General features: G+C 66.7%; 418 protein-coding genes, 9 tRNA genes and 6 pseudogenes (2 of these 433 cut by a window edge). 191 read left to right on the top strand and 242 right to left on the bottom strand.

Annotation, left to right across the window (positions count from 1 at the left end):
* Window positions 1-182, top strand: partial view of an efflux transporter outer membrane subunit gene (locus ACWTPI_RS10050; protein ID WP_454731592.1) — the end only. It extends 1,258 nt beyond the left edge of the window; 182 of the gene's 1,440 nt are visible here — the last part of the coding sequence; the start codon falls outside the window, past its left edge; its stop codon occupies window positions 180-182.
* Between the two features lie 15 nt (window positions 183-197).
* Here the strand turns inward: ACWTPI_RS10050 and ACWTPI_RS10045 are convergent, their stop codons facing one another.
* The 7 genes from ACWTPI_RS10045 to paaA all read right to left on the bottom strand — a co-directional run bounded on the left by ACWTPI_RS10045 (window position 198) and on the right by paaA (window position 5,138).
* On the bottom strand, window positions 198-431 hold the full coding sequence (locus tag ACWTPI_RS10045) for a DUF2188 domain-containing protein (RefSeq protein ID WP_020205964.1): 234 nt from the start codon (window positions 429-431) through the stop codon (window positions 198-200).
* A gap of 332 nt (window positions 432-763) precedes the next feature.
* Window positions 764-1,186 (bottom strand): VOC family protein, encoded by a 423-nt coding sequence (locus tag ACWTPI_RS10040; RefSeq protein WP_020205963.1) that lies wholly within the window; start codon window positions 1,184-1,186, stop codon window positions 764-766.
* 100 nt (window positions 1,187-1,286) lie between these two features.
* Complete coding sequence (paaE, locus tag ACWTPI_RS10035) at window positions 1,287-2,375, bottom strand: 1,2-phenylacetyl-CoA epoxidase subunit PaaE (RefSeq protein WP_454731591.1); 1,089 nt, start codon at window positions 2,373-2,375, stop codon at window positions 1,287-1,289.
* 14 nt (window positions 2,376-2,389) lie between these two features.
* Entirely contained in the window at window positions 2,390-2,947 is a 558-nt protein-coding gene (paaD, locus tag ACWTPI_RS10030) for a 1,2-phenylacetyl-CoA epoxidase subunit PaaD (protein WP_454731590.1), read from the bottom strand.
* A 6-nt stretch (window positions 2,948-2,953) separates the two neighbouring features.
* Entirely contained in the window at window positions 2,954-3,769 is an 816-nt protein-coding gene (gene paaC, locus ACWTPI_RS10025; protein WP_454732465.1) for a 1,2-phenylacetyl-CoA epoxidase subunit PaaC, read from the bottom strand.
* 35 nt (window positions 3,770-3,804) lie between these two features.
* The gene (gene paaB / locus ACWTPI_RS10020; RefSeq protein ID WP_020205959.1) at window positions 3,805-4,089 is read right to left on the bottom strand and encodes a 1,2-phenylacetyl-CoA epoxidase subunit PaaB; all 285 of its coding nucleotides are present in this window, start codon (window positions 4,087-4,089) and stop codon (window positions 3,805-3,807) included.
* A 44-nt stretch (window positions 4,090-4,133) separates the two neighbouring features.
* Window positions 4,134-5,138 (bottom strand): 1,2-phenylacetyl-CoA epoxidase subunit PaaA, encoded by a 1,005-nt coding sequence (gene paaA, locus ACWTPI_RS10015; protein ID WP_454731589.1) that lies wholly within the window; start codon window positions 5,136-5,138, stop codon window positions 4,134-4,136.
* 282 nt (window positions 5,139-5,420) lie between these two features.
* Here paaA and ACWTPI_RS10010 point away from each other — a divergent pair, with 282 nt between their 5' ends.
* A complete protein-coding gene (locus ACWTPI_RS10010) occupies window positions 5,421-7,550 on the top strand; it encodes a TonB-dependent receptor family protein (protein WP_454731588.1) in 2,130 nt (709 codons plus the stop codon).
* A 151-nt stretch (window positions 7,551-7,701) separates the two neighbouring features.
* Here the strand turns inward: ACWTPI_RS10010 and ACWTPI_RS10005 are convergent, their stop codons facing one another.
* From ACWTPI_RS10005 to ACWTPI_RS09990, 4 genes are all read right to left on the bottom strand, one after another.
* Window positions 7,702-8,634 carry a 3-hydroxyacyl-CoA dehydrogenase gene (locus ACWTPI_RS10005; protein ID WP_454731587.1) on the bottom strand — a complete coding sequence of 311 codons (933 nt, stop codon included), beginning with the start codon at window positions 8,632-8,634 and terminating at the stop codon, window positions 7,702-7,704.
* Between the two features lie 115 nt (window positions 8,635-8,749).
* Window positions 8,750-9,727: a tripartite tricarboxylate transporter substrate binding protein gene (locus ACWTPI_RS10000; protein ID WP_454731586.1), complete on the bottom strand. Its 978-nt coding sequence runs from the start codon at window positions 9,725-9,727 to the stop codon at window positions 8,750-8,752.
* A 73-nt stretch (window positions 9,728-9,800) separates the two neighbouring features.
* Window positions 9,801-10,694 carry a TauD/TfdA dioxygenase family protein gene (locus tag ACWTPI_RS09995; protein WP_454731585.1) on the bottom strand — a complete coding sequence of 298 codons (894 nt, stop codon included), beginning with the start codon at window positions 10,692-10,694 and terminating at the stop codon, window positions 9,801-9,803.
* A gap of 145 nt (window positions 10,695-10,839) precedes the next feature.
* Window positions 10,840-11,655 carry an IclR family transcriptional regulator gene (locus ACWTPI_RS09990; protein WP_020206924.1) on the bottom strand — a complete coding sequence of 272 codons (816 nt, stop codon included), beginning with the start codon at window positions 11,653-11,655 and terminating at the stop codon, window positions 10,840-10,842.
* A gap of 191 nt (window positions 11,656-11,846) precedes the next feature.
* Here ACWTPI_RS09990 and ACWTPI_RS09985 point away from each other — a divergent pair, with 191 nt between their 5' ends.
* Window positions 11,847-12,431 carry a TetR/AcrR family transcriptional regulator gene (locus tag ACWTPI_RS09985; protein WP_454731584.1) on the top strand — a complete coding sequence of 195 codons (585 nt, stop codon included), beginning with the start codon at window positions 11,847-11,849 and terminating at the stop codon, window positions 12,429-12,431.
* 82 nt (window positions 12,432-12,513) lie between these two features.
* Window positions 12,514-13,254 (top strand): SDR family oxidoreductase, encoded by a 741-nt coding sequence (locus ACWTPI_RS09980; RefSeq protein WP_454731583.1) that lies wholly within the window; start codon window positions 12,514-12,516, stop codon window positions 13,252-13,254.
* A gap of 195 nt (window positions 13,255-13,449) precedes the next feature.
* Here the strand turns inward: ACWTPI_RS09980 and ACWTPI_RS09975 are convergent, their stop codons facing one another.
* From ACWTPI_RS09975 to ACWTPI_RS09965, 3 genes are all read right to left on the bottom strand, one after another.
* On the bottom strand, window positions 13,450-13,875 hold the full coding sequence (locus ACWTPI_RS09975; protein WP_454731582.1) for a DUF5615 family PIN-like protein: 426 nt from the start codon (window positions 13,873-13,875) through the stop codon (window positions 13,450-13,452).
* Window positions 13,865-14,545, bottom strand: a complete 681-nt coding sequence (locus ACWTPI_RS09970; protein WP_454731581.1) for a DUF433 domain-containing protein — start codon at window positions 14,543-14,545, stop codon at window positions 13,865-13,867. Before ACWTPI_RS09970 ends, ACWTPI_RS09975 begins: the two co-directional genes overlap by 11 nt.
* Window positions 14,546-14,632: 87 nt before the next feature.
* Window positions 14,633-15,577 (bottom strand): LysR substrate-binding domain-containing protein, encoded by a 945-nt coding sequence (locus tag ACWTPI_RS09965; RefSeq protein ID WP_454731580.1) that lies wholly within the window; start codon window positions 15,575-15,577, stop codon window positions 14,633-14,635.
* A gap of 175 nt (window positions 15,578-15,752) precedes the next feature.
* On the opposite strand from ACWTPI_RS09965, the gene ACWTPI_RS09960 reads away from it, so the two are divergent.
* The 3 genes from ACWTPI_RS09960 to ACWTPI_RS09950 all read left to right on the top strand — a co-directional run bounded on the left by ACWTPI_RS09960 (window position 15,753) and on the right by ACWTPI_RS09950 (window position 18,489).
* Window positions 15,753-16,775: an aldo/keto reductase gene (locus ACWTPI_RS09960; protein WP_454731579.1), complete on the top strand. Its 1,023-nt coding sequence runs from the start codon at window positions 15,753-15,755 to the stop codon at window positions 16,773-16,775.
* A 16-nt stretch (window positions 16,776-16,791) separates the two neighbouring features.
* A complete protein-coding gene (locus ACWTPI_RS09955; protein WP_020206681.1) occupies window positions 16,792-17,229 on the top strand; it encodes an SRPBCC family protein in 438 nt (145 codons plus the stop codon).
* Window positions 17,230-17,421: 192 nt separating this feature from the next.
* Window positions 17,422-18,489, top strand: a complete 1,068-nt coding sequence (locus tag ACWTPI_RS09950) for an MBL fold metallo-hydrolase (RefSeq protein ID WP_454731578.1) — start codon at window positions 17,422-17,424, stop codon at window positions 18,487-18,489.
* Window positions 18,490-18,508: 19 nt separating this feature from the next.
* Here the strand turns inward: ACWTPI_RS09950 and ACWTPI_RS09945 are convergent, their stop codons facing one another.
* A complete protein-coding gene (locus ACWTPI_RS09945) occupies window positions 18,509-19,219 on the bottom strand; it encodes a LuxR C-terminal-related transcriptional regulator (RefSeq protein WP_454731577.1) in 711 nt (236 codons plus the stop codon).
* 474 nt (window positions 19,220-19,693) lie between these two features.
* Here ACWTPI_RS09945 and ACWTPI_RS09940 point away from each other — a divergent pair, with 474 nt between their 5' ends.
* Window positions 19,694-22,693 (top strand): Tn3 family transposase, encoded by a 3,000-nt coding sequence (locus ACWTPI_RS09940; protein ID WP_454731549.1) that lies wholly within the window; start codon window positions 19,694-19,696, stop codon window positions 22,691-22,693.
* Complete coding sequence (tnpC, locus tag ACWTPI_RS09935) at window positions 22,686-23,030, top strand: Tn3 family transposase post-transcriptional regulator TnpC (RefSeq protein WP_454731550.1); 345 nt, start codon at window positions 22,686-22,688, stop codon at window positions 23,028-23,030. The genes ACWTPI_RS09940 and tnpC (ACWTPI_RS09935) overlap by 8 nt, the downstream gene beginning before the upstream one ends.
* A gap of 104 nt (window positions 23,031-23,134) precedes the next feature.
* Here the strand turns inward: tnpC (ACWTPI_RS09935) and merR (ACWTPI_RS09930) are convergent, their stop codons facing one another.
* Entirely contained in the window at window positions 23,135-23,560 is a 426-nt protein-coding gene (merR, locus tag ACWTPI_RS09930; RefSeq protein ID WP_454731551.1) for an Hg(II)-responsive transcriptional regulator, read from the bottom strand.
* Window positions 23,561-23,632: 72 nt separating this feature from the next.
* Here merR (ACWTPI_RS09930) and merT (ACWTPI_RS09925) point away from each other — a divergent pair, with 72 nt between their 5' ends.
* Genes merT (ACWTPI_RS09925) through merA (ACWTPI_RS09910) form a run of 4 tightly spaced genes read left to right on the top strand, consistent with a single transcriptional unit; the run spans window position 23,633 to window position 26,435 of the window.
* Window positions 23,633-23,983, top strand: coding sequence for a mercuric ion transporter MerT (gene merT / locus ACWTPI_RS09925; RefSeq protein WP_454731552.1), 351 nt, complete (start codon window positions 23,633-23,635; stop codon window positions 23,981-23,983).
* Between the two features lie 13 nt (window positions 23,984-23,996).
* Entirely contained in the window at window positions 23,997-24,272 is a 276-nt protein-coding gene (gene merP / locus ACWTPI_RS09920; protein WP_454731553.1) for a mercury resistance system periplasmic binding protein MerP, read from the top strand.
* Window positions 24,273-24,297: 25 nt separating this feature from the next.
* Window positions 24,298-24,717, top strand: a complete 420-nt coding sequence (gene merC / locus ACWTPI_RS09915) for an organomercurial transporter MerC (protein ID WP_454731554.1) — start codon at window positions 24,298-24,300, stop codon at window positions 24,715-24,717.
* A gap of 32 nt (window positions 24,718-24,749) precedes the next feature.
* A complete protein-coding gene (merA, locus tag ACWTPI_RS09910) occupies window positions 24,750-26,435 on the top strand; it encodes a mercury(II) reductase (protein ID WP_454731555.1) in 1,686 nt (561 codons plus the stop codon).
* Window positions 26,436-26,499: 64 nt separating this feature from the next.
* Here the strand turns inward: merA (ACWTPI_RS09910) and ACWTPI_RS09905 are convergent, their stop codons facing one another.
* The 10 genes and pseudogenes from ACWTPI_RS09905 to ACWTPI_RS09860 form a co-directional block, all read right to left on the bottom strand.
* Window positions 26,500-26,664, bottom strand: coding sequence for a hypothetical protein (locus ACWTPI_RS09905; protein ID WP_454731556.1), 165 nt, complete (start codon window positions 26,662-26,664; stop codon window positions 26,500-26,502).
* Window positions 26,665-27,087: 423 nt separating this feature from the next.
* Entirely contained in the window at window positions 27,088-27,435 is a 348-nt protein-coding gene (locus tag ACWTPI_RS09900; protein ID WP_454731557.1) for a copper-binding protein, read from the bottom strand.
* Between the two features lie 34 nt (window positions 27,436-27,469).
* Window positions 27,470-29,218 (bottom strand): annotated as a pseudogene (locus tag ACWTPI_RS09895) (efflux RND transporter permease subunit); the annotation flags it as partial.
* 6 nt (window positions 29,219-29,224) lie between these two features.
* Window positions 29,225-30,472 carry an ISL3 family transposase gene (locus tag ACWTPI_RS09890; protein ID WP_439672887.1) on the bottom strand — a complete coding sequence of 416 codons (1,248 nt, stop codon included), beginning with the start codon at window positions 30,470-30,472 and terminating at the stop codon, window positions 29,225-29,227.
* Between the two features lie 443 nt (window positions 30,473-30,915).
* A pseudogene (locus ACWTPI_RS09885) lies at window positions 30,916-32,328 on the bottom strand (efflux RND transporter permease subunit); the annotation flags it as partial.
* Window positions 32,325-33,893 carry an efflux RND transporter periplasmic adaptor subunit gene (locus tag ACWTPI_RS09880; RefSeq protein WP_454731559.1) on the bottom strand — a complete coding sequence of 523 codons (1,569 nt, stop codon included), beginning with the start codon at window positions 33,891-33,893 and terminating at the stop codon, window positions 32,325-32,327. The gene ACWTPI_RS09880 and the pseudogene ACWTPI_RS09885, both read right to left, overlap by 4 nt.
* Window positions 33,890-35,197, bottom strand: coding sequence for a TolC family protein (locus ACWTPI_RS09875; RefSeq protein WP_454731560.1), 1,308 nt, complete (start codon window positions 35,195-35,197; stop codon window positions 33,890-33,892). The genes ACWTPI_RS09880 and ACWTPI_RS09875 overlap by 4 nt, the downstream gene beginning before the upstream one ends.
* 72 nt (window positions 35,198-35,269) lie before the next feature.
* Entirely contained in the window at window positions 35,270-35,668 is a 399-nt protein-coding gene (locus ACWTPI_RS09870) for a copper resistance protein (protein WP_454731561.1), read from the bottom strand.
* Window positions 35,669-35,820: 152 nt separating this feature from the next.
* Window positions 35,821-36,039, bottom strand: a complete 219-nt coding sequence (locus ACWTPI_RS09865; RefSeq protein WP_454731562.1) for a hypothetical protein — start codon at window positions 36,037-36,039, stop codon at window positions 35,821-35,823.
* Between the two features lie 141 nt (window positions 36,040-36,180).
* A complete protein-coding gene (locus ACWTPI_RS09860) occupies window positions 36,181-36,645 on the bottom strand; it encodes a hypothetical protein (protein ID WP_454731563.1) in 465 nt (154 codons plus the stop codon).
* Between the two features lie 154 nt (window positions 36,646-36,799).
* Here ACWTPI_RS09860 and ACWTPI_RS09855 point away from each other — a divergent pair, with 154 nt between their 5' ends.
* The 3 genes and pseudogenes from ACWTPI_RS09855 to ACWTPI_RS09845 all read left to right on the top strand — a co-directional run bounded on the left by ACWTPI_RS09855 (window position 36,800) and on the right by ACWTPI_RS09845 (window position 38,623).
* Entirely contained in the window at window positions 36,800-37,732 is a 933-nt protein-coding gene (locus tag ACWTPI_RS09855; RefSeq protein ID WP_454740808.1) for a DNA-binding protein, read from the top strand.
* Window positions 37,729-37,986 (top strand): annotated as a pseudogene (locus tag ACWTPI_RS09850) (site-specific integrase); the annotation flags it as partial. The gene ACWTPI_RS09855 and the pseudogene ACWTPI_RS09850, both read left to right, overlap by 4 nt.
* Before the next feature lie 367 nt (window positions 37,987-38,353).
* Window positions 38,354-38,623, top strand: coding sequence for a DUF2188 domain-containing protein (locus ACWTPI_RS09845; protein ID WP_454731565.1), 270 nt, complete (start codon window positions 38,354-38,356; stop codon window positions 38,621-38,623).
* A 194-nt stretch (window positions 38,624-38,817) separates the two neighbouring features.
* On the opposite strand, the gene ACWTPI_RS09840 is transcribed toward ACWTPI_RS09845, so the two are convergent.
* On the bottom strand, window positions 38,818-40,065 hold the full coding sequence (locus tag ACWTPI_RS09840; RefSeq protein ID WP_439672887.1) for an ISL3 family transposase: 1,248 nt from the start codon (window positions 40,063-40,065) through the stop codon (window positions 38,818-38,820).
* Between ACWTPI_RS09840 and ACWTPI_RS09835 the strand changes: the two genes are divergently transcribed.
* A complete protein-coding gene (locus ACWTPI_RS09835) occupies window positions 40,064-40,324 on the top strand; it encodes a hypothetical protein (RefSeq protein ID WP_454730667.1) in 261 nt (86 codons plus the stop codon). The genes ACWTPI_RS09840 and ACWTPI_RS09835 overlap by 2 nt on opposite strands.
* A gap of 767 nt (window positions 40,325-41,091) precedes the next feature.
* Here the strand turns inward: ACWTPI_RS09835 and ACWTPI_RS09830 are convergent.
* The 3 genes from ACWTPI_RS09830 to ACWTPI_RS09820 all read right to left on the bottom strand — a co-directional run bounded on the left by ACWTPI_RS09830 (window position 41,092) and on the right by ACWTPI_RS09820 (window position 42,610).
* Window positions 41,092-41,751 (bottom strand): carbonic anhydrase, encoded by a 660-nt coding sequence (locus tag ACWTPI_RS09830; protein WP_454731566.1) that lies wholly within the window; start codon window positions 41,749-41,751, stop codon window positions 41,092-41,094.
* A gap of 189 nt (window positions 41,752-41,940) precedes the next feature.
* Complete coding sequence (locus ACWTPI_RS09825; RefSeq protein WP_454731567.1) at window positions 41,941-42,321, bottom strand: response regulator; 381 nt, start codon at window positions 42,319-42,321, stop codon at window positions 41,941-41,943.
* A gap of 67 nt (window positions 42,322-42,388) precedes the next feature.
* On the bottom strand, window positions 42,389-42,610 hold the full coding sequence (locus tag ACWTPI_RS09820) for a hypothetical protein (protein WP_454731568.1): 222 nt from the start codon (window positions 42,608-42,610) through the stop codon (window positions 42,389-42,391).
* A 400-nt stretch (window positions 42,611-43,010) separates the two neighbouring features.
* Here ACWTPI_RS09820 and ACWTPI_RS09815 point away from each other — a divergent pair, with 400 nt between their 5' ends.
* Window positions 43,011-43,322 (top strand): DUF2188 domain-containing protein, encoded by a 312-nt coding sequence (locus tag ACWTPI_RS09815; protein ID WP_454731576.1) that lies wholly within the window; start codon window positions 43,011-43,013, stop codon window positions 43,320-43,322.
* A 237-nt stretch (window positions 43,323-43,559) separates the two neighbouring features.
* Here the strand turns inward: ACWTPI_RS09815 and ACWTPI_RS09810 are convergent.
* The 8 genes and pseudogenes from ACWTPI_RS09810 to ACWTPI_RS09775 form a co-directional block, all read right to left on the bottom strand.
* Window positions 43,560-43,751, bottom strand: a pseudogene (locus ACWTPI_RS09810) (hypothetical protein); the annotation flags it as partial.
* A 161-nt stretch (window positions 43,752-43,912) separates the two neighbouring features.
* Complete coding sequence (locus ACWTPI_RS09805) at window positions 43,913-45,652, bottom strand: IS1634 family transposase (protein WP_454731569.1); 1,740 nt, start codon at window positions 45,650-45,652, stop codon at window positions 43,913-43,915.
* A gap of 277 nt (window positions 45,653-45,929) precedes the next feature.
* Window positions 45,930-47,621, bottom strand: coding sequence for a phage integrase family protein (locus ACWTPI_RS09800; RefSeq protein WP_454731570.1), 1,692 nt, complete (start codon window positions 47,619-47,621; stop codon window positions 45,930-45,932).
* Between the two features lie 535 nt (window positions 47,622-48,156).
* Window positions 48,157-48,267 (bottom strand): YHYH domain-containing protein, encoded by a 111-nt coding sequence (locus ACWTPI_RS09795; protein ID WP_249361699.1) that lies wholly within the window; start codon window positions 48,265-48,267, stop codon window positions 48,157-48,159.
* Between the two features lie 84 nt (window positions 48,268-48,351).
* Window positions 48,352-51,531 carry an efflux RND transporter permease subunit gene (locus ACWTPI_RS09790; RefSeq protein ID WP_454731571.1) on the bottom strand — a complete coding sequence of 1,060 codons (3,180 nt, stop codon included), beginning with the start codon at window positions 51,529-51,531 and terminating at the stop codon, window positions 48,352-48,354.
* A 19-nt stretch (window positions 51,532-51,550) separates the two neighbouring features.
* Window positions 51,551-53,041 (bottom strand): efflux RND transporter periplasmic adaptor subunit, encoded by a 1,491-nt coding sequence (locus tag ACWTPI_RS09785; protein ID WP_454731572.1) that lies wholly within the window; start codon window positions 53,039-53,041, stop codon window positions 51,551-51,553.
* Window positions 53,038-54,372, bottom strand: a complete 1,335-nt coding sequence (locus ACWTPI_RS09780; protein ID WP_454731573.1) for a TolC family protein — start codon at window positions 54,370-54,372, stop codon at window positions 53,038-53,040. Before ACWTPI_RS09780 ends, ACWTPI_RS09785 begins: the two co-directional genes overlap by 4 nt.
* Before the next feature lie 96 nt (window positions 54,373-54,468).
* Window positions 54,469-54,852, bottom strand: coding sequence for a hypothetical protein (locus tag ACWTPI_RS09775; RefSeq protein ID WP_454740534.1), 384 nt, complete (start codon window positions 54,850-54,852; stop codon window positions 54,469-54,471).
* Between the two features lie 113 nt (window positions 54,853-54,965).
* Here ACWTPI_RS09775 and ACWTPI_RS09770 point away from each other — a divergent pair, with 113 nt between their 5' ends.
* Window positions 54,966-56,024, top strand: coding sequence for a DMT family transporter (locus ACWTPI_RS09770; RefSeq protein WP_454734106.1), 1,059 nt, complete (start codon window positions 54,966-54,968; stop codon window positions 56,022-56,024).
* Window positions 56,025-56,257: 233 nt separating this feature from the next.
* On the opposite strand, the pseudogene ACWTPI_RS09765 reads toward ACWTPI_RS09770, so the two are convergent.
* Window positions 56,258-56,392 (bottom strand): annotated as a pseudogene (locus ACWTPI_RS09765) (IS5/IS1182 family transposase); the annotation flags it as partial.
* A gap of 326 nt (window positions 56,393-56,718) precedes the next feature.
* Here ACWTPI_RS09765 and ACWTPI_RS09760 point away from each other — a divergent pair.
* Together ACWTPI_RS09760 and ACWTPI_RS09755 are read left to right on the top strand one after the other, a co-directional pair.
* Window positions 56,719-57,705, top strand: a complete 987-nt coding sequence (locus tag ACWTPI_RS09760; RefSeq protein WP_454734127.1) for a hypothetical protein — start codon at window positions 56,719-56,721, stop codon at window positions 57,703-57,705.
* Between the two features lie 94 nt (window positions 57,706-57,799).
* Window positions 57,800-57,970: pseudogene (locus ACWTPI_RS09755) on the top strand (transposase); the annotation flags it as partial.
* 59 nt (window positions 57,971-58,029) lie between these two features.
* On the opposite strand, the gene ACWTPI_RS09750 reads toward ACWTPI_RS09755, so the two are convergent.
* The 6 genes from ACWTPI_RS09750 to ACWTPI_RS09725 form a co-directional block, all read right to left on the bottom strand.
* Window positions 58,030-58,980 (bottom strand): NAD(P)/FAD-dependent oxidoreductase, encoded by a 951-nt coding sequence (locus ACWTPI_RS09750; protein ID WP_454734128.1) that lies wholly within the window; start codon window positions 58,978-58,980, stop codon window positions 58,030-58,032.
* Between the two features lie 407 nt (window positions 58,981-59,387).
* Complete coding sequence (locus tag ACWTPI_RS09745; protein WP_454734129.1) at window positions 59,388-61,415, bottom strand: DUF4396 domain-containing protein; 2,028 nt, start codon at window positions 61,413-61,415, stop codon at window positions 59,388-59,390.
* A 696-nt stretch (window positions 61,416-62,111) separates the two neighbouring features.
* Entirely contained in the window at window positions 62,112-63,098 is a 987-nt protein-coding gene (locus tag ACWTPI_RS09740; RefSeq protein ID WP_454732083.1) for an IS5 family transposase, read from the bottom strand.
* Window positions 63,099-63,473: 375 nt separating this feature from the next.
* Complete coding sequence (locus ACWTPI_RS09735; protein WP_454734130.1) at window positions 63,474-63,731, bottom strand: hypothetical protein; 258 nt, start codon at window positions 63,729-63,731, stop codon at window positions 63,474-63,476.
* 322 nt (window positions 63,732-64,053) lie between these two features.
* The gene (phaP, locus tag ACWTPI_RS09730) at window positions 64,054-64,620 is read right to left on the bottom strand and encodes a TIGR01841 family phasin (protein ID WP_454734122.1); all 567 of its coding nucleotides are present in this window, start codon (window positions 64,618-64,620) and stop codon (window positions 64,054-64,056) included.
* Between the two features lie 85 nt (window positions 64,621-64,705).
* Window positions 64,706-64,903, bottom strand: coding sequence for a hypothetical protein (locus ACWTPI_RS09725; RefSeq protein WP_454734101.1), 198 nt, complete (start codon window positions 64,901-64,903; stop codon window positions 64,706-64,708).
* A 609-nt stretch (window positions 64,904-65,512) separates the two neighbouring features.
* Here ACWTPI_RS09725 and ACWTPI_RS09720 point away from each other — a divergent pair.
* The 3 genes from ACWTPI_RS09720 to copK all read left to right on the top strand — a co-directional run bounded on the left by ACWTPI_RS09720 (window position 65,513) and on the right by copK (window position 69,370).
* Entirely contained in the window at window positions 65,513-67,438 is a 1,926-nt protein-coding gene (locus tag ACWTPI_RS09720; protein WP_454734131.1) for a copper resistance system multicopper oxidase, read from the top strand.
* Between the two features lie 38 nt (window positions 67,439-67,476).
* A complete protein-coding gene (locus ACWTPI_RS09715; RefSeq protein ID WP_454734100.1) occupies window positions 67,477-68,403 on the top strand; it encodes a copper resistance protein B in 927 nt (308 codons plus the stop codon).
* Between the two features lie 682 nt (window positions 68,404-69,085).
* Window positions 69,086-69,370, top strand: a complete 285-nt coding sequence (gene copK / locus ACWTPI_RS09710; protein WP_454734099.1) for a periplasmic Cu(I)/Cu(II)-binding protein CopK — start codon at window positions 69,086-69,088, stop codon at window positions 69,368-69,370.
* Window positions 69,371-69,497: 127 nt separating this feature from the next.
* Here copK and ACWTPI_RS09705 read toward each other — a convergent pair whose 3' ends face one another.
* Entirely contained in the window at window positions 69,498-69,902 is a 405-nt protein-coding gene (locus tag ACWTPI_RS09705) for a hypothetical protein (protein WP_454734098.1), read from the bottom strand.
* 468 nt (window positions 69,903-70,370) lie between these two features.
* Here ACWTPI_RS09705 and ACWTPI_RS09700 point away from each other — a divergent pair, with 468 nt between their 5' ends.
* Window positions 70,371-71,444 carry a porin gene (locus ACWTPI_RS09700; protein WP_454734097.1) on the top strand — a complete coding sequence of 358 codons (1,074 nt, stop codon included), beginning with the start codon at window positions 70,371-70,373 and terminating at the stop codon, window positions 71,442-71,444.
* Window positions 71,445-71,559: 115 nt separating this feature from the next.
* Here the strand turns inward: ACWTPI_RS09700 and ACWTPI_RS09695 are convergent, their stop codons facing one another.
* On the bottom strand, window positions 71,560-72,954 hold the full coding sequence (locus ACWTPI_RS09695) for a heavy metal sensor histidine kinase (RefSeq protein ID WP_454734096.1): 1,395 nt from the start codon (window positions 72,952-72,954) through the stop codon (window positions 71,560-71,562).
* Complete coding sequence (locus ACWTPI_RS09690) at window positions 72,951-73,637, bottom strand: heavy metal response regulator transcription factor (protein WP_454734095.1); 687 nt, start codon at window positions 73,635-73,637, stop codon at window positions 72,951-72,953. The genes ACWTPI_RS09695 and ACWTPI_RS09690 overlap by 4 nt, the downstream gene beginning before the upstream one ends.
* A 201-nt stretch (window positions 73,638-73,838) precedes the next feature.
* On the opposite strand from ACWTPI_RS09690, the gene ACWTPI_RS09685 reads away from it, so the two are divergent.
* From ACWTPI_RS09685 to ACWTPI_RS09665, 5 genes are all read left to right on the top strand, one after another.
* Window positions 73,839-75,722 carry a copper resistance system multicopper oxidase gene (locus ACWTPI_RS09685; protein ID WP_454734121.1) on the top strand — a complete coding sequence of 628 codons (1,884 nt, stop codon included), beginning with the start codon at window positions 73,839-73,841 and terminating at the stop codon, window positions 75,720-75,722.
* 218 nt (window positions 75,723-75,940) lie between these two features.
* Entirely contained in the window at window positions 75,941-76,858 is a 918-nt protein-coding gene (locus ACWTPI_RS09680) for a copper resistance protein B (protein ID WP_454734120.1), read from the top strand.
* A gap of 39 nt (window positions 76,859-76,897) precedes the next feature.
* A complete protein-coding gene (copC, locus tag ACWTPI_RS09675) occupies window positions 76,898-77,284 on the top strand; it encodes a copper homeostasis periplasmic binding protein CopC (protein WP_454734094.1) in 387 nt (128 codons plus the stop codon).
* Window positions 77,285-77,291: 7 nt separating this feature from the next.
* Window positions 77,292-78,209 carry a copper homeostasis membrane protein CopD gene (copD, locus tag ACWTPI_RS09670; protein WP_454734093.1) on the top strand — a complete coding sequence of 306 codons (918 nt, stop codon included), beginning with the start codon at window positions 77,292-77,294 and terminating at the stop codon, window positions 78,207-78,209.
* A 67-nt stretch (window positions 78,210-78,276) separates the two neighbouring features.
* Entirely contained in the window at window positions 78,277-78,756 is a 480-nt protein-coding gene (locus ACWTPI_RS09665; protein WP_454733273.1) for a cupredoxin domain-containing protein, read from the top strand.
* A 130-nt stretch (window positions 78,757-78,886) separates the two neighbouring features.
* On the opposite strand, the gene ACWTPI_RS09660 is transcribed toward ACWTPI_RS09665, so the two are convergent.
* The 4 genes from ACWTPI_RS09660 to ACWTPI_RS09645 form a co-directional block, all read right to left on the bottom strand.
* A complete protein-coding gene (locus tag ACWTPI_RS09660) occupies window positions 78,887-79,414 on the bottom strand; it encodes a c-type cytochrome (protein WP_454733274.1) in 528 nt (175 codons plus the stop codon).
* A 42-nt stretch (window positions 79,415-79,456) separates the two neighbouring features.
* Entirely contained in the window at window positions 79,457-79,873 is a 417-nt protein-coding gene (locus ACWTPI_RS09655) for a DUF411 domain-containing protein (RefSeq protein ID WP_454733275.1), read from the bottom strand.
* Window positions 79,874-79,939: 66 nt separating this feature from the next.
* On the bottom strand, window positions 79,940-82,387 hold the full coding sequence (locus ACWTPI_RS09650) for a heavy metal translocating P-type ATPase (RefSeq protein WP_454734092.1): 2,448 nt from the start codon (window positions 82,385-82,387) through the stop codon (window positions 79,940-79,942).
* A gap of 28 nt (window positions 82,388-82,415) precedes the next feature.
* Complete coding sequence (locus ACWTPI_RS09645) at window positions 82,416-82,568, bottom strand: DUF2933 domain-containing protein (RefSeq protein WP_454734119.1); 153 nt, start codon at window positions 82,566-82,568, stop codon at window positions 82,416-82,418.
* A gap of 271 nt (window positions 82,569-82,839) precedes the next feature.
* On the opposite strand from ACWTPI_RS09645, the gene ACWTPI_RS09640 reads away from it, so the two are divergent.
* Window positions 82,840-84,105 carry a type II restriction endonuclease gene (locus tag ACWTPI_RS09640; protein WP_454734091.1) on the top strand — a complete coding sequence of 422 codons (1,266 nt, stop codon included), beginning with the start codon at window positions 82,840-82,842 and terminating at the stop codon, window positions 84,103-84,105.
* 260 nt (window positions 84,106-84,365) lie between these two features.
* On the opposite strand, the gene ACWTPI_RS09635 is transcribed toward ACWTPI_RS09640, so the two are convergent.
* The 5 genes from ACWTPI_RS09635 to ACWTPI_RS09615 all read right to left on the bottom strand — a co-directional run bounded on the left by ACWTPI_RS09635 (window position 84,366) and on the right by ACWTPI_RS09615 (window position 87,685).
* Window positions 84,366-84,641 (bottom strand): hypothetical protein, encoded by a 276-nt coding sequence (locus ACWTPI_RS09635; protein ID WP_454733279.1) that lies wholly within the window; start codon window positions 84,639-84,641, stop codon window positions 84,366-84,368.
* A 128-nt stretch (window positions 84,642-84,769) separates the two neighbouring features.
* Window positions 84,770-85,258, bottom strand: a complete 489-nt coding sequence (locus ACWTPI_RS09630) for a CzcE family metal-binding protein (protein ID WP_454733280.1) — start codon at window positions 85,256-85,258, stop codon at window positions 84,770-84,772.
* Window positions 85,259-85,623: 365 nt separating this feature from the next.
* Window positions 85,624-86,391 (bottom strand): class I SAM-dependent methyltransferase, encoded by a 768-nt coding sequence (locus ACWTPI_RS09625; protein WP_454734090.1) that lies wholly within the window; start codon window positions 86,389-86,391, stop codon window positions 85,624-85,626.
* Window positions 86,392-86,679: 288 nt separating this feature from the next.
* Entirely contained in the window at window positions 86,680-87,060 is a 381-nt protein-coding gene (locus ACWTPI_RS09620) for a hypothetical protein (RefSeq protein WP_454733283.1), read from the bottom strand.
* Between the two features lie 319 nt (window positions 87,061-87,379).
* A complete protein-coding gene (locus ACWTPI_RS09615; RefSeq protein ID WP_454733284.1) occupies window positions 87,380-87,685 on the bottom strand; it encodes a hypothetical protein in 306 nt (101 codons plus the stop codon).
* Between the two features lie 777 nt (window positions 87,686-88,462).
* On the opposite strand from ACWTPI_RS09615, the gene ACWTPI_RS09610 reads away from it, so the two are divergent.
* The 9 genes from ACWTPI_RS09610 (at window position 88,463) to ACWTPI_RS09570 (ending at window position 97,094) form a co-directional block, all read left to right on the top strand.
* A complete protein-coding gene (locus ACWTPI_RS09610) occupies window positions 88,463-88,678 on the top strand; it encodes a hypothetical protein (RefSeq protein ID WP_454733285.1) in 216 nt (71 codons plus the stop codon).
* Window positions 88,675-89,139 carry a hypothetical protein gene (locus tag ACWTPI_RS09605; protein ID WP_454731563.1) on the top strand — a complete coding sequence of 155 codons (465 nt, stop codon included), beginning with the start codon at window positions 88,675-88,677 and terminating at the stop codon, window positions 89,137-89,139. Before ACWTPI_RS09610 ends, ACWTPI_RS09605 begins: the two co-directional genes overlap by 4 nt.
* A 141-nt stretch (window positions 89,140-89,280) precedes the next feature.
* Window positions 89,281-89,499 (top strand): hypothetical protein, encoded by a 219-nt coding sequence (locus ACWTPI_RS09600; RefSeq protein WP_454731562.1) that lies wholly within the window; start codon window positions 89,281-89,283, stop codon window positions 89,497-89,499.
* A gap of 152 nt (window positions 89,500-89,651) precedes the next feature.
* On the top strand, window positions 89,652-90,050 hold the full coding sequence (locus ACWTPI_RS09595; protein WP_454731561.1) for a copper resistance protein: 399 nt from the start codon (window positions 89,652-89,654) through the stop codon (window positions 90,048-90,050).
* Between the two features lie 72 nt (window positions 90,051-90,122).
* Window positions 90,123-91,430, top strand: coding sequence for a TolC family protein (locus tag ACWTPI_RS09590; RefSeq protein ID WP_454731560.1), 1,308 nt, complete (start codon window positions 90,123-90,125; stop codon window positions 91,428-91,430).
* Complete coding sequence (locus tag ACWTPI_RS09585) at window positions 91,427-92,995, top strand: efflux RND transporter periplasmic adaptor subunit (RefSeq protein WP_454731559.1); 1,569 nt, start codon at window positions 91,427-91,429, stop codon at window positions 92,993-92,995. Before ACWTPI_RS09590 ends, ACWTPI_RS09585 begins: the two co-directional genes overlap by 4 nt.
* Window positions 92,992-96,162, top strand: coding sequence for an efflux RND transporter permease subunit (locus ACWTPI_RS09580; RefSeq protein ID WP_454733270.1), 3,171 nt, complete (start codon window positions 92,992-92,994; stop codon window positions 96,160-96,162). The genes ACWTPI_RS09585 and ACWTPI_RS09580 overlap by 4 nt, the downstream gene beginning before the upstream one ends.
* A complete protein-coding gene (locus ACWTPI_RS09575) occupies window positions 96,159-96,506 on the top strand; it encodes a copper-binding protein (RefSeq protein WP_454731557.1) in 348 nt (115 codons plus the stop codon). The genes ACWTPI_RS09580 and ACWTPI_RS09575 overlap by 4 nt, the downstream gene beginning before the upstream one ends.
* Window positions 96,507-96,929: 423 nt before the next feature.
* Window positions 96,930-97,094 (top strand): hypothetical protein, encoded by a 165-nt coding sequence (locus ACWTPI_RS09570; RefSeq protein ID WP_454731556.1) that lies wholly within the window; start codon window positions 96,930-96,932, stop codon window positions 97,092-97,094.
* 64 nt (window positions 97,095-97,158) lie between these two features.
* On the opposite strand, the gene merA (ACWTPI_RS09565) is transcribed toward ACWTPI_RS09570, so the two are convergent.
* From merA (ACWTPI_RS09565) to merT (ACWTPI_RS09550), 4 genes are read right to left on the bottom strand one after another with little or no spacing between them, the layout of a single operon-like run.
* A complete protein-coding gene (gene merA, locus ACWTPI_RS09565; RefSeq protein WP_454731555.1) occupies window positions 97,159-98,844 on the bottom strand; it encodes a mercury(II) reductase in 1,686 nt (561 codons plus the stop codon).
* A gap of 32 nt (window positions 98,845-98,876) precedes the next feature.
* Window positions 98,877-99,296 carry an organomercurial transporter MerC gene (gene merC, locus ACWTPI_RS09560; protein ID WP_454731554.1) on the bottom strand — a complete coding sequence of 140 codons (420 nt, stop codon included), beginning with the start codon at window positions 99,294-99,296 and terminating at the stop codon, window positions 98,877-98,879.
* Between the two features lie 25 nt (window positions 99,297-99,321).
* Window positions 99,322-99,597: a mercury resistance system periplasmic binding protein MerP gene (gene merP / locus ACWTPI_RS09555; RefSeq protein ID WP_454731553.1), complete on the bottom strand. Its 276-nt coding sequence runs from the start codon at window positions 99,595-99,597 to the stop codon at window positions 99,322-99,324.
* Window positions 99,598-99,610: 13 nt separating this feature from the next.
* Entirely contained in the window at window positions 99,611-99,961 is a 351-nt protein-coding gene (gene merT, locus ACWTPI_RS09550) for a mercuric ion transporter MerT (RefSeq protein ID WP_454731552.1), read from the bottom strand.
* A gap of 72 nt (window positions 99,962-100,033) precedes the next feature.
* On the opposite strand from merT (ACWTPI_RS09550), the gene merR (ACWTPI_RS09545) reads away from it, so the two are divergent.
* Window positions 100,034-100,459: an Hg(II)-responsive transcriptional regulator gene (merR, locus tag ACWTPI_RS09545; protein WP_454731551.1), complete on the top strand. Its 426-nt coding sequence runs from the start codon at window positions 100,034-100,036 to the stop codon at window positions 100,457-100,459.
* Window positions 100,460-100,563: 104 nt separating this feature from the next.
* Here the strand turns inward: merR (ACWTPI_RS09545) and tnpC (ACWTPI_RS09540) are convergent, their stop codons facing one another.
* Together tnpC (ACWTPI_RS09540) and ACWTPI_RS09535 are read right to left on the bottom strand one after the other, a co-directional pair.
* Entirely contained in the window at window positions 100,564-100,908 is a 345-nt protein-coding gene (gene tnpC / locus ACWTPI_RS09540) for a Tn3 family transposase post-transcriptional regulator TnpC (RefSeq protein ID WP_454731550.1), read from the bottom strand.
* Window positions 100,901-103,900, bottom strand: a complete 3,000-nt coding sequence (locus ACWTPI_RS09535) for a Tn3 family transposase (RefSeq protein WP_454731549.1) — start codon at window positions 103,898-103,900, stop codon at window positions 100,901-100,903. Before ACWTPI_RS09535 ends, tnpC (ACWTPI_RS09540) begins: the two co-directional genes overlap by 8 nt.
* A 183-nt stretch (window positions 103,901-104,083) precedes the next feature.
* Between ACWTPI_RS09535 and ACWTPI_RS09530 the strand changes: the two genes are divergently transcribed.
* The 5 genes from ACWTPI_RS09530 (at window position 104,084) to ACWTPI_RS09510 (ending at window position 107,589) form a co-directional block, all read left to right on the top strand.
* Window positions 104,084-104,368, top strand: a complete 285-nt coding sequence (locus ACWTPI_RS09530) for a DUF1488 family protein (RefSeq protein WP_059412698.1) — start codon at window positions 104,084-104,086, stop codon at window positions 104,366-104,368.
* Window positions 104,369-104,543: 175 nt separating this feature from the next.
* Entirely contained in the window at window positions 104,544-104,720 is a 177-nt protein-coding gene (locus tag ACWTPI_RS09525; RefSeq protein WP_020206677.1) for a hypothetical protein, read from the top strand.
* Window positions 104,721-104,857: 137 nt separating this feature from the next.
* On the top strand, window positions 104,858-106,081 hold the full coding sequence (locus ACWTPI_RS09520) for a putative zinc-binding metallopeptidase (protein ID WP_454731548.1): 1,224 nt from the start codon (window positions 104,858-104,860) through the stop codon (window positions 106,079-106,081).
* Window positions 106,082-106,243: 162 nt separating this feature from the next.
* On the top strand, window positions 106,244-107,056 hold the full coding sequence (locus ACWTPI_RS09515; RefSeq protein WP_020206675.1) for a dioxygenase family protein: 813 nt from the start codon (window positions 106,244-106,246) through the stop codon (window positions 107,054-107,056).
* Between the two features lie 104 nt (window positions 107,057-107,160).
* Entirely contained in the window at window positions 107,161-107,589 is a 429-nt protein-coding gene (locus ACWTPI_RS09510) for a rubredoxin (RefSeq protein WP_020206674.1), read from the top strand.
* A 106-nt stretch (window positions 107,590-107,695) separates the two neighbouring features.
* On the opposite strand, the gene ACWTPI_RS09505 is transcribed toward ACWTPI_RS09510, so the two are convergent.
* Entirely contained in the window at window positions 107,696-107,959 is a 264-nt protein-coding gene (locus ACWTPI_RS09505) for a hypothetical protein (protein ID WP_059412695.1), read from the bottom strand.
* Between the two features lie 536 nt (window positions 107,960-108,495).
* On the opposite strand from ACWTPI_RS09505, the gene fliD reads away from it, so the two are divergent.
* Entirely contained in the window at window positions 108,496-109,929 is a 1,434-nt protein-coding gene (gene fliD, locus ACWTPI_RS09500; RefSeq protein WP_454731547.1) for a flagellar filament capping protein FliD, read from the top strand.
* Between the two features lie 221 nt (window positions 109,930-110,150).
* Complete coding sequence (locus ACWTPI_RS09495; RefSeq protein WP_020206671.1) at window positions 110,151-111,896, top strand: MBL fold metallo-hydrolase; 1,746 nt, start codon at window positions 110,151-110,153, stop codon at window positions 111,894-111,896.
* Window positions 111,897-111,971: 75 nt separating this feature from the next.
* Here ACWTPI_RS09495 and ACWTPI_RS09490 read toward each other — a convergent pair whose 3' ends face one another.
* Together ACWTPI_RS09490 and ACWTPI_RS09485 are read right to left on the bottom strand one after the other, a co-directional pair.
* Complete coding sequence (locus ACWTPI_RS09490) at window positions 111,972-112,538, bottom strand: TetR/AcrR family transcriptional regulator (RefSeq protein WP_454731546.1); 567 nt, start codon at window positions 112,536-112,538, stop codon at window positions 111,972-111,974.
* A 278-nt stretch (window positions 112,539-112,816) separates the two neighbouring features.
* A complete protein-coding gene (locus tag ACWTPI_RS09485; protein WP_059412838.1) occupies window positions 112,817-113,371 on the bottom strand; it encodes a hypothetical protein in 555 nt (184 codons plus the stop codon).
* A gap of 533 nt (window positions 113,372-113,904) precedes the next feature.
* On the opposite strand from ACWTPI_RS09485, the gene ACWTPI_RS09480 reads away from it, so the two are divergent.
* Window positions 113,905-114,231, top strand: a complete 327-nt coding sequence (locus tag ACWTPI_RS09480) for a hypothetical protein (protein ID WP_020206935.1) — start codon at window positions 113,905-113,907, stop codon at window positions 114,229-114,231.
* 247 nt (window positions 114,232-114,478) lie between these two features.
* Here ACWTPI_RS09480 and ACWTPI_RS09475 read toward each other — a convergent pair whose 3' ends face one another.
* A complete protein-coding gene (locus tag ACWTPI_RS09475; RefSeq protein ID WP_454731545.1) occupies window positions 114,479-114,955 on the bottom strand; it encodes a hypothetical protein in 477 nt (158 codons plus the stop codon).
* Window positions 114,956-115,071: 116 nt separating this feature from the next.
* On the opposite strand from ACWTPI_RS09475, the gene ACWTPI_RS09470 reads away from it, so the two are divergent.
* The 5 genes from ACWTPI_RS09470 to ACWTPI_RS09450 all read left to right on the top strand — a co-directional run bounded on the left by ACWTPI_RS09470 (window position 115,072) and on the right by ACWTPI_RS09450 (window position 120,180).
* Window positions 115,072-115,941, top strand: a complete 870-nt coding sequence (locus tag ACWTPI_RS09470; RefSeq protein ID WP_059412693.1) for an AraC family transcriptional regulator — start codon at window positions 115,072-115,074, stop codon at window positions 115,939-115,941.
* Between the two features lie 104 nt (window positions 115,942-116,045).
* Complete coding sequence (locus ACWTPI_RS09465; RefSeq protein ID WP_020206932.1) at window positions 116,046-116,480, top strand: MarR family winged helix-turn-helix transcriptional regulator; 435 nt, start codon at window positions 116,046-116,048, stop codon at window positions 116,478-116,480.
* A gap of 99 nt (window positions 116,481-116,579) precedes the next feature.
* Window positions 116,580-118,001, top strand: a complete 1,422-nt coding sequence (gene pdxR, locus ACWTPI_RS09460) for a MocR-like pyridoxine biosynthesis transcription factor PdxR (protein WP_454731544.1) — start codon at window positions 116,580-116,582, stop codon at window positions 117,999-118,001.
* Window positions 118,002-118,116: 115 nt separating this feature from the next.
* The gene (locus tag ACWTPI_RS09455) at window positions 118,117-118,572 is read left to right on the top strand and encodes a carboxymuconolactone decarboxylase family protein (RefSeq protein WP_454731543.1); all 456 of its coding nucleotides are present in this window, start codon (window positions 118,117-118,119) and stop codon (window positions 118,570-118,572) included.
* Window positions 118,573-118,914: 342 nt separating this feature from the next.
* Window positions 118,915-120,180, top strand: a complete 1,266-nt coding sequence (locus tag ACWTPI_RS09450; RefSeq protein WP_454731542.1) for an NnrS family protein — start codon at window positions 118,915-118,917, stop codon at window positions 120,178-120,180.
* Between the two features lie 13 nt (window positions 120,181-120,193).
* On the opposite strand, the gene ACWTPI_RS09445 is transcribed toward ACWTPI_RS09450, so the two are convergent.
* On the bottom strand, window positions 120,194-120,703 hold the full coding sequence (locus ACWTPI_RS09445; protein WP_454731541.1) for an RrF2 family transcriptional regulator: 510 nt from the start codon (window positions 120,701-120,703) through the stop codon (window positions 120,194-120,196).
* Window positions 120,704-120,967: 264 nt separating this feature from the next.
* On the opposite strand from ACWTPI_RS09445, the gene ACWTPI_RS09440 reads away from it, so the two are divergent.
* Complete coding sequence (locus ACWTPI_RS09440) at window positions 120,968-122,179, top strand: globin domain-containing protein (protein ID WP_454731540.1); 1,212 nt, start codon at window positions 120,968-120,970, stop codon at window positions 122,177-122,179.
* Window positions 122,180-122,423: 244 nt separating this feature from the next.
* Here the strand turns inward: ACWTPI_RS09440 and ACWTPI_RS09435 are convergent, their stop codons facing one another.
* The 14 genes from ACWTPI_RS09435 to ACWTPI_RS09370 all read right to left on the bottom strand — a co-directional run bounded on the left by ACWTPI_RS09435 (window position 122,424) and on the right by ACWTPI_RS09370 (window position 143,059).
* Entirely contained in the window at window positions 122,424-123,728 is a 1,305-nt protein-coding gene (locus ACWTPI_RS09435) for a nucleotide sugar dehydrogenase (RefSeq protein WP_454731539.1), read from the bottom strand.
* A gap of 337 nt (window positions 123,729-124,065) precedes the next feature.
* Complete coding sequence (locus ACWTPI_RS09430) at window positions 124,066-125,541, bottom strand: glycosyltransferase family 2 protein (protein ID WP_454731538.1); 1,476 nt, start codon at window positions 125,539-125,541, stop codon at window positions 124,066-124,068.
* Between the two features lie 63 nt (window positions 125,542-125,604).
* Window positions 125,605-126,459, bottom strand: a complete 855-nt coding sequence (locus tag ACWTPI_RS09425; RefSeq protein ID WP_454731537.1) for a hypothetical protein — start codon at window positions 126,457-126,459, stop codon at window positions 125,605-125,607.
* Window positions 126,460-126,484: 25 nt separating this feature from the next.
* Complete coding sequence (locus ACWTPI_RS09420; RefSeq protein ID WP_454731536.1) at window positions 126,485-128,698, bottom strand: glycosyltransferase family 2 protein; 2,214 nt, start codon at window positions 128,696-128,698, stop codon at window positions 126,485-126,487.
* 31 nt (window positions 128,699-128,729) lie between these two features.
* Window positions 128,730-130,358, bottom strand: a complete 1,629-nt coding sequence (locus ACWTPI_RS09415; protein WP_454731535.1) for a class I SAM-dependent methyltransferase — start codon at window positions 130,356-130,358, stop codon at window positions 128,730-128,732.
* Window positions 130,355-132,424, bottom strand: a complete 2,070-nt coding sequence (locus tag ACWTPI_RS09410; RefSeq protein WP_454731534.1) for a hypothetical protein — start codon at window positions 132,422-132,424, stop codon at window positions 130,355-130,357. Before ACWTPI_RS09410 ends, ACWTPI_RS09415 begins: the two co-directional genes overlap by 4 nt.
* 83 nt (window positions 132,425-132,507) lie before the next feature.
* Window positions 132,508-133,968, bottom strand: coding sequence for a capsule biosynthesis protein (locus tag ACWTPI_RS09405; RefSeq protein WP_454731533.1), 1,461 nt, complete (start codon window positions 133,966-133,968; stop codon window positions 132,508-132,510).
* A gap of 68 nt (window positions 133,969-134,036) precedes the next feature.
* A complete protein-coding gene (locus ACWTPI_RS09400) occupies window positions 134,037-135,959 on the bottom strand; it encodes a capsular polysaccharide biosynthesis protein (RefSeq protein ID WP_454731532.1) in 1,923 nt (640 codons plus the stop codon).
* Window positions 135,960-136,177: 218 nt separating this feature from the next.
* Complete coding sequence (locus tag ACWTPI_RS09395; RefSeq protein ID WP_454731531.1) at window positions 136,178-137,929, bottom strand: SLBB domain-containing protein; 1,752 nt, start codon at window positions 137,927-137,929, stop codon at window positions 136,178-136,180.
* 2 nt (window positions 137,930-137,931) lie between these two features.
* Window positions 137,932-139,035, bottom strand: a complete 1,104-nt coding sequence (locus ACWTPI_RS09390; RefSeq protein WP_454731530.1) for a chain-length determining protein — start codon at window positions 139,033-139,035, stop codon at window positions 137,932-137,934.
* Entirely contained in the window at window positions 139,032-139,694 is a 663-nt protein-coding gene (locus ACWTPI_RS09385; RefSeq protein ID WP_020203681.1) for an ABC transporter ATP-binding protein, read from the bottom strand. The genes ACWTPI_RS09390 and ACWTPI_RS09385 overlap by 4 nt, the downstream gene beginning before the upstream one ends.
* Window positions 139,691-140,482: an ABC transporter permease gene (locus ACWTPI_RS09380; RefSeq protein WP_020203682.1), complete on the bottom strand. Its 792-nt coding sequence runs from the start codon at window positions 140,480-140,482 to the stop codon at window positions 139,691-139,693. The genes ACWTPI_RS09385 and ACWTPI_RS09380 overlap by 4 nt, the downstream gene beginning before the upstream one ends.
* 412 nt (window positions 140,483-140,894) lie before the next feature.
* Window positions 140,895-142,367: a heavy metal sensor histidine kinase gene (locus ACWTPI_RS09375; protein WP_454732464.1), complete on the bottom strand. Its 1,473-nt coding sequence runs from the start codon at window positions 142,365-142,367 to the stop codon at window positions 140,895-140,897.
* Between the two features lie 20 nt (window positions 142,368-142,387).
* Entirely contained in the window at window positions 142,388-143,059 is a 672-nt protein-coding gene (locus ACWTPI_RS09370) for a heavy metal response regulator transcription factor (protein ID WP_020203684.1), read from the bottom strand.
* Between the two features lie 148 nt (window positions 143,060-143,207).
* Here ACWTPI_RS09370 and ACWTPI_RS09365 point away from each other — a divergent pair, with 148 nt between their 5' ends.
* The 4 genes from ACWTPI_RS09365 (at window position 143,208) to ACWTPI_RS09350 (ending at window position 145,885) form a co-directional block, all read left to right on the top strand.
* A complete protein-coding gene (locus ACWTPI_RS09365) occupies window positions 143,208-143,855 on the top strand; it encodes a hypothetical protein (protein WP_454731529.1) in 648 nt (215 codons plus the stop codon).
* 10 nt (window positions 143,856-143,865) lie between these two features.
* The gene (locus tag ACWTPI_RS09360; protein WP_020203686.1) at window positions 143,866-144,510 is read left to right on the top strand and encodes a cytochrome b/b6 domain-containing protein; all 645 of its coding nucleotides are present in this window, start codon (window positions 143,866-143,868) and stop codon (window positions 144,508-144,510) included.
* Window positions 144,507-145,346, top strand: a complete 840-nt coding sequence (locus ACWTPI_RS09355; RefSeq protein ID WP_020203687.1) for a molybdopterin-dependent oxidoreductase — start codon at window positions 144,507-144,509, stop codon at window positions 145,344-145,346. The genes ACWTPI_RS09360 and ACWTPI_RS09355 overlap by 4 nt, the downstream gene beginning before the upstream one ends.
* 260 nt (window positions 145,347-145,606) lie before the next feature.
* The gene (locus tag ACWTPI_RS09350; RefSeq protein WP_020203688.1) at window positions 145,607-145,885 is read left to right on the top strand and encodes a hypothetical protein; all 279 of its coding nucleotides are present in this window, start codon (window positions 145,607-145,609) and stop codon (window positions 145,883-145,885) included.
* 106 nt (window positions 145,886-145,991) lie between these two features.
* Here ACWTPI_RS09350 and purL read toward each other — a convergent pair whose 3' ends face one another.
* From purL to ACWTPI_RS09335, 3 genes are all read right to left on the bottom strand, one after another.
* Complete coding sequence (purL, locus tag ACWTPI_RS09345; protein ID WP_454731528.1) at window positions 145,992-150,050, bottom strand: phosphoribosylformylglycinamidine synthase; 4,059 nt, start codon at window positions 150,048-150,050, stop codon at window positions 145,992-145,994.
* 256 nt (window positions 150,051-150,306) lie between these two features.
* Window positions 150,307-153,960, bottom strand: coding sequence for a hydantoinase B/oxoprolinase family protein (locus ACWTPI_RS09340; RefSeq protein ID WP_454731527.1), 3,654 nt, complete (start codon window positions 153,958-153,960; stop codon window positions 150,307-150,309).
* Window positions 153,961-154,037: 77 nt separating this feature from the next.
* On the bottom strand, window positions 154,038-154,646 hold the full coding sequence (locus ACWTPI_RS09335) for a winged helix DNA-binding protein (protein WP_020203691.1): 609 nt from the start codon (window positions 154,644-154,646) through the stop codon (window positions 154,038-154,040).
* A gap of 320 nt (window positions 154,647-154,966) precedes the next feature.
* On the opposite strand from ACWTPI_RS09335, the gene ACWTPI_RS09330 reads away from it, so the two are divergent.
* The 8 genes from ACWTPI_RS09330 (at window position 154,967) to pgi (ending at window position 165,290) form a co-directional block, all read left to right on the top strand.
* Window positions 154,967-156,310, top strand: a complete 1,344-nt coding sequence (locus ACWTPI_RS09330) for an amidase (RefSeq protein WP_454731526.1) — start codon at window positions 154,967-154,969, stop codon at window positions 156,308-156,310.
* 204 nt (window positions 156,311-156,514) lie between these two features.
* A complete protein-coding gene (locus tag ACWTPI_RS09325; RefSeq protein WP_020203693.1) occupies window positions 156,515-157,477 on the top strand; it encodes a TRAP transporter substrate-binding protein in 963 nt (320 codons plus the stop codon).
* A gap of 142 nt (window positions 157,478-157,619) precedes the next feature.
* Window positions 157,620-158,171, top strand: coding sequence for a TRAP transporter small permease subunit (locus tag ACWTPI_RS09320; RefSeq protein ID WP_020203694.1), 552 nt, complete (start codon window positions 157,620-157,622; stop codon window positions 158,169-158,171).
* A complete protein-coding gene (locus tag ACWTPI_RS09315) occupies window positions 158,171-159,481 on the top strand; it encodes a TRAP transporter large permease (RefSeq protein ID WP_020203695.1) in 1,311 nt (436 codons plus the stop codon). Before ACWTPI_RS09320 ends, ACWTPI_RS09315 begins: the two co-directional genes overlap by 1 nt.
* A gap of 74 nt (window positions 159,482-159,555) precedes the next feature.
* Window positions 159,556-160,866, top strand: coding sequence for a D-amino acid dehydrogenase (locus tag ACWTPI_RS09310; protein WP_059412677.1), 1,311 nt, complete (start codon window positions 159,556-159,558; stop codon window positions 160,864-160,866).
* Window positions 160,867-160,868: 2 nt separating this feature from the next.
* Window positions 160,869-162,479 carry an NAD(P)H-hydrate dehydratase gene (locus ACWTPI_RS09305; RefSeq protein WP_454731525.1) on the top strand — a complete coding sequence of 537 codons (1,611 nt, stop codon included), beginning with the start codon at window positions 160,869-160,871 and terminating at the stop codon, window positions 162,477-162,479.
* Complete coding sequence (locus ACWTPI_RS09300) at window positions 162,476-163,474, top strand: DMT family transporter (RefSeq protein WP_454731524.1); 999 nt, start codon at window positions 162,476-162,478, stop codon at window positions 163,472-163,474. The genes ACWTPI_RS09305 and ACWTPI_RS09300 overlap by 4 nt, the downstream gene beginning before the upstream one ends.
* A gap of 184 nt (window positions 163,475-163,658) precedes the next feature.
* On the top strand, window positions 163,659-165,290 hold the full coding sequence (gene pgi / locus ACWTPI_RS09295) for a glucose-6-phosphate isomerase (protein ID WP_059412676.1): 1,632 nt from the start codon (window positions 163,659-163,661) through the stop codon (window positions 165,288-165,290).
* 56 nt (window positions 165,291-165,346) lie between these two features.
* Here the strand turns inward: pgi and ACWTPI_RS09290 are convergent, their stop codons facing one another.
* Complete coding sequence (locus ACWTPI_RS09290) at window positions 165,347-166,045, bottom strand: ABC transporter ATP-binding protein (protein WP_029043755.1); 699 nt, start codon at window positions 166,043-166,045, stop codon at window positions 165,347-165,349.
* On the opposite strand from ACWTPI_RS09290, the gene ACWTPI_RS09285 reads away from it, so the two are divergent.
* Window positions 166,044-166,706: an arylesterase gene (locus tag ACWTPI_RS09285; RefSeq protein WP_454731523.1), complete on the top strand. Its 663-nt coding sequence runs from the start codon at window positions 166,044-166,046 to the stop codon at window positions 166,704-166,706. The genes ACWTPI_RS09290 and ACWTPI_RS09285 overlap by 2 nt on opposite strands.
* An 86-nt stretch (window positions 166,707-166,792) precedes the next feature.
* On the opposite strand, the gene ACWTPI_RS09280 is transcribed toward ACWTPI_RS09285, so the two are convergent.
* A complete protein-coding gene (locus ACWTPI_RS09280; protein ID WP_454731522.1) occupies window positions 166,793-168,730 on the bottom strand; it encodes a SurA N-terminal domain-containing protein in 1,938 nt (645 codons plus the stop codon).
* Between the two features lie 262 nt (window positions 168,731-168,992).
* On the opposite strand from ACWTPI_RS09280, the gene ACWTPI_RS09275 reads away from it, so the two are divergent.
* Window positions 168,993-170,063 carry an NAD(P)H-dependent flavin oxidoreductase gene (locus ACWTPI_RS09275; protein WP_454732463.1) on the top strand — a complete coding sequence of 357 codons (1,071 nt, stop codon included), beginning with the start codon at window positions 168,993-168,995 and terminating at the stop codon, window positions 170,061-170,063.
* 85 nt (window positions 170,064-170,148) lie between these two features.
* Here the strand turns inward: ACWTPI_RS09275 and ACWTPI_RS09270 are convergent.
* The 7 genes from ACWTPI_RS09270 to mnmC all read right to left on the bottom strand — a co-directional run bounded on the left by ACWTPI_RS09270 (window position 170,149) and on the right by mnmC (window position 179,246).
* Window positions 170,149-170,225 (bottom strand) — tRNA-Asp (locus ACWTPI_RS09270).
* Between the two features lie 92 nt (window positions 170,226-170,317).
* Window positions 170,318-170,393, bottom strand: a tRNA-Val gene (locus ACWTPI_RS09265).
* A 322-nt stretch (window positions 170,394-170,715) separates the two neighbouring features.
* A complete protein-coding gene (gene lon / locus ACWTPI_RS09260) occupies window positions 170,716-173,127 on the bottom strand; it encodes an endopeptidase La (protein WP_454732462.1) in 2,412 nt (803 codons plus the stop codon).
* Window positions 173,128-173,376: 249 nt separating this feature from the next.
* Window positions 173,377-174,651, bottom strand: a complete 1,275-nt coding sequence (gene clpX / locus ACWTPI_RS09255; protein WP_020203704.1) for an ATP-dependent Clp protease ATP-binding subunit ClpX — start codon at window positions 174,649-174,651, stop codon at window positions 173,377-173,379.
* Between the two features lie 211 nt (window positions 174,652-174,862).
* Entirely contained in the window at window positions 174,863-175,513 is a 651-nt protein-coding gene (gene clpP / locus ACWTPI_RS09250) for an ATP-dependent Clp endopeptidase proteolytic subunit ClpP (RefSeq protein ID WP_020203705.1), read from the bottom strand.
* Between the two features lie 96 nt (window positions 175,514-175,609).
* Window positions 175,610-176,968 carry a trigger factor gene (tig, locus tag ACWTPI_RS09245; protein WP_020203706.1) on the bottom strand — a complete coding sequence of 453 codons (1,359 nt, stop codon included), beginning with the start codon at window positions 176,966-176,968 and terminating at the stop codon, window positions 175,610-175,612.
* A 229-nt stretch (window positions 176,969-177,197) separates the two neighbouring features.
* Window positions 177,198-179,246, bottom strand: coding sequence for a bifunctional tRNA (5-methylaminomethyl-2-thiouridine)(34)-methyltransferase MnmD/FAD-dependent 5-carboxymethylaminomethyl-2-thiouridine(34) oxidoreductase MnmC (gene mnmC, locus ACWTPI_RS09240; protein WP_454731521.1), 2,049 nt, complete (start codon window positions 179,244-179,246; stop codon window positions 177,198-177,200).
* A 257-nt stretch (window positions 179,247-179,503) separates the two neighbouring features.
* Between mnmC and ACWTPI_RS09235 the strand changes: the two genes are divergently transcribed.
* The 8 genes from ACWTPI_RS09235 (at window position 179,504) to ACWTPI_RS09200 (ending at window position 185,984) form a co-directional block, all read left to right on the top strand.
* Complete coding sequence (locus tag ACWTPI_RS09235) at window positions 179,504-180,358, top strand: 23S rRNA (adenine(2030)-N(6))-methyltransferase RlmJ (RefSeq protein WP_454731520.1); 855 nt, start codon at window positions 179,504-179,506, stop codon at window positions 180,356-180,358.
* A gap of 346 nt (window positions 180,359-180,704) precedes the next feature.
* The gene (locus ACWTPI_RS09230; RefSeq protein ID WP_454731519.1) at window positions 180,705-181,196 is read left to right on the top strand and encodes a hypothetical protein; all 492 of its coding nucleotides are present in this window, start codon (window positions 180,705-180,707) and stop codon (window positions 181,194-181,196) included.
* A 123-nt stretch (window positions 181,197-181,319) separates the two neighbouring features.
* Window positions 181,320-182,483 carry a DNA polymerase IV gene (dinB, locus tag ACWTPI_RS09225; protein ID WP_020207163.1) on the top strand — a complete coding sequence of 388 codons (1,164 nt, stop codon included), beginning with the start codon at window positions 181,320-181,322 and terminating at the stop codon, window positions 182,481-182,483.
* Window positions 182,484-182,643: 160 nt separating this feature from the next.
* A complete protein-coding gene (locus ACWTPI_RS09220; RefSeq protein ID WP_454731518.1) occupies window positions 182,644-183,828 on the top strand; it encodes a hypothetical protein in 1,185 nt (394 codons plus the stop codon).
* Between the two features lie 167 nt (window positions 183,829-183,995).
* Window positions 183,996-184,175, top strand: a complete 180-nt coding sequence (locus tag ACWTPI_RS09215) for a type II toxin-antitoxin system HicA family toxin (protein ID WP_454731517.1) — start codon at window positions 183,996-183,998, stop codon at window positions 184,173-184,175.
* 68 nt (window positions 184,176-184,243) lie between these two features.
* Complete coding sequence (locus ACWTPI_RS09210; protein ID WP_454731516.1) at window positions 184,244-184,648, top strand: type II toxin-antitoxin system HicB family antitoxin; 405 nt, start codon at window positions 184,244-184,246, stop codon at window positions 184,646-184,648.
* A 255-nt stretch (window positions 184,649-184,903) separates the two neighbouring features.
* The gene (locus ACWTPI_RS09205; protein WP_454731515.1) at window positions 184,904-185,278 is read left to right on the top strand and encodes a hypothetical protein; all 375 of its coding nucleotides are present in this window, start codon (window positions 184,904-184,906) and stop codon (window positions 185,276-185,278) included.
* Between the two features lie 13 nt (window positions 185,279-185,291).
* Window positions 185,292-185,984, top strand: coding sequence for an SOS response-associated peptidase (locus ACWTPI_RS09200; RefSeq protein ID WP_454731514.1), 693 nt, complete (start codon window positions 185,292-185,294; stop codon window positions 185,982-185,984).
* A 56-nt stretch (window positions 185,985-186,040) separates the two neighbouring features.
* Here ACWTPI_RS09200 and ACWTPI_RS09195 read toward each other — a convergent pair whose 3' ends face one another.
* From ACWTPI_RS09195 to ACWTPI_RS08975, 45 genes are all read right to left on the bottom strand, one after another.
* Window positions 186,041-193,912 carry an LPD38 domain-containing protein gene (locus tag ACWTPI_RS09195; RefSeq protein WP_454731513.1) on the bottom strand — a complete coding sequence of 2,624 codons (7,872 nt, stop codon included), beginning with the start codon at window positions 193,910-193,912 and terminating at the stop codon, window positions 186,041-186,043.
* A 12-nt stretch (window positions 193,913-193,924) separates the two neighbouring features.
* Window positions 193,925-194,959, bottom strand: a complete 1,035-nt coding sequence (locus tag ACWTPI_RS09190) for a hypothetical protein (RefSeq protein WP_454731512.1) — start codon at window positions 194,957-194,959, stop codon at window positions 193,925-193,927.
* A 9-nt stretch (window positions 194,960-194,968) separates the two neighbouring features.
* Window positions 194,969-195,580, bottom strand: a complete 612-nt coding sequence (locus ACWTPI_RS09185) for a hypothetical protein (protein WP_454731511.1) — start codon at window positions 195,578-195,580, stop codon at window positions 194,969-194,971.
* 92 nt (window positions 195,581-195,672) lie between these two features.
* Window positions 195,673-196,038: a cupin domain-containing protein gene (locus tag ACWTPI_RS09180; RefSeq protein ID WP_454731510.1), complete on the bottom strand. Its 366-nt coding sequence runs from the start codon at window positions 196,036-196,038 to the stop codon at window positions 195,673-195,675.
* A complete protein-coding gene (locus ACWTPI_RS09175) occupies window positions 196,035-196,595 on the bottom strand; it encodes an aspartyl/asparaginyl beta-hydroxylase domain-containing protein (RefSeq protein ID WP_454731509.1) in 561 nt (186 codons plus the stop codon). Before ACWTPI_RS09175 ends, ACWTPI_RS09180 begins: the two co-directional genes overlap by 4 nt.
* Window positions 196,596-196,638: 43 nt before the next feature.
* Window positions 196,639-196,998 (bottom strand): hypothetical protein, encoded by a 360-nt coding sequence (locus ACWTPI_RS09170; protein ID WP_454731508.1) that lies wholly within the window; start codon window positions 196,996-196,998, stop codon window positions 196,639-196,641.
* A complete protein-coding gene (locus ACWTPI_RS09165; protein WP_454731507.1) occupies window positions 196,995-198,263 on the bottom strand; it encodes a phage tail tip fiber protein in 1,269 nt (422 codons plus the stop codon). The genes ACWTPI_RS09170 and ACWTPI_RS09165 overlap by 4 nt, the downstream gene beginning before the upstream one ends.
* A 2-nt stretch (window positions 198,264-198,265) precedes the next feature.
* Window positions 198,266-200,524: a hypothetical protein gene (locus tag ACWTPI_RS09160; RefSeq protein WP_454731506.1), complete on the bottom strand. Its 2,259-nt coding sequence runs from the start codon at window positions 200,522-200,524 to the stop codon at window positions 198,266-198,268.
* Between the two features lie 10 nt (window positions 200,525-200,534).
* On the bottom strand, window positions 200,535-201,164 hold the full coding sequence (locus ACWTPI_RS09155; protein WP_059412658.1) for a hypothetical protein: 630 nt from the start codon (window positions 201,162-201,164) through the stop codon (window positions 200,535-200,537).
* Window positions 201,161-201,490 carry a hypothetical protein gene (locus ACWTPI_RS09150; protein ID WP_454731505.1) on the bottom strand — a complete coding sequence of 110 codons (330 nt, stop codon included), beginning with the start codon at window positions 201,488-201,490 and terminating at the stop codon, window positions 201,161-201,163. Before ACWTPI_RS09150 ends, ACWTPI_RS09155 begins: the two co-directional genes overlap by 4 nt.
* Window positions 201,491-201,493: 3 nt before the next feature.
* Window positions 201,494-201,901 carry a Rho termination factor N-terminal domain-containing protein gene (locus ACWTPI_RS09145; RefSeq protein ID WP_454731504.1) on the bottom strand — a complete coding sequence of 136 codons (408 nt, stop codon included), beginning with the start codon at window positions 201,899-201,901 and terminating at the stop codon, window positions 201,494-201,496.
* A 79-nt stretch (window positions 201,902-201,980) separates the two neighbouring features.
* A complete protein-coding gene (locus ACWTPI_RS09140) occupies window positions 201,981-202,382 on the bottom strand; it encodes a hypothetical protein (RefSeq protein ID WP_454731503.1) in 402 nt (133 codons plus the stop codon).
* A gap of 53 nt (window positions 202,383-202,435) precedes the next feature.
* On the bottom strand, window positions 202,436-203,704 hold the full coding sequence (locus ACWTPI_RS09135) for a N4-gp56 family major capsid protein (protein WP_454731502.1): 1,269 nt from the start codon (window positions 203,702-203,704) through the stop codon (window positions 202,436-202,438).
* 12 nt (window positions 203,705-203,716) lie between these two features.
* Window positions 203,717-204,778 carry a hypothetical protein gene (locus ACWTPI_RS09130; RefSeq protein WP_454731501.1) on the bottom strand — a complete coding sequence of 354 codons (1,062 nt, stop codon included), beginning with the start codon at window positions 204,776-204,778 and terminating at the stop codon, window positions 203,717-203,719.
* Between the two features lie 139 nt (window positions 204,779-204,917).
* Window positions 204,918-205,142 carry a hypothetical protein gene (locus ACWTPI_RS09125; protein WP_454731500.1) on the bottom strand — a complete coding sequence of 75 codons (225 nt, stop codon included), beginning with the start codon at window positions 205,140-205,142 and terminating at the stop codon, window positions 204,918-204,920.
* A 203-nt stretch (window positions 205,143-205,345) separates the two neighbouring features.
* A complete protein-coding gene (locus tag ACWTPI_RS09120) occupies window positions 205,346-206,110 on the bottom strand; it encodes a hypothetical protein (protein WP_454731499.1) in 765 nt (254 codons plus the stop codon).
* A gap of 3 nt (window positions 206,111-206,113) precedes the next feature.
* A complete protein-coding gene (locus ACWTPI_RS09115; protein WP_454731498.1) occupies window positions 206,114-208,279 on the bottom strand; it encodes an SGNH/GDSL hydrolase family protein in 2,166 nt (721 codons plus the stop codon).
* Window positions 208,280-208,304: 25 nt separating this feature from the next.
* Window positions 208,305-209,603 carry a hypothetical protein gene (locus tag ACWTPI_RS09110; RefSeq protein ID WP_454731497.1) on the bottom strand — a complete coding sequence of 433 codons (1,299 nt, stop codon included), beginning with the start codon at window positions 209,601-209,603 and terminating at the stop codon, window positions 208,305-208,307.
* The gene (locus ACWTPI_RS09105) at window positions 209,600-211,666 is read right to left on the bottom strand and encodes a portal protein (protein WP_454731496.1); all 2,067 of its coding nucleotides are present in this window, start codon (window positions 211,664-211,666) and stop codon (window positions 209,600-209,602) included. Before ACWTPI_RS09105 ends, ACWTPI_RS09110 begins: the two co-directional genes overlap by 4 nt.
* Before the next feature lie 18 nt (window positions 211,667-211,684).
* A complete protein-coding gene (locus ACWTPI_RS09100; RefSeq protein WP_454731495.1) occupies window positions 211,685-212,050 on the bottom strand; it encodes a hypothetical protein in 366 nt (121 codons plus the stop codon).
* Window positions 212,051-212,075: 25 nt separating this feature from the next.
* Window positions 212,076-213,632 (bottom strand): terminase large subunit domain-containing protein, encoded by a 1,557-nt coding sequence (locus ACWTPI_RS09095; RefSeq protein WP_454731494.1) that lies wholly within the window; start codon window positions 213,630-213,632, stop codon window positions 212,076-212,078.
* Window positions 213,629-214,537: a terminase small subunit gene (locus ACWTPI_RS09090; RefSeq protein WP_454731493.1), complete on the bottom strand. Its 909-nt coding sequence runs from the start codon at window positions 214,535-214,537 to the stop codon at window positions 213,629-213,631. The genes ACWTPI_RS09095 and ACWTPI_RS09090 overlap by 4 nt, the downstream gene beginning before the upstream one ends.
* Before the next feature lie 30 nt (window positions 214,538-214,567).
* Window positions 214,568-214,930 carry a hypothetical protein gene (locus ACWTPI_RS09085; protein WP_454731492.1) on the bottom strand — a complete coding sequence of 121 codons (363 nt, stop codon included), beginning with the start codon at window positions 214,928-214,930 and terminating at the stop codon, window positions 214,568-214,570.
* 195 nt (window positions 214,931-215,125) lie between these two features.
* Entirely contained in the window at window positions 215,126-215,452 is a 327-nt protein-coding gene (locus tag ACWTPI_RS09080; RefSeq protein WP_454731491.1) for a hypothetical protein, read from the bottom strand.
* Window positions 215,446-216,111, bottom strand: coding sequence for a transglycosylase SLT domain-containing protein (locus ACWTPI_RS09075; RefSeq protein ID WP_454731490.1), 666 nt, complete (start codon window positions 216,109-216,111; stop codon window positions 215,446-215,448). Before ACWTPI_RS09075 ends, ACWTPI_RS09080 begins: the two co-directional genes overlap by 7 nt.
* On the bottom strand, window positions 216,111-216,809 hold the full coding sequence (locus tag ACWTPI_RS09070; RefSeq protein WP_454731489.1) for a Gp49 family protein: 699 nt from the start codon (window positions 216,807-216,809) through the stop codon (window positions 216,111-216,113). The genes ACWTPI_RS09075 and ACWTPI_RS09070 overlap by 1 nt, the downstream gene beginning before the upstream one ends.
* Complete coding sequence (locus tag ACWTPI_RS09065; protein ID WP_454731488.1) at window positions 216,806-217,342, bottom strand: crAss001_48 related protein; 537 nt, start codon at window positions 217,340-217,342, stop codon at window positions 216,806-216,808. The genes ACWTPI_RS09070 and ACWTPI_RS09065 overlap by 4 nt, the downstream gene beginning before the upstream one ends.
* 2 nt (window positions 217,343-217,344) lie before the next feature.
* The gene (locus ACWTPI_RS09060) at window positions 217,345-217,635 is read right to left on the bottom strand and encodes a hypothetical protein (protein WP_454731487.1); all 291 of its coding nucleotides are present in this window, start codon (window positions 217,633-217,635) and stop codon (window positions 217,345-217,347) included.
* Between the two features lie 486 nt (window positions 217,636-218,121).
* Window positions 218,122-218,454 carry a hypothetical protein gene (locus ACWTPI_RS09055; RefSeq protein WP_454731486.1) on the bottom strand — a complete coding sequence of 111 codons (333 nt, stop codon included), beginning with the start codon at window positions 218,452-218,454 and terminating at the stop codon, window positions 218,122-218,124.
* 26 nt (window positions 218,455-218,480) lie between these two features.
* The gene (locus tag ACWTPI_RS09050; RefSeq protein WP_454731485.1) at window positions 218,481-218,897 is read right to left on the bottom strand and encodes a hypothetical protein; all 417 of its coding nucleotides are present in this window, start codon (window positions 218,895-218,897) and stop codon (window positions 218,481-218,483) included.
* A 169-nt stretch (window positions 218,898-219,066) separates the two neighbouring features.
* Window positions 219,067-219,408, bottom strand: coding sequence for a hypothetical protein (locus tag ACWTPI_RS09045; protein ID WP_454731484.1), 342 nt, complete (start codon window positions 219,406-219,408; stop codon window positions 219,067-219,069).
* 186 nt (window positions 219,409-219,594) lie between these two features.
* A complete protein-coding gene (locus ACWTPI_RS09040) occupies window positions 219,595-220,107 on the bottom strand; it encodes a hypothetical protein (RefSeq protein WP_454731483.1) in 513 nt (170 codons plus the stop codon).
* Window positions 220,107-220,373, bottom strand: coding sequence for a hypothetical protein (locus tag ACWTPI_RS09035; protein WP_454731482.1), 267 nt, complete (start codon window positions 220,371-220,373; stop codon window positions 220,107-220,109). Before ACWTPI_RS09035 ends, ACWTPI_RS09040 begins: the two co-directional genes overlap by 1 nt.
* Before the next feature lie 8 nt (window positions 220,374-220,381).
* A complete protein-coding gene (locus ACWTPI_RS09030) occupies window positions 220,382-220,654 on the bottom strand; it encodes a hypothetical protein (RefSeq protein ID WP_454731481.1) in 273 nt (90 codons plus the stop codon).
* Window positions 220,655-220,831: 177 nt separating this feature from the next.
* Window positions 220,832-221,272 carry a hypothetical protein gene (locus tag ACWTPI_RS09025; RefSeq protein WP_454732461.1) on the bottom strand — a complete coding sequence of 147 codons (441 nt, stop codon included), beginning with the start codon at window positions 221,270-221,272 and terminating at the stop codon, window positions 220,832-220,834.
* 5 nt (window positions 221,273-221,277) lie between these two features.
* Window positions 221,278-221,778, bottom strand: a complete 501-nt coding sequence (locus ACWTPI_RS09020; RefSeq protein WP_454731480.1) for an HNH endonuclease — start codon at window positions 221,776-221,778, stop codon at window positions 221,278-221,280.
* A complete protein-coding gene (locus tag ACWTPI_RS09015) occupies window positions 221,775-222,017 on the bottom strand; it encodes a hypothetical protein (RefSeq protein WP_454731479.1) in 243 nt (80 codons plus the stop codon). The genes ACWTPI_RS09020 and ACWTPI_RS09015 overlap by 4 nt, the downstream gene beginning before the upstream one ends.
* Window positions 222,014-222,673, bottom strand: coding sequence for a DUF6475 domain-containing protein (locus ACWTPI_RS09010; protein ID WP_454731478.1), 660 nt, complete (start codon window positions 222,671-222,673; stop codon window positions 222,014-222,016). The genes ACWTPI_RS09015 and ACWTPI_RS09010 overlap by 4 nt, the downstream gene beginning before the upstream one ends.
* On the bottom strand, window positions 222,670-223,575 hold the full coding sequence (locus ACWTPI_RS09005) for a hypothetical protein (RefSeq protein ID WP_454731477.1): 906 nt from the start codon (window positions 223,573-223,575) through the stop codon (window positions 222,670-222,672). The genes ACWTPI_RS09010 and ACWTPI_RS09005 overlap by 4 nt, the downstream gene beginning before the upstream one ends.
* A gap of 14 nt (window positions 223,576-223,589) precedes the next feature.
* Complete coding sequence (locus tag ACWTPI_RS09000) at window positions 223,590-224,450, bottom strand: ParB/RepB/Spo0J family partition protein (RefSeq protein ID WP_454731476.1); 861 nt, start codon at window positions 224,448-224,450, stop codon at window positions 223,590-223,592.
* Between the two features lie 15 nt (window positions 224,451-224,465).
* Window positions 224,466-224,897, bottom strand: a complete 432-nt coding sequence (locus ACWTPI_RS08995) for a hypothetical protein (protein ID WP_454731475.1) — start codon at window positions 224,895-224,897, stop codon at window positions 224,466-224,468.
* On the bottom strand, window positions 224,891-225,904 hold the full coding sequence (locus ACWTPI_RS08990; RefSeq protein ID WP_454732460.1) for a DNA-methyltransferase: 1,014 nt from the start codon (window positions 225,902-225,904) through the stop codon (window positions 224,891-224,893). The genes ACWTPI_RS08995 and ACWTPI_RS08990 overlap by 7 nt, the downstream gene beginning before the upstream one ends.
* A gap of 97 nt (window positions 225,905-226,001) precedes the next feature.
* The gene (locus ACWTPI_RS08985; protein WP_454731474.1) at window positions 226,002-226,922 is read right to left on the bottom strand and encodes a DNA cytosine methyltransferase; all 921 of its coding nucleotides are present in this window, start codon (window positions 226,920-226,922) and stop codon (window positions 226,002-226,004) included.
* The gene (locus tag ACWTPI_RS08980; protein WP_454731473.1) at window positions 226,919-227,137 is read right to left on the bottom strand and encodes a hypothetical protein; all 219 of its coding nucleotides are present in this window, start codon (window positions 227,135-227,137) and stop codon (window positions 226,919-226,921) included. Before ACWTPI_RS08980 ends, ACWTPI_RS08985 begins: the two co-directional genes overlap by 4 nt.
* 65 nt (window positions 227,138-227,202) lie before the next feature.
* Window positions 227,203-227,469 carry a hypothetical protein gene (locus ACWTPI_RS08975; protein WP_454731472.1) on the bottom strand — a complete coding sequence of 89 codons (267 nt, stop codon included), beginning with the start codon at window positions 227,467-227,469 and terminating at the stop codon, window positions 227,203-227,205.
* 32 nt (window positions 227,470-227,501) lie between these two features.
* Between ACWTPI_RS08975 and ACWTPI_RS08970 the strand changes: the two genes are divergently transcribed.
* Window positions 227,502-227,798: a hypothetical protein gene (locus tag ACWTPI_RS08970; RefSeq protein ID WP_059412627.1), complete on the top strand. Its 297-nt coding sequence runs from the start codon at window positions 227,502-227,504 to the stop codon at window positions 227,796-227,798.
* A gap of 654 nt (window positions 227,799-228,452) precedes the next feature.
* Here ACWTPI_RS08970 and ACWTPI_RS08965 read toward each other — a convergent pair.
* Window positions 228,453-228,671 carry a hypothetical protein gene (locus ACWTPI_RS08965; RefSeq protein ID WP_454731471.1) on the bottom strand — a complete coding sequence of 73 codons (219 nt, stop codon included), beginning with the start codon at window positions 228,669-228,671 and terminating at the stop codon, window positions 228,453-228,455.
* Here ACWTPI_RS08965 and ACWTPI_RS08960 point away from each other — a divergent pair.
* From ACWTPI_RS08960 to ACWTPI_RS08935, 6 genes are all read left to right on the top strand, one after another.
* Window positions 228,670-229,224, top strand: coding sequence for a hypothetical protein (locus ACWTPI_RS08960; RefSeq protein ID WP_454731470.1), 555 nt, complete (start codon window positions 228,670-228,672; stop codon window positions 229,222-229,224). The two genes, ACWTPI_RS08965 and ACWTPI_RS08960, sit on opposite strands and share 2 nt — an antisense overlap.
* Before the next feature lie 380 nt (window positions 229,225-229,604).
* Entirely contained in the window at window positions 229,605-230,093 is a 489-nt protein-coding gene (locus ACWTPI_RS08955; RefSeq protein WP_454731469.1) for a hypothetical protein, read from the top strand.
* Window positions 230,093-230,395: a hypothetical protein gene (locus tag ACWTPI_RS08950; protein WP_454731468.1), complete on the top strand. Its 303-nt coding sequence runs from the start codon at window positions 230,093-230,095 to the stop codon at window positions 230,393-230,395. The genes ACWTPI_RS08955 and ACWTPI_RS08950 overlap by 1 nt, the downstream gene beginning before the upstream one ends.
* An 11-nt stretch (window positions 230,396-230,406) precedes the next feature.
* Window positions 230,407-230,742, top strand: a complete 336-nt coding sequence (locus ACWTPI_RS08945; protein WP_454731467.1) for a hypothetical protein — start codon at window positions 230,407-230,409, stop codon at window positions 230,740-230,742.
* Complete coding sequence (locus ACWTPI_RS08940; RefSeq protein WP_454731466.1) at window positions 230,723-231,316, top strand: hypothetical protein; 594 nt, start codon at window positions 230,723-230,725, stop codon at window positions 231,314-231,316. Before ACWTPI_RS08945 ends, ACWTPI_RS08940 begins: the two co-directional genes overlap by 20 nt.
* A 43-nt stretch (window positions 231,317-231,359) precedes the next feature.
* Window positions 231,360-231,557, top strand: a complete 198-nt coding sequence (locus ACWTPI_RS08935) for a hypothetical protein (protein ID WP_454731465.1) — start codon at window positions 231,360-231,362, stop codon at window positions 231,555-231,557.
* A gap of 54 nt (window positions 231,558-231,611) precedes the next feature.
* On the opposite strand, the gene ACWTPI_RS08930 is transcribed toward ACWTPI_RS08935, so the two are convergent.
* On the bottom strand, window positions 231,612-231,809 hold the full coding sequence (locus tag ACWTPI_RS08930; protein WP_454731464.1) for a hypothetical protein: 198 nt from the start codon (window positions 231,807-231,809) through the stop codon (window positions 231,612-231,614).
* A gap of 184 nt (window positions 231,810-231,993) precedes the next feature.
* Between ACWTPI_RS08930 and ACWTPI_RS08925 the strand changes: the two genes are divergently transcribed.
* The 22 genes from ACWTPI_RS08925 (at window position 231,994) to ACWTPI_RS08820 (ending at window position 245,348) form a co-directional block, all read left to right on the top strand.
* Window positions 231,994-232,305 carry a hypothetical protein gene (locus ACWTPI_RS08925; RefSeq protein ID WP_454731463.1) on the top strand — a complete coding sequence of 104 codons (312 nt, stop codon included), beginning with the start codon at window positions 231,994-231,996 and terminating at the stop codon, window positions 232,303-232,305.
* Window positions 232,306-233,049: 744 nt separating this feature from the next.
* Complete coding sequence (locus ACWTPI_RS08920) at window positions 233,050-234,165, top strand: DUF7666 domain-containing protein (protein WP_454731462.1); 1,116 nt, start codon at window positions 233,050-233,052, stop codon at window positions 234,163-234,165.
* 3 nt (window positions 234,166-234,168) lie between these two features.
* Window positions 234,169-234,585 carry a hypothetical protein gene (locus ACWTPI_RS08915; RefSeq protein ID WP_454731461.1) on the top strand — a complete coding sequence of 139 codons (417 nt, stop codon included), beginning with the start codon at window positions 234,169-234,171 and terminating at the stop codon, window positions 234,583-234,585.
* A 9-nt stretch (window positions 234,586-234,594) separates the two neighbouring features.
* The gene (locus tag ACWTPI_RS08910; RefSeq protein WP_454731460.1) at window positions 234,595-234,870 is read left to right on the top strand and encodes a hypothetical protein; all 276 of its coding nucleotides are present in this window, start codon (window positions 234,595-234,597) and stop codon (window positions 234,868-234,870) included.
* Window positions 234,867-235,064: a hypothetical protein gene (locus ACWTPI_RS08905; protein WP_454731459.1), complete on the top strand. Its 198-nt coding sequence runs from the start codon at window positions 234,867-234,869 to the stop codon at window positions 235,062-235,064. Before ACWTPI_RS08910 ends, ACWTPI_RS08905 begins: the two co-directional genes overlap by 4 nt.
* Entirely contained in the window at window positions 235,061-235,207 is a 147-nt protein-coding gene (locus tag ACWTPI_RS08900; protein ID WP_156174070.1) for a hypothetical protein, read from the top strand. The genes ACWTPI_RS08905 and ACWTPI_RS08900 overlap by 4 nt, the downstream gene beginning before the upstream one ends.
* Before the next feature lie 118 nt (window positions 235,208-235,325).
* The gene (locus ACWTPI_RS08895; RefSeq protein WP_454731458.1) at window positions 235,326-236,576 is read left to right on the top strand and encodes a hypothetical protein; all 1,251 of its coding nucleotides are present in this window, start codon (window positions 235,326-235,328) and stop codon (window positions 236,574-236,576) included.
* Entirely contained in the window at window positions 236,573-237,202 is a 630-nt protein-coding gene (locus ACWTPI_RS08890) for an ERF family protein (protein ID WP_454731457.1), read from the top strand. Before ACWTPI_RS08895 ends, ACWTPI_RS08890 begins: the two co-directional genes overlap by 4 nt.
* A complete protein-coding gene (locus tag ACWTPI_RS08885) occupies window positions 237,199-237,810 on the top strand; it encodes a hypothetical protein (protein ID WP_454731456.1) in 612 nt (203 codons plus the stop codon). Before ACWTPI_RS08890 ends, ACWTPI_RS08885 begins: the two co-directional genes overlap by 4 nt.
* On the top strand, window positions 237,807-238,439 hold the full coding sequence (locus ACWTPI_RS08880; RefSeq protein WP_454731455.1) for a lambda exonuclease family protein: 633 nt from the start codon (window positions 237,807-237,809) through the stop codon (window positions 238,437-238,439). Before ACWTPI_RS08885 ends, ACWTPI_RS08880 begins: the two co-directional genes overlap by 4 nt.
* Before the next feature lie 13 nt (window positions 238,440-238,452).
* Window positions 238,453-239,010, top strand: coding sequence for a hypothetical protein (locus ACWTPI_RS08875; RefSeq protein ID WP_454731454.1), 558 nt, complete (start codon window positions 238,453-238,455; stop codon window positions 239,008-239,010).
* Window positions 239,011-239,045: 35 nt separating this feature from the next.
* Window positions 239,046-239,660, top strand: a complete 615-nt coding sequence (locus tag ACWTPI_RS08870; RefSeq protein WP_454731453.1) for a 3'-5' exonuclease — start codon at window positions 239,046-239,048, stop codon at window positions 239,658-239,660.
* 36 nt (window positions 239,661-239,696) lie between these two features.
* Window positions 239,697-239,978, top strand: coding sequence for a hypothetical protein (locus ACWTPI_RS08865; RefSeq protein ID WP_454731452.1), 282 nt, complete (start codon window positions 239,697-239,699; stop codon window positions 239,976-239,978).
* 1 nt (window position 239,979) lies between these two features.
* Window positions 239,980-240,942 (top strand): hypothetical protein, encoded by a 963-nt coding sequence (locus ACWTPI_RS08860; protein WP_454731451.1) that lies wholly within the window; start codon window positions 239,980-239,982, stop codon window positions 240,940-240,942.
* The gene (locus ACWTPI_RS08855) at window positions 240,935-241,408 is read left to right on the top strand and encodes an XF1762 family protein (protein WP_454731450.1); all 474 of its coding nucleotides are present in this window, start codon (window positions 240,935-240,937) and stop codon (window positions 241,406-241,408) included. The genes ACWTPI_RS08860 and ACWTPI_RS08855 overlap by 8 nt, the downstream gene beginning before the upstream one ends.
* Window positions 241,398-242,012 (top strand): hypothetical protein, encoded by a 615-nt coding sequence (locus ACWTPI_RS08850; RefSeq protein WP_454731449.1) that lies wholly within the window; start codon window positions 241,398-241,400, stop codon window positions 242,010-242,012. The genes ACWTPI_RS08855 and ACWTPI_RS08850 overlap by 11 nt, the downstream gene beginning before the upstream one ends.
* 29 nt (window positions 242,013-242,041) lie before the next feature.
* Window positions 242,042-242,266: a hypothetical protein gene (locus tag ACWTPI_RS08845; RefSeq protein ID WP_454731448.1), complete on the top strand. Its 225-nt coding sequence runs from the start codon at window positions 242,042-242,044 to the stop codon at window positions 242,264-242,266.
* A gap of 8 nt (window positions 242,267-242,274) precedes the next feature.
* Window positions 242,275-242,487 carry a hypothetical protein gene (locus ACWTPI_RS08840; RefSeq protein ID WP_454731447.1) on the top strand — a complete coding sequence of 71 codons (213 nt, stop codon included), beginning with the start codon at window positions 242,275-242,277 and terminating at the stop codon, window positions 242,485-242,487.
* Entirely contained in the window at window positions 242,480-242,875 is a 396-nt protein-coding gene (locus ACWTPI_RS08835; RefSeq protein ID WP_454731446.1) for a Lar family restriction alleviation protein, read from the top strand. The genes ACWTPI_RS08840 and ACWTPI_RS08835 overlap by 8 nt, the downstream gene beginning before the upstream one ends.
* Complete coding sequence (locus ACWTPI_RS08830; protein ID WP_454731445.1) at window positions 242,872-243,396, top strand: hypothetical protein; 525 nt, start codon at window positions 242,872-242,874, stop codon at window positions 243,394-243,396. Before ACWTPI_RS08835 ends, ACWTPI_RS08830 begins: the two co-directional genes overlap by 4 nt.
* Window positions 243,390-243,821 carry an ASCH domain-containing protein gene (locus ACWTPI_RS08825; protein WP_454731444.1) on the top strand — a complete coding sequence of 144 codons (432 nt, stop codon included), beginning with the start codon at window positions 243,390-243,392 and terminating at the stop codon, window positions 243,819-243,821. The genes ACWTPI_RS08830 and ACWTPI_RS08825 overlap by 7 nt, the downstream gene beginning before the upstream one ends.
* Before the next feature lie 300 nt (window positions 243,822-244,121).
* Window positions 244,122-245,348, top strand: coding sequence for an Arm DNA-binding domain-containing protein (locus ACWTPI_RS08820; RefSeq protein WP_454731443.1), 1,227 nt, complete (start codon window positions 244,122-244,124; stop codon window positions 245,346-245,348).
* A 48-nt stretch (window positions 245,349-245,396) separates the two neighbouring features.
* On the opposite strand, the gene ACWTPI_RS08815 is transcribed toward ACWTPI_RS08820, so the two are convergent.
* From ACWTPI_RS08815 to ACWTPI_RS08795, 5 genes are all read right to left on the bottom strand, one after another.
* Window positions 245,397-245,483, bottom strand: a tRNA-Leu gene (locus ACWTPI_RS08815).
* Between the two features lie 264 nt (window positions 245,484-245,747).
* On the bottom strand, window positions 245,748-247,076 hold the full coding sequence (locus tag ACWTPI_RS08810) for an MFS transporter (protein ID WP_454731442.1): 1,329 nt from the start codon (window positions 247,074-247,076) through the stop codon (window positions 245,748-245,750).
* Between the two features lie 109 nt (window positions 247,077-247,185).
* Window positions 247,186-248,520 carry an amidase gene (locus ACWTPI_RS08805; RefSeq protein ID WP_454731441.1) on the bottom strand — a complete coding sequence of 445 codons (1,335 nt, stop codon included), beginning with the start codon at window positions 248,518-248,520 and terminating at the stop codon, window positions 247,186-247,188.
* Entirely contained in the window at window positions 248,517-249,194 is a 678-nt protein-coding gene (locus tag ACWTPI_RS08800) for a DUF2848 domain-containing protein (protein ID WP_020201264.1), read from the bottom strand. The genes ACWTPI_RS08805 and ACWTPI_RS08800 overlap by 4 nt, the downstream gene beginning before the upstream one ends.
* A 45-nt stretch (window positions 249,195-249,239) precedes the next feature.
* Window positions 249,240-249,947, bottom strand: a complete 708-nt coding sequence (locus tag ACWTPI_RS08795) for a GntR family transcriptional regulator (RefSeq protein WP_454731440.1) — start codon at window positions 249,945-249,947, stop codon at window positions 249,240-249,242.
* Window positions 249,948-250,351: 404 nt separating this feature from the next.
* On the opposite strand from ACWTPI_RS08795, the gene ACWTPI_RS08790 reads away from it, so the two are divergent.
* The gene (locus ACWTPI_RS08790) at window positions 250,352-251,191 is read left to right on the top strand and encodes an IclR family transcriptional regulator (protein WP_454731439.1); all 840 of its coding nucleotides are present in this window, start codon (window positions 250,352-250,354) and stop codon (window positions 251,189-251,191) included.
* A 13-nt stretch (window positions 251,192-251,204) separates the two neighbouring features.
* On the opposite strand, the gene ACWTPI_RS08785 is transcribed toward ACWTPI_RS08790, so the two are convergent.
* Window positions 251,205-252,452: a Zn-dependent hydrolase gene (locus ACWTPI_RS08785; RefSeq protein ID WP_454731438.1), complete on the bottom strand. Its 1,248-nt coding sequence runs from the start codon at window positions 252,450-252,452 to the stop codon at window positions 251,205-251,207.
* A 212-nt stretch (window positions 252,453-252,664) separates the two neighbouring features.
* On the opposite strand from ACWTPI_RS08785, the gene ACWTPI_RS08780 reads away from it, so the two are divergent.
* From ACWTPI_RS08780 to ACWTPI_RS08740, 9 genes are all read left to right on the top strand, one after another.
* A complete protein-coding gene (locus ACWTPI_RS08780) occupies window positions 252,665-254,317 on the top strand; it encodes an ABC transporter substrate-binding protein (RefSeq protein WP_454732459.1) in 1,653 nt (550 codons plus the stop codon).
* Window positions 254,318-254,478: 161 nt separating this feature from the next.
* Window positions 254,479-255,429, top strand: coding sequence for an ABC transporter permease (locus tag ACWTPI_RS08775; protein ID WP_020201259.1), 951 nt, complete (start codon window positions 254,479-254,481; stop codon window positions 255,427-255,429).
* 13 nt (window positions 255,430-255,442) lie between these two features.
* The gene (locus ACWTPI_RS08770) at window positions 255,443-256,330 is read left to right on the top strand and encodes an ABC transporter permease (RefSeq protein ID WP_020423667.1); all 888 of its coding nucleotides are present in this window, start codon (window positions 255,443-255,445) and stop codon (window positions 256,328-256,330) included.
* A gap of 4 nt (window positions 256,331-256,334) precedes the next feature.
* On the top strand, window positions 256,335-257,390 hold the full coding sequence (locus ACWTPI_RS08765) for an ABC transporter ATP-binding protein (protein WP_059413063.1): 1,056 nt from the start codon (window positions 256,335-256,337) through the stop codon (window positions 257,388-257,390).
* Between the two features lie 60 nt (window positions 257,391-257,450).
* A complete protein-coding gene (locus ACWTPI_RS08760) occupies window positions 257,451-258,431 on the top strand; it encodes an ABC transporter ATP-binding protein (protein WP_020201256.1) in 981 nt (326 codons plus the stop codon).
* Between the two features lie 28 nt (window positions 258,432-258,459).
* Window positions 258,460-259,650, top strand: coding sequence for an amidase (locus ACWTPI_RS08755; protein WP_454731437.1), 1,191 nt, complete (start codon window positions 258,460-258,462; stop codon window positions 259,648-259,650).
* Between the two features lie 121 nt (window positions 259,651-259,771).
* Entirely contained in the window at window positions 259,772-260,182 is a 411-nt protein-coding gene (locus ACWTPI_RS08750) for a DUF3830 family protein (protein ID WP_020201254.1), read from the top strand.
* A 332-nt stretch (window positions 260,183-260,514) separates the two neighbouring features.
* Window positions 260,515-261,117 carry a peptidoglycan recognition protein family protein gene (locus ACWTPI_RS08745; protein ID WP_454731436.1) on the top strand — a complete coding sequence of 201 codons (603 nt, stop codon included), beginning with the start codon at window positions 260,515-260,517 and terminating at the stop codon, window positions 261,115-261,117.
* Complete coding sequence (locus ACWTPI_RS08740) at window positions 261,111-261,548, top strand: hypothetical protein (RefSeq protein WP_454731435.1); 438 nt, start codon at window positions 261,111-261,113, stop codon at window positions 261,546-261,548. Before ACWTPI_RS08745 ends, ACWTPI_RS08740 begins: the two co-directional genes overlap by 7 nt.
* 80 nt (window positions 261,549-261,628) lie before the next feature.
* Here the strand turns inward: ACWTPI_RS08740 and ACWTPI_RS08735 are convergent, their stop codons facing one another.
* A complete protein-coding gene (locus ACWTPI_RS08735) occupies window positions 261,629-264,739 on the bottom strand; it encodes an efflux RND transporter permease subunit (protein WP_454731434.1) in 3,111 nt (1,036 codons plus the stop codon).
* A gap of 10 nt (window positions 264,740-264,749) precedes the next feature.
* Window positions 264,750-265,958 (bottom strand): efflux RND transporter periplasmic adaptor subunit, encoded by a 1,209-nt coding sequence (locus ACWTPI_RS08730; protein WP_454731433.1) that lies wholly within the window; start codon window positions 265,956-265,958, stop codon window positions 264,750-264,752.
* Between the two features lie 336 nt (window positions 265,959-266,294).
* Here ACWTPI_RS08730 and hpnD point away from each other — a divergent pair, with 336 nt between their 5' ends.
* Together hpnD and ACWTPI_RS08720 are read left to right on the top strand one after the other, a co-directional pair.
* Entirely contained in the window at window positions 266,295-267,131 is an 837-nt protein-coding gene (gene hpnD, locus ACWTPI_RS08725; RefSeq protein WP_020201250.1) for a presqualene diphosphate synthase HpnD, read from the top strand.
* Between the two features lie 165 nt (window positions 267,132-267,296).
* Window positions 267,297-268,580: a Zn-dependent hydrolase gene (locus ACWTPI_RS08720; RefSeq protein ID WP_454731432.1), complete on the top strand. Its 1,284-nt coding sequence runs from the start codon at window positions 267,297-267,299 to the stop codon at window positions 268,578-268,580.
* 113 nt (window positions 268,581-268,693) lie between these two features.
* Here ACWTPI_RS08720 and ACWTPI_RS08715 read toward each other — a convergent pair whose 3' ends face one another.
* Window positions 268,694-269,050, bottom strand: coding sequence for a hypothetical protein (locus tag ACWTPI_RS08715; RefSeq protein WP_454731431.1), 357 nt, complete (start codon window positions 269,048-269,050; stop codon window positions 268,694-268,696).
* Window positions 269,051-269,381: 331 nt separating this feature from the next.
* Between ACWTPI_RS08715 and ompR the strand changes: the two genes are divergently transcribed.
* The 6 genes from ompR (at window position 269,382) to ACWTPI_RS08685 (ending at window position 275,442) form a co-directional block, all read left to right on the top strand.
* Window positions 269,382-270,104, top strand: a complete 723-nt coding sequence (gene ompR / locus ACWTPI_RS08710) for an osmolarity response regulator transcription factor OmpR (protein WP_006576352.1) — start codon at window positions 269,382-269,384, stop codon at window positions 270,102-270,104.
* A gap of 10 nt (window positions 270,105-270,114) precedes the next feature.
* Window positions 270,115-271,464, top strand: coding sequence for an ATP-binding protein (locus tag ACWTPI_RS08705; protein ID WP_020201247.1), 1,350 nt, complete (start codon window positions 270,115-270,117; stop codon window positions 271,462-271,464).
* A gap of 357 nt (window positions 271,465-271,821) precedes the next feature.
* Entirely contained in the window at window positions 271,822-273,123 is a 1,302-nt protein-coding gene (gene tcuC / locus ACWTPI_RS08700) for a tricarballylate/proton symporter TcuC (RefSeq protein ID WP_454731430.1), read from the top strand.
* 330 nt (window positions 273,124-273,453) lie between these two features.
* Window positions 273,454-274,002: a peroxiredoxin gene (locus ACWTPI_RS08695; RefSeq protein ID WP_454731429.1), complete on the top strand. Its 549-nt coding sequence runs from the start codon at window positions 273,454-273,456 to the stop codon at window positions 274,000-274,002.
* Window positions 274,003-274,142: 140 nt separating this feature from the next.
* Window positions 274,143-274,664, top strand: a complete 522-nt coding sequence (locus ACWTPI_RS08690; RefSeq protein ID WP_020201244.1) for a carboxymuconolactone decarboxylase family protein — start codon at window positions 274,143-274,145, stop codon at window positions 274,662-274,664.
* 208 nt (window positions 274,665-274,872) lie between these two features.
* Window positions 274,873-275,442, top strand: coding sequence for a GNAT family N-acetyltransferase (locus ACWTPI_RS08685; protein ID WP_020201243.1), 570 nt, complete (start codon window positions 274,873-274,875; stop codon window positions 275,440-275,442).
* A 35-nt stretch (window positions 275,443-275,477) separates the two neighbouring features.
* On the opposite strand, the gene ispF is transcribed toward ACWTPI_RS08685, so the two are convergent.
* Together ispF and ispD are read right to left on the bottom strand one after the other, a co-directional pair.
* Window positions 275,478-275,987: a 2-C-methyl-D-erythritol 2,4-cyclodiphosphate synthase gene (gene ispF, locus ACWTPI_RS08680; protein WP_020201242.1), complete on the bottom strand. Its 510-nt coding sequence runs from the start codon at window positions 275,985-275,987 to the stop codon at window positions 275,478-275,480.
* A 47-nt stretch (window positions 275,988-276,034) separates the two neighbouring features.
* A complete protein-coding gene (gene ispD, locus ACWTPI_RS08675; RefSeq protein ID WP_020201241.1) occupies window positions 276,035-276,799 on the bottom strand; it encodes a 2-C-methyl-D-erythritol 4-phosphate cytidylyltransferase in 765 nt (254 codons plus the stop codon).
* A 564-nt stretch (window positions 276,800-277,363) separates the two neighbouring features.
* Here ispD and mfd point away from each other — a divergent pair.
* From mfd to ACWTPI_RS08640, 7 genes are all read left to right on the top strand, one after another.
* Window positions 277,364-280,828 (top strand): transcription-repair coupling factor, encoded by a 3,465-nt coding sequence (mfd, locus tag ACWTPI_RS08670; RefSeq protein ID WP_454731428.1) that lies wholly within the window; start codon window positions 277,364-277,366, stop codon window positions 280,826-280,828.
* Window positions 280,829-280,959: 131 nt separating this feature from the next.
* Window positions 280,960-282,165 carry an acetylornithine deacetylase gene (argE, locus tag ACWTPI_RS08665; protein WP_454731427.1) on the top strand — a complete coding sequence of 402 codons (1,206 nt, stop codon included), beginning with the start codon at window positions 280,960-280,962 and terminating at the stop codon, window positions 282,163-282,165.
* 133 nt (window positions 282,166-282,298) lie between these two features.
* A complete protein-coding gene (serB, locus tag ACWTPI_RS08660) occupies window positions 282,299-283,153 on the top strand; it encodes a phosphoserine phosphatase SerB (RefSeq protein WP_020201238.1) in 855 nt (284 codons plus the stop codon).
* A gap of 220 nt (window positions 283,154-283,373) precedes the next feature.
* The gene (locus tag ACWTPI_RS08655) at window positions 283,374-283,673 is read left to right on the top strand and encodes a hypothetical protein (protein ID WP_081651315.1); all 300 of its coding nucleotides are present in this window, start codon (window positions 283,374-283,376) and stop codon (window positions 283,671-283,673) included.
* Window positions 283,670-283,981: a hypothetical protein gene (locus tag ACWTPI_RS08650; protein WP_020201237.1), complete on the top strand. Its 312-nt coding sequence runs from the start codon at window positions 283,670-283,672 to the stop codon at window positions 283,979-283,981. The genes ACWTPI_RS08655 and ACWTPI_RS08650 overlap by 4 nt, the downstream gene beginning before the upstream one ends.
* A gap of 22 nt (window positions 283,982-284,003) precedes the next feature.
* Window positions 284,004-285,647 carry a PepSY-associated TM helix domain-containing protein gene (locus ACWTPI_RS08645; RefSeq protein WP_454731426.1) on the top strand — a complete coding sequence of 548 codons (1,644 nt, stop codon included), beginning with the start codon at window positions 284,004-284,006 and terminating at the stop codon, window positions 285,645-285,647.
* 95 nt (window positions 285,648-285,742) lie between these two features.
* A complete protein-coding gene (locus ACWTPI_RS08640; RefSeq protein WP_454731425.1) occupies window positions 285,743-287,917 on the top strand; it encodes a TonB-dependent siderophore receptor in 2,175 nt (724 codons plus the stop codon).
* Between the two features lie 85 nt (window positions 287,918-288,002).
* On the opposite strand, the gene ACWTPI_RS08635 is transcribed toward ACWTPI_RS08640, so the two are convergent.
* The 7 genes from ACWTPI_RS08635 to ACWTPI_RS08605 all read right to left on the bottom strand — a co-directional run bounded on the left by ACWTPI_RS08635 (window position 288,003) and on the right by ACWTPI_RS08605 (window position 296,555).
* Window positions 288,003-289,241: a cystathionine beta-lyase gene (locus ACWTPI_RS08635; RefSeq protein WP_029043232.1), complete on the bottom strand. Its 1,239-nt coding sequence runs from the start codon at window positions 289,239-289,241 to the stop codon at window positions 288,003-288,005.
* A gap of 105 nt (window positions 289,242-289,346) precedes the next feature.
* Window positions 289,347-289,904, bottom strand: coding sequence for a hypothetical protein (locus ACWTPI_RS08630; protein ID WP_052165784.1), 558 nt, complete (start codon window positions 289,902-289,904; stop codon window positions 289,347-289,349).
* Window positions 289,905-289,980: 76 nt separating this feature from the next.
* Window positions 289,981-291,165: a beta-ketothiolase BktB gene (gene bktB, locus ACWTPI_RS08625; protein WP_059413077.1), complete on the bottom strand. Its 1,185-nt coding sequence runs from the start codon at window positions 291,163-291,165 to the stop codon at window positions 289,981-289,983.
* A 94-nt stretch (window positions 291,166-291,259) separates the two neighbouring features.
* Entirely contained in the window at window positions 291,260-292,639 is a 1,380-nt protein-coding gene (rimO, locus tag ACWTPI_RS08620; protein WP_052165781.1) for a 30S ribosomal protein S12 methylthiotransferase RimO, read from the bottom strand.
* A 748-nt stretch (window positions 292,640-293,387) separates the two neighbouring features.
* Window positions 293,388-293,720 (bottom strand): hypothetical protein, encoded by a 333-nt coding sequence (locus tag ACWTPI_RS08615; protein ID WP_454731424.1) that lies wholly within the window; start codon window positions 293,718-293,720, stop codon window positions 293,388-293,390.
* A 78-nt stretch (window positions 293,721-293,798) separates the two neighbouring features.
* Entirely contained in the window at window positions 293,799-294,794 is a 996-nt protein-coding gene (locus ACWTPI_RS08610; RefSeq protein WP_454731423.1) for a lipid II-degrading bacteriocin, read from the bottom strand.
* Between the two features lie 783 nt (window positions 294,795-295,577).
* The gene (locus tag ACWTPI_RS08605; RefSeq protein WP_454731422.1) at window positions 295,578-296,555 is read right to left on the bottom strand and encodes a tRNA dihydrouridine synthase; all 978 of its coding nucleotides are present in this window, start codon (window positions 296,553-296,555) and stop codon (window positions 295,578-295,580) included.
* 316 nt (window positions 296,556-296,871) lie between these two features.
* On the opposite strand from ACWTPI_RS08605, the gene ACWTPI_RS08600 reads away from it, so the two are divergent.
* On the top strand, window positions 296,872-297,171 hold the full coding sequence (locus ACWTPI_RS08600) for a type II toxin-antitoxin system RelE/ParE family toxin (protein ID WP_454731421.1): 300 nt from the start codon (window positions 296,872-296,874) through the stop codon (window positions 297,169-297,171).
* A gap of 3 nt (window positions 297,172-297,174) precedes the next feature.
* Window positions 297,175-297,465 carry an addiction module antidote protein gene (locus ACWTPI_RS08595; protein ID WP_454731420.1) on the top strand — a complete coding sequence of 97 codons (291 nt, stop codon included), beginning with the start codon at window positions 297,175-297,177 and terminating at the stop codon, window positions 297,463-297,465.
* A gap of 100 nt (window positions 297,466-297,565) precedes the next feature.
* Here the strand turns inward: ACWTPI_RS08595 and phaR are convergent, their stop codons facing one another.
* The 4 genes from phaR to phaC form a co-directional block, all read right to left on the bottom strand.
* Complete coding sequence (gene phaR, locus ACWTPI_RS08590) at window positions 297,566-298,117, bottom strand: polyhydroxyalkanoate synthesis repressor PhaR (RefSeq protein WP_017229831.1); 552 nt, start codon at window positions 298,115-298,117, stop codon at window positions 297,566-297,568.
* A 364-nt stretch (window positions 298,118-298,481) separates the two neighbouring features.
* A complete protein-coding gene (locus ACWTPI_RS08585) occupies window positions 298,482-299,222 on the bottom strand; it encodes a 3-ketoacyl-ACP reductase (protein ID WP_454731419.1) in 741 nt (246 codons plus the stop codon).
* Window positions 299,223-299,364: 142 nt separating this feature from the next.
* Window positions 299,365-300,546, bottom strand: coding sequence for an acetyl-CoA C-acetyltransferase (locus ACWTPI_RS08580; RefSeq protein ID WP_454731418.1), 1,182 nt, complete (start codon window positions 300,544-300,546; stop codon window positions 299,365-299,367).
* Window positions 300,547-300,622: 76 nt separating this feature from the next.
* Window positions 300,623-302,446, bottom strand: coding sequence for a class I poly(R)-hydroxyalkanoic acid synthase (gene phaC / locus ACWTPI_RS08575; RefSeq protein ID WP_029043225.1), 1,824 nt, complete (start codon window positions 302,444-302,446; stop codon window positions 300,623-300,625).
* Window positions 302,447-302,805: 359 nt separating this feature from the next.
* Here phaC and ACWTPI_RS08570 point away from each other — a divergent pair, with 359 nt between their 5' ends.
* Entirely contained in the window at window positions 302,806-303,069 is a 264-nt protein-coding gene (locus ACWTPI_RS08570; protein ID WP_454732458.1) for a hypothetical protein, read from the top strand.
* A gap of 12 nt (window positions 303,070-303,081) precedes the next feature.
* Here the strand turns inward: ACWTPI_RS08570 and pgeF are convergent, their stop codons facing one another.
* Complete coding sequence (gene pgeF, locus ACWTPI_RS08565) at window positions 303,082-303,903, bottom strand: peptidoglycan editing factor PgeF (protein ID WP_454731417.1); 822 nt, start codon at window positions 303,901-303,903, stop codon at window positions 303,082-303,084.
* Window positions 303,893-305,074 (bottom strand): RluA family pseudouridine synthase, encoded by a 1,182-nt coding sequence (locus ACWTPI_RS08560; protein WP_454731416.1) that lies wholly within the window; start codon window positions 305,072-305,074, stop codon window positions 303,893-303,895. Before ACWTPI_RS08560 ends, pgeF begins: the two co-directional genes overlap by 11 nt.
* Window positions 305,075-305,126: 52 nt before the next feature.
* Between ACWTPI_RS08560 and ACWTPI_RS08555 the strand changes: the two genes are divergently transcribed.
* Window positions 305,127-305,957 carry an outer membrane protein assembly factor BamD gene (locus tag ACWTPI_RS08555; RefSeq protein ID WP_029043233.1) on the top strand — a complete coding sequence of 277 codons (831 nt, stop codon included), beginning with the start codon at window positions 305,127-305,129 and terminating at the stop codon, window positions 305,955-305,957.
* A 75-nt stretch (window positions 305,958-306,032) separates the two neighbouring features.
* Here the strand turns inward: ACWTPI_RS08555 and ACWTPI_RS08550 are convergent, their stop codons facing one another.
* The 3 genes from ACWTPI_RS08550 to ACWTPI_RS08540 all read right to left on the bottom strand — a co-directional run bounded on the left by ACWTPI_RS08550 (window position 306,033) and on the right by ACWTPI_RS08540 (window position 309,523).
* Window positions 306,033-308,246: an ATP-dependent DNA helicase gene (locus tag ACWTPI_RS08550; RefSeq protein WP_454731415.1), complete on the bottom strand. Its 2,214-nt coding sequence runs from the start codon at window positions 308,244-308,246 to the stop codon at window positions 306,033-306,035.
* Window positions 308,247-308,373: 127 nt separating this feature from the next.
* Window positions 308,374-308,577: a YdcH family protein gene (locus tag ACWTPI_RS08545; RefSeq protein ID WP_020201219.1), complete on the bottom strand. Its 204-nt coding sequence runs from the start codon at window positions 308,575-308,577 to the stop codon at window positions 308,374-308,376.
* A 148-nt stretch (window positions 308,578-308,725) separates the two neighbouring features.
* Window positions 308,726-309,523: a hypothetical protein gene (locus tag ACWTPI_RS08540; RefSeq protein WP_454731414.1), complete on the bottom strand. Its 798-nt coding sequence runs from the start codon at window positions 309,521-309,523 to the stop codon at window positions 308,726-308,728.
* 141 nt (window positions 309,524-309,664) lie between these two features.
* On the opposite strand from ACWTPI_RS08540, the gene ACWTPI_RS08535 reads away from it, so the two are divergent.
* Window positions 309,665-312,016 carry a Tex family protein gene (locus tag ACWTPI_RS08535; protein ID WP_454731413.1) on the top strand — a complete coding sequence of 784 codons (2,352 nt, stop codon included), beginning with the start codon at window positions 309,665-309,667 and terminating at the stop codon, window positions 312,014-312,016.
* Between the two features lie 125 nt (window positions 312,017-312,141).
* Here the strand turns inward: ACWTPI_RS08535 and ACWTPI_RS08530 are convergent, their stop codons facing one another.
* The 10 genes from ACWTPI_RS08530 to ACWTPI_RS08485 all read right to left on the bottom strand — a co-directional run bounded on the left by ACWTPI_RS08530 (window position 312,142) and on the right by ACWTPI_RS08485 (window position 323,507).
* Window positions 312,142-313,485: a type II toxin-antitoxin system HipA family toxin gene (locus ACWTPI_RS08530; protein WP_454731412.1), complete on the bottom strand. Its 1,344-nt coding sequence runs from the start codon at window positions 313,483-313,485 to the stop codon at window positions 312,142-312,144.
* On the bottom strand, window positions 313,482-313,745 hold the full coding sequence (locus tag ACWTPI_RS08525) for a helix-turn-helix domain-containing protein (RefSeq protein ID WP_020201215.1): 264 nt from the start codon (window positions 313,743-313,745) through the stop codon (window positions 313,482-313,484). Before ACWTPI_RS08525 ends, ACWTPI_RS08530 begins: the two co-directional genes overlap by 4 nt.
* Window positions 313,746-313,889: 144 nt before the next feature.
* The gene (locus ACWTPI_RS08520; RefSeq protein WP_020201214.1) at window positions 313,890-315,788 is read right to left on the bottom strand and encodes a potassium transporter Kup; all 1,899 of its coding nucleotides are present in this window, start codon (window positions 315,786-315,788) and stop codon (window positions 313,890-313,892) included.
* 328 nt (window positions 315,789-316,116) lie between these two features.
* Window positions 316,117-316,827, bottom strand: coding sequence for an ABC transporter ATP-binding protein (locus ACWTPI_RS08515; protein ID WP_020201213.1), 711 nt, complete (start codon window positions 316,825-316,827; stop codon window positions 316,117-316,119).
* Window positions 316,824-317,666, bottom strand: a complete 843-nt coding sequence (locus ACWTPI_RS08510; RefSeq protein WP_454731411.1) for an ABC transporter ATP-binding protein — start codon at window positions 317,664-317,666, stop codon at window positions 316,824-316,826. Before ACWTPI_RS08510 ends, ACWTPI_RS08515 begins: the two co-directional genes overlap by 4 nt.
* Window positions 317,663-318,700, bottom strand: coding sequence for a branched-chain amino acid ABC transporter permease (locus tag ACWTPI_RS08505; RefSeq protein WP_454731410.1), 1,038 nt, complete (start codon window positions 318,698-318,700; stop codon window positions 317,663-317,665). The genes ACWTPI_RS08510 and ACWTPI_RS08505 overlap by 4 nt, the downstream gene beginning before the upstream one ends.
* A gap of 4 nt (window positions 318,701-318,704) precedes the next feature.
* Entirely contained in the window at window positions 318,705-319,571 is an 867-nt protein-coding gene (locus ACWTPI_RS08500; RefSeq protein ID WP_020201210.1) for a branched-chain amino acid ABC transporter permease, read from the bottom strand.
* 162 nt (window positions 319,572-319,733) lie between these two features.
* Window positions 319,734-320,921, bottom strand: coding sequence for an ABC transporter substrate-binding protein (locus ACWTPI_RS08495; protein WP_020201209.1), 1,188 nt, complete (start codon window positions 320,919-320,921; stop codon window positions 319,734-319,736).
* Between the two features lie 92 nt (window positions 320,922-321,013).
* The gene (locus ACWTPI_RS08490; RefSeq protein ID WP_059413089.1) at window positions 321,014-321,829 is read right to left on the bottom strand and encodes an alpha/beta fold hydrolase; all 816 of its coding nucleotides are present in this window, start codon (window positions 321,827-321,829) and stop codon (window positions 321,014-321,016) included.
* Between the two features lie 46 nt (window positions 321,830-321,875).
* A complete protein-coding gene (locus tag ACWTPI_RS08485; protein WP_454731409.1) occupies window positions 321,876-323,507 on the bottom strand; it encodes a benzoate-CoA ligase family protein in 1,632 nt (543 codons plus the stop codon).
* 454 nt (window positions 323,508-323,961) lie between these two features.
* Here ACWTPI_RS08485 and ACWTPI_RS08480 point away from each other — a divergent pair, with 454 nt between their 5' ends.
* The 11 genes from ACWTPI_RS08480 to ACWTPI_RS08430 all read left to right on the top strand — a co-directional run bounded on the left by ACWTPI_RS08480 (window position 323,962) and on the right by ACWTPI_RS08430 (window position 333,228).
* Window positions 323,962-324,351, top strand: a complete 390-nt coding sequence (locus ACWTPI_RS08480) for an MbcA/ParS/Xre antitoxin family protein (protein WP_020201206.1) — start codon at window positions 323,962-323,964, stop codon at window positions 324,349-324,351.
* Entirely contained in the window at window positions 324,311-325,063 is a 753-nt protein-coding gene (locus ACWTPI_RS08475) for an RES family NAD+ phosphorylase (protein WP_454731408.1), read from the top strand. The genes ACWTPI_RS08480 and ACWTPI_RS08475 overlap by 41 nt, the downstream gene beginning before the upstream one ends.
* A gap of 107 nt (window positions 325,064-325,170) precedes the next feature.
* A tRNA-Met gene (locus tag ACWTPI_RS08470) sits at window positions 325,171-325,246 on the top strand.
* Window positions 325,247-325,465: 219 nt separating this feature from the next.
* Window positions 325,466-326,050, top strand: coding sequence for an NUDIX hydrolase (locus ACWTPI_RS08465; protein ID WP_020201204.1), 585 nt, complete (start codon window positions 325,466-325,468; stop codon window positions 326,048-326,050).
* 49 nt (window positions 326,051-326,099) lie between these two features.
* On the top strand, window positions 326,100-326,852 hold the full coding sequence (gene aat, locus ACWTPI_RS08460) for a leucyl/phenylalanyl-tRNA--protein transferase (protein WP_020201203.1): 753 nt from the start codon (window positions 326,100-326,102) through the stop codon (window positions 326,850-326,852).
* Between the two features lie 76 nt (window positions 326,853-326,928).
* Window positions 326,929-327,759, top strand: coding sequence for an arginyltransferase (locus ACWTPI_RS08455; protein WP_059413093.1), 831 nt, complete (start codon window positions 326,929-326,931; stop codon window positions 327,757-327,759).
* Window positions 327,760-327,846: 87 nt separating this feature from the next.
* Entirely contained in the window at window positions 327,847-328,881 is a 1,035-nt protein-coding gene (locus tag ACWTPI_RS08450; protein ID WP_020201201.1) for a quinone-dependent dihydroorotate dehydrogenase, read from the top strand.
* A gap of 137 nt (window positions 328,882-329,018) precedes the next feature.
* Window positions 329,019-330,080: an aldo/keto reductase gene (locus ACWTPI_RS08445; protein ID WP_059413095.1), complete on the top strand. Its 1,062-nt coding sequence runs from the start codon at window positions 329,019-329,021 to the stop codon at window positions 330,078-330,080.
* 338 nt (window positions 330,081-330,418) lie between these two features.
* Window positions 330,419-331,390, top strand: coding sequence for an ABC transporter substrate-binding protein (locus tag ACWTPI_RS08440; RefSeq protein ID WP_020201199.1), 972 nt, complete (start codon window positions 330,419-330,421; stop codon window positions 331,388-331,390).
* Window positions 331,391-331,538: 148 nt separating this feature from the next.
* Window positions 331,539-332,432, top strand: a complete 894-nt coding sequence (locus tag ACWTPI_RS08435) for an ABC transporter permease (RefSeq protein WP_020201198.1) — start codon at window positions 331,539-331,541, stop codon at window positions 332,430-332,432.
* Window position 332,433: 1 nt separating this feature from the next.
* Complete coding sequence (locus ACWTPI_RS08430; protein WP_020201197.1) at window positions 332,434-333,228, top strand: ABC transporter ATP-binding protein; 795 nt, start codon at window positions 332,434-332,436, stop codon at window positions 333,226-333,228.
* 68 nt (window positions 333,229-333,296) lie between these two features.
* On the opposite strand, the gene ACWTPI_RS08425 is transcribed toward ACWTPI_RS08430, so the two are convergent.
* From ACWTPI_RS08425 to ACWTPI_RS08415, 3 genes are read right to left on the bottom strand one after another with little or no spacing between them, the layout of a single operon-like run.
* Window positions 333,297-333,581: a hypothetical protein gene (locus tag ACWTPI_RS08425; RefSeq protein ID WP_454731407.1), complete on the bottom strand. Its 285-nt coding sequence runs from the start codon at window positions 333,579-333,581 to the stop codon at window positions 333,297-333,299.
* Complete coding sequence (locus tag ACWTPI_RS08420) at window positions 333,578-334,990, bottom strand: LutB/LldF family L-lactate oxidation iron-sulfur protein (RefSeq protein WP_029043220.1); 1,413 nt, start codon at window positions 334,988-334,990, stop codon at window positions 333,578-333,580. Before ACWTPI_RS08420 ends, ACWTPI_RS08425 begins: the two co-directional genes overlap by 4 nt.
* A gap of 39 nt (window positions 334,991-335,029) precedes the next feature.
* Complete coding sequence (locus ACWTPI_RS08415; RefSeq protein WP_020201194.1) at window positions 335,030-335,755, bottom strand: (Fe-S)-binding protein; 726 nt, start codon at window positions 335,753-335,755, stop codon at window positions 335,030-335,032.
* Between the two features lie 248 nt (window positions 335,756-336,003).
* On the opposite strand from ACWTPI_RS08415, the gene ACWTPI_RS08410 reads away from it, so the two are divergent.
* The 3 genes from ACWTPI_RS08410 (at window position 336,004) to ACWTPI_RS08400 (ending at window position 339,156) form a co-directional block, all read left to right on the top strand.
* On the top strand, window positions 336,004-336,792 hold the full coding sequence (locus ACWTPI_RS08410) for an IclR family transcriptional regulator (RefSeq protein ID WP_020201193.1): 789 nt from the start codon (window positions 336,004-336,006) through the stop codon (window positions 336,790-336,792).
* Between the two features lie 196 nt (window positions 336,793-336,988).
* Complete coding sequence (locus ACWTPI_RS08405; protein ID WP_020201192.1) at window positions 336,989-337,717, top strand: FadR/GntR family transcriptional regulator; 729 nt, start codon at window positions 336,989-336,991, stop codon at window positions 337,715-337,717.
* A 26-nt stretch (window positions 337,718-337,743) separates the two neighbouring features.
* Window positions 337,744-339,156: an FAD-binding oxidoreductase gene (locus ACWTPI_RS08400; protein ID WP_454731406.1), complete on the top strand. Its 1,413-nt coding sequence runs from the start codon at window positions 337,744-337,746 to the stop codon at window positions 339,154-339,156.
* Between the two features lie 122 nt (window positions 339,157-339,278).
* Here the strand turns inward: ACWTPI_RS08400 and pbpG are convergent, their stop codons facing one another.
* On the bottom strand, window positions 339,279-340,238 hold the full coding sequence (pbpG, locus tag ACWTPI_RS08395) for a D-alanyl-D-alanine endopeptidase (RefSeq protein ID WP_020201190.1): 960 nt from the start codon (window positions 340,236-340,238) through the stop codon (window positions 339,279-339,281).
* Here pbpG and ACWTPI_RS08390 point away from each other — a divergent pair.
* Window positions 340,231-340,494, top strand: a complete 264-nt coding sequence (locus ACWTPI_RS08390; protein WP_231586543.1) for a hypothetical protein — start codon at window positions 340,231-340,233, stop codon at window positions 340,492-340,494. The two genes, pbpG and ACWTPI_RS08390, sit on opposite strands and share 8 nt — an antisense overlap.
* 274 nt (window positions 340,495-340,768) lie before the next feature.
* Here the strand turns inward: ACWTPI_RS08390 and ACWTPI_RS08385 are convergent, their stop codons facing one another.
* From ACWTPI_RS08385 to ACWTPI_RS08375, 3 genes are read right to left on the bottom strand one after another with little or no spacing between them, the layout of a single operon-like run.
* Window positions 340,769-341,470: a nitroreductase gene (locus ACWTPI_RS08385; RefSeq protein WP_020201189.1), complete on the bottom strand. Its 702-nt coding sequence runs from the start codon at window positions 341,468-341,470 to the stop codon at window positions 340,769-340,771.
* Between the two features lie 45 nt (window positions 341,471-341,515).
* On the bottom strand, window positions 341,516-341,974 hold the full coding sequence (locus tag ACWTPI_RS08380) for an acyl-CoA thioesterase (RefSeq protein WP_454731405.1): 459 nt from the start codon (window positions 341,972-341,974) through the stop codon (window positions 341,516-341,518).
* 59 nt (window positions 341,975-342,033) lie between these two features.
* Complete coding sequence (locus tag ACWTPI_RS08375; RefSeq protein WP_454731404.1) at window positions 342,034-342,963, bottom strand: histone deacetylase family protein; 930 nt, start codon at window positions 342,961-342,963, stop codon at window positions 342,034-342,036.
* A gap of 428 nt (window positions 342,964-343,391) precedes the next feature.
* On the opposite strand from ACWTPI_RS08375, the gene phaP1 reads away from it, so the two are divergent.
* On the top strand, window positions 343,392-343,973 hold the full coding sequence (gene phaP1, locus ACWTPI_RS08370) for a TIGR01841 family phasin PhaP1 (RefSeq protein ID WP_020201186.1): 582 nt from the start codon (window positions 343,392-343,394) through the stop codon (window positions 343,971-343,973).
* 318 nt (window positions 343,974-344,291) lie between these two features.
* Here phaP1 and ACWTPI_RS08365 read toward each other — a convergent pair whose 3' ends face one another.
* A complete protein-coding gene (locus tag ACWTPI_RS08365) occupies window positions 344,292-344,645 on the bottom strand; it encodes a carboxymuconolactone decarboxylase family protein (protein WP_020201185.1) in 354 nt (117 codons plus the stop codon).
* A 141-nt stretch (window positions 344,646-344,786) separates the two neighbouring features.
* On the opposite strand from ACWTPI_RS08365, the gene ACWTPI_RS08360 reads away from it, so the two are divergent.
* From ACWTPI_RS08360 to ACWTPI_RS08350, 3 genes are all read left to right on the top strand, one after another.
* On the top strand, window positions 344,787-345,098 hold the full coding sequence (locus tag ACWTPI_RS08360) for an ArsR/SmtB family transcription factor (protein WP_029043217.1): 312 nt from the start codon (window positions 344,787-344,789) through the stop codon (window positions 345,096-345,098).
* A 26-nt stretch (window positions 345,099-345,124) separates the two neighbouring features.
* Complete coding sequence (locus tag ACWTPI_RS08355; RefSeq protein WP_020201183.1) at window positions 345,125-345,652, top strand: rhodanese family protein; 528 nt, start codon at window positions 345,125-345,127, stop codon at window positions 345,650-345,652.
* A gap of 67 nt (window positions 345,653-345,719) precedes the next feature.
* Window positions 345,720-345,917 carry a YgaP family membrane protein gene (locus ACWTPI_RS08350; RefSeq protein ID WP_020201182.1) on the top strand — a complete coding sequence of 66 codons (198 nt, stop codon included), beginning with the start codon at window positions 345,720-345,722 and terminating at the stop codon, window positions 345,915-345,917.
* 218 nt (window positions 345,918-346,135) lie between these two features.
* Here ACWTPI_RS08350 and lpdA read toward each other — a convergent pair whose 3' ends face one another.
* The 4 genes from lpdA to aceE all read right to left on the bottom strand — a co-directional run bounded on the left by lpdA (window position 346,136) and on the right by aceE (window position 353,175).
* A complete protein-coding gene (gene lpdA, locus ACWTPI_RS08345) occupies window positions 346,136-347,914 on the bottom strand; it encodes a dihydrolipoyl dehydrogenase (RefSeq protein WP_454731403.1) in 1,779 nt (592 codons plus the stop codon).
* A gap of 28 nt (window positions 347,915-347,942) precedes the next feature.
* Entirely contained in the window at window positions 347,943-348,560 is a 618-nt protein-coding gene (locus ACWTPI_RS08340) for an Ntn hydrolase family protein (protein ID WP_020201180.1), read from the bottom strand.
* Window positions 348,561-348,665: 105 nt separating this feature from the next.
* Window positions 348,666-350,324: a dihydrolipoyllysine-residue acetyltransferase gene (aceF, locus tag ACWTPI_RS08335; RefSeq protein WP_454731402.1), complete on the bottom strand. Its 1,659-nt coding sequence runs from the start codon at window positions 350,322-350,324 to the stop codon at window positions 348,666-348,668.
* 163 nt (window positions 350,325-350,487) lie between these two features.
* Window positions 350,488-353,175, bottom strand: coding sequence for a pyruvate dehydrogenase (acetyl-transferring), homodimeric type (gene aceE, locus ACWTPI_RS08330; protein WP_020201177.1), 2,688 nt, complete (start codon window positions 353,173-353,175; stop codon window positions 350,488-350,490).
* A gap of 396 nt (window positions 353,176-353,571) precedes the next feature.
* Here aceE and ACWTPI_RS08325 point away from each other — a divergent pair, with 396 nt between their 5' ends.
* Window positions 353,572-356,187: a PAS domain S-box protein gene (locus ACWTPI_RS08325; RefSeq protein ID WP_020201176.1), complete on the top strand. Its 2,616-nt coding sequence runs from the start codon at window positions 353,572-353,574 to the stop codon at window positions 356,185-356,187.
* Window positions 356,188-356,342: 155 nt separating this feature from the next.
* Window positions 356,343-356,975, top strand: coding sequence for a response regulator transcription factor (locus ACWTPI_RS08320; protein ID WP_020201175.1), 633 nt, complete (start codon window positions 356,343-356,345; stop codon window positions 356,973-356,975).
* 70 nt (window positions 356,976-357,045) lie between these two features.
* On the opposite strand, the gene ACWTPI_RS08315 is transcribed toward ACWTPI_RS08320, so the two are convergent.
* Complete coding sequence (locus ACWTPI_RS08315; RefSeq protein WP_454732457.1) at window positions 357,046-357,720, bottom strand: energy-coupling factor ABC transporter permease; 675 nt, start codon at window positions 357,718-357,720, stop codon at window positions 357,046-357,048.
* Window positions 357,721-357,867: 147 nt separating this feature from the next.
* Here ACWTPI_RS08315 and folD point away from each other — a divergent pair, with 147 nt between their 5' ends.
* The 9 genes from folD (at window position 357,868) to ACWTPI_RS08270 (ending at window position 368,559) form a co-directional block, all read left to right on the top strand.
* The gene (folD, locus tag ACWTPI_RS08310; RefSeq protein WP_020201173.1) at window positions 357,868-358,719 is read left to right on the top strand and encodes a bifunctional methylenetetrahydrofolate dehydrogenase/methenyltetrahydrofolate cyclohydrolase FolD; all 852 of its coding nucleotides are present in this window, start codon (window positions 357,868-357,870) and stop codon (window positions 358,717-358,719) included.
* 92 nt (window positions 358,720-358,811) lie between these two features.
* The gene (locus tag ACWTPI_RS08305) at window positions 358,812-360,905 is read left to right on the top strand and encodes a M3 family metallopeptidase (protein WP_454731401.1); all 2,094 of its coding nucleotides are present in this window, start codon (window positions 358,812-358,814) and stop codon (window positions 360,903-360,905) included.
* A 198-nt stretch (window positions 360,906-361,103) separates the two neighbouring features.
* Complete coding sequence (gene hutC, locus ACWTPI_RS08300; protein WP_020201171.1) at window positions 361,104-361,817, top strand: histidine utilization repressor; 714 nt, start codon at window positions 361,104-361,106, stop codon at window positions 361,815-361,817.
* Between the two features lie 135 nt (window positions 361,818-361,952).
* Window positions 361,953-364,685 (top strand): cation-translocating P-type ATPase, encoded by a 2,733-nt coding sequence (locus ACWTPI_RS08295; protein WP_454731400.1) that lies wholly within the window; start codon window positions 361,953-361,955, stop codon window positions 364,683-364,685.
* A gap of 67 nt (window positions 364,686-364,752) precedes the next feature.
* Window positions 364,753-365,109, top strand: coding sequence for a type II toxin-antitoxin system RelE/ParE family toxin (locus ACWTPI_RS08290; RefSeq protein ID WP_454731399.1), 357 nt, complete (start codon window positions 364,753-364,755; stop codon window positions 365,107-365,109).
* Window positions 365,106-365,390 carry a helix-turn-helix domain-containing protein gene (locus ACWTPI_RS08285; protein WP_020201168.1) on the top strand — a complete coding sequence of 95 codons (285 nt, stop codon included), beginning with the start codon at window positions 365,106-365,108 and terminating at the stop codon, window positions 365,388-365,390. The genes ACWTPI_RS08290 and ACWTPI_RS08285 overlap by 4 nt, the downstream gene beginning before the upstream one ends.
* A gap of 40 nt (window positions 365,391-365,430) precedes the next feature.
* The gene (gene xth, locus ACWTPI_RS08280; protein WP_059413114.1) at window positions 365,431-366,222 is read left to right on the top strand and encodes an exodeoxyribonuclease III; all 792 of its coding nucleotides are present in this window, start codon (window positions 365,431-365,433) and stop codon (window positions 366,220-366,222) included.
* A gap of 97 nt (window positions 366,223-366,319) precedes the next feature.
* A complete protein-coding gene (hpaR, locus tag ACWTPI_RS08275; RefSeq protein ID WP_020201166.1) occupies window positions 366,320-366,769 on the top strand; it encodes a homoprotocatechuate degradation operon regulator HpaR in 450 nt (149 codons plus the stop codon).
* Window positions 366,766-368,559, top strand: coding sequence for a SulP family inorganic anion transporter (locus ACWTPI_RS08270; protein WP_454731398.1), 1,794 nt, complete (start codon window positions 366,766-366,768; stop codon window positions 368,557-368,559). Before hpaR ends, ACWTPI_RS08270 begins: the two co-directional genes overlap by 4 nt.
* A gap of 200 nt (window positions 368,560-368,759) precedes the next feature.
* Here the strand turns inward: ACWTPI_RS08270 and ACWTPI_RS08265 are convergent, their stop codons facing one another.
* A complete protein-coding gene (locus ACWTPI_RS08265) occupies window positions 368,760-369,023 on the bottom strand; it encodes a DUF1488 family protein (protein ID WP_006159541.1) in 264 nt (87 codons plus the stop codon).
* Between the two features lie 236 nt (window positions 369,024-369,259).
* Between ACWTPI_RS08265 and ACWTPI_RS08260 the strand changes: the two genes are divergently transcribed.
* Window positions 369,260-369,335: transfer RNA gene (locus ACWTPI_RS08260), tRNA-Lys, on the top strand.
* Between the two features lie 392 nt (window positions 369,336-369,727).
* Here the strand turns inward: ACWTPI_RS08260 and ACWTPI_RS08255 are convergent.
* Window positions 369,728-371,116, bottom strand: a complete 1,389-nt coding sequence (locus tag ACWTPI_RS08255; protein WP_454731397.1) for an 8-oxoguanine deaminase — start codon at window positions 371,114-371,116, stop codon at window positions 369,728-369,730.
* 126 nt (window positions 371,117-371,242) lie between these two features.
* Complete coding sequence (locus ACWTPI_RS08250) at window positions 371,243-372,151, bottom strand: LysR substrate-binding domain-containing protein (RefSeq protein WP_454731396.1); 909 nt, start codon at window positions 372,149-372,151, stop codon at window positions 371,243-371,245.
* Between the two features lie 138 nt (window positions 372,152-372,289).
* Here ACWTPI_RS08250 and ACWTPI_RS08245 point away from each other — a divergent pair.
* The 3 genes from ACWTPI_RS08245 to ACWTPI_RS08235 all read left to right on the top strand — a co-directional run bounded on the left by ACWTPI_RS08245 (window position 372,290) and on the right by ACWTPI_RS08235 (window position 374,375).
* Window positions 372,290-372,365 (top strand) — tRNA-Lys (locus tag ACWTPI_RS08245).
* A 443-nt stretch (window positions 372,366-372,808) separates the two neighbouring features.
* Entirely contained in the window at window positions 372,809-373,783 is a 975-nt protein-coding gene (locus ACWTPI_RS08240; RefSeq protein ID WP_059413118.1) for a Bug family tripartite tricarboxylate transporter substrate binding protein, read from the top strand.
* A gap of 238 nt (window positions 373,784-374,021) precedes the next feature.
* Window positions 374,022-374,375, top strand: a complete 354-nt coding sequence (locus ACWTPI_RS08235) for a hypothetical protein (RefSeq protein ID WP_020206199.1) — start codon at window positions 374,022-374,024, stop codon at window positions 374,373-374,375.
* A 453-nt stretch (window positions 374,376-374,828) separates the two neighbouring features.
* On the opposite strand, the gene ACWTPI_RS08230 is transcribed toward ACWTPI_RS08235, so the two are convergent.
* Window positions 374,829-376,340, bottom strand: coding sequence for an acetyl-CoA hydrolase/transferase family protein (locus ACWTPI_RS08230; RefSeq protein ID WP_020206201.1), 1,512 nt, complete (start codon window positions 376,338-376,340; stop codon window positions 374,829-374,831).
* 345 nt (window positions 376,341-376,685) lie between these two features.
* Here ACWTPI_RS08230 and ACWTPI_RS08225 point away from each other — a divergent pair, with 345 nt between their 5' ends.
* Entirely contained in the window at window positions 376,686-381,599 is a 4,914-nt protein-coding gene (locus ACWTPI_RS08225) for an NAD-glutamate dehydrogenase (RefSeq protein WP_454731395.1), read from the top strand.
* Window positions 381,600-381,767: 168 nt separating this feature from the next.
* Window positions 381,768-382,373, top strand: a complete 606-nt coding sequence (locus ACWTPI_RS08220; RefSeq protein WP_059413120.1) for a DUF2939 domain-containing protein — start codon at window positions 381,768-381,770, stop codon at window positions 382,371-382,373.
* Window positions 382,374-382,392: 19 nt separating this feature from the next.
* Here ACWTPI_RS08220 and ACWTPI_RS08215 read toward each other — a convergent pair whose 3' ends face one another.
* From ACWTPI_RS08215 to ACWTPI_RS08120, 20 genes are all read right to left on the bottom strand, one after another.
* Window positions 382,393-382,647 (bottom strand): hypothetical protein, encoded by a 255-nt coding sequence (locus ACWTPI_RS08215; protein ID WP_020206204.1) that lies wholly within the window; start codon window positions 382,645-382,647, stop codon window positions 382,393-382,395.
* 215 nt (window positions 382,648-382,862) lie between these two features.
* Window positions 382,863-383,231: a hypothetical protein gene (locus tag ACWTPI_RS08210; protein WP_020206205.1), complete on the bottom strand. Its 369-nt coding sequence runs from the start codon at window positions 383,229-383,231 to the stop codon at window positions 382,863-382,865.
* Window positions 383,232-383,305: 74 nt separating this feature from the next.
* Window positions 383,306-383,557, bottom strand: a complete 252-nt coding sequence (locus ACWTPI_RS08205; RefSeq protein ID WP_454731394.1) for a hypothetical protein — start codon at window positions 383,555-383,557, stop codon at window positions 383,306-383,308.
* A gap of 66 nt (window positions 383,558-383,623) precedes the next feature.
* Window positions 383,624-383,866 (bottom strand): hypothetical protein, encoded by a 243-nt coding sequence (locus ACWTPI_RS08200; protein WP_020206207.1) that lies wholly within the window; start codon window positions 383,864-383,866, stop codon window positions 383,624-383,626.
* A gap of 32 nt (window positions 383,867-383,898) precedes the next feature.
* Window positions 383,899-384,180 (bottom strand): hypothetical protein, encoded by a 282-nt coding sequence (locus ACWTPI_RS08195; RefSeq protein ID WP_454731393.1) that lies wholly within the window; start codon window positions 384,178-384,180, stop codon window positions 383,899-383,901.
* 167 nt (window positions 384,181-384,347) lie between these two features.
* On the bottom strand, window positions 384,348-384,548 hold the full coding sequence (locus ACWTPI_RS08190) for a hypothetical protein (protein WP_454731392.1): 201 nt from the start codon (window positions 384,546-384,548) through the stop codon (window positions 384,348-384,350).
* A 5-nt stretch (window positions 384,549-384,553) separates the two neighbouring features.
* A tRNA-Pro gene (locus ACWTPI_RS08185) sits at window positions 384,554-384,630 on the bottom strand.
* A gap of 57 nt (window positions 384,631-384,687) precedes the next feature.
* Window positions 384,688-385,119, bottom strand: coding sequence for a MerR family transcriptional regulator (locus ACWTPI_RS08180; protein WP_029044283.1), 432 nt, complete (start codon window positions 385,117-385,119; stop codon window positions 384,688-384,690).
* A 202-nt stretch (window positions 385,120-385,321) separates the two neighbouring features.
* Entirely contained in the window at window positions 385,322-385,735 is a 414-nt protein-coding gene (locus ACWTPI_RS08175) for an integration host factor subunit alpha (protein WP_454731391.1), read from the bottom strand.
* 85 nt (window positions 385,736-385,820) lie between these two features.
* Window positions 385,821-388,268, bottom strand: a complete 2,448-nt coding sequence (gene pheT, locus ACWTPI_RS08170) for a phenylalanine--tRNA ligase subunit beta (RefSeq protein WP_454731390.1) — start codon at window positions 388,266-388,268, stop codon at window positions 385,821-385,823.
* 69 nt (window positions 388,269-388,337) lie between these two features.
* A complete protein-coding gene (gene pheS / locus ACWTPI_RS08165) occupies window positions 388,338-389,363 on the bottom strand; it encodes a phenylalanine--tRNA ligase subunit alpha (RefSeq protein ID WP_196812941.1) in 1,026 nt (341 codons plus the stop codon).
* A 332-nt stretch (window positions 389,364-389,695) separates the two neighbouring features.
* On the bottom strand, window positions 389,696-390,052 hold the full coding sequence (rplT, locus tag ACWTPI_RS08160) for a 50S ribosomal protein L20 (RefSeq protein WP_029044285.1): 357 nt from the start codon (window positions 390,050-390,052) through the stop codon (window positions 389,696-389,698).
* A 28-nt stretch (window positions 390,053-390,080) separates the two neighbouring features.
* Window positions 390,081-390,278, bottom strand: coding sequence for a 50S ribosomal protein L35 (gene rpmI, locus ACWTPI_RS08155; RefSeq protein ID WP_006575466.1), 198 nt, complete (start codon window positions 390,276-390,278; stop codon window positions 390,081-390,083).
* Between the two features lie 169 nt (window positions 390,279-390,447).
* On the bottom strand, window positions 390,448-390,969 hold the full coding sequence (gene infC, locus ACWTPI_RS08150; protein WP_081651578.1) for a translation initiation factor IF-3: 522 nt from the start codon (window positions 390,967-390,969) through the stop codon (window positions 390,448-390,450).
* Between the two features lie 45 nt (window positions 390,970-391,014).
* Window positions 391,015-392,922, bottom strand: a complete 1,908-nt coding sequence (gene thrS, locus ACWTPI_RS08145) for a threonine--tRNA ligase (protein WP_020206216.1) — start codon at window positions 392,920-392,922, stop codon at window positions 391,015-391,017.
* A gap of 391 nt (window positions 392,923-393,313) precedes the next feature.
* A tRNA-Val gene (locus tag ACWTPI_RS08140) sits at window positions 393,314-393,390 on the bottom strand.
* A 106-nt stretch (window positions 393,391-393,496) separates the two neighbouring features.
* A tRNA-Val gene (locus ACWTPI_RS08135) sits at window positions 393,497-393,573 on the bottom strand.
* A 21-nt stretch (window positions 393,574-393,594) separates the two neighbouring features.
* Window positions 393,595-395,814 (bottom strand): RelA/SpoT family protein, encoded by a 2,220-nt coding sequence (locus tag ACWTPI_RS08130; RefSeq protein ID WP_454731389.1) that lies wholly within the window; start codon window positions 395,812-395,814, stop codon window positions 393,595-393,597.
* Window positions 395,815-395,829: 15 nt separating this feature from the next.
* The gene (locus tag ACWTPI_RS08125; RefSeq protein WP_020202607.1) at window positions 395,830-396,192 is read right to left on the bottom strand and encodes a RidA family protein; all 363 of its coding nucleotides are present in this window, start codon (window positions 396,190-396,192) and stop codon (window positions 395,830-395,832) included.
* Between the two features lie 62 nt (window positions 396,193-396,254).
* The gene (locus tag ACWTPI_RS08120; protein ID WP_059413124.1) at window positions 396,255-397,139 is read right to left on the bottom strand and encodes an alpha/beta fold hydrolase; all 885 of its coding nucleotides are present in this window, start codon (window positions 397,137-397,139) and stop codon (window positions 396,255-396,257) included.
* Window positions 397,140-397,378: 239 nt separating this feature from the next.
* Between ACWTPI_RS08120 and ACWTPI_RS08115 the strand changes: the two genes are divergently transcribed.
* Window positions 397,379-397,846: a DUF411 domain-containing protein gene (locus ACWTPI_RS08115; RefSeq protein WP_454731388.1), complete on the top strand. Its 468-nt coding sequence runs from the start codon at window positions 397,379-397,381 to the stop codon at window positions 397,844-397,846.
* A gap of 155 nt (window positions 397,847-398,001) precedes the next feature.
* Here ACWTPI_RS08115 and ACWTPI_RS08110 read toward each other — a convergent pair whose 3' ends face one another.
* Both ACWTPI_RS08110 and ACWTPI_RS08105 read right to left on the bottom strand, forming a co-directional pair.
* On the bottom strand, window positions 398,002-398,640 hold the full coding sequence (locus ACWTPI_RS08110) for a CoA transferase subunit B (RefSeq protein ID WP_043366320.1): 639 nt from the start codon (window positions 398,638-398,640) through the stop codon (window positions 398,002-398,004).
* Window positions 398,641-398,651: 11 nt separating this feature from the next.
* Window positions 398,652-399,365: a CoA transferase subunit A gene (locus tag ACWTPI_RS08105; RefSeq protein ID WP_454731387.1), complete on the bottom strand. Its 714-nt coding sequence runs from the start codon at window positions 399,363-399,365 to the stop codon at window positions 398,652-398,654.
* 178 nt (window positions 399,366-399,543) lie between these two features.
* On the opposite strand from ACWTPI_RS08105, the gene ACWTPI_RS08100 reads away from it, so the two are divergent.
* Window positions 399,544-400,089 (top strand): PAS and helix-turn-helix domain-containing protein, encoded by a 546-nt coding sequence (locus ACWTPI_RS08100; RefSeq protein WP_020202601.1) that lies wholly within the window; start codon window positions 399,544-399,546, stop codon window positions 400,087-400,089.
* A 22-nt stretch (window positions 400,090-400,111) separates the two neighbouring features.
* Here the strand turns inward: ACWTPI_RS08100 and ACWTPI_RS08095 are convergent, their stop codons facing one another.
* The 7 genes from ACWTPI_RS08095 to ACWTPI_RS08065 form a co-directional block, all read right to left on the bottom strand.
* Window positions 400,112-400,510: an acyl-CoA thioesterase gene (locus tag ACWTPI_RS08095; protein ID WP_029043515.1), complete on the bottom strand. Its 399-nt coding sequence runs from the start codon at window positions 400,508-400,510 to the stop codon at window positions 400,112-400,114.
* A gap of 72 nt (window positions 400,511-400,582) precedes the next feature.
* Window positions 400,583-401,353: a hypothetical protein gene (locus tag ACWTPI_RS08090; RefSeq protein ID WP_454731386.1), complete on the bottom strand. Its 771-nt coding sequence runs from the start codon at window positions 401,351-401,353 to the stop codon at window positions 400,583-400,585.
* 282 nt (window positions 401,354-401,635) lie between these two features.
* Window positions 401,636-402,334 carry a DUF2968 domain-containing protein gene (locus ACWTPI_RS08085; protein ID WP_059413129.1) on the bottom strand — a complete coding sequence of 233 codons (699 nt, stop codon included), beginning with the start codon at window positions 402,332-402,334 and terminating at the stop codon, window positions 401,636-401,638.
* A gap of 273 nt (window positions 402,335-402,607) precedes the next feature.
* Entirely contained in the window at window positions 402,608-403,636 is a 1,029-nt protein-coding gene (locus tag ACWTPI_RS08080) for a DctP family TRAP transporter solute-binding subunit (RefSeq protein ID WP_029043513.1), read from the bottom strand.
* A 121-nt stretch (window positions 403,637-403,757) separates the two neighbouring features.
* Window positions 403,758-405,062, bottom strand: a complete 1,305-nt coding sequence (locus tag ACWTPI_RS08075) for a TRAP transporter large permease (RefSeq protein ID WP_020202597.1) — start codon at window positions 405,060-405,062, stop codon at window positions 403,758-403,760.
* Window positions 405,059-405,682: a TRAP transporter small permease gene (locus ACWTPI_RS08070; RefSeq protein ID WP_454731385.1), complete on the bottom strand. Its 624-nt coding sequence runs from the start codon at window positions 405,680-405,682 to the stop codon at window positions 405,059-405,061. The genes ACWTPI_RS08075 and ACWTPI_RS08070 overlap by 4 nt, the downstream gene beginning before the upstream one ends.
* A 302-nt stretch (window positions 405,683-405,984) precedes the next feature.
* Window positions 405,985-406,770, bottom strand: coding sequence for an SDR family oxidoreductase (locus ACWTPI_RS08065; protein ID WP_029043511.1), 786 nt, complete (start codon window positions 406,768-406,770; stop codon window positions 405,985-405,987).
* Between the two features lie 392 nt (window positions 406,771-407,162).
* Here ACWTPI_RS08065 and ACWTPI_RS08060 point away from each other — a divergent pair, with 392 nt between their 5' ends.
* Entirely contained in the window at window positions 407,163-408,842 is a 1,680-nt protein-coding gene (locus ACWTPI_RS08060) for a 4Fe-4S dicluster domain-containing protein (RefSeq protein WP_454731384.1), read from the top strand.
* 64 nt (window positions 408,843-408,906) lie between these two features.
* On the opposite strand, the gene ACWTPI_RS08055 is transcribed toward ACWTPI_RS08060, so the two are convergent.
* The gene (locus tag ACWTPI_RS08055) at window positions 408,907-409,893 is read right to left on the bottom strand and encodes a Bug family tripartite tricarboxylate transporter substrate binding protein (protein WP_059413131.1); all 987 of its coding nucleotides are present in this window, start codon (window positions 409,891-409,893) and stop codon (window positions 408,907-408,909) included.
* A 61-nt stretch (window positions 409,894-409,954) separates the two neighbouring features.
* Entirely contained in the window at window positions 409,955-410,998 is a 1,044-nt protein-coding gene (locus ACWTPI_RS08050; RefSeq protein ID WP_020202592.1) for a cyclase family protein, read from the bottom strand.
* A gap of 157 nt (window positions 410,999-411,155) precedes the next feature.
* On the opposite strand from ACWTPI_RS08050, the gene ACWTPI_RS08045 reads away from it, so the two are divergent.
* The gene (locus tag ACWTPI_RS08045) at window positions 411,156-412,652 is read left to right on the top strand and encodes a class I adenylate-forming enzyme family protein (RefSeq protein WP_454731383.1); all 1,497 of its coding nucleotides are present in this window, start codon (window positions 411,156-411,158) and stop codon (window positions 412,650-412,652) included.
* A 62-nt stretch (window positions 412,653-412,714) separates the two neighbouring features.
* Complete coding sequence (locus ACWTPI_RS08040) at window positions 412,715-413,464, top strand: IclR family transcriptional regulator (protein ID WP_454731382.1); 750 nt, start codon at window positions 412,715-412,717, stop codon at window positions 413,462-413,464.
* A 77-nt stretch (window positions 413,465-413,541) separates the two neighbouring features.
* On the opposite strand, the gene ACWTPI_RS08035 is transcribed toward ACWTPI_RS08040, so the two are convergent.
* Entirely contained in the window at window positions 413,542-414,804 is a 1,263-nt protein-coding gene (locus ACWTPI_RS08035) for an MFS transporter (protein ID WP_020202589.1), read from the bottom strand.
* A 161-nt stretch (window positions 414,805-414,965) separates the two neighbouring features.
* Between ACWTPI_RS08035 and ACWTPI_RS08030 the strand changes: the two genes are divergently transcribed.
* Window positions 414,966-416,105 (top strand): acyl-CoA dehydrogenase family protein, encoded by a 1,140-nt coding sequence (locus ACWTPI_RS08030; RefSeq protein WP_020202588.1) that lies wholly within the window; start codon window positions 414,966-414,968, stop codon window positions 416,103-416,105.
* Between the two features lie 46 nt (window positions 416,106-416,151).
* Here the strand turns inward: ACWTPI_RS08030 and ACWTPI_RS08025 are convergent, their stop codons facing one another.
* The 3 genes from ACWTPI_RS08025 to ACWTPI_RS08015 all read right to left on the bottom strand — a co-directional run bounded on the left by ACWTPI_RS08025 (window position 416,152) and on the right by ACWTPI_RS08015 (window position 419,405).
* Window positions 416,152-417,243 (bottom strand): lipase secretion chaperone, encoded by a 1,092-nt coding sequence (locus ACWTPI_RS08025; protein ID WP_454731381.1) that lies wholly within the window; start codon window positions 417,241-417,243, stop codon window positions 416,152-416,154.
* A complete protein-coding gene (locus ACWTPI_RS08020) occupies window positions 417,230-418,342 on the bottom strand; it encodes an esterase/lipase family protein (protein WP_454731380.1) in 1,113 nt (370 codons plus the stop codon). The genes ACWTPI_RS08025 and ACWTPI_RS08020 overlap by 14 nt, the downstream gene beginning before the upstream one ends.
* A gap of 142 nt (window positions 418,343-418,484) precedes the next feature.
* Window positions 418,485-419,405, bottom strand: a complete 921-nt coding sequence (locus ACWTPI_RS08015; protein ID WP_454731379.1) for a flagellar brake protein — start codon at window positions 419,403-419,405, stop codon at window positions 418,485-418,487.
* A gap of 306 nt (window positions 419,406-419,711) precedes the next feature.
* Between ACWTPI_RS08015 and ACWTPI_RS08010 the strand changes: the two genes are divergently transcribed.
* Both ACWTPI_RS08010 and ACWTPI_RS08005 read left to right on the top strand, forming a co-directional pair.
* A complete protein-coding gene (locus ACWTPI_RS08010) occupies window positions 419,712-420,416 on the top strand; it encodes a FadR/GntR family transcriptional regulator (protein ID WP_020202584.1) in 705 nt (234 codons plus the stop codon).
* A gap of 86 nt (window positions 420,417-420,502) precedes the next feature.
* Window positions 420,503-421,612, top strand: coding sequence for an NAD(P)/FAD-dependent oxidoreductase (locus ACWTPI_RS08005; protein WP_454731378.1), 1,110 nt, complete (start codon window positions 420,503-420,505; stop codon window positions 421,610-421,612).
* A gap of 12 nt (window positions 421,613-421,624) precedes the next feature.
* Here the strand turns inward: ACWTPI_RS08005 and ACWTPI_RS08000 are convergent, their stop codons facing one another.
* The 4 genes from ACWTPI_RS08000 to ACWTPI_RS07985 all read right to left on the bottom strand — a co-directional run bounded on the left by ACWTPI_RS08000 (window position 421,625) and on the right by ACWTPI_RS07985 (window position 426,644).
* Window positions 421,625-422,857, bottom strand: a complete 1,233-nt coding sequence (locus tag ACWTPI_RS08000) for an MFS transporter (protein ID WP_020202582.1) — start codon at window positions 422,855-422,857, stop codon at window positions 421,625-421,627.
* A gap of 1 nt (window position 422,858) precedes the next feature.
* Window positions 422,859-423,977, bottom strand: coding sequence for a chorismate synthase (aroC, locus tag ACWTPI_RS07995; RefSeq protein WP_454731377.1), 1,119 nt, complete (start codon window positions 423,975-423,977; stop codon window positions 422,859-422,861).
* A gap of 121 nt (window positions 423,978-424,098) precedes the next feature.
* Window positions 424,099-425,997, bottom strand: coding sequence for an MFS transporter (locus tag ACWTPI_RS07990; protein ID WP_020202580.1), 1,899 nt, complete (start codon window positions 425,995-425,997; stop codon window positions 424,099-424,101).
* Between the two features lie 200 nt (window positions 425,998-426,197).
* Window positions 426,198-426,644 (bottom strand): CBS domain-containing protein, encoded by a 447-nt coding sequence (locus tag ACWTPI_RS07985; RefSeq protein WP_020202579.1) that lies wholly within the window; start codon window positions 426,642-426,644, stop codon window positions 426,198-426,200.
* A 271-nt stretch (window positions 426,645-426,915) separates the two neighbouring features.
* Between ACWTPI_RS07985 and ACWTPI_RS07980 the strand changes: the two genes are divergently transcribed.
* From ACWTPI_RS07980 to ACWTPI_RS07970, 3 genes are all read left to right on the top strand, one after another.
* Window positions 426,916-428,226 (top strand): O-acetylhomoserine aminocarboxypropyltransferase, encoded by a 1,311-nt coding sequence (locus tag ACWTPI_RS07980; protein ID WP_020202578.1) that lies wholly within the window; start codon window positions 426,916-426,918, stop codon window positions 428,224-428,226.
* Window positions 428,226-429,050 (top strand): alpha/beta fold hydrolase, encoded by an 825-nt coding sequence (locus ACWTPI_RS07975; RefSeq protein WP_020202577.1) that lies wholly within the window; start codon window positions 428,226-428,228, stop codon window positions 429,048-429,050. Before ACWTPI_RS07980 ends, ACWTPI_RS07975 begins: the two co-directional genes overlap by 1 nt.
* Window positions 429,051-429,358: 308 nt before the next feature.
* The gene (locus ACWTPI_RS07970) at window positions 429,359-429,676 is read left to right on the top strand and encodes an Mpo1-like protein (protein ID WP_454731376.1); all 318 of its coding nucleotides are present in this window, start codon (window positions 429,359-429,361) and stop codon (window positions 429,674-429,676) included.
* A gap of 13 nt (window positions 429,677-429,689) precedes the next feature.
* Here ACWTPI_RS07970 and ACWTPI_RS07965 read toward each other — a convergent pair whose 3' ends face one another.
* On the bottom strand, window positions 429,690-431,054 hold the full coding sequence (locus ACWTPI_RS07965; protein ID WP_020202575.1) for a YihY family inner membrane protein: 1,365 nt from the start codon (window positions 431,052-431,054) through the stop codon (window positions 429,690-429,692).
* A 248-nt stretch (window positions 431,055-431,302) separates the two neighbouring features.
* Between ACWTPI_RS07965 and wrbA the strand changes: the two genes are divergently transcribed.
* The 3 genes from wrbA to ACWTPI_RS07950 are packed head-to-tail and all read left to right on the top strand — an operon-like array spanning window position 431,303 to window position 433,790.
* Window positions 431,303-431,908, top strand: coding sequence for an NAD(P)H:quinone oxidoreductase (wrbA, locus tag ACWTPI_RS07960; protein WP_454731375.1), 606 nt, complete (start codon window positions 431,303-431,305; stop codon window positions 431,906-431,908).
* Complete coding sequence (locus tag ACWTPI_RS07955; RefSeq protein ID WP_059413143.1) at window positions 431,905-432,318, top strand: DUF2069 domain-containing protein; 414 nt, start codon at window positions 431,905-431,907, stop codon at window positions 432,316-432,318. The genes wrbA and ACWTPI_RS07955 overlap by 4 nt, the downstream gene beginning before the upstream one ends.
* A gap of 50 nt (window positions 432,319-432,368) precedes the next feature.
* Window positions 432,369-433,790 (top strand): FAD-binding oxidoreductase, encoded by a 1,422-nt coding sequence (locus ACWTPI_RS07950; RefSeq protein WP_059413144.1) that lies wholly within the window; start codon window positions 432,369-432,371, stop codon window positions 433,788-433,790.
* A 26-nt stretch (window positions 433,791-433,816) separates the two neighbouring features.
* Here the strand turns inward: ACWTPI_RS07950 and ACWTPI_RS07945 are convergent, their stop codons facing one another.
* From ACWTPI_RS07945 to ACWTPI_RS07930, 4 genes are all read right to left on the bottom strand, one after another.
* A complete protein-coding gene (locus ACWTPI_RS07945; RefSeq protein ID WP_454731374.1) occupies window positions 433,817-434,722 on the bottom strand; it encodes a TetR/AcrR family transcriptional regulator in 906 nt (301 codons plus the stop codon).
* Window positions 434,723-434,797: 75 nt separating this feature from the next.
* Entirely contained in the window at window positions 434,798-435,865 is a 1,068-nt protein-coding gene (locus ACWTPI_RS07940) for a phosphotriesterase family protein (RefSeq protein ID WP_454731373.1), read from the bottom strand.
* Between the two features lie 91 nt (window positions 435,866-435,956).
* The gene (locus ACWTPI_RS07935; RefSeq protein WP_454731372.1) at window positions 435,957-437,285 is read right to left on the bottom strand and encodes an MFS transporter; all 1,329 of its coding nucleotides are present in this window, start codon (window positions 437,283-437,285) and stop codon (window positions 435,957-435,959) included.
* Window positions 437,286-437,340: 55 nt separating this feature from the next.
* A complete protein-coding gene (locus ACWTPI_RS07930) occupies window positions 437,341-438,432 on the bottom strand; it encodes a porin (protein WP_231586546.1) in 1,092 nt (363 codons plus the stop codon).
* A gap of 475 nt (window positions 438,433-438,907) precedes the next feature.
* Here ACWTPI_RS07930 and ACWTPI_RS07925 point away from each other — a divergent pair, with 475 nt between their 5' ends.
* The 4 genes from ACWTPI_RS07925 (at window position 438,908) to ACWTPI_RS07910 (ending at window position 443,974) form a co-directional block, all read left to right on the top strand.
* Window positions 438,908-439,879 (top strand): Bug family tripartite tricarboxylate transporter substrate binding protein, encoded by a 972-nt coding sequence (locus ACWTPI_RS07925; protein ID WP_454731371.1) that lies wholly within the window; start codon window positions 438,908-438,910, stop codon window positions 439,877-439,879.
* Between the two features lie 69 nt (window positions 439,880-439,948).
* On the top strand, window positions 439,949-441,475 hold the full coding sequence (locus ACWTPI_RS07920; protein ID WP_059413148.1) for an amidase: 1,527 nt from the start codon (window positions 439,949-439,951) through the stop codon (window positions 441,473-441,475).
* Window positions 441,476-441,565: 90 nt separating this feature from the next.
* Complete coding sequence (locus ACWTPI_RS07915) at window positions 441,566-442,888, top strand: aspartate aminotransferase family protein (protein ID WP_454731370.1); 1,323 nt, start codon at window positions 441,566-441,568, stop codon at window positions 442,886-442,888.
* 150 nt (window positions 442,889-443,038) lie between these two features.
* Window positions 443,039-443,974 (top strand): 3-keto-5-aminohexanoate cleavage protein, encoded by a 936-nt coding sequence (locus ACWTPI_RS07910; RefSeq protein WP_454731369.1) that lies wholly within the window; start codon window positions 443,039-443,041, stop codon window positions 443,972-443,974.
* Window positions 443,975-443,991: 17 nt separating this feature from the next.
* Here the strand turns inward: ACWTPI_RS07910 and ACWTPI_RS07905 are convergent, their stop codons facing one another.
* Window positions 443,992-444,534, bottom strand: coding sequence for a gamma carbonic anhydrase family protein (locus ACWTPI_RS07905; RefSeq protein WP_059413151.1), 543 nt, complete (start codon window positions 444,532-444,534; stop codon window positions 443,992-443,994).
* Between the two features lie 76 nt (window positions 444,535-444,610).
* Window positions 444,611-447,787, bottom strand: coding sequence for a response regulator (locus tag ACWTPI_RS07900; protein WP_454740516.1), 3,177 nt, complete (start codon window positions 447,785-447,787; stop codon window positions 444,611-444,613).
* 679 nt (window positions 447,788-448,466) lie between these two features.
* Between ACWTPI_RS07900 and ACWTPI_RS07895 the strand changes: the two genes are divergently transcribed.
* Entirely contained in the window at window positions 448,467-448,805 is a 339-nt protein-coding gene (locus ACWTPI_RS07895; RefSeq protein WP_454731367.1) for a DUF883 family protein, read from the top strand.
* A gap of 55 nt (window positions 448,806-448,860) precedes the next feature.
* On the opposite strand, the gene ACWTPI_RS07890 is transcribed toward ACWTPI_RS07895, so the two are convergent.
* On the bottom strand, window positions 448,861-449,245 hold the end of the coding sequence (locus ACWTPI_RS07890; protein WP_454731366.1) for an MgtC/SapB family protein. Its footprint extends 884 nt past the window's final position; only the last 385 of its 1,269 coding nucleotides appear in the window; its start codon lies beyond the right edge, outside the window; its stop codon occupies window positions 448,861-448,863.

The raw sequence follows: 449,245 nt of genomic DNA, 5'->3' as shown, positions 1-449,245 counted from the left end.
GCGCCGCCGACCTCACGCGCCAGCGCTACCGCGCCGGCACCGCCACCATGCTCGAATGGCTCGACGCCGAGCGCACCCGCGTGCTGGCGCAGCAGGACCGCATCGCGGGCGACGCCAGCCTGGTCGGGGATTTCGTCTCGCTGCAGAAGTCGCTCGGACTGGGCTGGCGGCCGGCGGGCTAGCGCGGGCCGGCCCGTTCAGTTCAGCGACGACGCGCCGCCGTCGCCGTAGTCCTTCCACCAGTCGAACTGGCCGTCGCGCTGGTGGACGTAGAGCACCACGCGGTTCTCCTGCGCCACCGCGGTGCCGGCCTCGATCGCCGCCTCGCGCGAGACGCACGTGGTGACGCGGCCGACGCCTTCCACGGCGACGGTCCAGTATCCTTCGCTGCTCAAAACCACGTGCACATTCGAATTGGCGGACGTGTTCATGTCGGGCGGCCGCCGGGCCGCGGCGCGGGCATGCCGGGAAGCCCGCGTGGCGGGGCCGCGCCATGCGGGCGGAAGTGGTGTATCCGGGGTCTCAAGCCGTCGAGCTCCAGCGCAGGCGAACCGGCGGCTGCCGGTTCCAGATGACGAGTATAGGTGCTGGCGGCAAGTTCACGATCGTGCGCGCGCCCGGCGCGAGGTGGGTGCGAGACGGGTGCGAGACGGGTGCGAAACGGGTGCGAAACGGGCACGAAACGTGCGGCATGCGCTGCTCCCCGGCCTCGCGGCGCCGCGTGCCGCGCCTGCCTTGTCGCAGAGCCCGGTCAGCCTGTGCTTTAGCCGGCCGCGAGCCGCGGATCGAAGTCGAATTCGATGCGGATGCCGCCGGGCTCGCAGATCATGGCGTGCCGCTTCGGCCCCGCGCCCAGCAGCTCGGGCGCGAACTCGACGGTCACGCCGGGCCACGCCGAGGCGCGCGCGAAGACTTCGTCGAGTTGCGCTTCGGTGGCCACGCGCAGCGCGAGGTGGTGCAGGCCCACGTTCGCCTTGCGGTCGAAGCGCGTGAAGGCCGCGGTGTCGGCGACCTGCCACAGCGTCACCAGCAGCTTGCCGTCCGAGACGAACGCGGCCGGGTAGTCCGGCTTCTCGCCGACCTGCTGCCAGCCCAGGCACCGGATGAAGAAGTCGCGCGTGCGCGCCAGGTCCGGCACGCTCAAGCCGATATGGTCGACGCCGAGGGTCAGGGATGCATCGTTCATGGTTCCGCCTTTCCAGGATGGCCAGCCCCCGGGGCGGGGGCACCCGTGCATCCTGTAGCGTCGGTGCGGCGGCGTCAAGGCGCCGCGGGGATCCGGCTGGCTACCGTTCGTCGTAGCTCACGACGACCCGGCTCGACACCGGGTGGCACTGGCAGGTCAGCACGAAGCCATCGTCGATCTCGCGCTGCTCGAGCGTGTAGTTCTTCTCCATCCTCACCTCGCCTTCGAGCACCCTGGCCCGGCAGGTACAGCACACGCCGCCCTTGCAGGCGTAGGGCAGGGCGAGGCCGGCCTTGAGACCGACGTCGAGCACGCTGATGCCCTCGTAGGGCAGCCGCAGCCGGCGCGTCTTGCCGTCGATGACGAGTTCGAGGTCGGCGGCCGGCATGTCGTCGGGGACTTCCACCTGCGCCACGCCCGCCTGCGGCAGCGGCGTGCCGAAGCGTTCCACGTGCACCTTCCCGGGCGCCACGCCGGCGGCCTCGAGGGCGGCTTCGGCGGCATCCATCATCGGCGCCGGGCCGCAGATGAAGGCTTCGTCGATCTCGGCGGCCGGCACGAGCGTGCGCAGGAACGCCGCGCACTTGTCCTGGTCCAGCACGCCGTTGAACAGGTCGACTTCCTGCAGGTCGTCGGACAATACGTGATACAGCGAGAACCGGCTCATGAAGCGGTTCTTGAGGTCTTCGAGCTCCTCCGCGAACATGATGGCGTCGACGCTGCGGTTGCCGTACACCAGCGTGAAGCGGCTGGTCGGCTCCATCTCCAGCGTGGTCTTGATGATGGCCAGCACGGGCGTGATGCCGGAGCCGCCGGAGAAGGCGAGGTAGGAGCGCGACAGGTCGGCGTTCAGGTGCGTGAAGAAGCGGCCGTCGGGGGTCATCACGTCGATCTCGTGGCCCGGGCGCAGCGTGTCGAAGGCGAAGTTCGAGAAGCGCCCGCCGCGCACGCGCTTGATGCCGATGCGCAGTTCGCCGTCGCGGTCGTAGTCGGTGACGCCGACGCAGATCGAGTACGAGCGGCGCGTTTCCTCGCCGTCGAGGTGCGTCTTGAGCGTGACGAACTGGCCTTGCGTGAAGCGGTAAGCCTCGCGCAGCGCGTCGGGGACCTCGAACGAGACGGTGACGGCATCGGCGGTTTCGGGCCTTACCTCGCGGATACGCAGCGGATGGAATTGCGGAGTCGCCATGATGTCGGTCCAGGTCAGTACGGTTTGAAGTAGTCGAACGGCTCGCGGCAATCGAGGCAGCGGTACAGGGCCTTGCACGCGGTCGAGCCGAACTGGGCCAGGCGCTCGGTGTGGACGGAGCCGCATTGCGGGCAGGCCGGCGTGGCACCGGCGGCACCGGCGCGCGGCACGAAGCGGATGGCGGCCTCGGCGGGCGCGGGCTGGCCGGCGCAGTGGCCCAGCGGCGGCGCGATGCCGTAGCGGCGCAGCTTTTCGCGCGCCTCGGCGGTGATCCAGTCGGTGGTCCAGGCCGGCGCCAGCACGGTGGCGACGCGGTGCGGCACGATGCCCGCCGCGGCGAGCGCCCGCTCGATGTCCTCGGCGATCTGCGACATGGCCGGGCAGCCCGAGTACGTGGGCGTGATGACGACTTCGACCGCGCCGTCGGCGCCGCGCCGCACCGCGCGCAGGATGCCCAGCTCGCGCAGCGAGACCACGGGGATCTCGGGGTCGGGCACCGTTTCCAGCACGGCCCAGGCTTGTTCCAGCGTGGCGTCCGGCCGGGCGGCGACGGCGGTGGTGGCGGCGTTCATGGCGGCCTACCAGGTGGCGCCCGGGTGCTGGCGCGCCAGCGACTGCATCTCGGCCAGCAGGAAGCCCATGTGCTCGGAGTGCTCGCCGTGCTTGCCGGTGGTGACGTGCCGGACCGGGGCCGGCGCCGCGAGCGTGGCCTCGGCCAGCGTCGCCGCCACGTCCTGCTGCCACGCGGCCTGGAGGTCCGCGTTGAGCGGGCCGATGCCGGCCGCGGCCACCGCCGTCTCCACGGCGTCGGCCGAGAAGAACTCCGCGGTGTACGGCATCAGGTAGTCGACCGCGGCCTGCGCGCGCCGGTGCGATTCCGCGGTGCCGTCGCCGAAGCGGACCAGCCATTCGCCGGCGTGCTGCAGGTGATAGCGGGCCTCCTTGAGCGACTTCGCGGCGATCGCCGCCAGTTGCGTATCGGCGGAGGCGCGCAGCGCGGACCACAGGTGGCACATCAGCGCCGCGTAGAGGAAGTTGCGCGTGATGGTCACGGCGTAGTCGCGCGCGGCGCGCGCCGTGCCGGCCAGCGGCCCGGCGTGCGGCAGCTCGGCCAGCGTGTAGTTGGCGAACTCGCGCTCGCCGCGGAAGTAGGCGTAGCTGTCCTCGGTCTTGCGCGCGCCGCCGGCGGCCTCCTCGAGCGCCGCCGCGTGGGAATACAGCAGGCGGGCCTGGCCGATCAGGTCCAGGCTGATGTTGGCCAGCGCGATGTCTTCCTCCAGCGCCGGGCCCTGGCCGCACCATTCGCCGTTGCGCTGGCCGAGGATCAGGGCGTTGTCCGCGAGGCGCAGCACGTAGGACAGATGCGCGGCGGCAGCCGTGGGCATGGTGGTCATGGTGTTCGTCGTGGGCATGGTGGTCGTGGCCCGCCTTACATGTGGTCGACTTCGGCGGGCAGCACGAAGAAGGTCGGGTGGCGGTAGATCTTGTCGCCGGCGGGCTCGAACAGTGATTCCTTGTCGGCCGGGTCGGACGCCGTGATGGCCGCCGACGGCACCACCCAGATGCTCACGCCTTCCTGGCGCCGCGTGTAGACGTCGCGCGCCATGCGCAGCGCGGTGGCGGCGTCGGCCGCGTGCAGGCTGCCGCAGTGCTTGTGGTCCAGGCCCTGCTTGCTGCGGATGAAGACTTCCCAGATCGGCCATTCCTTGCTCATTGCTGTCTCCTGTGCGGTTGCGGGCGGTTGCTGGCGCTGGCGGCTCAGGCGGCTTGCCTGCGCGCGCGCGCCGCCTGCTTTTCGGCGTAGGCCAGCGCGGCCTCGCGCACCCAGGCGCCGTCCTCGTGCGCCTTCACGCGGGTGGCGAGGCGCTCCTTGTTGCATGGCCCGTCGCCGTTGACGACGCGCCAGAATTCTTCCCAGTCGATGGCGCCGTAGTCGTATGCCTTGCGCTGTGCGTTCCATTTCAGGTCGGGGTCGGGCAGCCTCACGCCGAGGACCCTGGCCTGCTCGACGATGGCATCGACGAACTTCTGGCGCAGGTCGTCGTTGGAGATGCGCTTGATGCCCCACTGGAACGACTGCCCGCTGTGGATCGAGTCCTTGTCGCTCGGCCCGAACATCATCAGCACCGGCCACCACCAGCGGTCCACCGCCTGCTGCACCATGTCGCGCTGCGCCTGCGTGCCCTTCATCATCGCCAGCAGGGCGTCGAAGCCCTGGCGCTGGTGGAACGACTCTTCCTTGCAGATGCGGATCATGGCGCGCGCATACGGACCATAGGTGCAGCGGCACAGCGGGATCTGGTTCATGATCGCCGCGCCGTCGACCAGCCAGCCGATCACGCCCACGTCCGCCCAGGTGGGGGTGGGGTAGTTGAAGATGCTCGAATACTTGGCCTTGCCGGCATGCAGCGCGTCCACCAGCTGGTCGCGCGACACGCCCATCGTCTCCGCCGCGCTGTACAGGTAGAGGCCGTGGCCGCCTTCGTCCTGCACCTTGGCCAGCAGGATGGCTTTGCGCTTGAGGCTGGGCGCGCGGCTGATCCAGTTGCCCTCGGGCTGCATGCCGATGATCTCGGAATGCGCGTGCTGCGAGATCTGGCGGACCAGCGTCTTGCGGTAGGCCTCGGGCATCCAGTCCCGCGGCTCGATCTTGCCGTCGGCGCGCATCACCGCGTCGAAGCGGGCCTGCTCGGGAGAAACCTCGGTGTTGTCCGCGGCGGCCGGCTGCTGGCCGCCCGGGAGATCAAGGGACTGGGTGTACATGGGGAAGCTTCCTGGGGGACTGGTGACTGAGTATATTGATAAGCCGACCGTTCGGTCGATGAATTATGAAAATTAAATGAGGGAAAACAATAGTTAGTGGCTCTTGCAGGTGAATCCACCGGCACCCAAAACCAGGGCAAGGCGCACGAAACGACCCGCAAGTGGATTGTTTTTTGTCGCCGAATAAATTTCTATGACTGAATGAAACTAATTATCATTTAGAATGTGCCCCTTCTTTAGCGCCTCTTCAGGCGGGATCAGAGAAAGAAAGGGAGCGTAGTGATGATGGTTGAGAACAGTGTGGCGCAGGCGGCCTCGCGGCGGTTCGCGCGTTGCCTGACGGCGGCGGCGGCGCTTGCGCTGCTGGGGGCGCCCGACGCGCTGCGGGCACAGGAAGCCGGCACGCCGGCGCCGGGCGAAGGCGGCAAGGCCGAGGTGACGCTCGACACGGTGCAGGTCACGGGCAACTGGCTCGGCACCGGCCTGGAGAACAGCGTGCGGACCTTCCCGGGCGCGCGCACGGTGGTGGAGGCCGAGTCCATCCAGGAATCGGGCGCGACGAGCATCAGCGACGTCATGCGGCGCATTCCCGGCGTCCAGGCGACCGACAATTCCGGCACGGCGGGCAGCGCCATCTCGCTGAACATCGGCGTGCGCGGCCTGACCGGCCGCTACACGCCGCGCTCGACGGTGCTGCTCGACGGTATCCCGATGGCGGTGGCGCCCTACGGCCAGCCGCAGCTCTCGTTCGTGCCGGTCAGCCTGGAGAACATCGAGTCGATCGACGTGGTGCGCAGCGGCGGCGCGGTGCGCTACGGCCCGCAGAACGTGGGCGGCGTGATCAACTTCACGACGCGGCCGATCCCGACCACGCCGGGCCTGAGCGGCGATGCCTCGGTGCGCCAGAACATCTACACGCAGGGCGGGGGCCTGAACACGCAATACAGCGCCTTCGTCGGCACGCAGCTCGACAGCGGCCTGGGCCTGGCGCTGCTGTATTCCGGCATGACGGGGCGGGAGTGGCGCGCGGGCAGCGACGACAACGTCAACGACCTCGCGCTGAAGTACCGCTACGCGATCAACGGCACCTCGGAGGTGTACGGCAAGTTCTCGTACTACGACGTGAAGTCGCGCACGCCGGGCGGCCTGACGGTGGCGCAATACAACGCCAACCCGTTCCAGAACACGCGCCCGACCGACTACTGGAGCGGCAACCGCACGGCGTTCGACATCGGCTACATCAACACCTTGTCGGACGCGCAGGAATTCGAGATCCGCGCCTACTACAACGACAGCTATCGCCAGAGCACGCTGATCAGCGGTGCGCAGCTGTCGCACCAGCCGCGCAACTACCAGACCTTCGGCGTGGAGCCGCGCTACACCCAGCGCATCGGTCTGGGCCCGACCACGCATGACGTGACGGTCGGCTATCGCTACATCCGCGAGCGTGGCGACGACAACAGCTTCAACCAGAGCCTGTCCACCGGCATCAGCGGCCCGACCACCACCTTCGACAACGCCACCGACGCGCACGCGGCGTACATCGACGACCGCATCGCGTTCGGCAACTGGCGCCTCACGCCGGGCCTGCGCTTCGAGCACATCGAATCGACCCGCCAGCAGCGCGGCACCACGCAGCAGTTCGACACGGTCAACAACAAGCCGCTGCCGTCGGTGAACCTGTCCTACCTGGTCAACCATGCGTGGACGATCTTCACCGACTACAGCACGTCGTTCGGGCCGGTGCAGAACCTGCAGCTCAACTCGCAGACCGCGAGCAATCCGCTGCAGCCGGAAGTGGCGCGCACCTTCGAGGTCGGCACGCGCTGGCAGGACAGCAAGATCAAGGCCGAGCTGACCGCCTTCAAGATGAAGTTCGACAACCAGATCCTGCAGGTGCCCGGTATCGTGCCGGCCACCTTCCAGAACATCGGCGCGACGCACCACGACGGCGTCGAACTGGCGCTCGACTACACCTTCGACCGCAAGGGCCCGCTGTCCGGCCTGAACGTCTACGCCAACTACACCTATACCAGGGCGATCCAGAAATCGGGCGCGACCTCGGGGCTCGACGTGCCGTTCTACTCGCGCAATACCGACACGCTCGGCGCGCGCTACGCACTGCGCAACTGGACCTTCAACCTGTCCACCACGCACCAGAGTTCGCAGTACTCCGACCTCGCCAACACCGTGGCCGAGTCCGCCGACGGCAGCGTGGGCCGCATCCCGGGCTTCCGCCTGTGGAACATCCAGGCCATGTTCAAGGTGCCGCAGCACAAGAACAGCGAAATCAGCATCGGCCTGAACAACCTGTTCGACAAGCGCTTCTATACGCGCAACGTCGACGGCAACGCCGGCCGCATGGTCGGCGCGCCGCGCATGGTGTACGTGCAGGCGCGCCTGGGGTTCTGAGGGACCTCGCGGCGCAGGGGCGCCTGCGGGAGCAGGGGCTCCGGCCACCGGTGCATGCCGTCCGGCGCGAGTCTGGCGGATGCCTCGCCCGGGTTGACCCATACAGGCCGTGCTCCGTCCGGCGGGCTCGCCTCGGCGCCCCGGCGGTGGGCTATTCGCTGGGCGCGCCGCGCTTGTGCGCGACCAGCTGCATGAGGCGCAGGTCGCGCCAGGCCTGGCGCGCCGCGCGCTGGTCGGCGGGCAGTTCGGCAAGGCGCTCCTGCTCGAGCTTGCCGATCAGCGCATCATCCCATTGCCGCGGCGTGGCCTGCTTTGCGATGTCGAGGTAGAGCGGGCCATAGCGCCCGCAATAGTCGCGCAGGCCGCCCGGCGCGTTGAGGTCGATGGTCTCCATCGGCCCCATGAACGACCAGCGCAGGCCGAGTCCATCCTTGACCGCCTTGTCGATGTCGGCGCCGCTCACATAGCCGTCTTCCACCAGCCGGAACGCTTCGGCGAGCAGGGCGCCTTGAAGGCGGTTGACGATGAAGCCCTGGATCTCGCGCTTCACGATGATCGGCACCTGGCCCGCGCGCGTATAGATCGCGCTTGCGCGCTCGATCACGTCCGGGTCGGTCCACGGCGCCGGCACCAGTTCGACCAGCGGTACCACGGACGGCGGATTGATCGGATGGCCGACGAAGTAGCGCCGCCGGCCGGCCAGGTCCTCGGTGAAGCTCGACGCCGGAATGCCCGAGGTCGAGCTGGCGATCAGCGTGTCGGGCCCCGCGAGCTTGTCGAGCAGCGCGTAGACTTCGCGCTTCGCGGCAACGGTTTCCCGCACGTTTTCCTGCACGAAGTCCGCGCCGCGCATGGCTTCCTCGAGCGACTGCGTGACGCGCACCCGCTCGATCACGGATTCGGGCGCCTCGCCGATCAGGCCAAGTTCGTGCTGCCCGGCCAGCGCGGCCAGGATGGTGCCGCGCGCGGTGGCCACCGCGTCCTTGTCGACGTCGTACAGCGTCACCGTGTGGCCGGCGCGGGCGAACACCGATGCCCAGGCGCAGCCGATCAGGCCGGCGCCAATGATTGCGATTTTTTCCATCGTCGAGTGTTCCTGTTGTTGCGGCTGTTGCTGCAACTGTTGTTGCGATGTTCCCCAGCGGGAACGATTGGCGGGGGAGGTTGCGCGCCGGCCTGCGCCGCGCCGGCGCGGCGGGTCAGTTCATGGTGATGTGCCCGTCCTTGATGACCTTGCCCCATTTGGCGATCTCGGTATCGACGAACCTGGCCAGTTCCTCCGACGAGCCGCCGCCGGCCTGCGCGCCCTGCTCGACGAGCGCGGCCTTGATCTCGGGGCTGCGCAGCACGGCGTCGGCATCCTGCTGGATCTTCTTCACGATCGCCGGCGGCGTGCCGGCGGGCGCGAACAGCGCGCTCCAGGTGTAGGCGCTGAAGCCGGGCAGGCCGCTTTCGGCCACGGTCGGCGTGTCGGGCCAGGACGAGTCGCGCTGCTCGGTGCCGATCGCCAGCAGCTTGAGCTTGCGGTTCTTCACCTGCGGCCCGGACGACAGCGCCGCGTCGAACAATATGTGGCAGGTGCCGGCGATGGTGTCGACGATGGCCGGGCCGCTGCCCTTGTAGGGCACGTGCGTGAGCTGGGGCAGGGCGGCCATCGACTTGAAGAGCTCCCCGGCCAGGTGCGAAGGCGACCCCGGGCCGATGGAGCAATAGTTGGCGGTGCTCTTGTTCGCCTTGGCCCAGGCGATGAACGACTTCACGTCGTTGTAGGGCGCGTTGGCCGGCGCCACCATCAGCAGCGGGATCGTCATGCCGCGCACGATGGGCACGAAATCCCTGACCGGGTCGTAGGGCAGTTTTTCGAACAGGCTGACGTTGATCGTATGCGGGCCGTTGCCGTTCATCAGCAGCGTGTAGCCGTCCGGATCGGCGCGGGCCGCGACCTCGGTGCCGATGATGCCCGATGCCCCGCCGCGGTTGTCGACCACGACGGCCTGGCCCCAGCGCTTGGTCAGGCCCTTGGCGAGCAGCCGCGTGAGGATGTCGGTGGAGCCGCCGGCCGGGTAGGGCACCACGATGCGGACCGGCTTGTCCGGATACGGCCCGGCCGCCTGCGCGGCGCCGGCGCCGAGCACAGCGCCGACCAGGCAACTGGCGAGGGCGAACTTGGATTTCATGTTGTCTCCTTCTTGGCCGCTTCTGTCGAGCGTGCCTGTTGTATCTGCTGTCGGGCTTTGCCGCGAACGGGGGTCAGGCCGCGGCGCGCTGGGCCCACAATTCCGGCAGGACGTCTTCCAGCCCGTCCGCGAGGGAGGCGGAGATGGTGGTGCGCACGATGGAGCGGGGCAGCGTTCCGCCCCAGGGGCGGCCGCGGTGCATCGTGGCGCGGTTGTCCCACATGATCACGTCGCCCGGGCGCCAGGCGTGCACGTACGTATGGCCGGGTTCGGTGGCGCGCCCGACGAGGCTCTCCAGCAGCGCCGCGCCCTCCTGCGGCGCCATGCCTTCGATGGCGCCCGCGTGCGAGGCGAGGTACAGGGCGCAGCGGCCGTTGACCGGATTGCGCCAGGTCAGGCGGCGGCGCACCGGGGGCAGGGCAGCGTGCTCCTCCGGCGTCATCATGCCGGGATCGATCTTGTTGCGCGAGGTGGCGTAGCTGTGGATGGCGACCGCATCGCGCAGCCGGGACTGCTCCGCGGCGTCCAGGCGCTCCCAGGCGGCGCGCGTGGAGGTGAACTCGGTCTCGCCGCCCTGTTCGGGAATGACGCGGGCCGACAGCACCGAAGCCAGCGCCGGCAGGCGCTTGAACGAGCTGTCGGTATGCCATAGCTGGTTGGCGCGCGCCACGATCATCGCCATGTCCCGCAGCGGCACGACCTGCCCGTCGGGGCCGATGTTGTTCATCCGCGAGTAGAACGTGCCATGCCCGACGGAGCCGACCTTGACCAGCTCGAGCGGGCCGAAGCCACGCGAGAAGGTGGCCTGGATGTCGTCGCTGATCGGCTGGTCGCGCCAGACCAGCAGCGAATGCTCTTCGAACGCGGCGCGTACCGCCGCGAAGGCATCGGCATTCGATACCGCGTCGATCAGGTTGATGCCGCTGATCTCCGCCCCAAACTCTTCGTGCAATTGCTCGATGCGCATGACTTGTCTCCTTTTCTTGTGTGTAGCGGGGCGCCATCGCGGCGCCCGGTTACGTGGCAAAAAGTCTAGCACCGCGCCCTGGGCGGACAGGCGGGAAAGGCGCCTCCCGCCTGCATTTACACATATATGAAAGGAGGGGAAGCGGTCAGCAGGGAGCGGTCTCGGAACGAGCGGTGCCGGCGGGGACTTCCACGCCGCCGGCCGGCCGGGGCGCGGCCGTGTCCAGTGCCGCGATGCCCTCGCGCATCGCGTGTATGACACGCTCCTGGATGGTCTCCAGGCGCTCGACCGGGCCGGAGACGGCCAGCGCGAACAGCCGGCCGAAGCGCCGCTCGGGCAGCACCATGCAGATGCCGCCGGCGCCCGGCTCGAGCGTGTGCTTGTTGAACAGGTAGCCATCGCGGCGGCCCTGCTCGACATGCGCCATCAGCTCGGCGAGCTTCACCTTCCGGGCCGGATCGGGCTCGTGGAAGTTGATGCGGCGCACCAGTTCCTCGATCTCCGCATCGGTGCGCGCGCCCAGCATGATCCAGCCGCTGCCGGAGCGGGCCAGGGGCCGGATCGTGCCGATCGGAACCGAGTACCAGATCGGCAGGCGCGAGGGAATCAGGTAGACGTACTGGACGTAGAGGTCGCTCTGCGCGCTGAGCGTGATGCACTCGCCGAACGCCTCCGACAACTGCTGCATCAGCCGCAGCACTTCTTCGTTCTGGCCGAAGATGGCCTGCTGAATCCAGTTGCCCAGCGAGGTGATGCGCATGGTGGGCATGTAGGTGCGCGAGAACCGGTCGTAGTCCAGGTAGCCGAGCGCCACGAGGCTCTTGAGCACCGCGGACGCGCTCGACGGCGGATAGCCGAAGCGCTGGGTGAAGTCCTTCAGCGCCATAGGGCGCTGCACGTTTTCAAACGCCTCGAAGATTTCGAAGACGCGTTTCGATGTCTTGATCGGAGATTCGGGCATGGCTGGGGGCTAGGGCACTAGGCGGGCCGATCGGCCTCTTTGGCGTGTTGCCCATGATACGAGCCTTTGGCGTCGGTACGGAACCGAGGGTTGTACTAGGCCGGCATCGCGGCCCCGGCATGACAAGCGGTCGATGGCCGTCTTTTCATTTGTTATTGACACATCGATCCATAATCACTATCGTTGCCGGCATGGTGAGACCACGGGAATTCGATCGCGACGCCGCGCTGGCCACGGCAACCAGGCTGTTCTGGGCCAAAGGCTTCGCCGCGACGTCGACAGATGATTTGCTCAAGGCGATGGGCATCGGCCGGCAGAGCATGTACAACGCGTTCGGCGACAAGCGGCAGTTGTACCTGGAAGTCCTGCAGACCTATCAGCAGAACGTGCTGGCGGGGCATCTGAAGCGGCTGAACGCAGCCGCGTCGCCGCTGGACGGCATGCGTGAACTACTTCGCGGGCTTATTGCCGACGACGACGGGCAACGGGCACTGGGCTGCCTCGGGGTGTGCGCGGTGGGCGAGTTCGGCACCACGGATGCCGAGGTCCTCGACATGGCGCATCGCGTCGCCGTGACACTCGGGGCGCGCATCGTGGAACGGATCCGGGAAGCGCAGGAGATCGGCGAGATCGATCCCGCTGCCGATCCCGCGCAGGCCGCCGCCTTCATCCAGACGACGATGGCCGGTCTGCAGGTTGCCGCCCGCGCCGGCGCCGGCCGGGAAGCGCTGCACACGCTCGCGGAATTCGCTGTTGGCCGCCTCAAGGCGGTTTGAGAATCTGGCGCGCGCCTCGCCAGCGAGGCAGGCGCTTTTTTTTGGTCTGTTATTGACTGATTGATCCACAAAGGAAGGAAAAATGAACCAGGCAAGTGCACAGGCACGCAAGGCAGCACTCGTATTCGGCGGCTCGCGCGGCATCGGCGCGGCAATCGTCGACCGTCTCGCCACGGATGGCTTCGCTGTCGCATTCACCTATGTGTCGAGCGCCGACAAGGCGAAAACCCTCGTCGATCGCATCGCGGAGCAGGGCGGCCAGGCACTCGCGATACAGGCCGACAGCGCCGACCCGGCCGCGATCCGCAATGCCGTCGCGCAGGCGGTGGAGCGATTCGGCGACATCGACGTGACGGTCGTCAACGCGGGCGTCTTCCGCATGGGCACCATCGACGCGGTCAGCCTCGAGGATCTCGACCTGATGCTGAACGTCAACGTCCGCGGCGTGTATCTGTCGATCCAGGCCACCGTGCCGCATCTGAAGCCCGGCGCGCGCGTGATCACGATCGGCAGCAATGTCGCGCTCCACACCCGCACACCCGGCGCCAGCGTGTATCAGCTAACCAAGACCGCGCTCGCCGGCATGGTCAAGGGCGTCGCGCTCGATCTGGCGCCGCGAGGCATCACCGTCAACAACATCCAGCCCGGCCCCACGGAAACGGACATGACCGCGGGCGCGCTCGACATGCTGGCGGGAATGAACCCGCTGAAACGAGTGGCGCAGCCCGGGGAAATTGCCGGTCTTGTTGCTTATCTTGCGGGGGATGAGGCGGGTTACGTTACCGGGGCAAGCCTGACTATTGATGGGGGTTTCACGCTGTAGCTTTAGCGTGGGGGCGCGGCCGTCGATTTGCTGCCGGCTTGCGTGGGCGGGTTCGGTGTTGGGGGATGGTGGATTTTGGGTGGGTGCGGTTTTCTTGAGTGCCTGGAAGCTGGGGTTGGTCATGGTGGTTCTGGCATCTGTTTTTCGCATAATGATGATTATGTAAAATCATGAAGAGACCAAACCAGGATGGACCTAGATATCCCCATCCGGAATCCGATACACCGCAATCGCGACGTCCCCGCTCTCGTCTTCGATGACCTCCAACGCATGGTTGATGAGATCAGGCATGGTTTCAAGTTCTTGAATCGCATATCTGAACAGCTCGCGCTGGCGATCCGCGGTCATCGGGAACGGAGACACCAGGCAAACCAGGCCCGCATGGATGGGTTCCCTGGCGTGAAGGCCTGTCCGTGGCCCTCCGGCCGGGCCGCGAAAGTCCACCGCATTGTGGGTGACGAGCGTGAAGTCCGCAGCCACCGCATGGCGGATCAACTGATGATCTTTCGCGCCCGAGCAGCCTCGATCCCTCACGCACGTCGATTCCGGATACCCCGATTCGCGAGCGATTTGCGCGAGTCCTGGCCAAAGGCACTCGTCTATGAGGAATTTAAAGGTCACGCCGGTTCTGTCCGCGGCGGACAACTTTGTGCGACACGAGAGCCGCACCAGCATCGATGTCCGCAATGCGGCGCGGGCGTCCCGGCCGGGGATGGGCCTGGACATAGACACGCGCGTCGTCGATCAACCGCTCGTTCAGGAACGGATAGGCTTCCTGCAGTTCCGCAATGGTTGCGCCGGCTTCGGTCGCTGCCACGATATGGGCCACCGGCAATCGCGTACCGGCAAAACATGGCGTACCGCTCAGAATCTCGGGATCTTCGACGACGCTCTTTTCCGCTTCCTGGACCCGGCTGGCCCGGTTCAGTGCCGTTTCAACGCATCGGTCCAGTGTCACCGTCAGGAAGTCGTGATGTATCGACCAGTCGAAGTCAGCATGGAGCACCGTTGTATTCAGGGCCAGAAACGCATCGAAATCGGGGCGGCGTTCCAGGCGCGCGGTCAGGTCCCAGATCACTTGCCGGCGAGCCGAACGAGTGAGTTCATCCTGCGTTTGAAAATAGAAGGAGGCAAAGGCGGCGGTCAGCGGCGCGAAGCGTCGGCCATGATCCCGAAGAAACAAGGCTCGCGGCAGTACATCGGTATCAACCAGCCGGTTGATATCGGTGTCGGTTACGTCGGCCATGAACGCGACATGCGCGGCGGACACGGACTTGCCAGCGGTCAGCATGAGGTGCTCCTTTCGTTTCCCGCAACAAGAAATCATTCCCTGAAGCGGGAATAGTTTATCTCATGTCGACGGGGTTCGTGCCATGCCTCAAACCGCAGCGGTCTGCCGCCCTTCCCTCACGGCCATCACCGCCTCGCTCACCCCGCCACTCCCCAGCAACGTCCTCCGGAAACTCTCCACCAGCGGCCGCAGGTTGATCCTGTGCCACGCGGCCCACAGCGGTGTGCGGTAGCTGAACCACGACAGTTCGCGCAGCACCACGCCGGCGGGCGCCTGGTGGCGCAGGCTTTGCTGGATCATGGTCATGCCGAGTCCGGCGGCGACCAGGCCGAGGGCGGCCAGCGGTTCGGTGGCTTCCATCGTGATGTCGGGCGTGAAGCCGGCGCGCGCGCAGGCGGCGACGAAGGTGTCGTGCCGCAGCGCGCTTTCCTTGTGCATCACGCCGATCCACTTCTGCGCGGCGAGGTCGTCGGGCGTGAGGCGTTCCGTGGCGGCCAGCGGATGGCCCTCGGGCAGCGCCAGCAGCATGGGGTCGTTGAGCACCTGGGCGGCGTCGAGGTCGGGGTCGTCGGCCGGCGGCGGCTCGCAGACCAGGGCGATGTCGAGGCTGCGCTGCCGCAGGCCTTCGAGCTGCGCCTCGGACTGCTGGTTGTACAGCGCGATATGCACCGCCGGGCGTTTGCCGCGCAGGTCGCGCAGGGCATTGGGCAGCACGCCGGAGTGCATCGCGTATTCCAGGTAGCCGATGCACAGGCCGCCTTCGTCGCCCTTGCCGAGCCGGCGCGCGAGCGATTCGAGGCGGTTGGCATGGGTCAGGAAGGCGCGCGTCTCGGCCAGGAACGTGCGTCCGTCGGTGGTCAGGCGGATGCGCTGCTGCGAGCGCTCGAATAGCGTCAGACCGAGTTTTTCCTCGAGCTGGGCGATCTGCCGGCTTAGCGGCGACTGCGAAATGTGCAGCCGCTCGGCGGCCCGGCCGACGTGCTCGTCCTCGGCGACGGCAACGAAATAGTGAAGCTGGCGGATGTCTAGCATGTCGGGCTCTCTTCGGATCCGGTCATCGGTCCCAATCAGACCTATAAGACCTGTCAGACCAATAAGACCTTACGGGACTCAAGTGAGCCATATTCTGTCTTGGACAGACTTAACTTGCAACCCTAGACTTGCCTCACCCAAGTCACTCCTTCACCGGACTTCACTGGAGCAAGTCATGAGCATTAAAGACAAACTGCCTGCCGGCACCCTCCTCGGCTTTGGCACCGCGCCGCTGGGCAACATGTTCCGCGACATTCCCGAGGCCGAGGCCGCCGCCACCGTCGACGCGGCCTGGGACCACGGCATCCGCTATTTCGACACCGCGCCGTTCTACGGTGCCGGCCTGTCGGAGATCCGCCTGGGCCGCGCGCTGGCCCGGCGCAACCGTGACGACTACGTGCTCAGCACCAAGGTCGGCCGCCTGATCCTGGACGAGGTGGAAGACGCCAGCACCCGCGATCTCGGCGAGAAAGGCGGCCTGTTCGCCACCGGCCGGCCCAACAAGATGGTCAACGATTATTCGGCCGACGCCACGCTGCGCTCGATCGAGGACAGCCTCCGGCGCCTGGGCACGGACCGCCTCGACATCGTCTGGGTGCACGACATCGCCCAGGATTTCTACGGCGACGAATGGCTCGCCAGATTCGAGAGCGCGCGCACCGGCGCGTTCCGCGTGCTGACCCGCCTGCGCGAGGAAGGCGTGATCAAGGCCTGGGGCCTGGGCGTGAACCGCGTCGAGCCGATCGAGCTGACGCTGGACCTGGCCGAGGCGCAGCCCGACGGCTTCCTGCTGGCCGGCCGCTACACGCTGCTGGACCATGCGCGCGCGCTGCAGCGCCTGATGCCGGCGGCGGCCGCGCGCCGGGCCGAGATCGTGGTCGGCGGCCCGTACAGTTCGGGCATCCTGGCCGGCGGCGCGCATTTCGAGTATCAGACGGCGCCCGCGGAAATCGTCGCCAGGGTCGAGCGCATCAAGGCGGTCGCGCGGCGCCACGGCGTCGGCATCAAGGCCGCCGCGCTGCAGTTCTCGCTGGCCAACCCCGCCGTCGCGGCGGTGATCCCCGGCGCGAGCCGACCCGAGCGCATCGCCGAGGACATGGCGGCGCTGGCGGAGACCATCCCGGCGGAGTTCTGGCGCGAGATGCGCGAGCAGAAGCTGGTGGCCGCCGACGCGCCGCTGCCCGGCGATCACGCCTGAGCCCCGGGAGCCCGACATGGCAAGCGCTTCCGCAACCATCACGATCCCGGCTTCGCCCGAGCGGGTCTGGCAACTGATCGGCGGCTTCAACGCGCTGCCCGACTGGCTGCCCTACATCCCGAGCAGCGAGCTATCCGAAGGCGGCCGCGTGCGCCGCCTCGCCACCCCCGGCGGCGACGTCATCGTCGAGCGCCTGCTGGCATTCGACGAGGCGAACCGCAGCTACAGTTACGCGATCCTCGAAGCGCCGTTCCCGGTGACGGGCTACCGCTCCACGCTGCAGGTGCGGCCGGCCGGTGACGGGCAAGGCGCGCGCGTCGACTGGTCCGGCGAGTTCACGCCGGCCGGCGTCGGCGACGCCGAGGCCGAGCGCCTGTTCGAGGGCATCTACCGCGACGGCCTGCAGGCGCTGGCCGCCGCGTTCGCCGGCGGCGGGCCAGGCGCGGCGTCCTGACGGCGGGCGGGCGCCCTCTTCCGCCTCTCGATGTCCGGCCATCACCAGTTCTGGTGATGCCGCGCCGGGCCGCCCACGGCAATAATGGAACAGCCGCATCCCCCACGCCGGCCGCCCGCGACGGGCCGCTGGCGGGCGGCGGGTCCCGCCCAGGGCGTACCGAACCGCAAGTGCCTTCTCCCCGATACGACAATGTGCAACGTCATCAACCCGGCCGCCACCGGCGGCTCGCGCTCCTACGGAGAACTGGTGGAGATCGCGTCCGGCGCGCTGCTGATCGTCGGGCGCATGCGCAACCTCGAAGCCGGCGTCTCTTCCGTCGCCAACGCGGTCATGTACAAGTCCGGCACGCGGCTGGTGGTGATCGACGTGGGCGCGACCGCGGGCTTTCGCGCCTATCTGGACGAAGCCGCCCGCCGGCTCCAGCCCTATGACCGGGTCACGCTGATCTCCACGCACGGGCATTGCGACCACACCGGCAACAACGGCTGGATCGACACGCTGGGCGTGCCCGCCGAAGCCTATATGTCCGTGCGCGACCTGGCGATGATGCGCGACCAGATCAACACCTTCGTGCCGATGTTCGACGAGGCCCGGCCGTTCGTGCCGGGCATGCCGGCGGGCCGGGTGCTGGCGGAGAGCGCCATCGGGCAGTTCGGCACGCTCGACGTCGAAACCCGCTCGCTGACGCTGCTGGAATCGCTGCCGTCCGAGGAAATCCGCATCGGCAGCACGTTGTGGAACGGCTGGCGGCTGTTCGGCGGCGAGGTCGTGGCGCTGAAGACCCAGGGCCACACGGTCGGCCACGTGGCCGTGCTGCTGCCGGCCATCGGCCATCTCCATCTTGCCGACGAGACCACCAGCTATTACCAGGCGTTCAGCGGCGGTAGCCCGGAAACCAACCTGCTTACGCTCGAGCGCACCGCGCAGGCGCTCAGGGAAGGCGCGATCCGCTCGCTCACGGACGGGCATTCGTTCGAGTTCTACCCACGCGAGCAGGCCACGGCCTACCTCGAGCGCCTGGTAGGCAGCGCCCTCGCCTTCGATGCCGCGATCACGCGCATCCTGCGCGAGCACCCCGGCGGCATCCGGGTTCCCGACCTGATGGCGAAGCTGCGCGCCGCACCCGAGATGGAAGGCGCGCCGATGTCGGCGGAAGCCAACCCGATCCTGCCGGTCATGCAGTTGCTGAACAAGATGAAGGAGCTCGGCGTCCCGGTGCCGGCGGAAGGGGAAGGACTGCTGCGCTTTCCGCGCTGACGGATTTTTCCACCCCGCGCTAGATCAGCATCCCGGCGATCGACTCGAACTGCCGCAGGTTGCTCGCGCCCATCTTGCGCAGGATGCTGCGGATCTGCGTGCGCACGGTGTCGGGCGAGACGTTGCGGCTGCGCGCCACCTGCGCGGCCGTGGCCCCGCCCGCCAGCGCCGCGGCCACGGCGGCCTCGACCCGGGTCAGCCCGAACAATTCGGTCAGCGCGCTCTGGCGGCGCGCGACGGTATCCGCGAGGTCGCGCAGCATGACCACGGCCATGCCGGCCGCCGCGCCGCCTCCGTCATCCGCGGCGCCCGGCAGGCGCCGCCACGGCACCGGTGTCACCAGCAGTTCGACCGGCGCGGTGGCCTCGCCCCGGACTCCCAGGCGCAGCCGTCCGCCCGCTCCGCCGTGCGCGGCGGTGGCCGCCAGCGCGGCCAGGCGGGCGTCCTCGCGCGCGTCGCGCAGGACCAGCCGCACCGGCTGCCCGCCGGCAGCGGGGCCGCCCGCCGCCATGCGCAGGCTGGCCTGTGGCCGCCGCGCCAGCGCGCCGGCCGCGTCGTTGGCGAACACCACGCGCATGGCGTCGTCCACCACCACCACGGCCAGCGGCATCGATTCGAGCGCGGCGAGCCCCGCCAGCGCGCGCTGGCGGTCGGCGGCGGGCCAGCGGTCTTGCGCCGCGGCCGCGTCGTAGATGCCGCCAATCAGTCCCGGCAATGCCTCGTTGGTCATTTCTGCTCCGGCGCGGGCACGAACGCGATCACAAGCATGATCACGCACGATCACAAGCGCGATGAGGCGGGAACGACAGCCGGCACGCGCATGCCGCGCGTGCGGCGGGCGGCATATCGACAGGGCAAGCTTATACCGGGGCCGGTGCAAGTCAAAGGTATCCGCCGGGCAGCGTGCGATGGCGGCGCGGCCCGGAAACTCCCCTTCCTTGATGCCCGTCAGCCAACCGCGCGATTCGCCTTGCGGCCACCGTGGCCCTGCCTAGACTGGCAGCAGGCCGGCGCGGCAGAGCGCCGCGTCGTTGCCGCCGTCCTTGCCGTTTTCTTGGGATCAAGATGCGGCCAATCGGCGATCATAAGCCCTGGGGTTATATAGATAAGCAAAAACATTTCGGTTAGTTATAACTCTGGTCTGGAACTTTGCCATCGTCCTCGGCTAGACTGGCTGGCCCTTCAGAGATTGCCGAGATCCTGTATGGCCACCGTCGAGCGTACCGCCTACCCGAGTTTCCCGAAGGTTTTCTCCACCAAGGAGTTACAGGCGTGTTACACGCCGGATGCCGAGGAACTGGAGTGGGCCACCCGCTCAACCCGTGGACAAGGTCCGCGACTTGGCTTGCTGGTGCTGCTGAAGGTCTTCCAGCAACTGCATTACTTCCCCAACCTGGACAGCATTCCCGTCGTCGTGATCGACCATGTGCGCGCCAGCGCTGGTCTGGCGCTAGATGCCGCATTTGGCTATGACCGCAAGCTGTCCCCCACGCTGTACCGGCATTACACGGCGGTACGCGAATTTCTCGGCGTCCAGCCCTATATTGGCACGGATGCCAACGAGGTCACGATCCGCGCCGCGCGCGAAGCCGCGGAAACGATGGACCAGCAAGTGGACATCATCAATGCCACCATCGATGCGCTGATCCTGCGCCAGGTCGAGCTGCCAGCGTTCTCCACCCTAGACAACATCGCCGAGCAGATTCACACCCGCACGCAGACCGCGCTGTTTCGACGCGTCGCAAGGCGCTTGTCGGATGAGGAACGGCAGCGGCTGGACCGGCTTCTCACCCGGGAATTCACCAACCGCCTGACCGCCTACAACAACATCAAGCGCCACGCGCGCCGTCCATCACGCAAGCATCTCAGCCTACTCATAGAACACCTGACCTTACTCGACGGTCTTGGCGATTTCTCTCGCGCAATCGCAGGCGTGCCCGCCTCGAAGCTGCGCTCGCTGGCCAGCCAGGCCATGAGCCTGGACGCGGCCAATCTACGGGAGATCCTGCCTGAGAAGCGCTACACGCTGATCGTCGCCTTGCTTAACCATATGCGCGTGCGCACCCGCGACGATCTCGCGGAGATGTTCATCCGTCGCATGGGCACCATCCACAAGCGGGCGCGCGATGAGATGGAGCGCATCCAGTCCCGTCAGCGCGCGCAGATGGAGAAGCTGGTCACCTTGCTCGACGGCGTGGTCGATATCGTCGCCGATGGCCAGGACGACGCGCTGATCGGCCGGCAGGTGCGCCGCTTCCTCGCGCCGTCCGGCGATCTGGAGCCGCTGCGCGAGAGCTGCGCCGAGGTGCGGGCCTTCAGCGGCAACAACTACCTGCCGCTGCTATGGCGGCATTTCCGCGCGCACCGCTCCGTGATGCTGCGCCTGGCGCAGGTGCTTGAATGGGAGTCGACCAGCCAGTCGCGCACGCTGCTGGCGGCACTTGCGGTGGTGCTGGACAACGAATCCCTGCATCGCGAATGGATTGCCGCCGACGTCGATGTGAGCTTCGCCTCGGAACGCTGGCGAAAGCTGGTGCGCCGCCCCCACGACCAGGGCGCCCCCACCAATCGGCGCTACCTGGAACTCTGCGTGCTCTCGCATATGGTCAACGAGCTACGCTCCGGCGACCTGTGCGTGGTGGGGTCGGATGCCTTTGCCGATTACCGTGCGCACCTACTGCCCTGGCGGGAATGCGAACGGCGCCTGCCCGAATACTGCGCCAAGCTGGACATGCCGGCCAACGCGCAGGACTTCGTGGCGCATCTACGCCAGTGGCTGACCGACACGGCGCGTACGCTGGATGCCAGTTTTCCCGACAAGCGCCAGCACGTCACCATCGGCCAGGACGGCGAACCCGTGCTCAAGCGGACGATCGCCAGGGAGATCCCGGCCAGCGCGGTGGCCCTGCAACAGGCGCTGATCCGGCGCATGCCCACGCGCAATCTGCTGGACGTGCTGGCCAACATCGAGCACTGGACCCACTTCACGCGGCACTTCGGCCCGCTCTCCGGCAGCGACCCCAAGATCCGCAATGCCGCCGAGCGCTACCTGCTGACTATCTTCGCCATGGGCTGCAACCTGGGGCCCACCCAGGCCGCCCGCCATATGGGGGATCGGGTCACGCCGCACATGATGTCGTTCGTCAACCGCCGGCATCTGAGCCTGGAGCGTCTCGAAACCGCGCAGCGGGAATTGATCGAACTGTATCTGCGGCTCGACCTGCCCAAGCACTGGGGGGATGGCAAGACCGTCGCGGCTGACGGCACTCAGTACGACTTCTACGACAACAACCTGCTGGCCGGCTACCACTTCCGCTACCGCAAGATGGGCGCGGTGGCCTACCGGCACGTGGCCGACAACTACATCGCGGTGTTCCGGCATTTCATTCCGCCCGGCGTGTGGGAAGCCATCTACGTGATCGAGGGTCTGCTCAAGGCCGGCTTGAGTGTCGAGGCCGATACCGTGCACGCCGACACCCAGGGCCAGTCGGCCGCGGTGTTCGCCTTCACGCATCTGCTGGGCATCAACCTGATGCCGCGCATCCGCAACTGGCAGGATCTGAAGCTTTACCGAGCCGATGCCAACACCAAATACAAGCACATCGACCGGCTGTTCTCGGACATCGTGGACTGGGAGCTGATCGCCTTCCACTGGCAGGACCTGATGCAGGTAGCGCTATCGATTCAGGCCGGAACAATCTCCTCGCCGCTCCTGCTGCGCCGGTTCGGCTCGGAAAGCCGCCGCAACCGCCTGTTTCTGGCGGCGCAGGAACTCGGCAAGGTCGTGCGCACAGCGTTCCTGCTCGAATGGATCGGCAGCCGCGAGTTGCGCCAGGAGATCACCGCGACCACCAACAAGATCGAGTCCTACAATGGCTTTGCCAAATGGTTCTCATTCGGCGGTGACGTGCTGGCCGAAAACGACCCCGACGAACAGCAGAAGCGCCTGCGCTACAACGACCTGATCGCCTCGGCCGTGATTCTTCAGAACACGGCGGACATGATGCAGGCCCTGCGCGCGATGGTGAAGGAAGGGATCAAGGTCGACGTGGCCGACATCGGCTTCCTGAGTCCCTACCTCACCAGCAACATCAAGCGCTTCGGCGACTATAAACTCAATTTGGAGCGGTTGCCGGAAGCCTGGATTCGCGACAGCCTCTTTGCCGGCCCCGCCCATTCCGTCCGCAAACCGCGTCATGCCTGACACCGATACCCCTTACGGCAGGGTCGACGCCGAGGCGTTGCAAGCGCTTCGGGACACGTTCGACACGACCACCATCCTGCGCGTGGTGGACCAACTCGATGCGATCCGCGCGCGTTGCTGTGAGCCAGCCGGGCTGCGCGACGATCTGCTGTGCTTGCACGGCATGGCACATACTCTGATCAACGGCGCCGCATTGTCGTATCCAACCACTGGTCCGACCCTCGTGGACCAAGCCGAGGCCATCATAGAAGAACTGGACGACTGGATCGTGCTGCTCAAGCGCGCCGTGCATGCGCTGCGCCCACTAGAGCCGCTGCGCCCCCGCGACGATGTCTGACTCGGCCAGGTCGCTTGCCCGTCGAGACGGCACATGTGAGGCCGGCTGCGACGAAGCGGCAGAAGCAGAAGCCGGAACGAGCTGGAGCAGCGTAGCCGCATCCACTACGCCCTTTGGCGAACTTTTCCCGCTAGCAGCGATGCGATCAGCGGGCAGGATACGTTGCCCTGGCGGGCATGGCAGGCGCACACCAGCTCAGACAGCACGGCCTCCATGCGTCTCAGGTCGGCAAGCTTTGCGCGCACGTCGTTGAGCTTGCGCTCGGCCAGGCTGCTGGCTTCCGCGCAATGAGTGCCGTCCTCCAGGCGAAGCAGTTCGCCGATTTCTTCCAGACTGAATCCCAGCCGCTGGGCCGATTTCATGAAGCGCACCCGGACCACAGCCGTTTCGCCATAGCGACGAATCCCGCCGGCGGGCTTGTCTGGCTCTGGCAGCAGCCCCTTGCGCTGGTAGAACCGGATGGTCTCCACGTTGACACCAGCCGCCTTGGCGAAGGCGCCGATGGTCAGGTTCTCCAATTCGCTCCACATATCGCTTTGCTCCGTACATTAGTACGGAAGTAAGGTTACGCTATCCCTTTCCTACTTCGAAAGGACAAACGCATGCCGCAACCGCAAGCCGGGCGCCGTGCGCTCTTCGCCGGCGGGCTCGCCGCCATCCTCGCCTCCACCTGCTGCCTGGGGCCGCTGGTCCTGATCGCGCTTGGTTTCAGCGGGGCCTGGATCGGTAACTTAACGGCGCTGGAGCCATACCGGCCGCTGTTCCTCGGCACCGCAGTGCTGGCGCTGTTCGTCGCCTGGCGGCGCATTTTCCGTCCGCCGCAAGTCTGCAACCCGGGGGAGGCCTGCGCCATCCCGCAGGTACACGCCACCTACAAGCTCATGTACTGGCTCGTCGCCCTGCTGGTTCTGGTCGCGCTCGGATTTCCCTACGTCACGCCATGGTTCTACTGATCAGGAGTTCGCCATGAGAAAGCTGTTTGCCGCCCTCGCTCTCGCCGCCGCCGTCGCTCCCGCATGGGCCGCGATGCAAACCGTCACATTGTCCGTGCCGGGCATGACCTGCGAGACCTGCCCGATCACGGTCAAGAAAGCGCTCTCCAAGGTCGACGGCGTAAGTAAGACCAGCGTGAGTTTCGAGAAGCGCGAGGCCGTCGTCACCTTCGATGATGCCAAGACCAGCGTGCAGAAACTGACCAAGGCGACCGAGAACGCGGGCTATCTGTCCAGCGTCAAGCAGTAAGCCACGGGAGCGAGGGAGCGACGCCATGGGACTGATCATGCGCATGGTCAACAAGGCCGGTGCCCTCGGCAGCGTCGTCTCGGCGATGGGTTGTGCGAGTTGTTTTCCCGCTATCGCCAGCTTGGGCGCGGCCATTAGCCTGGGCTTCTTGCGTCAGTACGAGGGACTGTTCATTCGTATCCTGCTGCCGGCGTTCGCTGGCATCGCGCTGCTCGCCAATGGGATCGGATGGCTTAACCATCGGCAGTGGCAACGGACCGCGCTCGGCGTGATCGGCCCGCTCCTTGTGCTGGCCGCGGTGTATTTGATGGTTGGCTGGTGCAGCGAAGCGCTGCTCTATGTCGGCCTGGCCTTCATGGTCGGGGTATCGATCTGGGACTTCGTCTCGCCGGCGAAGCGCTGCGGCGCACCGGACGCCTGTGAACTGCTGGCCAAACGCGGCTGACGCGCGTTGGCCATGATAGAAGGAACTGTGGCATGACCCACCTGAAGATCACTGGCATGACCTGCGACGCGTGCGCCGTCTACGTCAAGGATGCCTTGGAGAAGGTGCCGGGCGTGCGGTCGGCGGTCGTGTCCTACCCGAAGGGGACGGCGCGGATCGCTGCCGAGCCCGACACGTGGCCGGATGCGCTGACCGCGGCCGTGGCCGGACTCGGCTACCGGGCCATGCTCGCCGAGGCCCCGCCGGCGGAAAATCGCGGCAGCCCGCTCGACAAGGCCCTAGGCTGGCTGGGCGGCGGCGACAAGGGCGGGGACCAAGCCAGCGCCCTGCGCATTGCCGTCATTGGTAGCGGCAGCGCCGCGATGGCGGCGGCGCTCAAGGCCGTCGAGCGAGGCGCGCGGGTGACGCTGATCGAGCGCGGCACCATCGGCGGCACCTGCGTCAATGTCGGCTGCGTGCCGTCCAAGATCATGATCCGCGCGGCCCACATCGCTCATCTGCGTCGCGAAAGCCCGTTCGACGGGGGCATCCAGGCCACGCCACCGGCGATCCTGCGCGAGCGCCTGCTCGGCCAGCAGCGGGGGCGTGTCGATGAGCTGCGCCACGCCAAGTATGAGGGCATCCTGGCAGGCACGCCTGCCATCACGGTGCTGCGCGGCGAGGCCCGCTTCCAGAACGGGCACACCCTGAGCGTGCGCGTGGTCGAAGGCGGGGAGCGCGAGGTGGCGTTTGACCGCTGCCTGATCGCCACTGGCGCCAGTCCGGCGGTGCCGCCGATCCCCGGTCTGAAGGACACCCCGTACTGGACCTCGAACGAGGCGCTGGCCAGCGACACCCTGCCGAAGCGGCTGGCCGTGATCGGCTCGTCGGTGGTGGCTGTGGAGTTGGCGCAGGCCTTCGCTCGGCTCGGCAGCCAGGTCACGATCCTGGCGCGCAGCACGCTGTTCTTCCGCGAGGACCCGGCGATCGGTGAGGCCGTCACGGCCGCCTTCCGCGCCGAGGGCATCACAGTGCGGGAACACACGCAGGCCAGCCAGGTGGCCTACGCCGACAGCGAATTCGTGCTCACTACCGGACACGGCGAGATCCGCGCCGACCAGTTGCTGGTCGCCACGGGCCGCGCGCCCAACACGCGTGAGCTGGCACTGGAGGCGGCGGGTGTGAGGGTCACCGCGCAGGGCGCCATCGTCATCGACAATGGCATGCGCACCACGGCGCCGCATATCTACGCCGCCGGCGACTGCACCAACCAGCCGCAGTTCGTCTACGTGGCGGCGTCGGCCGGCACCCGCGCGGCGATCAATATGACCGGAGGCGATGCCGCGTTCGATTTGAGCGCATTGCCGGCGGTCGTGTTCACCGACCCGCAGGTCGCCACCGTGGGCTACAGCGAGGCGGAAGCCCACCACGACGGCATGGAGACCGATAGCCGGCTGCTGACGCTCGACAACGTGCCGCGCGCGCTCGCCAATTTCGACACGCGCGGCTTCATCAAGCTGGTCGCCGAGGCAGGATCGGACCGCTTGATCGGCGTGCAGGCGGTGGCGCCGGAAGCAGGCGAACTGATCCAGACGGCAGCATTGGCGATCCGGGCGCGGATGACCGTGCAGGAGCTGGCAGACCAGTTGTTTCCGTACCTGACAATGGTCGAGGGCCTGAAGCTCGCGGCGCAGACGTTCAGTAAAGACGTGAGCCAGCTATCCTGTTGTGCCGGATGACGAGAAAGGGAAACACTTTGCCGGCATCAGCTGGCATTATGAGAGACAAAGCGTGAACAAATCGTCAATTTGGAAAGTCATCTTGATTGTGTGCGCTGCCATCGGCGTGCTTGCCATCCTTGGTGTGGTAGGCATGCTTTTGATGCATCAGCGCATGATGGGTGGCCTGAGCTGTTGCTAGCCCGGATGCAAGCAAAGTAGCGGCGGCCTGGGCACCGACGTCGCCCATACCATGATGATTCAATGGAAGCCAAGCCCCCACCCGTGCGCGCCGTAGCGGCAAGCAGGTAACCCGTGGACGCCCCCTTTCCGACCGCTATTTACGCCGTCTCGTCGACCTCCTGGTGCGCTTGCGCGAGACCGTGCCATGCTGGTTGGGGGTTCGCCGGCGAGAGCCGTGCTGTCGTCGCAGATACCAAGCAAACAGTCCGAGCATACCAAGGATGATTGCCAGTGAGCTCAGGACGACGACGAGGACATCGTGGGGCAGATCAAAAGGGTTGTGGCGCACGGTCTGATTTCGATTCGGATTTGGCTAGCCAGGATCGTTGCGCAAAGGCGCCAATGCCTACCGGCTTGACGTTGCTAGGCCCTGCCGGCGGGTCAGAACGCGCACGGCCGTTGGCAGCAAGCCGTACGCGCATGGCGCGGATTATTTGCGCTGCATGTCAACGACCGTCGGCGCGCCATCCACCTTGTCGAAGGTCACCGACACGGCATCGCCTTCCTTGAACTTGCTAAGCGAGGCGCGATCCTTGACCGGAAACGCCATGGTCATGCCGGGCATACCCAAGTTCTCAATCGGGCCGTGCTTGAGCGTAACCTTGCCGGTCTGCGCATCGATCTTCTTGATTTCTGCGGACACCGGCCGAGCCGCTTGTTGTGAGGCAGCGGGTGCAGCGGGTGCCTTCATGTCCATGCCGTCCATCGAACCCACGGCGAACACAGCCGGTGCGGCAATGATGGCCAGGGCGGCGGCGAGGGTCTTGAGGTGTTTCATTGCGATTCCTCCTGAGGTGTGAGGTTGGGGAAAGGGAAGTTTGCTTGATCTGACGGCGGCGTAGCAGCAGATACACCGCCGGGACCACAAACATGGACAGCAGCGGCGCCGTCACCATGCCGCCGACCATTGGCGCAGCGATGCGCTGCATCACTTCTGAGCCGGTGCCGTGCGACCACATGATCGGCAGCAGGCCGGCCAGAATCACAGCGACGGTCATCGCCTTTGGGCGCACACGCAGCACGGCGCCTTCCTCGATGGCATCGAGCAGGGCCGCGAGATTGCTTTGCCCATCCTCGAGCCGTGCTTGCCAAGCGTGTTTCAGGTAGAGCAGCATGATGACGCCGAATTCCGCAGCGACCCCGGCGAGTGCGATGAAGCCGACAATCCCCGCGACCGATAGGTTGTACCCCAGCAGATAGAGTAACCAGAAGCCGCCGATCAAGGCCAGCGGCAGGGTGCCCATGATGAGCAGTGCCTCATCCAGACGGCCGAATACCAGATAGAGCAGGACGAAGATGATCAGCAGCGTGAACGGGACCACCACCTTCAGCTTCGCGGTGGCGCGCTCGAGATACTCGAACTGCCCCGACCAACTCAGGGAGTATCCGGCTGGCATCGGGACGGCTTTGGCGACCGCCGCCTGCATGTCCTGCACGGCAGAGCGCAGGTCCCTGCCGCGAATGTCGACGTAGATCCACCCGGAGAGTCGCGCGTTTTCACTGCGCAGCATGGGCGGCCCTTGCACGACCTGGATGCGCGCAACGTCGGCCAGCGTGATTTGCAGCCCCTTGTCGGTCACGATGGGCAGGCTGCGCAGTTGCTCGATGGAGTCCCGATAGTCACGCGGATACCGGACATTGATGGGAAAGCGCGCGAGCCCGTCGACCACTTCGCCGACGTTTTCGCCACCGATGGCCGATGAGACGATCGCCTGAACGTCTTCAATGTTCAGGCCGTACCGACCCGCAGCGCCCCGATCGATATCGACGTCAATGTACCGGCCGCCCGTGAGCCGTTCGGCCAGCGCGGAAGTGACCCCCGGAACCGTCTTGACGGCCTCCTCGATGCGCGTGGCCAGGCGATCGATTTCCTTCAGGTCGGTACCGGCGACCTTGATCCCCACCGGGCTTTTGATGCCGGTGGCGAGCATGTCGATGCGGTTGCGGATCGGCGGCACCCAGATGTTGGACAGCCCTGGCACCCTGACGACCCGATCCAGTTCCTCGACCAGCTTGTCGGTGGTCATGCCGGCACGCCATTGGTCCTTGGGCTTGAACTGGATGGTGGTCTCGAACATCTCGATCGGCGCCGGATCGGTGGCGGTATCGGCGCGGCCCGCCTTGCCGTACACGGTCGCCACCTCCGGCACGGTCTTGATGAGCCGATCGGTCTGCTGCAGGAGCTGGGAGGCCTTGCCTGCGGAGAGGCCTGGCAACGCCGAGGGCATGTAGAGCAGATCGCCCTCATCCAGGGGCGGCATGAATTCGCCGCCAATGCGCATAATGGGCCACGCGGTGGCGATGAGCAGCACGGCGGCGATCGCCAGGGTGGTCTTCGGATATGCAAGGACCTTGCCGAGCAGCGGCTGGTAGCCGCGAATCAGCCAGCGATTGAGCGGATTGGCCTGCTCCGACGGGATCTTGCCGCGGATCATGTAACCCATCAGCACCGGTACCAGGGTGACGGACAATCCCGCTGCGGCCGCCATGGAATAGGTCTTGGTAAAGGCGAGCGGCGAGAAGAGCCGGCCCTCCTGCGCCTCCAGTGTGAACACCGGAATGGATCGTCAGGAAAATGTGTGGGTGCCCGGAGGCTCCGGAAGGTTCCCAAGTGCATGATATAGCGCGATTTCCGTGGCTCTGAAGGTCCGGAAGCCGTACGCTTTTCTCATGGTGACTTTGGCCTTATTGTTCAGACCCTCGACGACGCCGCTGGAGAACTGCTTGCGCGCACGGAAGTAGTTGAGGATCAGTTCACGGTGGACACGCACGGTGCGGGCGAACTTCTTCATCGGCTCGATGCGCGAGCGCATCACTTGGGTACACCACTGGTCGAGGAATTTGCCGGCCCACTCGGGCGAGATGTAATCCCAGAGTTGCTGGAACTCTTCCTTGAGCAGCCAGGCCCGCACGGTCCGCAAGTTGTATTGCAGCAGATCGCGCAGACGCACCCGCTGTTTGTCGGTCAGATTTTCCTGCCGCTTGAGCAGGCACCAGCGGGACTTCTTGAGCACTGGCTCGTATCCGTCGCGGCTCATGCGGCGACTTTCCTCGGCGCGAACCTCATCGATCGCCTTGTTCATCTTGGCAACGATGTGGAAGCGATCCAGGATGTTCAGTGCGTTGGGGCAATGCAGCGCGATCATCTCGAGATAGGGCTTCCACATGTCAGAGCAGACGAACTCGACCTTCTCACATACCTGTTTTCCGATCATGGCGAAGAACTTCGAGAAGCTTTCTTTCGTGCGCTCCTGCCCGACCCAGAGCAGGCGCGTGCAGCCGGCCTCGATCTGGTAGACCAGTGTGAGGTACTTGTGTCCACGACCATACTGAATCTCATCGACGCCAAAGGCGCGGATCGTACCGACTTCGCGATGGGCCAGCCCCCAGTCGACCACCCACTCCACTGCGTTGAAGACTTTCTCCCAACTGGTGCGGAAGCTTTGTGCCGTCTCCCTCCACGACAGCTTGCGTGCCCACTGCGCCAGGAACAGCATGTACGCTCGGGTGAGCGTGTGCTTGCCACTGGCCCACGGCAGGGCTTCGACCTTCACGCCACAGTCACGACAATCGACGCGCCGCATGGTGTAAAGCAGGAACACTGCAAAACCCCAGACTGGAATAAACTCGAACCTGCGCTGCGCAAGCGTGTCGTAACCCCGCGCAGGCTGGCTACAGCATGAGCAGATCGCCTTGGAACCCTTGCGCGGTCGTACCTCGATCTCGATGGACTGGGTTGCTTCGCACAGCCGCGCACCTTCATAGACAAAACCGGGAAAATGGTGGCAGGCGTTGAGCAAGCGAGTCAGCAACATGGTTAGCGCGGCCCCAAGCGGCAAGGGCAAAAAAGTCGCTATTGTCGCCCCGGACCAGGATGCGTTGGCGCGTTACGTGCCGGACCTGCAGAACTGGCCCGCGTCCTGGCGTTTCGATGACCAGGACCTCCCGCCCGGGCAGGCACTCGTCGAAGTGTTCACGCCTTTCCTGCAACACCTGCTCACACTGGGATATGCGCGCAAAACGTTGAATTATCACCGCGATCACCTCTGGATGCTCGGCGGAGCATCTCATTGAGGTCCGCCACGAAGACCCGGACGCGGCCGCCATGGATGCCCGCACGCTCGTTCTCCACCAAATTCACAAGTACGGAGGTCCGTTGATCTCCCGGCACCTCGACGAGCAGGCCCAGAGCGCCTTCGATGCGACCTGCAAGAAGCTCTATCGCTTCCTCTGCTCCTCGTAAATCGCCTCCATCTACCCACAGATTCCCCCGACGAGCCACCGGAATAAACGACAGCGTGATGATCAGCAGCGAGAAGAATAGGGCAGGCCCAACCTCGGCGGCAGATTTGCCGATGACGCGCCAGTGTTCATGGGCGCGGAGTTCGCGCTGCGGATTGTCGGCATGCCAGTGCTCGAGATGCTTGTGCGCGTTCTCGATCATGACCACCGCGGCATCGACCATCGCGCCGATGGCGATGGCAATGCCACCCAGCGACATGATGTTGGCATTCACCCCCTGGTAGCGCATCACCAGGAAGGCGGCCAGCACGCCCAGCGGCAGCGAGACGATGGCCACCAGCGCCGAGCGCAGGTGAAACAGAAACACCAGGCAGACCAGCGCCACGACCGCAAATTCCTCGATCAGCTTGGTGGTGAGATTGGCCACCGCCCGCTTGATCAGTGCCGAGCGGTCGTACGTCGTAACGATCTCGACGCCCTTGGGCAGGCTCTTCTGTAAGGTGGCGAGCTTGGCCTTGACCGCTTCAATGGTCTCCAGGGCATTCTTGCCTGAGCGCAGCACGATGACGCCGCCGGCCACTTCGCCCTGGCCATTCAGTTCGGCAATGCCACGCCGCATCTCGGGGCCGAGTTGCACGGTGGCAACGTCGCCCAGCCATACCGGGATGCCAGCGTCGCTCGTCACCAGCGGAATCTGGCGAAAGTCGTCCAGCGTTTTCAGATAGCCGGTCGCCCGGACCATGTACTCGGCTTCACCCAACTCCAGCACCGAGCCGCCGGTTTCCTGGTTGGCGCCCTTGAGCGCTGCCAGCACCTTGGCTTGCGACAGGTTATAGGCGCGCAGCCGATCCGGCATCAGCACGATCTGGTATTGCTTGACCATGCCGCCGAGCGAGGCCACTTCGGCGACGTTGGGCAGCGATTTGAGCTCGAAGCGCAGGAACCAGTCCTGTAGCGCCCGTAACTGGCTGAGGTCATGCTGGCCGGTCTTGTCGACCAAGGCATACTCATAGATCCAGCCGACGCCGGTCGCATCGGGTCCGAGCGCGGGCTTGGCTGCCGCGGGCAGCCGCGATTGCACCTGGTTCAGGTACTCGAGCACGCGTGAGCGCGCCCAGTACAGGTCGGTGCCGTCTTCGAACAGCACATAGACATAGGAGTCACCGAAGAACGAGTAGCCGCGCACGGTCTTGGCCCCGGGCACCGACAGCATGGTCGTGGTGAGCGGATAGGTGACCTGGTTTTCCACGATCTGCGGCGCCTGCCCAGGGAAGGGCGTGCGGATGATCACTTGCACGTCGGACAGGTCTGGCAAGGCGTCGAGCGGCGTACTCTGTACCGCCCAAAGTCCCCACGCGGTCACCATGACGGTGGCGAGCAGCACCAGGAAGCGATTGCGGATGGAGGCGAGGATGAGTCGGGCAATCATGGCTTCGCTCCCGCAACGGCGGCAGCCGACTCGACCGCGGACAGGGTCGCCACGCCGTCCTTGTCCAGTCGGAAGCGGAACCGGACCTGATCCCCCGGCTTGAATCCCTTGGGCATGCCGGCTGGCGGCGCGCCAAACTCCATCGTCATGGCGCCCCACTGCGCTGACGGAATGGGCCCGTGGGAGATCGTCATGCTCTGCTCGGTGACGGCCTCGATCCGGCCGACGCCTTGATGTTCTGGCCCGGGCGCTGCTGCGGCACCAGGGGCCGACGCGCCGGCTGCCGACGCGGCCGTGGGCGCGGTCATGCGCTGTGCAGTGCCGCGCAGACTCGCCTCCGAGTCGATCAGGAACTGTCCGGAAACGACCACCTTCTGGCCCGCTTTGAGACCCTCAATGATTTCGGTTTGGCCGCCCGCAGCCGCGCCGGTCTTGACCTCCACGGGGCTGAATCCGCCTTGGCCGGATGCCACCATGGCGACCGTGCGCGTGCCGGTACGGATCAGCGCCTCGGTTGGTACCAGCAGGCGATCCGGTCCGGGGGCGGCGTCAAAGCGCACCGAGACAAACATGCCGGGCAACAGCTGGCGTGCCTTGTTCGGCAATTCGATGCGCACCTTGACCGTGCGGGTACCGGCGCTGATATCCGGCAGGATGGCATCGACCTTGCCCGACAGCGTCTCGTCGGGCAAGGCTGCGGCGGTGGCCGACACCGTCTGTCCGGGCCGCAACGGGGCGGCCTGGCTCTCAGGCACCTCGGCGATGACCCATATGGTCGCAAGGCTCGCGATGCGAAAGAGGGTCGTTCCCGGTGAGACCGTCATGCCGTCGCGCGCACCGATTTCGGTGACGATGCCGTCCACCGAACTGGTGATCGTCAGCCGCGGCTGCAGTTTGCCGGTGGACTGTACCAGCCGGATATGGCTCTCGGTCATGCCAGCCTGACGCATGCGCGCAATGGCGGCCTCGCGCAGCTCGCGCTGTAGGCTGCCATCCATCCGGTTGACCGCCAGGTATTCTTCCTGCGCCGCGACCCATTCCGGCGCATAGATTTGCGCCAGCGCTTGACCTTTTCGGACCGGATCGAGGGTGGTCCGGGCATACGCGTGTTCTACGAATCCGCTGGTGCGGGCCTGCAGCACTTCGATGCCGCGTTCATTGATCGCGACATTGCCCGGTACTTGCAAGGCGGCCTCCAGCCGGCCGGTCTTCACCTCGGCCGTGCGGATGCCAAGGTTCTGTGTCATGCGGCTGTCGATGGTGACGGCCGCGCCGCCGCTGGCTTCTTCGTACACCGGCGACAACGGCATGTCCATGTACGGCGACTTGCCCGGCTTGTCAAAGCGCTGTCCTGGCACCATCGGGTCGTGCCAGTAGAGGAGGCGCTTGCCAGTTTTCGGGTCAATGTCGCCCGCCTTGAGGGCGGCACCGCTGGCGCCGCCGCCCGCGGTTGCCGACGCGGGCGACTGCTGGCGCCCTTGTTGTTGACCGAGGTAATAGGCAGCCCCAACGCTTGCCACCACCATCAGGCCTGCCACCGTCCGTGCAATCGTGGTCTTGTTCATGGTTGAGCTCCTTGCAGTGACGTGGGCTGGACTGCGGTGGGTAACGGCATCAGGAAGGTCAGGTCCGCCCAGAGTCGGGCGGTGGCAGCCTCAAGCTTCAGGCGCTCAAGCGAAATATTGAGCGCCTTGCGGCTGGCATCGGCCACAGCGGTCAGGGTGCCGGCGCCCGCTCGATAGGCGGTCAGGGCTGCCTCGGTCTGTGCCTTGGCCAGCGGCACGGTGGTGCTCCGATAGCGCTCGAGCCGCGCCTGGCTGAGCGCCAGCTCCGCCTGCTTGCCGCGCAACTGCCCGAGCAAGCCGCGGCGTACGACCTCGGCTTGCGCGCGCGCAGCGTCGGCCTGCGCAAGCCTTGCGGCCAGTTCCCGATCCTGGCGATGCTTCTGGTCCCAGGGCAGCGGCAGTGAGACGTTGAGCGAAACCATGTTGGAGTAGGCGGGGCCGCGCTGGCTGTACATCAGTTCCACGCTCACATCCGGGATCTTGTTCTCCCGAGCGACCCGGCTTTCCGCCTCGGCGACGCCCACCTGTGCCTCGGCCGCCGCCACGTCCGGCAGTTGCGCCACGCCGTCGGCGTCCAGGGTGTTGAGCCAGGCCGGCGCCTCGAGGCCAGGGCGTTCGGCCAGGGGACGCTCTGCGGCCTCGCCCACCCAGCGGCGCAGCATCGCTCGGGCTGACCCCAGTGCGGCGCGGGCCTCGTCTTCGCGATCCTGCAGTTGCCGGAGTTCCAGTTCGGCGGCCAGGATGTCCGCACGGGAGCCGCGGTTGCCGCGATAGGCAGCCTGCGCCGCCTCCACCATCAGCTTGATGGACTGCGCCTGCTCGGTGAGCACGCTGTAGGCACGTTCGGCGTACCAGCGGTCCAGCCAGGCCGTGGCGGCGCCACGCTGCACCGTCGCCAGCGCCGCCGTACGCTGGGCCTCTGCCGACGAGGCCTCAGCCTCGAAACGCTGAGCGCGGGCCTCGCGCTTGGCCGATCGGGTGAATTCCTGCATCAGGCTGATCGAGCGCATCGTCATCGAGTCTGTGCCGAGGGAAAACCCGTCGCGGCCATCAGCCGGCACGTTATTGACGCCGACCTTCAGGACCGGGTCTGGCAACTGTCGGCCAGCCACCGCCATCTCGATGGCGGACTGGACCGCTGAGCGCGATGTTTCGGCATCCGTCGAGCGGGAAGACGCGAGCGCCACGGCTTCCTGCACGGAGAGTGCGGCCGCGGGCTGCGCCCATCCGGGATGGGCAGCGGCGAACAGCGTAAGGGCGAGCGTCAGCCGGCACCCATACGCAAAGGGAAAACGCAAATGCATAAAGCCTCCGCAAAGCAACGACCACCCTGAAGACTATGGTTCAGGGCACGATAGTAGGCGTTGCTGCGGAGGCTAGTTTCGGAAACAGCAGTGGAGGATGGGCAGGGGGCGAGGGGGCCCGCGTGGCACCGCGTCGGCGTAGGCCGCTCGCTGGCTGACGACTACCGGTACCAACGCCGGCTCAACCAGATTGACGAGCACGGGCTGGAACGCAGGAATCTGCGCGCTGGGGTGGTCGGCCGACTTGGAGCCAAGCTGGCAGTGCTCCAGGCACAAGCCATTATGGGCAGCCGGCGCTTCGGCCTTCTGCGTCATGTCCGGACAGGACTCCGTCATGCCGGCCATGTCCGCCATCCCTTCCATCGAATACCGGCTGCCCGCGCAGGCGTAGGCGGCCGCTGCCAGCTGAACTGTCAGGAATGTACTCAACAGGAAGGCGGCAAGCCAAAGCCGGCGAAAACGGGTACGCACGTGGAAGACTCGGTTTGAGGCGAATGGTAGCAGCGTTTGGGCTCTTCCGGCACATCGTGCGGTTTGCCCCAGATCTAATGCAGACGGGGTAGCCCATCCGGGGGAGCGCTCCGGCGAGCCACGCGAACGCAGGCACCGGAGCGCGGGCTCGGTTACTTGGGTTGACCCATCATTTCGCGACACTTTTGCATCATGGCGGCATGGTCGCGCATCATCGCCGCGTGGTCCTCCGTCTGCTGTTTCTGTTGTTGCGCCTCAGCTCGCTTGGCGGCACGAGCCTTTTCGATCACATACCAATCAGGTCCGGCGACGGCCGATAGCGAGAGCGCCAGGGCGACGGCGCCCACAAGAGCGTGAAGCAGGGATTTCATGATTATTCCTCGTTCCGTATAGGCAGGGACCGCCTAAACCCCAAGAGCGGGCGGCAGGCAACACTGCAAATGGCTAAGTCAGACAGGAGCACGCGTGGCGCGGAGGCGCCAGCTGCGGCAACGCTGTGTGGCGGGATTGCGCTACAGACGGACGCGTTTCGGCGGGCGCTCGAGGCGAGCCGGAACGACGGAGAGATACGCGAATTCCGGATGGGCGACCAAAACGCTGGTCCATGCATCCGTGGTGGACCCGGTTGCTAACGGCGTGCCAGCGAAGACCGCACAAGCGGAGGACGTGCAGGGAATACGAGACGGGCCGCTGGCATGCCGGTCGCCGGCACAGCTGTGACTGACGCAGTCATGCGGGCTGGCGGTCTCGACACTGGCCTGCGCCCCTTGCACAGGCATATGAGCAGGCATGTCAGCCAGGCCGGCGACACAGCAACTGTCCAACGGCCCGGCTTGCGCCCGCAGGGGCAAAGCCAGCGCCAGGGTCAGCAGCATGACGACACGCCAAAACTGTTTCATATGCTTACGCATTGGGCGCTCCGAGCCGACGCGCGGTAGCGCCGTCGCGGATCTGTCTTCAGTATAGGTCTTCATCATGCTCGAGCCACCGGCGGTTCCGGCGTCGCCCGGCCCGCAGAACCGGGCGACGCGAACGACAGGTAGACCTCGTCGAGCAAGCGATTGTCCCCGCCGGCCAATCGCTCCAGGGCGGCTAGCAGGTGCTCGGCCACACCGTACTGCTGCTGGTCGCATGCCCGCCGGAATACCGCGAAAGATCCGCGCCACCGTGCTGGCCATGCTCACCGAGGCCGGCGACGCGGCCCCGCCGACCGTCGCGCGTTTCCGCCGCGCAGTGTCGGTGCGCAAGCTGCGCGCGCGCCTGGGCGGCGGCGACCCGGCCACGCTGTCGCGCACGCTCAACGCGATCGAGGCCGAGGTGGTGCGCGCGGGCCTGGCAGAGGTCGCCATTCCGGACCTCCCGCCCGAGATCGCCGACCAGATGCGCGCGCTGTGGCAGGCCGCGGTCGCGGTGCAGCTCGATGACGTGGTGCACCTCAGGCGCGAGGCGCAGGCGGCCGTCGAGGCCGCGCAGGCCGCGCGCGCCGAGGCCGAACTGCGGGTCGAGCTGCTGCGCCAGGAACTCATCGAGTGCCGCCAGGCGCTCGCCACGCGCGACACCGCGCTGGCCGAGGCGCGCGCCACACTGGATGCGACGACGGCCCGCGCCGACCAGCTGACCAGCCGGGCGGGCCGCTTGGAAACCGAGCTGGCGACCGCGCAGGAACGCGCCATGACGGGCGAGCGCACCCACGCCGAGGCGGTCGCCACCATCCAGGCGCGCTATGAGTCGCTGTCGAGGCAGCTGATGCAGGAGACCGCGCACCAGCGCGACGCGGTGCAGGCCGAGCGCGCCCAACTGGCCTCGCAGCTCAAGTTCGCCGAGCGGCGCCTCGCCGCGCTGGAGCAGGACCGCGCGCGCCTCGACGCGGAGCTGGCCAGCGAGCGGGCCGCGCGCCAGAGCGCCGCCGGCGAGGCGAGCGCGCTCAAGGCCGTCACCGCCAGCCAGCGCGCCCAGCTCGACGAACTGCTGCGCGCGACCCTGGCCGCCGTGCCACCACCGACCAAGGCGCGCGCGCCCAAGGCGAAGGGCAAGCCGACGGCCACGCGGGCCGCCCAGTCATGACCCCGGCCGACTGGATCGACACCGCGGCGGTGTCGCCGCGCGCGCTGCCCGCCAGCCTCGACGCGGCACTGGCCTACGTGGCCGAGGCGCTGGGGCATCCGGTCTATGTGCACTGGACGCTCGCACGCGTCAAGCGCCGCTACGGCTCGCTCGCCGAGGCCAAGGCCGCGCAGCCGGCCGTGCTCAAGCTGCTGCTAGCCCACGATGGAGCGGTCGAGTACTGGGAGCGCGGGCGCCTGCGCACGGTGCCGGCGACCCCGTTTCATCGGACACGGTAGCATTAGGCTCATCACAACAAAAAGAGGAGGAGTCTTGACTCCATTTCAGAATATCGACTTCGTGCTCGCCATGGGCAAGTTGATTTCGCGTTCAATTGGTCCAGCGAGCCTCTGACGACTTTACAGCGATGATCGCGCGCGCGAGCCCGAAGATCCTGGCAAGGAGGTCCTCGTCCCGTGATTGCCCCTGGGCGTGCAGATTGGGGGAGCGAGGCTTACCGCGCTGCAGGTGTTCGAACAGGTCTACACCGCTGCCAGACGGGACGGCCATGCGCCACCAGACCATCATTGTCGAAGTTCGGGCGGATCGATGCATTCTAAGGTACGGTTCGCTGAGGGCAACATGACATCGCCCATTGTTCGAGTTGTGCCGGCCGTCCGCACGCGAGGTGTAGCCGGCTTCATTCAGCGTTGGGATGTGGTCGCCGAAAGAGCGACGACGCACTATCCGACTCAACGAGAAGCCGTCGCCGCTGGTTTGAAAAGGGCTAAGCAGGACGGTGCCATCGTCTTCATCTACGATGCAAGTGGCAAGCTCTGTATCTACGAGAACTTCGGCGATCCCGCGGTGACCGAGACGCTGTTCCATCTCGAAATCCGCGGCGACTTATGAGGCAAACAGCGTCCAGCAAGGCCCTGCCGAGTGCCAGGCGAGAATCTGCTACACACGTCCACTTCGGGTGGCCAATGGAACCTATCCACAACGGAGTTCTACGTGAGGCTCAGCCCGATGTGCCGGACAAATCGCATGACCTCTTTCCAGCGCATGCCATTGCTTTCAGCGGCGCAGCGAAAAAAAGGGGATCGTCAGGAAAATGTGTGGGTGCCCGGAGGCTCCGGAAGGTTCCCAAGTGCATGATATAGCGCGATTTCCGTGGCTCTGAAGGTCCGGAAGCCGTACGCTTTTCTCATGGTGACTTTGGCCTTATTGTTCAGACCCTCGACGACGCCGCTGGAGAACTGCTTGCGCGCACGGAAGTAGTTGAGGATCAGTTCACGGTGGACACGCACGGTGCGGGCGAACTTCTTCATCGGCTCGATGCGCGAGCGCATCACTTGGGTACACCACTGGTCGAGGAATTTGCCGGCCCACTCGGGCGAGATGTAATCCCAGAGTTGCTGGAACTCTTCCTTGAGCAGCCAGGCCCGCACGGTCCGCAAGTTGTATTGCAGCAGATCGCGCAGACGCACCCGCTGTTTGTCGGTCAGATTTTCCTGCCGCTTGAGCAGGCACCAGCGGGACTTCTTGAGCACTGGCTCGTATCCGTCGCGGCTCATGCGGCGACTTTCCTCGGCGCGAACCTCATCGATCGCCTTGTTCATCTTGGCAACGATGTGGAAGCGATCCAGGATGTTCAGTGCGTTGGGGCAATGCAGCGCGATCATCTCGAGATAGGGCTTCCACATGTCAGAGCAGACGAACTCGACCTTCTCACATACCTGTTTTCCGATCATGGCGAAGAACTTCGAGAAGCTTTCTTTCGTGCGCTCCTGCCCGACCCAGAGCAGGCGCGTGCAGCCGGCCTCGATCTGGTAGACCAGTGTGAGGTACTTGTGTCCACGACCATACTGAATCTCATCGACGCCAAAGGCGCGGATCGTACCGACTTCGCGATGGGCCAGCCCCCAGTCGACCACCCACTCCACTGCGTTGAAGACTTTCTCCCAACTGGTGCGGAAGCTTTGTGCCGTCTCCCTCCACGACAGCTTGCGTGCCCACTGCGCCAGGAACAGCATGTACGCTCGGGTGAGCGTGTGCTTGCCACTGGCCCACGGCAGGGCTTCGACCTTCACGCCACAGTCACGACAATCGACGCGCCGCATGGTGTAAAGCAGGAACACTGCAAAACCCCAGACTGGAATAAACTCGAACCTGCGCTGCGCAAGCGTGTCGTAACCCCGCGCAGGCTGGCTACAGCATGAGCAGATCGCCTTGGAACCCTTGCGCGGTCGTACCTCGATCTCGATGGACTGGGTTGCTTCGCACAGCCGCGCACCTTCATAGACAAAACCGGGAAAATGGTGGCAGGCGTTGAGCAAGCGAGTCAGCAACATGGTTAGCGCGGCCCCAAGCGGCAAGGGCAAAAAAGTCGCTATTGTCGCCCCGGACCAGGATGCGTTGGCGCGTTACGTGCCGGACCTGCAGAACTGGCCCGCGTCCTGGCGTTTCGATGACCAGGACCTCCCGCCCGGGCAGGCACTCGTCGAAGTGTTCACGCCTTTCCTGCAACACCTGCTCACACTGGGATATGCGCGCAAAACGTTGAATTATCACCGCGATCACCTCTGGATGCTCGGCGGAGCATCTCATTGAGGTCCGCCACGAAGACCCGGACGCGGCCGCCATGGATGCCCGCACGCTCGTTCTCCACCAAATTCACAAGTACGGAGGTCCGTTGATCTCCCGGCACCTCGACGAGCAGGCCCAGAGCGCCTTCGATGCGACCTGCAAGAAGCTCTATCGCTTCCTCTGCTCCTCGTAAATCGCCTCCATCTACCCACAGATTCCCCCGACGAGCCAAAAAAGGAGGCCGCCTTAAGGCGGCCTCACATCAGAGCGCTGAGCGCTCTTGGCTTACTGGTTCGGCGCGCCGCACTGCTTGCGCCAGACCACCAGTCTGGCTGAAATCTAGCCAATTCCCGCAAGGATTTCAAGTTCGCGAACCCCACTCCGCTTCAGTACGTCAACCTCACCTTCATTCCCACCAGCTTGCGGACGCTCCATCTTGCGTGCTGCGGCCGCACTCGGAGCCCGCGTCGCGTGCGACCCGATTCGCCTAAGTTTCTGCGCTCAGATCCATAGGTAATGGTCACCGTGGTCGTATCGGCGTCGGTCCCGGAAACAGGTGTGGTCTGCAGCGGGTCCACGGCCAGAGCCCATAGATGTTCACCGTAGCACTGCCCGCGCCAAGCAACATCGGGATGTCGACCCGGACAATGCTGGTCGATGTCGCTTGCCCCCTGTGCTGCGGGGCAAGGACGGCGGGCGTTATGATCGATTCGGTGGTAGAACCCAGCGGCGATAAGCAAGTGGCGGGGACCATGTGGATGAAAATCGGCTACGTCATCGAGACGCACGCATCATACCTGGCTGCGGTTGCGTGAAGTCACCGCAACGGTGGTCGGTGACTCAGCCAGCGGCACGAAGCGTCGTGTCGCGCCGTCAAGCGCGTCGATGCTGCCCGTCTCGATGTCGTACACCCAGCCGTGCAGATTCAGCCGTCCCTGTTCGAGCGCGAGTGCCACCGACGGATGTGTGCGCAGGTTCGCCAGTTGCGCGATCACGTTCTCACGCACGAGCCCGTCGAGCTTGGCGCGCGGCGTATCGAACTGATGCGCCGCGTTGATCGCTTTCGCGGCGTCCGAATGGCGCAGCCAGTTCGCGACTGCCGGCAGATGATCAAGGCACGTGCAACGCGAAATCGCGCCCATCGCGCCGCAGTCCGAATGGCCGCAGATTACGATGTCCTGCACGCCCAGCACCGCGACCGCATATTCGACGGTGGCCGACACACCACCGGGTTCTGGACCGTATGATGGCACGATGTTGCCCGCGTTGCGGATCACGAACAGTTCGCCCGGCTCACGCTGCGTGAGGAGTTCGGGCACGACGCGGCTGTCCGAGCAGGTCACGAACAGCGCCTTTGGGTTTTGTGTCGTCGCGAGCTGCTTGAAAAGCTCGACGCGTTGCGGGTAGACTTCGCGCTGAAAGCGCAGGAAGCCGTCGATGATGTCACGCATGGCTTTCTCCAGGTTCAAATGGCAGATGCTGGCACGACCACGACCGTTCGATATGCCGTCGTGCCGGTGCGGCCGCCATTATTGCCGATATCGAGCATTGGCTGAACATTGGGTAGCACGCAGCTTACGGGGCTGTGCCGAGACGGAACAGTACGTACCGACGCTCGGAACTCTCAAAAGCCATCATCATCATCCGGGGAGCAGCGACCCTATCAATTGAAGCAACGTGTCGCGATCGACGGGCTTGCGTAATACCCCTTCGCAAAGGCCCGCCGGTGCGGACCAATCGGAAGCCGTGCAGACAATTAGCGGGACCTCTCTCAGCGATTCGTCAGCCTTGATGGCGCTACACAAGCCAGCACCGTCAAGCCCCGGCATATTCAGGTCCGTCACCACAATTGCCGGTCGCGTGCTGCGTGCCAAATTCAGGGCCTCAGAACCGTCGCTGGCCACAATCACGTGAAAACCTGAGCCTTCCAAAAGACGCGCGCATGCATGCAACTGCAATTGCTCGTCGTCAACCAGTAGGATGGTGGCCTTGGAGCGAGGCGCGAGATTTTGACTGGCCATGGTGGCCCCCCCTGCGTCCCTGTGCAAGACAAGTGTAACGCGATCGCTTCCAGCTGGGCGCGGGCCGCTATCGGCTCCGTTCGGACAACCTGGCATACAAGGCGATTCGGATGCCGCCGTGTGGCGCGAGGTCGCCACCGCGCCAGTCCGGCATGGTGACATCGACTTTGCATATGCCCGCCTCGAACAACCTGTCGGCCAACTCGCACGGATCCGCACACTCAAACTGGCGGCCATCCTCCAACGTTGCCATTAGCCCATCGTCCCGCATTTCCACATAGGCCTTCATGAGTATCTCCTGGTACCGGAATCTCATTCGCATTCGGTTAGCGTGACCTCCGGCTCGTCATGCAACCTTCAGAGCCTTAAACCCCACTTGGCGCAACATCGGCGCAAACCAGGTGGAAGCGCTGCGAGGGAGCCGCAATCGGTGAGACTGCCCTTTCCGAAAAACATAGAAGTTGGTTCTACCCCGCGCTCTCCTGTATTGGAAGCGGAAGCAGCGAGACTGTCCGGACTTGAGCGCGAATTCGTTGGACTGTTCTACTGCTGTTGCACACTATCCCTTGTCGATCCTGATGGGCCCGTCGGTTCCACCCATTGGCCTTAAGTCCTAGACCATAAGACGGATTGCCGCGGACCTTTGTCGCCGGCGAGGATCGGAAAGGTCGCCGTTGCCAAGTAGGTGCATGATGCAAAGCAAGAACGTTCACATAGTGCCCGTCGGGAACGCCTGGGCCGTCGAACTAGATGGGGGCACTGACCGAACAGTCTACCCGAGTCAGATGGCAGCCATAGCAGCTGGATGGGAGCGCGCCAAGCGCGGCCAGGTGGACCTGCTCTTCCATGATCGGGACGGCGAAATCTGGGCTCGTGACACCTTTGACAATGACTTGCCCGACGTCAAGCGACCGGCAATCGCGCGTCGAAAACCGCAACAGCTTACACCTGAGCGTGACGCCTCGGTTCCGCTATGCGGTGCGATGGCAAACAGGCAATAGGGAATTGTTCTCCAGTAGGGAAACAACCCCTAGCGTAATAGAACCTGCTGTCGCGGATGATTATCCTGAACTGAGCCGATTCTGCGACCGCTCGATGCATTGTCTGGCCCCGATCCAGCCCGGCCCGGGGGGCATCCGATCCGGTCCCCGGCCGTCGCTGCAGCCTGAATTGCCGTCACCAGCTCTGGTCGGAACGGGCGCCGAACGTGGTTCAGCGCCCGTATCGCTGGCTTGATGCTATTTGCGCAGATCGAACCGGTCGAGGTTCATCACCTTCGTCCATGCTGCGATGAAGTCGTTGACGAACTTCTCCTTGGCGTCCGCGCTTGCATAGACTTCGCACAGCGCCCGGAGCTGGGAGTTTGACCCGAACACCAGGTCGCACTCCCGCTTGCCGCTCTTGCGATCGACCCCTTCAAACACATCGCGCAAAGCCCGGGGGAGCCGAAGGAGTATCGCGTCGCGGAGAACCTTGCAGTCTGGCGACGCCAGCCTAAACTGGCACCAGTTCCACCCCTAGCCCGAGGTTTGAATCGGTGGCCAATCTAACCCATTGAAACGCCTGGAGATTTTCAAGCGACAGGGGCTGGCTACTGGGAACAGGCGGGGTCGATGCCGAGCAACGCAAAGGCTTTGCGCTGCAACGGCGTGGGACGGGTCGTGATGACGATCTTGGCCTGAGGATTGATCGAGGTGGAGGTGATGTTATAGGTCAGCGTGGCGAGGTCCTGCAGCAGCGTCTGCAGGCTGTGCACGGGCAGGTCGTCGTCGGTGCGGTGGCGCGCGGCTTTGGCGTTGGCCCCCTCCGAGCGCGGCGTCGGCATGACCACATTGGCACGCTGATCACGCAGCGTGGCCAGTTCCTCATCGTCATGGAGCAGTGGCTTGAGCGCTGCGCGCAGATGCCATTCGACGTAGTAGGCGAGCATGCATAGAAACACGTGCGCGCGCACGCGTGACTCGCTGAAGTGATAGATCGGACGTACCTGCAGATCGACCGTCTTCATCGAGCGGAAGGCCCGCTCGACTTGCGCCAGACTCTTGTAGGCCAGGACCGTCTGGGTGTCGGAGAGCCGTTCACTCGGCACGTTGGTCCGCAGGACGTAGAGCCCATCGAGCGCGGCCTCGGCATCGATCTGCTCTTGCTTGCGGGTGAAGGTAAAGCTCGTCTCGGTGATGTTCAGCTCGAAGTGCTTGGCCATCCGATAGCGCTCGATCACGCGCCCCACGCGCAAGCCAATTTTGTCCTGGCCGCGCAGGCGATTACGAGTGCGCTCGGTGGCCTGCGCGATCGCGGCCAGTTCCATTTCGGTGGCCGCCAGCAGCTCGGCGCGCTTTCTGGCGCGCTCCTCGGCCAACGCCGGGTTGCGGCAGACCAGCAGCCGCTCGTCCGGATAGCGCTCGCTGTTCACTGCGATGAGACCGCGCTCGTCGAACAGCGAGGGCTGCCAGGGACCGCGCTCCTCGATCAGCTCGGCAATCTGCGGCGAACGCAGCGCGGTGATCCAGCCCATGCCGGCCGGGCGCAGCACCTGCTCGATGCGCGCGGCGGTAATCATGCCGCGATCGCCCACCCACACCACCTGTGACAGGCCAAAGCGCTCCTTGAGCTTGCTGATCTGCGCCGCCAGCGTGGCCGGATCGGCGGTGTTGCCGGCAAACACCTCGACCGCCACCGGACAGCCATCGGCGGCGCACAGCAAGCCATACACGATCTGCGGCTCATCGCGTTTGCCGTCGCGCGAGTAACCGTAGCGGGCCAGCGCGCAGTGCCGGCCGGTGACCCAGGTTGAGGTGAGGTCATAGAGCACCAGCACGCCGTCGCTCAGATGCTGGCGGGCAAGGCTGCGCTCGATGCGCGGCTGCGCCGCGCCGAGCCAGTCCAGCGCGGCGTAAAGCCGCTCGACCTCGAACGCGCCCAGTCCCAGCACCTGTGACAGCGAATGGGTGGCGCACTCGGGCTGCAACGTGCGCCAGGTGGCCAGCTTGGAGCCTGGCGCCAGCACGCGCCCCACCACCAGGGCCAGCACCAGTGAGCGCACCGGGGCAGGCGCCGCGTCAATCAGCTTGGCCAGGCCGCAGCGTCGGGCGATGCCCAGCACGGCGGCCACATGGCCATGCGGCAGTGACCGCTCGATGTTCATCAGCGCCTGGGGTGACTCCACGGCGATGCCGCCCTTGAGCAGGATGCGCAAGTGTTCGATGAGTTGCGGATCCCAGTGGGACAGATTGGCGACGGTGCGTTTGACGACCTTGCCGCCCTCACGATAGCCCTCACGCAAGAGGATCGCGGGCGGGGAGTTCCGATTGGGGACGGTCTCGATATACATGGGTTAAAGCATAGAAGCCAGACCCTGTAAATCAAGGCAAATATCGCACGAAATAGATTACTTACATGGGAACAAATATAACGATAGAAATGGCGCAAAGGCGCGCCAGCTCTGGCTTGACAGCGTTTCGGGCTCTCAAACCTCGGCCTAGCTGGGGTCATACCAAACAGCCAATCCGCTATCATAAGCATTGCGGATATTGCAAGAAAATAACTACTTCATTTCGATATAAGCGAAGGATTCGCTGACCGCCCCAATTGGCCCACACCCCAAGTCGTTAGGGAGCGGAGAACGCCGCCCCGATTTGGCGTGCCCGTTTCACCTCGTCGCCGTGCAGGTAGATTGAGGTCGTCGAAATCGACGCGTGCCGCAGATTGTCCCGGACCGTCGTCAACTCCGCGCCGCGCGCCAGCGCATGGGTCGCATGCGTGTGCCGCATCCAGTGCGGGCTGGCCTGCCGCAGCTTCCCGGCGGCAACCGGGTGGTCGGCCTGGATCAACTTTGCCGCTTGCACGAAGAACCGTCGCAACACGGCCCACAGTCGCGTGCCCGTGATGCCGCCGGCCGGGTCCTGGCCAAGGCCGCCGATCAACGGGGTATGCGGGTCCCAGCGTGCCCGCGTAACGGGCAGGCCTCGCTCGACCAAATACCGGTCGAGCGTCACGCGCGCCAACGGCGGCAGCGCCACCTTGCCCGCCTTGGCCCCCTTGCCGACCAGGCTGAGCCAGTGGTCGCCATGGGAATCGATGTCGATGCCACCCAGGGTTGCGCTGACGAGTTCGCTGGCGCGCAGGCCGGTCGCATACGCGAAGTCGAGCACGAATCGCAGGCGCTGGGCCGCCGGCGCCTCCCACCCATAGGACCACTCCAGTCCGTTGGCGAGCGTGCGCACCAGCATCCATTCCCCCTCGGTGAATACGTGCGACGTATCCAGCGGCGCGGCACGCGCGCTGCCGCGCACCTTGATGCCGGCGAACGGATTCGCCAGCACATAGCGTTGTTGGATCAGCCACCGGAACATGGCCCCGAGCACCGACAAGGCATAGGCCGTTGAACGCGGTGACAGGCCCTGCGCAAACGGGCGCCACTCGGGCGAGGTGCGTGGTCGAGGGGGCCCCACCCAACGCTTGTGCGGCGTCGGCCGACGCAGGAACGTGCGATAGGCAATCGCGTCCTCGGTGGTCAGCGACGACAGGGGACGCTCGCGCTCGACGATCGCCCACAGGATCAGCCGCTCCGCTTCCTTGCGATAGGCCCGTTGGGTGGCCGGTGACTCGTGCAACGCCAGCCAGGCCTGGACCGCCGCGTAGTCGTTCGATGCGCCGAGGGTGCAGGTTTGCCGCGGGGCGCGGAAGGTTCCCGACGAGCCATCGACTTCGTGGGGCAGGCGCAGGTGCTCCCAGGGCACGATCACCCCACGGTCCGCCACGGCGATCAGCGCGCGGGCGCGCTCGGTGAGTTGCGGGTGCTCGGCGAAGAAGGCCTCGATCCGCCGGGCGCTCGCCGGGCCCAGGCCGGGCACCGCCGTCCACCAGCGACGCCGGCGCGGAATGCGCACCGTCAGGTCCGCCAGCGTCTCGATGCCGTGCGCGCGCAGCGCCTGCACGGCACGAAGCGGCAGCCATAACCCGATGTCGTCGCCGACCTGCGGCTGCGGCGGGGGCAAGCGGCGCAGCAAGTCGACCGCTTGGCTGATTGCCTTAGCCCGTCCGACTCGCTCGGCCGCGCCGTGCTCGAACAAGGCGGCTACGTCCTGGCGCTGCCGACGGCGCGCGAAATCGGACAACTGTCGCCGGATGTGGCCGAGGATGCCGCGCCCGGACTGGCCGCTCGCCTTGCGCTCGCCCAGGTAGCGCACCACCGCGTCGCGGGCCGATAGCCCTTCGTACCAGGCGCGTAGGGCGGCCAGCGAAGCCGCATCGGGGAAGTCAGGAGGCGCCTGATTGGTCTGGGGGGTGGCTGGCAGCATTTTCATGTCTACCAGTTTAGTGTATCGATGAACCTATTGCGATAAGAAGAGTTATCGCAATAGTGCTGCTGGAGTATGCGATGCCCGCCATCTTGGCGGCCGTCCGAAAGAAACCAGCCGGGTGGTGCTTGCCAGACGCGCGGCTACCGGATAGCGGCCGGAAGGTGCTTACCTTGGGGGAAGTCTGGCGTCCACCAATGGAGCAAGGCGATGCCCTCCAGCACTGCTGCGACGATGAGCCCATTGTGCTATCGGGATCGAAACTTTCGGCAGCTTGCCCTTGAGTCTTGTACTTGTTAGTCGTATCTGGGCGATTCTTTCCCAAGTACATTCTCTGCCGCTGCGATCGGCTGCGCCCAGGAGAGTGCCGTCGACGTAGCGATGCGAGGGAAAACACCCTTGCGAGAAAATGGTCGACTTTCCTCGTAGCGCCCAATCCGATCCGTATGACTCCATTCCACTTCCAGCGCGTCAGCCGGCTTGTGAACCAGAGAGGCAAAGGCTTTGAGCACCTCCGCGAAGGTGCTCAACCGTCTCAATGACAGTGGCGAATGCCAGTACTGTGGTCTACGTGGCAACCTTGCCTGTCTGTGCCACCGCTGTGGGCATTCGCAGCGCCAACTGCTGCAAACAGCGCCAATGCCATGATTCCCGTCGCAAGCTTCTTCATCGTTCGTCTCCCGTTGGTAAGCCGGTTCTATGCCGGCTCCCGGACCATAGCACGTGGGGCCTAATCTCCCACACCCCCCAAAGGTGGAGCAATGCCACGGGCAAGACGTTCTGTTTGCGAGCGTTCCTCCGCCTCGTTCCGATACGCCCATCTGTAGAGCAATGGCAGGACAAGCAGGGTCAGGAACGTCGAAGACAGGATGCCGCCAATGACGACAGTGGCGAGCGGGCGCTGCACCTCGGCCCCCGCACCGGTGGCGATCGCCATCGGTACAAAGCCCAACGAAGCCACGAGCGCGGTGCACAACACCGGACGCAGACGAAGCAATGCGCCATCCCTGACCGCTTCGTCAAGCGGCGTCCCCTCGGCTCGGAGCTGGCGGACAAACGAGACCATCACCAGACCGTTGAGCACCGCCACCCCTGACAGCGCGATGAAGCCCACGCCAGCGGAGATGGAGAAGGGAATGTCGCGCAGCCACAGGGCAATGACACCCCCCGTCAATGCAAACGGCACGCCGGTAAATACCAACAGGCCATCCTTGACGCTTGTGAACATGCCGTAAAGCAGCACCAAGATCAGACCAAGCGCGACGGGAACCACAATCTTAAGCCGGTTGGCAGCGGACTCCAGCCGCGCGAACTGACCGTCCCAGCTAGACCAATAGCCTGCAGGCAACTTGGTGCCGCCGGCAACCTTCGCTTGGGCCTCCAGGACGAACGAGCCCAGGTCCCTGCCGCGAACGTTTGCGGTCACGACCACCCGGCGCTTGCCGTTCTCGCGGCTCAACTGGTTGGGACCTTGTGTCACGTCCAGCGTGGCTACCTCCCCAAGCAACACATAGCGCGCCGCTCCGCCCGGCACGGGAAGCGGCAGCAAGCGCAATTTGTCGGGGTCGGAGCGAACATGCTCCTGCAGGCGCACGACAATATCGAAGCGGCGATCGCCTTCGAACAAGGTGCCGCTTTCCTGCCCGCCAATGGCTGTGTTCACCACCCGCTGTGCACTCGCCAGAGAAATACCGTAGCGTGCGAGCTTCTGCCGGTCAAAGTTCACCGACAACACGGGCAAGCCCGTCAGTTGCTCAGCTTTGACGTCTGCGGCGCCCGGCACGGATTCCAGTAGCGCCTCGGCACGCTTGCCCAGGCCTTCCAGGGTCTCCATGTCATCGCCAAAGATCTTGAACGCAACGTCGGCACGTACGCCAGACAGGAGCTCATTGAATCGCATCTGGATAGGCTGGGTGAACTCATAGTTGTTGCCAGGAATCTTGGCAACAGCCTGCTCCATTTCTGCAACCAGGGTCTCTTTGCGCTTGCGCGGGTCCGGCCACTCGGATGACGGCTTCATGATGACAAAGTTATCGGCCACACTTGGCGGCACCGGGTCGGTCGCGATCTCGGCCGTCCCGATCTTGGCAAAAACGCGATCCACCTCCGGAAACGCCTTGATGCGCTTTTCCAGCGCCTCCTGCATTTGTATCGCCTGTGACAGGCTGGTGCCCGGAATCCGCAGGGCATGCAAGGCAATGTCCCCTTCGTTCAGGCTGGGAATAAACTCCGAGCCCATCCTTGCCGCCAGCATTCCACTTCCGGCAAGGATGGCGCCGGCGATCCCGAGGGTGAGAACTGGCTTGCCCAATGCGCGATCGAGCTGCCGGGCATAGAACCGCTTGATCGCGGCGTAGGCCCTGCCTTCGCTCTCCTTGATGCTCCCGGTCAGGCACATGGCGATGGCGGCAGGCACGAAAACCACCGACAGAATGATGGCGCCGACGAGCGCCAGCACCACCGTGAGCGCCATCGGATGGAACATCTTTCCTTCGACGCCGGACAAGGCAAAGATAGGCAGGTAGACCACCATGATGATGAGCTGCCCGTAGAGAATGGGCTTGCGCGCCTCGCGCGAAGACTTGAACACCAGGGCAAAGCGCTCGTCGCGGGTCAATGGGCGCCCCAGTCGGCGCTGCTCGTCCGCGAGGTGCCGGATGCAGTTCTCGACGATAACGATGGCACCGTCGATGATGATGCCGAAATCGAGAGCCCCGAGGCTCATCAGGTTGGCGCTGATGCCGTTGCTCGCCATGCCGGTAATCGTGAACAGCATGGAGAGCGGAATCACCATTGCGGTGATGATCGCGGCGCGCAGGTTGCCGAGCAGTACGAAGAGCACGACGATGACGAGCGCGGCCCCCTCAAGCAGATTCTTGCTGACGGTATTGATCGTGCGGTCCACCAGGGTGGTCCGGTCGTACACGGGTTCCGCGACTATGCCGCTGGGCAGGCTGGCAATGATTTCCTGAAGCCGGGCGGCGGCGGCGGACGAAACAGTGCGGCTGTTCTCGCCGATCAGCATGAAGACCGTTCCCAGCACCACTTCCTGACCGTTTTCCGTCGCCGCACCGTTGCGCAGCTCCTGGCCCAGGTGCACCGTGGCGACATCGCCGATGCGGATCGGCGTGCTGCCGCGGGTTTCGATGACGATGGCCGATAGGTCATCCAGGGACGTCACCTGACCGGGCGAGCGAACCAGGTATTGCTCGCCCTGGCGTTCGATGTATCCGGCGCCGACGTTGGCATTGTTCTCCGCGAGCGCACGCGAGACGTCCGAAAGGGTCAGGCCAAATCCGGCCAGCTTTGTCAGGTCCGGGGTCACGTGGAACTGTTTGACAAAGCCACCAACTGAGTTCACCTCGGTGACACCCTTTACCGTGCGCAACTGCGGCCGGATGATCCAGTCCTGGACCTCGCGCAAATCGGTCGGGGTATAGGCGGAGCCATCCTGCTTGCGAGCGCCGGGGCGAGCCTTCACCGTGTACATGAAGATTTCGCCCAGGCCGGTCGCGATCGGCCCCATCGCCGGAGTAACGCCGGCCGGCAGCCGCTCACGGGCCTCGGTTATCCGCTCGTTGACGAGCTGCCTGGCGAAATAGATGTTAGTGCCGTCCTTGAAGGTCACGGTCACCTGGGACAGCCCGTAGCGCGAAACCGAGCGCGTGGCCTCAAGACTCGGCAGGCCGGCCATCACCGTCTCGATTGGGAAGGTGATGCGCTGCTCGACCTCTAGTGGTGAATATCCCTCCGCGCGCGTGTTGATCTGCACCTGCACATTGGTGATATCAGGCACCGCGTCGATGGGCAGCCTCAGGAGGCTTGCGACGCCGACCAGGACCAGGGCGAGGACGCCCAGCATCACAAGCCAGCGGCGCTGGATGGAGAATTGAAGCAATCTGTCGAACATGGCGGGGACTCCCGTGGCCTCAGTGGTCGTGCGTCGCGCCGGCCTTGCCGAGCTCGGCTTTCACGGTGAAGCTGTTGCCGGCTGCGTACTTCTCGCCGGCTGACAGGCCCTCGATCACCTCCACCATCTTCCCGTCACTACGCCCAAGCTCAAGCGGGCGGGCTTCGAGGTACTGCCCGTACCGACCAAACACGACCTTCCAGTCGCGCACCGTCTGGATCGCGCTCTTGTCCACCGCGACAGCGACTTCCTGCTCGTCGGTGGTCAGTACAGCATTGACCAGAGTGCCCGGACGCCACACACCTTCGCGGTTGGGAAGGACAACGCGCGCCGTGGCCGTGCGCGTCTGTTCGCCGGCGACCGCGCTGACTGCCTCTACCTTCCCCTGCGCCTCGGTCTCTCCGTCGCTCGCCTTGATGACGACAGTCTGGCCCGGGCGCACGGCGGCCATGTCCTTCGGATAAATGGGCAACTCGACCCAGACCGTGGCAGTGTCCGCGACTGACATCAGCACAGTGCCAGCGTCAATGGCTTGGCCCGGCGCTACTGACTTCCCCGTGACCACGCCGTCAATGGGGGCGCGCAGCTCGACGCGGGCCACGTTGACGCCGCCGCCGGCGGTCACGCGCATCGCCTCCAGCTTACGTGCGGCGGCGTTTGCTGTGATCTGGGCTTCGCGATAGGCTTGCCGCGCTGCGAGCACGTCCTGTTCCGGCGAAATGCGCTCGGCAAAGAGCTTTTCTTCCCGCTCGAGTGTTCGCCGATACAGCTCCGCCTTGTCTCGGGCGACGGCGAGCGTGCTACGCAAGTCGCCGACTTCAGGGCTTTCCACAACTGCCAGAGTGTCGCCACGCTTGACGTGCGTCCCTTCCCCAACTGGCGCCGCCACCACGGTTCCATTGAACTGCTGCAGCAGCGGCACGAAGCGGTCGCCATTGGGCTTGATCGCGCCGGGCAGCTCAAGGACGGAACGAATGCGGACTGGCCCCGCGATCAGTACATTGACGCCCGCCTCCTTCAACTGCGCGTCGCCCATCTCGACCCGCGCTTCGGCCTGCGAGTATTGCCAGCGCGACGTCTTGCCATTGTGGTCGGCGGACACGGTCACATCGAACGAGTGAGGCTCGACCACGGTCTTGTCGCCACGCAGGTAGTCCCGTTCGGCATGGAAAGCGATGGGCTCGGCCGGCCGGCCCAGGCGTTGCAGCGAAATCGCCACTTGCGTAGCCTTGGGCGGTAGCGGCTTGCCGTTCTCATACAGATAGAGCCGGAACTGTGGAGGGACGCCTTGCTCGAAGATCGTCACTTCGACCTGGAACGCCCCATCCTCGAGCAGCCGCCCGCCATGTGGGCCGCGTTTGGCTGCTTCCGCGGCTGGCGCCTCGGAGCCGTGCGCGGCTTGAGCGGACTCAGTCGGACTGCCTGCATTGCGAGCTCCGAGTTGAAAACCGGCAAACGAGCCGATGAGGAGCGTCGCCACAGCCAGGGCGACAGCAGATTTGGTGTTCATGGTTGCGCTCCCGGGTTGGCCGCTGGGCTACCGGCAGATTCAAGGATTTCGTTCTTCAGACGCTCGTACCGCGCGGCGGCGGCGATGTACTGAGCTTCGTTGCGGAAGTGGGCACGCTGCGCGTCCAGTGCTTCCAGGTAGGAAAACTTGCCGAACTCATAGCCTTTCATGACCGCACGGGCCGTTTCACGCGAGGCGGGAAGTACCTCCTCGCGCAGGGTCTTGAGTTCATTGGCCGCCAGCGCGATGCCGTCAGACAGCTCGAGGACCCTGAGCAGCAACTGGTCGCGTGTGGCATCGGCTTCCAGACGGGCCCGGTCTACCTGCTGGGTCACCTCGTAGATGTTCCCCTGGTTCCGGTCAAACAGCGGCAAGGGGATGCCGACGGATAGCATCAACGTATTCTGCGCGGTGGGCCGGCCAAACGTGGGGGCCTGGTGGACCCGCTTGACGCCCGCGGCAACCGTAACGTCGCCGACCCGGCGAGCGCGCTCCAGCTCAAGCCGCGCCTCTTGCTCACGGATGGCTTGCTGCCGTGCCTGATATTCCGGGCGCTGCGACAAGGCGTTCAAAACGATCTGGCGATCCGGCAACGCTGCTTCCTCGCCAAACGGCCCGCTGACCGTGGTGAAGTCCTGTGCATCGGTGCGTGCCCAGAAGCTGGCCAGTCGCCTGCGGGCCAGCGTGGTCCGTTGCCTCGCGTCCTGCGCCTCGATGAGTGCGCCCCCAGCGTCCGAGCCAACTTTCTCCCGCTCGATCGGCGACACCTTGCCTGCGTCCACGCGGCGGCCAACTGCACGCCGGAAGGACTCGATGGTCTCCAGCTTCTGGCCCGCCAGGCGCTCCAGCGCCTCGGCCTCCTGCAGCGATACGAAGGCGCCGGCAACCATGAGGCGCAGCTCGCTGCGCCTGGCCGCCAGGGTAGCGCTGGTCCGGTCCCTGCCTGCCTCGGCCACGGCGGCACGAGCCCGTCGCTTTCCACTTACGTCAATGGGCTGAATTAGACGGATCGCCTCAGTGCGGTTGTCGCTGCGCAACTCGTCGCCCTCCAGGGAGAGTTCGGGATTCGCGTAGGCCCCGGCCTGGCGAACCGTGCCATCCCAGGCAAGCCTCTCCTTCCCTGCGGCGAGGAGTGAAGGATTCGCTGCCAGCGCGCGGCTCTGCGCGGCTGGCAACGTCAGTGTGGGTTGTGCGGAAATCGAAGCTGCGGGTGCGGCAGCGCCGATGCCGGCATCAGACGGCTGGGCATGCGAAGCGCACGGCAGGAGCGTCAGGACAAATGCTGCGGCCGTTGCCGCGCGCCGGCCGCGTGGGCACGGAAATGCGACCATGTCGGAACTCGTTAAGCGACAGGAATGGGCAGCCGACGTGGGCAAGCCGCGTCAGCAGATAGGCTGCGGCGGCGCAGAAGGAAGCGCCTGGCGGGGTCAGACCCGGGGCGGCTTGAAGGGAAGACCAGGAGGCTGGTCGGTCAGGGCGTCTGCCGCGGCATGCGATGGCGGTGTTCCAGTGCGCTCCACGCTCACCAGGGGCGCATGTTGATGCAGCGTGGCAGGCAGTTGGGCGAACGCATGCAGCGCGCCATGTGGAATGCCCGAATCGTCGTCGTGATCGGGCACGGCAATTTCAGCGGCGAGTTGCTGGCCGAGGTCGGCCTTGCTCTCCAGCCCGGCAGCGCCGTGCGCGTGCTCCAGCGCATGTTCCATTTCGTGGTTAAGCCATGCCGGCGCCGCAGCCAAGGTCGCGCCGCAGTTCAGAACGAACAGCAGCGTGACCACACGGACGACGAAGCGCGAGACAAGGCGTTGCACGAACGAGGCAGCGGTGCCGCGGGGAGGCCGCTGCACTCGCAATATGGATAACAGGCCCGTATTCTGCGCAAACGCGCGACAATAGGCAACCATTCCCCCATGACATTGCTGACATGTCCGTTCGTTCCGCCGCCCCGGCGCTCGCTGCCGCACTCCTGTTCGGCGCAAGCACGCCGCTGGCCAAGACCCTCATGGGCTCAGTTTCGCCGCTGTTGCTGGCGGGCCTGTTGTACCTGGGTAGCGGCCTGGGCCTGGGCGGATTCCTGCTACTAAGGAAGCTCACACGCAAGGCCGACAGCCAGACCCCGACACAACCGCCAATTCCGCGTCATGAAATTCCGTGGCTTTTGGGAGCGATCTTGGCTGGTGGAGTGGCCGGCCCGGCACTTCTGATGACAGGGCTTGCCGTGACCAGCGCAGCATCCGCCTCGCTCCTATTGAATGTGGAGGGCGTCTTCACGGCGCTCATCGCCTGGACCGTATTCAAGGAGAACGCCGATCGGCAAATTGTGCTTGGCATGATTGCCATCGTTGCCGGGGGCATTCTTCTTTCCTGGCAGCCGGGTGCTGCCAGCTTGTCCCCAGGTGCGCTGCTCATTATTGCCGCCTGCGGATGCTGGGCGGTCGACAACAATCTCACCCGGAAGGTGTCATCGAATGATGCTGTCCTGATCGCCTGCCTGAAGGGCTTGGTCGCGGGCGCATGCAATACGGCATTCGCACTGGTTGCAGGCAGCACGCTCCCTGGAGCGTTACCTTTCGCTTCGGCGATGGTGATCGGCTTTGCCGGCTATGGCGTGAGTCTGGCGCTGTTTGTGATCGCGCTTCGTCATCTTGGTACGGCCAGGACAGGTGCTTATTTCTCAGTGGCCCCCTTGTTCGGTGTGGTCATCTCCTTCCTCTTGTGGCCGGAGATGCCGAATGTCCTGTTCTGGCTCGCCGCAGCGCTAATGGCATTGGGTGTCTGGCTGCATCTCCGCGAACGGCACGAGCACGACCACACCCATGACGCGATGGAACATACGCATTCGCATCGCCACGATGAACACCATCAGCACGAGCATGATTTTCCGTGGGATGGAAAGGAACCCCACGTGCACGCCCACCGACACGCCCCGATTGTTCACAAGCATCCCCACTACCCGGACATTCATCACAGGCATTCGCACTGATATATTGCAGAGACTCTGCCCAACGATGGCCGACTCGGCGCGATGAGATTTGGCGACACAACCATTGGACGTGGCGATTGCACTATACCCGGCCACCCGTTGAGCGAACCAGAAATTGAGTCGTGCCTCAGTAGAGTCCACGACACATACGTGCGTCCTGGTCCCCGGTGCAGCGCTGAAACTTCTCCGATCGCTTTACCGCTTTAGCCTCGATCAATCGACGCAAGCGAGAAGTAGAAGCTAGCAGTCCGATCCACCAGTCGCTGCCATGGCACCACGCTTTCCATCTCATTCAGAAAGCGCTGTCGATGAGTTACGCGCTTCTTTCCCCGGCTTTCCGCTTCCGCAAAACTGATCTGTCGCTTCATCTCCGACTTATCCCTTTGGCACCAGCATGAGAACGCTTACAAGCATTGATGGCCGAGCATTGGTTCGTTACCACACAGACCAACGTTCCCATGTGCGTAATATCTCGGTTAGTGCTGCACTGGCCTAGACCCGTTTGGGCAGGCCAGAAGCGAGATGGTGCTGTCTCTCCCAAGTCGTAGCGAGCGCCATGCAGCGGGCCGCGTTGTGGGGACTGCACACGCTGAATCGCGGGAAGTGTGCGATTGCAGCCGCGCTCGTCTCGCCAAGGGGAAATCATCATCGTGGAGTAAGTCAAACTGATCACAACAGAAGGCGGCGTCGCATCATGCAATTATTCAAAACCGAAATACGCAGCCGGTTAATTGGATTGATAGCCATCGCAGCCACTGGGTGTCAGAGTGATGCACAGATCCCCCTTGCGTCCGTGCCGATTCGTGCGATCCCCTCAGGTACCGCCTGTCAGAAGGCGGACGCCATGTGGTACGGCAAGATTCTTCCTTCTCGCTATGACCAGCTGCCGCCACTGACTAGTCCAGGGATTGTCGGCTTGCTAAAGTTGATGACGGATAGCTTTTCGGTGAAGGCGCTTACATCGCATGGCGATGAGCTGGAGCCCGGACGACATAAACTGATTCACGCTTTCGGCGCAGAAGCGCGAGTGCGTTTGGTCGTGAGCCCAAAGGCAATGCAAGGCTACACAGGCATTTTCCAGAGCGGCGCAGAATGTGCGATCGCGCGTTTTTCTCTTGCAAACAAGCCCGACACCAACACATCGATCCCGGGCCTGGCGCTGAAAATCTTCATTAATGGAGATCGTCCATCGGTCAATTTGCTAATGATGCATTCGATTGATGCACAAGTGGGGCACAACTACTTTGCTCAAGACTTTAGCAATATCCTGCCACCTGCCGTTGCGTTCCCCAAGCGCCTGCTGGAAAGTGGATTTGAACGCGGTGCCGTATTATTTGGTGCCAAAGACACCAACCCCGGCAGACTGACGCTGGAGCATCTCGCCGGTACCCTGCCAAACGGCGAGCGCATCGCCACGCCCAAGGTGCCGTACCAGCTGATCTTCAAACCAACCACCTATGCTCGCGCCTTGATGGCTGATGCGACTGTCACCGATGACTTTCGCGTCAAACTGGCCGGACTCTCAGTCGGGCAGGCGATCTACGATATCTATACGTTGATGGAGGGGGATCCTGCAGGGAACGCCAAGTTTCTGGGCCAGTTGGTTTTGGCGACGCCAATCGTGGCGTCACGCTATGGCGATGAAACGCTCTATTTCCAACACAATATGGCAAGAAATTAACTTGGCATCGCTTGGTCGGCCATTATTTGTAACGGCTCGCGTTTCAAACGGGCCGTGCTCGCACGATACCGTTTTCAGCTCGCGATAGGTCTCCTTTGCCCACAGCGTTCGCAAGCTTGCCTTCGCCGACTTGCCAGTGCCGAATTACACGACGCTGAGTCGCCGCGCCCAGAAGATGGATGTAGTGCTGCCCTCTTTGCGTAGCGGCGAGCCGCTGCATCTGGTTGTCGACAACACAGATGCGAAGCTCTACGGCGAAGGTGATGCGCTGGCGCATCCTCTCCGAGGAGATTAATCCCCGCTAAAGGGACAGAATGCTCTTTGTCAGCCGCACTCGTGATGGTAGCCGACCACCCATCCTTCCGTGTTTAGGCTGTTGTGCATCGATGTGGCAGCGATAGCGGCCTCCCCAAAGGCAACGGCGATCTGATCGAGACTATGCACTACGTCACCCGCCGCATATAGGCCGGCGATTGTGCTGGCCATGTGCTGGTCAACAATCAGAGTCTTGTCGGGCGCGAGAGCCGCGCCCAAGGCGAAGGCGAGATCTGACCTCACATTGCCTCCCAGAGCAGAGTACAGGGTATCGAACTGGTATTCCTTTCCGCTGTGCGTTTGCAGGGCTGCGATCCTCGTTCCTTCCACGCGCAACGCGGGAATTCCCTCTTCAACGACGGCAATTCCGGCTGCTTTGAGTCTTTGATGATCTTCCTCGGATAATGCGACTTTGTTTCCGAGCGTGAACAGGGTCAGCTCCGACGCATACGTGCGAATGAACAGGGCTTCTTTTATAGCTTCGTTGTCCTGCGCAATCACCGCCGCCTTCTTACCGATAACCTCGTAGCCGTCGCAGATAACGCAGTGGCGTACCAAACCGCAGTGAATGGCATCTGTTAGACCGGGGAAAGCGGGCTCGATGTCGATGACGCCAGTGGCAAGCAACACTTTTCTAGCCTGAATCTGCCTTTGTTCCGTCGATGCCAAAAATGTTCCGTCCTGTTGCTTGATGAGTTTGTTTACCGTACCGGTGGAGATGCTGACCCCAAAACGCGAAGCTTGGGCGCGCAGCCGTGCAAGCAGGTCGTGGCCCGAGATACCGTTCGGGTATCCTGGGCAGTTATGGGAAAGGGGAATCAGCGAGGCGCGGCTCTCGCCCGCGTCGATCACTTGTATGCGACGCCGAAACCGCGCCAGGTAGGTAGCCGCGGTAAGCCCCGCAACTCCCGCCCCAATTACTAGGCAGTCGACCCGCTCTAATGCAGAGTCATTCTTCATTTCAGGCTCCGGTACCGTCTTCCGCGCTCTCGTGCGTTCGACCTTTCGTGACAACCAAAGAAAAGTGACAACAGGAGAATGCACCGCCGAACAGAAGACCTTACTGCACCCTGGCGGTTTCTCAAATAGGCCAGCGTCGGGATCCGACCATAGTATAGGCGCACCGGGTATAGCGCTTCCATCACCGGTACGGCGGCGACATTGTGACGGGACGCGATGAAACCTTTTGGAACGGGAGAGCCGCTGCCAGCCTGGCGGGCCATTAACACTAGCTTATGATTTTCAGCCCCCTTGCGCGTCATCTTGTAGCAGCTTGCTTACGAATGGACGTGGAGTGGACGGCAGCGCATGGCCGGAGTATCGCCAGTCCCGCGCGTGGATCGATTACTTCATTCGCGCGCTTCCTCTCAGGTCTTTGGGTCGCCGGCCACCTCGATATGCATCATCAATCCGCCGCCGCCATGCTGCTCGGTATTGTTGTTGGTTGTATGGTGCGAGATATGGCAATGAATCATCCATTTTCCCGCCTTGAGGGCCGTCCAGATTACGTCATAGCGTTGTCCTGGGCCGACATTCAGAGTGTCCGCCTTGAAGCGGTCCGAAGTAGCGAGGGTCTCGCCATCGCGCGCGACCACCACGAACGGGCCGCCGTGGATGTGCATGGGATGGATGAAACCGCTGTTGGAGCCGATGAAGCGGACTTTCAGCGTTTCTCCCACCTTCATCTTGATTGTGTCGGTCGCGGGGTAGGCGCGGCCGTTGATAGTGAAGTAGTTCGGCAAGCCGCCTTCCATCGGCATGGCGGGGTACGTCAGGCCGTCCCGAACCAACCACTCCTGCAACTGGAGCGTGTATTCGTGATCCGCGGTGAGCTCGTCTCCAAGATTCGCCGGATCGATGATCAGGGCGCCATAAAGTCCTAACGCCTGCTGTCGGTCGACGTGATCGTGTGAATGATAGAAATAGGTTCCGGACTGCACGGCGGTAAATTCGTAGCGGTACATGTTACCGTTTGCGATTGGCGCTTGCGTAACGTTAGCGGGGCCATCCATGACATTCGGCAGGATCAATCCGTGCCAGTGCACTGTCGTCGTTTCCGGCAACCGGTTGATCACGTTGATTCGCACTCGATCACCTTGGCGGAAACGCAGCGTCGGGCCCGGCACTTGACCGTTGAAGGCGTAGGCATTGACGAAAACAGTGGGCAGGATCTGCCAGCGGATGACGGAGGTCTCCAGGTTGAAGACTTTGACGCCGCCTTCGAGGTGCGGCGCGAGCACTTGCGCTCCGGCCTGCTCTAAACCGTAACTGGCCGTAGCATCGCGCGGGTCGACCGCAGCCATGTCCAGCATCGCGGCGGCCGGCGTTTCCTGGGTCATGATCATGCCCGGCGGCATGATCGCCCCGCCAACCTCCTCTGCTGTCAGCCGCAGGTTGAAGAAAGCCGCGGGCAGGGTCATGCCGGCGATCAACATGAGCAAGCTGAATACCGTGACTGCAACCAGTTGCGGCCGAGTCACATCGGTGTGCATGCGATGACCACCGCCCGGCTCAGCACTGCGCATCTTGTCTCCGGGAACCTTGGCGGTGGTCTTGGAGTTCTTCTGCACGCTGGTGCCGCCACCCAGAGGCCCCGCGCTTGCGGCAGCCGCCTTCGCTATTCGCACATCGCCATGATCCATGCCCGCCATGCCGCCGGTGGCACCCGACGACGGCTTGTCCTGGCCGACGTGGGAGGACTTGCTTTCATGCGTCTTCACCGGCATGGAGTTCCCGCGCTCGGTCATCAGCCCATGCTTCATCCCGCGCGAAACCATCCACACGTTGACCGGATAGGCGATAACGAAGCCGGCGACGATGCCGAGCGACATCACCATCCAGAACATCGGCTCGCCGGGCCACATCGCGCGCATGTCGCGCCCCATCATCAAGTAGACCATGACGGGCGCCATCCCGGCCATCATGCAGTTCATTGAGATGAGTTCGGGCAGGAAGCTACGGCGCACGTTCTCGGTGTAGCTGCCGCCCATCGTCTTGCGCATGAACAGCGCCTGGAAGATAAGCAGGCCGAGGAGGAAGCCCGCGGTATATTCGACGATTAGATCGATCCACATCGGGAATCCGACCATAGCCGTAATGACTGCCGCCACCAGGATGCCGGTGGCATCACCAGCGACACAATGGACGGTGGAGCCTACTCCTTGTTTCCAGAGGGGCTTGACGAAATCTTCGTGGCCGCCTGGCATGGGTTCCTTGTCCGCCATGACATACAAGAGCATGCCGATCGGGCCCATATAGAGGGTCACCAGCACAAAACCCCATTTCATCACCGCAGGTTCGGGGTTGCCGGTGAACTGGTCCCACGCCACGTAAGCGGCCGACAGCACCGCTATGACCAGCCAGGCATGGACGAAAATATCGATGGGTTGAATCAACACAAGGCCGATCCCAAGTTAACTAAACTAACTGCCGCGGCAGACCGATCGCATAGCTCAGTGATAGCGCCTGCTGCAACCGTTGCTAGGCCCGACATTTCCGCGCTCCGCTACTGAGACCTTGTCAGTTCCCGGGTGGACGGATAGTAAAAACAGTAGCAGATATCGTCTCGCGCGTGTATCCCGAGAAGTCTGTTCGCCCGCGGTGCTTGTCGCCCCGGCTTCCGGACGAGCCAACGATAGCGGTCGGCCGGCATAGGGCGCGGTTGCGCAGGAAGAGGGCCAGGGGCCTGGGCGTCGTCGCTGGCCCCCAACGTGTTGGTGGCGCCGGAGGGGCTGGGTGAAGCGGCCGGCCCGTGCGAGCCAAGCAAAGGTGTCAGGGTGCTGGGTCGCCAGCCACGGATTCAGTGGGGTTGGGGCGAACATGTCCGGCATCGCCAGCCCCTCGGGTGAAGGGACAGCTTGGAAGCGGCGACGGTGGGTGTGGATCAGCCGGGTCAGCACGATCTCCGGGCTGGGCGCCTGCTCAGCCGGCACGGTACGCAGCGCCCGCGCTCCTAGGGAAATGCTGATCAATGAGCTTTGCGCGTGATGTTGCTCAGGCTATTGACTTCGGTTTTCGCAATGCGGGAGAGAAAGACCAATTCAGCACGGTTTTTCCCGGGTTTTGCGCCTCTCCTGGCGCGCTTGGCGCGCTCAGCACGGACTGCTCCCCCGTGAGGCCAACAACGGTTTCCTGGCAAGCACCAGATTCGCCAGACCAAACAGGCTGAGCAACTGCGCCGTGTTCTTGACCAGGCCCTTGTAGCGAACCTTACGATGACCAAAGAGATTCTTGATGACGTGGAACGGATGCTCGACCCGCGCCCGAATCTGGGCCTTGGCCCGCTCGACGGCGATCAGCAAGTCCTTGACGGTGCCGTCATGCATCGTCTTAATCTTGCCGCGCTTGACGGCCACCTGCCACTTCACGGACTTGCCTTGCATCTCGTCGCGCTTCTCCACGCCCGTGTAGCCCGCATCGCCAAACGCATGCTCCTCGTGACCATGCAGCAAGGCATGCGCCTGCGACACATCCGACGCGTTCGCTGCAGTGCCCACCACGCTGTGTACCAGCCCCGAAGCCGCATCCACGCCGACATGCGCCTTCATGCCAAAGTGCCATTCATTACCCTTCTTGGTCTGGTGCATCTCCGGGTCGCGGCTCTTCTCCTTGTTCTTGGTCGAAGGTGGCGCCTCGATGATGGTGGCATCCACAATCGTGCCTTCCTTCATCATCAGCCCACGCTCGCACAGCATGATGCCGATCTCGTCGAACAGCTTTCGCGTCAGCTCATGCTCGACGAGCATGCGGCGAAACTTGAGGAGCGTGGTCGCGTCTGGCACCGCTTCGACTGCCAGGTCGATCCCGGCAAACGCCCGCATCGCCACGCTGTCGTACAGCGCGTCTTCCAGTGCCTCGTCCGACAGCCCGTACCACTGCTGCAGGAAGTAAATGCGCAGCATCCGCTCCAGACCGATCGGCGGCCGTCCGCGTTTGCCTTTGGGGTAGTACGGCTCGACCGCCGCAATCAGGCGCGACCACGGCACCACGCTTTCCATCTCCGTCAGGAAGCGCTGGCGGCGCGTCACCCGCTTCTTACCGTGGCTTTCCGCTTCCGCAAAACTGATCTGTCGCTTCATCTCCGACTCATCTCTTGGGCATGCATATGACAACGCTTACAAGCCACCCAACGATGACTTTCGTTCTGAATAAATCAGTCTTTCCTTATATTCGACAGCAGCATCATGCGACGGCCGCAGCTTGAGCACCGCCGGCCGCGTTGGGGTCGCCCAGCGAGCCGTGGCACCGCTTGAGGCGCATGAGCGTTTGGACAGCGCCTCGTAGCGCGCCTGCGCCGTGGCGACCGCCTCGGCGTGGCCGCGCTCGTCGGCGGCCACGCGCTCCTGTCTCGCACCTCGCTCAGTTCGTGGCGCAGTAGCTCAACACGCAGTTCGGCCTCGGTCATCCAGTTGCTCCCGGCACAACGGCGGGGCGATCGCCGTCATGCCGTCGGATCAGGTCGCTGTTCCGCGCCTCGACAGCTTGGATGATCGCCTCATAAGGGCGATGACTGGTGACGCAGATGGTCGCACGACCACCGACGCGTCCTCGGCCGCTTGGACGATCACGCCCAGATACTGCTCCGCGTGCTGCTCAGCAAACTGCGCGTAGCGCTCCCGGGTATCCTCCAGCATGTCGATGCGGTGGCTGAAGACGCGGTACTCCGAGATGACATGCAGGCCGGTGAGCTCGGCCCTGAATTGCCTTGGCAAGTTGCACCGCTACACCGACCGCGCCTTCCGAGAGTGCCGACCCATCGGTTGGCACCAAGAGATGCTGGAACGCCGTTGCCTCTTCACGCTTGGCCGCCGCTGCATCGGCACCTGGACGACAGGCTATTGCCATGATAGTCGCTCCGCACCACACGCCTCCCGCTGGCCGTAACGCTGCGCACGGATCCGAGACAGTGGGCGGGACGCCGCCATACTTGGCCACCGAAGGCCGATCGTCTCAACCAGCCGCCTCCTCAAAAAAGGAGCGGCTCGCCGCTCGCGGCGGTGGTAGGACGACAGCCGCAGCGGCGTGTCGCCAGCGTTATGCCTTCGCGGACCGCGAGGTGTGCTCGACCGCCTGCTTGCCTGCCTTTGACGCCGTGTTGCTCGCCGCACTGAGGTTCTGTTCGGCGACCTCGACCGCCTGCTTTGCGGTCTGGTACATCGCTTCACAGAACTTATTAGTGGCGGTCATCACCGAGGTCAGTGCCCCCACCGCGTTCTCCGAACTCGCTGGTGTGCTGTTTGCCAGATTGTCGATGAGCTCCTGCATCCGGCGGTTTTGCGCTTCATATTGCGCTTCGGCGACCTTGGCGAATTCGGCCTGAGTGGCCGTTGCGATCTCAATGAGCTGGCGCTGGTACGACAGCGCCTTCTCGCCGATCTGCGGGATCATGCTGGCCTGCAAGGCTAGCAACTCCTGCTGGTTTTCGGCGCCAAGCGCCGTCTGTGTGTTCTCCCGCGTTTCTGCCAGCGTCGACCTTATTGCTTGCAGGTTAAGCTGGACCAGCCTTTCAAAGCCTTCGAGGGCCTTGTTGGTCAGGCCAAGCACGATGGCGAGATTGCCTTGTTGCGCTGCGGCGATTTGCTCAGCGGACCACGGAGTCATCATGGGTCTCCTCAGATTTGACCAGTACACGCTTGCGCGGAATAGAACGACGCGGATCGTGCGGCGGGACGTCGGGATGGGCTAGTTAGCGAATGCGTGCAATGGCGTTGAGGATGGCGCCGCCTCTGGCGGTGATGCAGGGGCGTCGCTGGCCCGAGTCAAGCCTTTCTAGCTGTACCAGTTCGCGTTCGAGGAGGGCTTCCAGGACCGCGCGGTCCAGTTCAGCGTGATCCGGTGCATCCTTGACGAGTAAGAGAGTGGCCACTTCATGAGGACTCAGCATCCTTGACTCCTGGATTTCGGCTTGGGACTGCTGGGAAGTTGCATTCATAGCCGTCGCAGAGGAGCTCGATTCAGGCGGCGAAGACGGCGATGTTCTTGCTGCCCGGCGTCCCTGCGCTGCGCGCCGGGAGAATCCATTCAATACCGCGAACGTCGATTGATCAAGGTGTGACATGAAGATTCTGTGAACGCTTTGGATCAAATTCTCGCCACCTGGCCAGTCAACAGGCGACATCGGACCCTGCGTTGAAGGGGGCAGGCAAAGGGTGTCCGCGGAATGCACGGCAATGTGGTCGACGCTTCTGAACTGCCTAGGCTAGTGACGTCTGATACCCGCGTGCAACGGGGCTCGCAAGGCGGTCGTTGCATGGCAAAGCTCCTTGATTAAGCCGATAGGGATGCGACCGAGACGCGCCCAAGTGGCAGCAATTCGCGAGCCAGAAGATTAAATCGGCTGTATTAGGTTCGTTACCTTACGGGAACATTACGCGACGATGACACGTCGGTGGCCAGCAATACCTTGGTATCGGTAATGGCGGGGAAGAGGCTTTTGCTTCAGCGCAGGGCACACTATGCTAAGTGGACGCTGACAAATGCGCGAGGAGCCAACGTGTTCGAACGCCATAGCCATGCCGCTCGCAGTTCTGTTTCCCTGAGCCGTCGCCGCTTGCTGGGGACCTTGGCCGCGGCCAGCGGCCTGGCGACTGTCGGCGCTTATTCGCGAGGCGTTTGGGCCCTGAAGAGCCAGGATCATCCCGTCGTGCTGACTGGCACATCGTTTGATTTGGCAATCGGCGCGACGCCGATGGCGTTCACCGGCCGTATCCGGCCGACGACCAGTGTGAATGGGTCCATCCCCGCCCCCATCCTGCGCTGGAAGCAAGGCACCGAGGTCACGCTTCGCGTCACGAACCATCTCGATACACAGACCTCAATTCACTGGCACGGCATTCTGTTGCCATTCCAAATGGACGGCGTACCGGGGATTTCCTTCCCTGGCATCGCGCCTGGCGAGACGTTCGTTTATCGCTTTCAGGTCCGTCAGGCCGGCACGTATTGGTATCACGCGCATACCCGATTCCAGGAGCAGACCGGCTTGTACGGTCCGCTGGTCATCGAGCCGATGCAACCGGATCCGATCAAGGTGGACCGCGACTATGTCGTCATGTTCAGCGAATGGACGGATGAAAACCCGGAGATGGTGTTCGCGCATTTGAAGAAAATGAGCGACTTCTATAATTTCCAACAGCCAACGGTGGGGGATTTCGTCAGAGATGTGTCCCAGATGGGGCTGTCACAAGCCTTGGCCAAACGCGCCATGTGGAACCAGATGCGGATGAATCCCACCGATTTGGCTGATATCTCCACTGCCACCTATACCTACCTGGTCAACGGCACTACCCCGGACGCCAACTGGACTGCCATTGCCAAGGCGGGCGAACGCGTGCGGCTACGTTTCATTAACGGATCGGCGACCACGACCTTTGATGTGCGCATCCCAGGGGTGAAACTCACCGTTGTATCCGCCGATGGCCAGGATGTCGAACCGGTACAGGTCGACGAGATTCGCATCGCTGTGGCCGAGACCTACGATGTGGTCGTGCAGATGCCAGCCGACAAGGCCTATACGATCTTCGCCCAATCGATGGACCGTAGCGGCTACGCGAGGGCAACGCTCGCGCCAGAGCCCGGCATGCGCGCAGAAGTCCCGAAGCCGGACCCGAAGACCTGGCTCACCATGGCCGACATGGGCATGGGTGACATGGATATGGGCGATATGAATATGGGACACATGGGCACGGGAAACGTGAACATGCGTGACATGGGCATGGACACCATGTCGAGTGCGCACGGCATGCAGCCAATGACCCCCCAACCCGGAGCGGCGCCACATGACATGTCCGCCATGTCCGGACAGACGCTGGCTGCGCCTGCAGCGATGGCCGGGATGGATCATGACAAGCCGGCCGTGATGCCTGGCATGGAGAAGGCTAGCAATGAGATGGGGCATGCCATGGGCGGCATGGGGGACATGAGTGGCATGGGGCCACAGGTCGACATGCGCTCAATGAATCCCTCTGGCTCGCTGTCCGATCCGGGGCCGAGACTGCGCAACAACGGCAGGCGGGTGCTGACCTACGCCGACCTCAAAACGGTCGGTCCGGTGATTGACAAACGCCCGCCAAGCCGCGAGCTCGAACTACGACTGACCGGGAACATGCGCCGCTTTATCTGGGGGATCGATGGCAAGAAGTTCTCCCAGGCCGAGCCGATCCGGCTCTACTACGGCGAGCGCCTTCGCATCACGCTCGTCAATGACACCATGATGAACCATCCAATGCACCTGCATGGCATGTTCAGCGAGCTGGAGAATGACGAAGGAAAGGCGCTCGTCAGAAAGCACACCATCAATGTGCAGCCGTCCAAGAAAGTCAGCTTTCTGGTAACCGCCGATGCGCCAGGGCAATGGGCGTTTCATTGCCATTTGCTCTATCACATGGAAGCCGGCATGTTCCGCAAAGTCGTAGTCGCCTAATGCAGAGGACCACGCCAACAAATGCCCGGGAGATTCACGTGCTGAACCGCTGTCAATCACTCCTGGCGGGCGTCGCACTGTTGGCCGGTGCCCAGCTCAATAGCGCCCTTGCCCAAACGATGGCTCCGCACATGGCCCCGATGCCAGGCATGGCGCATGGCGAACCGATGACGCCGCCGACGACCACCCAAGATGGTAAAGCCGAGCGTGGCAGCACTGCGACCGATCCTTCCGCTTCCGCCGGTGCGAACATGATCATCCAGGTGAACGAACCCCGGGTGCCGATGTCGGATCCGGACAAGGGTATACCGATGCCCGGCGATACGATGGCCGATGACGATATCTACTACCAAGTCTTGTTCGATCGACTGGAGTACGTCAAGGCGCCGGGCGGGTCTGGTCTATCGTGGGACGTACTGGCCTGGGTCGGCAAGGACCTCAACCGGCTATGGTTCAAGTCGGAGGGATCCCGCCTCTACGGCAAGACGGAGGAAGCCCGAGCTGAAGCGCTGTGGGGGCACGCTTTCGCGACCTTCTGGGACTGGCAACTGGGCGTCCGTCAAGACTTTGGCAATGGGCCGCCGCGGACCTGGGCGGCCTTTGGCGTACAGGGCCTCGCGCCGTACTGGTTCGACGTAGAAGCCACGGCCTACGTCGGGTCCTCCGGGCGCGCTGGGGCCCGAGTGCGAACCACCTACGATATTCGCTTCACTCAACGCCTGCTTTTGACGCCAGAATTCGAGGCGAATGCCTACAGCAAGGCGGATGAGGCGCGGGGCATTGGTAACGGCATCTCGGACCTGAAGATCGGCTTGCGCCTCAGATATGAAATCCGACGACAGTTTGCGCCATACATCGGCGTGGTGTGGGGCAAGAAGCTCGGCAATACCGCGGACCTGGCGCGTGCTGCAGGGGAGCGGACCACCGACAAGCAAATCGTCGCCGGCGTGCGCATCTGGTTCTGACAGATGACACGCAAGGCTGAGTACGGTGCCCCGATCGCGTGAACGTGCGCGTCAGGATAACAGTCAGCTTTCAAAGGGATTACATTTCGTAGCCAGCCTTCCGACGCCGACTGCAAGACATAGAATGCACATTATGATGGGTGTAGAGGGTCCACAAGGTGACGCGGCCGGCTACGCATTGCCACATTCGGAAGCATTGCGTTGTCGCCGGCCAACTCGCTCAGGAATATAGAATGAAAGTCGGCAGGTTGCTTGTCCTGGTCAGCGGCGCGACGCTGGCCGTGGCGCCGGGCCCGGTCCTGGCGATTCGGCTTGCCTGGGCGCCGATGAACGACAGCGGAAATGGCTTGGGAACGTGGTCCTACGAGGATCCTGGCTCCGTCCTCATCAAAGCGGGCCCGCCCGTGGACCAAGGGTCGACGCCGCACCGTACTGAGCAGAGGGACAGTGAGAAGCTGCAGTATGCGCTTGGCGTGAACCCAAGGCACCGGTTGTTCAAGCATCAAGGCAGCGCCTTGGGCACCTCGCAACCAACCAAGTCATCGCGAGACAAGGAGCGGCCGAATCGTGAGTGCGACACGCCACGCCCGGCTGCTCCGCCTGCACACTCTCACCTTTCACGTCGCTAACCCCGGGACACTCAGTTGTACGTTGTCTTTATCGATCCAAAGGAGGCCTTAAGATGAAAAGCAAATTTGCCGTTGCAACGTTTATTGCCGCACTTTCCTTCGCCGCCTTTGCGGTCGACCAGGCCAACGTGGTCAAAACCTACGAGCTCAAGGACGGCTCGAAGGTTCACGTCTTCAAAGACGGAAAGATGGGCATGGAAAACAAGTTCGGCAAGTCCGTGAGCATGCCCGATGGCAAGGTCATGGAAACCAAGGACGGAACCAAGATCCTCATGAAGGGGAATGAAGTATTCCGCCTTGACGATGCGCTGATCAAGGGCCATCGCGAAGGCGGCTAGGAGTACGCCGCCGCCCGCTTGAGCACAGTTGGAGCGCCGCGGCGGGGGGCGCTTCATTTCGGGCGGCGCCCTTCTCGCCTTGGCGCTGCCATCGTTAATCGCGCCCATCTTCCTAAATGTTGCTACCTTACCTGATTGCTGAGTACACCAACACGCTCAACGGCCTTGAGGCCTGCAGCGTCAAGGCATGACGGCCCTGCCCCGGAATCCGCAACGAAACAGGTCGGGTGCCGGGCATCGCCTGCCCGGCGTCATCCTGCGAAATCACAATGGTGACCCCGGCAGGTTCGTTAGCGGCGTTCTGCAGGACGAGCACACAGCCTTCGCCTGCGACAAGCTTTCGGCTCCATGTCGAACTCGACGAAGCCGCGACGTCTATGACCCACTCTGCCGGTCGCGCTTCCGCCACTGACACGTTATTGGGCAAGAAAGCGGAAGGCCCGCGATCGAGATCGATAATCGGCACGTGCGCTGACGCTGTAACGCTCACAACAGCAAACAACGCCGCGAAACCGGCTCGGATGAGGATCAATCTACGTCTCCCTTGATGGGCGATGAGGACGTTGGTGTTCAAGGATCCGAAGACAGGATTCCATATCGGGCGGGCCGCGCCGCTTGATAAGACTCCCTCGGCCAGTCTCGGCGTCGTACCTACGTTGGCACAAGCTGTTGCGTGCGCGCTCGGTATGCATCGCCCCGGCCCCTGCGCTCTGCTTGCGCGGGCGAGCCACAGATTCTAGGCGCCAAGCCTGACAGGAAGATTACCCGGCGATTACAAGGTTGCGCCGCTTCCCGGCACGACGGCGCCGCGTACGGAGGCGCAGCCCCATTTAAACGCGACGACGATGGCAGCACGTGAGGTGCTGCGATTCGACCGAGCGTCAGCGCGCAAGTTTCATCCGGGTCCCCAATGTAACCTCCTCGCATGTCGCGGTAACCTTTCTCTCTCTAGACTTCAATTCCTGTTGAATTCAAAAAAACGTGTCGAATTGGAGACGCTATGAAAAAAACAGGGATGACGGCTGCTGGCATGCTGCTCGGATCGCTGTCGGTTGGCGCTTATGCTCAGTCGAGTGTCACGTTGTACGGCGTGGCCGATGTCGGGATCGAGTATCTATCGAATGCCCCGTCGTCAAGCGGCGGCAAGAACCTCGTGCGCATGTCCGCTGGCAACATGTCGACATCGCGCTGGGGCCTGCGGGGAACTGAAGATCTGGGAGGCGGATTCAGAGCCTTGTTCGAGCTGGAGAGCGGTTTTTCCCTCGACACGGCGCAATCGAGCAGCGCCGGGCGCTTATTCGACCGCGGCGCCCTGGTGGGCCTATCCAACCAATACGGTCAGCTGACGTTGGGCCGGCAGACGACCGTGCTCTATGACACGGCTATCCAGTTTGATCCGATGGGATTTGCCCCGCGATACTCGCTCTACAAGAGCGATGACACCATTGCCGGCCGCGCGGACAACGCTGTCAAGTACAAGGGCAGTTTCGGCGGCCTGACCGCGATGGCGCTCTACAGCTTCGGCCGCACCGGCGGCGGCGAAGTCCCCGGCGAGCCGAAGGTGGATCGGGAAATGAGCGCGGGCCTGGTGTACTCCGTCGGGCCGCTGTCCGTCGGCGCCCTTTACGACGAATACCGGGGGCCGACGGTTGCCCTGCAGGGGCTGAAGGACCGGCGTGCGCTCGTTGGCGTAAGCTACGGGATCGGGCCCGCGAAGCTTTATGCGGGCTACCGCTGGTTCAACGGCAATATCTCGGCATCCGCGACCGGCACACGCTCCAACTTGTACTGGGCGGGCCTACGCTATCAATTGACCTCGGCCTTGTCTCTCACCGGGGCGGCGTACTATACGGATGTGCGAGGTTCCGGAGCCGACCCGCTGATGTTCGTTGCGTCGACTGACTACGCCTTCTCCAAGCGAACCGACGTGTACTTCAATGTCGGCTATGTCCGCAACAAGGGCGGCTCGCAGCTTGGCTTGAACGGCTTCAATGCCAGCAGTGACGCCCCGGTCAATGTCGTCCCGGGCGACAATCAGGCGGGCGTTGTGCTGGGCGTTCGGCACAAGTTCTAAGCGGAAGCAGTTGAAAGGTCCTTTTACCGAAGGGCCAGTAGCCACGGCGTACCGCCGTGGCTATTTTTACATCTCGGTGGTCGCTCCATACTGGCCCCACGGCTGAAGAGACCGGCTAGAGGCGGCCCTCACCTCGATTGCGCGGAAACGTCAGGATGAAGCGCGTTTTGCCGCCCGACGACTCCGCCGAAATCTGACCGCCATGCGCGACCATGATGGCCTGGGTGATGGATAGTCCCAAGCCTACGCTATCGGAATCCGCCCGGGTCCGCGACTTGTCTGCGCGGAAGAAGCGATCGAAAATCGAGGGCAGCAGATCGGGACTGATCTCCTTGCCTTCATTCTCCACCACGATGGTGGCATGACCGGGCTGCTCCCGCGCCTCGACCACGATCTGCTTTCCTTCTGGTGTGTAGCGCAGCGCATTGGAGAGCAGGTTGCTGAGTGCCCGGCGCAGCATCAGGCGGTCGCCGGCGATCCGTGCCTGTCCCTGTAGCCGCAGATTCACGCCTTTGTCCTCAGCCAGCGCATCATAGAAGTCGAACAGCGCCTGCACTTCGTCGGCCACGTTGATGGCTTCCTCGTTGGGCAGCGTGATGCCATGCTCCATCTTTGCCAGGTACAGCATATCGGAGACCATCCGCCCAAGCCGCTGCAGCTCCTCCGCATTGGAGGCGAGAACGTCCCGATACTTTGCCGCGTCGCGCGGCTGCGACAGTACGACATGCGTCTGGGTCATCAGGTTGGTAATCGGGGTGCGCAACTCATGAGCCAGGTCGGAAGAGAATTCCGATAGCCGTCGAAAGTCATCCTGCAACCGCTCCAGCATCGCGTTCAGCGTTGCCGCCAGATCGGCCATCTCGACCGGCACGGCTTCCACCGGCATGCGCGCGTCCAGCTTGTTCGCGGTCACGCCCTTGGCGCGCGAGGCCATCATCCGTAACGGTGCGAGCCCGCGCCGCGCGGCCCACCAGCCGAACAGGCCGCTGGCTGCGACAGCCAGGGTCGTATAGAACGCCAGCGATTGGCGGAAAGCATGCATGAAGTGGGCATGAATTTCGGTATCCATGCCGACGACGATGTTCAAGGGCCCGGTTCTCGCGTCTGCCACTGTCGCCTGCGCACGCATGCCGCGGTATTCCTGCCCGTTTTGCTGCCAGACAAAGGTGTCATCCTGCGCGGACTGCCGCCAGATGGCCTCGAAGGCTGTCCCGAAATCGAAGCCCTTGGTAGCATAGACGCTGTGGCCTTGCGCGGTCTGCACCTGCACGACGAACCCAGAATGATGCTCGACCATTTCCTGGAGCCGGATCGGCAACCGGTCGATCGGGCTCTCCTCAGCGATCCTTTGGATCAGGCGAATGTTGTCACCCAACACGACATAATCTTCGTTGGCGAAGTGGCGATCCATCGCCAGCCAAATCAGCACGCCCAGACCGAGCATTACGACCGCAGACGAGAGCGAGAACAGGATGGTCAAGCGCATCGTCAATGACAGGCGATGCGTCATTCCTGTTCCTCCGGCGCTTCCAGGACGTAGCCCATGCCGCGAACGGTCTGGATCAGCTTTGTCTCGAAATCGTCATCGATCTTCGCCCGTAAGCGGCGAATGGCCACATCGATCACATTGCTGTCGCTGTCAAAGTTCATATCCCAGACCTGGGAGGCGATCAGCGAGCGCGGCAAGACCTCTCCGCGCCTACGGGCGAGCAGCTCGAGCAGCGCAAACTCCTTGCTTGTGAGCGCGATGCGGCGACCGGCGCGCGAAGCCCGACGCCGGCCCAGGTCCAACACCAGGTCACCCACCTGGATGCGGTCCATCGCCAGTTGTACGGTGCCGCGACGCAACAGCGTCCGGACCCTCGCCAAGAGCTCCGAGAAGGCAAACGGCTTCACCAGATAGTCGTCGGCGCCAAGCTCCAGTCCCCTGACCCGGTCGGCCACACTGTCACGGGCAGTTAGAAACAAGACCGGGACCGCGTTCTCCGCGGCCCGGATGGTCTGCAGAATGCGCCAGCCATCGAGATCCGGCAGCATGACGTCGAGGATAATCAGGTCGTATGCCTCGTTGAGCGCCAGGTGTTGTCCGTCAAGTCCGTTGGCGACCAGGTCGACAACGAATCCGGCCTCGGTCAGCCCCTGACGCAAATACTCACCTGTCTTGGATTCGTCCTCCACTACCAGCAGCTTCACGTTCGCGCCTCCCCTTTTTTTGAGATCGTGTGGCCAGCCCTTTTGGACTGGCCCTGTACGAGGTAGTCTACCCAGACGCTTCGCGAGTGACTTCTACCTTACCGGAATGTAATGTTCAGGTAAGTTGACCGTAGCCTCATTTTCGTTACTCTTTCCATGCCGCCTTCCGACGCGGCCATTCAAGCAAAAAAGGACTATTTCATGCGACGTGATCGACCGTCTGGCATTGTGCTGCCCAACCTTCCGCGCCGCCGGTTTGTGCAGGGTCTGGCTGCCGGGGGTGTGATGGCGGGGCTGTCCGGTCTTGGCGGCAGCGCGTGGGCTCAGGTGTCAGACCAACCCAATAATGCCTCATACGGCACAGCACCGGTGTTGCGCGGGACCGAATTCGACCTCGTGATCGGTGAGTCGGTCGTCAACTTCACCGGGGCGCCGAGGGTGGCGACCACTATCAATGGCATGTTGCCGGGGCCCACGCTGCGCTGGCGGCAGGGCGAGACGGTGACAATTCGGGTGACAAACCGGTTGCGTGAGCATACGTCGATTCACTGGCATGGGATCATTCTGCCGTTCCAGATGGACGGCGTGCCTGGCATCAGCTTCGCCGGCATCGCACCAGGCGAGACGTTCACCTACCGCTTCAAGGTCGACCAGACCGGCAGCTATTGGTATCACTCGCACTCGGGCTTCCAGGAAATGACCGGCGTGTATGGCGGCATTGTCATCGATCCGGCCTCCGGCGCAGATGGCGTCCAGGCCGATCGCGACTACACCGTGCTGCTCTCGGATTGGACCGATGAAGATCCGATGCGAGTGCTCTCGAAGTTGAAGGTCCAGAGCGACTACTACAACTATAACCAGCCCACGGTTATCGATTTCTTCCGCGACGTCTCGAACGAGGGGATGAAGAGCGCGCTCGCCAAGCGCAAGATGTGGAATGAGATGCGCATGAATCCGACAGATCTCGCGGACCTGTCCGGCGCCACCCTGACCTATCTGACCAATGGCGTCACCCCAGCCGGCAACTGGACCGGCGTGTTCAAGCCCGGTGAGAAGGTCCGTCTGCGGTTCATCAACGGTGCGGGCAACACGTTCTACGATGTGCGCATTCCCGGTCTGAAACTCAAGGTCATCCAGGTCGACGGGCAGAACATTGAACCGGTGTCGGTTGATGAGTTCCGATTCGGGCCGGGCGAGACCTGTGACGTAGTGATCGAGCCGCGCGACGACGCCTATACCATCTTCTCCCAGTCGATGGACCGCACGGGCTATGCCCGCGGCACGCTGGCGACGCGCGCGGGGCTGACTGCGCCGGTGCCGGCTGTCGACAAGCCGCAATGGCTCACCATGGCAGACATGATGGGCAGCATGGGCGGCATGGATCACGGTGAGATGGCCATGCAAGGCATGAACCACGCCGGAATGCAGGGGATGGACCATAGCTCCATGGGCATGCAAGGCATGGGTCACGGGGCAATGGCGATGGACCACAGCCAGCATGCCATGGGTGGCATGGGTGGCATGAGTGGCATGGAGGCTGACGCATCGCTGAAGGTGCCCAGCACCAAGGCGCGGCACGCGAAGACGGAATACAGCGCCAGCACCGATATGCGGGTGGACATGGCGCGAACCAACCTGGATGACCCCGGCATCGGCCTGCGCAACAACGGGCGTCGCGTGTTGACGCTGGCCGACCAGCATACCATTGGCGGTCCGTTGGACAAGCGCGGTCCGGGGCGCGAGGTGGAATTGCACCTGACCGGAAATATGGAGCGGTATTCGTGGTCATTTGACGGCGTGGAATTCGGGAAATCTACCCCGGTCTATTTCAAGTACGGCGAGCGACTGCGCGTCATCCTGCACAACGACACGATGATGACGCACCCAATGCATATGCACGGCATGTGGAGTGAACTCGAGTCGCCGGATGGCTCCTTCCAGGCTCGCCGACACACGATTGCCGTTCAGCCGGCGCAGCGCATCAGCTTCCTCGTCACTGCCGACGCATTGGGACGGTGGGCCTGGCATTGCCACCTGATGTTGCACATGGACGCGGGGATGTTCCGCGAAGTGGTGGTGGCCTGACCTCTTAACCGAATACGCACATGCATAAACAAACAAGAACAGTACTGGCCGCCTTGCTTGCGTCCGCGGGCATGAGCGCCGCCTGGGCGCAACACACCCACACACAAGATAGTCAGGCAGAATCCTCTTCGACCGGCGTCTCGGAAAAGGCCAAGCCTGCGCCGAAAGCAAAGTCGCAAGGCAAGACAGACGGCGCGCAAGGCATGGAGCGCAGCCAGATGCCGGGCATGGACCATAGCCAAATGCAAGGTATGGACACTATGCAAGGCATGGACCACAGCCAGATGCAGGGTATGGGCCAGGACTCGATGCAGGGCATGGACCACGGCCAGATGCAGGGTATGGGCCAAGGCTCGATGCAAGGCATGGACCATGGCGACATGCAGATGCAAGGCGGAAGCGCTCCTGCGGACGCGCGCGATCCGCACGGTTACTCGGGCGGATATCAACTCGGTGTAGGCAAGTATGCTGTCGGAACGGCCCGGTCGCTGCACATGGCAGACGAGCACCTGTTCGCCTCGGTGCTGGTTGACCGCCTGGAATGGGTCAAAGGTAACGAAAGCAATGCTGCCGCCTACGAGGCTCAAGCGTGGATCGGCAGCACCTATAACAAGCTTGTGATCAAGGCAGAGGGGGAAGCCGAGAAACGCAAGATCCACGAGGCCCGCACCGAGTTGCTGTGGGGCCATGCGATCGCTACTTATTGGGACACGCAACTGGGTATCCGCAATGATGCCGGTTATGGACGGCCGACACGCAACTGGCTGGCATTCGGTGTCCAGGGCCTGGCGCCGTACTGGTTCGAGGTCGACGCAACCGGCTATATCGGAACGGAAGGACGCACTGCGCTGCGCCTGTCTGCCGAGTATGAATTGCTGATTACCCAGCGCCTGATTCTGCAGCCAAGAATCGAGGCCAATCTTTACGGCAAGAACGACCCGGAGGTCGGCGTAGGCAACGGGCTTGCCAATGGTGCGGTCGGCCTGCGTCTGCGCTATGAGTTCAGCCGCCAGTTCGCCCCGTATATCGGCGTCGAACGGTATCAGACCTTTGGCAACACCGCCGACATGGTTCGCGCCTCAGGCGGCCGTAGTGGCGAAACTCGTTTCGTGGCGGGTGTTCGCATGTGGTTCTAACCACGCATTTCAACCCACGTTATATATTTGGAGTTCACCATGCAAGCGCCCCGCTTCACCATTCGTGCCACGTTGGCTGTGGCTGCCATGCTAGCTAGTTCCGTTGCCTTCGCCCATCCGAAGCTGGTGTCGTCCACGCCCGCCGATCAAGCCGAAGTCTCGGCGCCGCAAAAGATCGAACTGAAGTTCTCGGAGAACCTGGCGACCCAGTTCTCTGGCGCAAGCCTCGTCATGACCGGCATGCCCGGCATGGCCAACCATTCGCCGATGAAGGTCGCCGCCAAGGTCTCCGGTAGCGACGATCCCAAGACCATGGTCATTACCCCGGCCCAGACGCTGGCTCCGGGTAGCTACCGCGTGGATTGGCGTGCCGTGTCGTCTGACACGCATCCGATCAACGGCAATATCGCGTTCACCGTCAAGTAAGCGGCCAATGGACTTGGCAACTATTGCGGTGCGCTTTGCACTCTATTTCGACCTGACAACACTGTTCGGACTGCCGCTGTTTGGTCTGTACGCACTACGCCGTGATGAGATGTCGTCGCGGATCGGCGCGCGCTTTGTGGCGATTTGCGCGGCGGTCGCGGCCCTGGGGATCGCCCTGTCGCTGGCGAATATTGCCGTCATGGCCAAAGGCATGACCGGTGCGTCCACATACGCGGAGCTGCAAGGCCACGTCTTCGAAATGATTGTGACGGGCACCGACTTTGGCGCGGCGTGGGCCGTGCGGCTGGTTGCCCTGCTCCTCTGCGTGGCTATCGCATTGTTTGCCCGCCGGCAGCCGACGATGCAGTTCGGCGTGCTTGCGGTCGCGGGCGGCGTTGCGCTATCTACGCTCGCCTGGGGCGGCCACGGCGCAATGGATGACGGCGGCCGGCGCTATGTCCACCTTGCCTCCGATATTGCCCATTTGATGGCAGCGGGTGCCTGGGTGGGCGCCCTCCTGGCGTTCGTCTTGTTGTCCCGCCCATCCGCCACGCCCGGGAAAGTCGCCTTGTTAAGCCGTACGTCCAACGGCTTCGCCCAAGTCGGCACCATCGTCGTCGCGACTTTGACCATCACCGGTGCGGTGAACTACTGGTTGATCGTCGGGCCCGCCCTGCCGGATCTGTCGCTCACGTCTTACGGTGGCCTCCTGGTGTCCAAGCTGGCACTATTCGCCACGATGCTCGCCCTTGCAGCGGCCAATCGCTTTCACCTCAGTCCGCAGCTCGAGCGAGCCGTCCGAACCGGAGATCATGCCGTAGCCGTTCGTACGCTGCGACGCAGCCTGATGTTCGAGACCAGCGCCGCAACGCTCATCCTGGCGCTCGTCGCCTCACTCGGCATCCTGTCGCCGTCGGGCATGTAGCGTCGTCCTCACGAGCCGCGCGGCACTGCTGAGCACTCTTTCCTTCATCAACCGCCAAGGAGACGCCATGAAGACGATCAAGCAACTACTGCTGGCACTGGGCATGACACCGATGCTGGTCTTTGCAGCGGGCAGCATGGACAGTCACGCGAGCCACGGCACCTCCACAAAGTCGGCCGCGGGCCAGCCGGGCAATCCCGCCAAGGCATCGCGTACGGTCAATGTGGCGATGGCTGACACGATGCGCTACACGCCGGATTCGATTGCGGTCAAGCGCGGCGAAACGGTGCGCTTCGTCGTGCGCAATGTCGGCAAGGTCGAGCACGAAATGGTCATCGGCACTGCCGGTGAGTTGAAGGAGCACGCGCAGATGATGCGCAGCATGCCCGCCGAAAAGCATGCCGCCGGCCCGAATCAGGTCACGCTTGCGCCCGGCCAGCAAGGCGTGCTCGTCTGGAAGTTCGACGGGCCTGGGACGGTCGACTTCGCCTGCCTGGTACCGGGACATTTCGAAGCCGGCATGGTCGGAAAGGTCGTCGTCAAGTAAAGCCGAGCGTTTCGCCGCAGTGGGGCGTTCCGTCGTCCGCGATACCGCGCAAGGCGGCGGCTTCCACTGGGCGCGTGCTGTCGCGCGTTGCCGCCCCCTGCAAAAAGCAGAGGTGAATGCCTGCCCGAGACTACCGCCGGCTGGCATACTGATCGGTCGCTTCGCGCTGGGCCGCGGCCATTTTGGCCGGCCCGGTGCTCTTAATGTAGGCCAGCACAGCGATGATGTCGTCATCGGACATTGACTTGCCGAATGCCGGCATGTCGCTCACATAACCCTTGGGCGCGGTAATGCCGGGCACCAGCCCATGCTTGGTGATCGCAAACAGCACTGCGTCGGCATGGTGCCAGGTGTGCCCGGATGCATCGTGCGGTGGCGCTGGCATGCGGCCATTTGGAAGCCGCTCGCGCCAGCTCGGTTGCCCTTCGAGCTTTGTCCCATGGCATGACGCGCATGCCTGCGGGTACAGCTGCTTGCCGCGGGACACGTGCACCGGATCCGAAGCATCGATGCGCAGCTGCCGCGCTTCAGCGGGCCCTTTCTCGGCAACGGGCGCCTCCAGATAGCGCTTTGTCTGCAGTGCAATCGCCGTGGCCACCGCTGCGCCCAGCGCTAGCAAGCCGGCAACGCTCCAGCGCGTCTTATTCGACTCTTCCATTTCGCTTGCCAGGCAGCGCCCAGTGCGCTGCCAGCCCACGCACTAGTCTTTCGAGAACGGCTTGCCGCCAAAATCGACGGTAATCAGGTTTCCGTCCATCCGCCCCATGCCGGGCGAATTGGCGGGCATACCGGGCACAGCGGCACCTTTCAAGGACGGGTTCGCAGCGAGCTTTCGGATCGCAACAGCCGGCACGTGTCCCTCCACAACCTGTCCGCTGCCACCCATCACCGCGGTATGGCAGGAACTGAACTGCGCGGGCACACCAAGCCGCGTCTTCGCCGCCGCGACATCGGACGAATTGATCACCTTGGTCCGGATGCCGGCCTGGTTCACGTGCTTGACCCACTCTTCACAGCAACCACAGTTGGGGCCCTTGTAGACGGTGAGCGTGGGCGACGCCGCATACGCGCTCGCGCCAATCGCAAGGAACGCGACAGTGGTCAGGATATGCTTCATTGATACTCCTCAAAAAACATTGGCTTCGGATGGCACGGCGGGGCCCCCGCTGTACGGGGCCTTGTCTCACATGTCCGCCTGCCGGAGTCGCAGCGCGTTCGTAACCACAGACGCCGAACTGAGGCTCATCGCAAGCGCGGCAATCATAGGCGATAACAGCAACCCGGTGAATGGGTACAGTACCCCTGCCGCCAACGGTACGCCCAGAGCGTTATAGATAAACGCGAAGCCAAGATTCTGCTTCATGTTGCGGATGGTCGCCTCAGATAGCCCCCGCGCACGGGCAATGCCTCGCAGGTCTCCTTTGACCAGCGTCACCTGAGCACTATTCATCGCGACATCGGTGCCGGTACCCATGGCAATGCCCACGTCAGATTTGGCCAGCGCCGGGGCGTCATTGATGCCATCCCCTGCCATCGCGACCACGGCGCCGCCTTTCTGCAGCTGGCTGACGAGGTTGAGCTTGTCCGCCGGCTTCACCTCACCGTGAAACTCTGCAATGTCCAGCTTTGCTGCAACCGCTTTCGCCGTGGCAACACCATCGCCGGTTGCCATGACCACACGGATGCCTTCTGCCTTGAGGCTGGCCAGTGCCTCCGGCGTGGAGCCCTTGATCGGATCCGAGACGGCGAGCAGGCCCGCCAGGCGACCCTCGACCGCAAGATACATCACGCTCGCGCCTTGCGCGCGCAGTGCATCGGCCTGCGAGCGCAGTGCCTCGGTCGGAATGCTTTCCGTCTCCATCAGCGCCGTGTTGCCGATGGCGAGCTTCTTGCCACCCACGGCACCGCGCACGCCAATCCCGGTGCTGGATTCGAAGTCTTCTGGCTTCTCCAGCGTGAGGCCGCGCGCGCGAGCAGCTTCCACCAGCGCCGCCGCGAGCGGGTGCTCGCTGCCCTGGTCCAGGCTCGCCGCCAGCCGAAGGACCTCTTCGTCGGCATAGCCGTTTGTGCCGAGGGCTCGCTCGAAGGCCGGCCGGCCCTCGGTCAGCGTACCCGTCTTGTCGACAATGAGCGTGGTCACCTTTCGGAGGTTCTCGATGGCTGCCGCGTCGCGGAAAAGCACACCATTGGAGGCACCCTTGCCGCTTGCAACCATGATCGACATCGGCGTAGCCAGGCCCAGCGCGCAGGGACAGGCAATGATCAGCACCGCGACGGCATTGATCAGACCGAACACCCAGCTTGGCTGCGGCCCGAACAGACCCCAGGCAAAAAACGTCACGACGGCAATACCGATGACGCCCAGCACAAACACACCAGCGACCTTGTCGGCCATGCGTTGCATCGGGGCCTTCGATCGCTGCGCCTGCGCCACCATCTGCACAATCTGGGACAGCACCGTCTGCGAGCCGACCTTTTCCGAACGAATGACCAGACTGCCGGACGTATTCATCGTTGCGCCGATGACGTGGTCTCCCGCGCGCTTGGTGACCGGCATGGGTTCGCCGGTGATCATCGATTCGTCAACCGAGCTGCTCCCCTCAGTCACGATCCCGTCGACCGGCACCTTCTCGCCCGGCCTGACCCGCAACAGGTCGCCGACATGCACATGCGTGAGCGGCACATCCTCCTCCGCGCCGTCCGGTCCAATACGGCGAGCCGTCTTGGGTGCCAAGCCGAGCAACGATCTGATGGCGGCTGAGGTTTGCGAGCGCGCCTTGAGCTCAAGCAGTTGGCCGAGCAGCGTAAGCGAAATAATGACCGCTGCGGCCTCAAAGTACACGCCGATCCGGCCATTGGCCGAAAATGCCTGCGGGAAGGCGCCTGGCACCGCGGTAGCCACCACGCTGTACAAATACGCTGCGCCGGTCCCGAGTCCGATCAAGGTCCACATGTTGGGACTGCGATGGATAAATGACCGCACACAACGCTGGAAGATCGGCCAACCCGCCCACAGCACCACAGGCGTCGCCAGAGCAAGTTCAACCCAGCTCTGGGTGGATGCCTGCATCCAGCCCCATCGGTGCGCGAACATGGCGAGGATGAACACGACAACGGTCAACGGCAGGGTCCACCAGAAGCGGTGGCGAAAGTCCACCAACTCCGGATTTTCCGCTTCATCGAGGTCTGGCAGTAGCGGCTCCAGCGTCATCCCGCACTTGGGGCAGTTGCCCGGATGATCCTGGCGGATCTCCGGGTGCATCGGACAGGTGTAGATTGTCCCTGGCGCCGCCGGAGCCTCCTCAGGCATCCCCGGCGCGCCCGTGTACCTGGCCGGGTCGGCCTCGAACTTCTTCTGGCACGACGCGCTGCAAAAGTAGTACAGGATGCCAGCGTGTTCGGTATGGAAGCTCGAGTGGGCCGACACCGCCATCCCACAGACCGGATCTTTCAACGCACCGGCGCTTAGGGCGCTCTGGCCCTGCCCCTCATGGCCATGGTGAGGATGGTGGCCGTGGTGCTCGCCATGCGCCCGATGGCCAGTATTCGAGGGCACACCGTGGGCATGGCTGGCACCGTCACCCGGGCGCCCGGCGTCGTGTGGCTGGCGTTGGCTGCTGGTTTCATTCATCGAATGACTCCCTGTTAGTCGTTGTGCGCTATCCATCCACGGCCTCATTGGAACTTCCCGGTGAGGCACTGCGCCCGTGGCCACCATGGAACAGATGCATCAACGGGCACAGCAACACTAGCGCAAACGGCAGCCATGAAGCAACTTGGCCCTGCCGGATGGCTAGCGCAACGGCCCCCATCGCAATTGCCCCCCCCCAGCGCAGAAGCCAGGGAAACCGCAGGAATCGGCCGGCGTTCGTGCCGGCGGCCGGCGATTGCGGATGGCAGATCTTCATGACAGGCTCCTTACGCGTTCATGACGGCAGCTGACAGCGCGTGGCTCGTTCCGGTCAGCCCTGACGACTTCAAGATAGACCTTCCGACCATGGGAAGGTCAAGCCTGCCCGAGCCCAAAGATTGCCCAAGTTCAAAACGTGCCGGGGTGATACACTCCCCGCAAAAAAGAACACCATGATCGACACCACACGCATCCTCATCGAGCGCTGGAAGACCGACCAGAGCGGCACCTATCAAACTTGGTTTCTCTGGCCCGAGCGTCTCAAGAATTTCCGTTCCATCCGGCGCGGCATCGGGGCCGTCGTCGACGAGATCCAGGGAGGGACATTCGGCAATGCGTACCGTGGGTCGTCCCTGGAGACCGTAGTGTCCTCGATCGCTGAACAGCGTCAGATTTTCAAAGGCGCGGATCACGCCTTTCTGTGGAAGCCAAAGCTGCGCATCCCGGACATCTATGAGAACGCCGAGAACCAGCGCGCCTTTGCCCGGCTGTTGCACACCTGCAATTGCTGTGACACCGAGCTGGAAGTCCTTAACGCGATTCGCCAACTCAGCAGCCTCGGCATTAAAGGGCTGGGGCCGGCCGCTGCCAACCTGCTCTATTTTATTCATCCCACGCTGGTCGTGCCGTTCAATACGGCGATCGTCAACGGATATAACGCGCTGACGGGATCGTCGGTCAAGCTTGGCAAATGGGACCACTATCTGGCAATGCGCGAAGGGGTACTGGCACTGAATCAGCGCTATCGGGACCTGCTGTCCAACGATCTTGGCGCCATCGCGGGCCTGCTTTTTGACCTCGGCATGCAACGCTATCCGCTGCCACCGCGGCAAGCGCAGGCAGGCGATGTGGCCGCATGGCAGCAGGAACTGGCCAAGGTGCGCGAGCAGGCCGCCGCGCTTGCCAGGCAGATTCAACTGGGCCAAACCGAAGACGCCACCCATACCGAGGTGCAGGGATGGCTGCGCGATCTCGGCAAGTCGCTCGGCTTCGCAGTCTGGATTGCCACGAACGACAGAAGCCGCTTGTACAACGGGGAACCCCTGAGCAAGGGTTGTCTCGAAACTTTGCCGCCGGCGCTGCTTGTGGCGGGTGGCGATACCGTTCCTCTCATCGACACCGTCTGGCTGAACGCCACGACACTCGAGGTCGAGGCAGCTTTTGAAGTCGAACATACCACCTCGATCTATTCCGGGATCGTGCGCTTACTGGACCTGGCGCTGGGTTCCGACCAGTCCGCCCACAAGCACCTCTTTCTGGTCGCGCCGGATGATCGGGAAGGCGATGTGCGCGCGCAGTTAAGCCGGCCGGCCTTCAGCCGCGTGTCGGCGCTCAATATCCGATACGTCCCCTACTCCAGCCTGCGCGAGCATCGCGAAAGCATCGCGCGCTTTGGCAGCGGCCTGAAGCCGATCGAAGCCATCGCGAGACAGCTCTGAAATTGGCACTTTGAGGGAAGCGCCGGGAGATGCCACACGACGCCGTTACAGATGGCAACGGCGTGTGGGCCGGCGATGGACAAACATCATCGCGCCTAAGGCGCGATGATGAGCCGCTGGGCCTTGGTCAGAGCCAGACCCTGGGCATGCGCGTGAGCACCTAGGCGGGTATCGGGCTAATCCCCCGATACCCGCACCGCGGCAAGGTACCCGCCAGCCGGGCGACCCATCCGTCCCGGCGAGACGGTGCGGTGCCGAGGTCAGGCGCCGTCGCTGAAGGTGTCCCGCGGGCCTACGGCGTGGCTGCCATCCGTGAACGGATCACGGGTGCCCATGGCGTGGCTACCGTCGGTGAACGGATCACGCGTGCCCATGGCGTGGCTGCCATCGGTGAAAGGATCGCGCGTGCCCATCGCGTGCCCCCCAGCGGTAAAGGGATCACGCGGCGAATTCACGCCGGCTTGCGCGATGCCCGCGACGCTGCCAAGGGTTGCCAGGGTCAGTGCCACAAGGGCAGTCTTCTTCAACGTACGCATTATGTTTCTCCTTGCTTCGATAGTGGCTCGGTGAGCCTGCACTTACAGTGTAGAACCGTGTAGCCCACCAGGGCCTGACGACGAAATTACAAATCTGTCATGTCGGCACTCCTGACAGTCTGGGATCTTCAGCCGCCGGTATAGAGCTTGCTGCGCTCGATATAGACGCGTACGCCCCGGGCGTTGGGCAGCGCCGGGAACAGGACGCCAAGATCCACGGATGAGCCGTGAACGAATTCGGCGAATGTCCAGGTGGCTTCCTGCGCGCCACTGCGGAAGGTGACCGTGTCGCCCGAGGCCACATTGACAGACTTCAGGCCTGGGCCGAGCGTCACCGCACGCGAGGTCGTGTTCGCCGGCGCCAGGCTACCGAAGAGCGCCGCCTGCGGCCCCAACGGTGTGGCAGCCCCCGCTTCGGCCATCGCGCTGGGAGCCGCGCCGGGAACTGCGCGCGGCGCAGGCGTGCCGGCTTGTTCAGCGGCTTGCCGCTGCACGTGCTGCGCCCAGTTGTCCCCTGCATTGGTTCTGGTCTGGTCTGCGCTCCACGCTGGCGAACCCAACAGCACGGAAAGGGCCGACAACGCCAGTGCGGTAAAGGCGGTCTTCTTGGTATTCATGATGCTCTCCATTGACGTTTCGAGGCAGAACCTCTTAACTGCCATGGTAGGTAGCCACCGCTCACCGAGACGTTACCCGGCAATTACATCCATGTAAGCTCCCTCGCCTCGGTCCCACGCCTGGCGCAGAAATGGGTACGCCAACGTCAGCTTGGCGACCTAACCGGGCTTCAGAGACGCGAGACTCCCAGCCCGCCGCGCCGCGACGCGTTGCCGTTGCAGCGCTCGGCATACCGGAACAACGCCTCGCAATGCCGCGTCGGCTTCCGGCCGCAGACGTACTGATTTCAACGGCCGATGGCAGCCGGTGCGGTGCAGGTGCTTGTCCTCACGTGACGTACCGGTCAACGAGTGGCTGCCGTTCCTCATGATGTCCAACCCTTCTTCCTGGCCACCACCAGCAGCGAGCCGCCCGCTGCAAAGCGCAGGCCGGCTCGAATCAGGCTGTGCTCAATGGTGCAAACACCGCCTAGCACGCCGTTCAAGGCCGCCCCGATGCGAAAGCCGTCATCCATGGCGTCGCGAGGCGGCTTGGCGCGCTGCCGCAGCCGGGAGATGGCCATGGCAGGCAAAAGCAGCGTCATGAACGAGGTGACGTCGACAATCTCGAACCCGCCTGACTCGACCTTTGTCACCAGGTCCCGGCGCGTATAGCGCCGCTTGTGCTTGGCCACTTCGTCCATGTGGCTCCACAGCGAGGGATGTTGTGGCACCGTCAAGATAATGCCCCCATCTGCCCTGCACGCACGGTACATCTCTGCCAAGACCAGGGCGTCGTCCTCGACGTGTTCGATGACGTCAAACGCCCCCATGACGTCGAACGCGTCGGTGAAGGGAATCGCGCGGGCATCCATCTGCAAGAACTGGGCTTTGCATTTGCGCTGCCCCGTCATCAGTGCGTGCATCGATGCCTCGCCGCCCACCAGGCGTGCACGCGGAAAGCGCGCCTGGATCGCCCGCAGGTTCTCGGCGGTCCCGCACCCGACATCCATGAATGACCGCAGGTCAGGAAAGTAGCGCTGCAGCGCAGCCAGGATCAGTTGGCGACGATAGACAAACCAGAAGTGCTTCGCTTCGAGTCCCTCGTACTCAACAAAGAGCGGTTCGTGAAAACCATCATGGTCGACGATCATGGCTGGCGCCAGGCAAACCACGCCCGCGTGGACACGGGGTTGCCAACCGCAGGCGGTGCAGGCCCACACGTCTATCTTGAGCGGGGCCTTACATTGATTACAGATACGCATCGCTGTCTCCAATATTGTGCGAGCGCGACCGCAGGGCGAAATCAAACGCTGCACCATAATTGCCTGCCTTGCCATCGCGAGCGCGCGAGTGCAGGCAGGGTTCGCCCTCGGTCAACCGAAGGACGACATCTATGAACGGGGTGGAGATGGCCGGCGAACGGAACGGCGTCGGCGGCCTCAGAGATGCCGGGAAGGCGGGCGTAGCAACGTCTCAGGCGTCGTGCTGGAAAATGCCGTGTTCGGAGAGGTAAGCGGTATGCCGGTTGTTGGCAACGCTTGTGCCGACCAAAAGGCAGCGATGGCTAGCGGCGAAGCCGCCGTGCAGGAGGAACAGGCATGACAACCGCGCGCCTTGCCGCGTTCCTTGCTGGCCAGGCAGTGATGCGATGTGGTGTCGCCAAGTGCGTCGGTATTGTCGGCGCTCGCCTCCTCAGCGGCGTCGAGCACGGCGCCGGCGACCCGCCCCTGCTGCAGCTCGGCGCAGGAGAGCGTTGCCGCCGCGCCAACGTTCTGGATTGGCAATGCAAGCACAACTAACCAAAGCGATAGGTGGCGCAAAAGCCTTCTCATCCGGCGACAGCAGGCATCGATTGAATGCGGAGTTTATAGAAGCGGCCTGACGGCAAAATGACAGGGGCATGACAGACGCAGCGCCCATCGCACCACGGCGGCTCTGCCGCGGATCAGCCGGGGCATGGTGGGCCGCCGTTACCGAAGGGCATGACGGCGTCCCGGCGGGCATGCGAGCGAATTTCTGCAGCGGCGGAGTGCCTCGGATGAAAGGGGTCGCACCGTGCTGCCTGATTGGGCACCATCGCGCGCCGGCCTCCCATTGGGCTCGGCACGCCGATCCGCGGGAGAACGGCTGGCGCCGTCCTCAGTGACCGCGCGGACCGTAAGCGTATGGGTTGTGATGGCGCCGCTCATGCTCCCGTCGCCCATGATCCATGCCGTGGCGCGATTCACGATGGGGCTCGCGCACCGCGGCGCCATGGCCATACGAAGCGTGGGAGTCGTGCACCAGCGCCACGGCGGGCACGGCATGCACCTCGGTATGCGCAGCGCGTGGCGGGATGATCCCTCCTCGACCATGCCCATCATGCGGGTAGGCATGCGTCTGCGCATTGGCGTAACTGAATCCGATGAGTAGGACGGTGCCGACCAGGACCGGAAGCTTATTCATGTTTAACGCCTTGCGGGTAGAGGAAGACAGCATACGACTTCGGCATTGAAGGGAGTGTTCGTGCTATACAAATGTGAACGCTTGTAACGCTGCTATCCCGCCGGCAAGCAAAAGCCATCGAGAATTACCCCCGCGTAATGGTCGCGTAATAAGAGCCGGCGCCGTGCCGCAATTCCGCGCAAGGGAAATTCTTGGCGCGATCGCAACGAGAACCTAAATTCACGGTAACGACATCGCCGTTGGCGCACCCGCTTCGCTGGTTTGCCGGTCGTGCTGCCAGACGCCCGGTGCAGCGCGACGGCGTCCCGACGCCATGAGTGACGAAGGAGAATTTCATGCGTGTCTTATTGCTGATTACGATCATGCTGGGTGGGTGCGCGACGGTCGCCGAACGTACCGCGCAAGCCGAGCGTGACATGGAGGCATCGCTACAGATTCAGGGACCCGCTTGCGAAAAGCTCGGCTATCAAAAAGATTCGGATCCGTGGCGTGACTGCGTTTTACGCCTCAGCGCCAGAAGCGGGCCCTGTATGCATCGACGGCTCTGAATCCGATAGCACCGCGTACGGCGGCGCTCCACCGCTGGCTCGACTCCGCCGCCTGGCCCGATCCCCGCAGTAACGGGGTTGCGTACCGCAACTCGGGCTCATTCGCCGCATGCGCCCTCGAGCAAAAGCACTGCTTGACCTTACCCCCATGGGAAGGTCCATAGTGTAATTGAGGACGGCATGGCGGCGACAGCGCCATGGCCACACAGTGCATTAAGCGGGGCAAGCCATGAACACTGCGACGCAATTGCTATTTGATGACGTGTTCGCGGTATTCCGGCGGGCATGCGACCAGCAGCAGTACGGTGTGGCCGAGCACCTGCTAGCCGCCCTGGAGCGATTGGCCGGCGGGGACAATCGCTTGCTCGACGAGGTCTACCTGTCGTTCGCGTCGCCCGGTTCTGCGGGCCGGGCGACGCCGGAACCGCCGGTGGCTCGAGCATGATGAAGACCTATACTGAAGACAGATCCGCGACGGCGCTACCGCGCGTCGGCTCGGAGCGCCCAATGCGTAAGCATATGAAACAGTTTTGGCGTGTCGTCATGCTGCTGACCCTGGCGCTGGCTTTGCCCCTGCGGGCGCAAGCCGGGCCGTTGGACAGTTGCTGTGTCGCCGGCCTGGCTGACATGCCTGCTCATATGCCTGTGCAAGGGGCGCAGGCCAGTGTCGAGACCGCCAGCCCGCATGACTGCGTCAGTCACAGCTGTGCCGGCGACCGGCATGCCAGCGGCCCGTCTCGTATTCCCTGCACGTCCTCCGCTTGTGCGGTCTTCGCTGGCACGCCGTTAGCAACCGGGTCCACCACGGATGCATGGACCAGCGTTTTGGTCGCCCATCCGGAATTCGCGTATCTCTCCGTCGTTCCGGCTCGCCTCGAGCGCCCGCCGAAACGCGTCCGTCTGTAGCGCAATCCCGCCACACAGCGTTGCCGCAGCTGGCGCCTCCGCGCCACGCGTGCTCCTGTCTGACTTAGCCATTTGCAGTGTTGCCTGCCGCCCGCTCTTGGGGTTTAGGCGGTCCCTGCCTATACGGAACGAGGAATAATCATGAAATCCCTGCTTCACGCTCTTGTGGGCGCCGTCGCCCTGGCGCTCTCGCTATCGGCCGTCGCCGGACCTGATTGGTATGTGATCGAAAAGGCTCGTGCCGCCAAGCGAGCTGAGGCGCAACAACAGAAACAGCAGACGGAGGACCACGCGGCGATGATGCGCGACCATGCCGCCATGATGCAAAAGTGTCGCGAAATGATGGGTCAACCCAAGTAACCGAGCCCGCGCTCCGGTGCCTGCGTTCGCGTGGCTCGCCGGAGCGCTCCCCCGGATGGGCTACCCCGTCTGCATTAGATCTGGGGCAAACCGCACGATGTGCCGGAAGAGCCCAAACGCTGCTACCATTCGCCTCAAACCGAGTCTTCCACGTGCGTACCCGTTTTCGCCGGCTTTGGCTTGCCGCCTTCCTGTTGAGTACATTCCTGACAGTTCAGCTGGCAGCGGCCGCCTACGCCTGCGCGGGCAGCCGGTATTCGATGGAAGGGATGGCGGACATGGCCGGCATGACGGAGTCCTGTCCGGACATGACGCAGAAGGCCGAAGCGCCGGCTGCCCATAATGGCTTGTGCCTGGAGCACTGCCAGCTTGGCTCCAAGTCGGCCGACCACCCCAGCGCGCAGATTCCTGCGTTCCAGCCCGTGCTCGTCAATCTGGTTGAGCCGGCGTTGGTACCGGTAGTCGTCAGCCAGCGAGCGGCCTACGCCGACGCGGTGCCACGCGGGCCCCCTCGCCCCCTGCCCATCCTCCACTGCTGTTTCCGAAACTAGCCTCCGCAGCAACGCCTACTATCGTGCCCTGAACCATAGTCTTCAGGGTGGTCGTTGCTTTGCGGAGGCTTTATGCATTTGCGTTTTCCCTTTGCGTATGGGTGCCGGCTGACGCTCGCCCTTACGCTGTTCGCCGCTGCCCATCCCGGATGGGCGCAGCCCGCGGCCGCACTCTCCGTGCAGGAAGCCGTGGCGCTCGCGTCTTCCCGCTCGACGGATGCCGAAACATCGCGCTCAGCGGTCCAGTCCGCCATCGAGATGGCGGTGGCTGGCCGACAGTTGCCAGACCCGGTCCTGAAGGTCGGCGTCAATAACGTGCCGGCTGATGGCCGCGACGGGTTTTCCCTCGGCACAGACTCGATGACGATGCGCTCGATCAGCCTGATGCAGGAATTCACCCGATCGGCCAAGCGCGAGGCCCGCGCTCAGCGTTTCGAGGCTGAGGCCTCGTCGGCAGAGGCCCAGCGTACGGCGGCGCTGGCGACGGTGCAGCGTGGCGCCGCCACGGCCTGGCTGGACCGCTGGTACGCCGAACGTGCCTACAGCGTGCTCACCGAGCAGGCGCAGTCCATCAAGCTGATGGTGGAGGCGGCGCAGGCTGCCTATCGCGGCAACCGCGGCTCCCGTGCGGACATCCTGGCCGCCGAACTGGAACTCCGGCAACTGCAGGATCGCGAAGACGAGGCCCGCGCCGCACTGGGGTCAGCCCGAGCGATGCTGCGCCGCTGGGTGGGCGAGGCCGCAGAGCGTCCCCTGGCCGAACGCCCTGGCCTCGAGGCGCCGGCCTGGCTCAACACCCTGGACGCCGACGGCGTGGCGCAACTGCCGGACGTGGCGGCGGCCGAGGCACAGGTGGGCGTCGCCGAGGCGGAAAGCCGGGTCGCTCGGGAGAACAAGATCCCGGATGTGAGCGTGGAACTGATGTACAGCCAGCGCGGCCCCGCCTACTCCAACATGGTTTCGCTCAACGTCTCACTGCCGCTGCCCTGGGACCAGAAGCATCGCCAGGATCGGGAACTGGCCGCAAGGCTTGCGCAGGCCGACGCTGCGCGCGCGCAAGCCGAGGTCGTACGCCGCGGCTTGCTCGGGCAGTTGCGCGGCAAGCAGGCGGAGCTGGCGCTCAGCCAGGCGCGGCTCGAGCGCTATCGGAGCACCACCGTGCCGCTGGCCAAGGCACAGACCGAGGCAGCCCTGACCGCCTATCGAGCGGGCGCCGGCACCCTGACCGCTGTGGCCGATGCCAGCCGCAAGGCGCTCAATATTTCGCTTGAGCGCCTGAAGCTTGAGGCTGCCACCGCCCGACTCTGGGCGGACCTGACCTTCCTGATGCCGTTACCCACCGCAGTCCAGCCCACGTCACTGCAAGGAGCTCAACCATGAACAAGACCACGATTGCACGGACGGTGGCAGGCCTGATGGTGGTGGCAAGCGTTGGGGCTGCCTATTACCTCGGTCAACAACAAGGGCGCCAGCAGTCGCCCGCGTCGGCAACCGCGGGCGGCGGCGCCAGCGGTGCCGCCCTCAAGGCGGGCGACATTGACCCGAAAACTGGCAAGCGCCTCCTCTACTGGCACGACCCGATGGTGCCAGGACAGCGCTTTGACAAGCCGGGCAAGTCGCCGTACATGGACATGCCGTTGTCGCCGGTGTACGAAGAAGCCAGCGGCGGCGCGGCCGTCACCATCGACAGCCGCATGACACAGAACCTTGGCATCCGCACGGCCGAGGTGAAGACCGGCCGGCTGGAGGCCGCCTTGCAAGTACCGGGCAATGTCGCGATCAATGAACGCGGCATCGAAGTGCTGCAGGCCCGCACCAGCGGATTCGTAGAACACGCGTATGCCCGGACCACCCTCGATCCGGTCCGAAAAGGTCAAGCGCTGGCGCAAATCTATGCGCCGGAATGGGTCGCGGCGCAGGAAGAATACCTGGCGGTCAACCGGATGGATGGCAGCCTACAGCGCGAGCTGCGCGAGGCCGCCATTGCGCGCATGCGTCAGGCTGGCATGACCGAGAGCCATATCCGGCTGGTACAGTCCACCGGCAAACTGCAGCCGCGGCTGACGATCACCAGTTCGGTGGACGGCATCGTCACCGAAATCGGTGCGCGCGACGGCATGACGGTCTCACCGGGAACGACCCTCTTTCGCATCGCGAGCCTTGCGACCATATGGGTCATCGCCGAGGTGCCTGAGAGCCAGGCCGCCCCGTTGCGGCCCGGACAGACGGTGTCGGCCACCGCCGCAGCCTTGCCCGACGAGACGCTGTCGGGCAAGGTCGATGCCATCCTGCCGGATATCAGCGCCGGTACCCGCACGGTCAAGGTGCGCATCGAATTGCCGAACAAGGCACGCCAGCTGTTGCCCGGCATGTTTGTCTCGGTGCGCTTTGACGCCGCCCCCGGACCGGATCGCCTGCTGGTACCAACCGAGGCGCTGATCCGTACCGGCACGCGCACGGTCGCCATGGTGGCATCCGGCCAAGGCGGATTCAGCCCCGTGGAGGTCAAGACCGGCGCGGCTGCGGGCGGCCAAACCGAAATCATTGAGGGTCTCAAAGCGGGCCAGAAGGTGGTCGTTTCCGGACAGTTCCTGATCGACTCGGAGGCGAGTCTGCGCGGCACTGCACAGCGCATGACCGCGCCCACGGCCGCGTCGGCAGCCGGCGCGTCGGCCCCTGGTGCCGCAGCAGCGCCCGGGCCAGAACATCAAGGCGTCGGCCGGATCGAGGCCGTCACCGAGCAGAGCATGACGATCTCCCACGGGCCCATTCCGTCAGCGCAGTGGGGCGCCATGACGATGGAGTTTGGCGCGCCGCCAGCCGGCATGCCCAAGGGATTCAAGCCGGGGGATCAGGTCCGGTTCCGCTTCCGACTGGACAAGGACGGCGTGGCGACCCTGTCCGCGGTCGAGTCGGCTGCCGCCGTTGCGGGAGCGAAGCCATGATTGCCCGACTCATCCTCGCCTCCATCCGCAATCGCTTCCTGGTGCTGCTCGCCACCGTCATGGTGACCGCGTGGGGACTTTGGGCGGTACAGAGTACGCCGCTCGACGCCTTGCCAGACCTGTCCGACGTGCAAGTGATCATCCGCACGCCCTTCCCTGGGCAGGCGCCGCAGATCGTGGAAAACCAGGTCACCTATCCGCTCACCACGACCATGCTGTCGGTGCCCGGGGCCAAGACCGTGCGCGGCTACTCGTTCTTCGGTGACTCCTATGTCTATGTGCTGTTCGAAGACGGCACCGACCTGTACTGGGCGCGCTCACGCGTGCTCGAGTACCTGAACCAGGTGCAATCGCGGCTGCCCGCGGCAGCCAAGCCCGCGCTCGGACCCGATGCGACCGGCGTCGGCTGGATCTATGAGTATGCCTTGGTCGACAAGACCGGCCAGCATGACCTCAGCCAGTTACGGGCGCTACAGGACTGGTTCCTGCGCTTCGAGCTCAAATCGCTGCCCAACGTCGCCGAAGTGGCCTCGCTCGGCGGCATGGTCAAGCAATACCAGATCGTGCTGATGCCGGATCGGCTGCGCGCCTATAACCTGTCGCAAGCCAAGGTGCTGGCAGCGCTCAAGGGCGCCAACCAGGAAACCGGCGGCTCGGTGCTGGAGTTGGGTGAAGCCGAGTACATGGTCCGGGCGACCGGCTATCTGAAAACGCTGGACGACTTTCGCCAGATTCCGCTGGTGACGAGCGACGCTGGCATCCCGGTATGGCTGGGCGACGTTGCCACCGTGCAACTCGGCCCCGAGATGCGGCGTGGCATTGCCGAACTGAATGGCCAGGGCGAAGTGGCCGGCGGCGTCATCGTGCTGCGCTCAGGCAAGAATGCCCTGGAGACCATTGAAGCGGTCAAGGCCAAGCTCGCCACCTTACAGAAGAGCCTGCCCAAGGGCGTCGAGATCGTTACGACGTACGACCGCTCGGCACTGATCAAGCGGGCGGTGGCCAATCTCACCACCAAGCTGATCGAGGAATTTGCGGTCGTGGCGCTGGTCTGCCTGGTGTTTCTGTTTCACCTGCGCTCGGCGCTGGTGGCCATCGTCTCGCTGCCGCTGGGCGTGCTGGCCGCCTTCCTGGTGATGCGCTACCAGGGGGTGAATGCCAACATCATGTCGCTGGGTGGCATTGCCATCGCCATCGGCGCGATGGTCGATGCCGCGGTGGTCATGATCGAGAACGCGCACAAGCATCTCGAGCACTGGCATGCCGACAATCCGCAGCGCGAACTCCGCGCCCATGAACACTGGCGCGTCATCGGCAAATCTGCCGCCGAGGTTGGGCCTGCCCTATTCTTCTCGCTGCTGATCATCACGCTGTCGTTTATTCCGGTGTTCACACTGGAGGCGCAGGAGGGCCGGCTCTTCTCGCCGCTCGCCTTTACCAAGACCTATTCCATGGCGGCCGCAGCGGGATTGTCCGTCACCCTGGTACCGGTGCTGATGGGTTACATGATCCGCGGCAAGATCCCGTCGGAGCAGGCCAATCCGCTCAATCGCTGGCTGATTCGCGGCTACCAGCCGCTGCTCGGCAAGGTCCTTGCATATCCGAAGACCACCCTGGCGATCGCCGCCGTGCTGCTCATCGCCACCGCGTGGCCCATTATGCGCATTGGCGGCGAATTCATGCCGCCCCTGGATGAGGGCGATCTGCTCTACATGCCCTCGGCGTTGCCAGGCCTCTCCGCAGGCAAGGCCTCCCAGCTCCTGCAGCAGACCGATCGGCTCATCAAGACCGTGCCGGAGGTGGCGACCGTGTACGGCAAGGCGGGCCGCGCCGATACCGCCACCGATCCGGCGCCGATCGAGATGTTCGAGACCACCATCCAGTTCAAGCCCAAGGACCAATGGCGTGCCGGCATGACCACCGACAAGCTGGTCGAGGAACTGGATCGGGTCGTCAGGGTGCCAGGGCTGTCCAACATCTGGGTGCCGCCGATCCGCAACCGCATCGACATGCTCGCCACCGGCATCAAAAGCCCGGTGGGGATCAAGGTCGCCGGTACCGACCTGAAGGAAATCGATCGCCTGGCCACGCGCATCGAGGAGGCCGTCAAGACGGTTCCGGGGGTCACTTCCGCGCTGGCCGAACGGCTCACGGGCGGCCGGTACATTGACGTCGATATCGATCGGGGCGCTGCGGGTCGGTACGGCCTGAACATTGAAGACGTTCAGGCGATCGTCTCATCGGCCATCGGTGGCGAAAACGTCGGCGAAGTGGTCGACGGGCTCGCGCGCTTTCCCATCAATGTCCGGTATCCGCGTGACTATCGGGACTCCATCGAGCAACTGCGCAGCCTGCCCATCGTGACCGACAAGGGGCTGCAAATCACGCTGGCCGACGTTGCGCGCATCCAGGTCGTGCAAGGGCCGCCCATGCTGCGCAGTGAAAACGCGCGACTCTCCGGGTGGATCTACGTCGACATTCGCGGCAGGGACCTGCGCTCTGCCGTGCAGGACATGCAGGCGGCGGTCGCCAAAGCCGTCCCGATGCCAGCCGGATACTCCCTGAGTTGGTCGGGGCAGTTCGAGTATCTCGAGCGCGCCACCGCGAAGCTGAAGGTGGTGGTCCCGTTCACGCTGCTGATCATCTTCGTCCTGCTCTATCTGGTATTCGGCCGTCTGGATGAGGCACTGCTCATCATGGGCACCCTGCCGCTGGCCTTGATCGGCGGCTTCTGGTTACTCTATCTGCTGGGGTACAACCTATCGGTCGCGGGGATTGTCGGCTTCATCGCACTCGCCGGGGTCGCTGCGGAATTCGGCGTCATCATGCTGCTCTACCTGAAACACGCTTGGCAAGCACGGCTCGAGGATGGGCAAAGCAATCTCGCGGCCCTGCTCGATGCCATCGAGGAAGGCGCCGTGCTGCGTGTGCGCCCAAAGGCGATGACCGTCGCTGTGATTCTGGCCGGCCTGCTGCCGATCATGTGGTCGCACGGCACCGGCTCAGAAGTGATGCAGCGCATCGCTGCGCCAATGGTCGGCGGCATGGTGACGGCGCCGCTGCTGTCCATGTTTGTGGTCCCGGCGGTGTATCTGCTGCTACGCCGCCGTCAGATCAAGCAAACTTCCCTTTCCCCCAACCTCACACCTCAGGAGGAATCGCAATGAAACACCTCAAGACCCTCGCCGCCGCCCTGGCCATCATTGCCGCACCGGCTGTGTTCGCCGTGGGTTCGATGGACGGCATGGACATGAAGGCACCCGCTGCACCCGCTGCCTCACAACAAGCGGCTCGGCCGGTGTCCGCAGAAATCAAGAAGATCGATGCGCAGACCGGCAAGGTTACGCTCAAGCACGGCCCGATTGAGAACTTGGGTATGCCCGGCATGACCATGGCGTTTCCGGTCAAGGATCGCGCCTCGCTTAGCAAGTTCAAGGAAGGCGATGCCGTGTCGGTGACCTTCGACAAGGTGGATGGCGCGCCGACGGTCGTTGACATGCAGCGCAAATAATCCGCGCCATGCGCGTACGGCTTGCTGCCAACGGCCGTGCGCGTTCTGACCCGCCGGCAGGGCCTAGCAACGTCAAGCCGGTAGGCATTGGCGCCTTTGCGCAACGATCCTGGCTAGCCAAATCCGAATCGAAATCAGACCGTGCGCCACAACCCTTTTGATCTGCCCCACGATGTCCTCGTCGTCGTCCTGAGCTCACTGGCAATCATCCTTGGTATGCTCGGACTGTTTGCTTGGTATCTGCGACGACAGCACGGCTCTCGCCGGCGAACCCCCAACCAGCATGGCACGGTCTCGCGCAAGCGCACCAGGAGGTCGACGAGACGGCGTAAATAGCGGTCGGAAAGGGGGCGTCCACGGGTTACCTGCTTGCCGCTACGGCGCGCACGGGTGGGGGCTTGGCTTCCATTGAATCATCATGGTATGGGCGACGTCGGTGCCCAGGCCGCCGCTACTTTGCTTGCATCCGGGCTAGCAACAGCTCAGGCCACCCATCATGCGCTGATGCATCAAAAGCATGCCTACCACACCAAGGATGGCAAGCACGCCGATGGCAGCGCACACAATCAAGATGACTTTCCAAATTGACGATTTGTTCACGCTTTGTCTCTCATAATGCCAGCTGATGCCGGCAAAGTGTTTCCCTTTCTCGTCATCCGGCACAACAGGATAGCTGGCTCACGTCTTTACTGAACGTCTGCGCCGCGAGCTTCAGGCCCTCGACCATTGTCAGGTACGGAAACAACTGGTCTGCCAGCTCCTGCACGGTCATCCGCGCCCGGATCGCCAATGCTGCCGTCTGGATCAGTTCGCCTGCTTCCGGCGCCACCGCCTGCACGCCGATCAAGCGGTCCGATCCTGCCTCGGCGACCAGCTTGATGAAGCCGCGCGTGTCGAAATTGGCGAGCGCGCGCGGCACGTTGTCGAGCGTCAGCAGCCGGCTATCGGTCTCCATGCCGTCGTGGTGGGCTTCCGCCTCGCTGTAGCCCACGGTGGCGACCTGCGGGTCGGTGAACACGACCGCCGGCAATGCGCTCAAATCGAACGCGGCATCGCCTCCGGTCATATTGATCGCCGCGCGGGTGCCGGCCGACGCCGCCACGTAGACGAACTGCGGCTGGTTGGTGCAGTCGCCGGCGGCGTAGATATGCGGCGCCGTGGTGCGCATGCCATTGTCGATGACGATGGCGCCCTGCGCGGTGACCCTCACACCCGCCGCCTCCAGTGCCAGCTCACGCGTGTTGGGCGCGCGGCCCGTGGCGACCAGCAACTGGTCGGCGCGGATCTCGCCGTGTCCGGTAGTGAGCACGAATTCGCTGTCGGCGTAGGCCACCTGGCTGGCCTGCGTGTGTTCCCGCACTGTGATGCCCTCGGCGCGGAAGGCGGCCGTGACGGCCTCACCGATCGCCGGGTCCTCGCGGAAGAACAGCGTGCTGCGCGCCAGGATCGTGACCTGGCTGCCGAGCCGAGCGAAGGCCTGCGCCAACTCCACAGCCACCACCGACGAGCCGATCACGGCCAGCCGCTTCGGCAGGGTGTCGCTGGCCAGCGCCTCGTTCGAGGTCCAGTACGGGGTGTCCTTCAGACCGGGGATCGGCGGCACCGCCGGACTGGCGCCAGTGGCGATCAGGCAGCGGTCAAACGCCACCTCGCGCTCCCCGCCTTCGACCACGCGCACGCTCAGGGTGTGCCCGTTCTGGAAGCGGGCCTCGCCGCGCAGCACCGTGATGGCAGGCGTGCCTGCCAGGATGCCCTCATACTTGGCGTGGCGCAGCTCATCGACACGCCCCCGCTGCTGGCCGAGCAGGCGCTCGCGCAGGATCGCCGGTGGCGTGGCCTGGATGCCCCCGTCGAACGGGCTTTCGCGACGCAGATGAGCGATGTGGGCCGCGCGGATCATGATCTTGGACGGCACGCAGCCGACATTGACGCAGGTGCCGCCGATGGTGCCGCGCTCGATCAGCGTCACCCGCGCGCCTCGCTCGACGGCCTTGAGCGCCGCCGCCATCGCGGCGCTGCCGCTACCAATGACGGCAATGCGCAGGGCGCTGGCTTGGTCCCCGCCCTTGTCGCCGCCGCCCAGCCAGCCTAGGGCCTTGTCGAGCGGGCTGCCGCGATTTTCCGCCGGCGGGGCCTCGGCGAGCATGGCCCGGTAGCCGAGTCCGGCCACGGCCGCGGTCAGCGCATCCGGCCACGTGTCGGGCTCGGCAGCGATCCGCGCCGTCCCCTTCGGGTAGGACACGACCGCCGACCGCACGCCCGGCACCTTCTCCAAGGCATCCTTGACGTAGACGGCGCACGCGTCGCAGGTCATGCCAGTGATCTTCAGGTGGGTCATGCCACAGTTCCTTCTATCATGGCCAACGCGCGTCAGCCGCGTTTGGCCAGCAGTTCACAGGCGTCCGGTGCGCCGCAGCGCTTCGCCGGCGAGACGAAGTCCCAGATCGATACCCCGACCATGAAGGCCAGGCCGACATAGAGCAGCGCTTCGCTGCACCAGCCAACCATCAAATACACCGCGGCCAGCACAAGGAGCGGGCCGATCACGCCGAGCGCGGTCCGTTGCCACTGCCGATGGTTAAGCCATCCGATCCCATTGGCGAGCAGCGCGATGCCAGCGAACGCCGGCAGCAGGATACGAATGAACAGTCCCTCGTACTGACGCAAGAAGCCCAGGCTAATGGCCGCGCCCAAGCTGGCGATAGCGGGAAAACAACTCGCACAACCCATCGCCGAGACGACGCTGCCGAGGGCACCGGCCTTGTTGACCATGCGCATGATCAGTCCCATGGCGTCGCTCCCTCGCTCCCGTGGCTTACTGCTTGACGCTGGACAGATAGCCCGCGTTCTCGGTCGCCTTGGTCAGTTTCTGCACGCTGGTCTTGGCATCATCGAAGGTGACGACGGCCTCGCGCTTCTCGAAACTCACGCTGGTCTTACTTACGCCGTCGACCTTGGAGAGCGCTTTCTTGACCGTGATCGGGCAGGTCTCGCAGGTCATGCCCGGCACGGACAATGTGACGGTTTGCATCGCGGCCCATGCGGGAGCGACGGCGGCGGCGAGAGCGAGGGCGGCAAACAGCTTTCTCATGGCGAACTCCTGATCAGTAGAACCATGGCGTGACGTAGGGAAATCCGAGCGCGACCAGAACCAGCAGGGCGACGAGCCAGTACATGAGCTTGTAGGTGGCGTGTACCTGCGGGATGGCGCAGGCCTCCCCCGGGTTGCAGACTTGCGGCGGACGGAAAATGCGCCGCCAGGCGACGAACAGCGCCAGCACTGCGGTGCCGAGGAACAGCGGCCGGTATGGCTCCAGCGCCGTTAAGTTACCGATCCAGGCCCCGCTGAAACCAAGCGCGATCAGGACCAGCGGCCCCAGGCAGCAGGTGGAGGCGAGGATGGCGGCGAGCCCGCCGGCGAAGAGCGCACGGCGCCCGGCTTGCGGTTGCGGCATGCGTTTGTCCTTTCGAAGTAGGAAAGGGATAGCGTAACCTTACTTCCGTACTAATGTACGGAGCAAAGCGATATGTGGAGCGAATTGGAGAACCTGACCATCGGCGCCTTCGCCAAGGCGGCTGGTGTCAACGTGGAGACCATCCGGTTCTACCAGCGCAAGGGGCTGCTGCCAGAGCCAGACAAGCCCGCCGGCGGGATTCGTCGCTATGGCGAAACGGCTGTGGTCCGGGTGCGCTTCATGAAATCGGCCCAGCGGCTGGGATTCAGTCTGGAAGAAATCGGCGAACTGCTTCGCCTGGAGGACGGCACTCATTGCGCGGAAGCCAGCAGCCTGGCCGAGCGCAAGCTCAACGACGTGCGCGCAAAGCTTGCCGACCTGAGACGCATGGAGGCCGTGCTGTCTGAGCTGGTGTGCGCCTGCCATGCCCGCCAGGGCAACGTATCCTGCCCGCTGATCGCATCGCTGCTAGCGGGAAAAGTTCGCCAAAGGGCGTAGTGGATGCGGCTACGCTGCTCCAGCTCGTTCCGGCTTCTGCTTCTGCCGCTTCGTCGCAGCCGGCCTCACATGTGCCGTCTCGACGGGCAAGCGACCTGGCCGAGTCAGACATCGTCGCGGGGGCGCAGCGGCTCTAGTGGGCGCAGCGCATGCACGGCGCGCTTGAGCAGCACGATCCAGTCGTCCAGTTCTTCTATGATGGCCTCGGCTTGGTCCACGAGGGTCGGACCAGTGGTTGGATACGACAATGCGGCGCCGTTGATCAGAGTATGTGCCATGCCGTGCAAGCACAGCAGATCGTCGCGCAGCCCGGCTGGCTCACAGCAACGCGCGCGGATCGCATCGAGTTGGTCCACCACGCGCAGGATGGTGGTCGTGTCGAACGTGTCCCGAAGCGCTTGCAACGCCTCGGCGTCGACCCTGCCGTAAGGGGTATCGGTGTCAGGCATGACGCGGTTTGCGGACGGAATGGGCGGGGCCGGCAAAGAGGCTGTCGCGAATCCAGGCTTCCGGCAACCGCTCCAAATTGAGTTTATAGTCGCCGAAGCGCTTGATGTTGCTGGTGAGGTAGGGACTCAGGAAGCCGATGTCGGCCACGTCGACCTTGATCCCTTCCTTCACCATCGCGCGCAGGGCCTGCATCATGTCCGCCGTGTTCTGAAGAATCACGGCCGAGGCGATCAGGTCGTTGTAGCGCAGGCGCTTCTGCTGTTCGTCGGGGTCGTTTTCGGCCAGCACGTCACCGCCGAATGAGAACCATTTGGCAAAGCCATTGTAGGACTCGATCTTGTTGGTGGTCGCGGTGATCTCCTGGCGCAACTCGCGGCTGCCGATCCATTCGAGCAGGAACGCTGTGCGCACGACCTTGCCGAGTTCCTGCGCCGCCAGAAACAGGCGGTTGCGGCGGCTTTCCGAGCCGAACCGGCGCAGCAGGAGCGGCGAGGAGATTGTTCCGGCCTGAATCGATAGCGCTACCTGCATCAGGTCCTGCCAGTGGAAGGCGATCAGCTCCCAGTCCACGATGTCCGAGAACAGCCGGTCGATGTGCTTGTATTTGGTGTTGGCATCGGCTCGGTAAAGCTTCAGATCCTGCCAGTTGCGGATGCGCGGCATCAGGTTGATGCCCAGCAGATGCGTGAAGGCGAACACCGCGGCCGACTGGCCCTGGGTGTCGGCGTGCACGGTATCGGCCTCGACACTCAAGCCGGCCTTGAGCAGACCCTCGATCACGTAGATGGCTTCCCACACGCCGGGCGGAATGAAATGCCGGAACACCGCGATGTAGTTGTCGGCCACGTGCCGGTAGGCCACCGCGCCCATCTTGCGGTAGCGGAAGTGGTAGCCGGCCAGCAGGTTGTTGTCGTAGAAGTCGTACTGAGTGCCGTCAGCCGCGACGGTCTTGCCATCCCCCCAGTGCTTGGGCAGGTCGAGCCGCAGATACAGTTCGATCAATTCCCGCTGCGCGGTTTCGAGACGCTCCAGGCTCAGATGCCGGCGGTTGACGAACGACATCATGTGCGGCGTGACCCGATCCCCCATATGGCGGGCGGCCTGGGTGGGCCCCAGGTTGCAGCCCATGGCGAAGATAGTCAGCAGGTAGCGCTCGGCGGCATTGCGGATCTTGGGGTCGCTGCCGGAGAGCGGGCCGAAGTGCCGCGTGAAGTGGGTCCAGTGCTCGATGTTGGCCAGCACGTCCAGCAGATTGCGCGTGGGCATGCGCCGGATCAGCGCCTGTTGCAGGGCCACCGCGCTGGCCGGGATCTCCCTGGCGATCGTCCGCTTGAGCACGGGTTCGCCGTCCTGGCCGATGGTGACGTGCTGGCGCTTGTCGGGAAAACTGGCATCCAGCGTACGCGCCGTGTCGGTCAGCCACTGGCGTAGATGCGCCACGAAGTCCTGCGCGTTGGCCGGCATGTCCAGCTTGGCGCAGTATTCGGGCAGGCGCCGTTCGCATTCCCGCCAGGGCAGTAGGTGCGCACGGTAATCGGCAAAGGCATCCGACCCCACCACGCACAGGTCGCCGGAGCGTAGCTCGTTGACCATATGCGAGAGCACGCAGAGTTCCAGGTAGCGCCGATTGGTGGGGGCGCCCTGGTCGTGGGGGCGGCGCACCAGCTTTCGCCAGCGTTCCGAGGCGAAGCTCACATCGACGTCGGCGGCAATCCATTCGCGATGCAGGGATTCGTTGTCCAGCACCACCGCAAGTGCCGCCAGCAGCGTGCGCGACTGGCTGGTCGACTCCCATTCAAGCACCTGCGCCAGGCGCAGCATCACGGAGCGGTGCGCGCGGAAATGCCGCCATAGCAGCGGCAGGTAGTTGTTGCCGCTGAAGGCCCGCACCTCGGCGCAGCTCTCGCGCAGCGGCTCCAGATCGCCGGACGGCGCGAGGAAGCGGCGCACCTGCCGGCCGATCAGCGCGTCGTCCTGGCCATCGGCGACGATATCGACCACGCCGTCGAGCAAGGTGACCAGCTTCTCCATCTGCGCGCGCTGACGGGACTGGATGCGCTCCATCTCATCGCGCGCCCGCTTGTGGATGGTGCCCATGCGACGGATGAACATCTCCGCGAGATCGTCGCGGGTGCGCACGCGCATATGGTTAAGCAAGGCGACGATCAGCGTGTAGCGCTTCTCAGGCAGGATCTCCCGTAGATTGGCCGCGTCCAGGCTCATGGCCTGGCTGGCCAGCGAGCGCAGCTTCGAGGCGGGCACGCCTGCGATTGCGCGAGAGAAATCGCCAAGACCGTCGAGTAAGGTCAGGTGTTCTATGAGTAGGCTGAGATGCTTGCGTGATGGACGGCGCGCGTGGCGCTTGATGTTGTTGTAGGCGGTCAGGCGGTTGGTGAATTCCCGGGTGAGAAGCCGGTCCAGCCGCTGCCGTTCCTCATCCGACAAGCGCCTTGCGACGCGTCGAAACAGCGCGGTCTGCGTGCGGGTGTGAATCTGCTCGGCGATGTTGTCTAGGGTGGAGAACGCTGGCAGCTCGACCTGGCGCAGGATCAGCGCATCGATGGTGGCATTGATGATGTCCACTTGCTGGTCCATCGTTTCCGCGGCTTCGCGCGCGGCGCGGATCGTGACCTCGTTGGCATCCGTGCCAATATAGGGCTGGACGCCGAGAAATTCGCGTACCGCCGTGTAATGCCGGTACAGCGTGGGGGACAGCTTGCGGTCATAGCCAAATGCGGCATCTAGCGCCAGACCAGCGCTGGCGCGCACATGGTCGATCACGACGACGGGAATGCTGTCCAGGTTGGGGAAGTAATGCAGTTGCTGGAAGACCTTCAGCAGCACCAGCAAGCCAAGTCGCGGACCTTGTCCACGGGTTGAGCGGGTGGCCCACTCCAGTTCCTCGGCATCCGGCGTGTAACACGCCTGTAACTCCTTGGTGGAGAAAACCTTCGGGAAACTCGGGTAGGCGGTACGCTCGACGGTGGCCATACAGGATCTCGGCAATCTCTGAAGGGCCAGCCAGTCTAGCCGAGGACGATGGCAAAGTTCCAGACCAGAGTTATAACTAACCGAAATGTTTTTGCTTATCTATATAACCCCAGGGCTTATGATCGCCGATTGGCCGCATCTTGGCATGATCCCTTCTTCGCTTTCTTGCTCCGGGGATCACCCATGTCCGTCAAGCAGGTCCGCTTTCCCAAGGCCACCCCTTCCTACTGCTCGGCCGAACTCTGCCTCGCCTGTCCCGCCTGCGTGGACGGCGCGCCGGCCCGCTACGCGATCACCGCCGAGGCGCTCGAAGACCACTTCGGCGCGCGCTCGCACCGCGAGGGCGATCTGATACAGGCCTTCGAAGGCCACCGCGACGACATCGAAAGCGTGGCCCGGCAATTGTTCGAGATGACGGCGGCCCACAACATCGTGCTGCATAGCGGTCATTTTCGTTTTGCGGTGTAGCGCGGACCGGGGCATTCCCCGGTATCTGCATTGGCTGCAAGGGCGGAGCCGGAACCGCGCTGGCAAGGCGGCCATCCGCCGGCACGGAACTTGCCAGCTTTGTGCAGCCCGGTGCCGCATGCACCGTTGCCGGGCGAGCCACGGTAGACCCCTTTCAAGCATGGAGAGACGCGCCATGAACGATCTGCGCAGGCGGACGGAGACAAGCGGGCGGCCCAGCCCGAGCCAACGCGGTTACGCCGAGCAGCCCGGCGAAGGCCGCAAGACCAGCCAGCCGGGCGAGCGCGACCCGCAAAACGGCCAGCCGGCGGACCGGCTCGGCCAGGGCGCGCGCCACTGCCCACAGCAGTAGCGCGCCCGCCGCCGCGCGGCGTGGGCGCCGCCCGCCGCCGTGCGTGCAGTTGTTACCGGCGGTGTAAATCCGCGCTGCAGATGTGAAAATGGCACGGGCGGCGCGGACGGGCGCGCGCGCAAAACCACAGGCGAGCCATGAAGACATTCCACTGCGGAAAATGCGGCAACCTCGTGTTCTTCGAGAACGTCTCGTGCGAGCGCTGCAGCGCCCTGCTCGGCTATGTTCCCGAACTCTCGCAGATCTGCGCCTTCGAGCCCGCCGGCGACGGCGTGTGGCGCTGCCTGAACGACGAGGCCGCCGGCGCGCTCCACCGGCAATGCCACAACTACGCGGTGCAGGACGTCTGCAACTGGATGATCCCGGCGGACGCCGGCGACACGCTGTGCGCGTCCTGCGAGCTGACCCGCACCACGCCGTTCCTGGCCACGCCGAACAACCGCCTCTACTGGTGGCGGCTGGAGACCGCCAAGCGGCGGGCGCTCTACACGCTGGCGGCGCTGGACTTGCCGGTGGTCTCGCGCGAGGTGGACGCCGAGGGCGGCCTGCAGTTCGATTTCCTCGAGGACGTCGGCGAGGAGCGCGTGATGACCGGCCACGACAACGGCCTGATCACCATGAACATCGCCGAGGCCGACGATGCGCACCGGGAAAAGACGCGCTCGGAGATGAGCGAGCCCTACCGCACGCTGCTGGGCCATTTCCGGCATGAGCTCGGCCATTATTATTTCGACCAGCTGGTGGCCGGCACGCGCTGGATCGAACCGTTCCGCGCGTTGTTCGGCGACGAGCGGGCCGACTACGCCGAGGCGCTGGCGGCGCACTACGAACAGGGCGCGGCGCAGGGCTGGGAGCAGGCCTACGTGAGCGCCTACGCGACCATGCATCCGTGGGAAGACTGGGCCGAGACCTGGGCGCACTACCTGCACATCGTCGATACCGTGGACACCGCCGCCGCGTGCGGGCTGGCGCTCAAGCCGAGCACCGCGGGCGAGCCCGTGCTGACCGACCAGACGCCGGTGGAAGTGTCGAGCTTCGACAGCCTGATGCACCGCTGGTATCCGCTGACCTATGTACTCAACAGCCTGAACCGCAGCCTGGGCCTCGCGGACGGCTATCCGTTCGCGCTGTCGCCCAAGGTGGTGGAGAAGCTGCGTTTCGTGCACGAGGTGGTGGCGGCCGGGCCGCAGCCGAAAATCGTGGAGGCGCCGGTTTCGCCGGCGCCGGCGGAAACCGTGGAAGCGCCGGAAGCGCCGGAAGCGACGGAACCGGCTGAAATGGTGGAAACGCCTCAAACGCCCGCGGCGGCGGAAATGCCGGCTGCGCAGCCCGCGGGCGGTGGCTCGGCCGCTCCGTCCTGACCTCCCCGCACCCTCTCCATTTCCCTCGATTGTCCCGACTGGCGAGACTATATGTCGCGCCAATCCGGGTTTATCGCTGCCCCCAGTAGGCAATAAACTCCGCCGTCGACCCCGCCGCCAGATGCGCAAAGCACAGCGGCGCCGGCGTACCGGAGAAACCTCGTGTCAGCCCCCCTCCCCGTTCTGTTCATATCGCACGGCGCGCCCACCTTTGCCGTCGAACCCGGCCTGGCCGGCCCGCAACTCACCGCGCTCGGCCGCGCGCTGCCGCCGCCGGCGGCGGTGCTGGTGGTGTCGCCCCACTGGATGACGCGCGGCGGCGCCGGCGTGGGCACCGCCGAATATCCCGAGACCATCCATGATTTCGGCGGCTTCCCGCCCGCCCTGTACGCGCTGCAATACCCGGCCCCGGGCCATCCCGAACTGGCCCGGCGCGCCGCGGCGCTGCTGGCCGAAGCCGGCTTTGCGGCGCGGACCGACGCGCAGCGCGGCCTGGACCACGGCGCGTGGGTGCCGCTGCTGCACCTGTACCCGGACGCCGGCGTGCCGGCATTCCAGGTGTCGCTGCCGCAGCCGCTGGACCCCGCCGGCGCACTCGCGCTCGGCCGCGCGCTGGCGCCGCTGCGCGCGCAAGGCGTGCTGATCGTGGGTTCGGGCAGCCTGACGCACAACCTCCACGAATTCCGCGGCGATGGCGGCGATGCGCCCTACGTGGCCAGGTTCACCGGCTGGGTGCGCGAAGCCGTGCGCAAGGCCATGCAGGACGGCGACATGACGCCGCTGCTCGACTACCGCCGCCAGGCGCCGGACGCCGCCCGCGCCCATCCGACCGAAGAGCACTTCCTGCCGCTGCTGGTGGCCCTCGGCGCGGCCACGGCCGGCGATCCGGTCCAGGTCATCGACGGCGGCATCGTCTACGGCATGCTGTCGATGGAGTCGTATGTGTTTGGCTCGCTGCGAGCCGGGCGGAACTGAACGACAATATCGCCGCCGGCTTCCGGCCGCATCGCTCCGACACCCCTATCCACGCGCGCGCCGCCCGGCGGCGCCGCGCGGATTCCAGCATTCATTCCACAGGCATGTACAAGAAAGGCACCGCAATCGAACTGCAGTTTTCCCCCGCGCGCCTCAACGACGGCGCCGGCGATCCGTACTGGATCGACCTGACCACGGAGGAAGCGCGGCAACTGCTGGCCGTGCTGCAGGACAAGCTCGCCCACCACGGGCAAGGCACGGACGCGCCCGCGATATTCAGTCTCGACGAGCCCGGCGCGGCAACCGCGCCGCCATCCGCACCGTCCGGCGCCAGCGAAGCGCCGCCGCCCGCCGCGCCCGCTGACGAGTTCCGGCAATGGGTTTGCATCATCTGCGGCTGGGTCTACGACGAGGCGGCCGGCCTGCCCGAGGAAGGCATCCCGCCCGGCACGCGCTGGGAAGACATCCCCGACGACTGGCGCTGCCCGCTGTGCGACGTGGGCAAGGAAGACTTCGCGATGGTCGCGTTCTGACGCGCGGCCTGCCTTGCCGGCGGCGGTCCGCCGGATCGCCGCCCTGTCGCGTCTATGGTGATTGCGGCATTTGTGGTGCTTATGGTGCTTGTGGCGCTTGTAGTGCCTAGAGCGGATCGACCAGGCTGCGCACCACTTCCGCCAGCCGCGCGGCGCGGGCGCGCCCTTTCTGGTCCAGCCCCAGCGCGCTGCCGGCCGCCAGCGCTTCCAGCGCAAAGGCCGCGTCGGTCATGTCGCGCCACGAGGGGTGGTCCGCATGGATGGCGCCCAGCGCGCTGGCGCCCGCGGCCAGCCGCTTGCCGTCCGGCTGCGCCCCGGCCGCGAGGGCTTCCAGCACTTCGGCTGCGTCGAGCAGGCCTTTACGGTTCATTTGTCTTCTCCCTGGATGGTCCGGCTGGAGCGGGCATGCGCTTTTGACTGCATGTTAGAGGACAAAGCAGACATTTGCTGCCCGGTTTTCCCCGGGGGCCGGCCGCCGGCGCCCTTTTTTGAGCGCGAGCAAGCCGGTTTTTCCGCCCTTGTTCCGGCGATTGGCCCGGGCCGCGTGCCTTTACGATCTTGAGCGTGAAGAGTTAAGCACACGGCAGCGGCTTTCCCCCCGGTCAACCGCCACTGTGTCGAGCGCTCTTCCGGCAGGTCGCGGACAGGATCGATGCGCGCCTGCGTCATCCTCGACCCGACCGCATCAAGGGCGAGCGACCGCCAGCGGCCGGCACCGGATCACCTGCCTGGCGCCGGCACCCGTCGCAATACGGCGCCTGCCTTGCGGGGCGTCATCATCTGTTCGCCCGGGAAACACCCCGCGTGCCAGCCATTCCATCTGCGCGCGCCGGGGCCTCCTGAATATCCGGACCGCCAGGGCGGTGCGGCTGATTTTCCCTCCAACGCATTATCAGAGGCTGAAATATGGCAATTTCCTCGATAGGTGTCGGATCGAAACTTGATCTGGGCACTCTGCTAACCAATCTGGAAGAAGCGGAAAAGAAGAAGCTCGATCCGCTCGTCAACCAGCAAACCGTCCACACCAACAAGCTGTCCGCCTACGGGCTGCTGCAGGGCGCGCTGTCCTCGTTCCAGGCCGCCGCCGCCGCGCTCGGCAAGGCAAGCCTGTACAGCAGCACGACCACGTCGTCGAGCAACAAGGACGTGCTGACCGTGTCGGGCGACAAGACCGCCACGGCCGGTAACTACGCGGTCAACGTGTCGCAGCTGGCCACCTCGCAGACGCTGGTGTCCAAGGGCGTGGTCGACAGCAAGGGCATGCCGCTGGGCAGCGCCAAGATCAAGATCGAATTCGGCATCACCGAAGCCGGCGTTTTCACGCCCGGCAGCGCCAAGGCGGCCGAGATCAACATCAACGGCACCAACAACACGCTCGAAGGCATCCGCGACGCGGTCAACGCATCGAACTCGGGCGTCACCGCGAGCATCGTCAATGACGGCGGCAGCACGCCCTACCATATCGTGCTGACCTCCAACACCACCGGCGCCAAGTCCAGCATGCGCGTCTCGGTCGCGAGCAACGGCGTGGGCGACCCCAGCATGATCGCCGACCTGATGACCTACGACCCGGCCGGCACCAAGTCGATGACGGAGAACATCAAGGCGGTCGACGCCAAGCTGACCGTCAACGGGCTGGCCATCACGAGCGCGTCCAACACCGTGCAGGAAGCGGTGCCGGGCCTCACGCTGAACCTGCTCAAGACCGGCGACAGCACCGTCATCGCCTCCACCGACACCGGGTCGATGGCCTCGGCCGTGCAGAGTTTCGTCACCGCCTACAACACCCTGCAAAGCACCGCGGCCAAGCTGGCGAGCTTCGACAAGAACACCAAGAGCGCGGGCATCCTGCTCGGCGACGGCGCGCTGCGCTCGATCCAGAACCAGCTCGCCTCGGTGTTCAACAAGCCGCAGGACGCCGCCGGCGACAACAGCCTGGTCAACCTCACGCAGGTCGGCATCACGTTCAAGTCCGACGGCAGCATGGCGCTGGACACGGTCAAGCTGAACAAGGCCCTGACCGCCAACCGCACCGGCGTGGCGCAGCTGTTCAGCGGCACGGACGGCAAGTCCGGCTACGGCAACCAGCTGTCGGCGCTGGCCAAGTCGTTCAACGACCCCAAGGGCACGCTGACCACGGCCTCCGAGGGCGTGCAGGCCAACATGAAGAACCTGGAGAAGACGTACACGAAGGCCCAGGCCGCCATCGACGCCACCATGGCCCGCTACCGCACGCAGTTCCAGCAGCTCGACCTGATCGTGTCCAAGCTGAACTCGACCAGCACCTACCTCACGCAGCAGTTCGCCGCGATGAACAACAGCAGCAGCAACAGCAAGTAAGGCTGCAAGCAAGGCCGCAGGCAGGGTCTCATCGATCCCGCCAGACCGCGGCAAGTGCCGCTGCCGCCCCCGTCCGGAGGCGGCGGCAGCACTCCCCCGCCGCGCGCTTCGCGCCTCGCTGCCGCCCGCTGGCATAACCGGGCGATGCCGCTACACTATGGGCCTTCCCCGGGGCCTTCACGTCCCCCGCCACCCGCCAGCACAACGAGACACCGCCAGCCATGAGCGAGCCACAAAAGAGCGGCAGCACGCATTCCGCCTCCCAGCCCCAATCGCAGTCCCAGTCCCAGCCCGCGCGCGCGTCTTCCCTGCGCCACGCCGCCAGCATCCTGGTCGTGCGCGACGGCGCCGCCGGCATGGAAGTCCTGATGGTGCGCCGCGCCGAGCGCAACGACGACCGCAGCAGCGGCGCCTTCGTCTTTCCGGGCGGCACGCTGGACCCGCAGGACAAGGCGCTGCACGCATGGTGCGCGGGGCTCGACGACAGCGCGGCGAGCCAGCGCCTGGGCGTGCCCGACGGCGGCCTCGACTACTACCTGGCGGCGGTGCGCGAATGCTTCGAGGAAGCCGGCCTGCTGTTCGCGGCCGGCGCCGACGGCGCGCTCGCCCCGCTCGACGCGCTGCAGGCGCGCGATGCGCGGCAGCATGGCTGGCTGCGCCAGCCCGCGCGCGGCGGCGGCCCGGGCATGGCGCAGATCTGCGAGCGCCTGGGCGTGCGGCTGGCGGTGGACCGCCTGGCCTACCACAGCCACTGGCTCACGCCGCCGGGCCTGCCCAAGCGCTTCGACACGCGCTTCTTCGTGGCCCTCGCGCCGGCCGGGCAGACCGCCGTGCACGACGGCGAAGAGGCGATGGCCCATGTCTGGGTGCGCCCGGCCGACGCGCTCGATGCCGCCAGCGGCTACAAGATGGTGCCGGTGACGCGCCGCACGCTCGCCTCGATCGCCCGCTTCGAGAGCGCGCAGGCCTGTTTCGACCACGCCGCGCAGCTGCGCGGCATCGCGCGCATCATGCCGCGCCTGGCCCAGGGCGGCGGCGGCCTGCGGCCGGTGCTGCCGAGCGAGCCGGCCTATGCCGAGATCGAGCGGATCGACCCGCACGGCGAAGGCCATGCCCGCTACGAGCTCGCCACCGGGCAGGCCGTGCGCCTGTCGGCGCGCGTGTGGCGCGTGACCGCCGGCAACGGCAACGTGATGACCGGGCCGGGCACCAACACGTATTTCGTCGGCGACCCCGACGAAAACCAGTGGGCCGTGATCGATCCCGGCCCCGACGACGACGCCCATCTCGCCGCCGTGCTGGCCGCGGCGCCCGGCCCGGTGCGCTGGATCCTGGCCACCCACACCCATCTCGACCACTCGCCGGCCACGCCCCGGCTCAAGGCCGCCACCGGCGCGCCGGTGCTGGGCCGCCCGGCGCCGGCCACGCCGCGCCAGGACCAGACCTTCCAGCCGGACCGCATCCTCGAGCACGGCGAACGGCTGGCGCTGGGCAACGGCTGCACCCTGCGCGTGGTGCACACGCCGGGGCATGCCTCCAACCACCTGTGTTTCCTGCTCGAAGAAGAAAAGACGCTGTTTACCGGCGACCACGTGATGCAGGGCTCCACGGTCGTCATCAACCCGCCCGACGGCGACATGCACGCCTACCTGGCATCGCTGGCGGCGCTCCAGCACGAAGACCTGGAATGGCTGGCGCCGGGCCACGGCTTCCTGATGGCCAGGCCGGCCGATGCGATCCGCACGCTGATCCGCCACCGCCTGCAGCGCGAGGCCAAGGTGCTCAACGCGCTGCGCGAGCTTGGCGACAGCGTGATCGAAGTGCTGCTGCTGCGCGTGTACGACGACGTGCCAGAACGCATGCTGCCGGTGGCGCAGCGCTCGCTGCTGGCGCATCTGCACAAGCTCGCCGTGGACGGCGCCGTGGTGGACGATGGCGGGGTGTGGCGCATGGTGGCGCGCCCATGAGCAAAGGCCCCCGGTTTCGGGGGCCTTTCACGATGAGAAGAGACTGTCCGCGTGCCGTGCCGGCGCCGGCCTGCCTTATTTGGTGAGCGAAGCCATCAGCAGCTCGGCCGCGGCTTCCAGCCGTTCCGGCGCGCAGAACAGCCGCGCCACCACCAGCCCGTTCTGCAGCGCGCCGTAGATCACCTGCCCCAGCGCCTTCGGCGACACCGGGTAGACCTTGCCGTACTCCTTCTGGGCACGCTCGATCAGCCCCGTGAGCCAGTCTTCGTTCATGCGGTAGAACGCCTTGAGCTCGGCATGCACGGTCTCGGGCAGGCACAGGGTCTCGGTCGAGAGCATGCCGGCCAGGCAGATCTGGTCGCCGCAGGCCGCGGTGCGCAGAAAGCTCAGGTAGGCCTCCGCCTGCACGTGCGGCGGCAGGCTGGCGTCGATATTGCAGATCCGCTCGGTGATGCGCGCGCTGTATTCCTTGACCGCTTCCAGTACCAGATCGTCCTTGGACGGAAAGTAATAGTGGATGCTCGAGGTCTTCACCCCGACCAGCTCGGCAAGGTCACGATAGCTGAAGCCGTTGAAACCGCGGCGGCGGATCAGCACGAGCGTGTGTTCGAGCAGTTGTTCGCGGACGGATTTCGTTTTCATGGCGTGATCTTATCTATCTGCCGGTAGATACTCAAGGCAATTCCACGTGCGGTCGCAAAAAGTCAGGCTGCGCCGCTCACGAGGGCAGCACTTGCGCGACCACCGTGATCAATGAGCCGCTGACCAGGCAAAGCCCTACCCAGCCGGCCAGGATCAGGAAGCTGTCCCGTAGATTCATCATCGACTCCAATTCGGTGTTATCTGCCTGCCGCGTCGCTGGTCAGGCGCGGTGGCCGGCACTTGCCTGCCACCCGGTACTGCATGCCGCGCTGCCGCGCTCAGGCATTGGCGCCTTCGGTGAAGACGTCGAACTTGCCGGTGCGGGCGCCGTCGGTGAAGGCGTCGCGGTTGCCGCTGCGCGCCGGGGTTGCCGACACGCCGCTGCGGTCCAGGCCGGCGACCAGCGCGCCATCGGTGTACGGGTCGAACTTGCCGGTGCGCGCGCCATCGGTGTACGCATCACGGTTGCCGGTGCGGGCGCCGTCGGTGTAGCCATCGCGGTTGCTGATGCGCGCCGGCGTCGCCGACACGCCGCTGCGGTCAAGACCCGCGACCAGCGCGCCGTCCGTGAACGGGTCGGCCTTGCCGGTGCGGGCGCCATCGGTGTACGCATCACGGTTGCCGGTGCGGGCGCCGTCGGTATAGCCATCGCGGTTGCTGATGCGCGCGCCGTCGGTGTAGGCGTCGCGGGCATCGGTGCGGAACACATAGCCGTACTTGTCGCCGGCGAAGCTGCTGTCCTTGGGGCCCGAGGCTTGTGCCTGGCCAGCCACGAAGGCGGCGGCGAGGGTGGCGGCGGTGATGACGGTCTTGGCGATGAGCTTGGCGTTCATGATCTTCTCCATTTCACATTGAGGATCCGCGCTGGGGCGGAATCGAATCGGTAAGGCGCGCTGGAGTCCGGCGTTTTTCTTGCTGTTATCTACTAGTAGATAGATGGCTTGGGCAAAAAAAACGGGGAGTCCCCGGGTACTGCGCTGGATCCTCTTTCCTGCTTCAGCGTTCTGGCTGGGGCGGAGCAGCGGCTTCCATGACCCGAATATTATCTACTGGTAGATAGATAGTCAAGGAATTTTCCTAAGAATTTCCTGCTCGTCCTCCGTTGTGCCGCAAAGCGCACGCATTGGCCCACGGTTATCGCGAAACATGCGGCTTTCGCCACATCGCCTGCCGGCAAATGCGCCAGGAGTCGCGTTGCCGTCATGGACCGCGCTGCCGCAACAAGCACTTACAAGGTTTTCCTACGGACTCCCCGATTTCACTCCTAGGATTTATCTGTGCGAAACGCAGCATACGCCCGGGCGTCCCACGGCCTGCCGCCGGGGGAAATTCCGCAAGCGCCTTGTCACTACTACCGGAGCAAACGATGCGCAAAGTTCTCACCCTGACCTTACTTGTCGCCGCCGCTGCCGTGGCCTCGGGCGCAAGCTATGGCCAGCAAAAGAAGCCCGACCCCTATACCGACGGCGCCAAGTCCGGCGCGCGCGATCCCTATACCGATGGCGCCAAGTCGGGCAAGTTCGATCCCTATACGGACGGCGCCAAGAAGTCGACCCGCACGGACCTGAACGCGACCCAGACCAAGGCCGATCCCTACACCGACGGTGCCAAGTCCGGCACGCGCGACCCCTACACCGACGGCGCCAAGTCGGGTACGCGCGACCCCTATACGGACGGCGCCAAGTCGCAGTAAGCCGTAAGCCTTAAGCGCATGACGGCGGCCGCCCGGCCGCCACGTTCCACGGTTGCATTCTGGCCTGCCGCGCGCGCGGCGCCGCGGGCCAGGCCCGGCCGCCGACGGTTTTCCCTGGCGGCCGGGCTTCCTCTTTTCCGCTTCCGCCCTGCTTCCCCGCTGCTTCTCCGCTGCCGCCCTGCGCCGGCGGCGCGTTGCCGTGTCCGCGCTCTGCCGGCGCGGCGGCAACAGCGTGGCGCCGGCGCGGTCACTGCGCGACGCTGTCCCTCGCCCCTTCGCGCGCCCCTTCGCGCGCCATCTGCGCCGCCTCGGCCCGCAGGACCTGCTCGCCGCGCGCCAGCGCCTCGTCCATGCCGGCGGTCAGCGCCACCGGCACGCCGAACGCCTTGACCGCCAGCGCCGCCAGCGCCGACAGCCCGGCGCGCTTGGCCGCATCCGGCTCGACGTAGACCAGCAGCCGGCAGCGCCGCACCAGCGGCTCCCGGTTGTGCTTCAGCCACAAGGCGCGCAGGCGCCGGTCCTCGTGCCGCTCCGCGTCCGCCTGCGGGCCCATGACGATGACGAACGGATGCGCCTGCCGCACCAGCGTGGTCATCTCCTCGCACCACTGGCCGGCGTAGCCGGGCACCAGCGTCTCGGGCCGGCCGAGCACCAGCGGGAAGGCGGAAACGTCGTGGATGAAGAAATTCGCGGATTCGCGGAAAGCGGAAACCTGGTCTTGCATGTCTGTTCTCCTGCGGCGCGGGATCAATGCATCGGGATGCGCCTGGGAAAGCAGTATCGGGGCGAAGCGCGTAGACTCGATAACGTTACCCGGACTAAAAACAATGCAATCGAGCCATGCCAATCCGCCCGCCTGACCCCGCGGACGACGAAGCCGCGGTGGACGCCGCCACCCGCGACCTGCTGGATACCTTTGCCGACCGCTACGAGCAGCCCGGCGGCCCGGCCCTGATCGCCATGCGGGGCAGCGACCGGGACAGCAACGCATTCCGCCTGGGCACGCGCGAGCTGGGCTGGCACCGGCACCTGCGCGGCCAGTTGTTCTGCATCGACAACGGGCTGGTGCACGTGCGCACGCGCCACGGCTCCTGGCTGCTGCCCGCGCAGCGCGCCGGCTGGATGCCGCCCGGCGAGATGCACCGCATCAGCATCAGCGGCGTGCTGAGCGGCTGGAACGTGTGGGTCGCGCCGTCGGCGGCGCGCGACCTGCCGCCCCTGCCCTGCGTGTTCGGCATCAGCGACGTCATGCGCGCGCTGGTCGGCCGCGCCGCCTCCTGGCCAGCGCCGTTCGCGCTCGACGACGCGCAGCAGCGCATCGTCGCGGTCCTGCTCGACGAGATCGAGCAGGCGCCGCGCGAGCCGCTGCACCTGCCGCTGCCCGTGGACCGGCGCGCGCGCCGCATCAGCGACGCCATCCTGGCGCAGCCCGGCGATCACCGCGGCCTGGCCGAATGGGCCGCGTGGGCGGGCGTGTCGCCGCGCACGCTGTCGCGCCTGTTCCAGGGCGAGACCGGGCTGAGCTTCGCCCACTGGCGCCAGCAGGCGCGCCTGACCCACGCACTCGAGCGGCTGGCGCGCGGCGAGGCGGTGGCGCAGGTGGCCGAAGCGCTGGGCTACGCCACGCCGAGCAATTTCATCGCCATGTTCCGCCGCGCGTTCGGGGACTCGCCCGCGCACTATTTCGCCAGCCGCGGACTGGCGGAATAGCCCTTGCAGCAACCGCTCGCAAAGCCGGCCGTAGATTCTGACCTTGAGGCTATCTGACAAATCAAATAAGATCGGAACATCTGCATGCCAACGCGGGGAACCGGATGAAGCACTACACCAGGGACACCTTCAACCTCACGAAAAGCGTCGGCTTCTACCTCAACAAGGCGCGCAATCTCGTGCTGATGGAAATGGATGCCGCGCTTAAGGAGCTCGACATCACCGCCCAGCAGATGGGCATCCTGCTGTCGTTGTCGCGCGGCACCGCCACCACGCCGTTCGAGCTGAGCAAGCTGCTGGTCATCGATACCGGCCTGATGACGCGCATGCTGGACAAACTGGAGCAAAAGGGCCTGCTGGCCCGCTCGCGCAGCATCGAGGACCGCCGCGTGGTCAACCTCGAACTTACCGACAAGGGCCGCGTCGTGGCCGAGCGGATTCCCGAGATCGCCCCCGAGGTGCTGAACGCGCGCCTGAAGGATTTCAGCAAGGCGGAGTTCGAGGAACTGCTGCGGCTGCTGGACAAGTTCTCGGCCTGAGCGCGGCGGGCGCCGGCGAGCCAATATGCGCGGACATGCGCCGTGCCGGTCCGGCGACGGTTTTCACGACATCGAAGAGACAATCGACGAGGCCAGCCCATGACCCCCACCGCGAAGCACGGCAATTTCGCGCCGCTGGATCCGGCGGCAGCCGCCCCTTTCTACCGGCAGATCTACGAGCGCTTTCGCGGCGCCATCACCAGCGGATTGCTGAAACCGGGCGACCGGATACCCTCGGTGCGCGCGCTGACGCAAGAACTGGGACTGGCGCGGGGCACGATAGAAACGGCTTATTCCCTGCTGGCCGCCGAGGGGTACATCCAGGCTCGCGGCCAGGCGGGGACCATCGTGACGCCGGGCCTCAAGCTTCCGCCCGCCGGCGGCGCCATGCCGCCGCCGGGGACCGACGCGCCCGAACTCAGTTTCCGCCCGGACTCGGTGCTGCCGTTCCAGATGGGCTTGCCCGCGCTGGACATGTTTCCCCGCAAGATCTGGGCACGCCTGGGCGCGCAATGCGTGCGCGCCATGCAGCCGTCGGACATGGCGCACCCGTCCGTATACGGCCTGCCGGGCCTGCGCGCCGAGATCGCCGCGTACCTGCAGGTCTCGCGCGGGATCCACTGCGCCGCGTCGCAGGTGTTCGTGACCTCGGGATACCGGCACACCATACAGTTGATCTGCCAGGCGCTGTGGAAGGCCGGGGACCGCGTCTGGCTCGAAGACCCGGGCTACCCGCCCACGCGGGAACTGCTGGAGCACATGCACATCGCCACCGTGCCGGTGCCGGTGGACCGCGACGGCCTGGTCGTCGCCGCCGGCATCGAGGCGGCGCCGCGAGCACGCGCGGCGGTGGTCACGCCCGGGCACCAGAGCCCGCTGGGCGTGTCCCTGTCCTTGCCGCGGCGCCTGGCGCTGCTGGACTGGGCCACGCGAAACCGCGCATGGATCGTCGAAGACGACTACGACAGCGAATACCGCTACGTCAGCCGTCCCCTGCCCGCGCTGAAAAGCCTCGACCGTGACGAGCGCGTGCTCTACGCGGGCACGTTCAGCAAGGTGCTGTTCCCCGGCATCCGGCTCGCCTATCTCGTCGTGCCGCCGACGCAGGTCGAGCGGTTCGAGCGGATCAGTCAGGTCTTCGCCGGCGGAAGCCCCCAGCTGACGCAGGCGATCGTCACCGCCTTCATCAGGGAAGGCCATTTCGCGCGCCATATCCAGCGGATGCGCAAGCTCTATGCCGAGCGCCGGGACGCCGCCACGGCGGGCCTGGAAAGCGTGCTGGGAAAGCAGGCGCGCATCGATGCGCAACCGGGCGGCATGCACCTGATCCTGCGCCTGCGGGGCCAGCGCTCGGATCGCCGGCTGGCGGCGAGCATGCGGGAGCACGGCCTGTACGGCGAGGCGCTGTCGCGCTGGACGACGGCGGGCGATGGCGTCTCGGCCTTGCTGCTGGGCTTCACGAACATCGACTCCCGGGCCACGGCGGAACATCTCGGCAGGCGCATACTGAAGCTCATCTGACGCGGCGCGCGGGCTGGCGTCATGGCCCATGTCGCAAGGCGAATCATGGACCATCCGGGATAGGCCAAGATGCGCCATGATTAGGGCTCCGGATCAACACACAGAAGGATGCGTCATGAGCCATCGCCTCGACTATGCAAAGGTTTCCCCCGAGGGCTACAAGGCCTTCGGCGGGGTGTACATGTCCCTCCAGAAATGCGGCCTTCCGCAGGAACTGGTCAATCTCGTGTACCTGCGGGTTTCGCAGATCAACGGCTGCGCCTATTGCATCGACATGCATTCCCGCGACCTGCTCACGCAGGGCCTTTCCGTGGACAAGCTCGTGCTGGTGCCCGTGTGGCGCGAGGCCGGAAATCTGTTCAGCGCCCGCGAGCGCGCCGCGCTTGCCTGGGCGGAAACCGTGACGCGCGTGGCCGACACCGGCGTTCCCGATGCCGACTACGAAGCCGCCGCGGCCGAATTCAGCGACAAGGAACTGGTCGACCTGACGTATGCCATCGGCCTGATGAACGCCTTCAACCGCCTGGGCGTGACGTTCCGCGCCACCCCCGCCGCCGCCGGCAAAGCCTGAAGGATCACAAGCGCGCCAAGAACGAGTGCCCTGGGCACGGGAATGCCCGTTCGCCGGCACTCGCGTCTTTCAGGGTGCGGCCGGCTTGCGCTTTCCGCACGCACATTCCGGCGGTCATCTGACCACCGCTGCCGCCCGCGGCAGCTTTGCCGGGCCCCGGAGTGACGGGCTTGCGGCAGGAGCGGATGCGCCAGGCGGCCCCGCCGGCCTTTTCCGCCAGACACGTCCGCATGCCGTCTTTTATGTTGCATTAAAAATGCTTGTTTTATAGAATCGTCGGGAGACTGCCATGCGGCAGGATGCCGGCCGGCCAGAAAAAACGAACGGGAAGGAAGCCGCGCCATGACCACATCGATCGACACCATGCACCCCGACCCGACACCGCGCGCGGCATCCATGCAGCCGCTGCTCCAGACCCCGCCGTCGTCCCGCCCCGCGCCCGCCCGCCACGGCGGGCTGCCCGTGCTGGCGCTGGCATTCCGGCCCTTCTACCTGCTCGCGGCGGCGTTCGCCGTGCTGTCGGTCGGCGCGTGGGCCGCCATCTACCTGGGCTGGTGGCCGGCCGGCGCCGCGCAGCCGCCGATGGGCAGCATGCTCTGGCATGCGCATGAAATGGTGTTCGGCTTTGCCGCCGCGGTGGTGGTCGGCTTCCTCTTCACGGCGGGCAGGAACTGGACCGGGCTGCAGACGCCGCGCGGCGCGGCGCTGGCCGGGCTGGCCGCGCTCTGGCTGGCCGCGCGCGTGCTGATGTGGACCGGGCCGGCGCCGCTCGCGGTGGCGCTGGACCTGGCCTTCCTGCCGCTGTGCGCGGCCAGCTTCCTGCACGTGCTGGTGCGCGCCGGCAGCAAGCGCAACTATGGCCTGGCCGGCGCGCTGTTCCTGCTGTGGGCGCTCAACGTGGCGTTCCACGTGGCGCTGGCGCGCGGCGCCGTGCCGGCGGCGCTGCAAAGCGCGGAGGCGGGCATCGGGCTGGTGGTGGTGTTCATCACCGTGATCGGCGGGCGCGTCATCCCGATGTTCACGGCCAACAGCGTGCCCGGCGTGCGCATCCGCCGCTCGCCGCTGGCCGAGCGCACCGTGGTGCCGCTGACGCTGGCCGCGATGGCGGCGTGCGCGCTGGCGCCGCAAGGCATGATCACCGCCGCGCTCGCGCTGCTGGCGGCGCTGGCGCACGCCGTGCGCCTGGGCGGCTGGGGCTCGCGGCGGGCGCTGCGCCGCCCGCTGATCGGCATCCTGCACCTGGCCTATGTCTGCCTGCCGCTCGGCCTGGCGCTGCTGGCCGCCGCCGCGCTCGGCCACGCGGACCGCTCCTCGGCCCTGCATGCGCTGACCGTCGGCGCGATCGGCTGCGCCATCATCGGCATGATCACGCGCACCGCGCTGGGCCACACCGGGCGCCTGCTCGAAGCGCGCGCGGTGGAGACGGCGGCCTACGCGGCGGTCTTCGCCGCGGCCGTGTTGCGCGTGGCCGGGCCGCTGGTCCTGCCGCAGTACAAGGCGCTCTGGATCGCCGCCGCCGCGGTGGCGTGGATGGCCGCGTTCGCGCTGTACCTGTTCAAGTACGTGCCATTCCTGATGTGTCCGCGCGCCGACGGGCGCGAAGGCTAGCGCCGGGCCGCGCCTACGCCGTCCCGCCGTCGGGCGCCGCGCGCGCCTTGCGTGTCACGCTCCTGACCGGAATGCCGGCCACCGTGCCGCCATCCGGCGCCAGCGCGCGGCTCAATGCCGCCGGGCGCGCCACCAGGTCCTGCAGGCTATAGGCGTCCAGCACGTCGAAGTAAGCCCGCAGCGCGGCCGACAACACGCCGCGCAGGCCGCACACCCGCGTGATGACGCAATGGTTGTCGTCGCCCTGGAAGCACTCCACCAGGCTGAAATCCGACTCCATCGTGCGGATCACCTCCCCCACGTTGATCGCCGCCGCCGGCCGGCCCAGCTCGATCCCGCCCGCGCGCCCGCGCACCGTATGCAGAAAGCCGGCCTGGCCGAGCTTCTGCACGATCTTGATCAGGTGGTTCTTGGGAATGTCGAACGCATCGGCGATGCGCTGGATGGTGACGAGCTCGCCCGGGTGGACCGCGACGTAGATCAGGGTCCGCAGACTGTAGTCGGTGTAGTCGGTCAGTCTCATGCAAAGTGGTCCTCCGCCGTGCGGATCGTGGTGCGGAATGCGGGGCAGCCGGCATGCGCGCGGCGCGCGGGCGGCACGCGCAGTCTAACATGGCCCTTCGATACATCTTTTGCGATGCCGCAAATTTATGTTGCACGTAAAATGCATGTTTAATAGAATGGATTCCGAGGTGACGCGGACAAAGCGCAGATCGCTCGCCGCCGCCCCTGTTGCGGATTCATTCGCCCCATTTGTTGCATTTAGTGTATATCTTTGGAGGTTGCAGTGCTGTCTGAAAAATCGAGACCCCTGATCGATGCGAGCGTACCCGTGCTGCGCCAGCATGGCCTGGCCATCACCACCGCGTTCTATCGCAATATGTTCGCCGACAGGCCCGAACTGACCAACCTGTTCAACATGGGCAACCAGGCCAACGGCGCGCAGCAGCAATCGCTCGCCGCCGCCGTGTTCGCCTATGCCGCCAACTACGGCGACAACAGCGCGCTGGCCCCGGTGGTCAGCCGCATCGTCCACAAGCACGCCTCGGTCGGCATCAAGCCCGGCCACTACACCGTCGTCGCCCGCCACCTGCTCGGCGCCATCGGCGAAGTGCTGGGCGAAGCCGCCACGCCCGAGCTCGTCGCCGCCTGGGACGAAGCCTACTGGCTGCTCGCCGCCGAGCTGATCGCCGCCGAGACGCGCCTCTACGAACGCGCCGGCACCGGTCCCGACCACCGCCAGCCGGTGCGCATCGTCGCGCGCGAGGAACAGAGCGCCGACATCACCTCGTTTACGCTCGAAGCCGTCCCCGGCACCACCCTCGCCGACTTCCTGCCCGGCCAGTACATCTCCGTGGTGGTGGAACTCTCGCACGGCGTGTTCCAGCAGCGCCAGTACAGCCTTTCCGACGCGCCCAACGGCCGCACCTGGCGCATCTCCGTCAAGCGCGAGCGCGGCGACGACGCCGGCCTGCCCGCCGGCGCGGTCTCCAACTGGCTGCACGACAACGCCCGCGCCGGCGACGTCCTGATGGTCAGCCAGCCGTTCGGCGACTTCGCGCCCGCCATCGAGCCCGCCCACCCCATCGTGCTGCTCTCCGCCGGCGTCGGCGTCACGCCCATGATCTCCGCGCTCAACGCCGTCGCGCAGCGCAACCCCGCGCGCAAGGTCGTCTTCGGCCACGCCGCGCGCATGGCCTCGCACGTGGCCCACGTCAAGGACGTCAAGCACGCCGCGCGCCAGCTGCCCGGCCTGCGCACCCACTTCTTCCTCGAGTCCGGCGAGCCGGCCGAATTCCTGGCCCAGTCCGCCCTGCCCGGCCGCATGGACATCGACGTCATCTTCGCCGGCGACGACCTCGCCGACGCCGACTTCTACCTCTGCGGTCCGCTGCCCTTCATGCAGGCGCAGCGCGCCGCGCTGGCGGCGCGCGGGGTGAAGGCGGAGCGCGTGCATCGCGAGGTGTTCGGGCCGGATTTGCTGGATGGGTTGTTGTAGGAACGACAAGCCGGTCCCGGCTCGAGATTTCTCTGGTCAAATCTGACGAGATCGAGAAACTCACCGGAACGAGCCAACAGCGCAGTAGCTCATGCTGTCTCGCAGCGCTGGCCGATCAGTTACATTGCCTCTGATCGGCTGGCTACCACCGGCATCGGAGGCAGCGGGCCATTGGCAGGTATCAATGCCCGCGAGCTGAAGGCCCCGGATGCCTACCCGGTGATGATCGGACAGACAGGTTGCCTCAGGCTTTGACCAGATTTCCTGCCGCTTGCCGGTAACGACCGCGAGTATCGACCACCACCTTCGCGCACTTCCGGATCTGGTCGTAGTCAAAACGATCATGATCCGTGGCGACAAGAACGCAATCGTACCGGCCGATCTCGCTGGCACTCAGATCCACGCTCCTCAGGTCAAAGCTGTGTTCTCGCATTTTTGGGAAAACCGGTACATGAGGATCGCTATAGGCCACCTCGGCTCCGAGTGCGCGCAATTTTTCCATCAGCACGACCGAAGGCGACTCACGCATATCGTCCACGTTTTTCTTGTAGGCGATGCCAAGAACCAGGATCTTGCTGCCGCGGACGGAGCGCTTGACCTGATTGAGCGCGCCGATTACCTTTTCAATCACATAATCCGGCATGGATGAATTGATCTCCCCCGCCAGCTCAATGAAACGAGTGTGCAAACCATACTCACGGGCTTTCCATGTAAGGTAGAACGGATCGATGGGAATGCAATGCCCGCCCAGACCTGGGCCAGGATAATAAGGGACAAAGCCAAATGGCTTGGTCGCGGCGGCGCTGATTACCTCGTGGATATCGATATTCATTCGATCGGCGACGATCTTCATTTCATTGACCAGCCCGATATTCACCGCGCGATGTATGTTTTCCAGCAATTTGGTCAGCTCGGCGGCGCGCGTGGAACTGACGGGAACCACGGTGTCGATCGCTGCTCCGTAGAGAGCCATGCCGACATCCAAGCATGCGGCTGTATGTCCGCCGCATATCTTTGGAATGGTGCGCGTGGAAAAGTCAGTATTTCCCGGATCCTCTCGTTCCGGAGAGAACACCAGAAACACCTCTTGCCCGACAGTCAGCCCGCGCGATTCGATTCGCGGCAGCAGCTCTTCCTCAGTTGTCCCCGGATAGGTCGTGCTTTCGAGAGATAGCACCTGGCCAGGACGAAGATGAGGAATCAACGCATCCACCGTCCCAAGGACAAAGCTCAGATCCGGCTCTCGGTAACGGTTCAATGGCGTCGGCACGCAAATGATCAGGGCGTCTGCTTCCTTCGCTCGGGAAAAATCGGTCGTGACCTCCAGATTTCCGCTGGCAGCAGCCTGGATCTGCGCGGACGGGATGTGTTCGATATAGGTCCTGCCCTGGCGCAAGGCATCGATTTTTGACTGATCGATATCGAAACCGATGACGTGATAGCCGACATCCACATAGCGCAGCAGCAGCGGCAGTCCAACATATCCCAGCCCGACGATCCCAATTACGGCTCGCTTGCTGTCAAGTCGTTCCACAAGAGTATTTTTCATTTTTTCTCAATGAACTCAGGCATCAATAAAAATATAAAATTCCTGGTCAGGAAAAAATATTATATTGCGGTCATAAGCCGAAATTTAGTGGAAAATTCCCAAATCCTTATGGATTCTTCTTGTGGCGGGAAAATTCTGAAATTATTCCATTTTCATGTGACCCATCGAGACTCGGGCATCCAGCGCTCATATCTACACGCGGCAGTTGTGCCTGGCGCTCCGCGCCGCATTGCGCGCGCCACCTCGGTTTCCACCACGGATTGTGCATGAGCCGCCTTATGACACCTTACCCAGAGCTCTTGCCGCGGCTTCTCGTTCGCAACAGATCCCCATCGGATCATTCTTGTGGGAAGCATTCAATACTGGCCATGCACGCGGCGGCATCGCTCGCACGGAGAGCAATCTCCCTGGGCACGGCGAACGGGCGCTCTGCCTCGATCCGTTCGATATCGAATGGCATGCGCGGCTGGTATCGCATGCGCAGTGCGTCGATATGCCAGCGAGACCATGCTTCCCAATAAGCCTGGCGCTGCGACGAAATACCACTGTCCGAATAGCCTGTAGCGTCGGCGGTCATCAGGGAATCCGGCCGATGAGCCGCTAGCGCCAGCGGCTGCACTACCCGCCGTATGGCGGCATCGCCAAATACCAGGCGAAGGCGTGCCAGGAACTCGCTATCCGCGCCGGTCCGCACGCGATCCCAGGCACCCGCCCGCTTCAAGACCTTGTCCTTTCGAAACAAGAGCGACGAGGAATTCATGCGCATCAGCGGATGCACTTGCCGCGCGTAAAAGATCCCGTCGTCCTGCATGCGCACCCAGTACGAAACGGTCGCGATCAAGCGTGAGTCCTCCAGCAAAGGCCTTACCTGACGTTCGATCTTCAAAGGGTGCGACCAGTCGTCCGAGTCGTGGCAGGTAACGAACGTGCCTCGTGCATGGTGCAGACCGATATTCTTTGCCAGATAGGTGCCACCATTGCAGCCGAGACGTAGATATTTGACCCGGTGGTCTCGCGTTGCCCAGGCCCGCACGATGTCTGGCGTCTCATCATCGCTCGCATCGTCAATGATTATCAACTCTATATTTCGATAGCTCTGCCCAAGCACCGCGCCGATCGCCATATCGGCCCACCGCCCCGTTTGGTAGGTCGTCATGAGTACGCTGACAAGCGGGCCATCAATCGTCTTGATCGGTGCCGGGGCTTGCACATTGAGCGGCGATGGCGGCAGACCGGCATCGCAGAGTGACAACTGCGGCAATTGATATGCCTGCAAGAACGCATTCAGGCGGATCAACTGTTGAGCGGGTGCTCCTCGTTCCGTATTGGATCGATAGAGATGGAGTTCGGGGAACCTGCGCTGTTCTCCTTTTGCAAATGCCTCTTTCAATACTGCGCGAGCTTCGGAAAACGCAGCCGTCCGCAGCAATAGGGCCGCTCGCAGGGAAACCGACGCCGAAGGGTTATCGAGCATTTGTATCGCCAATTCAGGCATGAACGGGGCCAACGCACCGGCCAGTGCCTCACGATGCGGTCTGCAGTCCGCCCGCCGCAAGAACTCCCGGGCTTCTACCTCGGCTTCGCCCAGCCGGCCACATGCAGCGAACGCAACGGCCTTGGCAAACAGACCACGCCAATGTCGATCCGTGCGTGTTCGCTCAACAATTGCCGCATACATCTTCAGGCGGTAATACGACCAAAGCTCAAGACTGTTGCTGGCGCAACTGTGCGCATCTGCCTTTGCAAGGACATGCGCGAATCGGTTTCTGCGAAAATTCCACAGACAGATAAATATATCCAGCATGTCCATCATTAATAATCAATAAATAAAAAGAAAGTACAATTAATCAAAAATCTTGCATCATCCGCACAAGAATTACGTAACAGAAACTATAGACATGTAGCCAGGATACTGCCGTGGGTTTTTGCATAGTTCGAAGAATCCGGCACCGAAGTTCGAAACAAGGTAATTGTTCAATCTGGAAACCGACTCGTCATTTCCACCTCTCTTATTGAATGACTCATATAAGGAAGGCCCTGGATCTCCTGCCTCGACCGAAGGGAATGCATCCGACAGCGCATCGTTGATGGCAAAACAGCCGACGCCAAAAACAAGGGTATGCGCCTTCAGCCACAAATCATCTGCTTTAGGGGCATATTTGACCGCGGAAACGACATCCCTGACCTTGGGGTGGAAATGAAAAGGCGAATACAGCACCCCATCCTTTCCGGTCAGGACATTTCGTATCGATGGGTTAACTCGAATAACCTTATCCCACTTCCTGTATTTATCAGGACTATTACCATCGAATACTATCGAGCGTGCTCGATATCCGATAACGCATTTCCTCTCTTTGAAACAACGGTACAGGCCATCGAGCCAGTCTTTTGGATACAGCGTATCGTCATCAGCAGTCACAATCAAAGATCCCAGGAAATCCGCGGGCGGCAACGAGTAGACATGATTGATGATTGGCAATATCTTCCTGTAAGGGCCGGAATTATCAACGTAATGTATCGAAAATCTCCCTCTCTCTTTTCTGACCAAATTTTTCAATTGGTCCGTGATTTCCCCACATCCCTTGTCCAGCAGATAGGGGTAATTTGAAATATATAGTCTTACCTCATAATCTACCAGATCAAATTTCGCAGACAAGATAGATTCGACCACTTTATGAACAGATGCCAGCCTGGAACTAATTGTGGTCAGGCAAACGAATATTTTTTCCATTTTCAATAGCTCAATTATAATTTTTTCAATTTCTCAGCAACTGCGGGATCCAAAGTAAGGCATCATCCCCTCCTCCTTGTTTCCAGACTGTATGAGTCATCATGTATCGCATTGTCTCCAACGCAGTGCGATACATGTATTCCCGTCCCGACGAAATCGTGCCCAACCCACCCCGCGTCAAGACCAATGGCTTATTGATGGCCACGATGGCCTGGTCGCCATAAATTCGCTTCATCCGCGCCCGGAATTCAATATCTCCTCGTGTCCGAGTTGGCAGGAAGCCACCAATCTGGCCAAACACGCCACGTCTCCAGATGAATGAAACGGGACCGTCCCCCTCAATTTCGCCTGGGACGGAACCATCCGGCATCAAGCCGGACTCCTCTGAAATCCTCAGGTGCTGGGCATGTGTTGCCATTATTCCTTCATCGCAAACCAGCGGACCTGTCTGATAGATCAATCTCTCCGGATGAGATATATCATCATCATCCTGCACGGCAATATAGTCCCCCTTAGAAATACCTATTGCCGTATTTCTGGACTCATACTGTCCCTGGTTTATTTCATTCCGCATAAAGACTATCTCGCATCGCCCCGGATCGATTCCATTCATGGCCCTGGCAATCGTGTTCCTGAATGCCGCATCCGGGTTGCCGGGAGAGCAGTCGTCAACTAGGATTACCTGCAGGCGTACCCGTTCCTGCTTCACAATGGAGCGCAACGACAGATACAGCAATTCGAAATCTGGCGAGAATGTGGTCATGATTACGGAAACAAAGGGAAGATCATCCGTGTCCCCAACCACCTCAGCCGATTCCCTTTCCCATTTTTCCAGCACTCCCGCCATATAATCTCTCACCGATCCGTATCTCGACGGTGAAATCAATGTGTGTCTGAACCCGGAATCGATCAGACTCCTGTTTATATTTGATATAAATGGAATGTCATACCCGGAAATGGCGAGGAGCGAATCTCGTCGCCCCTCATCGAGCCCCAGTCTCCGGAAGTTTTCATGAAACCAGAGCAGGAATTTTGTGGCAACACCAAAAACAGCCAGCGCAACCAAACACCTGGCGGCCCAGATATTCGCATCATTTTCGGACGAAACATCAATAGAGATATTTTTCTCGAACAAATCAATAACAATTTCCGACGAATCGCGCCCACACGACATGCCCTTCACCAGGCTGGCTCTCCTCAAATCTCGCGAGAGCAATAGAAGAGATTTCTCAGACAGATGAAGAATTCTCTCGACCGTCGCCGCTCCAAAATCAGACTCGAACCCCCCAATCTCCTTCCGTATTGCCATTGCCTGGGTAATGAGAACAAATGAATCGGCGTCTTCGGATTTCACATTTCTTGCAATAAAATCTATAGCATCGGAATATCGTCTGCGCAATGCGAGCCCCTTCAGAAAACTCTGCCTGAGTCCCCGGCAGAACATCTTAAGTTCAGGGCAACTATTTTTTATTTTAGAGAATAATTTCTCGAAATTAGCAAGAAAAAGATCGGGTAAATCTTCAGAAGATAGCTCGAATGATAAATAAAGGAGATTGTCGATCTCCCTCACCTTTGCCTCATCATCTGCCACGAAATCGATCCTGGAAATTGCCTCCGACAAGTTGAACCCAATATTTTCAAGAACCCCGGTTATGTCTTGCGAATACCCCAATATTGAAACGAGATCATTGATTCTCTTTCGTTGTATCCTTGGGCTTGATGAAAGATAGGTAATGTATTGCGGTAAGAACCTCTCAATTGCACGCAGAAATCGCTGGCTCCTCCCTTCCGCGATGGCATTCTTGAAATCCTCTAGCGAGGGAAGATCATTGAAGTCACTGCTACGACTGTCGGCAGCCGAGAACAATCTCTCGAACTCTGGAAAATTATCCGGAATTTTGCACGGAGGAGGAATCGACAACAAAAACGCTGTTTCATCGATCAGGAAAGTCGAAATATCCTTCTTCTGATTCCTGGCCTGTGCCGCAAAGACCATGATTTCATTCATGCGCGGAGTTGTTCTTTCCTGGTACTCAGGATCGATAAAAGCCTGCCAGAATATCTCGGGATTTTTCGATCTGTGCTCCAGGAAATCGGAAAATAGTTCGCGCAACCGGTCATCTAGCGTTGACGGTTTTGTTGCATCGCACAAGCAATGAATTCTGGCTTCATCATGGCGCAATATGGTATGGTTGACGTCTTCACTATAAACGGACATTTTCGACACCTCGATATTCAAAAACCAATCCCCAATTTCGTGAGGACGTCGTTCATTGCTGCTGCAGTTCGTAGAAATAAAAATCCGAGAACGACGAGTATTTTGAATTCCTCTCTCCGTCGCTAGGGTAGTCATTCCTGATAAAATCGATCAGACGCCAGGACGCAAGATTTTCATCGATCCAGTTGGTGAATCTCCGTCTGCGCAAGTGAACCTCATCTCCTGCGACAGACTCCTGTTCGCATGAATAGATCAACACGAACCGTGTCGAACTCCGAAATAGCATCGACATATATCTCTCGAATAGATCATCTTCTACCAGGTGAAATATCACATCCAATGATAATGTCAGCTCGGCGCAATCCGAACTCTCGATAAAATCGTCGACCACAAGGAATGATTTTCCTGGATCCGTCGAGAATTTGTCTTTGCACACCTGAATTATCGCGGGGCTTATGTCAACACCAATGTAGCGCCCTACCGAGAATTTTCCGAGCTGATTTCCATCGCCACAGCCAAATTCTATGAGTTTGTCTATTTTATTATTATGGATGAACTCATTGATTATTCTGGCTTTGAATTCGGCAAGCCGCCCGTATGATCCATATCCGGAATTTCCTCCTTTGAGATACCTGTCATTCCAGTATTTTGCACTGGAAAATTCCTGCTTTCCGGATGAAATTCCGGGTGGAGAATCAATCCGCATCGGATGGATTTCGTTACCTGCCCTCAATTTTTCTCTCTCTGTTTTTTTCTTGTTGGCTATACTGCTCTGACGATACCTTTCGCCGTCGCATCCGATCATTAATTCCATGCGCGCATTGGCACGCCTTAGCATTTCGCACTCTTTCCTGATTCTTATTGCCTGGATCTCCGCTGCGGATTTTTCATTGGCTATCTTGTCGATATTATTTTCTTTCTCTTCCGCCAATTTCCCCAGGCGTTTCAGATTCTGCATCAATCTTTTCTTTTCAGCCTGAAAATCCAGAAACGTCTCGGTCGATTGCTGCTGCAATGCGCTAAGGAGGAATCGAAAATCCTTGACAAAAATGACATGACCAATAAGCGGGTGCCGCCCGGCTTCGGTGGCGATACAGCGATACCCGCGTGCGCAGAGGAAGCGCGTCAATTCGGATAGGCTCGCTCCGACTTCCGGCGGAACCACGCTATCGAACAGCGTGCGCAGCGTGATCACGTCAAAGCGGTCGAGCTTGTCGGCAGCGCTCTGAAGGATCGGCAGCGCAGGCAAGCAGTCCACCACCAGCCAGTTGGCGGAAAGGGCCGCTCCCTGCTGAAGCCTCTCCAATGTAGTGGTTGGCAGGGCCAGTTGCGCCCGGCTCTTGAGATTCGGCCAGAGGCCATGAAGTCGCGCCGGATCCAGCAAGCCGCTTTCCGCGCTTTGGCTCGCCACATGGAAGGTGGCGGTTCCGGCATTGGCAGCGATAAAGCGCTTTTGCAGGTCCCATCCCTCATGTCCGGCAATGCTGCGCTTCAGGTGCACGAACTGCCCGTCATCAGCTTCTACAAGCGTGACATTGGGCACGTCTTCCTCCAGCAGGAGTTGTACCCACCTTCCTGCGCCGGTCCCTGCTCCAACATAAAGAACGCCGTCTGGAGGATGAAGCACAAGGAAATGCCGCATCCATGAAAAAACCGAGGGCGATAGGGTCCTGGATTTCATGCCCGGCTCGTCCTTTCTTGCCGAAACGCCTTGACTTCACGACGAAGCGCCATCGGCAACTTCAGCCAGCCGAGCGGCGAGCCCAAACCGGCAAGCAACTTTGCGCCGAGCCGATATGAGAGATGCCGCATTGCGCGTTCGGCTTCGTGGACATCACGGTATTCGTGCAAGGGAACCCCGAGCTGAGCATGCTTTGCCGCCTCGGCACGGAATTGCCGCGTCTCACGCAGTAGTGCCCAGGGCATGGTGATCCACCCGCCTATGGAGCGGGACCGCAGAATCATCGTCGTACCCAGACGGTAGGTCAGCCCGTGTTTGATGCGATCAGCCGCTCCACGGTATTCAAGCGCCGGCCTGAAGTTGCGAGTCTTCAGTTGGTCGGCGACCTTGGCCGACCGCATCTCACGATGATGCCGCTCCTGTTCTTCCTGCATCTGATGAAGCTGCTTGAACAGGAGTTGATTCTCCTGCTCGAGCTCCTGCCGTATGTCGATCCGGCCTTGCTCTTCCGCCTGCCGGCTGTGGTCGGCCAACCGGAGTCTGAGTTCCGCCAGTTCCTCTGATCGTTCGATTGCCAGCTTTTCGCTCGACAGCAAGGCATCGACTCTTTCGCGCTGTTGCTTGCACTCGAGATGACTGCGCTCCAGTTCCGTCTGGATTTGATAAAGCTGCTTGAGCAGCAATTCGTTTTCTTGTTCGAGCTGCCGCCGCGATGCAAGCTGCATGTCCATCTCTTTGACTTGACTTGCCCGGTCGTCAGCGAGCCTGGCTCCAGCATCCAACCGCAGCTTGAGTTCCCCGAGCTGCGCCAGGCGTTCAGCCGCAAGCGCTTCGTTGTGCGTCAAGGACGCGATTGTTTCGCGTTGCAGCTTGGCCTCGAGATGGTAGCGCTCCAGTTCCTCGTGGGCCTGCTTGAGCTGTGCGTGCAAGAGCGCATTTTCCAGTCCGGTCTCGCGTTCCGTTGCGAGCCGGCCTTGCGCTTCCTTTAGCTGGGCAGACTGTGCTTCGGCAAACCGGGCTCGAGCGGCCATTGTCGTCCCCAGCTCGCCAAGACGTGCCAGCCGCTCGGTCGCAAGTCGCTTGTAGAGCATCAATGACTCTGCTTTCTCGCGTTGATGCCGGTAGTCGAGGCGAAGACTATCCAGCGCCTCCTGGGTGTGGGCCAGGGAGGACCGTAGACTGTTCAGTTGGACATGGCGTGCAGCCATGACACGCCATGCGCCAAGGGCTGCATTGTCCACAGGCACACGCTCGATGAGCGGAAGATCCGCAACGGACTGCAGTTCCTCGTAGATCTGCTGCGCCTGGGGAAACTGCTGGAGCAAGGCCTCCGACAGGTACTCACTCAGCGCATCCGCTGGCGGGAATGGCGTACCGACATCGTCCGGGCGCGACGTGGCCGAGGCGGCGGTGCCTTCCGGATGCGCCGCGCCGGACCGCTGCTCAGATTGCGCTTCATCCTCCCCCGCATGGGGAATCCCCAAGGGCGTGTTCAATGGCGCGCCGATGCGTGCCCGAACCTGCTGGAGGTAGTGGTTAGCGGACAATCGGACCTGTCCTGTATGCACCAACAGGGAACGATCGGTATTGCGATGGAAAAAATGCAGCAAGGCGGCGTTGTAAGCGCTCCAGTCATGGATGCGTTGCCGCAGGTGCTCGTGTGTCAGCTTGGTGTCGGCATCCTCGATCTGCGCAAGCAAGCTCCGCGGGCTGTCGTATGCAAGGATGAATGTGAGTCTCGGGTCAAGCGACTTCCAGTAATCGAGCAGATGAACGGCTTGTGGATCCGCCCATCCCCAGAGCGTTTGATCCAGGTTGCCGAGCATCAGGTCAAGCGCCATGCCGTGCCAGATCGGACTGGCTTCAATCTGCTGAAGCTGGCCATCCGCCCCGGTCTTGTTCAGGGGAGATACGCCATGAGCCTTCAGAAGAGTGGCGCCGATTTCTACCGGCATCAGCTTCTCCCGCCGAGACGGCAAGGGACGGCTCATGCCACATTCGTTCAGCAGTCGCTCGACATCCTGATACTTCGACGAGTGATGGCCGACAATGAGAATCTTGTTCATGGTCACTTCCTGTGATCGTTCCATACCGGGACGCCGTTCGACAAAGTGCCGGCGCCACGCCGAGTCCCCATCGGAGAAACGCCTCATCCAACGCCGAATATGGCGAGCGTCCAGCGCAGCTTTCCGGAAATATCGAAGGGGGTACCGTCAAGTACATCGAGTATCACAAGACTGGCAATGCACGCGAGACGCATCCCGAGCGTCTTCAACCTGTGAGCGGCGTAGCCGATATCCGCGGAGCCGGCTTTGGCGTAGAACGACGCATTGATCTGGGAGGCGCGTATGACGTAGTTGCGCAGGCGAGTGCTTGCGGCCTTGTCGAGGGGCACGCCGCTGGACCAGAACTCGTCCAGGCTCCCCAGGAAGGTCACGCCCTCTTTCGCATAAAAGCTGCGGCCAAGCACGATGACCGGCACGCTGTGAAAGAGAGCCTGCAATCCGACCGTCGAATTGACTGTCACCAGGCCCTTGCAGCGCTGCAATAGCGACGGCAGATGTGCGTCATGCACGTAGGCCACGCGCGATGCCACGCCGAGGCGTCGGGCGCAAGCGCTGATCATCCGCGTGTAGTCCGTGTGACCACGATCCATCGGATGGTGTTTGATCACCAGCATGGAGCCCGCAGGGGCGTATCGGGAGAACGAGAACATCGTCCACTCGATGAAATCCTCGACGCGCCGCCATGGGCTATGCATGCGGATCTGACTGTCGTTGTGGACCTGCAGCGCAACGAGGAAGAACGGTGGATGATCGTGCGACAGCAGTCTCTTGATCGTTCCCTTTTCCCTATGCAGATACAAAGGCCGGCGATAGCCGGCCCGCAACCAGCACGACAGCTCTCGCAAGCCGAACGGCTTGTGGTGCCGGTATTGAGGGTAGCGGCAGGCGCCGGCCAAGCCAGCGGCGAAGTACAAGAACGAGTACCACGCCATCTTGCGGAAGGTGTGATGGAATGCAAGGTGCCTGGGCGGCTTCGCGATATCCGGTATCTGATCCAGCGACAACGACCCCAGCGGGGAGTCGGCATTGACACCGCCGGCCTCGAGCGTGATGTAGTCGGGGCGGACATAGCCCTCCTCGAACACCCAGAACGCGATCCCCTTCTTTCTGGCAACCCTGGCAGCGATGCGATGAGGACGCCGGCAATCGCCGAACACGACAATGGCCTCAATCCTCTCCCGGGCCAGGAACGCAAGCAGAAAATCCTCCCAGCCGCCCATCTTGTCGCGGAAGCGCAGGATATTGCCGGTGTGGTAGAACAGATCGTCACCACCGTTGAAATTGATCTTCCAGACGCAACTGCCGTACTGCTCGAGTTGATCGCGCAAGCCCGCAAAGAAGGGACCATTCGGCCCTTGCAGCAGCAGGATGCGACGATATCCGGCAAGTTGGCCGATGCTCGCCTGCTCCACCGATGCTCCGCCGGACGCAGTAGAGGAAGCCAACGACGACGTCGATCCCTTCCCGGCTCGTTCTCGTCGGGCGATTCCCGGATCAGCCTGGCGACCGATCGTATTCCGGCGATCTCTCAAGAGTAAGTGCATGATCTTTCCAACTGACCCTGACTGAGTATTCATGGCGCGTGTCAATGAGGGTGTCCAATCTCCGCAAGCTAGAACAGCAATCGAGCCAGTTCCCGTGCCTTGCGAAACTGCCTGCCTATCCAATGACTGCCGATACCAGCCGGTGTCCGGCTGCTATCCGACAGATGCGCGACAACGTCCTCGACCGAGCAAAACCCTTCCGCGCCAGGCAGGCGATAGCGTGGATAGCTGCAAAGCGTCACGAACAGGAGTTCGTCCAGCGACAGGCGGCGCTGGCGATGCGGTAGCGGCACGTGATCGACCGTCAATCCCCAGCCGGCATAGAATGGCGCGCCGTAGCAATGCACTTTCCGGCCTTGCAGCAGCGCTTCAAAGCCGGTCAGCGAGGTCATTGTGTGGATCTCGTCGGCTGCGCGAATGCAGGCGCTTATGTTCGCCCGTGCCACGATCTGGTCCGCCAAGGCGGCAAGTTCCGTGGCGGCGACAGCGCCGTGGCGGTTGCCCGCCACCACATCCGGGTGCGGCTTGTAGACAATCCATGCGTTCGGGTTGGCCGCGCGCACGGCGGCCAGCAGGTCCAGGTTCTTTCTTATCCGCGGGGACCCGAACTGGATGGATGCATCCCCTTCCACTTGTCCGGGTACAAGCAAGACCTTGCGGCTGATGCTGTGCTCCGGCAGCGAGAACGCGCCACCCAGGTTGTATTTGCTGATCCCCAGCCGAGCAATGCGCTCCCGGATCCACGTCACGCGCAGCCGGTCCGCGTCACTGAGCCGGACCGTGGCAAGCATGGTTTCCATGCGGCTTGGCCGGCGCGGATCGTAGTAGATGCCGGGGCCATCGAGTGCCAGGGAAAGCGGAACATTCAGGTCGGAACCCAATCCGGCCGAGCGGACAAAGCCGTCCTCAATGCGAAGCACCGGGACGCCATGCTCGAATGCGGTGGAGCGAAGCAACGGATGCCGGCTCCCCCAGACCACCAGGCTCGCATCGGCAGGCAGCCCGGCGACCTGTTCTTGCGAAAGCCTTTTCACGAACTTCAACCGGTTCGACGGCATGCTCAGGAACGGGCGTACCACGGCGCGTTTCCAGATGCTCATGCCAAGGCAATACAAGGTGCCACGATGTTCGTCATTCAAGATCTTGTTGCGAGCAAGCCAATCGATGGCATCGAACAAGGTGCCGGCTGCGCCGGTCGCGGGGTCGAGATAGTGGGTGTATTTCAGGTAGGCCGCCGCAAATAGTTGCTCCAAGGTACGGCAGCAGGCACGCCGCTGGCGCAATACCCCGCGCTCCGGGTGGCGGTCGTCGGTCAGCCCCCAGCCCGCATACCACGGTTGCCCAAAACACGTGACAGGTTTGCCCAGCATCAGCGCCTCGAAGCCCATCTGCGAGGTGACGACATAGACACGGTCGACCTGCTCGATCAGCGACAGCGGACAGCAGTCTTCCGCGAGCCAGTGGACCCGTGGCAGTTCCCTGCCTATGTCCAGGTAGCCGGATTTGCCGCCGGACAGCACCTCGGGATGGGTCTTGACCCAGATTTCGGCGTCGGGCCATTCACGCAGCGCGGCGTTCAGCATGGCTGCGAACGTTGGTCCGCCGGCCCCGCCCAGCACCACCGACATATCGCCGGAGGTCTGGTCGACTACGAGCACTCGCGCAGCGCCACGCCGTTGCGGCAGCAGGACGACCGGTGCGTGGTTGTATTTGGAGAGCCGATGCCGCAGGATCAGGCCGATGCCACGCCGCGTCTGTGCAAGCAGGTCGTCATCCAGTTCCGCCTGCCCGATCAGGATCTCGAGGCGAGACGGGCTCCCGGCGTCGTAGTAGATGCCAACGTCATCGATCACCATCGAAACCGTACCCTGCTGCTTGCCCGGTGCGATGGACCGCAGGAAGCCGTCCTCCAATGCCAGATAGGGCACTCCGTGTTCATCCGCCAACCGGCGAGCCCGCAGGGCGCTCGGCTTGCGGCCCCAGCCAGCCATCGCGCATACGCTCGCTGGCGAACCCGGGCGCCAGGGAGCAATCGGCCGATACCGGCAGCCAAGCAGCGAAGCGAGGTGAGGAATCCGCAGAATCCCGCGAGAGACGACTCCGACCACGCGGTGCCGTGCACCGGTCCGCAGCCAGGGCGATTGCGGCTCCGCCCTCGCCGCGTCCATGACGGATGGCAATGAATCATCGCGATATGACATAGCTCGCCTCACAACCCCAACACCACCTTGGCCGAAATCGCCAACTGATAAAGAATCTGAAACACATCCTTCGCGAACTGCCGCGTCTTCATGTCCACCCGCGGCAGCACCAGGATTTCGTCGCCCGGGCGCACCTGCGTGCCCCACTTGCTTTCCGAGAAGCTGCCGTCGCGGTGGGCGACGATCACGCGGGCGCTGTCGGCGTTCTGCGAGTAGCCGCCGGCCTGCTGGATGTAGTCGGCCACGCTCATGCCGGCGTCGAAGGCGACGGCGTTGGGGAACAGGACTTCGCCGTTGACGATGACGAGGCCGTCCTTGACCGGCACGCGCAGGATGTCGCCGTTTTCCAGCAGCAGCTGGTCGCGCGTGCTGGCCCTGGCGATCAGGGTCTGGCCGGTGGGATCGATCTTGCGGGCGCGCTCCACCCATTGCAGGACCAGCGCGGCTTCTTCCTTGCGCAGCTGGGCTTCGTCGGCGGTGCCGGAGCGGGCGGTGAGCACGCTGGATTCGAGGCTGCGCAGCGCGGTGCCGAGCAGCACTTTCTGGCGCGCCTTCACGCTGAGGCGGTAGAGCTGGATGCTGTCGGCGTCGGACTGCGGCGTGAACGCGACCTGGCTGAGCAGCTCGCCCATGCGGCTGCCGTAGGGCAGCACGAATTCCTGCGGGCCGGCGTGTTCGCCTTCCACGCGCACGGTGATGGTGCCGGGGCGCTTGTCGGCGGTGAATTCGATCTCGTCGCCGTCTTGCAGGACGATTTCCCGGTCCTGGGAGATGGGGAAGTATTCGACATTGCGGATGGTGCCGGTGTTGCGCACCACGCGTACGTTGGTGGCCGACGGCAGCGGCTTGGCCAGCCGGGCGATCTGGTCGAGCCGCGCCTGTTCGCCCTGGAATTCGAAGCGCCGGGCGTTCTCGGCGAGGCCGCCGACCTTGACGGTGTGCTTGCGCGGCTGGACGAAGATCACGTCGCCGTTGTTGAGCTGGCGCGTGGCGAGCTCACCCTTGAGCAGGAAGTCGTAGAGGTTGACCACGGCGAGGGTCTGGGTGCCGCGCTTGATGGCCACGTCGAGGAAGGAGCCGCGCTCGGGGTCGATGCCGCCGGCCTGGTCGAGGTAGCGCAGCACGCTGTCGCTGGAAGTGCCGTTGTACATGCCGGGGCGGTAGACGGCGCCGGTGACGTACACGCGCACGGGCTGCGCGGCGAGCAGGCTGGCGTAGATGGAGACGCGGCTGGCGAACACGCGGCGCAGCGCGGCGGTGACGGCGGCCTGCAGGTCGGCGTTGGCGATGCCCTGCACGCGGAACGGGCCGACCTCGGGCAGCAGGATGTTGCCGCCGGCGTCCACCGCGAGCACGGTGTCGAGGTTGTAGCCGTTCCACATGCGCAACTGGATGCGGTCGCCCACGGAGATGACGTGGCTGGGATTGAAGACCGATGCGCTCTCGCGGCTGAAGGCGCCGGTGAAGAGCTGCGCGCCGAAGGCGTCGCTGGCGAGGTTGGCGACATAGTCATCATTCTGCGGCGCGCTGTCCGGCACGGGCTGGGCGGGACGTGCCGGCACCGTGGGGATGGCGGCTTCGGCGGCCATGCCAGTGGCGCCCGGCGGCGGCAGGCCGCCCTGCGCGGCGAGGGCGGCGTAGTCGGGCTCGCCGTTGATGGGAGCACCGATGCGGGCACCGGCGCGCGCGCCGGCCTGCGCGTGCGCGCCTTGCGTTGCGGCGCTCATGGCGAACAGGAGGACGAGAAGAAAACGAAGCATGGCTAGTCCCGGTGATCGCGGATGATGGCGCCGAGCAGCTGGAGCACGCCGGCCAGCGCCAGCGCCGCCAGCACGAACACGGCGATGTTGTAGACGCGGCGCGGTTGCAGCGGATATTCGGGCAGCGTGGGGCTTTGCACCACGGCCACGTTCTTGAGCTTGCGCGTGGCTTCCATGCGCGCTTTCTCCAGCGCGCCGAGCGCGGTCTTGTAGAGGTCCTGGCTGAAGCCGGCGGCGGCCTGTAGGCGTTCGTGTTCTTCCACCACCTGGTTGAGCGCGCGGTTCCTGGGCGAGGTCATGCGCGCGCGCTGCGCGCCGATCTGCGCCTGCACGGCGGCGATCTGCGCGTCGATCTGCTGGATCGCGGGCGACTGCGGGGTGTAGACGTCCTTGAGCGCGGCGCGCCTGACGCGCAGGTCGGCCAGTTCCGCCTCGGCGCCGGCCACCACGCCGGAGAGGCTCTCGACGTCGCCGCGCGGCGACACCAGCCCGTTGGCGTTCTGGTAGGCCAGCAGCGCCTGGCGGTCGGCCTTCATGCGTTCGCCCAGCACGCGCACCTGGTTCTCGATGTAGACGACCTGCTCGCCGGCGACGCGGTGCGCCAGTTCGTTGATGAAGCGCTCGCCTTCGCTGGCCAGCAGGCGCGCGATGGCCTGCGCCATCGCCGGCGTGTAGGCCTGCGCGCGGATCACCAGCGTGTGGGAGAAGTCGTCGTATTCCACGCTCACGCGCCCGAGGTAGTACGCATGGAAGCGCTCGAACGAGGCGTCGGCCGGCCACAGGCGCGACAGGGCATCGCGCTGCGCGCTGCTGTAGTGCGCCTTGAGCGCGAGCCGCGCGTCGAGCTTCCTGAGCATGTCGGCGGACAGCAGGTATTCGCGCAGCAGCAGCAGGTCCTGCGGCGCCGCGCTGGCGCCGAGCAGCGAGGCATAGAAGTCGGTGGCGGTGGCGCCCACGGCGTCGCTGCGCTCGACCACCACCTTGGCTTCCGACACGTAGCGGTCGGAGGCGACCACGCCCCAGTAGACGGCGGCCAGCAGGCACGCGCCGATGGCGATGCGCCAGAGCCAGCCGCATTGCTTGAGTTGCCCGAACAGCTTGCTCACCTTGTCATGCTCTTCTTGTATGCCTGGATGGCGTCATCCACGCTGTCGAAACGGTAGGCGCTGCCTTCGTGCAGCCAGACCGCGGATTCGCAATAGCTGCGCAGGGTCGATTCGCTGTGTGACACCATCACCAGGCCGGCGCGCCCGGCGAGATCCTGGAAGGCCTGGCGGGACTTGACGTTGAAGGCGGCGTCGCCGACCGCGGTCAGTTCGTCGACCAGGTACATGTCGAACTCGAAGGCGATCGACAGCGCGAAGGCCAGCCGCGAGCGCATGCCGGACGAGTAGGTCTTGACCGGCGCGTCGAACGCCGCGCCCAGTTCGGCGAAGTCCTCGATGAAGGCGAGCTTGTCGTCCAGCCCCGCCTGCGCGCCGTGGATGCGGCAGACGAACTTGGCGTTCTGCCGCCCGCTCAGCGAGCCCTGGAAGCCGCCGGAGAGCCCGAGCGGCCACGACACGCGGCAGCGCCGTACCACTTCGCCGCGGTTGGGCGTGTCGGTGCCGCCGATCAGGCGCAGCAACGTGGACTTGCCCGCGCCGTTGCGGCCGATCAGCGCGATCCGGCTCGACGCGGGGATTTCGAGCGACACGTCGCGCAGCACCCAGCCGTCCGTCGGCGCGCCGCGATAGCGCTTGTGCAGGCCGGAGATCCTGATCATTGCGCCACCAGCCGCGTGGCGAAGCGCCGCTGCAGGGCCAGCCCGAACAGGACGCTGCCAAGCGACCATGCCAGCAGGTAGGAAAGGCTGGCGTAGGCCTGCCCGCGATAGGCCGGGAAGAAGCCGCCGCGCATGGCCTCGAGCCCGTGCAGGATCGGGTTGAGCAGCAGCCAGTCGCGTGCCGGGCGCGGCACGCTGGCGATCGGGTACATCACCGCGGAGATGAAATACAGCGGCGCGAAGAACAGGCTGACGATGCGGCCCAGCTCGGGCACCAGCGTGCCCAGCGTGGCGAGGCTCAATGCCAGCCCCACGCCCAGCAGCCACAGCAGCGCGGCGGCCAGCAGCACCTGCAGCGGGTCGCGCGGCCACACGTCCACGCCGGCCAGGCCGCAGGCGGCCAGCAGCACGACGAACACCAGCCCGTAGAGCAGGCCTTCGAGCGCGGCGCGCACCAGCACCGCATCGACCGGGCGCACCTGCCGGTACGCGAACAGCGCGGCGTTGGCCTTGATCGCCTCGGCGCCGCGGCCGGCGACGTTGCGCACGAGGAAGAAACCGAGGATGCCGACCAGGATGAACAGGCTGGACGCCATGCCCGGGATCAGCACGTGGCGCACCACGCCGAACAGCAGCATCAGGAAGCCGATGTGGATGGCCGGCTCGAGCAGCAGCCACAGCCAGGCGCCGCGCTCGGTGGCCAGGCGCGCATTGGCCTCGCGCAGGAACAGGGCGCGCCACACCGAGAGGGCGACGGAGAAACGGGAGCGGACGACGTTTGAAGGCATGCTCGGACAAACCATGACCATTGGCCGCCAGGCGGCCGGGGGAGCGTGCTGGAGAGTGGCGCGCGAGCGCACTAGCCTTCGCCGCACGGGGGCCGCGGCGGGAAGCGGCGGGCGCCCGGCAGGCAAGCCCGGCACCCGGCAGACTTCACCGGCTAAGACAAGATGGCCGCGAGGCACGGTGCCATCGGCTGCCCGGCCTCGTTGCCGCTACCTTCCAGAATATCGCTGCGAAAAATGCGTTGCAGCAGCGTGGAAATAGTACGTGACCGAATGCGGCTTGCGCACCAGACACTTCCCAAGCATGCGCGGCATGTTTCTGTCGGCGGGCGCGATCGATCTGATGCGGCGCGCGCGTATCAGCCGTTTCCGCCAAGGTAGCAAGACGTTTCCTGCGCGCCGCGCGCCGGCGTCCTTACGCGGCGGATTCGGGCGACAGTTGCGAAGGAGAATGCGGGGGCAGATGCGAAGGCAGATGCGAAGGAAAGCGCAGCGCGAAACGCACGCGCCCCGGCGCCGGGCAGGTGGCTTCCGCTTGCCCGCCGTGCAGCGCCATGATGGCCTGCACGATGGCCAGGCCGAGCCCGTTGGATTCGGCCACGCGGCTGCGCGCGGCGTCGCCGCGGTAGAAGCGGTCGAACAGGCGGTCCAGTTGTTCGCGCGGGATGGCGTCGCCCTGGTTCTCCACCGACACCACGGTGCTGCCGCCCTCGCGCGCGCCGCACAGCCGTATCACGCTGCCCGGCGCGCCGTAGCGCACGGCGTTGACCACGAGGTTGTTGATGGCGCGGCGGCACAGCAGCGGGTTCGCCCACAGCATGCCGTCGGCCGCCACCTCGAAGCGCATGCCCTTCTCGTCGGCGAGCCCTTCGAAGTATTCGGCGATCTTGTTGAGCTCGGCCGGCAGCGCCACCGCGGCATGCTCGATGGACAGCCGCGCGTGGTCGGCCTGGGCCAGGAACAGGATGTTCTCGGCGATGTTGCCGAGCCGGTTGAGCTCTTCCAGGTTGGATTCGAGCACCTCCTCGTATTCCTCGGGCCGCCGCACCTGGCTGAGCGCCACCTGGGTCTGGCCGATCAGCGCGCCGACCGGCGTGCGGATCTCGTGCGCGAGGTCGGCGGAGAACTGGGAGAGCCGCTCGTAGCCTTCGCCGAGGCGGTCGAGCATGGCGTTGAACGCGCCCACGAGGCCGCGCAGCTCGGCCGGCGCGCCGCGCTCGTCGAGGCGCACGTCGAGGCTGGCCGGGCTGATCTCGGCGGCGCGCGCGGCGATGCTGCCCACCGGCCGCAGCCCGCGCCGGATGGCGAAGAAGGCCAGCGCGGTGGCCGCCAGCATGCCCACCAGCGTGGCCAGCAGCACGCGGTCGCGGTAGGCGCCGAGCATCTGCATCTCGTTGGCCAGCGGATGGGCGGCGATCACCTCGACCATGCTGCCGTCCTCGTTCGAGCGCGCCAGCGCCGCCGCCCAGTAGATCGGCACGCCGTCGCGCAGGCGCGTGCGCAGGATGGCCTCGCGCGTGGGCGCGCTGCCATCGCCGGCCATCAGCGCGGCAAGCTGCGGCGGCACCGCGAGGTCGTCCGGGTTGACGCGGATGAACGGCGCCTCGCCCGGCCGGCGGAAGATCAGCACGTCGCGCTCGGCGCCGAGCATGGTCTCGAACAGCAGCGGGCGGTGCTTGAGCTCGGCCACGGTGTAGACGTCGCTGGCCAGCCGGCTGAAATGCGTCACGCGCCCGATCAGCTGGAGATCGGCGTGCGCCTCCATCGAGGCCTTCACCGACTGGTAGAAATACGCGCCCAGCGTGCCGATCACCACGCAGGCGATCAGCGCGAACGACACCGTGGTGCGCACCGTGAGCGACCACGGCCGCCGGTACCAGGTGACCATGCCGGTGCCAGTGCCGCTGGTCATGCGCCCTCGCCGAAGGTATAGCCGATGCTGCGCACGGTGTGGATCAGCTTCTTGTCGAACGGCTGGTCCACCTTGGCACGCAGGCGCTTGATGGCCACGTCCACCACGTTGGTGTCGCTGTCGAAGTTCATGTCCCACACCTCGGCGGCGATCAGCGTGCGCGACAGTGCCTCGCCCTGGCGCTTGACCAGCAGGTGCAGCAGCAGGAATTCCTTGTTGGTCAGCGTGATCTCCATGCCCTGGCGCGTGACCTTGCGGCGCAGCACGTCGAGCTTGAGGTCGGCGAACTCGAACAGCTCGGCCTCGCGCACCACGCCGCGGCGCAGCAGCGTGCGGATGCGCAGCACCAGTTCGACGAACGAGAACGGCTTGACGAGATAGTCGTCGGCGCCCAGCTCGAGGCCGTGGATGCGGTCGTTGACGTGGTCGCGCGCGGTCAGGAAGATGACCGGCAGGTCGCGCCGCGCGCGCAGCGTGCGCATGATTTCCCAGCCGTCGATGCCGGGCAGCATCACGTCGAGCACGACCAGGTCGTAGGGATGCTCGAGCGCCATGTGCAGGCCGTCCGTGCCGGTGCGCGCGAGGTCGACGGCATAGCCGCTTTCGCGCAGGCCCTTGCGCAGGTAGTCGCCGGTCTTGGGATCGTCTTCGATGACGAGGATGCTCATGATGCACTGCCCGGTTGTGCGGATATGGCTGTCATTCTAGCGAGCGGTACGCGCGAATTAGTGACAAATTTGTCACCAAAAAGTCACCAGCGCGACCCGCCGGCGGCCCTAACCTGCACCTCGGTTTCCACCCTTACAGAGGTGCAGGATGAACATCGTTTCGAGCAAGTTGAGCCGTACCGTGCTGGCCGCCGCCCTGCTGGCCGGCGCCGCCCTCGCAGGCGCCCCGGCGGCGCAGGCGCAGGCCACCGCCGCGCCGGCCGCGGCGCCGATCGGCGTGCGCGGCACCGTGACCGCCCTCGCCGGCGACACGCTCAAGGTGCATACCCGCTCGGGCCAGGATCTCGACGTAGGCCTGGGCAAGGACACCGCGTTGCGCGCCGTGACGCTGGCCAAGGTCGACGAGATCAAGGCCGGCAGCTACATCGGCTCGGCCGCCATCCCGCAGGCCGACGGCTCGCTCAAGGCGCTGGAAGTGCACGTGTTCCCGCCCAGCATGCGCGGCAGCGGCGAAGGCCACCGCGCCTGGGACCTGGGCAAGAACAGCAGCATGACCAACGGCACGGTGGGCAGCGTGGTGGTCAGCAACGGCCGCACCATCACCGTCAAGTACCCCGAAGGCGAAAAGCGCATCGTGATCCCCGCCGACGTGCCCATCGTCAACCTGGAGCCGGGCGACCGCTCGCTGCTGGTGCCCGGCGCCCACGTGGTGCTGTTCGCCAGCAAGGCCGCCGACGGCGCGCTGACCGCGCGCTTTGTCTCGGCCGGCAAGAACGGCGTCGTGCCGCCGATGTAAGGCACGCGCCATGCGCAAGCCGACTCCCGCCGCCGCGCGGCGCGCCATCGTCCACCCGCTGGCGGTGCGCGCCACGCACTGGATCAACGCCTTCGCCATGACCTGCATGGTGATGAGCGGCTGGGCCATCTACAACGCTTCGCCGCTGTTCGGCTTGCGCTTCCCGGCGTGGGCCACGGTCGGCGGCTGGCTGGGCGGCTCGATCGCCTGGCATTTCGCGGCGATGTGGCTGCTGTGCGCGAATGCCCTGCTCTATCTCGGCTACGGTCTGGCCACGCGCCATTTCCGCCGGCATTTCCTGCCGCTGAGCGCGCGCGCCGCGCTGCGCGACGCCGGCCTGGCGCTGCGCCTGCGCCTGCCGCACCGGCCCGGCGCCTACAACGCGGTGCAGCGGCTGATGTACGTGGCGGTGCTGCTGCTCGGCGTGCTGGTGGTGGCGTCCGGGCTGGCGATCTGGAAGCCGGTCCAGCTCTGGTGGCTGGCCGGCCTGTTCGGCGGCTTCGACACCGCGCGCCGCGTGCATTTCTTCGCGATGGCCGGCATCGTCGGTTTCGTCGCCGTGCACCTGGCGCTGGTCGTGGCCGTGCCGTCCACCTTGTTGCCCATGTTCACCGGCCGCGCGCGGCGCGGCCATCACGGAGAAGCCGAAGCATGAGCGAGCCGTCCGGCAAGACGCCAGCCGCGCGTCCCGATTCCATCCGCACCGAAGACGCGCCGCGCGCGGCCGGCGTCATCGCCACGCCGGCGCGGCCGGCCCTCAGCGCGGCGGATTTCCGGCCGCAGCTGGCGCGCCTGCAGCGGCGCATGTTCCTGCGCTCGTCGCTGTCGCTCGGCGCGGTGTCCATGCTGGCCGGCTGCACGCTGCAGGACGGCGACACCGTGGACAAGGTGCTGTGGTCCATGTCGCGCTGGAACGACCGCGTGCAGGCGTGGCTGTTCAGCGGCGCGCGGCTGGCGCCGACCTACGCGCGCAGCCAGATCACGCAGCCGTTCCCGTTCAACGCCTTCTACCAGGAATTCGACGTGCCCGAGGTGGACGGCGGCGACTACCGGCTGGAAGTCTCCGGCCTCGTCGCCGACAAGCGCAGCTGGAGCCTGGCGCAGTTGCGCGCGCTGCCGCAGGCGGGCCAGATCACGCGCCATATCTGCATCGAAGGCTGGAGCGCCGTCGGCGAATGGCGCGGCGTGCCGCTGCGCACGTTCCTGCAGCGCATCGGCGCGGACACCACGGCGCGCTATGTCGGCTTCAAGTGCGCGGACCGCTACTACTCCAGCCTCGACATGGCGACCGCGCTGCACCCGCAGACCATGCTGGCGCTGGACTTCGGCAGCGAGCCGCTGCCGCCCAGGTACGGCTATCCGCTCAAGCTGCGCGTGCCGACCAAGCTCGGCTTCAAGAACCCCAAGCATATCGCCGCGCTGTTCGTCACCAACGAGAATCCCGGCGGCTACTGGGAAGACCAGGGCTACAACTGGTTCAGCGGGATCTAGGCCGGCAGTCCGGAGCCGAGCGGCGGCGGGCGGCGGGTGACGCCGGCGCGGTCCGGCCCCGGAAATGGCTGCAAGCATGCCGCCGGATGCAGCCCCGCGCACGCATTTCCGGCCGGCAACGCCGCGGGGCATTCACAGCGCGGCCGCCCGTGGGTAAGATCGAACCCATTCGCCCGCCGCCGCCCGACCAGGCGCGGCCGGCCTGGCCCATGCCCGCACATCCTCTCCCGCGGCGGGCGCCGCGACGAACGAGGGAGATCATGCCCGCACGCAACCAGTTCCGGCGACTCTGGCACCTGACCTCCGAAGGTTGGGGCTACTGCGCGCTCGGCACCTTCACCTGCGACGGCCTGCCGCCGGAATGGCGCGCGGTGCTGCCCATGCTGCCGCTGCGCGACCGCTACTCGCCGGTCAAGGCCGCGCGCATGGTGCTCGTCACCATGCAGTTGCGCGGCGCCGCGCCGGACGTGGCGCGCCGCTGCGATCCGCAGCGGCCTCTGTATTACGTTTATCAGGCGTGGAGCACGGTGGCGGGGTGATGCGGGCGCGGCCCATGTCGGCATGGCCAGCCGCGCGCGCCGCCACGTCTCCATGAAAAAAACGGGCCCCGAAGGGCCCGTTCCACTGCAACCAGCCTGCGCCGGTTCAGCCTACCCACTTGCGGGCGTTGCGGAACATGCGCATCCACGGGCTGCCGCCGTCGGCGACCTGCTTCCATGCGTCGGGCGCCCAGCTCATGGTGGCGGTGCGGAACACGCGCTCCGGGTGCGGCATCAGCACGGTGAAGCGGCCATCGGTGGTGGTCACGGAGGTGATGCCTTCCGGCGAGCCGTTCGGGTTGAGCGGGTAGGTCTGCGTCGGCGCGCCGTGGTTATCCACGAAGCGCAGCGCCACGCGGGCCTGCTTCTGGTCGCCCTGCTGCGAGAAGTCGGCGAAGCCTTCGCCGTGCGCCACCACGATGGGGATGCGGCTGCCTTCCATGCCGGCGAAGAAGATCGACGGCGAGGACTGCACTTCCACGGTGACGTAGCGCGCTTCGTACTGCTCGGACTGGTTGCGCGTGAACTTGGGCCACGCGCCCGCGCCCGGGATGATCGGGGCGAGGTTGCTCATCATCTGGCAGCCGTTGCACACGCCCAGCGCGAAGGTGTCCTGGCGGTTGAAGAAGGCGGCGAACTGCTCGGCCATGCGCGCGTTGAACAGGATGGTCTTGGCCCAGCCCTCGCCGGCGCCCAGCACATCGCCGTAGCTGAAGCCGCCGCACGCGACGAAGCCGCTGAAGTCGGCCAGGCTGGCGCGCCCGGCAATCAGGTCGCTCATGTGCACGTCGTGCGTGTCGAAGCCCGCGCGGTCCATGCTATAGGCCATCTCGATCTGCGAGTTGACGCCCTGCTCGCGCAGGATCGCCACCTTGGGACGCGCGCCGGTGGCCACGAACGGCGCGGCGATGTCCGCGGCCGGGTCGAAGGTCAGCACCGGCGAGATGCCGGGGTCGGCCGCGTCCAGCAGGCGGTCGTATTCGCTGTCGGCGCAGGCCGGGTTGTCGCGCAGCCGCGCGATGCGCCAGCTCACCTCGCTCCAGATGCGCTGGAGCTCGCCGCGCGCGGCGCCGAAGACCTTCCTGGCGTCGCGGTAGATCTCGATCTGGTCGGTGGCGTTGGGCTTGCCGACCACGTGGCTGCAGGCCGACAGGCCGACTTCGCGCAGCACGCCGAACACGGCGTCGCGCTCGGACAGGCGCACCTGGATCACCGCGCCGAGCTCTTCCGAGAACAGCGCGCGCAGGGTCTGGTCGTTGCGGCGCTCGCCGATCTGCTGGGCCCAGTTCTTGGCGTCGCCGTAGTCCTGCTCCTGCTGCGGGTCCAGCGCCAGCATGTCGACGTTGAGCGACACGCCGCAGTGGCCGGCGAAGGCCATTTCCGCCAGCGCCGCCATGAAGCCGCCGTCGGAGCGGTCGTGGTAGGCCAGCAGCTTGCCTTCGCGGTTCAGGCGCTGGATCACGTTGAAGAAGTGCTTCAGGTCGTCGGCGCTGTCCACGTCCGGCGTGGCGTCGCCGACCTGCTGCGTGACCTGCGCCAGGATGCTGCCGCCGAGGCGGTTCTTGCCGCGGCCCAGGTCGATGGCGATCAGCACGGTGTCGCCGGCGTCGGTGCGCAGCTGCGGGGTCAGCGTGCGGTCGGTGTCGTCCACCGCGGCGAAGGCCGAGATGATCAGCGAGACCGGCGCCACCACTTCCCTGGCGATGCCGTTGTCGTCCCACTTGGTGCGCATGGACAGCGAATCCTTGCCCACCGGGATGCTGATGCCGAGCGCCGGGCACAGTTCCATGCCGACCGCGTGCACGGTGTCGTACAGCCGCGCGTCCTCGCCGTCCACGCCGCAGGCGGCCATCCAGTTGGCGGACAGCTTGACCTTGCCGAGATCCTTGACCGGCGCGGCGGCCAGGTTGGTCAGGGCCTCGCCGATGGCCATGCGGCCCGAGGCCGGCGCGTCGATCACGGCCAGCGGGGTGCGCTCGCCCATCGTCATGGCTTCGCCGGCGCGGCCCTTGTAGTCGAGCGTGGTCACGGCCACGTCGGCCACCGGCACCTGCCACGGGCCGACCATCTGGTCGCGCGCGTTCATGCCGCCCACGGTGCGGTCGCCGATGGTGATGAGGAAGGACTTGCTGGCCACGGTCGGGTGGCGCAGCACGTCGCGCACGGCCTGGTCGAGCGCGAGGCCGGTCACGTCCACCGGCGGCAGCACCTGCTCGACATGGCGCACGTCGCGGTGCATGCGCGGCGGCTTGCCGAGCAGCACGTCCATCGGCATGTCGACGGCGTAGTGCTCCTTGAGCGAGGCGTCGACGTGCGCGTCCACCAGTTGCAGCTGCTGTTCCTCGGTGGCTACGCCGACCACCGCGAACGGCGAGCGCTCGCGCTGGCACATGGCCTGGAACAGCGGGAACGAGTCCGGCGCGATGGCCAGCACGTAGCGTTCCTGCGATTCGTTGCACCAGATCTCGGCCGGGCTCAGGCCCGACTCTTCCAGGTGCACCTGGCGCAGGTCGAAGCGCGCGCCGCGGCCGGCGCCGTCCACCAGTTCGGGGAAGGCGTTGGAGATGCCGCCCGCGCCCACGTCGTGGATCGACAGGATGGGGTTGTCGTCGCCGAGCTGCCAGCACGCGTTGATGACTTCCTGCGCGCGCCGCTCCATTTCCGGGTTGCCGCGCTGGACCGAGTCGAAGTCCAGGTCGGCGGTGTTAGTGCCGGTGGCCATCGAGCTGGCGGCGCCGCCGCCCATGCCAATGCGCATGCCGGGGCCGCCGAGCTGGATCAGCAGCGTGCCGGCCGGCAGCGGGTTCTTGTGGGTGTGGCCGGCGTCGATGTTGCCGATGCCGCCGGCGATCATGATCGGCTTGTGGTAGCCGCGCACGGTGCCGCCCACGTTCTGCTCGTAGACGCGGAAGTAGCCGCCCAGGTTGGCGCGGCCGAATTCGTTGTTGAAGGCGGCGCCGCCGAGCGGGCCGTCGATCATGATCTGCAGCGGCGAGGCGATGCGGTCGGGCTTGCCGGTGATGTTGTCGGCCCGGCCGGCCTTGTCGTCGGGGTTGCGGTGCGCTAGCGGCTGGGCGGCGTCGCGCGCGTTTTCCCAGCTTTGCACGGCGTCCGGCAGCATCAGGTTGGACACCGTGAAGCCGGTCAGGCCGGCCTTGGGCTTGGCGCCGCGGCCGGTCGCGCCTTCGTCGCGGATCTCGCCGCCGGCGCCGGTGGAGGCGCCCGGGAACGGCGAGATGGCGGTCGGGTGGTTGTGCGTCTCCACCTTCATCAGCGTGTGCGTGAGCGCCTCGTGGCGGCCGTATTTCTGCGCGGCGCCGCGCGGGAACCAGCGCTCGGCCACGTCGCCTTCCATCACGGCGGAGTTGTCCGAGTACGCCACGATCGAGCCTTGCGGGTTGAGCTGGTGCGTATTGCGGATCATGGCGAACAGGGACTTGTCCTGCTGCACGCCGTCGATGGTCCAGGTGGCGTTGAAGATCTTGTGGCGGCAGTGCTCGCTGTTGGCCTGCGCGAACATCATCAGCTCGACGTCGGTCGGGTTGCGCCCGAGCCTGGCGTAGGCCTCGACCAGGTAGTCGATCTCGTCTTCCGACAGCGCCAGGCCCATCTCGGCGTTGGCCTGCGCCAGCGCCGCGCGGCCGCCGGCGATGTCGATGAAGCGCAGCGGCTTGGCGGGCAGTTCCTGGAACAGCGCGGCGGCGTCCTCGCGCGCGGCGACCACGGTCTCGGTCATGCGGTCGAACAGGTGCGCGGCCACGGCGGCGCGCGTGCCGGCGTCCAGCGTCTTGCGCCCGCGCAGCAGGCCCTTCTTGCAGATCACGGTGATCTCGATGCCGCGCTCGATGCGGTGCACCTCCCCGAAGCCGCAGTTGTGCGCGATGTCGGTGGCCTTGCTGGCCCACGGCGAGATCGTGCCGAAGCGCGGGATCACCACGAAGCGGTCGCCCTCGGCCTGCGGCTCGAACGGCGCGCCGTAGGTCAGCAGCGCGGCGATGCGCTCGCTGTCGGCCGGCGACAGCGGCGCGTTGGCATCGACGAAATGCAGGAACTGGCCGTGAACCGACTCGATGTCGGCGTCGATCTGCTTGAGGGCGGTGAGCAGGCGTTGCTGGCGAAAGGCGGAAAGGGCCAATGCGCCGGGGAAGCACGAAAAATGCGCCATGATCTGAGCGGTCGGGAGGGCAGGAGGTAGGGGCTGCTACCGGCCGGCGCCGCTGGTTGGGGCGCCGTGCTGGCGGGAAACCGGCATTATACCTTGTCGGCCGCCCTTTCCCGCGTTGCAGCACGGCCCGCCGCGCCCCGGCGCGGGCCGGCATGGACCGGTACTGACCGGTCAAGGGCCAACGAGCGGCGCTATCGCCACTCGCCGCGCGAAGCGCCTGCCGGAGTACCGCCGGGGCCGCCGCCGCCCGCCCCGCTCAGGCCTCGCCGAAGCCCCCGCCGCCCGGCGTTTCGACCACGAACACATCGCCGGCCGCCATCTCGCGGCGGCCCACGTGGCCGAGCGCCTCTTCCCGCCCGTCGGCGCGCACCACGTAGTTGCGCCCGGTGGCGCCGGGCGCCCCGCCGGCCATGCCGAACGGCGCGTGCAGGCGGTTGTTGGAGAGGATCGAGGCGGTCATCGGCTCCAGGAAGCGCACCCGGCGGATGCCGCCGTTGCCGCCATGCCAGCGCCCCGCCCCGCCCGAGCCCGGGCGGATCTCGTAGCTTTCCAGCCGCACCGGGAAGCGCCATTCCAGCACTTCCGGGTCGGTCAGCCGCGAGTTGGTCATGTTGGTCTGCACCACGTCGCAGCCGTCGAAGCCGCTGCCGGCGCCGCTGCCGCCCGAGATGGTCTCGTAGTACTGGTAGCGCTCGTTGCCGAACGTGAAGTTGTTCATGGTGCCCTGGCTGGCCGCCACCACGCCGAGCGCGCCGTACAGCGCATTGGTGATGCACGACGAGGTTTCCACGTTGCCCGACACCACCGAGGCCGGATAGCGCGGGTTGAGCATCGAGCCTTCCGGGACGATCACCTTGATCGGCTTGAGGCAGCCGGCGTTGAGCGGGATGTCCTCGTCGACCAGCGTGCGGAACACGTACAGCACCGCCGCCATGCACACCGCGCGCGGCGCGTTGAAGTTGTTGGGCAGCTGCGCCGAGGTGCCGGTGAAGTCCACCACGGCTTCGCGCCGTTCCCGGTCCACCGTCACCCGCACCCGGATGCGCGCGCCGTTGTCGAGCGGGTAATCGTAGGCGCCGTCCCTGAGCGCGGTGATGACGCGGCGCACCGCTTCCTCGGCGTTGTCCTGCACGTGGCCCATGTAGGCGCGCACCACCGGCAGGCCGAACTGCGCCACCATCCTGCGCAGCTCTTCCACGCCCTTGGCGTTGGCCGCCACCTGGGCGCGCAGGTCGGCCATGTTCTGGTCGACGTTGCGCGCCGGGTAGCGCCCGCCGGCCAGCAGCGCGCGCATGCCGGCGTCGTCGAGCACGCCGGCCTTGACCAGCGGGAAGTTGTCGATCAGCACGCCCTCCTCTTCCACCACGGTGGAGTCCGGCGGCATCGAGCCCGGCGTGATGCCGCCGATGTCGGCATGGTGGCCGCGCGAGCCCACGTAGAACAGGATCTCGCGGCCGGCTTGGTCGAACACCGGCGTGATCACGGTCACGTCCGGCAGGTGCGTGCCGCCGTTGTAGGGGTCGTTGAGCACGTACACGTCGCCGTCGGCCATGCCGCCGGCGTTGCGCGCGATCACGGTCTTGATGCTCTCGCCCATCGAGCCGAGGTGCACCGGCATGTGCGGCGCGTTGGCGATCAGGTTGCCGGCGGCGTCGAAGATGGCGCAGGAGAAGTCGAGCCGCTCCTTGATGTTGACCGAGTAGGCGGTGTTCTGCAGCCGCTGGCCCATCTGCTCGGCGATCGACATGAACAGGTTGTTGAACACCTCCAGCATGACCGGGTCGGCGTCGGTGCCCACGGCGCGGCGCTGCGGGCGCGGCACCGCGCGCGTGAGCACGAGGTGGTCGCGCGCGGTCAGCTCGGCCTGCCAGCCGGGCTCCACCACGGTGGTGGCGTTGCGCTCGGCGATGATGGCCGGGCCGGGCAGCACGTCGCCGGGGCGCAGCGTGTCGCGCGGGAACAGGCCGGTGTCGTGCCAGGCGCCGCCGCTGAACATGCGCACGCGCTCGGCCGGCACCGGGCCGCCGCCGCGCGGCGCCGGCTCGGGCAGCTTTTCCGCGGGCGGCTCGCTGCTACCGATGGCTTCCACCGAAACCGCTTCCACGATCAGCGGCTTGCCCTGCATCAGGAACGCATAGCGCTGGCGGTAGGCGGCGTCGAACGCGGCCTGCATGCCGGCCAGCGTGCCGAACGGCACCACCAGCGCGGAGTCGGTGCCTTCGTAGCGCAGGTGGGCGCGGCGCACCACCTCGATCTGCGCGTCGGCCACTTCCTGCTCCAGCAGTTCGGTGCGCGCTTGCTGCGCCAGCGCGTCGAGCGTGGCCTGCAGCGCCGGCAGCGCGGCGCCGGTGAGGCGCGCCTCCACCGCGCGCTCGCGCATCGCGGTGCGGTCGGCCAGCCCCATGCCGTAGGCCGACAGCACGCCCGCCAGCGGGTGCACGAACACGGTCTGCATGCCGAGCGCGTCCGCCACCAGGCAGGCATGCTGGCCGCCGGCGCCGCCGAAGGTGGTGAGCGTGTAGCCGGTCACGTCGTGGCCGCGCTGCACCGAGATCTGCTTGATCGCGTTGGCCATGTTGCCGACCGCGATCTCGATGAAGCCTTCGGCCACCTGCTCGGGGCTGCGCGCGTCGCCGGTGGCGGCGCTCACGGCCCGCGCCAGCTCGGCGAAGCGCGACACCACGGCGTCGCGGTCCAGCGGCGCGTCCGCGCCCGGGCCGAACACGCTGGGGAAATGGCGCGGCTGGATCTTGCCGAGCATGACGTTGCAGTCGGTCACGGCCAGCGGGCCGCCGCGCCGGTAGCTGGCCGGCCCCGGGTTGGCGCCGGCCGAGTCCGGCCCCACGCGGAAGCGGCTGCCGTCGAAATGCAGGATCGAGCCGCCGCCGGCGGCCACCGTGTGGATGCTCATCATCGGCGCGCGCATGCGCACGCCGGCCACGGCGGTCTCGAACACGCGCTCGAAATCGTTGGGATGGCTGCCGTTGAAATGCGACACGTCGGTGGAGGTGCCGCCCATGTCGAAGCCGATGACGCGGCCGAAGCCGGCGCCCTGCGACGAGCGCACCATGCCGACGATGCCGCCGGCCGGCCCGGACAGGATCGCGTCCTTGCCCTGGAAGCGGTGCGCGTCGGTCAGGCCGCCGCTGCTCTGCATGAACTGCAGCCGCACGCCGGGCATCTGCTGCTCGACCTGCTCCACGTAGCGGCGCAGGATCGGCGAGAGATAGGCGTCCACCACGGTGGTGTCGCCGCGCGAGACCAGCTTCATCAGCGGCGACACCTGGTGCGACACCGAGATCTGCGTGAAGCCGGTCTCGCGCGCGATGCGCGCCGCGGCCTGCTCGTGCGCCGGCGCGCGGTAGCCGTGCAGGAACACGATGGCGATGGCGCGGGTGCCGCCGGCGAACACGCGCTGCATGTCGGCGCGCAGCGCGGCTTCGTCCAGCGGCGCGACGACGCCGCCCCGCGCGTCGAGCCGCTCGCCGACCTCCACCACCTCGCGGTAGAGCAGCTCGGGCAGCACGATGTTCAGGTCGAACAGGCGCGGCCGGTTCTGGTACGCGATGCGCAGCGCGTCGCGGAAGCCGCGCGTGATGAACAGCGCCAGCGGCTCGCCCTTGCGCTCGAGCAGCGCGTTGGTGGCCACCGTGGTGCCCATCTTCACCACCTCCACCAGCGCCGGCGTGACCGGCTCATCGGGCGCCAGGCCCAGCAGGTGGCGGATGCCGGCCACGGCCGCGTCGCGGTATTGCTCCGGGTTCTCGGACAGCAGCTTGTGCGTGACCACCGCGCCGTCGGGCCGCAGCCCGACCACGTCGGTGAAGGTGCCGCCGCGGTCGATCCAGAATTGCCAGCGGCGGCGGTCCGGGGCTGCAACGGAGGATGACTGCGGCGTTGGCGACGGCATGCGGGGGCTTCCTTGTCTGGCGTGATGGGATGTCGGGAACGATGGCATGCGCGCCGGTGCCGCGCGCATGCCGCGGCCTACAGCGAAGTGGCCGAGCGCGCGGCCTGCTCGTACAGGCCGGTGAGCACGCGCAGCAGCCGCGCCAGCTCGCCGATCTCGGCGTTCTCCGCGCTGCCGGCGGTGAAATTGCTGGTCAGGCACTGCTCGCGGATCTCGCGGTAGCGCGCGCAGGCCTGGGTGCCGGCCGGCGTGGTGGTGTAGATGGCTTCCTTGCCGACGCGCTCGCCCTCCACCAGCCCCATGCCTTGCAGCTTCTTCAGCGCGTAGGTGACGAGGTGGGTGTCTTCCACGTTCAGCACGAAGCAGATGTCGGCCAGCCGCTTGGGCCGCGCGCGGTGGTTGACGTGATGGAGCACCAGCACGTCGAGGAAGGTCAGGTCGCGCACGCCGGAGGCGCCCATGCAGCGCACCACCCAGCGGCTGTAGGCGTTGTAGGCGGTGTTCAGGCCGAACTCGAACTCGGACAGCTCGGGGCTGCGCTCGGACACCAGGTGCGAGGACGACACGATGTTGGGCCCGACCGCGCGCGGCAACGTGGTGGCTGCGGCGGCGGACCGCGCGGGCGCGTCCTGCGCGCCGTTGTCGTGCTCGGCCGGGTCCTGGCCGGCGGCTGGCTTACGCGCCATGTCTACACTCCTCTCTCTCATTGTTGGTCCGATGCGCCCGCGTGGCGCGGCCGGCGGCCCGGCTAGGTATATCCCCGGGGGCTTGGCCCGCAGATTTGGCTTGACAGTTTATAAACAAATTATGAGGATAAACACCAAATAAATCCAAGCAAAACATCGGGGACGTAGCAGTGGATTCTGCACGAAGACAGGGCAGGAAAACCGGCGGACGCACTATCGCGGGGCCGGCGCGACGCCCGCCGGCGCTCTGGTTGCGCGGCACCGGCGCACTGGCTAGACTCGACCCGAACCTTGCCGAGCGCGGCTGATCCGCGAACCAGATGCCCACCGATATCCATACATTGCAGACAAAACTTCACGACGGCAGCGCCACGCGCGCCGGCGTGATCGCCGCCGCGGCCGAACTGGCGCGGCAGCCCGCGGCGCAGTCCGTGCTGCTCCACGCCACCTTCGAGGCCGCCGCCGAGACCGCGCGCGCGGCCGACGCCGCCGCCCGCGCCGGCCAGCCGCTGCATCCGCTCGCGGGCCTGCCGGTCTCGGTCAAGGACCTGTTCGACGTGGCCGGCGAGGTCACGCGCGCGGGCTCCCCGGTGCGCGACGATGCGGCGCCGGCCGCCGCGGACGCCACCGTCGTGCGCCGCCTGCGCGAGGCCGGCGCGGCGCTGGTCGGGCGCACCAACATGACCGAGTTCGCGTTCTCCGGCGTCGGCATCAACCCGCATTTCGGCACGCCGGTCAACCCGGCCGACCGCAGCGTGGCGCGCATTCCCGGCGGCTCGTCGTCGGGCGCGGCGGTGTCCGTGGCGCTGGGGCTGGCGGTGGCCGGGCTGGGCAGCGACACCGGCGGCTCGATCCGCATCCCGGCCGCGCTATGCGGCCTGACCGGCTTCAAGCCGACCCAGCGCCGGGTGCCGCTCGACGGCGCGTTTCCGCTGTCCTACACGCTGGACACCGCCTGCGCGATGGCGCGCTCGGTGCACGACTGCGCGCTGGTCGACAGCGTGATCGCCGACCAGGCCGTGGTGCCGGCCAGCAAGGCCGCGGCGGGCATCCGCCTGGCCGTGCCGCGCCAGTACCTGCTGGACGACCTCGACGCCACCGTGGCGCGCGCGTTCGACCGCACCCTCGGCCTGCTGTCCGCGGCCGGCGTGCGCATCGAGCCGGTCGACCTGCCCGAACTGGCCGAGCTGCCCGGCATCAACGCCACCGGCGGCTTCACCGCGCCCGAGGCCTACGCCATCCACCGCCACGTGCTGGCGGCCCGGCGCGGCCAGTACGACCCGCGCGTGGCCATGCGCATCGAGCGCGGCGCCGCCATGAGCGCGCCCGACTACGTGGACCTGGTGCGCGCGCGCGCCGCCTGGATCGCGCGCGTGCTGGCGCGCATCGAAGGCTTCGACGCGGTGGCCTGCCCCACGGTGCCGATGGTGGCGCCGCCGGTCGCGCCGCTGCTGGCGGACGACGACCTCTTCTTCCGCACCAACGCGCTGCTGTTGCGCAACACCTCGGCCTTCAACTTCCTCGACGGCTGCTCGATCTCGCTGCCCTGCCACCAGCCGGGCGAGCTGCCGGTCGGGCTGATGCTCTCGCACGGTGCGCTGCGCGACGCGCAGTTGCTGGGCACGGCAATTGCATTGGAAACCATCGTCAGGCCCGCCGCCTGACACGCTCGCCCCCCGGGCGGGCCTTCGCGCCGCGCGGCCCCTGAGCCAGGCCGCGCGCGCGGGACGGGCACCGCCATGCAGCACCCACGCAGCACACGAAACACACGCAGGACCCAAGCCGCACAGAAAAGCCGTACCAGAACAGACCGAGCCGCAACGACCAACCAGGAGAGATCGATGCAAGGGAAGGCAATACTGAAGTACATGCTGCTGGGCGGGGTGCTGGCCGCCGCGTCGGCGCTGGCCCCCGTGGCGCAGGCACAGACCAGGTGGGACCTGCCGACCGGCTACCCCACCAACAACCTGCACACCGAGAACCTGCAGCAGATGGCCAACGATGTGGAGAAGGCCACCGGCGGCAAGCTCAAGATCCTGATCCATCCCAACGGCTCGCTGCTCAAGGCCAACGAGATCAAGCGCGGCGTGCAGACCGGCCAGGTGCAGATGGGCGAGATCCTGATGTCGCTGCTGGCCAACGAGAACCCGGTGTTCGGCGTGGACGCGGTGCCCTTCCTGGCCACCAGCTACCAGGATTCCTACAAGCTGTGGCAGGCCTCGCGCGCCGTCACCGACAAGGTGCTCGACAAGCAGGGCATGAAGCTGCTCTACGCGGTGGCGTGGCCGCCGCAGGGCATCTACGCCAACAAGCCGATCAACGCCGCGGCCGACATGAAGGGCCTCAAGTGGCGCGCCTACAATCCCGCCACCTCCAAGATCGCCGAGCTGGTCGGCGCGCAGCCGGTCACGATCCAGGCCGCCGACCTCGCCCAGGCGCTGGCCACCGGCACCGTCAATTCCTTCATGTCCTCGGGCGCCACCGGCGTCGACACCAAGGTGTGGGAAAGCGTGAAGTACTTCTACACCGTGGACGCCTGGCTGCCGAAGAACATGCTGGTGGTCAGCAAGAAGGCCTTCGCCGCGCTGGACAAGCCGACCCAGGACGCCCTGCTCAAGACCGTGGCCGAGGCCGAGAAGCGCGGCTGGCAGGTCTCCGAGCAGAAGACGCGCGACTACCTCGCCGTGCTCGGCAAGAACGGCATGACCGTGCAGCCGCCCTCGCCGCAGCTGCGGCAGGACATGCAGAAGGTCGGCCAGGTCATGGTCGACGAATGGGCCAGGAGCGCCGGCGACGACGGCAAGGCCATTCTCGAAGCCTACAAGAAGTAAGCCGGGCAGCCGGCGCCGGTCCGGCGCCATGCACGCGGCGCCACCGCGCATTTCCCGCGCATTTCCCGCGCGCAGCCGCGGCGGCGCCCGCTGCCGCCGCGGCATGCGTCTCCTTTCACCGCATCCTCCCTCCTCTGCCGTCATGGAAGCTCCTGCCGTCAACAAGCGCTGGCTCGACCGGCTGCTTGACCTGTTCGCCGTGCTCGGCGCGCTGTGCATCCTCGGGGTCTGCATCATCATGATCCTGATGTCCTTCTCGCGCGAGACCACCATCATCTTCAAGGGCGGCGACGACATCGTCGCCTGGCTGTGCGCGGCCTCCGCCTTCCTCGTGCTCGGCCAGACCTTCCAGCACGGCGGCATCGTGCGCGTGGAAATGCTGCTCGAAGCGGTGAGCCCGCGCCAGCGCTGGTGGCTCGAGCTGCTGTCGCTCGCCATCTGCGCGGTGTTCGCCGGCTATGCCACCTGGGCGCTGCTGAGCTTCGCCTGGCAGAGCTGGGAGATCGGCGACGTCTCGCAGGGGCAGATCGTGGTGCCGCTGTGGATTCCGCAGAGCTTCGCGGTGCTGGGCTGCGCCGGCTTCGCGCTGGCCGTGCTCGACGAGCTGCTGCGCGTGGCGCGCCGCCAGAAGCCGCGCTACCAGCTCGCGCAGGAGGCCAAGCTGGCCGCCGGCGACTTCGGGGAGACCGTCTGATGAGCACCGTCCTGGTTTCCCTGATCCTGCTGCTGGTGATGATCGTGTTCCTGGTGATCGGGGCGTGGATCCCGGTGGCCATCGCCGTCACCTCGTGGGTGGGGCTGGTGGTCTTCGCCGACCACGACGCGCTGGTCAACCTGGCCAATGCGTGGTGGTCTTCGAGCGCGTCCTACACGCTGGCCTCGCTGCCGCTGTTCGTGTGGATGGGCGAGATCCTGTTCCGCACCAAGCTGTCCGAGCAGATGTTCAACGGCCTGTCGCCGTGGCTGAACTGGCTGCCCGGGCGGCTCATGCACGTCAACATCCTGGGCTGCGGCATCTTCGGCTCGGTGTCGGGCTCGTCGGCCGCCACCTGCGCCACCATCGCCAAGTCGGCGCTGCCCGAACTCACGCGGCGCGGCTACGACGAGCGCGTGACGCTGGGCTCGCTGTCGTGCGCCGGCACGCTCGGCATCCTGATCCCGCCGTCGATCACGATGGTGGTGTACGCGGTGTCGGCGGACGTGTCGATCATCCGCGTGTTCCTGGCCGGTTTCCTGCCGGGCCTGCTGCTGATGCTGCTGTTCTCGGGCTACATCGTGGCGTGGGCGCTGTCCAACCCGGACAAGACGCCGCCGGCCGAGCACTTCGGCTGGCGCGCGCGCCTGGCCTCGATCCGCCAGTTGATGCCGTGCATGATCCTGATCGCCTTCATCACCTGGATCATGATCACCGGCTACTCCACCGCCACCGAGGCCGCCGCCTACGGCGTGGTGGCCTCGCTGGCGCTGGCCTGGGCGGGCGGCTCGCTGACGCGCAAGGCGTTCTGGGAAAGCCTGATGTCGGCCACGCGGCTGACCGCCATGATCATGTTCGTGCTGGGCGCCACCTCGTTCCTGTCGGTGACGATGAGCTTCACCGGCATTCCGCGCGCGCTGGCCGAGTGGGTGGCGTCGATGCACCTGTCGCCGTGGGCGCTGATCGCCGTGCTGACGGTGATCTACATCCTGCTGGGCACCGCGCTGGACGGCATTTCCATGATCGCGCTGACCACCGCCACGGTGCTGCCGATGGTGCAGGCGGCGGGCTTCGATCTGGTATGGTTCGGGATATTCATCGTGCTGCTGGTGGAGATCGCCGAGGTCACGCCGCCGGTCGGCTTCAACCTGTTCGTGCTGCAGAGCATGACAGGCAAGGACAGCAACTACATCGCGCGGGTCTCGCTGCCGTTCTTCATGATGATGGTGATCGCCATCGGCATCATCACGGTATGGCCGACGCTGGTCACGTGGCTGCCCGACGTGGTGATGCAGAAGGAACTGAAGTAGGACCGCGCTGCCGGCCGCCGCATGCCGCCGGCGGCATTGCGCAACAGCGGGGGCCGCGGCCCCGACGGAGTGCCATGCATGTGATCGTGATCGGCGCCGGCGTGATCGGCGTGTGCTCGGCCTGGTATCTGCGCGAAGCCGGCTTCGACGTGACCGTGGTCGAGCGGCGCGCGGCGCCCGCGCAGGAATCGAGCTTCGGCAACGCCGGCGTGATCGCGCCCGGCTACGTCACGCCATGGGCCGCGCCGGGCATGCCCGGCAAGGTGCTGCGCAACCTGTTCGCCAGCACCTCGCCGGTGCTGTTCCGCCCCAGCGCCGACCCGGCCATGTGGCGCTGGATCGCGCGCTGGCTCGGCGAATGCACGCTGGAGCGCTATCGCGTGAACAAGCTGCGCATGCAGCGGCTGGCCTTCTACAGCCGCGAATGCCTGCACGCGCTGCGCGGCAAGCTCGAGATCGACTACGAGCAGTCGCAGGGCTACCTGCAACTGTTCCGCACGCGGCGCGACCTGGCGCTGGCCGAGCCGGCGCTGGCGCTGCTGCGCGAGCACAAGGTGCCGCACCGCCTGGTCGACGCCGACGGCTGCCGCGGCATCGAGCCCGGCCTGACCACCGACACACCGCTGGCCGGCGGCCTGCACCTGCCCGAGGACGAATCCGGCAACTGCCCGATGTTCGTGCGGCGCCTGCGCACGCTGGCCGAGGCCGCGGGCGTGCGCTTCGTCATGGACCGCGACGCCGGCGCGCCGCGCCCGCTGCCGGGCGGCGGGCTCGCGCTGGACCTGCGCGCTGTGGACCATGGCACGGGCCACGATGCGGGCCACGCCGCCGGCGGCGCGCCCGAGACGCTCACCGCGGACCGCATGCTGGTGTGCGCGGGCGTGGGCAGCGCCGCGCTGCTGCGCCCGCTCGGCCTGCGCATCCCGCTCTACCCGGTCAAGGGATACTCCGCCACCGTGCAGGTCAGCGACGAGCTGCAGGCGCCGCTGGCCGCGCTGATGGACGAGTCGTACAAGGTGGCCATCACGCGCATGGGCAACCGCCTGCGCGTGGCCGGCACGGCCGAGCTCGGCTCGCGCCGGCTCGACCTGCGCCCGGCCGCCGTCAACACCCTGCTCAAGGTGGCGCGCGACTGGTTCCCGGTGGCCGGCCACTACGGCAATGCCACGCTGTGGGCCGGCGCGCGCCCGATGCTGCCGGACGGCCCGCCGCTGATCGGCGCCACCGCCGTGCCCGGCCTGTTCCTCAACCTCGGCCACGGCTCGACCGGCTGGGCGATGGCCTGCGGCTCGGGCCGCATCGCCGCCGACCTGATCGCCGGCAACGCCGCCGCCATCGACCTGGAGGGCCTCACGCCCGCCCGCTACGGCCTCGGGCCGCGCTGACCATGCACACACCCCTGCCCGCTTTCCATTCCGCCGCGGCCTGGCTGCCGCTCGACGCCGCCAGCGCCGCCGGCATCCCGCTCTACGACGTGGCCGCCATCCGCCGCATCGAGGCCGCGGCGATGGCGACGCTGCCCGCCTTCGAGCTGATGTCGCGCGCCGGCGCCGCCGCCGCGGACTGGCTGGCGCGGCATGCGCCGGACGGCCCGCTGCTGATGCTGGCCGGCCCGGGCAACAACGGCGGCGACGCGCTGGTGGCCGCCACCCGCCTGCACCTGGCCGGGCGCGCGGTGCAGGCCTGGCTCACGGCCGAGCCGGACCGCCTGCCCGCCGACGCGGCGCGCGCCTGGCTGGAAGCGCGCGCCGCCGGCGTGCCGCTGCGCGTGCTGCCCCAGTCCGCCTGCCAGGGCGGCCTGCCGCCGCTGCCGGCCGAGACCCGCGCGCTGGTCGACGGCCTGCTCGGCATCGGCCTCAACCGCCCCGCCGACGGCTACGTCGCGCAGTGGATCGCCCATCTCAACGGCGCCGGGCTGCCGGTGTTCGCCCTCGACATTCCCAGCGGCCTGTTCGCCGACACCGGCGCCGGCGCGCCGGCGGTATGCGCGTGCCGCACGCTGACCTTCATCGGCGCCAAGCCGGGCCTGCTGACGCTGGACGGCCGCGACTGCGCGGGCGAGGTGGACATCGCCCCGCTCGACCTGATCTATCCGCCGGCCGAGCACGCATGCGCCACGGTCAACGTGCCGGCCTCGTTCGCCGCGGCGCTGCCGGCGCGCCGGCATGCCACCAACAAGGGCAGCTTCGGCTCGCTGGCGGTGATCGGCGGCGGCGTGGGCATGACCGGCGCGCCGCTGCTGGGCGCGCGCGCCGCGCAGCACCTCGGCGCCGGGCGCGTGCACATCGCCTTCCTGGCGCAGCCGGCGCCGCTGCTCGATCCGGTGCATCCGGAACTGATGCTGCACCCGATCGCGGAGGTCGACCTGTCCGCCATGAACGCGCTGGTGATCGGCCCCGGCATGGGCACCGGCACGGCGGCGCGCAAGCAGCTCGCGCAACTGCTGCACGGCTGCGCGGCTGCGGCCGAACCGCCGGCGCTGGTGCTGGACGCCGACGCGCTCAACCTGCTGGCCGCCGACCCCGCGCTGGCCGCGCTGCTGGCCGGCAGCGCGGCGGTGCGCGTGATGACGCCGCACCCGCTCGAAGCCGCGCGCCTGGCCGGCCTGAGCGTGGCCGAGATCCAGCGCGACCGCCTCGCCGCGGCGCGCGCGCTGGCGGCGCAATGGCAGGCGGTGGTGGTGCTCAAGGGCTCCGGCACGGTGATCGCGGCACCGCCCGACGCGGCCGGCGGCGTGGCGCTGTCGGTCAACCCGACCGGCAACGCGGGCCTGGCCACCGCCGGCACCGGCGACGTGCTGGCCGGCATGGCCGGCGCGCTGCTGGCGCAGGGCATGCCGCCGCTGCAGGCCGCGCAGGCCGCGGTATGGCTGCACGGGCGTGCCGCCGACCGCCTGGTGGCCGACGGCATCGGGCCGGCCGGGCTGACCGCCAGCGAGCTCTACCTGCCGCTGCGCGCGCTGTTCAACGACCTGCTGCGGCAGCCGGGCCGCGCATGAGCGACGCCGCCGAGCGCGCCGCGCCGCTGGCGCCGGCCGGTTCCGCTACGGCATCCAGCGCGGCATCCGTCGCCGCGCCCGCCACGGCCCGCCGCCAGTTGCTGACCGGCGTGGCGCTGCTGGTGCTGGGCCAGTGGATCCTGAGCCTGCTCGACGCCAGCAGCAAGATGCTGACCCAGCAGGGCCTGCCGGTGATGGGCGTGGCCTGGGTGCGCTACGTGGGCCACGTGGCGGCGATCTTCCTGCTGCTGGGGCCGGCGCGCTTCCGCGCGCAGTGCCGCCCGACGAAGCCGGCCCTGCAATGGCTGCGCGGCGGCCTGATGCTGGTATCCACGCTGGTGTTCTTCAGCGTGCTCCGGCTGATGCCGCTGGCCGAGGCCACCGCGCTCAATTTCTGCGCGCCGCTGTTCGTGGTGGCGCTGTCGCCGTGGCTGCTCGGCGAGCGCCCCGGCTTTCACGCGCGCGCCAGCCGCTGGAGCGGCGTGGCGGTCGGCTTCGCCGGCATGCTGGTGGTGGTGCGCCCCGGCGGCGAGCTGAGCGGGCCGGGCATCGCGCTGGGCCTGCTGTCGGCGCTGGTGTTCGCGCTGATGCAGATGCTGACGCGGCGCATCGCCGCGCACGATGCGCCCATGACCACGCTGATCCAGAGCGGCGTCACCGGCGCGGCGCTGACCACCGCGCTGGTGCCGTTCTTCTGGTTCGAGTCGGTGCCCACGCCGCTGCAGGCGGGCCTGCTGCTGAGCACCGGCATCACCGGCTCGATCGGGCACTACTTCGTGATCCGCGCGTTCCAGTACGCGGACGCATCGTTTCTCAGCCCCTTCCTTTATCTGCAGATCCTGTCGGCCACCGCCATCGGCTACCTGGCTTTCGGCCAGTTGCCGGACTGGATCACGGCGCTGGGCGTGGCAGTGATCTGCGCCGGCGGCGTGTGCGTGGCCGGCGGCGAACCGGCGCTGCGCATGCTGGCGCGGAGGCTCGGCCGCGCGCGCTGAATGTCAGCCACGCACCGACAGCGCGCCATACCCCTATTTGGTAGTGTTTCGAAATACGAAGCAATGCCGTCTATTGCCGCTATTTGGCGAAAACACGTCATGTGGCGGCGCTATACTTCATGCGCGGCGCCGCCGGCCGGTTTCCGTACTGCATATCAAAGAATCTCCAGAGAATTCCGCACGCATGCCCACTGATTTCCACGCCTGGCGCTCCCTCCTGCAACACCACGAGACCATCCGCGACACCCCCATGCGCGACTGGTTCGATGCCGACGATGCCAGCCAGCGTGCCGCGCAATTCTCACTGGAAGCCGCCGGCCTGTACCTCGACTACGCCAAGAACCGCATCACGCCGCAGACCTTCGCGCTGCTGATGCAACTGGCCGACGAGGCTGGCGTGGCCCGCCGCCGCGACGCCATGTTCGCCGGCGACCACATCAACGCCACCGAGGACCGCGCGGTGCTGCACATCGCGCTGCGCGCCTGCCCCGGCACCACCTTCGAGGTGGACGGCAAGCCGGTGACGCCGGCGATTCATGCCGTGCTCGAGCGCATGCGCGTGTTTTCCGAACGGGTGCGCGGCGGCGAGTGGACCGGCGCCACCGGCAAGCGCATCACCGACGTCATCAACATCGGCATCGGCGGCTCGGACCTGGGCCCGCGCATGGTGTGCCGGGCGCTGTCGCACCTGGCCGACGGCGGGCCGCGCATGCATTTCGTCTCCAACGTGGACGGCACCGAGCTGGCCGAGACGCTGGCGCGGCTGGACCCGGAGCAGACCCTGGTGATCGTCTGCTCCAAGACCTTCACCACGCTCGAGACGATGGCCAACGCCAACAGCGCGCGCGCGTGGTTCCTGTCGCGCGGCGTGAGCCAGGCGCAACTGGCCAGCCACTTCGCCGCGGTGTCGACCAACGTGGAGGCGGTGCGCGCGTTCGGCATCGACCCGGCGCACATGTTCGAATTCTGGGACTGGATCGGCGGACGCTTCTCGCTGTGGTCCTCGGTGGGCCTGTCGATCGCGCTGGCGGTCGGCTACGATGCCTTCGCCGACCTGCTGGCCGGCGGCCGCGCGATGGACGAGCATTTCGCCGGCGCGCCGCTGGCGCGCAACATGCCGGTGGTGCTGGCCATGATCGGCATCTGGTACCGCGATTTCTTCGGCATGCCGACCAGCTGCATGGCGCCCTACTCGACCTCGCTGGAGCTGTTTCCCGCCTTCCTCCAGCAACTGGAGATGGAGAGCAACGGCAAGTCGGTCCAGCTCGACGGCCGCCCGGTGCGCGCGCATACCGCGCCGGTGGTGTGGGGCTCGGCCGGCACCAACGGCCAGCATGCGTATTTCCAGCTGATCCACCAGGGCTCGCAGATCGTGCCGGTGGATTTCGTGGCGCCGCTGCGGCCGCCGCGCGAGCTGCCCGGCCACCATGCCAAGCTGCTGGCCAACTGCTTCGCGCAGGGCGAGGCGCTGATGCGCGGGCGCAGCGCCGACGAGCTGCGCGCCGCCGGCATGACCGACGAGGTGCGCATCGCGCATATGGTGTTCGAAGGCAACCGGCCCAGCAACACGCTGCTGATGGAAGACATCACGCCGCATGCGCTCGGCGCGCTGATCGCGCTGTACGAGCACCGCACCTTCGTGCAGGGCGTGGTGTGGAACATCAATTCGTTCGACCAGTGGGGCGTGGAGCTGGGCAAGATCCTGGCCAAGCCGATCGAAGCCGAGCTGACCGGCGCGGTGGCCGCGCCGGCGCCGCACGACGCCTCCACCAGCGGCCTGATCGCCCGCGCGCGCGCCGCGCTGGGCACGGCCTAGTTTTCCCGCCCCTCCCGGACTTCCCGGACCTCCCGCGCGTCTCGTTCGCCGCCGGCTCAGACCGGCGCCGCCATCAACTCGTCGCTGGCCACGCGCCCGGCCTCGATGGTCAGGACGCGCCCGCAGCGCGCCGCCACCGAGCGGTCGTGCGTGACCAGCACCAGGGTCGAGCCGGCATCGCGGTTGAGCTCGAACATCAGCGCGATCACGGCCTCGCCGGTGGCGGTGTCGAGGCTGCCGGTGGGCTCGTCGGCGAACAGGATGTCCGGGCGCGCCACGAACGCGCGCGCCAGCGCCACGCGCTGCTGCTCGCCGCCGGACAGCGTGCGCGGATAATGCGAAAGACGCCCGCCCAGGCCAACGCGCGCCAGCATGTCGGCCGCGCGTTCGCGCACGCCTTCGGTCTCGCCGCGCAGCTCCAGCGGCAGCATCACGTTCTCCAGCGCGGTCAGGTGGCCGACCAGCTGGAACGACTGGAACACGAAGCCGACGTGGCGGCCGCGCTGCGCCGCGCGCTGGTCCTCGTCGAGCTGGAACAGGTCCTGGCCGTTGAGCCGGACCGTGCCCGTGGTGGGCAGGTCGAGGCCGGCCAGCAGGCCCAGCAGCGTCGACTTGCCCGAGCCGGAGGCCCCCACGATGGCCAGCGTTTCGCCGCGCGTGACGGAAAACGTGACGTCATGCAGAATCGTCAGCGAACCGGTCGTGTCGGCTACGGTCTTTCCTAATGACTCGACTGCAAGAATGGAAGAAGACATGAGCAAGAAGTTCTGGTGCGGTTGGCGCAAGCTGGGGCTGGCGCTGTGTGCGGCCACGCTGCTGCCCTTGACGGCGGCGGCCTCGGCGCCGGCCATCCTGGTGCTGGGCGACAGCCTGTCCGCGGAGTATGGCATCGCGCGCGACGCGGGCTGGGTCAAGCTGATGGAAGCCCGGCTGCGCGCCGAGCGCCTCGATTATAGCGTCGTGAACGCCAGCATCAGCGGCGAGACCACCGTGGGCGGCAAGACCCGCCTGCCCGACCTGCTGGCGCGCCACCACCCCGCCGTGGTGATCGTGGAGCTCGGCGCCAACGATGCGCTGCGCGGCCTGCCGCTGCAGACCACCGAGGCCAACCTGCGCAGCATCGTCACCGGCGCGCAGCAGGCCCGGGCCGGCGTGCTGCTGGTCGGCATGCGCATCCCGCCCAACTACGGGCCGGACTACACGGAACGCTTTTTCGCGCTCTACCCGAAGCTGGCCGGCGAATACAAGACGCGGCTGGTGCCGTTCCTGCTCGAAGGGGTCATCGCCCGGCCGGACTGGTTCCAGCAGGACCGCATGCATCCCACGGCGCAGGCGCAGGGCACGCTGCTCGATACGGTGTGGCCGCAGCTCAGGCCGCTGCTGAAGGCGCCGGCGGCGCGCGCCGCCGAGCGCTAGGGCATACGACTGCCGGAATGAAAAAGAGGCGCCCGCTGGGGCGCCCCTGGCTTTGTGCCGATGGGTCGTCTTGCTGCCGGCAATCCTTACTGCGCGGCGGCCTCGCTCGCGGCCGCGGCGACGGGCTTGAGCACCTTCACCTTCGCTGCCGCCTTCAGGCTGTCATAGAACGCTTCGAGCTCGGTCTGGCCGGCCATCTGCGCCAGCTGCTGGGCCTCGCCCTGGCGCTGCGCGGGGTCCACCTGCGCGGGCTGGCTGACCTTGGCGATGCGATAGATGGCATAACCGTCCGCGCCGAGGTCGACGCCGACCAGCGCGGGCAGCTTGGCGACGTCGGCGCGCATCACGGCTTCCAGCGCCTTGGGCGGCAGGTTCTCGGGCTTGGCGCGCGACACCGTGAGCACCGGGCCGAAGCCTTCGGCGGCGCCGCTCTTCTTGAGCGCTTCCAGGCGCGCCGCGCCTTCCTTGTCGGCCAGCTCGGCGGCCTGCTGCGCGATGTAGCCTTCGCGCACCTTGGCCTGCACGTCTTCGAACTTGCGCGTGGTGGCCGGGCGGTAGTCGACGATGCGCGCCGCCACCAGCATGTTGGGCGCGACCTGCACGGCTTCGGTGTTGCGCTTGTTCTTGAGCGAGTCCTCGCTGAACAGCGCCTTGAGCAGCTTGTCGTTGTTGAGCGGGTTCTGCGCGCCCAGCGCCGGGTTCGGCTCGCGCGTCACGCCGTCGGCGGTCTGGATGGTCAGCTTGAACTTGTCGGCGGCGGACTTGAGGCTGTCGGACTGCTCATAGACCGTGTTGCCGAACGCGTCGGCCAGTTCGGTGAACTTCTTGGCGGCAAGCTGCTTGCGCAGTTCGGCTTCGAGGTCGGTGCGGACCTGGTCGAGCGGCTTGGTCTCGGCCGGCTTGATGCCGGTGAGCTTGATGATGTGGTAGCCGTAGTCGGTTTCCACCACATCGCTGAGCTGGCCGTCCTTGAGCGAGAACATGGCGTCCTCGAACGGCTTGACCAGCGCGCCGCGGCCCATGAAGCCGAGGTCGCCGCCCTTCTCCGCCGAGCCCGGATCCTTCGATTCCTTGCGCGCCACGTCGGCGAAGGTTTCCGGATGCTTGCGCAGGTCTTCCAGCAGCTTGGCCGCCTTTTCCTGGGCGGCCTTGCGGTCCGCCGCCGGCGCGTCCTTGGGCGAGGCGATCAGGATATGGCTGGCGCGGCGCTGCTCGTCGGTGCGAAAGCGCGCGATGTTGCTGTCGTAGTAGGACTTGAGCTCCTCGGGCGTGACCGGCGTCGAGGCGGCCAGCGCGTCGGCCGACAGCACCAGGTATTCGACCTTGGCCTGCTCGGGCACGGCGAACTGCGTCTTGTGGCTTTCGTAGTACGCCTTCAGCGCGGCTTCGTCGGGCGCGACCTTGGCGGCGAAATCGGCCGGCTTGAACTGCAGCACCTGCACGTCGCGCTGCTGGTCGCGGATGGCGATCAGGCGGTCGAGCAGCGACTTGGGCACGAAGGCCGTGGCGCCGATCGAGCCGCCGAGCTGCTGCGTGGCGAGGTCGAAGCGCATGCGCGCCTCGAGCTGCTCGGGCGTGAGGCCCTGCTGGGCCAGCAGTTCGAGATAGGGCTTGGGCTCGAGGCGGCCGTCGGCCTGCTTGGGCAGGCTGGCGATCGCCGGGATGCTGTAGATGGCTTGCTGGAGCGCCACGTCGGACACCGTCAGATGCTTGCTGGCGACGTCGTTGGCCACCACGCGCTGCAGGATGAGCTGGTCGAGCACCTGCTGGCGGGCCTGCGCGCCTTCGAACTGGCGCGGGTCATAGTTGGGGCCGAGCACCTGGCGCATGCGCTCGCTCTGGTCGCGCACGACGTTGTCGACTTCCTGCGTGGTGATCGCGCGGCCGTCGACCTTGGCTGCGTCGTGCGAGCTGTCCATGAAGCGCGAGTAGCTTTCCACGCCGAAGAATACGAACGACGGGAAGACAAGCACCAGCAGCAGCAGAAGCATCAAGCGGCGGTTGTTGCGTACGAAATCAAGCATGCGGACTCAGGAGAAGGGTTGGTACGAACGGCAAACTCCGGGATTCTATCAGGAGCGGCACGCTTCACGCGATTCGCGCGGATTGGCGAGCCTGCGCCCTCACCTGCTTTGCGCTTTTCCGGGATGCTCTTTGTCGCCATTTGTCCAGCGGTCCGAATGCGCTTATTATCCAAGTCGAATCTTTGATATTGATTTGCCGAACAATGCCACGCTCGAGCGCCTGGCAATCCGCCTCCCGAAACCATCAGCCCGGAGAATCGATATGTCCCTTCCTTCTTGCCTTCCGCTAGTTCAAGCGCCAATGGTCGGCTCGCTGAGCCCTCTCACGATTGCCGTCTGCGAGGCGGGCGGGCTGGGTTCATTGGCTTGTGCGGCGCTTACGCCGGTGCAACTGCGCGAGCAGATCAGCGCCATTCGCGCACGGACATCGGCCCCGTTCAATATCAATTTTTTCTGTCACGTGGCGCCGACGCCGGACGACGAAGCACAAGCGACGTGGCAATCATTGCTCGCGCCCTATTACGGGGAAATCGGCCTCGACCTGTCCGCTGCTCAGAAAGGGCCAGGCAGGGCGCCTTTCGACGACGCCATGTGCGAGGTAGTCGAGGAAACCAGGCCGCCCGTGGTCAGCTTTCATTTCGGGCTGCCGGCCGAAGCCCTGCTTGCGCGAGTCAGGCGTACAGGCGCGATGATCGTGTCTTCCGCGACGACGGTAGAAGAGGCGCGCTGGCTTGAAGCACATGGCGTGGACGCGATCGTCGCGCAAGGCGTGGAGGCAGGCGGGCATCGCGGTATGTTCCTGGGCGACGACATTGACGCGCAGCCTGCTTTGTTTGCACTGTTGCCGCAGATCGTGGATGCAGTGCGCATTCCCGTGATCGCGGCCGGCGCCATTGCCGATGGCCGCGGCATCGCTGCCGCGTTTGCGCTCGGGGCAAGCGCCGTGCAGATCGGAACGGCTTATCTGCTGACGCCCGAGGCAGGCAGATCGGGTTTGCACCGCGCTGCCGTAGGCAACGCCCGTGCCGATGCGACGCGACTGACCAATCTCTATACAGGCCGGCCGGCACGCGGATTGATGACCCGCTTCATGCGCGAGCAAGGACCGATGAATCCAGCCGCGCCGGCATTTCCTCTGGCGACCGGCGCAGTCGATCCGCTACGTGCCGCCTTCGAGCAAGCAGGAAGCGAAGATTTCTCGCTGCTGTGGGCAGGCGAGGCGGCAGCACTGGCACGCAAAGAAGATGCGGCTGCGTTGACGCGCCGACTGTGGGAGGACGCACTCGCGTGCGGCGCGGGTCTCGGCGCAGCGCTGGCCCGACAAGTACAGTGAATACCTGATAGCGCACGGGAATGCGCGGCCCCGAAAAGACAAGACCCCAGCAAACGATAGTCTGCTGGGGTCCTGGCATGGATGCTGGCGGAGTGGACGGGGCTCGAACCCGCGACCCCCGGCGTGACAGGCCGGTATTCTAACCAACTGAACTACCACTCCTGGATTCGGTGCGGCCGTGCTCTTGCGTGCTGTTCTTCGTCGCGACGAGACCGAAGAGGCGAGAGACGGCGAGGTGTCCGAGGCACCGAGCGTGGTGGGTGCTGAGGGGCTCGAACCCCCGACCTACGCCTTGTAAGGGCGCCGCTCTACCAACTGAGCTAAGCACCCGCTCGTACCGCGAATCTGCATGTATCGCCGCGCACATATCAGAGCACTTACTGCTGTTTGCGTTGCGAGGCCGCAAGTGTAATACAGGCGTCGCCGTTTTGCCAAGCATTCTTCATGGCCGCATCGGGCGGCGCAAAAGCCGCGTACGGGCCGCGTGAAAGCCCCGTAAACAACCCTGCGCAACCCCGCGCAACCCTGCGCGATGGTCGTGCGCGCCGACCTGCGCGATGCCTGCGCGCAATGAAAAACGCCGCGGGCAAAACCCGCGGCGTCTCGTGCTGCCGCCATGCGGCGGGGCCCCGGACAGCGGGCCCCTGCGATGTCAGTGATGGATCATCTCGACCTTGGCCGCGGCCTTGTCCGCCACGTCGGCGGGCTTGGCCACTTCCTCGGGCAGCGGCTCGGGCTTGCGCTCGAGCGCCAGTTCCAGGACCTTGTCGATCCAGCGCACCGGGATGATCTCGATGGCGTTCTTGACGTTGTCCGGGATCTCGGCCAGATCCTTCACGTTCTCCTCGGGGATCAGCACCAGCTTGATGCCGCCGCGATGGGCCGCCAGCAACTTCTCCTTGAGGCCGCCGATCGGCAGCACTTCGCCGCGCAGCGTGATCTCGCCGGTCATGGCCACGTCGGCGCGCACCGGGATGCCCGTCAGCACCGACACCAGCGCCGTGGTCATGGCGCCGCCGGCCGAAGGACCGTCCTTGGGCGTGGCACCTTCGGGCACGTGGATGTGGATGTCGCGCTTCTCGAACATCTCGTCCGGGATGCCCAGGCGGCGGGCGCGCGAGCGCACCACCGAGCGGGCCGCCTCGACCGACTCCTTCATCACGTCGCCGAGCGAGCCGGTGCGCGTGATGTTGCCCTTGCCCGGCATGATCGCGGCTTCGATGGTCAGCAGGTCGCCGCCCACCTCGGTCCACGCCAGGCCAGTCACCTGGCCGACCTGGTTTTCCTTGCCGGCCAGGCCGAAGTCGTACTTGCGCACGCCGAGGAACTTGTCGAGGTTGTCCGAGGACACCTTGACCGTGCCCGATTCCTTCTTGAGCAGCAGCAGCTTCACCACCTTGCGCGCGATCTTCGACACTTCACGCTCGAGCGAGCGCACGCCCGCTTCCCGCGTGTAGTAGCGGATGATGTCGCGCAGCGCTTCCTCGCTGACTTCGATCTCGCCTGCCTTCAGACCATTGTTCTTGATCTGCTTGGGCAGCAGGTAGCGCTGGGCGATGTTGACCTTTTCCTCTTCGGTGTAGCCGGAGAGGCGGATCACTTCCATGCGGTCCAGCAGCGGCGGCGGAATGTTCAGCGAGTTCGACGTCGCCACGAACATCACGTCGGACAGGTCGAAGTCCACTTCGATGTAGTGGTCCTGGAACGTGTGGTTCTGTTCCGGGTCCAGCACCTCGAGCAGCGCCGAGGAAGGATCGCCGCGGAAGTCCATGCCCATCTTGTCGATTTCGTCGAGCAGGAAGAGCGGATTGCGCACGCCGACCTTGGACAGGCTCTGCAGGATCTTGCCCGGCATCGAGCCGATGTAGGTCCTGCGGTGGCCGCGGATCTCGGCCTCGTCGCGCACGCCGCCCAGCGCCATGCGCACGAACTTGCGGTTCGTGGCGCGCGCCACCGACTGCCCGAGCGAGGTCTTGCCCACGCCGGGAGGCCCGACCAGGCACAGGATCGGCGCCTTCACCTTGTCCACGCGCTGTTGCACCGCGAGGTACTCGAGAATGCGTTCCTTGACCTTCTCCAGGCCATAGTGGTCTTCGTCGAGCACGCGCTCGGCGTTGGCGAGGTCGTTATTGACCTTGCTCTTCTTGCGCCACGGCAGGTTGACCAGCGTGTCGATGTAGTTGCGCACGACGGTGGCTTCGGCCGACATCGGCGACATCAGCTTGAGCTTCTTGAATTCGGCGTCGGCCTTCTTCTTGGCTTCCTTCGGCATGCGCGCGGCCTTGATGCGCTTGTCGAGCTCTTCCAGGTCGGCGCCCTCTTCGCCCTCGCCCAGTTCCTTCTGGATGGCCTTGACCTGCTCGTTCAGGTAGTACTCGCGCTGGCTCTTCTCCATCTGGCGCTTGACGCGGCCGCGGATGCGCTTTTCGACCTGCAGGATGTCGATCTCGCCCTCGAGCTGCGACAGCAGGCTCTCGAGGCGCTCGGTGACGTTCACCATCTCGAGGATCTTCTGCTTCTGCTCGAGCTTGATCGGCAGGTGCGCGGCGATGGTGTCGGCCAGGCGGCCGGGCTCGTCGATGCCCGACAGCGAGGTCAGGATCTCGGGCGGGATCTTCTTGTTGAGCTTCACGTACTGGTCGAACTGCGACACGATGGCGCGGCGCAGCGCCTCCGTCTCGGCGGTCTCGACCGGGCCCGGCGGCACGGGCACGGCTTCGCACATGAAGTGCGAGTCGTCTTCGCTCACTTCGCGGATATTCGCGCGCTGCGTGCCTTCGACCAGCACCTTGACGGTGCCGTCGGGCAGCTTGAGCATCTGCAGGATATTGGCGATGCAGCCCACCTCGTAGAGGTCGTCGGCGGTCGGCTCATCCTTGGCCGCCGTCTTCTGGGCTACAAGCATGATGCTCTTGCCCGACTCCATCGCAGTTTCAAGCGCCTTGATGGACTTCGGACGTCCCACGAACAGTGGGATCACCATGTGCGGAAACACCACCACGTCGCGCAGCGGCAACAGTGGCAGGCGAATCGGCTCAGCCGGGAGGAGTTGTGTTCCGGACATCATTTTCCCCAGTCAGTCATTTAGGCGTAAATTGGGCCGCATGAATCGATTGCAAGACACGCTTCGCCAACGATTCATGACCCCATGCAAATGCCGGTTTCCGCACTTGCAGGACCCGTCCAAACAGCATACCCCCGTTTCCTCCCCTTCGTTTTACGAAAATGAAGAAAAAAAGCCGCTCGCTTTTTGCGAGCGGCCTTTCGGTCTCGCTGCCGGCCTCGATCAAACACAAAGCGCCGGCGTTCGCCGTCAGTTCGAACCGGCCACCTTGGGCTGGTCCTCGTACATCAGCAGCGGCGGGGCATCCCCGGTGATGGTGTTCTCGTCGATCACCACCTTCTGCACACCCTTGTAGTTCGGCAGGTCGTACATCACGTCCATCAGCGACTGTTCGAGAATCGAACGCAGGCCGCGCGCGCCGGTCTTGCGGCGGATGGCCTTGCGCGCGATCGCGGACAGCGCGGCCGGGCGGATTTCCAGCTCCACGCCTTCCATCGCCAGCAGCTTCTGGTATTGCTTGACCAGCGCGTTCTTGGGCTCGACCAGGATCTGCATCAGCGCGGCCTCGTCGAGCTTGGCCAGCGTGGCGACCACCGGCAGGCGGCCGATCAGTTCCGGGATCAGGCCGAACTTGATCAGGTCTTCCGGCTCGGTCTGCGGCAGCACTTCGCTGGCGTCGCGCTCTTCCTTGCTCTGCACCTGCGCGGCAAAACCGATGCCGGTCTTGTCCGAGCGCTGCATGATGACCTTTTCCAGGCCGTCGAACGCGCCGCCGCAGATGAACAGGATGTTGGTCGTGTCGACCTGCAGGAAGTCCTGGTTCGGATGCTTGCGCCCGCCCTGCGGCGGCACCGAGGCCATCGTGCCCTCGATCAGCTTGAGCAGGGCCTGCTGCACGCCCTCGCCCGACACGTCGCGGGTGATGGACGGGTTGTCCGACTTGCGCGAGATCTTGTCGATCTCATCGATGTAGACGATGCCGCGCTGCGCCTTCTCCACCTCGTAGTTGCAGTTCTGCAGCAACTTCTGGATGATGTTTTCCACGTCCTCGCCGACGTAGCCGGCTTCGGTCAGCGTGGTGGCGTCGGCGATCACGAACGGCACGTTGAGCAGGCGCGCCAGCGTCTGCGCGAGCAGCGTCTTGCCCGAGCCGGTCGGCCCGATCAGCAGGATGTTGCTCTTGGACAACTCGACGTCGTCCTTCTTGCCGAGGTGCTTGAGGCGCTTGTAGTGGTTGTACACCGCCACGGCCAGGATCTTCTTGGCCTGTTCCTGCCCGATCACGTACTGATCGAGGCTTTCGCGGATCTCGTGCGGTGTGGGGAGATCGGACTTGGCCGTGGCGCCGGCATCCTTGTCGGATGCCGCTGCCTCGTCGCGGATGATCTCGTTGCACAGGTCGATGCATTCGTCGCAAATGAACACCGACGGGCCGGCGATGAGCTTCTTTACCTCGTGCTGGCTCTTGCCGCAGAACGAGCAGTAAAGGAGCTTCTCGCTGGATGAACCTTTTTTATCCGCCATAGGAATCAGTCACATTAGCAGTGTGCGTGCCGCAGGGCCAAGGCACTGCGGGGATACGCTTCAAACGCATCATACGCCAAAACAATTGGCGCGGCGGTGGAACCCCTACGCTGTGGGGCAAAAGCAAAAAACGAGGCGCCAGGCCTCGTTTCTGCATAGCCTTCTTCAATCCGCGCCGGCCCCGGAACCCGCGGGTTCCGGGGTGGCGTTTTCAGCTACGGCGGGCGATGACCTTGTCGATCAGGCCATAGTCCACCGCCTGGTCGCCGCTCATGAAGTTGTCGCGATCGGTATCGCGGGCAATCTTCTCGACCGGCTGGCCGGTGACTTCCGACAGGATGCCGTTCAGGCGCTCGCGCAGGTACAGGATCTCGCGGGCCTGGATCTCGATGTCCGAGGCCTGGCCGCGCGCGCCGCCGAGCGGCTGGTGGATCATGATGCGCGAGTTCGGCAGCGCCGAACGCTTGCCCTTGGCGCCGGCTGCCAGCAGGAACGCGCCCATGCTGGCGGCCATGCCCATGCACAGCGTGGATACGTCCGGCTTGACGAACTGCATGGTGTCGTAGATGGCGAGGCCCGCCGACACCGAGCCGCCCGGCGAGTTGATGTAGAGCGAGACGTCCTTGTCGGGATTTTCGCTCTCCAGGAACAGCAGTTGTGCCACCACCAGGTTAGCGGTCTGGTCGTTGACTTCGCCCACCATGAAGATCACGCGCTCCTTCAGCAGGCGCGAGTAGATGTCATAGGCGCGCTCGCCCCGACCGGACTGCTCGACCACCATCGGCACCAGCCCGAGTCCCTGCGTTTCCAGGGCGGAGGCCTGCGTGGTGGCCAGACGGTCAAGCAAATCATTGCGGGTCATGCAAGTTCTCCTGGAGTTCGGTGAGAGACAAGGCGGCGAGAAGCGAGGCCGCGGCCGGCGCCGCCATCAGGAAACGGCGCGCCGGACTGGCCAGGCTCAGGCCTGCTGAGGCTGGTTGCCTTCGGCAGTCAGTTCCTCGAAGGACACCGTCTTGTCGGTGACCTTGGCCTTGTCGCACACGAAATTTACCACGTTGTTTTCGAGCACGTAGGCCTCCATCTCGGCCAGGCGCTGCTGGTCGCCGTAGTACCAGCGCATGACTTCCTTCGGGTCCTCGTAGCTCTTGGCGAAGTCCTCGATCTCGGCCTTGATCTGGTCGGCCTTGGCGTCCAGGCCGTGGGCCTTGACGATCTCGGCCAGGATCAGGCCCAGCTTGACGCGGCGCTCGGCCTGCTGGGTGAACATCTCGGCCGGAATCGGCATGTCCTTGGCGTTCGGCATGCCGCGCTGTTCCAGGTCGCGGCGGGCCATCTCGACCAGGCGCTCCTGGTCCTGCTCGACCAGTGCCTTGGGCACGTCCAGCTCGCTGGCCTTGAGCAGCGCGTCCATCACCTGGTCCTTCAGCATGGCGTGGGTGCGGCGCTTGACTTCGCGCTCGAGGTTCTCGCGGATGTCGGCGCGCATCTTCTCGACGCTGCCGTCGGCGATGCCGAGCGACTTGGCGAACTCGTCGTTGACTTCCGGCAGGTGCGCCCACTCGATCTTCTTGAGCGTGACGGTGAACTCGGCGGTCTTGCCGGCCACTTCCTTGCCGTGGTAGTCGGCGGGGAAGGTCAGCGGGAAGCTCTTGCTTTCGCCGACCTTCAGGCCCAGGGCGGCCTGCTCGAACTCGGGCAGCATGCGGCCTTCGCCCAGCACGAAGGCGAAGTCGTCCGCCTTGCCGCCGGGGAATTCGACGTCGTCGATCTTGCCGACGAAGTCCAGCGTGACGCGGTCGCCGTTCTGGGCAGCCGCTTCGCCGCCGCCGTCGCCGTGCTCGCCGGCTTCGCCGCGGGTGTGGTAGTGCACGCGCTGCTTGCGCAGGATGTCGATGGTCTTGTCGACTTCGGCATCGGTGATTTCGGTCTTGGTGCGGGTCACTTCGGCCGTGGCCAGGTCACCCAGCTTGACTTCCGGGTACACCTCGAAGGTGGCGTCGAACGCCACTTCGTCCTCGCCCACGCCTTCGGTCTTGACTTCGAAGCGCGGCTGGCCGGCGACCTTGACGTCCTGTTCCTTGGTGATGTCGAAGAACTTGCGGGCAGCCTTGTCGTAGCGCACTTCGAACTCGACTTGCTGGCCGTACTGCTTCTCGACCATCTTCATCGGCACCTTGCCGGGACGGAAACCGGACATCTTCACCGTCTTCGACAGGCGAACCAGACGATCCTGCTTTTCCTTTTCGACTTCGGCCTTGGGAATGGCCAGGGTCACCTTGCGGTCCAGTTTGCCAAGGTTTTCAATGACATTCGACATGGTCGTTGATCCAATCCAGAGATGTTGTTGTGTTCGTAAGCGCACCCCGCCCGCGCGCCCGGCATGAAGCGGGGCAATGCGCGGCGGCGAGCGCCGGTGCCAGTGCGAAGTCCTGTCCGCAAGCTTGCCGGCATGCGCTGGAAACCACGCCCCGGAGCTTCCGGGCACAGGCCCCGCGCAAACGGAAAACGGGGATTATCGCACGGTTTTCGTTCGCTTCCGGCAGTTTTTAGCCGGGAACGGACTCGGAACCGGGTCCGGCGGCGGCTGGCGCGGACCCGCCCGCGTCCCCCGCCAGCCCCTGCCGCAGGGCGCGCACCAGCAGCCGCGCCGGATCGACGGCCTCGGCCAGCTCCAGCTCCAGCGGCAACGGCTCCCCGTCGATCTGGCTGGCCAGCAGTTCGGCGCCCAGTGCGGCCCATGTGAGGCCGCGCGAGCCATATGCAAGGGCCGCGTACAGGCCGGGCAGGCGCGGCACGTCGCGCAGGCGCGCGCCGCGCAGCGCCGCGGCGTCCTGCGAGGCGCGCGCCTCGTCGGCGATGCGGCCGATCAGCGGCAGTCGGTTGTGCGACACGCTGCGCACGCCGACGTAGCCGTCCAGCGCGGCCGCATCGAGCCGGCCCGCGGCGCCGGCCAGCCCGGGCAGCAAGGCGCCGAGCTTGGCGAGGTTCTCGGCATGCACGCCGGCGCGCGCGCCCTCCGCGCCGTCCTCGGCGTCGGCCGGCTCGTAGCTGGAGCCGACCCCCGCGCTGCCGTCGGCGGCGCGCGGCAGCAGGTAGCCGGTGCCCGTGACCACGCAGTCGGGCCAGGCGCCAAGCTGCTCGACCTGCGCCGCCGCCAGCGTGGTCAACTGCCCGCGCACCCGGTCGATCGTCACGTGGCGCAGCGGCAGCAGCCGCAGCGCTTCATGCGCATTGGCCAGCACCACCACCGGCGCCCGCGCCAGCACCGCGCCGGCCGCGTCGAGCGCCAGCCAGCCGTCGCCGTCGCGCGCCAGCCGCGCGACGCGGCAGCCGAAGCGCGCCGTCAGCGCCGCCCCGGCCTGCGCCAGTTGCGCGCCGCAGATGTCGGGCGGCGCGGCCCAGCCGCCCTGCTCGAACCACAGCCCGCCCAGCGGCACCGCCGCGGCGTGCCGGCGCGCCGCTTCCTCGGCCGGCATCCAGCGCGCGAAGGCCGCGGGAAACCCGAGCGCGGCCAGCGCGGCCTGCTGGATGCGCGCGTCTTCCTCGCCGGCGCCGGTCTGCAGCACGCCGCACTCGTGCCAGCCCGGCGCGTGGCCGGCCGCGGCCAGCGCGGCCCAGTGGCGCAGCGAGGCGAGATTGCCGGCGCGCGACAGCCGCGACAGGATGCTGTCGTCCGACGACAGGTGCGGATGCATGGCCGCCGCGCGATGGGCCGAGGTCAGCCGCGCCGGACCGTCATGCGCATCGAACAGCGTGACGCGCCAGCCGCGCGCGGCGAGGCGCTCCGTCACCGCGCAGCCGGCCAGCCCGGCGCCGACCACGATCGCATGGCGCTCGGGCCAGGCCGCGGGCGCCGGCGGCGGATGCCGGCGCCGGGCGCGCTCGGCGGGGAAATGCCCCACCGTCATGTGCCATTTGCTGCCGTAGCCGGTCGCGCGCCGGGCCTCGAAGCCGGCGGCCTGCAGGCCGCGGCGCACGAAGCCGGCCGCGGCGTAGGTCGCCAGCGTGGCCTCGGGCCGCGCCAGCCGGGCCAGCCGCTTCATCAGCGGCGGCTGCCACATCTCGGGATTGCGCTCGGGCGCGAAGCCATCGAGGTAGAACGCATCGGCGCCCAGCACCAGCCGCGGCAGCATGGTGTCGATGTCGCCGAAGGCCAGCGTCAGCACCACCGCCCCGCCCTCGAACGCCAGCCGGTGCATGCCCGGCAGCGCCAGCGGCCACGCCTGCTGCAGCTGCTCGGCCAGCGGAGCCAGTTCGGCCGCGCCGGACATCCTGGCATGGACGGCGGCCAGGCCGTCGCGCGTAAACGGATGCTTCTCGACGGAAACGAAATGCAGGCACCGGCAGCGCCGCGGATCGGCCCGCCACGCCTGCCACGTCGCCAGGAAATTCAGGCCCAGGCCGAAGCCCGTCTCCAGGATCACGAACTGGTCGCGCCCGCCCCACGCCTGCGGCAGGCCGTTGCCGCCGAGGAACACGTGGCGGGCCTGCGCGAGGCCACCCTCGTCGCTGTGGTAGACGTCGCCATAGCGCGTCGAATAAGGCGGCCCGGCATCGGAGAAGACGGGTTCGGCGGGATCCAGTGAGCGGGACATGAAGCGGGCAGGAACGTCTGGCATGAGGGGAATCGGGAGAAATTCCGGGCAAACGCACCGGAGAAATCCACCGGGAATCCAGCCAGCGGGGGCGGACAGGGCGGACGGCCCCGGGTGGCGGCGATGGTAGCATAGCGCCCTGCGCCGCCGCCCTGCCCGGCATCCACCGCCCGGCATCCGCGCGCTCCTGCCGCTCTTTTTGCTGCGCTTTTGCCGCCCCTCGGCCGCTCTTTTTGCCGTCTTTCGCCCGCCTTGCCATGTTCAGCTACCGTCACGCCTTCCACGCCGGCAACCACGCCGATGTCCTCAAACACGCCATCGTGGTCCAGTTGCTGGAGCAGTTGACCCAGAAAGACAAGCCGTTCTGGTATATCGACACGCATGCCGGCGCCGGGCTGTACGCGCTGGACCATGCCTACGCGCAGAAGAAGGGCGAGTTCGAGACCGGCATCGCCCGGCTGTGGCAGGCCGCCGCCAAGCGGCCCATGCCCACCGTGCTGGAGGACTACCTGGAACAGGTGCGCACGCTCAACCCGGATGGCAGTCTGCAGCACTATCCGGGCTCGCCGTGGCTGGCCTGGCAGATGCTGCGCGACGCCGACCGCCTGCGCCTGTTCGAGATGCACCCCACGGAAATCCAGGTGCTGCGCGACAACTTCCGCGGCGCCGGCCGCCGCGTCATGCTGTACGACGGCGACGGCTTCACCGGCATCAACGCCATCCTGCCGCCCCCGCCGCGCCGCGCGCTGGTGCTGGTCGACCCCTCCTACGAGGACAAGCAGGACTACGCCCGCGTGGTGCGCACGCTGCAGGACGGCCTGCAGCGCTTCGCCACCGGCATCTATGCCATCTGGTATCCCGAGGTGCAGCGCCGCGAATCGGTGCAGTTGCCGGTGCAGCTCAAGAAGCTGCCGCTCAAGAGCTGGCTGCACGTCACGCTCACGGTCAAGCAGCCGGTGGCCGGCGGGCTGGGCCTGCACGGCAGCGGCATGTTCATCGTCAACCCGCCGTGGCGCCTCAAGGAAAACCTGGAAGCGGCCATGCCCACGCTGGTCTCGCTGCTGGGCCAGGATGCCGGCGCCGGCTTCACGCTCGAAGCGCGGGAAGACTGAAGTCATGACGGTGCCGATGATGGCACTGCCGATGGCACCGACAGCACCGACGGCACCGACAACGGTGCGACATAGGCGCCGGGAAAACCAGATCTAAGCATCTTCTACTTGGCCCGCGCCCGCTAAGACCGTAGCATCGATCCCCAAAACCTCGGCGCGAGGCTGCGGCATGGCACGTGCGTGACACAGGCCTGAAACACGCCTGACACACACGGAATATGCCGGCACGTACCCGAACGCACGAGGCACCATCGGCATGGCAGGCCGCCGCCAGCGCGGCCACCGTGCGCACGGACAGGACCGGACACCACAGGACCGGCCGCCGGACATCGGGTACAAGGGTCATATGAAAACACTCAGCGGAGCCGGCAACGGCTGGACAACGGACGCCGACGCGGCCGACCGGGGAATCTGGAAGAACACCATCGCCGCGGCCAGCCATGCGCTGGAAACCGTCGCGCTGATCGAGCACGGCGTCGGCATGACGCTGCGGCTGCAGCGCAAGGTCCGCGAACTGCGCGAGCGCCTGCGCACCACGCAGGCCGAACTCGACCGCTACCGCGACCTGCACGCCCTCGCACTCGAAGCCCTGCGCGCGGCCGAGCCGCCCGCGGCGGAGGACGCCGGCAAGCTCCGCGCCGACGGCGAAGCGCTGCGCCTGCGTCACCGCGCCTACAAGCTGCTGATCGAGCACTACGCCCGCACCGGCTCGCCGATCGACCTCGCCGTCTTCGCCGCCCAGCGCCGCCAGGTGCTCCAGCACATCCTGTTCCAGCAGCGCCGCGGCGTGCCGCCCGCGCAGATCAGCGTCGACGACATCGCCTTCCTGCTGCGCTAGGCACACACTCGGACAATTCCGTATCCGGCGCGGACTTCGATATACTGTATATGCATACAGTCATGGAGACGCTGCGCCCGGCCACGGCAGGACGCAGGCGTCGCCCGATCCCAGCCGCCGCCAATGCCATCCGCAACCCGCCGCATCGCCCACCTGGACATGGACGCGTTCTACGCCTCCGTCGAACTCCTGCGGTACCCGGAACTGCGCGGCAAGCCCGTGGTGATCGGCGGCGGGCGCAACGCCACGCCCGAGACGCTGCCCGACGGCAGCCGGCGCTTTGCCCGCCTGCGCGACTACGCCGGCCGCGGCGTCGTCACCACCTCGACCTACGAGGCGCGCGCGCTCGGCGTCTTCTCCGCGATGGGCATGATGAAGGCCGCCCAGCTCGCGCCGGACGCCATCCTGCTGCCCACCGACTTCGATTCCTACCGGCACTACTCCCGCCTGTTCAAGGCCGCCGTCCACGCCTTCACCGACCAGATCGAAGACCGCGGCATCGATGAAATCTACATCGACCTCAGCGACGTGCAAGGCGAGCCGGCCGAACTCGGCACGCGCATCAAGCAGGCCGTGCGCGAAGCCACGCAACTGAGCTGCTCCATCTGCATCGCCCCCAACAAGCTGCTCGCCAAGATCGGCTCCGAACTCGACAAGCCCGACGGGCTCACCCTGCTCACCGCCGCGGACATCCCCGCGCGCATCTGGCCCCTGCCCGTGCGCAAGGTCAACGGCATCGGTCCCAAGGCCACCGAGAAGCTCGCCGGCCTGGGCATCGCCACCGTCGGCGACCTCGCCCATGCCGACCTCGGCCTGCTGCAAAGCCACTTCGGCCGCAGCTACTCCGCGTGGCTGGCGGAAACCGCCCAGGGCCGTGACGACCGCAGCGTGGTGGTCAGCGCCGAACCCAAGTCCATGAGCCGCGAAACCACCTTCGAGCGCGACCTCCACCCGCGCCAGGACCGCCAGGCCCTCTCCGAAATCTTCACCGGCCTGTGCCAGCGTCTGGCCGAAGACCTGCACCGCAAGGGCTATGTCGGCCGCACCGTTGGCGTCAAGCTGCGCTACGACGACTTCCAGACCGTCACGCGCGACCTGAGCCTGCCCGAGCCCACCGCCGACGCCGTGCAACTGCGGCGCGCCGCCACCGAATGCGTGAAACGGGTCACGCTCGACCGCAGGATACGGTTGCTGGGCGTCAGGGTCAGCGCGTTGACGGTGGCCGGAGAAGACGACCTCGCGCCGTTGCCTGTGCAAGGCGAATTGCCGTTCGATGAAGCCGGCTGAGCGGGTGCCCGGCGCGCAAATTACGAACAAGTACGCAATATCGAGATGATTCAGTATTCCGCTTAGGAAAATTCGCCAGCCATTGCCTCACTGTGTTGATGGATTCTAGTAAGCCGGCGCGCAACCGGCGCATTTCCATCCATCGATTCAAAGAGACACCATGTCGGAAGCCAGATCGCCGGAAAGCACGCTTGCCCTGCCACCCTCCGCCATCGCCCTGTGGCAATGGCTGCGCCGGCACTGGAGGCGGATGGCGATCTTCGCCCCGGCCGTGGCGTTCCTCCTGTTCTCGGTCCTCTACCTGGCCAGCGCAAGCTACAAGAGCGACGGCTTTCTGCGGGCCAGCCGGAAGCTGGCGGAATACAACGCCCAGCGTGCCGCGTTCGCCGACAAAAGCGCCTTGCAGCGCTTTCTCCTCAGCGAAAAACTGGAAGCCGATGCCAACGGCAGCTACCTGACCCACTCCCTGCAGGAAAATTTTCTCCGCAAGCACGTCACGCCCGTGCTGCCCTACTCCAAGGCGGAGCTCGGCTACCTCAACAACACCAAGACCCCGCTCGACCCCGACATCCTCGGCTTCCACATCTCCATTGCCGCCACCTCGCCCGCCGACGCGGCGGCCAGGGTGGAAATCCTCGGCGACTTCCTCAAGGACACGATGCTGCGCCAGGAACTGACTGAAATCGTCCACACCAAGGCCGCCGAATTCAAGTCCCGGAAGCAGCAGATCGACAACCAGATCATTGCCAAGCGAATCGAGCTCCGACAGGAAACGGAGCGGCTGAAGTCCCTCAAGGTCATCGCCGGCCGATACCCCGGCGCCGACCGGCTGGAGTCCCGGCAACTGCTCTCGTCCGATGCCGCCAGCTCGAAATACCTGTCGCCCGTGGCGCAACTCGTCGGTGCGGAATCCGCCATCGCCGACCTGCGCATGCAGCTCGTCTCGCTCGAGCGGGACGCCGCCCAGAACGCACTGCGCGAGACCTTCTTCGCGCGCGCGGAAGCCCTGGCCACCCCGCCCAGGTCAGGCAAGGCGATGCTGGCCGGCTACCTGGCGCTGCAAAAAGACGTGTTCGACGGCACCGACCTGAAAGACGACGACATCCGCGAAGTCTTCAACGACGTCGGCCTGATTGCCGAAGAGCTTCGCACCCGGCACCTCGTCAACGCGCATTTCGCCTCCGGACCAACCCTGCCCGACCGGCGCACCGGCCCGGGGATGCCGGCGATGGCGGTGCTTTCGTTGCTCGGTGGATGCGTGATTGTGGCGGTGGTGCTGTTCGGGCTGGATTTCGTCAGGCGGGCGAATGGGAAGGATGCCGCCCTGGCGCCGGCAATTGGGTAGCCGGGGCTGTGGGAGGGGTGCGGGAGAAAGACTTTGGTTCGAAGGAGAGCACGCCTCCTGCGCCTCAACGTGTGCGCCGCGTAATACCCATGAGCATACGAATACTATCCTTGCCCGCCGATGTTTCGTGTGTAAAATTACACACAAGCAGCCGAAAAGACAAACAGATGAACTCATCTGACCTTATCCGGATGCTCGAGCAAGACGGGTGGAAAATGGTTCGCACCAAAGACAGCCATCACCACTTCAAACACCCCACGAAGCCACTCCTGGTCACGGTGCCGCACCCGAAAAAAGATCTGCCACTCGGAACGGTGCGCAACATCCTGAAGACCGCCGGCCTGTAGGCCGGTGATTCTTCCCCCGGAAATACGGCTCGCGGGTCAGTCGGAACGCAACAGAAAGGAGTATCGACATGGAATTTCCCATCGCAATCCATAAGGACGATGGGAGCGTCTATGGAGTGACCATTCCGGACGTGCCGGGCTGCTACTCCTACGGCGACACCATCGAGGACGCCATCAGAAACGCAAGAGAGGCCATCGGCAGCCACATCGAGACGATGGTCGAGCCGGGCGAGGAGGTGAACTTCGTTTGCTCGTCCATCGAAGAACTCGCGGCCAGAGAAGAGTTCGCGGGCGCAGTATGGGCGCTGGCCGATGTTGACGTGACCAAGCTGGACGCCAAGCCGGAACGCATCAACATCAGTCTGCCGCGCTTCGTGCTGCACAAGATCGACACCTACGTCGAGAAGCGCCATGAAACCCGCAGCGGCTTCATCGCCCGGGCGGCACTGGCGGCGCTGGCCCACGAAGCCTGACGCATCGGATCGCCCTGCACGGCCGACGAACCGAAGCAGGTCGCCAGATTGGGGGTCTTGCGATTTCGTGTGGTTTACATCGGAATGGGTGGTGGTGCGAGGGAGGGGACTCGAACCCCTATCATTCCTTATAAACAAATGGTGAAATCCAAAAAGCTGGCAAAAAGCTGGAAAATCAGTCCTGCTCCATCATGACCTGACGACCTCCGGCGCGACCAGCTATACTGTATATATATACAGTACAGGAACGATGCCATGCACTCTCGCGGCAACAACAGAGTCTGGGCGCAGGCTGTCCTCGATGGCAAGATGAACGAGCAGGAACCGAAGCGCCCGACAAAGGCTTTCCGGAAGCCACTGACGGCAGCCGAGTTGCGCGCTATGCTCAAGAGCAACCCTTCCCCCGAAGTGCATGCGTTGCTTTGGGAGGTGGCGCGCCTGCGAGCGCACGTCCGCCGCGGCAGTCAGCTGTACTCCTGCGTAGTGCAGAACGATCCGATCACGAGACGACTGTTGCCCCATATCATTGACGCGATGGAACGCGAATTGAAGGGCGAGCCATGCCTGCTGCAGGATGAGCCGGGCGGCATGCCGGTGGAACTTGACGATTTCTTCAATGCTTGCTGGTAGAGATGGAAAATCTATGTGCACGAACTACGCTCCGTTGCAGCGCCAGGTTCTGCTCCAGATATTCGGCGTCGAGCCGCCGCCCCAGGAGTGGAAGCCCGAGACCTACCGCGACTACCCGGCACCCATCGTGCGCGCCGACGCCGACGGCCACCGCGAGTGCGTGCTGGCCGGCTTCGGCATGGTGCCGCGCGCGGAAATCAAGTGGCGCAATGAGGAGGCGGAGCGAAGGACCGGCGCGCCGCCCAAGTTGAAGGACTATGACACGATGAACGCGAGGCTTGAGACCATTGGCTCCCGCGGCTCATTCAAAGGGCCGTGGGCAGCCGGCCAGCTCTGCCTCATTCCGGCCGCAGGCTTCTATGAGCCCTACTACGAGTCGGCAAGCGCCCCATCGGTGCGTTGGCGCATCTACCTGGCCGCCGGCGAACCGTTCGCCATCGCCGGCCTGTGGAGTGCCCGCTCGGACGGCGCGCTGACGTTCACCATGCCGACGGTCAATGCGGAGAGCCATTCGCTGTTGAGCCGGTTCCATCGGCCAGGGAAAGAAAAGCGTGGCGTGGTCGTGCTGCCGCGCACCGAGTGGGACGACTGGCTGCTCTGCCGCGATCCAGAGCGGGCGCGCACCTTCCTACGGCTCTACCCAGCCGAGGGAATGGCCGCCGAGACGGCGCCACTTCAGCCTCGCGCCAAAGTTCAGGCGCGGTAAGACGACCTAATGGTTCTGTAACAGCATCCACGCTCGCCGGATGAGGGCTATCCGCATCACTTTGGCTTGATCCTCTTCTCCAGATCGATGATCGACTCCATGACCGCGGTCGTCTGCTTGTCGACTGCCTCCATAGCCGCCGTCCGGTCCGCCTCTTTCATGCCGGGCGCCTGCTCGATCTGATCCTTGGTTTTGCGCAGTTTGCTGATCGCCTGCTGGGACTTGTCGATAGCCTTCGACAGCTGCAACTCTGGATGCTTGGCCAGGTAGCCGGCGGCGTCGCCGCCATCCTTGATGCGGCCAGAAAACTCGTTGCGCTTCTCGTTGACCTCGCGCACCACATTCCAGTACCGGCCAGCGGTATCGGCGTCGCCCTCGAAGTCGCCATAAAAGCGGCCGATGATCGGCTTCTTGTATTCGGGCACATCCTTTCCCTTCACCATCAGTTCAGTCGTCTGGTAGACCTTGTTCACCTCTCGTCCGAGTCCGCCGGTGACGGTGCCGAAGATGTAGTCAAGCTGATCTGGGGTAGGAGACACCAGCCCGGGGGTATAGGCGGTTCCACCCGTGGCCCAGTTCGCGCCGAAGGCGATGCCCTTCGATACCGTGCTGGCCGTGTCCTTGGCGCGCTGGAAGCCGGGCTTCGGGCGCATGGCATTCTGGTCTTCCTTGAAAATCGCCTTCCCGGTGAAGTCCTTGTTCTCGGCCAGGGCGACAATGGGGTCGGCAACAGTCGGCGCCAGGATCTGCGCGAAGGTGCCGGAGCCCAGTGGGTTGGCGTTGTCCAGCAGCACGCCCAGCAGGTCGGGCAACTGCTTGCGCCACTTCTCGCCACCTGTCCTGACAGCCTCCGTCAGGATGCGGCCGATGTTCGGTAGCACGTTGAAGCCCAGCGGCATCGGGATCATCGCGTAGGACTTGCCCATCGGGATGATGAAATTGCGCTGCTTCGTGAATTCCGGGATGGCGTCCCAGTCGTCCTCATCCATCGCGGCCGCGGCGACCAGCGCCTGGATGACGCCGAACAATATGCCACCGACGATGATCGCCTTGCCGTGGCGTGTGTGCGGGTCCAGCGTTTCCATCATCCGGGCGGTGCCCTGCACTGCCGCGTTGAAGAAGGCGTACAGCGAGCCAAGCTCCCGGCCCATGCGCCCGCGCCGATTGAAGTTGACCGTCAGGTTCTTCGCAACGCTGCCCGCGCGCTCCTCGCTCAGGCCCTTGTCGAGAGCCGCCTTGAAGGCAGTAAGCCGGATCGCATTTTCGATTGCCGTGTTGTAGTGGTCTAGCCAGTTCAGCGTGTAGTCGAGAGCCTTGCGCGGTGCGCCGCGATCCAGGGAATCGATTTCCTTCTGCAGGGACTCAGCCTTGTCCTTGCCTGTGCGGAAGATTTCCCGGTACCCCGTGGTACCGCCGGCAAGTTGAAGCTGCTCGTACAGTTTGGCCCACGGGCTTGCGCTGTTGTCGTGCCGCTCCACCTGCCAGATGGCCCGCATGGCAGACGGCGCATTGAGCAATACGAAGGATCGCTTGTCGGAAATGGGCGTCGTGGTCAGGTTGAGCGCAGCTCCCTGGACATCGCGCACCGCATTGAGCAAACCGAAGACCGGGTTATATTGGGTGTTGATGGCTGCCAGGTAGCGCGTGGTCCGGGCAACTGCGCCCATGATTTCGCCAAAGGGCTGGACGTCCAGGTTCTTGAGCGAGGACGCAATGCGCATCGCGCGTGGGTCCTTCTCATTGAAGGCAATCGAGCGATCTTCGCCCCGCACGCGCAGCACGATGACGTTATCCCGGCTCAGGTAGGATGGGTCAGGGATCTTGATGACCTTGCCGGTCGTCGGATGAATCTTCTGCACCGTGGGCGGCTTGTCCGTGGTCCAGAATCCCGGATTGACGTTGGTCAGGGCCAGGCCGTAGAGCGCCAGCGTGACGCGGTTCTTCTCACCGCGGGTAATCGCCGCCTCTCGCGCCAGTGCGACGTTCGCCAGGATGTCGGCCACCTTGCGGCCGGAGCCCATTGCCCGCTTGCTGGCCGATCCCTTGACGGAAAAGCCCTGCCCGATTGGCGTGATGCCGTCCATGTCCTCACGCTTGAGCGGCACGTAGTGCTTGTACGTGCCGGACCATGCCTTGATGGTGTCCGGGTTCTCCAGCCCATATTGAATCAGCACCTGTTGCGTGCCGGCATTCATGGCGTCGACGCGCGCAGCCAGCGCCTTGAGATCGGCTAGTTTGGCCTTGTCCATGCCCTTGACGATGACCTCGCCGGCGGAGTCCTTCACGTCGGCACCAGCGAAGTAGCTGGCCGCCTGCCGGTCGGTCAGGCCGGAGCCGCCATCCGGGAAGTCGGGGTTGATGCTGGCGATCTGGGCATTGCGCTCACGGGCGTGGCGAGCCCACAGGAAAGCCTCCAGTTCCTCCATGCTGATCTTGCGCACGCGCAAGTCCTCGATGAGGGGACGCAGTTCGCGCTGGAGAAATTGGGCGGTGCGTGCCGCGACGCGCCCGTGGTAGGACTCTTCCTTCTGGTAGGCATCGAACGATTCCGGGATGCTCCCGACCTGCTCGCGGATGGCGGTCTGCACGCGCCTCAGGTCGATCTGCCTGTCCTGCAGTTCGTAGATCAGGCGATCCATCCGAGTCGGGTCAGGCGCCTGCCAGCGCGCGCCGGCCGAGCGGCTGAAGAGAGGGCCGAGATCCCCGGCTACCAGTTGACCCGACTGTCGTAAAGCTCGTGCCAGTAGTCCGGATTTTTGGCTGCTCGTTGCGCGTGCCAAGCTTGCGAGCACAACGCTTGCCGCAACCGTTCGGCTCCCCGCGCGCGCCGTACCACTTCCTCGGGGGGCAAGCGCCGGGAGATCGCCGCGAGCCACTTCGACGTTGCCGTCAAAGAATTTAGCTCGGTCAAAATCGTATCGGACATTGCGCAGTTCGGGGTTGAGGTGGTGGAGGGTCTCGGCAAAGTTCTTTGCGAGTGCGGCCAACTTGTCCGCGTCGCTGCCCCTCCATTCTAGCGGAGGAATGCCCTGGTCCGGCAAGCCTTTGATCTGCTCTGGCGCCGGCTGGAAATGTTCGGTGGCACCGAAGCGCAGCGCCGAGCCGAGCATGTGATAGGTCCGGCGCACGATGGCGGCCGGGCTCAGGCCCGCGGGGTCGCCGATGAACCGCTTGCGCGTGTTCAGAGCGTAGTTGGCGACAGCCTGGTAGATGGCATCGCCACCGCTACCGGGGTCCAGCCGGCTCACATCAAGCCACACATCGCGGCCGCGCTCGAAGACGTAGGCATCCTGGTCGTTGCTGGTGCGCACGAGCGTGCGGCGCTCCGCACCAGATTCATCGCGCTCGTCCTCGCGCGTTGCATCGCCCACGACCTTGATCGTAGGGTCAATATCTGCCAAGACCCCATCCAAGGTATGGGCACCACTCGGTGGCCACTTGAACAGTTCGTCATGTGCCGCAAGTTCCGTCATCACCTCGGTGGCGAAGCGATAGTCATCTGCCGCCGCCGAATCTTTCCGCGAGAGCGCCATCGCTCCGCGGTCGGCGAGAACATGCGTCTTCCCCTTGCCGGTCACGCCGAATACTGCCGCGCGCGCGTCGCGCAGCAGCGCGAACGTCTCTGCCTCGCTCCTGCCCTCCAGCCAGTCGGCGACGGCATGCAGGCCGATCTTTCGCAGACCGGCCTGCAGAGCCGCGAGCAGCTTGCGCACTGGGCCCGCCACCGGCACGGTTGCCGCCATATCCGCCAGCGCCTCCTCGACCGAAAGGAGTTCCGCGTTGTTGCGCGCCTCCGCGGCGGACTGGCCGGCAGCCATGTTCATCTCGATGGTGCTGTCGCCGTAGTCGTCAAACCATGCGCGGGCGGCCGCGGCAATCTTCGGATTCGCGCGACGGATGCGCCCCATCATCTCGGCATACTGCTCGCCTGGCAGGATGGCCCGCATACCCTTGTGGCCATAGACCTCGTGGAAAACGACCTCCTGCGCGCGCTCGAGGCTGGGCAGGTTGTCGGCGATCAGGTAGACCTTGTCGGACTTGGGCAGGTAGAAGCCCTGGGCACGACCATCCTCGCCGGCGGCGCGAAGGTTCGCAGCCAGGTGCGCAGGAAGACCATCGACCGACTGGACGATCTCGACGCCGCCCTTGGGTCCGTTCGTCCATTGCTTGATGATGGGAGCGAAATTGGCGCGCAGATTGTCCGCAGCCATCCGTCCAGGGCGGTCGGTTCGCTTGAGAATCGGCGAGTCTTCCGGCTTGCCTCCCCTCGCTACCGGGCCTGCCTCCGCACGTGCGATGCGCGCCTGCTTCTCGGTCTTGGGCTTGTCCTTAGCGGAATTCCCCTGCTTCTCCACCTTTCGCCTGAATTCCTCGCTCATGGCTTCAGCGCGTGCGCCGTTCCGCTCCTCAAGCCCCTTTGCGAGATCCTCGGCCAGAAGACCGAGCTTCTCCGTATCCCCTGCGGCACGCGCCCTCTCGCTTTCCCGAAGGAGGGCGGCATATGCTCGCTCAGCCTTCAGTTGCCTCTCGGTCTTGGGCTTCTGCCGCTCGACCGACGATGTTGCGGACGCCTCTACTTTCCTTGCTTGCGCATGCGCCGCACTGGCCTGTTTCTCCGTCTTCGGCCTACCCACCTTGGGATTCAGGGGCTTGGTGGTGTCGCCTTCCTTGAGCCAGGATTTGAATTGATCCATGCTCATGGGCGTGATGGCGCCGGCGCCCTTCCAGCCCTGCTCGTAGTTGGCGAGATACCCAGCGCGCGCCGCTGTCAGCGACGAAAATCCGAGCAGCACCTTATGCTCATCGAAATTGCCGGTGCGCGGATCGATCTGGTCGACGACGAACACCCTGCCGCTCTCGGGCTTGGGTCCGATGAACACGTCCACATGGTCGCCATCGGCACCCTCCGTGCGCTTCAAGTACCCATAGTGGTTCGCCATCTCCACCGACCATGCCTTCCCGCCGGCGTCGGTGCCGCTGCGGGTCGAGCCGCGCGGGTTCTCGATGGTGATGTCGAGTCCGTGGAGCGTGGTGTGCCCCATCTTGTAGTTGCCGGCCTGCTTCTGGGCATCCGTCGGCTCTGGCAGGTCGTTCTGCGGCGACGTAGCGGCCTCGTGTGCGGAAGCGTCCAGAACGGCAGCCGGAGCATGCTGCTCGATCACCGATCGCACCCCGCGCTCATTTGGCGCAGTGACGATGCCATCGCGCTCCATCTGCACCAGCATGCCAGCGGCGGTGCTGTAATCCGTCCGCAGGTTGCGCTGAATGACGGCTACGCTCGGGCTCCGCGATTTACGAACGACATCCACGGCTTGCGCATAGCGGTCGCTCAGTGCCGACTGTCCGTCAGTGGCTCCGTCTGCACCAGGAACAACGTCAGCACCAGCGACTCCAGCCGGAGCGGCACTGGCTCGTCCGCCGTCACTGCCTTGTACAGGTCCGGCACGTCCCGCGGCAAGATCAACTCCCACTCCTGCATCCGGCGCAACGCCTCGTGGATCGACAGGCTCGGCCGGCACAGCACTCGCGCTTCCATTCGGCTCTCCACGGGCGGCCTCGGCCGCGAGAATGGCGTCAGACATCGCGGCGATGTCGGGGGATTCTGCTGCCTGTGGCGTCGCGGCTGGCGCTGTCGGCATTGCTGCCTCAGTGGCCTGCGGCGGCGCGGAATCGGTGGCGCCAGATTCAGCCGCCGCCGGCACGGCTCCAACGTCAGCCTGAGCGGGCTGGGCCGGAGCAGCGGGTGCCGACGCTTCCGCCGGCAGAAGGTCGGCCGTGTCCATGCCAGTTTCCGCCGCCATCTCGCGCACTACCTGCTCGGCCGCGGCGGTGCTGGCGTGTTTCTGTCGCGCCGGCGGTTGGAAGAAGGTGGCAGCCTTGCCCATCGCCTGCTCGCGCGCGCGCTCCTCCTCAAGTTCCTGGCTCGTCTGCGTCGGCGCCCCCTGGAGATGGCGCACCCCGGCCGACACACCGGTCGTACCCCCCATCATCAAGCCGCCCTGCATCACGGTCTGGGCCAGCGTGTCGCCGGCCTGCTGCAGGTACTGCGCCAGCCCGGCCTCCAGGTTCATGCCGATACCCGGCACCTTGTCGGTCAGGAACTGGCCGAGCGTGGTCAACTGCTCGCCCGGGATCTCGCGCAACATGCCGCGGGCGAGCACGGTGGCAATGTCCTGCGTCGGTGCGCCTCTGGTGGCCAGCTTCAGCGCCTGCATCGTCTGGCCGAGTCCGAATTTCTCGCCAATGACTTCGAAGGCACCATAAATGCCGGCGCGCGTCGCCGCCTGCCCGCCATCCAGCCCCTGCGCGCGGCCGCTTCCGTACTCCTGACCGAACGTCTGGGTGAACATCGCGGCGAGCGGCAGGGCTTCGGTACCCGTGGCCATACCGGCCAGCAGAGCCGGCAACTGCCGCGCGATCGAGGACACGGCGCCCTCGAAATTGCGCTGGAGCCCGTCTCCCCGCTCGCCAATGGCGGCAGTCGTCCGCTGCGCATCGGTCACGCCCTGACGCGCGATGTCAGCGAATTCCTGATTGCCGGTGGCGTCGAATAGGGCCTGCGCCAGCCCGAGCGATCCTTGGCGGTAGCCTTCGTACCCTTTCACGGCGGCGCGAATCACCGGGTTGGAGAATACGGGGTCCTTATTGAAGCGCCCCTGCGTCTCGAAGTCGAAGTTGCTCGGGCCGGCAGTCCCCAGTTCCGTGCCCGGCACCTGCCCGGCGGCGGCGCCATAGCGCGCGAAGTTCTCCGCGACCTTGGGGTCGGCGCCGGCAGCGGTCAAGCGCGCGGCCCGCGCCTCAGCGCGCGTATCGAATTTACCGGCCGTCTCTCCGGTCGGCGCCGCCGCGAACTGCCCGGCGCGTTCGCGCGCGAGCTGGCCGACCACGCCTTCGGCCTGCACCATTTGCTGGCGCTGCTCCGGGGTAGCAGCATCGAATGCGCGGCCCACCTCTGCACGGAAGGCGGGGGTGACAGGTGCCAGCGATGCCCCGGGCGAGGCAGGCACAGGGCTCGCACCAGCCACGCCGATCTTGCTCGCCTCCGGGCCGGCCACAGCCAAGATCTCCGCTGCGCCAGTCCCTGCAGGATCACCACCCGCTGCCCCGCCGCTCGGTAGCACCGCATTCAAACCGCTGTTGATCGCGCCGACAGCGCGATCGAGCAACCCCGGCTTGGCTGCCGCTGGCGCGCCGGCGCCCTCGATCTGGGTGGCGCGCTGCAGGAAGGCCTCACGCTGGCTGTCTCGCTCAGCAGGCGCCAGATGCGGCGCCACATAGCGGTCAAAGTAGGCATCGCGCGCCTGCGTCTTCTGGGAGTCGTCGAGCCCGGCCCACTGCGGCTTGGCGATGAAGTCACGGTACTTGGGCGCCTTGCTGATGTCAGGCGCCGGCTCGGCCGCCTTCGCCTCCGAAGCCACCGCGCCACCCACGCGCGCCACCAGATCGCGGACGTAGGACGAGACGGTCTTGCCGCTGCCGTCCTTCTTGTCAACTTTGTAGGGGGTATCGCCGCTCGGGTTGACGTTCCCCTCGCCGGAGAAGTAGCCCACAGCCAGGCGCGCCGGATCGACACCGAACTGATCGGACATGCGCTTGAGGTAGCGGACGCCGACGCGGAAGTTGTCTTCGGGGTTGTCGATGCGCTCGCCGGGCTTAGCGATACGCTTGAAGGTGTCGGGCGTGACCTGCATGCCGCCCTCGGCGCCATCGATACTGCGCACGGCGTTCGTGCCGCCCGTCGACTCCTGGCCGTAGATGCCCAGAGCCGTCGGTTTGATATTGTCGGCACCTTCCTCCGCGATGATGCGGTCGATGGTGGTGCTATCCAGCGGCGTCGTCTTGCCGCCCGCGCGCGGAGCCCCCGCTTTGCCTTGCGCTCCAGTCGGTGAGTTCGTGAGGGAGAGACTACCGAAATCCTGGAGCGCCATGAGCTTTACCCGCTATTCAAAGAGTGATTGCACCTTCGGGTCGAGTGTATTGGCGGGGTTGGAATTCGAGGCTGCCCCACGGCCACCGCCGTTCAGGCGGTCGTACATACCGCCGAAGATGCCTTCCTGCTCGCGGATCCTGTCTTCGCCCATGCCGGGCAGCATGGAGCCCTTCATCATGTCCGCGATGAATTCTGCCTTGCTCTTGCCGCGCGCCGTGCGCATCTTGCTGAATGCGTCCGTGGGGTTCTTCGCGATACCCGAATCGACCATGTATTTCATGGTGGCCACCTCGGCCGGGTCGCGGTTGACCCCTTCTTTGTTCGCCTCCGGCGAGGTGAAGACCGGCGTTGCATTGCCACGTGCATCGGTCTTGATGAGGCTCTTGCCAACCACCTTGTAGTCGTATTTCGTGCCCATCTGGCGGATGCGGTCCATGTCGGCTGCGCCAAGGGCCACGATGGGCTTGCCGCCGGACAGGATTGCGATCTTCTGCTGGCCATCCGGACCGTTGACCATACGAACGTCATCCGCCAGTGGGCCGGGCAGATCGCCCAGCGCGCCAGCCTTCACGATGGAGTTGAAGTAGTCCAGCACCTGGCTCGGCGCGCCGGTGTCGATCACGTCGACCAGCTTGTGCATCGCCATCGTCTGCGCCGCCTGGTTGGTGATGGCGCCCTCGATGCGCTGCTGACGCAGCTTCTGGCCGAACATCGCATAGTCCTGGTCCGCCTGCTGGCCCTGCATGTCGACCTGCTTGCGGGCTGTCTCCTGCTGGCGCGGCAGCGTCTCCTGCTGGAAACCGAGTTGCGCGCTGGCCAAGTCTGCACGCTTCGGCACAAGACCCAGCTCCGCCGTGCTCTGCGCCGTGCTGAGCTGGTTGGCAGCGGTCCGCGCCGCCGCGGCGTCGCCGAGCCCTGCTTGATTCGCGTCCATCTGGGCGGTGCCGTAGTCGCGCTGGCGGTCCTGGTAGTTCTCCGCCTTGATCTGGCGGTCGCGTGCCTGGTATCCGCCATAGGCCGCAAGGCCAAGTCCGAGTTTCGACATGGAACCCCCTTAGAGCCCGAAGGACAGCGGCAAATTGCTGCCCGCCGAATAGTTGCCGCTGGCAAAGCCATAGCCAGAAGACGAGCCGCCGAACGTACCGCTACCCAACCCCGGCGAGTTGGCGCTGTTCCATGCCGACGACAGGCCGCCGATGATGTCCCGGGTCGCGCCACCCAGGCCGGCCGCTTCGTTCATGCTGCGGTTGTATGCGGTGTTCGCTTGGTTAGCGCTCTGCTGCGACACGGCAGCAAGCCCCGTTGCCGCCTGGGCCGGCAACCCCTTCCCGAGGCTCAGCATGTCGGACTTGCGAGCCCATGCGGTGTCTTGCACCTGCTTGCGAGCACCGTTCTGGGCGACGGCATCGGCTGCCGCTTGATCACGGTCCAGTCCGGCCACGCTCGACGCATACGCAGCCGAAGTGGGGTCAAGTCCTGGCGTGCGGGTCAGCCGATCACGAGCCTTGCCATACGACTGCGCGACGGTGCCTGCTGCCTCTCCGGCCGCCCGCTCGTATTGAGCCGGGGAGTCGTAATTCTGGGCCGCGCTGACCATTGAATCTTCCAGCGGCGCATAGACGGTCTTGTACCGATCCCACTGATCCTTGGCGATTTGCGCCTGCATGCGTGTCGCTTCCGACGAGGCAGCATTCGCCGCTCCGGCCCCGCCATCGTCCGCCATCGCGCCAGTCACCAGCGCCCCACCCACAGCAGCAGCTACTCCCCACGGCACGATTCATCTCCTTGGATCAGCACCCGGTCCACCTTGTCCGGATCGGTTTCATCGGTCGCATGGATGCAGAACCACGTCACATCCTCGATGGCGGTAATGGAGTGGTTGACGCCCGCCTCGATCTCGATGCAGGCCGGCGCATGGAACAGCCTGCTGCGCCCGTCCGTGGCCACCACCGCCGATCCGGCGGCGAGGATGCTCAGGTGGCTGTAGGTGTGCTTGTGCGAGATGGCCATGTGCCCCTTGGGCAGGTGCATCTGCTTGGCGTACACCCCATTCGAGAAGTGGTGGACCGTGCGCAGGTCGGTCTGGTCGCGTTTCGCGAGTTCGCGCATCATGCCTTCGATCATCGGTCGCGCCTCGTGCAAACGATCAGGGTGATACGGTCATCATCGCCGTCGTTCCATACCTCGTGATCGACGGTGTTGTCGAACCAGAACACGTCGCCGGCCTGCATGCTTACCGTCTCGCCCTCGACACGGTTGAAGCACGCGGGGTTCGATTGCAGCACCACGTAGAGCTTCGTGTTGAAGTGTTCGACGTGCCAGCCGTGGTCAACATGCGGCTCAATGCGGCCGCCGGGCGGGATCTTCGTGATCAACACGCCCCCGAGCTGCACCGCCTCGACGCGCGCCATCAGCCCGAAGATGATCGGGCGGAGCTGCGGCAACGCATCGTAGGCCGGATACCAGATCGGGTAGTGGGGGTCGTTGAAGTGCGTCAAGTCGCCATCGGCAAACTTCCGGATGTCGTTGTACCGCACCCAGATGTCCGACATGGCTGCATGCGGCGTCGCCGGCGCGATCTTCCTCGGCGTGAATTGGTCCCACAGTTCCGGATGCTGCTTGATCGCGAGCAGGAGCGGAGCGACATCGAGGCCGGCATGGATTTGCTGGAAGTGCTTCATGGGCTGGCTGGTTTAGGCGATACCTGATCCTAGCCCGCGCACCCTAATTCGAGTCGCCCGGCTTGGGGTACTTCGCCTTGACGGCATTGATTTGCTGCATCGTCGATTGCGTCTCGGGGTCCAGCAGCGATGGATCGAGCTTGGCCAGCGTCTTCCAGATGGCATCAAGCTGATCGCCTTCCTTTGGGTACTCGGCACGGCGCATGACGTCATAGGTAAATTCTGACGGCTTGCCAGGAATTTGGCGCAGTTGCCCGTCGACGACCTCCCAATCCCCCATCGGGATCGCATCCACCTCGAGATAGTCCTCCCCATCAAATGCGTTGAGGGCTGCCTCGTCTTCGCCGCAATAGGTGAATTGTCGAACGCGGCCAGTGGCCTTGCTGTAGATGGCAATCTTCACCGCTTGGCTCCAAGCAAGGCAATGTCGGCCGAGTACCAGTTGATGAGGACCGCATTCCCAACCTGTATCGAGTAGGTCCCGCCTGCCGATGCCGACGAGTCAAAGCAACAGATTGGCACCGCCAGGGAAGGCGTGGTGATGCCCGCGGATACCGCCAGCGTCGCACCGACTTCAGCCAGCACAGTGCTGTCCCGGCAAATTCGGATGGAGCACCCGGAATCCGTGGTCGCCCACACATTCACGACCCCGAAGATGATGGCGGCTGCCGGGCCGGCCGGCATGACGACGGATGCGACAGCCACGAAGGTGGAGCCGGTCGAGCCCGATCCACCATGCGCGCCCCTCGGCACGGTCACAGCGTCACCGCGGATCTTGAGCGTATCCACCTCGGCATCGCCGATCTTCGCATTGGTAATCGCCGCATCCTGAATCTGAGCGGTCCCAATCGCTGCGTTCTGAATGTGGGCCTGCCGGATCGATGCAAAGTCGATCTGCGCTTCACCGATGGATGCCACGGCAATCGCCGCCGCATCGATGTAGACCCCCGGCGGCACGATGTACCCATTCACCACCTGCGTGGTGGTCGTCACGATGAACGGGATGCGTACCGGCACCCCCGGCCCCGTCGGCGAGCCGATGGCAAAGCGGTCGGCTCGGAAGATGAATTCCGAGAATGGCGTACCGTTGTTGGCTGTGCTGATCAGCCCGAAGCCCGACACATACCCGTTCGCGTCGATCTTGACTGAGTACTTGCCCATGATGTTGCCGTCGGCATCGGCGCGGGTCTGAGCCTCCTCCTGCAGCGCCACAGACTGATCGCCGACCGTCGATTCCAGCGTCGTGAGTAGCTGTACCAGCGACGAAACGGCATTGGACCGAACAGTGCGCTCCTCGTCCAGTTGGGCAATCACCCCGCTACCCGGCGCATCCACGCGGTCGATTCGCTCCCCGAGCGCCTTGAACAGCGGCGACTCCATGACCTGGGCTTGCAGATCGGTGATCACGCGCGCGATGTCGGACGGCTTGATCACCGGGAAGGTGCCGCCCTGTGACTGCCGCGCGCCGCCCGCCGAGAGGCCGCCGGTGCCGGCCTTGGCAACGCTGCCCAGTTCGCCGCGGGTGACGAATGCCGAATCCGAGTCTCCAGTCTGGCCATTCCGGACATTCAGGATGTCGGCAATGGCCCGCAGCACCAGATAGACATTCTTGTCGTTGATGCTGCCGAGGGCGCTCTCGGGAATCGAGGGGACGGGAGGAGACGCCATCCTCACACCTCCTTGAGCGCCAGCGCACTCGTGCCGATGCGCAGGTCTTTGAACGCTTCCCCGGTGCCGGAGATGCGGATCTTGTAGCGCTGCGCCTTGTAGCCGGCCGGGAGGCGGAACCCTCCTGAGCGCGTCAGCGCCTTCGTGTGGCGCAGCACCCAGCCGTCCGTCACCTCATCGTAGGCATGGAATTCCACCGACCATGGTCCCGAACACAGTGCCTTGGCATACCCGAAATTGACGGGCTCCGGGAGCACCATTTCGCGCGACTGCCAGTTGGCGCCAAGCGGTGCGCCGGCATTGAACAGGTACAGGTTCGCCCCGACCCCGTAGTAGACGCCATCAGCGAAGTCGCTGGCGAATGAGCATGTCGCCTGAAAGCCAGGCAGATCGGTCATCGTGCCCGCAGCCTCGTCCAGGCGGATCATGAAGGCCGGGAAGGAACTGTCGTCCGCATAGACCACCAAGCGCCCATCCCACACCGAGAACCGCATGGCGCCGAGGTGGGCGGCGTAGCGCGCGCGCCAGACATCGCGGGTGAAGAACTGCTGTGAAAGCGTGAGCGAGGCCTGTCCACCCTGCATCACGACGATGCCGTCGCGGCTGGCGTAGGCAAGGAATCCGTCCACCAGCGCGATGGAGTGCTTCGATACCCCAGCCTGCGACACGTTCAGATCCAGTTCCGACATCCCGCCCGGCGTCGTTCCAGAGATGAGCACCGGCTCGGTTGTCGTCACCAGCAGCAGGCCCGTGCCATACGGCACGCCGTTGACCACGTTGTGCTGGAACACCTTCACATATTCCGGCGGCCAAGCCCAGGGCTTGTACGGCTCCGAGAAATGCAGCTCGTTGCCCTTCCATGCGCACAGGATGCCGTTCTTGAGCGTCATCAGCCCCACCAGCCCCGGGTCCGGTGCATAGTAGGTGTCCGATGCCAGCGGCTCATTCAACCCGGCCGCCGTCACATCGTCGTGAAAGACGAACGTGCTGCCAGGCTGTCCAAGCACCAGCACCGATCCGGCATAGAAGTACTCGATGACATCGCTGCCGTATTGGGTGCGGTAGAGCCGAATCTCCTTGAGCGGCGCATAGTCTGCCGCCGGCGTGTCGCGCGTCACCGTCACATCGACCGCCAGCCCATTGATCAGGCTCAGTTCGCCGGCTGGCGAAGGCGGCCCCTCCTCATCGTAGGTGTTGACGTAGGTGTAGACATACGCCCGCGTCTCGGTAGCTGCCGCATCCGACTTCGAGGCCAGCACCACGGTATAGCTGTTCGCATTGTCGTTGCGCGTGAGCGTCGCGCTCCAATCCGCGGTGGAAGATGTCAGGCTGGAGTTCGACGAGAAGATGTCGAAGACCGCAGCGCCCGTGCTGGTGTTCGTCCCGATCAGCCGGATCACCGGGAACGCCTGGTCAGGCGTGAGGTTTCCGGCATCGCTGGCGTTGTCGTTCAGGTACGAATACCGCGTCAGCGAATAGAGGGTCCGCAGCTCGTGCTCTCGGCCTGCATCGTCCTTCACGTAGGTGACGTTCTCGATCAAGCTGTTATCCGCCACCTTGCGCAGCGTGGTATCGCTCGATGCAATAACCCTGGTTCCAGCCGGCAGATCCACCCAGATCAGGTCATCTGTCGGGTTGCCGTCTGGCCCGCCGGTGTTGTGGAATATGTAACCGTAGGCAGTGGCGATGAAGGACTCATCAGTTGGGCCGAAGGCCGCCCCCGTATTCTTGGCCGGCGGCGTGAAGGTCCATTTCTGCTTATCCGTCACCACCGTGAGCCCGATGTCCTGCTCTTGGTACTTGACGCCGCCGTACTCGTAATGGAACCGGGCCGCGATGTTGATTTCCGACAGGCTGCTTGGCGTGCCCGTGACGGAGAACGTCGGGGTAACAGTAGGCTGCGGCACGCCCACGCGATAGCTCGAGCCCGGCGGACCACCATCCGGTCGCGTTCCCAGGCTGTTCGTGACACGGAAGTCGGTTGGCGTCGTGTAGTAGACCCGCCGATAGGTATCCTTCGCCATCGGCGCGCGCACGGCGTCAACGTCCACGTCCCACGTGTAGAACGAGACGCCATCCTCGGTGTACAGGCTCTTGACGGCGTTGCTCACCGCCGTGATCAGCGCCCCGCCCTTCATCCCGCGCAACTCCCCATAGCCGAAGTCGCAGTTCTCGGCCACCGTCGCAGCCATCTGCGGCAGAAGCGCATCGGGTACGCGCGGGAAGATGCCCGAAAATTGGGAGATCGAGAGCGTCGTCATCGGCCGGGTATCAGTGGTACGACGTGGTGCGCTGCGGTGCGCGCGTCAGGCCGCGGTGCGATTCCGCCTTGGCCCCGCCCATCGCCGCATCGAAGCGGCCGCGGTAGAGCGTGAACAGCTCCGGGCTGGTCCACGGCTTCTTCGGCATCGCCAGTAGCCGCGCCTTGGCGCCGTCGGCCAGCGCATCGAAGTACCGCGACCAGATCCAGGTAGGGAACGTCGTCGAGGCGCGCGTGGGCTGCAGCGCCGCCGTGACGACCAGGCCGCCGGCAATCTTCCGGACCGGCACGGGGGCGAGGATCACCTGGGCTGGATCGTCGGTCAGGAAGTACTTCACCTCTCCGCGTTCGGTCGCCCACAGCGGCAAGCGCGCCACGAGATCCGATTGTCCGATGGGGTGGATTTCCTTGCCGTCGACGCTGACCAGCAGCACCTGCGCAACCTCCGCGCCCGGCGGCGGGTCCAGTTCGTAGGTGTTCAGCCCGGCCAGCACTGGCGCCGGGTCCATGATGTACCGCCAGCACCATGAGCCTTGGCAAAACTCGATCACCGTATTGCGAATGGCGTTGGCGGCCAGGTCCTGCGGCACCCCAGGCACCTCCGGCAAGACCTCATCGAACAGGTCGGTGTACTTGGTCATGTGGCAGATATCAGGGTCTGGAACAGTTTGTAGGCCTTGACTTCACGGTTGGCGTTGACGTGCTCGTCGTCCTTCATCTCAGCCCGGAAGACCAGGTAATGCTGCATCGCCACCGCATGCTGGGGCGACAGCGGGAAGTCGTCGGAGAGCCCTAGCATGGGCACCGCCTGACTGAATCGCCCAAAGCGCAAGTCCGGCCGCATGCCATAGATTTCGGCCAGGCCGTCATTCACGAAGCCGAGCATGTCGGCGTCCGAGTAGCGGTCCTTGTCCGCATCATTCAGCGGCACGCGCCCGTTGTTGATGACCTGCTGAACCGTCGGCATGGCTTACGGCGCGACGCCGGGTTGCAGCGGCTCGGGACCCTTCTGGGCTTCTTCGATAGCGTCGATCATCTGCTTCTTGCTCAGGGTCGGCGCGAGCGAGAGCTTCATCTTTGCGCCGAAGGCGGCCAGTTCGGCCTTGCTCATCTTCTCCAGCGGCTTCGCCAGGCTGGACTGAGCAACTTCGGTCTTCTCGCCCGTGGTCGGGTCGATGACCGATACCATCACGGGGCCGCCAAGCTGATCCGCGTCCTCCGGATTCTCCAGGCCCCACTGGTCCGGATACTTCAGCAGCACCTTGGCCTGGTTTTCCGAGACTTCCTGCACGTCGCCGCGGCCGGCCCAGGATTTCCCGGAGCCGGCCACGTTGTCACGCGCCCAGGGCTTCAGTCCCACATACACGATTCCGATCATGATGATCCTCAAGGTAGGTCAAGAAAACGGGGCGGCGCGTGTCGCCCCGCTCCAGACTGCGCCGATGCGGACGGCGCGCTTAGATGCCGCGCGGCTCGTAGAACAGGACCGTATCGATGTCGCCGGATGCGGCCGCGCCGCCTACGGTGGCCACGATGTAGGCGTCCTTGGGGATGAAGACCGGCTTGGATGCCGAGATCGTCGATGCGGCCGAGGCGGTAGCCTGTGCGTTGAAGAACGCCGTGGCATCGCCGCCGGAGCCGTCCGTGTACTCGTAGCCGAGCGAGATGGTCGTGCTCGCGCCGAGCGCGCCGTTGATCAGGCGCGACTGATCGACCTTGGTGCCGGCCGAAACCAGGTTCAGGCGCACCTTGTCGCCGATCTGGGCGACGGCCAGCGTGTACTTGCCGTGCGCCGCCGCCAACGGCGCCTCGCCCGAGTACTGCACGTCTCGCAACGTCGAAGCATTGAGGGTGGTCATATTTCTCTCCTGTTGGGGCGGGCGCCCTGCCCGCCCCGTTGGTCATGTCCCGATTACGAGCCCAGCAGCGTGCGACCGGCGGCCGAGGCGGGGTCCGGGGCGTACGAGTCGACCACCGCCACGCCGTGGTCGGTGTCGACGCCATCGACCCTGAAACGGATCTTCGCCGTGCCGCTCATCGAACCCACCACGATTTCGATGGAGTTCTTGTGGTCGACTTCTTCTTCAGACCAGTCGTAGAAGTAGTCGCTGTTCGACTTGCCGTAGGCCTTGGCCAGCGCCTGCGCGCCCACCAGGATCGCGCGGTCGACCGGCTGCGCGGTCTGCACCGTCGACTCGGTGTACGTGCCGCCGTCGGCGCCGCCGGTGTCGATGACCACGTTCGAGCCGGTGTTGAAGCGGATGGCGTAGCGGTTCATGCGCTTGATCAGCACGCCGTTCCACATCAGGGTTTCGTAGCTGTCGAACAGCGGGTGCTTCACGCCGGCGGACTTGCGCTCGAAGGCGTTTTGCATGGCCTGGCGCCAGTCGGTCTGACTCGTCCGCGACTTCATGTACAGCCATTGGCGCTCGGTCACGAACAGCGCCCACAGCGGATCGTTCCACGCGCGGTCGTCGCCCTTGATCTTGATGGGCTGCAGCACCACCGGCGACTCGCGCTGCATCGATACGATGCGGTCGACGTCCTGGAAGGTCAGCGCATCGTTGGTGCCGATGTCCGCCGGGCTGGTCGCGTCGTTGGCCGCGTAGTAGCGGTTCTTGGTCGGCGCCTTCACCGGGTTCACCAGGATTTCCGCGAACTCGCCGTCGTTCTGAAAGGGCACAACCCAGTCGCTGGTGATCTGGTCGCCGCGCGCGCCGGCGAGATGCACGAGCGAGGTCTGGTCTTCCAGTCGCTGCGCCCAGCCCTGCAAGCCGGCCATCGCGATGCCGCGCAGATTGTGCTTGGTGCGCTTCTGCGTCATCTTGCCGCCGCTGTCGGCGCCGCCGCGGGTCTGGTTGATGGACACCTCCATCGTCGACGACGTGAGGCCCATCATCTTGCCGGCCACGCGCTTGTCGCCCATCACCGGCTTGCCTTGCAGCGGGTTGAACAGGTCCACCGTCACGGTGTCGCCGGCGGCCTTCGCCAGGTCTCCCGCTTTCACGATGGGATAGTCGGGGCTGGTCTGCCCCTTGGCCTTGGAGGCGAACGAACCTTCCTTGGGCATTTCGCCCGAAAGCAGGTTCATGAAGCCCGGTGCGGATTGCACGCGGGAGAACAGGCCCACGCCGTACACTTTGGCGGCGAGGGGGCTGCCGTAGGGAATGCTGGTCGTCATGGTCTTCCTCGATCAGAGAGAGCTGAAATAGGCTTCCTGCTGCTCGGGCGACATCTTTGCGAACTTGTCCGCCAGTTGGAGGGTGGTCATACCCTCCAAGGCTTCTTTCTCGCTGTTCGCCGGCGCAGCACCGGCCGGGAAGTCGGACATGGAGGTCGGCACGGTCTTCTTTGCCGACGCGGCGGCCACGGCCTCCGCTTCCTTGCGCAACTCTTCCGGCGATTTCTGCGGAGGGTTGGTTTTCGCGCCCGGGATTTCGATTGCGCCGTGCGTCGTCTCGACGAGCTTGACCACTTCGGCAAAGCGCTCAGCCAGGGGCTTTTCGGCCCACTTCGGGTCTTCTCGCAGCACAGCGTCGAAGCGCTGGGCGGTTGCGAACCGATCCGGGTCGGTGGCTTGGATATGCGCCAGCTTTGGCGTCGCGTCGATGGCATCCCGGACCTGTTCTGCCTGGGTGCGCTGGCGCTCGACCTGTTGCTGTTGCCTGTCCTGCTCGACCTGCTGGTGCTGTGCCCTCAAGGCCTTGATGGTCGCTTGCTGCGCCATGTAGGCCTTGTACTGGATCGGGAAGTCTTCCTTGAAGGCCTCCAACTCCTCGGGCGTCATTGCATCGGCTTCGGGTGCTGCCTCGGTGGTGCGGGCGCCTTCACCAGATTTCGCCCCTTGATTCCCTGCGGCAAGCTGCGCTTCGAGCGCGGCGATCTTGTCCGATGCTTCCTTGGCCAATTGCTCGGCCCGGGCCGCCCGGTCACGCTCACTCTTCAGCACCGAAAACGGGATGACATTCTTGCCGTCGCGGGCAAGTACGCCTTCCACGTTGCCTTCGTTCTCCTGCGTCGTCTCGACCTTCGCTGCCTCCCCTGCCGCCTTCTTCGCAGCCTCGGCTGCCTCTTCGGCTGCCTTCGCTGCTGCGGCATCGGCGGCTTCCTGCGCCGCCTTGGCTGCCTCGTCCGGCTTCACTTCGGTCGCTACGGTAGCGGTTGCGCTGGCTGTCGCCAGTTCCGCTCCGCTTTCGGCGACCTCATAGGCCTTCAGAAGTTCCTCGGGGCTTGCGTTGCTCAGGTCAATTTCCATTCCACTCCACTCCACGTATCGCGTTGGCTGCGAGGTTCAATCCATGTCACGGTCCGCCTATCCGGGCGGCACGGCTACCGTGCTGGGTTGATGTGGATGCTATTGCGCGTGGAGCAATTCGAGTCGGCCAGTTGTGGCCTCAATCCGTGACCACGGCGTCGGCGCCCTCATTGCGCTCGATGGACTTGGTGCAGTGGCCTCGCTCGAACCAGTCGAGGAAGCGGCAAAGCACGCAAGCCCAGCGCTTGCCCTCTGCCTGTCCCTTGCCGGCCCGGCTGGAGATCGTTTCGTCGGGGTCGCCGCCAAGCAGGGTGTTGGCGCCTTGGTCGATGGCGATGAGAAGGTTCAGCAGGTACTTGCGCATAGCCTGTTCCTTGATGGCGTGAAAAAGCCACCCGACGGTGGCTGTGAGGCTTTCCCCATTGGACCAGTCTGGCTATCGTGGCAACTCAGGAAGAAACCGACCTTTGGGTTGATTTGATGCTATGGCGTGGTGAGTAATTCGAGCTTGGTCGGCGGGGAATGAAAAGCCCGCTCGATGCGAGCTTATATGGGGCGACACCCAATCTATCGACTCGCCCACGCCGCCTTCACGAGAGTAGCTACATCGCCCCCCGATGCCAGGGTATCGTAAGCGGCGGCCTTGTAGGTTCCGCAATATTGCGCGACAGACGATGGAGTGGTCTTGCCTAGTGACAGAACCTGCGCGGTGGGATCCGGGTTGATCGGAGCCGTTCCACCAAACGTCATCGACGCCACCTCTGGAGTCGCCCCGTTGACGTAAAAACTCATTTTCTTTGTGGCGGGGTCATAGGCGACATGGAGCATGTATTCCGTGCCAACTACCGGGGCCGCGAGCACCAAGGCCGCCCCAGTCGAGCTGATGCCCGAGTATGCACGGAACGACCCATCTGATTTTCTATAGCTGAGTTGTACAAGATTCCCGGCGTCCAGAATTTGGTGATCGCCAGACGCTTGCCCCACATCCTGTGCGCGGTGCACGAAATGCACCATCGCCAGAAACTTCGTCTGGTTCGCCAGGCCGGCGCCGCCATTCAGGATGATCTTTTCCGTGGTGCCAAGCGGCGGCGTGGTGAAGCCGCTGCCGGCATCCCAGGTGAAAGCGCCTGGAGTTGTGAACGTCGCATCGCCAGTGCCGGGCGAAACAAGATTTTCCCACACATCGCCGCTCTGCGGCGCGGCCTGTCGTGGCCATGACGCCTTGTTCGCGGCAGCGTACCAAAACACCGTGCTCGGTGTCATACCGCCGATTGGGTACAGCTTGCTGCCCGCGAAGTTGTTAGCGACTGAATTGGTCTTAAATACGGTCATCGCTTATTCCTCCACCTTGCGCAGCACCGGCAAGCTGAACCGCACAGTGAAATCCACCGCAGTACTCGCCAGCGTGGCAATGGCCTTGATGTACAAATCGACGGACGTGACGCCCGCACCAACCACGACCCGGTTCGACTTGTCTCGGCGCCCCTGGATGGGAAGTTCCGTGTCGACCTCGAAGGATTGCAAATTCCCGCTGCCGTAGAAAGTGCCGGACTGGCGGATCTGGACTGTCACCCCTCGGAAGCCCACCGGGGCATTGTCCATATCGACGTCGCAGATCAGTTCGATTTCGTCCCCAGCCACAACGCCGGCAGGGAGCGGGACGGTGATATTGAGTCCGGTATCGCCACTGCCGCTCGTTGAGGTGTAGTGCAGCTGCTGCCAGAATGCGCCCGACACATCAGCGCGCGCCACGGCGGAAATCACGGTACCGCCGCTGCCGGACGGCACATAGTTGGTTGCATTCCAGCCGTCCGGAACCGTTCCCGTTACCCCGGCTCCTACCGTGCCAGCAGTGCCAGACAGCTTCCAGTTGGAAATGAAGTTCGTCATGGCCTGCCAGGCCTGCGTAACGTTCGCAAGTCGCGCTGTCTTCTTCAGCGGATTCGTCAGGCTCAGGGCCCGATCCATTGCGGGCACCAGTCTATCGCGCGACAATGCAAGGGCTCCCTTCGGAGTTGGGTGAATGGTGTCGATCCAGTTGCCAGTTGAGAGCCCCTTCGGGTAGGCGACGGAGGTGTCTTGCCAATAGTCGCTGACCTTGACGAAAGTCAGGCCGTATTGGACCGCCAACGTCTGCAACTGCCCATTCAAGTAACTGTATTTGTCTGCAGTGGCGGCGGTCCACGCATTGCTCATCAGAATGTCGCAGACGATCAGTCGTGTGCGATGTCGCGTTGCCTCGATAATCTGCGTTGCGGCCGCCAGAGAATCGCCCCAAGCCTCCGCACTCAACACATCGTTTTCGAACAGGTGCAGGAATGTGTAATCTGCCAGCCTATCCGGGTCAAAAGTCGTGTTCCAATCGAAGACAGCCGGGACCGTTTCGCCGGTATCAGGAAGGTGCAGGAGGGCGTTGCGGATGTGGGTTGCATACTTGCCCCCGCGCGCGAAGATGGCATCCTCCTTAACGTAGACCGCCTGCCCATAGTAGGCCGATATAGCCTGAAGCAGGCCCTTTGCCTTCCACTGCGTGCCACCTATGTCCGTTGGCTTACCTGACTGCCCGGCAATACTGTTGCCGATGGCTCCGATGGATGCCGGCGCGAATCGACTGGTCCCGCGCAGCGAGAAGCCGAGGGCCTTTGTTGTATAGGGGAAAGTAGTCTGCGAGCGCGTGTAAGCCGTGTCCGCTTTGACATCGACCTGAGGAATGGCTCCGGTATACAGATGACCATCCAAATCCCATCCTCCGACATCATTCCCTGCGCCATCAATGAAAGCATGAAGTCGGCCGCATTTCTCATAACCTGGCGGCATTGATGCATCAATGTGCGGGGCTGCGTAATATTGTCCGAGCAAGATAGCTACGCCAGAATTGTTCTTGTACACATTCACGTAGTCCCCGCTGAAGACGGCGAAACTCTTGCCGCTGACGGTCGCAGCAAGGCCGGAAGCAATGTCGATATAGGTGTTTCCTACGGCAGAGGCTTGGTCGGCAGCCGTTTGTGCAACGACTGCGCTTGCAGCCGCACTACCAGCCTGCATAGCTGCAACGCCAGCTTGTGCTGCTGCGATCCCTGCCTGCGCAGTCGCAGTTCCTGCTTGCGTCGCCGCCGTCTCCGCATCAGTGAGGGCACTTGCTGCCGCGCCGCTCGCGACGCCAGCGCTTTCCGCCGCCTCGGCAGCCCTCGCAACGACGGTATCTGCCCCGGACACAGCGGTATCGCGCGCCGCCTCTGCCACCTGCTTCGCGCTTATTGCCTGGGTGGCACTGGCTGCCGCATCGCTCTTTGCCTGTGCCGCAGCCGTAGCGCTCGCAATGGCCACGGCCTGAGCCTGCGCCGCAGCGACCTGGGCTGCATCCGCAGCATCGGCATGTTCTTCTGCCGTCGCGGCCTGCTCGATTGCCTTCTGCTCCAGGTACTTGAGATTCGCCTCTTGCTCCGGCACCGTCACGGTTCGAAGCACGTCCTCTCGCAGGATGAGGTGGTCAGTTTCCATCGAGGTTCTATCCGTGGTGGTCTAGTTACAGGCTGCCGTAGCCAGTGAGAACCCAAGCCGTACCATCAAAGGTGGCATGTGCCCATTGGCTGGGAGAAGAAAGCGACCTGACCCACATGACCATCCCTAGGTTGTTGAGCAGACGGACACTGAATGCGCCAGTTGCCAAATCGGTGCGAGCCAAATGGACCATATCGCCAACGGCTGCATCGGTGACATTGAGCGTGACAGTCCGATCCGCAGTAATTGGTGCGTCATAGATGACAATGGTGTTGCGCACTCGTCCGGTCGTCAGGTCTGCATCGCCGGGCTTGACCACGGTCGGCGCACCGACATTGGCATACCCTTGCGCCAGATCGCGCGCTGCCTCCGCCGCGACCTGAGCCGCTCCCGCTGCCGTCGCGCTCGTCCCGGCCGCTGTTGCACTGCCCGCAGCCGCCGTCGCGCTCGCGGCAGCGTTTCCCGCCTGCGTGGTGGCCGTGCCGGCCTGAGTCGCGGCCGCTGTGACGGAACCAGCCGCAGCGGTGGCGCTGGCTGCCGCCTCCCCCGCCTTGGTCGTGGCGGTGCCAGCGCTGGTACTGGCCGCCGTCGCCGACCCCGCAGCCGCTGAGGCCGAGGCGCTGGCGTACCCTTCGCTGGTCGACGCCGCCGCGGCCGAGCCGGCGGCGGCAGTCGCACTCGCCGACGCCTCTCCCGCCTTCGTGGTCGCCGTGTCGGCGCTCGCGGCGGCGGCGGTGGCACTGGCCGCCGACGCTGAAACCTGCGCCGCGACATTCACCAGCGAAGCCGCCGCTTCGTTCGCACTCTGCTGTGCAGATTGGGAGGAAGCCAGCGCAGCCGCAGCCTGCTGGCCGGCCTCCGTCGCTCTGTCGGCGGCCGCCGTAGTACTGGCTTCGGCGGCGGCCTGCGCTGCCTGCGCGGCGATCTTGGCCGCGTTGGCGCTGTCTACCAGATCCTGGGCCAGGCCTTGCGCCTGCTCGAAGAAGTCCTGAAAGTCGCTCTTGCCCGGAATCTCCGGCAGTTGCGCGATCTCCGACAGGTTCGCCGTGGGGGTGTCAGGCACCATTGCGATGGTGCTGTAGCCCTTGGCGTCCGTCGGCTGGACCTTGATCTTGTAGTTCGAGGACTGCGAGCCGAGCGAGTTGGGCCACAGTTCGAGCGTGCATTCCCCGAATTCGTCCGTCACCGCCTCGACGAGCTGCGGGACCACGAATCCATCATGGATCTCGTACCGGTCGAGCTGGGCCGTGATCGACGCGCCGACCACGGCCTGGGCGTTCTGGTCATACAGTTTGACGCTGACTGCGCAGGTTGGGATGCTCATGCGAATTCACTCGACGGGTTGACGGGTTGCGGCATGCGGGCGTTGTCCACCTCGGCTTCGAGCTTGTCGGCTTTGGCATTCTCCGACCTGACCTTGGCCGCGGTCAGCGCCGCTTCGAGCGTGGCCATGCGCTTCTGCATGGTTTCCATCGCCTGTTGCTGGGCGGCTTGTGCTTGCGCGGCCTGCTGTTGCTGGGCCTCGTCCATCACGCCCACGGTTTGGCGCAGTTGGTCGATGACTTCCTGCTTGTTCGGAATGTCGAAGTAGTCGACCAAATACGGCACCAACACGGCCTGCAGTTGGGGCGGCAGCCCCTTCGCGAGTTCGGAGAGCATCGTCCCCTGCTGCACGCGGAACGTTGGCGACGATGGAATGTCGTCCAACACGACCTTTGCACGCACGCGCGAGGTGTCGTTGACGACCGTCTGCTGGCCTGTCTCCGGATCGACTGCGCGCTGGTTCAGCACGATGATGCGCTTGCGCTTGCCGTCACCGACCGGCACCTGAATTTCCCGCCCTTCCATGTCCTCCAGCATCATGGAGAACAGCATTTCCCCTACCATGCGGCGGGCGAAGCGGTAGTTGTCATTCGTTTCCCCGAGGGTGTTCAGCCCCTGTTCCACCAGCGAGTTGATCGCCAAGCCCGAGTTGGCGGACGAGTTCTGGCCCATCATGGCCTTGTGGATGCCGGAGGACTCGGCGATTTCCTGCTTCGCCTCCTGCATGGCCTGGAACTGTTGGGCAGCGAGTTCGCCGCCCACGTTGAGTTCGAACCGACTGTTGGGCTTACTTGGCTCGAGGATGATGTAGGCATCCGGGCGAGCCGCCTCCCGGCGGACGACATCATGGTCCTTGACTGCATCGGCTGTCGTGATCACACGCCGACTGTTGAGCAGCCAAAGGTTCTTCGATTTCCGCGCGTTGATCTCGTCTTGCGGGCTGATCATGGCCCGGATGAGGCCATACGGCGAGAGGGTCAAGTCCTCCCGGAAGCCGAAGAACGGCGCATAGGGGAACATGCCGTGCTTGTACGGGCTCGGCACGTCATAGAGGAAATGCGGCCCGCAGTACCACGCCAGCCGGATCCGCTCGAAGATTCGCTTCTCGACCTTGACCGCGCCGGCCAGGATGGCGGTGGTGTGCTTCGGGTTGTTGAAGTCGGCTTCGATGGCGCGGCCGTTGGCCAGCCGAATGACGTAGCCGGACACCCACTTCCGATACCAGATTTCGTACAGGCAGACGCGCCGGCGGAACGTGTCGCGCCAGTCTTGCTCCTCAAGCCGGGTATCGCGCTCGTTCATGAACGAGTTCGCTAGCCCGGTGTTCTCGGACAAGACCGGATCGAAGCCGGCCCAGCCGCTGATGCACTGGCGCAACAGCCCCGCATATTCGGGCATCTTGGCAATCGCCGCATCAACGTCCATCCAGCGCCGACGGATCAGCCATTTGGCGTCGCTGAGGTCGGATTCCGTGGAGCGCCAGTCCCACGAGATTTCGCGGCGATGCACGTACTTGGCGCGGTACGGGAACTTGAAGGGGTCGGACTCGCGCGACACCTCGACCCAGCCCACGCCAGTCTTGCACTGCGCGGCATAGGCGTCCGAGCATGCCCGGTCCGCGCGCGTCTCCGTCTCGGCATGCTTGAGCTTGAGGGAAAGCGCCTCCGCCATATCGGGCGTGGCAATGCCGTCGTCTTCCGCCCGGACCAGCCAGTCGGTACGGGTCTTCGCCTCCATGCCCAGCACCGTGTCGATGGTGGGCTTGATCAGGTTCGTGATCAGGGGCGGCTGGCCGCGATCTTGGAGGATTTCCAGCGTCTTCGCATCCAGCTGGTTCCCATCGTAGTAGTCGGCGCACTTGTCCGCCTCGCGGCGCCAGCCCGGCTGGTGCTTGATCTCGTAGAGGAAGTTTTCGACCTGCTCGCGGCTCAGGGCCTCGTCCTTGAGTTCGTCGGGTAGCTTGTCGCTGCGCTCGATGTCCCCGTCGACGCGGCCGGCACCGACCGCAGATGACTCAGGCTCATCACGGAGAACAGTAGCGCTGGACAGTTGAATACCGGGCATCGTCGCGGTCGCTATTTATTAGTACTCAGAAATGCCCCAGCCCTGCTTGAACTCATATCGCTCGAGGTCCGACGGAAGCTCGCTGGTGAAAATGACGTAGCGGCGAGCTTCCTTGTCCCAGAAGAGGTTCTGGGTGACGATGTTCTTCGTCGCCTTGGCGTCCGCAACATCTTCCGGGCTGAGCGTCTGATTCACCCACTCGGGCGTCACGGAGACGCCGTTTGATGCCACGAAAGCCTCCCCGTCGACATCGAAACCGTTAACGGCATACTCATGCAATGCGAGGCCAGCCATCGCCCACCATTGGCTGGCACTGTCGGGCACGTTATCGTGACGCACCGACAGGTTGAGTTCCCGCGCAGGGAAATAGGTTTCCTTCGACATGCAACGCCTCCTGTAGGCGCGACGATTAGCCGGCGCGCCAGTCGTATTCTCGGCGCCGGGAATCAATTCGAGTCGGTACCGGCGGCGTGGCGGCGTAACGGAGCGTCATCGTCCCGTAGCGGCTGGCGGACATGAGGTCATCCTTCAACTTGACGATCTTCCCGTCCTTGCGGTGGTAGAGCCGGAATTCCTGGAACCAGTCGTGCAGATGGGCAAAGACCTTCCATTTCCCGGTCTGCATGCGGGTGAGCATGTCCATCAAACCAGCCTCGACGGACGAGCGGGAGACCTTCGAGCCGTCCTCCGTACCCGTTTCTTCGTACTGCGCACGCTCCCACAGCATGTTCACGCCCGCCTTGCGGTACAGCTCGGCCAGCTGCTCGCCGCTGCCCTTCTCGGTGTTCAGGCCATCGTGCGGCCATGCCACAGGCACCCAATCCCCGCGCGAGAGGATCATGGGTGCCTGCTGCTCCGGCGTGGTTTCGCGCACACGGAGGCAGTCATAGACGTAGATGATGTCGTTGTCGCGATCCCATGCGATCCAGACCATAGCGCTCGGGTGGTCCCAGCCGAAGTCCAGGGCGCACAGGCGCGGCCAGGAATCCGGCAAGGTGAAGGCCGGCACCTTGATGGTTTCCTCGTCGACCGGAAATATCCGGCCGGAACCGAGCACGGGATAGCCCTTCGAGCGGGCTTCGCGAAGGTATGGCGGCGTGGCATCGAGTAGTTCGCGCTTGGTCTTCTCGTCCAAGTGCGGCACGTCGTCCCAGCCGGCCATCACCAGGTACTTCGAGTCGCTGACGCGCGAGGCGACCGCATCCTTCGCCTCCGGCAACCCGTTGGGCAGGAAGGCCATCACCGTCTCGCTCATGCCTTCGAGCGGCGTGAACGTGATGAAGATGATCCCGCCGGTGGTGGCCGTCCGGATCAGGCACTCACCGTAGATGTCGATCGGCGGCTCTTCGTCCAGCCAGACACCATCCTGTTCCGTTCCCTCGAATGATCCGCGGCCCTGCTGATAGCTCTTAAATCCCAGCTTCGACCAGCCGCCGGAGACATGGCGGATCTTCACCGTGTCGACCATATCCGGCACGCCCTGCTTCCAGGTGATCATGCCGATGTCGTCGCCGGGGATCATGCCAGTGCCAGTCATGCCCTTGCGGCCACTGGCGTGCGTGATCTCGCCAAGCAACTTGGCCTGGACAATGTCACGCGTCGTCTCGTTGGTCTTGCCTGCCGCCCAGAACCGCACGGGCTTGAAGAAGCGCCGCCCAGTCCACCAGTCCGGATAGCGGCCAGTCAGGTGACAAGCAACCTCATAGGCACCGCCTTCCGTCTTCCCGATCCGGTTGCCGGCCATGAAGCAGCGCTCGCGATAGGCGGCGCCGGCCTCAAAAAACTGCAGGTGCTTCGGGTAGAGAAACCGATTGAACTTGCCCGTTTCGGGGAACAGGCCGAGCATCTTCCGCCTGGCCCAGCGATGCGTCTTCTCATCCAGCAGAGCCAGCAGTTCCAGCTTCTGTTCACGTGTAAGGCTGGACGGCTGGATGGTGGCCAGCGCGCTCGCGGCGACCTTGCTCATTCGTCAGCGGATTGCCGAAGCGCCTCCTGCTTCGCAAGGATAGCGGCCTCCAGTTCCTCGTCCGTCATGTCGGCCGGCCGCTTGGTGACTTCGATCTCGCTCTTGTCCACGAACATCTTCAGGTGCCGCGCGATGTTCTCCAGGGCCTTGGACTGGTCCTGCATCTTGACCTCGATGCCATCCTTGGTCAGCTTGACGCCAGCGTAGAGCGCACGAGCCGTGGGCTTGAGCTTGCGGGTGTCGTGGATAAACGGCACGCCGTGCCCCTCGCCATTGCATTCCGGGCAATCCTCGTGCGGATCAGCCTTGGCATTGAAACCGTAGCCACCTGCATCCGTCGGCAGAGCCGGAGGCGGGCCTTCCGGGTCAGCCTCGGCCAAGAGGCCGGTGCAGACGCGCTGATACTCGGCTTCGTCGACCCACTGGTAGTGGTGATCGACGCCGTGGCAGTTACGGCAGCACACGCGCCGATACTCGATCAGGTCATTGGCGTCTGCAAAGGCGATCTGGTGCCAGCGCTTGAGCACCTGGTCGGCCGTGATCTGCGTCCGCTCCGAGCGCGCGTCCATAGCAGCCTGGATAGCCGCCACCAGAGCCGGTTTCGTTAAGTTCTCCGCCGCGATGGTCCGGGCCGTTCGTGTGCTGTATCCGGCGCGTATGGCGGCCTGCGTCCCGTTCAGGTCAACGATGTATTCATCGACAAAGCGCAGCTGCTTCTCCGTCAAGATTTCCGGGCCAGGGACGCGCTTGATCGTCGCCTTCTGGACCTTGGGCACTTTCTTGCCGGCCGGCCGCTTCCTGGTGTCTGGCTTGCGGGCGGCAGTCTTCTTCACCACCGGCTTTACCGGGGCGGCTTCGGGTTCCACGCGGCGCCTCTTATCGGAGGGCGGGCCGGACTTGCTCACGGTGGGCTCCTGTTCTTGGTTGGTCGGCAGTCAGCCGGTGCGGGATTGCTGCAATGCGGTGGGCGGCGGCAGGCTGGACTTGCGAATGGTGTCCATCACCACCGTCCCGGAGGCGGCGATCACGGCCAACATGCCGGCAATCACCCAGCCGCGGACCATGCGCAGGGTGGGCATGTCCGCCTCGATCAGGCGGACGCGGGTGTCCTGCTCTTTCTGGGCCTTGAAGGCGCGGTCCAGCGCCTCCCGGGTTTCGAGTAGCCTTTGTTCGAGCGCGATCAGCCTGGCGTTCTGCTCCACCAGGCTTGCCAGCGTTCTCTCGATCTGGCTCAGCCGGTAGACGATCAGGGCCGCGGACTCGGTGTGCGTCTGAGCTTGGGGGTCCTGCTCGCTCATCGGGTGATCTCCAGGGATAGGGCCTCGCGGGCGTTCACGGCGTCAAGCAGGCGGTCGAAGCGGGCGGAGCAGGATTTGCCGTACTCCTTTGCTTCTCCCAAGCGTGCGGCCAGGTCGTACTGGTCAGCCGTGGTGAGCGGCTGGAAAATGGCGCTGCCGCACGGCTGTTTGAGTTCGGCCGGGACTGGCGGGAACCTAACGGTTAAGGTCGTCCCGCAACCCGTCAGGGAGGCGGCAAGCAGTAGGGGCAGGATTCGCACTGGCGGCCTCCGCGAGTTGGGATTGGAAGGTCGCCGCTTCGCTCTTTGCCGCGGCGAGTTGTTGCCGGAGTTGCTTGACCTGTGCAGCGTCCGCCACCTGCACGGCCTGGGTGGCGACTTTCTCGACGGTCTTCTTGGCACCGGCTTGGGCGGACTGGCGCATGGCCATGTACAGCATGCCTCCGGCGGAGCCGACCAGAAATGCGATGGTCATGAGCGCGAGGGCCTTCCAGAGGGCGATTGAGAGGATGCGGCTCAGCATGGATATGCGACCGGACGGCCCCAGGTCTTGAACAACGGCTGCCAGCGGCCCAGGATTTGGTGCGGGTAGGCTTGGTTCTCGCGCTGGTTTGCCGGGTGGATGCCGGGGTTGATCTGTCCCGTCTCCGCCCAACTGCCCGGGCGCGCGGACAATTTCTGGCGCCTGTTGACGTATCCGCTCCCGCCGTTGTATCCCGACAGGGCGAATGCCCAGCGGTCGCATTCGGTTTCAGCCACCTTCACGCGGTCGTATAGCCAGCGGTCGTACCAGACCCCGGCGCGGATGCTCCACTGCGGGTTCAGGCGCTGCACCGGGCCGTCCACTCCAGCTTGGCCAGCCCATTCCGCCGTGCTCGGCATGAACTGCATCAACCCCTGGGCGCCCACTTGGCTGCGCGCCAGCGGGTTGAATTTGCTCTCCTGCATGATCTGGGCGGCGACTACCGGCACCGGGCCGGTCACGCCGAAACGGAAAGCCGTCTCGCGGGCGATGGCCTGGCGGTACTGGTTCGCCGCCGGCGGGATCTGGGCGCAGGCGAGCGCCGCGAGCAGGTAGAGTTCAGACAGGATCAGCAGCGCGACGATGGCGCCACGGCGCATCCACGCCTTGGGATTGGCGGGGGCGGCCGTCCGGCGGGCGTGGGAGGCGCGGGTGCTCATCACTCGTCCCGGTATGCGTAGCCGTTGGCGCGCGACTGTCCGACCACGGCTTCGCGGGCGGCCTTGCGGCTGTTGTAGACGGGGATGCTGGCGTAAACCTTGGGCGATTGCATGTCAGGGAACACGGTCACATTGACCAGCGCGCCCTCGCCAACGCCGTGTACCCGGGTGATCATGGCCGGGTGCTCGTCGGCGCCGTTGGTGATGTAGCCCTTGTGGATGACGGTGTTGCCGATCCGCGGCCGCCACACCGCCGAATCTGGCACCGGCACCGTCAGCTCCGTGTCGGCCGGCAGTGCGCGGTCTTCGGCGGGGGTGGCCGGCGGATCCTGCTGTTCCGGCTGGGCTTCGGTTGCTTGGTGAAGGCGCTCCCGCAGGGCATAGCCCATCAGCGGCCAGACCTTCTGCACAGCGTTCGCGCGGGCGATCTTGCGACCGATCTCGGCGTCGAAGTTCTCCGGGCTCGCGCAGGCCGACTCGCCGGTCACGGTGAAGCCGTTGCGCAGAATCAGCACACAGAAGGTCAGCAGGTCGAGCGGACCCGGATACTTGTAGCTAGCAACAATGCCGCCGTCGATGCCGTCGGCCGCCGTGAAATAGTGCTCGCTGGCAATGTTCGCCTCGATGTCGGTCGGCGTGACACGTGGCGCGGTCTTGCCCTTGGCCTGGATTTCCTGCTCGATGGCTTGGTCGCTCATGCTGCGCTCCCAAAGGCTTCGATGCGTTCATAGAGGATGGCGGAATACTCCGTCATCACCCGGTGCTGCGCGTACAGCCGCATGCGCTCGGCTTCCGGCAGGCCGGCGAAGATCGGCGTACAGATGAACTTGGCAAGCGCAGCGACCTTGATTTCGAGATCGCTGCGCTCGCCGACCACACGCTGCTGATGCGGCGTGAGTGCGGCGCCCTGCATCCCGCCGACAGAATCAAGTGCCGATGCGGTATCCGCGCCCCCTGCCACGCCCCGGATCGTTTGCGCGAGATCGGCCACGCCGTCGCGGATCTTCCGCGCCCGCTCGCGCTCCGCCAGCCACCCGGCCCAGCGCCCGAGCAAGAACAGCGTCAGCAGGACAACCAGAAGCGCCGCCGTGGTGGTCCACGTGTACGGGCGACCGCTACTTGCCGGGGTGCCGATCAGGCCGATGGACGACCACACAAGCAGGACCATCAGATCGATGGCGAGCGCGACGGGGTGGAAGAAGAAGCGGAAGAATGAGAGGATCTTTGCCATGATTAGAGCCCCGTCAAGCCAGCGATGATCACGCCGGCGATCACGATGGCGCGCGCCAGCCGGTCCTGCGAGCTGCTGGCGGCATACACCCGGCCCAGCGCCTGCCGGGCGATCCAGTAGCCCACCCACGCGAACGTGGTGACGTGGCCCAGCTTCTGGAGCGTGACCTGCACGGTCGGGAATCGGGTGCCGTCGATCAGCAGCACCGCGACATAGAAGGCCAGGCCGAACAGCAGCCAGATAGCCATGCGCAAGCGGTCTTGCAGCGCGTGGCTCTTGGGGAATCGGGGCATTGTCGTCTCACTCGGTTGAGAATGAGACGATGGTATTGGGTGGGGAACTATTCGAGGTTGGGCGCCGAAAAGAACAAGCCCTGCGCAAGGCAGGGCTTGGGTGAGGGGCCGGTGCTGATCTCCGGCATGCTGTCGCGTCATCGTTAGCGAACAGCGCAAGGCAGAGTCGAACTGCCCTAGTCGTTGCGAATTACCGCACCTTGGCGCCACGCGCGCGCATCAGCCTGCGCATTCCCTCGCGGCTGGCGATTGATCCGGCGGACGCAGATACACGGCCCTGTACCGTGCGCTACCCGACGTTGGTGCAACTCGGCCCAATCGCCATGCGTGAAGGCAGACAGGGTGCTTTAGCGGCTCATCCTGCCTGCGGTGCCATCTTTGCCGATCCCTCGCCTGCTTGCGGCATTGCAGGCCTCATGACCTCCCATCGGCTGGGTTCCCGGGATATTTACGGGACAGTGCGGTTTCCATTATAGGGCGCTGCCGCTATTCGACTCGGCCTCCCACGCCACGGAAAAACGCCTCAAGGTTAGTGTATCCAGTGTCCCGCTGGACCAGCGCCATCCGCCCCCACCGCGCCGTGAATTTCCGTCCTACCCGCGCGATCTTCCCATCGTTGTACAGGTAGGTCAGCGCATCCAGTGCCGGCTTGTACGGCAGCCCGGCCCGCCTCGCCACCTCCTGGCCGACGAGAAAATCATCGCTGCCGGCCAGCACCTCCAATATCCGCTCGCGGTGCGTCCGCGCCCGAACCTCCAACTGCAATGTCAACTGGCCCGCCGCCTCCCAGGCAGCGCGCCGCTTGGCATGTACGCCCATCTTCCCGCCCCTGAAAGGGACCCGGGTTAATCAAACTGCACCCCTAGTTCGCTCGCGGCATGCGCGGCTACCTTCTTTGTGTACTCGGACATGGCGCCCACTGTAATCTCGCCGCGCGCGATCGATGGCGCCACCATCCTTACCGTCCCGTCCGGCATGCGCATCTCGTGCACCGGCAGGAAGCGTTCCTTCATCTCGACGTGCCATGCCTTCGCCGAGAACTTCCGGCCGCCGATCCACACCTGCTCGGCGATGGGTTCGATCACCGCCGACCAATAGAATTTCACCTGCTCCTCCAGCCTGTCTTGTGCCCCGTCGACCAAGACCAGGCGTAGCGGTGTGCCCCGCTTCGCCATCTCCGGGCCCGCTGCCCGGACGGTGGCCACCACCTCTTGCCAGTCGGCGCGGCCGCGGAGGATGAATTCGCGGTGGATTTCGGTCACTCAATCGGCTGGTAGGTGGTGCGGCACTCGCACCACAAAGTCTTCGTTCTGATCCTCCTCACCCGCTGAAGCCATGCCCAGCGCCCGGCGCCGAGACGGACCGGGCGCCATGCGAACCATTCGGCCGCGACCGTCATGACGCCCTCGCCGTACATATCACCATCTTCCATCACGCTTGCTCCTTTGCCTGCCTGTGCAGATACAGCGCCTCAGCAGCTCGCGTGATTGCGATGCGGGTAGCTGCCGCGCGGTTCTCCCCGGCATCCTCGATGACGGTCAGCGCCACACCGCCGGGGTAGGCGGTAGCAGTCACCCTGCGCTCGCCCACGCCGACGTTGAGGCGGCAGTCGACCATCAGCCTGAGGGCATCCACGTCGCTTCGGCGAGGGTCGAACAGCGCCCACTGGTCGCCCACCCCGATATGGACGACCTCCAGTTCGCGCACGCGGTAGCGGCGCGTCTCGTAGCCGGCGGCGCGGGCGGCCGCTTCGATTTGGTCAAGATCACTCATCGTCCGTCTGCTCTGCAGAAGAGTCCTTTAGGGTGGCCTCGATCCAAACCACTCGCTTCGAGGAGTCAACGAACGCCTCATACCTAAAGAGTGTTTTGTTCCCTTCTAACTTGAACCCCTCGACGTAGTACCGGATGACGTCATCCAGACTGACCTTTACATTCACAATTTCCATGCTACCTCCAGTTACACAGCCAGCCCGGCCACGCTCATCTTGCGAGTTCCCTCGCGCTTCAACCGCACCACGTTGCCGGCCTTGATGCGGCGGTCAGCCTCCTTGATTGCGGTCATGTATTGCCGCTTCATCACCGTCTCCAGCAATTGCTCGTAGAGCGCCATTGCCTCGTTGATGGTGCGGAGCCCATCGCCAGAGACGCCAAGCCTGCCTATCTGCTTGCAGCGCTCTCCGACTTCGATCACGGCGTTTTGGGCTGCGTGGATGACGCTCAAGCCCACCTCCTTGTTGCCGGCGCCCTCGCATAAGATTTGAGAGATGTTCATGGCGTTGACGATGGTGTGCCAGTCATCGCTCGTGGCGCTGCCGCGCGCGAGTGCGGACACAGAAGCATGGGCAGCGATCAGGATGCTGGCGCGCTGGTGGTCCGGCAACGGCTGGTCGCTCTCGAACAGCAACGCCGGGATGTCATTGCGGATCTCGCGCGGGCGGTGGGCCTTGCGGGGCTTCTTGGTGCCGGCCATCACCTTCTCTCCATTCGCGCGCGGCGATTCGCCAGAATCCTCACAGCCCTCTCTCGGCGGTAGTAGGAGGAAATGACTGCGATCGAGATCGGGGCGATAGCGAAGCGCATGACCCGGTAAGCAAGGCGGATGATGCATAGCGCGGCGACGCAGAGATGCCCCGTCGCCGCAACTAGTGCTGCCCCAAATTCCCTGAACTGGTCGGGATCAAACGGGGCGCACATCACAGCGTCGCTGATGATTTCCCGGATTTCCTTCCGGCTCATGGCGCGCCTCATTCGACCACCTCGTCGTGCTGCTCATCGTGGACTGGAACGCCGCCGATGGGACGTAACTTCCGATCTGGCACGGTTCCGAAGTGAGTCATTCGAGTCGCACCATTCGACATCGGAGCCTCGACTGGAGTGGGGAACCGGCACACCCAGTCGTAATATTGCGGCACCTGCATAGCGCCATCAGGCAGGCGGAATTTCACTCCTATCGGAGCTGCGTAAAGCACCTCCACAACGCGCCCGCCATATAGCCGGCTGTTGACGATGTATGCCATATCTCCCGGCTTACAGTTCATGCCGGCCTCGCAATCCGCACGCAGCGGGTCCACGGGCAAGTCGGCGCCGTGTGGTTGGCGCTACCGCATTGGGTGCATCTCATCGCGCGAACCCCACCGTGATCGCCACCATCGCGATCACAACGGCCAGCACAAATGCATTCATGACGTCATCCATCAGAATTCCTCCCTCTTCCAGCCCCCGCCCTGCTTGGCCGGCAGTTTCGTCGCCTTCACCATGCGGAAGTACGGCAACACCTCCGCGCACAACTTGATCTTCAACTGGCCTTTGTCGGTGGTGTACCCGCCCTTCGTTTCATGGATGGCCAGCCGCATGTCCGAGTGCAACACCAGAAAATCCACTTCGTAGAACGTGTTGTCGGCCAGCCGCACGTGCATCGCGTGGAACTTCCAGTCGATCACCTCGCCGCAACGCTTTTCCTCATCCAACAGGACGGAATAGGCGCGCTCTGTGCGATTCATATGCGATTTTGGGAGTCGCCCGAGTGCATGAAAGCGCGCCATCGGGTCAAACTTCCGCACAGCAGCCTTTGCCGCATCAGGCTTCGTATGGCGCGCTTGGTGCGCGGCCAATTGTTCTGGTGACCAGCGAAGCATCTTGGTCACAGCGTCCCTCCGGCATGGATACGACGCTTTGCGTCCACATAGGCTTGGTGAGCCAACTCAGCCGTATCAAACGTTCCGAGATAGATCGTCTTGCCGTTCAATTGGATCTTGGACTGCCATCGCCCGCTCTTCGTGTTAGATGCCCCAAGCAACCCACAGCTGTGGTTGTCCTTCCGCGCCCTACGATGGTTCTGCTGATTCATTGCCCTCGTCACCAGCCGAAGGTTGGCAAGCCGGTTGTCCTGCTTGTCTCCGTTGATGTGGTCAATTTCCATGGCCGGCCACTCGCCGTAGGTCAACACCCATGCCAGCCGATGAGCGAGGTAGAACCTCCCTCGAAAACTGACTTGCACGTAGCCATGGCAATGCCGTGTGCCAGCCACCGTCCCGGCGCGGTATGCGCCGCACCGCTTCAGCCGTATCAGCCGGCCAGTTCCAGGTTCATAGCGAAGAGTTCGCCGGATGGCATCGATCTCCGCAATGCTCTCCACCGTCATACCTTCCCTCCTTTGATCCAATCGCGGCGCGCCGCCGCCTGTTCTTCCGTCACAGCAACGTGCTTGCCGCACTCCAGTTCGGTTTCTGCTGCAGTCCACCTCAGCGTCAGCGTCTCCAGTTCGCATCTACCCATGCCTACCTTGGCATGCACGATGTCGCTTGCTGTGAGATGGGCTACCGCAGGGCCTTTGCGGGGCTTCATGGTGAAATGGGCGCAGGTGATACAGGTGACGGTCATGCTGCGCGGCTCCTCTTCGTCTTGCCAGGCAACTGCGGAGCCGCCTTGCAGGGTGCGGCCACGGTCGTGACCTGCAGCAGCGGCACATCAGTGCCGGCCCTACCAACCGCCAGCGCCTTATATGGGTCGCCCAGCAACAGCGGCGGCTCGAAGGAAAAGCCCGCCTTCGAGTTCTGCGCCTCAGTCATGCCGATGAGGTGCGGCGGAAACTCGGGCAACTCGTTGCGCATGCGGTAGCCGCGAAATCGGTTCACGAACTCGTTGCGCACAAACGGCCACTCGTCCTCGGTCTTGCGTCCGATCTCGATCCAGCCACCCATTTCCATCACCACGCGGTGGATCAGGCCATCGTCGAACTTCACCGAGCGATAGGTGCCCACCGTGCGGATCGCGCGGTCCACCTTGGCCCAGGCCTGCAAGGCTGAATCCTGGGTCGAGCCTTGGAGCATCCGCACGATGTCGGCTGGCTTCGGCAGGTACTGCCCTGCGTCCGGGTTGACGCAATGCCGGTTGAATGCCTCTTGCACGGCATCGATGTCGAACGGGAGCATTGCGCTCCACCAGACCTTTCCCGCGAACTCGGAAAAGTCGGCGCGATAGAAGGCGTAGACGTTCGAAACCAGCGTGGTGAAGCGGGGAATGTCCTGCGGGGTCATTGCGCTGCTCCTGCGAGTTTCGCGGCGAGCCGGTCAGCCACCGCGCGGTTGTTGGCCTCCAGGGCCTCTTGCTTGTTGGGTCGCGCTCGTTGCCCCGCCCCGTGCTTGCAGGTCGCCACAAGATACGTGGCCACATCCACCGGGCGCTCTACCGCCGCGGCCCGCACGGCGGACAGCACGATGTCGTTTCCGTAGTCCTTGCACAACTTGCCGATGAAACTGCCGCACTGCGCCTTGGGCATCTTCTGCGCTTCGAGCATCGCCTTGCCGGCATGCCAGATTTCCATCTTCGTCATTTCCTCGGGGCTCACGGCCGGAGGCGGCGAGTCGTCAGACTCGCCTTCTATCCCGTCAGGGATAGAAGAGTTGTTGGTACTGGTACTGGTACTAGTACTGGTGTTGTCCATCCCATTGGAGTCCTGCGTCTGTCCATTGGTTGTCCCGTGGGACAAATCAGGTACAGACGTGGCATCCCCTGTCGTTTCCGCGGCCTTCCGTGCCGACTCCTCGGCTTCCCGCTTTCTCCGGTACTCAGCCTTGCGCGCTTTTTCCTTGTCGCGCAGCGCAAGCATTTCGGCCACGCGCTTTGACACGGTGTCGTGGTACAGGCGACCATCTTCAGCCCGCCACCAGCCGCGCATGAGCATGGATCGGTGCTTGATGAAAGTGGCGGGCTTCATGCCAATGCGGACGGCTATCAGCGCATCGTCGTCAGGCAGCGAGCCGCACGGCGTCTGCCGCCATGCCGAGGCCCACAGCATGAGCAACCAAGGCCGAAGGTCTGGTGGCGTCAGCGCCCAGGTGTCGGACTGGTCGATTTGTTCGAGATCCAACTCGAACCGCCACCCCTTCGCTCGGGTGTCGGCCGGATACGGCACCGGACGCAAGTTGCTCTCGCTCATGAACGCCGCTACTCCTAGGCTGCCTTCGCGACCGCTGCATCGAACGACTCGACCGCCGCCACAGCCGCCGGGAGCCCGGGCAGCGCGTCGGCCGCCTCCATGCCCAGCACCCAACGCAGCGCATCCGCGCGCTCCCCGGTGGCCTTCTCCAACTCGGCCAACACCTGCTTGCGGGTCTTCATGCGCGGTGCGGCATCGCCCATCACCTCGCGCTGCGCCGCCGCCCGCGCGCGGGCGGGCTTGTCGCTGCCGGCCTGGACCAGTTCCTTGACCTTGGCCCGCTGCTCGTCGGGCGCGAGTTTCACCAGCTGGCGCGCGTGGGTGACACTGATTTGGTTCTGTTCCACCGCCTCCTGCACTGCAGCGCAGCAGTCCAGCAGGGCCAGCGTGGCCTTGACGGTCTGCAGCGTGACGCCGAACAGCATGGCAATCTGCTCCTCACTCCGGCCGAGTGCCATCGCATTGCGCATCTTCTCAGCGCGGCCGATGGGCGTGTCCGCCTGGCGCAGCTCGTTTTCGCTGATGATCACGTCCAGGGCGTTGCGGCGGTCGCCGCGGTGGACGAAACCCGAAATCAGTATCGGCTCCACGCCACGGGCCCGGCGCCACTCGTTCGCCAGGCGCGCCGCCTTGGTCCGCTGGCGGCCGATCGCCACCTCCACCTCCCCCGTTTCCGGGTTCTTGCTGACCGCGATGGGTTGCAGCACCCCCTGGTAGTCGATGTTCCGAGCCAGGTTCTCGTCCACGGGCAGATGCACGCGCTCGTCGTACAGCGGCGAAGCCTTGTCCGTGACCAGCACCAGCACGTCCGGATCGAAGAACAGCAGGTTCGTCTTGCCTGACGCGCTATAGGCGTCGATAGAATTCTTTGCCATCGTGATTTCTCCTGTTTATTGACCCTGGCCAGCCAACTTCAGCGTGCGTACAGGGAGCCAGCGTGCATAGGCGTCATCCCAGTAGGCGCGACGCTCTTCCTTCGTGAGCCAACTTCCTTGATCGATTGCGCGATGGCACCAGCCGCAGCCCGGTACCGTCTTTTCGTCGTCGGCCTTGATTCCCATGCCCTTGCCGTGGATCTGCTGATTCGAGTGGCACGGAACGACGTTCTTGTGGTCCAGCGCGCCAGGGATCAGCAAGTAGCAGGGCTCGCCGCGGCAGGCCAGCGCATAGCGGCGCTCAGCCATCGGCCGGCGCTTCGGGCGCTTCTTCTTGAAGGGGCTCGGCACTAAGCCGGCGGTCTGCTTCAGCCAAGTCGTGGAGCGCAGCGGCGTTCGGCGCTGGAGAGGCGCGCCGGGCTTGAGCGGTGTGCGTCTGGTCAGCATGACCCCACCTCCAACACGAGTCCAGGTTGGCGCGTGCGTTCCGCCTGCAGCGCGATGTATTCAGGGTTCAACTCGGCACCCAGCCAGCGGCGGCCGAGGCGCTGCGCAACACTGGCCACCGTGCCCGAGCCCATGAACGGATCGAAGACGATGTCGCCCGGGCGGCTGCCGGCCAGGATGCAGGGCTCGACCAGCGCTTCGGGGAAGGTGGCGAAGTGGGCCTCGGGATATGCTTGCGTGGGGATAGTCCACACCGATCTGCGGTTGCGCGTTGCGGGCATAACCTGCATCGCGGCATCAAAACTCTCGTTGCTCTTCGTGCGATCGGTGCCGTCGGCCAATTTCCGGGTCTTACCCTTCTCTCTGCCCTGCCGGTGAAATGATCCGTGGCCCCCGGCGTCGGTATCCCAGCCATCAGGCATCTTGATGCGGCCGCGCTTCGCTACGCGCTCGGCATCGTCATACCCATGGCCGAACCCCACGCCGTTGCCCGGCAGGCGTGCGTGGGCGCCACCAGAGATCGGCTCCTGCATGGCTGAGAAGTCGTAGAAATAGCGCTCGGACTTCGTGAGCAAGAACACGTATTCGTGAGACTTCGTGCAGCGATCGCGTATGCTCTCCGGCATCGGGTTCGGCTTGTGCCAGACGATGTCCTGCCGCAACCACCAGCCAGCATCCTGCAATGCGAACGCGAGGCGCCACGGCTGGCCAGTGACATCCTTGGGCTTTACGCCGGCCGCGCGGCACGGCACGTAGCCGTCGCCCATGTTCAGCCACAGCGTGCCGTCATCCGCCAGCAACTCGCGGCACAGATCGAACACCTCGACCATGTTGGCTAGGAACTCGCGCAACGTCGGTTCCAGTCCGAACTGGCCGGCCACGCCATAGTCGCGCAGGCCCCAGTAAGGCGGGCTGGTAACGACGCACTGCACGCGCACGCCGGAGGCGATCAGGTCACGCATGACGGCGCGGCAGTCGCCTTGGTAGCAGTGGTTGGTCAACATGATTTGCCCGCCCGATCGCGCCTAGGTTGCCGCATCCAGGCACCAGTGATGCAATCCCACCAGAAGCAGTAGGATGCGAATGCAAGTATTTGGAGGGGATTCATGCTGCCTCCAGAATTGCGGTAATGAAGTCGCAAGCCTGGAGCGGTGCAACCGCATTGCCGAGCATGTGTACAGCCAGCTTGTGCTGATGCGGCAAAATGTAGTTTTTGCGGAATGACATCGCATCTCGGCACTCTTCCTTGAGGAACATGCGCATGCGATCACCATCCACAACAGCCCAGCGATCCACTGTGGTGATAGTGCCTACGGGGCGACTCAGGCTGCGGCCGGTCAGGCCGGAGCCGTTACCGTAGTACGGCATGACGAAGCGGTCGCCGAAACGTTCTCGCCCAGCGGCGACCCGCGCCAACGTCTTTGGACTCCGGCCCGGCTTAGCGACGGGAGACCACTTTCCGGATTCGAAATCGATAATCGATGAGATCGGAACATGTTTGCGTCGCGGCAACTGCAGCATCAACGGTCGCTCGCTGCGGCTGGCTACGATAAACAATCGCTCTCGATGCTGCGGCACGCCGTGATCCGCCGCATCGACGACATGTGGCGCGAGTTGGTATCCGAGCGCTCGCATCGCTTGCTCCCACGCCGGGTAAAGCGACCACCGCATGAACTCCGGGACGTTCTCGATCAGCGCAAAGGCTGGCCGATGGTACTCCGCAGCAGACACCACAGCCCAGGCGGTAGACCGGCTGGCATCGTGGTACGGGTTGTTGGCAGCTTTCCCGCGCGCCGGCGAATGGCCTTGGCAGCAAGGCGATGCAAGGAGGATGTCGTGCTTTGGCACCTCCGACCAATTTGCTTGATGCAGATCCTGGCAGACATGAGCAGTGTGAGGGTGATTTGCGGCATGAATATCTACCGCTGCTGGTGAGTGGTTGGCTGCCCACGCTACTTCGACGCCGGCCATTTCTGCTCCCTCCGTGAAACCGCCGCCACCGCAGAAGAGGTCGATGGCGATCATGCTGCTTCGCCTTCGAGCATCGATGCCAGTTGCTGGCCCTGCTGCGTCCTGAGCACATCACCACCGACCTGCGCCTGCGCATGCAAGTAGCCCGCCTTCCATTCGAGCGCCGCCTCATCGCCGTATATCGACGGGCACGCATCGAACGACTGTCCCTCGCGCGCGGCCTGCGCACCCTCTTCCCGAATCGCTGCTCGCGACCTGATCTGTTCCATTCTTTCCGCCCCCGGATGTAGTGGCGCGCCCGGCGCCGTGGTGTTCTTGCGTGCCTTGCCGCGCCCTACTTTTCTTGGATGCCGATTCCTGCCGGTTTCACCGCAGTGATTCGGCGGCGCTCCTGCGTTATCTTGTCCATGAGGTCGCCGAAGCCCCATTGGCACAGGATGTCGCGGGTCAATTCCGCCTCGGTCATGCCCAGGCTTGCCGCCGTGGTCACGAGCTTTTCGCCGACGCACTCCGGCAGGAGCGTTCTCGACTCGTGCGTCAGTTTTCCGAGGGGATGTGTGTAGGGGGCTCGGGCCATAAGCATCTGATCAAGTTCTTGCATCTGATCCCCGGATCATCAAAAAGGAGTGGTGGATGGAACAGCAGCACGCAGCGAGCCAAAAGGCCATGCCACTAAGCGCGCGCGATCTCGAAGATCGAAACCTGCGTCTGCAACTTTTCCTCGTGCGGCAGCTCGTGCTGCGTCTCTACTCGGACCGGCATGGTGATGACGCGCCCCGCCTTGTGCGGGAGCACCTGGAATCCATGCGCGAGTCCGTCCACGAAGGAAATCTGCATCCGGCTGAGCACGCGATGCTGCTGGACGAAACTGCCGAAGCACTCGCAGAAGTCGGCGAACACCTCGAACTACTGCAGGCCGGCGCGCTGTAAATGGCGCCTGACCTCCCTGCCCTGCTTGGTACCGGCCGCACATGGCGGACAGCCCTTGCGCAAGCTCGAAGGCCATCTGCCTCACAGTCCGCGGTGCTGCATTCGCTGGAATCTGGATCGGGGTCATCTGGCTATCGAGCAACGGGTATAAAAAGCCCCCGCACCAAAGCGCGGGGAGGAAGCCGCGAGCGGGTCAACCTCGCGGCGGGGTACGGCACCGGCCCGTCGCAAGCGACAGAGCCGTCTGATACGAAAAAGCAGACAAACCTGCATAGGTCCGGTGACAAACTCGGGCGCATGTACACCTTTGGCGAACGGCTCCGTTGGGCAATGGCGCAGACGCAGCCGCCAACCTCCGGTCGCGCGCTTGCGTCGCGGGTCGGTATTCGTCCACAGTCCATCCAGCACCTATGCAGCCCTGACCGCAATGCGAAGGGAAGCAAGCACACGACTGCGATTGCACGAGCCCTTGGCGTGTCAGCAGAGTGGCTGGCGAACGGGATTGGAGAGCCTTACGAACAAGGCAGCCCTGCCTTCGATCAGCGAGCTGCAGTTGAGGCATGCATTCGGTCCACGCAGCAGCTGCTTGCAGACCTGCAGAACCTTGCGCAGGTGCTTGGGGGATCGGTGGCCGGGCCATCGCGGAACCCATGACTAGACCTCGGCCTTCGACTGAGCAGACATGTCGGCGTAGAGGTCGTCGATGGTCATTCCACTCGGCAGCAGTGGCACTAGTCGCAGGAAATGCTTCGGCGCTGCGTACCCACGCTTAACCCACCGCTGCACCTCCTGATAGGCGACAGCACCATCCAGGGCGCGAGCCACAGCAACCGGACCGTCGTTCGCCTCCACCAACCGTTCGATAGCGTTCATGAGTAACTCCAATTTCGATGGAGAGTACAACAAAAACGTGCATTACACAACAAAAACGTGTGAGGACGAGTACAACCTTAAGTTGTATCCTCCGGGCATGAGTACGATTGGCCAGCGAATCCGCAGCGCTTTGATGCGCCTCGACAAGACGCCCAAATGGCTGTCGTCCCAGGTGGGCGTCAGCTATGAGACGGTGCGGAAGTGGTTGTCAGATGAAAGCGCGCCGAAACGCGGCCGCGTGACCGCGGTGGCGGTAGCCCTAGGGTTGTCCGAGGAAACCCTCATGTTTGGCTCTGGCGCAACACCGCCAACTCAGGCGGGCGAACCTGTGATTGCACCAGCGCCTCAAGAATCTGCTCAGGCGTGGCCGTTCAGCGTGCCGCGCGCGGAGTTCGACAAACTCTCGCCCGAGGACCGCGCCAACCTGGATGCGGTGGTGTCGAAATTCATAGCGGGATGCTTGGCTGAGCAGCCACTTTTCGCCCGTAAGAAGAAGGTTCTTACATTTACCGGCCTGCACCCCGAATCAAACGATCAGCATAAAGCTCGATAGCCCCACTTCGGCGGGGAATCCACTGAAGCAACGGTGAGATACCCTAGGGCTTTTCAATGGGTCCACCATGAAACGGTTGCTCGTTTTATCGCTTCTTGCCCTATCTGGTTGCGCTACCCCTACCGTATTCCGCGATCCAGCGACAGGCCAGGTGGCCCAATGCAATGCCACCACGCCCGGCGTCTTTCCGATCATCGCGCAATACGAGATCACTAATTGCTCGCAAGCCTACGTCAAGATGGGCTGGCAGCAGCAATAGCATCATGGGCTACGTGCCGCCACCAGTTAGCACCCCAACCCAAACGATCTGTAACCGGCTGGGCCAGCAAGTCCAATGCACAACGTATTAATAAAAATGCATATAGCCGGAAAACGCAGACATGAAAATTCCATCCTGGCATCGCCCCCTGATTGTAGCTTTCATCTTGGGCGCACCATTTTCTGTGTATGCGAGCGACCCTGGCAACGCAGATCGCTGGGTCACACTTTCAATGGATCCGGTCAAGGATGCAGTCGTACTAACGCTTCTTGACAAAAACACAATTTCCCGCCGAGCAGAAGGTGGGGATGTTTGGATTAAATGGACTAGTTTGGATATATCTCCATCGGATATGAGAGAGTTAATCTCCAAAGTAAAAGAGAGTGACGGAAATTTTAAGTTAGATAGACCAATAAAAACCACTGAGTTGGCTATGTTCCGCGAGCGCGTAGATTGCAAGCGCAAGATGTCCGCAACGCTGCGGATAGCGGCTTTTGGTGGAGAAACTTCGATGCCAAAGCAAGCCCAACTAAAATCCCCGCCACCAGAAAGCAGCGAAGAGAAAAACCTGGTTAGCATCTGCAAATTTCTTCGAACAGGACACACGTAATGAGAACAACTATTATTCTCTACGCGCTATTTATCTGTGCTGCCAGCGCGAGCGCCCAAACCTACGTCCGCCCCTCCATCGACAAAAACGGAAACTACCGCGAGGGCCATATGCGGTCCAACCCAGATCAGTTGCGCTCCAACAACTACAATGCCGAGAACAACCAGTATGGTGGGGTAAATCCCTACACGGGTCAGCGTGGGCACCAGAAGGACGAGTACAGCAACCCACCGCAATTCAATCAGTCCTTTGGGCGCCCGGCTGGACAGCCCAATCAGCAGCGGCGTAATTTTCAATACTGATCACATCCATCATGGAAGAACACCCCCCTCCATTAGATGATGAAATTAATAGGCTTTTCAACGAAGCGCTCGCTGGCGATGTTCAGAAACTAATGCGCTCCCAAATTGGTGCGCTTGCAGCATCGGACGGAAGCTTATTAATATTGATTACCGACTTGGTAAATCTTCTAATTGAATCTGGAGTTATCGATAAAAATAAGTTGCTTAGTTTTATTGATAATAGACTTAACTCCACATTCAAGCAAGAGGATATACCATACCCAAACATCCTAAGTACAATATACAGAAACTTCAAGAACGGACTGCAACTGCCTTCCGAGGGTGGTAATGGCGACCAAAAAAAGTGATGCGGATTTCGCACAAGATGCGATTGACGATATTGTAAAAGGAATCCAGAGCGAAACCTCGTCGCAGGAAGATGGCCTATCGTTTACGCTCAATCCGCCACTTTTCGAGAGCCTGTATAAGCGCTACGTTGAAGCACTGGCGGCTACCAGTGCCCTTGCACACCCATCGGCCGAGCCCCATAATGAATCTATGACTGATGTCACCCGACCGGAAATTGATGCGAAACTTGAGGCCATCGAAGCAAGGATGGACGCGAGAGTTGCGCGCATCGAGGAAAAGATCGACGGCCTTGTTTCGCTATTCACTGAGCGCGACAAGAGATTCGAAGAGCGCGACAAGCGATTGGAATCGATCGCGGCGCGCGCCGAGCAGTCAGCTGAGAAGGCTAGCGACCTGAAGAGGCACCTATGGTTAAGCGTTGCAGCCCAGGTGGCTGCAATCGCAGCCATCATCATAGGAGCCTACTACGCCACATACCAGTCCAACATCTCAATTGTCCAGGGCGTGATAGGCGCAATTCAGTTTGGCCAGCAGAATGCTCCAGCTGCGACGCCACAACCCAGCAAGAAGTAGGTGCTGGCGACTCGAATAGTGGGGAGCAGCCCATAATGACGGCATGGAACCTAGAGTCAAAGCCCCCGAAGACGCCCACATTGATGTCCGCGAACGCCTCGCGCGCATCGAGACGAAACTCGACCATGTTGCATCCAAGGCGGATGTATCGATACTGGAGAGTACGCTGCTGAAGTGGTTTGTCGGCACCGCGTGCACATTGACGGGGCTGGCGTTCGCGGCGGCCAAGCTCATCAACTAGCATATTTCCCCACAAGGCACGTAGGCCCGCTCACTGAGGCGGGCTTTTTGTTGCCTAAATCCTCATCCGCGCCTCTAGCTCCATTCGCCACAGCGTCGCGCCTACGTCCATTAGCGCAAGCATGATTTTGCGAGGCGTCTTCTCATCGGCCATGATTGCTGCCAGATCGGCCATTGCGCGCTGTGCCGGCAAGTCCTCGTCTTCATCACTGGCCAGGCACTCGAATGCCTGGATTGCATCTTCCGGTGTCATGTTGGACTCCAATGTCTACCTCGTAGATAGTCTACGCCAAGGTCCAGGGTGGCACAGCACCTTGCCGCGCGACGGCAGAGCCATCTGTCTCCCAACCGGAGAGGGGTGCCCTAGTACCCCGCCCTCCCCGTAATCTGGCTGAAAGGCAAGACCGACTCTTGCCCAAAAATTAGAAGACGGGGTCATGGACAACATCATTCAGATGTCAGCCTTCCGGAACGGGCGGACGGCGAGACAGCAGGTACGGGCGCGCCCGCCGGACGACGATCCAGCCGAAGACCGCATCACCCTCCAGCACCACTACGGCGGCTCCTATGAGGCCACTATCGGCGGCCTCTATGCGGATGACCCCCTGCTTATCTTCCGCTCCCTCCTGGACCTTCTCGTGAGGGTTGCAGCCGCCTTCCCTCACTCTGGAACTAACGCCATCGAAATGCTGGCGGACGCCATCCGCCGTCTGGCCCTCGCCAGCCAGGCCGGCGCCGTCGCGAAATAGCCTTCCCGCCGCCTCCTGCGTGACTGCAAGGATGGTCGCGCCCGGCATGTTGTCACCCTGAAAACAACTTTTTGTTGCATTACACGTTTTTGTTGTGTAAAGTTTTCTCCATCGACGCACCAATGCCAAAGGCAACCAAGGTGCGAGTTCTTTGACAAGTCGGGATTCAGGAGAGGGCGCGCAGGGATGCGTTGCTCGGGCGGGGTGGTAGTGCACCCCGCCGGCTGACAGGTTTGACTGAGCGGGCCGACGCTGTATTGCCGGCCCGCCTCATCAGGTCACGATTGCGAAGACGATCATCGCCACGGCCCGAAGGCATGCGGCTAGATCGATTCGCAGATCCACCTTCACAGAAACTTTCATGGCTCATCACCTTGAAAGCTCGTGGCCACGAGCTGGTTTAAGGCTCGTACATTGATGACCCGGCGTTGCTACCGGGGCCAGATCGCTACCTAGGATGGCGGCTCTGGCATCAGCTCTGGATCGGTTATGCAACTGCGTCGCTGCAAACGCCCGATTTCGCGCGGCGACCGCGACAACAAGCGCAGAAGCTTGGCCGATCCATCACCTTCAGCGGCTTACTAGACCGCAACCGGAGTTAGTGGCTCCGGCGGTCCTAGGATAGCAAAACTGCGCGCCCTCCCCTGAATCCCGGCTTCGTCAAAGTCAACCAGATGGAGTGAGCCGTCTCTCGCTTTCTCCATCAGCACTGCACACGCAGAGCCAAGACCGATGGAGATGCAGATGGAAGACACCGCAGCGAATCAGCAAATTGAGAAGGTTGCCGTCGAGCAAGGTGAGTGCGTCGTAACAGCCTACAAGGGCTTCAACAAGGACTTCGTATGCCATCCCAGTGGTGGCCAGCGCGTGCAGTATGCGGTCGGTGAGACGTTCGTGATCGACGGAAAGATCGAGGCGTGCGAACGCGGATTCCATGCCTGCGAATTCCCGCTCGACGTGTTTGGCTATTACGCGCCGGCCGATAGCCGCTTCGCCTCTGTGGAAATGTCCGGCGAGCTGAGCCGCGAGAACTCGGATAGCAAGATCGCCGCTGCACGCATCAGCATCAAGGCCGAGTTGAAGATCCCTGAACTGGTATCGCGGGCCGTCAGCTACATCCTGTCGCGCGTGGAATCTAGCAAGACGGAATCGAACACCGGCTACCAGTCGGCGGCCACGAACACCGGCGACCGGTCGGCGGCCACGAACACCGGCTACCGGTCGGCGGCCACGAACACCGGCGACCGGTCGGCGGCCACGAACACCGGCGACCGGTCGGCGGCCACGAACACCGGCGACCGGTCGGCGGCCACGAACACCGGCTACCGGTCGGCGGCCACGAACACCGGCGACCGGTCGGCGGCCACGAACACCGGCGACCGGTCGGCGGCCACGAACACCGGCGACCGGTCGGCGGCCACGAACACCGGCTACCGGTCGGCGGCCACGAACACCGGCTACCGGTCGGCGGCCACGAACACCGGCGACCGGTCGGCGGCCACGAACACCGGCTACCGGTCGGCGGCCACGAACACCGGCTACCGGTCGGCGGCCACGAACACCGGCGACCGGTCGGCGGCCACGAACACCGGCGACCGGTCGGCGGCCACGAACACCGGCGACCGGTCGGCGGCCAGCGCCGAGGGCAAGCATTCCGTGGCAACCGCTATCGGCATCAAGGGACGTGCCAAGGCCAGTGCCGGGAGTGCCATCGTTCTCTGCTATCGCGACCAAGAAGCCGATGGCGACGACTATGGCCAGATCCTGCACATTCGCGCGGCCATCGCTGGCCGGGATGGCGTCAAGCCGGATACCTGGTATTCGCTGGATGCTGGCGGCAACCTCATCGAAGCGGAGTGACCTATGACGCCCGCCGAAATCGTCAGCCGGATTTCCCCGGATGACCGCACCAAAGCCCTGATTGCCTTCGTGGCCATCGACCAGATGGACTTGCTGGGGGTGGAGGGTGAAGAGACGCGCCGGCTTCACCGTGAGGCGCATTACACCGATCTGCGGGATCAGCTGGTGGCGAAGGCCAATGCCAGCCAGGAACGAGATCAGGCTGTGGCCGCGCCGGCGGTCGTTTCGAGTTGGCATCGCCCGTCGGGCTCCGGTGGCATGTACACCTTGCGCAGCAAGGATGAGCAGGCCCTCCGTCAGCGCGCGCAGATCCTCAAGGCCTCCATCGATGCCTACCGCAGCCCCTCTATCAGCACGCCTCACAAGGATGCGGCCACGGGCGATCTGGTGGTCGAGGTTCGCTACTACGGCTTGAGCTGAGGGCGCGCCATGCAAACCGTAACCATCGAACTCGACGGCGTGAGCCTGCAGGTGACTGGCAACTACCTGCGCGGCTACGAAACCTCCCACGAAGAACCCGGCCAGGGGGATTGCTTCGAGGTGGCCACCGTCACCGATTCGGGCGTGGATGTGACCGACTTCCATGATCTCGATGAAGTCGCCGACCTCGCGCTGGATGCGTATCTCGAAGACCAGGCGCGCGAGGCTTCCGATGCTGCGGATCGTCGTCGCGACGAGGGGCTTTTCTTGGGAGCCGCAGCATGACCGCTACTCAAGCGGCCGCCCGTCAGGCTGCACGCGAGAATCTTCAGCACGAGTTGGTAGAAACGTTGGCCGCTGCTCGACAGTGGCTCAACGGTGACAAATGGCGCTTTGGCTCACCTGATCAACGTAAGGCATGGGAAGACATCACCAAGCGCATGGATCAGGCCCTCGCTCTTGTCAGGGGGCAAGCATGAACCGCCGCGACGACTTCCTCTGCCGCTTCGAGCGCCGTCATCCGTGGATCTTCGGCACTCTCCTGGCCCTCGCCATCGTGCTGCTTTACGCCTGCGTGGCGGACAACGAAACGATCTCGATTCTTCCTGGGTGGTCGACATGAAGGACGACACCCCGATGGTCGCATGGGTGCGCTTCCTGCGCGCCGCTGGCCTTAAACACTCTGGTCGCTGCCGCGCAGACGGCAGCCTTGAACTGATCCCGATCCGCTGAGGACAATCATGGAATCACCTGAAATGGAAGTGCTGGACGCAGCTCCGGCAGAGTCGGCGACCGCCCTCGCCTTGTACGACCCCGTCGAGGCCGGCCTCGCCAAGCTGCGGGAGGAAGGCGCCGAAGCCTTCGACGTGAAGACGACCGAAGGCAACAAGGCAGCGCGCGAGTTCGTGCAGCGCTGCGTCGGCACGCGCACCGCGACCGAGGAAGCGTACACGAACTGGAATCGCCCGCTGATGGCGCTCCAGAAACAGGCTCGCGAGAAGCGCGACGAGATCGTGGCGTCGGTGAAGGCCATCGAGCAACCCGTCAAGGATCTGGTCGATGCCGAGCAGAAGCGCAAGGACGAGGAACGTATCGAGAAGGCGCGCATCGAGAGCGCGCGCATCTCGGCCCACCAAGCGTTCCTGAACGCGATCATCAACCTGCCGAAGGGCTATCTCAGCGCGAGCGTGGCCGATGTCGCCGCCGCGATCCGTGACCTGGAATCGCCGAAGTATCTCGGTCGGCGCGACTGGCAGGAATATGCCGACCAAGCCAAGGAAGCGGCCGAAGGCGCCCTGACCACGCTCCGCGCCCATCTGGAAAACGCCAGGGCGCGCGAAGAACTGGCGGCGATGCGTGCCCAACAACAGGCGGCGGCTGCCGCGCAGCAAGCCCTGGCGGAAGCGGCCGAAGCCGAGCGGCAGCGTATTGCTGGCATCAAGGACCGCATCCACGCCATCGAGACGGCGGTATCGACGTGCATCGGGCTGGGCGTGAAGCAAATCCAGCAACGCATCGATTCGCTGGCCCGCGAGGCGGCAGACGATTTCGGTGAATTCCAGGCCGATGCCGGCGCGGCCATCAATGCGGCGCTAGGCAACCTGAATGCGATGCTCGATACCGCGCGCGATGCGGAAGAACTGCAACAACTGCGTGCGGATCGGGATAGGCAGGAACGCGAGGCCAAGGAAGCCGCCGAGGCTGCTGCCCGGGCCGCCGAGCAGGCCGAAGCGAAGCGCATTGCCGACGAGAAGGCGGCCGAAGCGCGCCGACAAGCGGAAGCCCGCGCCGCCGAGGAACAGCGCCAGCGCGAGGAAGCCGCTGCTCGCCGCCGCGAGCAAGAAGCCGCAGAGGCAGCCGCCCGGCGCGTGCGGGAGCAGGCCGGCGCGCTGCTGGCCCTGCTGGTCGAGGCCCGCCCTCACGTCCCGGCCGGCGAACTGGCCGACCGCATCGATGCCACGATCAATGCGGCCACCGGGAGTGCAGCATGACTCGCACCGACCTCCCGCCGCTCGAAACCAACCTCACCCCGGCGCCCGAGGGCGGCATGGGCCCGATGTACTCGGCGCTGGCCAAGGCACAAGGCGCCTTCAAGCCGATCACGAAGAATCGTTCGGTCACGATCCGGCCGCGAGAGAAGGCGGCCTATTCCTTCAGCTACGCCGATCTTCAGGAGATCCGCGAGAAGACCACGCCCGCCCTTTCCGAGAACGGCATCTGCCTGTTCCAACTCGTGACCGATGCCGAGGGCGTGACCGTGATCCGCACCGTACTAGGCCACGACAGCGGCGCGCAGATCGAGTCAACCATGCGCGTGCCGCGCGGCGACGGCGACATCAAGAACTTCGGCGCCACGATCACCTACCTGCGTCGGTACATCGTGACGGCCATGCTCGGCGTGGCCGCCGATGATGATCTGGACGAGGACGGCGATGACCAGGGCGCCGGCCAGTCTCCGGTAGCACCGGAAATCCACGCTGGCATGCGCGATGCCAAGACCATCGGCGACATCAGCAGGGTCATGAGCGGCTTGGGCAAGGAGGAAAAGGCCAAGTACGCCGACTACTTCAATCAGCGCATGCAGGAACTGCGCGCTGCTCCGCAGGAGGCAGCATGACATCCTCAGTACCCGCGCAGCGGGCTACGAACGCCCCTCAACCGGCCGACGGTTCGATGGTTGCCACTGCTCGCCGCAATCTCTCTGCTTTCCTGTCAAAAGCAAGCTTCGCCACCAGTGTGGACCGGCGAGCAGCGCTGGACTGCTTGGAGGTGCTGTGTACCGCTCTGGATGCCTCCCCGCAACCGAGCGCCAAGGCGCTGACGGATGAACGGGCACTCGACCTTTACGATGAGATCGAGTGCGACTTGCGCGGTCTGTTTGCCCGCGCGTCAAAGGAAGGCCACGATTTCGGCCAAGGACTCGCCGGGCAGGTAAGGGCAAAGATGCAACGTGCCCGCGCTCTCCTGGCCGCAGAGCAGCCCAGCAATACGGCAGCACCGAAGCCGTACTATGGCCTTGAAGTGTGGCGGCGTGCTCGATTCGGTGCCTTCCACGAAGGCAAGTTCGTGGAGCTGGAGTCGGATGACATAGACCATCCGGCCGCTGGCCGCGCTCGCTGGGTTGGTGGCAGCCATGACTATGAGTTGCTATCTCACATCTTCATCGACCTTGCCGCCGACCGCGTATCGCTGCCCAGCGAGGACAAGCGCGAGGTGCAGTCGTGATTGTCGTTACCTGTCAGCAGGGCAGCGAGCAATGGCTGCAAGCCCGCGCGGGCGTGAACACCGCCAGTAACTTCCGCATCGCCCGCTCCCGTAAGCGTGCTGGCGGCGACTGGTCCGACACTGCCCTCAAACTCGCCTTCGGCACAGCCATCGAGCGCATCAGCGGTGCCCCGCTCAACGAGGGTCACGAGACATGGCAGATGCGTCGCGGCCACGAACTCGAACCGGATGCGCGCATCGCCCACCAAGCCGACATCGGCGTCTACGTGCAGCCGGTCGGCATGGTCCTGTCCGATGACCGAGCCTTCGGGGCAAGCGCGGACGGCTGGATCGGCAAGGACGGCGGCGCCGAGTACAAGTGCCTCATCTCCCCTGACGAGTTGCGCACTACGCTGATCGATCACGACCTGGAGAAGTATACGGACCAGGTGCAAGGGAATATCTGGCTCTCCGGCCGTAAGTGGTGGGACTTCTGCATCTACTGCCCCGCCCTCAAGTCCGTGAAGGAATTCTTCCGCTGGCGCATCGAGCGTGACGACGACTACATCGAGGCAATGGTTGCCGACCTGTGGGAATTCGAAAAGCTGGTGCAGTCCAACGTTGCCGCCTTGCGCAAGCTGGCGGCCTGACCGGAGATCGATCATGAAAGGAACGCCATTCGTCCCGTGGACGCCCGATGAAGAAGAGCGGCTGCGCGAACTCTGGCCCAACGGCCAGCCCACCAAGGTGATTGCCGCCCACTTCCCCGAGCGCTCAGCTGCCGCAGTGCTCAAGCATGGTTACGACATGGGCCTTGGTCCGCGGCATTGCGCTCGCCCCTCGTTCTCTCCGGTATGGGAGGGCATCAAGCGGGCGCTCGCCGGCGGCCAGAAGATGACGTCCAAGGAAATGGCCGCAATCCTTGGCGTGACGCCGCACGCGGTGCAGAAGCACATGAAGATGCGCCACGGCACCGAGGTGCGGATCGGCGGCTACCAAACCAGCGAGCACGCCCCGGCCGTCAACCGCTGGACGCTCGGCGCCGGCCCGGACGCGCCCAAGCCCAAGCGCAAGAGCCGCAAGGAAGTGAATCGCGCCTACTCGCGGCGCAAGCAGAAAGACCCCGAGTATTGCGCGCGGCAGAACCAGCGCGCTCGCCTTCGCTATGCCGAGAAGCGCGGCCAGCTGATCCGCCGCGATCCCGCTGCGGCCTGGCTCTGACCCACCCATCCGACCACATGATCTAGGACCATACCATGACCCCGATCCTCATTTACGATTCAGAGACAACTGGTATTCCCCAATGGGGCCTGCCCAGCGAAGACCCGAGCCAGCCGCGCATCACCCAACTCGCCGCCGAACTGCACGACGAGGACACCGGCACCACCCTCGCCTTCATGGACCTCATCATCAAGCCCGAGGGCTGGACCATCCCCGAGGAACTTGAAGCGCTGACCGGAATCACGAACGAGAAGGCCGAGCGCTTCGGCGCCCCCATCGGCCAGGCGCTGGGCCTGTTCCTCGAGATGTGGAAGAAAGCCACCCTCCGCGTCGCCCACAACGAGCCCTTCGACATGCGCATGATCCGCATCGAACTGATGCGCTCCACCGAGCACGACGATGTGTTCGCGGACGAGTGGAAAGCCGGGCCGGCCTTCTGCACGCAGAAAAACAGCACGAAGATCGTCAACCTCCCGCCAACCGAGAAGATGGCTGCCGCAGGGCGCTATCACGCGAAGTCGCCGAATCTCGGTGAAGCCTACAAGCACTTCACCGGCACCGATCTGATCGGCGCCCACAACGCCGCCGTCGATCTGGCGGCTTGCCGGGAGGTGTACTACGGCATCAAGCGCTACCACGCAGCGGCATAGCGTTTAGCGCGCGGCAAGGACCATCTAGGATCACCAATGAAAACCAAATACGAGAAGCTTGACGCCCTGATCATGGGCAATCTCAGCTGCCGGTCAATGATCTTCAACGATCTCTACAGCGGAAGGGTGAGGGACGAATGCAGGAGGATTGTCGACGAAGAAAACAAGAATTCTGGCCTCCCCGAGTGGAAGTACGTTTGGGCGGAGCGCATCCTCGATCGACGTCTCCAAGCCCTGCGCAAGGCCGGAAAGATCCGTTTCCTCGGCAGTGGCAAGAACGCGGGCTGGGCGCTGGTCGACAAGCAGCGGGGAGCATGAGATGGGCGAAGAACAAAAACAATCCGCCTCGTTGGCACATGGGCTGACGGATGGCTGGAAATTTGACTCCGATACAGAAGGCTGGCGCGTGGAGTCGCCTAGCGGAGATTCATGCTACCTGTTCAATGCTGACAGCGAGCATGGTCAAGCTAGCGGCCCAGCTATCCGCGAAGTCTTTCGGCAACTTGTCGGCGATCTCCATTTCCATCGGCACGAGGAACTTGCTTCATCGCCGCAGCCGGCTCAGAACGCTGCCGTCCTGCGCGATCTCGCGCAAGCCCTGGCATGGCAGTGCTTCGGGGAATGCCGCGGATATTCGGAGCGGCTGCTGTCGCCGATAGATGCGCTGGCGGCGGCGCGCGATGTGCTTGGAATCCCTGCCGCACAGGCTGCGCCGCAGGCTGCTGAAAGCGTCCTGCGCGAGGCATCGCTATGGCTACACGCCACATATGACCGTCCTCCACAGACGCCCGACTGCGCCGCGATGCTGGCCCGGGTAGATGCCGCGCTCGCGGGGCAATCGGCGCTGCAGGCCGGAGAGGCGCAGGCCTGGCGCGCCAGGTTCCCTCAATACGAGTTCCGGCCGCAGGACGATTGCGTGGCGCTCAAGCTGGAACGGCCGGCCGGAGAGGATGCGCGGCCGGTGGCGTGGATCAGCACAGTAATGTGTGTCGGGCCGGACTACGGTAAAGAGCGATACGGGAAGTTACCCATCCAATCATTGCAGCCCGGCTATTACAAGCACACGCCGCTCTATGCCACCCCACAGCCAGCAGCCCAGGCGGCGCCGGCCGTGCCGGAAAGCGAGCGTTGCAAGGAACTGACCGACGCTGAAATCGAGCGCGGCTGGCACGCCACATTCAGCACCAGCAACCCGTACTGCCCGTGCAATCTCAAGTCGTTCACCAAGGCCGTGCGCTGGGCCGTGGCCGCGCTCACCATCCAAGGAGCGAGCCATGATTGAGCTGCGCCCTGTGACGCGGGACGTGGCCGACGACTACATCCGCCAGCATCACCGCCACCACGGGGTGCCCGTTGGTGCCCTGTGGCGCCAAGCGGTCCACGATGACAGCGGACGCCTGGTCGGTGTGGCTGTGTCCGGCCGGCCTGTGGCTCGTGCCCTCGATGACGGCCTTACGGTAGAGGTAACGCGCCTCTGCACAGACGGCACACCGAACGCCTGCTCGATGCTCTACGCCGCCGCCCGGCGCGTAGCGCAGGGCAAGGGATACCGGCGCGGCCTGACCTACATCCTGGCGAGCGAGGACGGCGCCAGCCTGCGCGCGGCCGGCTGGCAGTTCCTGTGGCATGTCAAAGGCCGCAGTTGGAATTGCCCGAGCCGACCTCGCACCGACAAACACCCGACAGATGACAAGCAGGCGTGGGGCTGGGGTTCCTGGCCTATGGAGGAAATTAGCCATGCTGAATGACGGAAAGGATATGCAGAGCGCGCCGAGCGCCGGCGTGCAACAGGCGGCGCCGGTAGCGCTGCCGTTTGCTGTGCTTGATGCGCTGCGCTTCTATGCGAATGGCCTGCATTTCAACATAAACGACCGGGACGCATGGGACACCGTATCCGGAGAGCCGCAGAATTATTGGTGCGACGAGGCTGGCATATCTACCGTCGAGGACGGCAGCATTGCCAAGGCCGCCCTACAAGGTGTTGCATTCACCGATGGTGAGGATGCCGATCCCATCGACGGTGAGGTCTATACCGCCGCCCCTGCGCCGAGCGCATCGCCTGCCGTCCCACAACCGAGCGCCAAGGCGCTGACGGATGCAAAGGATTGGCTGCTTGACGTGATGGGTGAGTGGGATTTCACCATCCCGGCCGGGGCATTCGACAAGATCGTTGCCCTCCTGGCCGCAGAGCAGCCCAGCGAGGACGAACGCGATGCGGAGCGGTATCGCTGGCTGCGCGACGTGCATATCGGCGACGATCCGGAGGCGATCGAATTGAAGCCCGCAAGACATGGCGGCCTTGACTCGGCCATCGACGCCGCCATCCAGCGAGACAGAGAAGGGAGTGCGTGATGCAATGCTGTGAACTGTGCGGACAAGTCATGAACGCCATGCAGATGCCGACCGCCTGGAATTGGTTCACCGGCTACTTCGATCGGACGGTGACGTTTTGCCAGTCCTGCAACAGGAAGCATCCGGAGAACATCCGGCGCCTGCTCAATGCATCCCGCGTAAAGCCTGAGGAAGGCGTGCCTCGCACGTCAGCGCACGCCGCCATCCGCTTCATATTTGGCGCCACGCCACCAGCAGCCGCAATCGCCAAGTGAGAAGAGAAATGAGCCGCAACCCATATACAGAATCCAGCGACTTCATCCGATCGCGTGTGGATGACTACGATGAGGATCTCGGCATACGAGTGCCAACGATTAGCCGCTCACAAGCATCGATCGCACGGAAAGCTATTGCCGAAGCGCTTGGCATGGACGATGAGGCGCTCGCAGTCAAATTGGCTGATTACGCGCGAAGCAAGGGAGTGATCCATGACTGAGAGCGTGGAGTTGAAGCCGTGTCCGTTTTGTGGTGCTCGGCCGACCCTGAAGCGGCTGGATGAAATCGTCGGAATCTCATGTGGCGAGGAATCCGGTTGCGACAACACTGGACTATTCATTGCCTTCACCGCAAGCAAGGAGACAGAAGCCATCGCTGCCTGGAACCGCCGACCCCCTGCCGATGCTCCGGACGGCTGGCGCACCGTCATGGAGGACCTGGTCGAAGAACTCGAAGAGCAGGTGTGCCATCGCTACCAAGGCTACCCACAGGACGACCGCCGCTTCGTTCGCGACATGCTGACGGTGAAGGAAGCGAGGGCCATGCTTGCGGGTGAACCGGTGCCCGCCAATACCACCGCCATTCAGGCGGAAGGCGGCGCAGCATGATCGTCCCCGACAACATCATCATGCGCGAGACCGCGCACGGCCACGGCGCCCACGGCATGGCCTTCTACGGCTATGAGGACATCGCCGGCCTGGGTGTCCAGATGGAGGCGCGCCGCGAGAGCAGCCGCTGCGCATTCATTGAGACGTGGCTTCACAAAGCACTGCCGGAGCGCCAGTTTGCCACGCTGGCCGAACTCCGCGCAGCTGCGGCCACGCTTTCAGATGAGCAGGTGGCGGCCGAGGCCGCGCAGTACCCCCGCTTCCGCAGCATGGCGCCTGACACCTGCGGCAATGCTTGCCGGCTCTGCCCGAGGCCGCCCTACACGGGCCAGCGCATCAAGCACGACACCTGGCGTGTGCGAGTCGCGATGGGGTGGCGCGCCATCACTGACCGGTGCTGCAGCCTGTGCGATGCCCATTTCAACCAGTTCAACGGAAAGCCAGCCGAGCTGATCGCAGCCCTTGAGGCCGAGGCCGCAGAACGCAGTGCTCGCGCGGCGGCGAGGGGGTTGTCATGGTGAAAGCACTCTCCATCCGCCAGCCCTGGGCCTGGCTGATCATCAACGGCTACAAGGACATCGAGAACCGGACGTGGCGCACCACGTACCGCGGCCCGGTGCTGATCCACGCCAGCAAGGGCATGACTCGAGCCGAATACGATGCAGCACGGCAGATGGCCGAGGCGATCGACTCGCTCATCATCTTTCCGCGCTTCGATGCGCTGGCGCGCGGTGGCATCGTGGGTGCCGCGACGGTGACGGACTGCCTCCTGTCATACAAACGCACATCACCGCGGCACATGCAAGGCTGTTATGGCTTCGTGCTAGCCGACGCGAGGCCCCTGCCATTCGTGCCGCTAACTGGCCGACTGGGCTTCTTCGATGTACCGCCCGAAATCGCGGCAATGGCAACCAGCCCGGCAAAGACCGAGGCCGCCATCGCGTAGGCCAAAAGCATTCAGAAATTGGGGTTCTCCGGGTCTGCAGCATTCCGCCAAGCACGGCGGATCGGAGAAGAAAATGCGTGGAATTGATCTGACCGAGCGCCCGGCCGCCGCCGCGATGCATCCGGAGGGCTAGGACGTCATGGTACGCTTTGTAACAATCGCCAAGTTCTGTGAGTTGACCGGCTACACGCCAGCGGCTGTCTACACACGAAAGTGCAAAGGCATCTGGCCAGAAGGCAGCGTCTGGCGGTACGAGCCAGGCACCAAGAAAATCATCATCGACATGGATGGGTACGAGCGATGGGTAGAAAAGGGACAGGAGTCACTATCGTTTCAGACTCCAGCTATGAAATCGCCTTCACTTACAAGGGCGAGCGCTGCCGGGAACGCATCAAGGCGAAGCCCTGCCCTGCCAATACTCGAAAGCTGACGCAGTTCCGGGCCGCTGTGATGCACGCCATCGAGAAGGGAGAGTTCGACTACACGAAGACCTTTCCCGACTCCAAGCGTGCCGCTGCACACGCCGAGATGCCGGGTGATGCCCTGACCGTTGAGGTCTATTTTGATAGGTGGCTCACCCGAAAGAAGGCGGAGGTCAAGGCATCGACCTTCAAGGGCTATGCGCTGATCGTCAATCGATGGGTGATCCCGAAGTTCGGGAAGATGCACCTATCGGACCTCAAGCGTGGCCCGATCCGGGACTGGCTGGCCACCATCGACGAGAAGAAAGAGAAGAAGGTGTCGAACAAGCGGCTCTCCAACATCCAGAGCTGCATGCGCTCCGCCCTCGGAGACGCCGCAGACGACGAGATCATCGAGTCGAACCCACTTGCCGGGTACACCTACGCGCGCGCTGAGCGGCCGGTCGAGGGCGCGGGCGCCGACGAGATTGACCCGCTGTCGCCGACCGAGCAAGCCGCTGTGCTAGCCAAGCTGCCTGCCGGCAACCGGAATATGATCCAGTTCGCACTGTGGACCGGTCTGCGCACGTCCGAATTGATCGCCCTGAACTGGTCCGATATCGACTTTGTGGAAGGCCATGTCCGAGTGCGGCGCGCCCTGACACGCGAGGCGAAAGGGATAGCGGAGTTTCCGAAGACCGCGGCGGGCCGGCGCGACATCCGCCTGCTAGGCCCTGCCAAGGATGCGCTCCAAGCCCAAAAGTCACTCACCTTTCTGGCCGAACTGGATGGCCCCATCTTCAAGACCGCCGCCGGCGAGCGATTTTCAGGATCACACCAGCTATGGCGCATCTGGCAGGCAGCACTCAAGCGCGCCGGCGTGCGCTACCGGAATCCCTACCAGACTAGGCACACTTACGCCTCGATGATGCTCTCCGCGGGCGAGCACCCCATGTGGGTCGCCAAGCAAATGGGCCATGCGGACTGGACGATGATTGCCCGCGTCTACGGGCGCTGGATGCCATCTGCCGATGCCGAGGCCGGCAATCGGGCCGTTGCGAAGTTCGCTTCGGATGCTGGCAAATTTCCTGTCAAATCAGAAGAAAAACGGGCAAAAACCAGCTAGATTTTTGACAGCAAACTAAGCCAATGCTATTGATTTAAAAGGGAAATTTGGTGCGAGGGAGGGGACTCGAACCCCTACACCATTGCTGGCGTCAGGACCTAAACCTGGTGCGTCTACCAATTTCGCCACCCTCGCAGTCCCTGCGGGCGCATCCCTGGCGGGAGGCCGCTTTGCTCGCTAGCGTGCCGGGCGGCATGTGAAGCCACATGAGCAAGGAGAAGCCCAAAGCAAAACAGGCGGCTTGGACTGCCCGCCTGGCTTGTGTTCCTGTGCTGCCGGCGCACTTTGCGCATGCAGCGCAACGAGGCAGCGGATTCTAGCGCAAAGCGCGCGGGGAATCCAGCCCTCCCCGCGGTCCTCGCCGGGGTCTTCCCCGCGCGGGCGCGCCGGGCGCCGGTTTCAGCGCTTGACCTTGATGCAGGCCAGCACCAGCACGGTGGCGCAGGCTTCCAGCGCGGCGACGAAGTACAGGCCGGAGGAAAGCTGGCCGGTGCTGGTCTTGAACCAGCCGATCATGTACGGGGCGACGAAACCGGCGAGGTTGCCGATGGAGTTGATCAGGGCGATGCCGCCGGCGGCCGCGGTGCCGGCCAGGAAGGCGGACGGCAGCGACCAGAACACCGGGAAGGCGGCGAGGATGCCGATCGAGGCGATGGTCAGCGCGATCAGCGCCAGCACCGCGCTGTGCAGCCACATGCCGGTGAGCACGAGGCCGGCGGCGGCCATCAGGGTGGCCAGGGCGCAGTGCAGGCGGCGTTCGCCGGTGCGGTCGGAGTGGATGCCGTTCCAGATCATGGCTAGGGTGCCGGCGATGAAGGGCAGCGCGGAGACCAGGCCGATCTGGAGGTTGCCTTGCACGCCGAGCTCCTTGATGATCGACGGCGACCAGAACGCGATGGTGGCGTTGCCGCTGACCACGCAGAAGTAGATGGCGGCGCAGATCCAGACGCGGGCGTTGGCGAAGGCGTCGCGCAGCGACGAGTGCTTGGCGGGGTCGCGGTTCTCGGCGTCGATCTCGCGCGTGACGAGGTCGCGCTCGCCCGCCGTGAGCCAGCCGGCGCCGGCCGGCTTCTCGGGCAGGAACATGAGCACGGCGATGCCGGCGAGCACCGACGGAATGCCTTCGATGACGAACAGCCATTGCCAGTTGGCGAGGCCCTCGACGCCTTCCATGCGGCTCATGATGAAGCCGGCCAGCGGGCCGCCGATCACGCCGGCAATGGCGAACGAGGTCATGAACAGGCCGTTGATGCGGGCGCGGCGATGGGCGGGGAACCAGTAGGTGAGGTAAAGCACCACGCCCGGGAAGAAGCCGGCCTCGAAGATGCCGAGCAGGAAGCGCAGCGCGTAGAACTGCATGGGGGTCTTGACGAAGATCATCGCCATCGACGCCAGGCCCCACAGGATGGTGATGCGCGCGAGCGTGCGGCGCGCGCCGATCTTTTCCAGCAGCAGGTTGCTGGGCACTTCGAACAGGAAGTAGCCGATGAAGAAGATGCCGGCGCCGAAGCCGTACACGGCTTCGCTGAATTGCAGGTCCTGCAGCATCTGCAGCTTGGCGAAGCCGACGTTGACGCGGTCGATCCAGGCCAGCACGAACAGGAAGACCAGGAAGGGAACCAGCCGCACCGCGATCTTGCGGTAGGCATGGTCGCGCTCGGCGGCGCTGGGCGCGGCGTGCCCTGCGGTGTCGGGGGTGTCGGGGGCGCCGGTCATCACGGTAGTCATCGGTACAACTCCTTGGATAGGGATGGCGGGGCCGCGCTGCGTCGGCGCGGCCCTCTCGGTTCGTCGTGGCTGGCTGGATTGCTGGCGGGTTGCTGGTGAGGTTGCTGAACTACCGGAGCACGGCCTCGATGGCGCCGGCCACCTGCAGCACGCGCGCATCCTGGCCGCCGAGCCCGCACACGCCGAGGCCGATGCCCCGCTCCGCCGCTGGCAGCGGCAGCGAAACCGCGCAACCGTCGAGGAAATTGATCACGCTCGGGTTGCGCAGCACCAGGCCGTTGGTGGCGAAGAAGGCTTCGTCGCTGTCCAGCGCGTCGAGCCGCGGCGGGCGCACCGCCACCGTGGGCATCAGCCAGGCATCGGCTTCGCGCAGCAGGCCGGCGGCGCGCGCCTGCATGGCGCGGCGCGCGGCCAGCAGGTCGAGGTAGTCGGCGGCGCCGAGCTTCTCGCCGCGGCGGATGCGCATGGCCACGCGCGGGTCGTAGGCGTCGCCGCGTTCGGCCAATAGCCGTTTGTGCCAGTGCCACGACTCGGCCGCGGTCAGGCCGCCGCCGGCGTTGATGTCCGGCAGGCGCCTGAGTTCGGGAAAGTCGAACGGCACGATGCGCGCGCCGAGGCGCGACAGCGTTTCCAGCGTGGCCTCGAACGCCTGCGCGACCGCCGCCTCCAGGCTGTCGCAGACGAAGTCGCGCGTGACCAGCAGGCGCAGCCCGGCCAGCGGCGCGGGATGGCTGTCGAGCGTCTCGCCGCTGAGGATGGCGTCGAGCGCGGCGCAGCAGGCCACCGAGCGCGCCAGCGGGCCGGCGGAATCGAGCGAGGTGGACAGCGGCACGCCGCCGTCGAGCGGCACGCGGCGCGCGCTGGGCTTGAAGCCGGTCAGGCCGCAGAACGCGCTGGGAATGCGGATGGAGCCGCCGGTGTCGGTGCCGAGCGCGGCCACCGCCATGCCCTGCGCCACGCTGACCGCGCCGCCCGAGGTGGAGCCGCCGGCGATGCGCGCCGGGTCGAACGGGGTGCGCGGCGTGCCGTAGTGTGGGTTCAGGCCAAGCCCGGAGAACGCGAACTCGCTCATGTTGGTGCGCCCGATCAGCACGGCGCCGGCCGCGCGCAAGCGCGCCACGGCGACAGCGTCGGCGCTGGCGGGCGCGCCGGCCAGCGCCTTCGATCCGGCCCGCGTCACCTGCCCTTTGACGTCGAACAGGTCCTTGACGGAGACCGGCAGCCCGGCCAGCGGCGAGGCCACCAGCCCGGCGGCGCGCGCCTGGTCGGCCGCGCGCGCGGCGGCCAGCGCGCCGGCCGCGTCCACTTCGAGGAAGGCCGTGCCGCCCTGGCGGCGATGGTCTGCGATGCGCGCCAGCGCCTGCTCGGTCAGCGCCACGCTGGTGGCGCGCCCCGCGGCGAGGTCGGCGGCGAGCGCGGCGATGGTCGGGTGCGCGCCGCTCATGGCGCCACCGCCAGGCAGGCCACGCGATAGGCATGGCGCAAGGTGCGCTGGCGCACCGGGTCGTGCAGCTCCACTTCGAACGCTTCGCCGCTGCCGAGCTCGCCGATCACCGCCTGGGTGCCGCAGAACATGGCGGTGCCGGGCGGCAGCGCGTCTTCGCCGGTCAGGCGCCGGATCAGGTCGCGCGGGTCGAGCAGGCGCGTCACCAGCCCTTCCTGGTACAGCTCGCGCCGGCCGCCGCGGGTGCGCCAGCAGCGCATCTGCAGCTGGTCCCAGTGGTCCGCCACCTCGGCGAAGCGCCACAGTTCGGTGCCGAGCGGCTTGGCGCACATCTGCTTGGAGACGGTGACGTCGTAGGCCTCGACCTTGCGGTCGGTATGGTCCGAGCCGACGCCGATGTAGAGATCGTCCGGACCGGCCAGCAGCACGAATTCGATCTCGCCCGAGGAATCCTCGCGCGGCACCTCGAGCAGCGTGCCGGTAGTCAGCAGCGAGGCCGCCAGCGGGTAGAAGCACGGCACGGTCGAGGGCGGCCTGACGCCGATCGCCTCGAGCTCGCGGATGTGATGGTTGACGGCGTCGGCGTCGCGGCCGGTCCAGCCGGCGATGATGAGGCGCTGGATGTCGAGGGCGAGCGCGCCCTCGCCGGCGACCTGGAATTGCAGTGTCGGCATGTTCGTACTACCTGTTACCTGTGGCGGAAGAAAACTGTCGGTGGTTCAGATGGTCCGGATGATGTTCTTCCGGAATTCGTCGATGTGTTCGCGGATGGCCTCGCGCACGGCCGGGATGTCGCGGCGTTCGAGCGCGTCGACGATCTCCAGATGTTCCTGGTAGACCTTCTCGAGGTGCCGCGGGTCGGACAGCGAGAGGAACCAGAAGCGCGCCTGCTTCTCGTGCAGGTTGCGCAGCAGGTCGGCCAGCACGCGGTTGCGCGAGGCGGCAGACATGGCGGTATGGAACTTGAGGTCGAGCGAGGCCAGCCCGGCGATGTCGCGCCGCGCCAGCAGATCGGGCGTGCGGTCCACGATCTCGCGCATGGCCATGAAATCGCTCTCGTGGCCGCGTTCGGCGGCGAGCGTGGCGCACAGGACCTCGTTGGTCGCGCGCACCTCGATCATGTCGAGCACTTCGTTGAGCGACAGCGGCGTCACCAGCACGCCCTTGCGCGGCAGGATCGACACCAGCCCTTCCACTTCCAGCCGGTGCAGCGCCTGGTGGACCGGCGTGCGGCCCAGCCCGAGCAGGCCGGCGACCTGGGCTTCGTTGAGCGGCTCGCCGGGGCGGAACTCGCAGGCGATGATGCGGCGCTTGATCTCGGCGTAGGCCTGCTCGCGCATGGCGGCGCCGGTGGCGGCACGGCTCGTGCCGCCGTCCGCTGCGGCGCCGGTGCCGGCGGTGCCGACCAGCCTGATCGGATGGGCCATGATGCGTTCCACGGTATTGAAGTTGTTGTGATACTAGTCTGATATTTCACTGATCGTCAACACGGTCAGGATTGGGGTAAACGCTAGAGCGAGATGACTGGTTTCCCGGCAGGCATCTGGAACAGGCTCGATAGCGAACGGCCCCGAAACACCAGTTCACGCCTCGCAAAGCCTTTGCGGACAAGGCTTTTCGGCCTGCTTGCCGGCCTCCCGCCTATCGCCGCGCCACAGCGCGCCCTCGCCCGCTATTCCCAAAACAACGCCATCCTTTTATGATGGACGCATTGTCGATGAATCGATAATCGATTTAGTCGTATATTGGTGCAATATGCATTCATCGTGGTGCAGGGCATCCCAGCGTTGGTGCCGGGAGCCGGCGCCGCGGACTCGACGGAACAGCGGAAATGACCGTGCAGGACATCGAATACCAGGGCGGCGGCGTGCCGCCGCAAGCCGCGGAAAGCGGCGAAGACACCACCCGGCCCGACCCTTTGTTCAACCAGTCGCTGGAGAAGGGCCTGGACGTCCTGCGCGCCTTCAGCGTCGTCCACCGCACGCTCACGCTGGCGGAGCTGGCCGCGCTTACCGGCATGACCAAGAGTTCGGCGCAGCGCACCGTGCATACGCTGGAAAAGCTCGGCTACGTGGCCAAGCACCCGCAGACGCGGCGCTTCCGCCTGACGCCCAAGGTGATGGAGATCGGCTACAACTACCTGTCCGCCGACGCCCTGATCCAGGCCGCCAGCCCTTACCTGTCGCAGCTTGCCAATGCCAGCGGCGAGACCGCCAACCTGACCGAGCCGGTCGGGCTGGACATGGTCTACGTGGCGCAACTGATGACGTCGAAATACATCCCGGTTCTGACCCCGGTAGGCATGCGCATTCCGATGTACTGCACCAGCAGCGGCCGCGCCTACCTGAGCACGCTGCCGGACGAACAGGTCATGGCCATGCTGGAAAGCTCGGCGCGCGTGGCGCGCACGCCGGCCACGCTGACCGACGTGCGCGCGATCTTCGAGACCGTGGCGGCCTGCCGCAAGGTGGGTTATGCGTGCAACAACGAGGAACTGTTCCTCGGCGACATGGGCATCGGCGCGGCCATCGTCAACAGCCAGGGCCAGCCGGTGGGCGCCGTGCACGTGTCGCCGCCGGCCAGCCGCTGGAGCATGGCCGAGGCGCAGAAGAAGCTGGCGCCGATGGTGATCGAGTGCGCGTGGGCGATTTCCCGCTCCATCGCGCACTGAGAGCGCGGCCAGATTACCGCGCGTGCTCCAGCATGGCCTGCAGCAGCACGTTGGCGCCGGCCTCGATATGCTCGGGCAGCGCGTCTTCCAGCTCGTTGTGGCTGATGCCGTCCTTGCACGGCACGAAGATCATGCCGGTCGGCGCGCGCTGCGCCACGTAGACCGCGTCGTGGCCGGCGCCGCTGACCACGTCCATGTGCGGCAGCCCCAGCGCCGCGGCCGCGCGCCGCACGCTGTCCACGCAGGCGGGCGCGAATGCGCACGGCTCGAACTTCACCACCTGGCGGATCTCCACCGCGACTCCGCCCTGCTGCGCGATCTGCCCGAACGCCGCGCGCATGGCCGCGTCCATGCGGTCCAGCCCCGGCTGCGACAGGTTGCGGAAGTCCACCGAGAAATCGACGCGGCCCGGGATCACGTTGCGCGAGTTGGGCGCCACGTTCACGTAGCCGACCGTGCCGCGGCCGTGCGGGGCCTCCGCCACGGCGATGCGGTTGACCTCTTCGATCATGCGCGCGGCCGCCAGCATGGCGTCGTGGCGCAGCGCCAGCGGCGTGGGGCCGGCGTGGGCGTCCTGCCCGGTCACGGTCACGTCGTACCATTGCTGGCCGAGCGCGCCCGAGACCACGCCGATCGGCAGCCCGGCGGCTTCCAGCACCGGCCCCTGCTCGATATGGGCCTCGAAATAGGCCGCGAACATGCCGCCCGGCACCTCGCCCGCCGCGTGCTCGCCGCGGTAGCCGATCTGCTCGAGCGCCTCGCCCACGCTGATGCCGTCGAGGTCGCGCTGGGCGCGCACGAATTCGGCCTCGAACACGCCGGCGAAGGTGCCCGAGCCCATCATCACGGGCGTGAAGCGCGTGCCTTCCTCGTTGGTCCAGAACGCCAGCTCCAGCGGCGCGCGCGTGACGACGCCGTGGTCGTTGAGCGTGCGCATGACCTCCAGGCCCGCCAGCACGCCGAAATTGCCGTCGAACTTGCCGCCCGAGGGCTGGGTGTCGATATGGCTGCCGGTGGCCACGGTGGGCGCGTCCGGGTCGCTGCCGGCGCGGCGCGCGAACACGTTGCCCACTTCGTCGGTCCGCACCGCGAGCCCGGCCTCGCGGCACCAGCCCGTCACGAGGTCGCGGCCCTGCTTGTCGAGCTCGGTCAGGGCGATGCGGCACACGCCGCCCTTGGGCGTCGCGCCTATCCTGGCGAGTTCCATCAGCGATTGCCAGAGGCGGTCTGCATTGATGCGGGGGAGGTGTTGCTGGTCCATGTCGGAAAACCGGTTGGTTGGGAAACGAAAGGACAGGTCAGCAAAAAGCAGGCCATGAGAAAAGCGCGGCCGGGACGCGCCCGGCGCCCCGCCCGGACGGCAACTGGCACATGACTTGCTTGGAGGAATTCGTCCGTCTCCCCTTCCCCCACCCAGGAGTCCTGCCCGTGACCGTTTTTTCTTCCTCCGCCACCGGAAGCACGAAACCCAGCCTGAAAACCGTCGCCACGACCACCGCGCTCGCCGCGCTCGCCTCGCTGTCCCTGCTCGCGCTGCCCGGCGCGGCCCACGCCGAGAAGGTGCTGCGCATCGGCATGACCGCCGCCGACATCCCGCGCACGCTGGGCCAGCCCGACCAGGGCTTCGAAGGCAACCGCTTCACCGGCATCCCGATGTACGACGGCCTGACCCAGTGGGACCTGTCCAAGGCCAACGGCCCGAGCCTGCTGATCCCCGACCTGGCCACGGAATGGAAGGTGGACGCGAAGGACAAGACCAAGTGGGTCTTCAAGCTGCGCCCCGGCGTCAAGTTCCATGACGGCTCCGCGTTCAATGCCGACGCCGTGGTGTGGAACGTCAACAAGGTGCTCGACAAGACCGCCAGGCAGTTCGACCCCAGCCAGGTCGGCGTGACCGCCTCGCGCATGCCCACGCTGCGCTCGGCGAAGAAGATCGACGACCTGACCGTCGAGCTGGTCACGTCGGAACCCGACTCGTTCCTGCCCTACAACCTCAGCAACCTGTTCATGGCCTCGCCCACGCAGTGGGAGAAGAAGCTGGCCGCGGTGCCGGCCTCCGTGACCGACGCGGCCGAGCGCAGCAAGCAGGCCTGGGTGGCGTTCGCCGCCGACGCCTCCGGCACCGGCCCGTTCAAGATGAGCCGCTTCGTGCCGCGCGAGCGGCTGGAGGTGGTGAAGAACGCGAGCTACTGGGACGCCAAGCGCGTGCCCAAGATCGACAAGGTGGTGATGCTGCCGATGCCGGAAGCCAACGCGCGCACCGCCGCGCTGCTGTCCGGCCAGGTGGACTGGATCGAGGCGCCGGCGCCCGACGCCGTGGCGCAGATCAAGAGCCGCGGCTTCGAGGTCTACGCCAACGCGCAGCCGCACATGTGGCCGTGGCAGGTGTCGTTCGCGCCCGGCTCGCCCTGGCTCGACAAGCGCGTGCGCGAGGCCGCCAACCTGTGCGTCAACCGCTCCGGCCTGAAGACGCTGCTGGGTGGCTACATGGCCGAGGCCAAGGGCATCGTCGAGCCCGGCAACCCGTGGTGGGGCAATCCCAAGTTCGACATCAAGTACGACCCCAGCGCCGCGCGCAAGCTGATGACCGAGGCCGGCTACTCGGCCGCCAAGCCGGTCAAGGTCAAGGTGCAGGTGTCGGCCTCGGGCTCGGGCCAGATGCAGCCGCTGCCGATGAACGAGTACGTGCAGCAGAACCTGAAGGAGTGCTTCTTCGACGTGGACTTCGACGTGGTCGAGTGGAACACGCTGTTTACCAACTGGCGCATCGGCGCCAAGGACCCGAGCGCGCACGGCGCCAACGCCATCAACGTGAGCTTCGCGGCGATGGACCCGTTCTTCGCGATGGTTCGCTTCGTCAGCACCAAGACGCAGCCGCCGGTCTCCAACAACTGGGGCTACTTCGGCAACGCCGAGTTCGACAAGCTGATCGAGACCGCGCGCACCTCCTTCGACGACAAGGCGCGCGACGCCGCGCTGGCCAAGCTGCACGCGCGCATCGTGGAAGAGGCGCCGTTCGTGCTGATCGCGCACGACGTGGGCCCGCGCGCCATCTCGAAGAAGGTCAAGGGCGTGGTGCAGCCGCAAAGCTGGTTCATCGACATGGCCACCATGTCGATGGACTGAGCGGCATTGACGGCGCAGGCGCACGGACAGATGCGCCGCGCCGGTCAGGCTGCCCTGGCTGTCTCCCCTTTCCCGCCCGCGGGAGAAGGGAGACAGCCGGCGCGTTGCCGCGATTGCATTGCCTTGCCCCACCCATTCGTTTTCTCTAGCCGGCCAAGCCCATGACTTACCTGCTCCGCCGCATCGTCTACGCGATCCCCATCCTGCTCGGGGTCGCCCTGCTGTGCTTCTCGCTGGTCCATATCGCGCCGGGCGACCCGCTGGTGTCGGTGCTGCCGCCCGACGCCTCGGAAGAACTGCGCCGCCAGCTCACCGCGCTGTACGGCTTCGACAAGCCCTTCCTCGAACAATTCGTGCACTGGCTCACGCGCGCGCTGCACGGCGACCTGGGCACCTCCATCGCCACCAACCGGCCGGTCATGAGCGAAGTGATGACGGCGGTGATCAACTCGGTGCGCCTGGCCGCGGTGGCCACGCTGATCGGCTTCACCTTCGGCTGCCTGTTCGGCTTCGTGGCCGGCTACTTCCGCGATTCCGCCGCCGACCGCACCGCCTCGTTCCTGTCGGTGTTCGGCGTCAGCATGCCGCACTACTGGCTGGGCATGGTGCTGGTGATCGTGTTCTCGGTGTTCCTCGGCTGGCTGCCGGCCACCGGCGCCGGCCCCGGCGGCTCGGGCGACTGGCAGTGGGACTGGGAGCATATCCAGTACATGGTGCTGCCGGCGGTCACGATGTCGGTGATTCCGATGGGCATCGTCGCGCGCACCATCCGCGCGCTGGTCGCGGAGATCCTCTCCAACGAATTCATCGTCGGCCTCAAGGCGCGCGGGCTGTCCGAGCTCGCGGTGTTCCGCCACGTGCTCAAGAACGTGGCGCCGACCGCGCTGTCGGTGATGGGCCTGCAGCTCGGCTACCTGCTGGGCGGCTCGATCCTGATCGAGACCGTGTTCTCGTGGCCCGGCACCGGCTTCCTGCTCAACTCGGCCATCTTCCAGCGCGACTTCCCGCTGCTGCAGGGGACCATCCTCGTGCTGGCCGTGTTCTTCGTGCTGCTCAACCTGCTGGTGGACGCGCTGCAGACGCTGTTCGACCCCCGCATCCAGCGCAACTGACCGGGAGCCCCCTATGGAAATGACCCTGAAGAAGCCCGCCGCCGCGCCGCTGGTGCAGCGCTCGCCCGGCTACTGGACCACGGTCGGCCGGCGCCTGCTGCGCAACAAGCTGGCCATGCTGGCCGCGCTGATCCTGCTCGCGCTGGTGCTGATGGCGCTGTTCGCGCCGGCGCTGATGCCGTCCGACCCCTACGCCGCCTCCATCCTCAAGCGCCTCAAGCCGGTCGGCACCGAGCACTATCCGCTCGGCACCGACGAGCTCGGCCGCGACATGCTCTCGCGCCTGATGCTGGGCGCGCGCCTGTCGCTGTTCATGGGCATCACGCCGGTGCTGATCGCCTTCGTGATCGGCAGCGCGCTGGGCATCGTGGCCGGCTACGCGGGCGGCTGGACCAACACCGTCATCATGCGCCTGGTGGACATCCTCTACGCGTTCCCGTCCGTGCTGCTGGCGATCGCGCTGTCGGGCACGCTGGGCGCCGGCGTGGGCAACGCGCTGCTGTCGCTGACCATCGTGTTCGTGCCGCAGATCGTGCGCGTGGCCGAGAGCGTGACCACCCAGGTGCGCAACCGCGAGTTCGTCGACGCGGCGCGCGCCTCGGGCGCCTCATCGCTGACCATCGTGCGCGCGCACGTGCTCAACAACGTGCTGGGCCCGATCTTCGTCTACGCCACCAGCCTGATCTCGGTGTCGATGATCCTGGCCTCGGGGCTGTCCTTCCTCGGCCTCGGCGTCAAGCCGCCCGAGCCGGAATGGGGCCTGATGCTCAACACGCTGCGCACCGCCATCTACACGCAGCCGTGGGTGGCCGCGCTGCCCGGCGCCATGATCTTCATGACCTCGATCTCCTTCAACCTGCTCGCCGACGGCATCCGCTCGGCGATGGAAATCAAGGACTGACGCCATGACCGATACCACATTGCCCGAAGCCCTGCGCAACCCCGACGTGGGCGGCCCGGCCCAGCCGCTGGTGATCGCCCGCGACCTGGTCAAGCACTTCCCGCTCAAGTCGAAGATCCCCGGGCGCCGCGCCGGCGTGGTGCGCGCCGTCGACGGCGTCGGCTTCGAGGTGCGCAAGGGCGAGACGCTCGGCGTGGTGGGCGAGTCGGGCTGCGGCAAGTCCACCACCGCGCGCCTGCTGATGCAGCTGATCGAGCAGGACAGCGGCGAGCTGATCTTCGACGCCCAGGGCGTGGGCTCGGCGCAGTTGCCGATGAAGCGCTTCCGCAGCCAGGTGCAGATGGTGTTCCAGGACAGCTATTCCTCGCTCAACCCGCGCCTCACCATCGAGGAATCGATCGCCTTCACCGCGCGCGTGCACGGCATCGGCGCGGCCGAGGCCAGCGCGCGGGCGCGCGCGCTGCTCGACCGCGTGGGCCTGGAGCCGGCGCGCTTCGCCGGGCGCTATCCGCATGAACTGTCGGGCGGGCAGCGCCAGCGCGTGAACATCGCGCGCGCACTGGTGCTGCGCCCGCGCCTGGTGATCCTGGACGAAGCCGTGTCCGCGCTCGACAAGTCGGTCGAGGCCCAGGTGCTGAACCTGCTGCTGGAGCTCAAGGCCGAGTTCGACCTCACCTACGTCTTCATCAGCCACGACCTCAACGTGATCCGCTACCTGTGCGACCGCGTGATGGTGATGTACCTGGGCAAGGTGGTGGAGGTGGGCGACACCGAGACGCTCTACGCCAATCCCGCCCATCCGTACACGCGCGCGCTGCTGGCCTCGATGCCGGCCACCGACCCGGACCACCGCACCCTGGTCGCGCCGCTGGCGGGCGACCCGCCCAACCCGATCAACCCGCCGTCCGGCTGCAGCTTCCACCCGCGCTGCGCGATGGCCGAGGCGGTCTGCGCACGCCGCGCGCCGGCGCTGTCGGACGCGCTGGCCGGGCATCCCGTGGCCTGCCTGATGGCCCATGCGGACGGCGGCCACAGCCGCCAGCTGGCCGCAACGACCTGAGCGAGGCTTACCGTGACCACCCCACAAGACAACCACGCCGAAGCGCAAGCCGCCGCCCCGATGGTATCGGTGCGCGACCTGCGCGTGACCTTCTCCGGCGGCGGCAAGACCATCCGCGCCGTCAACGGCGTCTCGCTCGACGTGGCGCCCGGCGAGGCGCTGGCCCTGATCGGCGAATCCGGCTCGGGCAAGAGCGTGACGCTGCGCGCGCTCATGCGCCTGCACCCGCCGCGCCGCACGCGCATGGAAGGCGCCATCCGCATCGACGGCGCCGACGTCATGGCGCTCGACGCGCGCGCGCTGCAGCGCCTGCGCGGCGGCACCGTGGCGATGGTGTTCCAGGAGCCGCTGCTGGCGCTGGACCCGGTCTACACCGTCGGCCAGCAGATCATCGAGTGCATCCGCACCCATGCCAGCGTGTCCGCCAGCGAGGCGCGCCAGCGCGCGCTGCGCGCGCTGGAGTCGGTGCGCATTCCCAGCCCCGAGCGGCGCCTGGCGGCCTACCCGCACGAAATGTCGGGCGGCATGCGCCAGCGCGCCATGATCGCGCTGGCGCTGTCGGCCAGCCCCAAGGTGCTGCTGGCCGACGAGCCCACCACCGCGCTCGACGCCACCGTGCAGATCCAGGTGCTGATCCTGCTGCGCGAACTGCAGCGCGAGCTCGGCCTGTCGATCGTGTTCGTCACGCACGACATCGGCGCGGCGGTGGAGATCGCCGACCGCGTGGCGGTGATGTACGGCGGGCGCATCGTCGAGGAAGGCCCGATCCGCACGCTGCTGCGCGCCGCGCGCCATCCGTACACCATCGCGCTGCTGCAAAGCCGCCAGCACGGCATGGACCGCGGCCAGCGGCTGCAGACCATCGCCGGCTCGCCGCCCGACCTCGCCGCGCTGCCGCCCGGCTGCACCTTCGCGCCGCGCTGCCCGCACGCGCGCCCGGCATGCCTGGCGCAGGTGCCCGCCACCACCGATCTCGGGCAGGGACACCGCGTGAGCTGTATCCTCGCATCCGAACCGGCCGTTGCCGAAGCCGCCGCCTGAACACCCCAACGTTAGGAAGCCCAACCCCATGTCCCTGGCTACCCACCCCGCCCGCGCCTTCATGCCCTACCCCGTCGCTGCCGTCTCCAGCGCGTCGTCCGGCCCGCTCCACGGCCTGACCTTCGCCGCCAAGGACCTGTTCGACGTGGCGGGCTATCCCACCGGCGGCGGCAATCCGCACGTGCTGGCGCGGTCCGGCATCAAGACCGCCACCGCGCCCGCGGTGCAGTGCCTGCTCGACGCCGGCGCCACCTTCGTCGGCAAGACCCACACCGACGAGCTCGCCTTCTCGATGAACGGCAAGAACGTCCACTACGGCTCGCCGGTCAACGGCGCCGCGCCCGGGCGCATCACCGGCGGCTCGTCGTCCGGCTCCGCCTCGGCGGTGTCCAACAAGCTGTGCGACTTCGCGCTCGGCAGCGACACCGGCGGCTCGGTGCGCGCGCCGGCCAGCCATTGCGGCCTGTTCGGCATCCGCCCCTCGCACGGCCGCGTCTCGCTCGAGCGCACCCTGCCGCTGGCCGAGAGCCTCGACACCTGCGGCTTCTTCGCGCGCGACATCGCCACCTTCTCGCGCGTGGCCGACGTGCTGCTCGGCGCCGATGCGCGCGCGCTGCCGGCCGCGCCGCGCCTGCTGCTGGCCGAAGACCTGTTCCGCCTGCCCACCGCGCCCGCGCTGGACGCGCTGCTGCCGGTGGTCGGCCGCGTCGAGTCCGCGCTCGGCAAGGCCGCGCCGGTCACGGTGATGAACCAGCCGCTGCTCGACATCTGGTGGGCCTTCCGCTACGTGCAGGGCTGGGAAGCCTGGCAGGCCGACGGCGAACTGATCGAGCAATACGGCCTGCATCTCGGCCCCGACGTGGCCGGCCGCTTCGCCTTCTCCAAGAGCGTCACCGCCGAGCAGTTCGAAGCCTCCACGGCGATCCGCCGCGCCGTCACCGCGCACGTCGGCGCGCTGCTCGGCGAGGACGGCGTGCTGCTGATGCCGACCATGCCCGACATCGCCCCGCTGTCCGGCGCCGACGACGACACGCTCGAGGACTACCGCAACCGCTCGTCCCAGATCCTCTGCCTGGCGCCGCTCACCGGCTTCCCGCAGATGAGCCTGCCGCTGTCCGGCCGCGACGGCGCGCCGCTCGGCCTCTCGCTGATGGGTCCGGCCGGCAGCGACCGCAGCCTGATCGCCTTCGCGGAACACCTCCTCAAGGCGCTGGGCTAAGCTACGCCTCTCGCCAGCATGCGCGCGCGCCGCCGGCCAGCCCGGCGGCGCGCGCGTTTCTGCCCGTGCGTTTTATCCCCGTTTTCTTTCGACCAGTTCCGACCAGACCAGGAGAGCCTCAATGGCCCGTATCCGCATCACCGCCGGCGGCTACCAGTTCGTCGCCGAGACCAATCCCGACGCCCCGCTCACCGTAGCCGCCTTCACCAGGCTGCTGCCCTATCGCCAGAAGCTGATCCACGTGCGCTGGAGCGGCGAAGGCTGCTGGATTCCGCTGGGCGAGTTCAAGCTCGGCGTGGGCTTCGAGAACCACACCAGCCACCCCTCCGTGGGCGACATCCTGTTCTACCCGGGCGGCTACAGCGAGACCGAGATCATCCTCGCCTACGGCAGCTGCTGCTTCGCCAGCAAGATGGGCCAGCTCGCCGGCAACCACTTCCTGACCATCGTCGAAGGCAAGGAAAACCTGCGCGCGCTCGGCACCAAGGTGCTGTGGGAAGGCGCGCAGGATGTGGTGTTCGAGGCGATGTAAGACAACAAACGCCTGGCAGGCGTAACGTCAAAACTTGCAGTCGATTCGCAAGCAATCATTCGTGCGTAGTCAGCGTACGCCTGCCTATTCGAGTCAATTTATCGGACCCGTACCAAATTAACCGGGCGCTCGATACATTAATAACCATTCAATTCCCATCTTTCTGAAACTTCCCCAACAATCTCCATTTTCCCTTTGCTAGCCTACGCAAAGCATTTCCTCGGGAATGTGAAATCCTGAATCCCTGATATAACCGGCCATAGCGAGACTATTTCCTGGTTCAGCTTGTTTGCGCATTCGCAAATGGCCTGCTTTCGGATGAGAGAATTGGCATGATAATTTCGGAAAATGGTGAAATCGTCGACGGACGTGTACTTGGACGCATACAGAAATCCATCGAACGTGGCCAGATGTCCTCGATCGTGGGCATCGTTGTTCATCAGACCGGCAGCAGCTCGGCTGACTCCACCTTTCATAGCTATGCCAACGCATCGGCCAATGGCGCCCACTTCCTGATTGACAAGGACGGAACCATCTATCAGACGGCATCGGTCTACCGCAAGACAGCCCATGTTGGCAGACTCAAGGCCAGGTGCCTGGCTGAACATCGATGCAGTCCCGCCGAAATCAAGTCCTTGAAGGCATTCAATCCAGCGGCAGAACACGCCAAGGAAAAGAAAAAGACCGCACTGGATCGCTTCCCGTCAAACGAAGACGCGATCGGCATAGAACTTGTGGGAGAAGCGCTCCCTCGAGGCAATCTCGTACCTGACCACAAGAAAGTGTACGAGACAGTGACACCGTCGCAAAACGAAGCACTTCAATGGCTGATACGGAACCTGTCGCAGACCTTGGGAATATCGGCCCAGGAAGTGTTCAGGCATCCCGACATTTCCCGAAAGAATCACACGGAAGCGAGCACCGCGCAATGGTGAGAATCCTGGTCTTCCTGGCCGCGGCGAGCGCCATCATTCCCAACGCTCTCGCCAAGACCGAATGCGCTCCCGCAACCGAGTTCGAACCGCGCACCTGCCTCATCCACCTGCCGCAGATCCGGTCGGTCACGATCACGGAGAATGCGCGGCGCTCGCCGCTGGCCACCGATGCCGACTCCACCTGCAAGGATTTCGTCGTCACCGCGCGCACGGTGCGCCGCTTCCTGGCCGGCGCAAGAGAGATCAGTCAGCAGGATGCGCTTCACGCCGTCGACTGGTCGCCGTGCTCGGCCGCCGGCGAGGTGTCGTTCAAGGACGGGAAACGGGGCACGTGGAGTGTCACGCAGTATCGGTCGGGCAATCTGGTCATCGAGGGCGAGCCCGGCGTGTCGCTCTATTGCCCCACGTGCCATTTCAAGCCGTTCCGGTGACGGGGGAATAGTCCCGGGCGAATAGTCCCGTCCCGGCACGAAACAGGGCCGCGCAGGCTTGCGCGGCCCTGCCGGCGGCATCAGCGCGCCACCACCGCCACCGCCTCCGGCGCCTTTACCCTGAACCACGCCGCGTACAGCGCCGGCAGGAACAGCAGCGTGAGCGCCGTGGCGACGATCAGGCCGCCCATGATGGCCACCGCCATCGGGCCCCAGAAGGCCGAGCGCGAGAGCGGGATCATGGCCAGCACGGCGGCCGCCGCGGTCAGGATGATGGGGCGGCAGCGGCGCACCGCCGATTCGACGATGGCTTCCCAGGCCGGCGCGCCGCCGCGGATGTCCTGCTCGATCTGGTCGACCAGGATCACCGAGTTGCGGATGATCATGCCGAGCAGCGCGGTGATGCCGAGCTGGGCGACGAAGCCCATCGGCGCGCGCAGCAGCAGCAGCGTGGCGGCGGCGCCGATCAGGCCGAGCGGGCCGGTCAGGAACACCATCAGCGCGCGCGAGAAGCTGTGCAATTGCAGCATCAGCAGCGTGAAGATGATGAAGATGCACAGCGGCAGCTGCGCCGCGATGGAGGCGCCGGCCTTGCCGCTTTCTTCCTCGGCGCCGGCGACCGTGATGCGGTAGCCGGGCGGCAATTGCGCGCGCAGCGCGTCGAGCCTGGGATTGATCTGCGCGGTCACGGTGGGGCCCTGGATGCCTTCGACCACGTCGGACTGCACGGTCACGCCGAAGTCGCGGTTCTCGCGCCAGACCACGCCGGGCTCGGAGCGGAACGCGATGCGCGCCACCTGGGTCAGCGGCACCACGCGGCCGCTGGCGGTGGGCACCTGCACGTTCTGCAGGTCGGACATGGCGTCGCGCTCGTTGCGCGGGGCGCGCATCAGGATGTCGATCAGCTTGTCGCCGTCGCGGTACTGGCCGACCGCCACGCCGGTGAGCACGGTCTGGGTCACACGCGCGATGGCGGTGCTGCTCACGCCGAGCGCGCGCGCCTTGTCCTGGTCTATGTCCAGGCGCAGCACCTTGACGCTCTCGTTCCAGTTGTCGTTGACGCCCAGCGTGTTGGGGTTGGCGCTCATCACCGCCTTGACCTCATCGGCCAGCTTGCGCACGCCGGCCGCTTCGGGGCCGATCACGCGGAACTGCACCGGATAGGCCACGGGCGGCCCGTTGGGCAGCAGCTTGACGCGCCCGCGCAGGTGCGGGAAATCGCTGGCCAGCAGGTCGGTCACGCGCTGGCGCACGCGCTCGCGCAGGGCCACGTCGGCCGGCAGCACGATCACCTGCGCCACGTTGCTCTGCGGGAAGATCTGGTCGAGCGGCAGGTAGAAGCGCGGCGCGCCGGTGCCGACGAAGCTGGCCAGGCTGGCGATCTCGCGGTCGTCGCGCAGCGCGCGCTCGAAGCGCCGGGTCTCGGCCTCGGTCTGGGCGAAGCTGCTGCCTTCGGGCAGCCACAATTCCACCATCAGCTCGGGGCGGCTGGAGTCCGGGAAGAACTGCTTCTCGACGAACTTGAAGGCATAGAGGCCGAGGCCGAAAGCCACCAGCGTGACCGCGATCACGGTCTTGCGCCAGGTCACGCACCAGTGCACCAGCCGCCGGAAGCGGTTGTAGAACGGCGTGTCGAAGACCTCGTGCTGGGCGCCCTCGCCGGCTGGGCGGGCCTTGAGCAGCAGGTAGCCCAGGTAGGGCGTGAAATAGACCGCGGCCAGCCACGACAGCACCAGCGCCAGCGCCGTCACGGCGAAGATGGCGAAGGTGTATTCGCCCACCGTGGAGCGCGCCAGCCCCACCGGCAGGAAGCCGGCGGCGGTGATCAGCGTGCCGGTCAACATCGGCATGGCGGTGGAGGTGTAGGCGAAGGTGGCGGCCTCCATCTTGGAGAAGCCTTCCTCCAGCTTGCGCACCATCATCTCCACCGCGATGATGGCGTCGTCCACCAGCAGCCCGAGCGCCACGATCAGCGCGCCGAGCGAGATCTTGTGCAGGCCGATGCCGAACAGGTTCATGAACAGGAAGGTCACGGCCAGCACCAGCGGGATGGTCAGCGCCACCACCAGCCCGGGCCGCGCGTCCAGGCGCAGCGGCCGGGTGTGCAGGCCGAGCGAGACGAAGCTCACGCCCAGCACGATCACCACCGCCTCGATCAGCACGTGCACGAACTCGCCCACCGAGCGTTCCACCGCCTCGGGCTGGTTCTGCACCTGATCGAGCTCGATGCCGACCGGCAGCTGCCCGCGCAGGCCGTCCATCGCCGCGCGCAGGTTCTTGCCCAGCGCGATGATGTCGCCGCCCTTCTCCATCGAGATGCCGAGGCCGATCACTTCCTTGCCCTGGAAGCGCATCTTGCTCTGCGGCGGGTCCACGTAGCCGCGGTAGACGTGGGCGATGTCGCCGAGGCGGATGTTGGCGACGCCGCTGGGTCCGCGCAGCACCAGGTTCTCCAGGTCGGCCACGTCAGCGAACTGGCCCGACAGGCGCACCTGCAGGTTGTCGCCGGGCGTCACCAGCACGCCGCTGGCGTTCATGCCGTTCTGCTGCGAGATCTGGTCGGCGATGGCGTTGATGTCGAGCCCAAGCTGGGCGAAGCGCGCCTGGTTGAACTCGATGAAGATCTTCTCGTCCTGCAGCCCGATCAGCGCCACCTTGGCCACCGCGGGCACGCGCAGCAGCTGCTGGCGCACCAGGTCGGCGTACTCGCGCAGTTCCTTGTAGTTGAAGCCGTCGGCGGACAGCGCGTAGATCGAGCCGTACACGTCGCCGAACTCGTCGTTGAAGAACGGCCCGCGCACGCCGGCCGGCAGCGTCTGCGCGATGTCGCCGACCTTCTTGCGCACGGTGTACCAGATCTGCGCGGTCTCTTTGGCCGGCGAGGTGTCCTTGAGCTGGAAGATCACCGTGGTCTCGCCGGGCTTGGAGAAGCTGCGGATCTTGTCGGCGTAGGGCACTTCCTGCAGCTGGCGCTCGATCTTGTCGGTGACCTGCACGGCGATCTGCTCGGCGGTGGCGCCGGGCCAGTAGGCCTGCACCACCATCACGCGGAACGTGAACGGCGGGTCTTCGTCCTGGCCGAGCTGAAAGTAGGCGAACAGGCCGCCCAGCAGCAGCACCACCAGCAGGTAGCGCGTCAGCGGCTGGTGCTCGAGCGCCCAGCGCGAGAGGTTGAAGCGGGAATGTTCCATGCCGCGCGCCTCAGTTGCGCGCGGTGGCGGGCGCCACCGACGGCAGCGGCTTCACCTTCTGGCCGGGCTTGAGCAGGTGCACGCCGGCGGTGACGATGGTCTGCCCCGGCGCCAGCCCCCGCGTGACCTGCACCTCGTTGCCCTGCGGCTCGCCCAGCGTCACGCTGACCGGCCGCACGGTGCCGGCCACCGCGTTGGCGGCGGCCTCGTAGATCCAGACCTGGTTGCCGCCGCCCTGTTGCAGCAGCGCGGACAGCGGCACGCGCAGCGCGGCGCTGTCGCCGGTGCACGTAAACGTCACCACCGCGGTCATGCCGAACTTGAAGTCGGCCGGCGGGTTGGGCACGCTGACGCGCGCGGCGTAGGTGCGCGTGACCGGGTCGGCCATCGGCGCGATCTCGCGCACGCGGCCCGGCAGCGGGCGGCCCGGCTCGGCCCAGGTGCGCACCGTCACGTCCGAGATGCCGCGCAGGCGCTCGACCTGGTCTTCGGGCAGCCCCACGGCCACTTCCTTCTCGGCGGTCTGCGCCACGCGCACCACCGGCTGACCGGGCGTGACCACCTGGCCGACCTCGGCGTCGATGGCCGTGACCACGCCGTCGGCATCGGCGGGCAGCACGGCATAGGCGGTCTGGTTGGACTGGTTGCGCAGGCCGGCCTCGGCCTGGCGCAGGCGCGACACGGCGGAGTCGAAGGTGGCCTGGCGGCGCTGCTGCTCGGCGGCGCTGATGAAGCCCTTGGCGAACAGGTCGTTGTAGCGCTTGAGATCGGCCTCGGCGAGGTCGCGGTCGGTCCGGGCGGCGTCGAACTGCGCGCGCGAGCCAGCCTCGGCCAGGCCCAGGTCGGTCGGGTCGAGCCGGGCCAGCGGCTGGCCCTTGCGCACCGTGGCGCCCACGTCGACCAGCCGGGCGGCGATCTTGCCGCCCACGCGGAAGCCCAGGCGCGACTCGATGCGGGGCCGCACGTCGCCGGAGAACTCGAAATCGGTCTTGCCGGCGCCCGCCTGCAGGCGCATCAGGCGCACCGGGCGGATTTCCGGGGCCGGCTCCGGCTTGGGGCTGCAGGCCGCCAGCGCCGCCAGCAGGCCAGCCGCGGCCAGGCAGGCAGCCAGGCCGCGCGCGCGCCCGGCGGCCCGGCCGACTCGGCCGGCGGGCGCGGAAAGCGAGAAAGAAAGCACTTCGGCGGCCGCGACGTCCGGCCTGGGGCAAGGCACTGGCATGAATTGAGCGTGAGATCGGTGGGACTGCGGGCACAGCGAGAGCCGGCGGGGCAATTAATAACCCGCCGGTCAGCAATATAGCGGGGTGGACCCGAATGCGTCAAACGGCGCTCCGTGGGGGAAGCCCTCTAAAGCGCCCGCGGCGGCGCTTGCCGACCGTCCCGGACACCACCGGCAGGCGATGGCGGCAAGCGCGGCGGATTGTCGCAGTGGCGCGCCCGGCGCATGCGGGCCGGCGCGGGCGCGGTGCTACAATCCGCCGCGTTCCCCGGGCGGCCCCGCCGCCCGGCGCGGATGCCCCCCGCGGATGCCCCCATTTCACCGACCGAGACCGGCGTGACGCCCGATCAGTATTGCCAAGACAAAGCCGCCCGCAGCGGCTCCAGCCTCTATTACAGCTTCCTGTTCCTGCCGCCCGCGCAGCGCCAGGCGATGACGGCGCTGCACGCCTGGTGCCGTGAGATCGGCGATGCCGTCGACGACACCCAGGACGCCAGCGTGGCGCACCAGCAACTGGCCTGGTGGCGCAACGAGATCGGCCAGATGTTCATGGGCGCGCCCAGCCATCCGGTCACGAAGGCGCTCCAGCCCCACGCGCAGGCCGCCGGGCTGACGCAGGCGATGTTCGGCGAGGTGCTCGAAGGCATGGAGATGGACCTCGCCCAGTCGCGCTACCTCGACGACATCGCGCTGGCACGCTATTGCCATCACGTGGGCGGCGTGGTCGGCACCATGAGCGCGCGCCTGCTGGGCTGCCAGGACCCCAGCACGCTGGCATTCGCCGAAAAGCTCGGCCTGTCGCTGCGGCTGGTCGACATCCTGCGCGACGTGGGCGAGGACGCCCGGCGCGGGCGCATCTACCTGCCCGTCAACACCATGCAGCGCTTCCAGGTGCCGGCGGCCGAGATCACGCGCGGCACGCATTCGGAGCGCTTCGCCGCGCTGATGCGCGAGCGCGCCGGGCAGGCCCGCGCGCTGCACCGCGAGGCGCTGGCGCTGCTGCCGCGCGCCGACCGCCGTGCCCAGCGCGCCGCGCTGGTGATGGGCGCGATCCACCAGGCGCTGCTCGACGAGCTGGAGGCGAGCGACTTCCAGGTGCTGAACCAGCGCATCTCGCTCACGCCCATGCGCAAGCTGTGGATCGCGTGGAAGACGTGGCTGCGCAACCGCTGACGCGCGTCGGGCGCGCCAGGCGCATGGCTTGCCGCGAGAATTGAGCGCGCCGGGCGCGCGCCTCGCGGCGTTATCATCGCGGTTTCACCCCCGTTTCGCCATTCCCGCTTCGCGCCGCCCGCTCGCCGGGGGCGCACCGCTGCGGGCACGCTTTTCTTCCCTGCCATGACCCAGTCCACTCCGCTCCCGCAAGCCGGCGCCCCGCTCGGCCAGACCATCCTCGACCAGGCCGACGCGCTGGCCCGCTTCTCGGACATGGAAGGCGGCCTGACCTGCGCCTACCTGACCCCGGCCCACCGCGCCGCGCAGGCGCAACTGGCCGAGTGGATGCGCGCGGCCGGCATGGCGGTGCGCATCGACGCCATCGGCAACGTGATCGGCCGCTACGCCGCCGACCCCGCCGCGGGCGAGGCGGCGCGCGTGCTGATGACCGGCTCGCACTTCGATACGGTGCGCAACGGCGGCCGCTACGACGGCCGGCTCGGCATCCTGCTGCCGGTGGCGGTGGCGGGCGCGCTCAACGCGGCCGGCATCCGCCTGCCCTATCACTTCGACGTGGTCGCCTTCGCCGAGGAAGAAGGGCTGCGCTTCAAGACCAGTTTCCTGGCCAGCAGCGTGCTGGCCGGCCGCTTCGACCCGGCCCTGCTGGCGCGCGCCGACGCCGACGGCGTGACGCTGCGCGAGGCGCTGGCCGCCTCCGGCCTGCCAGGCGCGGGCAGCCTCGACGCGCTGCGGGCCGCGGCGGTCGATCCCGCCACTCTGCACGGCTTCGTCGAGGTCCACATCGAACAGGGCCCGGTGCTGCTGCACCACGAACTGCCGCTGGGCGTCGTCACCCAGATCGCCGGCAGCAGCCGCTTCCAGGTGCGCGTGCGCGGTCTGGCCAGCCACGCCGGCACCACGCCGATGACCATGCGCAAGGACGCCGCCGCGGCGGCGGCCGAGATGGTGCTGCTGGTGGAGCGCCGCTGCGGCGCGGCGCCCACGCTGGTGGGCACCGTGGGACAGTTGCAGGTGCCGAACGGGTCGAGCAACGTCATTCCCGGCGAGTGCGTGTTCTCGATGGACATCCGCGCCGGCGAGGACGGCATCCGCGAAGCCGCCATCGCCGACATCCTGGCCGGCATCGAGGCCATCGCCGCGCGGCGCGGCCTGGCCGCCGAGGTGGAGCGCGTGGCGCCGGTCAACAACGCGCCGTGCGCGCGCTGGCTGATGGACCAGTTCGGCGCGGTGCTGAAAAAGCGCGGGCTGGAAGCGTTCGAGCTGCCCTCGGGCGCCGGCCACGACGCCATGATGATGCAGCGCATCACCGACGTGGCCATGCTGTTCGTGCGCTGCGGCAACGGCGGCATCAGCCACAACCCGCTGGAGACCATCACCGCCGCCGATGCCCAGCTCGCGGCGGAAACGTTCGTGGATTTCCTGCGGCATTTCCAGCCGCGCGGCTAGGCGCCGCGGGCGGGATCGGTAAGAGGCATGCCAATCACAACGCCCCGCCGGAAGGCCGGCAAGCCCGCGCAGGCATGGTGCGGGCAAGGGGCGGGCATGCGGCGGGCGCGGCGTCAGCCGCCCTGGTACATCTCCCGCCCGAGGTCGTAGAGGTTCTGGCGCAGCTTGCGGCGCTCGTCGGGCGAGAGCTTGTCGTTGGACTGGTCGCGCGACAGCCGTTCGTTGAGATCGCGCTCGGCGCGGTACTTGCCGGCGCGGGCGCGCGCCTCGTCCTGGCCGAAGCGCTCGCGCTCGTTGCGCGCGAAGCCGTCGCGGGCTGGGGGATTGGGCGCGGCGGCCCGCCCCGGACTCTGCAGCAGATGCGCCATGCCCGGCGACTGGGCATGGCCGGCGCCGGCGGCGAGCAGCAATGCCACCGCCGCGCCGGTACGATAAAGAGAAATCCCGACGCGCTTGCGGGTAACTTTCATTGATAATGGCGGTTTTCGCTTCTGGAACGGCGGCCGGCCGGCCTGCCGGAAGCAGGAGATCCCGTTGCCCCGCCGCGCGCATCCTCCGGTATTGCCGGGGTCGTGCACGGCGACACCCGCGCAAGCGGCACGAACTGCGGCAAAACCCGCGGTGCGAGCCGCAGTACAAGCCGCGGCAAAGCCGCGGTACGAGCGCGCGCGGGCGCGGCTGCGGAAACGGTATGCGGCAGTGTACAAGGACGCCGGATGCGCGCCGCCATGCCACGGGGTAAAGTATGTAACCTTTTGTTAAGCCATTTTGAGCGAAAGCGATTGTCGCTAAGATACCGCCATGGAAAATACCAGCCACAAGATTCTCGTCGTGGACGACGATCCCCGTCTGCGCGACCTGCTGCGCCGCTACCTTGGCGAACAGGGCTTCACGGTACTGGTAGCGGAAAACGCCACCGCGATGAACAAGCTCTGGCTGCGCGAGCGTTTCGACCTGCTGGTCCTCGACCTGATGATGCCCGGCGAGGATGGCCTGTCGATCTGCCGCCGCCTGCGCGGGGCCAATGACCAGACCCCGATCATCATGCTCACCGCCAAGGGCGAGGACGTGGACCGCATCGTCGGCCTCGAGATGGGCGCCGACGACTACCTGCCCAAGCCGTTCAACCCGCGCGAGCTGATCGCCCGCATCCACGCCGTGCTGCGCCGCAAGGGCCCGGCCGAGGTGCCCGGCGCGCCTTCGGAAACGCCGGAGACCTTCGCCTTCGGCGACTTCGTGCTCAACCTGGCCACGCGCACGCTGACCAAGAACGACGAGGAGATCACGCTGACCACCGGCGAATTCTCGGTGCTCAAGGTGTTCGCCCGCCATCCGCGCCAGCCGCTGTCGCGCGAGAAGCTAATGGAAATGGCGCGCGGGCGCGAATATGAAGTCTTCGACCGCAGCCTCGACGTGCAGATCTCGCGCCTGCGCAAGCTGATCGAACCCGATCCGGGCAACCCGAGGTTCATCCAGACCGTCTGGGGGCTCGGCTACGTATTCATTCCCGATGGCGTGAAGTAAGGCGCCGCGCATGGCGACCGCCCTCGGCCGCGCGGCCACACGCCTGTTCGGTTCGCTGTTCTGGCGGACCTTCATGCTGATCGCCCTCCTGCTGGCGCTTTCGCTCGGTATCTGGTTCCAGAGCTACCGGCTGTTCGAGCGCGCGCCGCGCGCCCAGCAGATCGCCATGCAGGTGGTCAGCGTGGTCAAGCTCACGCGCGCCGCCCTGCTCTATTCCGACCCCGCGCGGCGGCGCTTCCTGCTGCTCGACCTGGTGCAGAACGAAGGCATCAAGGTCTACCCGCGCGAGAAGGACGACGATTTCTCCCGGCCCACGACCAACCCGTTCCTGACCCAGCTGGTGCAGCAGGAGATCCGCGGCCGGCTCGGCGAGGACACCGTGATCGCCACCACCGTCAACGACATTCCCGGCGTGTGGGTCAGCTTCGAGATCGAGGGCGACGACTACTGGGTGGCGATCAGCCCCGAGCGCTTCGAGCGCGTGCCCGGCATCCAGTGGCTGTGGTGGAGCATCGCCGCGCTGCTGCTGTCGATCATCGGCGCCGCCTTCATCACCTCGCTGGTCAACCATCCGCTCAAGCGGCTGGCCAACGCGGCGCGCGCCATCGGCGGCGGCGGCGACCCGCCCACGCTGCCCGAGCACGGCGCCAGCGAAGTGGCGCTGGCCAACCACAGCTTCAACCAGATGGTGCGCGACCTGCGCCAGCTCGACGACGACCGCGTGGTCATGCTGGCCGGCATCTCGCACGACCTGCGCACGCCGCTCACGCGGCTGCGGCTGGAGACCGAGATGTCGCCCGTGGACGACGCCACGCGCGAGGCCATGATCGCCGACATCGAGCAGATGGACGCGATCATCGGCCAGTTCCTCAATTACGCCCGCCCCGCGCTGGAAACGGTGGAGCCGGTCGACCTGTCGGCGCTGGTGCAGGACGCGGTGGGCGTCTACGGCGCGCACGACGACGTGCAGGTGCACGTGCGCGCGGGCGAGCCCGTGATGGCGGTGGCCAACCGCATGGAAGTGCAGCGCATCCTCGACAACCTCGTCGAGAACGCGCGGCGCTACGCCAAGGCCGAGGACAACGGCGTGGCGGTGGTCGAGATCAGCACCCGCATCGAAGACAAGGAAGCGGTGCTGACCGTGGCCGACAACGGCAGCGGCGTGCCCGAGGCGCAGTTGCCGCTGCTCACGCGCCCGTTCTACCGGCTCGACGGCGCGCGCAGCGAGGCCAAGGGCGCGGGGCTGGGGATGTCGATCGTCAACCGCATCCTGCAGCGCAACGGCGGCCGGCTGATGCTGGCCAACCGGCCGCCGCCCGAGACCGGGCTGGTGGTGAGCGCATTTTTCCGGCGCGCCTAGCAGCCGTTTCAAGGGGACTCTGGCGTCGTCGCATCGAAGGCCATTTCGCCGTGCCCCGCGCGGGCATCGCGAAATGGCCTTCCGCATTTCCGCCCCAGCCCTGCGCCCGGAAAGTTCGCCGCAAGTGCCCCTCCCCACACCCGCGCCGGCGACTGACAGGTTTTCGACAGCCGCTGATATCAATTTGAAAGGCCTTTGACAGCGGATTGACAGCGCCCCGGCGCAAACTCCCGCCATCAGCCGGACCGCCGCCCACGGCACCGCGCAGCCACGTGCGCGGCCTCCCCGCAAGGCTGACAGAAACCACCACAATCAAGCTGCCGGGACTGACCGGCGGCGCCTGCGAGAGACAGCCACATGTCAAGCTCCACGTCCCAGCAGCACGGGTTCCGTACCGTGTTCCGCGTTGTCAGCGGCAACTTCCTGGAAATGTACGATTTCATGGTGTACGGCTTCTACGCCGCCGCCATCGCCAGGACGTTCTTCCCGAGCGGCAACGAATTCGCTTCCCTGATGCTTTCGCTCGCGACCTTCGGCGCGGGCTTCCTGATGCGCCCGCTCGGCGCGATCGTGCTGGGCGCCTACATCGACCACCACGGCCGCCGCAAGGGCCTGATCCTGACGCTGGTGCTGATGGCGTGCGGCACCCTGCTGATCGCCTGCGTGCCGGGTTATGCCTCGATCGGCGTGGCCGCGCCGCTGCTGGTGCTGGCCGGGCGCCTGCTGCAGGGCTTTTCCGCCGGCGTCGAGCTCGGCGGCGTGTCGGTCTACCTGGCGGAAATCGCCCAGCCCGGCAAGAAGGGCTTCTACGTGGCCTGGCAGTCGGCCAGCCAGCAGGTCGCGGTGATCTTCGCCGGTCTGCTGGGCGTGGCGCTGCACGCGCTGCTGTCGCCCGAGCAGATGGGCGAATGGGGCTGGCGCGTGCCGTTCGTGATCGGCTGCCTGATCGTGCCGTTCCTGTTCCTGATCCGCCGCTCGCTGGAAGAGACCGAGGAATTCAAGGCGCGCAAGCACCGCCCGAGCGTGGGCGAGATCTACCGCTCGATGGCCGCCAACTGGCGCATCATCGTGGCCGGCTGCCTGCTGGTGGTGATGACCACGGTGTCGTTCTACATGATCACGGCCTACACGCCGACCTTCGGCAAGACCGTGCTCAAGCTCGACGACGTGGACAACCTGATCGTCACCATGTGCATCGGCCTGTCCAACTTCATCTGGCTGCCGCTGATGGGCGCCGTGTCGGACCGCGTGGGCCGCAAGCCGATGCTGATCCTGTTCACCGTCCTCACGCTGGCCACGGCCTATCCGGCGGTATCGTGGCTGGTGGCCGAGCCGTCGTTCGGCCGCCTGCTGATGGTGGAGCTGTGGCTGTCCTTCCTGTACGGCGGCTATAACGGCGCGATGGTGGTGGCGCTGACCGAAGTGATGCCGCCGGCGGTGCGCACGGCCGGCTTCTCGCTGGCGTACAGCCTCGCCACGGCACTGTTCGGCGGCTTCACGCCGGCGATCTCCACCTACCTGATCCACAGCACCGGCAACAAGGCCGCGCCCGGCCTGTGGCTGATGTTCGCCGCCGCGTGCGGGCTGGCCGCCACGCTGACGATCTTCCGCGCCGGCCGGCAGCAGGCCTGCGTGGAAGCGGCCGGCAAGGCCGCCTGAACACGGCCGCCATGCGGCACCGGCGCGCCGGCCGCGCGCCGGTGGAGTAGACTTCCGATGCCGGCCGGCCTGGCCTGCGCGATGCCCCTGCATGGCACGCGCGGCGCGTGTCCCGGCTGACATGGCGCCGCAACATGCGGCGGCCACCATCGTTGGCCGGTGCGCATGGCCGGTGCGCGCAGGCGCCACCCCGGCTATCGGGCTCTTTGAGATTTTCAATTAGCCCGGCCTCCGGGGATGACGCATAATCCATGTTCGTTGCGCTGCTGTTCTGCCCCCCGGCGGATGGCGGCGCGAGCGTCTCTCTTCAACCGCATCCAGGAGCAGTCTATGAAGACCGTTGGTGACAAGATCGAAGCCTTCCACGTCGTCGGTGTCAAGCCGGGTTTCAACAACCATGAAGAGAATGGCCAGTCGGCATTCGAAGACATCACCGAGAAGTCGTTCGAAGGCAAGTGGAAGATCATTTACTTCTACCCGAAGGACTTCACCTTCGTGTGCCCGACCGAAATCGTTACCTTCGCCAAGCTCAACGGCGACTTCGCCGACCGCGACGCGATCGTGCTGGGCGGCTCGACCGACAACGAATTCGTGAAGCTGGCATGGCGCCGTGAACACAAGGACCTGAACAAGCTGGACCAATGGCAGTTCGCCGACGTGACCGGCTCGCTGATCGACCAGCTCGGCGTGCGTGACCACGCCGCCGGCGTCGCCCTGCGCGCCACCTTCATCGTCGACCCGGACAACGTGATCCAGCACGTGTCGGTGAACAACCTGAACGTCGGCCGCAACCCGGACGAAGTCCTGCGTATCCTGGACGGCCTGCAAACGGACGAACTGTGCCCGTGCAACCGCGCCGTTGGCGGCGCCACGCTGTAAGCTTCAGTACGGCTTGCATGCAGCGCAAACTGCCGGCACCAAGAGGCCGGCGGTTTGCGGCGATCTGCGCGCGGGCTGCGGCCCGCGTCTCGAAACCCGCCCCGGCGGGTTTTTTGAGCCCCTACCGATAGGAGATTTGTATGGAATTCATCAGCACGATTAAGGGCCTGATTCCCGACTACGCCAAGGACATCCGCCTGAACCTCGACGGCACCATCGCGCGCTCCTCGCTCGAGGGCAACGATGCCGTGGCCGTGGCCCTGGCCGCCGCCTTCGCCGCCAAGAGCCGCGTGCTCGTCGACACGATCCGCAACTCCGGCGTGCTGTCGCCCGAGGAAACCAACGCGGTGCTGACCGCCGCCGCGCTGATGGGCATGAACAACGTCTGGTATCCGTACATCGAGATGGCCGACGACCCCGATCTGGCCAGCCAGCCCGCGGGCCTGCGCATGAACGCGTACGCCACGCACGGCGGCGTGGACAAGCGCCGCTTCGAGATGTACGCGCTGGCCGCGTCCATCGTCGGCAAGTGCCATTTCTGCGTCAAGTCGCACTACCAGCTGCTCAAGAACGAGCAGGGCATGACCGCGCAGCAACTGCGCGACGTGGGCCGCATCGCCGCCGTGATCGTGGCGGCCGCCAACGTGATCGCCGCGGAATAAACTCCCCGCAAAACGCCCCCGCAGCTCGCCACGGGCGGGAAGGCAGGCGCCTTCCCGCCATGTTGGCCACCGCATCGGCCAACATGACGGCCATCATGACGGCCACCGCACCGGCGCCTGTTGCCGGCGCGCCAAGTCGGTAATTCACTGACTGCTTTTGTGCTCCGAAGGGCCTACAATCCAGCAAGGTCACAGCCTTCGCCCCACCATGAGCACCCTGCCTTCGCATACTTCCCCGCGCTTTCGCTACCGTCTCGCCGCCGTGCACGACTGGGGCGACATCGCCGCCGTGACCCAGCAGGCCTACGGGCAGTATGAGCTGGAGATCATGGAGGACTGCCGCGCGTCGTTCCAGCAGGGCATGAAGTCCGTGCTGGCGGCGAACACCTCGGAAATGGAATGGTGGGTGGCGGAGACCGATCACGGCGTCAGCGGCGCCGTGCTGTTCTGCCATCCCGGCGCGACCGTGCCGGTGCTCGACGGCAGCACCGTCACGCTGGCCCTGCCCGAGGCGCGGCTGCTGGCGGTCAGCCCGCAGGCGCGCGGGCTGGGCCTGGGGCGCACGCTGATGCAGGTCTGCATCCAGCGCACGCGCGACATCGGCGCCGGCGCGCTGCTGGTGCGCACCATGCCCGAGATGAAATCCGCCAACCGCCTGTGCCAGCAGATGGGCTTCGTCAAGCGCACCGAGGCCGGCGCGCGCGCGGGCGCGATGGCCCGCCTGATCGACTACGTCTACGCGGTGCCGCCCGAAGGCGCGGCGGCGCCCAAGGGCTGAGCGCGCGCGTCGCTCCTCCGTTTTCCCTCGATCCTTCAGTCCTGCTGCTGCGTGATCGTGCCGCGCCAGATCAGCACCACCGCCTGCGCCACGATGCCTTCCTGGCGCCCCTCGAAGCCGAGCTTCTCGTTGGTCTTGGCCTTGACGTTGCAGCTCGCGGGCGGCAGCCCGAGGTCCTCGGCCAGGTTGGCCACCATGCCGCCGACGTGCGGCGCCAGCTTCGGCGCCTGCGCGATCACCGTCGCGTCCACGTTGCCGATCTCGTAGCCGGCCTCGCGCACGCGCCGGGCCGCCTCGCGCAGCAGCACGCGGCTGTCGGCGCCGGCGAAGCGCGCGTCGGTGTCGGGGAAATGGCGGCCGATGTCGCCCAGGCCGGCCGCGCCGAACAGCGCGTCGGTGATGGCGTGGAGCAGCGCGTCCGCGTCGGAGTGGCCCAGCAGGCCGCGGTCGTGGGGAATGTCCACGCCGCCCAGGATGAGCTTGCGCCCGGGCACCAGGGCATGTACGTCGTAGCCTTGGCCGACACGGATATCGAATGGGGTCATGGAAGCGTCACTCCTTCAGGGACAGGGGTTCGAATGGGCAAGGCGGATCAGGACCGCGCGGCGGCGTCGCCCAGCAGCAGCTCGGCCAGCGCGAAGTCTTCCGGATACGTCACCTTGAAGTTGCGCAGCGAGCCGTTCACCAGGCGCGGATGCAGGCCCAGCCGCTCGATGGCGCTGGCCTCGTCCGTCACCACCGCGCCGGCCGCCAGCGCTTCCTGCAGGGCCTGGCGCAGCACGCCGATGCGGAACATCTGCGGCGTCTGCGCCTGCCACAGGCCTTCGCGCGGCACGGTGGCGCCGATGCGCACCGCCGCGCCCTGGCCCGGCGCGTCGCTGGCGCGCTTGAGCGTGTCGGGCACGGGGATCGCGAGGATGCCGCCGATGGCGGCGTCGGGGCCGTCTTCCTCACCGCCCTCGCCTTCCACCGCGCGCACCAGCGCGTGGATCATGGCGGGCGTCAGGCCGGGGCGCGCGGCATCGTGCACCAGCACCCAGTCGCGCTCGGTGGCGCCGAGCTGCGCCAGGTGATGCAGGCCCGCCAGCACCGAGGCGTGGCGCGTGTCGCCGCCCACGAAGGCGGTATCGAAGCGCAGCCCGGCAAACGTGCCGGCGCCGAAGCGCGACTCCAGCGGCATGTCGTCCGGCGCCAGCACCAGCGCGGTCGCGCTGACGGCATCGCAGGCGGCGAAGGCAGCCAGCGCGTACCAGATCATCGGCCGGCCGGCCACGGTCTGGTATTGCTTGGGCAGGCTGCCGCCGGCGCGGCTGCCGGTACCGGCACAGGGAATCAGGGCAAAGCGGCGGACGGACACGGATGGCGCAAGGAAACGAAGTGGGTGCGCGGGGCACGGGACGCGCGGCAAGGCCAGCGGATGCTGGCCGCCGGGGGGAAGGCGGGCAAACGCGGCTCCTGATGCGCAGCTCTTGGAACGGCTGTTGAAACGTGGATTCGGTGCGCATTCTATAATACGGCCTTCGCTCGCGGACAAACGGGCGATGAAAGCACAATGCCGAAGCGCGCCGCCGCCCGCTTCGGCACGGGTTGCATGCAGCGACACCCCGCCCGCGATGCCGGCGGGGTGTCGCTGCTGCGCGGCCCGCGCTTTCTCGTTCGTCTTGCCGCCGTCCTGCGTTCGTTTCGCGTTCGTTGTGTGGCCCGCCGCGTGCCCGCCGTGCGTTGTGCGTGGCGCCGCATGCGTGCGTCACATGTGTCCACTAACGTGCCCATGCCACCGATGCGCGACGATACGCGACGATACGCGCGCGTTTGCTCGATTGCCCGATTGCCCGCGCCCTGCCGCCCCGGTGTCCCGGTGTCCGTTTGCCGAATGCCCGCCGCAGCAAGGCCTCCGCACCCAACCGCCAGTCCGTACCTGATGCCCGAAGCCAATCGTCCCGTCCCTTTCGCCAGCCTGCCCTTGGTCAAGGCCGGCCAGCGCCACACCATCGCCGGCCTGCCGGGCTCCGCCGACGCGCTGGCGCTGGCCGCCTACGCGCGCCAGCACCGCGCGCGCGTGCCGATGCTGGCGGTGGTCTGCGCCAACGCGACCGACGCGCAGCGGCTGGCCGACGAGATCCCGTGGTTCGCGCCGGAGCTGCGCGTGCGCCTGCTGCCGGACTGGGAAACGCTGCCCTACGACAGCTTCTCGCCGCACCAGGACCTGGTCTCCGAGCGGCTGGCCACGCTGCACGACATCCAGGGCGGCCAGTGCGACATCATGCTGGTGCCAGCGCAGACCGTGCTCTACCGGCTGGCGCCGCCGGCCTTCCTGGCGGCCTACACCTTCTTCTTCAAGCAGGGCGAGCGGCTCGACGAAAACGCGCTCAAGGCGCAGTTCACGCTGGCCGGCTACGAGCACGTCAGCGCGGTGATGCGCCCCGGCGAGTACAGCGTGCGCGGCGGGCTGATCGACCTCTATCCGATGGGCTCCACGCTGCCCTACCGCATCGACCTGTTCGGCGACGAGATCGAGACCATCCGCGCGTTCGACCCCGACACGCAGCGCAGCCTCTACCCGGTCAAGGAAGTGCGCCTGCTGCCGGGCCGCGAATTCCCGCTCGACGAAGCCGCGCGCACCGCCTTCCGCGGCCGCTGGCGCGAGCTGTTCGAGGGCGACCCGACCAAGTCGCCGATCTACAAGGACATCGGCAACGGCGTGCCGTCGGCCGGCATCGAGTACTACCTGCCGCTGTTCTTCGAGCAGACCGCGACCGCCTTCGACTACCTGCCGGCGGGCAGCCAGCTTGCTTTCGTGGGCGACGTGCCCGACGCCATCCGCCGCTTCTGGGCCGACACCACGCAGCGCTACAACTTCATGCGGCACGACCGCGAGCGCCCGCTGCTCACGCCGGCCACGCTGTTCCTCTCCGACGAGCAGTTCTTCACCGCCGCCAAGCCGCTCGCGCGCCTGGTGCTGCAGGCGACCAACGACAACACCGCCGCCGCGCCGCTGGCCGAGGCCCTGCCCGACGTCTCGGTCAACCGCCGCGCCGAAGACCCGCTGGTCAACCTCGAGGCGCTGCTGCTCAGGAAGGACCGGCGCGTGCTGATGTGCGCCGACTCCGCCGGCCGGCGCGAGACGCTGATGCAGCTGTTCGGCGAGAGCGGTCTGCGCCCGCTGCCGGTGGACGACTTCGCCGCGTTCCTGGCCGGCGACTCGCATTTCTCCATCGCGGTGGCGCCGCTGCAGAGCGGCTTCGCGCTGCCGGCCGCCGACGGCGGCGCGCCGCTGGCCTTCGTCACCGAGGCCGAGCTCTACGCCGGCGTGGCGCGCCGCACCGGACGGCGCAAGCAGGAACAGGCCAGCGCGGTCGATTCGATGGTGCGCGACCTGGCCGAGCTCAAGATCGGCGACCCGGTGGTGCACAGCGAGCACGGCATCGGCCGCTACCAGGGGCTGGTGACGCTGGACCTGGGCCAGGGCAACGAGGAATTCCTGCACCTGGACTACGAGAAAGGCAGCAAGCTCTACGTGCCGGTGCACCAGCTGCACGTGATCTCGCGCTACTCCGGCGCCGACCCCGACACCGCGCCGCTGCACTCGCTCGGCTCCGGCCAGTGGGAGCGCGCCAAGCGCCGCGCCGCGCAGCAGATCCGCGACACCGCCGCCGAACTGCTCAACCTGTACGCGCGGCGCGCCGCGCGCGAGGGCCATGCGTTCCCGCTCTCTCCCAGGGACTACGAGAAGTTCGCCGAGAGCTTCGGCTTCGAGGAAACGCCGGACCAGGCCGCCGCCATCTCCGCGGTGATCGCCGACATGACCTCGGGCAAGCCGATGGACCGCCTGGTGTGCGGCGACGTGGGCTTCGGCAAGACCGAGGTGGCCTTGCGCGCGGCCTTCGTCGCGGTGATGGGCGGCAAGCAGGTGGCCATGCTGGCGCCCACCACGCTGCTGGCCGAGCAGCATTTCCAGAACCTCTCCGACCGCTTCGCCGAATGGCCGGTGCGCATCGTCGAGCTGTCGCGCTTCAAGACCAGGAAGGAGATCGACGGCGCCATCAAGATGATCAACGACGGCACCGCCGACATCGTCATCGGCACCCACAAGATGCTGTCCGACGACGTGCGCTTCCAGCGCCTGGGCCTGGTCATCATCGACGAGGAACACCGCTTCGGCGTGCGCCAGAAGGAGGCGCTCAAGACGCTGCGCGCCGAGGTCGACGTGCTGACGCTGACCGCCACGCCGATCCCGCGCACGCTGGGCATGGCGCTCGAAGGCCTGCGCGACTTCTCCGTGATCGCCACCGCGCCGCAGAAGCGCCTGGCCATCAAGACCTTCGTGCGGCGCGAGGAAGACGGCGTGCTGCGCGAGGCCATCCTGCGCGAGCTCAAGCGCGGCGGCCAGGTCTACTTCCTGCACAACGAGGTCGAGACCATCGAGAACAAGCGCGCCAAGCTCGCCGAGCTGGTGCCGGAGGCGCGCATCGCGGTGGCGCACGGGCAGATGCACGAGCGCGAACTGGAGCGCGTGATGCGCGATTTCGTCGCGCGGCGCGACAACATCCTGCTGTGCACCACCATCATCGAGACCGGCATCGACGTGCCGACCGCCAACACCATCCTGATCCACCGCGCCGACAAGTTCGGCCTGGCGCAGCTGCACCAGCTGCGCGGGCGGGTCGGGCGCTCGCACCACCAGGCCTACGCCTACATGCTGGTGCACGACGTGGACGGCCTGAGCAAGCTGGCGCAGCGCCGGCTCGAGGCGATCCAGCAGATGGAGGAACTGGGCTCGGGCTTCTACCTCGCCATGCACGACCTGGAGATCCGCGGCGCCGGCGAAGTGCTCGGCGACAAGCAGTCGGGCGAGATCCACGAGATCGGCTTCCAGCTCTACACCGACATGCTCAACGCCGCCGTGAAGGCGCTCAAGGCCGGCAAGGAGCCGGACCTGATGGCGCCGCTGGCGGCCACCACCGAGATCAACCTCGGCACGCCGGCGCTGCTGCCCAGCGACTACTGCACCGACGTGCACGAGCGCCTGTCGCTGTACAAGCGGCTGGCCAACTGCGAGACGGCCGAGCGCGTGGACGACATCCAGGAAGAGCTGATCGACCGCTTCGGCCGCCTGCCGGACCAGGCCCAGGCGCTGATCGAGACGCACCGCCTGCGCATCGCCGCGGTGCCGCTGGGCGTGCGCAAGATCGACGCGAACGAGACCGCCATCAGCATGCAGTTCCTGCCCAACCCGCCCATCGACGCGCTCAGGATCATCGAGCTGGTGCAGAAGAACCGCCACATCAAGCTGGCCGGCCAGGACAAGCTGCGCATCGAGGGCAAGATGGCCGACGTGGCCGTGCGCGCGCAGACCATCAAGCACACCCTGCGGCAACTGGCCTGATCATTGCTCGCTTCCCGGGGCCGCCACGCTGCGGCCCCGGGATGGTGCGCCACGCATGGACCCCGGTCCGCGCGCGGTGTAGCATCACCCGCTTGACACCTTATCCAAAGCCATACCAAAGGCACCCCGCCATGCAAGCCGACACCCTCAGCAAGCCTGCCGACGCCGCCCCCCGCGGCAGCGCCCTCGACTGGATCCAGCGCCTGGTCAGCTACGACACCACCAGCCGCCATTCCAACCTCGGCCTGATCGAGACGGTACGCGACCATTTCCTCGCCAAGGGCCTGCGTCCGCACCTGAGCTACAACCCGCAGAACGACAAGGCCAACCTGTTCGTCACCGTGCCCGCCGCCAACGGCGCCACCGACGGCGGCATCGTGCTGTCCGGCCACACCGACGTGGTGCCGGTGGACGGCCAGAACTGGACCACCGACCCGTTCAAGCCGGTGATGCGCGACGGCCGCCTGTACGGCCGCGGCACCTGCGACATGAAGGGCTTCATCGGCACCAGCCTGGCGCTGCTGCCCACCATCCTGCAGGCCAAGCTGCGCGAGCCGGTGCACTACGCGCTGTCGTTCGACGAGGAAATCGGCTGCATGGGCGCGCCCTACCTGCTGGCCGAGCTGCGCGAGCGCGGCGTGCGCCCGGCCGGCTGCATCGTGGGCGAGCCCACCAGCATGCGCGTGATCGTCGCGCACAAGGGCATCAACGCCTACCGCTGCTGCGTCAAGGGCCAGGCCGCGCATTCGTCGCTCACGCCCAGAGGCGTCAACGCCATCGAATACGCCGCGCGCCTGATCTGCTTCATCCGCGACATCGCCGACGAGTTCAAGGCCAACGGCCCCTACGACCAGGCCTTCGACGTGCCGTTCACCACCGCGCAGACCGGCACCATCCAGGGCGGCATCGCGCTCAACACCATCCCGGCGCTGTGCGAGTTCGTGTTCGAGTTCCGCAACCTGCCCGGGGTCGACCCGGAAGCGATCTTCGCGCGCATCCAGGCCTACGCCAACGACGTGCTGCTGCCGAAGATGCGCGCCGAGCATGCCGACGCGGGCCTGGCCATCAGCAAGATCGCCGCCGCGCCCTCGCTCGACGTGGCCGAGCAGGAAGCCATCACGCAACTGGTGCGCGCGCTGACCGCCGACCGCGACGTCAACAAGGTGGCCTACGGCACCGAGGCCGGCCTGTTCCAGCGCGCCGGCATCCCGGCCGTGGTGTGCGGCCCCGGCGATATCCAGCAGGCCCACAAGCCGGACGAGTACGTCGAGCTGGCGCAGCTCGCCGCGTGCGAATCGTTCCTGCACAAGGTGATCGACAGCCTGCGCGCGAGCTGAGCGGAATCGGCTCCGCGGGGTTGTGGGGCCGGCGGGCGCGCGGAGGTTTACAATACGGGTCCTTGCCGCCACGGCGGCCTGCCATTCCGCATCCAACGCCACCCGGCGCGCCGCGCGCGCCCGCATCCACGCCATGCCCCTGATTCTCCAAAGCCTCGCGCCGATCGGCGCCGCCGACCTCGACGCGCTGCGTTCCCTGGCCCAGGCGCCGCAACTGGCCGCGCGCACCGGCCAGGTCGCCACCGCCGACGACTGCGCGCCGCTCACGCCCGCGCTGCGCGAGGCGCTCGACGCCTTCTGCGGCCCGCGCGCCATCGACTGGGCCATCGTGCCGGCCGGGCGCAGGCTGTCGGACTTCAGGCTGGTGGCGATGGACATGGACTCCACGCTCATCACCATCGAGTGCATCGACGAGATCGCCGATTTCTGCGGCCTCAAGGCCGAGGTCTCGGCCATCACCGAGGCCGCCATGCGCGGCGAGATCACCGATTTCAACGAGAGCCTGCGCCGCCGCGTGGCGCTGCTCAAGGGCCTCGACGCCAGCGTGCTGGAGCGCGTCTACGAAGAGCGCCTGCGCCTGTCGCCGGGCGCCGAGAACATGCTGCGGGCCGTGCAGGCGCTGGGCCTGCGCACGCTGCTGGTGTCGGGCGGCTTCGTGCATTTCACCGACAAGCTCAAGCCGCGGCTGGGCCTCGACTTCACGCGCGCCAACACGCTGGAGATCGTCGGCGGCAAGCTTACCGGCCAGGTGCTCGGCGAGATCGTCAACGCCGACGTGAAGGCCCGCACGGTGCGCGAGGTGTGCGCGCAGATCGGCGCCGATCCGGCCCAGGCCATCGTCATGGGCGACGGTTCCAACGATCTCAAGATGATGGCCGTGGCCGGCCTCTCGGTGGCGTTCCGCGCCAAGCCGGTGGTGCGCGCGCAGGCCAGCGTGGCGTTCAACCACGTCGGGCTCGACGGCTTGCTGCAACTGTTCCCGCACTGATTTCCGCGCGTTGATCCGCCCCGCCCCGGGACGCGCGCAGCCAGCCCTACCCCGGCGCCCGCCGGGGTTTCCCCTCCGTCCCGCCACCTGATCGTCCCTGCCCGCCCGCGCGCAGGGCGCCTTGTCACGCACCGTTGCGGGGCAAATTTCCCTCTCCAGGCTTGCAAGTACAAATCGTAATCATTATCATTTGTCTTTTCCAGAATAATCCCGACCCGCCATGCAAGTGCTCGCCGTGCTGCTTGGGTTGGGCGGCGCCTGTGGTTTTTATCTTGCATCGCCCAACCAGCGCCTTCTTTCTCCCCTGCCATCCGCCGCCACCGCCTGGCTGTGCCGGCTAGCGGCAGTAGCCGTCGCCGTGTCGGCCTGGGCATGGAGCACGGCGCAGGGCTGGCCCTGCGCCATTGCCGCGACGCTGGCCACGGTCGGCACCGGCCTGTCGCTGTGGCCGTTCGCGGGCGCCTGCCTCGATGCGCGGCGCCGGCGCCAGGAGCGGCAACCGGCGGGAGCCGCCCGATGACGGCGGCGAGCCTGCGCGGCGCGCGCAAGCCCCGGCCCGGCATGGGCACCAGGTGGCTGGCCGGCACGCTGCTGGGCCTGCCGCTGTCCGTGGCGCTGTGCGCGCTGTCCGTGATGTGGCTGCCGGGCGGCTGGCAGAGCGGCGCCGTCGGCGCCATGCTGGCGTGCCTGCCGCTGTGGGTGGCCATCATCAGCGCCTCGGTGCTGTTCCGCAGCAGCCTGGCCGCGTGGTCGTGGCTGGCGGCCGGCAACGCGGCCGCGTTCGGCGCGCTGTGGGCCTGGCGCCTGCTGGCGGGCGGCGCGGCATGACCCCGCGCAACAGGAGCGACACATGAAAGCCGCCACGCTGCGCCTTTACCAGACCCTGCATACCTGGGTCGGCCTGATGGCCGGCTGGGCCCTGTTCATCGCCTTCTTCGCCGGGGCCATCACGGTCTTCCACGAGGAACTGCACACGTGGCAGTCGCCGGGACGCGCACTCGCCGACCGCCCGGCGGCGCAGGGCGCCGATCCCGCCGCGCTGGACCATTTCATGCGCGCGCTGGTGGCGGCGCATCCCAGGAGCGCGGAAAGCGCCTACGTCACGCTGCCGACCGTGCACGAGCCCGAGTTCACCGCCTACTGGCTGGACCAGGACGGCAACTGGCAGACCAGCAGCTCCGGCAAGCTCGAAGCCGGCCGGAACACGCCCGGGGACACCTCGCTCGATGCCGAGCACGGCGAGCTGGCGGCGTTCATCGACAGCCTGCACTACACGCTGGGCGTGCCGGTGGCGGGCAACTATTTCATGGGCGCGGTCTCGGTGCTGTACGGCCTGGCGCTGGTGTCCGGCGTGCTGCTGCACCTGCCGCGCCTGAAGGCGGACCTGTTCGCGGTCCGGCCCGGGCGCAACCTCAAGCGCTTCTGGATGGACGCGCACAACGTGATCGGCCTGTTCAGCCTGCCCTTCCATCTCGTGTTCGCCATCACCGGCGCCGTGCTGTGCCTGGCGATGGTGCTGATCACGACGTTCAACGTGCTGGCCTTCGACGGCAAGCTGTTCGAGGCGCTGCCGCGCCTGACCACCGCCTCGCCTGAGTTGAAGGCGGCGGGCCGGCCGGCGCCGATGCTGCCGGCGGCCACGCTGATGGAGGCCGCGCGCGCCAGCGCCGGCGCGCGCTTCACGCCGCTGTCGGTGCGCTACCAGCACTATGGCGACGCCCGCGCGCTGATCGAGATCCGCGGCAACAGCGCGCGCGCGCTCGGCAACTATGGCTCGGTCTCCGTGCACGCCGCCGCCGGCCAGCCCGACAGCGGCCGCGTGCTCGCGGACCAGACCGCCGGGCGGCGCGACGCCAACCACGCCATCTACAGCGCCATCTACGCCCTGCACTTCGGCACCTACGGCGACCTCGCGCTGCGCCTGGTCTACCTGATTGGCGGGCTGGCCGGCGCCTTCCTGTTCTACTCCGGCAACCTGCTGTGGATCGAGTCGCGCCGCAAGACCCGCCAGGTGAATCAGCCGCGCGTGCACCGCCTGCTGGCGCAGGCCACCGTGGGCGTGTGCATCGGCTGCTGCATCGGCGTGGCCGCGGCCTTCTGCGGCGCGCTGGTCTGGCCCGGGCGCGCGGCCGGCTGGCACTACTTCCCGGTATTCTTCGCCGCGCTGGCCTGGGCGCTGCTGCGCGCGCCGGCGCGCGCGGCCATCGAACTGCTGTGGGCCGCCGCGGCCGGCGCCGCGCTGGTGCCGGCGGTCAACGCGGCGATGACCGGCGACTACCTGTGGCAGGCGGCGCTGGCCGGCCACTGGGCCGTGGCCGGTTTCGACTTCGGCGCGCTGGCGCTGGCCTGCGGCTTTGCCGTGCTGGCCCTGGCCACGCGCCGGCGCGCGCGCAACGGGCCGCCGCATTCGGTGTGGGCCCTGCCGGCGCGCGGCGACCCCGCCACCGCGGCCAAGGCGGCCAAGGTGCCGGCGTCGCTGGCCGAGCCGTCCTGAGCGCCGCGGCGCCCGCCTTTCATCCGCTTTCGTCGTACCCATCCAGGCCCGCCAGCGGGCTGGCCTGGCCTCACTTTTCCTAAAGAACCGTCCTTATGCCTTCTCTTCGCCCATCGCAAGGGTGCGCCGCCGCATGCGCGCCCGCTCTCCGGCTCTCGCCTGTCGCCAGCGCGGTGCTGGGCCTGACCGTCGCCTTCGCCGCGCTGCCGGCACTGGCCCAGGCCCAGGCCCAGACCCAGGCCGAAGCCACCTTGCCGACCGCCACCGTGTCCGCCTCGCGCGACGCGGAGCCGGCCAAGGTCGAGCGCGTGAGCGGCGGCGCGCTGGGTGACCGCAAGCCGGTGGACACGCCGTTCTCCGTGGTCGGCGTCACCAGCGAGGAGATCCAGGAGCGCATGGCGCAGACCGCCAACGACGTCTTCAAGTACGACCCGTCGGTATCCATCCTGGGCGACAACACGCGCACCGAGAATTCGTATTTCGCCGTGCGCGGCATGCGCGTGGACCCGCTCAACGGCACCAAGGTGGACGGCCAGAATTTCGTGGCCTGGGATACCGAGCTGCCGCTGGAGCCGTTCGAGCAGGTGGAACTGCTCAAGGGCCTGTCCGGCTTCATGTACGGCTTCGGCACGCCCGGCGGCATCGTCAACTACGTGGTCAAGCGCCCCACCGACACGCCCTATCGCCAGTTCACCTTCGGCTACCAGGCCAACAACATCTGGAGCGAGAAGCTCGACCTCGGCGGCCGCTTCGGCGTCGACGACCGCTTCGGCTACCGCATCAATGCCGTCAACGAGGAAGGCAACTCGGTGGACCCGAACGTGCGCGTGCGCCGCCAGGTCTTCTCGCTGGCCACCGACTTCCGCATCACGCCGGACCTGACCTGGTCGGCCGACGTCATGTACTGGAAGCGCAAGACCAGCGGCACGCTCTTCGGCATGTCCTTCGCGCCCGGCGTGGACGTGCCCGGCGCCAGCAAGGTCGCGCGCAACATCGTGCAGCCCTACTCCTCGCACGAGACCGACACCACCACCGTGGGCACCGGCCTGGACTACCGCATCAACGACGCCTGGAAGGCCAGCTTCAAGTACCGTTTCGCGCGCGAGAACCGCCTGAACGCGGACAGCTTCCTGTTCGTCGAGGACGCCGCCGGCAATTTCTCCGACACGCAGTACCGCTGGAAGACGGCCTACTACTACCAGGCCTACGACGCGATGGTGCAGGGCAAGTTCGACACCGGCGGCATCAAGCACGAGGTGGTGGCCGGCGTCGGCTACCAGACCCAGGTGCGCGAGCTGGATTCCGGCCTCGGCGGCAACGGCATCTACCTCGGAGAGAGCAACCTGTACAACCCGGTGCCGCTGCCCGAGCAGGCCGGCGTGGGCAAGGACTACGTGCCCTACCGCGACTACAAGATCACGCAGAAGTCGCTCTACCTGAGCGACACCATCCAGTTCACGCAGCGTTTCTCGGTGCTGGCCGGCCTGCGCTACACGGACTTCGCCCAGAGCAGCTACGACACCTCGGCCCAGACCACCTCGCGCTACAAGGCCAGCCCGGTCTCGCCGACGGTGGCGCTGATGTACAAGACCGACGACTTCTCCACCGCCTACTTCAGCTACGTGCAGGCGCTGGAGCAAGGCGGCTCGGCCGGCATCACCAACGCCAACTACCCGGCCGTCTACGGCCCGCTCAAGAGCAAGCAGTACGAGATCGGCTTCAAGACCGAGCGCCGCGACTGGGGCGCCAACGTGGCGCTGTTCCGCGTGGACCGCGGCTACGAGTACACCAACACCGCGAACGTGTTCGTGCAGGACGGCACGCAGCGCTTCACCGGCCTGGACACCAGCGGCTGGCTGCGCATCGCGCGCGACGTGCGGCTGCTGGGCGGCGTGATGTGGCTCAACGCCAAGGCGCACGGCGTGGACGATCCCGCCATCGATGGCAACCGCGTGTACGCCACGCCGCGCTACATCGCCACCGCCCGCGTCGAGTACGACACGCCGTTCCTGCGCGGCCTGACGCTGTCGGCCGGTGCCAAGATCACCGGCGACATGTACGTGAACTCGGCCAACACGCAGAAGGTGCCGTCCTACACCACCGTGGACCTGGGCGCGCGCTACCTGACCAAGGTCGCCGGCAAGGCGGTGACGCTGCGCGCCGGCGTCAACAACGTGGCCGACAAGCGCTTCTGGACCACCACCTACGACGGCTTCGTGCTGCCGGGCGCCTCGCGCACCTTCCTGGCCAACGCCAGCGTGCAGTTCTGACCGCGCTGCCGGCGCCTTCCGCGCGCGCCATGAAAAACGGCCCCGCCGAGGCTTCGGCGGGGCCGTTTTCGCATGCGCGCCGGACTCAGGCGCGCAGCGTCGCTTCCATCCCCGCGCGCAGGTCGGCGATCAGGTCGCGCGTGTCCTCCAGGCCGATGTACAGGCGCACCAGCTCGCCCGTGCCTTCCCAGCCGGCCGGCGGCCAGCTGCCCGCCGGCCGCATGGTCTGCACGTGGTACGGCACCGCCAGGCTGTGCGCGCCACCCCAGGACCAGCCGATGGCGAACAGGCGCAGCGCCTCGACGAAGGCGTCGACCTGCGCGCGCGTGTAGCGCTCGCGCAGCACGATCGAGAACAGGCCGCTGGCGCCGGTGAAGTCGCGCCGCCAGAACTCGTGCCCCGGGCAGTCGGGCAGCGCCGGGTGCAGGACCTTGGCCACTTCCGGGCGCCGGCACAGCCATTCGGCCACCTCGCGCGCGGCGCGGTCGTGCGCGGCCAGCCGCACCGGCATGCTCGGCAGCGAGCGCAGCACCAGGTAGCAGTCGTCGGCGGACACGCCCCAGCCCATCAGCATGCGGGAGCGCCTGATGCGGTCGTGGAGCTTGTCGTCGCGGGTCAGCACCGCGCCCATCAGCACGTCGCTGCCGCCCGACTGGTACTTGGTCAGCGCCTGCACCGAGATGTCGATGCCCTTGTCGAACGGCCGGAAATACACGCCGGCCGACCAGGTATTGTCGATGGCGGTGAGCACGCCGCGCGCGCGCGCCGCGGCCACGATGGCTTCGGTGTCGGGGATTTCCATCGTCACCGAGCCGGGCGACTCCATCCAGATCAGCTTCGTGTTCTGGCGGATCAGGCCCGCGATGCCGGCGCCGATCATCGGGTCGTAATAGCGCACCGACACGCCGAAATCGCGCGCCAGCCATTCGCCGTGCTCGCGGTTGGGGCCGTAGACGTTGTCGGGCACCAGCACGTCGTCGCCCGACTTGACCAGCGCGAAATACACCTGCGAGATCGCCGCCAGGCCGGACGGCAGCAGCAGCGTGTGGCGCGCGCCCTCGATCAGCGCCAGATGCTGGCACAGCGCCTCGCTGGTGGGCGTGGCGTGCAGGCCGTAGCGCCAGTAGGTGGTGGCGCCGTCGCCGTGCGCGCGCAGCTCCGCGAGGTTGCGGAAGACCACGGTGGAGCCGCGGTGCGTGGGCGGCGAGAACGAGGCGAAGCCGGGCGCGAGGTCCAGCTCCGGCTGGACGGCCACGGTTTGCAGGAAGGCGGGTTGGGGAGCGGGCTGAGAAGCGGAGGGCTCCGGCGGCTGGCGGTCGGACACGATGGTTCCTTGTCTGGCGATGACTCGATAAGCATTCGAGCTTACCAGCATTCCGGCGCGCGTTGGCCCGGGGTGCCTTCTTCGCCTCCGCCCGCGCCCGGCTGGCTAGTGGTCGGAGATCGACGACTTCGGCGGCGGCGGCGCGTAGGTGATGCCGCTGCCGGGCCTCATGTCGAACGGCGGGATCACCAGCACGCCGAGCGGCCGGATCATGAAAGGCAGCACGATGGCCGGGTTGGCCGGGTCGGTCCAGTTGCCGCGCACCGCGCCGGTGGCGTCGATGGCGCCCTCCCAGTTGCCGGTCACGTGGGTGCCGTCGCTGGATTCTTCCATCAGGAAGCCGCCGTTCTCGTATTCGCCGGCCAGCAGGCGCACGCCGCCGCCGCCCGCGCTGTATTCGCCGTGCACGCTGTCGCGCTCGTCCGGCTTGGGGCCGATGCGCAGGCGCACCGGCTGGTCGCCCAGCGTGCCCACATAGACCGGCAGCGACGCGTATTCGGGGCGCGGCGCGAGCGGCCGGGGCGCGCCCGTGGAAAGCTGCGCGCCGCGCTTCGCCTCGCCGTCGCGGATCGCCTGGTTGATGCCGAAGCCCTTGCCGTCGCCAGCGGGCGGCGCCGTGGACAGCTCGGTGCCGCCGGCGGCCAGCGCGGCGCCGGCCAGCATGGCCGCGGCCACGCCGGCCGCCAGCGGCAGCCGGGCGCGGAACGATCGGTTCGCGGGACGACGCACTGCCGCTGCCTCAGATGCGCTCGAAGATGGCCGCGATGCCCTGGCCGCCGCCGATGCACATCGTCACCAGCGCATAGCGGCCCTGCACGCGCTGCAGCTCGTACAGCGCCTTGACCGTGATCAGCGCGCCGGTGGCGCCGATCGGGTGGCCGAGCGAGATGCCGGAGCCGTTCGGGTTGACCTTGGCCGGATCGAGGCCGAGCGCCTTGGTCACGGCGCAGGCCTGCGCGGCGAACGCTTCGTTGGCTTCGATCACGTCGAGGTCCGCCACGCTCAGGCCGGCGCGCGCCAGCGCCTTCTTCGTGGCCGGCACCGGGCCGATGCCCATCGTCTTCGGGTCCACGCCGGCGTGCGCGTAGGACACCAGGCGCGCCAGCGGCTTGAGGCCGCGCTTCTCGGCCACGCCGCGCTCCATCAGCACCACGGCCGCGGCGGCGTCGTTCAGGCCCGAGGCATTGCCCGCGGTGACGGTGCCGTTTTCCTTGACGAAGACCGGCTTGAGCTTGGCCATGTCGTCGATGGTGACGTCGTGGCGCACGTGCTCGTCGGTGTCGAAGGTCACGTCGCCCTTGCGGGACTTGAGCGTGATCGGCAGGATCTGGTCCTTGAAGTGGCCGGCGCGGATGGCCGCCGAGGCGCGGCGGTGCGACTCCAGCGCGGTCTCGTCCTGCTGGCCGCGGCTGATGTCGTATTCCTTGGCCACGTTCTCCGCCGTCACGCCCATGTGGATGCTGTGGAACGGGTCGTGCAGCGCGCCGAGCATCATGTCGAGCAGCTTGGCGTCGCCCATGCGCGCGCCCCAGCGGGCCGACTGCGCCAGGTACGGCGCGCGGCTCATGCTCTCGGCGCCGCCGCCGATGGCCACGTCGGTGTCGCCCAGCAGGATGGTCTGCGCGGCGCTCACGATGGCCTGCAGGCCCGAGCCGCACAGGCGGTTGACCGTCAGCGCGGGCGCGTCGATGCTCACGCCGCCCTCCACCGCCGCCACGCGCGACAGGTACATGTCGCGCGGCTCGGTCTGGATGACGTTGCCGAACACCACGTGGCCGACCTCGTCGCCGCCGACCTGCGCGCGGGACAAGGCCTCGCGCACGACCAGGGCGCCCATCTGGGTCGGGGAAAAATCCTTCAGGCTGCCGCCGAAGGTACCGATCGCGGTCCGGACGCCGCTCACCACCACCACTTCACGTGTCATCTTGTGTCTCCTGGGCTGATGTTGCAGCGCACAGTATAGCGGCGCGCCGGGCAAAACGAACGACCGTACTTTTACCTAAGCCTCGCCGGGCGGGTCAGACCTCGCCCCACAGGTCGTGGCCGTCGGCGCCGGTGATCTTGACCTCGACGAACTCGCCGACCTTGTAGCGCTGCCCCGCGCCCGCCGGCGGATCGATATAGACCAGCCCGTCGATCTCCGGCGCATCCGCGGCCGAGCGGCCGATGCCGCCGTCCTGGTTGACCTCGTCCACCAGCACGCGCAGCGTCTGCCCCACCTTGCGCTGCAGGCGGCGCGCCGAGACTGCCTCCGCCACCTCCATGAAGCGCGCGCGGCGCTCCTCGCGCACCTCGTCCGGCAAGGCGCCCGGCAGGTCGTTGGCGGTGGCGCCGTCCACCGGCGAATAGGCGAAGCAGCCCACGCGGTCCAGCTCCGCCTCGGCGATGAAGTCCAGCAGCGTCTGGAACTCCGCCTCGGTCTCGCCGGGGAAGCCGGCGATGAAGGTGCTGCGGATGGTCAGCTCCGGGCAGATCTCGCGCCACGCGCGGATGCGGTCCATCGTTTTCTCGGCATTGGCCGGGCGCTTCATGCGCTTGAGCACGTCCGGGTGCGCGTGCTGCAGCGGCACGTCCAGGTAAGGCAGCACGTGGCCCTGCGACATCAGCGGAATGATCTCGTCCACGTGCGGGTACGGGTACACATAGTGCAGGCGCACCCAGGCGCCGTAGCGGCTCGCCAGTTCGCCCAGCGCCGCCACCAGCTCGGTCATGCGCGTCTTGAGCGGACGGCCGTCCCAGAAGCCGGTGCGGTACTTCACGTCCACGCCGTAGGCGCTGGTGTCCTGCGAGATCACCAGCAGTTCCTTCACGCCCGACTTGAACAGGTTCTCCGCCTCCAGCATGACCTCCGCCACCGGGCGCGACACCAGGTCGCCGCGCATCGACGGGATGATGCAGAACGAGCAGCGATGATTGCAGCCCTCGGAGATCTTCAGGTAGGCGTAATGCTTGGGCGTGAGCTTGATGCCGGCCGGCGGCACCAGGTCGGTAAACGGATCGTGCGGCTTGGGCAGGTGCGCGTGCACCGCCTGCATCACCTCGCCCAGCGCGTGCGGGCCGGTCACGGCCAGCACCTTGGGATGCACCGAGGTAATCATGTCCTCGCCATTGGCGTTCTTCTTCGCGCCCAGGCAGCCGGTCACGATGACCTTGCCGTTCTCGGTCAGCGCCTCGCCGATGGCGTCCAGGCTCTCCTGCACCGCCTCGTCGATGAAGCCGCAGGTATTGACCACCACCAGGTCCGCGCCGTCGTAGGTGCCGCTGATGGCGTAGCCCTCGGCGCGCAGCTGGGTGATGATCTGCTCGGAGTCGACCAGGGCTTTCGGGCAGCCCAGGCTGACGAACCCCACATTCGGAATACGGTCTTTGTTGGTCGTTGATTCTGCAGGGTTTTTCACGGTTACTTCCAGATGTGGGGCGGGCCGGGCGGGACATGGCCGCCGGGCCGTACGAAGCCAATCGCGCATTTTAACCGTTCGCCGGCGTTTGCCGGCGGCTAAGGCCACACATCTCCATTCACCCGAAGTCTCTCCCCATTTGACGCCTAAGAAGTCGTTTCAAAATGGAGCGAAGCGGTCCTGGCTAAGGCCGAGCAGGGAATTCGGTGATCCGCCTGCGCAGCGACGCGCCCTGCAAGGGTGCGGCCGCAGACAGTACAAGTGGTACTTGCCGTGCCGCGCAACGATGCCAGGATCCTTTTGAAACGGCTTCTAGAGCCTCACGGCCGTGAGGCCGTGCACCCACCCTCCCACTTGCGAACAGCTGAAATCGTTCGAGACTCCACTTCGACGGCAGCCACCAAGCTGGTGACTGCTCTTGCACCTGCGACAGATCGCTTGCCAGTCCCTACGAAAAGCTACTCTTAATTAACATTAACATTATGCCAATGCCATATCAGCGAGCGCCGGTTCCTTTTTTGTTCTTGCCGTACCGAACTATGGCCAGATCGGGCAGCCACAAGCAGCATGTTTGCCGAGGGGCGGTTGCCCAGTTCCAATGCCATATGCACATTGCTTTTCTGCCTCACGCTCGTCAGGGAGCCCGTAATCGGGACAGGGTCCACTGGTCCACTATCTCAGTTCACTCATGCCGACGTCAGCCGTCGGCGGATATGCAGCCCCTTATGCGCCTCCTCACCGATACACTCTATTGCAGGCTCAGTTCCAGCCCTCCTTTGCAGTCCACCAATGCCAAGTATTTCTGCCCGCCTTTGCGGAATGCAATGCTCGACAGCGTGGAGTCATACACCGAGCCGGGGATAAATTCGATATCGTCAGTTCCTTTTCCGTTGCGGATAAAATAATCGCGTACGGCTGATTCATAAAACTGCGGAGTCGCATCTGGGCAAGTCCCCGTATTACCATCATAGTGGCGCAACCCTATTACAAATGGGACCAAGAAGATCGCCAACACAGCAGCAACCAGGACACCGACAAGAGCAACCCCCATCCGATTTAATATTTTCAATATTATTTTCATTTGCTATAAATAAATTATCCACATAAGTATAAAATAAACAAATAAAATAATACCCCCCGAAAAAGAACTTTTGCTTCTCTATTTCTTACCAGGACCGAGCGGGGGATCCTTCGGTGTGGGATACTTGATCGGCGGCATCGATTGGTTACTCAAAGGACCATCGAATTCGAGCGGAGCGGCTCCAGTGAATTCGATGGTGTAGTCAGTATGGCCAAAGGTATCGCCAATCCAGCGAAGGAAGGTAGTCAGAGCCTCCTGATAAAATTTGCGCACATTCGGGTCCGCATCGTAGCGATCCGGATTCAGGGTGTAGCGCCCCCTGAACGAATAGTGACCGTTTTCCGTAACGGTTACGATGCCGTCGATTCGACCGGAAACCCGACCAAGCGTACCGCCGACCCAACCATTCTGCAGCATTGGCTCGAAGGTATTGTATGAAAAGGGCACGTTGATGGCATATTGACCGGGTGTGCGGTTCAATTGCACAAGGGCTTTGAAATCACCATGAATTCTATCGAGTGCGAGAGAAAGCTGCAGACCTTCGACCGGGACGCGCACGCTCTGGCCACCACCGTCAATCCAGTGCCACAACGCCTTGATTGGTAGCAGCGGATTACCATACCAGCTTCGCCCTGGATCCGCTGAGGTCAAGCGGCCATTTGCCTGCCATTGATACAACCCGGCGAGTTCGGCCACGAAATTTGGGCGCATGGCCTGCTCCAATGTCAGACCATATTGCGAACCACCAACGATATCCAGCGAGTGAGCCGCCATGTGATCAGTAAACTCGCCCCACGAGCGAATCTGCCCCCACGCAAAGGGACCAGGTCGGCCACTCAAGCCCTTGCAGAATTCCTCAAGGACGCCTTGAGGGTTACCCAATTGGGCCTGGTCAAAAACCTTCACGCCGTTGTACATTAAGCCGTAGGCCAACTGCGCCGGATTAGTAGGAGGCGAACCCGGGGGCGGCATGACGGGCGAGGTACCGCTGCTACCAGTACCCCAAAATGGATCACCTTGTGGCGGATTTGCATAGACCGTGACGGTCGGGAGAGTACCAATATCAATGGACATGAAATTTCTCAGCAATAATTGAATTCGATATAGAGAAACAAAAATCCGTCTAAATCCACCTTGACAGGCATGAACCCACTGAACAAGCAGAGGCTGCCTGTTCACGTCGCCCGACCCGAGCTAGGAAAAATCTCTTCGCTCCGACGCGCGCAACGCGACGGACTGGCCTCTCCACTCCAACCACGCGCCTCTCTTGACTTTCTTGACTTTCTTTATCCCCAATCGAGTCAACAATGGCATCTCCAGTCATGGATTAACAAGAGACAGCCGGGCACAATGGGACAGCATACCGATTCTGCAATCGCGATAAAATCGGCCAACTCTTAATCCGACCATCTTATTTTTGTTACCGGAATTAAATATGAATTAATTATTTTTATGGAACCAATTCAACGGTAATTTGATTTCGGAAAAAACTTAGGCATATTCCGAAGTTCACAAAAATCTCAGCGCCCTGAGTCGATAAGATCACAGAGAACAGTTTTGGCACCCGATGGATTCTTCCGCACTCATTAGGTGCCGCTTTTGGGTTGCTGAGCACACGCTGACATCCAGAGTGCTGCAGTAACGCTCCGCCTATGTGACGCCGGAGGTAGTTAGCTAGCGTCGTGCTGGAGGTGGGACGGCGCCGTGACAGTAGTGAGCTGACACGCAGGCTGTGGGAGTGAGAACATTGCGGGCAGTGTCGAACGGCTGATGGAAAGCGAACTCGCTCCGCAATATCAGGGGTTCGAATCGGAATGACGGCGAGACTATGCTATGGGGAGAAATACTAAGCAAACATCACTTTAACGATGACGATGCTGGCAAGGGCGCCACAGCATTTTCTATCACCCCACGTATTTCCCTCGAATCCTGCATGCGCCGGATCGCGTCATGCAGTTCGGCGGCCTGCGGCCAGGTCCGCTTCAGGTAGCTGAGCCACAGCTTGACGCGGCCGTGCTCATGGCAGGAGGCGATGCGGTCCTGCAGTTTCCTCAGATAGTCGGCGATATGACGAAGCACCAGCGGCCATTCCTCGCCGCAGGGCGAGCGCGCCATGCGCCCGCGTATGCGCAGGGCCAGGAAGGGATCGGACACGGCGCCGCGCCCGATCATCACGTCGGCGCAGCCGCTCACGGCCCGGCATCGCTCCCAGTCGTCCACGGTCCAGACGTCGCCGTTGGCGATGACGGGCACGTCCACCGCGTCATCGATGCGCGCGATCCATTCCCAGTGGGCCGGGGGCCGGTAGCCGTGGTCGCGCGTGCGGGCATGCACGACGATGGAGGCCGCGCCGCCTTCGGCCAGCGCGGTGGCGCAGTCGATGGCCAGCGAGGTGTCGGACACGCCCAGCCGCATCTTGGCGGTCACGGCGATGCCGGCGGGCACCGCGGCGCGGACCGACGACACGATGCGGTTGAGCAGGCCGGGGTCCGCCAGCAGCATGGCCCCTCCGCCGTGCCGGTTGACGATCTTGGCGGGACAGCCGAAGTTGAGGTCGAGGCCGTGCGGCGACAGCGCCGCGGCCTGGGCGGCATTCCGCGCCAGCCATTCGGGATCGCTGCCGAGCAACTGGATCACCATCGGCGTGCCGCCGGGCGTGCGGGCGCCGTGCAGCACCTCGGGCGTGTCCCGCTCGTAGACGCGCCCGGGCAGCAGCGAGCCCGTCACCCGGACGAACTCGGAGACGCACCCGTCATAGCCGCCTGCAGCGGTCAGCACGTCGCGCAGGACGTAGTCGGCAAGCCCCTCCATCGGGGCAAGGAAGAGCCGGCTCATGCGGGAGTGGGCGCGCAGCCGCTGCCCTCGCCCCGGCGATATGCCGGCGCCGCGGAAAACGCGAAACCGGGCGCCTGGACGGGCTCGGCCTGGGCGGCATGTGCTGCGGGAATGGCTTGGATTTCGGAGGGCATCGGGATTGGCGCTGCGCGGACGATCACGCAGATGAATCGCCACATTCGGGAGGGGCAGCCGCCGCGATCGTTGCTGGCGCTGCCAGGACCGGCGTGATTCTAACCGATCCCCCGGCGGCGGACTTCGGCGCGGGCCGCGGGGAGCCATTGCGAGATCGTAGCGCATACGCTACAGTCTGGCCATGTTCGAGATCCGGACCACGACCACCTTCGACGCCTGGTTCGCCGGGCTGCGCGACCGGCAGGCCCGGATCCGCATACAGGTCCGCATCGACCGCCTGGAGCGGGGAAACGCCGGCGATGCCAAGCCTGTCGGCGGCGGCATCAGCGAAATGCGCATCGACCACGGGCCCGGTTACAGAATCTATTTTCAGCAACGCGGCGCGGTGCTCGTGATCCTGCTATGCGGCGCAGACAAGACGACACAGCAGGCCGACATCGACAAAGCCCATGCCATCGCCGCACGTCTCGACCTGGAGTAAGCCATGAAAGAATCCACTCGCCCCTGGGACTCCGCCGAACACCTGAAAACGGACGAGGATATGGTCGCCTATTTCGAGGCCTGCCTGGCCGAAGCCAGCGACGATCCCAGTTTCATCGCACATGCGCTGGGCGTCATCGCCAAGGCGCGGGGCATGTCGAAGCTGGCACGCGACACGGGGCTGTCGCGCGAGAACCTCTATCGTTCCCTGTCAGGCGAAGGCAACCCCGAATTCAGCACCATCTGGAAGGTGATGCGCGCACTGGGAATCCGTCTGCACGCCGGCCCGGCCTGAGGCCAGCCATTTCGACGATCGTCCGGCCAGCCCTTGCGCGAAAACCTGCCGCCCGTGGCCGGGGCGGAGATGGTGGCAGGCCAGCCGGCAGGCACCCGCCCTACTTCTTCTCCGGCTGATTGAACGGGAACGTGCCGAACATGTTCTTGGCCTGGCTCTGCATCTGTTCCTGCATCTGCACGAACAGGTTCTTGCTCTGCTCGATGTAGTTGCTCATCATCCCCTGCATCATCGGGCCCTGCATGTTCATGAACTGGGACCACATATCGGGGCTGAACGGCTCGCCCGAGTACAGGCCCTTGGAGTTCTCGGCCAGCTTGCTCTGGATGTCGATGAAGGCCTGGATGTTCTTCTCCAGGTAGGTGCCCATCATGCCCTGCATCGCATGGCCGTAGAAGCGGATGATCTGCGAGAGCATCGCGCTGGAGAACATCGGCACGCCGCCGGTCTCTTCTTCCAGGATGATCTGCAGCAGGATGCTGCGCGTGAGCTCGTCACCGGACTTGGCGTCGATCACCTTGAAATCCTCGGTGTCCATCACGAGCTGCTTGACGTCCGCCAGCGTGATGTAGGTGCTGGTCTGCGTGTCGTAGAGCCGGCGATTTGGATACTTCTTGATCAGTCGCTCTGCGCCTTTCTTGGTGGTAGCCATCGGTGCTCTATCCTTTTATCGTCGCTGTTGCATGCTGCTGCACCGCATGCTGTGCGGTGCGCAATCGGGGGAACCGCCAGCGGGGGATACAACGTGTTGACCTGCAACGCATGATCTATTTTGGTGCGGGCATGCCGCTGCCCTGATTCTATGCCCAACAAGGCACTATTGAAAGCCGGCGCGTTTAAGGAAAACCCGCACGGGGCAATGGATTGCGGGAATTCCCGGGGGAAGGCCGCGGTTTCCGGCGCAGCATTGATGCGGTGCGGGCAATGCAACGCAATATCGGCGCCGGAAAAGAAAAGGCCCTCCGCAGAGGGTCCTGGCACTGGCAGGCCGCCCCGGCAGCGAGGCGGTCCCGCGCTCAGCCCATGTGCAGGCCGCCGTTGAGCGAGAAGTCCGCGCCGGTGGCGAAGCCCGACTCGTCCGAAGCCAGCCACGCGCAGATCGACGCGATTTCTTCCGGGCCGCCGAGGCGCTTGACCGGAATCGTGCCGACGATCTTGTCGAGCACGTCCTGGCGGATCGACTTGACCATGTCGGTGGCGATGTAGCCCGGCGACACGGTGTTGACGGTCACGCCCTTGGTCGCCACTTCCTGCGCCAGCGCCATCGTGAAGCCGTGCAGGCCCGCCTTGGCGGTCGAGTAGTTGGTCTGGCCGAACTGGCCTTTCTGACCGTTGACCGACGAGATGTTGATGATGCGGCCGAAACCGCGGTCGGCCATGCCGTCGATGACCTGCTTGGTCACGTTGAACAGCGACGTCAGGTTGGTGTCGATCACGGCGTCCCAGTCGGCGCGCGTCATCTTGCGGAACACCACGTCGCGCGTGATGCCGGCGTTGTTGATGAGGATGTCGACCTCGCCAACCTCGGCCTTGACCTTGTCGAAGGCGGCCTTGGTCGAATCCCAGTCTGCCACGTTGCCCTCGGACGCGACGAAATCGAAGCCCAGGGCCTTCTGCTGCTCGAGCCACCTCTCGCGGCGCGGCGAATTGGGGCCGCAGCCGGCCACCACCTTGAAGCCTTCCTTGGCCAGGCGTTGGCAGATGGCCGTTCCGATGCCGCCCATGCCACCCGTTACGTATGCGATGCGCTGAGTCATATCTACTCCTTGATGGCTAGTTGTTATTAGGCCGGCGGCGGGAAAGCCATCTCGCCGCCGGCACACCCCTCTGAGCGGCCGGGCGCGGCATGCCGCGCCCGGCCATCGCTTTGCTTACCGGCGTTCCAGCGCTCGCGCTCTGTTACTGGCGTTCCACCGCCAGCGCCACGCCCATGCCGCCGCCGATGCACAGCGAGGCCAGGCCCTTCTTCGCGTCGCGGCGCTTCATCTCGTGCAGCAGCGTGACCAGCACGCGGCAACCGGACGCGCCGATCGGGTGGCCGATGGCGATGGCGCCGCCGTTGACGTTGACCTTGGAGGTGTCCCAGCCCATCTGCTGGTGCACGGCCAGGGCCTGCGCGGCGAAGGCTTCGTTGATTTCCATCAGGTCGAGCTCCCCGACGCTCCAGCCGGCACGCGACAGGCAGCGCTTGGAGGCCGGCACCGGGCCCATGCCCATCACCTTGGGATCGACGCCGGCGGTGCCGTAGGCGCGGATGGTGGCCAGCGGGGTCAGGCCGAGCTCCTTGGCCTTGGCGGCGGACATCACCACCACGGCGGCGGCGCCGTCGTTCAGACCCGAGGCGTTGGCCGCCGTCACCGTGCCGGCCTTGTCGAAGGCGGGCTTGAGGCCGGACAGGCCGTCCAGCGTGGCGCCGTGGCGCACGTATTCGTCGGTGGCGAACAGCACCGGGTCGCCCTTGCGCTGGGGAATCGGCACCGGCACGATTTCCTCGGCGAACCTGCCGGCCTTCTGCGCGGCCTCGGCCTTGTTCTGCGAACCGACCGCGAATTCGTCCTGGGCCTCGCGCGTGATGCCGTATTCCTTGGCCACGTTCTCGGCGGTGACGCCCATGTGGTACTGGTTGTAGACGTCCCACAGGCCGTCCACGATCATGCTGTCGACCAGCTTGGCGTCGCCCATGCGGAAGCCGTCGCGCGAGCCCGGCAGCACGTGCGGGGCGGCGCTCATGTTTTCCTGGCCGCCCGCCACCACGATCTCGGCATCGCCGGCGGCGATGGCGTTGGCGGCCAGCATCACGGCCTTCAGGCCGGAGCCGCACACCTTGTTGATGGTCATGGCCGGCACCATCACCGGCAGGCCGGCCTTGAGCGAGGCCTGGCGCGCCGGGTTCTGGCCGGAGCCGGCGGCGAGCACCTGGCCCATGATCACTTCGCTGACCTGCTCGGGCTTGACACCGGCGCGCTCGAGCGCGGCCTTGATGACGATGGCGCCCAGCTCGGGCGCCGGGATCTTGGCGAGCGAGCCGCCGAACTTGCCAACCGCAGTACGGGCAGCGGATACGATGACAATGTCAGTCATTGGGAGATCCTCTCGAGGTAATTGCATGTAGGAAGTGAATCAGCCGGCCGCGTGCGGCAGCCGGCCCGGACCTGTCTCATGCCCTGGCCTTGACGTAGCGTCCGGGGGCAGGCTCGATGGCACGGTAGTCCTTGTTTCCGTAGTCCGCAGGCGCGGCCTTGCGCGCGCCGGCATGTTTGGCCAGCCACGCCGACCAGTCCGGCCACCAGCTGCCGGGATGCTCGGTCGCGCCGTCCAGCCATGCCTGCGCGGAGTCTGCGATCTTGTCGTTGATCCAGTGGCTGCGCTTGTTCTTGGCCGGCGGATTGATCACGCCGGCGATGTGGCCGGACGCGCCGAGCACGAAGCGCACCTTGTTCTCGAGCAGCGCGGTCGAGGCGTAGGACGACATCCACGGCACGATGTGGTCCTCGCGCGAGCCGTAGACATAGGTCGGCACGTCGATGCTGCCCAGGTCCACCGGCGCGTTGCACACGGTCAGCCGGCCCGGCACCTTCAGTTCGTTCTGCAGGTAGGTGTGGCGCAGGTACCAGCAGTACCACGGGCCCGGCAGGTTGGTGGCGTCGCCGTTCCAGAACAGCAGGTCGAACGGTACCGGCGTGTTGCCCTTCAGGTAGTTGTCGACGACGTAGTTCCACACCAGGTCGTTGGGGCGCAGGAACGAGAACGTGTTGGCCAGCTCCACCCCGCGCAGCAGCGCGCAGGGCGCGCCCGCCGCACCGCCGAGGGTGGCCTCGCGCAACTGCACGTGGGCCTCGTCGACGAACACGTCCAGCACGCCGGTGTCGGCGAAGTCGAGCAGCGTGGTGAGCAGCGTCAGGCTGGCCACGGGGCGCTCGCCGCGGTGGGCCAGCACGGCCAGCGCGGTGGCGGCGATGGTGCCGCCCACGCAGAAGCCGAGCAGGTTGATCTTGTCCTGGCCGCTGATCTCGCGCACGACCTCGATCGCGCGGATCGCCGCGTGCTCGATGTAGTCGTCCCAGCCCAGCTCCGCCATCGAGGCGTCCGGGTTGCGCCACGACACCACGTAGACCGTATGGCCCTGCCCCACCATGTAGTTGACCAGCGAGCTTTCGGGCTGCAGGTCGAGGATGTAGTACTTGTTGATGCAGGGCGGCACCAGCAGCAGCGGGCGCGCGAACACCTTGCTGGTGGTGGCCTTGTACTGCAGCAGCTGGAAGTAGGTGTTCTCGTAGACCACCGCGCCTTCGGTGACGGCCACGTTACGGCCCACCTCGAAGGCGGAGTCGTCGGTCTGCGAGATCTTGCCGCGGCCGAGGTCGTCCAGCATGTTGCGCACGCCGGCGCGCAGCGATTCGCCGCCCGACTCGATCAGGCGCTGCTGCGCCTCCGGGTTGGTGGCGAGGAAGTTGGCCGGCGACATGGCGTCGACCCACTGCGAGATCGCGAAGCGGATGCGCTGGCGCGTCTTGGCGTCGGCCTCGACCGCGCCGGCCAGCTCGTTCATGGCGCGCGCGTTGATGAGGTAGAACGCGGCCGCGTAGTGGAACGCGGCGCTGCTGCGCCAGGCTTCGCCAGAGAAGCGGCGGTCGCCCAGGACCGGGGCGGGACCGGCATCGCCCTCGGCCATGCGGCGCCACAGCTCGGTGAAGTCCTTCATGTAGCGCTGCTGGATGTCGGCAAGCTGGTCGGGCGGGATCTTCACGCCCGCCGCGGCGGAACCGGCCAGCGCCTCGAAGCCGGGGATGCCCGGCATGCCGGGCAAGCCCTGGGGCATTGCCGCGCCGTTGCCGCTGCCATTACCGCTACCACTGCCGTTGGCCTGCGCCTGACGGGACCATGCCAGCCATGCCGCTGGATCGAATGGCCCCGGTGCAAATGAAAACGGTTGGGACTTGTCTTCCTTGGAGGAAGCTGCCGCACCTTTGCCGGTTGCCATGATGTTTCGTCTCTCTGCCGTCACTTATTTGAAGGCCGGCCGGACGGTGTGCCGCCACTGCGCGCTACGCCGCCGCCAGCCCCGGGACCGGCCCGCCCCGGCGCCCTCGGCTGGTGGCGCCATGCGGTATGCTTGCCGGATATGCCGCGCCGCGGACCGGGCGGTCCCGGCGGAGCCTGCGAATGACCGCGAGCAGACCGCCTCGCAAGACATTCGAGGCCATTGTTGCCTTGCAATGTTCTGCCTGTCAATGCGGAAAACTGCGCGGGCGCAAGGCACCGGCAGATTGCGCCGGGCGCGCCCCGGAACCGGGCCCGCCGCGCGAAGGGGCGAGCTTGCCCGAGGAGGATGACGTTCTGATGTATATCGTTGCGATCGGCTGGCTCTACGTGGTGCTGATGATGGCCATCACCGAGCATACCGTGGTGGCGGGCGTGGCCACCTTCGTCTTTTATGGCCTGGGGCCGGTTGCCATCCTGGTGTACATCATGGGCACGCCGGGCCGCCGCCGGCGCCGCAAGGCCGAGGAAGCGCAAGCGGAAAAAGCGGCGGCGGCGGACGCCGCGGATGCCGCCGCGCCCGCGGACACGCCTGCCGGCGCGGCGCAGGCACCGCGCGAATGAAGCAGCAGGGGTTCAGCCTTCCAGCCAGGCCAGGCTGGCCATGCGGCCGGTGACGCCGTCGCGCCGGTAGGAATAGAAGCGCTGCGCGTCGGTGACGGTGCAGGCATCGCCGCCGTGGACGTCGAGGCAGCCGGCCCGGGCCAGCCGGGTCCGCGCCAGCGCGTAGATGTCGGCGAAGTACTTGCCCGGCGCGCCGGGACGGAAGGCCGCGCCGACCTGCGCGATTTCCGCCGGCCGCGCCGCGTCGAGGAAGGCCTGCCGCACTTCCGCCCCCACTTCGAACGCGGTCGGCCCGATGGCCGGGCCGAGCCACGCCAGCCATTGCGGCCGCGGCCCCGCCTGCGCGCCCATGCGCGCCAGCGCGGCCTCGATCACGCCCGCGCACAGGCCGCGCCAGCCCGCGTGCGCGGCGCCGACCACGGTGCCGGCGCGGTCGCACAGCAGCACCGGCAGGCAATCGGCGGTCATCACCGCGCAGACGCGCCCCGGCGCCGTGGCGATGCTGGCGTCGGCCTGCGGCACCGCGCCGCCCGAGGCAAACTGGTCGGCGGTCGCGACCGCGCAGCCATGTACCTGCTCCAGCCACGCCGGCGCCGACGGCAGCCGCGCGGCCAGGCGCGCCCGGTTGGCGGCCACGGCCGCGGGGTCGTCGCCCACGTGCGTGCCCAGGTTGAGCCCGCCGCGGCTGCCGTCGGCGAGGCCGTAGGGCGCGCCGCTGACGCCGCCCTGGCGCGTGGTGGACAGCGCGCGCACGCGCGCCGGCGCCGGCCAGTCCGGGACCAGCCAGTCCGCCTCGGTCGATGCCGGGTCGGTCGATGCCGGCTCAGTCGTCATCGCCGTACACCCACACGCCGTCTTCGCCCTCGACCCAGCCGTCATCGTCGTCATCGTCGCCGGTGCCTTCGAAGTCGAGCACGTCGATCAGCGCCTGCAGGTCTTCGGGCGGCGGCGCCTCCCAGGACATGTCCTTGCCCGTCACCGGGTGCACCAGCCCGAGCCGGAAGGCGTGCAGCGCCTGGCGGTCCAGCGGCCGCGGCAGCGGCGCCTTGATGGCCGGGCGCTGGCCGCGCCGGGTGGCGGCGCGGTGGTAGACCGGATCGCCCAGCAGCGGATGGCCGATGGATTCGAAATGCACGCGGATCTGGTGCGTGCGGCCGGTTTCGAGCTGGCACATCACCATCGAGACATGACCGCGGCCCAGCGGCACCGTGCCCAGCGTGCGGAAATGCGTGCGCGAGGGCTTGCCGCTGTTGGTCAGCACCACGCCCATGCGCGTGCGCTCGCGCGGGTCGCGGCCGATCGGCGCGTCGATGGTGCCGGAATCGGGCGTGGTCCCCCACACCAGCGCCAGGTAGCGCCGCTTGACGGTGCGCGCCTGCAGCTGGCGCACGAGGTCGGTCTGCACGGTCAGCGTGCGCGCCACCACCATCAGGCCGGTGGTTTCCTTGTCGAGCCGGTGGACGATGCCGGCGCGCGGCAGCCCGACCGCTTCGGGATAGCGGTGCAGCAGGCCGTTGAGCACGGTCCCGCCCCAGTTGCCCGCGGCCGGGTGGACCACCAGCCCGGCGGGCTTGTTGATGACCAGCAGCGCGGCGTCCTCATACACCACGTCCAGCTCGACGTCCTCGGCCACGAAGGCGCGCGATTCCGGCGCGGCCTGCGGCCTCACCTCGATGCGCTCGCCCATCTGCACGGCGTCGCGCGAACGGCGCGGCGCGCCGTTGACCAGCACCGAGCCGCCCTCGATCCATTGCTGCAGGCGGCTGCGGGAGAAGCCGCCGAGATGGCGGGCCAGCAGTTTGTCGAGGCGCTCTCCATGTGAAGCGCTGTCGACATCGAACGAGACCGGCTGCATCTCCGTCTCGATCGGCGTGAGCGGCGCGCCGGGCGGCAGGCCGCCCAGCGCGGCCACGTCGACGAGGTCTTCCAGGTCCTCCACCTCGTTCAAGGCGTCGGCCGGATCCGCGGCGCGCGGCGTGGTGCCCTTGACGGCGGTTTCCGGCAAGGGGCTTGGGCTATAATGCTTGACGCTATTTTTCATCCGGGATACGTTGCCCATGCAATTGATGAGCATGAAGCGCGCCAGTTGGCGCGCAAGAATTGGAGCGATTCTGCTCGCAGGCGGCTGCGTCATGCTGTCGGCATGCGGCCTGCTGTCGGATCAACCAGACGAGACTGCCGGCTGGTCGGCCAACAAATTATATTCGGAAGCCAAGGACGCTCTCGATTCAGGTGACTTTACCCGCGCGGTCAAACTGTACGAAAAGCTCGAAAGCCGCTATCCGTTCGGCCGTTTCGCGCAGCAGGCGCAGATCGATACCGCCTACGCCAACTACAAGGACGGCGAGACTGCCGCCGCGCTGGCCTCGGTGGACCGCTTCATCCAGTTGCACCCGAATCACCCGAACATCGATTATGCCTACTATCTCAAGGGCCTGATCAACTTCAACGACAACCTCGGGTGGCTTGGCCGTTTCTCGGGCCAGGATCTCAGCGAGCGCGACCCGAAGGCCGCGCGCGCCGCGTATGATGCCTTCAATACGCTGATCACGCGCTTCCCGGAAAGCAAGTACGCCCCGGATGCCGCCGCGCGCATGCAGTACATCGTGAACTCGCTGGCCCAGCACGAGGTCCACGCGGCACGCTACTACTACCGCCGCGGAGCCTACCTGGCCGCCGCCAACCGCGCCCAGCAGGCCCTCAAGGACTATGACGGCGCGCCGGCCAACGAGGAAGCGCTGTACATCATGATCCGCAGCTACGACTCGCTGGGCATGAAGGATCTGCGCGACGACACCGCGCGCGTGATGGAAAAGAACTTCCCGAACAGCGATTACATCAAGTACGGCGAGCGCCGCAAGGACAAGTCCTGGTGGGAAGTGTTCTGAACGGCAGCCAGCGCTGACGAAAAAGCCCGATTCCGATCGGGCTTTTTCTTGCCTGCGCGCCCGCCCGCGCGCGTCCTACGCGGCGGGCGCTTCGCCGCCGGATTCGCCGCCGGCGCCGCTTTCCGCCTGATCCGCCTCCCCCGCACCCTCTGCCGCCAGTCCGCTCCCGCCGCGCAGCGACTCCAGGAAATGGATCACCGTGTCCGCCTCGCGCGTGCGCTTGAACGGCGGCAGGCTCTGCCAGATCTGGCGGCCGTAGGGCTTCTCCACCAGCCGGGTATCGCAGATCACCAGCACGCCGCGGTCGGTTTCCGAGCGGATCAGGCGCCCGGCGCCCTGCTTGAGCGTGATCACCGCGTGCGGCAACTGATGCACGGCGAACGGGCTCAGCCCCTTCTTCTGCAGCACTTCCATGCGCGCGGCCAGCACCGGGTCGTCGGGCGGCGCGAACGGCAGCTTGTCGATGATGACCAGCGACAGCGCCTCGCCGCGCACGTCCACGCCTTCCCAGAAGCTCTGGCTGCCGACCAGCACCGCGTTGCCAAGCTCGCGGAAGCGGTCCAGCAGCTCGGTGCGGCTGGCCTGGCCCTGCACCAGCAGCGGCAGTTCCAGGCCGCGCTCGGCGAAGGCGTCGTAGAGCAGGTCCGAGGCGCGCTGCACCGCGCGCAGCGTGGTGCACAGCAGGAAGGCGCGCCCGCCGGCGGCCTCGATCAGCGGCAGCGCGGCCTGCACCACGGCGTCGGTGAACTGCGGCGACTGCGGCGCCGGCAGGTCGCGCGGCACGTAGAGCAGGCCTTGCTCGGCATAGTCGAACGGGCTCGGCAGCGTGAGCGATTTCTCCTTGTCCAGCCCGAGCTGCGCGGCGTAGTGGCTGAAATTGCCCTTCACCGACAGCGTGGCGGAGGTGAAGACCCAGGCGCGCGGATGCCCCTCGCGCTGGCGCGTGAAGATCGGCGCGATCGACAACGGCGTGCGGTGCAGCTGCACGGTATGCGAGAACACCTCCACCCAGCGCACGGTGTCCGGCCCGAAGGCCGCTTCCGGCGTGGCGCCATCGGCACCATCGGCACCCTCGGCGCCGGCCGGGGCCGGGGCCGGTTTCGGCGCGGCCTTGGCGTCGCTGCGCCACGCGGCCAGGCGCTGCTCCAGCTCCACCGCGCGCCGGTGGCACTGCTCCAGCGATTCGGCGCGCTCGGCCTGGCTCTCGAGCAGGGCCACGAAATCCGCCAGCGCGCTTTCCAGCGCGTCCAGCGTCTCGAAGAACGGCTTGCCGATGCGCGGATCGGCCTCGACCTGGCTGACCGCCAGGCGCACGTTGTCCTTGCTGAAGGCCAGCCGCAGGTCGCGCGCGGCGCGTTCCAGCGGCGCGGCCATGCGCACCCAGTCCGCCGCGTCGCGCGCATGCGAGAGGCCCTCGGCCACGGTGTCGCGCGCGATCTCCAGCAACTGGCTGGTGGACAGGCTCTCGCCGAAGAACAGCGTGGCGGTTTCCGGCAACTGGTGCGCTTCGTCGAAGATCACGGTGTTGGCCGCCGGCAGCAGTTCGGCCATGCCGGTATCGCGCAGCACCACGTCGGCGAAGAACAGGTGATGGTTGACCACCACGATGTCGGCCTGCTGCGCCTCCTTGCGCGCGCGCATGACGAAGCACTCCTTGTACTGCGGGCACTCCGTGCCGAGGCAGTTGTCGCGCGTCGACGTGACCAGTTGCCAGACCGGCGCGTTCTCCGGCACCGAGGCCAGCTCCGCCTTGTCGCCCGACGCCGTGACCTTGGCGAAGCTGGCGATCTCGCGCAGCCAGGCCGCATCCTGGCGCGACGCCAGCCGGCCCTGCGCCTCGGCCCGCTCCAGGTGGTAATGGCACAGGTAGTTGGCCCGCCCCTTGAGCAGCGACACCGACACCGGCACGTTGAGCGCGCGCCGCACCGTGGGGATGTCGCGCAGGAAAAGCTGGTCCTGCAGGTTCTTGGTGCCGGTGGAGAGGATCACCTTGCCGCCCCACAGCATCGCCGGCACCAGGTAGGCGAAGGTCTTGCCGGTGCCGGTGCCGGCCTCGACGATGACCGTGTCGCTGCGCTCGATGGCGCCCGCCACGGCCGCGGCCATGCGCTCCTGCGCGTCGCGCGGGCGGTAGCCGTCGATGGCCTGCGCCAGCGTGCCGGTCCTAGCGAAGATGGTGGCCAGCTGCGCCGCGTGGGCGGCCGCCTGGTCGACCTGGCCCGCCGGCACGGCGGCGGCGCCTTCGGAGACGCCGGAGGCGTCGGGCGTGGCCGCGAGCGTATCGGGCATGTCAGGGGTGTCGGGGAGATCTTCGGAGGCAGGCAAGGCGGGGCTTTCTGGCGAGCCGGCTCGGCGCCGGCCCGTGGATGAGAGGGATGAAGAGATCGGGAGGTCGGAAAGGTCGATCGGCGGGCGCTCAGGCGGGCACGTCCGGCTCGAGCTGAAGCTGGAGCAGCGTGATCGCATCCTTGAGCTTGAGGCGGCGCTTCTTCAGGCGCCGCATCTGCAGTTCGTCGTGCACGGCGTCGGCCGCCATGCGGTCGATCAGGTAATCCAGGTCGCGGTGCTCGATCTGCAACTCCATGATCTGCCGCGCTAGGGTATTCAGGTTGCGGTCCATAGGCTCCCCCTGCTCAAGGCCGGCGCTGCGCCGGCGGCGCCGGCATGGTGTCGGGCACCGGCTGTTGTCGCCAATCGTGGCCTGTCATGGCCTGTTGCTGCCTGTCCTGGCCGGCATTGCCCCCGGCCCCGGGCGCGGCTCGCGCCGCTCAGAAGCCGAAGGGCCGCGGCGCCGAGCCCTGCCCTTGCTGCTGTTCCTTGGCCTTGGCGCGGCGCTCGTCGAGGTCCTTCTGCCGCTGCTCGGCGTCGCGCTGCTTGGCGTCGAAGGCCTTGACGTTCTCCTGCCGCTGCTGGGCCTTTTGCGCGCCCTGCTCCTGCGCCTGCTTCACGCGGGCATCGAAATCCGCCTGCTTCTTGTCGTAGGCCTGCGCGTTGGCGGCGCGCTGCGGCGCGCCCGCCGCGTGCTCGGCGTCGCGCAACTGCTGCTCCTGCTGCTTGCGCTCGAAGCTCTCGCGGCTGGCCTGCTCGTTGGCCTCGCGCTTGGGCTGGTCGGCCTCGTATTCGGCGCGCTGGACGGCCTGCTGGCGATCGCGCTCGACCGCCTTGAAGGCACGCTCGGCCTCGCCGACTTCCAGTTCCCGCTTGCGCAGCACCTGCAGCTCGGCGCGCTGCTGGTCCTTGGCCTTGTCGAGGCAGTGGGTGACGAAGAACTTGCTGTAGCAGTCGTGCGCGGCCTGCCCGTAGCGGTAGTTGGTCCATTCGCGCGAGTCGCCGATGGCCTTGCGCTCGGCGGCGAAGTCCCGGGGCGGCGCCTGCGGCGCGGTGGCCTCGGGTGCCGCTGCGGGCGCCTGCGCCATGCCGGGCACGGGGCATAGCCAGGCCGCCGCGAGGGCGGCCAGCACGATGCGCCGCGCCCGCGGCAGGCGGGGCGCGCGGGCCACCGCGCGGGTGGCGCGGGGGGCGGAGAACGCGGCCGGATGAGCGGCCGGATGTGGCTTGACGATCATGCCCCGATTCTATCACCCGGCCTGCCTCCTGCCGCGCCGCCGGCGCGCGCGCGCCGCGGCACGGCGCGTGCGGCCGCGCGCCGCGTCGCGGCGCTGCGCGCTTGTGGCAAAATGCCCCGCTTTCGACTGACTGTTTTCCTGATGTCCAATCTGCCAGCTTCCGTCACGCAAAAGATCGTGTCGCTCATCGCGGCCGAACTGTCCGTCCAACCCCGCCAGGTGGCGGCGGCCGTAGCACTGCTCGACGAAGGCGCGACCGTGCCCTTTATTGCCCGCTACCGCAAGGAAGTGACCGGCAACCTTGACGACACGCACCTGCGCACGCTGGAAGAGCGCCTGCTCTATCTGCGCGAGATGGAAGAGCGCCGCGCCGCCATCCTCGCCTCGGTCGAGGAACAGGGCAAGCTCACGCCCGAGCTGCGCGCCGCCATCGAAGGCGCCGAGACCAAGCAGACGCTGGAAGACCTCTACCTGCCCTACAAGCCCAAGCGCCGCACGCGCGCCCAGATCGCGCGCGAATGCGGGCTGGAGCCGCTGGCGCAGGCGCTGCTGGCCGACCCCACGCTGGACCCGCAGGCCGAGGCCGCCAAGTACGTCAACGGCAATCCCACCGCCGACGGCGGCGTGCCCGACGCCAAGGCCGCGCTGGACGGCGCGCGCGACATCCTCTCCGAGCAGTTCGGCGAGACCGCCGAGCTGCTCGGCAGGCTGCGCGAGCACCTGTGGAGCAACGGCCTGGTGAGCTCGTCGGTGATGGAAGGCAAGGAAGGCGCGGAGGAAGAAAAATTCCGCGACTACTACCAGTACAGCGAAACCATCCGCACCGTGCCGTCGCACCGCGCGCTGGCGCTGTTCCGCGGCCGCAACGCGGGCGTGCTGATGGTCAAGCTGGGCCTCGGCGAAGAGCAGGACGCGCTGGTGCCGCACCCGTGCGAAGGCATGATCGCGCGCCATTTCGGCATCCAGAACCAGAACCGCCCCGCCGACAAATGGCTCGGCGACGTGTGCCGCTGGTGCTGGCGCGTCAAGGTGCAGCCGCACCTGGAAACCGAACTGCTGACGCAGTTGCGCGAGACCGCCGAGAGCGAGGCCATCAAGGTGTTCGGCCGCAACCTGCACGAGCTGCTGCTGGCCGCGCCGGCGGGCCCGAAGTCCGTGATGGGCATCGACCCGGGCATCCGCACCGGCTGCAAGATCGCCGTGGTCGACACCACCGGCAAGCTGCTCGACACCGCCACCATCTACCCGCACGAGCCGCGCCGCGACTGGAACGGCTCGCTCGCCACGCTCGCGCGCATGGCGAAGCAGCACAACGTGATGCTGGTCTCGATCGGCAACGGCACCGCCAGCCGCGAGACCGACAAGCTGGTGCAGGACCTGATGAAGCAACTGCCCGAAGCCAAGCTGACCAAGATCGTGGTCAGCGAGGCCGGCGCTTCCGTCTACTCGGCATCCGAGCTGGCGGCCAAGGAATTCCCCGACCTCGACGTGTCGATCCGCGGCGCGGTCTCGATCGCGCGCCGCCTGCAGGACCCGCTCGCGGAACTGGTCAAGATCGACCCCAAGTCCATCGGCGTGGGCCAGTACCAGCATGACGTCAACCAGCGCGAGCTGGCGCGCGCGCTCGATGCCGTGGTGGAGGATTGCGTCAACGCCGTGGGCGTGGACGTCAACACCGCCTCGGCGCCGCTGCTGGCGCGCGTGTCGGGCCTGAACTCGGTGCTGGCGCGCAATATCGTCGAGTACCGCGACGCCAACGGCGCCTTCCCCAACCGCGACGCGCTGAAGAAGGTGCCGCGCCTGGGCGACAAGACCTTCGAGCAGGCCGCCGGCTTCTTGCGCATCAACGACGGCGACAACCCGCTGGACCGCTCCTCGGTGCACCCGGAAGCCTATCCCGTGGTCACGCGCATCCTCGACCACATCAAGAAGGGCCTGCGGGACGTGATGGGCAACCGCGAAGCGCTGCGCGGCCTCTCGCCGACGGCCTTCACCGACGAGACCTTCGGCCTGCCGACCGTGCGCGACATCCTCGCCGAGCTGGAAAAGCCCGGCCGCGATCCGCGCCCCGAGTTCAAGACCGCCACCTTCCAGGACGGCGTGGAGGACATCAAGGACCTGCAGCCGGGCATGGTGCTCGAAGGCGTCGTCACCAACGTGGCCGCGTTCGGCGCCTTCGTCGACATCGGCGTGCACCAGGATGGCCTGGTCCATATCTCGGCGCTGTCCTCCAAGTTCGTCAAGGATGCGCACGAGGTGGTCAAGGCCGGCCAGATCGTCAAGGTCAAGGTGATGGAAGTGGACGTCAAGCGCAACCGCATCGGCCTGAGCATGCGCCTCGACGACGAACCGGGCCAGGCCCTGGCGCGCGCCGGCCAGGGCGAGCGCGGCAATGGTCCGCGCCAGGGCCAGAACAAGAGCTTCGGCGGCGGCCGCCGCGAAGCCGAGCCGGCCGGCGCGATGGCGGCGGCGTTCGCCAAGCTCAAGCGCTGAACGCGCGGGGCGGAAGAACGCCCTCCAGGCCGCAAATTACCGAGGTTGCCTCCCCTCTCCCGCCTGCGTGAGAGGGGAGACAGCCTTCGGCAATATGATGGCGCGCCAGCAATCCGAAAACACCCTCACCGCCCTCCTCTCCCACCCATCAGACTGGACCGCCCGATCACCGTCGCCGTCTTCTCCGGCGGCGCCGGGTCCGAGAAGCCGGCCGCCTCGATGGCCGGCGTCAGTTGCCGCAAGCCGGCGTTCCTGCGCGTGCTGCGCAGCGATTCCATGCCGTCGTTCCATGCGTGCAGCATCTGCTTGGCCACGCCGCGCCAGCGCGGCTCGTTGCGCGATGCCTCGATGAGTTCGTGGCCCACCGCCACCGCCGAATCGCACAGCGCCTCGACCATCGCCGCATAGCGGCGCGGCGGGATGCCCATGCGCGTGTTCAGCAGCCGCTCCAGCGTCTTGCCCGCGGCCCAGGTCTTGCGCCCGTCGATGAACAGGCCCGGCGGGTTGCTGGCGAAACGCGGATAGGCCTGGGTCGTGACGATGTCGTAGACCGGGCTGAACCTCACGTCGTCCACGCCCGAGTAGTACAGCGCGATGTTCTTGGCGTGGCAGTCGGCATTGCGCACCACGTAGTTGACCAGCAGGTGCCAGGCCAGGTGTTCCATCTGCGCGTGCAGCGCGTCGCGCGCGAGGTAGGCGCGCGACGCGGCCAGCACCTTCTCCGTGGTGGCCGCGTATTTCTCGTGCGGCGGCAGCCCCAGCAGGCTGCACATGTCTTCCACGCCGTAGACCGGCAGGCCGTCCTTGTCCACGTCGAAACGCTCCACCACCAGCGCGCGGCCGTCGTCCGACATGCGCGTGGCGGCAACCGGCACCGCCTGCAGGCGCGCCAGCACGCGCATCGAATAGAACTCGTTGAAGCCGAGGAACGGCGTGCTGTCGTCCGAGCCCTTGACGATGTAGCGGCTGGTGCGCAGCGTGGGCTTGCCCAGCGGCGCGGCCTGCGCGCCCTGCGCGTCCGGCGCGATGAACTTGGGCACCGCGCCCGAGATGGCGGCGCGCGCGTATTCCCTGACCAGCGCGGCGAAATGCGCCTCGGTGTTGTCGCCGTGCAGGATGCGCTGCACGTCCAGGCCCCGCAGTTCCGTGCCCGGCGCCACGCCCTCGGGCGTCACCGTGACGCGGCCGATGCCCATCGCGCCGACCACCGCCAGCAGCGACAGATCGGTGCCGTCCAGCAAGGGACCGAACTGCTCGCGGATCAGGTTGAGCAGGAAGCCCTCGGGCAGGTTCTGGCGGAAGAAGGGATGAAGGTCGCGCGGCCAGCGCCACGGGTCCTCGCGCACCGGCATGGCCAGCGAGACGAAATCCTGCGGCCGGGCCTCGGGCAGGTACCGCAGCACGTATTCGTCGCGCTCGCGGTAGAGCGTGGCGACCCGCCGCCGCATGACATGGACGTCGAGCCTCATTGCGGTGGCGCCTCGCGCTGCTCGGCCAGGATGTCGTCGAGCGTGCGGCCGTGGCCATGCCTGACCGCCTTCAGGTCGTAGCCGGCCGATTCCAGCAGGCGCACCAGCGCGGACACGCTCATGTCGCCGCGCGCGAGGGTTTCCATGCGGGCGACGGTGGTGCGCGCCACGCCGGCGCGCTCGGCCAGTTCCTGCTGGGACAGGCCGGTTTCGCGGCGCACCTCGCGCAGCATCTCGCCGATGTCGGCCAGGGTCGTCATTCTGTAGCCTCCGGGCATCAAAACGGTTCGGATTCCGCTTTATTGTAGCCGGTGGGCGACAAAACGGAAGCCGAATTTTGATGCCCTAGGGCTACAGAAGTCCCGTTTTCACGATACCCCGTAGCCCCCGGGCCACAACAACGATCAGATCTCCACCTTCGTGCCCAGCTCCACCACGCGGTTGGCGGGGATCTGGAAGAAGTCCGAGGGCTTGGCGCCGTTCTGATGCATCCACGCGAACAGGCTTTCGCGCCACATCGACATGCCCGGCAGCTTGGACGGGATCACCGATTCGCGGGCGATGAAGAACGAGGTCTCCATCAGCTCGAAGGCCATGCCGAGCTTGCGCTGCGCGAGGTCCAGCACGCGCTGCACGTCGGGCGTTTCCTTGAAACCGTATTCGGACTTGAGGATGAACACGCCGCCGCCGAGGTCCTTGCAGGTCAGGCGGTGGTCGTCGTCCACGTAGGGCACGTCGCGCGTGACGAAGCTCAGGAAGACCACGCGCTCGTGCAGCACGCGGTTGTGCTTGAGGTTGTGCAGCAGCGATACCGGCACCGATTCGGTATTGCCGGTCAGGAACACCGCGGTGCCCTCGACGCGATGGGGCGGGTGCGCCAGCAGGCCGCCGATGAACGGCTCGAGCGGGATGCCGTCTTCCAGGCTGCGGGCGCGCAGCAGCTTGCGGCCGCTGTGCCAGGTCATCAGCAGGAAGAACGCGGTGCCGCCCATCAGCAGCGGGAACCAGCCGCCTTCGGCGACCTTGAGCAGGTTGGCGGAGAAGAAGGCCAGGTCGACCAGCAGGAAGCTCACGCCGATCAGCGTGACCAGCACCGGGTTCCACTTCCAGACGTTGCGCATCACCACCGCCGCCAGGAAGGTGGTGATCACCATCGTGGTGGTCACGGCGATGCCGTAGGCGGCCGCCAGGTTGTCGGATTTCTTGAAGGCCACCACCACCGCCACCACCAGCACCAGCAGGATCCAGTTGATCACCGGCAGGTAGATCTGGCCGATCTCGGCGGCCGAGGTGTAGCGGATGCGCATGCGCGGCACGAAGCCGAGCTGGATCGCCTGGCTGGTCAGCGAGAACGCGCCCGAGATCACCGCCTGCGAGGCGATCACGGTGGCGCAGGTGGCCAGCAGCACCATCGGCAGCAGCAGCGCCTGCGGCACCATCAGGTAGAACGGGTTGCTGATCGCCTCGGGGTTACGCAGCAGCATCGCGCCCTGGCCGAAGTAGTTCAGCATCAGGCAGGGCATCACCAGCACGAACCAGGCGAAGCGGATCGGGCGCCGGCCGAAATGGCCCATGTCCACGTACAGCGCCTCGGCGCCGGTCAGCACCAGGAACACCGAGCCCAGCACGATGAAGGCCTGCAGCGAATGCTCGGTCAGGAAGCGCACGCCGTAGAGCGGATTGACCGCCAGCAGCACCGACGGCACACCCGCCAGGTTGTACACGCCGAGCGCGCCCAGGGCCAGGAACCAGACGATCATGATCGGGCCGAACAGCTTGCCCACCGCGCTGGTGCCGCTGCGCTGGATCATGAACAGCGCCACCAGGATCACCAGGGTGATCGGAATCACGAAATGCGACAGGCCGGGCGCGGCGATCTCCAGCCCTTCCACGGCGGAGAGCACCGAGATGGCGGGCGTGATGACCGCGTCGCCGTAGAACATGCACGCGCCGAAGATGCCCAGCATCATCAGCATCTTGGCGGTGCGCGAGCGCGGCGAGGCGGTGCGCAGGGCCAGCGCCATCAGGGCCAGCACGCCGCCTTCGCCATCATTGTCGGCCCGCATGACGAACATCACGTACTTGATGGACACCACGATGGTCATGGCCCAGAACAGCAGCGAGATGATGCCCAGCACCGCGTCGCTGCTGAACGGAATGCCATGCTCGGTGCTGAAGCACTCCTTGAGCGAATACAGGGGGCTGGTACCGATATCGCCGAAGACGACGCCGATCGCGCCGATCACCAGTGCATGCTTGCTGGGACTTTCGACGAAATAATGACTGGTTGCGGTCTGGGTCATGGATAGGGGTCTGGTTTGAAAGGCTCGCGCAACGCGCCGGACGCCCGGGCCAGGGGGCCGGGACGGTCGGGACAAGCAAAACGGGCAAAAGCGGGCCGCTCGCGCTATTGCATTGCACAAACGCGCGCCATTCTAGATGAAGTGCCGGGTGACGACCACTGGGGAGCATCCTGCCTTGCAGAACCTGCCTGGTGCTGGTGACCGGGCAAGCATGCGAGCGAAGTCCCGCCCGGTCAAGCGCTTGCGCGCGCCGGCCCGCCGAATCCCGGCGCGGCCGCGCGCGGGCTGCGTTGCCGCACCGCCACACGGAATGGCTCATGGATCACAATCAAACGCCGAGATAACGATCCAGCGCGCCGGGCTGGGCGGCCAGCACGGCCGCGGGCCCGTCCATCACGACCAGCCCTTTTTCCAGCACCACCACGCGGTCGGCGTTGGCCAGCACGGCGCGGTAGTTGCGGTCCACCACCACTGAGGCGATGCCGGTGGCGCGCACGGTGGCGATCACCCGCCAGATCTCCGCCACGATGCGCGGCGCCAGCCCCTCGGTGGCCTCGTCCAGGATCAGGCAGTCGGGGTTGGTCATCAGCGCGCGCCCGATCGACAGCATCTGCTGCTCGCCGCCGGACAACTGCTGGCCGCCGTGGCCGAGGCGCTCCTTGAGGCGGGGGAACAGGTCCAGCACCCTCGCCTCGTCCCAGTCCTGCCGCCCGGACGGCCCCTTGCGCGCCGCCATCACGAGGTTCTCGCGCACCGACAGATTGGGAAAGATGCCGCGCCCTTCGGGCACGTAGGCCACGCCCAGGCGCGCCACCTCGTGCGGCTGCGCGCGCGAGACTTCGCGCCCGGCGGCGAAGATGGCGCCCTGGCGCTGCCGCACGTGCCCGAGCAGGGTCCGCAGCAGCGTGCTCTTGCCCATGCCGTTGCGGCCCAGCAGGCCCACCGTCTCGCCCCGCCCGACGCGGAAGTCGATGCCGCGCAGCACATGGCTGCTGCCATACCAGGCGTGCACGTCCGTGGCCGCGATGATCTCGCTCATGCCGCCTGCTCCCGGCCCGCGCCGCGGCGTGGCCCGCCTTCATGGATGCCTCCGGCGCTCCCGTGCCCACCCTCTTCCGCGTCCCCTTCCGCGTCCTCTTCCCCCAGGTATGCCTGCCGCACCTCGCGGTTGAGGCGGATCGACGCGGGATCGCCCGAGGCGATCACGGTGCCGTTGACCATCACCGTGATGCGGTCCGCCACCGAGAACACCGCTTCCATGTCGTGCTCCACCAGCAGCACCGCATGGCCGTCGCGCAGCGAGCGCAGCAGCGCCAGCATGCGCGCCGACTCCTCCGCGCCCATGCCGGCCAGCGGCTCGTCGAGCAGCAGCACGGTTGGCTGGGTGGCCAGGCACATGGCGACTTCGAGCTGCCGCTTCTGCCCGTGCGACAGCGCGGTGGCCACGGTGTCGGCGCACGCGGCCAGGCCCGCGCATTCCAGCGCCTCGTCGCCGAGCGCGCGGCTGGTGCGGCAGCGCTGCGCGCCCTCCCACAGCCGCCACGCGCGCTGGGCGCGCGACTGCGCCGCCAGGCGGCAGTTCTCGCGCACCGTCAGCGGCAGGAAGATGTTGTTGCGCTGGTAGCTGCGGCCGATGCCCGCGCGCGCCAGCCGCGGCTGCGCCCAGCCGGTCACGTCGCGCCCCTGCAATTGCAGCAAGCCCGCGGACGGCGGCAATTCGCCCGACAGCATGTTGATCAGCGTGGACTTGCCCGCGCCGTTGGTGCCGATCACGGCGTGGATCTCATGCAAGGCGAGGTCGATGTCCACCTCGCCCACCGCGGTAAGGCCGCCGAAGCGGCGCGTCAGCCTGCGCGCCGACAGGACCGGTGCGTTCATCGCGATTCTCCTTGTCCGCGGCGCGCCCGCGGCAGCGCCAGCACGCGCGCCAGGCTGACCAGCCCGTGCGGCAGCAGCGCCACCGCCACGATGATGAAGCCGCCCATCAGCAACTGCCAGTGCCGGGTCAGCGTGCTGAACCACTCCGCCAGCAGCACGAAGGAAAAGGCGCCCAGCACGGCGCCGGCCAGGCTGCCGGCGCCGCCCAGGATCACCATCAGCATGGCATTGCCGGACTGGTGCCAGGACGCGATCTCCGGATTGACGAAGCCATACTGGATCGCATACAGATAGCCCGCCAGCCCGGCGAAGGTGCCGGCCACCACGAACGCGCCGAGCTGGTAGCGGTAGGTGGCGTAGCCCGCCGCGCGCATGCGCTGCTCGTTGTGGCGGATGCCCACCAGCGCGTGGCCGAAGCGCGAGCGCAGCACCAGCGCCAGGCCCGCCACGGTGAGCACCAGCGCGCCGAGCACCAGCCAGTAGAAATGCGCGACGTCGTTGACGTCGAACGGGCGCGCGCCGAGCAGGTCGAATTCCGGCCGGAAATAGATATAGGTGCCGTCGCTGCCGCCCGCGATCCTGGTGTCGTGGAACACGAAGAACACCATCTGCGCGAACGCCAGCGTGACCATGATGAAATACACGCCGCGCGCGCGCAGCACCAGCGCGCCCACCACCAGCGCCAGCGCCGCCGCCGCGGCGAGCGCGCCGAGCAGCAGCAGCCAGCCGTTGCCGGGCCCGGCCTGCGGCGCCAGCATCGCGGTGGCATAGGCCGCCACCGCGAAATAGGCCGCGTGCCCCAGGCTGACCAGCCCGGCATAGCCGATCAGCAGTTGCAGCGACAGCGCGAAGATGGCCATGATCATGACCTTGCTGAGCAGCTCGATATAGAAGCGCTGCCCCTGCTCGCCCAGCAGCAGCGGCAGCGCGGCCAGCAGCGCGAACAGCGCCAGCCAGCCCAGGCCGCCGCGCCACGGCGCCGCGCCCGCGCGCAGGCGCGGCGCGCCCTCCAGTGCATTGATGTCGCCCGGCATATGCCTACCCCGCCTTGAACAAGCCCTGGGGTTTCCAGAGCAGGATGAGTGCCATCAGCAGGTAGACCAGCACGCCCGAGGCCTCCTGCCAGAACACCTTGCCGAAGGTGTCGACGAATCCCAGCAGCAGCGACGCCACCAGGGCGCCCTTGACCGAGCCGATGCCGCCGATCACCACCACCACGAAGCACACGATCAGCACCTGCCCGCCCATGCCCGGGTAGACCGACGACACGGGCGCCGCGATCATGCCGGCCAGCACCGCCAGCGCCACGCCGAGCGCGAACACGAAGCGGTACAGCACCGTCACGTTGATGCCGAGCGACTGCACCATCTCGCGGTTGGTGGCGCCGGCGCGGATCATCATGCCCAGCCGCGTGCGGCGGATCACCACGTACATGGCCGCGGCCACCAGCAGGCACACCGCCGAGATGAACAGGCGGTAGACCGGGTAGGTCATCTCGTTGCCGATCGGCAGCGCCCAGTCGAGGAACGGCGGCACCGTCACGCCATGCACGTCGTCGCCCACCAGGATGCTGCGCATTTCCTCGAAGACCAGGATCAGGCCGTAGGTCATCAGCACCTGCTGCAGGTGCTCGCGCTGGTAGAGATAGCTGAAGAACGCCCACTCCAGCACGTAGCCGAACGCCACCGCCAGCACGATGCCGAGCGGGATGGCGGTCAGCAGGCTGCCGGTCAGTCCGGCCAGCGTGAAGGCCAGGTAGGCGCCCAGCATGTAGAAGCTGCCGTGGGCGAGGTTGATCACGCCCATGATGCCGAAGATCAGGGTCAGGCCGCTGGCCACGAGGAACAGCAGCAAGCCGTACTGGATGCTGTTAAGGCACTGGATGAAGAAGGAAACGATGTCCATGCGGCAAGGCGGCAGCCCGGTTGCGAAACGAGGAAGGCGGGAAGAAGGACCGCGGGAAGACGGAACGCGCGAAGCAGGCCGGACCCGGACCGGGCCGCCGCGCCCGCGGCTGGCGCGAAAGACGCGGCAGACGCGGAAGGCGCGGCGCCGCGGCCCGGGCGCTCAGATCCGGCAGCCGCGCGCCGGGTCGGCCAGCGCCTTGACGGCGATGCCGCCGACCTTGTTCTCGCGGCCGTCGACCTTGCGCAGGTAGAAGTCCTGCACCGGGTTGTGCGCCTTCGACAGCGTGAACGAGCCGCGCGGGCTGTCCACCCGGGTCAGCTCCATCGCCTTGACCACTTCGGCCTTCCTGGTCATGTCGCCCTTGACCGCGCTGGCGCCGGCGGCCAGCAGCTGGGCCGCGTCGTAGCCCTGCACGGCGTACACGTCCGGCTGCAGCTTGTAGGTCTTGGCGTAGCCCAGGCGGAAGCTCTGGTCGCGCGGATTGGCCAGGCCGTCGGCATAGTGCAGCGTGGTTTCCAGGCCCTGCGCGGCCGCGCCCTGCGCCTCCAGCGTGCCGTCGGTGAGGAAGCCCGAGGCGTAGAGCGGGATCTTTTCCTTGAGGCCCGCCGCGGCCCAGTCCTTGACGAACTTCACGGCGCCGCCGCCGGCGAAGAACACGAACACGGCGTCCGGCTTGATCGACGCCACCTCGGTGATGAGCGCCTGGAACTCGACGTTGGGGAACGGCAGGCTCAGTTCCTTCACCACCTTGCCGCCCTTGGCCTCGAAGGCTTCCTTGAAGCCCTTGACCGACTGCTCGCCGGCCGCGTATTTCCACGTCAGCGTGACCACGCGCTTCATGCCGCGCTCGGCCAGCACGTGGCCCATCGCGTAGCCGGGCTGCCAGTTCGAGAACGAGGAGCGGAAGATGTTCGGCCCGCACAGCGGCCCGGTGGCCTCGTCCACGCCCGCGTTGGGGATGATCAGCAGCGTGTTGTTTTCCTTGGCCACCTTGACGATGCCCATCTGCACGCCCGAATGGACCGTGCCCACCACCACGTCGACCTGGTCGCGCTTGATCAGCTTGCTGGCGTTCTCGGGCGCCTTGGCCGGATCGGATTCGTCGTCCACCTTGAAGTATTCGATCTCGCGCCCGCCGAGCCTGCCGCCCTGCTCCTGCACGTACATCCTGAAGCCGTTCTCGATGGCGTTGCCGAGCGAGGCGTAGGTGCCGGTGTAAGGCAGCATGAAGCCGACCTTGATCTTGCCGCTGCCCTGGGCGGCGGCGGTGCAGGCAAAGGATGCGGCGAAAGATGCGGCGATGGCAAGGCAAGCGGGGGCCAGCCCGCGCGCTGTGAAGCGATGCATGGACGTCTCCTGGTGGTCAAGCCGATTTCCGTCGCCGTGGCTGGCATCGCCGGACGGCGGGGTTGCCGCGGGCCGGCGCGCAGGGCGCGAAATTATTTTAGGTATGAAGTATGTGCCGTTATAAACCGGACCGCCGCCTCCGTCAACGGTCCCGGCTGGTCGCGATGCGGGGAGTGTGCGCACCGCGCGAGTTTAAGCAGGACGGTTTGCGGCGCATATCGATGGATACCCTCGATCTGCATCATGGTCCCGTACTCGTCGTCCTCGCCCTGCACCGCCAGCACCGGGCAGCGCAGCTGCGGCAGCAGCGGGCGCAGGTCGAAGGCGCGGAAAGCGGGATCGAGCCAGATGTCGTTCCAGCCCCAGAAGGCGGAGTCCACGTCGTCGTGATGGCGCGCGAGCTTGCCGCGCAGGTCGGTGTTGAGGTAGGTCTCGCGCGTGGCGCGGATGCTCTCGACCGAGACGTCCTCGACCAGGATGTGCGGCGCCAGCACGGTGATGCCGTCCACCGCCTGCGGGAAGCTGGCCGCGTAGATCAGCGCGATCGAGCCGCCGTCGCTGTGGCCGAACAGCCAGGGCGCGCCGCGGCCGCGGCCGGGCCCGATGTCGAGCGCGTCGAACAGCGCGGGCAGCGCTTCGCGCGCCTGCCGGTGCATGAAATCGACGCCCCATTTTTCCTCGGCCGGGCGCGGCGTGGAGCGGCCATATCCGTAGCGCGACAGCACCAGCCCGCGGAAGTCGCCGGCCTCGCACAGCGCGGCGGGATAGTCGCGCCACAGGCTCACCGAACCCAGCCCCTCGTGCAGGAACACCAGCAGCGGCCGCGCCTCGCGCTGCGGCCTGAGCCACTGCACTTCCATGTGGATACGGCGCCCGTCGAAGGGAATCTCAACCAACTCGCTTTGCATGCCTCTTTGCCTCTGCTTCCGTTCTGTTGTCTTCAATCCGCTGCGTTCAGCCCGCCGCGCCGGCTTCCTCGCGCTGGCGCAGGCGGAAGCGCTGGATCTTGCCGGTGGCGGTCTTGGGCAGCTCCGCCACGCACTCGATCTGGCGCGGGTATTTGTAGGGCGCCAGCCGCGACTTGACGAAGGCCTGCAGCTCGGCCGCCATGCCATCGTGCCAGCGCTGGCCCGGGCGCGGCACCACGAAGGCCTTGGGCTTGACCAGCCCGTCGGCATCGCTCACGCCGATCACCGCAGCCTCCAGTATCGCCGGGTGCTGGGCCAGCACGGCCTCCACCTCGAACGGCGAGACGTAGATGCCGCCGACCTTGAGCATGTCGTCGCTGCGCCCCGCGTAGATGAAATAGCCGTCGGCGTCCTGCCGGTACTTGTCGCCGCTGCGCGTCCACTCGCCCACGAAGGTGTCGCGGCTCTTGTCGCGGTTGCCCCAGTACATCAGCGCCGCGCTCGGCCCCTTGATGAACAGGTCGCCGATCTCGCCGGGCGCGCACGGCTGGCCGGCTTCGTCGAGCAGCTTCAGCTCGTAGCCCGGCACCGGCTTGCCGGTGGTGCCGTAGCGCACCTCGCCGGGCCGGTTCGACAGGAAGATGTGCAGCATCTCCGTGGAGCCGATGCCGTCGAGGATGTCGCAGCCGAAATGCGCGCGGTAGCGCTCGCCGATGTCCCGCGGCAGCGCCTCGCCGGCCGAGGTGCACACGCGCATCGACACCTGCGCGCGCGGCGGCAGCTCGGCCGCCGCCAGCATGCCGGCGTAGAGCGTGGGCACGCCGCAGAACACGGTCGGGCGCTGCTCGCAAAGACGGCGGAACACGGCCTGCGGCGTGGGGCGCTCGGCCATCAGCACGGTGGTGGCGCCGACCGACAGCGGGAAGGTCAGCGCGTTGCCCAGGCCGTAGGCGAAGAACAGCTTGGCCGCGGAGAACACCACGTCGTCCTCGCGCAGCGCGAGTATCTGGCGCGCGTAAAGATCGGCGGTATGGAACAGGTTGGCGTGCGTGTGCACGGTGCCCTTGGGGCGGCCGGTGGAGCCGGACGAATAGAGCCAGAAGGCGATGTCGTCGGGCCGCGTGGCGGCGGCCTGCGGCAGCGGCGCGCCCCGCGCCGCCATCGCGGCCACGCTGTCCGTATCGTCGCTCGCCTCGCCGTCCGCTTCGCCATCCGCGGGCGCGGCGAGGATGAAGGCCGGCGCGGTGCCCGCGCGGGCGGCGGCCTCGCGCAGCACGGCCGCCAACTGCGCCGACACCACCACGGCGCGCGCGCCGCTGTGCTCCAGCATGTAGGCGTAGTCGTCGGCGGTCAGCAGCGTGTTGACCGCCACCGGCACCACGCCGGCCAGCAGGCAGCCGAGAAAGGCCGTGGGGAAATCGACGGTGTCGAGCGCGCATAGCAGCAGGCGCTCCTCCGGGCGGATGCCGGACGCCAGCAGCGCCGAGGCGAAGCAGCGGCAGCGCGCATCGAGCGCCGCGTAGCCGAGCGCGCCGGCGTCGTCCACATAGGCGGTCTTGGCGCCGCGGCCGGCGGCGAGGTTGCGGCCGAGCAGGTCGGCGGCGGCGTTGTAGCGGGCCGGCAGCACGGCCACGGCCGCTCCGGCCGGCGCTTGCGGGGGGGCCACTGGGGGCGTCATGTCTCCACTCCTCCAAGCCGTGCCCCGCCTTGTGCGCAAGGGCGGCGGGGTGGCGGCATCCGGTTGGTGCTTGGTCGGCAGCCTGCTTGTCTGCCTCTTTTGACAATGCATTTTATTGCATATCAATCATTATGCAATCAGAGAAATGCACTATATGGCAGGATCGATGCGTCGCTTATCATCGCCGCCCCCGACATATCGCAGCAGCCTTGCCGTTGCCGCTTGACCGGATGCCTTGGGCACCCCGCGCGGGAGAGTCGCCCATCGAGAGGCATTATTTTGCATATCACGAGACAAGCAAGAATGGAAAGCGCACATCCGGGCAGACCGTGCGCGCCTTGGCCGCAAAGACCTCCGGCAACGCGGGCATGGGAGATACCCGAAAGGTGTGCTTTAGTGCTTCCCTTGCGAAACATGGCACCTATAATGTTTCTCAAGAAACAGGAGCGAGGCGATGCAAACCAGGCAACTCCCCGAGCGCGATCCCGCCGGCGGTCCCGACCCCGGCACCACCCTGACCAAGGCGGTCATGCGCGCCGCCGGCTTTCTCGGCATCAGCCAGGCGGGCGTGGCCAGCGTGCTGGGCATCAGCACGGCCTCGGTGTCGCGCATGGCCTCCGGCGGCTATGTGCTCGACGCGCATCGCAAGGAATGGGAGTTCGGCGTGCTGTTCGTGCGCCTGTTCCGCTCGCTCGACGCCATCCTCGGCCACAGCGACCAGGCCCGCCTCTGGCTGGCCAACGAAAACCTGGCGCTCGGCGGCAAGCCGGGCGAACTGATCCGCACAACCGAGGGCCTGGTACGTGTCGTCCACTATCTGGATGCCACCCGCGGTCGCGTCTGAGCGCCGGCCGTTCGCGCTGACGCTCTGGCGCGCGGTGGAGGCGCAGCACGTGGTCTCGACCATGCCCCTGGTCGACAGCCTCGAGGAGCAGGCCGTGCTGGAGGCCGTGCTCGACGCCGGCAAGCCCGCCGTGCCGGCCGAGGCGCGCCATCTCCATTACCTGCTGTTCACGCCGTTCCGCTATCCGCCCTCGTCGTGGGGCTCGCGCTTTCGTGGCCCGCAGGACCCGGGCGTGTTCTATGGCGCCGAGCAGGTCCGCACCGCGTGCGCGGAGCTCGGCTACTGGCGCTGGCGCTTCCTGCGCGACAGCCCGGCGCTGCCGCGCATCGACGCGCGCCCGCACACGCTGTTCCAGGTCAGCGTGCGCACCGACGGCATCGCGCTCGACGCGCCGCCGCTGTCCGAGCACGCGGCCCGCTGGACCGACCCCGACCATTACGATGCCTGCCATACGCTGGCGCGCGCCGCGCGCGAGGCCGGCCTCGGCATGATCCGCTACAGCTCGGTGCGCGATCCCGAGCACGGCCCCTGCGCCGCGCTGCTGACGCCGCGCGCGTTCGCCGAGCCGCAGCCGCTGACCACCACCACCTGGATGCTGACGGTGCGGCCCGACCGCGTGATCTGGCAGCGCGACGACCTGCTCCAGCGCGACAGCTTCCAGTTTCCCGCCGCGCCGTGGCAGGCGCCCGCCGCGGACGGCGCGCAGGACTGAGCGCCGCCCGGTCCGCGTGGCGGGGCCGCCGCCTCGCCTAGCAGGGAATTGTGAATCGGGTGTTGCAATGCAAAAGGAATAGCCTTATAATCTTTTTCTTCGACGGACGCGGGGTGGAGCAGTTGGCAGCTCGTCGGGCTCATAACCCGAAGGTCGCAGGTTCAAGTCCTGCCCCCGCAACCAACACTTCGTCGAGACACCATGCAGCAAGACAATGACGCCCTCCGAGGGCGTTTTTTGTTTTGTGCGTGTTTTGTGCGCCCGGCGCTGCGCACCGCCCGCGCAGCCGGCCGCGCACCAGCATCCGGACATTCCCCGGGCGCCCCGCGCAAGCGCATCGCACGGCTCCGGCAGCGTCCACGGGCGGTGATACACTTTCGCCATTCCTCCCGGACGCCCCTCATGAAATTCTGCTCGAACTGCGGCCATGCGGTCGTGCTGCGCATCCCCGAAGGCGACTCGCGCCCGCGCCACCTGTGCGAGAACTGCGGCACCATCCATTACGTCAACCCGCGCAACGTGGTCGGCACCATTCCCGTGTGGGAGGACAAGGTGCTGCTGTGCAAGCGCGCCATCGAGCCGCGCTACGGTTTCTGGACGCTGCCGGCCGGCTTCATGGAGATCGGCGAGACCACCGCCCAGGGCGCCGCGCGCGAGACGCTGGAAGAAGCCGGCGCGCGCGTGCAGGTCGGCGAGCTGTTCTCGATCCTCAATGTGCCGCACGTGCACCAGGTACACCTGTTCTACCTGGCCACGCTGGAGGATCTCGACATCAGCGCGGGCGAGGAAAGCCTGGAGGTCAAGCTGGTCGAGGAGGCCGACGTGCCGTGGGACGAGCTGGCCTTCCCCACCGTGATCCACTCGCTGCGCTGCTTCTTCGCCGACCGCGCGGCGGGCAGGCTGGCCGACGGCAGTTTCCGCCTGCACAGCCTGGACATCGACAAGCCGATGCGCCCGCTCACCAGCCGCGCCACGGTCGAGCCCTGATCCCTTCACCCGAGGCCGCTCCCGCCGCCCGCGCACCCGCCCATCCCGCATGATCACCTGGCTGGATCCGCATGATCCGTTTCCGCCGGTCGAGCGTGCGCTCGGCCCGGGCACGGACGCGCCCGGCCTGCTCGCCGCCAGCCGCGAGCTGTCGGCCCAGCGCCTGCTGCTGGCCTACCGGCAAGGCATCTTTCCGTGGTACGCCGAAGGCCAGCCGGTGCTGTGGTGGAGCACCGACCCGCGCATGGTGCTGCCGCCGCAGGCGCTGCGCGTGTCCGCCACCTTCCGCAAGACCCTGCGGCGCGTGCTGCGCGACCCGGACTGGGAGATCCGCGTCGACGCCGGCTTCACCGAGGTCATGCAGGCCTGCGCGCTGACGCCGCGCGACGGCCAGCACGGCACGTGGATCACCGAGGACATCATCGCCGCCTACGGCGCGCTGCACCAGAACGGCCTGGCCCACAGCGTGGAGAGCTGGTACCGCGGCGAGCGCGTGGGCGGCCTGTACGGCGTGGCGCTGGGGCGCATGTTCTACGGCGAATCGATGTTCGCGCGCCGCACCGATGCCTCCAAGATCGCGCTGGCCGCGCTATGCGCGTTCCTCGGCATGCACGGCGTGGCGATGATAGACTGCCAGCAGGAAACCGACCATCTGGCCTCGCTCGGCGCCAGCCCGATTCCGCGCGCGGAGTTCGCGGCGCATGTGCGTCTTGCCACCCGCCAGCCGGACATCGAGCCGTGGCGCTTCGACAAGACAGTGCTCCGGCACTGGACCCTGGCGCCGGACACGGCCTGCGGCTAGCGCCCGCGAGCGCACGCCGCACACCGCGCGGCGGCTTCCCTTGCATCGCCGTTTCATCCCTGGCCGCCGCAGACAAATGAGCAAGCTAAAGGAACTACCCCTTTCCGCGCTGCAGTTCTACGCCACCGCGCCCTATGCTTGCAGCTACCTGGACGGGCGCATGGCGCGCTCGCAGGTGGCCACCCCGGCCCACCTGATCAACGCGGACGTCTATTCGCGGCTGGTGCGCGCGGGCTTCCGCCGCAGCGGCATCTTCACCTACCGCCCCTATTGCGACGAATGCCACGCCTGCACGCCGTGCCGCGTGCTGGTGGACCGCTTCGCGCCGGACCGCAGCCAGCGCCGCGCGTGGCGCCAGCACGAGGGCCTGCAGGCGCTGGTGGCGCCGCTGACCTACGTCGAGGAACACTACGCGCTCTACCTGCTGTACCAGTCGATGCGCCACGCCGGCGGCGGCATGGACCAGGACAGCCGCGACCAGTACGAGCAGTTCCTGCTGCAAAGCCGCGTCAACTCGCGCCTGGTGGAATTCCGCGAGCCGCCGGGCTCGCCCGAGGCCGGGCGCCTGCGCATGGTCAGCATGATCGACGTGCTCGACGACGGCCTGTCCTCCGTCTACACCTTCTACGATCCGCTGGAGATGGGCGCGAGCTACGGCACCTACAACATCCTGTGGCAGATCCGCCAGGCGCGCGAGCTGGCGCTGCCGCACCTGTACCTCGGCTACTGGATCGCCGACAGCCGCAAGATGGCCTACAAGGCACGCTACCAGCCGCTTCAGGTCCTGACCGGCAACCAGTGGCGGCCGTTCGACGCGCCCGCCGCGCCGGCGCCGCAGGGCGCGCCCACCGCCGCGCCCGTGATCCCGCCGCAGCCCGGCGAGAACGGGCCCGGCGGCACGCTCTAGCCGCCACGCGCGGCGCGCGCAATGCGCTCGCGGGGCGGCCCAGCCGTTACAATGCCGGCCTGGCCCCGACTTCCAAGCTGATCCCCTGTGCTGAACGCGCTCTATCCCCTGTTTCGCCCCGCCCTGTTCTCGATGGATGCCGAGGACGCCCACCACTTCACGCTGAACAACCTGCGCCGCGCCAAGCGCCTCGGGCTGGCGGGCTGCATCGGCAACACCATCGCCGACGACCCGCGCACCGTGATGGGCGTGCGCTTCCCCAACCCGGTCGGCCTGGCCGCCGGCCTGGACAAGGACGGCGCGTACATCGACGCGCTGGCCGCGTTCGGCTTCGGCTTCATCGAAGTGGGCACCGTGACGCCGCGCGCGCAGCCGGGCAACCCGCGCCCGCGCATGTTCCGCCTGCCCCAGGCCGACGCGCTGATCAACCGCATGGGCTTCAACAACGGCGGCGTGGACGCCTTCATCGCCAACGTCACGGCCTCGCGGTGGAAGGCCGAAGGCGGCGTGCTGGGCCTGAACATCGGCAAGAACGCCGACACGCCGATCGAGCGCGCGGTGGACGACTACCTGCACTGCCTGGAGCGCGTCTACCCGCACGCCAGCTACGTCACCGTCAACATCTCCTCGCCCAACACCAAGAACCTGCGCCAGCTGCAGGGCGCGAGCGAGCTCGACAGCCTGCTGTCCACGCTCAAGGCCGCGCAGCAGCGCCTGGCCGACCAGCACAAGCGCTACGTGCCGCTGGCGCTGAAGATCGCCCCCGACCTCGACGCCGACCAGATCGGCAACATCGGCGACGCGCTGGTGCGCCACCGCATCGACGGCGTGATCGCCACCAACACCACCATCGCGCGCGACGCGGTCAAGGGCCTGCCGCACGGCGAGGAAGCCGGCGGCCTGTCGGGCCGGCCGGTGTTCGCGGCCTCCACGCGGGTGGTCGAGGGCCTGCGCGCGGTGGTCGGCGAGGCCGTGCCCATCGTCGGCGTGGGCGGCATCTTCGGCGGCGCCGACGCGCGCGCCAAGATCGCCGCGGGCGCGCAGCTGGTGCAGGTCTACAGCGGGCTGATCTACCGCGGGCCGGTGCTGGTGAAGGAATGCGCGGAGGCGCTGCGGGGCTGACACGGGTCTGGTGCGGGGCCCGATGTGGGGCCGATGTGGGCCCGATGTGGGCACGATGTGCGCCTCATACGCGGTTTTCCCAATCGCCGTATCATCCCCATCCCACTCTCCTCCGTGTGACAAGGACAAAGAACGTCATGGAAACCATCCGTCTGGGCCGCAGCGACCTGGAAGTCTCTCGCATCTGCCTCGGCACCATGACCTTCGGCGAGCAGAACACCGAAGCCGAAGGCCACAGCCAGCTCGATTACGCCGTCTCGCGCGGCATCAACTTCATCGACACGGCCGAGATGTATCCGGTCAAGCCGCGCGCCGAAACCTACGGCAGCACCGAGCGCATCGTCGGCACCTGGCTCAAGCGCCAGCAGCGCGACCGCATCGTGCTGGCCACCAAGGTGGCCGGCCCGGCCCGCATGCCGTGGATCCGCAACGGCGGCGACCTCACGCCGCAGAGCATCCGCGAGGCGGTGGACGCCTCGCTGGCGCGCCTGCAGACCGACTACATCGACCTCTACCAGATCCACTGGCCGGCCCGCAACGCGCCCAACTTCGGCCAGAAGCAGTTCGATCCGGCCAAGGAGCGCGAGTGCACCTCGATCCAGGCCCAGCTCGAAACGATGGGCGAACTGGTGCGCGCCGGCAAGATCCGCTACGTGGGCGTGTCCAACGAGACGCCGTGGGGCGTGGCGGAGTTCGCCAAGCAGGCCGAGCTGCACGGCCTGCCGCGCATCGCCACCATTCAGAACCCGTACAACCTGCTCAACCGGAGCTTCGAGCAGGGCCTGGACGAGGCCTGCTTCCGCACCGACGTGAGCCTGCTGGTGTACAGCCCGCTGGCGTTCGGCCAGCTCACCGGCAAGTACCTCGCCGGCACGCCGGAGCAGCCCGCGTTCGACGCGCAGGCCAAGGGCCGCCTGACCCGCTTCCCGGCCGACTGGAGCCCGCGCTACCTGCGCCCGGAAAGCCTGGCCGCGTCGGCGCGCTACGTGAAGCTGGCGCGCGCGCACGGCATCTCGCCGGCCACGCTGGCGCTGGCCTGGAGCTACTCGCGCTGGTTCGCCGCGAGCACCATCATCGGCGCCACCTCGCTGGAGCAACTGCGCGAGGACGTCGATGCGTGGCAGGCGCGCTCGTTGCCCGAAGACGTCACCGCGGCGATCGAGCGCATCCACGCCGAAATCAACAACCCGGCGCAATAAGAACGCGCAGCAAGCAGGCGCCTGGCGCGCGCCTGGCGCCGCGCCACCCGCGCCCCGCCCTACCCGCGGCTGGCCCCTTCCGGCGCACTGGAACGGGGCAAAGCGGGCAAATCGGGCGGCGAAAATGGTATCCTCGCAGGCTTATCGCCGTCGCAAACCGTCGCGCCACGGCGACTGCCTGCCCGCCGCCAGGCAAGTCGCCGCGCCACGGCTGCGGCCGACCCGCGCCGATCCGCCACGGATCCGCGGCCGGCCGGGACGGCGGACCGGACCTGAGACCGGTGAAAAACAATGAGCGGCTCACCACCCAGAACCCATATCCGGGGGAGATCATAACCATGAAGTGCCTGAAGACATCGACCAAGACCATCCTGGCCAGCGCCGTGGCCCTCGCGCTGCTGTACGGCGGCGCCGTGCAGGCCCAGACCGTCAAGGTGCTCTCGATCGTCGACCATCCCGCGCTGGACGCCATCCGCGACGGCGTGCGCGACGAGCTGAAGAGCGCCGGCTATGACGCCGACAAGAACCTGAAGTGGGAATACCAGAGCGCGCAGGGCAATACCGGCACCGCCGCCCAGATCGCCCGCAAGTTCGTCGGCGACCAGCCCAGCGTGATCGTCGCCATCGCCACGCCGTCGGCGCAGGCCGTGGTGGCCGCCACCAAGTCGGTGCCGGTGGTGTACTCCGGCGTGACCGACCCGGTCGCCGCGCAACTGGTCAAGAGCTGGAGCGCCTCCGGCACCAACGTGACCGGCGTGTCGGACAAGCTGCCGCTGGACAGGCAGGTCGCCCTGATCAAGCGCGTGGTGCCCAAGGTCAAGACCGTCGGCATGGTCTACAACCCCGGCGAGGCCAACTCGGTGGTGGTGGTCAAGGAACTGAAGGCGCTGCTGGCCAAGGAAGGCCTGGCGCTCAAGGAAGCCGCCGCGCCGCGCACGGTGGACATCGGCGCCGCCGCCAAGAGCCTGATCGGCAAGGTCGACGTGATCTACACCAACACCGACAACAACGTGGTGTCGGCCTACGAGGCCCTGGTCAAGGTCGCCAACGAGTCCAGGATCCCGCTGGTGGCGGCCGACACCGACAGCGTCAAGCGCGGCGCCATCGCGGCGCTGGGCATCAACTACGGCGACCTCGGCCACCAGACCGGCAAGGTGGTGGTGCGCATCCTGAAGGGCGAGAAGCCCGGCGCGATCGCCTCCGAGACCAGCGACAAGCTCGAACTGTTCGTGAACACCGGCGCGGCCGAGAAGCAAGGCGTGACGCTCTCGCCCGAACTGATCAAGGAAGCGAAGACCGTCATCAAGTAAGACGGCACGCCGAGCCTGCGCGCACGCGCGCAGGCGGCTCTATCCGGGCCGCCCCCCGGAACGCCCGCGCCGCGCCGCCTGACCCGGGCGGCGCGCCGGGCGTTTCAGATCCGGCCTCCCGTGCCGGAAACAGCAACTGGATTTCCCCATGTCCCTCTTTTCCATCCTGGGTGCACTGGAGATCGGCCTGATCTTCAGCCTCGTCGCCCTGGGGGTGCTGATCTCCTTTCGCATCCTCAACTTCCCCGACCTGACCGTCGACGGCAGCTTCCCGCTGGGCGGCGCCGTGGCCGCCACGCTGATCGCCTCGGGCCAGGACCCGTTCCTGGCCACCGCGCTGGCGATCGTGGCGGGCGCCTTCGCCGGCTTCGTCACCGGCTGGCTCAACGTGCGCCTCAAGATCATGGACCTGCTCGCCAGTATCCTGATGATGATCGCGCTGTACTCGGTCAACCTGCGCGTGATGGGCAAGCCCAACGTGCCGCTGATCACCGAATCCACCATCTTCACCATCCTGCAGCCCGACTGGCTGCCGGACTACGTGCTGCGCCCGGCGCTGCTGCTGGTCGTGGTGGTCGTGGCCAAGCTCGGCCTCGACTGGTTCTTCTCGTCGCAGCTCGGCCTGGCCATGCGCGCCACCGGCGCCAACCCGCGCATGGCGCGCGCCCAGGGCATCGCCACCGGCCGCGCCACGCTGGCCGGCATGGCGCTGTCCAACGGCCTGGTCGCGCTGGCCGGCGCGCTGTTCGCGCAGACCCAGGGCGGCTCCGACATCTCGATGGGCATCGGCACCATCGTGATCGGCCTGGCCGCAGTCATCATCGGCGAGAGCATCCTGCCGGCGCGCCGGCTGGTCTACACCACGCTGGCCGTGGTGCTCGGCGCCATCCTGTACCGCTTCTTCATCGCGCTGGCGCTCAACAGCGAATTCATCGGCCTCAAGGCGCAGGACCTGAACCTCGTCACCGCGGTGCTGGTCACCGGCGCGCTGGTGCTGCCGGGAACCCGCAAGAAGCTGTTCGGCCGCAAGGGAGGTGCTTGAGATGCTGCGCGCGCAAGACCTGAAACTGACCTTCAATCCCGGCACCCCGATCGAGACGCGCGCGCTGCGCGGCCTCAGCCTGGACATCCCCACCGGCCAGTTCGTGGCCGTGATCGGCTCCAACGGCGCCGGCAAGTCCACCTTCCTCAACGCCATCAGCGGCGACCAGATGGTGGACAGCGGCAGCATCACGATCGACGACACCGACGTCACGCGCAAGCCGGCGTGGGACCGCGCCCACCTGGTGGCGCGCGTGTTCCAGGACCCGATGGCGGGCACCTGCGAAGCGCTGACGATCGAGGAAAACATGGCGCTGGCGATGGCGCGCGGCAGCCGCCGCGGTTTCCGCGCGGCGCTCAACAAGCCCTCGCGCGAACTGTTCCGCGACAAGCTGCGCCTGCTTAACCTGGGCCTGGAAAACCGCCTGACCGACCGCATCGGCCTGCTGTCCGGCGGCCAGCGCCAGGCCGTGAGCCTGCTGATGGCCTCGCTGCAGCCCTCGCGCATCCTGCTGCTCGACGAGCACACCGCCGCGCTCGATCCCAAGACCGCCGCCTTCGTGCTGGAACTGACCGCCAAGATCGTGGAGGACAGCAAGCTCACCACCATGATGGTCACGCACAGCATGCGCCAGGCGCTCGACTACGGCCAGCGCACGGTGATGCTGCATCAGGGGCAGGTGGTGCTGGACGTGTCCGGCGAACAGCGCGCCGGTCTCGACGTGCCCGACCTGCTGCGCATGTTCGAGCAGACGCGGCACGAGCAACTGGATGACGACGCGTTGCTGTTGAGCTGATTCGAGCGTTGCGGTTCTGCGCCCCTCGCCCATGCATGGGCGAGGGGGCAGAACCATCGGCGGGCCGTCTACGCCGCGGCCGCCTTCTCCAGCCACCGCTTCATCTGGTCCGTCACCGCCGAGCCCGAGAACGAGCAGCTGTCCTGCGCGAACACGGCGGACATCTCGAGCCGGCGCAGCAGTTCTTCCATCGCCTGGCCGAACACCGGCGGCAGCGTCAGCGCGGGCGCCGCCGCGCGCCAGTTGCGCACCAGCGCGTCGGCCGCCAGCGTGCCGCCGAGGTGCTGATCCAGCGCCGCGCGCATGCCCGCCAGCGCGGGCGCGTTGCCGGTGGAAGAGACAGAAACACTCATCGGCGTGCCCTCCTTTCCTTGTACAGCTCGCGGAACGTGCGCCCGCTCGGGGCCGGCATGTCGCGCGTCTCGGTCCAGCCGCGGCCGGCCATCGGCAGGCTGGCGATCAGCCTGCTGCTGCCGCCCATGCGCGCCAGCAGGCGCGCGCCGATGCGGGTGGCGAACGCGTACAGGCCCGGCCGGCTGGCCACGTAGCCCCAGGCCTTGAGGCCGAGCCGCTCCTGCCAGGGCCGCAGGCCGCGTTCCATCTGTTTTTCGCGCAGCTTGCGCAGCAGGTCCGACAGCGGGATCGAGGCCGGGCACACGCGGTTGCATTCGCCGCACAGCGTGGCCGCCTGCGGCAGGTCCAGCGCGTTGGCCAGGCCGACATAGCTCGGCGTCAGCACGCTGCCCATCGGCCCGGGATAGACCCAGCCGTAGGCATGCCCGCCGATCTTCTGGTAGACCGGGCAGTGGTTCATGCAGGCGCCGCAGCGGATGCAGCGCAGCATCTCCTGGAACTCGCCGCCGATCAGGCCGCTGCGCCCGCCGTCGACCAGCACGAAATACATGTGCTCGGGGCCGTCGCGCTCGCCCGCGGCGCGCGGGCCGGTGAGCAGCGAGAAATAGTTCGAGATCGCCTGGCCGGTGGCCGAGCGCGGCAGCAGGCGCATCACGGTGGCGAGGTCTTCCAGCGTGGGCAGCACCTTCTCGATGCCGGTCACGGCCACGTGCACGCGCGGCATCACCGTGCACATGCCTTCGTTGCCCTCGTTGGTCACTACCGCCACCGAGCCGGTCTCGGCGATGATGAAGTTGCCGCCGGTCACGCCCATGTCGGCCGAGAGGAATTGCGGGCGCAGCACCTCGCGCGCCTCGCGCGTCATCTCGGGGATGTCGGTCAGGCGCGGCTTGTGGTGGACGCGGGCGAACAGGTCGGCGATCTCTTCCTTGTCCTTGTGCACCACCGGCGCGATGATGTGCGACGGCGGCTCGGCGTCGTTGATCTGCAGGATGTATTCGCCGAGGTCGGTCTCGATGCTCTGCACGCCCATCTCGCCGAGCACCTGGTTCAGGCGCATTTCCTCCGTCACCATCGACTTGCTCTTGATGACCTTCTTCACGCCGTGCTTGCGCGCGATCTCCGCCACCAGCCGCGCGGCGTCCGCGGTGGTCTCGGCGAACAGCACGGTGGCGCCACGCCGCGTGGCGTTTTCCTCGAAGGTGGCGAGCCACACGTCGAGATTGTCGAGCGCGCGGTTGCGGCGCTCCTTGAGCGCTTCGCGCGTGGCGTCGAAATCGATGTCGCGCATCGCGTCGGCGCGCGCGGTGACGAATTTGGTGGAGAGCTTCTTGAGGTTCTGCTGCAGGCGCTGGTCGGCCAGCTTCTGGCCCGCGCGCGCCTTGAATTCCATGCTGCGAACTTGCATAGCGGGATCTCGCTGAAGTTGTTTTCCGATCCGGCGGACTCAGGCGTCGCCGGCCAGCACCTGCGCGATGTGCAGCACCTGCGTGCGCGTGTCGCCGGTGCGGCGCAGCCGGCCTTCGATGTTCAGGATGCAGCCCAGGTCGCCCAGCACCACGGCATCGGCGCCGCTGGCCTTGATGTTGGCGCACTTCTCGTCGACGATGGCCGTCGAGATATTGCCGTACTTGACCGAGAAGGTGCCGCCGAACCCGCAGCAGGCCTCGCAGTCCTTCATCTCGCTGAGCTGCACGCCGGGCAGGTGCGCCAGCAGCGCGCGCGGCTGGCTCTTGACGCCGAGCTCGCGCAGCCCGGAGCAGGAATCGTGGTAGGTGACGCGGCCGGCGAACGTCGAATCGAACTCGCCCAGCTTCGCCACGTTGACGAGGAAATCGGTGAGCTCGAACACGCGCGCGCGCAGGCTTTCGTAGCGGCCGTTGAGCTCGGGGTCGTCGCGCAGCAGGTCGGCGTAGTGATGCAGCACCATGCCGCCGCAGGAGCCGGACGGGATCACCACGTACTCGAACATCTCGAACTCGCGCAGGAATTTCTCGGCGAGGTCGCGCGCCACGGCGCGCTCGCCCGAGTTGTAGGCGGGCTGCCCGCAGCAGGTCTGCGCCTCGGGCACCAGCACTTCGTATCCCGCCTTTTCCAGCAGCTTGAGCACCGAGAAGCCGATTTCCGGACGCATCAGGTCCACCAGACAGGTGGCGAACAGGCCGACTCGCATTGTTTCCCTTTTCCAGACCCCGAAACTCCGCAATTATGCGCTTTCGCGCACCGTGCCGCATCTGTCGGACAGCCGTCGGGACCACTTTCATGCCATTGAAAAGTGCGTGTCAGCGCATTTCCTAGGGCTTATACCGAGGCTGGCGCATGCAAGGTTTTGTTCGGCAATCGCATTTCACCTATTGAAATTTTCACAATGCGAGATAGAATCAGGCAACCGCTTAATTTGCCGCATGGCAACATTTCCTCATGGCAGACGCAGACAAAGAACCCGGCAAGACATCCATCCAGGTCATCGAACGCATGATGACCCTGCTGGATTCGCTCGCGCAGCACGCGGATCCCGTCAGCCTGAAGGAGTTGTCGCTGGCCACCGGCCTGCATCCTTCCACCGCGCACCGCATCCTCAACGACATGGTGGCCTGCCGCTTCGTCGACCGCTCCGATCCCGGCAGCTACCGGCTCGGCATGCGGCTGCTGGAGCTGGGCAACCTGGTCAAGGCGCGCCTGTCGGTGCGCGACGCGGCGCTGGCGCCGATGCGCGCGCTGCACCGCGTGACCGGGCAGACCGTCAACCTGTCGGTGCGCCAGGGCGACGAGATCGTCTATATCGAGCGCGCCTACAGCGAGCGCTCCGGCATGCAGGTGGTGCGCGCCATCGGCGGGCGCGCGCCGCTGCACCTGACCTCGGTCGGCAAGCTGTTCCTGGCGGCCGACGAGCTCAGCCGCGTGCGCAACTACGCCACCCGCACCGGGCTGGCCGGCCACACCCGCACCTCGATCACCGACCTGATCAAGCTCGAGCGCGAGCTCAACTGGGTGCGCACCAACGGCTACGCGCGCGACAACGAGGAGCTGGAGCTCGGCGTGCGCTGCATCGCCGCCGGCATCTACGACGACTCGCGCCGCCTGGTCGCCGGCCTCTCGCTGTCGGCCCCGGCCGACCGCCTGCAGGAAAGCTGGCTGCAGAATCTCAAGGACACCGCGCTGCAGATCTCGCGCGGCATGGGCTACGCGACCGACGTCGCCGCGGCCTGACCTGGGCGGCGCGCGTCGCACGGACGCGCGCCGTGCATCGTGCCCGCCCGCCGCCGCTTCGTGCCACCGCTTCGTGCGGCGGCTTTCCCGTGCGATGGCGTCCCCTCCCCCTGGTCTGCCCATTGTTCTGCCCTCTGCTCGACCAAGCGTTTACCCTTAGTTTTCAGATAACCTGATTAGCAGTATCCTGCCGGGCATGCGAACCAAGGCCATCACGCTGACCGAACAGGTCGCCCAGCAACTGCGCGCGGAAATCGCCGACGGCGTCTATCCCGTCGGCGCCCGGCTGCCTTCGGGCAAGCAACTGGCCGAGCGCTACGGCGTCAGCCCCGCGGTGATCCGCGAAGTCACCGAGCACCTGCGCTCGCAAGGACTGGTGGAAAGCCGCCAGGGGCTCGGCAGCACGGTGCTGTCGCGCACCGGCAGCGGCGGCTTCCGGCTGCCGCAGGAAATCGGCATCGACCGCGGCGGGCTGGCCAGCCTCTACGAGCTGCGGCTCGACCTGGAAAGCGCCGCCGCCGCGCTCGCGGCGCAGCGGCGCACCGCCGAGGAACTGGCGCGGATGCAGGCGCTGCTGGCGCAACTCGGCGCGCAACTGCACGACCCGGACCGCAGCGTGGAAGCCGATACCGCCTTCCACGTGGCGATCGCCGCCGCCACCCACAATCCGTATTACCTGCAACTGCTGCAATACCTGAACCTGCAGCTGCACCAGGCCGTGCATGCCGCGCGCCGCAACACGCGCCAGCAGGAAGGCCTGTCCGAGCAGGTCCACCAGGAACACCTGGCGATCTTCCATGCCATCCGCGCCGGCGACGCCGGCCTGGCGCGCGCGGCCGCGGTGTCGCACCTGCAAGGCGCCGCCGCGCGGCTGGGCCTGCCGGTCGCGCCGCGCCACCCCGATCCTTCCCATCCAGCGGCCTGAGCCGCGCCGCCTTACCGGACAGCACCATGCAAACTTCCGCCTTCCTGCCCCGCCTGGTCGAAGCCCTCGGCCCCGATGTGGCCGCCACCGAGCCCGACCAGGTCGCACCCTGGCTAGCCGACTGGCGCGGCCTTTACCGCGGCAACGCGCAGGCCGTGGTGCGCCCGCGCAGCGTGGACGAAGTGGCGCGCTGCCTGGCGCTGTGCCAGCAGGCCGGCGTGCCGGTGGTGCCGCGCGGCGGCAATACCGGCCTGTGCGGCGGCGCCGCGCCCGACAGCAGCCCCGCCAACGTGGTGCTGAGCCTGGACCGCATGAACGCGATCCGCTCGGTCGATACCATCGCCAACACGATGGTGGCCGAGGCCGGCTGCATCCTCGGCAACCTGCGCCGCGCCGCGGCCGAGGCCCACCGCCTGCTGCCGCTCAGCCTGGCGGCCGAGGACTCGTGCCAGATCGGCGGCAACCTCGCCACCAACGCGGGCGGCGTCAACGTGGTGCGCTACGGCATGACGCGCGAGCTGGTGCTGGGCGTGGAAGCGGTGCTGCCGAACGGCGAGGTCTTCCACGGCCTGCGCGCGCTGCGCAAGGACAATACCGGCTACGACCTCAAGCAACTGCTGATCGGCTCCGAAGGCACGCTCGGCGTGATCACCGCCGCCTCGCTGCGCCTGTTCCCGCGCACCGACGCACGCTCGGTGGTGCTGGCGGCGGTGGCGTCGCCGCAGCAGTCGCTGGAACTGTTCGAGCTGCTGTTCGAGCAGTGCGGCGCGCGGCTGCAGGCGTTCGAGTTCTTCACCGGCGACTGCCTGGACCTCGTGCTGCGCCACGCGGAGGGCGTGCAGGAGCCGTTCGGCCAGCGCTATCCCGCCTACGTGCTGGTGGAACTGGCCGACACCACCGACGAGGCCGCGCTGGGCGCCCTGCTCGAGCGCGTGATCGGCGAAGCGCTGGAGCGCGAGCTGTGCCTCGACGCGGCGGTCTCGGCCTCGCTGGCGCAACTGCAGAGCCTGTGGAAGCTGCGCGAGGAAATCTCCGAGGCGCAGCGCGCGGACGGCCCCCACCTTAAGCATGACGTGTCGCTGCCGATCGAGCAGATCCCGGCCTTCATGGCGTCGATGGAAGCGCGCCTGAAAGCCGCCAGCCCCAGCATCCGCCCGTTCATCTTCGGCCACTTCGGCGACGGCAACCTGCACTACAACCTGTCGCGCCCGGCCGGCGCGGAACGCGACTGGGCGGCCGTGCACGGCAAGGCGCTGACCGCCGAGGTGCTGGACGAAGTGGCGCGCTACGGCGGCAGCATCAGCGCCGAGCACGGCATCGGCCAGCTCAAGCGCGACGATTTCCTGCGCCTCAAGGACCCGCTGGAACTGCGCCTGATGCAAGGCATCAAGCAACTGCTCGACCCGGCCGGCATCATGAATCCCGGCAAGCTGCTGTAAGCGCATCGCCGCCGTGACGGCGACAAAAAAACGCGCCGGGGACGGCGCGTTTTTTCATTGCGGGACATCGGCGGACGACGACCCGGGCCGCGCAGCGGCTCAGCCCGCCACCGCCGCGACCATCAGATGCCGCGCGCCTGCTGGGCGGCCAGCACGGCCTGCGGGCTGTTGGCGGGCGCCTGCGTCAGGTTGGGCGAGGCCGGGAACGGATGCGGCGCCGGGCCGGACGGCGAATGCTCCAGCCAGTCCTTGACGCGGGTGGCATCGGCGAAGCGCGACAGCTTGCCCACCGAGTCGAGGAACACCATCACCACGTTGCGGCCATTCACGCGCGCCTGCATCACCAGGCACTGGCCGGCCTCGGAGATGAAGCCGGTCTTCTGCAGGCCGATCTCCCAGTTGCCGCCGCGCACCAGGCGGTTGGTGCTGACGTAGTGCTGGGTGCGGCCCAGCACGTTGACTTCGTGCTCGGTCTGCGTGGTGAACTCGCGGATGGTCGGGTTGCGGTAGGCCGCGTTGACCATGCGCACCAGGTCCACGGCGCTCGAGACGTTGCCGCTCGACAGGCCGCTGGAATCGACGAAGTGGCTGTCGTTCATGCCAAGCTCGCGCGCCTTGCGGTTCATCGCCTGCACGAAGGCCGGCAGGCCGCCCGGGTAGCTGCGGCCGAGCACGGAAGCGGCGCGGTTCTCGGAGGACATCAGCGCCAGCAGCAGCAGTTCCTGGCGGCTGAGCTGCGTGCCGAAGCGCAGGCGCGAGCTGCTGTGCTTCTCGTTGTCGCGGTCTTCCTCGCCGATGGTGAGGACTTCATCCATCGGCAGGTGCGAGTCCATCACCACCAGCGCCGTCATCAGCTTGGTGATGGAGGCGATCGGCAGGACCGCGGCGGAATTCTTCTGGAACAGCACTTCGTTGCTGTTCTGGTCCATCACCAGCGCCACGCTGGAGCGCAGGGCGAGCGAGTCCTCGGTGTTGCGCAGGCCGAGCGCCTCGCCCAGCGACGGCTTGGCCGGCGTGAACGCGGCGCGCACCGGCGCCGCCTGGCGTTGCGCGACCACCTGGTGCCGGCCGTTCTTGAGCACGACAACCTTGCGCGGCGCAGCGCGCCCAGCGACAGTTTTAGAAGGAGTTGCTGGCTTTTTCTCGGACTTCGAGATTTTTGCCGACTTTTTAGACTTTGTCGTTTCCGCCTTGGTGGCGGCATCGGCCGTGGGAACGGCCAGCATGGAAACGGACAGCAGCACTGAAGCCGCGACCGCAGTCAAAGGGACAGAGCCGAAGAATCTGGAAAATAGGGAGGAATCAGACCGGAACATGATTCATTCAGCGCGCAGCTAGGATGGCGCCAGTTTAGGAAAAAAAGAAATTGTTAGCAAGATTAAAGACTTACGAAGCCTCTTTAAAGTTCGATTTGCAAACAATTCCGCATTACGGAAAAAGCGATCCAAGCATCACACAACACGTGCTGCGCGCCCGACTCGGACTGTGGTAATTCCACCGCACGCCGCCCCCGGCAACGCGCGGCCAGCGCATTTGCGCGGGCCGCGCGGCACTTGCCAGCGCGGCGGCATGCAACCGGGACGGCCCGCATCGCGCCGTCCCGCGATCGCCCTCAAGAAAGGAAACGCGCGAACTCGCTTACCGGTTCACGTTCCGTGCTAAGGGTATTCTCTATGGCCGCGGGATCGGCGTAGCCAAGCGCCATCCCGCACACCACCATCTCGTCCCCGGTCAACCGCAGGTGGCTGGAAATCACCGCATGGAACTGCGTGAACGCGGCCTGCGGGCAAGTGTCGAGCCCGCGCGCGCGCGCCGCCACCATGATGCTCTGCAGGAACATGCCGTAGTCGAGCCAGCTGCCCTGCTCCAGGATGCGGTCGATGGTGAAGATCATGCCCACCGGCGCATCGAAGAAGGTGAAGTTGCGCGAATGCTGCGCATGCATGCGCGCCTTGTCCTCGCGGCTGATCTCCAGCAGGCTGTACAGGTCCCAGCCCACCTTGCGCCGGCGGTCGATATACGGCTTGACCCACTCGCGCGGGTAGTACGGGTATTCCTCGCGGTACTTGCTGTCGCGCTGCGGATCGTCGTATGCCGCCAGCACGTCGGCCGACAGCTTGAGCTTGGCCTCGCCGGTCAGCACGTAGACCCGCCACGGCTGCACATTGGTGCCCGACGGCGCGCGGCTGGCCACGGCCAGGATCTCGCTGACCATCTCGCGCGGCACCGGCGTATCGAGAAAAGCGCGCACCGAGCGCCGCGTGATGATCGCCTGGTCAACCGCCGCGGCGTCGCGTCTTTGCTGCGAATCCATACGTTTATCCTTGTTGTCTCACTGCCCCGGCCTCATGGTCCGGTCTCATTGTCCGGCCCCATTTCCCGGCATCTCATGCACCAGGGGCCGCAGCGCATCGCGCAGCGCCGCCGGCAGCGGCACCGGACGGCGCGTGGCGCGGTCCACGTAGACGTGCACGAAATGCCCCTGTGCTGCGGCAATCTCTTCGTCGTTGCGGAACAGGCCCACCTCGTAGCGCACGCTGGAATTGCCGAGCCGCGCCACGCGCAGCCCCGCCACCACCGTATCGGGAAAGCTCAGCGCGGAAAAGTAGTTGCACTGCGTCTCGATCACCAGCCCGATGGTCTCGCCCGCCTCGATGTCGAGCACGCCCTGACGGATCAGGTAGGTGTTCACGACGGTATCGAAATAACTGTAGTAGACGACGTTGTTGACGTGGCCATAGACATCGTTGTCCATCCAGCGCGTGGTGATGGGCTGGAAGTGGCGGTAGGCGCTGCGCGTGTCGGCGGTCGGTTTCATCGGTGGCGGGAGCGTGGTGGCAGATCGGTGGCGGGAGGGCAGGCTTCGGCGGCGCGTCGTCAGGGCAACGCCATCGCGGCCGTGGCGGCACGCCGGCGCGCGTGATATTGCGCCGCCAGCGCGACCGTCTGGGCGTGCACCGCCACGGTGTCCTCGATGCGGTTGCCGTAGCCGCCCGCCATCGCCACGGCGACCGGCAGGCCGCGCTGCCAGGCCGCGTCGAACACCATGCGGTCGCGCCGCGCCAGCCCGGCCAGCGTCAGCTTGAGGCGGCCGAGGCGGTCGCCTTCATGCGGGTCGGCGCCGGCCAGATAGATCACGAGGTCCGGGGCAAAGCGGACGAACAGCGTATCGAGCGCGCCCTGCAGCGCCTCGGCATAGGCGTCGTCGCCGCAGCCGTCCGGCAGGCCGACGTCGAGATCGCTCGCTTCCTTGCGGAACGGATAGTTCTTCTCGCCATGCAGCGACAGCGTGAAGACGAAGGGATCGCCGCGCAGGATGGCGGCGGTGCCGTTGCCCTGGTGCACGTCGAGGTCCACCACCGCCACGCGCCCGGCCAGTCCGTCGCGGCGCAACTGGCGGGCGGCGACGGCGGCGTCGTTGAACACGCAGAAACCGCCGCCCTTGTCCGCATAGGCGTGATGCGTGCCGCCGGCGAGGTTGACGGCGATGCCCTCCTGGCACGCGGCGCGGCAGGCCGCGATGGTGGCGCCGGCCGAGCGCCGGGAGCGCTCCACCATCGCCTCCGACCACGGGAAGCCGATCTCGCGCTGGCGCGCCGGATCGAGCTGGCCGCGCGACACGCTGTCGACGTATTCGCGGGTATGCGCCAGCAGCAGGGCGTCGTCCCCGGCGCGCGGTGCCTCGGCCAGCGTCAGCCCCGGCACCTCGCGCCCGACCGCGTCCCTGAGCATGCTGTACTTGCGCATCGGGAAACGATGGCCCTCGGGCAGCGGCAGGACGAAATGATCGGCGTAGAAGGCAAGCATGGGCAACGGGAAACCGGCGTGGCGCGGCCGGCTGCGCCTGCGGAAACGGCGCTTCCGGCAGACCGCGATGGTAGCACTGCCGCGCCGCGGGCGTACGGCGCCAGGCGCCCCGCCCCGGCCCGGGAAACGCCGTGCCGGCAACGGTTTCACGTGCGGCATGCGCCACCGGCATCGGCTTCCGGGAGGACGGTCAGCGAGGACTTCGGGGAGATTTATTTGTGCAATGCACAAGAAGACCTTGACAGCCTTTTTCTTTTCCCTACAATTGGAATTGTTGCGGCGCACCATCCGACTTTGCCAAGCAGGCGGAGCGTGTCGGCAACCTCCTGCGCCTGGGGCTGGCTGACGAGAGACTGCTATTCGTCATGGCTTTGACATCTGGGCGGCCTAATTTTGCATGATCTTGAACTTCATCATTGGAGACTCGCATGAACTTCACCCCGGAACAAGTCGCTGCAGCGCAAAAAGCCAACCTGGAAACCATCTTCGGCCTGACCACCAAGGCATTCGAAGGCGTTGAAAAGCTGGTCGAGCTGAACCTGCAAGTGGTCAAGGCGACTTTCGCAGAAAACGTCGACAACGCCAAGAAGGCGCTGTCCGCCAAGGATCCCCAGGAATTCCTGGCCATCCAGGCTTCGCTGGTCCAGCCGGTCGCCGAAAAGACCCTGGCCTACAGCCGCCACCTGTACGAAATCGCCTCGGAAACCCAGTCGGAATTCACCAAGGTCGCCGAAGCCCAGCTGGCCGAGAGCTCGAAGAAGGTGCAAGCCCTGGTCGAGAACTTCGCCAAGAACGCCCCGGCCGGTTCGGAATCCACCGTGGCCATCGTGAAGTCGGCGATCAGCGCCGCCAACAACGCCTACGAGTCGGTCCAGAAGGCCACCAAGCAGGCTGTGGAAATCGCTGAAAGCAACTTCCAGGCAGCCGCCTCGGCCGCCACCAAGGCCGCCCAGCAAGCCAGCGCCTCGGCTCGCACCGCGACCAAGAAGGCCACCACCACCGCCGCCTAAGCAGCGCACGCGGCAGACGGACCGGCTCCGGCCGGTTCGTTGGCAAAGCACGCATGGCACGCGCCGGCGCGTTTTGCCAACGAAGGCAAGCGGGAACCACGAACCACCGGTTCCCCGCCCTCCACCGATGTCTCCTCGGTATCCGGTTTCTTGTATTCCAATACCGTTAATACCCGGCCATGCGCCGGGTTTTTTTCTGCCCGGCGCCGGGCGCGCATCGACCGGCTGCGCCGGCAGTCCGTCGCGCGGCACGCCTGATTCGCGCGCGGCCACGCGGCCACCCTGATGCGGCGGTCCGCATCCTTCCTCCCCTCCTGTTCAGGCCTGCGCGGGCGCGGCGAATTCATTGAAGGCGGCCACGGCATTGGCGGCATACATGGCCACCGGGCCGCCGCCCATGTAGATGGCCACGCCCAGCGCTTCGTGCACCTCCTCCGTGGTCGCGCCCAGCCGCGCCAGCGCCCTGGTGTGAAAGCCGATACAGCCGTCGCAGCGCGCGGCCACGCCCACGGCCAGCGCGATCAGTTCCTTGGTCTTGGGATCGAGCGCGCCGCCCGCCATCGCGGCCTTGCCCAGGTCGCCGAAGCCTTTCATCACGCCGGCCTGGGTCGTGTGCAATTGAGCGAGGTTGCCGGAGATGCGCTGGGTGAGTTGCTTGTATTGCGTGGTCACGGGGAGCTTCCTTGTCGAGGGTGAATGGCGGATCGCGCGGCGGATCGGATGGCGAGCCAGCCCTTCCCGAAACGCTTACTTTAGTTTATTCTAATTTAGAAATTTCTAAAATATGATGTACGCCGAAAGAGCCCCCGAAGCATGACCCAACGCAAATCCGATCTTGAACGCTTGCAGGACAGTGCCATACAGGCCGCCGCGCTGCTGCAGGCGGTGGGCAACCCCAACCGGTTGCTGGTGCTGTGCCTGCTGCTGGAGCACGGCGAGATGACCGTGGGCGCGATCAATGAATTCGTCGCCCTCAGTCCTTCTGCGCTGTCGCAGCATCTGGCCCGGATGCGCGAAGAAGGTCTGGTGATGTACCGGCGCGAAGCGCAGACGCTGTACTACCGGGTCGAGGACCCGAATGTGGCCAAGCTCATCGCTACGCTCAAGGACATCTTCTGCCCCTGATCCACCATTGTTGCGACGTACCCGACATGACCCTGAAGACCCTGTCTCCCGAAGCGGCCCGCCAGCGCCTGGACCACGGCGCGGTGCTGGTGGACATCCGCGCCGCCGACGAACGCGCCCGCGAGCACATTGCCGAATCGCGCCACATGCCGCTGGACCGGCTTGCGGCGCAGCCGCTGCCGGCCGACGGCGCGGCGGTGGTCATCTTCTACTGCCGCTCGGGCAACCGCACGCAGATGAACGCGCAGCGGCTGCGCGCCTGCGTGGCCGGGGAAGGCTATCTGCTCGAAGGCGGGCTGGATGGCTGGAAGCGCGCCGGCCTGCCCGTGGTGGCCGACGCCCGCCAGCCACTGGAGCTGCAGCGCCAGGTGCAGATCGCCGCGGGCGCGCTGGTCCTGCTGGGCACCGCGCTGGGCATCACCGTGTCGCCTTGGTTCCTGGCACTGGCCGGCTTCGTCGGCGCGGGACTGCTGTTCGCGGGCGTTTCCGGCTACTGCGGGCTGGCGCGCGTGTTGATGAAGGCGCCGTGGAATCGCCGGGTCATGGCGGACTGAGCCGTCTTTCTTGTCCGCTTCCCAATCCGTTTTTTTGTCCGTTTTTTCGTTGTCAACAGGAGGTCTTATGAAATCCAATGTCGGCGGTATCGATCGTGTCCTGCGCATCCTTGTGGGCGTGGTGCTGGTTGCCCTCGCGGCCACGGGCACGGTGGGCTGGTGGGGCTGGCTGGGCCTGGTGCCGCTGCTCACCGGCCTGGCTGGCTTTTGCCCGCTGTATCCCATCCTGGGCTTCAGCACCTGCCCGCTGAAGGGAAACAAGTGAAGCAGGAACAAAGCGCCCCCGCGGCAAGGCCGCGCCCCATCGCGGGCGCGCCCGCCGCTGCCCCCGCGCATCCCCTCCCCGGCCATGCATGCCGGCATGCCGCGGCATGGCCGCGCGGTCGGTCGGCTTGATTATCTGGCCGTTAATTGCGATTTAAGGGCAAGAAAAAGGCCCGCCGCAATGGCGGGCCTCGCGGCGGACCAGGACTACCGTGCCGTTCAGCGCTTGCGCGGCGGCGGCACGTCCGTGCAGACGCCTTCGTAGATCTCGGCTGCCATGCCGATCGATTCGCCCAGCGTCGGGTGCGGATGGATGGTCTTGCCGATGTCCACCGCGTCGGCGCCCATCTCGATCGCCAGGCACACTTCGCTGATGAGGTCGCCGGCATGCGTGCCGACGATGCCGCCACCGATGATGCGGTGGGTTTCCTCGTCGAAGATCAGCTTGGTGAAGCCTTCGTCGCGGCCATTGGCGATGGCGCGGCCGGAAGCGGCCCACGGGAACACGCTCTTGGCGTACTTGATGCCCTGCGCCTTGCACTGGTCTTCGGTCACGCCGGCCCAGGCCACCTCAGGATCGGTGAAGGCCACCGACGGGATCTGCTTGGCGTCGAAGTAGGCCTTCTCGCCGTGCGCGGCCTCGGCGGCGACGTGCGCCTCGTGCACCGCCTTGTGCGCCAGCATCGGCTGGCCGACGATGTCGCCGATGGCGAAGATGTGCGGCACGTTGGTGCGCATCTGCTTGTCGACGTCGATGAAGCCGCGCTCGGTCACGGCCACGCCGGCCTTCTCGGCGCCGATCTTCTTGCCGTTGGGCACGCGGCCCACCGACACCAGCACGAGGTCGTAGCGCTGCGGCTCGGCCGGCGCCTGCTCGCCCTCGAACCTGACGTAGATGCCGTCCGGCCTGGCTTCCACGCCCACGGTCTTGGTCTTGAGCATGACCTTGCCGAAGCGCTGCTTGTTCATCTTGTCCCAGACCTTGACGAGGTCGCGGTCGGCGCCCTGCATCAGGCCGTCGAGCATTTCCACCACGTCGATGCTGGCGCCCAGCGTGCTGTACACGGTGGCCATTTCCAGCCCGATGATGCCGCCGCCGATGACCAGCATCTTGTTCGGCACTTCCGGCAGCTCCAGCGCGCCGGTCGAGTCGATGATGCGCGGGTCCTCGGGAATGAACGGCAGCTTGACCGCCTGGCTGCCGGCCGCGATCACCGCCTTCTCGAAGCGGATCACGGTCTTCTTGCCGGTGGTGGCCTTGCCCTCGCCTTCGGTTTCCTGCACTTCGAGGTGATGCGGGTCGAGGAAGGTGCCGATGCCGCGCACCACCTGCACCTTGCGGGTCTTGGCCATGCCGGACAGGCCGCCGGTGAGCTTGCCGACCACCGTGTCCTTGTAGTGGCGCAGGCCGTCGAGGTCGATCTTGGCTTCGCCGAACAGGATGCCGTGCGCGGCCAGCGCCTTGGCTTCGTCGATCACGGCGGCGTTGTGCAGCAGCGCCTTGGACGGGATGCAGCCCACGTTCAGGCAGACCCCGCCGAGCGTGCCGTAGCGCTCGACCAGCACCGTGCTCATGCCGAGGTCGGCGCTGCGGAAGGCGGCCGAGTAGCCGCCGGGACCCGAGCCCAGGACCAGCATCTCGCAGGTGATGTCGGCGCTGCCGGCGTGCGTGGCGGCGGCGGGAGCCGCTGCCGGGGCCGGAGCGGCGGCGGCGGGCGCGGCTGCCGGCGCGGGCGCCGGGGCGGCCGGCTTGGCGGCCGCTTCGCTTTCCACCGTGCAGATCACGGCGCCCTTGGCGACCTTGTCGCCCACTTTCACGCGCACCTCGACCACCTTGCCGGCGGCCGAGGCGGGCACGTCCATGCTGGCCTTGTCGGACTCGAGCACGATCAGCGACTGCTCCAGCTCGATCGTGTCGCCGGCCTTGACCAGCACCTCGATGACTTCCACCGCGTCGAAATCGCCGATATCCGGCACCTGGACTTCGATCACACTCATGCTTTGCTCCTCAAGAACGCGCCCCGCCTCAGATGCGGGCCGCGCCGTCGTTATTGGTTGCCCCGTCGCCGGGCATGTCGCGCAACTGCACCACCTGTACTTCGATCGGCCCCGCCGAACTCTTGTCGAACTCCACGCCCGCGTCCACGCCGATGCGGGCGATGTCCGCCGCGCCCAGCCCGGGCCGCTCGAACACCGCGTGCATGGCGCCGAGCGCATAGTTGCGCCCCGAGCCGATGCCCCAGAAGCGGTCGAACGAGAACACCTCGCGGTACGAGTAGACGCCGAAGATGCCCGCCGGATTGGCGATCAGGCAGACGATCTGCGATGACTCGTAGGGGTCGTCCTCGTCTTCCTTGGTGTTGATGAAATACTCGTTCTTGAGCTTTTCGTGCACCTTGAGGAAGGTCCGGAAGACCTCGTCCCGCGAGCCCAGCCGGCAGTCCTCGCCGAGCCCGGCCAGCAGGCTGCGCATGACCGGGAAATGCGCCGTGGTCCCGGCCAGCGCGACGAAGCTCTCGCCCACCGGGAACACCTTCTGGTTGCGCTCGTAGGCGCGCGTGAGCCGCGTGTCGCCGAACGTCACCAGCGCATCGGCGGCAATCGCCACTTCACCGGCCTTCTTGACGACGACGCAGGTGGTCATGGATTTCGCTTCCTGTTCGCTTCCTGTTGGGCCGTGGGCCTGCCGGCGGGCGGCGCCCGGGCCGGCGACAGGCACGCGCGGCGGGCCGCGCGCGCCCTGCCCGCCTTAAAGGATGATGCGGCGGAAGTCCGCCAGCAACTGGCCGAGATACGCGTTGAAGCGCGCCGCCTCGGCGCCGTCGATGACGCGGTGGTCGTACGACAGCGACAGCGGCAGCACCAGGCGCGGCACGAACTGCTTGCCGTCCCAGACCGGCTTCATGTACGACTTGCTGGCGCCCATGATGGCCACTTCCGGCGCGTTGATGATCGGCGTGAAATGCGTGCCGCCGATGCCGCCGAGCGACGAGATCGAGAAGCAGCCGCCCTGCATCTGGTCCGGCTTGAGCTTGCCGTCGCGCGCGGCCTTGGCGAGCTCGCCCATTTCCTGGCTGATCTCGAGCACGCCCTTCTTGTCCGCGTCCTTCAGCACCGGCACGACCAGGCCGTTCGGCGTATCGGCCGCGAAGCCGATGTTGAAGTACTTCTTGTAGACGAGGTTGTCGCCGTCGAGCGAGGTGTTGAAGTTCGGGAATTTCTTCAGGGCCGCCACGGTGGCCTTGATGATGAAGGCCAGCATCGTGACCTTGACGCCCGACTTCTCGTTTTCCTTGTTGAGCTGCACGCGGAAGGCTTCCAGCTCGGTGATGTCCGCCTCGTCATTGTTGGTGACGTGCGGGATCATGACCCAGTTGCGGTGCAGGTTGGCGCCCGAGATCTTCTTGATGCGCGACAGCGGCTTGCTGTCGATCTCGCCGAAGCGGGTGAAATCGACCTTCGGCCACGGCAGCAGGTTCAGGCCCGCGCCGCCGGCCGGGGCGGCCGCGGCTTGCGCCGGGGCGGCGGTCTGGCCGCTCATCACGCCCTTGACGAAGCGCTGCACGTCGTCCTGCGTGATGCGGCCCTTGGGGCCGGTGCCCGGCACGCGCGACACGTCCACGCCGAGCTCGCGCGCGAACTTGCGCACCGAGGGGCTGGCGTGGGCGGCGGCGCCGGTCACGCCGGCGGCGGGCGCGGCAGTGGGCGCAGCGGCGGGAGCCGGCGCGGCCTGCGGCGCCGGTGCCGCGGCAACGGCAGCAGCCGGCGCGGGCGCGGCGGCGGCCGGCGCCGGGGCGCTGGCGGCAGGCGCGGCGCCCGCGCCTTCGAGAATCAGGATCAGCGTGCCCTGGGACACGTTGTCGCCGATCTTGACCTTGACTTCCTTGACCACGCCGGCGGCGGGCGAAGGCACGTCCATCGTGGCCTTGTCGGATTCCAGCGTGACCAGCGCGTCCTCGGCCTTGATGGTGTCGCCGGGCTGGACGTGGACTTCGATCACGGGCACCGCGTCGTAGTCGCCGATGTCCGGCACCTTGACCTCGATGGGGCCGGTGGCGGCGGCCGGCGCGGGCGCGCTGGCGGGCGCCGGGGCCGGCGCGGCAGCGGGCGCAGCGGCCACGGGGGCCGGTGCCGCTGCGGCCGGCGCGGGTGCGGCGGCGGCGGCGCCGGCCGGTTCCAGCATCACCAGCACGGCGCCTTCGGAGACGTTGTCGCCGACCTTGATCTTGACTTCCTTGACGACGCCGCCCTGCGGCGACGGCACGTCCATCGTGGCCTTGTCCGACTCCAGTGTCACCAGGGCGTCCTCGGCCTGGATGGTGTCGCCCGGTTTCACGTGCACTTCGATGACGGGAACGGCGTCGTAATCGCCGATATCCGGCACCTTGATTTCAATCGCTTGACTCATTCAGTGTCTCCTGGGCAGGACGGCGGGCACGGCAAGCACCAGCGGCGAGGGTACCCTCACCGCCCGGATCTGTCACGCCGCCGCGCCGCAAGGCGCCGGGCTTTCAGCCCGGCCGCCCCGGCGCGGCTGCCGCTCCTGCGGGGGTTTCGTGCAGTCAGCCGGCTTAGACCGACATCGGGTTCGGCTTGCTGGGGTCGAGGTTGTACTTCTTGATGGCTTCGGCCACCTTGTCGCGGCCGATCGCGCCTTCGTCGGCCAGCGCCTTCAGTGCGGCCAGCGCCACCCAGTGGCGGTCCACCTCGAAGAAGTGGCGCAGCTTCTCGCGGGTATCCGAGCGGCCGAAGCCGTCGGTGCCCAGCACCACGTAGCGGCGCGGCACGAACGAACGGATCTGCTCGGCGAACGCGCGGACGTAGTCGGTCGAGGCGATCACCGGGCCGCGCACGCCCTTGAGCTTCTGCGCGACGAACGACTCGCGCGGCGTCTCGGTCGGGTGCAGCAGGTTGAAGCGCTCGGCGTCGTGGCCTTCGCGGGCCAGCTCGGTGAAGCTCGGGCAGCTCCACAGGTCCGACTCCACGCCCCAGTCCTTCTTGAGCAGCTCGGCCGCGGCGATGACCTCGCGGAAGATCGTGCCCGAGCCCAGCAGCTGCACGCGCGGCGCGTTGCTGTTCTCCACGCCCTTGCGGAACTGGTACATGCCCTTGACGATGTCGCGCTCCACGCCAGCCGGCATTTCCGGATGCTCGTAGTTCTCGTTCATCACCGTCAGGTAGTAATAGACGTCTTCCTGCTCCACGTACATGCGGCGCATGCCGTCCTGCATCACCACCGCCAGCTCGTACTGGAAGGTCGGGTCGTAGGAGATGCAGTTCGGAATGGCGGCGTGGAACACGTGCGAGTGGCCGTCTTCGTGCTGCAGGCCTTCGCCGTTGAGCGTGGTGCGGCCCGAGGTGCCGCCCAGCAGGAAGCCGCGCGAGCGCATGTCGCCCGCGGCCCAGCACAGGTCGCCGATGCGCTGGATGCCGAACATCGAGTAGTAGATGTAGAACGGGATCATCTGCACGCCGTGCGTCGAGTACGACGTGGCGGCGGCGATCCAGTCGCACATGGCGCCGGCTTCGTTGATGCCTTCCTGCAGCACCTGGCCAGTCTGCGATTCCTTGTAGAACATCAGCTGGTCATGGTCCTGCGGCACGTACTTCTGGCCTTCCTGGTTCCAGATGCCGACCTGGCGGAACAGGCCTTCCATGCCGAAGGTGCGCGACTCGTCCGGCACGATGGGCACCACGTGCTTGCCGATTTGCTTGTCCTTGAGCAGCGTGTTCAGGATGCGCACGAAGGCCATCGTGGTGGACACTTCGCGGCCTTCGCCGGTGGCCTTGAGCAGCGCGTCGAACGCGGACAGCTCGGGGATCGGCAGCGGCGCGGCCTTGAGGCGGCGGGCCGGCAGGTAGCCGCCCAGCTCCATGCGGCGCGCGCGCATGTATTCGAGTTCCTTCGAGCCTTCCTCGAAGGTGAGGTACGGCACTTCCTCGATCTTGTCGTCGGCGACCGGGATGTTGAACTGGTCGCGGAACGTGCGGATGGCCTCCACCGGCATCTTCTTCTGCTGGTGGGCCACGTTCATGGCCTGGCCGGCATCGCCCATGCCATAGCCCTTGATGGTCTTGGCCAGGATCAGCGTGGGCTGGCCCTTGTGCTCGCTGGCGGCCTTGTAGGCGGCGTAGATCTTGTGCGGATCGTGGCCGCCGCGGTTCAGGCGCCAGATGTCGTCGTCGGACCAGTCGGCCACCATCGCCTTGAGTTCCGGCGTGTTGAAGAAGAACTCGCGCACGTAGGCGCCGTCCTTGGCCTTGAAGGTCTGGTATTCGCCGTCCACGCATTCCATCATGCGCTTCATCAGCAGGCCCTTGGTGTCGCGCGCCAGCAGCGAATCCCAGCGGCTGCCCCACACCACCTTGATGACGTTCCAGCCGGAGCCGCGGAATTCGGACTCCAGTTCCTGGATGATCTTGCCGTTGCCGCGCACCGGGCCGTCCAGGCGCTGCAGGTTGCAGTTGATGACGAAGACCAGGTTGTCGAGCTTCTCGCGCCCGGCCATGCCGATCGCGCCGAGCGACTCCGGCTCGTCGGTCTCGCCGTCGCCGAGGAAGGCCCAGACCTTGCGGTCGCCGGCCTTGGCCAGGCCGCGGCTGTCCAGGTACTTCATGAAGCGGGCCTGGTAGATGGCCATGATCGGGCCCAGGCCCATCGACACGGTCGGGAACTGCCAGAAGTCCGGCATCAGCCACGGGTGCGGGTAGGACGAGATGCCCTTGCCGTCCACTTCCTGGCGGAAGTTGTCGAGCTGCTCGGTGGTCAGGCGGCCGAGCAGGAAGGCGCGCGAATATACGCCCGGAGCCGAGTGGCCCTGCACGAACACGAGATCGCCGCCGTGGTTCTCGGACGGGGCGTGCCAGAAGTGGTTGTAGCCGACGTCATACAGCGTGGCCGCCGAGGCGAACGACGAGATGTGGCCGCCGACGTTGGTGTGCTTGTTGGCGCGCAGCACCATCGCCATCGCGTTCCAGCGCGTGTACGAGCGGATGCGGTGCTCGACGTCCTGGTCGCCGGGGATGTGGGCCTGCTGCTCGACCGGGATGGTGTTGATGTACTGCGTCTCGGCGTGGAACGGCTGGGTGACGCCGTTCACGCGCGCGTATTCGATCTGCTTGTCGATCAGGAAGGCGGCGCGTTCGGTGCCTTCGGCGGCCAGCACGCCCTGCAGGGCGGCAAGCCATTCGTGGGTTTCCTGGGGATCGGCGTCGTTGGCGCTGCTGGCGCCGAGAATCTGCTCTGGTACAGCTGACATGACTGTCTCCTGGTGAATGCATGCCGCGGCGCTCCCGGATTGGTGTCGTGGGAACCCCGTCCTGACGGTGTCGCTACGGTACGGCGCGGGCCCTGCGAAAACCCTGCCAGGCATTGTCGCCTGCAGCAGGCGCAGCCCCGCCGTCCGTGCTTTTCGGTCGGACCGATTCTATGGAAGCAGATAGGGCAAGACAAGCCAAATTTTCAAATTGCGATATTGTTTCTCATAATGCGGAATATTGCGGCGGCGCATCACGGGCGGCGCGAAGCCTTGCGGGCAGGGGCTTCGCGGCGGTACCCTCGTCGGCAGGAATGACGCAGTGCCGCATTGGCGCTTACCCCAAGCGACGCGGCACGGCAATCCCGCTACACTGGCCCGTCAGTCGTCAATCCCGCCATGCCTTCCCTCATCGATTTTCTGTCCCGCCTGCGCACCGCCATCGTGCCGCCCTCCGCTTCCGGCACCGCCCAGGCGGCCAGCGGCGACTCCGCCGCGGCCGCGCCGCCCGGCCCGCTCACGCCGCTCGCACCGCTGCCGCCGCTGCCGCCGCTCGAATCGCTCGGCCACGCCGACGAGCCGGCCGCCGTGAGCGGCCCGCCGCGCGGCCTGTGGTGGCTGCGCTGGCGCAACCTGGTGGCGACCAGCTGGTTCATGTTCATCCCGCTGGTGGCGATCGTGCTGTTCACGGCGGCGATGGGCGTGATCCTGTGGTCGCTGCACGAGACCGAGCGCCAGCAGCAGCGCGACGCGCTCTACCGCGACGCGGCCTGGGCCCAGCAGCGCGTGCGCCTGTCCCTGCTGAGCAACCAGGACCAGATGGCCTCGCTGGCGCGCGACATCGCCGCCGCGCAGCTCGACCAGGGCGCCTACCGCACCGCGGCCCAGGAAATCCTGCGCGAGAACCCCGAGATCGTCTTCGTCAACTGGCTCGACGCCACCCACCGCGGGCGCTGGTCGCTGCCCTCCACCTCCGAGTTCGCCAACCGGCTGCGCGAGACCCAGGACCAGCCGCTCGAGCCCGAGGTGCTCGACACCTTCGACGCCGCGCGCGAGACCCAGCGCGTGGTGTACTCGCGCCCGCTGGTCAACGACCGCGGCGACAGCTTCATGCTGATGGAAGTGCCGATCGTGCGCGACAACGAGTTCCTCGGCACGCTCGGCGCGCTCTACTCGATCAACGGCATCCTCACTCACCTGCTGCCGCCCGAGCTGACCGAGCGCTACCGTTTCTCGCTGATCGACAAGAACAACCAGATCCGCGCCAGCACCTCGCTGCGGCCGGTGCCGGGCAACGCGCTGTCCTACGAGGTGCTGCTCGACCCGCCCGGGCATTCGCTGTCGCTGCGCGCCGACGCCTATCCGCCCGCCTCCAACCTGCCCAACAACATGCTGCTGTGGCTGGTGGTGGGGCTGTCGTGCTTCCTGCTGTGGAGCCTGTGGAGCATGTGGCGCCATACCAGCCGCCGCTCCGAGGCGCAGCGCGCGCTGCTGGCCGAGACCTCGTTCCGCCGGGCGATGGAAAACTCCATGCTGATCGGGCTGCGCGCGCTCGACCTGAACGGCCGCATCACCTACGTCAACCCGGCGTTCTGCCGCATGACCGGCTGGCAGGACACCGAGCTGGTCGGGCGCATGCCGCCCTTCCCCTACTGGCCGCCCAACGACCAGCAGGAAATGCAGAAGCAGATCGACCTCACGCTGCAGGGCAAGTCGCCGGCCAGCGGCTACGAGATGCGCGTGATGCGCCGCGACGGCAGCAGCTTCCACGCGCGCATGTACGTGTCGCCGCTGGTGGACAGCCGCGGCCGCCATACCGGCTGGATGAGCTCGATGACGGACATCACCGAGCCCAAGCGCGCGCGCGAGGAGCTGGCCGCCGCGCACGACCGCTTCACCACCGTGCTGGAAAGCCTGGACGCGGCCGTGTCGGTGCTGGCCACGGACAAGGCCGAGCTGCTGTTCGCCAACCGCTACTACCGCCAGTTGTTCGGCTGGGAGGCCGAGGGCCACCTCAAGCTGGCCGGCGGCGAGGTCGACAAGGAACAGGTGTCGAGCGACGCCACCGACTACATCGACGCCTACGCCGGGCTGCCGGCGTCGGAGCTGATGCCGTACTCGTCGGACGCGCGCGAGGTCTTCGTGCCCGACATGCAGAAGTGGTTCGAGGTGCGCCGCCGCTATATCCAGTGGGTGGACGGCCACCTGGCGCAGATGCAGATCGCCACCGACATCACGGTGCGCAAGGCGGCCGAGGAAATGACGCGCCAGCACGAGGAGCGCCTGCAGTTCACCAGCCGCCTGACCACGATGGGCGAGATGGCCTCGTCGCTGGCACACGAGCTCAACCAGCCGCTGGCCGCCATCAACAACTACTGCATGGGCGCGGTGGCGCGGCTCAATTCCGGGCGCAGCAATGCCGAGGACCTGATCCCGATCCTGGAAAAGACCTCGGCGCAGGCGGTGCGCGCCGGCACCATCATCAGCCGCATCCGCGGCTTCGTGAAGCGCAGCCAGCCGCAGCGGCGCGAGGCCGCGCTGCACGACATCGTGGCCGATGCGGTGGGCCTGGCCGACCTGGAAGCCACGCGCCGCCGCGTGACCATCCTGACCCGCCTGCCGGCGCCGCCGCTGCTGCTGTACGTGGACCCGGTGCTGATCGAGCAGGTGCTGGTCAACCTGCTCAAGAACGCGGTGGAGGCGATGGCCGGCCTGCCCGCCATGCGCTCGACCGGCGTGGTGCGCCTGCACGCGCGCGTGGAGCCCGGCGAGTTCGGCCAGATCGTGCGCATCGACGTGATCGACCAGGGCCCGGGCGTGGACGAGGCCACCAAGGAGCGGCTGTTCGAGCCGTTCTTCAGCACCAAGTCGGACGGCATGGGCATGGGCCTGAACATCTGCCGCTCCATCATCGAGTCCCACCAGGGACGGCTGTGGGTGGAGAACAATGCCGACGGCATCGGCTGCACCTTCAAGATCATGCTGCCGCTGCTGCCGGCGCTGGCCGAACAGTAGCGCCGCGGTAGCGCCGCGGTAGCGCCACCGCGGCGCCGCGCGGCGCCCCGGCAACGCGGCAGTCCGGGCGCCCGCGCCGGGCGCCGGCCCCTGTTGCTAGCCGCCCGGGCCGGTTACACTTGGCGGCAAATGACTTCGATGTCCCAGGAGACTTCATGAACGTGACGCCAAACCCCACCTCCCACCGCGGCGAAACCGTCTTCATCGTCGACGACGACGAAGCCATGCGCGACTCGCTGACCTGGCTGCTGGAGGGCAATGGCTACCAGGTTCGCAGCTTTACCAGCGCCGAACAGTTTCTCTCCGCCTACGACGCCGGCCAGGTCTCGTGCCTGATCCTGGACGTGCGCATGCCGGGCATGAGCGGGCCGGAGCTGCAGGAGCGCATGATCGCGGAGAACATCAACATCCCGATCGTCTTCATCACCGGCCACGGCGACGTGCCGATGGCGGTGTCCACCATGAAGAAAGGCGCAATCGACTTCATCGAGAAACCGTTCGACGAGTCCGAGCTGCGCTCGCTGGTGGAGCGCATGCTGCAGAAGGCGCGCACCGACCACTCCGCCGCGCGCGAGCAGCGCGCCGCCAAGGACCTGCTGGGCAAGCTCACCACGCGCGAGCAGCAGGTGCTCGAGCGCATCGTGGCCGGCCGCCTGAACAAGCAGATCGCCGACGACCTGGGCATTTCCATCAAGACCGTGGAGGCGCACCGCGCCAACATCATGGAAAAACTCAACGTCAACACCGTGGCCGACCTGCTGCGCCTGGCGCTGTCGAAAAACGCCTGAGCCCCGCCCGCGGTCCCGCAACGGGGCCGCCGCAACCCGCCGCCGGATCACCGGCGGCCACCCCGCCTTCCTATCCCTTCAGGTATTCCTCGTCGCGGAAGGTCACGACCCATTGCGGCTTGTAGACCACGAACACCGCCACCAGCATGCCGGTGAGGAACGCCTCGCCGAACGCCAGGATCAGCACCGCGGTGAGCGTGTCGGGCAGCGTCAGCACGCCGCCGCGCGCGCCGTGGCTGTGCCACACGGCGCGCGCCGCGCCGGCGCCCAGCGCCGCCAGCCCGGCGGCGAAATAGCCGTGACCGAGGATGAAGACGAACGGATGGCGCGGCAGCAGCCGGCGCATGGCGCCCTGCAGCGCCGCCGACAGCAGCGCCGGCAGCAGGCCCATCCACACATAGCGCGGCCACAGCGCCGCCCAGTCGACGCCGCTCCAGCTCGCGCCGGCCAGGTAGCCCAGGCCGAGCAGCGACACCAGGTCCACCACGAACAGCGACAGCAGCGCCAGCGGCAGCCCGAACAGCGTCACCATCAGCGTGGCGCCGAACAACTGGAACACCAGCCCGCCCGGCAGCGCCACGCGCGCCGTCCACAGCAGCGTCACGAACAGCAGCGCGCCCAGCCAGCCGTGCTGGAGGTCGCCGCGCCGCAGCAGGTGCCAGGGCCGGCGCCACAGCGCCCAGGCCAGCCCGGCCAGCCCGCACGCCGCCAGCCAGGCCTGCGCGGCCGGGCCGTCCGGCGCCATCAGGCGGGCCAGCGCCTCGTTCAGTGAATCGATCGGTACATGCATGGGCAGATGCTACCAGCGCCCCCGCCGAGTTCGCCCCGGGTTGCGTCAACCTTTATAATTCCGCTTTGTTCCCTGTTTCCCCACCTTCCCCCTCCCATCCCCATGCCAGCCCAACTGATCGACGGCAACGCCCTTGCCAAGCAACTCCGCACGGAAGCCGCCCAGCGCGCCGCCCGCCTCACCGAGCGCGGCCACCGCCCGGGCCTGGCCGTGATCCTGGTCGGCGAGGACCCGGCCAGCCAGGTCTACGTGCGCAACAAGGTGAAGGCCTGCGACGACAACGGCTTCCACTCCTCGCTGGACCGCTATCCGGCCGACCTGAGCGAAGCCGACCTGCTGGCCCGCATCGACGCCCTGAACCGCGACCCGAACATCCACGGCATCCTGGTGCAGTTGCCGCTGCCCAAGCATATCGACAGCCACAAAGTGCTCGAGGCGATCGCTCCTGAAAAGGACGTGGACGGCTTCCACGTGGCCAATGCCGGCGCCCTGATGACCGGCGCGCCGCTGTTCCGCCCGTGCACGCCCTACGGCTGCATGAAGATGCTCGAATCGGTGCAGTTCCCGCTGCGCGGCGCGCGCGCCGTGGTGGTGGGCGCCTCCAACATCGTCGGCAAGCCGATGGCGATGCTGCTGCTGCAGGCCGGCGCCACCGTCACCATCTGCAACAGCAAGACGCGCGACCTGGCCGCGCACACCCGCGAGGCCGACGTGATCGTGGCCGCCGTGGGGCGCCGCAACATCATCACGGCCGACATGGTCAAGCCCGGCGCGGCCGTGATCGACGTGGGCATGAACCGCGACGACAACGGCAAGCTGTGCGGCGACGTGGACTTCAACGGCGTCAGGGAAGTGGCCGGCTATATCACGCCGGTGCCCGGCGGCGTCGGCCCGATGACCATCACCATGCTGCTCATCAACACGCTGGAAGCCGCCGAGCGCGCCGCCGGCTGAACGCCGCACGCGCCGCCGCGGTACTGGAAAAACCCCCGCCCCGCCCCAATGTGCGGGGTATTGCCTTTATGGCCCCCGCCAAGAGAGACGTCATGGACCAAGCCGCCACCGCCAACGCCGCCAATCCGCTGCTGGACTTTACCGACCTGCCCCGTTTCTCCGAGATCCGCCCCGAACACATCGGGCCGGCGCTGGACACGCTGCTGGCCACCGCGCAGGCCGCGGTCGAGCGCGCCGAGGACCCCGCCACCCCGGCCACCTGGGCCAGCGCCGTGGAAGCGCTCGAAACCGCCACCGAGCCGCTCGGGCGCGCCTGGGGCGTGGTCGGCCACCTGAGCGCGGTGGCGGACACGCCGGCGTTGCGCCAGGCGCACGCCGACAACCTGCCGCGCATGACCGAGTTCTGGTCGTCGCTGGGCCAGAGCCTGGCGCTGTACGATAAGTACAAGGCGATCGCCGCCAGCCCCGAGTTCGCCGCCATGAGCGCGGCGCGGCGCCAGTTGATGGAGAACGAGCTGCGCGGCTTCCGCCTGGGCGGCGCCGAGCTGCCGGAAGACAAGAAGCCGCGCTTCGCCGCCATCCAGGAACAGCAGGCGCAGTTGTCCAAGGCGTTCTCGGATCACGTGCTCGACGCCACCAACGCCTACGCGCTGGTGATCGAGGACGAAAGCCGCCTGTCCGGCATTCCCGCCGACGCGCTGGAAGCCGCGCGCGCCGCCGCCGAGAAGGACGGCAAGGCCGGCTGGAAGTTCACGCTGCACTTCCCGTCCTACTTCCCGGTGCTGCAGTACGCCGACGACCGCGCGCTGCGCCAGACCATGTACCAGGCCAGCGTGACCCGCGCGTCCGAGCTGGCCGGGCAACACGGCCAGGGCAAGGCCGAATGGGACAACACCGACAACATGCGCGAGCAGCTGGCGCTGCGCCAGGAAGAGGCGCACCTGCTCGGCTACGCCTCTTACGGCGAGGTCTCGCTGGTGCCCAAGATGGCGGAGTCGCCGGCCGAGGTGCTGCGCTTCCTCGACGAACTGGCCGCGCGCGCGCGCCCGTTCGCCGAGAAGGACTGGGACGAGCTCAAGGCCTTCGCCGCCGGCGAGCTGGGCCTGGCGGAGCTGGCGCCGTGGGACGTGGCCTACGCCTCGGAAAAGCTGCGCGAGCAGCGCTACGCCTTCTCCGAGCAGGAGGTCAAGCAATACTTCCCCGAGCCGCAGGTGCTCAAGGGCCTGTTCGGCGTGGTCGAGAAGCTGTTCTCGGTGCGCATCGAGTCCGACCAGGCCCAGACCTGGCACCAGGACGTGCGCTTTTTCCGCGTGGTCTCGCCCGAAGGCAACCTGCTGGCGCAGTTCTACATCGACCTGTACGCCCGCGAAGGCAAGCGCGGCGGCGCCTGGATGGACGACGCGCGCGGCCGCAAGCTGCTCGGCGACGGCCGCGTGCAGACGCCGGTGGCCTACCTGACCTGCAATTTCTCGGCGCCGGTCGGCGGCAAACCCGCGCTGTTCACCCATGACGAAGTCATCACGCTGTTCCACGAGTTCGGCCACGGCCTGCACCACATGCTCACCCAGGTGGGCGAGCTGGGCGTGTCCGGCATCAACGGCGTGGAATGGGACGCGGTGGAGCTGCCCTCGCAGTTCATGGAGAACTTCTGCTGGGAATACGAGGTGCTGACCGGCATGACCGCGCACACCGACACCGGCGAGCCGCTGCCGCGCGCGCTGTTCGAGCGCATGCTGGCCGCCAGGAACTTCCAGAACGGCATGATGACGCTGCGCCAGATCGTGTTCTCGTCGTTCGACATGCACCTGCACACCGACTTCGACCCCGCCGGCGAGAAAACCGTGCTGGCGCTGTCGCGCGAGATCAACGACCACGCCCACGTGGTGCCGCAGCACCCGCTGTCGCGCTGGCCGAACACCTTCAGCCACATCTTCGCGGGCGGCTACGCGGCCGGCTACTACAGCTACAAGTGGGCCGAGGTGCTGTCCGCCGACGTGTACGCGGCCTTCGAGGAAGCCGCCGGGCTGTCGGGCTCCGTGCTCGACGCCGAGACCGGCGCGCGCTACCGCCGCGAGATCCTCTCGGTCGGCGGCAGCCGCCCGGCGATGGAGTCGTTCACGGCGTTCCGCGGCCGCGCGCCGCAGATCGACGCGCTGCTGCGCCACGGCGGCATGGCCGTGGCGTGATCCCGGCGCATGGCGCGGCCCCGGCATCCAGCCGGAGCCGCGCCGGCGCCCGGGAGACGACTCGAAAAGCGACTCGAAAAGCAACCCGGAAAGCAGCCCAGGAAGCGCCCCGAAGCGACCCGCGCGGCGCACGCGCGCGCCAGTCCGGCGCGCCGGTCCGAATTGGCTAGACAAGCCCGGTCAAGTAAGATGCGGGCCATGAGCTACCTCCCTCCCGCCGCCGCCTACGCGCACATCAAGAACTACCTCAAGGAAGGCCTCAGCGCGGGCCGCTGGCCGCCGGGCACGCTGATGCCGTCGGAATCCGAGCTCGTGACCCAGTTCGGCGTCAGCCGCATGACCGCCAACCGCGCGGTGCGGGAGCTGCAGGCCGAGGGACTGGTCGAGCGCGTGCAGGGCGTGGGCACCTTCGCCAGCCAGCCCTACCGCGCCTCGTCCACGCTGACCATCCGCGACCTCCACGACGAGATCACCGAGCGCGGCCACAAGCACCGCTCCGACGTGCACCTGGCGCGGGCCGAGACGGTCAGCGAGGCGCTCGCCCCGCGCATCGGCCTGCCGGTCGGCAGCCAGGTCTTCCACACGCTCATCGTCCACAGCGAGAACGGCGTGCCGCTGCTGTGCGAAGACCGCTACGTCAATCCCGCGCGCGCGCCGGACTACCTCGGCGTGGACTTCACCCGGACCACGCCCACCAACTACCTGCTGGCCGTGGCGCCGCTGTGGGAGGCCCAGTACTCCATCGAAGCGCAGCTGCCCACCGCGGAAGAGGCGCGGCTGCTCGGCATCAAGGCCAGCGAGCCGTGCCTGATCGTGGTCCGCCGCACCGAAAGCCAGGGCTCGCCGATCACGCTGGCGCGCCTGGTGCATCCCGGCTCGCGCTACACCATCGAGGGCTCGTTCAAGCCCTGACGGCACCGGCTTGCGTCACATCAATGCCGGCGCGCCCGCGCGTCCTATGCTGTAACGGATCACATCCACCCCGACACAGCGGCCGTCGCCGGCGCGGGCCAGCCCCGCCGAGGCGATTGCCCGGGAGCGCCTCCATTGTCTTCATCGCCATCGACCCCAGCCGCCGGCACGCCTTCCGGCGCAACCGGCGCCACTCCCTGGCATGCCCGCGAATGCCATGAGGTGGCACGCGAATACGCGGTCGATCCAGCGCGCGGGCTGGACAGCGAACAGGCGGCGCAACGCGCGCGCGAGCACGGGCCGAACGCATTGCAGGCGGCGCCGCGCCGCAGCGTGCTCGCCCTGGCGGCGGCCCAGCTGGCCGACCCGATGGTGGTGATACTGGTCATCGCGGCCATCGCCTCCGCGATCCTCGGCGACAAGCTGGACGCCCTGGTCATCCTGGCCATCGTGCTGATGACGACCGCGCTCGGGCTGAGCCAGACCTGGCGCGCCGACCGGGCCCTGGCGCAATTGCAGCAACTGGCGGCGGCGCAGGCCACCGTGCTGCGCGACGGCCACCCGCATGCCATTCCGGCGCACGAGCTGGTTCCGGGCGACGTGGTCCTGCTCGAGGCGGGCAACCAGGTTCCCGCGGACCTGCGCCTGGTGGAGGTGGCGCAACTGATGGCGGACGAATCGGCGCTGACCGGCGAATCGGCCACGGTCGCCAAGCACGCGGAGGCCATCGCCGCGCCGGCCGCCACGCTCGGCGACCGCCACAACATGGCCTACCTCGGCACCTCGGTCACGCAGGGCCACGGCCGCGGCATCGTGGTCGCCACCGGCACCGGCACCGAGCTCGGCAAGCTAGCGCGGCACCTCGCGCCCGCGCGGCCGGACACCCCACTGCAGAAGCGGCTGGCCGCGTTCAGCTGGCGGCTCTCGGTGGCCATCCTGCTGCTGTGCGTGGCGGTGTTCTGGCTGGGCCTGCTGCGCGGCGAGCCGCCCGTGTTAATGCTGCTCACGGCGATCAGCCTCGGCGTGGCCGCGATCCCGGAGGCGCTGCCGGCCGTCGTCGCCATCATCCTCGCGCTCGGCGCCAGGAAAATGGCCACCCGCAAGGCGCTGGTGCGCAAGCTGTCCTCGGTCGAGACCCTGGGATCGGTGACGGTGATCTGCACCGACAAGACCGGGACGCTGACGCAGAACCGCATGCGGCTGGAACGCCTGCTCGCCGACGCCCGGCCGTGGCTGCCGGGCGAGGCGCTGGCCAACCCCTGCCAGCGACAGTTGCTGGTCGCCGCCGCGCTGTGCAACGACGCGCGCCCCGATCCGGACGCCGGCACCGACATCAGCACCACCTGGATTGGCGACCCGACCGAGACCGCCCTGGCGGATGCCGCGTCCGCCGCCGGCATCGACAAGCTGGCGCTGGAGGCGCGGCTGCCGCGCGTGCAGGAGCAGCCCTTCGACGCGGCGCGCAAGCGCATGACCACCTTCCATCGCCAGGCCGCCGGCTATATCGCCTTCACCAAAGGCGCGCCGGAGTCGGTGATACCGTGCTGCACCTCGCGCCAGACCGCGGACGGCACGCTGCCGATGGCGCCGCGAGCCGCACTGCATGACGCGCTGCATGACGCGCAGGCCCTGGCCGCGCAGGGCCTGCGGGTGCTGGCCCTGGCCATGCGCGAGCACGACACCCTGCCCGACCCCGATGCCGTGGCCGGCGCCGAGTCGTCGCTGACCTTTCTCGGTCTGGTGGCGCTGTTCGACCCGCCGCGCCCGGAAGCGGCGGCCGCGGTGCGCGACTGCGTCACCGCCGGCATCATGCCGGTGATGATCACCGGCGACCATCCCGAGACCGCGCTGGCCATCGCCCGCATGCTCGGCATCCTCGGCGAGCACGGCGGCGAGGTCCTCACCGGCGCCGCCCTGGCGCAGCTCGACCGTGCGGCGCTGCAGGCCGCCGTCGCCCACGTCCGGGTCTACGCGCGGGTCGATCCCGAGCAGAAGCTGCGCATCGTCGAAGCGCTGCAGAACCTTGGCCACTTCGTTGCCATGACCGGCGACGGCATCAACGACGCGCCCGCGCTCAAGCGCGCCGACATCGGCGTGGCGATGGGCAGGCAGGGCACCGACATCGCCCGGGAAGCCGCCAGCCTGGTGCTGCTCGACGACAACTTCGCCACCGTGGTGGCCGCCGTGCGCGAGGGGCGCCGCATCTACGACAACATCCGCAAGTTCGTCCGCTATGCGATGACGGGCAACTCGGGCGAGCTCTGGGTCATCACCCTGGCGCCGCTGTTCCTGCTGCCCATCCCGCTGCTGCCGGCGCAGATCCTGTGGGTCAACCTCGTCACCGACGGCTTGCCGGGCCTGGCGCTCGCCGCCGAGCCCGCCGAGGCGGACGTCATGCGCCGGCCGCCCCGCCATCCGCGCGAGAGCCTCTTCGCGCACGGCATGTGGCAGCACATCCTCGGGATCGGCCTGCTGATCGGCCTGGTCTCGCTGGGCGTCCAGGCATGGGCCCTCGGCCAGGGCCGCGACGGCTGGCAGACGATGGTGTTCACCACGCTGACGCTGGCGCAGATGGCGCACGTGATGGCGATCCGCTCGGAGCACGTCCCACTGTGGCGGCTGCCGCTGGCCACCAACCTGCCGCTGCTCGGCGCGGTCCTGCTCACCCTGTGCCTGCAGCTCGCGGTAATCTATCTGCCGGTGTTCCAGGCGCTGCTCCACACCCGGCCGCTGGATGCGCTGGAACTGGCGGTGTCGGTCGGCGCGGCGGCCATCGTGGCGGTCGCCGTGGAGGCCGGCAAGGCCAGGCGCAATGCCCGCGCGGCGCGGGCCGCCCAGGCCGGCGGGACCGCGGCGCCGGCGCACTGACTGCCGGGGAAAATGACAAGGCTGGGGTTGCCCTTGAGAAAGCTAATCCACTGGATTAGAATGGGCCATGAACGAAGCCCTGCGCGGCATTGCCGAACTGCCCACGTACAGCCGGTTGGCCGACAAGCTCCTGAGCGCGGAAGAACGCCAGGACCTGATCGACTACCTCGCCGGGCATCCCAGGGCCGGGGACATCATGGAAGGCACCGGCGGCGTGCGCAAACTGCGCTGGCGCCGTGGCGGCCAGGGCAAGAGCGGTGGCGTGCGGGTCATCTACTACTACCATGACGACCGCATGCCGCTGTACCTGCTGACGCTCTTCGCCAAGGGTGACAAGGCCAACCTGACCAAGGCCGAGCGCAACGAACTGGCCGGCCTGGTCGATGTGCTGACAGGCATCTGGAAGGAAAGGACACCATCATGAGCACGGCATTCGAAAGCATCAAGCAGGGCCTGCAAGAGGCCATCTCCCACGCCAAGGGCGACGAGCACGGCGTGCGCGTGCACCGCCCCCGCGCCATCGACGTGAAGGCCGTGCGCGCCAAGGTGGGCATGACCCAGGAACAGTTCGCCGCGCGCTTCGGCTTTTCCACGGCAACCCTGCGGCACTGGGAGCGTGGCGACCGCACGCCGCGCGGCCCGGCGCTGGTGCTGCTCAACGTGATCGAGCGCAACCCGCAGGCTGTCATCGAGGCTCTGGCCTGACGGCGGAGCAACATCAAATGAAAAGAGTTTCCCCTATCCCATGAGAATCGCCACCTGGAACGTCAACTCGCTCAAGGTCCGGCTGCCGCAGGTGCTGGACTGGCTGAACGAGCAGGAAAAAGCCGACACGCCCATCGACGCCCTGTGCCTGCAGGAGCTGAAGATGCCGGACGACAAATACCCGCTGGCCGAGCTGGAAAGCGCCGGCTTCCACAGCGTGTTCACCGGCCAGAAGACCTACAACGGCGTGGCGATCCTGGCGCGCGGCGCGACCATGCCGGCGCCCGCCGACGTGGTGCGCAACATCCCCGGCTTCGAGGACACCCAGCAGCGCGTGGTGGCGGCCACCTATGGCGACGTGCGCCTGGTGTGCGCCTATTTCCCCAACGGCCAGGCGCCCGACTCCGACAAGTTCGTCTACAAGCTCGACTGGCTGCGCGCCATGACGGCGTGGCTGCGCGGCGAGCTGGCGAAGTACCCGAAGCTGGCGCTGCTGGGCGACTTCAATATCGCGCCCGAGGACCGCGACGTGCACGATCCGGCCAAGTGGGAAGGCCAGAACCTGGTGTCGCCGCAGGAGCGGGAGGCGTTCCGCGCGCTGGAGGCGCTGGGCCTGGCCGATGCGTTCCGCCTGTTCGAGCAGCCGGAGAAGAGCTTCTCGTGGTGGGACTACCGCATGTTCGCCTTCCGCCGCAATGCCGGCCTGCGCATTGACCACATCCTGCTGTCGCCGGCGCTGCGCGAGGCCTGCCGCGGCTGCGTGATCGACCGCGTGCCGCGCGCCTGGGAGCAGCCGTCCGACCACACGCCGGTGGTGGCCACGCTGGATTGAGCCCGCGCGGCGCGGCGCGGAACCGGCCCGCGCGGCCGGCGCCATCGGTATCGCCACCGGCTCGCGCGATGGCCTCCGCGCGGCTACACTGGCGGGCATGAAACCGGCTACCTTCCGCCACCGCAACCTGCCCCACCTGCTGCTGCAGGCCCGCGAAACGCTCATGGCCGGCTTCCGGCCAATCCTGCGCCAGCATGGCCTGACCGAGCAGCAATGGCGCGTGGTGCGCACACTCAACGAGCAGGGCGAAATGGAGCCGAACCAGCTCGCCGACGCCTGCCTCATCTTAAGCCCGAGCCTGACCCGGATGCTGTCCAGCATGGAGGAGGCGGGCCTGATCCTGCGCTCGCGCTGCGCCACCGACCAGCGCCGCCAGCAGATCTCGCTGACGGACAAGTGCCGCGCCATGATCGCCGCGATGGAGCCGCTGATCGAGCGGCGCTACGCGGAGCTGGAGCGCATGATCGGCGCCGAGCGGCTCGGCAAGGTCTACGGCGCGCTCGACGAACTGCTGGAGAGCTTCGACGCGAAGGACCCGCGCGCATGAGCGCGGCCGGCCCCGGCGCGATGCTGGCGCGCCTGCTGCCGGCGTGGCGCCACCGGGTCGGCGCCGCCTCGCTGCGCGCCGACCTGGTGGCCGGCCTGCTCGGCGCGGTGCTGGTGCTGCCGCAGGGCGTGGCCTTCGCCACGCTGGCCGGGCTGCCGCCCCAGTACGGCATCTACGCGGCGGTCATCCCCTGCATCGTGGCCGCGCTGTTCGGCTCGAGCTGGCACGTGATGTCGGGGCCGACCAACGCCAACTCGCTGGCGCTGTTCGCCATGTTGAGCCCGGTGGCCTTCGCCGGCAGCCCGGCCTACATCAACCTCGCGCTGGCCGTGACCATCATGGTCGGCGTGCTGCAGTTGGCGGTGGGCACGCTGCGGCTGGGCTCGCTGGCCAACTTCATCTCGCCCTCGGTGCTGCTCGGCTTCACCTGCGGCGCGGCGACGCTGATCGGGCTCTACGCGCTCAAGGACCTGTTCGGGCTGGCCGTGCCCACCGGCACCAGCGCCTTCGGCGTGGTGCGCTTCCTGCTGGACAACGCCGCCGCCATCAACTGGAGCGCGTTTACCGTGGCAGTGGTCACGCTGGCCGTCACGCTCGCCGTGAAGCGCGTCTGGCGCCGCCTGCCGTTCATGCTGCTGGGCCTGCTGGCCGGCTACGGCACGGCCCTGCTGCTCAACGCGCCGGGCTGGAGCCGGGGCGCGCGCCACGTCAACGTGGTCGGGCCGATTCCCTCGGCGATCCCGCCCTTCCATCTGCCGGACATTGCCTGGCAGGCCGTGCCCGACCTGCTGGGCATCGCCGCGGCGCTGACCATCGTGGCGCTGGGCCAGTCGATCTCGATCGCCAAGGCGGTGGCGCTGCGCTCGGGCCAGCATATCGACGCCAACCGCGAGTTCATCGGCCAGGGCCTGTCAAACATCGCGGGCGGCCTGTTCTCGGCCTACATCTCGTGCGGCTCGCTGAACCGCTCGATGCCCAACTACGAGGCCGGCGCGCAGACTCCGCTGGCCGGCGTGTTCTCGGCGCTGCTGCTGGTCGTGCTGGTGACGGCCAGCGCGCCGCTGCTGGCGCAGATTCCGCTGGCGGCGATTGCCGCGATGCTGCTGCTGGTGGCGTGGGGCCTGTTCGACTTCGCGCGGCTGCGGCGCATCGCCAGCCTGAGCCGCGCCGAGTTCGCCATCGCCATCAGCACGTTCGCCGCCACGCTCGCCATCCGCCTGGAGATGGCGGTCCTGCTCGGCACCATCCTGTCGCTGGTGGCCTATCTCTACCGCACCTCGCGCCCGGCCGTGCGCAGCCTGGTGCCGGACGCGGACGACCCCGAGCGCCGCTTCACTCCGCTCGACGAACTGCGCCGGCCGCAGCCGGAATGCCCGCAACTGAAGCTGCTGCGCATGGAAGGCGCGATCTACTTCGGCGCCGTGCAGTACGTCACCGACCGGCTGCACCACGCGCGCACGGCGCACCCCGGGCAGATCCACCTGCTGGCCATGACCAAGAGCATGAACTTCATCGACCTGGCCGGCGCCGAGATGTGGGAGAGCGAACTGACCGAGCGGCGCGCGGCCGGCGGCGATCTCTATTTCCACCGGCCGCGCACGCAGGTATTGCAGACCTGGGAGCAGACCGGCTTCACCACCAAGCTGGGCGAGGACCACATCTTCCCGACCAAGCGGCAGGCCCTGCACACCATCATCGCCCGGCTCGACCCGGCGGTGTGCCGCGCCTGCCGCGCGCGCATCTTCGAGGAATGCGCCAGCCGCCCCGGCGCCGCCGCGCAGCCGGCATGAAGCGCGCGCAATGCGGCATTGCCACGGCACGCGGCACGGCATGCGGCACGATGGCGGCTAGTAGCGACGGGGAGTGAAACGAAAAGAGAAACGCCGGAGAATCCGGCGCCAGGCAACTGCTGGCGAATCGCCGGCAGCCGCAAACACATGAAGCGGGCGCCCGGGATCGGACCGATGACCGGCCCGGACTGAAACCCGTTTCAGAGCGGCGCCACGTGGGCGCGCTTGACAACCACCGGCTGTGCGGCGCCCTGCTCGATCAGCACCACGGCGGCGCGCTCGATGGTCTCGCGCCCGGCGCGGAAAGCTTCTTCGAGCGACAGCACCTGGTCGGCGCTGAAGCCTTCCCACAGCGCCTCGCGCGTCACCACGCAGGTGACGGGTTGGCCGTCGACGACGGCGTGGAACAGCAAGCCTTCATTGTTGATATCGTAACGCTCTTGCTCTTGGAACTTGATATCCATCGGTACAGCCCTCCATTGCAAGTGAAAAAACATCCTAACATGGGTCGGCCCGACTCGTCCGCAAAGGCCTACGCTTCGTTCGCCTCCGGACGTGACCGCCGCAGGCGCGGGCAAGTTCCCGCCGCGTGCGCCGGCTTCATGCGCGATCGCCGCGCAAGCGCCGCCAACGCGGAACGAAGAAAAAGCACTAAACGTTTGACAAACTCAAAAACGATGATAGAATCTCTTTCTTCGTTGGGGCGTTAGCTCAGTTGGTAGAGCAGCGGACTCTTAATCCGTAGGTCGAGTGTTCGAGTCACTCACGCCCCACCAGCGAATTCAAAGAAGCCGGTAGCAGAAATGCTCCCGGCTTTTTTCTTTTCCGCTTTCCTTTTTTGCTTCCCGCGCCTGCCGCTTTTCCCCGTTTTTTCGTTGCCGCTGCGCGCGCCTCTTGTCCACCTCGGTGCCTGCGTCGTCCCGACATTGATACCGCATCAATGTGACAGATGTCATCGGCACGATCGGCCGCCGCGGCATCTCGGCACGCCATCCTCGCACGCAAAAAAAAAGCCCGCGGGTCTGCGGGCTCGGGAAGGGTCAGGGGCGTTCGGGGAACGTCCCGGGGACAAGTGTGAATACATTGGAAACATGATGCTGCCCCACTCGAGTGGGGTCGCGCGCACGTGGCATTCTGGTCCTGCGCGCGCGGTGCCCGCCGCGCAGGCTTACGCCGGCGTGCCGGCGCGCTCGAACAGCGCGCGCGCCAGGCCGCGGTGCCGCGCCAGCACGCGCGGCAACTCCGCGCTCAGCAGCTCGCCGCCGCGCACCACCACCTTGCCGTTGATGACGCTGGCGGCGACATTGCCGGGCGTGCAGAAGACCAGCGCCGCCACCGGGTCGTGGCCGGCGCCGGCGTAGGCGACCGCGCGCATGTCGAAGGCGACGAAGTCGGCCGACATGCCGGGCGCCAGCGCGCCGATGTCGTCGCGCCCGAGCACGCGCGCGCCGCCCAGCGTGGCGATCTCCAGCGCCTCGCGCGCGCTCATGGCCGCGGGGCCGTAGCCCACGCGCTGCAGCAGCATGGCCTGGCGCGCTTCGCCAAGCATGTGGGCGCCGTCGTTGGAAGCGCTGCCGTCCACGCCCAGCCCGACCGGCACGCCCGCGTCGCGCATCGCGCGCACCGGGGCGATGCCCGACGCCAGCCGCATATTGCTGCACGGGCAATGGGCCACGCCGGTGCCGGTGCGCGCGAACAGCGCGATGCCGTCGCCGTCGAGCTTCACGCAGTGCGCGTGCCACACGTCGGGACCGACCCAGCCGAGTGCTTCGGCGTACTGCGCCGGCGTCAGGCCGAAGCGTTCGCGCGAATAGGCGATGTCGTTGTCGTTCTCGGCCAGATGAGTGTGCATCGACACGCCGTAGCTGCGCGCCAGCCGCGCCGACTCGCGCATCAGGTCGCGCGACACGGAAAACGGCGAGCACGGCGCCACCACCACGCGCAGCATGGCGTGGCGCGAGGCATCGTGATACCGCTCGATCAGCCGCTGGCTGTCGGCGAGGATGGCGCCCTCCTCTTCCACCACCGAGTCGGGCGGCAGGCCGCCCTTGCTGCGGCCGACGCTCATCGAGCCGCGCGCGGCATGGAAGCGCATGCCCATGTCCGCCGCCGCCGCGATGGCGTCGTCGAGGCGCGCGCCGTTGGGGTAGAGATAGAGATGGTCGCTGGTGGTGGTGCAGCCCGACAGCATCAGCTCGGCCATCGCGGTGCGCGTGGAGACGTCGATCATCTCCGGCGTCAGGTGCGACCACAGCAGGTAGAGGCTGCCCAGCCAGGAGAACAGCTCGGCGTCCTGCGCCGCCGGCACCGCGCGCGTGAGGCTCTGGTACATGTGGTGATGCGTGTTGACCAGGCCCGGCGTGACCACATGGCCGCGCATGTCGAGCACCTCGGCCCGCCCCTCGTCGATCAGGCGGCGGTACTGCGGCGGCAGGTCCGCGCTGGCGCCGACCCATTCGATGGCCGGGCCTTGCGCCACCAGCGCGCCGTCGGCGATCTCGCGGCGCCGTTCGTCCATCGTCACGAGCACGTCGGCATGGAGCAGGATCAGGGGCATGGCGGCATCTCCGCAGCGGTTGTGGAAGGCCCGGGCAGTCTACGGCGCCGGCCGCGCCCGGCAAAGCATCGAATTGCGCCGATGCTGTGCGCAAAATCAGTACAGCGCCGGCCGGAGATTTGCAGGCTAGCGCGCCGCGCCGAACACCTCGGCCAGCGCGGCGCCGATGCGCTCGGCCATCAGGCCGGCGGCCGCGCCTGGCTCGCCGCGCGCCCGCGCCACCAGCCGCAGGGTCTGGCGCGGCAGGTTGCCGTCGCGCAGCGGCAGCCACGCGAGCGTGCCGCGCGCGCGTTCGTCGAGCACGTCGAGCGGATTGAGAAAGGCGATGCCGTCGCCGAGCATGACCAGGCTGCGCATCAGCGCGGTCGAGGTCGTCTCCGTGGCCGCCAGGACCGCCAGCCCGGCGCGCGCGAAGCCTTCGTCGAGCAGGCCGCGCAGCGACATCGAGGGCGCGGGCAGGATCACCGGCCACGCCAGGCATTCGGCCAGCAGCGCCGACGGCCGCGCCGCCAGCGCGTGGCCCGGCGCCACCACCGCGCCGACCGGCCAGTCGCTGCCGGCGAGGATGCGGAATGCGGCCACGTCGGGCAGGTCGTAGCCCAGGCCGAGGTCGGCGTCGCCGCGCTCGACGGCGGCGGCGATTTCCGCCACCGGCAAGTCGAGCAGGCGCACCAGGATGCCCGGGTACTGCTGGCGGAAACCGTGCACCAGCGACGGCATCAGCGAGCCGGCCAGGCCGGCCGTGGTGGCGACCGTGACCTCGCCCTGGCGCATGCCCTTGACGGCCTCGATCCGGCTGCGCAGCAGCTCGTGCTCGCGCAGGGTCTGGCGCACGTGGGCCAGCACCATCTTGCCGAGCGGCGTGAGCCGCAGCCGCTTGTTGATGCGCTCGAACAGGGGCGCGCCCAGCTCGGCCTCCAGATCCAGGATCTGCCGGTTGATCGCGGTCGGCGCCACATGCAGGTGCAGCGCGGCCTGGCGGATCGAGCCGCGGCTCACCACCTCGTCGAGGTAGCGCAGGACTCTGGCATGCATGAAGGGTTCTCCGTGTGCGGGGACTGGCGATGGCCGGAACGAGCGCATTGTAGCCGCCGCCCCGTCAACGGATTCACAATAAAATGCACGCAGCTATTGCGCGATCGAAAATGCCTTGATATAATTTTTGACTTCGTTGGGGCGTTAGCTCAGTTGGTAGAGCAGCGGACTCTTAATCCGTAGGTCGAGTGTTCGAGTCACTCACGCCCCACCAGCGAATTCAAAGAAGCCGGGTAGCAGAAATGCTCCCGGCTTTTTTCTTTTCCGCTTTTCATTTCCCCTTCCTTTTCCCCACACTTTCCCCACGCGCTTGTCCGCTTCGATTTTCACGCGGGCCGCGGCTTGACGTATCGATTCCCGGCTGCGGCGGCCCCGGGTGAATACCGGATTTCCGCCAACTTGATACCGGGTTGATACTGATTCCGCCCCGCCCGCTTTCACGGTTGAATTGCACCTGAAGCACATCGCGGAACATAGTTCCGCATCACGGAACAACTCCGGTCGCTTCGGCAAATCCGGGCGCGCCCTGCCGCCCGGAACACTGCGGCAAGCCAGCAGGGAATCACAACAACAAGACGGGACCAGACACGGGAACCCGCCATGCCCGCGCCTCCGTTGCCGCACCCGCAAGCCAACCTGGAATCTTCGGAGCCTCTCTTGAAAGCAGTCCTGAAAATCAGCAGTGCAGCCTGCCTGGCCCTGTTCGGCCTGTGCCAGGGCGCGATGGCGCAAAGCTATCCCACCAAGCCGATCCGCCTCATCGTGCCGTTCGCCGCGGGCGGCACCACCGACATCGTGGCGCGCTCGGTGGCCGACGGCATCGGCCGCGAACTGGGCCAGCCCGTGGTGGTGGAAAACCGCGGCGGCGGCGGCGGCGCGATCGGCGCCGATGCGCTGGCCAAGTCCGCGCCGGACGGCTACACGCTCGGCATCGCCACGGTCAGCACGATGGCCACCAACCCGGCCACCAACGCCCGCAACCCCTACGACCCGCTCAAGGACTTCGCGCCGATCACCAACCTGGTCAATGTGCCGAACGTGCTGACGGTCAACCCGAAGGTGCCGGCCAAGACCGTGCAGGAATTCGTCGCGCTGGTGAAGGCCAACCCCGGCAAGTACAGCTACGCCTCGGCCGGCAAGGGCAGCATCTCGCATCTGGACGGCGAACTGTTCAAGTTCCTGACCAAGACCGACATGGTCCACGTGCCCTACCGCGGCTCGGGCCCGGCGCTGAACGACACGCTGGCCGGCCAGGTCAGCGGCCAGTTCGACAACCTGCCCTCGTCGATGCCGCATATCCAGGCCGGCAAGCTGCGCGCGCTGGCGGTGGCCGCGCCCAAGCGCGTGGAAGGCCTGCCCGACGTGCCGACCTTCGCCGAGGCCGGCATGAAGGACATGAACAACATGGCCTGGTATGGCCTGGTGGCGCCTGCCAACACGCCGGCCGCCGTCATTGCCAAGGTGCACGACGCCGCCGTGAAGACGCTGCAGGACCCCAACGTCAAGCGCCGGCTGGCCGAAAGCGGGGCCTATCCCGACGGCAACACGCCGCAGCAGTACGCCGCGCAGATCAAGCGCGAACTGGAACTGCGCAAGAAGATCGCGCACGACCAGAACATCACGCTCGAGTAAGCCTCGCGGCGGCCCCCGGCCCGATGCGGCGGGGGGCCGCCGGCCCTTCCCGCCCGCCTGTTGTTGCCATGCCGCGCCACTTGATCTGGCGCAGTATTCGTACCCGTCCTTGGTGCTTCAATATAACGGGAAGGAAATTGACATCGCAGGGCCCTCCCGAGTCGGTAAAGTAACCGGGTCAGACAACCAGTACGACGGCCGTGCCCCCTGCCCACGGCCAAACCCATGAGGACAAGCAATGCGCAACAAGACCGTATCCGCTCTGATGATCGTCGCCGTGACCGCTTTCGGGGGCGCGCAGCTGGCGCACGCCCAGAAGAACTACACCGATGGGGGCGACCTGTATGGCGGCGCCCACACCAACAAGGGCGATCCGAACAAGAACGCGGCCAAATCGGGCAAGTTCGATCCGTATACCGATGGCGCGAAGAAGTCGACCAAGTCCAATCTGAGCGCGGACGGCGCCAAGAAGAAGGCTGATCCCTATACGGACGGCGCCAAGTCCGGCAAGCCCGATCCGTACACCGATGGTGCCAAGTCGGGCAAGTTCGACCCGTACACCGACGGCGCCAAGGCCGCGCCCAAGCAGTAATCGCCAGCCTGCCCGCATTGCGCGGGCATTGCCGCGGATGGTGCGCCAGCGCACCGTCCGCGCGCGTCCCCGGCGGCAGCATCGGCATAGCCGAGATTGCAACGCCCGCTTGAAACGCCATCGCGCGGATGACGCCGCGTGGCGAAGTGTGAGATATATCCCGGCAGGAAAACTGGAAAGCAGCAGGAAAGCTGCAGGAAGGCCGCCGACAGGCAGCCACGCGGCGTCCCGTCAGGCTATGGCCGCGCCCGTACGCGCATCCTTGCCTGCGATCGCGCCCGCGGCTTTGCCGCACGGCCCCGCTCCTTCCGTGGAGACCATCATGCTCGATGTCCTGATACTCATGGCTTCCTCCCTCGTCCTGGCGGTGCTGATCTTCAAGGGATAGCAGCCAGCGCAAGACGGCGGCGCGGCGCGGCGCGCGTCCGCCACGCCGCCCGGGCCATCAGGCGCTCAGGCCGCCGCCAGCGCCGGGGTGGCGCTCATGGTGCCCTGCTCGCGCAGGCGCGCGTGCCAGGCCAGCGCTTCCTCGATCAGGTGCGGCGTCTGGCCGCCGCGCCGTCCGGCGCGCGTCACGTAGTCCTGCAGCAGGTCGCGGTAGAGCGGGTCCGCGCAATTGGCGATGATCTGCTGCGCGCGCTCGCGCGGCGCCAGGCCGCGCAGGTCGGCCAGGCCGTGCTCGGTCACGATGACGTCGACATCGTGCTCGGTATGGTCCACGTGCGAGACCATCGGCACGATGCTGGAGATCGCGCCCGCCTTGGCCACCGACTTGGTGACGAACACCGAGATATGCGCGTTGCGCGCGAAGTCGCCGGAGCCGCCGATGCCGTTCATCATGTGCGTGCCGCCCACGTGCGTGGAATTCACGTTGCCGTAGATGTCGCACTCCAGCGCCGTGTTGATGGTGATCAGGCCCAGCCGGCGCACCAGCTCCGGATGGTTGCTGATCTCCTGCGGGCGCAGGATCACGCGCGAGCGGTAGCGCGCCAGGTCCGCCAGGAAGCGCGCATAGACCGGGCCGCTCAGCGTCACCGAGGAGGCCGAGGCGAAACTCAGCCGGCCCGCGTCCAGCAGCTCGATGGTGCTGTCCTGCAGCACCTCCGAATACATCTTCAGGTCGCGGAACGGCGAATCGACCAGGCCGTGCAGCACCGCGTTGGCGATGGTGCCGATGCCGGCCTGCAGCGGCTGCAGCGACGGCGCCAGCCGGCCCGCGCGGACCTCGTGCAGCAGGAATTCGTTGAGGTGCCCGGCGATCTGCCGGGTGTCCTGGTCGGGCGGCAGCGCGCTGGACGGGCTGTCGTCCTTCTGCGTGATGACGATGGCGGCGATCCTGGCCGGGTCCACCGGGATGTAGGTCAGGCCGATGCGCTGGTCCACCGCGGTCAGCGGGATCGGCTCGCGGCCGGGGCGCGGCGTGGGCAGATAAATGTCGTGCAGGCCTTCCAGCTCGGCCGGCATGTTGAGGTTGATCTCGACGATGACCTTCTCGGCCTGCATGGCGAAGCTGGCGGAATTGCCCACCGAGGTGGTCGGCACGATGCCGCCGCTCTCGGTGATGGCCGCCGCCTCCACCACCGCCACGTCCACCGGCGCGATCTGGCGGCCGCGCAACTGCTCCACGGTCTCGGACAGATGCTGGTCGATGAACATCACTTCGCCGGCGTTGATCTTGCGCCGCAGGGTCGGGTCGACCTGGAACGGCAGGCGCCGCGCCAGCACGTTGGCCTCGGCCAGGATCTTGTCGGTGTCGTTGCCCAGCGAGGCGCCGGTCATCAAGGTGATGCGCAGTGGCTCGGTCGCCGCGCGCCGGGCCAGCGCCTCCGGCACCGCCTTGCAGTCGCCGGCCCGGGTAAAGCCGCTCATGCCCACGGTCATGCCATCCCGGATCAGCGCGGCGGCGGCATCCGCCGGCATGATCTTGTCGAGGAGGCTGGCCAGCCGGATTCGTTCCTTGTACATCTTATATGTCTCCATGAAACCTGCCCCGACCGGCCGCTGGCTGGCGCACGCCGTGGATGGGCCTTGCCCCCCGTCCGGCTCGCGCTGGCTACCCGACGGTAAGGCGCAGATAAGCAGTGTAGCCAGAGCGGACATATTCCAGCGGCGATATAAAGTCATGGATCCTAGTCGCTAAATTCATACCTGCCCCGGCGCCACCCGGCCATCACACGACTGACACGCCGCGCGCCTCTTTATGCTCTACAGTAGTTAGCAGGCTCATGCCGCCCCCGGCCCGGCACCGCACGACGGCGCCGCGCGGGCCCGGCGCGCATGGACCTGCCGAAACGACCCCGGGGAGACACCATGCTGGCGGAAAGCGAAACGCGACTGGCCCGGTTGCTGGCCGACCTGATGCAGTTCGCCCAGGGGCGCCTGCCCGGCGACATGTTCGCCAGGGCGGAGCCGTTCCTGCGGCACTACTACGACCTGGCCGACGCCGACGACCTGCTGCAGCGGGAAGTGGCCGACCTGTACGGCGCGGTGATGGCGCACTGGCAGACCGCGCAGCGCTTCGTCTCCGGCAACGCCCGGCTGCGGGTCTACAACCCCAACCTGGAGCAGCACGGCTGGCATTCCGACCACTCCGTGGTGGAGATCGTCAACGACGACATGCCGTTCCTGGTGGATTCGGTGACGATGGAGATCAACCGGCTCGGGCTGGCCCTGCACTCCGCCATCCACCCGGTGTTCCGGGTCTGGCGTGAGGCCGACGGCAGCATCGCCAGGGTCGCGCTGCCCGGCGACGGCGAGGCCGGCGCACCGCCGGCGAACACAGCGGCGGACACGCCAGCCGCGGGCGGGCCGCGGCTGGAATCGTTCATCCACTTCGAGGTCGACCGCTGCGGCGACGCCGCCACGCAGGAAGCGTTGCGCAGCGGCATCGCGCGCGTGCTCGGCGACGTGCGCGCCGCGGTCGAGGACTGGCCCGGCATGACCGCCACCGCCGCCGCCACCGTCGAGACGCTGGCCCAGCCCCCGCACGGCCGCCAGCCGGAGACCCAGGAAGCCTGCGCCTTCCTGCAATGGATGCTCGACGACCACTTCACCTTCCTCGGGCAGCGCGACTACGAACTGATCACTCGGGACGGCCGCTTCTACCTACGCGGCGTGGCCGGGTCCGGCGCCGGCATCCTGCGCGAGAGCCTGCGCCCGGCGGAGGCCGGCGCGCTCACCGAACTGCCGGCGGCCGCCAGCAGCGTGATCGAGGGCAGCTCGCCGATCTTCGTCACCAAGGCCAATTCGCGCGCGACCGTGCACCGGCCCGGCTACCTGGACTACATCGGCGTCAAGCTGGTCGACGCCAACGGCAAGCTGTTCGGCGAGCGCCGCTTCGTCGGGCTCTACACCTCCACCGCCTACATGATGTCGTGCGCGGAGATCCCGCTGGTGCGGCGCAAGTTCGCCAACGTCCTGGCGCGCGCGGGCTTCCTGACCAAGGGCCACCTGTACAAGTCGCTGGTGACCATCCTCGAGCAGTATCCGCGCGACGAACTGTTCCAGGCCGACGAGGACGAGCTGGCCGACATCGCGCTGGGCATCCTGCGCCTGCAGGAGCACCAGCGCATCCGCCTGTTCGTGCGCCGCGACCGCTTCGACCGCTTCGTCTCCTGCCTGGTGTTCGTGCCGCGCGACAAGTACAACACCGACCTGCGCCAGCGCATCCAGAAGCTGCTGATGACCGCGTTCCACGGCAATGGCTGCGAGTTCACGCCGCAGTTGTCGGAGTCGCCGCTGGCGCGCATCCAGCTCATCGTGCGCGGCGAGCCCGGCACCATGCCCGAGGTCGACCCGGCCGAGCTCGAGGCGCGCATCGTGCAGGCCGCGCGCCGCTGGCAGGACGACCTCGCCGCCGCGCTGCTCGACAGCAACGGCGAGGAACAGGGCAACCGCCTGCTGCGCCGCTACGGCGATGCGTTCCCGGCCGGCTACCGCGAGGACTATCCGGCCCGCACCGCGGTGCGCGACATCGAGCTGATGGAGGCCGCGCTGGCCAGCGGCGGCGTGGCCATGAACCTGTACCGGCCCATCGAGGCCGCGCCCGGCGCGTTCCGCTTCAAGGTCTACCGCGCGCGCGAGCCGATCGCGCTGTCGCTGAGCCTGCCCATGCTGGAGCATCTCGGCGTGCGCGTGGACGAAGAGCGGCCCTACCTGATCGAGCCCAGCGGCGCGGCGCCGGTCTGGGTGCACGACTTCGGGCTCGAGATGGCCGACGGCGTGGCCGCCGGCGCCGGTGCCGACCTCGGCGCCGACATCGAGCGCATCAAGGCGCTGTTCGAGGATGCCTTCGCGCGCGCCTGGAACGGCGAGATCGAGAACGACAATTTCAACCGCCTGGTGCTGCGCGCCGGGCTCGCCGCGCGCGACGTCACCATCCTGCGCGCCTATGCGCGCTATCTGCGCCAGGTCGGCTCGACCTTCAGCGACGCCTACATCGAGCGCGCGCTGACCGGCAACCCGGCCATCGCCGCGCAACTGGTGGCGCTGTTCGCGGCGCGCTTCGACCCGGCCACCGAGGCCGCGCGCGCGGCGCACTGCGAGCGGCTGCTGCAGGCCATCGGCGGCGCGCTCGACCAGGTGCCGAACCTGGACGAAGACCGCATCCTGCGGCTGTTCCTCGGCGTCATCAACGCCACCGTGCGCACCAACTATTTCCGCCACGGCGCCGACGGCGGGCCGCGCCCGTGCCTGTCGTTCAAGTTCGACCCGGCCCGCGTGCCGGGCCTGCCCGAGCCGCGCCCGATGTTCGAGATCTGGGTCTACTCGCCGCGCGTCGAAGGCGTGCACCTGCGCGGCGGCCCGGTGGCACGCGGCGGCCTGCGCTGGTCGGACCGGCGCGAGGACTTCCGCACCGAGGTGCTCGGCCTGATGAAAGCGCAGATGGTCAAGAACACCGTGATCGTGCCGGTCGGCAGCAAGGGCGGCTTCGTGGTCAAGCGCCCGCCGCTCGCCGGCGACCGCGACGCGGTGCTGCAGGAAGGCATCGCCTGCTACCAGACCTTCCTGCGCGGCCTGCTCGACGTGACCGACAACCGCGTCGCCGGCGCGCTGGTGCCGCCGCCCGAGGTGGTGCGCGACGACGGCGACGACCCCTATCTGGTGGTGGCCGCCGACAAGGGCACGGCGAGCTTTTCCGACTACGCCAACGCGATCTCCGCCGAATACGGCTTCTGGCTCGGCGACGCCTTCGCCTCGGGCGGCTCGGTCGGCTACGACCACAAGAAGATGGCCATCACGGCGCGCGGCGCGTGGGAATCGGTCAAGCGCCATTTCCGCGAGATGGGCATCGACATCCAGTCCACCGATTTCACCGTGGCCGGCGTCGGCGACATGTCCGGCGACGTGTTCGGCAACGGCATGCTGCTGTCGCCGCACATCCGGCTGGTGGCGGCCTTCGACCACCGCCACATCTTCCTCGACCCCGCGCCCGACCCGGCCGCCAGCCTGCGCGAGCGCCAGCGCCTGTTCGCGCTGCCGCGCTCGAGCTGGGCCGACTACGACGCCAGCCTGATCTCGGCCGGCGGCGGCGTGTTCCCGCGCACCGCCAAGGCCATCGCGCTCACGCCCGAGGTGCAGGCCTGCCTGGGCACCAGCGCCGCGGCGCTGTCGCCGGCCGACCTGGTCCACGCGATCCTGCTGGCGCCGGTCGACCTGCTCTACAACGGCGGCATCGGCACCTACGTCAAGTCCAGCCGCGAGACGCATGCGCAAGTCGGCGACCGCAGCAACGACGCGGTGCGCGTCAACGGCGCCGAGCTGCGCTGCAAGGTGGTGGGCGAAGGCGGCAACCTCGGCTTCACCCAGCTCGGGCGCATCGAGTTCGCGCTGCACGGCGGGCGCATCAACACCGACGCGATCGACAATTCCGCCGGCGTGGACTGCTCCGACCACGAGGTCAACATCAAGATCCTGCTCGGCCTGGCGGTGTCCGACGGCGAGATGACCGAGAAGCAGCGCAACAAGCAACTGGCGGAGATGACCGACGAAGTCGGCCTGCTGGTGCTGGAGGACAACTACTACCAGACCCAGGCACTCTCGGTGGCCGGCCGCAGCGCCGCCGCGCTGCTCGACCAGGAAGCGCGCCTGATCCACTGGCTGGAGCGCGCCGGGCGCCTCAAGCGCGCGCTGGAGTTCCTGCCCGCCGACGAGGAAGTGGTCGAGCGCAAGGCGGCCGGGCTGGGCCTGACCTCGCCCGAGCGCGCGGTGCTGCTGGCCTACAGCAAGATGTGGCTGTACGACGAACTGCTCGCATCGAGCCTGCCCGAGGACCCGCTGGTGGCGGGCCTGCTGCCGGCCTACTTCCCGCGGCCGCTGCGCGAGCGGCATGCCGAGGCCATGCTGCGCCACCCACTGCGGCGCGAGATCCTGTCCACGCACCTGACCAACACGCTGGTCAACCGCGCCGGCGCCACCTTCGTCCACCGCATGCTGGAAGAGACCGACGCGCGCCCCGCGGACATCGTGCGCGCCTGCCTGATCGGCCGCGACGTGTTCGGGCTGGAGCCGCTGTGGGCCGAGATCGACGCGCTCGACAACCGCGTCGACGACGAAGTGCAGGCGCGCATGTTCGCCGCCGTGGGCCGGCTGCTGGAGCACGCCAGCCTCTGGTTCCTGCGCCATGCGCGCGCCGGCGGCGGCCAGGACGGCGGCGAAAGCGCGCGCTACGCCGAGGCCGCAGCCTGGCTCACGCCGCAGTTGCCGGCGCTGCTGGCCGCGCCCGAGGCGGCGGCGCTGGCCGAGCGGCGCCAGGCGCTCGCGCAGGCCGGCGTGGACGACGCGCTGGCGCTGCGCGTGGCCGCCGGGGAAATCTGCGCGGCCGCGCTCGACATCGCCGACGTGGCGGCCGCCACGCAGCGCGGCCTGGCGCTGGTGGCCAGCGTCTACTTCGCGCTCGACACCGAGTTCAGCTTCGGCTGGCTGCGCGAGCGCGCCCAGGCCCTGCCCGCCGACAGCCACTGGGACCTGCTGGCGCGCACCACGGCGCTGGAAGACCTGGGCCGCCTCAAGCGCGCGCTGACCGTGAGCGTGCTGTCGCAGCCGGTGGAACTGGACACCACGGAGAAACTGATCGAAGCCTGGCGCAACGGCCGGCAAGCCCAGATCGAGCGCTTCTCGCGCATGCTGGCGGACCAGCGCGCCTCGGGCGCGGCGGGCTTGTCGATGCTGTCGGTGGCGATCCGCGAGATCGGGCTGCTCGAGCGCAGCCAGCCCGGCTGCTAGGACGATCGGGCATTTGGGGGCTCGGGCGCTCGGGCGTTGGGACGTTGAGGACATCCGGACAGGCGCGGCAGGCGGCGCCGCGCGGAAGCTGGACGCGAGCGCCGGGCTTTGGGGACAATGGGCGCATCGCGCCCGCCGCCTTCCGCGGCGGCGCCAACCGGACCCGCGATGAACCGAACCCTCAAGACCGCAATCGCGGCGGCGCTCGCCGTCGCCGCCACCAGCTATGCCAGCCCCTACTGGACGCTCTACCAGATGCGCGCGGCCATCCAGGCGCACGATGCCGACAAGTTCTCGCGCTACGTCGACTACCCCGCCCTGCGCGAAAACCTCAAGGAGCAACTGACCGCGTCGCTGCAGCAGAAGCTCGGCGCGGCGCCGGCCCTGCGCGACACGCCGCTGGCCGGCATCGGCCAGGCCATCGGCCAGGCCGTCATCCACACCATGATCGACACGATGGTGTCGCCGGCCGGCGTGATGGCGCTGATGGCCGGCGAGAAGCCCGCCGCCGCGCCTTCGGCACCCTCAGCGCCGCCGGCATCCACCCCCGCCCCGCGGCAGGACTCGCCGGGCGCGGAAGACAGCGCACCGAAGCGCGAAGCCGCGAAGGACGCGATCAGGTATGCGCTGTCCTACCGCGGCCTGAACACGGTTGAGGCGTCGGCCACGAAGGACAACGGCGAGCGCATCGTCATCGGCCTCACGCGCGACGGCCTGTGGAGCTGGAAATGGAGCCGCATCGCCTTGCCGGACGTCGCCTTGCCCGCGCGCTAGCGCGCGGGAGGCGGCCGGCTCAGCGCACCCACTTGGCCTCGAGCAGCACCGCGGCCTTGATGGCCGCGACGGTCTCTTCCTCGCTGCGGAATTCGCCCAGCAGGCGCTTGGACTTGCCGCTCAGCACCGCGGCCTGCAAGGCCTTGGCAGAAGCCTCGGAGGTGCCCGGGTGCCAGCAGTAGCGCGCCGTCCAGGTGCCGTCCTGCAGGCGTTCGGCCACCCAGATGACGCGGAAATCCTCGAACACAACCCCGAAAGGTTCGTCTTCGTCCATCACACATACCTCCAAGACTCGTGATCGCTCCCCTCGGACAACACGGCCGTGCGCGGGCGGCCGGTGCCAGCAAGGCTGTCCGGCCGCGATCGGCTTCGGCACGGGCAGCGTGTCGCCGTCTTGCGGCGATCTGATCGGTCAGGGCTGGAGGCCCCCCTGATTTTTGCGTGATGCTAGCATGCGGCGCGGCGGTTCTGCCAGCGGTGCCGGCCGCCTCAGGTGGGGGGAATGTCGTGGCTGCCGCGTACCAGCAGGTCGGCCGGGCCGTCGCCCAGCACGCGCGGGCGGCGTGGCTGCAGTTCCAGCCCGAGGCGGATCAGCAGCTCGAACGCATCCGCCAGCAGATGCTGCTGGCGCGGCAGCAGGCTGGCGTACGGCATGTCGTAGATGGACTGGTGGGCACCGCGCGTGCCCTTGAGGCCGCGGTCGCGCGCCATGTCGGACAGCAGCGCAGCGAAGCCGTGCAGGTCCTCGGCGGCCAGGGCGGTGTTGAGCACGGCCGCCAGCACGTGTGGCGGCGACGAACCCCAGCCTATGGCGTCGGCGTTGGCCGCGCCCTTTTCGGATGCATCGAATGAGTTCATACCCCGATTAACGACCGCGACCCGCCGCCATGTAGGCCGGGACGCAAAACTTCTGGCGCGCGCGGCACCGCCGCTCAGTCCGCCGCATAGGCAACATGGTCCACCGTGGCATCGATCAGGCGGCAGGCGCGCGCCTGGGCACGGTCCGCCACCGCCAGCAGATCGCCCTGCTCATGGCCCATCCACGACTGCAGCGGCGAAGGATTGCGCACCTCCCCCTTGCCCTCCCGCACGATCGACGCGCTCACCAGGCAGCCGCGCGCGTGCTGCTGCACCGAGATCAGGACCACGTGGCCGCGGTAGTGCAGCGTTCTCGATTCGCTCATGATGTCTCCCTTTGCCGGGCATCGTAGCATGCCGCGGCGCAACGGGAGCGCGGCGCCGGCAGCGGGTCAGACACACTCCAGCGGCCGCTCGTGCGGGCGCCGCCCCATGCGCCAGACATTGGGCGGGTCGCCGTGGGCCGCGTTCTGGAACATCCACGCGCCGCACACCGTGCAGTGCCACGGCCGGTCCACCCAGCGCGAGTTGATCTCCAGGCCGAGCGCGCCCGCGCCGGACGCGGCCAGGTTCTCGTGCGGCAGCACCGAGGCCGGCGCGCCGACGAGCAGATGGCAGGGATCGCAAGCCTGCATGCGTTACTCCAACGAGACCGCCGGCGGCCGCTTCACGAAGTGCCGCCGAACGGGTCGGCCGCGCCCTGGCCCGGCAACTCGGCCAGGTCGAATTCGTCGCGCGCCTTGTCCACCACGATGCGGATGCTCTTCTCGAAGCCGCTGGCATTGCCGAATGCCTTCATGTCCCAGTTGCGCCCGCGCGCGTCGCGCGGCTGCGCCTGCGGCAATGGCACGCGCACCTTCGCGCCGCCCTCGATGATGTCGTCGATACGCTGGATGCGCCGGCTCACCTCGTCCTGCAAGGCCCGTGCAGAGCGTTCGCGTTTGGCCATCGTCCACTCCTCGTCGTTGCGACCGGATGCTGCGGAAACCCGATGCCGCGAAAAAAGGCCGCGGCGATGCCGGCGCCTGCAGCGAACAAACGTCTGTTCCGAAAGACATGCAGAGCGCGCGGCCACGCCTTGATTGTAGAGTCAGCGCCGGGGCACTACAAACCCGATCATCTGCCCGCGTTCGCGCAAAGCGCCGATGTTTTTCCGGCCATGACGGCATGGCTTCGATCCTTCGCGGCAATGGCCCGGCAATTACGCAAATTGACCGATGCGCGGGTATTGCGGATATTCGAACATTTTGCGGATGCAAAAAGAAGCGCGGACAAAAAGAAAAAACCCGCACAGTCTTCACTGTGCGGGTTTCTCATGATGCTGGTCGGGGCGAGAGGATTTGAACCTCCGACCACCTGCACCCCATGCAGGTACGCTACCAGGCTGCGCTACGCCCCGAAAGAAAAAGATTATATCAGAACCATTTGCTCGCTGGCTAGACCCTTGATGCACTTTTTACTGGTGCCGCGCGATCTGCCGAAGCTGCGCGAGCAGGTGCTGGACTTCCACCAGCTCATTGCGCAGGTTGTTGATGTCGAGCGAGAAGACCGGCGCCTCGTCGGCCGCCGCCGCGACCGCGGCCTGCTCTTCCTCAGCCGGCGCATGGCCGTGCTGCCGCCCTTCGTCGAGGCGGTTGCGCGCGCCGTTGATGGTGAAGCCCTGCTCGTACAGCAGGTCGCGGATGCGGCGGATCAGCAGGACTTCATGGTGCTGGTAGTAGCGCCGGTTGCCGCGCCGCTTGACCGGCTTGAGCTGCGTGAATTCCTGCTCCCAGTACCGCAGCACGTGCGGCTTGACAGCGCAAAGCTCGCTGACTTCGCCGATGGTGAAGTAGCGCTTGGCGGGAATCGGCGGCAACGAAATGCGTTCGCTGGGTCTTTCCGACATACGGTGAATGGGCGGGCTTCAGGCCGTGCCGGCAGTGGTTGGCATGCCCGCGCGGACAGGTGCGCGGGCACGCGGGGCGATTCGGTACGGCAACCGAAGCGGCAATCGAAACGACGGACAGATGAGCAGGATAGCGACTGGCGGCGCGGCTGGCAAACCGGCGTGAACCGGCGACGTGAACGCGCGACGCCAGTTCGCGGCGTCAGCCCGGCACCGCGATGCCGGCGCGTTCCTCCACCAGCGCCTTGAGCTTCTGGCTGGCATGGAACGTCACCACGCGCCGCGCGGTAATGGGAATGATCTCGCCGGTCTTGGGATTGCGCCCGGGGCGTTGCGGCTTGTCGCGCAGCTGGAAGTTGCCGAAGCCGGACAGCTTGACGCTGTCGCCGTGTTCCAGCGCTTCGCGAATCACGTCGAAGAAGGCTTCGACCATGTCCTTGGACTCGCGCTTGTTGAGACCGACCTGGTCGAACAGCATTTCGGCGAGCTCGGCCTTGGTGAGCGTGGGTACCTCGGCGGCACGGGCGTCGGCGGCCTCGTCGTCGAGCGATGCTGCCTGCCGGTCGCCTGCCTCACCCATTGCTGCGGCCATGAGATGCGCGTGTCGATCGTTCATTGTCATTCAGTGTGCGATCCGCCCGGATGCGGATGTCCGGGCGCTCCATTGTCATGTCGTCACGCCAGCCGGCGTGCCCGCTGGTTCAGCCGCGCAGCCGCGCCTGGAAGGCAGCGCCCGCGGCTTCGACCATGCAGCGCACCGCGCTGTCGACGGTTTCGTCCTGGAGGGTCGCCCCAGTATCTTGCAAGGTCAGGCGGAACGCAAGGCTTTTCTCGTCCGCGCCGATGGCCGCGGAAGCGGCCTTCGGGCGGAACTCGTCGAACAGCGCGAGGCTCTGGCAGTAGCGCCCGTAGCCCTGTTTTTCGAGCGCCGCGCGCATGGTGTCGAGCAGGTCCTGCACGCGCACGGCCTGCTTCACCACCAGCGCCAGGTCGCGCACCGCGGCCGGGAACCTGGAGATTTCGGTGTAGCCCGGCAGCCCCACTTCGCGCAGCGCCTGCAGGTCCAGCTCGAACACCACCGGCGCCTGGCTGAGCTCGTATTCCTGCAGCCAGCGCGGATGCAGTTCGCCGATCACGCCGGCCGGCTTGCCGTCGATCAGCACCTGCGCGGCGCGGCCCGGGTGCAGCGCCGGATGCGAGACCGGCTCGAAGCGCGCCACGCGCGGATGCAGCAGCGCCTCGACGTCGCCCTTGACGTCGAAGAAGTCCACCGGGCGCGTGGCCACGCCCCACTGTTCCTCGAAGGCCGGGCCGTAGGCGATGCCGCCGGCCACCAGCGGCTGGCGATAGCCTGCCACGGTCAGGCCGCCGTCCGCCACCGACGCGTCGCGGTGGAACACGCGGCCGACCTCGAACAGGCGCACGCGCGAGGCCTTGCGGTTGAGGTTGTAGCGCACCTTGTCGAGCAGGCCGCCGATCAGCGTCGAGCGCATCACGGCAAGCTGGCTGGCGATCGGGTTGAGCAGGCGGATCGGGTTGTCGTTGGCGGCGAAGTCGCGTTCCCACTTCTCTTCGACAAAGGCGAAGTTGATCACTTCCTGGTAGTCGCGCGCGGCGATCGCGTGGCGCACCACGTGGTTGGAGCGGCGCGCCTCGCCGGTCGGGCGCATCTCGCTCTCGGCCACCGGCGGGCGCGCCGGGATGCGCTCGAAGCCGTAGATGCGCGCGACTTCCTCGATCAGGTCTTCCTCGATCTCGATGTCGAAGCGGTAGCTCGGCGGCGTCACCACGAACACTTCGCCGTCGGCGCCCTGCTCGCGCGTGAACTGCAGCCGCAGGCGCTGGAACACGTCGGTGATTTCCGCCGACGACAGCGCGATGCCGAGCACGCGCTCGGCGCGCGCCACGCGCAGGCGCACCGGCTTGCGCTGCGGCAGGTTGACGATCTGGTCGTCGACCGGGCCGGCCTGGCCGCCGCAGATCTCGAGAATCAGCGCGCTGATGCGCTCGATGTGCTCGACCGTGGTGGCGTAGTCCACGCCGCGCTCGAAGCGGTGGCCCGCGTCGGTGGCGAAGTTGTAGCGGCGCGAGCGGCCCTGGATCGCCTCGGGCCACCAGAACGCGGCTTCGAGGTAGATGTTGGCGGTGTCGAGCGAGACCGCGGTGCTGTCGCCGCCCATGATGCCGGCCAGGCTCTCGATTTCCTTGTCGTCGGCGATCACGCCGACCTGCTCGTCGAGCTCCACGGTGTTGCCGTTGAGCAGCTTGAGCTGCTCGCCCTTGCGGCCCCAGCGCACGTCGAGCCCGCCGTGGATCTTGTCCAGGTCGAACACGTGCGAGGGGCGGCCCAGCTCGAGCATCACGTAGTTGGAGATGTCCACCAGCGCGGAGATGCTGCGCTGGCCGGCGCGCTCGAGGCGCTGCACCATCCAGGCCGGCGTGGCCGCGCGCGCGTTCACGCCGCGGATCACGCGGCCGGAGAAGCGGCCGCACAGGTCGGGCGCCGACACCTTGACCGGCAGCTTGTCGGCCAGCGTCACCGCGACCGGCGTCATCTCCGGCAGCGTCAGCGCGGCGCCGGTGAGCGCGGCGACTTCGCGCGCCACGCCGTGGATCGACAGGCAGTCCGCCTTGTTGGGCGTGAGCTTGATGACGAAGACCTGGTCGTCGAGGTCCAGGTACTGGCGGATGTCCTGCCCGACCGGCGCGTCCGGCGGCAGGATCATCAGGCCGCCGTGGTCTTCCGACAGCTTGAGCTCGCGCGCCGAGCACAGCATGCCGAAGCTGTCCACGCCGCGCAGCTTGCCGACCTTGATCTCGAACGGCTTGCCGCCCGCCTCGGCCGGCGGCAGCACCGCGCCGACCAGCGCGCACGGCACCAGGATGCCGGGCGCCACGTTGGGCGCGCCGCACACGATCTGCAGCGTCTGGCCGGTGCCGGCATCGACCTGGCAGACGTTGAGGCGGTCGGCGTTGGGATGGCGCTCGGTGGCGAGCACGCGGGCCACCACCACCTTGTCGAACGGCGGCGCGACCGGGCCGACCTCTTCAACCTCCAGCCCGGCCATGGTCAGGCTGTGCGAGAGCGCGTCGGTGGTGACCTTGTCGGGATTGACGAAACTGCGAAGCCAGGATTCCGAGAATTGCATGGCGCTTCTGATCCGGTAAGTATTCTGTTCTGTTGAGTCGGTGACGTTAGGCTCTGGCGCGCGGGCGCCTCAGGCGAACTGGCGCAGGAAACGCGCGTCGCCTTCGAAGAACAGGCGCAGGTCGTTGATGCCGTAGCGGAGCATGGTCAGGCGTTCGAGGCCGGAGCCGAAGGCGAAGCCGATGTAGCGCTCGGGGTCCAGCCCCATGTTGCGCAGCACGTTCGGGTGCACCTGGCCCGAGCCGGAGATCTCCAGCCATCTGCCGTTGCCGAAAGCCATGTCGATTTCCGCCGACGGCTCGGTAAACGGGAAGTACGACGGGCGGAAGCGCACCTGGATGTCGTCGCGCTCGAAGAACTTGCGCAGAAAGTCGGTGTACACGCCCTTCAGGTCGGCGAAACTCACGTCCTCGCCGATCCACAGGCCCTCGACCTGGTTGAACATCGGCGAGTGCGTGGCGTCGCTGTCGACGCGGTACGTGCGGCCCGGGCAGATCACCTTGATCGGCGGCATCGCGCGGCCCTTGTACTTCTCCACGTGCATGCGCGCGTAGCGGACCTGCATCGGGCTGGTGTGGGTGCGCAGCAGCAGGAGCTTGCCCTCGCTGTCGCGGCCGTCCACGTAGAAGGTGTCCTGCATCGAGCGCGCCGGATGGTTGTCCGGGTTGTTCAGCGCGGTGAAGTTCATCCAGTCGGTCTCGATCTCGGGGCCGTCGGCCACGTCGAAGCCGACCGAGCCGAAGATCTGCTCGACGCGCTCCCAGGTGCGCATCACCGGGTGCAGGCTGCCGCGCGCCACGGCGCGCCCGGGCAGCGTGACGTCGATGGCCTCGGCGGCCAGCCGCGCGTTCATCAGCGCGTCGGCCAGCGCCTGGCGGCGCGCGTTGAGCGCGGCCTCGACCTGCTGCTTGGCCTGGTTGATGCGCGCGCCTTCGCTCTTGCGCGCCTCCGGGTCGAGCTTGCCGAGGCTCTTGAGCAGCTCGGTGAGCGCGCCGGTCTTGCCGAGAAAGCGGGCTTTTTCGTTTTCCAGCGAGGCGTTGTCGTTGGCGGCGGCGAAGGCGGCCTGGGCGTCGGCGACGATTTGATCCGGATCCAGAGACATGGCGGCGGTCGGCGATAAATTTGGCGTCCGGGTCACGGGAAGGGCCCGGGCGTGGGTTGGCACTAGGTGCGATGTGGGTGCCGGGCCCCGCGCGGCACCGGGAGCGGCGCGGGGCTCGTTTCGGATGCCGTCTCGCCCGCCGCGCCCGCCTGGCCGGCGGGCACGCAAGAAGACACAAACGGCATTCGAAATGAAAACGGGGCTCGGTGAGGAGCCCCGTTCTTGCAGGTCCGCCGGACGCGAATCCGGTGGAGATGCTGTCGACCTTGCGGTCGGTGCTTGCCCCCGGCCCGCCGCGCAGCTAGCGCGCCGGGCCGGAGCCGGCATCAGGCAACGGAGGCTTTCACCTGGTTGACGATGGCGGCAAAGGCAGGCTTGTCATGGATGGCCATGTCCGACAGCACCTTGCGGTCCAGTTCAATCGAGGCCTTCTTCAGACCGTTCATGAACACGCTGTAGGTCAGGCCATGCTCGCGCGTCGCGGCATTGATACGCGCAATCCAGAGCGCGCGGAACACGCGCTTCTTGTTGCGGCGATCGCGGTACGCGTACTGGCCGGCACGCATGACCGCCTGCTTGGCGATGCGGTAGACGTTATTGCGACGGCCGCGGAAACCCTTGGCAGCGTCGATGACTTTCTTGTGGCGGGCCCGTGCAGTGACCCCACGCTTGACTCGAGGCATGAAATGCTCCTTTCGTTTTCGTTAGGGGTTATGCGTAGGGCATCATTGCGCGAACGGACTTCAGGTTCGTCTCATGGACGTCCTGGGTGCCGCGCAGTTGACGCTTGTTCTTGGTGGTCTTCTTGGTCAGGATGTGACGCTTGAAGGCCTGGCCACGCTTGAACGAACCGTTCGGACGCGCAGTAAAGCGCTTGGAAGCGCTTTTCTTGGTCTTCATCTTCGGCATGAAAAACTCCAGCTCTATGACATGCATGCAGGTGGCCGGCTGGCGCCGACGCTTGCATGACCCGCATCCACTTGTTGTTGCGCGGCGCCACGAGGGGCTGTCCGCGCCGTATTCGCGCACCGCCGCGCCCGGCGGAATTCTCCACCTGGCCGCGGCGACGCGCAGAATCTTACTTCTTCTTCTTGGGAGCCAGCACCATCACCATCTGGCGCCCTTCCATCTTCGGCATCTGCTCGACCTGGCCGACTTCTTCCAGGTCCGCCTTCAGGCGTTCGAGCACACGCGCGCCGATTTCCTGGTGCGCCATCTCACGGCCGCGGAAGCGCAGCGTGATCTTGGTCTTGTCGCCGTCTTCCAGGAACCGCTTCAGGTTGCGCAGCTTGACGTTGTAGTCGCCGTCATCCGTACCCGGCCGGAACTTGACTTCCTTGACCTGGATGATCTTCTGCTTCAGCTTGGCGTCGTGCGCGCGCTTGGCTTCCTCGTACTTGAACTTGCCGTAGTCCATGATACGGGCAACCGGCGGCACCGCGGTCGGCGCGATCTCCACCAAGTCCAAGTCCTTATCCTCAGCCAGGCGAAGCGCGTCCATGAACTTGACGATGCCGAGCTGCTCATTATCAACCCCGACCAGGCGCAATTCGGGTGCGCTGATTTCGCGGTTGATGCGATGACCTTTGTCTGTAGCGATGTTGCGTTACCTCAAGAAGACAAAAAACAAGCCGTGCTCATCCCATCAGGCTTTGCTGGCAACGTCCTGTTGCAGACGCTCCACAAACGCGGAAACGGGCATCACACCCAGATCCGCATTGCCACGGGCACGCACGGCCACTTGATTGGCATCCCGCTCCTTGTCGCCCACTACCAGCAGGTAGGGAATCTTCTGAAGGGAATGCTCGCGGATTTTATACGTAATTTTCTCGTTACGCAAATCCGCCTTGGCCCTAAATCCTTGTTTTAGCAGTGATTGCACGACGTTTTCGGCATATTCCGCCTGCGAGTCGGCAATATTCATCACGATGACCTGTTCCGGCGCCAGCCACGCGGGCAGCGCGCCGGCGTGATTCTCCAGCAGGATGCCCAGGAAACGCTCGAACGAGCCCAGGATGGCCCGGTGCAGCATCACCGGGCGCTTGCGCGCGTTGTCCTCGGAGACGTATTCGGCGCCCAGGCGCTCCGGCAGCACCAGGTCGAGCTGCAGCGTGCCGCACTGCCACGAGCGGCCGATCGCGTCCTTGATGTGGTACTCCACCTTCGGGCCGTAGAAAGCGCCCTCGCCCGGCAGTTCCTCCCACTCCACGCCGCAGGCGCGCAGCGCCAGGCGCAGGCCTTCCTCGGCGTGGTCCCAGACCTCGTCGGAGCCGGCGCGCTGGTCGGGGCGCAGCGACAGCTTGACCGCCACGTCCTTGAAGCCGAAATCGTCATAGACCGAGAAGGCCAGTTCGTTGAAGGCCTTGGCCTCGGCCACGATCTGCTCTTCCGTGCAGAAGATGTGCGCATCGTCCTGCACAAAGCCGCGCACGCGCATCAGGCCGTGCAGCGCGCCCGAGGGCTCGTTGCGGTGGCAGGCGCCGAACTCGGCCAGGCGCAGCGGCAGGTCGCGGTAGGAACGCAGACCGTGGTTGAAGATCTGCACGTGGCCCGGGCAGTTCATCGGCTTGATCGCGTAGTCGCGCTTTTCCGACTCCGTGACGAACATGTTCTCCTTGTAGTTCTGCCAGTGGCCCGACTTCTCCCACAGCGAACGGTCCATCACCTGCGGCGTGCGCACTTCCTCGTAGCCGGCCTGCGTCAGGCGGCCGCGCATGTACTGCTCCACGGCCTGCCACACCTGCCAGCCCTTCGGATGCCAGAACACCATGCCGGGCGCCTCTTCCTGCAGGTGGAACAGGTCGAGCAGCTTGCCCAGCTTGCGGTGGTCGCGCTTCTCGGCTTCCTCGAGCATGTGCAGGTAGGCTTCCTGGTCTTCCTTCCTGGCCCAGGCCGTGCCGTAGATGCGCTGGAGCATCTCGTTCTTGGCGTCGCCGCGCCAGTAGGCGCCGGCCACCTTCATCAGCTTGAAGACCTTGAGCTTGCCCGTGGACGGCACGTGCGGGCCGCGGCACAGGTCGACGAACTTGCCTTCGCGGTACAGGCCGATCTCCTGGTCCTGCGGAATCGACGCGATGATCTCGGCCTTGTACTTCTCGCCCATCGACTCGAACAGCTTCACGGCCTCGTCGCGGCTCCAGACTTCGCGCGTCACCTGCTCGTCCTTCTTCGCGAGCTCGGCCATCTTCTTCTCGATGGCGGCGAGGTCCTCGGGCGTGAAGGGGCGCTTGTACGAGAAGTCGTAGTAGAAGCCGTTCTCGATCACCGGGCCGATCGTCACCTGCGCGTCCGGGTACAGCTCCTTGACGGCATAGGCCAGCAAGTGCGCCGTCGAGTGGCGGATCACGTCGACGCCGTCGGCGTCCTTGTCCGTCACGATGGCCAGGCTCGCGTCCTGCTCGATCCGGTAGCTGGTGTCGACCATGCGGCCGTCCACCTTGCCGGCCAGGGCCGCCTTGGCCAGCCCGGCGCCAATGCTCTGCGCCACTTCTGCGACCGTCACCGGGCCGGGAAACTCGCGGCGGGAACCATCCGGCAGCGTGATTGCGATCATCTTGCACCTCATCAGGAATCCACCCGCCGGCGTCTGCGCGGCGGCAAGCGGATGAAAAGCATCTTGTAGCACCGGGCAGCCATGCGGGGCATGGGCCAGGCAGCGGGGATTTCGCGCGGTCGCATCGGCCGGCGACCGGCAGCATAGCAGGCGGCTAACGAGCGACAGACGAAAAAAAACGCAGCCAAGGCTGCGTTTTTCTCGATTTCAACTCCGGCCGGACCGGGATCAAGGCGCACCTCGACTACTGTCGCTAATTAGCGGTAGTAGTTCGCGATGTCTTCATCATGGCGCCTTCCGTTCCTGTGAGCGGGTTGAACCGGTACTGCGAAACTGGATACTGCGAATTGGTACTGCGCTACTGCGGGGTTACTGCCTGCTGCAATGCTTTTGGTAGGCTCGATTGGACTCGAACCAACGACCCCCACCATGTCAAGGTGGTGCTCTAACCAGCTGAGCTACGAGCCTACTGCCACACTACTGCCCTACTTCTTTTTCTGCTGCACCGTCGTGCCGCACCATGTCGTGCTTCACGCCAGCGCACTACCAGAATTGCTTACCACTGCGAATTCGTTGGTAGGCTCGATTGGACTCGAACCAACGACCCCCACCATGTCAAGGTGGTGCTCTAACCAGCTGAGCTACGAGCCTAGCGAAAGCGCGAGTATAGCATCACTTTCGTTTCGCCTGCAAGACCCCTGCCACGTCCTCGATCAGCCCGAGCGCGCGCTGCAATTGCGTCGCCTCGGACACCTCGGCGGTGAACTGCATGCGCGCCACGCCCTTGCTCGACAGCGTCTTCACGCCGGTGACGTTGATCTTCTCGCGCGACAGCACTTCGGAGATGTCGCGCAGCAGGCCCTGCCGGTCGACCGCCTCGACGTGGATGTCCACCGGGTAGACCGCGTCGCTCTTCTTGCCCCACTCGGTCTGGATCACGCGCTCCGGCGCGCGCGCCGACAACTGGCCGAAGGTCGGGCAGCTGCGCCGGTGGATCGACACGCCGCGCCCGCGCGTGACGAAGCCGACGATGTCGTCCGGCGGCGCCGGCTTGCAGCACCGGGACATCTGCGTCATCAGCGAGTCCACGCCCACCACCAGCACGCCGCTCTTGGCGCCGCGCGCCACGCTGGTGGCGCGGCTCTTCTTGGTGACGGCCTCTTCCTCGCTGACCGGCGCGACGGCCTCGCCCTCCGGGTGGCGCAGCGCCTGCTCCACGTGGCGCAGGCTGAACTCTTCCTTGCCCACCGCCGAGAACAGCTCGTCCGGCGTCTTGAAGCCGAGCCGCGCGGCGAGGTCGTCCAGGCTGACCGCGGTCTTGCCCTCGCGCTGCAGCGTCTTGTCGATCAGCGCGCGGCCCTGCGCGATGGTTTCCTGCGAGTCGAGCGCGTTGAACCAGGCCCGCACCTTGGCGCGCGCGCGCGGCGCGGCGAGGTAGCCCAGTTCGGTGTTGAGCCAGTCGCGCGACGGGCCGCCCTGCTTGACGGCGATGATCTCCACCGTCTGCCCGTTCTTGAGCGGCGTGTTCAGCGGCACCATCGTGCCGTCCACGCGCGCGCCGCGGCAGCGGTGGCCCAGGTCGGTATGCAGGTAGTAGGCGAAGTCGACCGGCGTGGCGCCCTGCGGCAGCGCCACCACGCGCGCCTGCGGCGTGAGCACGTAGATGTGGTCGTCGATGGCGGCGTGCTTGAGCTGCTCCCACGACTCGTCGTGCGCCACCGAATGGTCGGCGTCGTCCTTCCACGCCAGCAGCTGGCGCAGCCACGCGATCTTCTCGTCGTAGCGCTCGCTGGCCGAGAACTGGCCGCTGTAGCCCTTGCTGCCGGCTTCCTTGTAGCGCCAGTGCGCGGCCACGCCGTACTCGGCGAAGTGATGCATTTCCTGGGTGCGGATCTGCACCTCGAAGGCGCGCCCGTCGTCGCCGATCACCACCGTGTGCAGCGACTTGTAGCCGTTGGCCTTGGGCCGCGAGATGTAGTCGTCGAACTCGCGCGGGATCGGCTGCCAGATATGGTGCACGATGCCCAGCACCGTGTAGCAGTCCTTGATGTCGTCCACGATCACGCGGAACGCGCGCACGTCGTAGAGGTCGGCAAAGTCCAGCTCCTTGCCGCGCATCTTCTTCCAGATGCTGTAGATATGCTTGGGCCGGCCCGTCACCTCGGCGCGGATGCCGGCGGTCTCGAGCTCGGACTGCAGCCGCGCGATGGCGCTGGCGATGTAGCCTTCGCGCTCGATGCGCTTCTCGTCGAGCAGCCTGGCGATGCGCTTGTAGGTATCGGGCTGCTCGAAGCGGAACGCCAGGTCCTCCAGCTCCCACTTCATCTGCCAGATGCCGAGCCGGTTGGCCAGCGGCGCGTAGATGTCCAGCGTCTCGCGCGCCACGCCGGGCAGCGGCTGCGCCTTGACCTGTGCCAGCCAGCGCAGCGTCTGCAGGCGCGAGGCCAGCCGCACCAGCACCACGCGGATGTCCTGCGCGAACGCCAGCAGCATCTTGCGCAGCGCCTCCACCTGCTCCTGGCGCGCGGCGATCTCGTCCTTGGTGGTTTCCGGCGCGCCGCTGTGGCCGACCGCGATCGCGCCGATGCGCAGCAGCTGCCGCACGCCCCTGACCAGCCGGGCGACCTCCTCGCCGAAGCGCGGCTCGATGTCTTCCTCGCAGCCCGGCACGAACGCCGCCACCGCGAACAGGCAGGCCGCCGCGCGCGCGGCATCGTCGACGCGCAGGCCGTCGAGAATGCGCAGCATGCCCTCGGCATGCGTGAGCACCGGCTCGCCGGTAGGCAGCTGCGCGGCGCCGCCGCGCTCGCGCACGTAGGCCAGCGCGCGCTCCACCAGCCCGGCGTCGGGCGTGCCGGCAACCTGCCCGGCCAGGTCAGTCGACGTCACCATCTCGCTGCACCCGCCTCACTTGAGCGCGGCGGTCACCACCACTTCGATGCGGTACCCGGGATTGGCCAGGCGCGCCTCCACGGTGGCGCGCGGCGGCGTGGCGCCGGGCACCACCCAGGCGTCCCACACCTCGTTCATGATGCCGATCTCGTCCACGTTGGTGAGGAAGATCTGGCACGACAGGATGCGGCTCTTGTCGCTGCCGGCTTCCGCCAGCAGGCGCTCGACGTGGCCCAGCACCTCGCCGGTCTGGCCGCGCAGGTCGGCGGCGGGATCGGTTTCCGCCACCTGGCCGGCGAGGTAGACCACGCCGTTGTAGATCGCGTATTCGGACAGGCGCTTGCCCACGTGGGCGCGCTTCAGTTCACTGGTGCTCATGGCAAAAAACTCTGTTGCTCCGGTTCGCCCGGTTGGTCTGTTGGAAAAACTGCCGCCGCGCGTCAGGCCGCGCCCAGGAAAAACTGGCGGGCGATGGCGATCTGCGCCGGGTCGATGAAGGTCGGCGCATGCCCCACGTCCTGCACTTCCACCGCGCTGACATTGCGCCCGCGCGACACCATCTCGGCCACGGTCTCGCGCGTGAGCAGGTCGGACTGGGCGCCGCGCACCACCAGCGTGGGCGCCTGGATGGCCTCGAACATGTGCCACAGCGCGGCCTCGCCGGCGCTTATCTGCTCGGGCGTGGTCTCGCGGAACGGCAGCGCCATCGCCGGATCGTAATGCAAGCCCCATTCCAGGCCCTCGGCGCCCTGCATCGGCTTGAGGATGGCGCCGTTGAGCTCGCGCCACTGCTCGGGCGTGTGGCGGCCGAACGAGGCGCTGATGGTCTGCAGGTAGGCCAGGCCTTCCTCGAAGGTCTTGAAGCGCACCGGCAGGCCCAGGTAGGCGCCGATGCGCTCCACCGCCGAGGCGGCCAGGCGCGGGCCCACGTCGTTGAGCAGCAGCTTGCGCACCGGCGCCTTGGGCAGGCCGGCCAGGCCCATGCCGATCAGGCCGCCCATCGAGGTGCCGAACCAGTCGACCTGCTCGACGTTGAGCCGCGCGATCAGCGTGACCATGTCGGACACGTACTGCGGCACGACGTAGCGGCGCGGGTCGGCCAGCCAGTCCGAGCGGCCGCGCCCGACCACGTCGGGGCAGACCACGCGGTACTCGCCGCACAGCGCGGCCGCCACGGTATCGAAATCGCGGCCGGTGCGCGTCAGGCCATGCACGCACATCAGGACACGGGGATTGGCGGGGTCGCCCCACTCGTGATACGCCATGCGGTGGAGCCCCGCCGGGCTGATGCACTGGACGAAGCCGAGGCGCGGACTGACTGACATCTGAACTCCCTGGCAAAGCGTTATCGAAGCGGCGCCGCCGGCTGGGCGGCACGCGGCTGGGCAAAGCTGGATTGTACGCCGCAGCAGTTACAATGCCACAGCATCCGGCCGCCACCGCCACACGCGCGCCATATGCGCGCCATACGCGCGCCGCGCACCCGCCGCCAGGCGCGCGATCGCACAAGCCCGCGCGGGCACAGGCGGCCGCGCCACGAAGACCCGAACGCAAGGAACCGGTCATGCAAAGACGCATCTTCATCCAGACCCTGGCGGCCGGCGCCGCCGCCGCGCTCGCGCTCGGGCGCGCGCAGGCCGCGCCGGCGCCGGCCATCGAAGTCTTCAAGACGCCGACCTGCGGCTGCTGCGAAGGCTGGGTCGAGCACCTGCGCGCCAACGGCTTCGCCGTGACGGTGCGCAATGTGGACGATACGGGGCCGTACCGGGCGCGTGCCGGCATTCCGGAGCGCTTCGGCTCCTGCCACACCGGCATGATCGCGGGCTACGGCATCGAGGGCCACGTGCCGGCCGCCGACATCAGGCGGCTGCTGGCCGCCAGGCCCGCCGCCGCGGGGCTGGCGGTGCCGGGCATGACGGTCGGCTCGCCGGGCATGGAGCAGGGTTCGCGCAAGGACCCGTTCGACGTCTTCCTGATCCGCCGGGACGGCGCGGCCTCGGTCTTCGCCAGCTACAACAAGCGCGGCGCATGAAGCGGAAATGGCCGCGATGCGGCCATTTCGGGTAGCGGGCGATCCTGGAACGGCGACGGCTGCCGATCTCCCCCGGCCCTCTCCCGCGTGGAAGAGGAGAGGCGACCGGCGGCATTGCCGCCGCCCGCAGTCCGGGCGTTCAGGCGGTCAGGCGGTCACAACAGCGGCGCGCCGGTCTTGCTCTGGACCTCTTCGCGGCTCACGCCGGGCGCGGTCTCGACCAGCTTGAGGCCGGCCTCGGTCACGTCGAGCACGCCGAGGTCGGTGATGATGCGGTTGACCACGCCCACGCCGGTCAGCGGCAGGTTGCAGGCCTTGAGGATCTTGATGTCCTCGCTGCCGTCCTTCTTCTTGGCGGTGTGTTCCATCAGCACCACCACGCGGCCGACGCCGGCGACGAGGTCCATCGCGCCGCCCATGCCCTTGACCATCTTGCCCGGGATCATCCAGTTGGCCAGGTCGCCGCGCTCGCTGACCTGCATCGCGCCCAGGATGGCCAGGTTGATGTGGCCGCCGCGGATCATCGCGAACGAGTCCGCCGACGAGAAGATCGACGAGCCCGGCAGCGTGGTCACGGTCTGCTTGCCGGCGTTGATCATGTCGGGGTCGATTTCGTCCTCGGTCGGGAACGGGCCGATGCCGAGCAGGCCGTTCTCGGATTGCAGCCACACTTCCATGCCCGCCGGGACGTGGTTGGCCACCAGGGTCGGCAGGCCGATGCCCAGGTTGACGTAGAAGCCGTCCTGCAGCTCGGTCGCGGCGCGCGCCGCCATTTCCTCACGTGTCCATGCCATGATGTCGCTCCTTAGCTGGCCTGATTTTCTGAAACCCGCACGGTGCGCTGCTCGATGCGTTTCTCGGGGGTGGCGTTCACCACGATGCGCTGCACGAAGATGCCCGGCGTATGGATCTCGTCCGGGTCCAGCGTGCCGGTATCGACCAGGTGCTCGACCTCCACCACCGTGACCTTGCCCGCCATCGCGCACACCGGGTTGAAGTTGCGCGCGGTGCGGCGGAACACCAGGTTGCCCGCGCGGTCGGCCTTGTAGGCCTTGACCAGCGCCACGTCGGCGGTCAGCGCGCGTTCCATCACGTACTGGTGGCCGTCGAACTCGCGGATTTCCTTGCCCTCGGCGACGATGGTGCCCACGCCGGTCTTGGTGAAGAAAGCCGGGATGCCCGAGCCGCCGGCGCGCAGCTTCTCGGCCAGCGTGCCCTGCGGCGTGAATTCCAGCTCCAGCTCGCCGGCCAGGTACTGGCGCTCGAACTCCTTGTTCTCGCCCACGTAGGACGAGATCATCTTGCTGATCTGGCGCGTGGCCAGCAGCAGGCCGAGGCCGAAGCCGTCGACGCCGGCATTGTTGGAGATGCAGGTAAGCTGCTTGGCGCCGCTGTCGCGCAGCGCCGCGATCAGTGCCTCGGGAATGCCGCACAGACCGAATCCGCCGACCGCGATCGTCTGGCCGTCGCGGACGACGCCCGCGAGCGCCTCCGCGGCGCTGGCGTAGACCTTGTTCATCTTTATCTCCTTGCCTCGGTGATTTTCCTGTCGCTGTACGCGCCGTGCGGTGTGCCGCCGGCGAGCCACGCAGTGAAATTGTAACGGTACAATCGGGCGGACATCGCCCCGCTGCCGAACGTCCGACAGCATACGCATGTGCGGTATGCCGCGCCAATACGTAAAACTACATAAGCCAATGCCCGCCATCGACTACCAGACCGCCTTCCAGCTTGCTCCGGTCGGCCTCGTGCTGTCGCGCGAGCGCATGATCGAGGACTGCAACGACGAGGTGTGCCGCATCTTCGGCACCACGCGGCAGGCGCTGCTCGGCGAATCGTTCCAGGTACTCTACCCCACCGCCGACGAGTTCGAGCGCACCGGCGCGCGCATCGTGCCGATCATGAATGCCAGGGGGACCTATTCGGACGAGCGCATCATGAAGCGCGCCGGCGGCGAACTGTTCTGGTGCCACGTCACGGGACGCTCGCTGGACCGCTCGCAGCCGCTCGGCGCGGGCATCTGGACCTTCGAGGATCTGTCGCAGAAGCGCCCGGTCACGGCCGAGCTGACCGCGCGCGAGCGCGACATCGCCGCGCAGCTCGTGGAAGGCAGGACCAGCAAGCAGATCGGCAAGCTGCTGTCGATCAGCCCGCGCACGGTGGACATCTACCGCGCGCGGCTGATGAAGAAATACGGCGCCCACACCGCGGTGGACCTGGTGCAGCGCCTGGTCAATCACTGAGCGGCGCGGCCGCCGCCGGCGTCTACCCGATCAGCGCGCGGATCGCGTCCGGCACCGGCACCGATTTCTCCGCCTCGTAGTCGCACCACACCACCTTGGCGCCACCCTCGGCGTAGACCACCTCGGGCTGGTCGGTGCGGCGGATCTCCAGGCGGGTCTCGAAGCTGGTGCGGCCCAGCCCGCCGGCGGACATGCGGCATTCGATGTCGCCGGGATAGCGCAGCTGCCGGATGAAGGTCATGTGCGCGTTGATGATGACCGGGCCGTGGCCGGCGGCGTCCTTGCCGCCGTGCCCGAGCGACTCGAACCAGGCGATGCGCGCCTGCTCCAGGTAGCGGAAATAGACCGTGTTGTTGACATGGCCCATCGCGTCCATGTCGCCCCACCGGATGGGCATGCGCAGCGTGAATACGGGTTTCATGGGCGCTAGCCTATCATTCGCCGCGCGCTCGTTCCATCCACCCGCCCTCCGCCTTCCCGCCCCTCCCCGGCCTCAGCCGTCGCTCAGGCGCGTATGCGTGGGCAGTTCGAACGGCGTGTCGGGCGGCAGGTAGGCCGCCGCGCTGGGACGCGGCCAGCCGTCGAAGGCGCCGTCCCCGGGCGCTTCGTCGCCGGTGTCCTCGGCCACATCCCCGGCCGGCCGGAAGTCGCCGCGGCTGGCGATCAGCCGCGGCGGCGCCGGCCGCGCCGGGCGGGCAGCGGCCACGGCAGGTTTTTCGACGCCAGCCGCCGCGGGCCGCGGCGAGGCGTCGGCAAACGCGGGAACCGCCGGAGACGCCGCCGCGACCGCGGCGGGCATGCTCTGCGGCACCGCGACCGGCTCGCTCCGGGTCGCCTCGGCAAGATGGACCGCCGGGGCGGCCGGCGGCGCGGCTTGCTCCACCACGGCCGTCGCCGTCACGGCCGGCGCGTGCGCCACGGTGGCCGCCGGCGGCCCGTTGCCGCGCAGGGCGATGCTGGCGAGCCAGAGCGCCAGCATCGCCACACCGCCGCCCAGCAGCCCGGTCACGAGGCTGCGCTGCCGCGCCCGGCGCAGCGAGCGCGCCTGGCCGGGGCCGATGGTGGCGAGATGGCGCTTGACCGCGGCGGCGCGCATCGCGTCGAGCGATTCGCGCACGTCGAAGCTCGTGCCCCACGGCGGCGGCACGGCCGCGTCGGCCGGCAGCGGCGGCAGGCCGGTGGCGACATCGACCGGACCGGCACCGCCGCCGGCACGGCGGCGGGAACCGGAATTGGGATTGGGACTGGAAACGGATCTGGACACGGCTCACCCCCGAGGCGCAATGGACGCGGCGGCGCCGGCCCGTCCGGGCGCCATCGGTCAGCGCAGGATCATAGGCGCGCGGCGGCGGCCTGCGACTCGGACGGAACGGATTCTGGCGTGGGAAAAATCGGCAAATGCCGCCGGCACGCGCGGCCGGGGCAAGCGCAACGCGGTGCCGGGCAGGATCGGGCGGGAAAGGCACTCGCGGCACTCGCGGCGCCAGCGGCGCCGGTGCATGCGGGGACGGCCCGGATCATGCCGGAGCCGCCGATGGCCAGCCGCTCAGCGGCGCGGACGGCTGCCCTGCGCGGGCGTGGCGAGGCCGGAATCGGCCAGCGAGGACTCCATGCGGCGGATCTGCTGCTGCAGCTGGTCCAGGCGGATGCGCGAGGCGCGGCTTTCGACCTCGGCGCTCTGCACCTCGGCATGCGCGGACTGCTGTTCCTCGGCGATGCGCTGGCGCTGAGCCTGCATCACGCGCAGGTCTTCGTTGAGCGCGTTGGCGCGCGCCTCGGTGTCCTGCAGCGCCTTGTCATACGCGCGTTTCTGCGACGCCAGCACCTGGCGCCGGATGTCGTCGCCGGCCCAGACGGCGCTCTGCCGCGTGACCTGGCGGTAGGCCTGCTCGGCCGGGACGATCGACTCGAAGCGGAACACGCGCCACAGGTTCTTCTGGTAGAACAGCGCCACGTAGCAGACCACCTGGTCGTCGGCCAGCATCAGCGTGGTGCCGTAGTCGCCGTTGTAGCTCGTGCGCAGCTCGCGCACGGTCCGGTCGCGCAGGCGCTGCTGCAGTTCGGCCACCAGCCCCAGCGAGGCGGGCGACGCCTGCGGGCTGCCGGCCGGGGCCGCGCTCAGCGGCGCCGGCGCTGCCGCCACCGGCACCGGATCGGCGGCAGCCAGCGCGCCAGCGGCGCACAGCGACGACGTCAGGCCGATCAGGCAGGCAAGCAAAGGGGCGCGGCGGGAATTGTTCAGCATAGCGTTCCGGCAGGGACAGAGCGAGGATTCGGGTTATCGGCAAGCCACGGCGGCATGGCCACGGCGGCGTCTCAAGTCTGCGGGGCGCCGCCGCGGCCGCAATGATGCGCCACGCGCACACGGCCAACGGCGGATTGTAACAAGCATGCCCTGGCATGCCTATTAACGGTCGCGTTTTGTCACCCTTGATAGCAGTTGCGGTATCAATCATGCAACAAAAGGAGAGTAAACCGCGCCGCCGCGGCGGCGCGTCCCCCTCCGGCGCCCGTCGATTCAGCGCTTGGCGATCGACGCCTCGGCCTTGGTCACGAGATCGGCGCCGATCTGCTTCTTCCACTTGTCGTAGACCTTGGCGGTGGCCTTGCGGAAGGCGTCGTGCTCGGCCGGCGTCAGTTGCGTCACCTTCACGCCGTGGGCCTCCATCTCCTTCCAGGCCGGCGCGCCGGCCTCGACCAGCCCCTTGCGGGCCAGCGCGGTTTCCTGCTTGCCGGCGTCGATGGCGGCCTGGCGCACGATCTCGCGGTCGGCCGGGGTCCAGCTTTCCCAGATCTGCTTGTTGACCACGAAGATCAGCGGATCGGCGACGTAGCCCCAGGCGGTGACGAACTTCTGGCCCACGGTGTACAGCTTGGCGGCGGCGAACACCGACTGCGGGTTCTCCTGGCCGTCCACCGCGCCCGAGGCCATCGCCGGCTGCGCGTCGGCCCAGCTCATCTGCGTGGGGTTGGCGCCCAGCGCGTTGAAGGTCTCGATGTACAGCGGCGAGCCCACCACGCGCAACTTCAGGCCCTTGAGGTCTTCCGGCTTGCGGATCTCGTGCTTGGAATTGGAGACCTCGCGGAAACCGTTCTCGCCCCACGCCAGCGGCACCACGCCGGACTTGTCCAGCGTGGCGAAGATCGACTTGCCGACCTCGCCCTGGGTGAGCGCGTCCAGCGCCTTGTAGTCGGGCATCAGGAACGGCAGCGAGAACAGGTTCAGCTCCTTGACCTGCGGCGACCAGTTGATGGTCGAGCCCACCGCCATGTCGATCACGCCCTGGCGGATCGCCGAGAACTCGCGGGTCTGGTCGCCGGCCACCAGCGAGGTGCCCGGATACAGCTTGATGTTGATGCGGCCACTGGTGCGCTGCTTCACCAGATCGGCCCAGATCTCGCCGCCCTTGCCCCACGGGAACGCGGGGCCGAGCACCAGCGACATCTTGTATTCGGACTTGTAGCTCTGCGCCTGGGCGCCGGCCGGCGCGAGGGCGGCGGCGGCGATGGTGGCAGCCAGCGACAGCATCAGGGCACGACGTTTCATCGGTTCTCTCCTCTCGGGATGTGTTGTGTGTTGTTCTGTTGCCGGCGGCACAGGGACAGCATCGCCCTCTCCCGCCGGCTTGCGGCCCGGGCCGGTTCAGCCCGGTTCAGCCTGGTTCGGGTCAGTAGCCGAGCCGGTCCGGCAGCCACGTCGCCAGCGGCGGGTAGGCCAGCACCATCAGCATGGCGACGAACATCGCCAGCAGCATCCAGACCACCCACGGCACGGTCTCTTCCATGCGCACGCGCGCGATCCGGCACGACACCATCAGGTTCACCGCCAGCGGCGGCGTGAACTGCCCCAGCGCCACCTTGAGCGTGAGCACCACGCCGAACCACACCGGGTTCCAGTGGAACGCGTTGGCGATCGGCAGCAGCAGCGGCACGAAGATCAGGAAGATCGAGATGCCGTCGAGGAACATGCCCACCGTCATCAGCAGCGCCACGATCAACGCCAGCACGCCGTACTCGCCCAGGCCCGAATGCGCGATCGCGTTGGCCAGAGGGTCGATCACGCCGAGCGTGGACAGCGCGTAGGCGAAGATGCCGGCCAGCGCCACCACCAGCAGGATCACCGCGGAAGTCTCCGCCGCTTCCTGGAAGATCACGAACAGGTCGCGCATGCCGATGCTGCGGTAGATCACCATGCCGACGAACAGGCCGTACACCACCGCCACCACGGCGGCCTCGGTCGGCGTGAACCAGCCCGCGCGCATGCCGCCCAGGATCAGGAACGGCGCCACCAGCCCCCAGGCCGCCTCGCGCAGGCTCTTCCAGAACGGCGGGCGCGGCAGCGCGGCCTCGATGGCGCCCATGTTGTGCTTGCGCGCCAGCCACACCGCCGGCACGATCAGCGCCACGCCGGCCAGGATGCCGGGAATCATGCCGGCGGCGAACAGCGCCGGCACCGACGCGCCGGGCACCAGCACGCTGTAGATGATGAACGCCACCGAAGGCGGGATCAGAATGTCCGTGGCCGCCGCCGCGCCGACCACCGCGGCGCTGTACGCGCCCGGATAGCCCGCGCGCGACATCGCCGCGATCATCACGCCGCCCACCGCGGCCGCGTTGGCCGGGCCGGAGCCGGAGATGCCGCCGAGGAACATCGCCACCAGGATGGCCACCAGCGGCAGCATGCCGGGCCCGCGCCCGACGATGGCGATGGCGAACGTGACCAGCCGCTGCGCCACGCCGGAGCGGTCGAAGATCGAGCCGACCAGCACGAACATCGGGATCGCCAGCAGCGGGTACTTGGCCAGGCCGGCGTAGAAGTTCTGCGGCACGGCCAGCAGGCCGAACATCTGCGTGTCGAGGTTGGACAGGCCGATCGCCACCAGGCCGCCCAGGCCCAGCGACACGCCGATCGGCACGCCGAGCATCATCAGCCCGAGGAACACCACGAACAGGGTAATGGCGACCAGCGTCATGGCGCGGCCCCCGTCTTCGCCGCGCCCGTGCGCCCGGCATGCAGCGCCTTGAGCGCGCGCAGGTTGCGCGCCACCAGCCCGAAGGCGCGCAGCGCGATGCCCGCCGACAGCACCGGCAGCCACACCGAATACCACCAGCTCGGGATGCCGATGCCGGGCGAGGTCTCGCCGAACGTGTATTCGTCCCACGCCACGCGCGCGCCCAGCACCGCCAGCGCGATAAACATCGCCGCCACCATCAGCGCCGAGAACACCGCCAGGCGCCGCTGCCGGGCCTCGCTGCCGCGCTCGAAGAAGAACTCGATGCGGATGTTGCGGTCGCGCGCCACCGCCGCGCTGCCGGCCACCAGCGCCAGCACGATCATCAGGAAGACCGAGAATTCCTCGGTCCAGGCGAACGATTCGTCGGTGAAATAGCGGACCACGACGTTGGCGAAGGTGATGCACACCAGCAGCACCATCACGATCACGCCAATCCAGTCCTCGATGCGCGGCGACACCCTGAAACCGCCGTCCGCGCTGTCCACGTTCTCCACAAGCTGGCTGGCGCCAGCCTCGCCGGGCACGGCCGCGGCGTGTTGCGGGCCGGCATCGCGCCGCCCCTCCTGGTCTGCTTGCATCTCCCCGGCCTCCGGTCCGGTCCGCCCGGCACGCCGGCCGCTCGCGGATTTTCTTTGAATTATGTAAAGACTTAATCTCAAGACATGGCGGATTATGCCAAGTCTGCGCACGGCGGGGGAATTTTTACGCCTGCCCTACGCCTGCCTGCGGTGCCGGGCGGCCAGCCAGACCCCGCGCGCTTCACGCCCAAGGGGACCGGATCAGCCCTGGGCCGGGGGAAACGCGCGCCCCGCCCGCGCTTGTGGCGCGGCGCGGGGCCGGCATCGCCAGTTGCGGGCGGACCGATGCCGCCCGCGCCCGCTCACACCATGCCGTCGTCGGCGGTGATCACCGCGCCGTTGATGAACTGCGACTGGTCGGACGCCAGCAGCAGCAGCAGGCCGTCGAGATCCTCGGGCTTGCCCACGCGCTTGCGCGGCAGCATCTGGATCAGCTTCTGGCCGGCATCGGTGTCCCAGTGATGGTGGTTGATGTCGGTGTCGATGTAGCCCGGGCAGATCGCGTTGACGTTGATGCCGTGGCGCGCCCATTCGAGCGCCATCGCCTTGGTCATGTGCACCACCGCGGCCTTGCTCATGCAGTACACGCCGATCTGCGACAGCACCTTGAGCCCCGCCACCGAGGCGATGTTGACGATGCGCGACTGCGGCAGCGGATTGCCGTTCTTCTCCGAGCCCTTGGCGCGCGCGATCATGCGCTTGGCCACTTCCTGCGCCACGAAAAACGCGCCGCGCGTGTTGGTGTCGAAGACGAAATCGAAATCCTCGGGCGCCACCTCGGTCAGCTTCTGCGTGGTGGACACGCCCGAGTTGTTGACCAGGATATCGATCGCGCCGGCCTCGGTCTCGGCATGCGCCACCGCGGCGCGGATGCTGGCGGGGTCGGTCACGTCGAGCCGCACCACGTGGGCGCTGCCGCCGTCGGCCTCGATCGCGGCGCGCAGCTCCTTGAGCCGCTCGGTGCGCCGCGACGCCAGTATCACCTTGGCGCCAGCGGCCGCCAGGACGTGGGCAAAGCGCGTGCCCAGGCCGCTCGACGCGCCCGTCACCAGCGCGACCTTGCCTTCCAGATTGATCGACAAACCCATAATGCCCTCTGTATTCGGAGCCCCGTCCGCCGTCTGCCATGGTCCGCGCCGGCGGGCGCTCCTAGCGAAAACTGCCCGGCCAAAACGGAAGGCAGCATATCAAAAAAAAGAACGGTCGTTCCAAAAAATGTCTTGCCTGACCATGGCGAGTCCCGGACAATGCCGGAGATTCTAAGAACTCGGGCCACAAAGGGAAAGAGGAAAAACACGCAGGCCGCCGCCATCTCGTGCGCGCGCCGCCGCGTCCGTCCGCTTTCCCTGTCGCCTTCCTGCCGCTTTGCCGCCGCTTCGTGCGCGGCTTGCCCGGCCCGACCCGAGGCATTCCCCGAATCACAGAACCACGCATTTCCCACAATTGCGCGCAAGTTGCCAAGAATAGAGGGTTAGAGACAATGAATCAGCAGCAGCTCCTGGAGCAGTTCGGTCCCCGCGAGGCCATGGAATACGACGTTGTCATCGTCGGCGGCGGCCCCGCCGGCCTGGCAACCGCCATCCGCCTGAAGCAGCTCGCCCAGGAGAAAGGCAACGACGTCAACGTCTGCGTGCTGGAAAAGGGCTCCGAGCCCGGCGCGCACATCCTGTCCGGCGCCATCATGGACCCGCGCGCGCTCGACGAACTGTTCCCCGACTGGAAAGCGCTGGGCGCGCCGCTGAACCAGCCCGTGACCGAGGACAAGTTCCTGTTCCTCGACGAAACCGGCGCCAAGGGTGCCCCGCTGCTGCCCGACTGCTTCCAGAACCACGGCAACTACATCGTCAGCCTGTCGAACTTCGTGCGCTGGCTCGGCCAGCAGGCCGAGGCGCTCGGCGTCGAGATCTTCCCCGGCTTCCCGGCCGCCGAGGTGCTCTACAACGAGGACGGCTCGGTCAAGGGCGTGGCCACCGGCAACATGGGCATCGACAAGGAAGGCGAGCCCACCGACAACTTCCAGCTCGGCATGGAGCTGCACGCCAAGTACACCATCTTCGCCGAAGGCGCGCGCGGCCACCTCGGCAAGCAGCTCATCGCGAAGTACAAGCTCGACGACGGCAAGGACCCGCAAAGCTACGGCATCGGCCTGAAGGAACTGTGGGAGATCGACCCCGCCAAGCACCAGCCCGGCCTCGTGGTGCACACCGCCGGCTGGCCGCTGGACCCGGCCACCTACGGCGGCTCCTTCCTCTACCACATGGAAGACAACAAGGTGGCGGTCGGCTTCGTGGTCGGCCTGGACTACACCAATCCGTGGCTGTCGCCGTTCGAGGAATTCCAGCGCTTCAAGACGCATCCGGAGATCCGCAAGTATTTCGAAGGCGGCAAGCGCATCGGCTACGGCGCGCGCGCGATCACCGCCGGCGGCCTGCTGTCGCTGCCCAAGACCGTGTTCCCGGGCGGCGCGCTGGTCGGCTGCGACGCCGGCTACCTGAACGCCTCGCGCATCAAGGGCAGCCACGCCGCCATCAAGACCGGCATGATGGCCGCCGAGGCCGCCTACGACGCGCTGCAGGCCGGCCGCCAGCACGACGAACTGACGGCCTACCCGGCCGCGTTCGAGAACAGCTGGCTGCACAAGGAACTGCTGCAATCGAAGAACTTCAAGCAGTGGTTCAAGAAAGGCCGCACCACCGCCACGCTGATGACCGGCATCGAGCAATGGCTGCTGCCCAAGCTCGGCATCCGCAACCCGCCGTGGACCATCCACCGCACCAAGCCGGACCACGTCTACCTCAAGCCGGCCGCCGAGTGCCAGCAGATCGCCTATCCCAAGCCGGACGGCAAGCTGACCTTCGACCGTCTGTCCTCGGTGTTCATCAGCAACACCAACCACGAGGAAAACCAGCCGGCCCACCTGACGCTCAAGGACGCCAGCGTGCCGGTCAGCGTCAACTGGGACAAGTACGCCGGCCCCGAAAGCCGCTACTGCCCGGCCGGCGTGTACGAGTTCGTCAAGAACGACGACGGCAAGGAACGCCTGCAGATCAACGCGCAGAACTGCGTGCACTGCAAGACCTGCGACATCAAGGACCCCACGCAGAACATCGTGTGGGTGACGCCGGAAGGCGGCGGCGGCCCCAACTACGTGGGCATGTAAGCGTCCGGCGCGATGCGCGCAGCGGGCATCCGGGTCGCTCCCGGATGCCCGCTTTGTTTTTGCGCTACTCGATCTTCGCGCCCGACGCCTTCACCACGCCCTGCCAGCGCGCGTACTCGGAGCGGATGAACGCGCCATAGGCTTGCGCCGTGCCGCCGAGCACGTCGACGCCCTGCTCCGCCAGCACCTTGCGCACCGGCGCGCTGGCCAGCACCGCGTTGATCGCCTGGTTGAGCCTGGCGATCACCGGCGCGGGCGTCCCGGCCGGGGCGACGATGCCCTGCCACGCGGTCGAGGAAAAATCGGTGGACAGCGCCTCGGCCACCGTGGGCACGTCCGGCAGCGTGGCCGCGCGGGCGCGCGAAGTCACCGCCAGCGCCTTGAGCCGGCCGTCGCGGATGTAGGGCAAGGCGGTGTTCAGCGTGGTCGTCATGAACTGCGTCTGCCCCGCGAGCAGGTCGACCAGCGCCGGCGCCGTGCCCTTGTAGGGCACGTGGATGGCCTTCAGCTGCCACATCGACGTGAGCTGCGCCGACGACAGGTGCTCGATGGCGCCCGTGCCCGACGAGCCGTAGTTGAAATGGTCCGGCTGGCTCTTGATCAGCTGCATCAGCTCCTTGAGCGAATTCACCCGCACCTTGGGATTCACCATCAGCACCAGCGGCATCTCGGCGGTCAGCGCCACCGGCGCGAGGTCGCGCACCGGGTCGTACCCCACGCGCGCGTAGACCCACGGCGCGATGGTGATCGACGAGGTGTTGTAGAGCACCGTGTAGCCGTCCGGCACGGCCTTGGCGACCGTTTCGGCGGCGATGTTGGCGCCGGCGCCGGGCCGGTTCTCCACCACGATCGCCTGGCCGAGCTTGTCGCCGAGCGCCTGCCCGATGACGCGCGCGACGATGTCGGTCGGGCCGCCGGGCGCGAAGCCCACGATCATGCGGATCGGCTTGTTGGGATAGTCGCCCGGCTGGGCGCCCGCGAGGCCGGGCCATAGCGCCGCCGCCGCGCAGGCGAGCGCCGCCAGCCCCGCGCGCAAGGCTTGCTGGTTCATTGTTGTCTCCGTCGTTGTTATGGGAATGCGTGTCTGCGGGATGCGCGGGATGCGCGCCGCGCTACACGGTCGCCACCGGCGTCACCGGCGAGCCCACCGCGCCCGGCAGGTACAGCGGCGGCGCGGTCAGCAGGAACGCCGAGCGCCCGCGCGCCTGCAGCCAGTCCGCCAGATCGGCCAGCCACCACAGCTCGGCCAGCGGCACGCCCAGCTTGAACAGGCAATGCTGGTGCAGCGGCAGCGCGGGCCGCTGCCCGAGCGTGCTCTCCTGCGCGGGCAGCCCCTCCACCGCGTAGTTGTCCGCGCAGATCGCGGCCACGCCGCTGTCCGTGATCCATTGCAGCAGCGCGTCGTCGCGCCCGTCGAGCACGCTCGCGGTGCGGTCGAGCACCTCGATGTCCGGCTCGCGGTTCATGCCGACCAGCACCTCGGTGAAGCCGGTGCGCAGCACCAGCATGTCGCCGGGCGTGACCGTGATGCGGTCGGCGTCCAGCACGCGCATCAGGTCCTGGTAGCCCACGTAGCGGCGCTCCAGGCCGAAGTGCTTCTTGAGATCGACCAGCACCGCCCTGCCCTGGATCGCCTTGCGCGCCATGTTGGCCACGCCGAGCGCGTGCGCGCCGTACGGGCCGTCGACGTCCACGTCGCCGTCGGGACGGTAGTCGCGCGGGCCCACCACGTGCTCGTTGGCGCGATAGCCGTTGTAGTAGACCTTCTCCTTCACGCCGTTGCCCATCGCGTCGAAGAACGCGCCGACGTGGGCGAACGAGTCCCACTGCGTGGAGTACTGCAGCGCGAGCGTGACCTGGTCGTCGCTGAGCACGTCGGTGTTGCGACCGTCGAGGCGCGCCAGCGGAAAGTTCAGGCACGGGCAGCCGTCCTGCAGCGTCGGCGACAGCCGCGGCGGATGGCGGCGCGGGTTCAGCACCGCGCCGCCGGGAAAATCGAGCGGCAGGCTCAGGCAGAACGACAGCCCCTCCGTGACCTCGCCGATGCCGGCCTTGAGCTTTGCCGGCGTCAGCAGGTTCAGCCGCCCCAGCTGGTCGTCCTCGCCGAAATCCCCCCATGTCGAGCCCTCGGGCCGACGTTTCCATCGCGTTGCCATTCCACTGTCCCCTATGTCGTTTTCGTGTGGCCGGCGTGCGGGCGGCGACATGCCGCCCGTGCCAAAACCGCTTCCGAATTCTAATCCCACACCTTACAATGTCAACCTGCTGATTAATTATTCAACCTGTTGAATTTATAAAGACCTGGAGACGAATGTGATTTCACGCCTGATGCGCCTCGCCGACGAGCGGCCCGACACCCCGTTCCTGCTGTTCGAAGACCAGCAGTGGAGCTTTGGCGCCGTGGCCGGCGTCGCGCGGCGCGGCGCCACCTGGCTCGACCAGCTCGGCGTGCAGCCGGGCGACCGCGTGGTGCTGGCGATCGGCAACCGGCCGCTGTTCCTGTTCGCGTGGTTCGCGCTGCTCGCGCGCGGCGCCGTGGCGGTGCCGGTCAGCCACGACATGTTCGGCGAGCCGCTGCGCTACGTGGTGCGGCAGAGCGAATCCCGCTTCCTGCTGTGCGAGGCCGGCGAGCGCGCGCGCTTCGAGGAAGACACCCGCGACTGCGCCGTCGGCGTGCTCGCCTTCGCCGACGAGGCCGCGTTCCTCGCCGCCACCGATGCCTGCGCGCCGGCGCCCGTCGCCGGCATGGCGGCCGCCGCGCCCGCCGCCATCCTCTACACCTCCGGCACCACCGGCCAGCCCAAGGGCGTGGTGATCCCGAACCGCTCGTACCTCGCCGCCGGCGAAAAGGTCACGCAGGCGATCGGCATCACGCAGGACGACCGCATCCTCACCTTCCTGCCGCTGCACCACGCCAACCCGCAGATGTACTCGGTCATGTCCGCGCTGACGGTGGGCTGCAGCATCGCCATCGTGGCGAAATTCTCGGCATCGCGGTTCCTGCAGCAGGCCGCGCAGTACCAGGCCACCGGCTTCACCTACGTCGGCACCGTGCTCAGCATCCTGGCCAAGGAATGGAGCGAGCCGGTGCGCAGCAGCCTGCGCTGGTGCGTGGGCGGCGGCGCGCCGCGCGCGGTGTGGGAACGCCTCGACGGCCTGCTGCCGGTGACGGTGCACGAGCTGTACGGCATGACCGAGACCGGCGGGCTCGTCACCATCAACGCGGGCGGGCGCTATCGCTTCGGCTCCGTGGGCGCCGCCCGCGACGACTTCGACGTGGCGGTGCTCGGCGACGACGACCGCGTGCTGCCGCCGGGGCGCACCGGCGAGATCGCGGTGCGCCCGCGCGAGCCGTTCGTGATGACCACCGGCTATTTCCGCAAGCCCGAGGAAACGCTCGCCGCGCTCGGCAACCTGTGGTTCCACACCGGCGACCTCGGCCGCTTCGACGACGACGGCTTCCTCTATTTCGAAGGCCGCAAGAAGGAGCTGATCCGCCGCGGCGGCGAGATGATCTCGCCGGTGGAGATCGAGCTCGCCGCGCTCAGGTTCGCCCACGTCGCCGACTGCGCGGCGGTGGGCGTGGCCGACGAGATCCTCGAGGAAGAGGTCAAGCTCGTGGTGGTGCGCCGCGACGGCTTCGATGCCGCCGAGCTGCTGTCGCACCTGCGCGGCGCGCTGCCGCGCCACATGGTGCCGCGCTATCTCGACTTCGTCGCCGAGATCCCCAAGACGCCGACGCAGAAGGTGCAGCGCTTCCGCCTGCCGAAGAACTCCGCGGCGACCATCGACCTCAAGGCCGCGGGTTGAGGTCAAGGCAGCGGGCTAACAAGCGCTATCATTCCGCCATCCCATTTCCGCCATATACGCCCATGACCGTACCCGCAGCCGGCCGCACCCTCGACATCATCGAAATCTTCGCGCGCGAGCGCCGCCCGATGTCGGTGTCGACGATCGCCAAGGCTACCGACATGCCGCTTTCGAGCTGCCACGGCCTGGTCAAGACGCTCGAGTCGCGCGGCTACCTGATGGAGAGCAAGACCCAGGGCGGGTACTACATGACCCGCCTGCTCGGCCACCTGGTGCGCGCGATCGAGGAATTCGACCCACTGCCGGGCTGGATCGTGCCGGGCCTGGCGGAGATGCGCGACCAGTGCCTGGAGACGGTGGTGCTGGCCAAGCTGACCGGCGACAACGCCTCCTACGTCGAAGTGCTGGAGAGCGAGCAGAGCATCCGCTTCATCGTGCGCGTGGGCGACACGCGCCCGCTCTATGCCAGCGCGGTCGGCAAGGCGCTGCTCGGCGCCATGCCCGACGACGAGCGCGACGCGATGATCGACGGCATCGCCTTCACCCGGCGCGGCAAGAAATCGATCACCTCGCGCGCGGCGCTGCTCAAGGATCTCGAAGCCAGCCGCGCGCGCGGCTGGTACATGACCGCCGGCGAATACTTCGACGACGTGAGCGCCGTCGCCGACGCCATGCGCATCGGCAAGGAATACTACGCGGTGGCCATCGCCGGCCCGTCGGCGCGCATCGAGGCGGCGCTGGACAAGCACGTCAAGCTGATCACGGCATTCACCCGGAACTGGCGCGCGTCGTTCGATACCCGGGGCGGCTGAGGCGCCCCCGCGCCTGCCTCCGAGGGAGAAGCAGGCTGGCGGCATCGCGCCGCCATTGCCCGAACCTTATCTGATCATCACTCGGCGGACGCCGGCGCCGCCTCGCGGCTGCCGCCCAGATCCGTCCCCCGCGTCTCGGGCAGCAGCGTCGCCGCGATCAGCACCAGCACGTAGGCCCCGCCCGCGAACGCGCCGATCGCCGCCGCCAGGCCGATGCGCTCGCTCAGATGCCCCACCAGCGTCGGGAACAGCGCGCCCACGGCACGGCCGAAGCTGTAGGCGAAGCCCTGCCCGCTGGCCCGCACCGAAGCCGGGAACAGCTCGGTCAGGAACGAGCCGAGCCCGCTGTAGATGCCCGACGCGGCAAACCCCAGCGGAAAGCCCAGCACCAGCATCTGGCCGTTGGTGATGTCGTACTGGCTGTAGAACCAGATCGACAGCCCGGACAGCACCGTGAACACGTAGAGGTTGGCGCGCCGGCCCCACCAGTCGGTCAGGTAGGCGCCGACGATGTAGCCGGCGAACGAGCCCACGATCACCACCATCAGGTAGCCGCCCGTGTCGAGCACGGACAGGTGGTACTTGGTCCGCAGGAACGTCGGCAGCCAGATCGTGATCGCGTAGTAGCCGCCCTGCACGCCGGTGCACAGCAGCGAGGTCAGCAGCGTGGTGCGCAGCAGCGCCGGCGAGAAGATGCGGTGGAACGGCACCGACTCCCCGCGCGCCGCGGCCAGCGCGCGCGCGTTGGCCGACACGCGCGGCTCCGGCACGTGCTTGCGGATGTAGAACACCAGCAGCGCCGGCAGGATGCCGATCCAGAACAGGATGCGCCACGCCAGCGCCTCCGGCACCAGCGAGTAGACCACCGTATAGGCGATGGCCGAGATGCCCCAGCCCACCGCCCACGCGCTCTGCACCGTGCCCACCGCCTTGCCGCGGTGCTCGCCGCGCACGATCTCGCCCATCAGCACCGAGCCCACCGCCCACTCGCCGCCGAAGCCCAGGCCCTGCAGCGCGCGCAGCACGAACGCCTGCTCGAAGTTCTGCGCGAAGCCGAGCAGCAAGGTGCACACGGAAAACCACAGGATCGTCCACTGCATCACGCGCACGCGGCCGTAGCGGTCCGCCAGGATGCCGGCGACCCAGCCGCCCAGCGCCGACACCAGCAGCGTGACGGTGCCCAGCATGCCGGCCTGGGTGCGGTCGATGTGCCAGAGCGACATGAACGTGCCGAGCACGAACGTAAACATCATGAAATCCACGCCGTCCAGCGCCCATCCGCCGAACGCCGCCACAAAGGTGCGCCGTTCGTCCTTGCCGAGTTCTCGGTACCACTTCATCGTTGTCTCCGGTCTTTCTTGTGAATTCTTCTGTGTTCTGGATTGCGCGCGGTGCCACGCCGGGCGCTTGCGCCAATTCTACGACCGGCCTGTATAATGTCAACCAGACGAATATAGTTTCAATATACTGAATACACAGAGAACAAGTACAGGAGGCAACGATGCAGGAAAACCGCAACAAGCTGTGGCAGGACATGGTCGAGCCGGCCTTCGTCGACGCGCTGCGCGCGCTGGTCGCGGCGCATGTCGAACCGAATGCCGCCGCCATCGACGCGCAGGACGTCTACCCCGTGGCGGAGATCCGCGCGCTGGCGCGCGCGGGCTACAACAGCATCTGCCTGCCGGCCGAGTTCGGCGGGCGCGGCAGCTACCGGCACGCGCTGGCGGTGTTCGAGGAGGTGTCCTACGCCAGCGCGGCGGTCGGCATCAGCCTGATCACGATCCTGCAGGCGCAGACCATCCTGCACCTGTTCGGCAACGAAGCGCTCCGCCGGCGCTACCTGCCGCGCTTCGCCGAGGGGCTGATCTCGGCCTACGCGCTGACGGAGGCCAACCACGGCAGCGACATCCGCTCGCTCGACACCAAGGCGCGCCGCGTCGGCGACGAATGGCTGCTCACCGGCGAGAAATCGTTCATCACCTCGGGGTCCGCCGCCGAGTTCTTCATCATCCTGGCGCAGACCGAGACCGGCGTGTCGGCGTTCGCGCTGCCGGGCGACACCCGCGGGCTGTCCACCTACGTCGGCGCGAATTCGGCCACCTTCGGCCTGCGCAACGGCCCGCACGTCAACCTCGTGCTCGACGGCTGCCGCCTGCCGCTCGACCATCTCATCGGCACCGAAGGCAAGGGCGTGCGCGCGGCCGTGACCACGCTCAACTATTCGCGCACGATGGCCGCCGGCATCAGCCTCGGCATCGCCCGCGCCGCGTTCGACAAATCGCTCGCGCACGCGCGCCAGCGCAAGGTGTTCGACAGCACCGTGTTCGACAAGCAGGGCATCCAGTGGTATTTCGCCGACATGCTCACCCGCATCGACGCGGCGCGGCTGCTGACCTACCGCGCCGCGCAGGCGCTCGACACCGGCGCGGACGTGCCGCGCCTGTCGAGCGAGGCCAAGCTGATGGCCGCCGCGCTGGCCACCGAGGTGGCCGGCACCGCGATCCAGATCTGCGGCGCCTACGGCGTGATGGAAAACTCGCCCTACGGCCGCTACCTGCGCGACGCCAAGGCGTACGAGATCGCCGGCGGCGCGTCGGAGATCCTGCGCAACACGATCGGCAAGGCCCTGCTGGAATACTGACGCGGGACGGCGCGCGCATGCGCGGCGGCGCGTTGCCGCCGCCGCGTCACGGCGCGGCCGGCTGGTCCTGGCCCGCGCGGTCGTACACCTTGCCGGATACCGTGTCGTACACGTAGGCGCGCAGGGCCTCGCCGGGATCGGCGAACGACTGCGCCCGCAGCCGTTCCAGCTGCTGCTGCCGGTCGGCGTCCGCGAGGCCGGGGAACTGCTCGACCTGCGCGCGCTGGCGGGCATAGTCGCGGTAGCGGTCCTGCCACGACTGGTCGGCCTGCGCCTGCTGCTGGTAGCGCTGCGCGACCTCTGCGCCGTGGGACTGCGCCAGCGCCGCGGCGATGTCCTGCGCGCTGCGCCCCTCGGCCTGCAGCCTGCCGATGGTCTCGCCGATCTGCTGCGGGCGGGCGCTGTCGGCGCGCACCGCGCGGGCGTCGTCGGGCAGCCGGCTGTCGAGCGCGGCCAGCCGCTGCCGGCGCTGCGCCGTGTCGAGGCCGGGCTGCGCGGCCACCTCCAGCCGCTCGAGCATGGCCGCGTCGTAGGCCTCCTCCGCGTCGAACCAGATCGCCGCCACGTCGGGCAGATGACGCTGGCGCGCGGCGCGGCGCGCGTCCCACAGCCGGCGCAACCGGGCCACCTGGACCGCCGACAGCGCGTCGGCATCGTCGCCCGGCTGTCCCTGGCCCGCGTCCGCCGCGCCGGCATGGACCTCGGCGAGATAACCGCGATAGCGCTGCCACAGCTGCCATGCCTGCGTCGCGGCCGGCTCGGACACGCGCGCGCGGATGTCGGCGCGCACGAGCGCATCGAGCGCGCCGGCGTCGCCGGCATCGTGGGCGGCGGACAGGAAGTAGTCGAAATAGCCGCGCAGGGCGCGGCTTGCGTGCAGGTTGCCGCGCGCGTCCGCCGCCAGGCCCGCGGGCACGTCCACGCCAGCCAGCGACGGCAGCAGCGCCGGCACGCCGGACGCCGCGCCAGATGCGGACATGGCATCGGGCGGCCTGCCCGGCGCCACGCCGGCGGCCACTGGCGCGGCGGCCGGCACCTGTGCCGGCGGCATCGTCATCCAGTAGATGGCGCCGCCCAGCGCGCAGCCGGGCAGCGCCATCCACCACCAGTCCGGCCAGCGCCGCTCAAAGGCGCGCATTGCGCAGGCGGTTGGCGTGGTTGAGGATGACCACGCGCGGGTCGGCGTCCTGGTAGAGGCCGGCAAGCTGGTTCACCTCGTCCAGGTGATTCCAGTAGTAGCCGGTCGCCAGCACCTGGCCCCACTTGCTGCTGCAGACCGACACCATGCCGTCGTTGGGGCCGGCGCCCTTCAGACTCATCAGGCCGGCGGCGCCGGCCATCAGCGCCGTGGTGGGGTCGAGCAGGTTGGAGCGCAGCAGGCTGACCGGGCCGCCGCGCCTGGTCCACGAATACGCGGCCTGCGTGTGGCTGACAAGGTTGCCGGCGGCATCGCGCGCCTGGCGCATCTCGACCGGCGCGCCGGGCGTGGCGCAGTCCGGGCCCAGCGCCGAGGGCGTGCCCGGCTTGAGCGTGGCATTCAGGCGCGCGTTCTGCGCGGCCACCCCGGCGGTGGTCAGGTTCCTGAGCGCGGCCAGCGCGTTCTGGTCCAGCTTCACGCCATTGCTCACGCCCTGGAACCAGCCGATCGCGTCGGCCACGCCCTGGATCACGCCGACCAGCAGCGGGCCGGCCAGCGGGATGCGGTTGATGCCGTTGACGACGTCGAGCACCAGGTCCGCCAGCTCGCTGCCGCGGTGCGGGCTGCCGATGGTGGTCACCGAAGCCACGTCCTGCGGCGACATCGCGGCCAGCATGCGCGAGGTCGGCCCGCCCTGGCTGTGCCCGATCAGGTTGACCTTGTCCGCGCCGCTGTCGAGCTTGACGCCGCGCACGTAGGCCTGCAGCGCCAGCGCGCGCTCCTCGTCGCTGTTGAAGGCCGGCACGGTGGCCACGTACACCCGCGCGCCGTTGGCCCGCAGAAGCTGGGGAATGCCGTACCAGTAGTCCAGCACGCCGCCCATGCGGGCCGCGCCGGTCAGGCCGTGGACCAGCACGATGGGGTAGCGGGTCCGGGCGTAATTGGCGTTGGCGTCGGCCGCCGCCGTTCCGGGCCACGCCGCCGCCACGGCGGCCAGCAGCACGCCGGCCCTGCACGCGGCGCGCATCCTTGCCCGCGTCCACGCCGGCGCGGCCGGCATAGCAGTCTCTGTTGCGCCGCAGCGCTTGCCTTGATCCATCTTGTCTCCTCGACGACAGGGTTGTTCCCTTGTTTTTCCCTTCTTTGTTCTTGTCGGGTAGGAGAGTAAAGACGGCGGCCCGGCCCAGGCAAGCCGGCGCGCTAGCAGGATTCCTCCAAACGGGGTGGCGCGAGGCGCCGCGTCAGCCCGGCACCGGCATGCTGGCGCTGGTCAGCAACTGCTCGTAGATATAGCACTGCAACAGCGTCAGCTCGCGCTCGCCCAGCAGGTCGAACGCCACGCCGAACACCGGAAAGCCGGAGGCGGCGGAAATCGGCGTCGCGCTGCGCGCCACGCCGTCGACCATGATCTCGCTGTCCAGCGCCGCGGTGCGCAGGTGAAAGCACAGCCGCACCGGCGTGCCCGGCGCGGGCACCGCGTCCGCGGTCTCGATCTGCGCGCCGCCGGTGCTCAGGTCCGTCAGCATCACCAGGCGCGACGGCTGGCGCCCGCGCGGCGGCTGGGCGCCCTCGCCAGCCTCGCCGGCGGCGTGGGCGGCAGCCCCCTCGCCCGCGCCGGCCGGGTCCACCAGGTACGCGGCCAGCCGGGTCGGCACCCGGGTCGCCTTGCGCACCGGCAACTGCTGCATCTGCGCCGGCGCGGACAGCACCAGGTAGCGGAACGGGCTGCGGCACACCGCGGTCACGGTGCATTCGAAGCTGAGGATGGCGTGGCCGGAAAAGCCGCGCAGCAGCACGGTCTCGCCCGCCTGCAACTGGAGTTCCTTGCCGCCGAGCTGGGGCCAGGTCACGAACATGCCCTGGTCGACGAAGCCGATCAGCCGGCTGGCCGCCGCGCGCCCGACATGGCCCTGGTTCTTGATCTGCAGCAGCGTGCCGACCTGCAGGCCGAACGGCCCGGGACTGGCCTGGCGCTCGTTCTCGGCGGCGTCGCCCGGCTCGCTGTCGGGGCGGCACACGACGCCGTGGCGGAACACCAGCGCGACGTCGCGGTCCTCGGGGATCACGCTGCCGCTGCCGAGCACGAGGTTTCCGCTTTCGTCCAGCAAGGACCAGGGCAAGGGCTGGCCAACCGGGAGATCGTCAGGAGTAAGTGCAATCATGGGAAGCAGCGGTGGATGCCCGACGGCGGGCATGGTGGATCGAACGGCGGCCGGACCTGACGCAGGTCCGCGGGCCGCCACCTGGCGGGGCACCCGGCACGCAATGTTGCCGCCCGGGCCCGCCGGACGCGCCGGCCACGAGGTCCCGGGTGGATGGCGCGTCTCATCAGACTTGCTATCGGCCTCCCGCGAAAAACCTTGAGCGCCGCGTTGCGGGATGGCCATCGCGCGCCTTCCCATGCCTTGACGCCGCCCGCCTTTCCCCCGAAAATGCCGCAAAGCTGTCTGACAGCCTTACAGATCAAGATGACCATTCTCAGCCGCCCGGACTCGCTCGCCACCCGCATCGCCGACGCCCTGCGCGCCGACATCGCCGCCGGCCGCTTTGCCGCGGGCGCCCGCCTGCCGGCCGAAGCGGCGCTCGGCGAGACCTTCGGCGTGAGCCGGCCGATCGTGCGCGAGGCCATCGCGCAGCTCAAGGCGGACGGCGTGCTGGTGACGCGCAAGGGCTCCGGCGCCTATGTCTCGGAGACGCCGGGCGGCCAGGTATGGCGCATGCCGAGCGTGCCGCAGGGCGGGCCGACGCTGGCGCAACTGTTCGAGCTGCGCATGGTGGTGGAATGCGCCTGCGCCGAGATGGCCGCGCTGCGCCGCGGCGAGGACGACCTGCTGGCCATCCGCGCGGCGCTGGCCGCCATGCGCGAGCACGCGCAGGACTTTCCCGGCGCCGCCGCGGCCGACGTGGCCTTCCACCACGCCATCGCCCAGGCCGCGCACAACCCGTGCTTCACCGGCCTGACCGATTTCGTCGGCCAGCACCTGCTGGCGGCGCGGCAGACCGCGTGGGAAAACGCGGCGCGCTTTCGCGGCGGCTCGCGCGGCGCCGACGGCGAGCACGCGGCGCTGGTCGAGGCCATCGCCGCCGGCAATGCCGGCGCGGCGCGCCTTGCCGCGCGCCGCCACCTCGCGGCCGCGGCAAGGCGCATGGGGCTGGAACTGAAGCTGCCCTGAAGCGGCGCAGATGCCGCCGCCGCGCGGCACGAACCAACGAACGCACGTCACGGACGGACAAACGGACAAACGGAACGAGGAAGACGATGGAAAAAGTGGATTGCGTGGTGATCGGCGCCGGCGTGGTGGGCCTGGCGGTGGCGCGGGCGCTGGCCCTGCGGGGCCGCGAAGTGATCGTGCTGGAGGCCGAGAACGCCTTCGGCACCATCACCAGCGCGCGCAACAGCGAAGTCATCCACGCCGGCATCTACTACCCGGCCGGCTCGCTCAAGGCCGAGATGTGCGTGCGCGGCCGGGCCATGCTGTACGACTACTGCGCCAGCCATCACGTCAGCCACCAGCGCTGCGGCAAGCTGATCGTGGCCACCTCGCCGGCCCAGGTCGCCACGCTGGAAGGCATCCGCGCCAAGGCCGCCGCCAACGGCGTGCACGACCTGCGGCTGATCGGCCAGGCCGAGGCGCAGGCACTCGAACCCAACCTGCGGTGCCTCGCCGCCCTGCTCTCGCCATCCACCGGCATCGTCGACAGCCACGGCCTGATGCTGGCGCTGCTGGGCGACGCGGAAAACGCCGGCGCCATGCTGGCGGTGCAGTCGCCGGTGGCCGGTGGCGCGGTCACGCCGGACGGCATCCGCCTCGACGTCGGCGGCGCGGATGGCGGCGCGGATGGCACCACGCTGCTGGCACGCACCGTGGTTAACTCGGCCGGGCTCACCGCGCCGGCGCTGGCGCGCCGCATCGAGGGCGTGCCCGCCGCGCACGTTCCGCCGCAGTTCTACGCCAAGGGCTGCTATTTCACGCTGGCCGGGCGCGCGCCGTTCTCGCGGCTGATCTACCCGGTGCCCGAGGCCGCCGGCCTCGGCGTGCACCTGACCATCGACCTGGGCGGCCAGGCGCGCTTCGGCCCCAATGTGCGCTGGATCGACGAGATCGAGTACGGCGTCGACCCGTCCGACGCCGACAGCTTCTACGACGAGGTGCGCCGCTACTGGCCCGCGCTGGCCGACGGCGCGCTGCAGCCCGGCTACGCCGGCATCCGCCCCAAGATCAGCGGCCCGCGCGAGGCCGCCGCCGACTTCCGCATCGACGGCCCGGCCACCCACGGCGTGCCGGGGCTGGTCAACCTGTTCGGCATCGAGTCGCCGGGACTGACCTCCTCGCTGGCGCTGGCCGAGCGCGTGGCCAGCCTGGTGTGAGCGCCTGAGCGCCTAGCCGTCGGCGCGAGCCTGCGCGGCTTCGGCGCGGAACGTCATCAGCGCGCACGCGGCACCGGCCGCCGCCGCCAGCGCGGCCAGCCCGAAGGTATGGGCCGGCCCCAGCGCCTTCCAGGTCCAGCCCATCGCCAGCCCGCCCAGCGTGCCGCCCAGGCCGTAGGAAATGCCGGTGTAGAGCGCCTGGCCGCGCCCTTGCAGCGGCCCGGCGAACCAGCGCTGCAGCCGCTTGAGGCTGGCGCTGTGGTGCGCGCCGAAGGTGGCCGCGTGCAGCACCTGCACCAGCGCCATCAGCCATGCCAGCTGCGCCAGGTAGCCGGTCAGGCCGAAGCGCAGCGCCGCCAGCACGAAGGTGCCGGCCAGGATGGCGCGCAGCGGCACGGCGTCGAACAGCCGGCCCTGGTAGAAGAAGAACACGATCTCCGCCACCACGCCGATGGTCCACATCACGCCGATGGCGAACTTGCTGTAGCCGAGCTGCTCCAGGTAGAGCGAATAGAACACGTACAGCGCGGCGTGCGCGAACATCATCAGGAAGGCCGAGGCCATGAACCAGCGCACGTCGGCGCGCCGCAGCAGCGGCAGCGCCGGCGGCGGTTTCACGCGCGGGCCTTCCTCGGGCGCGTCGCGCAGGCCGAACACCACCACCAGGAACAGCGCCAGCATGGCGCTGGCCAGCCACGGAAAAGCCTCCATGCCGAGCCGCCCGAACAGCGCGCCGCCCAGCAGCACGGCGGCGATGAAGCCGGCCGAGCCGAACATGCGGATGCGCCCGTAGCGGTGGTCGAAGGCGCCGTAGCGGCGCAACGTGGAAATGGTGAGCGCGTCGCCCAGCGGCGACATCGCGCTGGTGATCAGGTTGAGCCCGATCATCATCGCCATCATGCCGCCGTAGCTGGTGATGCCCGGCACCGCCAGGAAGGCCAGCAAGGCGCTCACGCCGGCCAGGCGCAGCAGGCGCACCCGGGTATGCATCACGTCCGACAGCCAGCCCCAGAAATACGGGCCGACGATGCGGCTGACCTGGAAGCACGCCATCAGCACGCCGATCTGCACCGGGTTGAAGCCGCGCCCGGCGAAGAACAGGCTCACATAGGGCGAGATGACGCCGACATAACCGTAGTAGCCGAGATAGAACAGGCCGAAGCGCGTCTCGGACAGGCGCCCGGCCGGCCCGGCGCCGGCCGCTTGCGTGGCCGTCTCGCCGGCCCGCGGCTGGACCCGCGCCAACTCAGCGCGGCTGGCCGGACTGCGGCGCCTGCGCGGGGATGCGCGGCGTGTCGACCTTGACGTCGCCGCACTGGGCGCGCTGGCGCAGCGCGTGGTCGATCAGCACCAGCGCCAGCATGGCCTCGGCGATCGGCGTGGCGCGGATGCCCACGCACGGGTCGTGGCGGCCGAAGGTCTCCACGGTGGCCGTCTGGCCGGCCTTGTCGATCGATTCGCGCGGCGTGCGGATGCTGGAAGTGGGCTTGATCGCCAGCGAGACGGTCACGTCCTGGCCGGTCGAGATGCCGCCCAGCACGCCGCCCGCATTGTTGGTGCGAAAGCCCTCCGGCGTCAGCTCGTCGCCATGCACGCTGCCGCGCTGGCCGACGCTGTCGAAGCCGGCGCCGATCTCCACGCCCTTGACCGCGTTGATGCCCATCATGGCGTGCGCGATGTCGGCGTCGAGCCGGTCGAACAGCGGCTCGCCCAGGCCCACCGGCACGCCGCTGGCCACCACCTCGATGCGCGCGCCGACCGAGTCGCCGTCGCGGCGCAGCGCGTCCATGTAGGTTTCCAGCTCCGGCACGATCTCCGCGTTGGCGGCGAAGAACGGGTTCTGCGGCACCTCGGCCCAGTCCATGAACGGCACCTGGATCTCGCCCAGCTGCGACATGTAGCCCCGGATCTCGGTGCCGTACTGCTCGCGCAGCCACTTCTTGGCCACCGCGCCGGCCGCCACCACCGGCGCGGTCAGGCGCGCCGACGAGCGGCCGCCGCCGCGGTAATCGCGGATGCCGTACTTCTGCCAGTAGGTGTAGTCGGCGTGGCCCGGGCGGAAGGTCTCGACGATGTTGCCGTAGTCCTTGCTGCGCTGGTCGGTGTTGCGGATCAGCAGGCAGATCGGCGTGCCGGTGGTCTTGCCTTCGAACACGCCGGACAGGATCTCGACCTGGTCGGCCTCCTGGCGCTGGGTGACGTGGCGCGAGGTGCCGGGCCGGCGGCGGTCCAAGTCGCCCTGGATGTCGGCCTCGCTCAGGGCCATGCCCGGCGGGCAGCCGTCCACCACCGCGCCGATGGCCGGGCCGTGCGATTCGCCGAACGTGGTGACTGTGAAGAGCAGGCCGAGGGTATTGCCGGACATGATGGAGAACCGCGACAGCGCGTGGAAATTGGGGAACGGGCTACATTGTAAGGCTTTTGCCGCCCGCCCGGCCCCGCGCCGGCGTGCGGCGAAGCCGCCGCATGCCGGCCGCGGGGACGCCTCAGCGCCACTCGCCGCGCAGGCCCTGCACCACCTGCTGCAGGCTCTCCGGCGTGGCCAGCTCCGGCGCGATCGGGTCGCCCACCACCAGCTCCAGCCGGTTCAGGATGCCGCGCCGGAACGGCCGCGACATGGCCGCGCCGCCCTGGCGCGAGAAGAAGCTGCCCCACAGCCCGCGCAGCGCCATCGGCACCACCGGCACCGGCGTGCGGCGGATGATCTGCTGCACGCCCTGCTTGAACGGATTGATCTCGCCGTTGGCGGTGATCTTGCCCTCGGGGAAGATGCAGACCAGGTCGCCCTCGGCAAGCGCGCGCGCCACCTCGTCATAGGCGCGCTCGAGCATCTGCGGGTCTTCGTGCGCGGGCGCGATCGGGATCGCCTTGGCCTGGCGGAAGAACCACGACAGCAGCGGCACCTTGAAGATGCGGTGATCCATGACGAAGCGCACCGGACGCGGGCTGCCCGCCATCAGCACCACCGCGTCGGCGAAGCTGACGTGGTTGCAGACCAGCACCGCCGGGCCCTCGGCCGGGATGCGCTCGGCGTTCACGCGCCGCAGCCGGTACACGGTGTGCACCAGGATCCAGGCGATGAAGCGCAGCAGGAATTCGGGCACCAGGCTGTAGATGTAGATCGCCACCACCGCGTTGAGCACGCCCACCGCCAGGAACAGCTCGGGGATGGTGAAGCCGGCCTGGGTCATGACCATCGCCATCAGCGACGAGGCGATCATGAAAAAGCTGTTGAGGATGTTATTGGCGGCGATGATGCGGGCCCGGTGCGTGGGCGCGCAGCGGCTCTGGATCAGCGCGTACAGCGGCACGCTGTAGAAGCCGCCGAACATGGCCAGCAGGAACAGGTCGGCCAGCACGCGCCAGTGGCGCGGCTCGGCGAGGAAGCCGGCCAGCCCCGACAGTTCGGCGTGATGCTCGCCGTGGCTGCCGAAGAACAGGTCGAGCGCGAACACCGTCATGCCGATCGAGCCGAACGGCACCAGCCCGATCTCCACGTGCCGCCCCGACAGCCGCTCGCACAGCAGCGAGCCGGTGCCGATGCCGAGCGAGAACACCGCCAGCAGCAGCGTCACCACGTTCTGATCGCCGCCGAGCACGTCCTTGGCGAAACTGAAGAACGAGGTCAGGAAGGTCGCGCCGAGGAACCACAGCCAGGAAATGCCGAGCAGGCTCAGGAACACCGTGCGGTTGGTGCGCGCCAGCGCCAGGTTGCGCCAGGTCTCGGTAAACGGGTTCCAGTTGATGCGCAGGTCCGGCTGCGGCGCCGGCGAGTCCGGCACGCGCGCCGACACCACGCGCCCGGCCAGCGCCAGCAGCACGCAGGCCGCGCCCACGTAGAGCGGCCCCGTCATGCGCCCGCCGTGCGCGATGCCGGCCAGCTCGCCGCCCAGCAGCGTGCCGAGCAGGATGGCGACGAAGGTGCCCATCTCCACCAGCCCGTTGCCGCCGACCAGCTCGGTTTCATCGAGGTGCTGCGGCAGGTAGGCGAACTTGACCGGGCCGAACAGCGTCGAGTGCAGGCCCATCAGGAACGTGCCGAGGTAGAGCAAGGCCGCGCTGTGCAGGGCGAAGCCGGCCAGGCCCAGCAGCATGATGCCGATCTCCAGCGTCTTGACCATGCGGATCAGCCGGGACTTCTCGATCTTGTCGGCGATCTGCCCGCTGGTGGCCGAGAACAGCACGAACGGCGCGATGAAGATGGCCGAGATCAGGAACGCCGCGCTGCGGGCGTCGACGCCCTCGAACAGGGCCGTGTGGTAGGTGACGAGGGAGGTAAAGGCAACCTTGAACAGGTTGTCGTTCATGGCCCCGAGGAACTGGGTCCAGAAGAACGGGGCGAAACGGCGCGAGCGGAGCAGTCGGAATTGGTTTTGTTGGCTCATGTAGACAGGAAAGAGATGACCCCGGCAAGCCGGATGCCCGTGGCGGGCCCCCGGCGCGACACTGCTGGCAACGTGGCTGCCGCCGCGGGCGCGCCCGCGGCGCGCGCACCCGATGCACACCCGATGCATACCCGCGGCGCTTGATTCCGTTCACATCGCCGCGGCGCCGCCCGTCCGGCGCCCGCGGCGCGCCGCCGGCCTCAGTCGGTCTTTTCTTCCGGCCAGTCGCGGATGTAGGCCTTGAGCATGCGGTTCTCGAAGCTCTGCTCCTCCACCACCGCCTTGGCCACGTCGTAGAAGGAAATCACGCCCATCAGGGTGCGGTTGTCCATCACCGGCAGGTAGCGCGTGTGGCGTTCCAGCATCATGCGGCGCACTTCGTTGACGTCGGTTTCCATCGTGCAGGTCAGCGGCGCGTCGTCCATCACCTTGCGCAGGCTGAAGGTGCCCACCGAGCCGTTGTTGGCGGCCAGCGTGTTGATGATCTCGCGGAAGGTCAGCATGCCGACCAGCTCGCCGTACTCCATCACCACCAGCGAGCCGATGTCGTGCTCGGCCATCGTCCTGACCGCCAGCTGCAGCGAGGTGTCGGGCGTCACGGTAAAGAGCGTGTTGCCCTTGATCTGCAGGATGTCGCTGACTTTCATGGTGGTCTCCGCTTGCTGAATCTGCTTGTATGTATCTGCTGATGTACTGCCGCTGTGATGGCGCCGCGCCGCCGGCCGCGCCGGGCCGGTTCCGCCCTGGCGCGGCGCGGGCACGGGCCGGCACCGCCGGATGGGCCGATCCTAGCCGAAACCGCCCGCCCAAGTAAAGCGCGGCGGCCCCGCGAGCCGCCCCGGCGCGCGCTTTGCCGTGCCCCGGCGCCGTCGCCGGATGCTACGATGCGCACCGGAGACAACTCTTGCCCTGGAAGCCATGTCCGGTACCCGATTCGACACCCTGGCGCTGCATGCCGGCGCCGCCCCCGACCCCGCCACCGGCGCGCGGGCCACGCCCATCCACCTGACCACGTCCTTCGTCTTCCGCGACAGCGAGCACGCCGCCTCGCTGTTCAACATGGAACGCGCCGGCCACGTCTACTCGCGCATCTCCAACCCCACCGTGGCGGTGTTCGAGGAGCGCGTCGCCGCGCTGGAGAACGGCGCCGGCGCGATCGGCGTGGCCTCCGGCCAGGCCGCGCTGCACCTCGCCGTGGCCACGCTGATGGGCGCCGGCTCGCACATCGTGGCGTCCAGCGCGCTGTACGGCGGCTCGCACAACCTGCTGCACTACACGCTGCGCCGCTTCGGCATCGAGACCACCTTCGTGCAGGCGCGCGACATCGACGCCTGGCGCGCCGCCATCCGGCCCGAGACCCGGCTGCTGTTCGGCGAATCGCTCGGCAACCCCGGCCTGGACGTGCTCGACATCCCCACGCTGGCCCAGCTCGGCCGCGACCACGGCATCCCGCTGCTGGTCGACTCCACCTTCACCACGCCCTACCTGCTCAGGCCGTTCGACCACGGCGCCGGCCTGCTCTACCACTCGGCCACCAAGTTCCTGGGCGGGCACGGCACCACCATCGGCGGCGTGCTGGCCGAGGGCGGCACCTTCGATTTCGAGGCCTCCGGCCGCTTCCCCGAGCTGTCGGAGCCGTATGCCGGCTTCCACAACATGGTGTTTACCGAGGAAAGCACGGTGGCGCCGTTCCTGCTGCGCGCGCGCCGCGAAGGCCTGCGCGATTTCGGCGCCTGCCTCAACCCGATGGCCGCCTGGCAACTGCTGCAAGGCATCGAGACCCTGCCGCTGCGCATGGCCCGGCACGTGGACAACGCGCGCCGCGTGGTGCAGTTCCTGGTCTCGCACCCGATGGTGGAGTCGGTGGCCTACCCCGAGCTCGAATCCCACCCCGACTACGAACTCGCCAAGCGCCTGCTGCCGCGCGGCGCCGGCGCCGTGTTCAGCTTCAACCTCAAGGGCGACCGCGCCGCCGGCCAGCGCTTCATCGAAAGCCTGGCGCTGTTCTCTCACCTGGCCAACGTCGGCGACGCGCGCTCGCTGGTGATCCACCCCGCCTCCACCACGCACTTCCGCATGGACGCGGCGGCGCTGCAGGCCGCCGGCATCGGCGAAGGCACCATCCGCCTGTCGGTCGGCCTGGAAGACGCGGACGACCTGATCGACGATCTCAAGCGCGGCCTCAAGGCCGCCGAGCGCGCCATGAGCGGCAAGGGAGGGCAAGCCTGATGGAACTGACGATCGCGGGCCGCAAGGCCTACGCCTACACCGGCGGCAAACCCTTCAACCCGGCCCTGCCGTGCGCCGTGTTCGTGCACGGCGCGCAGAACGACCACAGCGTGTGGGCCCTGCAGACGCGCTGGTTCGCCAACCACGGCTTCGGCGTGCTGGCGGTGGACCTGCCCGGCCACAACCGCAGCGAAGGCGCGCCGCTCAAGACCATCGAGGCGATGGCCGACTGGGTGGCCGAACTGCTGCGCGCCGCCGGCGTCGCCGCGCCGGCGCTGGTGTTCGGCCACAGCATGGGATCGCTGATCGCGCTGGAAACCGCCGCGCGCCACCCCGATGCGGTGCGCGCCATCGCGCTGCTGGCCACGGCCTACCCGATGAAGGTCTCCGACGCCCTGCTCGAAGCCTCGCTCAAGCAGGTAGACCAGGCCATCGCGATGGTCAATGCGTGGTCGCACTCCAGCCTCGCCAACAAGCCGTCCTCGCCGGGACCCGGCTCGTGGATGCAGGGCGGCAGCCAGCGCCTGATGGAGCGCGTGGCGCAGCGCAACCCGCAGGGCCACGTCTTCCACAACGACTTCTCGGCCTGCAACGCCTACGCCAACGGCGAAGCCGCCGCCGCCGCGGTGCGCTGCCCGGCGCTGTTCATCAGCGGCAGCAAGGACATGATGACCTCGCCCAAGGCCGCGCTGGCGCTGGCGGCGAAAATGGCCTCGGCCAGCACCGTCTCCGTGCCCTGCGGCCACGCGCTGATGGGCGAAAAACCCGACGAAGTGCTCGACGCGCTGGCCGCGTTCGCGCGCAAGGCGGTGGCGGCGGGCTGAGCGAGGCTTCGGCCCAAAGGCACGCCGACCCTCTCCCCCGACCCCTCTCCCGCAAGCGGGAGAGGGGAGCAAACCCCCGGCGACTGGCGAAGCCCGCGAATGGGCCCACACCGCGCGAGCTGGCCCAAGCTAGGTGTCCTCCCTCTCCCCTCACGGGGAGAGGGCCGGGGAGAGGGGCGGTTTAGCTAGGAGCCACATCAAGCAGGGCCAACGGTGTTGTCCGGCATGGCAGCCCCGTGAAGACCCCTCTGGACACCCGCCCCACGCCGGCTAGACTGAAACATGCCGCACCCCCACAGGAGTACGACATGCCCCAGGCACGCCCCCGCGAATTCCGGAATTTCGCCGCCTTCTACCCGTTCTACCTGAACGAGCACCGCAACCTCACCTGCCGCCGGCTCCATTTCGCCGGCTCCACGGTGGCGCTGCTGTGCCTGCTGGCGCTGCTCGTCAGCGGCAACTGGTGGTGGCTGGCGGCGGCCGCGGTGTCGGGCTATGCCTTCGCCTGGGTCGGCCATTTCGGGTTCGAGAAGAACCGCCCGGCCACGTTCCGCCACCCGTTCTACAGCCTGATGGGCGACTGGGTCATGTACGCCGACATCTGGCGCGGCAGGATTCCGTTCTAGCCGCGCGCGCGGCTCAGATCTGGCCGTGCCAGCCCGGCGGCACCACTTCCAGCGCGCGGCGCGCGCCCTCGGCCGGACGGCCGGGCGCCGCCGCTTCCTCTTCCGCCAAGACCTGGGCCTGCGCCTGCCGCTGCGCGAACACCGCTTCCAGCGGCTGGTCCAGGCGCGGGTTGTCCAGCACCTGCCGCAGCGCGTCGGCGCCCTGCAACTGCTGCGCCAGCGCGGTGCGCGGCAGGCGCGGCAGGTTCAGCACCAGGCGGTCGTGCAGCGTGCGCAGCGTCACGTGGGCGGGGTCGCACAGCAGCGCCCAGTGGGCCTGGCCGCGGTCCTGCGCCAGCTTGCCGATCAGGTGCATCGCCTTGAGCCGGCCGAGCAGGCCGGACAGGTAGTCCGCTTCCACCCGCAGCTTGCGCCCGAGGTCGAGCTCGCCGATGCTGCGCGGCACTTCGTCGCGCGCGCGGTAGAGCAGGTAGAGCACGCCGAGCGCGTCGAAGAACTCGCTGCCGGCGAACGTGCGGCGGCGCCAGTAGCCCTGGCGGATCACCGGCAGGTTGGCGGCGATGGTGGCGCCCAGCAGCGTCACCAGCCAGCTCAGGTAGATCCACAGCAGGAAGATCGGCAGCGCGGCAAAGGTGCCGTAGACCGCGGTGTAGGTCGGGATGTGCGTGACGAAGTAGCCGAAGCCGCGCTTGGCGAACTCGAACGCCAGCGCCGCCACCAGCCCGGCGGTGATGGCGTCGCGCCACTCCACGCTGGCATTGGGCACGGCGATGTAGAGGAAGGCGAAGGCCAGCGCCGACAGCACCACCGGCGTCAGGCTCACCAGCAGGCCCAGCCCCAGCGGCATGGTGCCTGCGTAGCCGGCCGAGACCGAGATCAGGTAGGAGCTGATCGACAGGCTGGCGCCGATCAGCACCGGCCCCAGCGTCAGCACCGCCCAGAACACCAGCACGCGCTGCGCCAGCGGGCGGCGCTGCTTGACGCGCCAGATCGCGTTGAGCGCGTCCTCCACCGTCAGCATGGTCAGCACCGAAGTCACCATCAGGCCGCCCAGGCCGGCCGCGGTCAGGCCCCTGGCGTTCTTGGAAAACTGCCCGAGATAGCTGGTGATGGAATCGCTGACATTGCCGGGAATCAGGTTCTGGAACAGGAAGGTCTCGATGGAGCTGCGGAACTCGCGGAACACCGGGAACGCGGCCAGCAGCGCGAACGCCACGGTCAGCACCGGCACCACCGCCAGCACGGTGGTGAAGGTCAGGCTGGCCGACACCTGCGGCAGGCGGTCCTCGGCCGCGCGGCGCAGCGCGTAGCGGGTCAGTGCGCGCAGCTTCTGCAGGTTCCATTCCCTGCGCAGGCGGACGATGCGGGCGGCGAACATGCAGGGGCGGGCTCCTGGCGTGATGCGGTGATGATGGGCGGTGATGACGGGCGGCAATGATCGGCAGCAATCGGTAGCAATCGGTAGCAATCGATAGCAATCGGCGCCGGCGACGCCGCCATGACGGCTCCGGCGGGCCGCGCCGGGGCCACAACTATAATACGCGCATTGCCCGGCGCGCCGCGCCCGGCGCCAACCAGCCTGCCCTCGCTGCCTGCCGCCCGGCGCGGCCAGCCGCAGCCCCGTCCATGACCGACATCCTCGTCCTCTACTACAGCCGCCACGGCAGCACCCGCAAGCTCGCGGAACTGATCGCCCACGGCATCGACAGCGTGCCCGGCGCCCATGCCCGCCTGCGCACGGTGCCGCCGGTATCCACCGTCAGCGAAGCCACCGCGCCGGACATCCCCGCCGACGGCCCGCCCTATGCCGAGCTGCGCGACCTGGAGGAATGCCAGGGCCTGGCGCTGGGCAGCCCGACCCGCTTCGGCAACATGGCCGCGCCGATGAAATACTTCCTCGACGGCACCGTGGCGCAATGGCTGTCGGGCGCGCTCAGCGGCAAGCCGGCCTGCGTGTTCACCGCCACCGGCAGCCTGCACGGCGGCCAGGAAACCACGCTGCTGTCGATGATGCTGCCGCTGCTCCACCACGGCATGCTGCTGGTCGGCCTGCCCTACTCGGAAAGCGCGCTGATGACCACCACCGGCGGCGGCACGCCCTACGGCCCCAGCCACCACGCGCGCGTGGACAACAGCGCGCCGGTGTCCGAGGACGAAGCCGCGCTGGCGCGCGCGATGGGCCGCCGCCTGGCCAAGACCGCGCTGCGGCTGGCCGCCGGGAGCCGCGCATGAGCGCCGCGCCGGCCGGCGCCGCGGCCACCGACGGCGCGCTGCACAGCGCCGCGCTGTACCGCCTGAGCGCCGGCAGCCTGCTCGCGCTGATCGTGCTGTGCATCGCCTGGGAATGGTTCCTCGCGCCGCTGCGCCCGGGCGGCTCGTGGCTGGTCCTCAAGTTCCTGCCGCTGCTGCTGCCGCTGCGCGGCGTGCTGACGCGCAACCGCTACACCATGCAGTGGTCGTCGATGCTGATCCTGCTGTTCTTCACCGAAGGCATCGTGCGCGCCACCAGCGACCGCCCGCCCTCCTCCGCGCTGGCGTGGCTCGAGGTGGCGCTGACGCTGCTGTTCTTCTTCGCCACCATCCTCTACCTGCGCCCGTACAAGCGCCGCGCCCGGGCGCTGCAGCCGGCCCGCCGCAAGTAGCCGCGCCGGCAACCACGCCCGCCATACCAGAAGCCGCACCGGACCTCACCATGACCGCCACGCCGTTCGAATCCTTCCTCGCCCTCTGCCGCGCCGCGCTGGGCAGCCAGCACGTGCTGACCGACGACGCCGACAAGGCGCCCTACCTGACCGACTGGCGCAAGCGCTACACCGGCGAGGCCATCGCCGTGCTGCGCCCCGGCACCACCGAGGAAGTCGCCGCCGCCGTGCATGCCTGCCACGCGCACCAGATCGCGATGGTGCCGCAGGGCGGCAACACCGGGCTGTGCGGCGGCGCCACGCCGATGGCCGGCACCGGGTCCGTGGTGATCTCGCTGCAGCGGCTCAACCGCGTGCGGCAGGTCGACCCGCTCAACAACACCGTCACCGTGGAGGCCGGCGTGATCCTGCAGCAGCTGCAGGACGCCGCGCGCGAGCACGGCCGCCTGTTCCCGCTGAGCCTGGCGGCCGAAGGCAGCTGCACCATCGGCGGCAACCTCGGCACCAACGCGGGCGGCACCGGCGTGCTGCGCTACGGCAACACGCGCGAGCTGTGCCTGGGGCTGGAAGTGGTCACGCCGTCCGGCGAGGTCTGGGACGGCCTGCGCGGCCTGCGCAAGGACAATACCGGCTACGACCTGCGCGACCTGTTCATCGGCGCCGAAGGCACGCTCGGCATCATCACCGCCGCCGTCATGAAGCTCTACCCGCTGCCGCGCGCGCGCGTGACCGCGCTGGCCGCGGTGGCCAGCCCGCGCGCCGCGCTGGCGCTGCTGGCCATCGCCCAGCAGCGCGCCGGGGCGCTGCTGACCGGCTTCGAGCTGATGTCGCAGATGTGCCTGTCGCTCGTCACCACGCACTACCCGCAACTGCGCTATCCGTTCGACCGCCCGCATCCGCAGGTGGTGCTGCTGGAACTGTCCGACAACGAAAGCGAGGAACACGCGCGCGCCATCTTCGAGGCCATGATGGAAACCGCGTTCGAGACCGGCGTGGTGGAAGACGCCGTGGTGGCCGAGTCCGTGCAGCAGTCGCGCGACTTCTGGAACCTGCGCGAGCACATCCCGCTGGCGCAGGTGGAGGAAGGCAAGAACATCAAGCACGACATCGCCGTGCCGATCTCGCGCGTCGCCGACTTCATCGACACCACCGACGCGCTCATCCAGCAGGCCTTCCCCGGCGCGCGCATGGTCACGTTCGGCCATCTCGGCGACGGCAACCTGCACTACAACGTGTCGCCGCCAGCGGGCCAGAACCACGACGCCTTCCTCGACAACAGCCCCGCCGTCAACGCCATCGTGCACGACAGCGTGCACGCCCACCGCGGCTCGATCTCGGCCGAGCACGGCCTGGGCCAGCTCAAGCGCGAGGAAAACCGCCGCTACAAGAGCGAGGTCGAGCTGGCCATGATGCGCGCGGTCAAGCAGGCGCTGGACCCGCGGGGGCTGATGAATCCCGGCAAGGTGGTCTAGCGTCCGGCGCCCGGAGAACGCCTGCCCTAGCCGGGCAGGCAGCTTTCGATGCCACGGATGACCACGTTCACGTACAGGTCGAAGCTCGTGTCCATCGGCGCGTCGGTGCCGTTCTGCCACCTGACGATGAACGCCTTGTTGGCCATGTCCGGCAGGTATCGGGCCAGCGTGGGATAGTCCATCGCGCGGATCGAACGGGTCCGCTCCTGCAGCTGCCGCGCCCAGGCTTCCGTGTCGTCCTTCGGCACCGATGCGTATTCCAGGGTCGGAAAGCCCACCATCGTGGAGACCACGACGTTGTACATCTCCAGCATGCGGTCGTCCGGGCAGCCCGCGGCGCGCAGCACCGAGAGAATGCGGTCGATCAGCGTCGGGCTCAGGCTCGCGTTCGCCACCAGCTGGGCGCCCACCAGCTGGGCGATGTTCGGATGCCGGCGCATGACGTCGCGGCAGCGGACGAACAATTCCCTCAGCCAGTCCTGCCACGCCAGCTCGCCCGGCTCGGGCGCGACGTCGACCATCGTGGTCTCGACCACGGACGCCAGGAGGTCGTCGCGCGTGGCCACGTGCCAGTACAGGGCGGCGGGATAGACGCCCAGCGAGCGGGCAACGTCGCGCAGGCTGAACGCCATCACACCGTTGCGGTCGATCTGCTCGAGGGCGGCCGCGACGATCTTCTCCCGGGTCAGGGCCGGTCCCGAAGCCCTCCCCCGCGGCGCGCGCGCCGCCTCCTTCCTGGCGGCGGGCGGCGCGGCCGGCACCGCCCGCTTGCGAACGCCCTGGGCGGACGCGCTCTTCTTCGCCCCGGCGCCAGCCGCGGCTTTGACCGCAGCTTTGACCGCGGTCTTGACCGTGCCCTTGTCGCCTGCCCTGGTCCTCGTGGTCCCCGCGCTGCTGGTGCTCCTGGTGCCCCTGGTCCCTGTAGCCATCATGTCTCTTACTTGGTGTTCAGTAAGATCATTGTACGCCAACCGACACCCCGGGCCGATGAGCGCGGGCCGGGAGGGTCAGGCTATCGTGAGCAGGCGCCGGGGATTTTCCACCAGGATGGCGTCGACGTCCGCCTGGCTGAATCCGCGCTGGCGCATGCGCGGCGCGATGTTGGCGAACATGTGCTGATAGCCATGTCCGCCATACCGGCCCAGCCGGGTGCGCGTGCAGATGTCCTGGCTCATCAGGACCTGGTCGCGATGGCCCCGCTCCACCAGCAGCCGGACCATCTTCAGCCTGGCGCCGTCGTTCGGCATGTCGATCTCGCTGGACATCGGATAGTAGCTCTGCTCCCAGCCGAAGAGATCGAACTCGATCACGCATCCGGTATCCGCCAGGCGCAGCAGGCGGTCGTCGTCGAAGATGGTGCGGTCCACATGGCTGATGATCACGCGCCCGACGCCGTGCCCGGCCGCCTCGATGAACGACACGATCTCCGCGGGCTGGTCCGGATGCCGGCCCGGATGCACGTTGATGGCGGCGCCGGTCTCGGCCTGAGCGATCAGGGCGCCGCGCATCACGCGCTGCTCGAGCTCGGTCCACGGCGACTGGCAGCCGATCTCGCCGATGATGCCGGCACGGATCCCGGTGCCCCACGCGCCCTGCGTCAGCTGCGCGATCATCTCGGCGGCAAAGCTGTCGACGGTCCTTTCGTGATTCGCGGGGTCCTGGTAGGCATGCACGTAGTGGCCGCAGCCCATCACGATGTGGGCGCCGGTGGTGCGCGCGATCCGCGCCAGCCCCTCCGGGTCGGGCTTGAGCCCGCCATTCGTCAGGTCGACGATGGTGCGCCCGCCCGCGCCCATCATCTCGCGCACCTCCTCGACGGCCACGTCGATCTGGTCGAGCTGGTAGTTCTTCAGGTACGACTTCTGGCCATTGCCGATGCCCCAGCAATTGCACAGCGTGATCTCCGCCTCCTGCGCGGCCGGGCCGCCGGCAAGCAGCGCCGGCGGCGGCGTCAAGTCGATGAGCAGGTGCTCGTGCATCAGCGTCGGGCCGAGCTCGCCCGGATCGACCGGCCCGAGCACGGTCTGGACGATTCCTCTTGTTTTTCCCGGCGTCTGGTCAGGGTTCGCATTCATGGCAATTTCGAACATGCGTGTGCAGTTTCACAAGGGCCGCCCGAACGATAGCTGGAGCGGTCGCGCGGCCCGGGGGGGGATCCGGAGCGGTTCAGTCCAGGCGCGCGTGCGCCGCGTCCCGGATCGTCAGGACGGCGGGCAGCGAGACCAGCGCGACCAAAGCGAGGAACGTGCCCGCCGCGGTCGCCGCGCCGGTGCCCTGGATGATCCACGTCACCGTCAGCGGCGCAAACCCGCCGAACAACCCGGCGCAGGCCCCGGCAACCGAGATGCCCGTGGTGCGGATGTAGGTCGGGAAGGCTTCGGTGAGGTAGGCCGGGCCGGCGCCGGCCAGCAGCGAGTAGAGCGCCACCAGCGAACACTGCACGGCCAGGAACACCGGCACCGATCCGGGGTGCGACAGGACCGCGCCGTAGAGCGGATACGACAGCACCAGGAAACCGGCGCATCCGGCCAGCAATACCGGCTTGCGGCCGATGCGGTCGGATACGTGGCCGAACGCCGGCGCCAGCACCGCCGTCAGCGCCAGCGCGATGGTCACCGACCACAGCGTTTCGCTGCGCGTGAGGCCGCCGTAGGTCTGGCCGAAGGTCGGCATGTACACGGTCACCATGTAGGAGGCCACGCCCCAGATGGCCACGAAGACGATGGCGTGCAGGATGCGCCGGGAGAAATCCGCCCGCGACAGCCGGCCCGACGGCGACGCGGAGCGATAGACCGGCGGCTCCGCGATGTTGCGGCGCATGTACGCGCCGACCGGCCCGAGCACCGCGCCCAGCAGGAACGGAATCCGCCAGCCCCAGCCTTCGAGGTCCGCGGCGCCGAGCGAGGACGCCAGGATCGCCGTCACGCCCGACCCCAGCAGCAGCCCGATCGCGATGCTGGATTGCTGGAACGCGCCGACGAAGCCGCGCCGGCCCTCGCCCGCCCACTCGGTGATGAACGCGGTCGCGCTGCCCCATTCGCCGCCGGCGGCAAAGCCCTGCACCAGCCGCGCCAGCACCAGCAGGACCGGCGCCAGCACGCCGGCCGTGGCGTAGGTCGGCAGGATGCCGATGGCGACCGTGCTCCCGGCCATGAGGAAGATGGTCAGCGTGAGCACCGTCTTGCGGCCGCGCCGGTCCGCGAGATGGCCCAGGACGATGCTGCCCACCGGCCGCGCCACGAAGCCGACGCCCAGCGTGGCGAAGGCGATCAGCAGCGAGCCCACCCCGCTTGCCGACGGAAAGAAGCTCCTGGCGATGATGGCCGCCAGGAAACCATAGACGCCGAAGTCATACCACTCGAGGATGTTCCCCGCGACGCCGGCGACGACCGCCTTGCGCCTCGCCTTCGCGCCGCCTCGCGGCGCGGCGCCGGACTGCGCCGCAGGCGGCCCGCTGGTTGAATCCGTGCCTGAGTCCGTTCTTGAATCGGTCATTGCGTTCATGGCCAAGCCCTGCCTGTTCGTTCGGTTTCGGAATCGGGATGCGGCATCAGAATTTGTGCCGGATGCCCACGCGCAATCCCAGCTGACGGTCGTTGCCCGAGGCCGGGTTTGTCGTCAGGATCGCGTGGGTCTGCGCGCTGGCGTCCTGGAAGTTCGCCATGAAATACACGTCGGTGCGCTTCGAGAGCAGGTAGTCCACGGCGCCGTTGTACGTGTTCCACCGGTAGTCCCCCAGCTTCGAGTACGTATAGGCCGAGACCAGGATCCAGCTCGGCGTCAGCCAGTACGCCACGGTGAGCGACGCGTTGTGCAGCGTCTCCGACGGCGCGCCCTTCGGCTCCAGCCGGGTGTTGGTGTACAGCCCGCTGACCGCCACCTTGTCGAACTTGTACGCCGCGCCCGCGCCGACGGTGCGGTAGTCGTCGAGAACGATCGTCTGGGCCGCGTTCGCGGCCGCGCCGAACAGGAAGGGCACGCCGAGCGCGCTGGCCGACTTGGCCGCGTACTGCTTGATCCCCGTGGCCGCCACCACCGCGTTGAACGGGCCCGCGGCATAGGCCGCGCTGAAGCTGTATGCGCGCCCGCCGTTGGTGGTGCTGGTGCCGTCCTCGGCAAAGCTGTACTGCCCGTTCAGGGTCAGGCCGCCGATGCTGGGACTGCTGTAGACGACCGTGTTGTTCAGCCACGCGCCGGAGATGCGGTCCATGTCGCCCGGCGTGAACGAATAGATGCCGGTGTAGTAGCCCGGGTGATAGCGGATCAGGCTCACCATCTGGTCGAAGCGCCGGCCCAGCGTCAGCGTGCCGAAGCGCTCGGAGGCCAGGCCGACATAGGCCTGCCGCCCGAACAGCAGGCCGCCCTGCCGGCTCGCGCCGGTGTCCGACATGAAGCCGCCTTCGAGGTTGAAGATGGCCGACAGGTCGCCCGAGATGCTTTCGCTGCCGCGGAAACCGAAGCGGTTCCCCTGGCTGATGCTGTCGTCCATCTTCACCTGGTTGTGGCCGCCCACATTGCTGAGGTAGGTCACGCCGGCGTCGATCGAGCCGTAAACCGTCACGCCCGAGGTCTGGGCCTGCGCCCCGCCCGCCAGGCCGAACAGGGCTGCACCGGCCGCCCATGCCTTGCTCCATGTATTCAAGTCTTGCTCCCCTTGTGTCGTGTGCGTCCGTCTTCATTCAACTCGCCGTGCCTCGCGCCGCGCCGCGGCGGAAAAAATCGAGGCATGGCACCGGCTACGCAATGTGCATGCCAGACCTGTACGACGTTCTATGATTGTCGATACCAAGGTCAGTTTATTTATTGTTCGGTGTACAACGAATAGGTGATTACGCGTATTACGACCGCGCGCGGCGCGCCGGACGGGATCGCGCGGCGCCGCCGCGGACGAGCTGGGGACGTGCCGGGGGCAGCCCGGGGACGAACCAGGATGAAGCGCGGCGCCTCGATTCCGTGCATCGGCGCGCCGGCCGGCACAAGATCAGTGCCGCCAGACTGTAAATTTATTGTACGATGAACAATGTATTGAAAAACGACGAACAATGATCCAATATCGGCGGCGCCGGGCACGCGAACGCGGGCGGCCGGCTCCCTCGAAGATTGAATTGGAGTGCTTCATGCGTAGTTTCCTTTCGGCGATCGCCACTGCCGGCGCCGCCCTTGCCGGCATCGTCGTTTCCCAGCCGTCCTTCGCGCAGCCCTACCCCTCGCGGCCCGTGACGGTCGTCGCGCCGGTGCCGGCCGGCGGCACGGGGGACACGATCGCCCGGCTCATGGCCACGAAGCTGCAGGAGCGGCTGCACCAGCCGTTCGTCGTGGACAACCGCCCCGGCGCCAACACGACCATCGGCGCCGGCTTCGTGGCGAAGGCGAAGGCCGACGGCTATACGCTGCTCATCACGGGCGCCCCGACGTTTACGATCAATCCGCTGCTCTATCCGAACGCGCGCTACGGCGCCGCCAGCTTCGACCACCTGGGCATCGTCGCGGCGATGCCGATGGTCATGCTGACCTATCCCGGATCGCCGCTGAAGACCGTCGCGGACGTGGTCGCGGCGGCGCGCAAGGAGCCCGGCAGCCTGGCCTACGGCTCCTTCGGCAACGGCTCCATGCCGAACATCATTGCCGAGAGCTTCGCCATGAAGGCCGGCGTGTCGCTGCTGCACGTGCCGTTCCAGGGCAGCGCGCCTTCGCTGACCTCGCTGATGGGCAAGCAGACCGCGCTGGCAATCGACAGCGTGGTGGCCGCGGCGCCCTTCATCCAGTCCGGCGCGCTGGTCCCGATCGCGGTGGCGTCCCGGACCCGCGCCGCGCTGCTGCCGCAGGTGCCCACGTTCATCGAGCAGGGCGTGCCGGAATTCGTGTTCGACAACTGGGTCGGCGTCGTCGCGCCCAGGGGGCTTGCGCCCGAGGTATCGGCGCGCCTCGAAGCCGAACTCAAGGCCGTGGTGCAGGACCCGGAGGTGCAGAAGAAGCTCGGCGCGCTGGGCTTCTCGGCAAGCTGGCAGGACGGCGCGGCGTTCCGGCGGCGCGCCGCCGCCGAGATGGCGCAGAACGTCACGGTGGTCGAGAAGGCGAAGCTGAAGTGATGCCCGCGCCGACCCGCCCGCCATTTCCCGCGGCGCCGGACACGGCCCGCGCCACCACAAGAGAGACCCATGACCGCCGAGCTTGCTGAACTCACCGCCCCCGTGCTGCGATCGCTGATCCGGTCCCGCGAAATATCGCCCGTCGAGCTGCTGCAGTCGTGCATCCGCCGCATCGAAGCCGTCAATCCCTACGTGAACGCCGTCACCGCGACGTGCTACGAGCGCGCGGAGGCGGAAGCGCGCGCCGCCGAGCGCGCGCTTGCCCGGGGCGAGCCCGTGGGCATCCTTCACGGGCTGCCGATGGGCGTCAAGGACCTGGAGGAGACCGCCGGCCTGCTGACCACCTATGGCTCGCCGCTATACCGCGGCAACGTCCCCGCGCGCGACAACGTGCTGGTCGGCCGCCTGCGCGCCGCCGGCGCCATCCTCGTGGGCAAGACCAACGTGCCCGAGTTCGGCGCCGGCGCCAACACCCGCAATCCGGTGTGGGGCGCCACCGGCAACCCCTTCGACGCGCGCCTGAACGCGGGCGGCTCGTCCGGCGGCTCGGCCGCGGCGCTGGCCTGCGACATGCTGCCGGTCTGCACGGGGTCCGATACGGGAGGCTCGCTGCGCATCCCGGCGGCCAAGTGCGGCGTGGTCGGCATGCGCCCGTCCCCGGGACTGGTGCCGAGCGAGCGGCGGCTGCTGGGCTGGTCGCCGCTGTCGGTGGTGGGGCCGATGGGCCGCACCGTGGCCGAGACCGCGCTGCAGCTCGCCGCAACGGCGGGCCTGTGCGACGCGGAGCCCCTGAGCCAGGACGCCAATCCGCACGACTTCCTGGACCTGCGCGGCACCGACCTCGGCGCGCTGCGCGTCGGCTTCACCGAGGATTTCGGCGCGTGCGAGGTCGACGAAGAGATCCGCGCCACGTTCCGGGAGCGCATCGCCCGGATCTCCGGCTTCTTCGCCGCGTGCGAACCGGTCGACTTCGCCCGCGAGCCGCTTGGCGACGTGCACCGCTGCTTCGACGTCATGCGCGCCCAGGCCTTCGTCGCCGCGATGCGCGGGGCCTACGAGCGGGACCCCGGCTCGATCGGCCCGAACGCGCGCGCCAACTACGAGATCGGCGCCGCGCTCTCCCTGGCCGACACGGCGTGGGCGCACGCGGAGCAGACCAGGATCTTCCGCGCGTTCCAGCGGCTGTATTCGCGCTTCGACGTGATACTGGCCCCGACCACGCCGGTGTCGCCCTTCCCGTGGACCCGGCCCCATGCCGAAGCCATCAACGGCCGGCCGCTGCCCAACTACTACCGCTGGCTCGACCTGACCTACGTCGTCACGCTAGCCACCAACCCGGCGCTGTCGCTGCCGTGCGGGCGCGACCGGCAAGGGCTGCCCTTCGGCCTGCAGGTGATCGCGCCCTTCCGGCGCGACCGGCGCCTGCTGGAGATCGGCGCGGCGCTCGAAGCCGCGTTCGACGCGCACGCGGCGCTGCGCCGCCCGCGCCCGGACCTCGACGCATTGCGCGCGGGCACGGCCTCGCTGCGGTCCATCGTCACCCATCCGCCGCTGGCGGCGGAAACCGCGGGCAGCGCCCCGATCTCCGTCGTCTGAGCCGGCGCCCGCATCGCTTGCGCCGATTAATTGTACGGTGTACAGTAATTGAACAGTACACATTTCAATAACCTTCGGAACCGCATCATCATGGATCCACATCTCTTCGCGGTCGACACCGCCCCGATCGCCACCGCGGTGGCCGAGGCGGCCGACCGCTATGCCAGGCGCAACCCCGCCAGCCAGAAGCAGTTCGACCTGGCCTCGCGCTACATGCCTGGCGGCAACACGCGCTCGGTCCTGTTCTACGCCCCGTTCCCGCTGGCGATGGCGCGCGGCGACGGATGCCGCCTGTGGGACGCCGACGGCCATGCCTACGTGGATTTCATCGCGGAATTCACGGCCGGCATCTACGGCCACTCCAACCCCGTGATCCGCCGCGCCATCGACGACGCGCTGGACGCCGGGATCAACCTGAGCGGGCACAACGTGCTGGAGGCAAGGCTGGCCAGCCTCATCTGCGAGCGCTTCCCCTCGGTCGACGTGGTGCGCTTCACCAACTCGGGCACCGAGGCCAACCTCATGGCCATCTCGGCGGCGAAGATCCACACCGGCCGCGCCAAGGTCGTCGTCTTCGGCGGCGGGTATCACGGCGGCGTGCTCACGTTCGCCAGGGGCAACACCCCGGTCAACGTGCCGCACGATTTCCTGATCGCCTCGTACAACGATCTCGACAGCGTCCGCGCGCTGTTCGCGGCCAACCCGCGGGACATCGCCGCGGTGGTGGTCGAGCCCATGCAGGGCGCTTCCGGATGCATCGAAGCCAAGGTGGAATTCCTGCGCGGCCTGCGGGAGCTGGTGTCCCGGCAGGGCGCGCTGCTGGTCTTCGACGAAGTCATGACCTCGCGCCTGGCTCCGGGCGGCCTGCAGGAAAAGCTGGGCATCCACGCCGACCTGACCACGCTGGGCAAGTACATCGGCGGCGGCATGTCGTTCGGGGCCTTCGGCGGCCGCGCCGACATCATGTCCCAGTTCGACCCGCGCCGCACCGACGCGACGCCGCATGCCGGCACCTTCAACAACAACGTGCTGACGATGGCCGCCGGCGCCGCGGGCCTGTCCCGGATCTACACCGCGGAGGCCGCGGTGCGCCTGAACGCGCTTGGCGACACCTTGCGCGACCGGCTGAACCGGATCTGCAGGGACAACGGCGCGGCCCTGCAGTTCACCGGCGTGGGCTCGCTGATGAACCTCCAGGCCGGCGCGCACGAGATCCGCTCGACCGCCGACATCCTGCCCGGCGGCAACGCCATCAAGGATCTCTTCTTCTTCCACATGATCGAGAACGGCGTGTACCTCGCGCGCCGCGGCTTCGTCGTGCTCAGCGTTCCCGTCGGCCAGGAGGAAATCGACCGGTTCGTCAATGCGTTCACGAGCTTCGTGCGCCAGTACGGGCATTTCTTCCCCGCCTGAAGCACGGGCGCGCCGGTCCCGCAGGCGCCGCCAGGCGGGCGCCTGCGGGAGCGGCCGGCAGCGTTTTCCCCGCCGACATCGAGACCAGCGACACCGGAAAGACCGGCAACGACTGGCGCAGCGGCATTCATCAACCCGGAGACAAAAAAAATGACTGCATCGAACAAGGTGGTGGTCCTGGTGGCCCCGACGGGCGGCATGGCCTTCAAGTCCCAGAACCCGCACCTGCCCACGCAGCCCGACGAGATCGCGCGGGACGTCCTCGACTGCTACAACGCCGGCGCCAGCGTGGCCGCCATCCATGCCCGCCTGCCCGACGACCAGGCCACGTGCAACGCGGACATCTACCGCGACATCAACGAACGGATCCGCGCCGGATGCGACATCGTCATCAACAACTCGACCGGCGGCGGCGTCCACGGCGACATGATCCGGCCAATGGCCGGCGGGATGTGGGACACCGTCTGGGAAGAGCGGCTCAAGGGCATGGACGCCGGCGCGGAGATGTGCACGCTTGACGCGTGCACCTTCGTCGGCAGCTTCGGCGGCAAGGAAATCCTGTTCAACACCTCGCCCTCGCGCTGCCGGACGCTGGCGGAGGAAATGAAGCGGCGCGGCATCAAGCCCGAGTGGGAGGTCTTCAGCCCCGCGCACATCGTCCAGGATGCGGCGACGCTGATCCGGATGGGACTGGACGAGCCGCCCTACGTCTTCAACCTGGTGATGAACGCGCATCGCGGCTTCCAGAACGCCATGCCCTACGACCCGAAGACGCTGCAGTTCATGGTCGACCTGCTGCCGCGGCAGAGCGTCTTCTGCGTCAGCGGCATCGGGCCGTCCCAGTTGCAGGCGGGCATCAACTCGCTGCTGCTCGGCGGCCAGGTGATCCGCGTCGGCCTGGAAGACAACCTGTACTATCGCCACGCGGAACTGGCCCGCAACGTGGAGCTGGTCGAGCGCACGGTCCGCATTCTCAGGGAAATGGACTACGAGATCGCCACGCCGGAGGAAGCCCGCCGGATTCTCGGCCTGCCCCGCGGCGACGCACCGGCGCGTCCCGCCCATGCGGCCGGCGGCCCGGCTTGAGCCAGGCGGCGGCGCCCTCAGCCGCCGCCCTGCTCCGCCAGGTACTGGTCCTTGAGCTTCACGTAGTTGCCCGCCGTATAGCGGAAGAAACCGCGCTCCTTCTCCGTGAGCGCCCGCGCCTGCCGCGCCGGGCTGCCGACGTAGAGATGCCCGCCTTCGAGCACCTTGCCCGGCGGCACCAGGCTGCCGGCGCCGAGGATCACTTCGTCGCCGATCACCGCACCGTCCATGACGATGGCGCCCATGCCGATCAGGATGCGGCTGCCGACCGTGCAGCCATGCAGCAGCGCCTTGTGGCCGATGGTCACGTCGTCGCCGATGGTCAGCGGGAAGCCGTCGGGATTGAACGGCCCCGCGTGCGTGATGTGCAGCACGCTGCCGTCCTGCACGCTGGTGCGCGCGCCGATGCGGATGCGGTGCATGTCGCCGCGGATCGTCACCATCGGCCAGACGGAACTGTCGGCGCCGATCTCGATGTCGCCGATCAGCACGGCGCTGGCATCGACGAACACTCGGTCGCCGAGCCGGGGGGCATTGCCCTGGAAACTGCGGATGCTCACGTTGGAATCCTGAAAACGCGGAAAAAAAAGGATTGCTCTAAAGAAAAGGAATCGCCAAGGAAAAGAAAGAGGAAGCCTACGCGGCCACGGCGGCAAGCGCCTGGCCGACGGTCTCCAGCGTCAGCGGCTTGATCAGCACGCGGTCCATGCCGGCCGCCAGGCAGCGCTGCACCTCGGCCGGCTCGGCACTGGCCGTGACCGCCAGGATCAGGCAGCGGCGGCGCCCGCCGCGCCCTTCCTCCTCGCGGATGCGGCGGGCCAGCTCCAGGCCGTCCATGCGCGGCATCTGGCAATCGGTCAGCACCACGTCGAACGCGCCGGCCTGCCACAGCTCCAGCGCCTCCAGGCCGTCCGAGGCCAGCGTGACGCGGTGGCCGAGGTGCTTGAGCTGCTGCCGGAAGGTGATGCGGTTGGCCGGATGGTCGTCCACCGCGAGCACGTCCAGGTTGCGCGCGGCCGCGTCCGGCGCCAGCGCCGGCGCCTCCGCCGCGGCGGGCGCCGCGCTCAGCGGCAGGTCCAGGTCGACGCTGAAGCACGAGCCGCGGCCCGACTCGCTGCTCAGGCTGATGCTGCCGCCCAGCAGCTTGATCAGGCGCAGGCTGATGCTCAGGCCCAGCCCGCTGCCGAAGGCCTGCCCGGCCTGCGCCGCCTCGACCTGCGAGAACGGCTGGAACAGCTTGGCCTGGTCCTGCTCCGAGATGCCGATGCCGGTGTCGATGACTTCCAGCAGCAGGCGCAGGCGCCCGTCCACGCGGCGCCCGGTGGCGCGCAGCGTGACGCCGCCGCGCTCGGTGAACTTGATGGCGTTGCTCAGCAGGTTGAACAGCACCTGCTTGAAGTGCAGCGGGTCCATCATCACCCACTGGTCGACCTCGCCCTCGAAGCGCAGGTCCAGCGACAGGTGCTTCTGCCGCGCCATGCCGAGCACCAGCGTGACGATGCCTTCGATCTGCGCCTTGAGCGCCACCGGCTCGGGCGAGGAATCGAGCTTGCCGGTCTCGATGCGGGTCAGGTCGAGCACGTTGCCGAGCAGCAGCAGCAAGCCCCGCGCGGCCTCCTGCGCGACCGCCAGCGAAGTGGTGTCGAGCGCGCCCTGCTCGGCCTTCTGCAGCACGAGTTCCTGCAGGCCGATGATGGCGTTCATCGGCGTGCGGATCTCGTGGCTCATGGTGGACAGGAAGATGCTCTTGGCCTGGTTGGCCGACTCCGCCTTCTCGCGCGCCACCTGCAACTGCTCGATCAGGCTCTGGCGCTCGGTCAGGTCGACCCAGCCGCCGATCATGCCTTCGACCTCGCCGTCGACGTTGCGGTACGGCACCGTCCAGTGCTGGATGTAGCGCACCTGGCCGTTGATGTCGAGCAGGTGCTCCTCGACCGCCGGCGTGCCCTGCGCCATGCGCTGGCGCTGCTCGCGCAGCAGCCGCTGCGCGAGCTCGGCGGGGAACCAGTGCAGTTCGAGGATGGTCTTGCCCAGGCTCTGCTCCGAGCCGGCGCAGAACAGCCGCAGCAGCGCCGGGTTGCAGGCGCTCAGGCAGCCGTCGCGGTCGAGCAGGTAGACCGGGTTGGGAATGGCGTTGATCAGCGTGTTCTTGAGCGCGAGCTGGTTGGTCAGGCGCTTTTCCGCGCGCCGCGTCTTGCGCACCTGCCGGGTCAGGTAGAAGGCCCACACCAGCGACAGCGCGACCGGCAGCGCGAACACCCCGCCGAGCTGGACGATGCGGCCGCGGTGGTCGCGCCAGAAGCTGGCGCCCACCGCGGGAAAGCGCGGCTCCCACTGGCGCACGATGTCGGCCACCTCGTCCGGGCCGATCGACATCTGCGCCTTCTCCAGGATGTTCTGCAGCTCCGGCTCGCTCTTGAGCACGCCGATGCTGACCGGCACGGTGCGGTCCTCCAGGATGCCGCTGACCACCAGCCTGCCGTTGAAATTGTGCGCGGCGAGAAAGCGCCCGGAGAACAGGTTGGAGATGCAGGCGTCGCTCTTGCCCTCGTCGACGCTGCGCATGGCGTCGAGCAGGTTGTCGTAGACCTGCAGGTCGATCGCCGGGTAGTTGCGCCGGATGGTCTCGTTGAGGTAGTAGCCGGCGCCGGTCGCCAGCCGCTTGCCGGCCAGGCGGGCGAGGTCGCTCACGCCTTCGCGGTCCTGGCTGGTCATCAGGATCACCGAGCTGCGCAGGTACGGCGACAGGATCTCGAGCTTGCCGTCGGCCGGGTTGTCCGGCGGCAGCACCGGCGTCACCATCGCCGCGCCGTCATTCATGCGCTTGCTCAACTCCGCGAAGTTGTCCACGCTGCTGTAGGTAAATTTCAGCCCGCTGCGCTTGGCGATCAGCTCCAGGTAGTCGTGGCCGATGCCCGACACGCGGCCGCGCGCGTCGAGCTGGGTCAGCGAGCCCAGGTAGCGGTTGACGATCACCGGCACCTCCGCGTGCGCGGCCAGCCAGCGGTTCTCGGCCGGCGTCAGCGCCAGGCGCTGCTCGTCGAGCCGGAAGCGCCGCCCGGCGCTCCAGCTGCGCAGGATCTCGTCGCCGAACTGCACGTTGACCTGCACCAGCGCGCGGTCGAGCAGCGCGCGCAGCCGGTTGTCCTCGGAGCGCACCAGGAAGCCGAAGCCGTGGCTGTCGATCGGCGCGAAGTTCTCGATGCGCAGGTTCAGCAGGTAATTCATGTTGATCAGGTAATGCGTGGACAACGCATCGCCGACCATCGCATCCACGTGCCCCAGGCTCAGCGCCTCGAGCGCGCGCTGCGGCGAGGTAAACAGCAGGATGCGGCTCCTGGGATAGCGCGCGGCCAGTTGCCGCTCGGCCAGGTAGCCGGCCACCAGCGCCAGCGTGGCGCCCTCGCGCTGGTCGTCGAAGCGCCTGCCGTCGGCGGAGATCAGCACCGGCTGGTCGGCCAGGTAGATGTGGGAGACGCGCAGGTCGTAGTCGGCGGCCTCGGCGGCGCTGCCGCGCCCGAGCAGGTCGATCTCGCCGCGCCGCAGCGCCTCCAGCGCCGCCTGCCGCGAGGTGAAGGCGCGCACGCGCGGCAACTGGTCGAACATCAGCGCCAGATAGTCCGCCGTGACGCCCTCGAAGCGGTCGGCATTGAGCATCTCCAGCGGCGGATAGTCGGGCGTCACCACGCCCACCGTCAGCGGCGCGCGGTGCGCCAGCCACTCGCGGTCGTCCTGGCTCAGCCACGGCTTGGGCGCCGAGGTCAGGCGCCCGAACACCTCGATGTGCGCCGGCGGCGCCGCGGGGGCGGACACGCTGGCTCCCCGGGCGACGGAAACCAGGAACAGGACAAGAAGGCAGAACAGCGCTGCGGCCCGGGGCGATTTGTGCATGGCGCTCCAATGCGGCAACCGATCGGGGCCCCTCGCTCGGCCCCGGGCGCAGGCATCGGGCCGCCGGTCGTCGCGGCGCCGGCCGGATCGACACGGCAGGCGCGGGGAAAGCGCGGCCTCCGGGGGCCGCAGGTGGAAATACTATAGCCGAAGCGGCGCGCGCGGCGCATCCGGGACATCGGGCACCGCCCCGCGGCGGCGGATGGAGGCGCGATGCGCAAAAAAAAGCCCGGGCCAAGGCCCGGGCGGCGCGGATTCTACCAGCGCCGTTCCGGCAACGGCAATAGCGCCGCGCGCGCATGTTGCCGAATCCCGACGCGGGCGCGCGCGGCGCCCGGCAAGGGCCAGCGCCCGCGCGCGCGGGCGCGGCGCCTTGCCCGGCGCCGCCTGGCGGGCCGCGCGGCGGCATCCCGCCACGGCGCCGCGCCCGCCGCCCGCCATGCTATTGACTATGGTCAAGCGGCATGCCGGCGTGCTGCCTATAGTGGCTGGCGCGCGCCTGCGGGCCGCGCGTTCCCGGCCCGCGCGTTTCCATCCCGCGATCCCCACCCGAGCCTGTTCCAGTTTGTCCCAACCTGTCCCAACCTGCCGGCAGAACACCATGACCGACGACTTCCGCTCCGAGCTGTCCGCGCACCGCGCCACGCTGACGCGCGACATCGAGACCCTGCTGGCCGACCTGCACGCCCTGCTGCGCGAGGCGACCACCGACGCTGGCGGGCAGGCCGGCCCGGCCCGCGGGCAGTTCCGGGCGCGGCTCGACGCCCTGCAACTGCGCCTGCGGGAACTGGAGACGCAGGCGCGCGGACAGGTCCGGCACGGCATGGAGGCCGGCGACGCATTCGTGCACGAGCACCCGTGGCGCGTGCTCGGCGCGGCCGCGGCCTTTGCCGCCGCCTGCGGCGCGCTGTGCGCGCTGGCGCTCGACCGGCGCGGCTGATCCCCGGCGCCGGTTCTCAGCACCGGGGATCAGCACCGATTCTCAGCGCCGGGGATCAGCGCCAGGCGTCCAGCGCGAGCGCGACGCTCCAGGTCGACGCGGCGGCCAGCACCAGCCCCGCCGCGACGCGCCAGGCGAAGGCGCCGCCGCCGGCCGCCGCTGCCACGATCTTGGTCAGGGTATTGGCGGAAAACGCCGCCAGCACGGGCCAGACCGCGTCCGCGGCCGACACGCGCCCGGCCGCCACCTGCGCGGCGACCGAGACCGTCGCCGCGTGCGCGTCGGCAAACCCGCCGACCGCGGCGACGCCGAGCAGCACCCCGGTCCCCGGCCACGCGCGCACGGCGGCGTTGACCAGCATCAGCAGCGCCATCAGCGCCACGAACCCCACCGCCACCCGCCAGTCCATGCGCTGGCCGGCCGCCTGCGCGCCCGCGCGC

It is taken from the genome of Cupriavidus ulmosensis, assembly GCF_977008105.1.
The sequence above is the reverse complement of the archived record's forward strand: the minus strand, read 5'-3'. Positions and strand labels throughout refer to the sequence as shown.

Coding starts and splice junctions, on each gene's coding strand:
- ACWTPI_RS10045 (WP_020205964.1), bottom strand. CDS start 431: ATGAACACGTCCGCCAATTCGAATGTGCACGTGGTTTTGAGCAGCGAA.
- ACWTPI_RS10040 (WP_020205963.1), bottom strand. CDS start 1,186: ATGAACGATGCATCCCTGACCCTCGGCGTCGACCATATCGGCTTGAGC.
- paaE (WP_454731591.1), bottom strand. CDS start 2,375: ATGGCGACTCCGCAATTCCATCCGCTGCGTATCCGCGAGGTAAGGCCC.
- paaD (WP_454731590.1), bottom strand. CDS start 2,947: ATGAACGCCGCCACCACCGCCGTCGCCGCCCGGCCGGACGCCACGCTG.
- paaC (WP_454732465.1), bottom strand. CDS start 3,769: ATGACCACCATGCCCACGGCTGCCGCCGCGCATCTGTCCTACGTGCTG.
- paaB (WP_020205959.1), bottom strand. CDS start 4,089: ATGAGCAAGGAATGGCCGATCTGGGAAGTCTTCATCCGCAGCAAGCAG.
- paaA (WP_454731589.1), bottom strand. CDS start 5,138: ATGTACACCCAGTCCCTTGATCTCCCGGGCGGCCAGCAGCCGGCCGCC.
- ACWTPI_RS10010 (WP_454731588.1), top strand. CDS start 5,421: ATGATGGTTGAGAACAGTGTGGCGCAGGCGGCCTCGCGGCGGTTCGCG.
- ACWTPI_RS10005 (WP_454731587.1), bottom strand. CDS start 8,634: ATGGAAAAAATCGCAATCATTGGCGCCGGCCTGATCGGCTGCGCCTGG.
- ACWTPI_RS10000 (WP_454731586.1), bottom strand. CDS start 9,727: ATGAAATCCAAGTTCGCCCTCGCCAGTTGCCTGGTCGGCGCTGTGCTC.
- ACWTPI_RS09995 (WP_454731585.1), bottom strand. CDS start 10,694: ATGCGCATCGAGCAATTGCACGAAGAGTTTGGGGCGGAGATCAGCGGC.
- ACWTPI_RS09990 (WP_020206924.1), bottom strand. CDS start 11,655: ATGCCCGAATCTCCGATCAAGACATCGAAACGCGTCTTCGAAATCTTC.
- ACWTPI_RS09985 (WP_454731584.1), top strand. CDS start 11,847: ATGGTGAGACCACGGGAATTCGATCGCGACGCCGCGCTGGCCACGGCA.
- ACWTPI_RS09980 (WP_454731583.1), top strand. CDS start 12,514: ATGAACCAGGCAAGTGCACAGGCACGCAAGGCAGCACTCGTATTCGGC.
- ACWTPI_RS09970 (WP_454731581.1), bottom strand. CDS start 14,545: ATGCTGACCGCTGGCAAGTCCGTGTCCGCCGCGCATGTCGCGTTCATG.
- ACWTPI_RS09965 (WP_454731580.1), bottom strand. CDS start 15,577: ATGCTAGACATCCGCCAGCTTCACTATTTCGTTGCCGTCGCCGAGGAC.
- ACWTPI_RS09960 (WP_454731579.1), top strand. CDS start 15,753: ATGAGCATTAAAGACAAACTGCCTGCCGGCACCCTCCTCGGCTTTGGC.
- ACWTPI_RS09955 (WP_020206681.1), top strand. CDS start 16,792: ATGGCAAGCGCTTCCGCAACCATCACGATCCCGGCTTCGCCCGAGCGG.
- ACWTPI_RS09950 (WP_454731578.1), top strand. CDS start 17,422: ATGTGCAACGTCATCAACCCGGCCGCCACCGGCGGCTCGCGCTCCTAC.
- ACWTPI_RS09945 (WP_454731577.1), bottom strand. CDS start 19,219: ATGACCAACGAGGCATTGCCGGGACTGATTGGCGGCATCTACGACGCG.
- ACWTPI_RS09940 (WP_454731549.1), top strand. CDS start 19,694: ATGGCCACCGTCGAGCGTACCGCCTACCCGAGTTTCCCGAAGGTTTTC.
- tnpC (WP_454731550.1), top strand. CDS start 22,686: ATGCCTGACACCGATACCCCTTACGGCAGGGTCGACGCCGAGGCGTTG.
- merR (WP_454731551.1), bottom strand. CDS start 23,560: ATGTGGAGCGAATTGGAGAACCTGACCATCGGCGCCTTCGCCAAGGCG.
- merT (WP_454731552.1), top strand. CDS start 23,633: ATGCCGCAACCGCAAGCCGGGCGCCGTGCGCTCTTCGCCGGCGGGCTC.
- merP (WP_454731553.1), top strand. CDS start 23,997: ATGAGAAAGCTGTTTGCCGCCCTCGCTCTCGCCGCCGCCGTCGCTCCC.
- merC (WP_454731554.1), top strand. CDS start 24,298: ATGGGACTGATCATGCGCATGGTCAACAAGGCCGGTGCCCTCGGCAGC.
- merA (WP_454731555.1), top strand. CDS start 24,750: ATGACCCACCTGAAGATCACTGGCATGACCTGCGACGCGTGCGCCGTC.
- ACWTPI_RS09905 (WP_454731556.1), bottom strand. CDS start 26,664: ATGGGCGACGTCGGTGCCCAGGCCGCCGCTACTTTGCTTGCATCCGGG.
- ACWTPI_RS09900 (WP_454731557.1), bottom strand. CDS start 27,435: ATGAAACACCTCAAGACCCTCGCCGCCGCCCTGGCCATCATTGCCGCA.
- ACWTPI_RS09890 (WP_439672887.1), bottom strand. CDS start 30,472: ATGTTGCTGACTCGCTTGCTCAACGCCTGCCACCATTTTCCCGGTTTT.
- ACWTPI_RS09880 (WP_454731559.1), bottom strand. CDS start 33,893: ATGAACAAGACCACGATTGCACGGACGGTGGCAGGCCTGATGGTGGTG.
- ACWTPI_RS09875 (WP_454731560.1), bottom strand. CDS start 35,197: ATGCATTTGCGTTTTCCCTTTGCGTATGGGTGCCGGCTGACGCTCGCC.
- ACWTPI_RS09865 (WP_454731562.1), bottom strand. CDS start 36,039: ATGAAATCCCTGCTTCACGCTCTTGTGGGCGCCGTCGCCCTGGCGCTC.
- ACWTPI_RS09860 (WP_454731563.1), bottom strand. CDS start 36,645: ATGATGAAGACCTATACTGAAGACAGATCCGCGACGGCGCTACCGCGC.
- ACWTPI_RS09855 (WP_454740808.1), top strand. CDS start 36,800: ATGCCCGCCGGAATACCGCGAAAGATCCGCGCCACCGTGCTGGCCATG.
- ACWTPI_RS09845 (WP_454731565.1), top strand. CDS start 38,354: ATGACATCGCCCATTGTTCGAGTTGTGCCGGCCGTCCGCACGCGAGGT.
- ACWTPI_RS09835 (WP_454730667.1), top strand. CDS start 40,064: ATGGTTAGCGCGGCCCCAAGCGGCAAGGGCAAAAAAGTCGCTATTGTC.
- ACWTPI_RS09840 (WP_439672887.1), bottom strand. CDS start 40,065: ATGTTGCTGACTCGCTTGCTCAACGCCTGCCACCATTTTCCCGGTTTT.
- ACWTPI_RS09830 (WP_454731566.1), bottom strand. CDS start 41,751: ATGCGTGACATCATCGACGGCTTCCTGCGCTTTCAGCGCGAAGTCTAC.
- ACWTPI_RS09825 (WP_454731567.1), bottom strand. CDS start 42,321: ATGGCCAGTCAAAATCTCGCGCCTCGCTCCAAGGCCACCATCCTACTG.
- ACWTPI_RS09820 (WP_454731568.1), bottom strand. CDS start 42,610: ATGAAGGCCTATGTGGAAATGCGGGACGATGGGCTAATGGCAACGTTG.
- ACWTPI_RS09815 (WP_454731576.1), top strand. CDS start 43,011: ATGATGCAAAGCAAGAACGTTCACATAGTGCCCGTCGGGAACGCCTGG.
- ACWTPI_RS09805 (WP_454731569.1), bottom strand. CDS start 45,652: ATGTATATCGAGACCGTCCCCAATCGGAACTCCCCGCCCGCGATCCTC.
- ACWTPI_RS09800 (WP_454731570.1), bottom strand. CDS start 47,621: ATGCTGCCAGCCACCCCCCAGACCAATCAGGCGCCTCCTGACTTCCCC.
- ACWTPI_RS09795 (WP_249361699.1), bottom strand. CDS start 48,267: ATGGCATTGGCGCTGTTTGCAGCAGTTGGCGCTGCGAATGCCCACAGC.
- ACWTPI_RS09790 (WP_454731571.1), bottom strand. CDS start 51,531: ATGTTCGACAGATTGCTTCAATTCTCCATCCAGCGCCGCTGGCTTGTG.
- ACWTPI_RS09785 (WP_454731572.1), bottom strand. CDS start 53,041: ATGAACACCAAATCTGCTGTCGCCCTGGCTGTGGCGACGCTCCTCATC.
- ACWTPI_RS09780 (WP_454731573.1), bottom strand. CDS start 54,372: ATGGTCGCATTTCCGTGCCCACGCGGCCGGCGCGCGGCAACGGCCGCA.
- ACWTPI_RS09770 (WP_454734106.1), top strand. CDS start 54,966: ATGTCCGTTCGTTCCGCCGCCCCGGCGCTCGCTGCCGCACTCCTGTTC.
- ACWTPI_RS09760 (WP_454734127.1), top strand. CDS start 56,719: ATGCAATTATTCAAAACCGAAATACGCAGCCGGTTAATTGGATTGATA.
- ACWTPI_RS09750 (WP_454734128.1), bottom strand. CDS start 58,980: ATGAAGAATGACTCTGCATTAGAGCGGGTCGACTGCCTAGTAATTGGG.
- ACWTPI_RS09740 (WP_454732083.1), bottom strand. CDS start 63,098: ATGAAGCGACAGATCAGTTTTGCGGAAGCGGAAAGCCACGGTAAGAAG.
- phaP (WP_454734122.1), bottom strand. CDS start 64,620: ATGACTCCGTGGTCCGCTGAGCAAATCGCCGCAGCGCAACAAGGCAAT.
- ACWTPI_RS09725 (WP_454734101.1), bottom strand. CDS start 64,903: ATGCTGAGTCCTCATGAAGTGGCCACTCTCTTACTCGTCAAGGATGCA.
- copK (WP_454734099.1), top strand. CDS start 69,086: ATGAAAAGCAAATTTGCCGTTGCAACGTTTATTGCCGCACTTTCCTTC.
- ACWTPI_RS09700 (WP_454734097.1), top strand. CDS start 70,371: ATGAAAAAAACAGGGATGACGGCTGCTGGCATGCTGCTCGGATCGCTG.
- ACWTPI_RS09695 (WP_454734096.1), bottom strand. CDS start 72,954: ATGACGCATCGCCTGTCATTGACGATGCGCTTGACCATCCTGTTCTCG.
- ACWTPI_RS09685 (WP_454734121.1), top strand. CDS start 73,839: ATGCGACGTGATCGACCGTCTGGCATTGTGCTGCCCAACCTTCCGCGC.
- ACWTPI_RS09680 (WP_454734120.1), top strand. CDS start 75,941: ATGCCGGGCATGGACCATAGCCAAATGCAAGGTATGGACACTATGCAA.
- copC (WP_454734094.1), top strand. CDS start 76,898: ATGCAAGCGCCCCGCTTCACCATTCGTGCCACGTTGGCTGTGGCTGCC.
- copD (WP_454734093.1), top strand. CDS start 77,292: ATGGACTTGGCAACTATTGCGGTGCGCTTTGCACTCTATTTCGACCTG.
- ACWTPI_RS09665 (WP_454733273.1), top strand. CDS start 78,277: ATGAAGACGATCAAGCAACTACTGCTGGCACTGGGCATGACACCGATG.
- ACWTPI_RS09660 (WP_454733274.1), bottom strand. CDS start 79,414: ATGGAAGAGTCGAATAAGACGCGCTGGAGCGTTGCCGGCTTGCTAGCG.
- ACWTPI_RS09655 (WP_454733275.1), bottom strand. CDS start 79,873: ATGAAGCATATCCTGACCACTGTCGCGTTCCTTGCGATTGGCGCGAGC.
- ACWTPI_RS09650 (WP_454734092.1), bottom strand. CDS start 82,387: ATGAATGAAACCAGCAGCCAACGCCAGCCACACGACGCCGGGCGCCCG.
- ACWTPI_RS09645 (WP_454734119.1), bottom strand. CDS start 82,568: ATGGGGGCCGTTGCGCTAGCCATCCGGCAGGGCCAAGTTGCTTCATGG.
- ACWTPI_RS09640 (WP_454734091.1), top strand. CDS start 82,840: ATGATCGACACCACACGCATCCTCATCGAGCGCTGGAAGACCGACCAG.
- ACWTPI_RS09635 (WP_454733279.1), bottom strand. CDS start 84,641: ATGCGTACGTTGAAGAAGACTGCCCTTGTGGCACTGACCCTGGCAACC.
- ACWTPI_RS09630 (WP_454733280.1), bottom strand. CDS start 85,258: ATGAATACCAAGAAGACCGCCTTTACCGCACTGGCGTTGTCGGCCCTT.
- ACWTPI_RS09625 (WP_454734090.1), bottom strand. CDS start 86,391: ATGATCGTCGACCATGATGGTTTTCACGAACCGCTCTTTGTTGAGTAC.
- ACWTPI_RS09615 (WP_454733284.1), bottom strand. CDS start 87,685: ATGAATAAGCTTCCGGTCCTGGTCGGCACCGTCCTACTCATCGGATTC.
- ACWTPI_RS09610 (WP_454733285.1), top strand. CDS start 88,463: ATGAACACTGCGACGCAATTGCTATTTGATGACGTGTTCGCGGTATTC.
- ACWTPI_RS09605 (WP_454731563.1), top strand. CDS start 88,675: ATGATGAAGACCTATACTGAAGACAGATCCGCGACGGCGCTACCGCGC.
- ACWTPI_RS09600 (WP_454731562.1), top strand. CDS start 89,281: ATGAAATCCCTGCTTCACGCTCTTGTGGGCGCCGTCGCCCTGGCGCTC.
- ACWTPI_RS09590 (WP_454731560.1), top strand. CDS start 90,123: ATGCATTTGCGTTTTCCCTTTGCGTATGGGTGCCGGCTGACGCTCGCC.
- ACWTPI_RS09585 (WP_454731559.1), top strand. CDS start 91,427: ATGAACAAGACCACGATTGCACGGACGGTGGCAGGCCTGATGGTGGTG.
- ACWTPI_RS09580 (WP_454733270.1), top strand. CDS start 92,992: ATGATTGCCCGACTCATCCTCGCCTCCATCCGCAATCGCTTCCTGGTG.
- ACWTPI_RS09575 (WP_454731557.1), top strand. CDS start 96,159: ATGAAACACCTCAAGACCCTCGCCGCCGCCCTGGCCATCATTGCCGCA.
- ACWTPI_RS09570 (WP_454731556.1), top strand. CDS start 96,930: ATGGGCGACGTCGGTGCCCAGGCCGCCGCTACTTTGCTTGCATCCGGG.
- merA (WP_454731555.1), bottom strand. CDS start 98,844: ATGACCCACCTGAAGATCACTGGCATGACCTGCGACGCGTGCGCCGTC.
- merC (WP_454731554.1), bottom strand. CDS start 99,296: ATGGGACTGATCATGCGCATGGTCAACAAGGCCGGTGCCCTCGGCAGC.
- merP (WP_454731553.1), bottom strand. CDS start 99,597: ATGAGAAAGCTGTTTGCCGCCCTCGCTCTCGCCGCCGCCGTCGCTCCC.
- merT (WP_454731552.1), bottom strand. CDS start 99,961: ATGCCGCAACCGCAAGCCGGGCGCCGTGCGCTCTTCGCCGGCGGGCTC.
- merR (WP_454731551.1), top strand. CDS start 100,034: ATGTGGAGCGAATTGGAGAACCTGACCATCGGCGCCTTCGCCAAGGCG.
- tnpC (WP_454731550.1), bottom strand. CDS start 100,908: ATGCCTGACACCGATACCCCTTACGGCAGGGTCGACGCCGAGGCGTTG.
- ACWTPI_RS09535 (WP_454731549.1), bottom strand. CDS start 103,900: ATGGCCACCGTCGAGCGTACCGCCTACCCGAGTTTCCCGAAGGTTTTC.
- ACWTPI_RS09530 (WP_059412698.1), top strand. CDS start 104,084: ATGTCCGTCAAGCAGGTCCGCTTTCCCAAGGCCACCCCTTCCTACTGC.
- ACWTPI_RS09525 (WP_020206677.1), top strand. CDS start 104,544: ATGAACGATCTGCGCAGGCGGACGGAGACAAGCGGGCGGCCCAGCCCG.
- ACWTPI_RS09520 (WP_454731548.1), top strand. CDS start 104,858: ATGAAGACATTCCACTGCGGAAAATGCGGCAACCTCGTGTTCTTCGAG.
- ACWTPI_RS09510 (WP_020206674.1), top strand. CDS start 107,161: ATGTACAAGAAAGGCACCGCAATCGAACTGCAGTTTTCCCCCGCGCGC.
- ACWTPI_RS09505 (WP_059412695.1), bottom strand. CDS start 107,959: ATGAACCGTAAAGGCCTGCTCGACGCAGCCGAAGTGCTGGAAGCCCTC.
- fliD (WP_454731547.1), top strand. CDS start 108,496: ATGGCAATTTCCTCGATAGGTGTCGGATCGAAACTTGATCTGGGCACT.
- ACWTPI_RS09495 (WP_020206671.1), top strand. CDS start 110,151: ATGAGCGAGCCACAAAAGAGCGGCAGCACGCATTCCGCCTCCCAGCCC.
- ACWTPI_RS09490 (WP_454731546.1), bottom strand. CDS start 112,538: ATGAAAACGAAATCCGTCCGCGAACAACTGCTCGAACACACGCTCGTG.
- ACWTPI_RS09485 (WP_059412838.1), bottom strand. CDS start 113,371: ATGAACGCCAAGCTCATCGCCAAGACCGTCATCACCGCCGCCACCCTC.
- ACWTPI_RS09480 (WP_020206935.1), top strand. CDS start 113,905: ATGCGCAAAGTTCTCACCCTGACCTTACTTGTCGCCGCCGCTGCCGTG.
- ACWTPI_RS09475 (WP_454731545.1), bottom strand. CDS start 114,955: ATGCAAGACCAGGTTTCCGCTTTCCGCGAATCCGCGAATTTCTTCATC.
- ACWTPI_RS09470 (WP_059412693.1), top strand. CDS start 115,072: ATGCCAATCCGCCCGCCTGACCCCGCGGACGACGAAGCCGCGGTGGAC.
- ACWTPI_RS09465 (WP_020206932.1), top strand. CDS start 116,046: ATGAAGCACTACACCAGGGACACCTTCAACCTCACGAAAAGCGTCGGC.
- pdxR (WP_454731544.1), top strand. CDS start 116,580: ATGACCCCCACCGCGAAGCACGGCAATTTCGCGCCGCTGGATCCGGCG.
- ACWTPI_RS09455 (WP_454731543.1), top strand. CDS start 118,117: ATGAGCCATCGCCTCGACTATGCAAAGGTTTCCCCCGAGGGCTACAAG.
- ACWTPI_RS09450 (WP_454731542.1), top strand. CDS start 118,915: ATGACCACATCGATCGACACCATGCACCCCGACCCGACACCGCGCGCG.
- ACWTPI_RS09445 (WP_454731541.1), bottom strand. CDS start 120,703: ATGAGACTGACCGACTACACCGACTACAGTCTGCGGACCCTGATCTAC.
- ACWTPI_RS09435 (WP_454731539.1), bottom strand. CDS start 123,728: ATGAAAAATACTCTTGTGGAACGACTTGACAGCAAGCGAGCCGTAATT.
- ACWTPI_RS09430 (WP_454731538.1), bottom strand. CDS start 125,541: ATGATGGACATGCTGGATATATTTATCTGTCTGTGGAATTTTCGCAGA.
- ACWTPI_RS09425 (WP_454731537.1), bottom strand. CDS start 126,459: ATGGAAAAAATATTCGTTTGCCTGACCACAATTAGTTCCAGGCTGGCA.
- ACWTPI_RS09415 (WP_454731535.1), bottom strand. CDS start 130,358: ATGAAATCCAGGACCCTATCGCCCTCGGTTTTTTCATGGATGCGGCAT.
- ACWTPI_RS09410 (WP_454731534.1), bottom strand. CDS start 132,424: ATGAACAAGATTCTCATTGTCGGCCATCACTCGTCGAAGTATCAGGAT.
- ACWTPI_RS09405 (WP_454731533.1), bottom strand. CDS start 133,968: ATGCACTTACTCTTGAGAGATCGCCGGAATACGATCGGTCGCCAGGCT.
- ACWTPI_RS09400 (WP_454731532.1), bottom strand. CDS start 135,959: ATGGCTGGCTGGGGCCGCAAGCCGAGCGCCCTGCGGGCTCGCCGGTTG.
- ACWTPI_RS09395 (WP_454731531.1), bottom strand. CDS start 137,929: ATGCTTCGTTTTCTTCTCGTCCTCCTGTTCGCCATGAGCGCCGCAACG.
- ACWTPI_RS09385 (WP_020203681.1), bottom strand. CDS start 139,694: ATGATCAGGATCTCCGGCCTGCACAAGCGCTATCGCGGCGCGCCGACG.
- ACWTPI_RS09380 (WP_020203682.1), bottom strand. CDS start 140,482: ATGCCTTCAAACGTCGTCCGCTCCCGTTTCTCCGTCGCCCTCTCGGTG.
- ACWTPI_RS09375 (WP_454732464.1), bottom strand. CDS start 142,367: ATGGTCACCTGGTACCGGCGGCCGTGGTCGCTCACGGTGCGCACCACG.
- ACWTPI_RS09370 (WP_020203684.1), bottom strand. CDS start 143,059: ATGAGCATCCTCGTCATCGAAGACGATCCCAAGACCGGCGACTACCTG.
- ACWTPI_RS09365 (WP_454731529.1), top strand. CDS start 143,208: ATGAACATCGTTTCGAGCAAGTTGAGCCGTACCGTGCTGGCCGCCGCC.
- ACWTPI_RS09360 (WP_020203686.1), top strand. CDS start 143,866: ATGCGCAAGCCGACTCCCGCCGCCGCGCGGCGCGCCATCGTCCACCCG.
- ACWTPI_RS09355 (WP_020203687.1), top strand. CDS start 144,507: ATGAGCGAGCCGTCCGGCAAGACGCCAGCCGCGCGTCCCGATTCCATC.
- ACWTPI_RS09350 (WP_020203688.1), top strand. CDS start 145,607: ATGCCCGCACGCAACCAGTTCCGGCGACTCTGGCACCTGACCTCCGAA.
- purL (WP_454731528.1), bottom strand. CDS start 150,050: ATGGCGCATTTTTCGTGCTTCCCCGGCGCATTGGCCCTTTCCGCCTTT.
- ACWTPI_RS09340 (WP_454731527.1), bottom strand. CDS start 153,960: ATGCCGTCGCCAACGCCGCAGTCATCCTCCGTTGCAGCCCCGGACCGC.
- ACWTPI_RS09335 (WP_020203691.1), bottom strand. CDS start 154,646: ATGGCGCGTAAGCCAGCCGCCGGCCAGGACCCGGCCGAGCACGACAAC.
- ACWTPI_RS09330 (WP_454731526.1), top strand. CDS start 154,967: ATGCCCACCGATATCCATACATTGCAGACAAAACTTCACGACGGCAGC.
- ACWTPI_RS09325 (WP_020203693.1), top strand. CDS start 156,515: ATGCTGCTGGGCGGGGTGCTGGCCGCCGCGTCGGCGCTGGCCCCCGTG.
- ACWTPI_RS09320 (WP_020203694.1), top strand. CDS start 157,620: ATGGAAGCTCCTGCCGTCAACAAGCGCTGGCTCGACCGGCTGCTTGAC.
- ACWTPI_RS09315 (WP_020203695.1), top strand. CDS start 158,171: ATGAGCACCGTCCTGGTTTCCCTGATCCTGCTGCTGGTGATGATCGTG.
- ACWTPI_RS09310 (WP_059412677.1), top strand. CDS start 159,556: ATGCATGTGATCGTGATCGGCGCCGGCGTGATCGGCGTGTGCTCGGCC.
- ACWTPI_RS09305 (WP_454731525.1), top strand. CDS start 160,869: ATGCACACACCCCTGCCCGCTTTCCATTCCGCCGCGGCCTGGCTGCCG.
- ACWTPI_RS09300 (WP_454731524.1), top strand. CDS start 162,476: ATGAGCGACGCCGCCGAGCGCGCCGCGCCGCTGGCGCCGGCCGGTTCC.
- pgi (WP_059412676.1), top strand. CDS start 163,659: ATGCCCACTGATTTCCACGCCTGGCGCTCCCTCCTGCAACACCACGAG.
- ACWTPI_RS09285 (WP_454731523.1), top strand. CDS start 166,044: ATGAGCAAGAAGTTCTGGTGCGGTTGGCGCAAGCTGGGGCTGGCGCTG.
- ACWTPI_RS09290 (WP_029043755.1), bottom strand. CDS start 166,045: ATGTCTTCTTCCATTCTTGCAGTCGAGTCATTAGGAAAGACCGTAGCC.
- ACWTPI_RS09280 (WP_454731522.1), bottom strand. CDS start 168,730: ATGCTTGATTTCGTACGCAACAACCGCCGCTTGATGCTTCTGCTGCTG.
- ACWTPI_RS09275 (WP_454732463.1), top strand. CDS start 168,993: ATGTCCCTTCCTTCTTGCCTTCCGCTAGTTCAAGCGCCAATGGTCGGC.
- lon (WP_454732462.1), bottom strand. CDS start 173,127: ATGTCCGGAACACAACTCCTCCCGGCTGAGCCGATTCGCCTGCCACTG.
- clpX (WP_020203704.1), bottom strand. CDS start 174,651: ATGGCGGATAAAAAAGGTTCATCCAGCGAGAAGCTCCTTTACTGCTCG.
- clpP (WP_020203705.1), bottom strand. CDS start 175,513: ATGACCCGCAATGATTTGCTTGACCGTCTGGCCACCACGCAGGCCTCC.
- tig (WP_020203706.1), bottom strand. CDS start 176,968: ATGTCGAATGTCATTGAAAACCTTGGCAAACTGGACCGCAAGGTGACC.
- mnmC (WP_454731521.1), bottom strand. CDS start 179,246: ATGTCCCGCTCACTGGATCCCGCCGAACCCGTCTTCTCCGATGCCGGG.
- ACWTPI_RS09235 (WP_454731520.1), top strand. CDS start 179,504: ATGTTCAGCTACCGTCACGCCTTCCACGCCGGCAACCACGCCGATGTC.
- ACWTPI_RS09230 (WP_454731519.1), top strand. CDS start 180,705: ATGAAAACACTCAGCGGAGCCGGCAACGGCTGGACAACGGACGCCGAC.
- dinB (WP_020207163.1), top strand. CDS start 181,320: ATGCCATCCGCAACCCGCCGCATCGCCCACCTGGACATGGACGCGTTC.
- ACWTPI_RS09220 (WP_454731518.1), top strand. CDS start 182,644: ATGTCGGAAGCCAGATCGCCGGAAAGCACGCTTGCCCTGCCACCCTCC.
- ACWTPI_RS09215 (WP_454731517.1), top strand. CDS start 183,996: ATGAACTCATCTGACCTTATCCGGATGCTCGAGCAAGACGGGTGGAAA.
- ACWTPI_RS09210 (WP_454731516.1), top strand. CDS start 184,244: ATGGAATTTCCCATCGCAATCCATAAGGACGATGGGAGCGTCTATGGA.
- ACWTPI_RS09205 (WP_454731515.1), top strand. CDS start 184,904: ATGCACTCTCGCGGCAACAACAGAGTCTGGGCGCAGGCTGTCCTCGAT.
- ACWTPI_RS09200 (WP_454731514.1), top strand. CDS start 185,292: ATGTGCACGAACTACGCTCCGTTGCAGCGCCAGGTTCTGCTCCAGATA.
- ACWTPI_RS09195 (WP_454731513.1), bottom strand. CDS start 193,912: ATGGCGCTCCAGGATTTCGGTAGTCTCTCCCTCACGAACTCACCGACT.
- ACWTPI_RS09190 (WP_454731512.1), bottom strand. CDS start 194,959: ATGTCGAAACTCGGACTTGGCCTTGCGGCCTATGGCGGATACCAGGCA.
- ACWTPI_RS09185 (WP_454731511.1), bottom strand. CDS start 195,580: ATGCAGGCGCAAATCGCCAAGGATCAGTGGGATCGGTACAAGACCGTC.
- ACWTPI_RS09180 (WP_454731510.1), bottom strand. CDS start 196,038: ATGATCGAAGGCATGATGCGCGAACTCGCGAAACGCGACCAGACCGAC.
- ACWTPI_RS09175 (WP_454731509.1), bottom strand. CDS start 196,595: ATGAAGCACTTCCAGCAAATCCATGCCGGCCTCGATGTCGCTCCGCTC.
- ACWTPI_RS09165 (WP_454731507.1), bottom strand. CDS start 198,263: ATGGCGTCTCCTCCCGTCCCCTCGATTCCCGAGAGCGCCCTCGGCAGC.
- ACWTPI_RS09160 (WP_454731506.1), bottom strand. CDS start 200,524: ATGACGACGCTCTCGATCTCCCAATTTTCGGGCATCTTCCCGCGCGTA.
- ACWTPI_RS09155 (WP_059412658.1), bottom strand. CDS start 201,164: ATGACCAAGTACACCGACCTGTTCGATGAGGTCTTGCCGGAGGTGCCT.
- ACWTPI_RS09150 (WP_454731505.1), bottom strand. CDS start 201,490: ATGCCGACGGTTCAGCAGGTCATCAACAACGGGCGCGTGCCGCTGAAT.
- ACWTPI_RS09145 (WP_454731504.1), bottom strand. CDS start 201,901: ATGATCGGAATCGTGTATGTGGGACTGAAGCCCTGGGCGCGTGACAAC.
- ACWTPI_RS09140 (WP_454731503.1), bottom strand. CDS start 202,382: ATGACCACCCTCAATGCTTCGACGTTGCGAGACGTGCAGTACTCGGGC.
- ACWTPI_RS09135 (WP_454731502.1), bottom strand. CDS start 203,704: ATGACGACCAGCATTCCCTACGGCAGCCCCCTCGCCGCCAAAGTGTAC.
- ACWTPI_RS09130 (WP_454731501.1), bottom strand. CDS start 204,778: ATGGAAATTGACCTGAGCAACGCAAGCCCCGAGGAACTTCTGAAGGCC.
- ACWTPI_RS09125 (WP_454731500.1), bottom strand. CDS start 205,142: ATGCGCAAGTACCTGCTGAACCTTCTCATCGCCATCGACCAAGGCGCC.
- ACWTPI_RS09120 (WP_454731499.1), bottom strand. CDS start 206,110: ATGACCGTATTTAAGACCAATTCAGTCGCTAACAACTTCGCGGGCAGC.
- ACWTPI_RS09115 (WP_454731498.1), bottom strand. CDS start 208,279: ATGGAAACTGACCACCTCATCCTGCGAGAGGACGTGCTTCGAACCGTG.
- ACWTPI_RS09110 (WP_454731497.1), bottom strand. CDS start 209,603: ATGAGCATCCCAACCTGCGCAGTCAGCGTCAAACTGTATGACCAGAAC.
- ACWTPI_RS09105 (WP_454731496.1), bottom strand. CDS start 211,666: ATGCCCGGTATTCAACTGTCCAGCGCTACTGTTCTCCGTGATGAGCCT.
- ACWTPI_RS09100 (WP_454731495.1), bottom strand. CDS start 212,050: ATGTCGAAGGAAACCTATTTCCCTGCGCGGGAACTCAACCTGTCGGTG.
- ACWTPI_RS09095 (WP_454731494.1), bottom strand. CDS start 213,632: ATGAGCAAGGTCGCCGCGAGCGCGCTGGCCACCATCCAGCCGTCCAGC.
- ACWTPI_RS09085 (WP_454731492.1), bottom strand. CDS start 214,930: ATGAGCGAGCAGGACCCCCAAGCTCAGACGCACACCGAGTCCGCGGCC.
- ACWTPI_RS09080 (WP_454731491.1), bottom strand. CDS start 215,452: ATGCTGAGCCGCATCCTCTCAATCGCCCTCTGGAAGGCCCTCGCGCTC.
- ACWTPI_RS09075 (WP_454731490.1), bottom strand. CDS start 216,111: ATGAGCACCCGCGCCTCCCACGCCCGCCGGACGGCCGCCCCCGCCAAT.
- ACWTPI_RS09070 (WP_454731489.1), bottom strand. CDS start 216,809: ATGAGCGACCAAGCCATCGAGCAGGAAATCCAGGCCAAGGGCAAGACC.
- ACWTPI_RS09065 (WP_454731488.1), bottom strand. CDS start 217,342: ATGGCAAAGATCCTCTCATTCTTCCGCTTCTTCTTCCACCCCGTCGCG.
- ACWTPI_RS09060 (WP_454731487.1), bottom strand. CDS start 217,635: ATGCCCCGATTCCCCAAGAGCCACGCGCTGCAAGACCGCTTGCGCATG.
- ACWTPI_RS09055 (WP_454731486.1), bottom strand. CDS start 218,454: ATGGGCGTACATGCCAAGCGGCGCGCTGCCTGGGAGGCGGCGGGCCAG.
- ACWTPI_RS09045 (WP_454731484.1), bottom strand. CDS start 219,408: ATGAGTGATCTTGACCAAATCGAAGCGGCCGCCCGCGCCGCCGGCTAC.
- ACWTPI_RS09040 (WP_454731483.1), bottom strand. CDS start 220,107: ATGGCCGGCACCAAGAAGCCCCGCAAGGCCCACCGCCCGCGCGAGATC.
- ACWTPI_RS09035 (WP_454731482.1), bottom strand. CDS start 220,373: ATGAGCCGGAAGGAAATCCGGGAAATCATCAGCGACGCTGTGATGTGC.
- ACWTPI_RS09030 (WP_454731481.1), bottom strand. CDS start 220,654: ATGGCATACATCGTCAACAGCCGGCTATATGGCGGGCGCGTTGTGGAG.
- ACWTPI_RS09025 (WP_454732461.1), bottom strand. CDS start 221,272: ATGCTTCGCTGGTCACCAGAACAATTGGCCGCGCACCAAGCGCGCCAT.
- ACWTPI_RS09020 (WP_454731480.1), bottom strand. CDS start 221,778: ATGACGGTGGAGAGCATTGCGGAGATCGATGCCATCCGGCGAACTCTT.
- ACWTPI_RS09015 (WP_454731479.1), bottom strand. CDS start 222,017: ATGACCGTCACCTGTATCACCTGCGCCCATTTCACCATGAAGCCCCGC.
- ACWTPI_RS09010 (WP_454731478.1), bottom strand. CDS start 222,673: ATGACCCCGCAGGACATTCCCCGCTTCACCACGCTGGTTTCGAACGTC.
- ACWTPI_RS09005 (WP_454731477.1), bottom strand. CDS start 223,575: ATGAGCGAGAGCAACTTGCGTCCGGTGCCGTATCCGGCCGACACCCGA.
- ACWTPI_RS09000 (WP_454731476.1), bottom strand. CDS start 224,450: ATGGCAAAGAATTCTATCGACGCCTATAGCGCGTCAGGCAAGACGAAC.
- ACWTPI_RS08995 (WP_454731475.1), bottom strand. CDS start 224,897: ATGCTGACCAGACGCACACCGCTCAAGCCCGGCGCGCCTCTCCAGCGC.
- ACWTPI_RS08985 (WP_454731474.1), bottom strand. CDS start 226,922: ATGATCGCCATCGACCTCTTCTGCGGTGGCGGCGGTTTCACGGAGGGA.
- ACWTPI_RS08980 (WP_454731473.1), bottom strand. CDS start 227,137: ATGGAACAGATCAGGTCGCGAGCAGCGATTCGGGAAGAGGGTGCGCAG.
- ACWTPI_RS08975 (WP_454731472.1), bottom strand. CDS start 227,469: ATGCAAGAACTTGATCAGATGCTTATGGCCCGAGCCCCCTACACACAT.
- ACWTPI_RS08970 (WP_059412627.1), top strand. CDS start 227,502: ATGGAACAGCAGCACGCAGCGAGCCAAAAGGCCATGCCACTAAGCGCG.
- ACWTPI_RS08960 (WP_454731470.1), top strand. CDS start 228,670: ATGAGTAACTCCAATTTCGATGGAGAGTACAACAAAAACGTGCATTAC.
- ACWTPI_RS08965 (WP_454731471.1), bottom strand. CDS start 228,671: ATGAACGCTATCGAACGGTTGGTGGAGGCGAACGACGGTCCGGTTGCT.
- ACWTPI_RS08955 (WP_454731469.1), top strand. CDS start 229,605: ATGAAAATTCCATCCTGGCATCGCCCCCTGATTGTAGCTTTCATCTTG.
- ACWTPI_RS08950 (WP_454731468.1), top strand. CDS start 230,093: ATGAGAACAACTATTATTCTCTACGCGCTATTTATCTGTGCTGCCAGC.
- ACWTPI_RS08945 (WP_454731467.1), top strand. CDS start 230,407: ATGGAAGAACACCCCCCTCCATTAGATGATGAAATTAATAGGCTTTTC.
- ACWTPI_RS08940 (WP_454731466.1), top strand. CDS start 230,723: ATGGCGACCAAAAAAAGTGATGCGGATTTCGCACAAGATGCGATTGAC.
- ACWTPI_RS08935 (WP_454731465.1), top strand. CDS start 231,360: ATGGAACCTAGAGTCAAAGCCCCCGAAGACGCCCACATTGATGTCCGC.
- ACWTPI_RS08930 (WP_454731464.1), bottom strand. CDS start 231,809: ATGACACCGGAAGATGCAATCCAGGCATTCGAGTGCCTGGCCAGTGAT.
- ACWTPI_RS08925 (WP_454731463.1), top strand. CDS start 231,994: ATGGACAACATCATTCAGATGTCAGCCTTCCGGAACGGGCGGACGGCG.
- ACWTPI_RS08920 (WP_454731462.1), top strand. CDS start 233,050: ATGGAAGACACCGCAGCGAATCAGCAAATTGAGAAGGTTGCCGTCGAG.
- ACWTPI_RS08915 (WP_454731461.1), top strand. CDS start 234,169: ATGACGCCCGCCGAAATCGTCAGCCGGATTTCCCCGGATGACCGCACC.
- ACWTPI_RS08910 (WP_454731460.1), top strand. CDS start 234,595: ATGCAAACCGTAACCATCGAACTCGACGGCGTGAGCCTGCAGGTGACT.
- ACWTPI_RS08905 (WP_454731459.1), top strand. CDS start 234,867: ATGACCGCTACTCAAGCGGCCGCCCGTCAGGCTGCACGCGAGAATCTT.
- ACWTPI_RS08900 (WP_156174070.1), top strand. CDS start 235,061: ATGAACCGCCGCGACGACTTCCTCTGCCGCTTCGAGCGCCGTCATCCG.
- ACWTPI_RS08895 (WP_454731458.1), top strand. CDS start 235,326: ATGGAATCACCTGAAATGGAAGTGCTGGACGCAGCTCCGGCAGAGTCG.
- ACWTPI_RS08890 (WP_454731457.1), top strand. CDS start 236,573: ATGACTCGCACCGACCTCCCGCCGCTCGAAACCAACCTCACCCCGGCG.
- ACWTPI_RS08885 (WP_454731456.1), top strand. CDS start 237,199: ATGACATCCTCAGTACCCGCGCAGCGGGCTACGAACGCCCCTCAACCG.
- ACWTPI_RS08875 (WP_454731454.1), top strand. CDS start 238,453: ATGAAAGGAACGCCATTCGTCCCGTGGACGCCCGATGAAGAAGAGCGG.
- ACWTPI_RS08870 (WP_454731453.1), top strand. CDS start 239,046: ATGACCCCGATCCTCATTTACGATTCAGAGACAACTGGTATTCCCCAA.
- ACWTPI_RS08865 (WP_454731452.1), top strand. CDS start 239,697: ATGAAAACCAAATACGAGAAGCTTGACGCCCTGATCATGGGCAATCTC.
- ACWTPI_RS08860 (WP_454731451.1), top strand. CDS start 239,980: ATGGGCGAAGAACAAAAACAATCCGCCTCGTTGGCACATGGGCTGACG.
- ACWTPI_RS08855 (WP_454731450.1), top strand. CDS start 240,935: ATGATTGAGCTGCGCCCTGTGACGCGGGACGTGGCCGACGACTACATC.
- ACWTPI_RS08850 (WP_454731449.1), top strand. CDS start 241,398: ATGCTGAATGACGGAAAGGATATGCAGAGCGCGCCGAGCGCCGGCGTG.
- ACWTPI_RS08845 (WP_454731448.1), top strand. CDS start 242,042: ATGAACGCCATGCAGATGCCGACCGCCTGGAATTGGTTCACCGGCTAC.
- ACWTPI_RS08840 (WP_454731447.1), top strand. CDS start 242,275: ATGAGCCGCAACCCATATACAGAATCCAGCGACTTCATCCGATCGCGT.
- ACWTPI_RS08835 (WP_454731446.1), top strand. CDS start 242,480: ATGACTGAGAGCGTGGAGTTGAAGCCGTGTCCGTTTTGTGGTGCTCGG.
- ACWTPI_RS08830 (WP_454731445.1), top strand. CDS start 242,872: ATGATCGTCCCCGACAACATCATCATGCGCGAGACCGCGCACGGCCAC.
- ACWTPI_RS08825 (WP_454731444.1), top strand. CDS start 243,390: ATGGTGAAAGCACTCTCCATCCGCCAGCCCTGGGCCTGGCTGATCATC.
- ACWTPI_RS08820 (WP_454731443.1), top strand. CDS start 244,122: ATGGGTAGAAAAGGGACAGGAGTCACTATCGTTTCAGACTCCAGCTAT.
- ACWTPI_RS08810 (WP_454731442.1), bottom strand. CDS start 247,076: ATGACTACCGTGATGACCGGCGCCCCCGACACCCCCGACACCGCAGGG.
- ACWTPI_RS08805 (WP_454731441.1), bottom strand. CDS start 248,520: ATGAGCGGCGCGCACCCGACCATCGCCGCGCTCGCCGCCGACCTCGCC.
- ACWTPI_RS08800 (WP_020201264.1), bottom strand. CDS start 249,194: ATGCCGACACTGCAATTCCAGGTCGCCGGCGAGGGCGCGCTCGCCCTC.
- ACWTPI_RS08795 (WP_454731440.1), bottom strand. CDS start 249,947: ATGGCCCATCCGATCAGGCTGGTCGGCACCGCCGGCACCGGCGCCGCA.
- ACWTPI_RS08790 (WP_454731439.1), top strand. CDS start 250,352: ATGACCGTGCAGGACATCGAATACCAGGGCGGCGGCGTGCCGCCGCAA.
- ACWTPI_RS08785 (WP_454731438.1), bottom strand. CDS start 252,452: ATGGACCAGCAACACCTCCCCCGCATCAATGCAGACCGCCTCTGGCAA.
- ACWTPI_RS08775 (WP_020201259.1), top strand. CDS start 254,479: ATGACTTACCTGCTCCGCCGCATCGTCTACGCGATCCCCATCCTGCTC.
- ACWTPI_RS08770 (WP_020423667.1), top strand. CDS start 255,443: ATGGAAATGACCCTGAAGAAGCCCGCCGCCGCGCCGCTGGTGCAGCGC.
- ACWTPI_RS08765 (WP_059413063.1), top strand. CDS start 256,335: ATGACCGATACCACATTGCCCGAAGCCCTGCGCAACCCCGACGTGGGC.
- ACWTPI_RS08760 (WP_020201256.1), top strand. CDS start 257,451: ATGGTATCGGTGCGCGACCTGCGCGTGACCTTCTCCGGCGGCGGCAAG.
- ACWTPI_RS08755 (WP_454731437.1), top strand. CDS start 258,460: ATGTCCCTGGCTACCCACCCCGCCCGCGCCTTCATGCCCTACCCCGTC.
- ACWTPI_RS08750 (WP_020201254.1), top strand. CDS start 259,772: ATGGCCCGTATCCGCATCACCGCCGGCGGCTACCAGTTCGTCGCCGAG.
- ACWTPI_RS08745 (WP_454731436.1), top strand. CDS start 260,515: ATGATAATTTCGGAAAATGGTGAAATCGTCGACGGACGTGTACTTGGA.
- ACWTPI_RS08740 (WP_454731435.1), top strand. CDS start 261,111: ATGGTGAGAATCCTGGTCTTCCTGGCCGCGGCGAGCGCCATCATTCCC.
- ACWTPI_RS08735 (WP_454731434.1), bottom strand. CDS start 264,739: ATGGAACATTCCCGCTTCAACCTCTCGCGCTGGGCGCTCGAGCACCAG.
- ACWTPI_RS08730 (WP_454731433.1), bottom strand. CDS start 265,958: ATGCCAGTGCCTTGCCCCAGGCCGGACGTCGCGGCCGCCGAAGTGCTT.
- ACWTPI_RS08720 (WP_454731432.1), top strand. CDS start 267,297: ATGACCCAGTCCACTCCGCTCCCGCAAGCCGGCGCCCCGCTCGGCCAG.
- ACWTPI_RS08715 (WP_454731431.1), bottom strand. CDS start 269,050: ATGAAAGTTACCCGCAAGCGCGTCGGGATTTCTCTTTATCGTACCGGC.
- ompR (WP_006576352.1), top strand. CDS start 269,382: ATGGAAAATACCAGCCACAAGATTCTCGTCGTGGACGACGATCCCCGT.
- ACWTPI_RS08705 (WP_020201247.1), top strand. CDS start 270,115: ATGGCGACCGCCCTCGGCCGCGCGGCCACACGCCTGTTCGGTTCGCTG.
- tcuC (WP_454731430.1), top strand. CDS start 271,822: ATGTCAAGCTCCACGTCCCAGCAGCACGGGTTCCGTACCGTGTTCCGC.
- ACWTPI_RS08695 (WP_454731429.1), top strand. CDS start 273,454: ATGAAGACCGTTGGTGACAAGATCGAAGCCTTCCACGTCGTCGGTGTC.
- ACWTPI_RS08690 (WP_020201244.1), top strand. CDS start 274,143: ATGGAATTCATCAGCACGATTAAGGGCCTGATTCCCGACTACGCCAAG.
- ACWTPI_RS08685 (WP_020201243.1), top strand. CDS start 274,873: ATGAGCACCCTGCCTTCGCATACTTCCCCGCGCTTTCGCTACCGTCTC.
- ispF (WP_020201242.1), bottom strand. CDS start 275,987: ATGACCCCATTCGATATCCGTGTCGGCCAAGGCTACGACGTACATGCC.
- mfd (WP_454731428.1), top strand. CDS start 277,364: ATGCCCGAAGCCAATCGTCCCGTCCCTTTCGCCAGCCTGCCCTTGGTC.
- argE (WP_454731427.1), top strand. CDS start 280,960: ATGCAAGCCGACACCCTCAGCAAGCCTGCCGACGCCGCCCCCCGCGGC.
- serB (WP_020201238.1), top strand. CDS start 282,299: ATGCCCCTGATTCTCCAAAGCCTCGCGCCGATCGGCGCCGCCGACCTC.
- ACWTPI_RS08655 (WP_081651315.1), top strand. CDS start 283,374: ATGCAAGTGCTCGCCGTGCTGCTTGGGTTGGGCGGCGCCTGTGGTTTT.
- ACWTPI_RS08650 (WP_020201237.1), top strand. CDS start 283,670: ATGACGGCGGCGAGCCTGCGCGGCGCGCGCAAGCCCCGGCCCGGCATG.
- ACWTPI_RS08645 (WP_454731426.1), top strand. CDS start 284,004: ATGAAAGCCGCCACGCTGCGCCTTTACCAGACCCTGCATACCTGGGTC.
- ACWTPI_RS08640 (WP_454731425.1), top strand. CDS start 285,743: ATGCCTTCTCTTCGCCCATCGCAAGGGTGCGCCGCCGCATGCGCGCCC.
- ACWTPI_RS08630 (WP_052165784.1), bottom strand. CDS start 289,904: ATGCTGGCCGGCGCCGCGCTGGCCGCCGGCGGCACCGAGCTGTCCACG.
- bktB (WP_059413077.1), bottom strand. CDS start 291,165: ATGACACGTGAAGTGGTGGTGGTGAGCGGCGTCCGGACCGCGATCGGT.
- ACWTPI_RS08615 (WP_454731424.1), bottom strand. CDS start 293,720: ATGAAAATAATATTGAAAATATTAAATCGGATGGGGGTTGCTCTTGTC.
- ACWTPI_RS08610 (WP_454731423.1), bottom strand. CDS start 294,794: ATGTCCATTGATATTGGTACTCTCCCGACCGTCACGGTCTATGCAAAT.
- ACWTPI_RS08605 (WP_454731422.1), bottom strand. CDS start 296,555: ATGAGCCGGCTCTTCCTTGCCCCGATGGAGGGGCTTGCCGACTACGTC.
- ACWTPI_RS08600 (WP_454731421.1), top strand. CDS start 296,872: ATGTTCGAGATCCGGACCACGACCACCTTCGACGCCTGGTTCGCCGGG.
- ACWTPI_RS08595 (WP_454731420.1), top strand. CDS start 297,175: ATGAAAGAATCCACTCGCCCCTGGGACTCCGCCGAACACCTGAAAACG.
- phaR (WP_017229831.1), bottom strand. CDS start 298,117: ATGGCTACCACCAAGAAAGGCGCAGAGCGACTGATCAAGAAGTATCCA.
- ACWTPI_RS08585 (WP_454731419.1), bottom strand. CDS start 299,222: ATGACTCAGCGCATCGCATACGTAACGGGTGGCATGGGCGGCATCGGA.
- ACWTPI_RS08580 (WP_454731418.1), bottom strand. CDS start 300,546: ATGACTGACATTGTCATCGTATCCGCTGCCCGTACTGCGGTTGGCAAG.
- phaC (WP_029043225.1), bottom strand. CDS start 302,446: ATGGCAACCGGCAAAGGTGCGGCAGCTTCCTCCAAGGAAGACAAGTCC.
- ACWTPI_RS08570 (WP_454732458.1), top strand. CDS start 302,806: ATGTATATCGTTGCGATCGGCTGGCTCTACGTGGTGCTGATGATGGCC.
- pgeF (WP_454731417.1), bottom strand. CDS start 303,903: ATGACGACTGAGCCGGCATCGACCGACCCGGCATCGACCGAGGCGGAC.
- ACWTPI_RS08555 (WP_029043233.1), top strand. CDS start 305,127: ATGCAATTGATGAGCATGAAGCGCGCCAGTTGGCGCGCAAGAATTGGA.
- ACWTPI_RS08550 (WP_454731415.1), bottom strand. CDS start 308,246: ATGCCCGATACGCTCGCGGCCACGCCCGACGCCTCCGGCGTCTCCGAA.
- ACWTPI_RS08545 (WP_020201219.1), bottom strand. CDS start 308,577: ATGGACCGCAACCTGAATACCCTAGCGCGGCAGATCATGGAGTTGCAG.
- ACWTPI_RS08540 (WP_454731414.1), bottom strand. CDS start 309,523: ATGATCGTCAAGCCACATCCGGCCGCTCATCCGGCCGCGTTCTCCGCC.
- ACWTPI_RS08535 (WP_454731413.1), top strand. CDS start 309,665: ATGTCCAATCTGCCAGCTTCCGTCACGCAAAAGATCGTGTCGCTCATC.
- ACWTPI_RS08530 (WP_454731412.1), bottom strand. CDS start 313,485: ATGAGGCTCGACGTCCATGTCATGCGGCGGCGGGTCGCCACGCTCTAC.
- ACWTPI_RS08525 (WP_020201215.1), bottom strand. CDS start 313,745: ATGACGACCCTGGCCGACATCGGCGAGATGCTGCGCGAGGTGCGCCGC.
- ACWTPI_RS08520 (WP_020201214.1), bottom strand. CDS start 315,788: ATGACCCAGACCGCAACCAGTCATTATTTCGTCGAAAGTCCCAGCAAG.
- ACWTPI_RS08515 (WP_020201213.1), bottom strand. CDS start 316,827: ATGAGCGAGATCATCGCGGCCACGGACGTGCACGCCTGGTATGGCAGC.
- ACWTPI_RS08510 (WP_454731411.1), bottom strand. CDS start 317,666: ATGAACGCACCGGTCCTGTCGGCGCGCAGGCTGACGCGCCGCTTCGGC.
- ACWTPI_RS08505 (WP_454731410.1), bottom strand. CDS start 318,700: ATGCCGGGCGACATCAATGCACTGGAGGGCGCGCCGCGCCTGCGCGCG.
- ACWTPI_RS08500 (WP_020201210.1), bottom strand. CDS start 319,571: ATGGACATCGTTTCCTTCTTCATCCAGTGCCTTAACAGCATCCAGTAC.
- ACWTPI_RS08495 (WP_020201209.1), bottom strand. CDS start 320,921: ATGCATCGCTTCACAGCGCGCGGGCTGGCCCCCGCTTGCCTTGCCATC.
- ACWTPI_RS08490 (WP_059413089.1), bottom strand. CDS start 321,829: ATGCAAAGCGAGTTGGTTGAGATTCCCTTCGACGGGCGCCGTATCCAC.
- ACWTPI_RS08485 (WP_454731409.1), bottom strand. CDS start 323,507: ATGACGCCCCCAGTGGCCCCCCCGCAAGCGCCGGCCGGAGCGGCCGTG.
- ACWTPI_RS08480 (WP_020201206.1), top strand. CDS start 323,962: ATGCAAACCAGGCAACTCCCCGAGCGCGATCCCGCCGGCGGTCCCGAC.
- ACWTPI_RS08465 (WP_020201204.1), top strand. CDS start 325,466: ATGAAATTCTGCTCGAACTGCGGCCATGCGGTCGTGCTGCGCATCCCC.
- aat (WP_020201203.1), top strand. CDS start 326,100: ATGATCACCTGGCTGGATCCGCATGATCCGTTTCCGCCGGTCGAGCGT.
- ACWTPI_RS08455 (WP_059413093.1), top strand. CDS start 326,929: ATGAGCAAGCTAAAGGAACTACCCCTTTCCGCGCTGCAGTTCTACGCC.
- ACWTPI_RS08445 (WP_059413095.1), top strand. CDS start 329,019: ATGGAAACCATCCGTCTGGGCCGCAGCGACCTGGAAGTCTCTCGCATC.
- ACWTPI_RS08440 (WP_020201199.1), top strand. CDS start 330,419: ATGAAGTGCCTGAAGACATCGACCAAGACCATCCTGGCCAGCGCCGTG.
- ACWTPI_RS08435 (WP_020201198.1), top strand. CDS start 331,539: ATGTCCCTCTTTTCCATCCTGGGTGCACTGGAGATCGGCCTGATCTTC.
- ACWTPI_RS08430 (WP_020201197.1), top strand. CDS start 332,434: ATGCTGCGCGCGCAAGACCTGAAACTGACCTTCAATCCCGGCACCCCG.
- ACWTPI_RS08425 (WP_454731407.1), bottom strand. CDS start 333,581: ATGAGTGTTTCTGTCTCTTCCACCGGCAACGCGCCCGCGCTGGCGGGC.
- ACWTPI_RS08420 (WP_029043220.1), bottom strand. CDS start 334,990: ATGCAAGTTCGCAGCATGGAATTCAAGGCGCGCGCGGGCCAGAAGCTG.
- ACWTPI_RS08415 (WP_020201194.1), bottom strand. CDS start 335,755: ATGCGAGTCGGCCTGTTCGCCACCTGTCTGGTGGACCTGATGCGTCCG.
- ACWTPI_RS08410 (WP_020201193.1), top strand. CDS start 336,004: ATGGCAGACGCAGACAAAGAACCCGGCAAGACATCCATCCAGGTCATC.
- ACWTPI_RS08405 (WP_020201192.1), top strand. CDS start 336,989: ATGCGAACCAAGGCCATCACGCTGACCGAACAGGTCGCCCAGCAACTG.
- ACWTPI_RS08400 (WP_454731406.1), top strand. CDS start 337,744: ATGCAAACTTCCGCCTTCCTGCCCCGCCTGGTCGAAGCCCTCGGCCCC.
- ACWTPI_RS08385 (WP_020201189.1), bottom strand. CDS start 341,470: ATGGATTCGCAGCAAAGACGCGACGCCGCGGCGGTTGACCAGGCGATC.
- ACWTPI_RS08380 (WP_454731405.1), bottom strand. CDS start 341,974: ATGAAACCGACCGCCGACACGCGCAGCGCCTACCGCCACTTCCAGCCC.
- ACWTPI_RS08375 (WP_454731404.1), bottom strand. CDS start 342,963: ATGCTTGCCTTCTACGCCGATCATTTCGTCCTGCCGCTGCCCGAGGGC.
- phaP1 (WP_020201186.1), top strand. CDS start 343,392: ATGAACTTCACCCCGGAACAAGTCGCTGCAGCGCAAAAAGCCAACCTG.
- ACWTPI_RS08360 (WP_029043217.1), top strand. CDS start 344,787: ATGACCCAACGCAAATCCGATCTTGAACGCTTGCAGGACAGTGCCATA.
- ACWTPI_RS08355 (WP_020201183.1), top strand. CDS start 345,125: ATGACCCTGAAGACCCTGTCTCCCGAAGCGGCCCGCCAGCGCCTGGAC.
- ACWTPI_RS08350 (WP_020201182.1), top strand. CDS start 345,720: ATGAAATCCAATGTCGGCGGTATCGATCGTGTCCTGCGCATCCTTGTG.
- lpdA (WP_454731403.1), bottom strand. CDS start 347,914: ATGAGTGTGATCGAAGTCCAGGTGCCGGATATCGGCGATTTCGACGCG.
- ACWTPI_RS08340 (WP_020201180.1), bottom strand. CDS start 348,560: ATGACCACCTGCGTCGTCGTCAAGAAGGCCGGTGAAGTGGCGATTGCC.
- aceF (WP_454731402.1), bottom strand. CDS start 350,324: ATGAGTCAAGCGATTGAAATCAAGGTGCCGGATATCGGCGATTACGAC.
- aceE (WP_020201177.1), bottom strand. CDS start 353,175: ATGTCAGCTGTACCAGAGCAGATTCTCGGCGCCAGCAGCGCCAACGAC.
- ACWTPI_RS08325 (WP_020201176.1), top strand. CDS start 353,572: ATGCCTTCCCTCATCGATTTTCTGTCCCGCCTGCGCACCGCCATCGTG.
- ACWTPI_RS08320 (WP_020201175.1), top strand. CDS start 356,343: ATGAACGTGACGCCAAACCCCACCTCCCACCGCGGCGAAACCGTCTTC.
- ACWTPI_RS08315 (WP_454732457.1), bottom strand. CDS start 357,720: ATGGCGCCGGACGGCCCGGCCGCGCAGGCCTGGCTGGCGGCGTGCGGG.
- folD (WP_020201173.1), top strand. CDS start 357,868: ATGCCAGCCCAACTGATCGACGGCAACGCCCTTGCCAAGCAACTCCGC.
- ACWTPI_RS08305 (WP_454731401.1), top strand. CDS start 358,812: ATGGACCAAGCCGCCACCGCCAACGCCGCCAATCCGCTGCTGGACTTT.
- hutC (WP_020201171.1), top strand. CDS start 361,104: ATGAGCTACCTCCCTCCCGCCGCCGCCTACGCGCACATCAAGAACTAC.
- ACWTPI_RS08290 (WP_454731399.1), top strand. CDS start 364,753: ATGAACGAAGCCCTGCGCGGCATTGCCGAACTGCCCACGTACAGCCGG.
- ACWTPI_RS08285 (WP_020201168.1), top strand. CDS start 365,106: ATGAGCACGGCATTCGAAAGCATCAAGCAGGGCCTGCAAGAGGCCATC.
- xth (WP_059413114.1), top strand. CDS start 365,431: ATGAGAATCGCCACCTGGAACGTCAACTCGCTCAAGGTCCGGCTGCCG.
- hpaR (WP_020201166.1), top strand. CDS start 366,320: ATGAAACCGGCTACCTTCCGCCACCGCAACCTGCCCCACCTGCTGCTG.
- ACWTPI_RS08270 (WP_454731398.1), top strand. CDS start 366,766: ATGAGCGCGGCCGGCCCCGGCGCGATGCTGGCGCGCCTGCTGCCGGCG.
- ACWTPI_RS08265 (WP_006159541.1), bottom strand. CDS start 369,023: ATGGATATCAAGTTCCAAGAGCAAGAGCGTTACGATATCAACAATGAA.
- ACWTPI_RS08255 (WP_454731397.1), bottom strand. CDS start 371,116: ATGCCCCTGATCCTGCTCCATGCCGACGTGCTCGTGACGATGGACGAA.
- ACWTPI_RS08250 (WP_454731396.1), bottom strand. CDS start 372,151: ATGCATGCCAGAGTCCTGCGCTACCTCGACGAGGTGGTGAGCCGCGGC.
- ACWTPI_RS08235 (WP_020206199.1), top strand. CDS start 374,022: ATGCGCAACAAGACCGTATCCGCTCTGATGATCGTCGCCGTGACCGCT.
- ACWTPI_RS08230 (WP_020206201.1), bottom strand. CDS start 376,340: ATGTACAAGGAACGAATCCGGCTGGCCAGCCTCCTCGACAAGATCATG.
- ACWTPI_RS08225 (WP_454731395.1), top strand. CDS start 376,686: ATGCTGGCGGAAAGCGAAACGCGACTGGCCCGGTTGCTGGCCGACCTG.
- ACWTPI_RS08220 (WP_059413120.1), top strand. CDS start 381,768: ATGAACCGAACCCTCAAGACCGCAATCGCGGCGGCGCTCGCCGTCGCC.
- ACWTPI_RS08215 (WP_020206204.1), bottom strand. CDS start 382,647: ATGGACGAAGACGAACCTTTCGGGGTTGTGTTCGAGGATTTCCGCGTC.
- ACWTPI_RS08210 (WP_020206205.1), bottom strand. CDS start 383,231: ATGAACTCATTCGATGCATCCGAAAAGGGCGCGGCCAACGCCGACGCC.
- ACWTPI_RS08205 (WP_454731394.1), bottom strand. CDS start 383,557: ATGAGCGAATCGAGAACGCTGCACTACCGCGGCCACGTGGTCCTGATC.
- ACWTPI_RS08200 (WP_020206207.1), bottom strand. CDS start 383,866: ATGCAGGCTTGCGATCCCTGCCATCTGCTCGTCGGCGCGCCGGCCTCG.
- ACWTPI_RS08195 (WP_454731393.1), bottom strand. CDS start 384,180: ATGGCCAAACGCGAACGCTCTGCACGGGCCTTGCAGGACGAGGTGAGC.
- ACWTPI_RS08190 (WP_454731392.1), bottom strand. CDS start 384,548: ATGAGAAACCCGCACAGTGAAGACTGTGCGGGTTTTTTCTTTTTGTCC.
- ACWTPI_RS08180 (WP_029044283.1), bottom strand. CDS start 385,119: ATGTCGGAAAGACCCAGCGAACGCATTTCGTTGCCGCCGATTCCCGCC.
- ACWTPI_RS08175 (WP_454731391.1), bottom strand. CDS start 385,735: ATGAACGATCGACACGCGCATCTCATGGCCGCAGCAATGGGTGAGGCA.
- pheT (WP_454731390.1), bottom strand. CDS start 388,268: ATGCAATTCTCGGAATCCTGGCTTCGCAGTTTCGTCAATCCCGACAAG.
- rplT (WP_029044285.1), bottom strand. CDS start 390,052: ATGCCTCGAGTCAAGCGTGGGGTCACTGCACGGGCCCGCCACAAGAAA.
- rpmI (WP_006575466.1), bottom strand. CDS start 390,278: ATGCCGAAGATGAAGACCAAGAAAAGCGCTTCCAAGCGCTTTACTGCG.
- thrS (WP_020206216.1), bottom strand. CDS start 392,922: ATGATCGCAATCACGCTGCCGGATGGTTCCCGCCGCGAGTTTCCCGGC.
- ACWTPI_RS08130 (WP_454731389.1), bottom strand. CDS start 395,814: ATGGTGACGTCGACTGACCTGGCCGGGCAGGTTGCCGGCACGCCCGAC.
- ACWTPI_RS08125 (WP_020202607.1), bottom strand. CDS start 396,192: ATGAGCACCAGTGAACTGAAGCGCGCCCACGTGGGCAAGCGCCTGTCC.
- ACWTPI_RS08120 (WP_059413124.1), bottom strand. CDS start 397,139: ATGTCAGTCAGTCCGCGCCTCGGCTTCGTCCAGTGCATCAGCCCGGCG.
- ACWTPI_RS08115 (WP_454731388.1), top strand. CDS start 397,379: ATGCAAAGACGCATCTTCATCCAGACCCTGGCGGCCGGCGCCGCCGCC.
- ACWTPI_RS08110 (WP_043366320.1), bottom strand. CDS start 398,640: ATGGCATGGACACGTGAGGAAATGGCGGCGCGCGCCGCGACCGAGCTG.
- ACWTPI_RS08105 (WP_454731387.1), bottom strand. CDS start 399,365: ATGAACAAGGTCTACGCCAGCGCCGCGGAGGCGCTCGCGGGCGTCGTC.
- ACWTPI_RS08100 (WP_020202601.1), top strand. CDS start 399,544: ATGCCCGCCATCGACTACCAGACCGCCTTCCAGCTTGCTCCGGTCGGC.
- ACWTPI_RS08095 (WP_029043515.1), bottom strand. CDS start 400,510: ATGAAACCCGTATTCACGCTGCGCATGCCCATCCGGTGGGGCGACATG.
- ACWTPI_RS08085 (WP_059413129.1), bottom strand. CDS start 402,334: ATGCTGAACAATTCCCGCCGCGCCCCTTTGCTTGCCTGCCTGATCGGC.
- ACWTPI_RS08080 (WP_029043513.1), bottom strand. CDS start 403,636: ATGAAACGTCGTGCCCTGATGCTGTCGCTGGCTGCCACCATCGCCGCC.
- ACWTPI_RS08075 (WP_020202597.1), bottom strand. CDS start 405,062: ATGACGCTGGTCGCCATTACCCTGTTCGTGGTGTTCCTCGGGCTGATG.
- ACWTPI_RS08070 (WP_454731385.1), bottom strand. CDS start 405,682: ATGCAAGCAGACCAGGAGGGGCGGCGCGATGCCGGCCCGCAACACGCC.
- ACWTPI_RS08065 (WP_029043511.1), bottom strand. CDS start 406,770: ATGGGTTTGTCGATCAATCTGGAAGGCAAGGTCGCGCTGGTGACGGGC.
- ACWTPI_RS08060 (WP_454731384.1), top strand. CDS start 407,163: ATGAATCAGCAGCAGCTCCTGGAGCAGTTCGGTCCCCGCGAGGCCATG.
- ACWTPI_RS08055 (WP_059413131.1), bottom strand. CDS start 409,893: ATGAACCAGCAAGCCTTGCGCGCGGGGCTGGCGGCGCTCGCCTGCGCG.
- ACWTPI_RS08050 (WP_020202592.1), bottom strand. CDS start 410,998: ATGGCAACGCGATGGAAACGTCGGCCCGAGGGCTCGACATGGGGGGAT.
- ACWTPI_RS08040 (WP_454731382.1), top strand. CDS start 412,715: ATGACCGTACCCGCAGCCGGCCGCACCCTCGACATCATCGAAATCTTC.
- ACWTPI_RS08035 (WP_020202589.1), bottom strand. CDS start 414,804: ATGAAGTGGTACCGAGAACTCGGCAAGGACGAACGGCGCACCTTTGTG.
- ACWTPI_RS08030 (WP_020202588.1), top strand. CDS start 414,966: ATGCAGGAAAACCGCAACAAGCTGTGGCAGGACATGGTCGAGCCGGCC.
- ACWTPI_RS08025 (WP_454731381.1), bottom strand. CDS start 417,243: ATGCGCGCCTTTGAGCGGCGCTGGCCGGACTGGTGGTGGATGGCGCTG.
- ACWTPI_RS08020 (WP_454731380.1), bottom strand. CDS start 418,342: ATGGATCAAGGCAAGCGCTGCGGCGCAACAGAGACTGCTATGCCGGCC.
- ACWTPI_RS08015 (WP_454731379.1), bottom strand. CDS start 419,405: ATGATTGCACTTACTCCTGACGATCTCCCGGTTGGCCAGCCCTTGCCC.
- ACWTPI_RS08010 (WP_020202584.1), top strand. CDS start 419,712: ATGACCATTCTCAGCCGCCCGGACTCGCTCGCCACCCGCATCGCCGAC.
- ACWTPI_RS08005 (WP_454731378.1), top strand. CDS start 420,503: ATGGAAAAAGTGGATTGCGTGGTGATCGGCGCCGGCGTGGTGGGCCTG.
- aroC (WP_454731377.1), bottom strand. CDS start 423,977: ATGTCCGGCAATACCCTCGGCCTGCTCTTCACAGTCACCACGTTCGGC.
- ACWTPI_RS07990 (WP_020202580.1), bottom strand. CDS start 425,997: ATGAGCCAACAAAACCAATTCCGACTGCTCCGCTCGCGCCGTTTCGCC.
- ACWTPI_RS07985 (WP_020202579.1), bottom strand. CDS start 426,644: ATGAAAGTCAGCGACATCCTGCAGATCAAGGGCAACACGCTCTTTACC.
- ACWTPI_RS07980 (WP_020202578.1), top strand. CDS start 426,916: ATGTCCGGTACCCGATTCGACACCCTGGCGCTGCATGCCGGCGCCGCC.
- ACWTPI_RS07975 (WP_020202577.1), top strand. CDS start 428,226: ATGGAACTGACGATCGCGGGCCGCAAGGCCTACGCCTACACCGGCGGC.
- ACWTPI_RS07970 (WP_454731376.1), top strand. CDS start 429,359: ATGCCCCAGGCACGCCCCCGCGAATTCCGGAATTTCGCCGCCTTCTAC.
- ACWTPI_RS07965 (WP_020202575.1), bottom strand. CDS start 431,054: ATGTTCGCCGCCCGCATCGTCCGCCTGCGCAGGGAATGGAACCTGCAG.
- wrbA (WP_454731375.1), top strand. CDS start 431,303: ATGACCGACATCCTCGTCCTCTACTACAGCCGCCACGGCAGCACCCGC.
- ACWTPI_RS07955 (WP_059413143.1), top strand. CDS start 431,905: ATGAGCGCCGCGCCGGCCGGCGCCGCGGCCACCGACGGCGCGCTGCAC.
- ACWTPI_RS07950 (WP_059413144.1), top strand. CDS start 432,369: ATGACCGCCACGCCGTTCGAATCCTTCCTCGCCCTCTGCCGCGCCGCG.
- ACWTPI_RS07945 (WP_454731374.1), bottom strand. CDS start 434,722: ATGATGGCTACAGGGACCAGGGGCACCAGGAGCACCAGCAGCGCGGGG.
- ACWTPI_RS07940 (WP_454731373.1), bottom strand. CDS start 435,865: ATGAATGCGAACCCTGACCAGACGCCGGGAAAAACAAGAGGAATCGTC.
- ACWTPI_RS07935 (WP_454731372.1), bottom strand. CDS start 437,285: ATGACCGATTCAAGAACGGACTCAGGCACGGATTCAACCAGCGGGCCG.
- ACWTPI_RS07925 (WP_454731371.1), top strand. CDS start 438,908: ATGCGTAGTTTCCTTTCGGCGATCGCCACTGCCGGCGCCGCCCTTGCC.
- ACWTPI_RS07920 (WP_059413148.1), top strand. CDS start 439,949: ATGACCGCCGAGCTTGCTGAACTCACCGCCCCCGTGCTGCGATCGCTG.
- ACWTPI_RS07915 (WP_454731370.1), top strand. CDS start 441,566: ATGGATCCACATCTCTTCGCGGTCGACACCGCCCCGATCGCCACCGCG.
- ACWTPI_RS07910 (WP_454731369.1), top strand. CDS start 443,039: ATGACTGCATCGAACAAGGTGGTGGTCCTGGTGGCCCCGACGGGCGGC.
- ACWTPI_RS07895 (WP_454731367.1), top strand. CDS start 448,467: ATGACCGACGACTTCCGCTCCGAGCTGTCCGCGCACCGCGCCACGCTG.